At 69.1% G+C, this 459,071-nt stretch carries 407 protein-coding genes, 1 tRNA gene, 34 pseudogenes and 1 riboswitch (2 of these 443 cut by a window edge); of the genes and pseudogenes, 219 read left to right on the top strand and 223 right to left on the bottom strand.

Translation table 11 applies throughout. The features are described 5' to 3' along the window. Positions 1–150, bottom strand: the 5' end (the start) of a protein-coding gene (locus OG574_RS43480; protein ID WP_326777732.1) for an NAD-dependent epimerase/dehydratase family protein. Its footprint begins 717 nt before the window's first position; the window shows 150 of its 867 coding nt (coding positions 1–150); the start codon lies at positions 148–150; the stop codon falls past the left edge of the window. Positions 151–262: 112 nt separating this feature from the next. Continuing rightward, positions 263–1,123 carry a LysR family transcriptional regulator gene (locus OG574_RS43485; protein WP_326777733.1) on the bottom strand — a complete coding sequence of 287 codons (861 nt, stop codon included), beginning with the start codon at positions 1,121–1,123 and terminating at the stop codon, positions 263–265. A gap of 105 nt (positions 1,124–1,228) precedes the next feature. Between OG574_RS43485 and OG574_RS43490 the strand changes: the two genes are divergently transcribed. The 3 genes from OG574_RS43490 to OG574_RS43500 all read left to right on the top strand — a co-directional run bounded on the left by OG574_RS43490 (position 1,229) and on the right by OG574_RS43500 (position 3,685). After that, complete coding sequence (locus OG574_RS43490; protein ID WP_326777734.1) at positions 1,229–1,573, top strand: YciI family protein; 345 nt, start codon at positions 1,229–1,231, stop codon at positions 1,571–1,573. After that, positions 1,570–2,817: an RNA polymerase sigma factor gene (locus OG574_RS43495; protein ID WP_326777735.1), complete on the top strand. Its 1,248-nt coding sequence runs from the start codon at positions 1,570–1,572 to the stop codon at positions 2,815–2,817. Before OG574_RS43490 ends, OG574_RS43495 begins: the two co-directional genes overlap by 4 nt. A gap of 139 nt (positions 2,818–2,956) precedes the next feature. Continuing rightward, positions 2,957–3,685 carry a DUF899 family protein gene (locus OG574_RS43500; RefSeq protein ID WP_326777736.1) on the top strand — a complete coding sequence of 243 codons (729 nt, stop codon included), beginning with the start codon at positions 2,957–2,959 and terminating at the stop codon, positions 3,683–3,685. Between the two features lie 98 nt (positions 3,686–3,783). On the opposite strand, the gene OG574_RS43505 is transcribed toward OG574_RS43500, so the two are convergent. After that, the gene (locus tag OG574_RS43505; RefSeq protein WP_326777737.1) at positions 3,784–4,734 is read right to left on the bottom strand and encodes a helix-turn-helix domain-containing protein; all 951 of its coding nucleotides are present in this window, start codon (positions 4,732–4,734) and stop codon (positions 3,784–3,786) included. Between the two features lie 90 nt (positions 4,735–4,824). Here OG574_RS43505 and OG574_RS43510 point away from each other — a divergent pair, with 90 nt between their 5' ends. Beyond that, on the top strand, positions 4,825–9,054 hold the full coding sequence (locus OG574_RS43510; RefSeq protein ID WP_326777738.1) for a S8 family serine peptidase: 4,230 nt from the start codon (positions 4,825–4,827) through the stop codon (positions 9,052–9,054). Between the two features lie 64 nt (positions 9,055–9,118). On the opposite strand, the gene OG574_RS43515 is transcribed toward OG574_RS43510, so the two are convergent. The 3 genes from OG574_RS43515 to OG574_RS43525 all read right to left on the bottom strand — a co-directional run bounded on the left by OG574_RS43515 (position 9,119) and on the right by OG574_RS43525 (position 12,312). Then, positions 9,119–10,486 (bottom strand): MFS transporter, encoded by a 1,368-nt coding sequence (locus OG574_RS43515; RefSeq protein ID WP_326778801.1) that lies wholly within the window; start codon positions 10,484–10,486, stop codon positions 9,119–9,121. Between the two features lie 113 nt (positions 10,487–10,599). Then, entirely contained in the window at positions 10,600–11,244 is a 645-nt protein-coding gene (locus OG574_RS43520; protein WP_326777739.1) for a TetR/AcrR family transcriptional regulator, read from the bottom strand. Between the two features lie 69 nt (positions 11,245–11,313). After that, a complete protein-coding gene (locus tag OG574_RS43525) occupies positions 11,314–12,312 on the bottom strand; it encodes a GlxA family transcriptional regulator (protein WP_326777740.1) in 999 nt (332 codons plus the stop codon). A gap of 169 nt (positions 12,313–12,481) precedes the next feature. Between OG574_RS43525 and OG574_RS43530 the strand changes: the two genes are divergently transcribed. From OG574_RS43530 to OG574_RS43540, 3 genes are all read left to right on the top strand, one after another. Beyond that, positions 12,482–13,066 (top strand): isochorismatase family protein, encoded by a 585-nt coding sequence (locus OG574_RS43530; RefSeq protein ID WP_100594371.1) that lies wholly within the window; start codon positions 12,482–12,484, stop codon positions 13,064–13,066. Then, positions 13,066–13,800, top strand: a complete 735-nt coding sequence (locus OG574_RS43535; protein WP_326777741.1) for a cysteine hydrolase family protein — start codon at positions 13,066–13,068, stop codon at positions 13,798–13,800. The genes OG574_RS43530 and OG574_RS43535 overlap by 1 nt, the downstream gene beginning before the upstream one ends. Positions 13,801–14,035: 235 nt before the next feature. Continuing rightward, the gene (locus OG574_RS43540; RefSeq protein WP_442816891.1) at positions 14,036–15,175 is read left to right on the top strand and encodes a hypothetical protein; all 1,140 of its coding nucleotides are present in this window, start codon (positions 14,036–14,038) and stop codon (positions 15,173–15,175) included. Between the two features lie 155 nt (positions 15,176–15,330). On the opposite strand, the gene OG574_RS43545 is transcribed toward OG574_RS43540, so the two are convergent. Both OG574_RS43545 and OG574_RS43550 read right to left on the bottom strand, forming a co-directional pair. Beyond that, positions 15,331–15,699, bottom strand: a complete 369-nt coding sequence (locus OG574_RS43545) for a VOC family protein (RefSeq protein ID WP_326777743.1) — start codon at positions 15,697–15,699, stop codon at positions 15,331–15,333. A 126-nt stretch (positions 15,700–15,825) separates the two neighbouring features. Next, entirely contained in the window at positions 15,826–16,296 is a 471-nt protein-coding gene (locus OG574_RS43550) for a hypothetical protein (RefSeq protein WP_326777744.1), read from the bottom strand. 299 nt (positions 16,297–16,595) lie between these two features. On the opposite strand from OG574_RS43550, the gene OG574_RS43555 reads away from it, so the two are divergent. Then, positions 16,596–17,447: a PIG-L family deacetylase gene (locus OG574_RS43555; RefSeq protein ID WP_326777745.1), complete on the top strand. Its 852-nt coding sequence runs from the start codon at positions 16,596–16,598 to the stop codon at positions 17,445–17,447. Continuing rightward, positions 17,422–18,606, top strand: a complete 1,185-nt coding sequence (locus tag OG574_RS43560) for a cytochrome P450 family protein (protein WP_326777746.1) — start codon at positions 17,422–17,424, stop codon at positions 18,604–18,606. The genes OG574_RS43555 and OG574_RS43560 overlap by 26 nt, the downstream gene beginning before the upstream one ends. Here OG574_RS43560 and OG574_RS43565 read toward each other — a convergent pair. Next, a complete protein-coding gene (locus OG574_RS43565; RefSeq protein WP_326777747.1) occupies positions 18,590–19,090 on the bottom strand; it encodes a DUF4345 domain-containing protein in 501 nt (166 codons plus the stop codon). The genes OG574_RS43560 and OG574_RS43565 overlap by 17 nt on opposite strands. Here OG574_RS43565 and OG574_RS43570 point away from each other — a divergent pair. The 9 genes from OG574_RS43570 to OG574_RS43610 all read left to right on the top strand — a co-directional run bounded on the left by OG574_RS43570 (position 19,023) and on the right by OG574_RS43610 (position 25,106). Beyond that, positions 19,023–19,340, top strand: a complete 318-nt coding sequence (locus OG574_RS43570) for a hypothetical protein (protein WP_326778857.1) — start codon at positions 19,023–19,025, stop codon at positions 19,338–19,340. The genes OG574_RS43565 and OG574_RS43570 overlap by 68 nt on opposite strands. 95 nt (positions 19,341–19,435) lie before the next feature. Continuing rightward, on the top strand, positions 19,436–20,005 hold the full coding sequence (locus OG574_RS43575; RefSeq protein ID WP_326777748.1) for a hypothetical protein: 570 nt from the start codon (positions 19,436–19,438) through the stop codon (positions 20,003–20,005). Positions 20,006–20,131: 126 nt separating this feature from the next. Next, a complete protein-coding gene (locus tag OG574_RS43580; protein WP_326777749.1) occupies positions 20,132–21,187 on the top strand; it encodes a chitinase in 1,056 nt (351 codons plus the stop codon). Between the two features lie 109 nt (positions 21,188–21,296). Continuing rightward, positions 21,297–21,707: a VOC family protein gene (locus OG574_RS43585; RefSeq protein WP_326777750.1), complete on the top strand. Its 411-nt coding sequence runs from the start codon at positions 21,297–21,299 to the stop codon at positions 21,705–21,707. 67 nt (positions 21,708–21,774) lie between these two features. Then, positions 21,775–22,203 (top strand): helix-turn-helix transcriptional regulator, encoded by a 429-nt coding sequence (locus OG574_RS43590; protein WP_326777751.1) that lies wholly within the window; start codon positions 21,775–21,777, stop codon positions 22,201–22,203. Positions 22,204–22,223: 20 nt separating this feature from the next. Then, positions 22,224–22,850: a glyoxalase gene (locus OG574_RS43595; RefSeq protein ID WP_326777752.1), complete on the top strand. Its 627-nt coding sequence runs from the start codon at positions 22,224–22,226 to the stop codon at positions 22,848–22,850. Positions 22,851–22,909: 59 nt separating this feature from the next. Further along, positions 22,910–23,416, top strand: a complete 507-nt coding sequence (locus OG574_RS43600; RefSeq protein WP_326777753.1) for an iron chaperone — start codon at positions 22,910–22,912, stop codon at positions 23,414–23,416. Positions 23,417–23,589: 173 nt separating this feature from the next. Next, positions 23,590–24,405, top strand: a complete 816-nt coding sequence (locus OG574_RS43605) for an SAM-dependent methyltransferase (RefSeq protein WP_326777754.1) — start codon at positions 23,590–23,592, stop codon at positions 24,403–24,405. Between the two features lie 11 nt (positions 24,406–24,416). Further along, the gene (locus tag OG574_RS43610; RefSeq protein ID WP_326777755.1) at positions 24,417–25,106 is read left to right on the top strand and encodes an HAD family hydrolase; all 690 of its coding nucleotides are present in this window, start codon (positions 24,417–24,419) and stop codon (positions 25,104–25,106) included. 64 nt (positions 25,107–25,170) lie between these two features. Here the strand turns inward: OG574_RS43610 and OG574_RS43615 are convergent, their stop codons facing one another. Further along, positions 25,171–26,130 (bottom strand): NAD(P)H-dependent flavin oxidoreductase, encoded by a 960-nt coding sequence (locus OG574_RS43615; RefSeq protein ID WP_326777756.1) that lies wholly within the window; start codon positions 26,128–26,130, stop codon positions 25,171–25,173. Between the two features lie 219 nt (positions 26,131–26,349). Here OG574_RS43615 and OG574_RS43620 point away from each other — a divergent pair, with 219 nt between their 5' ends. Together OG574_RS43620 and OG574_RS43625 are read left to right on the top strand one after the other, a co-directional pair. After that, positions 26,350–27,105: an SDR family NAD(P)-dependent oxidoreductase gene (locus tag OG574_RS43620; RefSeq protein ID WP_326777757.1), complete on the top strand. Its 756-nt coding sequence runs from the start codon at positions 26,350–26,352 to the stop codon at positions 27,103–27,105. A gap of 245 nt (positions 27,106–27,350) precedes the next feature. Further along, a complete protein-coding gene (locus OG574_RS43625; protein ID WP_326777758.1) occupies positions 27,351–27,878 on the top strand; it encodes a DUF1062 domain-containing protein in 528 nt (175 codons plus the stop codon). 87 nt (positions 27,879–27,965) lie between these two features. Here the strand turns inward: OG574_RS43625 and OG574_RS43630 are convergent, their stop codons facing one another. After that, on the bottom strand, positions 27,966–28,865 hold the full coding sequence (locus tag OG574_RS43630) for a LysR family transcriptional regulator (RefSeq protein ID WP_326777759.1): 900 nt from the start codon (positions 28,863–28,865) through the stop codon (positions 27,966–27,968). 292 nt (positions 28,866–29,157) lie between these two features. Here OG574_RS43630 and OG574_RS52880 point away from each other — a divergent pair. The 4 genes and pseudogenes from OG574_RS52880 (at position 29,158) to OG574_RS43655 (ending at position 33,609) form a co-directional block, all read left to right on the top strand. Then, positions 29,158–29,875 (top strand): annotated as a pseudogene (locus OG574_RS52880) (enoyl-CoA hydratase/isomerase family protein). 10 nt (positions 29,876–29,885) lie between these two features. After that, positions 29,886–30,701, top strand: coding sequence for a maleylpyruvate isomerase family mycothiol-dependent enzyme (locus OG574_RS43645; protein WP_326777762.1), 816 nt, complete (start codon positions 29,886–29,888; stop codon positions 30,699–30,701). A 55-nt stretch (positions 30,702–30,756) separates the two neighbouring features. Beyond that, positions 30,757–32,205: an FAD-dependent oxidoreductase gene (locus OG574_RS43650; RefSeq protein WP_326777763.1), complete on the top strand. Its 1,449-nt coding sequence runs from the start codon at positions 30,757–30,759 to the stop codon at positions 32,203–32,205. Between the two features lie 156 nt (positions 32,206–32,361). After that, positions 32,362–33,609: an MFS transporter gene (locus tag OG574_RS43655; RefSeq protein ID WP_326777764.1), complete on the top strand. Its 1,248-nt coding sequence runs from the start codon at positions 32,362–32,364 to the stop codon at positions 33,607–33,609. Here OG574_RS43655 and OG574_RS43660 read toward each other — a convergent pair. After that, the gene (locus OG574_RS43660; protein ID WP_100594357.1) at positions 33,602–34,516 is read right to left on the bottom strand and encodes a LysR substrate-binding domain-containing protein; all 915 of its coding nucleotides are present in this window, start codon (positions 34,514–34,516) and stop codon (positions 33,602–33,604) included. The two genes, OG574_RS43655 and OG574_RS43660, sit on opposite strands and share 8 nt — an antisense overlap. Before the next feature lie 145 nt (positions 34,517–34,661). Here OG574_RS43660 and OG574_RS43665 point away from each other — a divergent pair, with 145 nt between their 5' ends. The 4 genes from OG574_RS43665 to OG574_RS43680 all read left to right on the top strand — a co-directional run bounded on the left by OG574_RS43665 (position 34,662) and on the right by OG574_RS43680 (position 37,363). Further along, complete coding sequence (locus OG574_RS43665; RefSeq protein WP_326777765.1) at positions 34,662–35,672, top strand: aldo/keto reductase; 1,011 nt, start codon at positions 34,662–34,664, stop codon at positions 35,670–35,672. 33 nt (positions 35,673–35,705) lie between these two features. Further along, positions 35,706–36,128 carry an SRPBCC family protein gene (locus OG574_RS43670; protein WP_326777766.1) on the top strand — a complete coding sequence of 141 codons (423 nt, stop codon included), beginning with the start codon at positions 35,706–35,708 and terminating at the stop codon, positions 36,126–36,128. Positions 36,129–36,276: 148 nt separating this feature from the next. Then, positions 36,277–36,708 (top strand): hypothetical protein, encoded by a 432-nt coding sequence (locus tag OG574_RS43675; RefSeq protein ID WP_326777767.1) that lies wholly within the window; start codon positions 36,277–36,279, stop codon positions 36,706–36,708. A gap of 91 nt (positions 36,709–36,799) precedes the next feature. Then, positions 36,800–37,363 carry a dihydrofolate reductase family protein gene (locus OG574_RS43680; protein ID WP_326777768.1) on the top strand — a complete coding sequence of 188 codons (564 nt, stop codon included), beginning with the start codon at positions 36,800–36,802 and terminating at the stop codon, positions 37,361–37,363. A 55-nt stretch (positions 37,364–37,418) separates the two neighbouring features. On the opposite strand, the gene OG574_RS43685 is transcribed toward OG574_RS43680, so the two are convergent. Further along, on the bottom strand, positions 37,419–38,222 hold the full coding sequence (locus OG574_RS43685) for a PP2C family protein-serine/threonine phosphatase (protein WP_326777769.1): 804 nt from the start codon (positions 38,220–38,222) through the stop codon (positions 37,419–37,421). A gap of 184 nt (positions 38,223–38,406) precedes the next feature. Here OG574_RS43685 and OG574_RS43690 point away from each other — a divergent pair, with 184 nt between their 5' ends. Beyond that, positions 38,407–39,750 carry a phosphoribosyltransferase family protein gene (locus OG574_RS43690; protein ID WP_326777770.1) on the top strand — a complete coding sequence of 448 codons (1,344 nt, stop codon included), beginning with the start codon at positions 38,407–38,409 and terminating at the stop codon, positions 39,748–39,750. A 27-nt stretch (positions 39,751–39,777) separates the two neighbouring features. Here the strand turns inward: OG574_RS43690 and OG574_RS43695 are convergent, their stop codons facing one another. From OG574_RS43695 to OG574_RS43705, 3 genes are all read right to left on the bottom strand, one after another. Next, entirely contained in the window at positions 39,778–40,365 is a 588-nt protein-coding gene (locus OG574_RS43695; RefSeq protein WP_100594350.1) for a TerD family protein, read from the bottom strand. A 303-nt stretch (positions 40,366–40,668) separates the two neighbouring features. Continuing rightward, entirely contained in the window at positions 40,669–42,393 is a 1,725-nt protein-coding gene (locus OG574_RS43700; RefSeq protein WP_326777771.1) for an MFS transporter, read from the bottom strand. Positions 42,394–42,473: 80 nt separating this feature from the next. Then, a complete protein-coding gene (locus tag OG574_RS43705; protein ID WP_326777772.1) occupies positions 42,474–42,932 on the bottom strand; it encodes a MarR family winged helix-turn-helix transcriptional regulator in 459 nt (152 codons plus the stop codon). Between the two features lie 245 nt (positions 42,933–43,177). Here OG574_RS43705 and OG574_RS43710 point away from each other — a divergent pair, with 245 nt between their 5' ends. Then, positions 43,178–43,717 carry a YbhB/YbcL family Raf kinase inhibitor-like protein gene (locus tag OG574_RS43710; RefSeq protein WP_326777773.1) on the top strand — a complete coding sequence of 180 codons (540 nt, stop codon included), beginning with the start codon at positions 43,178–43,180 and terminating at the stop codon, positions 43,715–43,717. Positions 43,718–43,837: 120 nt separating this feature from the next. Here the strand turns inward: OG574_RS43710 and OG574_RS43715 are convergent. The 5 genes and pseudogenes from OG574_RS43715 to OG574_RS43735 form a co-directional block, all read right to left on the bottom strand. After that, positions 43,838–45,591, bottom strand: a pseudogene (locus OG574_RS43715) (acetyl/propionyl/methylcrotonyl-CoA carboxylase subunit alpha). Then, positions 45,588–46,079, bottom strand: coding sequence for a cobalamin B12-binding domain-containing protein (locus OG574_RS43720; RefSeq protein ID WP_326777774.1), 492 nt, complete (start codon positions 46,077–46,079; stop codon positions 45,588–45,590). Before OG574_RS43720 ends, OG574_RS43715 begins: the two are co-directional and overlap by 4 nt. Before the next feature lie 22 nt (positions 46,080–46,101). Continuing rightward, positions 46,102–46,305 (bottom strand): acyl-CoA carboxylase epsilon subunit, encoded by a 204-nt coding sequence (locus tag OG574_RS43725; RefSeq protein ID WP_326777775.1) that lies wholly within the window; start codon positions 46,303–46,305, stop codon positions 46,102–46,104. Positions 46,306–46,352: 47 nt separating this feature from the next. Next, entirely contained in the window at positions 46,353–47,933 is a 1,581-nt protein-coding gene (locus OG574_RS43730) for an acyl-CoA carboxylase subunit beta (protein ID WP_442816892.1), read from the bottom strand. An 82-nt stretch (positions 47,934–48,015) separates the two neighbouring features. Then, a complete protein-coding gene (locus tag OG574_RS43735; RefSeq protein WP_326777777.1) occupies positions 48,016–49,602 on the bottom strand; it encodes an acyl-CoA mutase large subunit family protein in 1,587 nt (528 codons plus the stop codon). Positions 49,603–49,723: 121 nt separating this feature from the next. Between OG574_RS43735 and OG574_RS43740 the strand changes: the two genes are divergently transcribed. The 3 genes from OG574_RS43740 (at position 49,724) to OG574_RS43750 (ending at position 52,302) form a co-directional block, all read left to right on the top strand. Beyond that, positions 49,724–50,410 carry a TetR/AcrR family transcriptional regulator gene (locus OG574_RS43740; protein WP_100596853.1) on the top strand — a complete coding sequence of 229 codons (687 nt, stop codon included), beginning with the start codon at positions 49,724–49,726 and terminating at the stop codon, positions 50,408–50,410. An 89-nt stretch (positions 50,411–50,499) separates the two neighbouring features. Then, complete coding sequence (locus tag OG574_RS43745; protein WP_326777778.1) at positions 50,500–51,783, top strand: alpha/beta hydrolase family protein; 1,284 nt, start codon at positions 50,500–50,502, stop codon at positions 51,781–51,783. A 171-nt stretch (positions 51,784–51,954) separates the two neighbouring features. Further along, positions 51,955–52,302: a hypothetical protein gene (locus tag OG574_RS43750; RefSeq protein ID WP_234374613.1), complete on the top strand. Its 348-nt coding sequence runs from the start codon at positions 51,955–51,957 to the stop codon at positions 52,300–52,302. Between the two features lie 234 nt (positions 52,303–52,536). Here the strand turns inward: OG574_RS43750 and OG574_RS43755 are convergent, their stop codons facing one another. Next, positions 52,537–52,917 (bottom strand): DUF6083 domain-containing protein, encoded by a 381-nt coding sequence (locus OG574_RS43755; protein WP_326777779.1) that lies wholly within the window; start codon positions 52,915–52,917, stop codon positions 52,537–52,539. A 305-nt stretch (positions 52,918–53,222) separates the two neighbouring features. On the opposite strand from OG574_RS43755, the gene OG574_RS43760 reads away from it, so the two are divergent. The 3 genes from OG574_RS43760 (at position 53,223) to OG574_RS43770 (ending at position 55,725) form a co-directional block, all read left to right on the top strand. After that, positions 53,223–53,954, top strand: a complete 732-nt coding sequence (locus OG574_RS43760) for a hypothetical protein (protein WP_326777780.1) — start codon at positions 53,223–53,225, stop codon at positions 53,952–53,954. Between the two features lie 69 nt (positions 53,955–54,023). After that, on the top strand, positions 54,024–54,191 hold the full coding sequence (locus tag OG574_RS43765) for a hypothetical protein (protein WP_326777781.1): 168 nt from the start codon (positions 54,024–54,026) through the stop codon (positions 54,189–54,191). Next, positions 54,166–55,725: a serine/threonine-protein kinase gene (locus OG574_RS43770; protein WP_326777782.1), complete on the top strand. Its 1,560-nt coding sequence runs from the start codon at positions 54,166–54,168 to the stop codon at positions 55,723–55,725. The genes OG574_RS43765 and OG574_RS43770 overlap by 26 nt, the downstream gene beginning before the upstream one ends. Positions 55,726–55,769: 44 nt before the next feature. On the opposite strand, the gene OG574_RS43775 is transcribed toward OG574_RS43770, so the two are convergent. Next, on the bottom strand, positions 55,770–56,606 hold the full coding sequence (locus OG574_RS43775; RefSeq protein WP_326777783.1) for an HAD-IIA family hydrolase: 837 nt from the start codon (positions 56,604–56,606) through the stop codon (positions 55,770–55,772). 284 nt (positions 56,607–56,890) lie between these two features. On the opposite strand from OG574_RS43775, the gene OG574_RS43780 reads away from it, so the two are divergent. From OG574_RS43780 to OG574_RS43805, 6 genes are all read left to right on the top strand, one after another. Continuing rightward, complete coding sequence (locus OG574_RS43780) at positions 56,891–58,117, top strand: 4-hydroxybenzoate 3-monooxygenase (RefSeq protein WP_326777784.1); 1,227 nt, start codon at positions 56,891–56,893, stop codon at positions 58,115–58,117. Positions 58,118–58,289: 172 nt separating this feature from the next. Continuing rightward, on the top strand, positions 58,290–60,071 hold the full coding sequence (locus OG574_RS43785; RefSeq protein WP_326777785.1) for a pyridoxal phosphate-dependent aminotransferase: 1,782 nt from the start codon (positions 58,290–58,292) through the stop codon (positions 60,069–60,071). Positions 60,072–60,317: 246 nt separating this feature from the next. Then, positions 60,318–61,430 carry a PucR family transcriptional regulator gene (locus OG574_RS43790; protein ID WP_326777786.1) on the top strand — a complete coding sequence of 371 codons (1,113 nt, stop codon included), beginning with the start codon at positions 60,318–60,320 and terminating at the stop codon, positions 61,428–61,430. A gap of 159 nt (positions 61,431–61,589) precedes the next feature. Next, the gene (locus OG574_RS43795; RefSeq protein ID WP_326777787.1) at positions 61,590–62,354 is read left to right on the top strand and encodes an AMP-binding protein; all 765 of its coding nucleotides are present in this window, start codon (positions 61,590–61,592) and stop codon (positions 62,352–62,354) included. Further along, positions 62,300–62,500 carry an AMP-binding enzyme gene (locus tag OG574_RS43800; RefSeq protein ID WP_326778802.1) on the top strand — a complete coding sequence of 67 codons (201 nt, stop codon included), beginning with the start codon at positions 62,300–62,302 and terminating at the stop codon, positions 62,498–62,500. The genes OG574_RS43795 and OG574_RS43800 overlap by 55 nt, the downstream gene beginning before the upstream one ends. Beyond that, positions 62,500–63,492: a phosphotriesterase family protein gene (locus OG574_RS43805; RefSeq protein WP_326777788.1), complete on the top strand. Its 993-nt coding sequence runs from the start codon at positions 62,500–62,502 to the stop codon at positions 63,490–63,492. The genes OG574_RS43800 and OG574_RS43805 overlap by 1 nt, the downstream gene beginning before the upstream one ends. Positions 63,493–63,498: 6 nt before the next feature. On the opposite strand, the gene OG574_RS43810 is transcribed toward OG574_RS43805, so the two are convergent. Further along, on the bottom strand, positions 63,499–64,056 hold the full coding sequence (locus tag OG574_RS43810) for a DinB family protein (RefSeq protein WP_326777789.1): 558 nt from the start codon (positions 64,054–64,056) through the stop codon (positions 63,499–63,501). Between the two features lie 244 nt (positions 64,057–64,300). After that, the gene (locus OG574_RS43815) at positions 64,301–67,675 is read right to left on the bottom strand and encodes a pyruvate carboxylase (protein ID WP_326777790.1); all 3,375 of its coding nucleotides are present in this window, start codon (positions 67,673–67,675) and stop codon (positions 64,301–64,303) included. Between the two features lie 634 nt (positions 67,676–68,309). Here OG574_RS43815 and OG574_RS43820 point away from each other — a divergent pair. Together OG574_RS43820 and OG574_RS43825 are read left to right on the top strand one after the other, a co-directional pair. Beyond that, on the top strand, positions 68,310–68,678 hold the full coding sequence (locus OG574_RS43820) for a hypothetical protein (protein WP_326777791.1): 369 nt from the start codon (positions 68,310–68,312) through the stop codon (positions 68,676–68,678). A 124-nt stretch (positions 68,679–68,802) separates the two neighbouring features. Then, positions 68,803–69,003, top strand: a complete 201-nt coding sequence (locus tag OG574_RS43825; RefSeq protein ID WP_326777792.1) for a hypothetical protein — start codon at positions 68,803–68,805, stop codon at positions 69,001–69,003. Positions 69,004–69,031: 28 nt separating this feature from the next. Here OG574_RS43825 and OG574_RS43830 read toward each other — a convergent pair whose 3' ends face one another. The 3 genes from OG574_RS43830 to OG574_RS43840 form a co-directional block, all read right to left on the bottom strand. Beyond that, entirely contained in the window at positions 69,032–69,712 is a 681-nt protein-coding gene (locus OG574_RS43830; RefSeq protein WP_326777793.1) for a hypothetical protein, read from the bottom strand. Positions 69,713–69,778: 66 nt separating this feature from the next. After that, a complete protein-coding gene (locus tag OG574_RS43835) occupies positions 69,779–70,990 on the bottom strand; it encodes an MFS transporter (RefSeq protein ID WP_326777794.1) in 1,212 nt (403 codons plus the stop codon). 412 nt (positions 70,991–71,402) lie between these two features. Then, positions 71,403–71,630 carry a metal-sensitive transcriptional regulator gene (locus OG574_RS43840; protein WP_326778803.1) on the bottom strand — a complete coding sequence of 76 codons (228 nt, stop codon included), beginning with the start codon at positions 71,628–71,630 and terminating at the stop codon, positions 71,403–71,405. A 233-nt stretch (positions 71,631–71,863) separates the two neighbouring features. Between OG574_RS43840 and OG574_RS43845 the strand changes: the two genes are divergently transcribed. The 5 genes and pseudogenes from OG574_RS43845 (at position 71,864) to OG574_RS43865 (ending at position 75,825) form a co-directional block, all read left to right on the top strand. Next, on the top strand, positions 71,864–72,271 hold the full coding sequence (locus tag OG574_RS43845) for a YciI family protein (protein WP_100596849.1): 408 nt from the start codon (positions 71,864–71,866) through the stop codon (positions 72,269–72,271). 8 nt (positions 72,272–72,279) lie between these two features. Next, positions 72,280–73,443, top strand: coding sequence for an RNA polymerase sigma factor (locus OG574_RS43850; protein WP_326778804.1), 1,164 nt, complete (start codon positions 72,280–72,282; stop codon positions 73,441–73,443). Positions 73,444–73,681: 238 nt separating this feature from the next. After that, positions 73,682–74,895 (top strand): annotated as a pseudogene (locus OG574_RS43855) (cation:proton antiporter). A gap of 120 nt (positions 74,896–75,015) precedes the next feature. Next, complete coding sequence (locus OG574_RS43860; protein ID WP_326777795.1) at positions 75,016–75,483, top strand: DUF6325 family protein; 468 nt, start codon at positions 75,016–75,018, stop codon at positions 75,481–75,483. 33 nt (positions 75,484–75,516) lie between these two features. After that, on the top strand, positions 75,517–75,825 hold the full coding sequence (locus OG574_RS43865; RefSeq protein WP_326777796.1) for an SHOCT domain-containing protein: 309 nt from the start codon (positions 75,517–75,519) through the stop codon (positions 75,823–75,825). Positions 75,826–75,903: 78 nt separating this feature from the next. Here OG574_RS43865 and OG574_RS43870 read toward each other — a convergent pair whose 3' ends face one another. From OG574_RS43870 to OG574_RS43890, 5 genes are all read right to left on the bottom strand, one after another. Further along, complete coding sequence (locus OG574_RS43870) at positions 75,904–77,622, bottom strand: aldehyde dehydrogenase family protein (protein ID WP_326777797.1); 1,719 nt, start codon at positions 77,620–77,622, stop codon at positions 75,904–75,906. A 47-nt stretch (positions 77,623–77,669) separates the two neighbouring features. Continuing rightward, positions 77,670–78,992 carry an MFS transporter gene (locus OG574_RS43875; protein WP_326777798.1) on the bottom strand — a complete coding sequence of 441 codons (1,323 nt, stop codon included), beginning with the start codon at positions 78,990–78,992 and terminating at the stop codon, positions 77,670–77,672. A gap of 32 nt (positions 78,993–79,024) precedes the next feature. Further along, positions 79,025–79,960, bottom strand: coding sequence for a TauD/TfdA dioxygenase family protein (locus tag OG574_RS43880; protein ID WP_326777799.1), 936 nt, complete (start codon positions 79,958–79,960; stop codon positions 79,025–79,027). Between the two features lie 199 nt (positions 79,961–80,159). After that, positions 80,160–80,762: a TetR/AcrR family transcriptional regulator gene (locus OG574_RS43885; RefSeq protein WP_326777800.1), complete on the bottom strand. Its 603-nt coding sequence runs from the start codon at positions 80,760–80,762 to the stop codon at positions 80,160–80,162. A 65-nt stretch (positions 80,763–80,827) separates the two neighbouring features. Further along, positions 80,828–82,375, bottom strand: coding sequence for a class I adenylate-forming enzyme family protein (locus OG574_RS43890; protein ID WP_326777801.1), 1,548 nt, complete (start codon positions 82,373–82,375; stop codon positions 80,828–80,830). Positions 82,376–82,448: 73 nt separating this feature from the next. Here OG574_RS43890 and OG574_RS43895 point away from each other — a divergent pair, with 73 nt between their 5' ends. The 3 genes and pseudogenes from OG574_RS43895 to OG574_RS43905 all read left to right on the top strand — a co-directional run. Further along, the gene (locus OG574_RS43895; protein WP_326777802.1) at positions 82,449–83,057 is read left to right on the top strand and encodes a TetR/AcrR family transcriptional regulator; all 609 of its coding nucleotides are present in this window, start codon (positions 82,449–82,451) and stop codon (positions 83,055–83,057) included. A gap of 29 nt (positions 83,058–83,086) precedes the next feature. Continuing rightward, a complete protein-coding gene (locus OG574_RS43900) occupies positions 83,087–84,727 on the top strand; it encodes an acyl-CoA dehydrogenase family protein (RefSeq protein WP_326777803.1) in 1,641 nt (546 codons plus the stop codon). Positions 84,728–84,896: 169 nt separating this feature from the next. Further along, positions 84,897–85,076 (top strand): annotated as a pseudogene (locus tag OG574_RS43905) (iron chelate uptake ABC transporter family permease subunit); the annotation flags it as partial. Positions 85,077–85,081: 5 nt separating this feature from the next. Here the strand turns inward: OG574_RS43905 and OG574_RS43910 are convergent. Then, positions 85,082–85,783 (bottom strand): LysR family substrate-binding domain-containing protein, encoded by a 702-nt coding sequence (locus tag OG574_RS43910; RefSeq protein ID WP_442816951.1) that lies wholly within the window; start codon positions 85,781–85,783, stop codon positions 85,082–85,084. On the opposite strand from OG574_RS43910, the pseudogene OG574_RS43915 reads away from it, so the two are divergent. From OG574_RS43915 to OG574_RS43925, 3 genes and pseudogenes are all read left to right on the top strand, one after another. Beyond that, positions 85,743–86,435: pseudogene (locus tag OG574_RS43915) on the top strand (EamA family transporter); the annotation flags it as partial. The gene OG574_RS43910 and the pseudogene OG574_RS43915 sit on opposite strands and share 41 nt — an antisense overlap. Positions 86,436–86,448: 13 nt before the next feature. Continuing rightward, complete coding sequence (locus tag OG574_RS43920; RefSeq protein WP_326777805.1) at positions 86,449–87,399, top strand: LysR family transcriptional regulator; 951 nt, start codon at positions 86,449–86,451, stop codon at positions 87,397–87,399. 145 nt (positions 87,400–87,544) lie between these two features. Continuing rightward, positions 87,545–89,205 (top strand): annotated as a pseudogene (locus OG574_RS43925) (IS1182 family transposase). A gap of 114 nt (positions 89,206–89,319) precedes the next feature. On the opposite strand, the pseudogene tnpA (OG574_RS43930) reads toward OG574_RS43925, so the two are convergent. Continuing rightward, a pseudogene (gene tnpA, locus OG574_RS43930) lies at positions 89,320–89,747 on the bottom strand (IS200/IS605 family transposase). Between tnpA (OG574_RS43930) and OG574_RS43935 the strand changes: the two are divergent. Further along, positions 89,738–90,925, top strand: a complete 1,188-nt coding sequence (locus OG574_RS43935; RefSeq protein ID WP_326777806.1) for an RNA-guided endonuclease InsQ/TnpB family protein — start codon at positions 89,738–89,740, stop codon at positions 90,923–90,925. The pseudogene tnpA (OG574_RS43930) and the gene OG574_RS43935 overlap by 10 nt on opposite strands. A 73-nt stretch (positions 90,926–90,998) precedes the next feature. Here the strand turns inward: OG574_RS43935 and purU are convergent, their stop codons facing one another. The 7 genes from purU to glyA all read right to left on the bottom strand — a co-directional run bounded on the left by purU (position 90,999) and on the right by glyA (position 98,526). Beyond that, positions 90,999–91,919, bottom strand: a complete 921-nt coding sequence (gene purU / locus OG574_RS43940; RefSeq protein WP_326777807.1) for a formyltetrahydrofolate deformylase — start codon at positions 91,917–91,919, stop codon at positions 90,999–91,001. Next, positions 91,912–92,088: a hypothetical protein gene (locus OG574_RS43945; protein ID WP_326778858.1), complete on the bottom strand. Its 177-nt coding sequence runs from the start codon at positions 92,086–92,088 to the stop codon at positions 91,912–91,914. The genes purU and OG574_RS43945 overlap by 8 nt, the downstream gene beginning before the upstream one ends. A 64-nt stretch (positions 92,089–92,152) precedes the next feature. After that, complete coding sequence (locus OG574_RS43950) at positions 92,153–92,782, bottom strand: sarcosine oxidase subunit gamma (protein WP_326777808.1); 630 nt, start codon at positions 92,780–92,782, stop codon at positions 92,153–92,155. Next, the gene (locus tag OG574_RS43955) at positions 92,775–95,645 is read right to left on the bottom strand and encodes a sarcosine oxidase subunit alpha family protein (RefSeq protein WP_326777809.1); all 2,871 of its coding nucleotides are present in this window, start codon (positions 95,643–95,645) and stop codon (positions 92,775–92,777) included. The genes OG574_RS43950 and OG574_RS43955 overlap by 8 nt, the downstream gene beginning before the upstream one ends. Continuing rightward, complete coding sequence (locus OG574_RS43960) at positions 95,642–95,947, bottom strand: sarcosine oxidase subunit delta (protein ID WP_326777810.1); 306 nt, start codon at positions 95,945–95,947, stop codon at positions 95,642–95,644. Before OG574_RS43960 ends, OG574_RS43955 begins: the two co-directional genes overlap by 4 nt. Positions 95,948–95,962: 15 nt before the next feature. Beyond that, positions 95,963–97,192, bottom strand: coding sequence for a sarcosine oxidase subunit beta family protein (locus OG574_RS43965; RefSeq protein ID WP_326777811.1), 1,230 nt, complete (start codon positions 97,190–97,192; stop codon positions 95,963–95,965). Continuing rightward, a complete protein-coding gene (gene glyA / locus OG574_RS43970) occupies positions 97,189–98,526 on the bottom strand; it encodes a serine hydroxymethyltransferase (RefSeq protein ID WP_326777812.1) in 1,338 nt (445 codons plus the stop codon). Before glyA ends, OG574_RS43965 begins: the two co-directional genes overlap by 4 nt. A gap of 95 nt (positions 98,527–98,621) precedes the next feature. Between glyA and OG574_RS43975 the strand changes: the two genes are divergently transcribed. Both OG574_RS43975 and OG574_RS43980 read left to right on the top strand, forming a co-directional pair. Further along, complete coding sequence (locus tag OG574_RS43975; RefSeq protein ID WP_326777813.1) at positions 98,622–99,293, top strand: GntR family transcriptional regulator; 672 nt, start codon at positions 98,622–98,624, stop codon at positions 99,291–99,293. Between the two features lie 117 nt (positions 99,294–99,410). Further along, a complete protein-coding gene (locus tag OG574_RS43980) occupies positions 99,411–99,641 on the top strand; it encodes an aldehyde dehydrogenase family protein (protein ID WP_326777814.1) in 231 nt (76 codons plus the stop codon). A 91-nt stretch (positions 99,642–99,732) separates the two neighbouring features. Here the strand turns inward: OG574_RS43980 and OG574_RS43985 are convergent, their stop codons facing one another. Together OG574_RS43985 and OG574_RS43990 are read right to left on the bottom strand one after the other, a co-directional pair. After that, the gene (locus OG574_RS43985; RefSeq protein ID WP_326778805.1) at positions 99,733–100,113 is read right to left on the bottom strand and encodes a PaaI family thioesterase; all 381 of its coding nucleotides are present in this window, start codon (positions 100,111–100,113) and stop codon (positions 99,733–99,735) included. 137 nt (positions 100,114–100,250) lie between these two features. Beyond that, positions 100,251–100,868 (bottom strand): LysE family translocator, encoded by a 618-nt coding sequence (locus OG574_RS43990; protein ID WP_326777815.1) that lies wholly within the window; start codon positions 100,866–100,868, stop codon positions 100,251–100,253. Positions 100,869–100,979: 111 nt separating this feature from the next. Between OG574_RS43990 and OG574_RS43995 the strand changes: the two genes are divergently transcribed. Continuing rightward, entirely contained in the window at positions 100,980–101,432 is a 453-nt protein-coding gene (locus OG574_RS43995; RefSeq protein ID WP_100596793.1) for an Lrp/AsnC family transcriptional regulator, read from the top strand. Positions 101,433–101,502: 70 nt separating this feature from the next. Here OG574_RS43995 and OG574_RS44000 read toward each other — a convergent pair whose 3' ends face one another. After that, on the bottom strand, positions 101,503–103,056 hold the full coding sequence (locus tag OG574_RS44000; protein ID WP_326777816.1) for an acetolactate synthase large subunit: 1,554 nt from the start codon (positions 103,054–103,056) through the stop codon (positions 101,503–101,505). A gap of 220 nt (positions 103,057–103,276) precedes the next feature. Further along, positions 103,277–106,045 carry an aminotransferase class I/II-fold pyridoxal phosphate-dependent enzyme gene (locus OG574_RS44005; RefSeq protein WP_326777817.1) on the bottom strand — a complete coding sequence of 923 codons (2,769 nt, stop codon included), beginning with the start codon at positions 106,043–106,045 and terminating at the stop codon, positions 103,277–103,279. A gap of 333 nt (positions 106,046–106,378) precedes the next feature. On the opposite strand from OG574_RS44005, the gene OG574_RS44010 reads away from it, so the two are divergent. Next, positions 106,379–107,179 carry an IclR family transcriptional regulator gene (locus OG574_RS44010; protein ID WP_326777818.1) on the top strand — a complete coding sequence of 267 codons (801 nt, stop codon included), beginning with the start codon at positions 106,379–106,381 and terminating at the stop codon, positions 107,177–107,179. 115 nt (positions 107,180–107,294) lie between these two features. Here OG574_RS44010 and hutH read toward each other — a convergent pair whose 3' ends face one another. After that, entirely contained in the window at positions 107,295–108,833 is a 1,539-nt protein-coding gene (gene hutH / locus OG574_RS44015) for a histidine ammonia-lyase (RefSeq protein WP_326777819.1), read from the bottom strand. Positions 108,834–109,023: 190 nt separating this feature from the next. Continuing rightward, positions 109,024–110,487 (bottom strand): amino acid permease, encoded by a 1,464-nt coding sequence (locus OG574_RS44020; protein WP_326777820.1) that lies wholly within the window; start codon positions 110,485–110,487, stop codon positions 109,024–109,026. 143 nt (positions 110,488–110,630) lie between these two features. On the opposite strand from OG574_RS44020, the gene OG574_RS44025 reads away from it, so the two are divergent. Further along, complete coding sequence (locus tag OG574_RS44025) at positions 110,631–111,452, top strand: IclR family transcriptional regulator (protein ID WP_326777821.1); 822 nt, start codon at positions 110,631–110,633, stop codon at positions 111,450–111,452. A gap of 25 nt (positions 111,453–111,477) precedes the next feature. Here OG574_RS44025 and hutC read toward each other — a convergent pair whose 3' ends face one another. Further along, a complete protein-coding gene (hutC, locus tag OG574_RS44030) occupies positions 111,478–112,227 on the bottom strand; it encodes a histidine utilization repressor (RefSeq protein ID WP_234374611.1) in 750 nt (249 codons plus the stop codon). A gap of 234 nt (positions 112,228–112,461) precedes the next feature. Between hutC and hutU the strand changes: the two genes are divergently transcribed. The 7 genes from hutU (at position 112,462) to OG574_RS44065 (ending at position 118,639) form a co-directional block, all read left to right on the top strand. Then, positions 112,462–114,141 (top strand): urocanate hydratase, encoded by a 1,680-nt coding sequence (gene hutU, locus OG574_RS44035; protein WP_326777822.1) that lies wholly within the window; start codon positions 112,462–112,464, stop codon positions 114,139–114,141. Beyond that, positions 114,138–115,124 (top strand): formimidoylglutamase, encoded by a 987-nt coding sequence (gene hutG / locus OG574_RS44040; RefSeq protein WP_326777823.1) that lies wholly within the window; start codon positions 114,138–114,140, stop codon positions 115,122–115,124. Before hutU ends, hutG begins: the two co-directional genes overlap by 4 nt. Positions 115,125–115,309: 185 nt before the next feature. Further along, complete coding sequence (locus OG574_RS44045; protein ID WP_326777824.1) at positions 115,310–116,194, top strand: alpha/beta fold hydrolase; 885 nt, start codon at positions 115,310–115,312, stop codon at positions 116,192–116,194. Between the two features lie 117 nt (positions 116,195–116,311). Further along, on the top strand, positions 116,312–116,524 hold the full coding sequence (locus OG574_RS44050; protein ID WP_326777825.1) for a hypothetical protein: 213 nt from the start codon (positions 116,312–116,314) through the stop codon (positions 116,522–116,524). 474 nt (positions 116,525–116,998) lie between these two features. Continuing rightward, positions 116,999–117,193, top strand: coding sequence for a hypothetical protein (locus OG574_RS44055; protein ID WP_326777826.1), 195 nt, complete (start codon positions 116,999–117,001; stop codon positions 117,191–117,193). Between the two features lie 73 nt (positions 117,194–117,266). After that, positions 117,267–118,163, top strand: coding sequence for a hypothetical protein (locus OG574_RS44060; protein ID WP_326777827.1), 897 nt, complete (start codon positions 117,267–117,269; stop codon positions 118,161–118,163). 110 nt (positions 118,164–118,273) lie between these two features. Next, complete coding sequence (locus OG574_RS44065) at positions 118,274–118,639, top strand: DUF1801 domain-containing protein (protein ID WP_326777828.1); 366 nt, start codon at positions 118,274–118,276, stop codon at positions 118,637–118,639. Positions 118,640–118,742: 103 nt separating this feature from the next. On the opposite strand, the gene OG574_RS44070 is transcribed toward OG574_RS44065, so the two are convergent. Next, complete coding sequence (locus OG574_RS44070) at positions 118,743–119,492, bottom strand: TioE family transcriptional regulator (protein ID WP_326777829.1); 750 nt, start codon at positions 119,490–119,492, stop codon at positions 118,743–118,745. Between the two features lie 68 nt (positions 119,493–119,560). On the opposite strand from OG574_RS44070, the gene OG574_RS44075 reads away from it, so the two are divergent. Then, entirely contained in the window at positions 119,561–120,763 is a 1,203-nt protein-coding gene (locus tag OG574_RS44075) for an erythromycin esterase family protein (RefSeq protein ID WP_326777830.1), read from the top strand. Positions 120,764–120,938: 175 nt separating this feature from the next. On the opposite strand, the gene OG574_RS44080 is transcribed toward OG574_RS44075, so the two are convergent. After that, entirely contained in the window at positions 120,939–121,517 is a 579-nt protein-coding gene (locus tag OG574_RS44080; protein WP_326777831.1) for a TetR/AcrR family transcriptional regulator, read from the bottom strand. 56 nt (positions 121,518–121,573) lie between these two features. Between OG574_RS44080 and OG574_RS44085 the strand changes: the two genes are divergently transcribed. After that, positions 121,574–122,065: a GNAT family N-acetyltransferase gene (locus OG574_RS44085; protein ID WP_326778806.1), complete on the top strand. Its 492-nt coding sequence runs from the start codon at positions 121,574–121,576 to the stop codon at positions 122,063–122,065. A gap of 39 nt (positions 122,066–122,104) precedes the next feature. Here the strand turns inward: OG574_RS44085 and OG574_RS44090 are convergent, their stop codons facing one another. Then, a complete protein-coding gene (locus OG574_RS44090; protein WP_326777832.1) occupies positions 122,105–123,382 on the bottom strand; it encodes an RNA-guided endonuclease InsQ/TnpB family protein in 1,278 nt (425 codons plus the stop codon). Between the two features lie 55 nt (positions 123,383–123,437). On the opposite strand from OG574_RS44090, the gene tnpA (OG574_RS44095) reads away from it, so the two are divergent. Both tnpA (OG574_RS44095) and OG574_RS44100 read left to right on the top strand, forming a co-directional pair. Next, entirely contained in the window at positions 123,438–123,866 is a 429-nt protein-coding gene (gene tnpA, locus OG574_RS44095; RefSeq protein WP_326777833.1) for an IS200/IS605 family transposase, read from the top strand. A gap of 369 nt (positions 123,867–124,235) precedes the next feature. Then, complete coding sequence (locus OG574_RS44100) at positions 124,236–124,373, top strand: hypothetical protein (RefSeq protein ID WP_326777834.1); 138 nt, start codon at positions 124,236–124,238, stop codon at positions 124,371–124,373. 97 nt (positions 124,374–124,470) lie between these two features. Here the strand turns inward: OG574_RS44100 and OG574_RS44105 are convergent, their stop codons facing one another. From OG574_RS44105 to OG574_RS44115, 3 genes are read right to left on the bottom strand one after another with little or no spacing between them, the layout of a single operon-like run. Then, positions 124,471–126,030, bottom strand: a complete 1,560-nt coding sequence (locus OG574_RS44105; RefSeq protein ID WP_326777835.1) for a tripartite tricarboxylate transporter permease — start codon at positions 126,028–126,030, stop codon at positions 124,471–124,473. Positions 126,031–126,033: 3 nt separating this feature from the next. Further along, positions 126,034–126,546 carry a tripartite tricarboxylate transporter TctB family protein gene (locus OG574_RS44110; RefSeq protein WP_326777836.1) on the bottom strand — a complete coding sequence of 171 codons (513 nt, stop codon included), beginning with the start codon at positions 126,544–126,546 and terminating at the stop codon, positions 126,034–126,036. Next, on the bottom strand, positions 126,543–127,589 hold the full coding sequence (locus tag OG574_RS44115) for a Bug family tripartite tricarboxylate transporter substrate binding protein (RefSeq protein WP_326777837.1): 1,047 nt from the start codon (positions 127,587–127,589) through the stop codon (positions 126,543–126,545). Before OG574_RS44115 ends, OG574_RS44110 begins: the two co-directional genes overlap by 4 nt. Before the next feature lie 118 nt (positions 127,590–127,707). Between OG574_RS44115 and OG574_RS44120 the strand changes: the two genes are divergently transcribed. Continuing rightward, a complete protein-coding gene (locus OG574_RS44120) occupies positions 127,708–128,778 on the top strand; it encodes an ArsR/SmtB family transcription factor (RefSeq protein ID WP_326777838.1) in 1,071 nt (356 codons plus the stop codon). Between the two features lie 112 nt (positions 128,779–128,890). Next, complete coding sequence (locus OG574_RS44125) at positions 128,891–129,745, top strand: PHB depolymerase family esterase (protein WP_326777839.1); 855 nt, start codon at positions 128,891–128,893, stop codon at positions 129,743–129,745. A 142-nt stretch (positions 129,746–129,887) separates the two neighbouring features. On the opposite strand, the gene OG574_RS44130 is transcribed toward OG574_RS44125, so the two are convergent. Continuing rightward, a complete protein-coding gene (locus OG574_RS44130; RefSeq protein WP_326778807.1) occupies positions 129,888–130,634 on the bottom strand; it encodes a dienelactone hydrolase family protein in 747 nt (248 codons plus the stop codon). 114 nt (positions 130,635–130,748) lie between these two features. On the opposite strand from OG574_RS44130, the gene OG574_RS44135 reads away from it, so the two are divergent. Then, positions 130,749–131,231: a MarR family winged helix-turn-helix transcriptional regulator gene (locus OG574_RS44135; RefSeq protein ID WP_326777840.1), complete on the top strand. Its 483-nt coding sequence runs from the start codon at positions 130,749–130,751 to the stop codon at positions 131,229–131,231. Between the two features lie 112 nt (positions 131,232–131,343). Here the strand turns inward: OG574_RS44135 and OG574_RS44140 are convergent, their stop codons facing one another. The 7 genes from OG574_RS44140 to OG574_RS44170 form a co-directional block, all read right to left on the bottom strand. Then, the gene (locus OG574_RS44140; RefSeq protein WP_326777841.1) at positions 131,344–131,676 is read right to left on the bottom strand and encodes a transcriptional regulator, SarA/Rot family; all 333 of its coding nucleotides are present in this window, start codon (positions 131,674–131,676) and stop codon (positions 131,344–131,346) included. A 122-nt stretch (positions 131,677–131,798) separates the two neighbouring features. Next, positions 131,799–133,166: an NADP-specific glutamate dehydrogenase gene (gene gdhA, locus OG574_RS44145; RefSeq protein ID WP_442816893.1), complete on the bottom strand. Its 1,368-nt coding sequence runs from the start codon at positions 133,164–133,166 to the stop codon at positions 131,799–131,801. 293 nt (positions 133,167–133,459) lie between these two features. Beyond that, entirely contained in the window at positions 133,460–133,597 is a 138-nt protein-coding gene (locus OG574_RS44150; RefSeq protein ID WP_326777842.1) for an SDR family oxidoreductase, read from the bottom strand. 127 nt (positions 133,598–133,724) lie between these two features. Continuing rightward, positions 133,725–134,549: a class I SAM-dependent methyltransferase gene (locus OG574_RS44155; protein WP_326777843.1), complete on the bottom strand. Its 825-nt coding sequence runs from the start codon at positions 134,547–134,549 to the stop codon at positions 133,725–133,727. 282 nt (positions 134,550–134,831) lie between these two features. After that, positions 134,832–135,920, bottom strand: a complete 1,089-nt coding sequence (locus tag OG574_RS44160) for an acyltransferase family protein (RefSeq protein ID WP_326777844.1) — start codon at positions 135,918–135,920, stop codon at positions 134,832–134,834. A gap of 122 nt (positions 135,921–136,042) precedes the next feature. Further along, on the bottom strand, positions 136,043–138,160 hold the full coding sequence (locus OG574_RS44165; protein WP_326777845.1) for a bifunctional polysaccharide deacetylase/glycosyltransferase family 2 protein: 2,118 nt from the start codon (positions 138,158–138,160) through the stop codon (positions 136,043–136,045). 287 nt (positions 138,161–138,447) lie between these two features. Then, positions 138,448–138,864 (bottom strand): hypothetical protein, encoded by a 417-nt coding sequence (locus OG574_RS44170; protein ID WP_326777846.1) that lies wholly within the window; start codon positions 138,862–138,864, stop codon positions 138,448–138,450. Positions 138,865–139,025: 161 nt separating this feature from the next. Between OG574_RS44170 and OG574_RS44175 the strand changes: the two genes are divergently transcribed. The 3 genes from OG574_RS44175 to OG574_RS44185 all read left to right on the top strand — a co-directional run bounded on the left by OG574_RS44175 (position 139,026) and on the right by OG574_RS44185 (position 142,844). Next, positions 139,026–140,051: a chitinase gene (locus OG574_RS44175; protein ID WP_326777847.1), complete on the top strand. Its 1,026-nt coding sequence runs from the start codon at positions 139,026–139,028 to the stop codon at positions 140,049–140,051. Positions 140,052–140,176: 125 nt separating this feature from the next. Then, entirely contained in the window at positions 140,177–141,460 is a 1,284-nt protein-coding gene (locus tag OG574_RS44180) for a low temperature requirement protein A (RefSeq protein ID WP_326777848.1), read from the top strand. Between the two features lie 133 nt (positions 141,461–141,593). Beyond that, positions 141,594–142,844, top strand: coding sequence for an MFS transporter (locus OG574_RS44185; RefSeq protein WP_326777849.1), 1,251 nt, complete (start codon positions 141,594–141,596; stop codon positions 142,842–142,844). Positions 142,845–143,246: 402 nt separating this feature from the next. Here OG574_RS44185 and OG574_RS44190 read toward each other — a convergent pair whose 3' ends face one another. The 3 genes from OG574_RS44190 to OG574_RS44200 form a co-directional block, all read right to left on the bottom strand. Further along, the gene (locus tag OG574_RS44190) at positions 143,247–144,359 is read right to left on the bottom strand and encodes an ABC transporter substrate-binding protein (protein ID WP_326777850.1); all 1,113 of its coding nucleotides are present in this window, start codon (positions 144,357–144,359) and stop codon (positions 143,247–143,249) included. A 194-nt stretch (positions 144,360–144,553) separates the two neighbouring features. Further along, on the bottom strand, positions 144,554–146,413 hold the full coding sequence (locus OG574_RS44195; protein ID WP_326777851.1) for a multicopper oxidase family protein: 1,860 nt from the start codon (positions 146,411–146,413) through the stop codon (positions 144,554–144,556). Between the two features lie 175 nt (positions 146,414–146,588). Further along, a complete protein-coding gene (locus OG574_RS44200) occupies positions 146,589–147,128 on the bottom strand; it encodes a hypothetical protein (protein WP_326777852.1) in 540 nt (179 codons plus the stop codon). 486 nt (positions 147,129–147,614) lie between these two features. Here OG574_RS44200 and OG574_RS44205 point away from each other — a divergent pair, with 486 nt between their 5' ends. From OG574_RS44205 to OG574_RS44220, 4 genes are all read left to right on the top strand, one after another. Then, positions 147,615–148,454 carry a dioxygenase family protein gene (locus tag OG574_RS44205; RefSeq protein ID WP_442816894.1) on the top strand — a complete coding sequence of 280 codons (840 nt, stop codon included), beginning with the start codon at positions 147,615–147,617 and terminating at the stop codon, positions 148,452–148,454. Positions 148,455–148,522: 68 nt separating this feature from the next. Continuing rightward, entirely contained in the window at positions 148,523–149,620 is a 1,098-nt protein-coding gene (locus OG574_RS44210; RefSeq protein WP_326777853.1) for a maleylacetate reductase, read from the top strand. A 128-nt stretch (positions 149,621–149,748) separates the two neighbouring features. Next, complete coding sequence (locus tag OG574_RS44215) at positions 149,749–150,402, top strand: response regulator transcription factor (protein ID WP_326777854.1); 654 nt, start codon at positions 149,749–149,751, stop codon at positions 150,400–150,402. A gap of 248 nt (positions 150,403–150,650) precedes the next feature. After that, positions 150,651–151,286 (top strand): sensor histidine kinase, encoded by a 636-nt coding sequence (locus OG574_RS44220; protein ID WP_442816952.1) that lies wholly within the window; start codon positions 150,651–150,653, stop codon positions 151,284–151,286. Here OG574_RS44220 and OG574_RS52885 read toward each other — a convergent pair. Together OG574_RS52885 and OG574_RS44225 are read right to left on the bottom strand one after the other, a co-directional pair. Then, a pseudogene (locus tag OG574_RS52885) lies at positions 151,249–151,376 on the bottom strand (IS110 family transposase); the annotation flags it as partial. The gene OG574_RS44220 and the pseudogene OG574_RS52885 sit on opposite strands and share 38 nt — an antisense overlap. A 50-nt stretch (positions 151,377–151,426) precedes the next feature. Then, entirely contained in the window at positions 151,427–152,254 is an 828-nt protein-coding gene (locus OG574_RS44225) for an alpha/beta fold hydrolase (protein ID WP_326777856.1), read from the bottom strand. A 790-nt stretch (positions 152,255–153,044) separates the two neighbouring features. Between OG574_RS44225 and OG574_RS44230 the strand changes: the two genes are divergently transcribed. Beyond that, positions 153,045–153,467 carry a nuclear transport factor 2 family protein gene (locus OG574_RS44230; protein WP_326777857.1) on the top strand — a complete coding sequence of 141 codons (423 nt, stop codon included), beginning with the start codon at positions 153,045–153,047 and terminating at the stop codon, positions 153,465–153,467. A gap of 61 nt (positions 153,468–153,528) precedes the next feature. On the opposite strand, the gene OG574_RS44235 is transcribed toward OG574_RS44230, so the two are convergent. Together OG574_RS44235 and OG574_RS44240 are read right to left on the bottom strand one after the other, a co-directional pair. Then, positions 153,529–154,701, bottom strand: a complete 1,173-nt coding sequence (locus OG574_RS44235) for an RNA-guided endonuclease InsQ/TnpB family protein (RefSeq protein WP_326777858.1) — start codon at positions 154,699–154,701, stop codon at positions 153,529–153,531. Positions 154,702–155,346: 645 nt separating this feature from the next. Further along, the gene (locus OG574_RS44240; protein WP_326777859.1) at positions 155,347–156,435 is read right to left on the bottom strand and encodes an IS630 family transposase; all 1,089 of its coding nucleotides are present in this window, start codon (positions 156,433–156,435) and stop codon (positions 155,347–155,349) included. A 71-nt stretch (positions 156,436–156,506) separates the two neighbouring features. On the opposite strand from OG574_RS44240, the gene OG574_RS44245 reads away from it, so the two are divergent. From OG574_RS44245 to OG574_RS44255, 3 genes are all read left to right on the top strand, one after another. Further along, positions 156,507–158,750, top strand: a complete 2,244-nt coding sequence (locus OG574_RS44245; RefSeq protein WP_326777860.1) for a SpoIIE family protein phosphatase — start codon at positions 156,507–156,509, stop codon at positions 158,748–158,750. 59 nt (positions 158,751–158,809) lie between these two features. Further along, positions 158,810–159,052, top strand: a complete 243-nt coding sequence (locus OG574_RS44250) for a DUF6510 family protein (RefSeq protein WP_326777861.1) — start codon at positions 158,810–158,812, stop codon at positions 159,050–159,052. 483 nt (positions 159,053–159,535) lie between these two features. Further along, positions 159,536–159,889, top strand: coding sequence for a VOC family protein (locus OG574_RS44255; protein WP_326777862.1), 354 nt, complete (start codon positions 159,536–159,538; stop codon positions 159,887–159,889). A gap of 414 nt (positions 159,890–160,303) precedes the next feature. Here OG574_RS44255 and OG574_RS44260 read toward each other — a convergent pair whose 3' ends face one another. The 10 genes from OG574_RS44260 to OG574_RS44305 all read right to left on the bottom strand — a co-directional run bounded on the left by OG574_RS44260 (position 160,304) and on the right by OG574_RS44305 (position 171,412). After that, positions 160,304–160,657: a hypothetical protein gene (locus tag OG574_RS44260; protein ID WP_326777863.1), complete on the bottom strand. Its 354-nt coding sequence runs from the start codon at positions 160,655–160,657 to the stop codon at positions 160,304–160,306. Between the two features lie 111 nt (positions 160,658–160,768). Next, positions 160,769–162,154, bottom strand: coding sequence for a phosphomannomutase/phosphoglucomutase (locus OG574_RS44265; RefSeq protein ID WP_326777864.1), 1,386 nt, complete (start codon positions 162,152–162,154; stop codon positions 160,769–160,771). Then, positions 162,138–163,760 carry a glycoside hydrolase family 13 protein gene (locus OG574_RS44270; RefSeq protein ID WP_326777865.1) on the bottom strand — a complete coding sequence of 541 codons (1,623 nt, stop codon included), beginning with the start codon at positions 163,758–163,760 and terminating at the stop codon, positions 162,138–162,140. The genes OG574_RS44265 and OG574_RS44270 overlap by 17 nt, the downstream gene beginning before the upstream one ends. Further along, a complete protein-coding gene (locus OG574_RS44275; protein ID WP_326777866.1) occupies positions 163,757–164,986 on the bottom strand; it encodes a Gfo/Idh/MocA family protein in 1,230 nt (409 codons plus the stop codon). The genes OG574_RS44270 and OG574_RS44275 overlap by 4 nt, the downstream gene beginning before the upstream one ends. Then, positions 164,983–166,062: a glycoside hydrolase family 130 protein gene (locus tag OG574_RS44280; protein ID WP_326777867.1), complete on the bottom strand. Its 1,080-nt coding sequence runs from the start codon at positions 166,060–166,062 to the stop codon at positions 164,983–164,985. The genes OG574_RS44275 and OG574_RS44280 overlap by 4 nt, the downstream gene beginning before the upstream one ends. A 5-nt stretch (positions 166,063–166,067) precedes the next feature. Continuing rightward, positions 166,068–166,916, bottom strand: coding sequence for a carbohydrate ABC transporter permease (locus OG574_RS44285; protein ID WP_326777868.1), 849 nt, complete (start codon positions 166,914–166,916; stop codon positions 166,068–166,070). Position 166,917: 1 nt separating this feature from the next. Next, entirely contained in the window at positions 166,918–167,862 is a 945-nt protein-coding gene (locus OG574_RS44290) for a carbohydrate ABC transporter permease (RefSeq protein ID WP_326777869.1), read from the bottom strand. Then, complete coding sequence (locus OG574_RS44295; protein ID WP_326777870.1) at positions 167,859–169,151, bottom strand: ABC transporter substrate-binding protein; 1,293 nt, start codon at positions 169,149–169,151, stop codon at positions 167,859–167,861. Before OG574_RS44295 ends, OG574_RS44290 begins: the two co-directional genes overlap by 4 nt. 108 nt (positions 169,152–169,259) lie before the next feature. After that, entirely contained in the window at positions 169,260–170,279 is a 1,020-nt protein-coding gene (locus OG574_RS44300) for a LacI family DNA-binding transcriptional regulator (protein ID WP_326777871.1), read from the bottom strand. A 248-nt stretch (positions 170,280–170,527) separates the two neighbouring features. Then, complete coding sequence (locus OG574_RS44305) at positions 170,528–171,412, bottom strand: helix-turn-helix domain-containing protein (RefSeq protein WP_326777872.1); 885 nt, start codon at positions 171,410–171,412, stop codon at positions 170,528–170,530. 84 nt (positions 171,413–171,496) lie between these two features. Between OG574_RS44305 and vdcB the strand changes: the two genes are divergently transcribed. The 4 genes from vdcB to OG574_RS44325 all read left to right on the top strand — a co-directional run bounded on the left by vdcB (position 171,497) and on the right by OG574_RS44325 (position 175,342). Beyond that, complete coding sequence (vdcB, locus tag OG574_RS44310; RefSeq protein WP_100596746.1) at positions 171,497–172,099, top strand: non-oxidative vanillic acid decarboxylases subunit B; 603 nt, start codon at positions 171,497–171,499, stop codon at positions 172,097–172,099. A gap of 28 nt (positions 172,100–172,127) precedes the next feature. Beyond that, positions 172,128–173,555, top strand: a complete 1,428-nt coding sequence (gene vdcC / locus OG574_RS44315) for a non-oxidative vanillic acid decarboxylases subunit C (RefSeq protein ID WP_326777873.1) — start codon at positions 172,128–172,130, stop codon at positions 173,553–173,555. 32 nt (positions 173,556–173,587) lie between these two features. After that, complete coding sequence (locus OG574_RS44320) at positions 173,588–173,827, top strand: non-oxidative hydroxyarylic acid decarboxylases subunit D (RefSeq protein WP_326777874.1); 240 nt, start codon at positions 173,588–173,590, stop codon at positions 173,825–173,827. A gap of 285 nt (positions 173,828–174,112) precedes the next feature. Next, positions 174,113–175,342: a MalY/PatB family protein gene (locus OG574_RS44325; RefSeq protein ID WP_326777875.1), complete on the top strand. Its 1,230-nt coding sequence runs from the start codon at positions 174,113–174,115 to the stop codon at positions 175,340–175,342. Positions 175,343–175,428: 86 nt separating this feature from the next. Here OG574_RS44325 and OG574_RS44330 read toward each other — a convergent pair whose 3' ends face one another. Continuing rightward, on the bottom strand, positions 175,429–177,585 hold the full coding sequence (locus OG574_RS44330; RefSeq protein ID WP_326777876.1) for a glycoside hydrolase family 3 N-terminal domain-containing protein: 2,157 nt from the start codon (positions 177,583–177,585) through the stop codon (positions 175,429–175,431). Between the two features lie 108 nt (positions 177,586–177,693). Here OG574_RS44330 and OG574_RS44335 point away from each other — a divergent pair, with 108 nt between their 5' ends. Continuing rightward, a complete protein-coding gene (locus tag OG574_RS44335; protein ID WP_326777877.1) occupies positions 177,694–178,548 on the top strand; it encodes an endonuclease/exonuclease/phosphatase family protein in 855 nt (284 codons plus the stop codon). After that, positions 178,545–180,128: an alpha-amylase family glycosyl hydrolase gene (locus OG574_RS44340; RefSeq protein ID WP_326777878.1), complete on the top strand. Its 1,584-nt coding sequence runs from the start codon at positions 178,545–178,547 to the stop codon at positions 180,126–180,128. Before OG574_RS44335 ends, OG574_RS44340 begins: the two co-directional genes overlap by 4 nt. Before the next feature lie 58 nt (positions 180,129–180,186). On the opposite strand, the gene OG574_RS44345 is transcribed toward OG574_RS44340, so the two are convergent. The 14 genes and pseudogenes from OG574_RS44345 to OG574_RS44405 all read right to left on the bottom strand — a co-directional run bounded on the left by OG574_RS44345 (position 180,187) and on the right by OG574_RS44405 (position 193,919). Beyond that, positions 180,187–180,408: a hypothetical protein gene (locus tag OG574_RS44345; RefSeq protein WP_326777879.1), complete on the bottom strand. Its 222-nt coding sequence runs from the start codon at positions 180,406–180,408 to the stop codon at positions 180,187–180,189. 452 nt (positions 180,409–180,860) lie between these two features. Continuing rightward, positions 180,861–181,868, bottom strand: a pseudogene (locus OG574_RS52890) (hypothetical protein); the annotation flags it as partial. Between the two features lie 72 nt (positions 181,869–181,940). Further along, positions 181,941–183,164: an RNA-guided endonuclease InsQ/TnpB family protein gene (locus OG574_RS44350; RefSeq protein ID WP_326777880.1), complete on the bottom strand. Its 1,224-nt coding sequence runs from the start codon at positions 183,162–183,164 to the stop codon at positions 181,941–181,943. A 251-nt stretch (positions 183,165–183,415) separates the two neighbouring features. After that, positions 183,416–184,213, bottom strand: a complete 798-nt coding sequence (locus OG574_RS44355) for a beta-galactosidase (protein WP_326778810.1) — start codon at positions 184,211–184,213, stop codon at positions 183,416–183,418. Continuing rightward, entirely contained in the window at positions 184,188–184,331 is a 144-nt protein-coding gene (locus OG574_RS44360) for a hypothetical protein (protein WP_326777881.1), read from the bottom strand. Before OG574_RS44360 ends, OG574_RS44355 begins: the two co-directional genes overlap by 26 nt. Then, a complete protein-coding gene (locus tag OG574_RS44365) occupies positions 184,328–185,785 on the bottom strand; it encodes a sulfatase family protein (protein WP_326777882.1) in 1,458 nt (485 codons plus the stop codon). Before OG574_RS44365 ends, OG574_RS44360 begins: the two co-directional genes overlap by 4 nt. Beyond that, positions 185,782–187,170, bottom strand: a complete 1,389-nt coding sequence (locus OG574_RS44370) for a glucoamylase family protein (protein WP_326777883.1) — start codon at positions 187,168–187,170, stop codon at positions 185,782–185,784. Before OG574_RS44370 ends, OG574_RS44365 begins: the two co-directional genes overlap by 4 nt. A gap of 884 nt (positions 187,171–188,054) precedes the next feature. Next, positions 188,055–188,942 (bottom strand): carbohydrate ABC transporter permease, encoded by an 888-nt coding sequence (locus OG574_RS44375; RefSeq protein WP_326777884.1) that lies wholly within the window; start codon positions 188,940–188,942, stop codon positions 188,055–188,057. Further along, complete coding sequence (locus OG574_RS44380) at positions 188,939–189,925, bottom strand: carbohydrate ABC transporter permease (protein WP_326777885.1); 987 nt, start codon at positions 189,923–189,925, stop codon at positions 188,939–188,941. Before OG574_RS44380 ends, OG574_RS44375 begins: the two co-directional genes overlap by 4 nt. A 4-nt stretch (positions 189,926–189,929) precedes the next feature. Next, positions 189,930–191,171 (bottom strand): extracellular solute-binding protein, encoded by a 1,242-nt coding sequence (locus tag OG574_RS44385; protein ID WP_326777886.1) that lies wholly within the window; start codon positions 191,169–191,171, stop codon positions 189,930–189,932. A 153-nt stretch (positions 191,172–191,324) separates the two neighbouring features. After that, positions 191,325–192,380, bottom strand: coding sequence for a LacI family DNA-binding transcriptional regulator (locus OG574_RS44390; protein WP_326777887.1), 1,056 nt, complete (start codon positions 192,378–192,380; stop codon positions 191,325–191,327). 207 nt (positions 192,381–192,587) lie between these two features. Further along, positions 192,588–192,722: a hypothetical protein gene (locus OG574_RS44395; protein ID WP_326777888.1), complete on the bottom strand. Its 135-nt coding sequence runs from the start codon at positions 192,720–192,722 to the stop codon at positions 192,588–192,590. 36 nt (positions 192,723–192,758) lie between these two features. Continuing rightward, positions 192,759–192,955 (bottom strand): annotated as a pseudogene (locus OG574_RS44400) (IS200/IS605 family transposase); the annotation flags it as partial. 358 nt (positions 192,956–193,313) lie between these two features. After that, the gene (locus OG574_RS44405) at positions 193,314–193,919 is read right to left on the bottom strand and encodes a maleylpyruvate isomerase family mycothiol-dependent enzyme (RefSeq protein ID WP_326778811.1); all 606 of its coding nucleotides are present in this window, start codon (positions 193,917–193,919) and stop codon (positions 193,314–193,316) included. 201 nt (positions 193,920–194,120) lie between these two features. On the opposite strand from OG574_RS44405, the gene OG574_RS44410 reads away from it, so the two are divergent. Both OG574_RS44410 and OG574_RS44415 read left to right on the top strand, forming a co-directional pair. After that, on the top strand, positions 194,121–195,020 hold the full coding sequence (locus OG574_RS44410; RefSeq protein WP_326777889.1) for a bifunctional helix-turn-helix transcriptional regulator/GNAT family N-acetyltransferase: 900 nt from the start codon (positions 194,121–194,123) through the stop codon (positions 195,018–195,020). A 111-nt stretch (positions 195,021–195,131) separates the two neighbouring features. Then, positions 195,132–195,629, top strand: a complete 498-nt coding sequence (locus OG574_RS44415) for a GNAT family N-acetyltransferase (RefSeq protein WP_326777890.1) — start codon at positions 195,132–195,134, stop codon at positions 195,627–195,629. Positions 195,630–195,796: 167 nt separating this feature from the next. Here OG574_RS44415 and OG574_RS44420 read toward each other — a convergent pair whose 3' ends face one another. From OG574_RS44420 to OG574_RS52900, 4 genes are all read right to left on the bottom strand, one after another. After that, the gene (locus OG574_RS44420; RefSeq protein ID WP_326777891.1) at positions 195,797–196,282 is read right to left on the bottom strand and encodes a nucleoside deaminase; all 486 of its coding nucleotides are present in this window, start codon (positions 196,280–196,282) and stop codon (positions 195,797–195,799) included. A 241-nt stretch (positions 196,283–196,523) separates the two neighbouring features. After that, positions 196,524–196,700, bottom strand: a complete 177-nt coding sequence (locus tag OG574_RS44425) for a hypothetical protein (protein ID WP_442816895.1) — start codon at positions 196,698–196,700, stop codon at positions 196,524–196,526. 208 nt (positions 196,701–196,908) lie between these two features. Then, the gene (locus OG574_RS52895; protein ID WP_442816958.1) at positions 196,909–197,283 is read right to left on the bottom strand and encodes a hypothetical protein; all 375 of its coding nucleotides are present in this window, start codon (positions 197,281–197,283) and stop codon (positions 196,909–196,911) included. Then, entirely contained in the window at positions 197,178–197,543 is a 366-nt protein-coding gene (locus tag OG574_RS52900) for an FAD-binding protein (protein ID WP_442816896.1), read from the bottom strand. The genes OG574_RS52895 and OG574_RS52900 overlap by 106 nt, the downstream gene beginning before the upstream one ends. A gap of 3 nt (positions 197,544–197,546) precedes the next feature. On the opposite strand from OG574_RS52900, the gene OG574_RS44435 reads away from it, so the two are divergent. The 3 genes from OG574_RS44435 to OG574_RS44445 all read left to right on the top strand — a co-directional run bounded on the left by OG574_RS44435 (position 197,547) and on the right by OG574_RS44445 (position 200,122). Beyond that, positions 197,547–198,167, top strand: coding sequence for a helix-turn-helix domain-containing protein (locus OG574_RS44435; protein WP_326777892.1), 621 nt, complete (start codon positions 197,547–197,549; stop codon positions 198,165–198,167). A 765-nt stretch (positions 198,168–198,932) separates the two neighbouring features. Continuing rightward, positions 198,933–199,418, top strand: a complete 486-nt coding sequence (locus OG574_RS44440; protein ID WP_326777893.1) for a hypothetical protein — start codon at positions 198,933–198,935, stop codon at positions 199,416–199,418. Between the two features lie 212 nt (positions 199,419–199,630). Beyond that, positions 199,631–200,122 carry a nucleotidyltransferase domain-containing protein gene (locus OG574_RS44445; RefSeq protein ID WP_326777894.1) on the top strand — a complete coding sequence of 164 codons (492 nt, stop codon included), beginning with the start codon at positions 199,631–199,633 and terminating at the stop codon, positions 200,120–200,122. Here the strand turns inward: OG574_RS44445 and OG574_RS44450 are convergent. The 4 genes from OG574_RS44450 to OG574_RS44465 form a co-directional block, all read right to left on the bottom strand. Beyond that, positions 200,106–201,038 carry a DUF4232 domain-containing protein gene (locus OG574_RS44450; protein ID WP_326777895.1) on the bottom strand — a complete coding sequence of 311 codons (933 nt, stop codon included), beginning with the start codon at positions 201,036–201,038 and terminating at the stop codon, positions 200,106–200,108. The two genes, OG574_RS44445 and OG574_RS44450, sit on opposite strands and share 17 nt — an antisense overlap. A 152-nt stretch (positions 201,039–201,190) precedes the next feature. Next, positions 201,191–202,627 carry an MFS transporter gene (locus OG574_RS44455; RefSeq protein WP_442816897.1) on the bottom strand — a complete coding sequence of 479 codons (1,437 nt, stop codon included), beginning with the start codon at positions 202,625–202,627 and terminating at the stop codon, positions 201,191–201,193. Positions 202,628–202,736: 109 nt separating this feature from the next. Further along, complete coding sequence (locus tag OG574_RS44460) at positions 202,737–203,210, bottom strand: hypothetical protein (RefSeq protein ID WP_326777896.1); 474 nt, start codon at positions 203,208–203,210, stop codon at positions 202,737–202,739. Further along, a complete protein-coding gene (locus OG574_RS44465; protein ID WP_326777897.1) occupies positions 203,207–203,353 on the bottom strand; it encodes a hypothetical protein in 147 nt (48 codons plus the stop codon). The genes OG574_RS44460 and OG574_RS44465 overlap by 4 nt, the downstream gene beginning before the upstream one ends. 318 nt (positions 203,354–203,671) lie before the next feature. Here OG574_RS44465 and OG574_RS44470 point away from each other — a divergent pair, with 318 nt between their 5' ends. The 3 genes from OG574_RS44470 to OG574_RS44480 all read left to right on the top strand — a co-directional run bounded on the left by OG574_RS44470 (position 203,672) and on the right by OG574_RS44480 (position 205,864). After that, positions 203,672–204,670: an SDR family NAD(P)-dependent oxidoreductase gene (locus OG574_RS44470; RefSeq protein ID WP_326777898.1), complete on the top strand. Its 999-nt coding sequence runs from the start codon at positions 203,672–203,674 to the stop codon at positions 204,668–204,670. Positions 204,671–204,841: 171 nt separating this feature from the next. Further along, complete coding sequence (locus tag OG574_RS44475) at positions 204,842–205,420, top strand: dihydrofolate reductase family protein (protein ID WP_326777899.1); 579 nt, start codon at positions 204,842–204,844, stop codon at positions 205,418–205,420. A gap of 219 nt (positions 205,421–205,639) precedes the next feature. After that, the gene (locus OG574_RS44480; RefSeq protein WP_326777900.1) at positions 205,640–205,864 is read left to right on the top strand and encodes a hypothetical protein; all 225 of its coding nucleotides are present in this window, start codon (positions 205,640–205,642) and stop codon (positions 205,862–205,864) included. Here the strand turns inward: OG574_RS44480 and OG574_RS44485 are convergent. After that, the gene (locus OG574_RS44485; protein WP_326777901.1) at positions 205,842–206,426 is read right to left on the bottom strand and encodes a YbhB/YbcL family Raf kinase inhibitor-like protein; all 585 of its coding nucleotides are present in this window, start codon (positions 206,424–206,426) and stop codon (positions 205,842–205,844) included. The genes OG574_RS44480 and OG574_RS44485 overlap by 23 nt on opposite strands. A 91-nt stretch (positions 206,427–206,517) precedes the next feature. Further along, positions 206,518–206,958: a MarR family winged helix-turn-helix transcriptional regulator gene (locus OG574_RS44490; protein WP_326777902.1), complete on the bottom strand. Its 441-nt coding sequence runs from the start codon at positions 206,956–206,958 to the stop codon at positions 206,518–206,520. A 322-nt stretch (positions 206,959–207,280) separates the two neighbouring features. Between OG574_RS44490 and OG574_RS44495 the strand changes: the two genes are divergently transcribed. Then, entirely contained in the window at positions 207,281–208,111 is an 831-nt protein-coding gene (locus OG574_RS44495; RefSeq protein ID WP_326777903.1) for a COG4705 family protein, read from the top strand. On the opposite strand, the gene OG574_RS44500 is transcribed toward OG574_RS44495, so the two are convergent. Beyond that, positions 208,092–209,450: a sensor histidine kinase gene (locus OG574_RS44500; RefSeq protein ID WP_326777904.1), complete on the bottom strand. Its 1,359-nt coding sequence runs from the start codon at positions 209,448–209,450 to the stop codon at positions 208,092–208,094. The genes OG574_RS44495 and OG574_RS44500 overlap by 20 nt on opposite strands. Then, on the bottom strand, positions 209,447–210,109 hold the full coding sequence (locus OG574_RS44505) for a response regulator transcription factor (protein WP_100596717.1): 663 nt from the start codon (positions 210,107–210,109) through the stop codon (positions 209,447–209,449). Before OG574_RS44505 ends, OG574_RS44500 begins: the two co-directional genes overlap by 4 nt. Before the next feature lie 157 nt (positions 210,110–210,266). On the opposite strand from OG574_RS44505, the gene OG574_RS44510 reads away from it, so the two are divergent. Beyond that, positions 210,267–211,052, top strand: a complete 786-nt coding sequence (locus OG574_RS44510; protein WP_326777905.1) for an ABC transporter permease — start codon at positions 210,267–210,269, stop codon at positions 211,050–211,052. A gap of 161 nt (positions 211,053–211,213) precedes the next feature. After that, positions 211,214–212,031, top strand: a protein-coding gene (locus tag OG574_RS44515; protein ID WP_442816898.1) for an IS5 family transposase whose coding sequence is annotated in 2 segments (ribosomal slippage) — positions 211,214–211,543 and positions 211,546–212,031 — 816 coding nt in all. Because the reading frame shifts where the segments join, the coding sequence is not laid out codon by codon here. A gap of 72 nt (positions 212,032–212,103) precedes the next feature. On the opposite strand, the gene OG574_RS44520 is transcribed toward OG574_RS44515, so the two are convergent. Both OG574_RS44520 and OG574_RS44525 read right to left on the bottom strand, forming a co-directional pair. Continuing rightward, positions 212,104–213,033 carry a M56 family metallopeptidase gene (locus tag OG574_RS44520; protein WP_326777907.1) on the bottom strand — a complete coding sequence of 310 codons (930 nt, stop codon included), beginning with the start codon at positions 213,031–213,033 and terminating at the stop codon, positions 212,104–212,106. A 15-nt stretch (positions 213,034–213,048) separates the two neighbouring features. Continuing rightward, positions 213,049–213,435 carry a BlaI/MecI/CopY family transcriptional regulator gene (locus OG574_RS44525; RefSeq protein WP_326777908.1) on the bottom strand — a complete coding sequence of 129 codons (387 nt, stop codon included), beginning with the start codon at positions 213,433–213,435 and terminating at the stop codon, positions 213,049–213,051. 162 nt (positions 213,436–213,597) lie between these two features. Here OG574_RS44525 and OG574_RS44530 point away from each other — a divergent pair, with 162 nt between their 5' ends. From OG574_RS44530 to OG574_RS44570, 9 genes are all read left to right on the top strand, one after another. After that, positions 213,598–214,254, top strand: a complete 657-nt coding sequence (locus tag OG574_RS44530) for a phosphatase PAP2 family protein (RefSeq protein ID WP_326777909.1) — start codon at positions 213,598–213,600, stop codon at positions 214,252–214,254. Next, positions 214,251–215,087, top strand: a complete 837-nt coding sequence (locus OG574_RS44535) for an undecaprenyl-diphosphate phosphatase (protein ID WP_326777910.1) — start codon at positions 214,251–214,253, stop codon at positions 215,085–215,087. Before OG574_RS44530 ends, OG574_RS44535 begins: the two co-directional genes overlap by 4 nt. A gap of 268 nt (positions 215,088–215,355) precedes the next feature. After that, positions 215,356–216,390 carry a sodium-dependent transporter gene (locus OG574_RS44540; protein ID WP_326777911.1) on the top strand — a complete coding sequence of 345 codons (1,035 nt, stop codon included), beginning with the start codon at positions 215,356–215,358 and terminating at the stop codon, positions 216,388–216,390. A gap of 189 nt (positions 216,391–216,579) precedes the next feature. Continuing rightward, on the top strand, positions 216,580–217,518 hold the full coding sequence (locus OG574_RS44545) for an ATP-binding cassette domain-containing protein (protein WP_326777912.1): 939 nt from the start codon (positions 216,580–216,582) through the stop codon (positions 217,516–217,518). Next, a complete protein-coding gene (locus tag OG574_RS44550; protein ID WP_326777913.1) occupies positions 217,515–218,375 on the top strand; it encodes an ABC transporter permease in 861 nt (286 codons plus the stop codon). The genes OG574_RS44545 and OG574_RS44550 overlap by 4 nt, the downstream gene beginning before the upstream one ends. A gap of 94 nt (positions 218,376–218,469) precedes the next feature. Continuing rightward, on the top strand, positions 218,470–219,729 hold the full coding sequence (locus OG574_RS44555; RefSeq protein ID WP_326778813.1) for a sensor histidine kinase: 1,260 nt from the start codon (positions 218,470–218,472) through the stop codon (positions 219,727–219,729). Next, positions 219,726–220,394: a response regulator transcription factor gene (locus tag OG574_RS44560; protein ID WP_326777914.1), complete on the top strand. Its 669-nt coding sequence runs from the start codon at positions 219,726–219,728 to the stop codon at positions 220,392–220,394. The genes OG574_RS44555 and OG574_RS44560 overlap by 4 nt, the downstream gene beginning before the upstream one ends. A 259-nt stretch (positions 220,395–220,653) precedes the next feature. Then, positions 220,654–221,088, top strand: coding sequence for a VOC family protein (locus OG574_RS44565; RefSeq protein WP_326777915.1), 435 nt, complete (start codon positions 220,654–220,656; stop codon positions 221,086–221,088). A 197-nt stretch (positions 221,089–221,285) separates the two neighbouring features. Beyond that, positions 221,286–222,257, top strand: coding sequence for an SDR family NAD(P)-dependent oxidoreductase (locus OG574_RS44570; RefSeq protein WP_326777916.1), 972 nt, complete (start codon positions 221,286–221,288; stop codon positions 222,255–222,257). 81 nt (positions 222,258–222,338) lie between these two features. On the opposite strand, the gene OG574_RS44575 is transcribed toward OG574_RS44570, so the two are convergent. Together OG574_RS44575 and OG574_RS44580 are read right to left on the bottom strand one after the other, a co-directional pair. Then, a complete protein-coding gene (locus OG574_RS44575) occupies positions 222,339–222,860 on the bottom strand; it encodes a GNAT family N-acetyltransferase (protein WP_326777917.1) in 522 nt (173 codons plus the stop codon). A gap of 496 nt (positions 222,861–223,356) precedes the next feature. Continuing rightward, positions 223,357–223,725, bottom strand: a pseudogene (locus OG574_RS44580) (alpha/beta hydrolase); the annotation flags it as partial. On the opposite strand from OG574_RS44580, the gene OG574_RS44585 reads away from it, so the two are divergent. Beyond that, positions 223,688–224,431, top strand: coding sequence for a class I SAM-dependent DNA methyltransferase (locus OG574_RS44585; RefSeq protein ID WP_326777918.1), 744 nt, complete (start codon positions 223,688–223,690; stop codon positions 224,429–224,431). The pseudogene OG574_RS44580 and the gene OG574_RS44585 sit on opposite strands and share 38 nt — an antisense overlap. Positions 224,432–224,506: 75 nt before the next feature. On the opposite strand, the gene OG574_RS44590 is transcribed toward OG574_RS44585, so the two are convergent. Further along, the gene (locus OG574_RS44590) at positions 224,507–225,550 is read right to left on the bottom strand and encodes an NAD(P)-dependent alcohol dehydrogenase (protein ID WP_326777919.1); all 1,044 of its coding nucleotides are present in this window, start codon (positions 225,548–225,550) and stop codon (positions 224,507–224,509) included. A 97-nt stretch (positions 225,551–225,647) separates the two neighbouring features. Here OG574_RS44590 and OG574_RS44595 point away from each other — a divergent pair, with 97 nt between their 5' ends. Continuing rightward, the gene (locus OG574_RS44595; RefSeq protein WP_326777920.1) at positions 225,648–226,235 is read left to right on the top strand and encodes a TetR family transcriptional regulator; all 588 of its coding nucleotides are present in this window, start codon (positions 225,648–225,650) and stop codon (positions 226,233–226,235) included. Between the two features lie 195 nt (positions 226,236–226,430). On the opposite strand, the gene OG574_RS44600 is transcribed toward OG574_RS44595, so the two are convergent. The 4 genes from OG574_RS44600 to OG574_RS44615 all read right to left on the bottom strand — a co-directional run bounded on the left by OG574_RS44600 (position 226,431) and on the right by OG574_RS44615 (position 230,278). Next, positions 226,431–227,438 (bottom strand): GlxA family transcriptional regulator, encoded by a 1,008-nt coding sequence (locus OG574_RS44600; protein WP_326777921.1) that lies wholly within the window; start codon positions 227,436–227,438, stop codon positions 226,431–226,433. Continuing rightward, entirely contained in the window at positions 227,435–228,082 is a 648-nt protein-coding gene (locus OG574_RS44605) for an HD domain-containing protein (RefSeq protein WP_326777922.1), read from the bottom strand. The genes OG574_RS44600 and OG574_RS44605 overlap by 4 nt, the downstream gene beginning before the upstream one ends. 398 nt (positions 228,083–228,480) lie before the next feature. Continuing rightward, entirely contained in the window at positions 228,481–229,137 is a 657-nt protein-coding gene (locus OG574_RS44610; protein ID WP_326771635.1) for a YceI family protein, read from the bottom strand. Between the two features lie 439 nt (positions 229,138–229,576). After that, on the bottom strand, positions 229,577–230,278 hold the full coding sequence (locus OG574_RS44615) for a 2-phosphosulfolactate phosphatase (RefSeq protein WP_326777923.1): 702 nt from the start codon (positions 230,276–230,278) through the stop codon (positions 229,577–229,579). A gap of 620 nt (positions 230,279–230,898) precedes the next feature. Here OG574_RS44615 and OG574_RS44620 point away from each other — a divergent pair. Next, positions 230,899–232,350, top strand: a complete 1,452-nt coding sequence (locus tag OG574_RS44620; RefSeq protein WP_326777924.1) for an amidase — start codon at positions 230,899–230,901, stop codon at positions 232,348–232,350. A 201-nt stretch (positions 232,351–232,551) separates the two neighbouring features. Here OG574_RS44620 and OG574_RS44625 read toward each other — a convergent pair whose 3' ends face one another. Beyond that, entirely contained in the window at positions 232,552–232,923 is a 372-nt protein-coding gene (locus tag OG574_RS44625) for a winged helix-turn-helix transcriptional regulator (RefSeq protein ID WP_326777925.1), read from the bottom strand. Between the two features lie 83 nt (positions 232,924–233,006). Between OG574_RS44625 and OG574_RS44630 the strand changes: the two genes are divergently transcribed. After that, the gene (locus OG574_RS44630; protein WP_326777926.1) at positions 233,007–233,912 is read left to right on the top strand and encodes an NAD(P)-dependent oxidoreductase; all 906 of its coding nucleotides are present in this window, start codon (positions 233,007–233,009) and stop codon (positions 233,910–233,912) included. A 631-nt stretch (positions 233,913–234,543) separates the two neighbouring features. Next, entirely contained in the window at positions 234,544–235,272 is a 729-nt protein-coding gene (locus OG574_RS44640; RefSeq protein ID WP_326777927.1) for a hypothetical protein, read from the top strand. Between the two features lie 150 nt (positions 235,273–235,422). Here OG574_RS44640 and OG574_RS44645 read toward each other — a convergent pair. Next, positions 235,423–235,506 (bottom strand): annotated as a pseudogene (locus tag OG574_RS44645) (DUF899 domain-containing protein); the annotation flags it as partial. A 158-nt stretch (positions 235,507–235,664) separates the two neighbouring features. Between OG574_RS44645 and OG574_RS44650 the strand changes: the two are divergent. Beyond that, positions 235,665–236,321 carry a TetR/AcrR family transcriptional regulator gene (locus tag OG574_RS44650; protein ID WP_326778814.1) on the top strand — a complete coding sequence of 219 codons (657 nt, stop codon included), beginning with the start codon at positions 235,665–235,667 and terminating at the stop codon, positions 236,319–236,321. A 3-nt stretch (positions 236,322–236,324) separates the two neighbouring features. Here the strand turns inward: OG574_RS44650 and OG574_RS44655 are convergent. Together OG574_RS44655 and OG574_RS44660 are read right to left on the bottom strand one after the other, a co-directional pair. Continuing rightward, positions 236,325–236,696, bottom strand: a pseudogene (locus OG574_RS44655) (SMP-30/gluconolactonase/LRE family protein); the annotation flags it as partial. A gap of 251 nt (positions 236,697–236,947) precedes the next feature. Continuing rightward, entirely contained in the window at positions 236,948–238,009 is a 1,062-nt protein-coding gene (locus OG574_RS44660; RefSeq protein WP_326777928.1) for an SDR family NAD(P)-dependent oxidoreductase, read from the bottom strand. Positions 238,010–238,192: 183 nt separating this feature from the next. On the opposite strand from OG574_RS44660, the gene OG574_RS44665 reads away from it, so the two are divergent. Continuing rightward, a complete protein-coding gene (locus OG574_RS44665) occupies positions 238,193–240,007 on the top strand; it encodes a flavin-containing monooxygenase (protein WP_326777929.1) in 1,815 nt (604 codons plus the stop codon). On the opposite strand, the pseudogene OG574_RS44670 reads toward OG574_RS44665, so the two are convergent. From OG574_RS44670 to OG574_RS44680, 3 genes and pseudogenes are all read right to left on the bottom strand, one after another. Further along, positions 240,000–240,304 (bottom strand): annotated as a pseudogene (locus OG574_RS44670) (hypothetical protein); the annotation flags it as partial. The gene OG574_RS44665 and the pseudogene OG574_RS44670 sit on opposite strands and share 8 nt — an antisense overlap. A 1,029-nt stretch (positions 240,305–241,333) precedes the next feature. Beyond that, entirely contained in the window at positions 241,334–242,137 is an 804-nt protein-coding gene (locus OG574_RS44675; protein ID WP_326777930.1) for an SAM-dependent methyltransferase, read from the bottom strand. A 109-nt stretch (positions 242,138–242,246) separates the two neighbouring features. Next, a pseudogene (locus OG574_RS44680) lies at positions 242,247–242,470 on the bottom strand (carbohydrate ABC transporter permease); the annotation flags it as partial. Between the two features lie 438 nt (positions 242,471–242,908). Between OG574_RS44680 and OG574_RS44685 the strand changes: the two are divergent. From OG574_RS44685 to OG574_RS52905, 5 genes and pseudogenes are all read left to right on the top strand, one after another. Then, a complete protein-coding gene (locus OG574_RS44685) occupies positions 242,909–243,637 on the top strand; it encodes an SDR family oxidoreductase (protein ID WP_326777931.1) in 729 nt (242 codons plus the stop codon). A gap of 215 nt (positions 243,638–243,852) precedes the next feature. Beyond that, a pseudogene (locus OG574_RS44690) lies at positions 243,853–243,999 on the top strand (transposase); the annotation flags it as partial. Further along, positions 243,998–244,314 (top strand): annotated as a pseudogene (locus OG574_RS44695) (transposase); the annotation flags it as partial. The pseudogenes OG574_RS44690 and OG574_RS44695, both read left to right, overlap by 2 nt. Before the next feature lie 28 nt (positions 244,315–244,342). Then, positions 244,343–245,320, top strand: a complete 978-nt coding sequence (locus tag OG574_RS44700) for a threonine ammonia-lyase (protein WP_326777932.1) — start codon at positions 244,343–244,345, stop codon at positions 245,318–245,320. A gap of 475 nt (positions 245,321–245,795) precedes the next feature. After that, positions 245,796–245,891: pseudogene (locus OG574_RS52905) on the top strand (IS5/IS1182 family transposase); the annotation flags it as partial. Positions 245,892–245,951: 60 nt separating this feature from the next. Here OG574_RS52905 and OG574_RS44710 read toward each other — a convergent pair. After that, positions 245,952–246,167 (bottom strand): LppU/SCO3897 family protein, encoded by a 216-nt coding sequence (locus tag OG574_RS44710; protein WP_326777933.1) that lies wholly within the window; start codon positions 246,165–246,167, stop codon positions 245,952–245,954. Between the two features lie 523 nt (positions 246,168–246,690). Between OG574_RS44710 and OG574_RS44715 the strand changes: the two genes are divergently transcribed. Then, the gene (locus tag OG574_RS44715) at positions 246,691–247,635 is read left to right on the top strand and encodes an RNA polymerase sigma-70 factor (protein WP_326777934.1); all 945 of its coding nucleotides are present in this window, start codon (positions 246,691–246,693) and stop codon (positions 247,633–247,635) included. A gap of 81 nt (positions 247,636–247,716) precedes the next feature. Continuing rightward, positions 247,717–248,907, top strand: a complete 1,191-nt coding sequence (locus OG574_RS44720) for an NAD(P)/FAD-dependent oxidoreductase (protein ID WP_326777935.1) — start codon at positions 247,717–247,719, stop codon at positions 248,905–248,907. 247 nt (positions 248,908–249,154) lie between these two features. Here the strand turns inward: OG574_RS44720 and OG574_RS44725 are convergent, their stop codons facing one another. The 4 genes and pseudogenes from OG574_RS44725 to OG574_RS44740 form a co-directional block, all read right to left on the bottom strand. Continuing rightward, on the bottom strand, positions 249,155–249,580 hold the full coding sequence (locus tag OG574_RS44725; protein ID WP_326777936.1) for a nuclear transport factor 2 family protein: 426 nt from the start codon (positions 249,578–249,580) through the stop codon (positions 249,155–249,157). Positions 249,581–250,054: 474 nt separating this feature from the next. Continuing rightward, on the bottom strand, positions 250,055–250,915 hold the full coding sequence (locus OG574_RS44730) for a DUF427 domain-containing protein (RefSeq protein WP_326777937.1): 861 nt from the start codon (positions 250,913–250,915) through the stop codon (positions 250,055–250,057). A gap of 152 nt (positions 250,916–251,067) precedes the next feature. Beyond that, positions 251,068–251,424: pseudogene (locus OG574_RS44735) on the bottom strand (ATP-binding protein); the annotation flags it as partial. A 77-nt stretch (positions 251,425–251,501) separates the two neighbouring features. Beyond that, entirely contained in the window at positions 251,502–252,371 is an 870-nt protein-coding gene (locus tag OG574_RS44740) for an alpha/beta fold hydrolase (protein ID WP_326777938.1), read from the bottom strand. 369 nt (positions 252,372–252,740) lie between these two features. Between OG574_RS44740 and OG574_RS44745 the strand changes: the two genes are divergently transcribed. The 3 genes and pseudogenes from OG574_RS44745 to OG574_RS44755 form a co-directional block, all read left to right on the top strand. Next, positions 252,741–253,253, top strand: a complete 513-nt coding sequence (locus tag OG574_RS44745) for a CGNR zinc finger domain-containing protein (RefSeq protein ID WP_442816899.1) — start codon at positions 252,741–252,743, stop codon at positions 253,251–253,253. Positions 253,254–253,586: 333 nt separating this feature from the next. Continuing rightward, a complete protein-coding gene (locus OG574_RS44750) occupies positions 253,587–255,347 on the top strand; it encodes an MOSC and FAD-binding oxidoreductase domain-containing protein (protein ID WP_326777939.1) in 1,761 nt (586 codons plus the stop codon). Positions 255,348–255,373: 26 nt separating this feature from the next. Next, positions 255,374–255,463, top strand: a pseudogene (locus OG574_RS44755) (DUF1772 domain-containing protein); the annotation flags it as partial. A 770-nt stretch (positions 255,464–256,233) separates the two neighbouring features. On the opposite strand, the gene OG574_RS44760 reads toward OG574_RS44755, so the two are convergent. Beyond that, a complete protein-coding gene (locus OG574_RS44760; protein WP_326777940.1) occupies positions 256,234–256,830 on the bottom strand; it encodes a hypothetical protein in 597 nt (198 codons plus the stop codon). A 177-nt stretch (positions 256,831–257,007) separates the two neighbouring features. Between OG574_RS44760 and OG574_RS44765 the strand changes: the two genes are divergently transcribed. Next, on the top strand, positions 257,008–257,142 hold the full coding sequence (locus OG574_RS44765; RefSeq protein ID WP_326777941.1) for a hypothetical protein: 135 nt from the start codon (positions 257,008–257,010) through the stop codon (positions 257,140–257,142). Positions 257,143–257,507: 365 nt separating this feature from the next. Then, on the top strand, positions 257,508–258,203 hold the full coding sequence (locus tag OG574_RS44770; protein WP_326778816.1) for a DUF4232 domain-containing protein: 696 nt from the start codon (positions 257,508–257,510) through the stop codon (positions 258,201–258,203). A 325-nt stretch (positions 258,204–258,528) separates the two neighbouring features. Here the strand turns inward: OG574_RS44770 and OG574_RS44780 are convergent, their stop codons facing one another. Beyond that, positions 258,529–258,774, bottom strand: coding sequence for a hypothetical protein (locus OG574_RS44780; protein ID WP_326777942.1), 246 nt, complete (start codon positions 258,772–258,774; stop codon positions 258,529–258,531). Between the two features lie 62 nt (positions 258,775–258,836). Here OG574_RS44780 and OG574_RS44785 point away from each other — a divergent pair. Beyond that, positions 258,837–259,043: pseudogene (locus OG574_RS44785) on the top strand (ATP-binding cassette domain-containing protein); the annotation flags it as partial. A gap of 405 nt (positions 259,044–259,448) precedes the next feature. Here the strand turns inward: OG574_RS44785 and OG574_RS44790 are convergent. After that, the gene (locus OG574_RS44790) at positions 259,449–260,621 is read right to left on the bottom strand and encodes an RNA-guided endonuclease InsQ/TnpB family protein (protein ID WP_326777943.1); all 1,173 of its coding nucleotides are present in this window, start codon (positions 260,619–260,621) and stop codon (positions 259,449–259,451) included. A 279-nt stretch (positions 260,622–260,900) separates the two neighbouring features. On the opposite strand from OG574_RS44790, the gene OG574_RS44795 reads away from it, so the two are divergent. From OG574_RS44795 to OG574_RS44805, 3 genes are all read left to right on the top strand, one after another. Further along, positions 260,901–262,361 carry an FG-GAP repeat protein gene (locus tag OG574_RS44795; RefSeq protein ID WP_326777944.1) on the top strand — a complete coding sequence of 487 codons (1,461 nt, stop codon included), beginning with the start codon at positions 260,901–260,903 and terminating at the stop codon, positions 262,359–262,361. A 275-nt stretch (positions 262,362–262,636) separates the two neighbouring features. After that, positions 262,637–263,842 (top strand): cytochrome P450, encoded by a 1,206-nt coding sequence (locus tag OG574_RS44800; RefSeq protein WP_326777945.1) that lies wholly within the window; start codon positions 262,637–262,639, stop codon positions 263,840–263,842. 431 nt (positions 263,843–264,273) lie between these two features. Beyond that, positions 264,274–265,326 carry a type III polyketide synthase gene (locus tag OG574_RS44805; protein WP_326777946.1) on the top strand — a complete coding sequence of 351 codons (1,053 nt, stop codon included), beginning with the start codon at positions 264,274–264,276 and terminating at the stop codon, positions 265,324–265,326. Positions 265,327–265,701: 375 nt separating this feature from the next. Here OG574_RS44805 and OG574_RS44810 read toward each other — a convergent pair whose 3' ends face one another. The 3 genes from OG574_RS44810 to OG574_RS44820 all read right to left on the bottom strand — a co-directional run bounded on the left by OG574_RS44810 (position 265,702) and on the right by OG574_RS44820 (position 267,940). Next, positions 265,702–266,166 carry a hypothetical protein gene (locus OG574_RS44810; RefSeq protein WP_326777947.1) on the bottom strand — a complete coding sequence of 155 codons (465 nt, stop codon included), beginning with the start codon at positions 266,164–266,166 and terminating at the stop codon, positions 265,702–265,704. 207 nt (positions 266,167–266,373) lie between these two features. Further along, a complete protein-coding gene (locus OG574_RS44815) occupies positions 266,374–267,741 on the bottom strand; it encodes an NAD(P)/FAD-dependent oxidoreductase (protein ID WP_326777948.1) in 1,368 nt (455 codons plus the stop codon). After that, the gene (locus tag OG574_RS44820) at positions 267,731–267,940 is read right to left on the bottom strand and encodes a ferredoxin (RefSeq protein WP_100595393.1); all 210 of its coding nucleotides are present in this window, start codon (positions 267,938–267,940) and stop codon (positions 267,731–267,733) included. Before OG574_RS44820 ends, OG574_RS44815 begins: the two co-directional genes overlap by 11 nt. Here OG574_RS44820 and OG574_RS44825 point away from each other — a divergent pair. From OG574_RS44825 to OG574_RS44850, 6 genes and pseudogenes are all read left to right on the top strand, one after another. After that, positions 267,918–268,310, top strand: a complete 393-nt coding sequence (locus OG574_RS44825; protein ID WP_326777949.1) for a hypothetical protein — start codon at positions 267,918–267,920, stop codon at positions 268,308–268,310. The two genes, OG574_RS44820 and OG574_RS44825, sit on opposite strands and share 23 nt — an antisense overlap. A gap of 170 nt (positions 268,311–268,480) precedes the next feature. Further along, positions 268,481–268,888 (top strand): hypothetical protein, encoded by a 408-nt coding sequence (locus OG574_RS44830; protein ID WP_326777950.1) that lies wholly within the window; start codon positions 268,481–268,483, stop codon positions 268,886–268,888. A 554-nt stretch (positions 268,889–269,442) separates the two neighbouring features. After that, positions 269,443–269,934: a DUF2975 domain-containing protein gene (locus OG574_RS44835; RefSeq protein ID WP_326777951.1), complete on the top strand. Its 492-nt coding sequence runs from the start codon at positions 269,443–269,445 to the stop codon at positions 269,932–269,934. Then, positions 269,934–270,155, top strand: coding sequence for a helix-turn-helix domain-containing protein (locus OG574_RS44840; RefSeq protein WP_100595344.1), 222 nt, complete (start codon positions 269,934–269,936; stop codon positions 270,153–270,155). The genes OG574_RS44835 and OG574_RS44840 overlap by 1 nt, the downstream gene beginning before the upstream one ends. 765 nt (positions 270,156–270,920) lie before the next feature. Then, a complete protein-coding gene (locus OG574_RS44845; RefSeq protein ID WP_326777952.1) occupies positions 270,921–271,472 on the top strand; it encodes a GNAT family N-acetyltransferase in 552 nt (183 codons plus the stop codon). 88 nt (positions 271,473–271,560) lie between these two features. Further along, a pseudogene (locus OG574_RS44850) lies at positions 271,561–272,319 on the top strand (transposase); the annotation flags it as partial. 8 nt (positions 272,320–272,327) lie between these two features. Here OG574_RS44850 and OG574_RS44855 read toward each other — a convergent pair. Beyond that, positions 272,328–272,450, bottom strand: a pseudogene (locus tag OG574_RS44855) (nuclear transport factor 2 family protein); the annotation flags it as partial. 417 nt (positions 272,451–272,867) lie between these two features. Between OG574_RS44855 and OG574_RS44860 the strand changes: the two are divergent. Next, positions 272,868–274,056 (top strand): annotated as a pseudogene (locus tag OG574_RS44860) (RNA-guided endonuclease InsQ/TnpB family protein); the annotation flags it as partial. 59 nt (positions 274,057–274,115) lie between these two features. Here the strand turns inward: OG574_RS44860 and OG574_RS44865 are convergent. Beyond that, positions 274,116–274,478, bottom strand: coding sequence for a nuclear transport factor 2 family protein (locus tag OG574_RS44865; protein ID WP_326777953.1), 363 nt, complete (start codon positions 274,476–274,478; stop codon positions 274,116–274,118). Between the two features lie 26 nt (positions 274,479–274,504). Further along, positions 274,505–275,290, bottom strand: coding sequence for an SDR family oxidoreductase (locus tag OG574_RS44870; protein WP_326777954.1), 786 nt, complete (start codon positions 275,288–275,290; stop codon positions 274,505–274,507). A 109-nt stretch (positions 275,291–275,399) separates the two neighbouring features. Between OG574_RS44870 and OG574_RS44875 the strand changes: the two genes are divergently transcribed. Continuing rightward, positions 275,400–275,918, top strand: coding sequence for a winged helix-turn-helix transcriptional regulator (locus OG574_RS44875; RefSeq protein WP_326777955.1), 519 nt, complete (start codon positions 275,400–275,402; stop codon positions 275,916–275,918). A 143-nt stretch (positions 275,919–276,061) separates the two neighbouring features. On the opposite strand, the gene OG574_RS44880 is transcribed toward OG574_RS44875, so the two are convergent. After that, the gene (locus OG574_RS44880; RefSeq protein ID WP_326777956.1) at positions 276,062–277,042 is read right to left on the bottom strand and encodes an SDR family NAD(P)-dependent oxidoreductase; all 981 of its coding nucleotides are present in this window, start codon (positions 277,040–277,042) and stop codon (positions 276,062–276,064) included. Between the two features lie 782 nt (positions 277,043–277,824). Between OG574_RS44880 and OG574_RS44885 the strand changes: the two genes are divergently transcribed. Continuing rightward, positions 277,825–278,385 carry a hypothetical protein gene (locus OG574_RS44885; RefSeq protein ID WP_326777957.1) on the top strand — a complete coding sequence of 187 codons (561 nt, stop codon included), beginning with the start codon at positions 277,825–277,827 and terminating at the stop codon, positions 278,383–278,385. Here OG574_RS44885 and OG574_RS44890 read toward each other — a convergent pair. The 8 genes and pseudogenes from OG574_RS44890 to ltnD all read right to left on the bottom strand — a co-directional run. Next, positions 278,377–278,648: pseudogene (locus tag OG574_RS44890) on the bottom strand (transposase); the annotation flags it as partial. The gene OG574_RS44885 and the pseudogene OG574_RS44890 sit on opposite strands and share 9 nt — an antisense overlap. Before the next feature lie 35 nt (positions 278,649–278,683). Then, complete coding sequence (locus OG574_RS44895) at positions 278,684–279,445, bottom strand: FadR/GntR family transcriptional regulator (RefSeq protein WP_326777958.1); 762 nt, start codon at positions 279,443–279,445, stop codon at positions 278,684–278,686. Positions 279,446–279,450: 5 nt separating this feature from the next. Then, positions 279,451–280,482 (bottom strand): D-erythronate dehydrogenase, encoded by a 1,032-nt coding sequence (gene denD, locus OG574_RS44900; protein ID WP_326777959.1) that lies wholly within the window; start codon positions 280,480–280,482, stop codon positions 279,451–279,453. Next, positions 280,479–281,273, bottom strand: a complete 795-nt coding sequence (gene otnI / locus OG574_RS44905) for a 2-oxo-tetronate isomerase (protein ID WP_326777960.1) — start codon at positions 281,271–281,273, stop codon at positions 280,479–280,481. The genes denD and otnI overlap by 4 nt, the downstream gene beginning before the upstream one ends. Positions 281,274–281,304: 31 nt before the next feature. Further along, positions 281,305–282,612: an MFS transporter gene (locus OG574_RS44910; RefSeq protein WP_326777961.1), complete on the bottom strand. Its 1,308-nt coding sequence runs from the start codon at positions 282,610–282,612 to the stop codon at positions 281,305–281,307. 58 nt (positions 282,613–282,670) lie between these two features. Next, entirely contained in the window at positions 282,671–283,360 is a 690-nt protein-coding gene (locus OG574_RS44915) for a class II aldolase/adducin family protein (protein WP_326777962.1), read from the bottom strand. Beyond that, a complete protein-coding gene (gene otnK / locus OG574_RS44920; RefSeq protein ID WP_326777963.1) occupies positions 283,357–284,649 on the bottom strand; it encodes a 3-oxo-tetronate kinase in 1,293 nt (430 codons plus the stop codon). Before otnK ends, OG574_RS44915 begins: the two co-directional genes overlap by 4 nt. A 1-nt stretch (position 284,650) precedes the next feature. After that, positions 284,651–285,592, bottom strand: coding sequence for an L-threonate dehydrogenase (gene ltnD, locus OG574_RS44925; protein WP_326777964.1), 942 nt, complete (start codon positions 285,590–285,592; stop codon positions 284,651–284,653). 331 nt (positions 285,593–285,923) lie between these two features. On the opposite strand from ltnD, the gene OG574_RS44930 reads away from it, so the two are divergent. Next, positions 285,924–286,394: a TetR family transcriptional regulator C-terminal domain-containing protein gene (locus tag OG574_RS44930; protein WP_326778817.1), complete on the top strand. Its 471-nt coding sequence runs from the start codon at positions 285,924–285,926 to the stop codon at positions 286,392–286,394. 205 nt (positions 286,395–286,599) lie between these two features. Here the strand turns inward: OG574_RS44930 and OG574_RS44935 are convergent, their stop codons facing one another. After that, on the bottom strand, positions 286,600–286,947 hold the full coding sequence (locus OG574_RS44935) for a DUF7144 family membrane protein (RefSeq protein WP_326777965.1): 348 nt from the start codon (positions 286,945–286,947) through the stop codon (positions 286,600–286,602). A 792-nt stretch (positions 286,948–287,739) separates the two neighbouring features. Here OG574_RS44935 and OG574_RS44940 point away from each other — a divergent pair. Next, complete coding sequence (locus tag OG574_RS44940) at positions 287,740–288,597, top strand: universal stress protein (RefSeq protein WP_326778818.1); 858 nt, start codon at positions 287,740–287,742, stop codon at positions 288,595–288,597. Between the two features lie 739 nt (positions 288,598–289,336). On the opposite strand, the gene OG574_RS44945 is transcribed toward OG574_RS44940, so the two are convergent. Then, positions 289,337–290,665, bottom strand: coding sequence for an RNA-guided endonuclease InsQ/TnpB family protein (locus tag OG574_RS44945; RefSeq protein ID WP_326777966.1), 1,329 nt, complete (start codon positions 290,663–290,665; stop codon positions 289,337–289,339). Between the two features lie 26 nt (positions 290,666–290,691). Between OG574_RS44945 and tnpA (OG574_RS44950) the strand changes: the two genes are divergently transcribed. From tnpA (OG574_RS44950) to OG574_RS44970, 5 genes are all read left to right on the top strand, one after another. Beyond that, positions 290,692–291,123, top strand: coding sequence for an IS200/IS605 family transposase (gene tnpA / locus OG574_RS44950; RefSeq protein ID WP_326777967.1), 432 nt, complete (start codon positions 290,692–290,694; stop codon positions 291,121–291,123). Positions 291,124–291,434: 311 nt separating this feature from the next. Then, positions 291,435–294,308: a family 20 glycosylhydrolase gene (locus OG574_RS44955; protein WP_326777968.1), complete on the top strand. Its 2,874-nt coding sequence runs from the start codon at positions 291,435–291,437 to the stop codon at positions 294,306–294,308. Positions 294,309–294,381: 73 nt separating this feature from the next. Beyond that, positions 294,382–294,546 (top strand): hypothetical protein, encoded by a 165-nt coding sequence (locus OG574_RS44960; RefSeq protein ID WP_326777969.1) that lies wholly within the window; start codon positions 294,382–294,384, stop codon positions 294,544–294,546. A 117-nt stretch (positions 294,547–294,663) separates the two neighbouring features. Next, the gene (locus tag OG574_RS44965; protein ID WP_326777970.1) at positions 294,664–295,539 is read left to right on the top strand and encodes a glycoside hydrolase family 16 protein; all 876 of its coding nucleotides are present in this window, start codon (positions 294,664–294,666) and stop codon (positions 295,537–295,539) included. 333 nt (positions 295,540–295,872) lie between these two features. Then, on the top strand, positions 295,873–296,889 hold the full coding sequence (locus tag OG574_RS44970) for a LacI family DNA-binding transcriptional regulator (RefSeq protein ID WP_326777971.1): 1,017 nt from the start codon (positions 295,873–295,875) through the stop codon (positions 296,887–296,889). 25 nt (positions 296,890–296,914) lie between these two features. Here the strand turns inward: OG574_RS44970 and OG574_RS44975 are convergent, their stop codons facing one another. Genes OG574_RS44975 through OG574_RS45000 form a run of 6 tightly spaced genes read right to left on the bottom strand, consistent with a single transcriptional unit; the run spans position 296,915 to position 305,512 of the window. Beyond that, positions 296,915–297,634 carry a glycoside hydrolase family 12 protein gene (locus OG574_RS44975; RefSeq protein WP_326777972.1) on the bottom strand — a complete coding sequence of 240 codons (720 nt, stop codon included), beginning with the start codon at positions 297,632–297,634 and terminating at the stop codon, positions 296,915–296,917. Positions 297,635–297,684: 50 nt separating this feature from the next. Continuing rightward, a complete protein-coding gene (locus OG574_RS44980) occupies positions 297,685–299,892 on the bottom strand; it encodes a glycosyl hydrolase family 95 catalytic domain-containing protein (RefSeq protein WP_326777973.1) in 2,208 nt (735 codons plus the stop codon). After that, positions 299,882–301,879 (bottom strand): beta-galactosidase, encoded by a 1,998-nt coding sequence (locus tag OG574_RS44985; RefSeq protein WP_326777974.1) that lies wholly within the window; start codon positions 301,877–301,879, stop codon positions 299,882–299,884. The genes OG574_RS44980 and OG574_RS44985 overlap by 11 nt, the downstream gene beginning before the upstream one ends. Beyond that, on the bottom strand, positions 301,876–302,802 hold the full coding sequence (locus tag OG574_RS44990) for a carbohydrate ABC transporter permease (RefSeq protein ID WP_326777975.1): 927 nt from the start codon (positions 302,800–302,802) through the stop codon (positions 301,876–301,878). Before OG574_RS44990 ends, OG574_RS44985 begins: the two co-directional genes overlap by 4 nt. Beyond that, positions 302,799–303,836, bottom strand: a complete 1,038-nt coding sequence (locus OG574_RS44995; RefSeq protein ID WP_326777976.1) for an ABC transporter permease — start codon at positions 303,834–303,836, stop codon at positions 302,799–302,801. Before OG574_RS44995 ends, OG574_RS44990 begins: the two co-directional genes overlap by 4 nt. Continuing rightward, positions 303,836–305,512: an extracellular solute-binding protein gene (locus tag OG574_RS45000; RefSeq protein WP_326777977.1), complete on the bottom strand. Its 1,677-nt coding sequence runs from the start codon at positions 305,510–305,512 to the stop codon at positions 303,836–303,838. The genes OG574_RS44995 and OG574_RS45000 overlap by 1 nt, the downstream gene beginning before the upstream one ends. A gap of 210 nt (positions 305,513–305,722) precedes the next feature. Between OG574_RS45000 and OG574_RS45005 the strand changes: the two genes are divergently transcribed. Beyond that, on the top strand, positions 305,723–308,545 hold the full coding sequence (locus tag OG574_RS45005; protein ID WP_326777978.1) for a glycoside hydrolase family 3 C-terminal domain-containing protein: 2,823 nt from the start codon (positions 305,723–305,725) through the stop codon (positions 308,543–308,545). After that, the gene (gene yicI / locus OG574_RS45010) at positions 308,542–310,767 is read left to right on the top strand and encodes an alpha-xylosidase (RefSeq protein WP_326777979.1); all 2,226 of its coding nucleotides are present in this window, start codon (positions 308,542–308,544) and stop codon (positions 310,765–310,767) included. The genes OG574_RS45005 and yicI overlap by 4 nt, the downstream gene beginning before the upstream one ends. An 18-nt stretch (positions 310,768–310,785) precedes the next feature. Here yicI and OG574_RS45015 read toward each other — a convergent pair whose 3' ends face one another. The 4 genes from OG574_RS45015 to OG574_RS45030 form a co-directional block, all read right to left on the bottom strand. Then, entirely contained in the window at positions 310,786–312,510 is a 1,725-nt protein-coding gene (locus tag OG574_RS45015; protein ID WP_326777980.1) for a cellulase family glycosylhydrolase, read from the bottom strand. 51 nt (positions 312,511–312,561) lie between these two features. After that, on the bottom strand, positions 312,562–314,040 hold the full coding sequence (locus OG574_RS45020) for a glycoside hydrolase family 43 protein (RefSeq protein ID WP_326777981.1): 1,479 nt from the start codon (positions 314,038–314,040) through the stop codon (positions 312,562–312,564). Between the two features lie 394 nt (positions 314,041–314,434). Next, positions 314,435–315,190: a transglycosylase SLT domain-containing protein gene (locus OG574_RS45025; protein WP_326777982.1), complete on the bottom strand. Its 756-nt coding sequence runs from the start codon at positions 315,188–315,190 to the stop codon at positions 314,435–314,437. Positions 315,191–315,192: 2 nt separating this feature from the next. Further along, positions 315,193–315,357: riboswitch (cyclic di-AMP (ydaO/yuaA leader) on the bottom strand. A 1,406-nt stretch (positions 315,358–316,763) separates the two neighbouring features. Continuing rightward, on the bottom strand, positions 316,764–317,501 hold the full coding sequence (locus OG574_RS45030) for a flavodoxin family protein (RefSeq protein WP_326777983.1): 738 nt from the start codon (positions 317,499–317,501) through the stop codon (positions 316,764–316,766). Between the two features lie 752 nt (positions 317,502–318,253). On the opposite strand from OG574_RS45030, the gene OG574_RS45035 reads away from it, so the two are divergent. Together OG574_RS45035 and OG574_RS45040 are read left to right on the top strand one after the other, a co-directional pair. Further along, positions 318,254–319,003, top strand: coding sequence for a hypothetical protein (locus OG574_RS45035; protein WP_326777984.1), 750 nt, complete (start codon positions 318,254–318,256; stop codon positions 319,001–319,003). Positions 319,004–319,154: 151 nt separating this feature from the next. Beyond that, entirely contained in the window at positions 319,155–319,559 is a 405-nt protein-coding gene (locus tag OG574_RS45040) for a nuclear transport factor 2 family protein (RefSeq protein WP_326777985.1), read from the top strand. A 175-nt stretch (positions 319,560–319,734) separates the two neighbouring features. Here the strand turns inward: OG574_RS45040 and OG574_RS45045 are convergent. Beyond that, positions 319,735–320,103: pseudogene (locus OG574_RS45045) on the bottom strand (alpha/beta hydrolase); the annotation flags it as partial. Positions 320,104–320,107: 4 nt separating this feature from the next. Between OG574_RS45045 and OG574_RS45050 the strand changes: the two are divergent. Continuing rightward, positions 320,108–320,386 (top strand): annotated as a pseudogene (locus tag OG574_RS45050) (IS701 family transposase); the annotation flags it as partial. Position 320,387: 1 nt separating this feature from the next. On the opposite strand, the gene OG574_RS45055 reads toward OG574_RS45050, so the two are convergent. Together OG574_RS45055 and OG574_RS45060 are read right to left on the bottom strand one after the other, a co-directional pair. Then, positions 320,388–320,972 (bottom strand): hypothetical protein, encoded by a 585-nt coding sequence (locus tag OG574_RS45055; protein WP_326777986.1) that lies wholly within the window; start codon positions 320,970–320,972, stop codon positions 320,388–320,390. Between the two features lie 461 nt (positions 320,973–321,433). Further along, complete coding sequence (locus OG574_RS45060) at positions 321,434–322,159, bottom strand: TetR/AcrR family transcriptional regulator (protein ID WP_326777987.1); 726 nt, start codon at positions 322,157–322,159, stop codon at positions 321,434–321,436. A 28-nt stretch (positions 322,160–322,187) separates the two neighbouring features. Here OG574_RS45060 and OG574_RS45065 point away from each other — a divergent pair, with 28 nt between their 5' ends. Next, positions 322,188–323,312: an FAD-dependent oxidoreductase gene (locus OG574_RS45065; RefSeq protein WP_326777988.1), complete on the top strand. Its 1,125-nt coding sequence runs from the start codon at positions 322,188–322,190 to the stop codon at positions 323,310–323,312. A gap of 311 nt (positions 323,313–323,623) precedes the next feature. After that, complete coding sequence (locus tag OG574_RS45070) at positions 323,624–324,796, top strand: RNA-guided endonuclease InsQ/TnpB family protein (protein ID WP_326777989.1); 1,173 nt, start codon at positions 323,624–323,626, stop codon at positions 324,794–324,796. A gap of 105 nt (positions 324,797–324,901) precedes the next feature. On the opposite strand, the gene OG574_RS45075 is transcribed toward OG574_RS45070, so the two are convergent. Continuing rightward, positions 324,902–325,201 carry a hypothetical protein gene (locus tag OG574_RS45075; protein WP_326777990.1) on the bottom strand — a complete coding sequence of 100 codons (300 nt, stop codon included), beginning with the start codon at positions 325,199–325,201 and terminating at the stop codon, positions 324,902–324,904. 5 nt (positions 325,202–325,206) lie between these two features. Continuing rightward, a complete protein-coding gene (locus OG574_RS45080; protein ID WP_326777991.1) occupies positions 325,207–326,028 on the bottom strand; it encodes a maleylpyruvate isomerase family mycothiol-dependent enzyme in 822 nt (273 codons plus the stop codon). An 881-nt stretch (positions 326,029–326,909) separates the two neighbouring features. Here OG574_RS45080 and OG574_RS45085 point away from each other — a divergent pair. The 4 genes and pseudogenes from OG574_RS45085 to OG574_RS45100 form a co-directional block, all read left to right on the top strand. After that, positions 326,910–327,599: pseudogene (locus OG574_RS45085) on the top strand (helix-turn-helix transcriptional regulator); the annotation flags it as partial. Between the two features lie 144 nt (positions 327,600–327,743). Then, positions 327,744–330,512 carry a SpoIIE family protein phosphatase gene (locus OG574_RS45090; RefSeq protein WP_326777992.1) on the top strand — a complete coding sequence of 923 codons (2,769 nt, stop codon included), beginning with the start codon at positions 327,744–327,746 and terminating at the stop codon, positions 330,510–330,512. A gap of 91 nt (positions 330,513–330,603) precedes the next feature. Further along, positions 330,604–331,074: a helix-turn-helix domain-containing protein gene (locus OG574_RS45095; RefSeq protein WP_326777993.1), complete on the top strand. Its 471-nt coding sequence runs from the start codon at positions 330,604–330,606 to the stop codon at positions 331,072–331,074. Continuing rightward, positions 330,963–331,745 carry an IS630 family transposase gene (locus tag OG574_RS45100; protein WP_326777994.1) on the top strand — a complete coding sequence of 261 codons (783 nt, stop codon included), beginning with the start codon at positions 330,963–330,965 and terminating at the stop codon, positions 331,743–331,745. The genes OG574_RS45095 and OG574_RS45100 overlap by 112 nt, the downstream gene beginning before the upstream one ends. Positions 331,746–331,862: 117 nt before the next feature. Here OG574_RS45100 and OG574_RS45105 read toward each other — a convergent pair. Next, a pseudogene (locus OG574_RS45105) lies at positions 331,863–332,351 on the bottom strand (transposase); the annotation flags it as partial. 109 nt (positions 332,352–332,460) lie between these two features. Between OG574_RS45105 and OG574_RS45110 the strand changes: the two are divergent. After that, the gene (locus tag OG574_RS45110; RefSeq protein WP_100595309.1) at positions 332,461–332,667 is read left to right on the top strand and encodes a DUF5988 family protein; all 207 of its coding nucleotides are present in this window, start codon (positions 332,461–332,463) and stop codon (positions 332,665–332,667) included. A gap of 242 nt (positions 332,668–332,909) precedes the next feature. On the opposite strand, the gene OG574_RS45115 is transcribed toward OG574_RS45110, so the two are convergent. Next, positions 332,910–335,270 carry a GH92 family glycosyl hydrolase gene (locus OG574_RS45115; protein WP_326777995.1) on the bottom strand — a complete coding sequence of 787 codons (2,361 nt, stop codon included), beginning with the start codon at positions 335,268–335,270 and terminating at the stop codon, positions 332,910–332,912. A 278-nt stretch (positions 335,271–335,548) separates the two neighbouring features. Next, complete coding sequence (locus OG574_RS45120) at positions 335,549–336,940, bottom strand: MFS transporter (RefSeq protein ID WP_326777996.1); 1,392 nt, start codon at positions 336,938–336,940, stop codon at positions 335,549–335,551. 818 nt (positions 336,941–337,758) lie between these two features. Between OG574_RS45120 and OG574_RS45125 the strand changes: the two genes are divergently transcribed. Next, positions 337,759–338,403, top strand: a complete 645-nt coding sequence (locus OG574_RS45125; RefSeq protein WP_326778819.1) for a class I SAM-dependent DNA methyltransferase — start codon at positions 337,759–337,761, stop codon at positions 338,401–338,403. Positions 338,404–338,951: 548 nt separating this feature from the next. Then, the gene (locus OG574_RS45130) at positions 338,952–339,743 is read left to right on the top strand and encodes a class I SAM-dependent methyltransferase (protein WP_326777997.1); all 792 of its coding nucleotides are present in this window, start codon (positions 338,952–338,954) and stop codon (positions 339,741–339,743) included. Between the two features lie 40 nt (positions 339,744–339,783). Here OG574_RS45130 and OG574_RS45135 read toward each other — a convergent pair whose 3' ends face one another. Next, positions 339,784–340,353 (bottom strand): helix-turn-helix domain-containing protein, encoded by a 570-nt coding sequence (locus OG574_RS45135; RefSeq protein WP_326777998.1) that lies wholly within the window; start codon positions 340,351–340,353, stop codon positions 339,784–339,786. A 143-nt stretch (positions 340,354–340,496) separates the two neighbouring features. On the opposite strand from OG574_RS45135, the gene OG574_RS45140 reads away from it, so the two are divergent. Beyond that, the gene (locus tag OG574_RS45140; protein ID WP_326777999.1) at positions 340,497–341,750 is read left to right on the top strand and encodes a benzoate/H(+) symporter BenE family transporter; all 1,254 of its coding nucleotides are present in this window, start codon (positions 340,497–340,499) and stop codon (positions 341,748–341,750) included. On the opposite strand, the gene OG574_RS45145 is transcribed toward OG574_RS45140, so the two are convergent. Then, complete coding sequence (locus tag OG574_RS45145; RefSeq protein WP_326778000.1) at positions 341,710–342,444, bottom strand: type 1 glutamine amidotransferase; 735 nt, start codon at positions 342,442–342,444, stop codon at positions 341,710–341,712. The two genes, OG574_RS45140 and OG574_RS45145, sit on opposite strands and share 41 nt — an antisense overlap. Positions 342,445–342,734: 290 nt before the next feature. Between OG574_RS45145 and OG574_RS45150 the strand changes: the two genes are divergently transcribed. After that, positions 342,735–345,860 (top strand): glycoside hydrolase family 2 TIM barrel-domain containing protein, encoded by a 3,126-nt coding sequence (locus OG574_RS45150; RefSeq protein ID WP_326778001.1) that lies wholly within the window; start codon positions 342,735–342,737, stop codon positions 345,858–345,860. Then, the gene (locus tag OG574_RS45155; RefSeq protein ID WP_326778002.1) at positions 345,857–347,824 is read left to right on the top strand and encodes an alpha-glucuronidase; all 1,968 of its coding nucleotides are present in this window, start codon (positions 345,857–345,859) and stop codon (positions 347,822–347,824) included. Before OG574_RS45150 ends, OG574_RS45155 begins: the two co-directional genes overlap by 4 nt. A gap of 16 nt (positions 347,825–347,840) precedes the next feature. Here OG574_RS45155 and OG574_RS45160 read toward each other — a convergent pair whose 3' ends face one another. The 6 genes from OG574_RS45160 to OG574_RS45185 all read right to left on the bottom strand — a co-directional run bounded on the left by OG574_RS45160 (position 347,841) and on the right by OG574_RS45185 (position 355,688). After that, positions 347,841–349,868, bottom strand: a complete 2,028-nt coding sequence (locus tag OG574_RS45160) for a beta-galactosidase (protein WP_326778003.1) — start codon at positions 349,866–349,868, stop codon at positions 347,841–347,843. Continuing rightward, entirely contained in the window at positions 349,865–350,581 is a 717-nt protein-coding gene (locus tag OG574_RS45165) for a hypothetical protein (RefSeq protein ID WP_326778004.1), read from the bottom strand. The genes OG574_RS45160 and OG574_RS45165 overlap by 4 nt, the downstream gene beginning before the upstream one ends. Next, entirely contained in the window at positions 350,578–352,080 is a 1,503-nt protein-coding gene (locus tag OG574_RS45170) for a GH39 family glycosyl hydrolase (protein WP_326778005.1), read from the bottom strand. The genes OG574_RS45165 and OG574_RS45170 overlap by 4 nt, the downstream gene beginning before the upstream one ends. Then, positions 352,077–353,732: an ABC transporter substrate-binding protein gene (locus tag OG574_RS45175; protein WP_326778006.1), complete on the bottom strand. Its 1,656-nt coding sequence runs from the start codon at positions 353,730–353,732 to the stop codon at positions 352,077–352,079. Before OG574_RS45175 ends, OG574_RS45170 begins: the two co-directional genes overlap by 4 nt. A 64-nt stretch (positions 353,733–353,796) precedes the next feature. Next, positions 353,797–354,669 carry a carbohydrate ABC transporter permease gene (locus OG574_RS45180; protein ID WP_326778007.1) on the bottom strand — a complete coding sequence of 291 codons (873 nt, stop codon included), beginning with the start codon at positions 354,667–354,669 and terminating at the stop codon, positions 353,797–353,799. Positions 354,670–354,701: 32 nt separating this feature from the next. After that, a complete protein-coding gene (locus OG574_RS45185; RefSeq protein ID WP_326778008.1) occupies positions 354,702–355,688 on the bottom strand; it encodes an ABC transporter permease in 987 nt (328 codons plus the stop codon). 173 nt (positions 355,689–355,861) lie between these two features. Between OG574_RS45185 and OG574_RS45190 the strand changes: the two genes are divergently transcribed. The 6 genes and pseudogenes from OG574_RS45190 to OG574_RS45215 all read left to right on the top strand — a co-directional run bounded on the left by OG574_RS45190 (position 355,862) and on the right by OG574_RS45215 (position 362,193). Beyond that, a complete protein-coding gene (locus tag OG574_RS45190; protein WP_326778820.1) occupies positions 355,862–356,860 on the top strand; it encodes an acetylxylan esterase in 999 nt (332 codons plus the stop codon). A 132-nt stretch (positions 356,861–356,992) separates the two neighbouring features. After that, positions 356,993–358,051 carry a LacI family DNA-binding transcriptional regulator gene (locus OG574_RS45195; RefSeq protein WP_326778009.1) on the top strand — a complete coding sequence of 353 codons (1,059 nt, stop codon included), beginning with the start codon at positions 356,993–356,995 and terminating at the stop codon, positions 358,049–358,051. 118 nt (positions 358,052–358,169) lie between these two features. Beyond that, a complete protein-coding gene (locus tag OG574_RS45200) occupies positions 358,170–358,391 on the top strand; it encodes a hypothetical protein (protein WP_326778010.1) in 222 nt (73 codons plus the stop codon). After that, positions 358,382–358,718: pseudogene (locus OG574_RS45205) on the top strand (carbohydrate ABC transporter permease); the annotation flags it as partial. The gene OG574_RS45200 and the pseudogene OG574_RS45205, both read left to right, overlap by 10 nt. A gap of 88 nt (positions 358,719–358,806) precedes the next feature. Next, entirely contained in the window at positions 358,807–361,035 is a 2,229-nt protein-coding gene (locus OG574_RS45210; RefSeq protein WP_326778012.1) for a glycoside hydrolase family 3 N-terminal domain-containing protein, read from the top strand. A 66-nt stretch (positions 361,036–361,101) separates the two neighbouring features. Next, positions 361,102–362,193 (top strand): endo-1,4-beta-xylanase, encoded by a 1,092-nt coding sequence (locus OG574_RS45215; RefSeq protein WP_326778013.1) that lies wholly within the window; start codon positions 361,102–361,104, stop codon positions 362,191–362,193. Between the two features lie 65 nt (positions 362,194–362,258). Here OG574_RS45215 and OG574_RS45220 read toward each other — a convergent pair whose 3' ends face one another. After that, positions 362,259–364,130 (bottom strand): alpha-L-fucosidase, encoded by a 1,872-nt coding sequence (locus OG574_RS45220; protein WP_326778014.1) that lies wholly within the window; start codon positions 364,128–364,130, stop codon positions 362,259–362,261. Between the two features lie 1,268 nt (positions 364,131–365,398). Between OG574_RS45220 and OG574_RS45225 the strand changes: the two genes are divergently transcribed. Beyond that, the gene (locus OG574_RS45225) at positions 365,399–366,418 is read left to right on the top strand and encodes a LacI family DNA-binding transcriptional regulator (RefSeq protein ID WP_326778015.1); all 1,020 of its coding nucleotides are present in this window, start codon (positions 365,399–365,401) and stop codon (positions 366,416–366,418) included. Between the two features lie 84 nt (positions 366,419–366,502). On the opposite strand, the gene OG574_RS45230 is transcribed toward OG574_RS45225, so the two are convergent. Genes OG574_RS45230 through OG574_RS45250 form a run of 5 tightly spaced genes read right to left on the bottom strand, consistent with a single transcriptional unit; the run spans position 366,503 to position 373,414 of the window. Continuing rightward, positions 366,503–366,709, bottom strand: a complete 207-nt coding sequence (locus OG574_RS45230; protein WP_326778016.1) for a hypothetical protein — start codon at positions 366,707–366,709, stop codon at positions 366,503–366,505. A 51-nt stretch (positions 366,710–366,760) separates the two neighbouring features. Next, entirely contained in the window at positions 366,761–368,428 is a 1,668-nt protein-coding gene (atzF, locus tag OG574_RS45235; RefSeq protein ID WP_326778017.1) for an allophanate hydrolase, read from the bottom strand. Then, a complete protein-coding gene (gene uca / locus OG574_RS45240; protein ID WP_326778018.1) occupies positions 368,425–372,012 on the bottom strand; it encodes an urea carboxylase in 3,588 nt (1,195 codons plus the stop codon). Before uca ends, atzF begins: the two co-directional genes overlap by 4 nt. A gap of 5 nt (positions 372,013–372,017) precedes the next feature. Further along, positions 372,018–372,656 (bottom strand): urea amidolyase associated protein UAAP2, encoded by a 639-nt coding sequence (locus tag OG574_RS45245; RefSeq protein ID WP_326778019.1) that lies wholly within the window; start codon positions 372,654–372,656, stop codon positions 372,018–372,020. Continuing rightward, positions 372,653–373,414 (bottom strand): urea amidolyase associated protein UAAP1, encoded by a 762-nt coding sequence (locus tag OG574_RS45250; RefSeq protein WP_326778020.1) that lies wholly within the window; start codon positions 373,412–373,414, stop codon positions 372,653–372,655. Before OG574_RS45250 ends, OG574_RS45245 begins: the two co-directional genes overlap by 4 nt. Before the next feature lie 238 nt (positions 373,415–373,652). Here OG574_RS45250 and OG574_RS45255 point away from each other — a divergent pair, with 238 nt between their 5' ends. Further along, on the top strand, positions 373,653–374,336 hold the full coding sequence (locus tag OG574_RS45255) for a TetR/AcrR family transcriptional regulator (RefSeq protein WP_326778021.1): 684 nt from the start codon (positions 373,653–373,655) through the stop codon (positions 374,334–374,336). Between the two features lie 27 nt (positions 374,337–374,363). Here the strand turns inward: OG574_RS45255 and OG574_RS45260 are convergent, their stop codons facing one another. From OG574_RS45260 to OG574_RS45270, 3 genes are all read right to left on the bottom strand, one after another. After that, complete coding sequence (locus tag OG574_RS45260) at positions 374,364–375,941, bottom strand: amino acid permease (protein WP_326778022.1); 1,578 nt, start codon at positions 375,939–375,941, stop codon at positions 374,364–374,366. A 424-nt stretch (positions 375,942–376,365) separates the two neighbouring features. After that, positions 376,366–377,352, bottom strand: a complete 987-nt coding sequence (locus OG574_RS45265) for a DUF6528 family protein (RefSeq protein WP_326778023.1) — start codon at positions 377,350–377,352, stop codon at positions 376,366–376,368. Positions 377,353–377,856: 504 nt separating this feature from the next. Next, positions 377,857–378,678, bottom strand: coding sequence for an IclR family transcriptional regulator (locus OG574_RS45270; RefSeq protein WP_326778024.1), 822 nt, complete (start codon positions 378,676–378,678; stop codon positions 377,857–377,859). Between the two features lie 143 nt (positions 378,679–378,821). Between OG574_RS45270 and OG574_RS45275 the strand changes: the two genes are divergently transcribed. The 3 genes from OG574_RS45275 (at position 378,822) to OG574_RS45285 (ending at position 382,594) form a co-directional block, all read left to right on the top strand. Continuing rightward, on the top strand, positions 378,822–379,769 hold the full coding sequence (locus tag OG574_RS45275; protein WP_326778025.1) for a 5-dehydro-4-deoxyglucarate dehydratase: 948 nt from the start codon (positions 378,822–378,824) through the stop codon (positions 379,767–379,769). Next, a complete protein-coding gene (locus tag OG574_RS45280; RefSeq protein ID WP_326778026.1) occupies positions 379,766–381,058 on the top strand; it encodes a glucarate dehydratase family protein in 1,293 nt (430 codons plus the stop codon). Before OG574_RS45275 ends, OG574_RS45280 begins: the two co-directional genes overlap by 4 nt. Positions 381,059–381,199: 141 nt before the next feature. After that, the gene (locus tag OG574_RS45285; RefSeq protein WP_398378085.1) at positions 381,200–382,594 is read left to right on the top strand and encodes an MFS transporter; all 1,395 of its coding nucleotides are present in this window, start codon (positions 381,200–381,202) and stop codon (positions 382,592–382,594) included. 102 nt (positions 382,595–382,696) lie between these two features. Here OG574_RS45285 and OG574_RS45290 read toward each other — a convergent pair whose 3' ends face one another. Next, positions 382,697–382,918, bottom strand: coding sequence for a hypothetical protein (locus OG574_RS45290; RefSeq protein ID WP_326778027.1), 222 nt, complete (start codon positions 382,916–382,918; stop codon positions 382,697–382,699). Positions 382,919–383,560: 642 nt separating this feature from the next. Between OG574_RS45290 and OG574_RS45295 the strand changes: the two genes are divergently transcribed. Beyond that, on the top strand, positions 383,561–384,391 hold the full coding sequence (locus OG574_RS45295; protein ID WP_326778028.1) for a hypothetical protein: 831 nt from the start codon (positions 383,561–383,563) through the stop codon (positions 384,389–384,391). Between the two features lie 58 nt (positions 384,392–384,449). On the opposite strand, the gene OG574_RS45300 is transcribed toward OG574_RS45295, so the two are convergent. After that, complete coding sequence (locus OG574_RS45300; RefSeq protein ID WP_326778822.1) at positions 384,450–385,016, bottom strand: Ku protein; 567 nt, start codon at positions 385,014–385,016, stop codon at positions 384,450–384,452. A 486-nt stretch (positions 385,017–385,502) separates the two neighbouring features. Here OG574_RS45300 and OG574_RS45305 point away from each other — a divergent pair, with 486 nt between their 5' ends. Beyond that, on the top strand, positions 385,503–386,336 hold the full coding sequence (locus tag OG574_RS45305; RefSeq protein ID WP_326778029.1) for a PIG-L family deacetylase: 834 nt from the start codon (positions 385,503–385,505) through the stop codon (positions 386,334–386,336). Between the two features lie 104 nt (positions 386,337–386,440). Beyond that, a complete protein-coding gene (locus tag OG574_RS45310; RefSeq protein WP_326778030.1) occupies positions 386,441–386,638 on the top strand; it encodes a hypothetical protein in 198 nt (65 codons plus the stop codon). 3 nt (positions 386,639–386,641) lie between these two features. On the opposite strand, the gene OG574_RS52910 is transcribed toward OG574_RS45310, so the two are convergent. Further along, a complete protein-coding gene (locus OG574_RS52910; protein WP_442816953.1) occupies positions 386,642–386,797 on the bottom strand; it encodes a hypothetical protein in 156 nt (51 codons plus the stop codon). Between the two features lie 543 nt (positions 386,798–387,340). Here OG574_RS52910 and OG574_RS45315 point away from each other — a divergent pair. The 5 genes from OG574_RS45315 (at position 387,341) to OG574_RS45335 (ending at position 392,549) form a co-directional block, all read left to right on the top strand. Further along, positions 387,341–389,431, top strand: a complete 2,091-nt coding sequence (locus OG574_RS45315; RefSeq protein ID WP_326778031.1) for a SpoIIE family protein phosphatase — start codon at positions 387,341–387,343, stop codon at positions 389,429–389,431. A gap of 345 nt (positions 389,432–389,776) precedes the next feature. Next, positions 389,777–390,313: a DinB family protein gene (locus OG574_RS45320; protein WP_326778032.1), complete on the top strand. Its 537-nt coding sequence runs from the start codon at positions 389,777–389,779 to the stop codon at positions 390,311–390,313. Positions 390,314–390,808: 495 nt separating this feature from the next. Beyond that, complete coding sequence (locus tag OG574_RS45325; protein WP_326778033.1) at positions 390,809–390,988, top strand: hypothetical protein; 180 nt, start codon at positions 390,809–390,811, stop codon at positions 390,986–390,988. 123 nt (positions 390,989–391,111) lie between these two features. Next, positions 391,112–391,822, top strand: coding sequence for a hypothetical protein (locus OG574_RS45330; protein ID WP_326778034.1), 711 nt, complete (start codon positions 391,112–391,114; stop codon positions 391,820–391,822). A 1-nt stretch (position 391,823) separates the two neighbouring features. Further along, positions 391,824–392,549 carry a class I SAM-dependent methyltransferase gene (locus OG574_RS45335; protein WP_326778823.1) on the top strand — a complete coding sequence of 242 codons (726 nt, stop codon included), beginning with the start codon at positions 391,824–391,826 and terminating at the stop codon, positions 392,547–392,549. 354 nt (positions 392,550–392,903) lie between these two features. On the opposite strand, the gene OG574_RS45340 is transcribed toward OG574_RS45335, so the two are convergent. The 8 genes from OG574_RS45340 to OG574_RS45375 all read right to left on the bottom strand — a co-directional run bounded on the left by OG574_RS45340 (position 392,904) and on the right by OG574_RS45375 (position 398,638). Beyond that, entirely contained in the window at positions 392,904–393,059 is a 156-nt protein-coding gene (locus tag OG574_RS45340; protein WP_326778035.1) for a DUF6131 family protein, read from the bottom strand. Positions 393,060–393,294: 235 nt separating this feature from the next. Then, the gene (locus OG574_RS45345) at positions 393,295–394,353 is read right to left on the bottom strand and encodes a cation diffusion facilitator family transporter (RefSeq protein WP_326778036.1); all 1,059 of its coding nucleotides are present in this window, start codon (positions 394,351–394,353) and stop codon (positions 393,295–393,297) included. 377 nt (positions 394,354–394,730) lie between these two features. Beyond that, positions 394,731–396,542, bottom strand: coding sequence for a complex I subunit 5 family protein (locus tag OG574_RS45350; RefSeq protein ID WP_326778037.1), 1,812 nt, complete (start codon positions 396,540–396,542; stop codon positions 394,731–394,733). After that, on the bottom strand, positions 396,539–396,886 hold the full coding sequence (locus OG574_RS45355) for a sodium:proton antiporter (protein WP_326778038.1): 348 nt from the start codon (positions 396,884–396,886) through the stop codon (positions 396,539–396,541). Before OG574_RS45355 ends, OG574_RS45350 begins: the two co-directional genes overlap by 4 nt. Then, positions 396,883–397,656 (bottom strand): MnhB domain-containing protein, encoded by a 774-nt coding sequence (locus OG574_RS45360; RefSeq protein ID WP_326778039.1) that lies wholly within the window; start codon positions 397,654–397,656, stop codon positions 396,883–396,885. The genes OG574_RS45355 and OG574_RS45360 overlap by 4 nt, the downstream gene beginning before the upstream one ends. Then, positions 397,653–397,916, bottom strand: a complete 264-nt coding sequence (locus tag OG574_RS45365) for a DUF4040 domain-containing protein (RefSeq protein WP_326778824.1) — start codon at positions 397,914–397,916, stop codon at positions 397,653–397,655. Before OG574_RS45365 ends, OG574_RS45360 begins: the two co-directional genes overlap by 4 nt. Beyond that, on the bottom strand, positions 397,909–398,379 hold the full coding sequence (locus tag OG574_RS45370; RefSeq protein ID WP_326778040.1) for an MrpF/PhaF family protein: 471 nt from the start codon (positions 398,377–398,379) through the stop codon (positions 397,909–397,911). Before OG574_RS45370 ends, OG574_RS45365 begins: the two co-directional genes overlap by 8 nt. A gap of 52 nt (positions 398,380–398,431) precedes the next feature. Continuing rightward, positions 398,432–398,638: a hypothetical protein gene (locus tag OG574_RS45375; protein WP_326778041.1), complete on the bottom strand. Its 207-nt coding sequence runs from the start codon at positions 398,636–398,638 to the stop codon at positions 398,432–398,434. Between the two features lie 603 nt (positions 398,639–399,241). On the opposite strand from OG574_RS45375, the gene OG574_RS45380 reads away from it, so the two are divergent. From OG574_RS45380 to OG574_RS45390, 3 genes and pseudogenes are all read left to right on the top strand, one after another. Next, the gene (locus OG574_RS45380) at positions 399,242–399,748 is read left to right on the top strand and encodes a DUF1206 domain-containing protein (protein WP_326778042.1); all 507 of its coding nucleotides are present in this window, start codon (positions 399,242–399,244) and stop codon (positions 399,746–399,748) included. A gap of 61 nt (positions 399,749–399,809) precedes the next feature. Beyond that, positions 399,810–400,580 carry a YhjD/YihY/BrkB family envelope integrity protein gene (locus tag OG574_RS45385; RefSeq protein WP_326778043.1) on the top strand — a complete coding sequence of 257 codons (771 nt, stop codon included), beginning with the start codon at positions 399,810–399,812 and terminating at the stop codon, positions 400,578–400,580. 62 nt (positions 400,581–400,642) lie between these two features. Further along, positions 400,643–401,150, top strand: a pseudogene (locus OG574_RS45390) (cation diffusion facilitator family transporter); the annotation flags it as partial. A 386-nt stretch (positions 401,151–401,536) separates the two neighbouring features. Here the strand turns inward: OG574_RS45390 and OG574_RS45400 are convergent. The 3 genes from OG574_RS45400 to OG574_RS45410 form a co-directional block, all read right to left on the bottom strand. Continuing rightward, positions 401,537–401,692 carry a DUF6131 family protein gene (locus OG574_RS45400; protein WP_326778825.1) on the bottom strand — a complete coding sequence of 52 codons (156 nt, stop codon included), beginning with the start codon at positions 401,690–401,692 and terminating at the stop codon, positions 401,537–401,539. 68 nt (positions 401,693–401,760) lie between these two features. After that, positions 401,761–402,243: a hypothetical protein gene (locus OG574_RS45405; protein WP_326778044.1), complete on the bottom strand. Its 483-nt coding sequence runs from the start codon at positions 402,241–402,243 to the stop codon at positions 401,761–401,763. A gap of 54 nt (positions 402,244–402,297) precedes the next feature. After that, positions 402,298–402,858 carry a hypothetical protein gene (locus tag OG574_RS45410; RefSeq protein ID WP_326778045.1) on the bottom strand — a complete coding sequence of 187 codons (561 nt, stop codon included), beginning with the start codon at positions 402,856–402,858 and terminating at the stop codon, positions 402,298–402,300. A 507-nt stretch (positions 402,859–403,365) separates the two neighbouring features. On the opposite strand from OG574_RS45410, the gene OG574_RS45415 reads away from it, so the two are divergent. Both OG574_RS45415 and OG574_RS45420 read left to right on the top strand, forming a co-directional pair. After that, complete coding sequence (locus OG574_RS45415; protein ID WP_326778046.1) at positions 403,366–404,538, top strand: RNA-guided endonuclease InsQ/TnpB family protein; 1,173 nt, start codon at positions 403,366–403,368, stop codon at positions 404,536–404,538. Between the two features lie 197 nt (positions 404,539–404,735). Then, positions 404,736–405,017: a hypothetical protein gene (locus OG574_RS45420; protein WP_326778047.1), complete on the top strand. Its 282-nt coding sequence runs from the start codon at positions 404,736–404,738 to the stop codon at positions 405,015–405,017. 7 nt (positions 405,018–405,024) lie between these two features. Here OG574_RS45420 and OG574_RS45425 read toward each other — a convergent pair whose 3' ends face one another. From OG574_RS45425 to OG574_RS45435, 3 genes are all read right to left on the bottom strand, one after another. Further along, the gene (locus tag OG574_RS45425; protein WP_326778048.1) at positions 405,025–405,423 is read right to left on the bottom strand and encodes a hypothetical protein; all 399 of its coding nucleotides are present in this window, start codon (positions 405,421–405,423) and stop codon (positions 405,025–405,027) included. Continuing rightward, complete coding sequence (locus OG574_RS45430) at positions 405,420–406,274, bottom strand: IS5 family transposase (RefSeq protein WP_442816900.1); 855 nt, start codon at positions 406,272–406,274, stop codon at positions 405,420–405,422. The genes OG574_RS45425 and OG574_RS45430 overlap by 4 nt, the downstream gene beginning before the upstream one ends. 192 nt (positions 406,275–406,466) lie before the next feature. Beyond that, complete coding sequence (locus OG574_RS45435; RefSeq protein ID WP_326778826.1) at positions 406,467–407,030, bottom strand: GNAT family N-acetyltransferase; 564 nt, start codon at positions 407,028–407,030, stop codon at positions 406,467–406,469. Between the two features lie 303 nt (positions 407,031–407,333). On the opposite strand from OG574_RS45435, the gene OG574_RS45440 reads away from it, so the two are divergent. Both OG574_RS45440 and OG574_RS45445 read left to right on the top strand, forming a co-directional pair. Then, the gene (locus OG574_RS45440; RefSeq protein ID WP_326778050.1) at positions 407,334–407,462 is read left to right on the top strand and encodes a hypothetical protein; all 129 of its coding nucleotides are present in this window, start codon (positions 407,334–407,336) and stop codon (positions 407,460–407,462) included. 976 nt (positions 407,463–408,438) lie between these two features. Then, on the top strand, positions 408,439–409,341 hold the full coding sequence (locus OG574_RS45445) for an alpha/beta fold hydrolase (RefSeq protein WP_326778051.1): 903 nt from the start codon (positions 408,439–408,441) through the stop codon (positions 409,339–409,341). A 43-nt stretch (positions 409,342–409,384) separates the two neighbouring features. Here the strand turns inward: OG574_RS45445 and OG574_RS45450 are convergent, their stop codons facing one another. Then, entirely contained in the window at positions 409,385–411,073 is a 1,689-nt protein-coding gene (locus OG574_RS45450; protein WP_326778052.1) for a serine/threonine-protein kinase, read from the bottom strand. Positions 411,074–411,435: 362 nt separating this feature from the next. Between OG574_RS45450 and OG574_RS45455 the strand changes: the two are divergent. Next, positions 411,436–411,537: pseudogene (locus OG574_RS45455) on the top strand (cysteine synthase family protein); the annotation flags it as partial. A 28-nt stretch (positions 411,538–411,565) separates the two neighbouring features. Then, entirely contained in the window at positions 411,566–411,706 is a 141-nt protein-coding gene (locus tag OG574_RS45460) for a hypothetical protein (protein ID WP_326778859.1), read from the top strand. A gap of 144 nt (positions 411,707–411,850) precedes the next feature. Here OG574_RS45460 and OG574_RS45465 read toward each other — a convergent pair whose 3' ends face one another. Then, entirely contained in the window at positions 411,851–412,219 is a 369-nt protein-coding gene (locus OG574_RS45465) for a VOC family protein (protein ID WP_326778053.1), read from the bottom strand. Between the two features lie 239 nt (positions 412,220–412,458). Here OG574_RS45465 and OG574_RS45470 point away from each other — a divergent pair, with 239 nt between their 5' ends. Then, positions 412,459–412,842, top strand: a complete 384-nt coding sequence (locus tag OG574_RS45470; protein ID WP_326778054.1) for a hypothetical protein — start codon at positions 412,459–412,461, stop codon at positions 412,840–412,842. Between the two features lie 306 nt (positions 412,843–413,148). On the opposite strand, the gene OG574_RS45475 is transcribed toward OG574_RS45470, so the two are convergent. Then, entirely contained in the window at positions 413,149–413,388 is a 240-nt protein-coding gene (locus tag OG574_RS45475; protein WP_326778055.1) for a hypothetical protein, read from the bottom strand. Positions 413,389–413,702: 314 nt separating this feature from the next. Here OG574_RS45475 and OG574_RS45480 point away from each other — a divergent pair, with 314 nt between their 5' ends. Both OG574_RS45480 and OG574_RS45485 read left to right on the top strand, forming a co-directional pair. Continuing rightward, positions 413,703–414,545, top strand: a complete 843-nt coding sequence (locus tag OG574_RS45480; RefSeq protein WP_326778056.1) for a hypothetical protein — start codon at positions 413,703–413,705, stop codon at positions 414,543–414,545. Positions 414,546–415,122: 577 nt separating this feature from the next. Then, positions 415,123–415,410 (top strand): Lsr2 family DNA-binding protein, encoded by a 288-nt coding sequence (locus OG574_RS45485; RefSeq protein WP_326778057.1) that lies wholly within the window; start codon positions 415,123–415,125, stop codon positions 415,408–415,410. A 47-nt stretch (positions 415,411–415,457) separates the two neighbouring features. Here the strand turns inward: OG574_RS45485 and OG574_RS45490 are convergent, their stop codons facing one another. Beyond that, a complete protein-coding gene (locus tag OG574_RS45490) occupies positions 415,458–415,961 on the bottom strand; it encodes a GNAT family N-acetyltransferase (RefSeq protein ID WP_326778058.1) in 504 nt (167 codons plus the stop codon). Between the two features lie 210 nt (positions 415,962–416,171). On the opposite strand from OG574_RS45490, the gene OG574_RS45495 reads away from it, so the two are divergent. Both OG574_RS45495 and OG574_RS45500 read left to right on the top strand, forming a co-directional pair. Next, positions 416,172–417,089 carry an NADP-dependent oxidoreductase gene (locus OG574_RS45495; protein WP_326778059.1) on the top strand — a complete coding sequence of 306 codons (918 nt, stop codon included), beginning with the start codon at positions 416,172–416,174 and terminating at the stop codon, positions 417,087–417,089. Positions 417,090–417,541: 452 nt separating this feature from the next. After that, positions 417,542–418,102 (top strand): HAMP domain-containing sensor histidine kinase, encoded by a 561-nt coding sequence (locus tag OG574_RS45500; protein WP_326778060.1) that lies wholly within the window; start codon positions 417,542–417,544, stop codon positions 418,100–418,102. 385 nt (positions 418,103–418,487) lie between these two features. On the opposite strand, the gene OG574_RS45505 is transcribed toward OG574_RS45500, so the two are convergent. Continuing rightward, entirely contained in the window at positions 418,488–418,781 is a 294-nt protein-coding gene (locus tag OG574_RS45505) for a DUF2188 domain-containing protein (protein WP_326778061.1), read from the bottom strand. Positions 418,782–419,705: 924 nt separating this feature from the next. Between OG574_RS45505 and OG574_RS45510 the strand changes: the two genes are divergently transcribed. Beyond that, positions 419,706–421,226 carry a catalase gene (locus OG574_RS45510; RefSeq protein ID WP_326778062.1) on the top strand — a complete coding sequence of 507 codons (1,521 nt, stop codon included), beginning with the start codon at positions 419,706–419,708 and terminating at the stop codon, positions 421,224–421,226. Between the two features lie 76 nt (positions 421,227–421,302). Here OG574_RS45510 and OG574_RS45515 read toward each other — a convergent pair whose 3' ends face one another. Together OG574_RS45515 and OG574_RS45520 are read right to left on the bottom strand one after the other, a co-directional pair. After that, positions 421,303–422,145, bottom strand: coding sequence for a DUF1206 domain-containing protein (locus OG574_RS45515; protein ID WP_326778063.1), 843 nt, complete (start codon positions 422,143–422,145; stop codon positions 421,303–421,305). Between the two features lie 81 nt (positions 422,146–422,226). Continuing rightward, positions 422,227–422,700: a hypothetical protein gene (locus OG574_RS45520; protein WP_326778064.1), complete on the bottom strand. Its 474-nt coding sequence runs from the start codon at positions 422,698–422,700 to the stop codon at positions 422,227–422,229. A 486-nt stretch (positions 422,701–423,186) separates the two neighbouring features. Between OG574_RS45520 and OG574_RS45525 the strand changes: the two genes are divergently transcribed. Together OG574_RS45525 and OG574_RS45530 are read left to right on the top strand one after the other, a co-directional pair. Further along, positions 423,187–423,342, top strand: coding sequence for a DUF6131 family protein (locus OG574_RS45525; RefSeq protein WP_227299785.1), 156 nt, complete (start codon positions 423,187–423,189; stop codon positions 423,340–423,342). A 581-nt stretch (positions 423,343–423,923) separates the two neighbouring features. Then, positions 423,924–424,052: an LPFR motif small protein gene (locus OG574_RS45530; RefSeq protein WP_326778065.1), complete on the top strand. Its 129-nt coding sequence runs from the start codon at positions 423,924–423,926 to the stop codon at positions 424,050–424,052. Between the two features lie 21 nt (positions 424,053–424,073). Here the strand turns inward: OG574_RS45530 and OG574_RS45535 are convergent, their stop codons facing one another. Both OG574_RS45535 and OG574_RS45540 read right to left on the bottom strand, forming a co-directional pair. Then, positions 424,074–424,316: an ATP-binding cassette domain-containing protein gene (locus OG574_RS45535; RefSeq protein ID WP_398379173.1), complete on the bottom strand. Its 243-nt coding sequence runs from the start codon at positions 424,314–424,316 to the stop codon at positions 424,074–424,076. Between the two features lies 1 nt (position 424,317). Continuing rightward, positions 424,318–424,714: pseudogene (locus tag OG574_RS45540) on the bottom strand (hypothetical protein); the annotation flags it as partial. 391 nt (positions 424,715–425,105) lie between these two features. Here OG574_RS45540 and OG574_RS45545 point away from each other — a divergent pair. Beyond that, on the top strand, positions 425,106–425,507 hold the full coding sequence (locus tag OG574_RS45545; RefSeq protein ID WP_326778066.1) for a VOC family protein: 402 nt from the start codon (positions 425,106–425,108) through the stop codon (positions 425,505–425,507). 57 nt (positions 425,508–425,564) lie between these two features. Next, positions 425,565–427,097 carry a hypothetical protein gene (locus tag OG574_RS45550; RefSeq protein ID WP_326778067.1) on the top strand — a complete coding sequence of 511 codons (1,533 nt, stop codon included), beginning with the start codon at positions 425,565–425,567 and terminating at the stop codon, positions 427,095–427,097. A gap of 231 nt (positions 427,098–427,328) precedes the next feature. On the opposite strand, the gene OG574_RS45555 is transcribed toward OG574_RS45550, so the two are convergent. The 4 genes from OG574_RS45555 to OG574_RS45570 all read right to left on the bottom strand — a co-directional run bounded on the left by OG574_RS45555 (position 427,329) and on the right by OG574_RS45570 (position 429,965). Then, positions 427,329–427,715, bottom strand: a complete 387-nt coding sequence (locus tag OG574_RS45555; RefSeq protein ID WP_326778068.1) for a DUF4267 domain-containing protein — start codon at positions 427,713–427,715, stop codon at positions 427,329–427,331. Positions 427,716–427,937: 222 nt separating this feature from the next. Next, complete coding sequence (locus tag OG574_RS45560; protein ID WP_326778069.1) at positions 427,938–428,240, bottom strand: hypothetical protein; 303 nt, start codon at positions 428,238–428,240, stop codon at positions 427,938–427,940. A 116-nt stretch (positions 428,241–428,356) separates the two neighbouring features. Further along, complete coding sequence (locus tag OG574_RS45565) at positions 428,357–428,911, bottom strand: PPOX class F420-dependent oxidoreductase (protein WP_326778070.1); 555 nt, start codon at positions 428,909–428,911, stop codon at positions 428,357–428,359. Positions 428,912–429,887: 976 nt separating this feature from the next. Beyond that, positions 429,888–429,965: transfer RNA gene (locus tag OG574_RS45570), tRNA-OTHER, on the bottom strand. A gap of 348 nt (positions 429,966–430,313) precedes the next feature. On the opposite strand from OG574_RS45570, the gene OG574_RS45575 reads away from it, so the two are divergent. Then, complete coding sequence (locus tag OG574_RS45575) at positions 430,314–430,961, top strand: dihydrofolate reductase family protein (protein WP_326778071.1); 648 nt, start codon at positions 430,314–430,316, stop codon at positions 430,959–430,961. Positions 430,962–430,980: 19 nt separating this feature from the next. On the opposite strand, the pseudogene OG574_RS45580 reads toward OG574_RS45575, so the two are convergent. After that, positions 430,981–432,103 (bottom strand): annotated as a pseudogene (locus OG574_RS45580) (IS630 family transposase). Positions 432,104–432,185: 82 nt separating this feature from the next. Next, positions 432,186–432,782 (bottom strand): TetR/AcrR family transcriptional regulator, encoded by a 597-nt coding sequence (locus OG574_RS45585; RefSeq protein WP_326778072.1) that lies wholly within the window; start codon positions 432,780–432,782, stop codon positions 432,186–432,188. A gap of 216 nt (positions 432,783–432,998) precedes the next feature. Between OG574_RS45585 and OG574_RS45590 the strand changes: the two genes are divergently transcribed. Together OG574_RS45590 and OG574_RS45595 are read left to right on the top strand one after the other, a co-directional pair. Continuing rightward, the gene (locus tag OG574_RS45590; RefSeq protein WP_442816901.1) at positions 432,999–433,634 is read left to right on the top strand and encodes an ATP-binding protein; all 636 of its coding nucleotides are present in this window, start codon (positions 432,999–433,001) and stop codon (positions 433,632–433,634) included. Positions 433,635–434,018: 384 nt separating this feature from the next. Next, entirely contained in the window at positions 434,019–435,134 is a 1,116-nt protein-coding gene (locus OG574_RS45595) for a PP2C family protein-serine/threonine phosphatase (protein ID WP_326778074.1), read from the top strand. A 493-nt stretch (positions 435,135–435,627) separates the two neighbouring features. On the opposite strand, the gene OG574_RS45600 is transcribed toward OG574_RS45595, so the two are convergent. Beyond that, positions 435,628–436,632 carry a MerR family transcriptional regulator gene (locus OG574_RS45600; RefSeq protein ID WP_326778075.1) on the bottom strand — a complete coding sequence of 335 codons (1,005 nt, stop codon included), beginning with the start codon at positions 436,630–436,632 and terminating at the stop codon, positions 435,628–435,630. 3 nt (positions 436,633–436,635) lie between these two features. Further along, positions 436,636–437,307, bottom strand: coding sequence for a HEAT repeat domain-containing protein (locus tag OG574_RS45605; RefSeq protein WP_326778076.1), 672 nt, complete (start codon positions 437,305–437,307; stop codon positions 436,636–436,638). A 244-nt stretch (positions 437,308–437,551) separates the two neighbouring features. Here OG574_RS45605 and OG574_RS45610 point away from each other — a divergent pair, with 244 nt between their 5' ends. Beyond that, on the top strand, positions 437,552–438,874 hold the full coding sequence (locus tag OG574_RS45610; RefSeq protein ID WP_326778077.1) for a UDP-glucose dehydrogenase family protein: 1,323 nt from the start codon (positions 437,552–437,554) through the stop codon (positions 438,872–438,874). A gap of 906 nt (positions 438,875–439,780) precedes the next feature. Here the strand turns inward: OG574_RS45610 and OG574_RS45615 are convergent. Beyond that, positions 439,781–441,790, bottom strand: a complete 2,010-nt coding sequence (locus OG574_RS45615) for a GxGYxYP domain-containing protein (protein WP_326778078.1) — start codon at positions 441,788–441,790, stop codon at positions 439,781–439,783. Positions 441,791–442,019: 229 nt separating this feature from the next. On the opposite strand from OG574_RS45615, the gene OG574_RS45620 reads away from it, so the two are divergent. Genes OG574_RS45620 through OG574_RS45650 form a run of 7 tightly spaced genes read left to right on the top strand, consistent with a single transcriptional unit; the run spans position 442,020 to position 450,605 of the window. Next, on the top strand, positions 442,020–443,372 hold the full coding sequence (locus OG574_RS45620; RefSeq protein WP_326778079.1) for an extracellular solute-binding protein: 1,353 nt from the start codon (positions 442,020–442,022) through the stop codon (positions 443,370–443,372). Continuing rightward, positions 443,369–444,277: a carbohydrate ABC transporter permease gene (locus OG574_RS45625; protein ID WP_326778080.1), complete on the top strand. Its 909-nt coding sequence runs from the start codon at positions 443,369–443,371 to the stop codon at positions 444,275–444,277. Before OG574_RS45620 ends, OG574_RS45625 begins: the two co-directional genes overlap by 4 nt. Then, positions 444,277–445,098 carry a carbohydrate ABC transporter permease gene (locus OG574_RS45630; RefSeq protein WP_326778081.1) on the top strand — a complete coding sequence of 274 codons (822 nt, stop codon included), beginning with the start codon at positions 444,277–444,279 and terminating at the stop codon, positions 445,096–445,098. The genes OG574_RS45625 and OG574_RS45630 overlap by 1 nt, the downstream gene beginning before the upstream one ends. A 4-nt stretch (positions 445,099–445,102) precedes the next feature. After that, positions 445,103–449,191, top strand: a complete 4,089-nt coding sequence (locus tag OG574_RS45635; protein ID WP_326778082.1) for an NEW3 domain-containing protein — start codon at positions 445,103–445,105, stop codon at positions 449,189–449,191. After that, positions 449,188–449,757, top strand: a complete 570-nt coding sequence (locus tag OG574_RS45640; RefSeq protein WP_326778083.1) for a DUF7158 domain-containing protein — start codon at positions 449,188–449,190, stop codon at positions 449,755–449,757. Before OG574_RS45635 ends, OG574_RS45640 begins: the two co-directional genes overlap by 4 nt. 21 nt (positions 449,758–449,778) lie before the next feature. Next, positions 449,779–450,114, top strand: a complete 336-nt coding sequence (locus OG574_RS45645; protein WP_326778084.1) for a nucleotide pyrophosphohydrolase — start codon at positions 449,779–449,781, stop codon at positions 450,112–450,114. Positions 450,115–450,119: 5 nt separating this feature from the next. Then, positions 450,120–450,605, top strand: coding sequence for an HIT family protein (locus OG574_RS45650; RefSeq protein ID WP_326778085.1), 486 nt, complete (start codon positions 450,120–450,122; stop codon positions 450,603–450,605). A gap of 76 nt (positions 450,606–450,681) precedes the next feature. Here the strand turns inward: OG574_RS45650 and OG574_RS45655 are convergent, their stop codons facing one another. The 5 genes from OG574_RS45655 to OG574_RS45675 form a co-directional block, all read right to left on the bottom strand. Beyond that, entirely contained in the window at positions 450,682–451,611 is a 930-nt protein-coding gene (locus tag OG574_RS45655) for a carbohydrate ABC transporter permease (RefSeq protein WP_398379159.1), read from the bottom strand. Between the two features lie 2 nt (positions 451,612–451,613). Beyond that, on the bottom strand, positions 451,614–452,522 hold the full coding sequence (locus tag OG574_RS45660) for a carbohydrate ABC transporter permease (protein WP_326778087.1): 909 nt from the start codon (positions 452,520–452,522) through the stop codon (positions 451,614–451,616). Positions 452,523–452,547: 25 nt separating this feature from the next. Beyond that, positions 452,548–453,852, bottom strand: coding sequence for an extracellular solute-binding protein (locus tag OG574_RS45665; RefSeq protein WP_326778088.1), 1,305 nt, complete (start codon positions 453,850–453,852; stop codon positions 452,548–452,550). After that, complete coding sequence (locus OG574_RS45670; RefSeq protein ID WP_326778089.1) at positions 453,852–455,723, bottom strand: glycoside hydrolase family 2 protein; 1,872 nt, start codon at positions 455,721–455,723, stop codon at positions 453,852–453,854. The genes OG574_RS45665 and OG574_RS45670 overlap by 1 nt, the downstream gene beginning before the upstream one ends. A gap of 259 nt (positions 455,724–455,982) precedes the next feature. After that, a complete protein-coding gene (locus OG574_RS45675; RefSeq protein ID WP_326778090.1) occupies positions 455,983–456,438 on the bottom strand; it encodes an integrase core domain-containing protein in 456 nt (151 codons plus the stop codon). 1,055 nt (positions 456,439–457,493) lie between these two features. On the opposite strand from OG574_RS45675, the gene OG574_RS45680 reads away from it, so the two are divergent. Then, a complete protein-coding gene (locus OG574_RS45680) occupies positions 457,494–458,666 on the top strand; it encodes an RNA-guided endonuclease InsQ/TnpB family protein (RefSeq protein WP_326778091.1) in 1,173 nt (390 codons plus the stop codon). A gap of 288 nt (positions 458,667–458,954) precedes the next feature. Then, a protein-coding gene (locus OG574_RS45685) for an MFS transporter (RefSeq protein ID WP_442816902.1) crosses the window boundary here: on the top strand, positions 458,955–459,071 show its 5' end (the start). The gene runs 1,440 nt beyond the window's last position; 117 of the gene's 1,557 nt are visible here — the first part of the coding sequence; its start codon is at positions 458,955–458,957; its stop codon lies off the right edge, out of view.

The following is a 459,071-nucleotide window of genomic DNA, read 5'->3' on the forward strand; positions in this document are numbered from 1 at the left end:
CCCCGCGACAGGCGTCGCGCCCAGGTCCGACACGGTGCCCGCGGAGCGTTCGCTGCGCGCCAGTGCCGTCACCTCGATGCCACGCCGGATGAGCGCCTTGATGGTGGAGCGGCCGATGTACCCGGAGCCGCCCGTGATGAAGACCTGCATCGCCCTCACGGTCCTTTCGGATGGCGGCGGGAGGTCCGCCGCTCCTCCACCCTGGCCCGCTCCGCAGTCGGAGTCCAAGACCTCTTCCGTCGCCGGTGATGCCCTCAGGGCATCAGTGCTGCGCAACGGCGATGCCGGCGAATTCCGGCAGCAGCGGGGACTGACGGTGAGCGCTCCAGGCAAGGCACACCTCGTTGGGGCCGATGTCGTCGATGGGTACGTGGGCGACATCGGTGTGCGTGTAGTAGGCCGCGGTGGAAAGCGGTAGGACGACGACGCCGCCGGAGGTCGCGACGTGTTCCAGCTTCTCCTCGACGCTGCGGAACGCGGGCGGTGGCCCTGGCCTCTCACCGCCGGCCCGATCGGGGAGGTCGCGCCACTCGGGGACGGCGTCGGGGTCCTGCAGCAGGCGTTCGGCGGCCAGGTCCGCGATACCGATGGACTCCTTGCCCGCGAGGCGGTGATGCGCCGGCACGACGGCGACGCGCGGTTCCCGGAAGACCGGGCGCAGAACGAGACCGCTGTGGTCGACCGGCAACCGTACGAAGCTCACATCGACAAGCCCCTCGTGCACCGCCTGAACCTGGTTCTCCCAAGAGGTGCGCACCACCTCCACGCTCAGCTCGGGATGCCTGGCGGCAAAGGCCCGCACCGCGCCGGTCACGGTGATCCCGGGCATGAAGCCGACCGTGAAGGTCGACGTCCCGTGCGCGGCCCGCTGGACACGATGCTGGAGCGCCTGCGCGCCGGCCAGCAGGGGACGGGCGTCCTCCAGCAGCTGGCGGCCTGCCTCCGTCAGCTCCGTGGACTGCTTGTTCCTGGCGAACAACTGCGCGCGCAATTCATGCTCCAGGGCGCGGATCTGCCGGGAGAGCACCGGTTGCGTGATGTGCAGTCGCTCCGCGGCCCGGCCGAAGTGCAACTCCTCGGCCACGACCACGAAATAACGCAGCTTGCGCAGGTCGACATCCACTGCATCTCCCGCCGTTCCGACTGTGCAGACGCCCTGCGCCCCAGGCTAATTCTCCGTACGTCCGCCGTGCTGCGCGGCTCTCACGCCGGCCGCATCGGGGGCAGAATGAACAGGGTGAAGTACGTGCTGCTCATCTGCGACGACGAGAAGGTTTCGCCCAGCAACGAGGAACTCGAGGCGGACCCCGTACACCGGGCCTGGCTCGCGGATCTCGACCGGCGGGGCGGCATGCTCGTCGGCGCGCGGCTGCGTCCGGTGGTGGACGCGACCACGGTCCGGGTCCGGGACGGCGAAACCCTGGTGTCGGACGGCCCGTTCGCGGAGACCAAGGACTTCGTCGGCGGCTTCGTCATCGTCGAGTGCGCGGACCTGGACGAGGCGATCGCGATCGCCGAGGGCCATCCGTACGCGCGCTGGGGTGGCGTCGAGATCCGCCCGGTCTGGGAATGACCGCGCCGGACGACCGGGTCCGGACGGCCGTCGACGAGGCGTTCCGGGACGAGTGGGGCCAGGTGGTCGCGACCCTGATCGGGACGACGGGCGACTGGGACCTGGCCGAGGACTGCGCGCAGGACGCGTTCGCCGCAGCGCTGACGACCTGGGCGCGCGACGGCGTGCCGCGCCGCCCGGGCGCATGGCTCACCACCACGGCCCGCAACCGCGCCACCGACCGGCTGCGGCGCGACGCCGTCGGCGCGGCCAAGCTGCGCCAGCTCGCCGTGATCACCCGCGACCCGGACGAACTGCCGGTGGAGGACATCCCGGACGAGCGGTTGCGGCTGATCTTCACCTGCTGCCATCCCGCGCTGCCTTTCCCCGCCCGGGTCGCGCTCACTCTCCGTACGCTGGCCGGGCTGAGCACCGCCGAGATCGCCCGCGCCTTCCTGACGGCCGAGCCGACGATGGCGCAGCGCCTGGTCCGCGCCAAACGCAAGATCGCCGAGGCCGGCATTCCGTACCGCGTGCCACCCGCCGACCTTCTCCCGCAGCGACTCGCCGCCGTCCTCGCGGTGCTCTACCTGATCTTCAACGAGGGGTACGACGACGAGGGCGCGGACGACCGCCGGGCGCTGACCGCCGAAGCGATCCGGCTGTCCCGGGTCCTGATCCGGCTGATGCCCGGCGAACCCGAGCCACGCGGGCTGCTCGCCCTGATGCTGCTGCACGAGGCGCGGCGCATGACCCGTACGTCCGACGGCGTGCTCGTCACACTGGAGAAGCAGGACCGGAGCCGGTGGGATCAGGGGCTGATCGCCGAGGGGGTGGAGACCCTCGACGAGGCGCTGGCCACGAGGCGCACTGGGCCGTACCAGGTACAGGCCGCGATCGCCGCCTGTCATGCCACCGCGCCCGACGCGGAGAGCACGGACTGGCCGCAGATCGCGGTGCTGTACGCGGAGCTGGCCCGGTTGGCCCCGTCCCCGGTGGTCGAGCTGAACCGGGCGGTGGCGGTCGCGATGGCGGACGGCATCCCGGCCGGCCTGGCGCTGGTCGACGAGCTGGCCGCGTCAGGGCGGCTCGACGGCTACCACCTGCTGCCCGCGACCCGGGCCGACCTGCTTCGCCGTTCCGGCCGGAGGGCCGAGGCCGGGCACGCGTACGAGGAAGCGGTGAAACTGGCGCCGACAGAGGCCGAGCGCCGCTATCTGACAAGCCGGATCCGGGAGCTGACCAGCGGAAACGGCGAGCTGTGACTGACGTCGTGCACATCCGGCGAACTTTTTCGCTGCCCGGTGTCGATCCGGGGGGTACATCTTCGTCGGTGGGGTGACAGTCGCTCTGGAGCGAGGCGGAGAAGGCCCTCCGGACAAGGACATGAAGGGATGAGTTCTCATGAGCACCGAAACGAGCGCACCCGCACCCAAGGCCGTGGACCGAGCCGCCTACCAGGCGGAACTGGACGCGCTGCGGATCCGGGAGAAGGCGTATACCCGTGAAGGCGACGCGATCGCGGCGGCCCGCCGCCGGCTGCCCATGGTGGAAGTGAACGCCGGCGCCCCGCTGACCGGCCCCTCCGGTCAGGTCACGCTGCTGGACGCGTTCGAGGGCCGCACGCAGCTCATCGCGTACTTCCAGATGTGGCACACAGACCACCCCGCCGCCGACCAGTGCGAGGGCTGCACGTTTTTCAACAGCCAGGTCCGCGAGCTGTCCTACCTGCACTCCCGTGACGTCACTTACGCGACGCTGTGCCAGGGCCCGTACGAGGTGAGCGTCCGCTACCGCGACTTCATGGGCTGGGACGTGCCCTGGTACTCGGCCGAGGAGTCGATCGACACGCTGATGGCGGGGCGTGGTCCGTTCATGCTGGCGTGTTATCTGCGCCAGGGAGACCGCGTGTTCGAGACGTACTGGACCACAGGCCGCGGCGTCGAGGCCATGGATCAGACGTACAGCCTGCTGGACCGGACGGCGTACGGGCGGCAGGAGCCGTGGGAGGACTCGCCCGCCGGCTGGCCGCAGATCAGCGGTAACTACATGCGCACCGACGGACGCCCCACCGCCCAGTGGCCCCGCCTGGACGCCGGACGCTCCGACGAACTGGAAGCCGCCGGGAGCTAGGGCCTCTCGTTCGGATCACGCCGGGCTCGCGGGATCTGGCGCGGCCTGATCCAGACGAAAGACCCCAGTCGTTCAACCGGCTTGCGGCTGAAGGGAATTCAGATCCACCCCCGGCGCGCCGCGATCACCCCCGCCTGGAAGCGGTTCGCGGCGCCCAGCTCTTGGTGGAGACGGCTGATCCGGCGCCGCATCGTCCGTACCGACCAGCCCAACTGGCGGGCTATCGCCTCGTCCTTGAGGCCGCCGACGAGGAGGGTCAGCATCTGGCGGTCCTCCTCGCCGAGGGGGTCTTCCTCGGCGGGGGCACCCAGTGGGGTCGCGGTGCGCCAGCACAGTTCCCAGTAGTCGATCAGGCCGTCGAGCAGGGCTGACGGGCGGATGACGGCGGCGCGCACCTCGGTGGTGAAGTCGAGGGAGAGCGGCATCAGGGCGAGGCGGCGGTCGGAGATCGCCAGCTTGATGCGCAGGCCCGGCAGTACGCGGGCTTGCTCGCCGTGCGCCACCAGCTCACGGATGTCGCCCAGGACGCCGGGCCACTCCAGCGCCTCGGGTGCGTAGACGGCGCGATAGCGGACACCCCGGGTGAGGGCTGTCGCCTCGACCGGGTTGGAGGTGGTCAGCGCGTACGGGGGGCGGTCCAGGGTGATGACCTCGTCGCGCGCTTCCTGCTGAAGCTGCACGAACCAGCGGCCCAACGCCTCGCCGCCGGTGATGACTTCGACCTGTTCGGAGCCGTCCTGCCGGGCCGCGGCGAACAGCCGCGACAGCTCGCCGGCCGCCGTCCGGACGCCGTCGAGATCGGCGGTTCTGGAGCGGACCAGCGACTCCAGGGCCGCGCCCGGCTCAATGGCCGCGTACCGGCGGCGGGTTCCGGCGAGCCGCCCGACCAGGCCGTTCTCGCGAAGCCGGTCGAGGGCGCGGGCAACTCGCTCGGTGGAGCAGGACAGATCACCCGCGAGGTCGGCGGGCGCGGCGGTGTGGCGGACGAGGATCGCCCGGTAGACGCTCTCGTCGAAGGCTTCGATTCCCGCGGCGGTCAGCTGAGGCATGGGCGGATCTTGGCCCGTGTGTGCCAGCGGCAGCAATGGGCCAGGCCAAATCGTTGTCTGGACCACTCGCGTCCGATTAATTCGTCTGGCATGACCCCTCGAAGAACCTTCACTGCCGGGCTCACGGCCGCCGTCATCAGCGGCCTGCTGTCCGCGGTGCCCCAGTCCGCCGGTGCGGACCCACACCAGGACCTCGAGCAGCGTGTCATCGTCACGCTGTCCGGGGATGCCGCCGCGACGGGCAAGGGCACGTTGCGGTCCGCCGACGTCAAGGAGATCGGTGCCGACCGCGCCTCCCTCGCCGCCCGGCAGAGGACGTTCCTCGGTGACGCGAAGGACGCCGGGCTGAGCACCGGTTCTCCGCGCCGCCTGAACCTGCTGCTCAACGCGGTCGCCGTGACCGTGAAGGCCTCCGATGTCGCCGAGCTGAAGCAACTGCCCGGGGTGGCCTCCGTCGTCCCCGACACCAAGGCGCACATCCTCACCGACGACAGTGTGCCGCTGATCAACGCGCCGCAGGTCTGGCAGCGCAAGGACCCGGCGGGCAACGGGGCCGACGGCAAGGGCGTCACCGTCGCCATCCTCGACAGCGGCGTCGACTACAGCCACCCGGACCTGGGCGGCGCCTTCGGCAAGGGCCACAAGGTCGTCGGCGGTTACGACTTCGTCAACGGCGACGCCGACCCGATGGACGACAACGGCCACGGCACGCATGTCGCCGGAATCATCGCGGGCAAGGCGGCCGAGAAGGGCGGTGTCACCGGTGTGGCGCCGGGCGCGGACCTCCTCGCGTACAAGGTCATGGACGCCGCGGGGGAGGGCTACACCTCCGACATCGTCGCCGGCATCGAGGCCGCGATCGACCCGGCCAGTCCGCACCGCGCCGACGTCGTCAACATGAGCCTCGGCGGCTACGGAGACGGCCGTGATCCGCTCGGCCTGGCCGCAACCGCCGCCGCCAAGGCCGGAGTTGTCGTGGTCGCCTCGGCCGGCAACGAGGGCCCGGGAAGCGGCACCGTCGGCACCCCGGCCGCCGCCGACGGCGTCATCGCGGTCGGGGCCTCGATCAGCGGGCTGCGCATACCCGGCGCCGCCTACAAGGGCGGCAAGAAGATCCAGACGTACCGCGGCATGATCTCGGCGAACCCGCCCGCCAAGCCCGCCACCGCCGAACTCGTCGACCTCGGCCAGGGCACCCCGGAGGACTGGGAGCGGGCCGGAGACGTCAAGGGCAAGGTCGTCCGCGTCGAAATGATGGTCGCGGCCGTCCGTGACGACCTGTACGCCTCGGAGATCGAGACGGCCCGCGAGGCGGAGCGCCGCGGCGCGCTCGCCGTCATCGGCGGGCAGAACTCGGGCGGCGGACCGGTGCTCGCCGGGGGGCCGGACACGGCCGGTCAGCCGGGCGGCTCGGGTCAGCCGCCGCCCGGCGCGGACGGCACCGTGCCGCTCGACCCGGCGACGTCCGTCAAGGAGTCGGGCGACTCGCTGCGCATGGACTCCATGGTCATGCTGGGTGTCGACGCCACTCAGTTCGCCGAGCTCGGCCGCCGCCTGGCGGACGGCAAGGTCGAGGTGACGATCAGCGGCACGGACGTCACCGACAAGATCGCGTCCTTCTCCTCGCGCGGCCCCGACCTGAACTGGGACCTCAAGCCGGACCTCGTCGCACCGGGTTACGACATCCGCTCGACGGTCCCCAAGTCCCTTTACGCGCCCGGCTATTACCGCATGTCGGGTACGTCGATGGCGGGACCGCACGTCGCGGGCGCCGCGGCCCTGCTGCGCCAGCTCCGTCCCGGTGAGACCCCGGCGAAGGTCACCTCCGAACTCGTGGGCAGTGCGAAGGAGTTGAAGGACTACGGGACGACGACCACCGGTTCCGGACGGCTCGACGTCGCCGCGGCCGCGGACCGGGCGGACGCCGCCGTCACCACGACGCCGGCCACCCTCTCGTACGGACTCGCCGACCTCTCCCGGCACACCGTGGGCGGCAGCAAGAAGCTCACGGTCAACAACTCCGGCACACGGACCCGCACCGTCCGGCTGAAGGTGAGCGGCGAGGCCCGGGTCAGCCCGCGCACCCTGCGCATCCCGGCCGGCGGCAGCGCCGCCGCGACCGTCGCCCTCAGCGCCGACCGCCCCGAGGGCGAGGCCGAGATCAGCGGCACGGTCACGGTCACCCCCGAGCACGGCGCGGCCCTGCGCGTCCCGTACCTCCTGGTCGTACGGCAACTGTTCGTCCAGGCGGGTCCCGACCCGAGCGACGGCAAGTCCACCGCGGTCGTCTTCACACCGGCCCCGCTGGCGAAGCCGCCGGTGCTCACCGTGACACCGCCGCACGGCAGGCCCTACACGGTCACCACCGGACTCCGCTCCGGGAACGTCTATCAGGCGGAGATCACCGGCCGCGGCATCGGCACCCATCTGGTCTCGGTGACCGGACGGACGACCGACGGCAAGACCCTGACGAGCAACCGGGACGGCTTCGAGGTCACCCCCGAGGACAGCCGCGACTCCCGCTGGCAGCCCGTCGGACCGAACTCGGAGAGCGGCAACATCACCACCGCGAAGAGCGACTCCGGGGCCGCCCTCCTCACCCAGTACTACAAGCTCGGCCCCTGGTCGACCGACGACAAGGGCGCGACCTGGAAGCAGCACTCCAGGCTGCCGATCGGCGACGTGGGCGGCCAGGCCTTCACCGTCATCGACCCGAAGAACGCGAAGCGCTGGTGGTACGCCGCCAACACCATGTCCAGCATCCCCCGTACGAGCTCGATCCTGCGCACCGAGGACGGCGGCCGCACCTGGGAGACCCTGGACACGCCCGACGTCCCCCTCACCGCCTTCCTCGCCGACGAGGCGACGAAGAGGCTCGTGGCCGTCACCCCCACCGATCTGCTGATCAGCAAGGACGGCGGCGACACCTGGGCCGAGGAGCCCATCGGCATCCCCGTCGACGAGGTGTACGACGTGGCGATCGGCGGCGACAGCCTGTACTTCACGGCGGGCAAGTCCCTCTGGAAGCGCTCCGGCCTCTCCACCGGCACTCTCGGCCCGGCCACCAAGGTCCATGAATCGACGGACGGGAGGGTCTCCGTCACCGTGGCCGCGGACAGCCAGGTCGTGGCGATCTACGAGATCGGCTCGGGCGTCGTGGGCTCCTTCGACGGCGGGAAGACCTGGTCGACGCTGGACGACCATGGCGTCGGCGGTACGGGGATGACCCTCACCGGCGGCGACATGTACGTCAGTTACGGCGGCGACATCCGGGTCGGCCGCAACCACGGCCGGCAGTGGAGCACCATCCCGAGCGTCAACAACGCCTCGACGGCCTCGGACTTCGATCGCTGGGCCGATGGCTCCCTGACCGTCTCCGCGGAAGCCGCAGGTGTCTACCGGGGAACGGCCGAAGGCAAGGACTACCGACGACTGGGCGTCCAGGGCGGCACTGTCAACTCCCTCGCCGTCAGCGGAAACCAGCTCCTTGCGGCCGGCGAACAGGGCACACACCGCGCCCAGCTCCCGGTGTCGGGAGCGGAGTGGGGAAACACCGGCGGCGAGGGCACCATCGGCCTCTCGACCCGGCTGCTCCAGACCTCCGCCAAGGACTCACGGATCGTCTGGCGGGTGCGCGGCGACGCCTTCGGCGGCTTCCACCTGGAGCGCAGCGGCGACTCTGCCGCCACCTGGGAGGAGAAGGGCGCCAGCAACGGCAGTGTGTTCGCCCTGGACGTGCACCCCGCCGACCCCGACCGCGTCTACGTCTCGTACGGCAATCTGCAGGGCATGGGCCTGTTCTCCACCGAGGACGGCGGGGCCACCTGGAAGAACGTGCTCAACGACCAGACGTACTTCACCGCGGTCGCGGGTGACCCGAAGAACCCGGACCGGCTGTGGCTCGGCGCCCCAGACGGCCTCTACCGCTCGGACAACGGCGGTGACGACATCACCAAGGTCGCCGACGGACGCGTCGACACCATCGAGTTCACCGGCTCGCGGATGCTGACCGGCGGCGACACCATCAAGGTCTCGACGGACGGCGGGAAGACCTTCCGCACCGGCGACACCGGCAAGCTGCCGACGAGGGTCAGCGATCTGCTCCAGGTGGGCGGCACGCTGTACGCGGCGACCACCAGCTACTGGGAGACGGCCCTGCCGCGCGGCGGCCGCGGAGTCCTGCGCTCCACGGACGGCGGCCGGACCTGGCAGAACATCTCCACCGGCCTCCAGAACCTCAATGCGACCACTCTCGCGGCCAACGGCGGCTGGCTGTACGTCGGCACGGTCCAGGGAGGCGTGCACCGCCTGAAACTCTGACCACTCCCGAATACGCGCCGCACGTGACCCCTGGGGGTGGGGGCGCGTGCGGCGCTTCGTGGTGCTACGGGCGTTCGCCGACATCTGCAACAGGCGTTTTGCCCGGGGCCAGTTGTCGTGGTGGGGGAGTGGCATCGGCGTCGCCGTCCGCGTGCCGAGGCAGCAGGAAGGCGGGAATCAGGCCGAGGAGGGCGAGGAAGGCCAGGGGTACCAGGCTGCGGCTCATCGGTGCGGCGGAGGCGCTGGTCGCGCCGGCTGCGACGGCGATGCCGAGCGACGGACCGATGTTCATCGCCGTCTGTTTGAGCCCCCCGACGACTCCGGCGTAGCCCGGTGGCGCGTCGCCGACGACTGTCCCGGTGGCGGTGACCATCACCGTCGCGAACCCGGCTCCGAGTGCGGCGAAGGCGGCTGTCATGGACGGCCACGGGCTGGTCGGACCGAGCGAGGACAGCTGCGCGATGCCGGCCACGACGAGAACCGTGCCTGCGACGGCGGTGTGGCATGGGCCGTACCGTCGCAGTGCGGCGCCGGCAACGGGCGCGCCCAGGACCATCAGCGCGGTCAGTGGCAGGACGCGCAGGCCTGTGGCGAGCGGGGCGAGCCGCAAGGCGTCCTGGAGGTAGAACGTGGCTTTGAACAGGGCGCCGAACAGACCTGCGCTCATGACCAGGAGGAGCGCCATGGCCGCGGTCACCGGGACGGACCGGGCCACGGCATGCGGCACGATCGGGTGTGCGGCACGGCGCTCGTGCAGAACGAGTACCGCCGACAAGGCCAGGCCGCCGGTGAGTTCAAGCAGAGTCGACCCAGCGGTCCACCCGCGCCCCGGCACGCCGGTCAGAGCGTGGACGAGGATCGCCAGTGCCGCCGTGAGCAGGGCCGTGCCGGTGAGGTCCAGCCGTTGCGAACCTGCGCGTTCAGGCATCGGGGTACGGACGGCGAGAGTGAGCGCGGCGATCACGAGCGCGACAGGCGCGTTGACCCAGAACACCGCACGCCATCCGAAATGCTGCACCAGAATCCCGCCGAGGACCGGACCGATCCCGGCCGCCACCGCGATCGCGCTGGTACGGATGGCGATGGGCGTGCCGAGTCGGTCCGGCGGATACGCCAGCCGCAGCAAGGCGAGCGTCGCAGGCTGGAGCAGCGCACCGAAAACGCCCTGAGCGACGCGCAGTGCGATCACCCAGCCGATGGAGGGTGCGAGCGCGATGCCGGTCGATGCGGCCCCGAACCCGAGGACGCCCACCAGGAGCAGCCGCGTGTGTCCGTACCGGTCGCCGAGGCGGCCGGCGACGACGAGAAGCGTGGCGACGGCGATCAGGTAGCCGGTGCTCGTCCATTGGACCTGAGCCACGCTCGCGTCGAGATCGTGCCGCAGGCTGGGCTGCGCCACGAGCAGGATGGTCCCGTCCAGTGCGACGATCATCGCTCCGGACGCGGAGGCCAGGAGAGCGAAGGGCCGCCTCGCCGCAGTGCTCACGCCGTCACCGGCCCCAGGTGAGCGTCCAGGACTGCCGTAGGGCCGCCTCGCCGCAGTGCTCACGCCGTCACCGGCCCCAGGTGAGCGTCCAGGACTGCCGTCACGAGCCGGTCGCGTTCCTGATCACCCGGCGGGGGAGTGCCGAGGGCCAGTTGCAGGCTTCCCCAGGTCCACAACTGGGCGATGCCGTGCAGCCCGGACCACAGGGCGGCGGCGGTCACCGCGGGCGATACGGCCGAACTGCCGGGCGAGTCGGGCCGATGTACGGCGTCCGGATCCTCCCTGCACAGGCCGACCAGCTCGACCATCCGCATGAACAGCGGAAGCGTGGAGGTGCGCAACTGAGGCCGGCCTGCCTCCTGTTGCGCCCCGTCGAGCAGGTCGTGACGGAACATCAACTCGAACATGCCGCGGCGCTCCAGCGCGTACCCGACGTACGCCCCGGCAATTCGCTCCAGTTGAACGCGTGGTGGTGCCTCGCGGTCGTCGGCGCCTTCGAACCGGGCCGCGAGATCCTCGAAGCCGCGCTGGGCAATGGCCGCGAGCAGGGCGTGGTGCGTGGCGAAGTACCTGCGCGGGGCCCCGTGCGAGACCCCGGCCCGCCGGGCGATCTCCCGCAGCCCCACCGACGTGGAGCCCTCGGTGAGGACCAGGTCCACACCCACGTCGATCAGCCGTTCGCGAAGGGAGTTCTCATCGGTCATAGACACTGTCTACCATTGAGGCGTAGACAGTGTCTATCCGGTGAGCAGGGGGGTGGCGGGTCTCAGGCATCAGCGGGTCTGGGGCACCCGGAATCTGCGGCGGTACTCCGTCGGTGTTGTGTTCAGCCGTCGTCGGAACGCCCGGACCAGGGTGTCCGTCGTGCCGAATCCGCAGGCGGACGCGATGCGTTCGAGGGTGGCGTCGGAGGATTCGAGGTCGTGGCGTGCCTTCTCGACGCGGACGGACTCGATGTAGGCGTGCGGGGTCATGCCCAGTTCGGTCTTGAAGAGCCGGGTGAGGTGCCGGTCGCTGACGTGCGCGTACTCGGCGAGGTCCACGACGGTCAGCGTGCGGCTGATGTTGCGCATGATGTGGTGGCGGAGATCCTCGATGCGCCGTGTCGTGGAGAGCTGTTCCAGCGGAACGCTGAACTGGCTCTGTCCGCTCGGCCGCTTCAAGTACATGACGAGCTGCCGGGCGACCCGCAGCGCGATGGCTTCGCCCAGGTCATCGGCGATCAGGGCGAGCGACAGATCCAGGCAGGCACTGATGCCCGCTCCGGTCCACACATTGCCTTCGCGGATGAAGATCGGATCGGCGTCGACCTTCACTGCCGGGTGATCCGCGGCCAGTTGGGGCGCGGTCGACCAATGTGTGGTGGCCCGCTTGCCGTCGAGGAGCCCGGCTGCCGCGAGGAGGTGCGCTCCGACGCATACGGACGTGACCCGGTGGGTGCGGTCGGCGAGGGTTTTCACCCACTTGACCAGTGTGGGGTCGACGAGCGCGCGTACCCGGCGTTCGCTGTCGACCTCCACCGAGCCGGGCACGATGAGCGTGTCGATGCTTCCCTCGGCGGCCTCCCGGAAGGTGATGTCCGGGAGGATGCGGACTCCGGCGGAGGTGGTGACCGGGTCCATGCTCTCGGCGGCCAGGACGACGTGATAGCCCGCCGCGTCCTCGGTCTCGCGTCGGGCCAGTGAGAACACTTCCGGTGGCCCGGTGACGTCGAGCAGGTCGACGCCTTCGAAGAGGACGATGACGATGAGCCGTCTGGCGATGTCCTGCATGAGTCCCCCTGGTCGGTCTGCCGTGCCATCGGTGGTGCGCGAGTGGCATGTCGGTATCTGCATGTTAGACGTCATTGTCGACACGCCTGCTGGGTCATAGCGTTCTAGTCGCAGCCCACCGCATCGCTCGGGCTGCCAACCTCACGCGAAGACCGAAGGCGGTACACCCATGTCCAGAACTACGCTGCGCGAGCTCAACGGCTTCGACGAGACGCCCGCGAAGCTGGCCGAATCGACGCTGATCCTGATCGACTTCCAGAACACCTACACCCAGGGCGTGATGGAACTCGACGGGTGGGAGGCCTCGCTCGACGCCGCCGCGCAGCTGCTGGCACGGGCCCGCCAGGAGGGCACGAAGATCGTGCACGTCATCAACGACGGCGGCGAGGGCACCCCGTACGACATCCGGGCCGAGATCGGTCGGATCCACCCCCGTGTCGCGCCGGTCGACGGTGAGGCCGTCGTCGTCAAGCAGGTCCCGAACGCGTTCGTCGACACCGACCTGGGCACACACGTCCCGGACGGGCAGGACGTCATCATCGCCGGCTGGATGACGCACATGTGCGTGGCGTTCACCGCGCAGGGCGCGTTCCTGCGCGGCAACCGTCCCACGGTCGTCGCCGACGCCACCGCCACCCGCTCGCTGCCGGTGGCCGGTACCGACCTCGACGCCTGCCAGGTGCACTACAGCGCCCTCGCCACCATCGCCGACCTGTACGGCGTCGTCGTACCGACCCAGAAGGAGATCGTCTGATGAAGCTGCTGCGTTCAGCCGCCGCGCTGAGTCTCGCCACCATTCTCGCGGCCACCGCGACGGCGTGCGGCGGCAGCTCCGAAGCCGCCGCACGCACCGACCACAAGCCGTCGCCCGCCGCGGAGAAGAACGCCGGGGAGAAGAACGTCGCCACGGACACGACGACGCTGCGGCAGCTCAACAAGCTGGACGAGACCCCGGCGAAGCTCTCCGACGCGACACTGATCCTCGTCGACTACCAGAACACCTACGCCCAGGGGGTGATGGAACTCGACGGGTGGCACTCCGCGGTGAACAACGCCGAAGCTCTGCTGAAGCGCGCCCGTGCGGCGGGCACGCCGGTCATCCACATCGTCGACAAGGGCTACGACCTGAAGTCGAAGGCGGGTCAGATCATTCCGGCGCTGAAGCCGGCGAAGGGCGAGCCCGTCGTCGAGAAGACCGTCCCCAACGGCTTCTATCGCACCGATCTCGCCGAACAGGTCAAGAAGGCCGGGCGCAAGAACGTCATCATCGCCGGATTCATGACCAACATGTGCACCCTGTTCACGACGCAGGGCGCGTTCCTCAACGGCAACAACCCGACCGTGGTCGGCGACGCCTCCGCGACCCGGCCGTTGCCGCTGAAGGGCAACCCGAACGGCATCCCCGCGAAGCAGGTTCACGAGGCCGCGCTCGCCACGGTCCAGGACCTCTACGGAGTCGTGGTCCCCAAGCAGAGCTCGCTCAAGTAGCCAGTACTGGTCAGGTAGTCGTCCGGTACGCGCTGCTTTCGGAGGGGGAAGGAATGCGCATTCCTTCCCCCTCCGCCCCCTCGGATCCCCCAAAGAAGAAGAACCCCGAGTAAGGCCCCCCACAAATGGCTCACCCAACTAATGGACTTCCCCCCATGTCCCACATGCCCCCCATGCAGATGGTCCCCCCACTCACTCAACATTCGTGCACCGAACCGCTACGGAGAAGACGAAGATGGCTACGCGCAGAGGATTTATAGGCAGCGCTTCCGGTATCAGCACCGCGGCGCTGTTGGGTTACTCGGCGTCCCCGAGTGCCGCGGACACTCCACTGACCAACTCGACGGGCACGCTCGCAACGTCAGCCGTGACCCAGCAGCAGGCGAAGGACTCGATCTTCGCCGTCAACGCCGGTATGCGCTCCAACTACGCCACCCTCAAGGCGGAGTTGGTCAAGCATCTCTCCCCGGTGATCGTGGTGCAGAACGACGCGAAGGGCGGCAGGTTCACCCTCGTGACGGCGAACGGCCAGGAGTCCGTCAACCCCGTGGCGGAGACGTTCGAGCTGGCGAAGTCCATCGCTCACGTTCCGCTCGGCTGCTTCTCCGTGATCGCCTCGTATCTCGCGGACAAGATCCCGAACCTGCCGAACGCTGACCGCATCGACCCGCATGACCTCCTGCTGGTGGCGTTCAACGACGACAAGTCCACCGCGTGGATCGAACCCCTTCAGGCCTACGCCGTCACCCTCACCACGGCGCGCAAGAACCTTCCCGCCGCCGGTCTGCCGGCCGCGCTGACCACGTCGTGCGGCAACATCCTCGACGCCGCCCTGAAGTTCATCAACGCCTCGGTCACGGCGAAGGTGTTCGACATGAAGTCGTTCGAGGACTTCTCCGGCAGCGTCTACCCCGACATCCGCGTCAACATGGAGCACGCCGCGCAGGCCCAGATCAAGGGCGTGCAGGACACCATGAAGACCTGGCGCGCGAAGGTCGGCGAGGCCGCATGGGCGGACCTGTACTGCGTGGTGCTCTCGCAGTGGACCACCAGCGTGCTCAACCAGAACACCATCATCATCAAGGACTGCATGAACGCCGCGAAGGTCGCCACCCACCTGATCGACCTGCCCGGCCTCGAGACGCCGAAGGACCCGATCTTCACCGCGCTCGACAATCTCGCCCGGATCGTGCAGGACAACATCGCCGCGGAGATGGTGTTCCCGAAGGACACGAAGGTCGCCGACGCGCTGAAGGGCAAGGAGGACCTGCTGTCCGACGAGATCCTCATCCAGCTCGGCGGCAGCGCCGCGACGACGCAGACCTCTCCCACGTACAACACACTCTCCGAGGGGATGTGCCCGGTCAGGAAGTAGCCACGGGCACGGAGATGCGTCTGCCTGTAGACGCATAGAACGTGCAGGCCAGGCGGCTCCTCCCGGTGACAGCGGAAGAGCTGTGGGGGAGCCGCTCATGGCCTTGTCCGCTGCCGTTCGCCGACAACAGCGCTACGACGTCCACGCGACTCCCGTCAGTTGTGACGGGCGTCGATGACGCAGAAGCGGTTGCCGTCCGGATCGGCGAGCACGACGAAGTCGGCGTCGTCCGGATAGAGGTCCCAGTCGACCCGCTGTGCGCCCAGGGACACCAACCGCTCGACCTCGGCAGCCTGGTCGGGCGCGTCCCGGGCATACAGATCCAGATGGATCCGCGGACGCTCCTGGACCGGCGTCTCGCTGAGGCCGAGCGACAGCTGGACCCCGGCACCTTTTGCCGGCACCAACACCACCCAGTCGTCCTCCATCGCGTCGCGTGGGACGTATCCCAGGGCCTCCGTCCAGAACGCGGCCGCACGCGGCACATCCGAGACACCCAGCACAACCGATCCGATTCTCAGCATGCGCAGATTCTGGCGGACCACGGCACACCGCCGGCGTCGGCGACGCGCCGGAGCCACCTCGTGGGGAGCCGGACGGCACCGCCCCCAGAGGGGAGTGGCACCGCCCGGCGAGGCCCGCCCTGTTCGTCAGAAGACGAACGGACCAGGCGCCTGCGCGGATGTGGCGTTACAGGTCACGGTGATGCCCATGACCACGACCTTCAGGGACTTGGCCTCCAGGCTGTCCCCGGCGGCGACGGTCCCGTTCAGCGGCCCGGTGGACACGGGGCTGCCGGCAGGGATCGCCGGGTTGGAGTTGCCGGTGAACGTGGACGTCCCGGTGCCGTTGTTGGTGAGCGTCAGCGTCGAGTCGACCGAGCCCGCCGCGACGTCGATGGGTGCCGAGATGGCTGAGGTGGACACACTGATCGTCGCGGCGGTCCCGTCCTGGGTGGCCGTGAGGGTCGCCATGCCAGACCCGTAGATTCCGCAGTCGAACGAGAGGGTGGCGGTGTCGGGGGTCACCGCGGTCGCCACGGGTGCGAGCGCGAGCGCGCTCACGGCGACCACGCCGACACCCAGTGCCGAACCGATACCGAGCCTTCTGCCATACCTCATGGGGAGCCTGCCTTCACTATGTGAGTGGGGGGAAAGTGCAGGTGCGGTTCCCGGTGCAGGTGCGGGTGCAGTTACGGGAGTGACGTGCTGAAATCGTCGCCCATTGAGACACAGGCCGCGTGAGGCAGCAAGACCGGTCCCGTGATTGTTGACGTGCTACGGCTAGAACCGGCCTTGATCGGCGAACGCGGCCCGGCCCCCGGCAGTTGGGCGTGGCGCACGCTTGCCGCTTTGACGCGACGCCTGACAGATCCCGGCGGCCTAGGATGCGAATTCCCTGCGCTGGAAGGTGGTTCCGGATGACTGTGCCGAGCCTGCTCGCGGTCTTCGCCCACCCGGACGACGAGTCTCTGTGGGCCGGAGGCACACTCGCCCGTCACGCAGCCGCCGGCGCCCGCACCGGAGTGGTCACGACGACCTGGGCCGAAGACACGCCACGCGCCGAGGAGTTGGCCGAGGCGCTGCGCATCGTCGGCGCGGGCACGCCACGGCTGCTCGGCTACGCCGACGCTCGTGCGCCGCAGTCGGCTCCCGGCGCGATGCGATTCTGCGATGCGCCGATCGACGAAGCCGTGGGCCGACTCGTCGCGCAACTCAGGGAGTTCCGCCCGCAGATCGTGGTCACCCATGACGCCTACGGCGGGCTGACCGGGCATCCGGACCATGTGCACACCCATCGGGTGACCATGCTCGCCGTCCAGGCGGCCGGGCTCGAGCGGCTCTACCCGGACGCCGGCGAGCCCTGGCAGCCGAGCGCCCTGTACTCGGCTTCACACCCGCACTCGGCAATCCGGGCGTGGGGCGGACATGTGGCTGCTTCGGGCAAGGCGATGCACAGCGTTCCGGACGAGCGGATCACCGCGACGGTCGATGTCGGCCCCTGGCTCGAGCAGAAAGTCGCAGCCGTGCTGGCGCACCGGACCGAGGTGGCGCGAGGAGCCGCCCCAGGCCTGGTCGCGAACCTCCAGCCGACCGAGCGCCACCGCCTGCTCTCCACCGAGTGGTACATCCGCCACGACCCCATCACCACGGCGGCAGCACAGACGGAACTGATCGCCGAGACCCGACCTGGGAGCCTTTCGCGCCGCGCGGATCGACACTGTACGGACGGCCTAGGCTGGACGTATGGATCTCCAGGACGAGTTGGATGAACTCATCGACACCCCATACGAGGTCTACGGCCGCCTGCGTGACACCTCGCCGGTGCATCGCATCGCCGGGCCGAACGGGGACCCTGCCTGGATCGTGACACGGTACGCCGACGTACGCGCCGCCCTCGCCGATCACCGGCTCTCCTTGGACAAGAAGCACGCTCTGGAGGGGTCCTATCGGGGTTTCTCGCTGCCGCCGGCCCTCGATGCCAACCTGCTCAACATGGATCCCCCCGACCACACCCGCATCCGTCGGCTCGTCGGCCGCGCGTTCACCGCTCACCGCGTCGAGCAACTCCACGCGCCCATACGGGAAACTGCGGACCGACTCCTCGACTCCTTTGGCTCACACGGCAGGACGGATCTCATCGCCGCCTACGCCGGACCTCTGCCGATCATCGTCATCTGCGAGTTGCTCGGCATCCCGGACGACCGCCGCCCGGACTTCCGCGCCTGGACCGACGCACTCGTCGCCCCGGATCCCGGCCGCCCCCAGGCCGCGAAGGAGGCGGTGGTCGCGATGCTCGGCTTCTTCGCCGAACTCCTCGCCCACAAGCGCGAGCAACCCGGCGCAGACCTGCTCTCCGACCTGATCGGGGTGCGCGACACCGACGGCGACCGCCTCAGCGAGGACGAACTGACATCGCTCGCCTTCCTGATCCTTTTCGCCGGGTACGAGAACACGGTGCAGCTCATCGGCAACGCCGTCCTCGCCCTCTTGCGCCATCCGGAACAACTGGCTGCCCTGCGCAAGGACAGCTCACAACTCCCCTCTGCAGTGGAGGAGTTCGCCCGTTATGAGGGGCCGGCTCTGCTCGCCATCCGGCGCTTCCCGACCGAGGACATGGCCATCGGGGGAGTCCCTGTCCCCGCGGGCGAGACGGTCCTGCTGTCGCTGTCCGCCGCCAACCGCGACCCCGCCCGTTTCCCCGACCCGGACCGCCTCGACCTCGGGCGCGATGCCGGCGGGCACTTGGCGCTCGGGCACGGCATCCACTACTGCCTCGGCGCGCCGTTGGCCCGCGCCGAGACCGAGATCGCTCTGGCCGCCCTCCTCGACAGGTTCAAGGAGATCGAACTGGCCCAGGATGACCTGAGGTGGCGGCCGTCCATGCGCGCCCGCGGCCTGCTCACACTGCCGGTCACCTACAGCAGCTGACGGAATGAGGGAGGTGGGTCGGACGGGCGGACGGTCCGTGGTCGGATCGCCCCGACACGGTCCCCGCCCGCGGCCGTCTTCCTCGTCCTCCGCTCGTCCGCGGTCGACAGCCGGAAGAGGAGCGGGGGAAGGCCGAGTTCAAGGGCGCTGACCGGCACTTGGAACCAGTGCGGCCGTGGACGGCGACGGACAGCCCGCGCCCGATGCCTCCGAGCAGGAAGATACCGGCGAGCCACCGTACGGCCGTTGAGGGGATCGGCGATTGGCGTGCGACCCAGATACACGCGAGCCAGTATCCGAAGAAGATCGCGTTGTAGAACCGCTCCCGGCTGTCGACAGTCGCTCCCGTCGGGCCCTCGCCGGGTACGGAGGCGATGCCGAGGACGAGGTGGTAGAGGCCGATCGCCGCGCAGGCGATGCCCATCGCCATTGCGAGCGTTGCGAACCGGGTGCTCGCCGGCGACCCGGTCATCCAGGCGATCATCACAGACGAACTGGCGGAACTGCGGCAGCGGTTGCTGGAGGCGACGGTGCTCGGCGACGGGCCGACGCACCTCGAGTCGGCCGCGCTCACGAGCTGGCTGGTCTTCGTCCGCGTGCTCTGCGTGGACTGGCTGACCAATGAGTCGTTCACCCGCGCCGAACTGCACGGGATGTGCGGCGGTGCATTGAAGGGGGCCTTGGGCGCTGTGCTCGATCTCGATGCGCTGACCGGTATGGAGGGTGGTCGGTGACCTGGCGCGGACCGCGCGGCGTGGTCGGTCGTTGCGTACGATTCGGCGCGTCGAGGTAAGCGGATTCGAGTGTCGAAGTACGCAGGGGAGGCCCCATGGACGCCGGGCACCGGCACGCCGACAGGGGCGCCATGCTGGCCCGCTTCGCGGCCCGCATCCTCGTGGTGTGCCCCCGCTGTTCCGGGCGTGCCGTGGTTGTTCCCAGGCCTGGAGGGCCCGAACTCCGTTACTCCGTAGACCTGTTGTTCCTGTCCAGGCGGCTGGCGTGCGCGCGTTGCGGGGTCACGGCCGAGTGGGAGCCGGAGCGGCGCGGCGGCGCCCGTATCGGCGCGACGCTCGGCGGTCCGGCCGAGCCGTTCTTCGGCCGGCCGTTGTGGTTGCAGACGCGCTGCGCGGGCCGGCTGCTGTGGGCGTACGACATCGCGCACGTGGACGCGCTCGCGGCGTACATCGGTGCGCGTCTGAGGGAGCGGGGGAGTCCGTCGTCGTCTCTGGCGATGATCCCGAGGCTGCCCGACTGGATGACCTCGGCCGCCAACCGCAGTGAGGTCGTCGCGGGGCTCGCCGCGCTGCGTGCGCAGGCCGAGCGCTCGGCGCCGGACGACCGCCCCGAGACCGCCGACGGGAGCGCGGCCCGGCCGCAGCGCCGACGCGCGACGTACTAGCCCCGATCGCGACTCGACCCCAACTCCCCATTGGTCCATACCCATTGACGAATGGTCTGGACCTCTCTACCGTGCGTCGTGCTCACGCCAACCCCCACTCGCCCGGCGATCCTGCGGAGGCCCCCCATGTCCCGTCGCAGTCGTACCTCCCGTCTCCTCGGCGCAGCCCTCGCGGCTGCCGCGTCCCTCTCCACCGTCCTGGTCGCGGCACCCGACGCCCCCGCCGCCGACACCTGCGCGACCAAACCGCGACCGGCCGGCAAGGTCCTCCAGGGTTACTGGGAGAACTGGGACGGTGCGTCCAACGGCGTGCACCCGCCGTTCGGCTGGACCCCCATCACCAACCCCGAGATGGCGCAGCACGGCTACAACGTCATCAACGCGGCCTTCCCGGTGATCCGCTCCGACGGCACCGCGCTGTGGGAGGACGGCATGGACACGAACGTGAAGGTCGCGACCCCGGCCGAGATGTGTCAGGCCAAGGCCTCGGGCCAGACCGTCCTGATGTCCATCGGCGGCGCGGCAGCGGGCATCGACCTCAACTCGACGGCCGTCGCGGACCACTTCGTCGAGACGATCGTCCCGATCCTGAAGAAGTACAACTTCGACGGCATCGACATCGACATCGAGACGGGCCTCACCGGAAGCGGCAACATCAGCCAACTCTCCACGTCCCAGGCAAACTTGATCCGCATCATCGACGGCATCCTTGCCCAGATGCCCGCCGGGTTCGGCCTGACGATGGCCCCCGAGACGGCGTACGTCACCGGCGGCAGCGTCACGTACGGCTCGATCTGGGGCGCTTACCTCCCCATCATCAAGAAGTACGCCGACAACGGCCGCCTGTGGTGGCTCAACATGCAGTACTACAACGGCAGCATGTACGGCTGCTCCGGCGACTCCTACGAGGCCGGCACCGTCCAGGGCTTCACCGCCCAGACCGACTGCCTGAACAAGGGCCTGGTCGTCCAGGGAACCACGATCAAGGTCCCCTACGACAAGCAGGTCCCCGGCCTGCCGGCCCAGCCCGGCGCGGGCGGGGGCTATATGGCTCCGAGTCTGGTTTCGCAGGCATGGAACACGTACGGCGACGGCCTCAAGGGGCTGATGACCTGGTCGATCAACTGGGACGGGTCGAAGGGGTGGACCTTCGGGGACAACGTGAAGGGTCTCGAGCAGTAGCCGCACCGAGTCGTGGCCACGCCCCCTTCACCCCACTGGGGTGAGCAACCGGCCCGGCCGGTCAGGATTGGAGAAGCGCAGTCCGCCGGGCCGCTACTAACGTGGTGCCATGGACATCACCATTCACACCACCGCGCTCCCGCACGAGGACCCGGACGCTTCCCTGGCCTTCTACCGCGACGTCCTCGGTTTCGAGGTCCGCAGTGACGTGGGCCAGGGCAAGATGCGCTGGATCACGGTCGGCCCCGTCGGCCAGCCCGGCACGTCCATCCTCCTCGCGCCGCCGGCCGCCGACCCCAGCATCAGCGAGGACGAGCGCCGCACCATCGCCGAGATGATGGCCAAGGGCACCTACGGCTGGATCCTGCTGGCCACCCGGGACCTGGACGGCACGTTCGAGAAGGTGCAGGCGGCCGACGCCGAGGTCGTCCAGGAGCCGACCGAGCAGCCGTACGGCATCCGCGACTGCGCCTTCCGTGACCCCGCGGGCAACATGGTCCGCATCCAGGAGCTTCGCTGAGCCCCGCCGCGCCAGGTGGTCCCCGGGCCCCCTGGCGCGCGCGGATACCCATGAAGGCAGGTGTCGTATGTGCCATCCGGCCTGGGGGCGCGCGCTCGCCCAGGATCAACGGCTGAAGGACCTGGTGCGACTGCGCCGTGTCCGTGACCGGATCGACCGGGCGTACGCGCAGCCGCTGAACGTGGAGGCGCTCGCCCGCGGAGTCGACTGGCCGGCCGGGCATCTCAGCCGGCAGTTCCGGCTCGCGTACGGCCTGTCGCCGTACGCCTTCTTGATGACGCGTCGTGTCGAGCGGGCGAAGGCGTTGCTGCGCGGTGGCGACCTCACGGTCACCGAGGTCGGCTTCCTGGTCGGTTACGCGTCGCAAGGCGTCTTCCGTTCCCGCTTCACCGAGCTCGCCGGCGTGACGCCCAGCGCATACCGGTGCGGGGCGGTGGCGGCCGCGACAAGGACGCCGCCGATACCGGTCAGGAATGGAGAAGCATTCCTCACCTAGCCACAACTAGCGTGATGTCCATGACCTCCATCGAGTCCATCACCCTCGAGGTGGCCGACCCCACGGCCGCCCAGCGCTTCTACACCGCCGCCTTCGGCCTGGACACCCAGGTCGGACTGAGCGCCTCGGAGGCGCCGACGACCGGCTTCCGCGGCTTCTCGCTGTCGCTCACGGTGTCCCAGCCGGCCGACGTCAAGGCGCTCATCGGCACCGCCCTCGACGCCGGCGCCACACCGCTCAAGCCCGTCACGAAGTCCCTGTGGGGATACGGCGGCGTCGTCCAGGCACCGGACGGGACGATCTGGAAGGTCGCCACGTCGGCGCGGAAGGACAAAGGCCCGGCGACCCGGCAGATCGACAGCATCGTGCTCCTGCTGGGAGTGGCGGACGTGGCCGCGAGCAGGCAGTTCTACGTCGACCGCGGTCTCACCGTGGCGAAGAGCTTCGGCCGCAAGTACGTCGAGTTCGAAACACCCTCGAGCCCGGTCAAGCTGGCTCTCTACGGGCGCCGCGCGCTGGCCAAGGATGTCGGCGTCCCCGTCGACGGCAGCGGATCGCACCGGCTCGTACTCGGCGGCGACGCCGGGACCTTCACCGACCCGGACGACTTCGCCTGGCAGGCCACCACGGTCGTCTCCGCGGCCTGACCTGAAGCAGCACCCCGTCCCGCTCGTCCTGACCACGCGTTGCCCGAGAGGAACCTGCCATGACGAACACGCAGAGGACCGCGAAGAGCACCACGAAGAGCGTTAAGAGCACCACCGGCGCCGGCACCGCCGACAAGACGTACGACGGGTTCACCGAGGAGGAGCGGGGCGCGATGAAGGAGCGCGCCAAGGAGCTCAAGGCATCCTCTCGACGCGGATCGCGCGCGGCCAAGGCCGATGGCGGCAGCGAGGTGCGCGCCAAGATCGCCGAAATGCCGGAAGCGGACCGCGCCCTCGCCGAGCGCATCCACGACATCGTCAGGACCAGCGCCCCGGACCTGGCGCCGAAGCTCTGGTACGGCATGCCCGCGTACGCCAGGGACGGCAAGGTCGTCTGTTTCTTCCAGAGCGCACAGAAGTTCAAGAGCAAGTACGCCACGCTGGGCTTCAGCGACCTGGCGAAGCTCGACGACGGCGCCATGTGGCCGTCCGCGTACGCCCTGACCGAGTTGACCGCCGCCGACGAGGCGCGGATCGGCGAGCTCATCAAGCGGGCCGCCGGCTGAGACCGGCCTGCCCCTTCATGGGCAGCGCCCGCCCGATCTCCCTCACCTCCGACCTCCCTCAATCACCCATGTCTGTGCGGTAGTTGATCCCTAGGTGGTCGCTGCCGACGTCGCCGGGAGCATCTAGGGTGAGGGGCGAGATCACGATCGGCGGATGCTCAGGAGAGGGAACCGTGACAAGTGACGCACGCTCCGGTGGCTCTGGCAGCAGGATCGACACCAGCAGGCCGCACACGGCACGGATCTGGAACTACTGGCTGGGCGGCAAGGACAACTACTCCGTCGACGAGGCAGCGGGTGACCAGATCCGGCAACTCCACCCGGGCATCGTGGACTACGCCCTGGCCGACCGGGCGTTTCTGGGGCGCGCGGTGCGCTATCTGGCCGGCGAGGTGGGGATACGCCAGTTCCTGGACATCGGCACCGGCCTGCCCACGGTCGACAACACCCATGAGGTCGCCCAGCGCACAGCCCCGGACGCGAAGATCGTCTACGTCGACAACGACCCTCTCGTCCTGAGCCACGCCCAGGCCCTCCTCACCAGCACGCCGGAGGGCAGAACCGACTACCTCGACGCCGACCTGCGCAACGTCGAGCAGATCCTTGAGTCCGCCGCCAAGACCCTCGACCTCACCCGGCCCGTGGCACTCATGCTGCTGGGCGTGGTCATCTTCGTAGGCGACGACGAGGACCCGTACGGCATCGTCAGGCGCCTGCTCGACGCCCTGCCCTCCGGTAGCCATCTCGTCCTGTCCCACACCATCACCAGCCCGGCCATGCCGGACGTGGACGCGGCCGTGGCGTTCTGGAACGAGCACGGCACACCGAAGCTGAACCAGCGCACACCGGAGCAGGTCGCGCGGTTCTTCGACGGCCTGGAACTGCTGGACCCCGGCGTCGTCTCCTGCTCGCGCTGGCGTCCGGAGGCTGCCACCGCCGCCGAGCCCGATGAAGTGGCGATGTTCGGTGGGGTCGGGCGGAAGAGGTAGGGGGAGATAACGTGCTGCTGATCTCGAGGCCTTCGGATGTGTCAGGTGTCGTCTTCATCGACATAGACGGCACGCTCGTGCCGGCTCCGGGCTCGGCCGTCCACGTCGCCCGCTACTTGGGGACGGAGGCGGCCATGGCCGAAGCCGAGGCCGACTATGCGGCCGGAAGGCTGACCAACCCTCAGGTTGCCGCTGCCGACGCGAAAACCTGGTCCGGCTACACGGAGCGGGAGATCGACGACTGGCTGGCCGGCGTTCCACTCGTGGACGGTATCGAGGAGACCGTCGCTTGGTGCCGAGGGCAGGGGCTCATCCCCGTTCTGGCCACGCTCGCCTGGCAGTCCATAGGCAAACACCTCTGTCACCGGTTCGGGTTCGACGCGTACTGCGGACCCGAGTTGGAGACGGCGGAAGGACGATTCACCGGCCGCGTCCTGGCAGAGCTCGACGAGTACGGCAAGCGTGACTTTGCCGTTCGCTACGCCGGGTCGCTCGGCCTTTCCCCTCAAGACTGCGCTGCCATCGGCGACAGCCGTTCAGACCTGCCGCTCTTCAGGGAGGCGGGACTGAGCATCGCGTTCAATGCCGACCAGCAGGCACGTGAGACAGCCGGAGTCTGTGTGGATGGTGAGGACATCCGAGTCGTGATCCCTCTGCTGGAGGAGTGGCTCAAGGCGCGTGGAAGTAGCCCCTCGCTGTAGACGCGGGCCGGCCAAGCCGTGGGTGCGCGGCCTATGAGCCTGGGTCGCGCGGGCAGTTGGCGTCTCAGCGGCGGCCCGCGCGGGTCAGTGCTTCCTCCGTCTGGGCGGCCAGGGTGGGGACGAGATCGGCTGCCGAGGGGAGGTCGGTGATGAGGTCGACGGCTTCGCCGGCCCAGACCGGCTGTGGGGGCACCGTGCCGCGTGCCACGTCGTCCTGGTAGTTCTGACGGGCCTGGGGGTCGGCGGCGAGTTCCGCCTCGCGGCCGCGCCATTGGTCGAGGTAGGGGTGGCCGAGGGTGCGGGCGGGGTACTTCGCCGGCCATCGGGAGCCGCGGGCAATGTCCAGGACCGAGCTGCGCTCGGTGTCCCGGCCGCGTCCTTCGACGATCGCCTTGGTGATCGAGGGGTGCACCAGGGCCTCTGTGGTGGCCTGGAAGCGGGTGCCGATGAGCGCTCCGGCAGCGCCCAGCACGAGTGCGGCCGCCACGCCGCGGCCGTCGGCGATCCCGCCGGCCGCCAGTACGGGCACCGGGTCCACGAGATCCACGACCGCCGGCACGAACGGCAAGGTGGAGCGCCCGTGCCGGGCTCCGTGCCCGCCGCTCTCGGTTCCCTGGGCCACGATCACGTCGGCGCCCAGGTCCGCGGCCTGCTCGGCCTCCTCCAGATCCGTGACCTGGAGGATCAACAGCGCCCCTGCTCGGCGGACACGTTCCGCGTAAGGGCTGGGGTCTCCGAACGACAGCATCACGGCCCTCGGCCCGTACTCCAGAGCCCGCTCCACGGCGGCGACGTCGATTGCCCAGGTCAGGAATCCGACGCCCCACGGACTGTTGGTGCCCGCGACGATCGGCACCTCGCGTGCCAGCCACTCCGGGGCCCCGAACGCGCCGCCCAGGATCCCGAATCCACCGCCGCGCGAGACAGCCGCGGCCAGCGCGCCGCCGGCCGACCCACCCATCGGCGCCAGCGCGATCGGGTACCGCACGTCGAACATCTCTGTGAACGCCGTCGAGAACGCCATGGCCACATCATCACTCCTCGCCCAACGGGTCGGCGCACAAATGCGGCAGGAAATGCGCGGTCAGCGGGGATGAATGCGCTACTTATGGCGGCCATAGGCGAAGCCATGCGGCGATCAGGAAGCGTCAACCGGTCGGCGTGGCTTACATCTGCGGCCGGCGGGCCTTCGGGCTGATGCGTCGGCCGATCGGATATCGACACAGCGGAACGGTGAGCCATCATGATTTCAGAACTGTCCGGTACCACGGCACTGGTGACCGGTGCGACCAGCGGCATCGGCCGTGCCACGGCGATCGCGCTGGCCCGTCTCGGCGCGAACGTCCTGGTCTCGGGGCGTGACGAGACCCGGGGCGAGCGGGTCGTGAAAGAGATCCGTGCGGCTGGTGGCCAGGCGCTGTTCCTGGCCGGCGAATTGAAGGACGCGGCCTCCGCACGTGCCCTCGCCCGCCGCGCCAAGCAGGAGGCCGGCCAAGTGGATGTACTGGTGAACAACGCCGGCATCTTCCCCTTCGGGCCCACGGAGCAGACCAGTGAGGAAGAGTTCGAGGCGGTCTACTCCCTCAACGTCAAGGCGCCCTACTTCCTGGTGGCCGAACTCGCGCCGGACATGGCCGCACGAGGCCGTGGCGCGATCATCAACGTCACCACCATGGCCGCCGAACTCGGCGCCGCCGGCATGAGTCTTTACGGCTCCAGCAAGGCCGCGCTGACCCTGCTCACGAAGGCCTGGGCCGCCGAGTACGGGCCGCGCGGCGTGCGGGTCAACGCGGTCAGCCCCGGCCCGACCCGTACCGAGGGCACCTCGGGCACTCCGGGTGCGGAGGATGACCTCAACGCTCTGGCCGCGGCCGGTCCCGCGGGCCGCCCCGGCACGGCCGAGGAGATCGCCTCCGCCATCGTCTTCCTCGCCACCGACAGTGCCGGCTTCATGCACGGTGCCGTCGTGCCTGTGGACGGCGGCCGTACGGCCGTCTAGTGCTCAGGGCCTGTCCGGCGTACCAGGGTGCGCCGGACAGGCTCCGAAAACCGGTGGAACGGCGCCGCTGCGGGCCATTACCGTGCTGCCGAACCAAGTCGCCCAGGCAAGGACGTGCCGTTGTACACCGTGTGAGACCTCCCGAGCGCTGATTTGTCGCGCGTCGCGCATACGCGCCGCGCTCCTTTTTGCTGCGGACTTCTCACTGAAACCGGTGTACTTCTGTGCTCAATAGCTGGGTGGTCATGCCCACCTGCCTGCCGCTCGTTCTCCGCCGTTGCCACGCGTGCGCGTCCCACCGCTTCCGGGCAAACGGAAAATTCCGCGTCAACGCCAACCACAAGCTCATCGACGCCTGGCTCCTCGCGCTCTGTACCGCTTGCGGGGAAACCACAAAGCTCACGGTCCTGGAGCGGATGAATGTGCGCTCCGTACGGCCCGAGCTGCTGGACCGGATGCATGACAACGACCCTGGCCTGGCAGCTGAGTTGCTCCAGGATCCGGTCGTGCGGCGCCGTAATCGCATCGCCCTCGACTGGGACGATGCCTGGCGCCTCGACACCGGCGGATCGGATCACCTGGACCGCGAGGTGATCGACGTCCTGGTCCGCTTTGCGGCGCGCATCCCTGTCCGGCCGGTGCGGCTGATCGCTGACGGCTGCAGTCTGTCGCGGACCGGGGTCGAGAGACTGATCGAGGAGGGGAAGCTCGTCTCGGCAGTCCGGCTGAGCGGCAAGCTCTCCGGCGACTTCACCTTCACGCTCAAGCGCTGAGCCCTCCTCACGACAGATCAGGTCGCTTCCCCCGCTCCTTTGTGTGGGGGAAGCGACCAGGCCAGTGGTGGCGTCCTGGCTCCCGAGTCAGTTCGGTCCGCGGAAGTCGAGCGCCGCGAGGAGGTGTCCCAGGTCGCGGCGGTGGGAGCCGGCGTCCCACACCGCCCAGGTGCGCCGCACCAGCGGGTGGCCCACCAAGGGGAGCCACGTGACCGTGTCCGGCAGTGGCTGGGACCAGCCGGGGGGTGCCAGCGTGAAGGCACGTCCGGCGCTGACGGCGGCGAGTTTGACCTCGGCGATCAAGGTCTGGCCGTCCGGCGGCGTCGGGCCCACGGCAATCCCGTGACTGCGCAGGGTGGCGGTGAGTTCGTCGTACCACGCGGGGCTTCCCGAGCGCGGGAAGCCGATCCATTCCAGACCGGCCAGAGCGTCAAGGCGAATTCCCTGAGGGCCGACGAGGCCCGCAGCCCGTTCGGCCGCGAGCAGCACCCCCAGGCGTTCCTCGACGACGAGCATCGCGTCGAGATCCTGTCCGATCGGGCGCTCGCGCAGGAGCCCGAGATCAAGATCATGGCTTTTCAGCTCCGCGAGCTGGGCCGAGGTAGACAGATGCCGGGCCTGGACCCGGGTGGCCGGATAGGCCTCGGCGAGGTCGGCCAGCGCCTTGGACAACAGGTCGGACGGCAGCTCCAGGGGGATGCCGAGCCGCAGGGTCGCGGCACCCGGGGCGGTGTGAACAGTCATGGCGGCCAGAGCCTGGTCGTGGCGGGCCAGAACGCCGCGGGCCTCGCCGAGCAAGGTCATCCCGGCGTCCGTGGCCTCGACGCCGGTGGTGCTGCGGACCAGCAGCTGGACGCCGAGTTCGCGTTCCAGCGCGTTCATCGTCTGGGACAGCGCGGGCTGGCTGATGTGCAGCCTGCGCGCAGCGGCGGACAGCCCGCCCTCTTCGACGACCGTCACGAACGCGCGCATGGTCCTGATCTCCATGCGCCCATCGGACCATGGTCGTCGGCCACGATGTCAACGGGTCCGGCACGTGTCGGTCTCGGCCCCGAGCGACCGCCCGCGCCCGGCCGGCCCACCACGTCGCCGGGGCGACGACTACGCCATTCGAATCGGTTATGGCGGCTCACGGCCAGCCGTCTGGCCAGCGGGTATGCCTTGTAAGGCAGTTGAGGTTGTGTAGGGCGAGAGGGCGGTCGCGTCGCCCACGCCGGCTGAGGAGCTCTCCATGACTACCAGCACCCCCGCGTATTTCTCGGTGTTCGAGAACCTCGCGATGACCCGTACCGACTCGGGTGTGCTGACCGTACGGTTCCACACCGACGGCGGCCCGGCCACGTTCATCGGGCGGATGCACACCGACCTCCCGCGCGCCGTGTACGAGATCGGCGACGACCGCGACAACCGCGTCCTGGTTCTCACCGGCACCGGCGACCGTTTCATGACCGACATCGACGGCGCCGGCCTCGGCGACATCGCCAGGCCCGCCAACTGGGACCGCACCGTCGGCGAAGGCCGCCGCGTCATGCAGCGACTGGTCGACCTGGAGATGCCGGTCATCGCCGCCGTCAACGGCCCGGTGTCCGTCCACAGCGAGTACGCGTTTCTGTCCGACATCGTGGTCGCCGCCGACACCACCGTCTTCTCCGACTTCCCGCACCTGACCTTCGGGATCGTTCCCGGCGACGGCGTCCACATCGCCTGGGAAGAGGCTCTGGGTCTCAACCGCTCGCTACCTCACCCTGACCCAGGGCTCTTTCACCGCCGAGCAGGCCGAGCGCTGGGGCGTCGTCGCCGAGGTCCTGCCCCTGGACAAGGTTCTTGCCCGCGCGCAGGAACTGGCCGAGCAGCTCGCCGCCAAGCCCCAACTGCTGACCCGCTACCTGGCCGTCACCCTGCGCCGGCGCGTCAGCCGTCGCATGGCCGAAGGCACCGTGCTCGGAATGGCCCTGGAAGGCCTCACAGCCGCCGATCTCGCCCACCAGCAGAAGTGAGCACGTTCCGATGACCACCACGCAGACACACACACCTGACGCCACGGAGAGCGATGACCGTTGGCACTTGGCCCTCCACACCAGTTCACGACGCCTCGCCGACGTGGTGGACGGGTTGTCGCAGAAGGAAATGGACCGGCCGTCCATGGCCGACGGATGGAGCATCGCGCAGGTCCTGTCCCATCTGGGCAGCGCCGCGGAGATCTCGACCGGCCTGCTCGAACGCGGCATCGCCGGAGACGACACCGGACCGCGGAGGGAGGCAGTCACGCCGGTATGGCAACGTTGGGACGCCCTTTCCGGCCCCGCGCAGCGCGAGGAGTGGAAGGCCGCTGACGCTCGCCATCTCCAGCTCCTCGACTCGCTCGACGCCGAGCAGCGCGACTCGGTGCGGGTGCCGTACTTCGCCGGGCTGCTGGACGTCACCGCCTACGCCGGATACCGGCTGTCGGAGCAGTCGGTGCATGCCTGGGACATCGAGGCGGCCCTGGACCCCCTGGCCGTGATCCCGATGCCGGAGGTCCATCTGCTGTGGGAGCGGCTGGACCTGGTCGCCACGCGCTTCCGGGACGCCGCCACCCTCGCCCGCCTCGGGACCCGGCAGCTCACGGTCACTCTGACCGATACGTCCAGGACCCTGCTTCTGGACCTGGGAGCCGAGCTGCACCTGTACCCCTGCGAGCCGGCCGACCCGGTCGGCGAGGTGTCCGGGACGGCCGAGGCCGTGCTTCGGCTCGTATACGGGCGCAACCGTGACCAGGACGACGTCAGCGTGACCGGCTCGGTGACTCCGGCGGACCTTCGCTCACTGTTCCCGGGGTTCTAGACCCCTCACACACCGCCACCGACACGGAAGAACGGAATCGGACAGTGGGATGGACATGACCAAGGACACGTACACGGACATGGACACGGACTCGGACAGGGAGAAGACGATGCACGCCGATCTCGTGGTGATCGGATTCGGGAAGGGCGGTAAGACCGTCGCCGGGCGGATGGGCGCACTGGGCAAGCGAGTTGTGATGATCGAGGCGTCCGACCGGATGTACGGCGGGACCTGCCCGAACGTCGGGTGCGTGCCGACGAAGGCGCTGGTGCACCACTCGGGCAAGCGCCGGCCGGACGACCCGCCTCAGGAGTTCTACGCACACGCGGTCAACCAGGTCCAGGAACTGACGGCCCTGTTCCGAGCCGGGAACTACGAGGCGCTGAACGGGGCGGACACGGTCACGGTGATCACCGGACGGGCGTCGTTCACCGACGCGCACACCGTGGTCGTCGGGGAGGGCGCGGACCGGATCACCGTCACCGGAGACACCATCCTGATCAACACCGGCTCTGAACCGGTCATCCCGGACATCCCCGGACTGCGGGACAACCCGCGCACTGTGACGAGCACCCAGCTCATCGAACAGACCTGGCTGCCGGAGCGGCTGGCGATCATCGGTGGCGGCTATCTCGGGATCGAGTTCGCCGCGATCTATCGTCGGTTCGGCTCCCAGGTCACCGTGTTCGAGACGGCGCCGAAGATCTTTGGGCGGGAGGACGACGACGTCGCCGCGGCGGCCGAGGCGATTCTGGTCGACGAGGGCGTCCAGGTCCTGTCCGGCTCCCGCGTCACGGAGATCCGCGACGGCGGGTCGGCTGCGACCGTGGTCTACGAACGCGACGGAGTCGGCGCGAGCATCGAGGTGGACGCCGTGCTGGCCGCCGCCGGGCGCGCTCCCGTCACGAAGGGGCTGGGGCTGGCAGCCGCGGGAGTGCTCACCACCGAGCGGGGAGCGGTCGCGGTGGACGAGTATCTGCTTACCAGCCAGCCGCACATCTTCGCCCTGGGCGATGTCAACGGTGGGCCGCAGTTCACGTACGTCTCCCTGGATGACAGCCGCATCGTCCTGGACCAGCTCGTCGGGAAGGGCAAGCGCACCACGACGGACCGCGTCGCCGTACCCCACACCCTTTTCATGACCCCGCCGCTGGCGACCGTGGGCCTGACCGAGAAGCAGGCCCGCGCCGCCGGACACCGGGTCAAGATCACAAGCCAGCCCGTCGCAGAGATCGTCGCCATGCCCCGGGCCTACGCCGTGGAGGAGACCCGCGGCCTGATGAAGTTCGTCATCGACGCGGAGAGCGACCGGATCCTGGGCGCCGCACTCCTCAGCGTCGACGCGCAGGAACTGATCAACACCGTCGCGCTGGCCATGCGGCACGGCATCACTGCTACTGATCTGCGCGACGCGATCTACACCCACCCCAGCTCCACCGAGGCGTTCAACGACGTCCTCGGCGCCATCGTGCGTATCGACGAACCGGGAATCGCGCAGGCCTGAGGCCCGGATCAGGGACGTCCACGCCGACCGGCGTCTCGGTACAACGATGGGTTGTGTTCTTATGGCGGGTCGGTTGTTTGATCTCGTCGTCTGCTCCTCGCTTTGATGTCGGTGGTCAGCGTGTGGTTGTTCGGGGCGGCGAGAGGTGCGGTGGGCGTGAAGGGCAGGAGGGCGCTGGGGCGGCGGTTCGGGTGGTTGTGGGCGGCGTTCGCGGTCAGCTCGTACGGCACGGGATTCGGGTTCGGCGCGTTTCCCTTGATCGCGATCCTCGTGCTGCACTCCGGGCCGACCCAGGTGGCCGCGCTGGCCGCCGCGGGGCGGGCCGTGGGGGCCGTGGTCGCGGTGCCGCTCGGGCCGTGGATGGAGTTCCGGCGTAAGCGGCCCGTCATGATCGCGATGGACCTGATCCGGTTCGCGGCGCTGATGAGCGTCCCCGCCGCGTTCGCGTTCGGCCGGCTCAGCTTCCCCCAGCTCCTGGTTGTCTCCGTCGTCGTCGCCGCGGCCGACATCGCCTTCAGGGCGGCCAGCGGCGCGTATCTGAAGTCGCTCGTGGCGCCGGAGGACCTGCTCGTAGCGAACGGCCGGTTCGAGTCCACGACGTGGACCTCGATCGTGGTCGGGCCGCCGCTCGGCGGCGCCGCGATCGGGATGTTCGGCCCCGTGACGACCGTGGTCGCCGACGCGGTCAGCTACCTGCTCTCGGCGCTCGGCATCCGCGCGATCGGAGGGACGGAAACGCGCCCCGCGCGGGCCGCCGCACCGCGGCTGCGCGCCGGTGATCTGCTAGAAGGGTGGCGCTACATCCTCAGCCACCGCACGCTGCGCCCGCTGTTCCTCAACTCGATCGTTGTCAACGGCCTCATCATGGCGTCCGAGCCGCTGATCGCCGTGCTCATGCTGAGCCGACTCGGCTTCGCACCCTGGCAGTACGGTCTCGCGTTCGCGGCCCCATGCATCGGTGGACTCATCGGCTCACGCCTGGCGCACCCGCTCGTGGCACGGCTCGGGCAGCACAAGGTGATGCTCGTCGTCGGGGCGTTGCGTGCGTGCTGGCCCATCGGACTGGCGTTCGTCCAGCCCGGTGTCCCCGGAATCGTGCTCGTCATCGCCGTCCAGCTCGGCCTGGTGACCTGCTGCGGCCTGTTCAATCCGGTGCTTGCCACCTATCGGCTCGAACACGCCGACCCCGACCGGGTCGCCCGCACGCTGTCCGCGTGGTCGGTCAGCAGCAGTCTCTCGATCGCGGCTCTGACCGCCGTGTGGGGTGTCGTCGCCGCCACCACCGGCCCGCGCATCGCGATCGCGCTCGCCGGAGTCGTCCTCCTGGCCACCCCGCTGCTGCTCCCGCGCCGCGAGAAGGCGCCCCGGAGCACGGGGGAGCAGGCCGCCGCCAGCCTCACCTGACGGGGTCATCCGCGGTGTCCTTGGTGGTGAGCACGGTCGCGCGGAAGGACGTGACGACCGGGCGCAGATCGATCTGGTGCCATGCTGCCCAAAGGCGTACTGACCTTTGGAACCAGGGGAGTTCACGGACGGTGACCCCTGGGGTGTCGCCTCGCAGCATGCTCTCCTGGACGAGCGTCATACCGAGGCCGGACGCGGCCAGACCGAGAGCGGTGAGAGGCTCGGGGGCTTCGAGCCGGATGTCGGGCGTGAACCCGGCCGCCGCGCAGGAGGCGACGAAGTCGTCGCGCCAGGCGGGCTGTTGGCTGTTCTCGATGGCGATCCACGGCTGATCGTCGAGGTCTTCGGGCAGGATTTCCGCCCGCCCCGCAAGTGCGTGACTGCTCGGCATGGCCAGGAGCAGGGGGTCTTCGAGGAGGAGGGCGCTGCGCAGGTCGGGGTCCGTCTCGGGGGGTGCCTCCGGCACGAGGGCGATGTCCAGACTGCGTTGGCGCAGGCCCTCGAACTGCTGGGCCGCGGTGAGGTCGTAGAGGGCGACGTGGATGCCCGGGCGCTCGTCGTGCAGGGCGCGCAGCGCCTGGGGCAGGATCCCGGTGTGCATGGCATCGCCGACGTATCCCACGCACAGGCCGCCTTCCTCGCCGCGGCCCAGGCGGCGGCCGAGATTCTCGAGCCGGTCCGCGTGCCGCAGCAGGGCCGTGGCCTCCGTGAGGAAGACGCGGCCGTCGGAGGTGAGGCGGAGGCGCTGCTGGCTGCGCTCGAACAGGGTCAGGCCCAGGTTCTTCTCCAGCTGGGCGATCTGCCGGCTCAGCGGTGACTGGGAAATGTGCAGGCGATCGGCGGCGCGGCCGACGTGTTCCTCCTCGGCCACGGCCACGAAATAGCGAAGTTGTCGCAGGTCAAGCATGTAAGACCTCGGGGGACTCAAGTGTGTCCAAGCAAGTCTTGGACAGTCTGACTCCTCGATCCTAACCTCGACAGAGCAAGAGCCGCGGAGCAGGATAAAAGCGTCCTGATCCCCGCATTACGCCGCGAACAGAAAGTTTCCCACCATGGGTATCAAGTCCCTCCTGCCGGGATCCCTCGGCTTCGGTACCGCCCCGCTCGGCAACATGTTCCGCAGCATCCCGGACGAGGAAGCCGCGGCCACCGTCGAAGCCGCCTGGGACCAGGGCATTCGCTACTTCGACACTGCGCCCTTCTACGGCGCGGGCCTGTCCGAGCTGCGCCTGGGCGAGGTGCTGGCCGGCCGGCCGCGCGACGAGTACGTGCTCAGCACCAAGGTCGGCCGCGTCATCCTCGACGAGCTGGAGGACCCCGCCGACCGCGACCTGGGCGAGAAGGGCGGCCTGTTCGAGCACGGCCGCGCGAACAAGATGGTCGACCTCTACACCGCGGACGCCACCCTGCGCTCCATCGAGGACAGCCTCAAGCGCCTGAAGACGGACCGTCTCGACATCGTCTGGGTGCACGACGTCGCCCAGGACTTCCACGGCGACGAGTGGCTCGCCGTCTACGAGACGGCGCGCACCGGTGCCTTCCGCGTCCTGCAGAACCTCCGCGACGAGGGCGTCATCAAGGCCTGGGGCCTGGGCGTCAACCGCGTGGAGCCCATCGAGCTCACCCTCGACCTCGACGAGCCCAAGCCCGACGCGTTCCTCCTGGCCGGTCGCTACACGCTGCTCGACCACAACCGGTCCCTGCAGCGCCTCCTGCCCGCCGCCACCGAGCAGAACGTCGACATGGTCGTCGGCGGACCCTACAGCTCCGGCATCCTCGCCGGCGGCCAGCACTTCGAGTACCAGAAGGCCCCGGCCGACATCATCGCCAAGGTCGAGCGGATCAAGGCGCTCGCCGCCGCGCACGGTGTCAGCATCAAGGCCGCCGCCCTGCAGTTCGCCCTGGCGCACCCGGCGACGGCCGCCGTCGTCCCCGGCGCGACCCGGCCCAGCCGCATCGCCGAAGACGTCGCCGCCCTCGACGAGAACGTCCCGGCCGCCTTCTGGACCGCGCTCCGCGACGAGCAGCTCATCGCCGCCGACGCCCCCACCCCCACTGCCTGACCCCGACTCCACGGCACACGCAAGGAGCAGCACATGGCCACCACCGCCACCGCCACCATCGACCTCCCCCGATCCGCCGAAGACGTCTGGCAGCTCATCGGCGGCTTCGACTCCCTGCCCGACTGGCTCCCGTACATCCCCAAGAGCGAGCTGAGCGAAGGCGGCCGCGTCCGCCGCCTGACCAACCAGGACGGCGGCGTCATCGTCGAACGCCTCAAGGCCTTCGACCACGACAAGCGCACCTACTCCTACGCCATCGAGCAGGCGCCCTTCCCCGTCACCGACTACCTCTCCACCCTGACGGTGCGCGACATACCCGGCGCACCCGGAACGTCGCAGGTGGAATGGACGGGCTCGTTCACGCCCGTCGGCGTCAGCGAGGCCGACGTCGAGGAGCTCTTCCACGGCATCTACGCGGACGGCCTCGCCGCACTGCTCAAGACCGTCAACACCTGAGGACGACGCCGGTGTTGGACCGGTCACGCCATGCCCCGGGTGCCGACTTGTGACGCTGTCGGCACCCCAGGTGCTCTACGGTCGAGGAGAGACGGATCATGGCGTGGCGCAGCCAGGTGGCTGCCGCCCCTCCCGGAAGTGGAGTCAGGTGAAGGACGACGAAGTACGTGCGCGCTTCGACGGCCGTGGCTGCGTGGAGCTGATCCCCGGACGCCCCACAACCGCCAGGCTGGGACGGATCGAAGAGATCGCCCACGCGCTCGGCTACCAGCAGCACTCCATCGAGAACCTCGGCCGCGCGGGGCTCCGGCTCGTCTACGGACGCGACGACGGCCCCCAGGCGCGCCGCCGCGCCGAGCTGACCATCGCCCGGCTGCGCGAGGGCGGTCCCCTGCTGCCGGCGATCGAGCCGCCCCCGCCCCCGCCACCCACTCCGCCGCCCCCGGCCCCCTCACAGGCCCCGCCCCGGCAGCGCAGCCGCCCTCTCCCGGCGCCCCCACCACCCCCACCGCTGTTTCCGCCCCCACCATCCCGACCGCCGGGCCCACCGCCTCCGCCCTCCAGCACTCCGACCTCATAACGGCGCCGGCCAGATGAGGGCCGCCGATGAATTTCCGGGGCGGGCGCGGTCATGAAGGGTGGACCAGCCACGGCTCAGGAGGAGGCGCGGGATGCGCACTCTGGCGATCACCCAGAACATCACCGTCGACGGTTGCGTCGAGATGCTCACCGATTGGTTCGAACCGCAGGCCCAGGGCAACGCGGACATGGCCGATGTGCTGGCGGAGGGCCACCGTCAGGACAGCGAGGCAGATGCGCTGCTCGTGGGCCGGCGAACCTTCGAGGACTTCCGCGGCTACTGGCCCGGGCTGACCGACGACACCACGGGCACCTCCGACTACCTCAACCAGGTGCGGAAGTACGTCGTGTCCGGCTCGATCGAGGACCCGCAGTGGGAGAACTCGATCGTCCTGTCCGGCGACGCGGTCAAGGAGGTCACCGCCCTGAAGGCGCTGGAGGGCGGCAAGGACATCGTGCTCACCGGCAGTATCAGCTTGGCCCACACGTTGATCGAGGCGGGCCTCGTCGACGAGTACCGCCTCTTCGTGTACCCCGTCGTCCAGGGCCGCGGCAGGCGCCTCTTCCCCGATGGGTACGAGGTACCGCGACTGCGGCTCGTGGACTCGAAGTCCTTCCGGAGCGGGATCGTGCTGCTGCGCTATGTCCCGGCCTGACCGGGCCGGCGGCCGCCTATGGCCGGGGGCGGTCGGCTAATCCGCTGTTGTCGGGTCAGCCGGCCACGGAGACCAGCGCGATCGTGACGTTGTCGGGACCGCCCGCGGCCATGGCGGCTTTCCACAGCTCGAAGACGGCCCGGCCGCCGTCATGCTCCCGAAGGACATCGTCGATCTCGCTCTCGAGCACGGGATCGGTCAAGCCGTCACTGCACACCAGCATGCGCGTACCTGGGGTGAGTGCGGACGTGCTGACATGCGGCGTGATCGCGCTGAACGTCGGTGCGCCACCGAGCGCCTGCGTGACGATCGACGTGGTGCGCCGACCGTGCGCGAGCGGCGGGCTGTCGTCCACGCTCACCTGGTGGAGGGTGTCGTCCGTGGCGGCCCGGTCACCGGTGAGGCCGCCGTCGGCACTCGTCTCGATGCCGTCCCCGGCCGGGCCCACTTCGATCACCCTGCTGTCGCCGACGTTGAATACGAGCAGTTCCTGTTCGAGGATCACGACACCTGCGACGGTCGTCCCCATCGTGGACAGCTCCGGGGCGCGGTCGGCCGCCGCGTACACGGCGTGATTGCACATCCCCAGCGCGTCACGAACCGCTTCCTCGCCGTCCAGCGCCGGCCCGAACAAGGCGAGCCGGCGGACGACGAGGCTGCTGGCGACCTCGCCGGCCGGCTGCCCGCCGATGCCGTCGGCGACAGCGACCACGAGTGGATGGCCGAGCGGGAACGCCATCGTCTGCGGATTCTCCGTCACCGATCCGCACAGCGTCCATGGGCCGACGACCAGGCTGTCCTCGTTGTGCTCGCGCCTGAGTCCGGGGTGGCTCAGCGCCGTGACCGATATATACGGCATAGGGGGTGCCGCCCTTCCGCGAAGGAGCGCATCATCCGCACCACCATTGTCGCGCCGGAGAGCGGCCCGGGTCGCGCGGTGCGCACGCCCCGAGTTGCGCGGCGCCGCGAACGGGGTTAGCCCGGAGGTAAGGGCAGGAGGTGCCTGCCCTTACCTGCGAGGGCCTCCGAGAGGGGCGAGCGCTGTGCGGTTCACGGATCGTACTGATGCCGGGCGGCGGCTGGCCGCAGCGGTCCAACATCTGCGTGACGAGGAGCCGGTCGTCCTCGGGCTGCCCCGTGGCGGGGTTCCGGTGGCTTTCGAAGTGGCGCGTGCGCTCGGCGCCCCGCTCGATGTGATCGTGGTCCGCAAGCTCGGCGTCCCCTACCAGCCGGAACTGGCGTTCGGCGCGATCGGCGAGGGCGGCGTGCGGGTCCTCAACGACGACGTCGTGCGCCACTGCGGGATCGAACCGGGCCGCATCGCGGCCGTCGAGCGCGCGGAGCGACAGGAGCTGGAGCGGCGGGCACGGAGGTACCGCGGCGGGCGGCCTCCGGCAACCGAGGAGGCCCGCACGAGGACCGGCGAGGCCCGCACCGTGATCGTCGTGGACGACGGGATTGCCACCGGCGCCACGGCGGCGGCGGCGTGCCAGGTCGTACGGGCGCAGGGCGCGGCCCGCGTGATCCTCGCCGTGCCGGTCGCGCCGCCGGACGCGGTGCGCAGACTGAGCGTGGTGGCCGACGACGTGGTGTGCCTCTCCGTACAGCCCCTGTTCGGTTCCGTCGGTGAGTGGTACGGCGACTTCACGCAGACCACGGACGAGGAAGTGGCCGCATGTCTGGCACGGGCCGAGGCGGACCCCGCACGCGTCCGGCAGGCACCGGTCACGACCGGCGTGGAGGTGGAGGCCGCCGGAGTCCGGCTGGCCGGAGACCTCGCACGGCCGGAAGGGGCCGCGGGGCTGGTGATGTTCGCCCATGGCTCCGGCAGCAGCCGGCACAGCCCGCGTAATCGTGCGGTGGCGGAGGTGTTGCAGGAAGCGGGCCTCGGCACGCTGCTGTTCGACCTGCTCACGCCCGCCGAGGAAGCCGACCGGGACAACGTCTTCGACATCGGCACGCTTGCCGGCAGGCTGGCCGGAGCCACCCGCTGGCTGCGCGACCGCGAGTCGGCGCCGATCGGATACTTCGGTGCCAGCACCGGGGCCGCGGCGGCGCTCCGGGCGGCCGCCGACGACCCGGACATCGGCGCAGTGGTGTCCCGCGGCGGACGGCCCGACCTGGCCGGACCTCGCCTCGACGACGTACGAGCGCCGACCCTGCTCATCGTCGGCGGGGCCGACACGACGGTGCTCGACCTCAACCGTGCCGCCCAGGCTCAACTCCGTTGCGAGAACCGGCTTGAGATCGTGCCCGGAGCGACGCATCTCTTCGAGGAACCCGGAGCGCTCGACCGGGTCGCCGCCCTCGCGAGGTCGTGGTTCACCACGCACCTGACGGCAGGCAGCGACCCTTCAACGTCGGCGCGCCGGGAGCCACATCACTGACCGGTTCGGAGCCGGGCGCCGGAGGGCCTACCGGTTGCTCACCGCGAAACGCATCAGCGCCCGCTCGTCGCCCTGCTTGATCTTCCCCGTCTCGTTCAGCACCTCGAGCTTCCAACTGCCGTTGACCCGGATCGCCTTGGCGACACGGCAGCCGTTGTCGTTGGTGAGCAGGCTCGGCCAGATGTCGGCGACCTGCTGGGAGGTGCCGCCGGTTGCGTCGTACACCTTGAAGCTGATGTTCCGCGCCTTCGTGAAGGAGCTGGACTTCTTGTAGGCGGCGGCCACGAAGACGATCGACGTGATGTTGGCCGGGACGCGGCCGAACTCGACGGTCACTGTCTCGTCGTCCCCGTCGCCGCGCCCCGTCTGGTTGTCGCCGCTGTGCACCAAGGAGCCGTTGCCCAGCGGGTCCAGGGAGTCGAGGCCTGCGAGCCGTACCGGGTCCGCGCCTTGCAGTGCGACGGCGATGAGGTCGAGGTCCGTGCCGACGTTCCGGCGGAGCTTGCCCATCAGCCCGCCGCTGCTTCCGGCGGTGGGGTCCCAGGACACGCCTATCGACAGGTGGGTCACACCGTCGAGATCTGCCGGTCCGTCTTCCTTGGTGAGCGTGATCATGTGAATTCCTCGTGATGGTGGAGTGCAATGCATGAAGTCTGCCGATATCGCTCGCCGCTTGATACACCAGGTCCGAAATTGGTGTCGGTCGGTCCTGCGTCAGGGAGTGAGCGGGCGCCTTCGGCGGGGGATGCGGTGGCGGCCGCCTGATCCCAGATGAACGACGCCGGCCGCGAGTGCCGCGCATGTGATGCTCGCGAACCGCACGTTCAGACGCGCCTGATGACGTCTGTGCGGCCTCCGTGCGTGGAGACGGCTCCGGGCTGCGGTGCAGAAAGGCACCACAGCCCGGAGGGCAATCGCTCAGGCCACGCTGTTGCGCAGCTCCGCGAGGCTGTCCTTGGTCAGGTGCCGGGGCGTGCTGTCGGTGTCGACGAGGACGACCGTGCACGTGGCGGAGTGGGTGAGCGCGGTGGTGAGACTGCCGTCGGCGAACTGGGCGAGGGGGCCGCGCGGTGAGTGTCCGATGGCCACGGCGCGGGCGTGTACGTCCGCCGCGTGGTGGGCGAGGGCGCGGCCTGCGGCGGCGTGGTCGCCGACGCTCGTCAGGATCTGGCCGGTGGCGGCGATGCCGTCGGCGCTGAGGCGGTCGAGGTGGGCGGTCACGGCGGCGCGGGCCTGTTCGTCCGTCTCGGTGTCGACGGCCTGTTCCTCGACGACCGCGGTCTGCTGGACGTGGACGACCTCCAGCGGACTGCCCGTGTCGAGAGCGAGCCGCGCCGCGGCGTCGACGATGCAGGCGGCCTTGTCGTGGGCTCCTACGGCGACGATGACGGGCGGCGCGTCGGTCGAGGCGGCTGTCTTGCCGACAGGCGTGAGCGACGGACTGACGGGTTCACTCTCGACCGGGTTCGCCTCGGCCTTGCGCAGCAGACCATGGCCGCTGGCCAGTACGGGGATGGCCAGGAGGAAGGTGGCGGCGCCCAGATAGAAGGGCACGCTCAGGTCCGTGGCGTCGGCGAGCTTGCCCGCGACGAAGGGGGCGAGGCCACCGCCGATGAAGCGCAGGAACCCGTAGGCGGATGAGGCGACGGGGCGCTCGACGGGGGAGACGAGCATGACGGCCTGTGTGGTGAGGGTGTTGTTGATGCCGATGAAGGCGCCGCTGACGATGACGGCCACGATGACGACTGTGGGGGTGACGACGCCGGCGGCGATGATTGCCATCACGATGCCGAGGCCGAGCAGGTTGGCGTACAGGACGGGGGCCGTGCCGAAGCGGGCCTGAAGACGCGGGGCGAAGAAGACGCTGAAGGCGGCCACCAGCAGTCCCCAGCCCGTGAAGACCAGACCGAGCTCGTGCGCGCTCAGCTTCATCGGGTACGGGGCGTAGCCGAGCATCGTGAAGAAGCCCCAGTTGTACAGCAGGGCCATGATGCCCATCGTCAGCAGACCGCGGTGGCGCAGCGCCTTGAGCGGCGCGATCGGTGAGGTGGGGCGGCTCGGCTTGGGCAGCGAGGGCACGAACGCGAGGGTCGCGACCAGTGCGATGGCCATCAGCACGGCGACGCCGAAGAACGGGCCGCGCCAGCTGATGCCGCCCAACTCCCCGCCCAGCAGCGGGCCGACGGCGATCCCGAGGCCGAGCGCGGCCTCGTACAGGATGATCGCGCCGCCGAAACCGCCGCTCGCGGAGGCGACGATGACGGCGAGGGAGGTGGCGATGAACATCGCGTTGCCCAGGCCCCAGCCGGCGCGCATGCCGACGATGCCGTTGACGGAACCGGCCGTGCCGGCGAGTGCGGCGAAGACGACGATGACGACCAGGCCCACGACCAGGGTGCGCTTGGCGCCGATACGGCTGGATATCCAGCCGACGAAGAGCATGGCGACCGCGGTCACGATCAGGTAGCTGCTGAAGAGCAGGGAGACCTGGCTCGGTGAGGCGTGCAGGTTCTCGGCCAGGGCGGGGAGGATCGGGTCGACCAGGCCGATGCCCATGAACGAGATCACGCAGGCGAACGCCACGGCCCAGACGGCTTTCGGCTGCTTGAAGGGACTGGCGGCCTTTCCATGCGGTGCACTCATGCGCGGTTCTCTCCAAAGTGTCGAGAAGAGGGGTGGGGCGGAGGGGGTGCGGGGGAGCGGACGGGCTGCGGCGGGATGGGTCAGTCCTGGGCCGTACGGGTCTGGCGGTCCTGGATGGCGCGGGCCAGGGCGGGCAGCGCGGTCCGCACCGCCTGCTGCTCCGGCTCGGTCAGCTCCCCGATGAGCAGATCGAGGGCCTGGGTCCGCTCGGCGCGCCGCTGCCGGAAGACCTCGAGGCCGCTCTCGGTGGCTTCCACGAGGACGGCCCGGCCGTCGTTGTGGTCAGCCACTCGGCGTACCAGGCCCGCACGTTCCATGCGGGTGACGAGCTGGGTCATGTTCGGCTGGGAGACACCTTCGGCCCTGGCCAGCTCGCTCAGTCGATATGGGCCTTCGCGGCCCAGCCGGCCGATCGCGGACGAGGCCGCCGTGCTCAGGCCGCCGGCGACGGCGCTCTGCCGCACGTAGCGGACCATCTGCTCCACGGCGATCATCAGGCCTTCGGCCCGGGGATCGACTTCCATAACCCGCTTATCCATAAGCGCATTATGCATCTACTTGTAGCATGAATCAATACCGCGTGGCTGGGGTGCTGTGTGTCTGGTGGCCGCGCTTTTGAGGGACGTATATCGACATGGATGGACGTCGTCCGGACAGAAGTCGCCCATTTGCGGCGTGCGGCGCCTGTGGGTGTCGTGCGAGTGTCGGGGGTGTGGTCGATCAGGGCGGGTCGGTCACCGACCGCTTCCGCGCACACCTGACCGCCTGACCAGAGGAGAAGCACATGCCCCACTCCTTCGATCCGTACAGCGTCCTGCCCTCAGTGCCGGAGTTCGGCTTGCACAGCACGGACATCGCGGACGGGAAGCCCCTCGATGTCGCACAGTGCAGCAGTCTCTTCGGAGGCCCGGGCGAGGATCGCTCACCACAGCTGTCCTGGGAGGGCTTCCCCGCCGACACGCAGAGCTTCGCGGTGACCTGCTTCGACCCGGACGCGCCGACGGCGAGTGGCTTCTGGCACTGGGCGGTGTACGACATCCCCGCGTCGGTGCACGAACTGGAGGCCGGCGCTGGGGCGCCGGGCGGGAAGTACCTTCCCGTCGGCGCGAAGATGCTGGCCAACGACGCGGGCGGGCACAGCTTCCTCGGCGCGGCGCCCCCTCCCGGGCACGGCCCTCACCGTTACATGTACGCCGTCCATGCGGTGGACACGCCCGAGCTGGATGTGCCGGCGGCGGCTTCCCCGGCCTGGCTGGGCTTCCAGCTCTTCACCCACGCGGTGGCGCGGGCCGTGATCACCCCGATGTTCGAGAATCCGGCCTGAGCACCTACGACTGACAGCGCGGAAGCCCAGGAGTGGCCGCGCAGGCCAGGAGCAGCCCGAGAGCCCAGGAGGTCGTCCTCCCGGGCTCTCGGGTTCGGGTCGTAGGGGGAGGGGCGGCGCTCAGTCCTTGATCTCGCAGATGGTGGCGCCGGAGGTGATGGAGGCGCCGATCTCGGCGCTGAGGCCCTTGATGGTGCCGGTGCGGTGGGCGTTGAGGGGTTGTTCCATTTTCATGGCTTCCAGGACGACGACGAGGTCGCCTTCCTTGACTTCCTGGCCTTCTTCGACGGCGACCTTGACGATGGTGCCCTGCATGGGGGAGGCGAGGGTGTCGCCGGAGGCGGCGGGGCCGGACTTCTTCGCGGCGCGTCGTTTGGGTTTGGCGCCGGCGGCGAGGCCGGTGCGGGCCAGTGACATGCCGAGGGAGGAGGGCAGGGAGACCTCGAGGCGTTTGCCGCCGACCTCGACGACGACGGTCTCGCGGCCGGTTTCCTCGTCGCTGTCCGTGTCGGGGGTGGCGGCGAAGGGCTTGATCTCGTTGACGAACTCGGTCTCGATCCAGCGGGTGTGGATGGTGAAGGGGTCGCTGGTGAAGGCCGGGTCGGTGACGACGGCGCGGTGGAAGGGGATGGCGGTGGCCATGCCTTCGACCTCGAACTCGGCCAGGGCGCGGGCGGCGCGCTGCAGGGCTTGTTCGCGGGTGGCGCCGGTGACGATGAGTTTGGCGAGGAGGGAGTCCCAGGCGGGGCCGATGACGCTGCCGGTCTCGACGCCGGCGTCGAGGCGGATGCCGGGGCCGGTGGGGGTGCGAAGCGGGTGACGGTGCCGGGGGCGGGGAGGAAGCCGCGGCCGGGGTCTTCGCCGTTGATGCGGAACTCGAAGGAGTGGCCGCGCAGGGCGGGGTCGGTGTAGCCGAGTTCTTCGCCGTCGGCGATGCGGAACATCTCGCGTACGAGGTCGATGCCGGCGACTTCTTCGGTGACGGGGTGTTCGACCTGGAGGCGGGTGTTGACCTCGAGGAAGGAGATGGTGCCGTCCATGCCGACGAGGAATTCGACGGTGCCGGCGCCGACGTAGCCGGCTTCCTTGAGGATGGCTTTGGAGGCGGTGTAGAGCTGTTCGTTCTGCGCCTGGCTGAGGAAGGGGGCGGGGGCTTCTTCGACGAGTTTTTGGTGGCGGCGCTGCAGCGAGCAGTCACGGGTGGACACGACGACCACGTTGCCGTGCTGGTCGGCGAGGCACTGGGTTTCGACGTGGCGGGGCTTGTCGAGGTAGCGCTCGACGAAGCATTCGCCGCGGCCGAAGGCTGCGACGGCTTCGCGTACGGCGGAGTCGTAGAGCTCGGGGACCTCTTCGAGGGTGCGGGCGACCTTGAGGCCGCGGCCGCCGCCGCCGAAGGCTGCCTTGATGGCGATGGGCAGGCCGTGTTCCCGGGCGAACGCGACGACTTCGTCGGAGCCGGATACGGGGTCCGGGGTGCCGGCGACCAGGGGGGCGCCGGCGCGCTGGGCGATGTGCCGGGCGGCGACCTTGTCGCCGAGGTCGCGGATGGCCTGCGGGGGCGGGCCGATCCAGATCAGTCCGGCGTCCAGGACGGCCTGGGCGAACTCCGCGTTCTCCGACAGGAATCCGTAGCCGGGGTGGATGGCGTCCGCGCCGGAGTCCTTGGCGGCCTGCAGCACCTTCGCCATGTCGAGATAGCTGGTGGCCGGGGTGTCACCGCCCAACGCGAACGCCTCGTCCGCGGCCCGGACATGCGAAGCGTCCCGGTCCGGTTCCGCGTAAACGGCAACGCTCGCGATACCGGCATCCCGGCACGCCCGGGCCACGCGGACAGCGATTTCGCCACGGTTGGCGATGAGGACTCTCTTCAGCATGCCTGCTCCAGCGCGGGTTCCGGGGTGTCGGTGGTGGCGGTCGTGTCGGTGGTGGCGAGCAGGCGGTCGACGGTCTCGACGATGCCGCCGATGCCCGCGCCGGGGGTGAACACGGCGTGGACGCCCAGTGTTTCGAGGGCCGTGACATCGGCGTCGGGAATGATGCCGCCGACCAGGAGGCGGACGTCGCCCGCATCCTCTTCGGCCAGCAACTGGATCACCTTCTCGACGATCGTCAGATGGGCACCCGAGAGAACGGAGAGCCCGAGGAGCGGCGCGTCCTCGGCGATGACGGTCGCGACGATCTGCTCCGGGGTCTGGTGCAGGCCGGTGTAGATCACCTCGTAGCCCGCGTCGCGCAGCGCCCGGGCGATCACCTTGGCGCCACGGTCGTGGCCGTCGAGGCCGGGCTTGGCGATCACCACGCGAGCGCGCGGTGCCGGTGCGTGACCGGCGCGAGGCGCGCCCCGTTGCACGGTGTTCATGAATCTCCGATCGGGTGGTTGTTCAGCGCGGCCAGTAGGTGCGCGCCCAGGCCGCGGGCCCGTGCTGAGGCAGGGAGTTGATGCGTGCCGGGTCCGCCCATGCGTCGCGGGTGCCTGTCGCGCCGGGCGGGGCGGTGGTCGCTGCCGCGGCGCGGGCCTGGACCACCGCCAGTGCGGCGGCCAGCTCCTCGGGGGTGGGGTTGCCCCTGACGACCTTGATCATCATTGGTCGGGTCCTTTCGGGCGGCTCTTTGCGGCGGCTCGGTCCTGGGGCTAGAGCGGGATGTTGCCGTGCTTCTTGGGCGGGAGGGATTCGCGCTTGGTGCGGAGCTGGCGCAGGCCGCGGACGATGTGGGCGCGGGTGTCCGAGGGCATGATGACGGCGTCGATGTAGCCGCGTTCGGCCGCGGTGTAGGGGTTGAGGAGGGTGTCCTCGTACTCCTGGATCAGGCGGCTGCGGGTTGCTTCCTGCTCGGTCTCGGGGGCGGCCGCGATGGTGCGGCGGTGCAGGATGTTGACCGCTCCCTGGGCGCCCATGACCGCGATCTGGGAGGTGGGCCAGGCCAGGTTGAGGTCGGCGCCCAGGTGCTTGGAGCCCATGACGTCGTAGGCGCCGCCGAACGCCTTGCGGGTGATGACCGTGATCAGGGGGACGGTCGCTTCGGCGTAGGCGTAGATGAGTTTGGCGCCGCGGCGGATGATGCCGGTGTGTTCCTGGTCCACGCCCGGCAGGAAGCCGGGGACGTCGACGAAGGTCAGGACGGGGACGTTGAACGCGTCGCAGGTGCGCACGAAGCGGGCGGCTTTTTCGGAGGCGTCGATGTCGAGGCAGCCGGCGAACTGCATGGGCTGGTTGGCGACGATGCCGACGGGGCGGCCCTCGACGCGGCCGAATCCGGTGAGGATGTTCGGTGCGAACAGCGGCTGCGTCTCGAAGAACTCCGCGTCGTCCAGGACGTGCTCGATCACGGTGTGCATGTCGTAGGGCTGGTTCGCGCTGTCGGGGACGAGGGTGTCGAGTTCGTCGTCCTCCAGGGTGCGGGCCAGGTCCGCTTCCTCGGGGAAGGCGGGCGGCTCGGACAGGTTGTTCGAGGGGAGGTAGGACAGAAGGGTTTTGACGTATTCGATGGCGTCTTTTTCGTCGCCGGCCATGTGGTGCGCGACGCCGGAGTTGGTGTTGTGGGTGCGGGCTCCGCCGAGTTCTTCGAAGCCGACGTCTTCGCCGGTGACGGTCTTGATGACGTCGGGGCCGGTGATGAACATGTGGGAGGTCTGGTCGACCATGACGGTGAAGTCGGTGATGGCGGGGGAGTAGACGGCGCCGCCCGCGCAGGGGCCGACGACGAGGCTGATCTGGGGGATGACGCCGGAGGCGTGGGTGTTGCGGCGGAAGATCTCGCCGTACATGCCGAGTGCCATGACGCCTTCCTGGATGCGGGCGCCGCCGGAGTCGTTGATGCCGATGACGGGGCAGCCCGTTTTGAGGGCGAAGTCCATCACCTTGATGATTTTCTGGCCGTAGACCTCGCCGAGGGCTCCGCCGAAGACGGTGAAGTCCTGGGAGAAGACGGCTACCGGGCGGTTTTCGACGGTGCCGTAGCCGGTGACGACGCCGTCGCCGTAGGGCTTGTTGTCGTCCAGGCCGAAGGCGGTGGAGCGGTGGCGGGCGAATTCGTCGAGTTCTACGAACGAGCCTTCGTCCAGGAGCAGTTCGATGCGTTCACGGGCCGTCAGTTTGCCCTTCGCGTGCTGCTTCTCCACCGCGCGCGCGGAGCCGGCGTGCGTGGCCTCTTCGATCCGGCGCTGCAGGTCCGCGAGCTTTCCCGCGGTCGTGTGGATGTCGATGTCGTTCACTGATTGCTCCACCGGGCTCACTGGTCATCGGAAGTATCGGATGGATCGCAAGGATCGGACGGATCGAAGGGGACAGGGAGGATCAGAACGTGTCGTGTGGGACATGAACGCCCCACACGTCGCGCAGGGCGTGGGAGACCTCGCCGACCGTGGCGCGCAGGCGCAGGGCCTCGCGCATCGGGGGCAGGACGTTGTCGGTGCCGCGCGCCGCGTCGCGCAGCGCTTCGAGAGCTCGCTCGACGGCTTCGTTGTCGCGATCCTTGCGCAGGGCCGCGAGGCGTTCGCACTGGTCGATCTCGATCTGGGGGTCGACCCGCAGCGGCTCGTACGGTTCTTCCTCGTCGAGGGCGTACTTGTTGACGCCGACCACGGTGCGTTCCTGGTGGTCGATCTCCAGCGCGATCCGGTACGCGGACTTCTCGATCTCGGACTTCTGGAAGCCCTGCTCGATCGCCGCCACCGCGCCGCCGCGGTCCTCGACGGCCTGGATCAGCTCAAGGGCCGCCGCCTCGACATCGTCCGTCATCGACTCCATGACGTAGGACCCGGCGAACGGGTCGACGGTCTTGGTCACGTCGGTCTCGTAGGCGATGACCTGCTGTGTGCGCAGGGCGAGCCGCGCCGCCTTCTGCGTGGGCAGGGCGATGGCCTCGTCGTAGGAGTTGGTGTGCAGTGACTGCGTTCCGCCGAGGACCGCGCCGAGGCCCTGAAGGGCGACCCGTACGAGGTTGACCTCGGGCTGCTGCGCGGTCAGCTGGACCCCGGCGGTCTGGGTGTGGAAGCGCAGCATCTGCGACTTGGGGTTCTTGGCCTTGAACTCGTCGCGCATGATGCGGGCCCAGATGCGGCGGGCGGCGCGGAACTTGGCGATCTCTTCGAGCAGCGTCGTCCGGGCGACGAAGAAGAACGACAGGCGCGGTGCGAAATCGTCGATGTCGAGGCCGGCGGCGAGCGCGGCGCGTACGTACTCCTTCGCGTTGGCGAGGGTGAAGGCGATCTCCTGCGCGGGCGTGGCCCCGGCCTCGGCCATGTGGTAGCCCGAGATGGAGATCGTGTTCCAGCGGGGCAGCTCCTTGTGGCAGTACGCGAAGATGTCGCTGATCAGCCGCAGGGACTGCTTGGGCGGGAAGATGTACGTGCCCCGGGCGATGTACTCCTTGAGCACGTCGTTCTGGATGGTGCCGGTCAGCTGGTCACCGGAGATGCCCTGCTCGGCCGCGACGAGCTGGTAGAGCAGGAGCAGTGTCGAGCCGGGGGCGTTGATCGTCATCGACGTGGACACCTTGTCCAGGGGCAGGCCCTGGAACAGGGTGCGCATGTCCTCGATCGAGTCGATCGCCACGCCGACCTTGCCCACCTCGCCGCGGGCGATCGACTCGTCCGAGTCGTAGCCCATCTGCGTCGGCAGGTCGAAGGCGACGCTCAGGCCGCCCGTACCGGCGCCGACCAGCTCGTGGTAGCGCTCGTTGGACTCCTTCGCCGTGCCGAATCCGGCGTACTGCCGCATCGTCCACGGCCGGCCGGTGTACATCGACGGATACACGCCCCGCGTGTACGGGAACTTTCCCGGGGCGCCGAGCTTGGCGTCCGCGTCGAAATCCGTCAGCGACCAGCCGTCGTAGAGCGGCTGGATGGGCAGACCGGATTCGCTCTGTGCCTCGGAACCCACGCCGGACCTCCTGTGGTACTCGATGTCACATCAACGGTACTCAGTACCATCGACTCAGGCAAGTGGCTTCCGAGCACCGAGACAGGGAAGGATGGGCGGTCATGAGTGAGGATGGGTGGTCATGAGTAAGCCAGCCGCGCGGATCCGCCTCGCGGACGCCGCCTTCGCGCTCTTCGACGAGCGCGGATACGAGCAGACCACCGTCGACGAGATCGCCGAGCGGGCCGGAGTGGGCCGCACGACGTTCTTCCGGCACTACCGGTCGAAGGAAGACGTGATCTTCCCCGACCATGACCGGCTGCTCGCGCTGATCAAGGACAGGCTGGCCACCTCCAGCCACAGCACCGGCCTGATCGCCGTCTCCGACGCGGTCCGCCTGGTGCTGCTGCACTACATCGACGAGGGCGACCTCGCGCGGCGGCGGTACACGCTGACCAGCAAGGTGGCGGTCCTGCGGGACCGGGAGATCGCCAGTGTGGCCAGGTACCAGCGGCTGTTCCGCGAGTTCATCGCGGACTGGATGGGTGACCCCACAGAGTCGGCGTCGCTGCGGGCCGAACTGATGGCGGCGGCCGTGGTCGCGGCCCACAACCACGTACTGCGCCGCTGGCTCCGGGGCGAGACCTCCGACCCGGTGGCGGAGATGGACGACGCCATGCGCGAAGTGCTCGCCCTCTTCCCCGCGCCCTCCGGTGCCGGGGACTCGGGTGACGCCGGCACCACCCTTGTGGCCTTCCGGACCGGACAGGATCTCGATGCGCTGCTCCCCTCCCTGAGGCGACTCGTCGAGGGCGGCGCGGCGCACTGAACGCGTGCGCTGCGTGGGGGTTTTCCCCCAACTGGATGGTCTGGCCTGTCGGATGGTGACGTGGGCGGGCCACCCGTGAAGCTTGCGGCATGGACACCAACGCCAACATCAAGACCAACATGACGAGCAGGCGCCGCGTGCTGGCCGCGTCCGCGCTCGGCCTCGCCTGGGCGGCGGCGGGCGTACCCGGCGCGAGGGCGACCGCGATGGCAGCGGACGACACGGCGCCCACGCCACGCACGTCCCGCTTGGCGCGTCTGAAGCTGCCCGCGCCGACCGGGCCGTACGGCGTGGGGACGGTGTCGCTGCGGCTGGTGGACCGGCGGCGTGCGGATCCGTGGGTGGCCGGTCGCAGGCGCGAGCTGATGGTGGATGTCCGGTACCCGGCCCGATCCGTCGCCTCGCGCCCGCGCGTGCCGCAGATGACGAAGGGGGAGGCGGTCGGCTTCGACCGTGTGAACAACTTCGGCGATCTGCCGAAGGGGCGCATCGACTGGAGCGCGACACAGACCTTCGCCCACCTCGGCGCGCCACTGGACCGGCGCGGTCCGCGGCCGGTGGTGCTGTACTCGCCGGGCGTGGGGGACCCGCGCACCCTGGGTACGACGCTGACGGACGAGCTGGCGTCGCACGGGTACGTGGTGGTGGCGATCGACCACACCTACGACGCGTCGGCGGTGGAGTTCCCCGGTGGGCGGGTGGAGACGACTCTGCTTCCGCAGGAGTTCGAACGGGCGCAGAAGGAGGGGCCCGAAGCGGTCGTCGCGCTGATGAAGAAGACGAGCGCGGTACGGGTGGCCGATACGGGGTTCGTACTGGACGAGGTGGAGCGGGCGTTCGCCACGGGCCGCCTGGAGCGCGCGCCGATCGGCATGTTCGGGCAGTCGGCGGGCGGCTTCGCGGCGCTGCAGACGATGCATGACGACGAGCGGATCACTGCGGCAGCGAATCTGGACGGAGTGCTCGCCTACGTAGGGGACGATCACGACGAGGGGGAGCTTTCCTCGGTGGCCCGTGACGGGGTGGACGGGCCGTTCCTCCTCATGGGCATGGACGGCGACGACCGTACGAACGTGCCGTCCTGGCGCGCGCTGTGGGAGCACAGCGACGGCTGGCACCGGGACCTGGTGCTGACTGGCGCGCAGCATGCGACGTACACCGATGCGACGTCGCTGATCCCGCAGATCGCCGGGCAGTTGGGCCTGCCGCAGGAGACGGTGGCCGGTCTGGTGGGGACGGTGCCGGCCGCGCGGGCGATTGGCACGCAGCGGGCGTATGTGACGGCGTTCTTCGACCGTTGGCTCCTCGGGCGCTCAGACGGTCACTTCCTGGACGGATCCTCGTCGAAGTATCCGGAGGTGCGGTTCGTGTAGGACACGGGGGCGCAAGGGTTGTGGGTGTTTTGTGGTGTTCGCGGCAAGCATCTGGGCGCAGGCGTCCGATCGTGTTGCTATGGGGGAGTACCAGCGGTGGGCGGTGAACGCCCCACCGTACAAAGGGAGTTACGGGGGATTCGAATGCGTAAGAGGAGCAGGTTGGGTGCGGTGCTGACCGCCGCCGCACTCGCCGTCACCGTGGCAGGAGCCGCCGCGCCGTCCGCGAGCGCGGCCGGCGGATGCTGGCAGAGCGGCGGACGATGGTGGTGCAACAACGTATCGGGGGCGCCCGTCTACGGCACGATGGGAGCGAGCACGCAGTACCCCGATCCGAGCAGGGTCGTCGGCTACATGAACTCCAACCCCAGCTGGTTCTTCTGCAAGATGGACGGCCAGAACTGGGTGGGTGGACCACACCCGACCCGCTGGGAGTTCACGGTCGCTGACAACGGAGAATACGGCTGGATGAAGGACACCGCGATCTCCAGCGAGACGAACCCGTTGCCCAACTGCTGAGCCACGACACGTCCGCCCCGGGCTCCCGCGCGCAACTGACGGCCGCACAGCCATCGTCCTGAGCGCCGGAAGCGCGGGGCGGACGGGTGTTCACGCGCCCGTCACGAGATCAGGGGATGCGGTGTCGGCTGCAAGGTGACGGACCGGGGCGAGGGCGGCAGCGGGTCGGGACGGCCTCCGAGGGTCGTGCTCATCGCGCACATCGAGCCCGGCCGCCGCTGACCGTCACGATTGTCACCCCACGTCGGGCAGCTGGGCATCCCCGGGAGGAGGCTCCGGTTCCTGGCGCCGCGCCATCCGCCCGTTCTCATTCCGCAGTGTCGTCAGCCACGGCCACAGATCGGGCAGCTCCTGCCCGGCGCAGGCCAGCCGATGCTCGATGCGGCACCGCTGCGTCCCGTCCACGGGACACACGCCGTACACGGTGACCCGGCCGTCCGACAGCTCGATCCACCGATGCTCCGCCGGCACGAGATGTGCCGGCACTCGCATCCCGGGCTCCAGCAGAACCCAGTCATGCTCGAGCGTGGCCACCCGATCCTGTGGCAGCCCGCAGTACGGACACCGGAACTGCCCGCTGCCGATCCTCGCGACCCCCCTGCCAGAACCCCTCATACAGCGAGCGTGCGGCCCGCGACGCCTCAACACACGTACGACTTAGGACGGGACTCCTGCGCCCTGTGAGGCCTCACGTGCCACGTGAGGCGACACCGGCCACGCCAGACCGCTCGCGCCCCAAGAGGCGCGGCCGGACAGGCGCCGTAGACAGATGGCGTCGCAGACCGTGTGGCCGACTGGTCGCGAGCAGCCGTCCCCGTTGGAACCAAACGCAACCGAGACGGGTCGGCGCACTGGGAGGATCAGTCGGACCAGTCGGCGTCGTCATGATGCTGTGCAGGAAACGAAACGGGGAGATCGTGATGTTCCGAAGCAGGTGGGTGTGCCTGACCGTAGTGGCGGGCGTGGGCTTGTTGGCCGGCTGTGGTGAGGAGAAGCCTCCGCCGCCCGTCAAGTTCGGGGCCGCCGAGCCTGCCGGAGACAAGCTCGGTCTCCAGCCGGAGAAAGGCGCTGCGGTCGCGCTCTCGCAATGGCCGGACGCCTGCAAGCTGGTGACCGGCTCGGAGCTCCGTGCGTTTCTGCCCCAGGTGAAGAGCGTCGACCACAAGCCGGTCAAGGTGACCATCCTCAACTTCAATCCCCTGGCCGATGCCGACCCCAGCACCACGGGCGACGTGCCGCGCGGCGGCTGCGAGTTCGAGTTCAACCTCCCGGGGAACGGCGGTGATGACGTGACGAACAGCAACTTCACCGTCACCGTGACGGCTCTTGCGGATCCCGCCCTCGTCGGGGACAAGTACCGCGAGGACAAAGGGGAGGACGGCTCCGAGAAGGGTTTCAAAGATCTGGCCGGCTCCTGGGGCGCCCAGGACTGCTACTCCGTCGACGGTGTGCTCGGGGCCGAAGTGACGTGCATGCAGGGGCCGTACGAGTTCGAACTGCGGGGTTCGAGCTCCGCCGAGGGCCTAGTGCCGCAGCCCGGCCCGGATGCGAAGGCCTCCGAGAACCTCGCGGCTGCGGCGAAGCGGGAACGGCTCTGGACGGACAAGGTGCTGTCGCAGGTCGCCCGTACCGTCGGCGCCCGCATGGCGTGATCCAATTCGCCATACGGCGTCAGCACAAGGCACTTTGACACAACGTCATATGTCATAGGGTGTGCTGCCGTGACCAACGGCATCGACGACATACTGGCCCCACTCGACCCCGTCGATCCGCGCGAGACAGCCGGTTACCGGCTTCTCGCGCGGCTCGGTGAGGGCGGCATGGGCACCGTGTACCTCTCGCAACACGCGGGGCGGGCAACCCGTGGCGTTCAAGGTGATCCGCCGTGAGTACGGCCAGGACCCGGACTTCCGGCGCCGCTTCGAGCAGGAGGTGCGGGCCGCCCGCCGGGTGCAGGGCTACCACCTCGTACCGGTCGTCGACCACGACACCGCGGGCGCACTTCCCTGGATCGCCTCGGTCTTCGTGCCCGGTCTTTCGCTCGCCGACGCGCTGGCCACGTACGGGCCATTGCCCCTGCCTGCCGTCTTCCAGCTGGTGGGTTGCACGGCCCGGGCCCTCGGCTCCATTCATGCGGCGGACGTCGTCCACCGCGACCTGAAGCCCGGCAACATCCTGCTCGGTTCGACCGGTCCCTACGTCATCGACTTCGGCATCGCACAAGCGGCCGACGCCACCCAGCTCACCCGCAGCGGCGGAGTCATCGGCACGCCGCAGTACATGTCGCCCGAACACGCTCTGGGTGAACCCGTCACCGCGGCCACCGATCTCTTCTCGCTCGGCCTCATCGCGGCGGTCGCGGCGACGGGACAGCACCCGTACGGCGACGGCGGCGCGACCGCCCTCGGCGTACGCATCGCCAACACCGAGCGCACACCTCCGGACTTGAGCAACTACCCGGCGCCGTTGCGGACGTTGCTGGAACGGTGCCTCACCGCCGATCCGGCTACCCGCATCACGACGGACGAACTCGCCGAGCTGTGCGAGCGGGAGGCCGTGCGGCCACTGCGCGCGTTCGGCGGCTGGCTGCCGGCGCCGCTCATGGAACGGATCGCACGCAGGGAGGCGGCTGCCGCGCGGCCCCCGACGCCCACGCCGACACCTACGGCCACGCCCACCCAGCCGGACGGCGCGGCGCACCTGGCCGGCCAGCCCACCGTGTCCGCCCCGCCGCCCCCGTCCGGCCCGGCTCATGCGCCGTGGTCGACGAACACGCCCTCACCCACGCCCGCCAAGCGCACCCGCACCCCGCTGCTGGCCGCCGCCGGCGTGGTCGCCGTGGCCCTTGCTGTGATCGTCACGTGGGCCATCGCGAGGCCCGACGGCGGTACGGATGGTGCAAACGGCACCGGGGCGGACGGAAAGCACACCGGCACCCCAACCGCCACCTCGTCACCGTCAACCTCGTCTCCCTCGCCGCAGGACGCGTACACACTCGTCTTCAAGGACAAGCCCCTCACCCTCCGGGCACCGGCCTACAACACCGGCACACACGTGGACCTGGACGCGCCGAAACTCTTCCCCGACGGAGAGATCGGCCAGGACGACGGCATGGAACTCACCTACCAGGACTGGGGCGACTCCGACCTGCGCTTCCTCACCCCCATGGGCCGGAGCACCGGCACGACGCCCGAGGCATGCAGGACGGGCGTGGACACCGACGCGCTCCCGGCCGCGATCTCCGCCGACGACCTGGACGCCGGGAAGACCCTGACCAAGGGCATGGTGTTGTGCACCGTCACCAGCGACGACAACGTGGCGATGCTACGTGTCACCGACGTCGTACCCGACACCAAGCAGGGTCTGTCCAGCGACATGCCTGACTATGTCACCACGCTGACCCTCTGGAAGAGCAACAAGTAGGACCTGCTGAAGACCGCGCCGACGGCACACGCGTGGCCCGGGGCTCAGCGGGAGTCTGAGGCCAGGCGTTCGAGGAGGTCGGGGAGCGCGGCGAAGGAGTCGAGCACGTGGTCCGGTGTGCCGTCGGCCGAACGGTGCGTCTCAGGAAGGTATTTGCCGGTCTTGACGAGTGCGCCGGTGATGCCGCTGCGCTGGGCCGCGAGCACGTCGGACTCGATGTCGTCGCCCACCATGAGGGTTGTGGACGGCTCGGCGCCCAGGTGGGCGAGCGCGGCGGCGAAGAAGGCCTCGGACGGTTTGCCGGTGATGCTCGCCTCGACCCGGGCGGCCCGCTCCAGCCCGAGGAGGAAGGCGCCCGTGTCGAGGTCGAGCCCGTCGGCGGTGCGCCAGTAGAGGTTCCGGTGCATGGCTACGAGGTGTGCTCCGCGCTGGAGGTGATGGAAGACGCGGTTGAGGGCTGCGTAGTCGAACACCTCCCCTGCGCCACCGACCACTACGACGTCCACGTCCGTCTCTGGGTGTGGCTCGGTGTGTGCCTCCGGCTCGACAAGCGTCACGCCCGTCAGATCGTCCTGGATGTCACCGGCGTTGAGCAGCAGGCAGCGTGCGCCCGGGTGGTGCGACCGAAGGTAGGCGGCGGTGACGGCCGGGGCGGTGAGGATGTCGTCGACCGAGACGGGGAACCCGGCCTTTGTAAGCCGTGCGCAGATCGACGCGCGTGTACGTGAGGTCGTGTTGGTGACCAGCGCGAGGGGGAGCCCCGCAGCGCGCAGCCGCTCCATGGCCTCGACGGCGCCTGGGAGAGGCTCCCAGGAGACCGTGAGTACTCCGTCGATGTCGATGAGGACTGCGCGGATCGCGCCGGCTCGCTCTCGCTCCATGGGGCGACGGTAGTCGCCGCGCCGGTGAATCTGCGGTGCACGCTCTCCGAGTCGCCGGTCCATCCCGGTCAGGGCGTGTTTTTAGCCCCGGAGAACAGCGGGCGCCACCCGGTCGGCCGCGTCGTCCAGGGAATCGTCTCCGGTACCGGCGCGAGGACCTGGCGGCCGGCGAACGCCTGGATTCTTGGGTGAGACCTCCGGTGTGACCTGCCTTCCGAGGGGTTGGCCGGCGGCACAGCAGGGCCGGGGATCCAACTGTCCACCCGCGTCGACATAATGTCGCCGTGAACTCTCTTCAGCACCCCAATACCCCTGCTCCACAACGCGTTTCGGTAGTCGTGGTGGGCGCCGGTCCCGCCGGGCTGACCGTCGGAAACATCCTGAGACGCGCCGGGGTCGACTGCGTGGTCCTCGAGTCCGAGACACGGGAGTTCATCGAGCAGCGGCCGCGCGCCGGGGTCATCGAGGAGTGGGCGGTTCGCGCCCTGGAGCAGCGGGGCCTTGCCGGGAACCTGCTGCGGAAGGCGCAGCGGCATACGGCCTGTGAATTCCGGTTCGACGGGCGCCGACACCGCTTTGAATACGGCGAACTGACGGACCGTCATCACTTCGTGTACCCGCAGCCGCTGCTCGTCACGGATCTGGTGCGTGAGTACGCCGATGTGCGGGACGGTGACATCAGGTTCGGCGTCCGGGATGTGCAGGTGCACGACATCGAAACGGATCGGCCATCGGTGTCGTACACCTGCCCCGAGTCCGGTCAGCGGCAAGTGGTTCATTGCGACTTCGTCGCAGGATGCGACGGCGCGCGTGGCGTGACGCGGCGCGCCCTGCCCGCTGAGCACTACCGGGTCGCGCGGCACGACTACGGCATAGGTTGGCTGTCTCTGCTGGCCGAGGCGCCGCCTTCCTCCGACTGTGTGCTCTTCGGGATCCATCAGGACGGATTCGCCGGACAGATGCCTCGCAGTTCCGAGGTGACCCGTTACTACCTCCAGTGCCCGCCCGGCGACGCCCCGGAGAACTGGCCGCATGAACGCGTATGGGCTGAGCTGCGCCGACGGCTCGCTGTGGAGGGAGCCCCGGAGTTGGTCGAGGGGCGGTTGGTCGAGAAGCGGATGCTGGACATGCACGACTATGTCGTCGAGCCGATGGCGTCCGGGCGCCTGTTCCTGGCCGGTGACGCGGCCCACCTTGTGGCGCCGATCGCGGCGAAGGGCATGAACCTCGCCCTGCACGACGCTTTCCTGCTCGGCGACGCACTGGTCGCCCACCTCACGCAGGAAGCCGGAAGTAACAGCGGTCTGGAGAGCTACTCGGAGGCTTGCCTGCGTCGGGTGTGGGACTACCAGGAGTTCTCGCAGTGGTTGTCCGACGTCTATCACGGGTCGGCTGCAGGGGAGCCGTTCCGGACGGGCACCACGCTCGCCCGGCTTCGGCGCCTGTTCACCTCTCCGCTCGCGGCGGCCGCGTTCGCCGAGCAGTACCTCGGCACAGCTGAGAGCTACTGACCGACTGCCGGCGAGCCACTCGGCATCGCCCCGGCCTGGGGCGGGCCCCGAGCACGCAGGGGACAGCTGCGCCTGAGTATTCCTACTCAGCTGATCGCGTCACTTGGCTCTGATGCGGAGGGGCGTCGTTCCCCACCATGGAGTCCCTCCATCCGAGTTGAGAGAGGTGCTTATGGGCGGCCGTGATCTGCAGCTGCGTGTTGCCACTCCGGTGGATCTTCAGTGGATCCACGGGCTACGTCATCGGGTGTACGCACAGGAGTTGGGCCAGCACGCGCCGGATCCGGCCGGCCGGCTTCGCGACGGGTTGGACGGCGAGAACGTCTACCTCGTCGCGGCGCGAGGGGCGGCCCGAATCGGCTTTGTCAGTGTGACTCCGCCCTGGCTGGGCCGGTATGCGTTGGACAAGTACCTGAGCCGCGAGGAGCTGCCGCTCCTGGGCGAGAGCGATGTGTTCGAGGTACGCATCCTCACGGTTGAGCCGCGCTGGCGGAGCACTTCAGCGGCACTACTGCTGATGTACGCGGCACTGCGCTGGATCGCCGCCCGGGGTGGCCGAAAGGTGGTGGCAATGGGGCGCACCGACCTGCTCAACATGTACCTGTCCGCCGGACTGCGCCCGGTCGGCCGTACCGTCCACAGCGGTGCGTTGACGTTCGAGGTACTGACCGCGAGCGTGACCGACCTGACGAAGGTCACGAGGGACCGCTACCGCACCACGCTGAAGCGTCTGGGCTCCGATGTGGACTGGCGGCTCGACATGCCGTTCGCACCACGGCCGGACGGCTGCGAACACGGCGGGGCCTCGTTCACCGCCATCGGCACGGACTTCCGTAGTCTGCACCGGCGCCATCAGGTAGTGGCGGCCGATGTGTTGGATGCCTGGTTCCCACCCGCTCCCGGCGTACGAGCGGTGCTCGCGGAGGATCCGGGCTGGGCCGCCCGGACCTCACCGCCGACCGCTGCCGAGGGCCTGCTGGCGGAAATCGCCATGGCGCGGTCGCTGCCGACTGAGACACTCGCGGTCGGCGCCGGTTCATCCGACCTCATCTTCAGGGCGTTCGGTCAGTGGCTGACGCCGCAGAGCAGGGTGCTGCTGATGGACCCGGGCTACGGAGAGTACGCCCACGTCACCGAGAGGGTCATCGGATGCCGGGTGGACCGATTCAGGTTGCGCCGCGAAGACGGCTGGCGCATCGACCCGGTCCAGCTGTCCGCTGCTGTAAGGGCCGGTCACTACGACCTCGTGGTGCTGGTCAACCCGAACAACCCGACCGGCCGCCACGCGCCGGCTGCGGACCTGCGCTCGCTCATTGCCTCTGCGCCGGCCCGAACACGGTGGTGGATCGATGAGGCGTACCTGGGCTATGTCGACCTGACAGAGTCGCTCGCCGACCTCGCCGCGACGGACCCGCGGGTAGTCGTCTGCAGCTCGCTGTCCAAGATGTATGCGCTGTCCGGCATGCGGGCCGCGTACCTGGTGGCCGAGCCCGTCACCGCGGCGCAGCTACGCCGATGGACACCGCCGTGGCCGGTCAGTCTCCCGGCGCAGCTGGCCGCGGTGGCAGCACTGCGCGACCCGGTGCACTACAGCGACTGCTGGCTTCGCACCGGGGTGCTCCGCAGGCAACTGGCCAGTGATCTGGCCGGACTTGACGAGGGCTTGGTCGTGGGGGAAGCCGTGGCAAACTTCCTCACCCTGACCCTGCCGTCGGGCGGACCGAGTGCCGCGCAACTGGTGAACGAGTGCCGCCGCCGCGACGTGTACCTGCGCGACCTGTCGCCGTTGTCGTCGCAGTACCAGGGGCGCACCGTGCGCATCGCGGTCAGGGACACCGCCGAGAATGCGCGCATGGTGGCCGCATGTCAGGCCGCCCTGAACGTGCTGCGGCCGGGTCAGGCCTCGGTCGCTCCGATGCCCGCAGGCGTTCCTGTTGCGGGGTCCGCTCGGTGATCACGTGGCCGCCGCCCACACGCAGGACACCGCTTTGACGTATCGATGCCGGAATGCCTTGTGCGGCCGACGTCGATCCACCTGGGCCGGTACTCTTGGCCGGTCCGGCACCGCATGCCGTGAGCGTCGCCGTGGCCGTGACCAACAGGCCCGCCAACAGTCGCCGCAAGGATCTGTTCATGAGTTGTTCCTAGGGCTCGGGTGTTGCTGTGGCCACAAAAGTAGGAGCCACCTCACCCAGGAGCTATGGATCCAATTCCAAGCATCACGCCATCCAGTAGTGCCCAGCTCCAAACGGCGCCGTGCGAGATCGACTCGCCCGCCACCGACCCCGACTACCGGACGGTCTACGCACGCACCGGGTGCCTGTACGTGCCGGGCGGGGCCGGTGTGTTCGGACGAGTGGCCGCCGCCGTGCGCAGCGACGGAGAAATCCTGGGCACGATCTGGGTCATCGCCGACACCAAGGATGCTCGAGCAAAGGCAACCGCCGTCCTGCCGGGACTGCTGGACACGGCCGCGCTGCACCTTCACCACGCACGCGCCGAGCTGGACCTGCGGCGCACACGGCAGGCAAATCTGCTCTCAGCTCTGGTGCGGGCGCCCAACGAGTCCCTCGCTGCCGCGCTTCCGTTCGACATCTCACAACGGCGCTGGTTCGTCCTGGCCATGCTGGCGCCGACGTCCTGCGACTCGGCGAGCGCGCCCGGGGACCGGCTCGTCCGCCGCCTCTCGGCGTGGCTCCACATCATTCATCCAAGTGCGCTCCTCGCCGAGGTCGACGCCCGCCTCGTCATACTCTTCAGCGGCAGCGCCGAGCACGACTGGGTCCAGACAGAGCGAAGTCTCGAAGACTTCTTCCAAGGTGCGCAGCCGAATGTTGCATCCATGACCGTCATCGCCGGATCCCGACTCGGCAACGTGGGCGGCATCAGCGCCGAATTCAAACAGATGCAGACCCTGGCCGGGCTGCTGCGGGCGCAGGTGGTCACACCTCAACCCGGTACGAACGTAGTCTATCTGACACATCATCACCACCACGTCGACCTTGCGGAAATGGCCGGCTTCAAAGGCAATACAGGCCATCGGCAGCCTGTAGTCCTCCGCCGCATCGAGGAGATGGACAAGCAGTCGGGAACGGACTATTTCCGGACCCTTCAGGTCTACGTGGACAACAACCGCAACATCGCCGCAACCGCCGCGGCGCTGGGCGTCCACCCCAACACGGCCCGATACAGGGTGGAAAAGATCCAGACGACGTTCAACCTCGACCTGGCCGACCTCGACACGTTCACCTGGCTCGTCCTCCACTGCCGCTACGTTTCACGCTCGACCGCAGGGGCGAAGCCTGCGAACTGACGGCCGCCCGGCAGGCGTTGCCCACCGCGACCGGCGGCAGCCGAGCCGGAGCGCGCGGCCGGTTCCAAGGTCGCTCTTCGGCGTCCGTGCGCAATCCCTTGACCCCCTACCGACTGGACGGTATGCCTAGGGCCACTGTTACGGCACTCAGGAGCTGATGTGAGCTTCAACCTGGCCACGATGCTGTACGAGACGGCGTCGGCCGCCCCGGACAAGCCATGCGTCATCATCGGCGACACTGCCTTGACCTACGCCCAGGTGGAGGAGCTCTCCGGCCTGGTGGCCGGGAACCTTCTCTCGCTAGGCCTAGAGCGGGGCGCGAAGGTAGCGGTCCAGCTGCCCAACATCCCGCAGTTCCTGTTCGCCTACTTCGGCGCCCTGCGGGCCGGCCTGGTCATGGTGCCGCTGAACCCGCTGCTGCGGGCGCCGGAGGTCACGTACCACCTGGAGAACTCCGACGCTCAAGTGCTCATCACCTGCGAGTCGTTCGCCGAGGAGGCGCACCGGGGTGCGAGCGCGGTGCCCGGTATCTCGACGTACGTCGTCGACCTCGGTGGCGGGCAGCGGCCGGAAGGAACCAGGCCGTTCGACGAGCTGCTCGCCCCGGCCGAGGCCCCCGACATCGTGCCGACCAACGCCGACGACACCGCGGTACTGCTCTACACGAGCGGCACCACCGGCAAGCCGAAGGGCGCCGAACTCACGCACTTCCAGCTGTACATGAACTGCTCCGTCGCCGGGGACCTGATCGGCTTCCTCGACGACGACATCGTCATAGCCGTACTGCCGATGTTCCACGTCTTCGGTCTGTCCAGTGTCCTCAACGCCGCCGTGCGCTTCGGCATCCCGTCGTCGCGGAGGCCGCCGTCATCGGCAGGCCCGACGAGACGTTCGGCGAAGAAGTCGTCGCGGTCGTCGGCCTGACGCCCGGACGGCAGGCCACGCCCGACGAGTTGATCGCGTTCTGCAAGGAACGGATGGCCGCCTACAAATATCCCCGTGAGATCCGGGTGCTCCAGGAGCTGCCCAAGGGACCCACCGGGAAGATCCTCAAGAAGGAGCTGCGCTGATGGCCATGGTGGAGACCGTCCGGGGACCGGTGGACACGGGCGCCCTGGAGCGCACGTACATGCACGAGCACATCTTCGTGCTGAGCCCGGACGTGCAGCAGAACTACCCAGGGGAGTGGGGTGACGAGAACGACCGGATCGCGGACGCGGTGGACAAGCTCGGCGCGCTCAGCGCTCAGGGTGTCCGCACCATCGTCGACCCCACGGTGATCGGCCTGGGCCGTTACATTCCACGGATCCAGCGCGTCGCCGAGCAGCTTCCCGACCTCAACATCGTGGTGGCGACGGGCTGTTACACGTACGAAGACGTGCCGTTCTTCTTCCATCACCGCGGTCCGGCGCTGAACGAAGCCGCGGGCATGGAAGTGCCGGACCCGATGGTGGACATGTTCGTCGGCGACATCGAGGACGGCATCGCCGGCACCGGCGTCAAGGCCGGCCTTCTCAAGTGCGCCATCGACCAGCAGGGCCTCACACCGGGAGTGGAGCGGGTGATGCGTGCGGTGGCCAAGGCGCATCTGCGCACCGGCACCCCCATCACCGTGCACACCCACCCAGGGGCGCGCACGGGGCTGGAGGTCAGGCGTGTGCTGTGCGAGGAGGAGGGCGTGGACCCGAGCCGCGTCGTGCTCGGGCACAGCGGTGACACCACCGACGTGGACCACCTCGGCGAACTGGCCGAAGCCGGATTCGTACTCGGGATGGACCGGTTCGGGATCAACCTCGAGACCACCTTCGAGGCCCGGGCCGAGACGGTGGTGGAGATGTGCCGACGGGGGTACGCCGACCGGATGGTGCTCTCGCAGGACGCTTCCTGCTACATCGACTGGATCGACCCCGCCGTCATGCCGCTGCTCCCGCAGTGGCATTACCTCCACATCGTGGACGAGGTGCTGCCCTACCTCGAACGGCGCGGGGTCGCCAAGGAGCAGATCGACACCATGCTCGTCGACGTCCCCCGCCGCTACTTCGAGGCCGGTGCCAAGGGCTAGGGCCGGTCAGCCCATCGTCTTGGCCCCGTCGAGGGACTCGCGGATGATGTCGGCGTGGCCGCAGTGCTGAGCGGTCTCGGCGACGATGTGCATCAGCACCTGGCGCGCCGACCACTTGCCGCCCGGCTCGGACCACGGGGCCTTCGGCAGCGGCCACGTGACATCCAGGTCGGGGAGATCGGCGATCACCTCGTCGGTCCGGCGGCCCTCCTTGGCGTAGGCGGCCAGCACACCTTCCAACGTCTCGCCTGGCTGCAGCCGGAACCCGTCGGCGCGGCGGGCCCAGTCGGCCTCGGTCATGGCCGTGAAGTCAGGCATCGCGGACGGGCCGTTGAGGATGAAGTCCACCCAGGACCGCTCGACCTCGGTGACGTGCTTGATGAGACCGCCCACGCACAGCGCACTCGCGGTGGTCTGCTTCGCGGCCTGCTCGTCGGTGAGGTCACGGGCGGTGAAGCGCAGGAAGTTCCGCTGCTTGTCCAGCGCCTCCAGCCACTCGGCGCGCTCGCCGGTGACGGCCGGGGCCTCTGCCTGGGCCTGGGTGTCCAGCTCGTTGACAGCCATGGTTACGCCTCCACGTGTTTCTGCTCCGTCGGACAACAACCACGCTATGCCCCATGTAGGTCAGACTCTGTCCTAGACGGCTCGCGCCCGGTGATGTGAATCGCCGGCCCCAAGGACGCGTGAGCCCCGGGCAGCCGCAGTGCGACTGGCCCGGGGCCTGCGCCTTGAGAGATACAGGGGGTGGAACTGTCCCGGCATTCCTCAGCGACGCACAGGTCAGCGATCAGGCGTCGGGCGTCACGCGTCAGGCGAGTTCGACCAGCAGGTCTCCGCCCTCCACCTGCTGGATCGCGTTGATGGCGAGCCGGGACACCGTGCCGCCCTTCGGGGCGGTGATGGAGGCCTCCATCTTCATCGCCTCGATCGTGGCCACCGTTGCACCGGCCTCCACCGTGTCGCCCTCGGCCACCGCCAGCGTGACCACGCCTGCGAACGGCGCCGCGACGTGGTTCGAGTTGGACTTGTCCGCCTTCTCGGTCACCGGGACATCGGACGCCACGGAGTGGTCCCGTACCTGGATCGGCCGCAGTTGACCGTTCAGAGTGGCCATCACGGTGCGTACACCGCGCTCGTCCGCTTCGCCGATGGCCTCCAGCTCGATGAGCAGCCGGACGCCGGGTTCCAGGTCCACGGAGTACTCGCGGTCCGGGCTGATGCCGTAGAAGAAGTCCTTGCTGGCCAGCACGCTGGTGTCGCCGAACGCCTGCCGGTGGCTCTCGAAGTCCTTGGTCGGCCCGGGGAACAGCAGCTGGTTCAGCGTCGACCGCCGGTCCTTCGCGAGACCGGCGCGCTCCTCGGCGGACAGTTCACGCATCGGCTCGGGTCCGGCGCGGCCCTGCAGCGCCTTGGTGCGGAACGGCTCCGGCCACCCGCCGGGCGGCAGGCCAAGCTCGCCGTGCAGGAACCCGATGACCGAGGACGGGAGGTCGAACGAGTTCGGCTCGGCCTCGAAGTCCGCAGGCGACACCCCGGCCCCCACCAGGTGCAGCGCGAGGTCGCCGACCACCTTGGACGAAGGGGTGACCTTCACGAGGTGGCCGAGGATCCGGTCGGCGGCGGCGTACATCGCTTCGATGTCCTCGAACCGGTCGCCGAGCCCGAGCGCGATGGCCTGCGTCCGGAGATTGGAGAGCTGGCCGCCGGGGATCTCGTGGTGGTAGACGCGACCGGTCGGCGAGGACAGGCCCGCCTCGAACGGCGCGTAGATCTTGCGCACGCTCTCCCAGTACGGCTCCAGATCGCAGACGGCCTGGAGATCGAGGCCGGTCGGCCGTTCCGAGTGATTGGTCGCGGCGACGATCGCCGAGAGGGACGGCTGCGAGGTGGTGCCCGCCATCGACGCCACCGCCCCGTCCACCGCGTCGGCGCCCGCCTGGATCGCCGCGAGATACGTGGCCAGCTGGCCACCCGCGGTGTCGTGCGTGTGGATGTGTACGGGCAGATCGAACTCCCTGCGCAGCGCGGAGACCAGCTTCGCCGCCGCAGGCGCGCGCAGCAGCCCCGCCATGTCCTTGACCGCGAGCACATGGGCGCCCGCGTCCACGATCTGCTCCGCGAGACGCAGGTAGTAGTCGAGGGTGTAGAGCTTCTCCGACGGGTCGGACAGGTCGGAGGTGTAGCAGAGGGCGACCTCCGCGACCGCCGAGCCGGTCTCACGCACCGCGTCGATCGCGGGCCGCATCTGACCCACGTCGTTCAGGGCGTCGAAGATCCGGAAGATGTCGATACCGGTCGCGGCAGCCTCTTCCACGAAGGCGTTGGTCACCTCCGTGGGGTACGGCGTGTAGCCGACCGTGTTACGGCCGCGCAGCAGCATCTGCAGACAGATGTTGGGCACGGCCGCGCGCAGTTGGGCGAGCCGGTCCCACGGGTCCTCGGCGAGGAAGCGCAGCGCGACGTCGTAGGTCGCGCCGCCCCAGCACTCCAGCGAAAGGAGTTGCGGCACCGTCTGCGCCACGGCCGGTGCCGCAGCGAGGAGGTCCTTGGTACGGACGCGGGTGGCGAGCAGCGACTGATGCGCGTCCCGGAACGTGGTGTCGGTGACGCCGATGGTGGGGGAGGCGCGCAGCCACCGGGCGAAGCCCTCGGGGCCGAGCTCGGTCAGTTTCTGCTTGGAGCCGGCCGGCGGTTCGCCGTCGGGCAGCCGCGGGAGCTTGGTGGCGGCATCGATCAGATGGGGCCGCTCGCCGTGCGGCTTGTTGACCGTGACGTCGGCGAGGTAGGTGAGCAACTTCGAGCCACGGTCGGCCGAGTGACGTGCCGTCAGCAGATGCGGCCGCTTCTCGATGAACGAAGTGGTGACGCGTCCGGCGGCGAAGTCGGGATCGTCGAGAACGGCCTGGAGGAAGGGAATGTTCGTCGACACACCGCGGATACGGAACTCGGCCACGGCACGCCGGGCCCGGCCGACCGCCGTCTCGAAGTCCCGTCCCCGGCAGGTCAGTTTGACCAGCATCGAGTCGAAGTGGGCGCTGATCTCCGTACCGGCATGGGTGGTGCCGCCGTCCAGCCGGATGCCGGAGCCGCCCGGGGAACGGTAGGCGCTGATCTTGCCGGTGTCGGGGCGGAAGCCGTTGGCCGGGTCCTCGGTGGTGATCCGGCACTGCAGCGCGGCGCCGTGGAGGCGCACGGTGTCCTGGGACAGGCCGAGGTCGTCCAGCGTCTCGCCGGCGGCGATCCGCAGCTGCGCCTGGACGAGGTCCACATCGGTGACCTCCTCGGTCACCGTGTGCTCGACCTGGATCCGCGGATTCATCTCGATGAAGACGTGCTGTCCGGCGGGGTCGAGGAGGAATTCCACGGTGCCCGCGTTGCGGTAGCCGATCTGCCGGGCGAACTTCACGGCGTCGGCGCAGATCCGCTCGCGCACCTCGGGATCGAGATTCGGCGCGGGCGCCAGCTCGATCACCTTCTGGTGGCGACGCTGCAAGGAGCAGTCGCGCTCGAAGAGATGGATGACGCGGCCCTCGCCGTCGGCGAGGATCTGCACCTCGATGTGCCGGGGCTCGACCACGGCCTTCTCCAGGAAGACGGTCGGGTCGCCGAACGCCGACTCGGCCTCGCGGGCCGCAGCCTCGATCGACTCGCGCAGCGTCGCCGGGTCCTCCACGCGCCGCATGCCGCGCCCGCCGCCACCGGCCACGGCCTTGACGAAGACCGGGAATCCGAGATCGTCGGCCGCCCGGACCAGCTCGTCGACGTCGGTCGAGGGCTGCGAGGAACCGAGGACCGGGACGCCGGCCGCGCGGGCCGCGGCCACGGCGCGCGCCTTGTTCCCCGTCAGTTCGAGCGTCTCGGCACTCGGCCCGACGAACGTGATGCCGGAACGCTCGCACGCGAGAGCCAGCTCAGGGTTCTCGGACAGGAAGCCGTACCCGGGATAGATGGCGTCGGCGCCCGCCTTGCGCGCCGCACGGATGATCTCGTCGACGGAGAGATAGGCCCGTACGGGGTGCCCGGCCTCGCCGATCTCGTAGGCTTCGTCCGCCTTCATCCGGTGCAGTGAGTTGCGATCCTCGTGAGGGAACACCGCGACGGTTCGAGCCCCTAGCTCAAAGCCGGCGCGGAACGCCCGGATCGCGATCTCTCCGCGGTTGGCGACGAGCACCTTACGGAACATGCGCATGTCCTTCCGTCGCCCGGAATGGGCGAACTGTCGGGTTGCGGGGCGTCACGCTCCCGGATCATGCCACCTCTGCAGTCAAGACATCCAGGTGCACTACGTCACATGCCGCAGCGCCGGGTGGAGATGCCCCGACCGGTTTGACCACCGATTACTGGCGTAGCGCCCGGACGCGTCGCCGCCCCGAGTCACGCTCCGGACCGGGCAGCTCCGGACGTCGGCATGAGAGCCCCAACTCGCCATATTCGGCACGATGCTGATGGGCCTGTGGAGTCTCCGTCACGCCCGCACCTCCGGGGATACGGGCGCTCACCGTCCGCCGCGACATGAACGGTAAGTGAGCCATTCACATAAAGGCATCACGAAGAGCGCACGCAATGGGCACACTGATGTGAGGTGTTCGACGGTGAAATGGATCCCGCGCTCGCACATTTAGGCAAGTTGCCGATTACCTGGCCATATTTGGGATATTCCGATGGCCATGTAACGCGACGGCGGTTGCGTGACGCAGAGTTGTACGGGCCCGCGCGACGCTTTGCATGTGTGGTGCGGCAGGCGATTGCCTGAGAGAGCCAGAGGCGATGTTCGCTCCTGCCTCGGCCTGCAAAGTAACGCGTCAGATTGGATTCCCGTGAGCAATACCGACCCGATGGCCGGACCGCCCCACCCCTACGACCAGTACCAGCAGCCCCCACAGCCGCCACGGCGCCCTGAGCGGCGCGAGGGCGGCGCCCGGCGGACGGGGCTGGTCATCCACACCATCGCTGACATTGCCGCGGTGTTCCTGGGCCTGTGGATTCTGCTCTACCTGCTCGAAGCCAACCAGGACAACGTCTTCGTCGAGTTCGTGCACGGCATGGCCGACTGGCTGGCCTGGTGGTCACAGGATGTTTTCACCATGGACACAGAAGGCCTTCGCGTTCTCCTCAATTACGGTCTGCCGGCGGTGATTTACCTGCTGGTCGGGCACGGGATCGCCGCGCGGCTCAACCGCGTGTGACCGCGATCAATCTTGCATTACCGGCCGGCTCCGAGTGAACTGTCGGCCCAGCCTCGTGCGGCACCGAGCCTTTCGGGAACCGAACGGACCACGAGTACGACAGATACCGAGAAGGACCAGCCCTGTGAATTTCAGCTCAACCGGAAACGACCATCTGCCGGTCTACGAGAGCCTGGTACGCGAACGCGGTGACGTCGTGGCGGAGGCCCGCCTGGTGGCCCAGGAGGCGCAGTACCAGGCGGCCTACGCGCTCAACGGTCATGGTGGGGCCCGGCCGACGCCCGATCCGGCCGGACACCCCGCCGGGCCGAACGGAAGGCCTTAGGCCGTGAGGGCGTCGGCGCGCTCCTGATTCAGCTCACGAATTCCCTGTCCCCGTAGTGCACTTGGGCCGTCTGCCAGTCGACACCCAGCTTGGCCGTGAACTCCCGGGCCAGTGTCAGGTCGCCGAGCGGGGCGATGAGGATGAGCCTGCCGTCGACGGTGACCGAGCCGCCGCCGAGTTTGTCGCGGGCCACCGGGTCCGCGACCAGCTCGTCATGCAGCCTGCTTGCGCTGACGCCGGCCGCCTCGATTTCGAGTGCGTCGGTCTCCGGCGAGGTGGGCGGCAGACGGCGGAAGGTGAGCACGGACTCCTGGAGGTACGTCTTGGCGATGACGCCGGCGATGTGGTGGAGCCCGTCACGGCCGACCCTGTTGATGCCGAACTCGCGTGAGCGCTCATAGGTGGCCCGCTTGAGGTCGCCGGACCAGAAGACTCCCTCCAGGAGCTTCGAGGCGACGGGCGTGGCCCCGTTGGCGCGGATGATCCCGCGTACTTCGTGGTCGAAGCGTGTGAGACGGGTGTGGAGCCTGGGGTCGTCCGGGTCCGTGATGACCGCGGTGTTGTCGGTGGCGAAAAGTTCCGCCGTAGGGCGATCGGCGGCGGCGGAGCTCGCGGCCGGGGAGCTGCCGGCGCCCGTGAGCCCCAGTGCCAGGGCGGCGACGGTTGCGGCCATGAGACGCAGCTGCCGCCGCGCGATGGTGATCTTCATGGGTTGGTCAACGACCTGGGCCGGGCTTCGTTGCGGCAGTTGCGCGATCATGCGGTGTCGCAGACGCTACGGACCAGGGCGTGCGTGCTCAGGTGTCGTACGACGTGGCCGCCGGACGAGATAGACACCCGCGGTCGACACCAGCACCGCCATGACCGCGATGAACACCAGCCCGGCACCTTCCAGGCCGATCGGCCCCGTCAGGACTCCGACACCGATGACCGGCACGGAGATGCCCGCGTACGCCACCACGAAGAGCGTGGAGATCACTGACGCGCGATGGTCCGGGGGAGACGCCTCGGCCACGGCGCCGAGCGCCGCACGAAACGCCAGTCCCTGCCCCGTGCCGCCGACGAGCGCGCTCAGCATGACCAGTACCAGCAGGTCCCACCGCAGCGCGCCGGCGAGCAGGGCGAGTCCGGCGAGGAGCCCGGCGCAGCCCAGCGGCAGGGATCGCTCCATCCCGACCCGGGTGACCGCGAGTTGGCCCGCGGTCGAGGCGAAGAAGGCGAGTGCGACGACCAGGCCGCTCACGGCGTGGTTGTCCACGTCGAGGGACTCGGCGAGGAACGCCGGACTGACCGAGGTGAACACGCCGAACAACGCGAACCCCACGAACGCGGCGATCGCGGCGGGTCCGAACACCGGCCGCACCTGCGGGGGCAGACTCGGCCGCTGCGGCCGTACGGTGCTCAGCGGCCGCCGCTCGGCCACGGTCTCCGGCAGCCACAGCAGGACGGCGGCCGAGGCGGCCACCAGCGCGAGGTGCACGGCGAAGGGCAGGTACAGCGGCCAGGCGGCGTACTGGGCGAGCAGTCCGGCGAGCAGCGGACCGCAGCCCAGCCCGCCCATGTTGGCGGCGGTCGCCACGAACGTGGCGCGGGAGCCACCGCCGTGCGGCGCCAGCTCGATGACGTACACGGTGGCGGCCCCGGTGAACAGCCCGGCGGCAAATCCGGAGAGCAGCCGCCCCGCATACAGCCAGCCCAGCCCGGTGGCACTCAGGAAGCACACGGCGCTGGCCGCCGCGAACCCCAGCCCCCACAACAGAACTGGCCGCCTGCCCAAAGCGTCCGACGCGTTGCCCGCCAGCAACAGCACACCGATGACCCCGAAGGCATACACGGCATAGACGACGGTCACCGTCAGCTCGGAGAACCCGAACTTGTCCTGGTAGAGCCCATAGAGCGGGGTCGGCAGGGTGGTGCCGGCCATACACACGGCGAATACCGCGCCGGCGAGGGAACACTTACGCCATGCTCGGCGATCACCGTCCATGGCGTCGACAGTAGTTGCGCCTGCCCGCCCGGCACGGGTAGGGCGTGGCCGACGCGCCGCTGGGCGGAGCCCTGCAGCAGTCGGGCGCGAGGCCGGTCCCGATGCCGTCGCCGAGGAACTGCAGCGCAGCCGGATCGGTCCGCAGCCGCCGGTGGGCAGGTGGGGCCTGGCCGGGGCCGTCCTCGATCCACTTGACGACCAGGGTGTGGGGCGTCGGTACCGCTGAGGTAGACCCGGGCCGCGGACCAGGGTTCGATGCGTTCCCAGCGAACTGCGTTGATCGGCGAACGGCAGGTGCCGGTCAGGTTCAGCAGAGCAACGGCGCGGGAGACCGCTCGGTGAGCAGGCATCCCTGCACTCTACGGATCGAGCACCCTGCATCGAGGGCCTACCGCCCCGGGCGGGAGGTGAGTCAGGCCGGCGTGAGAAAGAGCTTTTCCAGCTGTGCCTCGTGCATGGCGGGGGTGCCGCCGTCCTCGGTGGCGGTCAGGCACTCGCGCATGCGGCCCGCGATGAATTTGAGCCCGGCGCGGTCCAGCGCGCGGCTGACGGCTGCGAGCTGCGTGACGACGTCCCGGCAGTCGCGGCCTTCTTCGGCCGTCGTGATGACTCCTGCCGACCGCCCCTGAGCGCGCCGCAGGCGGTGGGCACTGCGCGGGCGGAGGCTTCGTCGTCGGCGGTGGTGGCCGCAGTAGCTTTGGCGGCCGGGTTCGGCACGGTCGGTGTCATCCGTTGGGCTCCGGCGACGACGTTCACCAGCCTCATCCACGGGGCCCAAAGAAATGTGCACGGCGATGTCGAGAACCCGTGGTTGGCTCCGTCCCTGAGGTGAAAGCGACCACAATGGGTCGCACCAGCACCGAGGAGAACACGATGGCCAAGTACCTGCTGCTGAAGCACTACCGGGGCGCTCCGGCTTCGGTCAACGACGTCCCCATGGCGCAGTGGACGCCCGAGGAGATCTCGGCGCACGTGCAGTACATGCAGGACTTCAAGGACCGGCTCGAGAAGACCGGCGAGTTCGTCGACAGTCAGGCGCTCGCCCCCGAAGGGACGTGGGTCCGGTACGACGGTGAGGGCCGCCCGCCGGTCACCGACGGCCCGTTCGCCGAGACCAAGGACCTCATCGCGGGCTGGATGGTGATCGACGTCGACAGCTACGAGCGCGCCGTCGAGCTGGCCGGGGAGCTGTCGGCCGAACCCGGGGCGGGCGGCAAGCCGATCCACGAGTGGCTCGAGCTGCGCCCGTTCATGGGCTCGCAGCACACCATCATGGAATGACCTCGTCGATGAACGAGGCCCTGATCCGGAGCCTGACGCCGAGCGTGCTCGCTGTCCTCGTCCGTCGCGGAGCCGACTTCGCGGCGGCCGAGGATGCCGTGCAGGACGCGCTGGTCGAGGCGGTCCGCGTCTGGCCGGCCGACCCTCCGCGGGATGCGAAGGGCTGGCTGGTCACCGTGGCCTGGCGCAAGTTCCTCGACGCCACCCGGTCGGACGTCGCCCGGCGGCGGCGTGAGGACCTCGTCGACGACGAACCGGCACCCGGACCCGCACCCGCGGCGGACGACACGCTCCAGCTCTACTTCCTGTGCGCCCACCCGTCGCTGACGCCGTCCTCCGCGGTCGCGCTCACCCTGCGCGCCGTCGGCGGGCTCACCACCCGCCAGATCGCCCAGGCCTACCTGGTGCCCGAGGCGACCATGGCGCAGCGCATCAGCCGGGCCAAGCGCACCGTCGCCGGCGTGCGGTTCGACCAGCACGGCGACGTCGCCACCGTGCTGCGCGTCCTGTACCTGGTCTTCAACGAGGGCTACTCCGGCGACATAGACCTCGCCGCCGAGGCCATCCGCCTCACCCGGCAGCTCGCGGCCGCGATCGACCACCCCGAGGTGAGAGGGCTGCTGGCCCTCATGCTTCTCCATCACGCCCGCCGCGCCGCCCGCACCGCGCCCGACGGCAGTCTGGTTCCGCTCGCCGAGCAGGACCGCGGCCGGTGGGACACCGAGTCGATCGCCGAGGGTGTCGAGATCCTCCAAGCGGCCCTCGCCCGCGACCGCCTGGGCGAGTTCCAGGCCCAGGCCGCCATCGCGGCACTCCACGCCGACGCGCCCGCCGCCGAGGAGACCGACTGGGTGCAGATCGTGGAGTGGTACGACGAGCTCACGCGCCTGACCGACAACCCAGTCGTCCGGCTCAACCGCGCAGTGGCCGTCGGCGAGGCCGACGGACCACGCGCCGGCCTGGCGGCGCTCGCGGAGCTGACCGACTCGCTGCCCCGCCACACCGCGGTGGCGGCGTATCTCCACGAGCGTGCCGGCGACCTGGCGACGGCGGCACAGCTGTACGCGGAGGCGGCCGACAAGGCACCCAACCTCGCCGAGCGCGACCATCTGACGCGCCAGGCGGCCAGGCTCAACACGTCTCGGCTGAACCGGCTGGAGGAGAACACGTAGCGGTTCGGAGCGAGTTGGGTACTTCGGGGCGGCCGTGCACCTCGCGGCCGTCCGGTGATCCCAGCTCACGGGAGGCCGGTGCGGAACGGCCTGGTCTCTACGGGCTGTCGCGGGCTCGTACCGCCACCTCAGCTCCCTGGCCGCCGCCCTCACCCGCACGGTCCGCTCTCACATGCGCCCGGCGCCCATAGCGCCGATGGTCGGAAGAGCATGATCCGGTGCGGAACAGGGGGACGGTGTGGGACAGGCGGGAACGCTCATCCTCATCATGGCGGCCGCCGTTCTGGCGCCGCTGCTGGCACACTTCGTCGGCCGATGGGTCCGGATCCCCGTGGTCATCTTCGAAATCGTGCTGGGGATCCTCATCGGTCCCGACGTGCTCGGCTGGGCGCACGGAGGAGAGATCATCGACGTGCTCTCGGACCTGGGTCTGTCGATGCTCATCTTTCTGGCCGGGTACGAGATCCAGTTCGCGGCCATCCGGGGAGACACGCTGCGCCGTTCCGTCTGGGCCTGGGTGATCTCCCTGGCTCTGGGGCTGGGCGTGGCGCTGGCCCTGACGGGCCTGGACCTGGCGCGCGCCGTGATCATCGGAACCGCGCTGACCAGTACGGCGCTGGGCACGGTGCTGCCCATCCTGCGGGACAGCGGTGATCTGGAGGGCCGGTTCGGCACAGTGATGATGGCGTTCGGCGCGGTCGGCGAGTTCGGGCCCATCATCGCCATGGCGGTGCTGCTCAGTGGCCGCAAACCAGGGGCGGCCACGGTGGTCCTCGCCGTCTTCGCCGCCGTCACCGCCGCCGCCGTGTTCCTGGCCCTGCGGCCGCGCCGGCCGTGGTTCAGCCAGGTCATCCGCAGCACTCTGCACACCAGCGCGCAGTTCGCGGTGCGTTTCGTGATGCTCCTGCTGGTCGCGATGCTGGCGCTGTCGCAGGAGCTCGGCCTCGACGTGCTCCTCGGCGCCTTCGCCGCCGGACTGCTCACCCGGCTCGTGCTCCAGGGCTCGGCGCCGGAGAGCAGCGAGGAGATTCTGACCAGGGTGGAGGCGGTGGGTTTTGGCTTCCTCGTCCCGCTCTTCTTCATCGTCACCGGAATCGAGTTCGATCTGGCCTCGCTGCTCGACGGCGGGCGCGCACTGGTGCTGCTGCCCGTCTTCCTCGTCCTCTTCGTGGTCGTACGGGGACTGCCGACGTACGTGCTGGCACCACGGGATCTGTCGCCGCTCAGCCGCCGGGCGCTCACGATCTACTCCTCCACTTGCCTCCCGCTCGTCGTGGCGATCACGGCGATCGGCCTGGACGAGGCGTCGTGAAAAAGAGCGAGGCGGCGGCCCTGGTCGGCGCGGCGATGATCTCGGTCCTGGTCTTCCCGCTGCTCGCTCTGCGGCTGCGGGCACGGGAACGCCACATCAAGCCCCGGATGCCCCAGGCGCCCGAGACGGAGGCCTGGTGACCAGGCGTCGCTCAGGGGAGCTGCGCGTCAGGCCCCAGACGGCTCGTTCTTCCATGGGGTTACCTCTTCGCGCGGCTCGCGCATCACATGTTCGTCGCCTTATGCTCCGTAATGTCCTTAATGTACTTCAGGGAAGGCGGCCCGCTCGTGCCCAGTGGCCTCAATGCCGACACCGTTGGACCCGTCGACGTCGCTGTGGTCGGGTTCGAGGGCAACCGGTTCAACGGTGACGTCGCGCCCGCCCTGCGGGAATTGCAGCAGAACGGCACGGTACGCATCCTCGACCTGAGCTTTGTCATGAAGGCGGCAGACGGCTCCGTCAATGTCGTCGAACTGGCAGATGAGGAAGTGGCTGAGGCATTCCAGCAGGTCACCGATGCCCAGTTCGACCTTCTCAGTGACGAAGACCTGCGGACCGTCGCGGACAACCTCCCTCCGGAGTCGTCGGCCCTGGTCGTGGCCTGGGAGAACACCTGGGCCGCCCGGCTTGCGACGGCCCTGCGGGACTCGCAGGGCGAACTGCTGCTCCTGGAACGCATCCCGCGGGCCGCCGTCGTCGAAGCCGTCGCCGCGCTCGGCTCCGAGTGACACCGAACAATTCGGACTAAGGGGAAGATCGGCATGCCTCAGCGATTCGGACGACCGGGCCTTCTGGGCACGATCGCGCGCACCGCGGTGATCTCCGGTACCGCCACCGCCGTCTCCAGCCGTGTGGATCGCCGCATCGGCGAGCGCGACGTGCGTCGGCAGACGGAGTCGCAGGCCGCCCAGCAGCAGGCTGCGGCGGAGCAGCCCCCGCCGCAGCAGCCGGCCGCGCCCCCGGCCACGGACCGCGTCTCCCAGCTCACCGCACTCGCCGAGCTCAAGGCCCAAGGGCTGCTGACGGATGAGGAGTTCGCCGCTGAGAAGGCCCGGGTCCTGAACTCCTGACCCGGCCGATCGGAGCAGCCGGCTGATCGGAGCACTCGTCCGATCGGAGCACTCGTCCGATGGAAGCGATCGGAGCAGTCAGCCGCGCAGGGCCGACGCGAAGATGCCCGGCAGCCGGCTCGCCCTCGGATCGGTGGCGTAGGCCGTGAGACGTTCCATCGTCGTACGTCCTGTGCGGTTGGTGACGTAGTACGGCGGGCGCGGCGACAGCGAGGGCGAGCCGGTCAACAGACCGCGCGGCGCGGGGGCGAAGGGGGCCCGCAGGACGGTCTTCTCGACGTCCTCCAGCATGAACGCGTTGTGCACGAACCCGATACCGCTGCCGATGTCCTGGCGGGTGTGGCCGGGGTGGGCACCCCAGGGTGTGTAGCCGAGCAGGAAGCCGAACGCCGACCAGCAGTTGACGCCGAGCGTGCCGTAGCGCAGTGCGGCGACGGCCTCGTCCACGGCGGCGCGGTGGGAACGTTCGGTGCGGGGGTGGACCAGCAGTGTGGCGCCGAGTGTGCCGGGAAGCCTGTCGTTGGCGAACTCCGTTGCTGCGCGCAGGAATTGGGGAGCGTCCTCGCCGGGCAGGCGCACCACGCCGAGGGCGCTGGCGAACACCTCGTCCGTGAGCATGGGGTCGTCGGCGTCGGTGATGTCCGGGACGAGGAGGCGGCACGTGTCGTCGCCGTAGATCTCGGCCTCCGGGTGGGCCCGCGTCACCGCGTCGAGACGGTCGGCCGCGCCGGGGTAGTAGTCGCCGCGCTGTGGCAGTTCGCGCAGGACGCGACGGATCTCCGTGAGCAGGCGCTCCGTGCCCTCCCAGTGGCGGGGCACGAGCAGGACCTGGCTGGCGACGCAGTTGTGGCCGGAGTTGTTCAGTTTGCCGGTGACGATGTGCTCGGCCTGGAAGCGGAAGTCCGCCGCGCTCCATGGTCCCGGCGTCACGATGCAGGGGCTGACGCCGCCCAGCTCGCTGGTGAACGGCTTGTCGTTGACCGGAGTGTCGGCGCGCCGTCGCTCCTCGGCCTGCGCGCCGGTGCCCCACACGATGGCGTCGTGGGTGCGTTCGCTGCCGGTGACATGGATGGTGTCGACGGTCTCGTGGGTGGTGAGGTACGCGCCTTCGGCCGCGCCCCCGTCGACGAAGTGGACCCAGCCGCGCTCCACGAACTCGGTGAACACCTTCTCGAAGTGCGGGCGGAGGTAGGCGTTGACGGGGTTCATCTTGGCGAGGACGACCTGGCCCTCCGCGTACAGCTTGTGCAGGATGTCGAGCGGCGTGATGGCCGGGACGTTCCCGGCGCCGAGGACGAGCGCGACGGCCGGCTCGCCCTGCCGCCCGCGGTACTCGCCCGCCGCGCCGGCCAGGACCTGCTCGCGGGTCGTGCCCGGCAGGGTCCGCACCTCGGCGGTGAAACCGTTGAGCAGGAGGCGGTCCGTGGCTGTGGCGGGGAAGACGTCGACGACGACGCGGCCCTCGTGCGTGCGGACGGACTTGGCGGGCACCGGGGTGTGCCCGGCGGCCAGGCGGCGCAGCACGTGCAGGTACGCGCTCACGGTCTGCGCCAGCGCCCAGGGCGCGGTGACCCAGTCCTCTGCGGCCCAGTTGGAGTCCGCTTCGTAGCCCTTGGCGCGGGCCGCGTCGGCGACCATGCCCGAAGCGCCCTCGGCGATGCGCGGGAGCATCCGCTCCAGCAGGGCGATCCGCTCGGTGAGCGGGGTGGCGGTCCAGGACTCGGCGTGGTCGCGCAGGTCGGACACGGCGAGGTCGAGGGGAGCCGTGTCGAGAGTGGGTACGGGTGCGGCAGACAAGGGTCAACTCCTGGGGAGGTGAGGGGGATCGAGGTGGTGAGGTCGCGTCAGGTGCTCAGTCGTGCGATGTCCCGCGCCGGGTCGACGAGCAGGAAGGACGCGGCGGCTCCGACGGCCAGGAGCAGTCCTGACAGCAGTGCCGAGTTCTGGTAGCCGTCGGTGCCCTGGGCGTCGACGAGGGCACCGACGACGGCGGGTGCGCCCAGACCCGCCGCCGTCACCACCGCGTTCATGGTGCCCAGCGCACCGCCGCTGCGGGACGGCGGGGCGAGCTCGGCGACGGTGGTCGCGGCGATTGTGGCGTACGAGCCCCCGAGGCCGAAGCCGAGGGCGATCAGGACGGTCTTCGCGCCCGAGCCGTCGACCAGTGGCAGGGCCAGACAGCACGCGGCGCCCAGGGCGAGCAGCCAGCCGCCCACCCAGCCCCGGGCACGGCGGCTGCCGACACCGCGCCGCATCAGCCGGCCGGTGATGCCGGCCTGCGCGAGCAGCACGACGGCGCCGATCGTCCAGGGCGCGACGACGAGGGTGCCCGCCGCGTGGGCCGAGTACCCGAGGGCGTTGCGCAGGTAGGACGGCAGCCAGACCAGCATCAGGGCCACGGCCCAGTAGCTGGTGAAGTAGGCGAGGGTGGCACCGATCCAGGTGCGGCTGGCGAAGATCCTCCGGTACGGGACGGCCGCCCGCGCCTCGTGCGGTATCGCGCCACTGACGGGGGTGACACCCGCGCCACTGGCGGGGGCGACACCGTGGCGGCCGTCTGCGCCGAATGCGGCCCAGGCCACCGCCCACACGAGCCCCGCGCCCGCGAGCACCCACAGCGCCGAGCGCCACCCGTGGTGCTGGATCACCCAGGACAGGCCGGGCGCCGAGACGATCACGCCGAGGGTGACGCCCAGGGTGATCAGCGCGCCGGGCAGATTGCGCCGGTGGTCGGGGAACCAGGCCAGCGTGGCCTGTTGGGCGACGGGGAACGCGGGGCCCTCCGCCGCTCCCAGGAAGACGCGCGAGACGACCAGGACGGCGAGGCCGCCGCCGATCGCCGCGGGCACCTGGGCGACCGACCGCAGGACGGCCATCAGCAGGAGCAGCAGTTTCGGCGACACCCGGTCGGCGGCGAGCCCGACGATGACCGCGGCCACGGAGAAGAGCAGGAAGAACGCGCTGTTGGCGAGCCCGAACTGAGTGGCACTCAGATGGAGGTCCGCGCGGATCTCGTCGGCGGCCAGGCCGAGGACGGACTTGTCCGCGAAATTGACCATCATGAAGACCACGAGCAGCAAGGTCACCGTCCAGGCGCGCCGGCTGCTGCTGCCGGTGGCCCCGGTGGTCCCCGTCGGGCGCGGGGGGACGGTCGGTACCGCGGTCATGCGTACTCCTGAGAGAGAAGTGGGAGAACGGTTCAGGACAGCGGGACACCGGCGATGGCGATGCGCTCCATCACCCGGCGCTGCGGGAAGTAGTCGTTGACCGCGTAGTGCTGGACGGCGATGTTGTCCCAGACGGCGATCGAGTCGGCCTCCCAGCGGAAGCGGATCTGGAACTCGGGGATGCGCGCCTGGAGGACCAGGATGTCGAGCAGTTCACGGTTCTCGGCCTCGGACAGACCCTTGATGTACCGGGTGAACGGCTCGTTCACGTAAAGGGTCCTGCGGCCGCTGCGCGGGTGGCGCACCACGACGGGGTGCTCGACCTGCGGCCAGCTCTCGCGGAAGGCGGCCTTCTGCCTGTCGTCCATGAGGGCGCCCCAGCTGGCCTCCCAGTCGTGGACGGCGGTGAGGTTCGCGATCCGCTCCTTGAGGTCCTCGGGCAGGTTGTCGTACGCGGCGCCCATGTCCGCCCACATCGTGTCTCCGCCCGCGGCGGGTACCTCCACGGCACGCAGCACGGCGCCGAGCGAAGGGTTGGCCATGAACGAGTGGTCGCTGTGCCAGATGTTCTTGTTGCCCGCGGCCTTGGCGTCCTTGGCGAGCCGGGAGATGCCGGCGGTCCCGGTCTTCGCGAAGAACGGGTTCGCCTCCGGCGGCCCCCAGATGCCCGACAGCGCGAGGTGGTGCTCGGCGGTGAATCCGGTCTGTCCGCGGAAGAAGATCACCTTCCACTCCAGCAGCGCCTGCCGAAGCTCCGCGGCGAGTTCGTCGGAGATGGGCCGGGTCAGGTCGACGCCGCCGAGCACGGCGCCGAAGTGCGGGGTGAGCGGGTCGATGTCGATCAGCCGGTACGCGGACTGCTCGGCGCCGGGGGCGAGCCGCTCCAGGACCCGGCGGCCGTAGTGCATGAGGGGCTTGTCCAGTACCGGCTCGGGGTTGGTCACGTGGGTCGATGCGACGGCCTGCATGGCGGTCCTCCTCCTGACGGTGAACGCTAATTACGTAACCCGCAGTATCGATATTGGAATGCGCAGGTGCAAGGGGTCGGGAGGAGTTGTTTTCCTGTGCCGTCCGGGGCTGCGGAACCGGCATCCGGGCACGGCGAAGGGCGCGCGGGCACGACGAAGTGCCCTGCGCGCAGGGAAGTGACGGGACGTCAGTCCAACGTCAGGGCCGGGCGCCGACCGCCCGGCCGATCAGGTCCACGACCGACTCGACGAGCGTCTCGTCGGGCATCTGCTGCTCGCCGACCATCCGGAAGACCAGCGACGCCGCCACGAGCGTCGAGGCGGCGGACACGTCGACGTCAGGCCTGACGTCGCCGCGTGCGATCCCGCGCTCCAGCAGGTGTCGCGTCTCGCTCATCACGCGGGCCGTGTAGGCGCGATAGGCGCCCGGCTCCGCTCCCACCTCGGCGGCGGTACCGATCACCCCGGCCAGCAGGCGGTCGACCCCCGGCTGCCGGTAGGCCTTCATGCGCGCCGTCAGGACGGCCCGCAGCTCGGCCCGGAAGTCCCCCATGTCGGGCACGGTCAGCGGCCCGATCCGCGACTCCGCGGCAGCGATGACCAGGTCCTGCTTGGTGGACCAGCGCCGGTACATGGCCGGCTTGCTCACCCCGGCGCGGGCCGCGACGGCGTCCATCGTGAGCGCGGCCATGCCGCTCTCCGCCACCAGGTCGACGACGGCGTCGAGCACGGCCCGCGTGACATGTTCCTGGCGCGGCCGGCCCGGACCCCGGCGTGCGCTCTCCACCTGTTCCTCCGACATGCGGCGACCCTACGCGGACCGCGTCCGTCGCTGCTCGCGGGGACGTGTCCGCAGGCCTGTGGCGCTCAGGCGCCCACGGCGTGCGTGACGTCGGCCAGCTCGGCCCGCAGCACATGCTTGGTGATCTTCCCCGACGGAGTACGCGGCAGCTCACGGCGGAGGACCAGCTCGCGGGGGATCTTGTAGCGGGCGATCCGCGTCTCGAGCCACGCGCGCACGCCCGCCAGGTCCGGTTCCGTACCGTCGTGCGGCACGACGACGGCCACCACGGTCTCGCCCCACTGCGGGTGCGGGCGGCCGACGACGGCGACGTCGAGCACGTCAGGATGGCCGCGCAGCGCGCCCTCCACCTCCTGCGAGGCGACGTTCTCGCCGCCGGTGATGATCACGTCCTTCATCCGGTCCACGACCGTGACGAAGCCGTCCTCATCGACCCGTCCCAGGTCGCCGCTGCGGTACCAGTCGCCCGCGAACACCTCGGCGGTGGCGGCCTCGTCGTCGAGGTAGCCGACCATGCGCGTGTCCGAGCGCAGCCAGATCTCCCCGGTATCGCCCGGACCGGCATCCGTGCCGTCGGGGCGGACGACGCGCAGATCCACACCGGGCATGCCGTGGCACCCGATCGAACCGGCCTTGGTCACCTGCTCGGCGGGGGAGAGTGAGGTCCCCGCGGGGCCCATTTCGCTCATCCCGTACACCTGATGGAAGTCCTGCGAGCCGTACGCCTTCATCAGCCGGCGCGCGGTGTCGGCGTCCAGAGGCCCGGCGCCGTAGATCCACGCGCGCACAGAGGTGAGGTCGAAGTCGGCGAAGTCGGCGACGGCTTGCACGGGGGCGATGAGCGCGATCGGCGCCGCGAACATCGCGGTGACCCGCTCGCGCTGGATCGTCTCCAGCATGCCGCGAGGATCGTACTCGCGCTGCAGCACGACCGTGGCCCCGCGCACCAGCGTGCCGAGCGTCCAGTTGTTGAGGGGGGAGGCGTGCCAGATCGGCATGCAGATCAGGAACCGCTCGTCAGGGACGAGGGGGATCGTGTCCGCCGTGTGCCCGGCCGTCAGGGCGATGCCGCGGTGCGTGTGCACACAGCCCTTGGGGGTCCCGGAGGTGCCTGACGTGTAGAGGATCTGCGCGATGTCGCTGTCCGGGCCCGGTTCCCCGCGGGACGGCTCGGCTCGCGCAACGAGGGACTCGAAACTGTCCGCGGGGCGCGTGTCCGCGTCGGCGTCGGGGTGGCTGACCAGCCAGGGCACGTTCACCGCCTCGGCGGCAGCGGTCGCGCGCCCGCCGATCTCCGCGTCGACGAGCATCAGCCTGGCTCCGCAGTGCAGGAGCTGGCGCGTCACCTCGGCAGTCTGCAGTTTGTGGTTGACGGGTACCAGGGTGGCGCCCGCGTGCCAGGCGCCGAACGCCGCGAACAGGAAGGCGGGGGTGTTGTACGTCATCACCGCGAGACGGTCGCCCGGCCGCAGCCCGGCCTCGCTCAGTACCGTCGCGGCGCGCCGGGCGGCTTCGTCGAACTCCCGGTAGCTCCACCGCTGTTCGCGATAGACGACCGCTTCCTTGTCGCCGGCCGAGCGAACCACGCCGTCCAGCAGGGCACTGAGGTGCATCACGTTCTCCTGACGAGCCGGGCCGACGGAACCGACCGTGGCGGGAAACTCTGAATCATGGTTCACTTCTTTCATGGCCTACCGCAAGACCCCAGCCGAAATCAGCCGGCTCGAAGCCGCGAGAGAGCGGCTCGTCTCCTGCGCCACCTCGGTCGTGGCGGAAGTGGGCTGGTCACAGGCGTCCGTGACCGCCGTCGCCGACTCGGCGGGCATCGCGGCAGGCTCCGTGTACCAGCACTTCCCGTCCAAGGCGGCCCTCGCCGTGGAAGTGTTCCGGCGCGCCGCGGGGCGCGAGGTGGATGTCCTGGGTGAGGTGCTGCACGGTCCGGGAGACCCCGTCGAACGGCTCCGCCGCGGCGTCGAGATCTTCGCCCGCCGCGCCCTGGAGAACCGCGGCCTCGCCTACGCCCTGCTCGCGGCCCCCGCCGAACCCGCGGTCGGCGCCGAGCGGCTCGACTTTCGCCGCCGCTACCGCACGCTGTGGGCCGAGGTGGTGCGCGAGGGCACGGCGACGGGCCAACTACCCCCACAGAACGCCGAGATCACCGCGGCCGCCCTGACCGGAGCCATCGGAGAAGTGCTCGTCGACCCGCTCGGCACCCCCGACGAGAACGCCACCGAGCAACTACTCACCGACCTCACCGCCGCGGCACTGCGCTGCGCGGGCGCCCCGACCGCCTGATTCCCACCCGCTCAACCGGAGGAGGCCCCATGCCCAGCAACCCCACCGCCGTGACGCACGAAGTGACCAACCAGGCACCGCCGTTGACCGGCCACGACATCGCAGACGACCCGGTCCTCATCGAGGGCGTGCGCCGCGAGGGCGCCGCATGGTCGCTCGACGACCTCCACCGGATCGGCCGCCGCGCGGGCAGCGAGGAGGTACAGCGCTGGGCCGACGAGGCCAACCGCTACGAGCCGGTGCTGCGCACCCACGACCGCTACGGCAACCGCATCGACGAAGTCGACTTCCACCCCTCGTACCACGCCCTGATGGACGTGGCGGTGGGCGAGGGGCTGGCCGGCAGTGCCTGGGCGGACGAACGGCCCGGCGCGCATGTGGCGCGGGCCGCGGCCTTCATGGTGTGGAGCAGCACCGAGGCCGGGCACGGCTGCCCCGTCTCCATGACGTACGCCGTTGTCCCCGCCCTGCGCCACGCCCCCGACCTGGCCAAGATCTACGAGCCCCTGCTCACCAGCCGTGTCTACGAACCCGGTCTGCACACCCCGGGCGAGAAGGGGGGCCTGCTCGCCGGCATGGGGATGACGGAGAAGCAGGGTGGCACCGATGTGCGCGCAAACACCACCTCCGCCACCGAACAGGCCGACGGGACCTGGCGGTTGCGCGGTCACAAGTGGTTCACCAGCGCCCCGATGAACGACCTGTTCCTTGTGCTCGCCCAGGCGCCCGGCGGCCTGTCCTGCTTCCTGGTCCCGCGCGTCCTGCCCGACGGCAGCCGCAACACCTTCCGCATCCAGCGTCTCAAGGACAAGCTCGGCAACCGCTCCAACGCGTCGAGCGAGCCCGAGTTCGACGACACCGTGGCCTGGCTCGTCGGCGCCGAGGGCAAGGGCGTCCGCACCATCATCGACATGGTGACCATGACGCGGCTCGACTGCGTCCTCGGCTCCGCCGCCGGCACCCGCGCCGCACTGGCCCAGGCCGCCCACCACGCCCGCCACCGCTCGGTGTTCGGCGCCAAGCTCATCGACCAGCCGCTGATGCGCAACGTACTGGCCGACCTCGCCGTGGAGTCCGAGGCCGCCACCACGCTCGCGCTGCGCCTGGCCGGCGCCGCCGACCGCGCCCAGCACGGCGACGAGGGGGAGCGCGCCTTCCTGCGCCTGGCGACGGCGGTCGGCAAGTACTGGGTGTGCAAGCGGCAGCCCGTAGCGGTGGCCGAGGCCCTGGAATGCCTCGGCGGCAACGGATATGACGAGGCATCAGGCATGCCGCGGCTGTACCGCGATGCCCCGCTCAACGGCATCTGGGAGGGCTCCGGCAACGTCAACGCCCTGGACATGCTGCGGGCGTTGGCCCGTGAGCCCGAGTCCCTGGAGGCGTTCCGTACGGAGATCGAGGCGGCGGCCGGCGGTGACCGGCGACTCGACACGGCCTGGCAGGAGCTGCAGGGCGAGCTGGTCCTGACCGAGGACGCGCCGCTGCGGGCCCGCCGCGTCATCGAACGCGCGGCCCTCGTGCTGCAGGGTTCGCTCCTGGTCCGGCACGCACCGGCCGCCGTGGCGGACGCGTTCTGCGCGTCGCGGCTCGCCGGGGACCGCGGACTCGCCTTCGGGACGCTGCCGCCAAGGACCGATTTCGCGGGGCTGCTGGAGCGACTTCCTGCGTGACGTTCGCAGGCCTTCGCCCGCGCTGAACGGACGCACGGGCGGGAGTCCTTCACTGGTGGCCGCGTCGAACGACAGCTTCGCGGCCACCGTCACCCCGTCGGTTCGGATTGACCGGAACCTTGCCTGAAGACCGGTTCCCTGAGGCGGGACCCCGGTAGCTTCGCGCGTATGGTCCCGCACGCCCCAACTCCCGGTTGTGTGCTCGGCGTTGACGGGCGCCGTCACCCTGACGGCAGCCGACCTCGCCGCCCGCCTGATCCTCGTACCGCTAGAGGTTCCGGTGGGTGCGCTGACCGCGCTGGTCGGTGCGCCCTATCTGCTGTGGCTGCTCGGCAGGTCGCACCGCTGATCCCTTCACATCCTTGGGCTTCCTGCGTCCTCTCGATAGAGGTCGGCCAGCAGGGCGACCGCGGCGTGGGTGGCGGGATGCGGGCTCTGTTGCGGCCAGATCAGGTGTACGGGGACGGGTTCGGTGTCGCGCAGAAGGCGATAGGCGATGCCGTCGCGACGGTACTGCGTGGCCGTGGACTGCGGAGTGACGCCGACGCAGCGGCCCGTGGCGATGGCGGCGAGCCAGTCGTCGACGTCCTGGATGTACTCCACGTGGGGACGGGCCCCTTCGGGCCACAGGTCCAGGGTGGTGGTGCCGGTGCGGCGGTCCACCACGAGGGTGCGCTCGCGGATCTCCGACAGGCGGATGCCGCGGCGCCTGGCCCACGGGTCGTCGGAGGCGAGAGCGACGTAGCGGCGCTCGTGCCCGACCAGGGCGTGAGCGTAGCGCCGGGTGTCGATGGCGGTCCTGATGACGGCCATGTCGCACAGGCCCTCGGCGAGCCCGCCGGTGGGGGTGTTGTGACGGATCAGGTGGAGCTCGACGTCGGGGTAGCGGTCGCGCCAGCGGCGCTGGAACTCGGCGGTGTGCCGCCCCATCGCGGACCAGGCGTGGCCGATGCGCAGGCGCGTGTGACCGGTGGTCGCCTGGCGGACCAGTTCGTCGGCCTCGGCGAGCATATGATTCACCGCCGCCCAGTGGCGGCCGGTGGTGGGACTGGCCATGGTGTTCGCGACCATGAACCTGACGCTGTACATGGCGATCGACCGGATCGGGCTCGGTCTGGCGGTCACCCTCGAGTTCCTCGGGCCGCTCACCGTCGCCCTCGCGGGCTCCCGCCGTCGCGTCGACCTGGTCTGCGCTCTCGTCGCCTGCACGGCAGTACTGGTCCTCACCCGGCCCCGGCCCAGCACCGACTACCTCGGCATCGCCCTGGCCCTGCTCGCCGCCGTGTGCTGGGGCTGCTACATCCTTCTCAACCGCACCGTGGGGCAGCGCCTGCCCGGGATCGAGGGTTCTGCGGCCGCCGCACTCGTCTCCGGCACGCTCTACGTGCCGGTCGGCATCACCGTACTGTGCCTGCACCGGCCGACCGCAGCCGCGCTCCTGTGCGCGCTGGCAGCCGGTGTGCTGTCCTCCGCGGTGCCCTTCCTCGCCGATCTGCTCGCGCTGCGACGCGTCCCCGCCCACTTCTTCGGGATCTTCATGAGCGTCAACCCGGTGTGCGCGGCACTGGTGGGCCTGGTGATACTCGGCCAGCACCTAGACCCGGCATCGTGGACGGCCATCGCCGTGATCGTTGCCGCGAACGCCGTGGCCGTGGGCACGGCAGCGCACCGCCCTCCGGCCCGTCAAGACCACCCGGGCGGGGTGTGAATAGAGTGGGCGAGTGGATCTCAACGCTGTGCGCACCTTTGTCGCGGCCGCGGATGCCGGCCAGTTCCAGGAAGCCGCCGCAGCCCTGTCGATCACCCAGCAAGCCGTCTCCAAGCGCATCGCCGTGCTGGAAAAGGACCTGGGAGTACGGCTGTTCACCCGCACACCACGTGGCGCCGAGCTCACCATCGACGGCCAGGCGTTCCTGCCCCACGCCCGCGAACTCCTCCGGGCGGAGGACCGGGCCGATGCCTCCGTGCGCCCCGGCCGGCGCGCCCTGCGCGTCGACGTGATCAACCGGCGGATCGCTCCGGCGGTGCTTCTCCAGGACTTCTATCGCACGCGTCCTGACATCGAGCTCGACGTCGTGACCCTGAACGTCGACGTCGACACCGCGATCGCCGCCGTCGAAGCCGGGACGATCGATGCCACGTTCCACGCGATCACCGTCGCCGAGCATCACCTGCCGGCCTCGATCAGGACCACCCGAGTGATCGACGACCCGCACGAGCTTCTCGTCGGGCCCTCCCATCCGCTGGCCGATGCCGACAGCGTCACGCCCGCACAGCTCGCCGGACACCGCATCTGGATGCCCGGCATGGCACCCGGCACAGAGTGGGCCGACTACTACGACGAGTTCGCCGCCGCATTCGGGCTCACGATCGATGTCGTCGGGCCCGTTTTCGGGAACGAGGCGCTGCTGGACGAGATCGCCGACTCCGCCGACCTCGCGACCCTCGTGGGCGAAGGATCGCGCTATCTCTGGCCCGACAGTTATGACCTGCGGCGCATCCCGGTGCGGAACCCGACGCCGGTCTACCCGATGTCCCTGATCTGGCGCGGCGACAATCGGCATCCGGCGCTCGACGCGTTCCGCGCCCACCTGGAGGCGACCCGAGCGCAGACCCCGGACCCCGACGTCTGGGAACCGACGTGGAGACAGCGGACCGCCAGAAGGTCGTGAGACCCAAGGCAGGGTCCGCCCTTCAGCAGGATCTAGCGCGGAACCCCGGGCGTTCACGACTCCGTTGGGAAAGTCGTGATTCGGGCAGTGCTGTGTCGTTCGTCTTGCTGATGGCTATGGTCGTTGGCGGGATGGGGAGAGCGGGATGTCGTTGGAGTCGCGGTCGGATGACGGAGTGCCTGAGCTGACGGCTCGGGTGGTGCGGGCCTCGTTCCCCAAGGGGACTTTGGCCATCCGGATCAGGGAAGTGCTCGGTCCGGTGTTCACGGACGAGGATTTCGCCGGGGCCTTTGCTGATCGAGGCCGGCCCGCGATCTCGCCAGGGGCTCTGGCGCTGGTGTCGGTGCTGCAATATGCCGAAGGACTCTCCGACCGGCAGGCCGCTGACCAGGTGCGAGCGCGCATGGACTGGAAGTTCCTGTTGGGGCTGGAGCTGGATGATCCCGGCTTCGACTTCACCGTCCTGGGGGATTTCCGCTCCCGTCTGATCACGCACGGGCTGGAAGAGCGGGTCTTGGAGGTGGTGCTGGCGCGGCTCTCGGACGCCGGGCTGCTGCGGGCGGGCGGCCGGCAGCGCACCGACTCGACGCACGTGCTGGCCGCGGTGCGCACGCTGAACCGGATGGAGTTCGTCGGTGAGACGCTGCGGGCGGCGCTGGAGGCGCTGGCCGCGGCCGCTCCGGACTGGCTGAGCGGATTGATCAGCCCCGGGTGGGTGGAGCGCTACGGGGCCAAGGTCGACAACTACCGCTTCCCGAAAGGGGAGAACGTCCGTCGGGAATGGGCCGAGCAGGTCGGCCGGGACGGGTTCGCTCTGCTTGACGCCATTGATGGGCCGGCCGCTGTGGCCTGGCTGCGCGAGGTGCCCGCAGTGCGGATCCTGCGCCGGGCCTGGGCAGAGCAGTATCACCGGGACGGGCAGGGGTGCGCTGGCGGGAGGGCAAGGACCTCCCGCCGGCCAGAGACCGGCTGTCCTCGCCCTATGACACCGACGCCCACTACGGCATCAAACGCGGGACGGGCTGGTGCGGATTCAAAGTCCACCTGAGCGAGACCTGCGAGCCGGACGCACCCCACCTGATCACGAATGTGGAGACCACCAACGCCACCGTCAACGACACCGAGGTCACCGCAACCATCCACCAGCATCTGGATGAACGGGGGTTGAGGCCGCGTGAGCATGTGGTGGACGCCGGTTACGTCACCGCCGCCCACATCCTGGCCGCCCACGAAGACCATGGCATCGACCTGGTCGGTCCCGTCGGCGCTGATACCCACCACAACGGACGGGACGCGCAGGCACCGGACCTGACTCAGGCCGCCTTCACCACCAACTGGAACGCCAGGAAGGTTATCTGCCCTCAGGGCGCGTCCAGTGTCAGCTGGTCCCAACAGCGCAAGGCCAGTGGGACCGTGCTCGTCCGGGTGCACTTCGCACTCGCCGACTGCGATCCATGCCCGCTGAGAGCGCGCTGCACCAAAGCAGCCAACGGCAAATGGGGCCGCAGCCTGACCCTGCTGCCCCGAGAGCAGCAACAGATCCTCGAAGAACGACGTGCCGAGCAGCAGACCGACGAGTGGAAGGCCCGCTACGACGTGCGAGCCGGGGTGGAGGGCACCATCTCCCAGGCCGTCCGCCGCACCCATCTGCGCCGCACTCCCTACCGAGGCCAGCACAAGACCCACCTCGCCAACGTCCTCTCCGCCACCGCCCTCAACCTCACCCGAATCGACGCCTGGCTGCGGGGCACCCCACTCGGCACCACCCGCGTCTCCCACCTCGCACGCCTCACCCTCGCGGCATGACCCGCCCCCGAGAGCCGATTTATGGATTTCCCAACGGAGTCGTTCACGCCCGGGAGGAAGCGCTTCTCTGGGCTGCTGTTACCTGCAGGTTCCCATGGGTCCGCACGGTTGGCCTCAGCCGGGACGTTTCTGGTTCTCGACGTACTTCTTGATGATCGACAGGGGGGCGCCTGCGCACGAGGCGGCAAAGTACGAGGGCGACCAGAAGTGGTCACCCCACAGGTACGTGCGGATGTGCCCGGGAACTCCTGACGGATCCTGCGGGCGGAGACGCCCTTGAGGGAGCCGACCAGCCGGGACAGGGAGACCTTCGGCGGGTAGTGCACCAGCAGGTGCACGTGATCGGTCTCGCCGTTGAACTCGACCAACTCTGTTTCGAAGTCCGCGCAGACGGCGCGCATGACTTCCTCGCAGCGTCGAAGGATCTCGTCGGTGAACGGTCCGCGCCGGTACTTGGGTGTGAAGACCAAATGGGCGTGGAGGGTGTGGACGACCGTGGGACCCTTACGAATATTGGGGTTTGGCTCCCAGCATGGTGACATGGGTCGATACGATCGCCCGCGTGAAGATCGTCGTGCAAGTGAAGTTGATGCCGGAGGCCGTGCAGGTATCCGCGCTGTCGGTGACGCTGCGCACGGTCAACGAGGCCGCGAACTGGGTGTCGGCGGTGGCGTTCGAGCACGGTGTCCCGCGTGAGTACGAGCTGCGCAAGCACACCTACGGTGAACTGCGGTCGCGGGGACTGGGGGCGCAGGCCGCCCAGCACATCATCAAGAAGACCCGCGATGCCTACACGACGCTCAGGGCCAACATCCGTGCCGGGAACCTCGGCAAGTCTGGATCGAAGCGCCGTACCAAGGCCGAGTCCAAGCCCATCGCTTTTAGGCCCGAGGCCGCGCAACCGTATGACGACCGGTGTTTGAGCTGGCAGTACGACGCGCAGACCGTGTCCATCTGGACGGTGGACGGCCGGGCCAAGAACGTCCGGTTCGCCTGTTCTCCTGACGCACTCAAGGCGCTCCGGGACCACCGGCAGGGCGAGTCGGACCTGATCGAGCGCGACGGCGTGTTCTACCTGCTCGCGACGTGTGACGTTCCCGAGGCTGAGCAGTACGAGCCCGACCACTTCATCGGCGTGGACCTGGGAATCGCCAACATCGCCACCACATCCACCGGCCACAAGACCGCCGGGCGTGGCCTGAACCGCCACCGCAAGCGGCAACTCGACCTGCGCAGGAAACTCCAGGCCAAGTCCACCAAGTCCGCCAAGCGGCTGTTGAAGAAGCGCAACCGGCGCGAACAGCGCCACGCGAAGGACCAGAACCACATCATCGCCAAGACGATCGTGACCGAGGCTGAACGCACCTCGGCCGGGATCTCCCTGGAAGAACTCAAGGGAATCCGGCAGAGGGTACGGCTCCGTAAGCCCCAACGGGTCGCGCTCCACTCCTGGGCCTTTGCCCAGCTGGCAGGTTTCATCGTTTACAAGGCCCGCAGGGCCGGCGTCCCCGTGGTCTTCGTCGATCCCGCCTACACCTCGCAGCAGTGCTGCGAGTGCGGCCACATCGACAAGAAGAACCGGGCAAGCCAGGCCCTGTTCACCTGCCGGGACTGCGGGGTCGTTGCCCACGCAGACCGGAACGCTTCCCACAACATCGCCCGCAAGGGCGAGGCTGTGTGGACTGCGGGGCGTGAGTCACGCGTCCCTGCCACCCCATAAGGGTGACTGGACGGAGGAGCCCACCCAGCAGCCAGTTGGACGCTACCTCCAAGCCCGGTCCTTCAGGACCGGGTCAAGTTGACCGGAGCACCACCGTGCGCCTTCCCTGGACGAAGACGCGGCCTTCGCAGTGCCAGCGGACGGCCCGCGCCAGGGCTGCCGATTCCGCGTCGCGGCCGATCGCTGCCAGGTCCTCGGGGGTGTGGCTGTGGTCGGCGCTGATGACCTCCTGGGCGATGATCGGGCCTTCGTCGAGGTCGGCGGTGACGTAGTGGGCCGTCGCGCCGACGAGTTTGACGCCGCGGTCGTGGGCCTGGTGGTAGGGCTTGGCGCCCTTGAAGCTCGGCAGGAACGAGTGGTGGATGTTGATCAGCCGGCCGGGCAGCTGAGCGCACAGGCCGTCGGAGAGCACCTGCATGTAGCGCGCGAGCACGACGAGGTCGACGTCGAACGAGTCGATGAGCTCGAGGAGTTGGGCCTCGGCTTCGGGCTTCGTCGAGGCGGTCACCGGCACGTGGAAGAACGGGACGCCGTGCCAGGCGACGAGTGCCTCGTGGTCGCGGTGGTTGGAGACGACCGCGACCACGTCGATGGGCAGGTCACCGCTGCGGGTGCGGAAGAGCAGGTCGTTGAGGCAGTGGTCGTAGCGGGACACCATGATCAGCACGCGCCGTCGGGTGCTGACCGGTTCGATGTGCCACCGCATGGCGAAGGGGGCAGCAACGGCGGCGAAGTCGTCGCGCAGGGACTGCGTGGTGTTCTCGCCGCCGGTGGCGGCGAAGTGCACCCGCATGAAGAAGTGGCCGTCGCGGCGGTCGCCGAACTGCTGGTTGTCGATGATGTCGCTGCCGTGCTCGACGAGGAACCGCGAGACGGCGTGGACGATACCGGGCGCCTCGGGGCAGTCGAGGGTGAGGACGTGCTCGACCGGCGCCGTGGCGGGGGCGGGAGAAGCGGGGGCGGGGGACGCGGCGGAAGCCGGGGAATCAGTCATGGTGTCCGCATTCGGTGACGTTGACGGCGAGGCAGCCGCGGGCGGCCTCCTGGCATGTGGCCTTCATGTCCCGGCCGGTGTCGCGCAAGGTCGTGATGACCTTGGCGAGGCTGTCCGTGTACGTGGGGTGACCGGACCGGCTACTGACGAAGCGCCGGGCCGCCCGCATCGGCCCCACCGTGCGAGAGGAGGGGCCGATGCGGACCGAGTGCGGGCCGATGTGCCCTGCGCGGTCAAGGCAGCTCGGGGCCGCGGTATTCGTGCATGGCGTCGATGAGCCAGCGCGCCAGGTAGTCGGCGAAGGACGAACGCGGCAGCAGCCGGTACGTCGGCCCGTCGTCGACCTGCCAGAGCAGGACCGCGATCGGTCCCACCGTGGTCGACACCGCCCGGCCCGGACCGAAGGCCCGGGGATGCAGGTCCAGCGGGCAGCCCTTCTCCAGCACCTGCCGGGCGGCCGGGCCGCTCAGTTCGAGGGTGGTGCGGTTCGCCGAGACGTCGACGACGGAGCCCGGATCCGCAGCGAGTGCCTCCCTCAACTCGGCGGCCGCAACGCCCTCTTCGGTCTGGGACAGCACGAGCCACTCGTCAGGACCGAGCCAGAACGCCGTGTGAGCGCCGGATGAGGTGGTCTCGCCGTGCTCGCGGGGGAGTGGTGCTCCCAAGGTTCTTTCGATGCGGGTCGCCGCCGCGGAGGTGGGGTCGACGCGCACGTTCACCATGCTGAGGAAGGGCCACTCGGTCAGCCTGACGCCGCGGGCCCCGGTGACGGCGGCGTCCCGCATCCGCTCCTCGAGATGCGCCAGGGGGCTCACGCGCAGTGCCAACAGGCCTGTGCGCGCCTCGTTCGTGGGCTCAGCCATCGCGCTTGGTCCCTTCGGGGTCGTAGAGGACGGAGTCGGTGACCTCGACGGGCACCAGGTCGTCGCCCACCGGGGCGAGCAGGGTCGAGCCGATCCTGGCCCGCCCGCCGGCGACGAGGGCGAGGGCGAAGGGGCGGCCGAGGGCGGCGCTGTGGTAGCTGGAGGTGACGTGGCCGAGCATGGGAACCGGCCCGGCTTCGGGGGTCAACGGCGTGTCCTGTGCGATGAGTTGGGATCCTTCGGGCAGCCGCGTCGTACGGTCGGTGGGCAGCAGGCCGACCAGCTGCTTGCGGTCGGCGCGCGTGGTGTCGGCGCGGGAGTAGGACCGGTTCCCGATGAAGTCCTTGCGCTTGGAGACCACCCAGTCCATGTTCGCGTCCTGCGGGGTGACGGTGCCGTCGGTGTCCTGGCCGACGATGATGAACCCCTTCTCGGCGCGCAGGACGTGCATCGTCTCGGTGCCGTACGGGGTGATGTCGTACGGCTGTCCGGCCTTGTACACCTGCTCCCAGACGCTCCGGCCGTACCACGCGGAGACGTTGATCTCGAAGGCGAGCTCGCCGGAGAAGGAGATCCGGCAGACACGGGCCGGGATGCCGGAGGCCAGGGTCGTCTCGCGGAAGGCCATGAAGGGGAACGCCTCGGCGGAGACGTTGAGTTCGGGAGCCAGTTCTGCGATGACGTCACGTGACTTCGGGCCGACGACGGCGACCGTCGCCCACTGTTCGGTCACCGAGGTGCAGTTGACGTCGAGCTCGGGCCACTCGGTCTGCAGCCACTCCTCCAGCCAGTCCAGGACCCCGGCGGCGCCACCCGTCGTGGTGGTCATGAAATAGCGGTTCTCGTCGAGGCGCAGCGTCACGCCGTCGTCGAAGATCATGCCGTCCGGCTTGCACATCACGCCGTAGCGGGCCATGCCGGGCTTCAGCTTCTTGAAGGCGTTGGTGTAGACGCGGTTGAGGAACTCGCCCGCGTCCGCGCCCCAGATCTCGATCTTGCCGAGGGTGGTGGCGTCCATGAACGCCACACCCTCACGGGCCGCGCGGCACTCGCGGGCGACGGCCGCGTCCATGTCCTCGCCGGGCCGGGGGTAGTACCAGGGCCGCTTCCACTGCCCGACGTCCTCGAACTCGGCGCCGTGGGCGACGTGCCGGCCGTGGATGGACGTGGTGCGCTCCGGGTCGAAGAGGTCCCCGCGCTCACGCCCGGCCAGGGCCGCGAAGGCCACCGGGGTGTACGGCGCCCGATAGGCGGTGGTGCCGATCTCGCCGGGTGACGCGCCCGCGCCGAGGGCTTCGGCGATCACGCCGATCGCGTTGACGCCGGACGTCTTGCCCTGGTCGTTCGCGGTGCCGAGGGAGGTGTAGCGCTTGACGTGCTCGACACCGCGCATGCCGGCGCCGGTGGACCGCCAGACGTCGGCGGCGGTGACGTCGCGCTGGAGGTCGACGAAGTGGGTGTCCCAGGTGCCGGGTTCGCCGGCGGGGGAGGGCACCAGCCACAGGGCGCGGACGTCGGGGCGTGCGTCCTCGGACGGCGCCGCGGGGACCGGGACGGGGAACCCCGCCTCGGTCGCGGCCAGCGCACCGGCCCGTGCTCCTTCGGCCAGAGCCCCGTCGAGACCGTACGTCCCCTGCGCCGCGCCGACGACCTGCTGGTCCCGCACCGTGCCGTCGGGCACGAACGCGACCAGGTCGTCGTCCCAGCGCAGCCTTCCCTGGCGCTGGCTGTGCAGGTGGACCACAGGGCTCCAGCCGCCCGAGACGGCGAGCAGGTCGCAGTCGAACTCTTCGGACTTGCCGACGAGTTGGCCATCGGCATCGAGAGCCTGGACGGTGACGCCGATGAGCCGGGACTCGCCCGCGGTGTCGACCACCGCGCTGCCCGTGAGTACCCGAACCCCGGTAGTCGCCGCGATCTCGGCGGCTCGCTGTGACAGTTCGGGGCGTGCGTCCACGACGGCGGCGATGTCGATCCCGGCCGCGTGCAGATCGGCGACCGTGTCGTACGCGCTGTCGTTGGTGGTGCCGACCACGGCTCGCCTGCCCGGAGTCACGCCGTACCGGTTGATGTACGTGCGTACGGACGCGGCCAGCATCACGCCGGGACGGTCGTTGCCGGCGAAGATCAGCGGGCGCTCGTGCGCGCCGGTCGCCAGGACGACCTGGCAGGCGCGGATGTGCCACAGCCGCTGGCGCGAGACGCCCGAGGACGGGTCGGGGGCGTCGGCTCCGAGGTGGTCGGTGCGCCGCTCCAGGGCGAGGACGTAGTTGTCGTCGTACGACCCGAACGCGGTGGTGCGCGTCAGGACGGTGACCTCGGGCGCGGCATCGAGCGCCGCGCGGAACTCGGCAATCCACTCCGGTTGGGTGCGTCCGGACAGCAGCGCACCACCGAGTTCGGGCTGGTCGTCCACCAGGATCACCCGCGCGCCGGATTCGGCGGCGGCAGCGGCGGCCGAGAGCCCGGCCGGGCCCGCGCCGACCACCAGGACGTCGGTGTGGACGTACTTCTTGTCGTAGACGGCGGGGTCGGGGGTCGGGTCGAGCCGCCCCATCCCGGACAGCGTCGTCGCGGACAGGTCGTCGTACAACTCCACCGTCGTCGCCGGGAGCATGCCCTCCGAACATGAACCGCCAAGCTGGACCAGGGCGTTGGGCTCCTCGACACCCGCCGAGACAATGCCGCGGGGACGGCCGAGGTAGAGCGACGGAGCGGCTTCCACGATGCCGTTCGCCAGCATGGCGGATGCGAGGGTGTCGCCCGGGTGGCCGGTCAACTCCCGTCCGTCGAGGGTGAAGTGGAGGAAGGTGGTGCGGTCGACGCGGCCTGCGTCGCCGAGCCGGAACTGCTGGTCGGTCATCGCTGCTCTCCGGCCGGATCGGTGACGTGGGGTTCGGGGCGCGGCTCGTCGAGCCGGTAGGTGGCGAGCACCTCGTAACTCACCGTGTCGCGCTGGGCGTTGAACCAGCGGCGGCAGCCGTGGCTGTGCATCCACCGCTCGGCGAAGGGGCCCTTCGGGTTGTCCCGGTAGAAGACGTACTCGGCCCACTGCCCGTCGTCGAGATCTGCGGGGTTCTCGGGGTACGGAACGTGGGCCTGGCCCCCGTAGTGGTATTCGCTCTCGTTGTGGGGACCGCACCATGGGCAGTTGATCAGCAGCATCGCAGCAGCGTCCTCTCAGTGGGCCACGGCCGCGGCGCCGTGTTCGTCGATCAGTGCGCCCGTAGTGAAGCGGTCCAGGGCGAAGGGGGCGTTCAGCGGGTGCGCCTCACCCGTTGCGATGGTGTGCGCGAAGGTCCGGCCGGCGGCCGGCGTGGCCTTGAAACCACCCGTGCCCCAGCCGCAGTTGACGAAGAGGTTCTCCACGGGAGTGGCGCTGATGATCGGCGAGGCGTCCGGGGTGACGTCGACGATGCCGCCCCAGGTCCGCAGCACATGCGCCCGCGCGAAGATCGGGAACAGTTCGACGGCAGCGGCCATCTGTTCCTCGATCACGTGGAAGGAACCGCGCTGCCCGTAGCCGTTGTACGAGTCGACGCCCGCGCCCATCACCAGTTCGCCCTTGTGCGCCTGGGAGACGTAGACGTGGACGTGGTTGGACATGACGACGGTGGGGTGGACCGGCTCGTGCAGCTCGGAGACGAGCGCCTGGAGGGGGTGGGACTGGACGGGGAGGCGGATTCCGGCCCGTTCGGCGAGCACGCTGCTGTGCCCGGCGGCCGCGAGTCCGACCCGGCCGGCGTTGATGCGGCCGAGGTTGGTCTCGACACCCACGACCCTCTCGCCGTCCTTGACGAAGCCGGTGACCTCGCAGCCCTGGATCAGGTCGACGCCCATCTCGTCGGCGCGGCGGGCGAGCGCCCAGGCCACGTGGTCGTGCTTGGCGATTCCCGCGCGGGGCTGGAAGGTGCCGCCGAGCACCGGGTACCGGGTGTCCGGCGAGACGTTGAGGATGGGGCAGACCTCGGCGACCTGGTCCGGGTCCAGCCATTCGGCGTCGACTCCGTTGAGTCGGTTGGCGTTGGCGCGGCGCATGCCCTCGCGGACGTCCTGGAGGGTGTGCGCGAGGTTGAGGACCCCGCGCTGGCTGAACAGGAAGTCGTAGTCCAGCTCCTCCGGGAGCCCTTCCCACAGCTTGAGCGCGTGCTCGTAGATCGCCGCGCTCTCGTCCCACAGGTAGTTGGAACGGATGATGGTGGTGTTGCGGGCCATGTTGCCGCCGGCCAGCCAGCCCTTCTCGAGGACCGCGACATTGGTGATGCCGTGTTCCTTCGCGAGGTAGTAGGCGGTGGCGAGGCCGTGGCCGCCCGCGCCGACGATGACGACGTCGTACGAGGAGCGCGGCTCGGGATTGCGCCAGAGGAAGTCCGGGTGTTCCGGCAGCTTCGGCTGCGGCTGGGCGGTCATGCCGCGTCTCCGTTCAGGCGGGGCAGGTGCGGATACAGGGGAAAAGCGTGGGCGAGCTTCTCGACCCGGTCGCGCAGCAGGCCCGCCTGCTCCTCGCCGAGGTGCTCGGGCTTGAGTGCCCCCGCGATGATGTCGGCGACCTCACGGAACTCCTCGGCGCCGAAGCCGCGCGTGGCCAGCGCCGGCGTGCCGATGCGCAGGCCGGACGAGACCATCGGCGGGCGCGGGTCGAACGGCACCGCGTTGCGGTTCACGGTGATGCCGACTCGGTGCAGGCGGTCCTCGGCCTGCTGTCCGTCGAGTGCGGAGTTACGCAGGTCGACGAGGACCAGGTGGACCTCGGTGCCGCCGGTGAGCACGGTGATCCCGGCCTCGGCCACATCGTCGCTGAGCAGGCGCCCGGCCAGGATCCGGGCGCCGTCCAGGGTGCGCTGCTGGCGCTCCTTGAACTCCTCGCTCGCCGCCACCTTGAAGGCCACCGCCTTCGCCGCGATGACGTGCTCGAGGGGTCCGCCCTGCTGCCCGGGGAAGACCGCCGAGTTGATCTTCTTGGCGAGACCGGCCCGGCTGAGGATCACCCCGCCGCGCGGGCCGCCGAGAGTCTTATGAGTCGTGGTTGTGACAACGTCCGCGTACGGAACGGGACTTGGGTGCAGTCCGGCCGCGACGAGCCCGGCGAAGTGCGCCATGTCCACCATGAGGTAGGCGCCCACCTCGTCGGCAATGCGTCGGAATGCGGCGAAGTCGAGGCGGCGGGGGTAGGCCGACCAGCCGGCGACGATCAGCTTGGGCCGGTGCTCGCGCGCGAGCCGCTCGACCTCGTCCATGTCGATGCGCAGGTCGGACTCGCCTACGTGGTACGGCACGACGTTGTAGAGCTTGCCGGAGAAGTTGATGCGCATGCCGTGGGTCAGATGACCGCCGTGCGCCAGGTCGAGGCCGAGGATCGTTTCGCCCGGGCTGAGGAGGGCGAACATCGCGGCGGCGTTGGCCTGGGCACCCGAGTGCGGCTGCACGTTCGCGGCCTCGGCGCCGAACAGGTCCTTGACCCGGTCGATGGCCAACTGCTCGATGATGTCGACGTGTTCACAGCCGCCGTAGTAGCGGCGCCCCGGGTAGCCCTCGGCGTACTTGTTGGTGAGCACCGAGCCCTGGGCCTCCATGACGGCGGCCGGGGCGAAGTTCTCCGAGGCGATCATTTCCAGCGTCGACTGCTGGCGGTGCAGCTCGGCGTCGACCGCGGCGGCGACGTCCGGGTCGAGGTCGCTGAGCGGGAGGGCCTGGAGTGAGGCGGGAGTCGTGGTCGTGGTGATCGACTGGGCGTCCGTTGCCATCTGCGCACCATTCTGAGAGCCGACTAATGAGCAACTGATATATCAGTCTGTGCGGTAAGGTATGGGACCTCGATGGGACAGGTCAAGGGGGCCTCATGCAGCACGTGGCGACCGAGCCGGCGGTCGGTGGCGAGGAGCTGTCCCTCGCCGAGCGCGCGTACCGCGCCATCCGCGACCAGCTCGTGATGCTCGACATCCGTCCCGGCGCGCCCATCAACGAGGACCAGCTCGCGCAGTCCCTCGGCGTCGGCCGTACCCCGGTGCGCGAGGCGCTCAAGCGGCTCCAGTACGAGCGCCTCGTCGCCACGTACCCCAGGCGTGGCACCTTCGCCACCGACGTCAACATCACCGACCTGGCCCATATCTCCGAAGTCCGCCTGGAGTTGGAGCCCTTGGCCGCAGCCCGCGCGGCGCGGCGGGCGACGGCCGAGGACCGGGCGGCCCTGACGGCCGTACGGCGCGAGCTGGCAGGCGTGGACCCCCGGCAGGGCAACGCGGCCGAGCTCATGCACCTGGACCTCAAGGTCCACCGTGCCGTCTACGCCGCCACGCACAACCCGTACCTGGAAGACACCCTCGTCCGCCACGACAACCTGGCCACGCGCATCTGGTGCCTGTTCATCGACCGGCTCGCCGACATGGCCGGCCACGTCGAGGAGCACGGGCCGCTGATCGACGCGATCGTCGCCGGTGAGGCGGACGCGGCGGCCCAGATCGCCCGTGCGCATGTCGAGGGTTTCGAGCGGGCTGTGCGCGACGCCATCTGACCGTGGCTCGTGGCCTCGGCCAGGGGGCCAACTCGCTTATCGGGGTGGCGAGTCGACGATGGCCTGATCCGGCGAAGGCTCTCGACCGGCGGGTCGGTGTCAGGCGGCTGCGCGACCATGCGTGCCGCGACCGGAGGCGGTGCCATCGACGGGCCCGGCTGCTTCTTGGCCCCGACCTTGCCGGTCGACGTGCCCGAAGGGGCCGAAGCCGCCCGAGACGAGATCTTCGGCCCCTTCGTCACGGTCGAGACGTCATGGTCGAGACCTCACCAAGCACGTCATGCACCATCCATCACACCCGATGCCCCCCGTGACCGGTCGCGGAGGGGCGCCGAAGTCTCACCCTAAAGATGAGGTTGAAGGAACACTCGATGAGAGGCGTGGACGAGTCCGGCCGGCAGCGCCCGGCGGGCCTGCCGGCGGTACGGTCCCTGCCCGATCACTGCTCGGCGGTCCTGTTCACCCGGATCAGTGTCTGCTGTCCGTTGGCCACGAGCTTGCGTGTGCCGTCGTCCTGAGCGGCAAAGACCTCCAGCTGACACACGGTCAGGGTTCGGCCGGCCTTGAGGACGGTTCCGACAGCCTCAAGGCGGTCCCCGAGGGCGGGCGCGAGCAGGTTGATCTTGTATTCGACCGTGAGCACCTCGGTGTTCTCGGGGAACAGGGTGAACGCCGCGTAGCCGCCCGCGCTGTCGGCGACGGAACTGGTGGCGCCGGCGTGGAAGTAGCCGTGTTGCTGTGTGACTTCAGGCCGGGCCGGGAGCGCGATGTGCACGACGCCGGGTGCGATGCGGGTGAGCCGTGCACCGAGGTGGGCCATGAGGCCCTGCCGGGCGAAACTGGCCCGGATGCGCTCCTGCACCTCGGTGCTTGCCTGCTCCTGCTGCTCGTGGCCTGCCACGTGGTCTCCTTCGTCGGACATCGGGTTCTGCGGGTGAGTTCTGTGAGCCGCCTTCGTCAGACGGCCAGGCGTTCGGCGAGAAGGAAGCCGCCGATGACGATCATCATGGCGCCGGAAGCGCGGGTGACGGCTCGGGCTGCCGAAGGCCGGGTCTTCAGGACGGTGCGGGCGAGAACACCGACCGAGAGGTAGACGACGGCGCACGCCGTCATGTGGAGCGCGCTGAGCAGCCCCGTCTGCGCGGCGACCGGCCAGCCGTCCGCGGGGCGGATGAACTGCGGGAACAGCGAGAAGTACAGCAGCAGCGCCTTGGGGTTGAGTCCGCTGATCCCGGCGCCCTTGAGCATGATCTGCCCGCGCGAGGTGGCCATCGGCTCGGTGGACGCGCCCGGGACCGCCGGCCGCCGCAGAACGCCCCAGCCCAGCCACATCAGGTAGACGGCGCCGGCGACGGTGAGCGCGGTGAGGGCGGTCGCCGAACTCGCCACGATCGCCACCAGGCCCACGACGGCGAGCAGGGTGTAGCCCATGTATCCGGCTATCAGCCCGGTGACCGCCGGGACGACCGACCGGTCCCGCAGCCCTGCCGAGATCGCGTAGGCCCAGTCCGCGCCCGGAGTGAACACCAGCAGAAGATCCACCGCCAGAAATGCCGCCACTGTTGTCGTGTCCATCAATCGTTCCCTCTCGCGTTCCGTGCTTGAGAGGGAAGATTAGGTGTGATCTGCCCGAAAGTGTTCCTGCCTTTTCTCCGTGATCGCGTCATCTGAGGGAGAATCTTCCTCATGGACGCCATGGACCGGAAGATTCTTACCGAGCTGCAGTTGGACGGCCGCCTGACCATCACCGAGCTGGCCGCCCGCGTACAGCTGAGCGTCTCGCCCTGCCACCGCCGGTTGCGGGATCTCGAACGCGAGGGCGCCATCCGCGGCTATCGCGCCGTCGTCGACCCGGCGGCCGTCGGCCTGGACTTCGAAGCCCTGGTCTTCGCGACCCTGCGCTGGGAGCACCGCGACACCGTCACCGCCTTCGAGGAGGCCGTGAGCGCCATCCCTCACGTCATCCAGGCGCAGCGCCTCTTCGGGGATCCGGACTACCTGCTGCGCGTCGCCACCGCAGACCTCGCTGCCTACCAACAGCTCTACGACCAGCAATTGGCCCAACTCCCCGGCGTGCAGCGCCTGACCTCCACCCTCGTCATGAAGAACGTGGTGCAGGACCGGCCTCTGCCCGAGTAGCCGTGGCGAGGTGCGGGTGCCTCGGCGTGCACTGACCGGCCGGTCCGGTGGGACCCTACGGAGTAGCGCCCTACAGGTGAGGCGGCACCACGGCGTCGATCAGGTGGGGGCCCGGTTCTGCGAGTGCGTGGCGGAGCTGCTCGGCGAGTTCCTCGCAGGTGGTCGCCCGTGACGACGGGACACCCATCCCTTCCGCGATCTTGGCGAAGTTCAGGTCGGGTGAGGAGAGATCGAGCAGCGTCTTCGCGGCTGGGCCCGAGAGGTCGGCGCCGACCCGCAGCATTTCGAGGCGCAGTACGGCGTAGGCACTGTTGTTCAGGATGACGGTGGTGACGTCGAGGTTCTCGCGGGCCTGGGTCCACAGGGCGGAGATCGTGTACATCGCACTGCCGTCGGCCTCCAGGTTGATGACCGGCCGGTCCGGTGCCGCGATCGCGGCACCGGTGGCGACCGGGATGCCCTGCCCGATCGCGCCGCCGGTCAGGGTGAGGACGTCGTGCCGGGGAGCGCCGGCCGTCGCCGCAGGCAGGGCCGCGCCGGACGTGTTCGCCTCGTCCGAGATGATCGCGTCGGCGGGGAGCAGGGCGCCGACGACTTCGGCCCAGTTGTTCGCCGTGAGGGGGCCGCTCGGGAGGGACGGGAGGGCGGGCTCGGCCAGGGTCGGGAGCGTGTCCGCGGCCACTTGCTCGGCCAGCGCTTCCAGAGCGGCGACCACGTCCTGGGACGGATCGGCGAGGGTGTGCACCTGGGCGCCCTGCGGTACAAGGTCGCTCGGTTTGCCGGGGTAGGCGAAGAACGACACCGGCGAGCGGGTGCCCGCCACGATCAGGTGCTTGACGCCGTCGAGTTGGCGGACGGCCTGCTCGGCGAGGTAGCGGAGACGCTCGATGGCGGGCAGGCCCGCGCCGCGCTCCAGCCGTGAGGGGAAGGTCTCCGCCAGTGCACGCACGCCGGTGGCGTTCGCGATCCGACTGGTCGCGACGAGGCCGGGCTCACGGCAGGCCGCGCCGCCGATCAGGAGCGCGGCGGGTTCGCCGCTGCGCAGGATGTCGGCGATGGATGACACCGTCTGCGGATCGGGATCCGCGGGAGTGCGCGAGGGCTGCGGTTCGGCGACCTGACCGCCTTCGTCCCAGGACGCGTCGGCGGGCAGGATCACCGTCGCGACCTGCCCCGGCGCCTCCATCGACGCCGCCACCGCGGCAGCGGCGTCGGCCCCGACCTCCGCGACTTGGCCGCTGCGCCGCACCCAGCCGCTCACCGAACCTGCCACCGGCTCGATGTCGGACTCCAGAGGAGCGTCGTACTTCTTGTGATGGGTGGCGTGGTCGCCCACCACATTCACGATGGGGGTGTGGGCCCGGCGCGCGTTGTGGAGATTGGCCAGCCCGTTGCCGAGGCCGGGGCCCAGATGGAGCAGGGTGGCGGCCGGCTTGCCGGCGATACGCGCGTATCCGTCGGCGGCCCCGGTGACGGCACCCTCGAACAGGCCGAGCACACCGCGCATTTCGGGTACGGAGTCGAGCGCGGCGACGAAGTGCATCTCCGATGTGCCGGGGTTGGCGAAGCACACTTCGACACCGGCACCGACGAGAGTACGGATCAGCGACTGCGCGCCGTTCATGGGCGGCCTCTCCGTCGCGGCTGTCTGCGCTGTCTGCCAGGGCTGACGCCGGCGACTGTCTGGTGTGGGATACGCGAGGGGGTGGGTGACCTGCCTTCTGGACCTTCTGGATACTAAGCGGTCGGTAATTCCCGTGTCGAGGCATTGACCTTGGTCCCGTGCCCGCACCGGTCTCGTCGAAGCCGGACGAGAAGGGCGCTCCGGCACGGGGCCGGACCGATCAGGCGGCCGCCCAGGGGCCGTTGCCGGACTCGAGGAGCGTCTGCTGCTCCTTCAGCGCCTGCTCGGTGAACACCCGGTAACCGGTCTCAGGCCGGTATCCGTGGATCTCCCGGGTGTCGAGGGCCCGCATGTAGTCGAGTACGGCTTCGTTGACGACCTGCCCGGGGACCAACACGGGGAATCCGGGCGGGTACGGCGTCACAAACGTGGCCGACACGACGTCCCGGCCGCCGGTCATGCCCTCGCGTACCTCGTCCGCCGACAGGTACTCGCACTGTGTCTCGTCGTACGCCAGGTAGAAGGCCCGGCGGATGTCCCCTTCGGGAGTACGGCCTCCCGGCCGGAAGGCGGCATGGAAGGCGCTGAAGTCGGGGAGGGCGACGACCGTGTCCCGGACGGCATCGGCGTCCGGCCGGCGCAGGGCGGGCGGGCCCAACTCGTCCTTGCGGTCCTCCAGTTCCTCGACGATCTTCAGGAGTACCTCGATGAGGTAGGCGAGGGCGCTGCGCGTGGTCCCGATGTTCGTCATGAACAGCAGCGTGTTGCGGGTGCTCTTGTTGACCTGCACCCCGTAGCGGTCCATCAGGTGCTCGTGCTTGAACGTGTCCCCGTCGATGCCCGTGAGACCGATGTGCAGGGTCGCCCGGGTCGGGTCGAGCACGAACTCGTCGTCCTCCCACGCCGCCGACATCCGCGCCAGACCGGTCCGCAGCGGTTGTTCCACACCGGAGGCCCGGAACTCGCGCGGGATCAGGTCGGGCGTCGTCAGGAAGCGCAAGTACCGGCTGAGTACGGGGTGTTGGTCGATCGCATCGCGCAGCACTCCTGCCTGTTCGAGCTGCTTCTGCACCAGCTCGAAGCCCTCCAGCGCGGCCTGTCTTCGGCCCAGGTCGAGAGAGGCGAGGATCTGGTAGTTGGGGGAGGTGGAGGTGTGCGTCATGTACGCCTCGCGGAACGTCTCCGCCGTGCGGTGGCTGAAGTCCTGGTCGAAGACGTGAATCATGGAACCCTGGCGCAGCGACGTGAGGGTCTTGTGGGTCGACTGTGTGGCGTACACCCGGACCCGGGCCTTGGCGGGGTCGGGGACCAGTCGGTGGTCGAGGAGTGTCTCGTCGTCGGGGTCGTCCCCCAACTCCCGCTGCTGCAGGGCGTACTGGTGGGCGAGGTCCTCGCCGCGCAGACTCTCCGTGAGGGTGCGGGCAGCGGCCATGGCGGTGCGCCGGCGGTAGACCGGGTGGAAGCGGGCGAAGGCGAACCATGCCTCGTCCCACAGGAACGCCAGATCGGGCTTGAGTGCCAGGCACTCCTCCATCACCCGCGTCGGGTTGTAGACGATGCCGTCGAAGGTGCAGTTGGTCAGCATCAGCATCTTGACGCGGTCGAGGAGCCCGGCCCGCCGCAGCTCCAGCAGCTTGCGCTTGATCTCCTTCACGGGCACGGCGCCGTACATCCCGTAGCGGTCCAGGGGATAGGCGTCGAGGTAGACCACCTGGGCGCCGGCGAGCATCAGTCCGTAGTGGTGGGACTTGTGGCAGTTGCGGTCCACCAGGACGATGTCGCCCGGCCGCACCAGGGCCTGTACGACGACCTTGTTGGCGGTGGACGTGCCGTTGGTGACGAAGTACGACTGCCGCGCGCCGAACGTCCTGGCGGCGAGGTCCTGGGCTTCCCGCAGCGGGCCCGTCGGCTCCAGCAGGGAGTCGAGGCCGCCCGAGGTGGCGGAGGTCTCGGCGAGGAAGATGTTCAGCCCGTAGAACTCGACCATCTCGGGGATCCAGTGCGAGGTCAGCAGCGAGGTTCCGCGGGAGATGGGCAGGGCGTGGAAGACACCGGTCGGGCGTCTGCTGTGTGCTCTGAGCGCGGTGAAGAACGGTGCGCGGAAGCGTTCGCGGACGCCGTGCAGGATCGACAGGTGGAGTTCGAGCAGCCCTTCGCGCGCGTGGAAGACCCGGGCGAATCCGCTGCTCAGCACGCCGGCGATCCGTTCCACCGAGCCGTCGGTCATGAGATAGAGGTCGATCTCGGGCCGCAGTTCGAGGAGTCGCGCGCCGAGCGCCTGAGCCCGTTGCTCGTAGGGCCCGTCCTGCGCGTACGGGTCGACCTGCGGCTGTTCGACGAGGCCGGCGACGACGCTCAGGTCGTACGGGGACCGGTCGGCGAACCTCCGGTGGATGACCACGGCTTGAAGACCGGGGTTGACCAGGACCGCCATCGTCGCGTCCTCGAAGCTGGGCGCGACGACGATCTCGTACACGAACTCGTCCTCGGCGCGGCGCCGGCCGCGCAGCGAGAGGCGCAGCGCCTCCTCCTCCGCCGCGGTCAGTTCGCCGACGACGAGGACCTCGAAGTACGGCTTGGGCGTTGTCCCGCCCGGCAGCGGCTCCTCCCCGGCCGGAGCGGTCGGTTCGGCCGGGCGGGGCGTCGCGCTGCGGTACGACTCCGTGCCGAGGGCGCGATGCAGTTCGTCCGTGCGCCGGGCCAGGCCGTACCTGTCCTCGGCCGTGCGCAGGCGACGCAGTTCGGCGAAGGCGGTCTTGCCGGGGAAGGCCCAGCAGTTCTCGATCGGCAGCAACTGCCGGAAGAGTCCGTCCAGGAGCTCCTGCGTCGACTGCCGGTGGGCTGCGCCGGAGGTGTCGGACGCCCACCGGCGTGCGAGTTCGGTCAGCGAGCTCCAGGCGTCGGCACGCAGCTGACGGACGCTGCTGTACACGCCGGCGGCCGGTGAACCGGACGCCCCAGCAGGCGGATTGGCGGGTGTGTCACCCATCGTGTGGCTTCCTTGGTTGTGACGTCGTGTCTCGGGACGGCGGAGATCGAACGGGGGGCGCGGCGCGGGATTCCTCACGTGGGCGGGACGACGCGCTGGCCGGCGCTGACGAGGGGAACACTGGAGGTGCCTGATCCGTGGGCACACGGCCGGGCAGCGGATGAGTGAGTGCCCGGCGCGGACGGCGTTCCATCGCTCGTCCGCACCGGGGGCTTCCATCAAGCACCAGGCGCCGGGGGCCGTGCCAGGGCCGCCGCCTGCAATGCGTCTCGTATCCCAGACTTCGCCCGGGTGGTCCGCGGCGGCGCCTGCGCGCGGACGTAACCTCCCGGTATGTCTTCCGTTCCCGCCGCCGCCCAGGTGCTGGCCATCCTCCGCTATCTCGCGGGCCAGGCAGGGCCCGTACCCGCCGCGGCGATCAGCCGTGACGTCGGGCTTCCCCGCTCGACGACGTACCACCTGCTCGACACCCTGGCGCGCGAGGGATTCGTCGTGCACCTGCTGGAGGAGCGACGCTACGGATTGGGCGTCAGCGCCTTCGAACTCGCCTCCGGATACAGCAGGCAGGCGCCTTTCCAGCGCCTGGCGCGGGTACCGCTGGCGAAGCTCGTCGACAGCACGGGCCACAATGCGCACCTCGCCGTACTGCACGGCCGCGAGGTCATCTACGTGATCGAGGAACGGGCGCCGGGACGTGCCCCGTTGGTGACCGAGGTGGGTGTGCGGCTGCCGGCCCACCTCACCGCCAGCGGCCGGGCGGTCCTGGCCCGGCTGCCGCAGGCACAGGTGCGGGCCCTGTTCCCCGACGCGTCGGCCTTCGTCCTGCGCAACGAGTCGGGTCCCGGCTCGCTGACCGCGCTGCGCCAACTCCTCGTGGAGGCACGCCGACGCGGGTACGCCACGGAGGACGGCGAGGTGACACTGGGCTTCGCGTCCGTGGCGGCCGCGGTCCTCGACCACGGCGCACACCCCGTCGCCGGGGTGGCGGTCACCTTTCGCGGCGACGAGGTCGGGGCCGAGCAACAGCGGCGGATCGCCGCGCAGGTGACCCGTACGGCGAACCAACTGAGCCGGCGCATCGGCGGGGTGGCCGACGCGACTGCTCGTACGCAGGTGGCGGGACACCTCACGTAGAAGCCGAACTCCCGCCGCCGGACGGGCCGGCGGCGGGAGTTCGGTCTGCTCGGACCAGGTCGGAACGGTCACAGGGACCGGGTTCGAGTGATCACAGGAACCAGGTCCGATCGGTTCAGCTCAGCGGACCGGTCACCGACTCGGCGGCCGCGAGGGCGCCGCCGGTGGCCACGAACTGCACGGCGGCTTCGATCTCGGGAGCGAGGTACCGGTCCGTGCCGGGGCCCTCGACATCGCGGCGCAGTCCGGCCAGGACGGCCGCCGTGGCGGGCGCGGGGGCCAGGGGGCCACGAAGGTCGAGCGCGCGGGCCGCGGTGAGGATCTCGACCGCCACCACACGGGTCAGGCCGTCGATGGCGCGGCGTAGCTTGCGGGCCGCGGCCCACCCCATGGAGACGTGGTCCTCCTGCATGGCGCTGGAGGGGATGGAGTCGACCGAGGCGGGCGCGGCGAGACGCTTGAGCTCGGAGACGATGCCCGCCTGGGTGTACTGGGCGATCATGTGGCCGGAGTCCACGCCCGGGTCGTCGGCGAGGAAGGCGTTCAGGCCGTGGTTGCGCGCGACGTCGAGGAAGCGGTCGGTGCGGCGTTCGCTGACCGAGGCGACGTCGGCGACGGAGATGGCCAGGAAGTCCAGGACGCAGGCCACGGGCGCGCCGTGGAAGTTGCCGTTGGACTCGACGCGCCCGTCGGGCGTGACGACGGGGTTGTCGATGGCGCTGGCCAGCTCACGCGAGGCGACCGTCTCGGCGTGCGCCAGCGTGTCGCGGGCGGCGCCGTGGACCTGCGGGGTGCAGCGCAGCGAGTACGCGTCCTGGACCCGGGTGCACTCGGGTCCGCGGTGGCTCGCGACGATCTCCGAACCCTTGAGGAGAGCGGTGAGGTTGGCGGCGCTCGAACCCTGGCCCGGATGCGGGCGCAGGGCCTGGAGATCGGCGGCGAACACGGCATCGGTGCCGAGCTGTCCCTCGACGCTCATGGCGGCGGCGATGTCGGCGGTGCGCAGCAGCATCTGCAAGTCGTGTGCGGCCATGACGAGTTGGCCGAGCATGCCGTCGGTGCCGTTGATGAGGGCCAGGCCCTCCTTCTCGTGCAGCGTGACGGGGGAGAGACCGGCGGCGGCGAGCGCGTCCGCGGCGGACATCAGGTCGCCCTTCGCGTCCCGCACCTGGCCTTCGCCCATGACGGCGAGGGCGCAGTGGGCGAGCGGGGCGAGGTCGCCGGAGCAGCCGAGCGAGCCGTACTCGTGGACGACCGGCGTGATGCCGGCGTTGAGCAGGTCGGCGTAGGCCTGGGCGGTGTCGGGGCGCACACCGGTGCGGCCGGTGGCGAGCGTCGACAGGCGCAGCAGCATGAGGGCGCGGACGACCTCGCGCTCGACCTCGGCGCCGGAGCCGGCGGCGTGCGAGCGCACGAGGCTGCGCTGGAGCTGGGCGCGCAGTTCGAGCGGGATGTGACGGGTGGCCAGGGCGCCGAAGCCGGTCGAGACGCCGTAGTGGGGCACGACGTCGTTGGCGAGGTTCTCGACCACCTTGCGGCTCTGGGCTATCTCGCCCAGGGCTTCGTGGGTGAGGGTCACGCGGGCCCCGTGCCGGGCGACGGACACGACATCGGCGACGGAGAGGGGGCCGACCCCTACGAAGGTTTCGTTCATGACTCCATGAAGCCCGAAAACGGAACCGCTTCGTCAGTGGCTGCGGAGGGTTACTGTCTGGGATCCCAGACAGTTGCCGCAAGCGCCGGAATTTCGCGCCGATCGCAGCTGCGCGGGCGGTCTCGACACCACGCAGAAAGGGCCGGCGGAACCGTCGCTCTCGCGGTTCCGCCGGCCCTTGCTGTCGCCGTTATCGCTGGTGCACGGGCTCCGCACTGGCCCTGGAGTCGATCTCGTCCGAGGGTTCCTTGCCCTCTCCGTGTACGACCTGCGGCGCGGCGTCGGCCAATGCCGCCCGCCGGGCACGGGGGCGCAGCCACAGGTAGTACACGCACGTCATCAAGGACAGCCACACACCGCCGACGAGCAGCGCGATCCTGGTGCTGTCCGAGAACGCGAGGAGCACCACCACGCCGACCATGAAGGCGATGGTGATGATCTGGCCGTAGGGCCAGAACGGCGCCGGGTACTTCAGCGCGGCGACCTCCTGCGGGGACATCTTGCGGCGGGCGCTGACCTGGGACAGGAGGATCATCAGCCAGACCCACACCGTGGCGAAGGTCGCGATGGAGGCGATGACGAGGAACACCCGCTCGGGCATGAGGTAGTTCAGGACGACGCCGCAGAGGAGTGCGCCGATCATGATGACGACTGTCATCCACGGCACACCGTTGCGGGACAGGCGGCGCATGACGGACGGAGCCTGGTTGCGCTCGGCCATGCCGTACATGATGCGTCCGGCGGCGAAGATGTTGCTGTTGATCGCGGACAGGGCCGCGATGATGACGACGACGTTCAGCACGGCGGCCGCGGAGGCGACGCCGAGTCCGGCGAAGATCTCGACGAACGGGCTGCCCTTGTCGCCGATGTGCTGCCACGGGTTGAGCGACATGAGCACCGCGAGCGTCAGCACGTAGAAGAGCACGATGCGGATGGGGATCGAGTTCACGGCGCTCGGAATGGTCTTCTCCGGGTTCTGCGCCTCGCCGGCGGTGACGCCGATGATCTCGGTGCCGCCGAAGGCGAACATCACCACGGCGAAGCACAGGACCAGTCCCTGGATGCCGTTGGGCATGAACCCGCCGTTGCTCCACAGGTTGGAGATGCCCGCGCCGCCGTTGCTGCCGAAGCCGAAGACGATGATCGCCAGGCCGGCGAGGATCATCGCGATGATGGCGACGACCTTGGCGAAGGAGAGCCAGAACTCCAGCTCACCGAAGACCTTGACGCTGAACAGATTCATCGCGCCGATGATGCCGACGGCCGCGAGGAGCCAGATCCACCGCGGCACGTCGGGGAACCAGAAGCTCATGTAGACGCCGAGCGCCGTGATGTCCGCCAGACAGACGAAGACCATTTCGAGGGCGTACGTCCAGCCGGTGAGGAACCCCGGCAGCGGTCCGAGGTACTTTGTCGCGTATTCGCCGAAGGATCCGGCGCACGGGCGGCTCACCGCCATCTCGCCCAGTGAACGCAGGACGAGGAAGACCGCGGCGCCACCGATCAGATAGGCCAGCAGGACGGCGGGCCCCGCCGCCTTGATGGACTCCGAGGAGCCGTAGAAGAGACCGGTCCCGATCGCGGAACCCAGGGCGATGAAGCGTATGTGCCGGGATTTGAGCCCGCGCTGCAGGGACGTGGTGTCGGTGGACAAAGCAGGTCCTCCTTGGGAACGCCGAGTTCCGGGTGAGGTGGCGGGGCTGAATCACTTGCCGGTCGACGGCGTTCGTCAGCACTCCCGCATGACGAAGGCCCTTGTATATTCCTGTATATACAGATGAGTCAAGAGGTGGACCAATGGGTGAACGGACAACGGCGTCCAGTGCCTCACCGGCCGTCGGCCGCGCGCTGGACATCCTGCTGCACCTCGCCGGACGCTCGGGCCCCGTCCAGGCCGCGGCCCTGGCCCGCGAACTCGACATCCCCAGATCGTCCGCGTACCACGTCCTCTCGGTCCTGGTGGACCGCGGTTTCGTCACCTATCTCCCCAAGGAGCAGGCGTACGGTCTCGGGGTCGCGTCTTTCGAGATCGGCTCGGCCTATCTGCGCCACGAACCCCTGGAGCGCCTCGCGCGCCCCATCCTGCGCAGCGCCTCGGCCCGTCTCGGACAGACCGTGCACCTGGGCATCGTCCACGGCGCGGAGACCGTCTATCTGCTCAAGGAACGGCCGACTTCGACCCGGTCCGGCGAGGCGGACATCTCCCTCGTCACCGACGTCGGCGTCCGGCTGCCCGCCCACCTGACCGCCAACGGGCGCGCCATCCTCGCCCACGCGTCCCCGGCCCAACTTCGGGCCCTCTTCCCCCGGCAGGCGGATCTCATCACCCGTACCGGCAAGGGACCCCGCTCGCTGTCCGAACTCCTCGACCTGCTGGCCCGCAACCGCGCACGCGGCTGGTCGGAGGAGGTCGAGCTGGTCTCCGAGGGCTTCCGGTCACTGGGCGTCGCGGCCTTCGACCACAACGAACGGCCCGTCGCCGCGCTCAGCAGCACCTGGCAACGGCACTACAGCCGGCACGACGCCGACCACGTCCGCGAGGTCCTGGAGCAGGGGGCAGCACGGCTGACGGCCGCGATGTCCGGCCGACGCCCCCACGCGGGCACACGCACACTCTGAAGGCACACTGACGGCAGAGCCCGAATCAGTGCGCGTCGAACGTCCCCACCAGGCGGTACCGGGACCCGGGGTGAATCAGCCGCGCGACGCTCACGACAGCATCCCCGGACCAGGTGCGGCGCTGGATCAGCAGACACGGCTCGGACGGCCCGATGCCGAGGATCTCGCATTCCTCTGCGGACGGCAGGACCGCCTCGACGATGTGCTCGCCCTTGCCCAGCGGGGCGACCTCGGACAGGAACGTGAACGGCGTACCCGCGGTGAAGTCCTGGTCGAGATAGCCGGGGGCGAAGTCAGGGTGGACGTAACGGTCCTCCAGCTGGACCGCCGCACCGTCCTCCAGGTGCACGACACGTGAGCGGAACGCGCTGCGCCGCCCGTCGAGGCCGAGCTGTGCGCCGATCTCGGGATCGGGGAGCTCCTCGCGCAGGGACAGCACCCTGGCCGAGTAGTCATGGCCGCGGCCCCGGACCTCATCGGCGATGTTGTGCACCCCGGCCAGCGCGGAGCTGCTCTTGCGCCGCGCCACGAACGTGCCCACGCCCATGACGCGCCGGAGCAGGCCGTCGGCGCTCAGCTCGCGCAGGGCCCGGTTGATCGTCATCCGGGACAGGCCCAGCGACTCGACGAACTGACTCTCCGAGGGAAGCGCCTCGCCCTCGCCCCAGCGGCCACCCACGATCTCCCCGGCCACGAGGTCTTTGATCCGCTGATAGGCCGGGGCGGAACCGGGCGTCTGCCGCGCATAGAGCCGGGCGATCTCCGCAGCGTCCACGACCAAGCCGTCCACCGTCCTCGTACCCCATGGATCCGTCGCGCCACATCGCGAACACCACGGCAATCCTAGGCGAGGCGGCCCGCACGGAACCCGCGCCCCGGAGCGGCCCCACATCACCGTCAGCCAGCCACGTTCTCGGATCCGAGAATCTCGGCGACCGCCGCTGGAACGCGTCCTGCGCCTCACCTGTCATGGAACACGCAACTGCACCGCCATCGACCAGGAGAGAACATGACCGGCGTTTCCCCCGAGTCCCGCCACATCCGCGCCCCCCGTGGCAGTGAACTCAACTGCCTCGGCTGGCAGCAGGAGGGCGCCCTGCGCATGCTCATGAACAACCTCGACCCCGAGGTCGCCGAGCATCCCGAAGACCTGGTCGTCTACGGCGGAACCGGCAAGGCCGCACGCGACTGGGCGTCGTTCGACGCGATCGTGCGCACCCTGAAGACACTCAAGGACGACGAGACGATGCTCGTGCAGTCCGGCAAGCCGGTCGGCGTCATGCGCACCAGCGAGTGGGCGCCCCGGGTCCTGCTCGCCAACTCCAACCTCGTCGGTGACTGGGCCAACTGGGAGGAGTTCCGCTCCCTCGAAGCCCGCGGCCTGACCATGTACGGGCAGATGACCGCCGGCTCGTGGATCTACATCGGCAGCCAGGGCATTCTGCAGGGCACCTACGAGACCTTCGGCGCCGTCGCCCGCAAGAAGTTCAACGGCACCCTGGCGGGCACCATCACCCTGACCGCCGGACTCGGCGGCATGGGCGGCGCCCAGCCCCTCGCCGTGACCATGAACGACGGCGTCGCGATCTGCGTCGACGTCGACCCCACCCGCATCGAGCGCCGCATCGCCCACCGCTACCTCGACGTCGCCGCCGACGACCTCGACCACGCGCTGAGCCTCGCCATCGAGGCCAAGGAGGCCCGCCGCCCGCTGTCCATCGGCCTCACCGGCAACGCCGCCGAGGTGTTCCCCCAGCTCCTCGAAATGGGTGTGCCGCTCGACATCGTGACCGACCAGACCTCCGCGCACGACCCGCTGGCCTACCTTCCCGTCGGCGTGAGCGTCGAGGAGTGGCACGAGCAGGCCCGCAAGGACCCCGCCGACTTCACCCGCCGCTCCCGCGAGTCGATGGCCCGCCACGTCGAGGCCATGGTCGGCTTCCTCGACGCCGGAGCCGAGGTCTTCGACTACGGCAATTCGATCCGGGACGAGGCCCGCAAGGCCGGCTATCAGCGCGCCTTCGACTTCCCCGGCTTCGTACCGGCCCACATCCGGCCGCTGTTCGAAGAGGGGCTCGGCCCCTTCCGGTGGGCGGCTCTGTCCGGCGACCCCAAGGACATCGAGGCCACCGACCGCGCGATCATGGAGCTCTTCCCGGAGAACGAGCACCTGCACCGCTGGCTCAAGATGGCCGCCGAGCGCGTCGAGTTCGAGGGCCTGCCCGCCCGCATCTGCTGGCTCGGCTACGGCGAACGCCACCGCGCCGGCCTCAAGTTCAACGAGATGGTCGCGAGCGGCGAGCTGTCCGCGCCGCTCGCCATCGGCCGCGACCACCTCGACTCCGGCTCCGTCGCCTCGCCGTACCGCGAGACCGAGTCGATGCTCGACGGCTCCGACGCCATCGCCGACTGGCCGCTGCTCAACGCCCTGGTGAACACCTCCTCCGGCGCTTCCTGGGTCTCCATCCACCACGGCGGCGGCGTCGGCATGGGCCGCTCCATCCACGCCGGCCAGGTCTGCATCGCCGACGGAACCGAACTCGCGGCGCAGAAGCTGTCGCGCGTACTCACCAACGACCCCGGCATGGGCGTCATCCGCCACGTCGACGCCGGCTACGAGCACGCCGCCTCCGTTGCACACGACCGAGGCGTGCGCATCCCCATGACCGAGGGTGGGGACTCCCAGTGAGCGTCGGCGCCACCATCGAACTCACGGTGGACGCGGCCTCCGAACGCTGGCACGGCCGCGACGACGGCCACGGTGACGAGCACCTGCGCTGGCACCACGCGATCAGCACCGACACCGGCGGCCCGGGACTGTGGGACGCCGCGTTCGTCGGCTTCCGCAGCGACGAGGGCGTACGCCGCAACAAGGGCCGTCAGGGAGCGGCGGACGGTCCGCGCGAACTGCGCGCCGCCCTCTCCTCCATGGCCCTGCCCGCCCCGCTCACGGCGCTCGACGCCGGGGACGTCGAAGTCACCGACGGGGAACTGGAGTTGGGTCAGCACCGCCTCGGGCGGGTCGTCGGCCCGCTCGTCGACCGGGGTGTTCCCGTCGTGGTCCTCGGCGGAGGCCACGAGGTGGCGTACGGCACGTATCTCGGCCTCGTATCCACCCGGGCGGTCCAGGCCGGCGGGCGGATCGGAGTGCTCAACCTGGACGCGCACTTCGATCTCCGTGACGACGTCCGCGCGAGCTCGGGAACGCCGTTCCTGCAGATGGCGCAGGGCGAGGAGCGGCGCGGGCACCGGCTCAACTACCGGGTGCTCGGCGTCAGCCAGCCGAGCAACACCGCGCACCTGTTCCGCACCGCCGACCGGCTCGGCGTGCGCTACCTGCCGGACATCGAGTGCGGTGTGCTCAACCTGCCCGCGATCGACGCCTTCACTGACGAGTTCATCGAGAGCCACGACGTCCTGCACCTCAGCATCGACCTCGATGTACTGCCGGCCGCGGTGGCCCCCGGCGTCAGTGCCCCGGCCGCCCACGGTGTGCAGATGGAGATCGTCGAGCATGTCTGCGCCAGGGTGGCCGCGAGCGGCAAGCCGCTCGTGGTCGACGTCGCGGAACTCAACCCGGACCTCGACACCGACCACCGCACCGCCCGAGCGGGCGCCCGCCTGATCCACCGCATCCTGACGACACACCATGCGAGGACTGCGAAGGTCTGACGAGACCCATCACCGACCGTACGGTCCGTACCCGTGGCCGGGGGAGCGTCGCGCGCCCCCGGCCACGGGCCAGGGGCGCTGGGCGCAATGGGTCTGTGTGTCATGTGGAGGGCGTCGACCGCGCCAACCTGCGGTGGTCGATATTCCACATGCGCCGCGACAGCCGATGCTGAGAAGATCCGGGCATGCCACTCGTCGAAGTCTCGCCCGGAATGTCCCTCGCGTACGAGACGTTCGGCGGTCCTTCCGACCCACCCGTCCTGCTGGTGATGGGCTTCGGCGCCCAGATGATCGCCTGGCACGAGGACTTCTGCCGTGCGCTGGCCGACCGTGGGCGCTATGTGATCCGCTACGACAACCGTGACTGCGGGCTGTCCACCAAGTTCGACGAGCACCCCGTCGACATGGGCCGGTTCATCGCCGCCGTGAGCTCGGGGGACATTGCCTCTGCCCTCGCCATGGTGCCGTACGCATTGACGGACATGGCTGCCGACGGCCTCAACCTGCTCACCGCGCTGGGCATCGAACGCGCTCACGTGATCGGGACCTCGATGGGCGGAATGATCGCCCAGAAGATGGCCATCACCGAGCCCGCCCGGGTACTGACCCTGACGTCGATGATGTCCTCGACCGGCGAACCCGAATACGGCCAGTCCGTTCCCGAGGCCCAAGCGGTACTCCTGAGCCCGAAGCCGGCGGACCGCGAGGGCTACATCGCAGCGGCGGACCGGGAACTGCTGTGGGCGTCCAGGCGATACGGGGACGCCGCACTCCTGCGTGAGCTGGCTGCCAGGAGCTACGACCGGGCGTACTACCCGGCAGGCGTCGGGCGTCAGCTCGGAGCGATGATCCTCGACGGCTCGCGTGCGGAGGCACTGCGGACCCTTCGGGTACCGACTCTGGTGATCCACGGCTTGGACGACACACTGATCGCCCCGAGCGGTGGGGAGCGCACCGCGGAACTCGTCCCCGGAGCGAAGCTCTTGCTGATCCCCGACATGGGCCACGACCGCCCGCGCGAACTCTGGCCCGAGATCATCGGCGCGGTGCGGACGCACACTGAAGTGTAGTGCGGGGGACTGACTGTCGGCGACATCAACTCCCTCTGCCTACGAGGTTGTTGGTGGGGCTACTGATCTCCGACGGTAACGGTGCTCGTCTGCTCGAGGTGGGCCTCGATCAGGGCGATGGTGGCCGCCGAAAGCCGGCTGTGGCCGCCGGGCGAGGCCATGGCCGTTGCGTACGGCGCCGCCTACACCGACGCGGCCATGTTCTGTTCGAGCCTCGGCGACGCCGTGGAGGGAGTGTCAGCCTTCCGCGAGAAGTTCCCTCTCCTCGCGCAGCCTGCCGCCGATATGCCGCCGTTCTACGGCGGCTGGATCGCTTCGACGGCATCCTGAGCGCCGTCCACCTTTCGATGGTGATCGGGTTCGGGACGGGCCGGTGTGCCGTCATGGTGGACACGCCTGCCGAGGTGATCCCCGCGAGGGAGCGTGCGATGACGAAGGCCACACGGACCGCGAACACTCCGGCACCACCGTGGCACTCGCCCTGATCTACCTCGACGACCAGGTCGTCTTTTCCGGGGGAGGGCACGGTGCTTTCCTCCGTGATCCCCCTCGGCCCCGGAACGGCCTGACCTCGGCCGGATGCCGGGCGCGCACGCCGGACACCAAGACCGGCACGGCCACCGCCCGGAGTACTCGCGAGCTCTCCGGAAGGTGCAGCCACAGGTGGGTGGGCACGGCGTTGCGGCACTGAGCTACCGATGGCTGCAACAATCTCGATATATCCAAGATGCGCCTTTGATCCCTCGACGTTTACTGATGCAAACTGTCCAAGTCCCAGGACCGGCTGATCGCTGGAGGACGAGCGTGGGCACGCTGACCGTTTCGGGCTCGCTCACCGCCCGCATGGTCCTCATGGTCACCGCCTTCACCGGTGCCATGGTCCTGACCTCTCCGAGTGTGCTGTCCGACGCAGTCCTGGCCTGCGTCGCCGTCCGGGCGACGCGTCGGCGAACAGCGCAGCTACGGCCGGGCCCCACCTCGGCCACAGAAGCGCGGTGACCCCGTGCCACGCTCTCGATCGGAACTCCCTGACACACCTCCGGGGCTGTCGCCCACACGGTGGCTCCTCCGGGTGGCACTCGACGATCCGCAGTGCCTCCCGGAGACCCTGGCCGCCTTCGCGGTGCGGCGGCTCGGCCCAGCCGCTGCCCGCTCGGTCGCCCGTATCAGGAAGGACCACCCGGATATGGATCCGGCAGGGCTCCGTGCACTGGTGACGGCCAGGGGGCGGCGTGCCACGGTCTCCGAAGGCGCCTTCGTGGGTGGCCCGTTCCTGCTTTTCGTACCTGTCGCGTTCTGCGCTGCGCTGCTCAGGCAGGCCCGTACGGTCCTGGAGCTGGCCGCGCTGAGAGGCGACGATCCCACGGCCGACGACCGCGCCGCCGAGCTTCTCGTCCTCCAGGGCGTGCACGAGAACCCCGTCCGGGCACGGGAGGCTCTCAGGGTCTGCCACGGGGAACACTCGGCCACCCGCAAGCGGTCCGCGCTTCGGCATCCCGTCGTGCTGTGGAACCTGACCCTGCGCATGGCCCGGGTGCTGGGACTGCTCACGGCGCCCGAGCGCACCGGCTGGTCACACAGGCTGGTGCAGGCAGGCCGATGGGTTCTGTTGGGGCTGGTGTTCGTGGTGGGCATCGTCGCCCCTCTGGTCTGGCTGCCCTACATGGCGATGTCGTATCACCAGGCCACCACTCGGTTGACGGACCGGGCCACAGCCTTCTACTTCACCGATTCCGCGCTGGTCTCCCGGCGGCGGTCGCACCTCGACCCTGCCTCGCTCGCCGGCGCCGCCCGCACCCTCCTCTCCCTTCTGGTGCCGGTCGCCCTGGTCGCGGCCACCCTCGTCACGGGCGTACGGATCGCCGGCAGCAGTTGGCCGGTCGTGGGCATCCTCCTGTTCACTGCCTCCGTCGCGGCCGGCGCAGTGTGGCACTGGCGTCGGCGCCGCCACAGGAAATCCGGCGGGTGACAGAGGGCGGGAAGCGGAGGGCATTCGCCAACTCGGCTTCCTGCCCCTGGTGCGGCCCGCCGAGTTGTGGGCGGGCCGGCGGCCGGGTCCCGGTGGGTACGCTCGACTGCATGGTGCAGAGCGGCGCGGAAGACGTCGACGGGTATCTCGACGAGGTGGCGGAGGGGCGCAGGGAAGCCCTGACCAGGCTGCGGCAGCTGTGTTGTACGGAGCTCAAGGGGTTCGAGGAGGTCATGGCGTACGGAATGCCCGCATACGTGCGGGACGGCGCTGCCGAGATCGCCTTCGCGAGCCAGAAGCAGTACGTCTCGTTCTATCTTCTGCGGTCTGATGTCCGGGAGGCGTTCACAGCGCGGCTGGCTGCGCAGGACATGGGCAAGGGCTGCCTGCGATTCCGGAAACCGGAGGGCATCGACTTCGACTTGGTGCGAGACCTGTTGAGGGCTACCGCGGCCGCGTCGGGCAAGAGCTGCTGACGGCCGGGGCAGGCGACGCCGCAAGCACGCCGCGGCCAGGCGTCAGCTGGCTCCATCCTGAACCGCCTCTGGCGCTAGTTCCCTTCGGCTGTCGACCGAATTCTCAGCCGCGCTCGCGGAGGTATGCGTCCAGCTCTGCGGCCCCGGTCAGCATCGCCCGCCCGCGGGCGGACAGCCGGCCCCGCCAGTCGCACAGTGCGGCCTCCAGCGGCTCAAGGCCGCCGGCCGCCCGTACTTGGGCGATCAGCGGGGCGATCTGCTCCAGCAGGTAGCCGCCCCGCCTGAGTTGATGGGCGAGCCGGGCGTCCCGTACGTCGGCGTCGTCGTAGACCCGGTACCCGGTCCGCGCGTCGCGGCGCGGGTGCACCAGCCCGGCGCCCTCCCACTTGCGCAGGGTCGCGGGCCGGATTCCGAGCTTGGCTGCCAGCGGCCCGATGAACGTGCCGCCGGACCCGGTCACGGCAGCCGGCTCGGACCCCGCACCGGGCTCGGGCGCGGTGGTGGGATCCAGGTCGACAAGGGCGTTCTCCACGGCCTGAAGGGTCCGGCGGTCGTCGAGGAGCTGGGCGTGGCTCTCGTCGACGAGGCGGAACGCCTCCTCGGCCGCGCCCTCGTTCAACGCCCGCATGATCGATGTCGCCCTCTGGTGACCGTGGCCGGGCAGCAGGGCGAGGAACGCGCGCAGGGCTCCCGCGTGCAGCGAGGTATAGGTGCGGTAGCCGTGAGGTGTGCGACGGGCGGCCGGAAGGATGCCGGCCTCCTCGTAGTTCCTGACCGCCTGGGTCGACAGGCCGTGCTCGCGCGCCAGATCAACCGGCCTGAGCCGCACCCTGCTTTGAAGGTCTGATCCCATGAGCCTGCCGAATCCTGCCGGTATCGCGGAAAAGTTTCAAACGAAGGTTCAACGATAGCGTTTAAGGCATGGCTACGGACATCAAGGACACCGCCCACGCTGTCGAAGCGGCCGCCGTCATGAGGCTGCTCCCGGCCCGGCCGCGGCTGCTCGCTCTGGGGGAGCCCACTCACGGTGAGGACGCTCTGCTCGACGTGCGCAACGAGCTCTTCCGGCAACTCGTAGAGCAGGAGGGCTACCGGACGATCGCGATCGAGAGCGACTGCATGATGGGCCTGGTCGTGGACGACTACGTCACCACGGGCACGGGCACCCTCGACGCAGTCATGGCGCACGGATTCAGCCACGGCTGGGGAGAGTCTGCGGCCAACCGCGAGCTCGTACGTTGGATGCGTGCCCACAACGAGGGTCGGCCCGAGTCCGAACGGCTCCGCTTCGCCGGGTTCGACGGCCCGCTGGAGATCACCGGCGCCGCGAGCCCCCGGCAGGCTCTCACCGCACTTCACGGCTACCTCTCGGCCTGGGTGGACGCGAGCCTGCTTCCCTGCACCGCGGAGACACTCGACCGTCTTCTCGGCGCCGACGCCCCGTGGACCAATCCCGCGGCGATGCTGGACCCGGCCGAGTCCGTGGGGCAGTCGGCCGAGACGAGGGAGCTGCGGATGCTCGCCGACGATCTGGTGGCGCTGTTCGACGAGCAGACACCTCACCTGATCGCTGCGACATCGCGGGACGACTGGGACCGGGCGCGCCTGCACGGGCGTACCGCAACGGGCCTGCTGCGCTACCACTTCTGGATGGCCCACACCTCACCGAGCCGCATGACACGGCTGGTCGGCCTGCGGGATTCGATGATGGCCGCAAACCTCCTCGCCCTCGCCGAACGGGACCCGGCACTGATCCACGCCCACAACGGCCATCTCCAGCGGGACAAGAGCACGATGCGGATGGGCGGCCAGTCGCTGGAGTGGTGGAGCGCCGGCGCGCTCGTGAACTCCCAACTGGGCGAGGGGTACGCCTTCCTGGCCACGGCCCTCGGCACGATCCAGCACCAGGGAGTGGACACCCCGCCCCCGGACACCGTCGAAGGACTCCTGTACGCCCTCCAGGAGGACCTCTCTGTCGTCTCTGCCCACGGCCTGACCGCCGCCCTCGGCGACACGCAGCCGACCGCCCGCGTGTCCCCCTACTACGGCTACGCCCCACTCGATCCGGCCCACCTGGACGGGTACGACGGGATCGTGTTCGTCAAGGACGTCCCGCGGAGCTAGCGTGCGCGACGACCCGATCGATGCGGCGGCGCCAAGAGCCGGTTCGGCTCGTCCGCGTTCGACATGAACAGGCGGGCCGAACTCGACCTGTCCGCACGGTCGGTGACGGTGCCCAGGCCACGTATTCCTGAAGGCAAGGCCGGCGCGGCCCCCGCGTGATCGAGACGGGCACACGTCACCCCAGAGCGGCCAGCTGATGATGTACCGCGGCGGTGGTGCGCGCGGTCTCGCCCGTGGCGAGCAGGTCCAGCATCGCGCCCCGCAGGACAGCGAGTACGAGGGTGCGCTGGGTGAGAGCGGCCTCGGTGTCACGTAGCGCGGCGGGCTGGCCGACGGCGAGCAGCGCCAGCCAGTCGCCGACCGTGTCGCGGGCGAACCCGGCCCACGGCCCGTCGGGTTCGATGAGGGAACGGGCATAGCTCTCGACCCACAGCGTCAGGAGCCCGCGGTGAGCCTCGTCGGAAAGCCATCGCCACAACTCCAGGGCGACAGGCTGCAGCCCCTCGCCCCGGTCCTGTGACTCGGCGACCCGCTGCATGTGTGCCAGTTCGTCGGCTCTGGCCCGCGCGAGCAGGGCGCGGATCAGGCCGTCCTTGCTGCCGAACAGGTAAAGCAACACGCGCGGGCTGGAGTGGATCTCCTCGGCCAGCGGGCGCAGGGACAGCTCGCCCAGGCCGCTGCGCAGGGCATAGGCGTAGGCCGCTTCCAGCAGCTCCTGCCGTCGCGGGGAGGGGGTTGGTTCGGATCGGCTCACCGCGTTAGTCTACTGAAACAGTCGTTTCAGTGAGCGGGACTGGAGGCGAGGCCGACATGGCAGAGCGCGAGACGGTTGTCCGGGCGCTGGGCCGGCCCGGCGACCTGGGCTGGGTGGTGATGGCGCACGGTGAGTTCTACGACCGAGAGTTCGGCTGGGACACCGGCTTCGAGACGTTGGTCAGCCGGATCGTCGCCGACTACGCCGAGGGGAAGAACCAAGGTCCGCAGGCGGCCTGGATCGCCGAGGTCGACGGAGCGCGGGCCGGCTGCGTGTTCTGCGTTCGCCATGACGACCGGACGGCGAAGCTGCGCCTGCTGCTCGTCGACCCGAACGCACGCGGCCTTGGCCTGGGAGCCCGCCTGGTCGAGGAGTGCCTGAGCTTCGCGCGGGAAGCCGGGTACGAGGCGATCACCCTGTGGACCAACGACGTGCTCGGTTCGGCCCGCCGCATCTACCAGAAGCACGGCTTCGAACTCGTCGCCGAAGAGCCCCACCACAGCTTCGGCCAGGACCTGGTCGGGCAGACCTGGCAGCGCAGTCTTTGAAATCCTCTGCCCCGTAAACGGGGCAGAATCCCATCCGTGTCAGAGTGCGACTGGATGGGTGGTTGACGCTTCACGGCCTGCCCACTGGCTAAGGCTCCACGTCCTGACACCCACAATTTCCTGGGGCGTTTGGTACTTGGTGGCTATCTCGATGTTGAACGAGCCGTTGGTGTCGGCGTTGCCGGACCAGCCGCAGGTCTCGTTTTTGCACACGAACACGGCCTGGGTCTCGCGGTTGCCTTCGGTGATGAAACCGCAGGCGTGGCAGCGGCGTGAGGTGTTCGGGGCGGGGACCTTGATCAGGTGTCCGCCCCGATCGGAGAGTTTGTATTCCAGCAGGGTGACCGTTCGGCCCCATGCCTCTGCGCTGATCGAGCGGTTGAGTTCGGCTTTCTGCCGGACGTTTCTTCCCGGCTCCTCGGCGGTGCCTCTGGCTGACTTGACCATGTTCGTGATCTTGAGTGCTTCGACTCCGACGACGCCGAACATGTCGGCGATGCCGGTGGTCGTCTTGTGCTGCCAGTCGAGGGTGCGGCGCTTGGCTCTCGCGTTGTACCCGGCGATCAGGCGGTTTGTGCGGCGAAGCCGGTTCGAGGTCTTCTCGCCCGGCTTGCGGTGTTGCTTCTGTCGTTCGCGGGTGCGCTCCAGACGACGCAGGCGCTCGGCTTCCTTCGGCCTCAGCCACTTGTCGTGGTCTCGGAACGTCCCGTCCGAGAGGGCCATGGGGCGGCTGATACCGACGTCGATGCCGACGCCGGGACCCTTGTGGGGCTTCGGCTGGTCCACGGTCAGCTCGGTGCGGAACACGATGTGCCAGCCGAGGGCATCCTTGACCAGACGGGCCCCAGTGACGCGAGCGGCGGGGCTGCTCTTGGTGGTGCCGGGGAGGTCTTTGGTCCAGCGGAAGCGGACCAGGCCGACCATCGGTACCCACACCTGGCCCCAGCGGCGGTTGATGCGCGTGATGCGCAGGTCGCGCCCCTGGGGAATGTCGACGGCCGCGCGGGTGCGGAACCGGGCCTTGAAGTTCGGCTCCTGCGCACGCCCTTCCCAGCAGTTCACCCAGGCCCGCATGTACGTCTTGAGGATCTGCTGTGCGGCCTGGGCGGGGAGCTTGGCGAGCCAGTCGATTTCCTTGCGGGCGCGGCGTATCTCCGCGTCCATGCGGGACAGCGACCGTTGGCACTTCGGCGTCATCGTCCACAAGTCGTGCAGCAGGTTCCACATCGCGCGGGCGGCGTGGCCCTGGTCTTCGATCTTCCACAACTGGACGGGGGTGAGGTCAAGCCGGGCCTTGTGGCCGCGTTGCTGCTTCAACTTCCCTCCCCGGTCGGCTCGTTGATCGGTACGCTGCTCATCCTACGCTTGGTGCATGTCACCACGATGGGAAGCAGCGCCCGACATCAGGCGCGGAGCACACGTTGTCTACAACCTGCATGTGCACTTGGTGTTTGTGACGAAGTACCGGCGGAGCATGATGGATGGCGCCATGCTGACGCGCTGCGAGGAGATCCTGCGCGAGGTCTGCGGGAGCTTCGATGCGGAGCTGAAGGAGTTCAACGGCGAACGCGATCACGTGCATCTTCTGGTGCACTACCCTCCGAAAGTCGCGCTCTCGAAGCTGATCAACAGCCTGAAGGGCGTCAGCTCGCGGTACCTGCGGCAGGAGTTCACCGGCCAGGCCAACCGGGCCATCATGCACGGCCGATTCTGGTCCCGCTCCTACTTCGCTGGCTCATGCGGCGGAGCACCGATATCGGTGGTCCGTCAGTACATCGAGCAGCAAAAACGCCCGTACTGACCTGCGGGTCCGAGCAGTCTTGAGATGGCCTACACCCCCCGCCTGAAGGCGGGGGCACTGGCCAAGATCATCGGTAGGAGGGCGTCAGGGGTGGCGGGAGGGCGACCGGACTGCTGGTCTGGGGCGCGCTCACGATGGCCGGACTCGCAGTCGTGCTGGCCGCCTCGCCCTCGACATACCTGCCCGTGCCCGGCCCATGGGGAGCCCGTGGCGGACCGGCTTGGTCAGCAACGTCCTCAATCCCGAAGATCACCGTCTCCTGCACCGGACTGCTCCCCACGCCGGCGCCGCCCCAACTTCTGGCTGCCTTGGCCACGATGCTCCTCGTTCTCCGCGCCGCACTCACGCTCGCCCTGGCTGGGCAGTTACGTGTTCCTGCTGTCCAAGGCGGAGCGGCCCCCGGAGGATCCGCGGATCCGCAGAGCGCTGGGGCGGCGGACCACAGGCGTCGTACTGATCGGCTTCGGCTTCGGCTTCGGCCTCGTGGTCGCGACCGTCTCCGTCTGAGTTCTGACCGGGGGCGGGCGATGGCGTGCTCGACGAAGGCGCGGACCTGTGTTCCACCGGTCACCGCCCTGCCGCCCCAAGTCGGGGGCGACCGGATTCATCGTGACGCAGCATTGTCGGCAGGGTGGCTGCCTTTGGGCACTGTCACGTCGGCCTCTCCGTCATCCGGTGCGGGTGTGCGGACGAGTCGCACCAACAACGGACCGATCAGGGCGAGTGCGGCCAGCACAAGGATGGCTGCCGAGAGGGGTCGGGTGACGAAGACGGTCCAGTCGCCCTCGGCGAGGGTGAGGGCGCGGCGGAACTGGGTCTCGGTCAGGGGGCCGAGGACAGCGCCGAGGACCAGAGGGGCCACGGGGTATCCGGTGCGGCGCATCAGGAAGCCCAGGACACCGAAGGCGAGGGCGATGGCCAGGTCGAACGGGTTCTGGGAGAGGGCGTAGACGCCGAGCGCGGCGAAGAGCAGGATTCCGGCGGTGAGCAGGGGGCGTTCGATCTTCAGGAGCTTCACCCAGAGCGGGATCATCGGCAGGTTCAGGGCGAGGAGCACCACGTTGCCTATGTAGAGGCTGGCGATCAGCGTCCATACCAGCGTCGGCTGGGTCTCGAAGAGCTGTGGTCCGGGCTGGACGTTGTACATCTGGAAGGCGATGAGCAGCATGGAAGCCGTCGCCGAGGTGGGGATGCCGAGGGTGAGCAGCGGGACCAGGACACCGGAGAAGGCGGCGTTGTTGGCGGCTTCCGGGCCGGCGACGCCTTCGATGGCACCCTTGCCGAACTGCTGCTTGTGCTTGGAGAGTCGGCGTTCCAGGTTGTAGCTGAGGAACGTGGGGATCTCCGCGCCGCCGGCCGGGAGCGCACCTATGGGCAGGCCGAGTGCGGTGCCGCGCAGCCAGGGCTTCCAGGAGCGTCGCCAGTCGTCGCGGGTCATGCCGATGCGGCCGCGCAGCGGCAGCGGATCGGGGTCGGGTGCCCGGCGCAGCCGGGCCGCGGTGTGCAGGGCCTCGGCGATGGCGAAGAGGCCGACGGCGACGGCCACCAGGGCGATTCCGTCGAAGAGTTCGGGGACGCCGAAGGTGTAGCGGGCCTGCCCGGTGAGGCTGTCGATGCCCACAAGGCCGATGGCGAGCCCCAGGAAGAGGCTGCACAATCCGCGCAGCGGGGCCTCGGCCACGACCGCGGTGACGGTGGCGAAGGCGAGCACCATGACCGCGAAGTACTCGGCGGGCTGTATGTGTTCGGCGATGGCGGAGAAGGCGGGCCCGGCGAAGGTGATGCCGACGGTGGAGATCGTGCCGGCGACGAAGGAGCCGATGGCGGCGGTGGCGAGGGCCGCGCCGGCCCGGCCCGCACGGGCCATCGGGAAGCCCTCGAGGGTGGTGGGAACGGAGGCCGTCTCGCCAGGCACGTTGAGGAGGATCGCGGTGGTCGATCCGCCGTACATGCCTCCGTAGTAGATGCCGGCGAACAACACGAGCGCGCCGACGGGGTCGACGACGTAGGTGACGGGCAGGAGCAGGGCGACGGTGGTGGCGGGGCCGAGTCCGGGCAGCACACCGACCAGGGACCCGAGCAGGCAGCCGGCGAAGGCGAGCAGCAGGTGCACCGGGCTGAAGGCGTTGGCGAATCCGTCGCCGAGGTGGGAGAGCACGTCCATGGGTCAGAACGCCAATCGCAGGTAGCCGGGCGGGAGATGGATGCCGAGGAGCCGGTCGAAGAGCAGGTACGCGGTCACGGCGAGGGCGAGTCCGATGAGCGCGTCGCGCACGGCTCGGCGGCTGCCGAGGACACGGGCGACGACAGCGAACAGGACCGTGCTGGTCTGCCAGTAGCCGAAGAACTCAAGGGTCAGGCAGTACGCGGCGAGGGCAGCGACCAGCAGGCCGACCGGACGCCACTCGGTGACCCTGGCCTCCTCGCGGGCCGCGCTGTCCTGGGTGGGGTCGGTGCCGCGGAAGCACTGCACGGCGTTGAGGGCGGCGACGACGGTGAGCCCGGCGCCGACCAGGAGGGGGAAGGCGCGCGGGCCGACGTCGGTGCCTTCGGCGAGGGCAGCGTCGGGGATGGTGAAGGCAAAGGTCAGCACGGCGAATCCGGCGACGAGGAGGGCGGCAGCCGTGATCCGGGGCGCGAGCGGACGCCTGTTGTCGGGCATGGGTGCGGGGGTGGTCATCCGAGCCCGACCTCCTTCAGGACGCCGCCGACCTGGCCGCGCTGACGGTGGATCAGATCGCCGAACTTCTTGCCGGGCAGCCAGACCTCGTCCCAGTCGTTCTCGCGCAAGGTGCGTTTCCAGCAGTCGGTGTGGCGCATCTTGTCAATGAGCGCGACGACCGCGCGCTGTTCCGTGCGGTTGAGCCCGGGCGGGGCCATCACGCCGCCGATGGCGTCCACGGCGTCCTTGCCGTAGCCGAGGTGCTCCAGTGTGGGCGGCGTTCCGAGATCCTTCGGTGAGTCCCCGCCGCTGACCGCGAGGATGCGCAGCTTTCCGGCCTCGACCTGGGGGCGGATCTCGGAGAGCGTGGAGAGCCCTGCTGTGGCGACACCGCTGAGCAGCATGTTGAGGACCTCGCCCCCGCCGCCGGTGGGCACGTACGTGACCTTGTCGGGGGGCACATGCGCGGATTCGGCGAGCGAGGCGACGGTGATGTGGTCCGGGCCGCCGAGCGACCCGCCGACCCACTTCGTGCCGCGCGGGTTCTTCGCCATCGCCCGCATCAGGGAGGCGAAGTCACGGTGCGAAGAGTGGGCGGGTACGACGATCGCGGTGGTGGAGACGGTGAGGCCGGCGACCGGGGTGAGCTGGGTGAGGGAGACCGGGGAGTGGTTCTGGATCTCACCGCCGAGGAGGGTGACGGTGTCCATGGTCATCAGCTGGTACGGGTCGTCGGCCCGGCCCGCCATCCGTGCCAGGCCGATGGTTCCGGCGGCGCCCGGGGCGTTGGACACGGTGATGTCCTGACCGGTGATCCCACACTTGTTCAGGGCCGAACCGATGCCACGGGCACGGGAGTCGAAGCCGCCGCCGACACTACCGGGGGCGAGGATCGCCAGTCCCCGGGCGGGGTAGTCCTCGACGGTGGCGCCGGAGTCGACCGGGCCGAACGCGCAGCCGCCGAGGGCGGCCGTGAGCGCGGTGGCGAAGAAGGCGAACAGCACCGGTCGGCGCGGGCCGGGCGGGCGGGGAACCGGCCCGGGGGGAACGAACGGGGACATGGATGAGCTCCAGCGCGGAGGGGGCGGGTATGGGGAAGGTGTCGGGGGATCCTGCGTGCCCCGGCGTCGCGGCAGCAAGAGGATTGACAGTAAGCAATCAATCCTTGAGGGTCGGCGGATGCCCGTCGTGATCGAACCAGGTCCTGATCCGGACCGTGCCGTGGCTCCGCGGCTCTCCCCGCTCGCCGAACTCTGCGCCTGCCTGCACGCCCTGCAGACACCCGGTCACCATCCGGCCAGTCGCCGTTGGGTGGACGCGGTACGGCAGGACGCCGACCCCGCGCTTCTCGCCCGGGCCGCCGCGCTGTCGCCGCTGTGGAGCGCTTTCCGGGCCCGTTATCTACTGCCGTTGTCGGCGGGCGTCGAGCGCTCCCTCGAGGAGGAGATCGCTGACATCACCACCCTGGATCTGGAGCAGTTCACCGGGATGACGGCGCAGGCGCTGCTCGGGAAGAACTCGCCGCGGCCCGGGGCAACGCTCGAGAAGCCGGACCGGTTCCTGTCGCGGCTGCGGCAGCATGCCGAGGAACGGTTCACGCTGGGCGCCCGGCTGCTGTCCGACCCCGAGGGGCTGCGCGACACGGTCACCGGGTTCCTCACCGCGGCGGGCGAGGAGTGGTTCGGCGCGGAGTGGGAGCGGCTGGCCGGCCCGCTGCGGGCGGAGGTCAGGGGCCGGTTCGCGGAGCACCGGAACGACGGGGTGGCGGTGCTCGCCTCGTTCCCGAGCGCGCGGCTGCTGACAGATCCGCCGCGGATCGAGTTCGAGAAGCTGTACCGGGCACGGGTGCCGCTGGCAGGCACGGACTGTCTCCTGACGCCGTCCCTGCACGTCAACCCGCATCTGGCGATCAAGCACTATCCGGGCTTTCCGGTGGTGGTGCAGTATCCGGTGCGGGGGCCCGGCAGCATGGGCCCGCCTTCCCTCGACCTGGTGCGGCACCGAATCAAGGCTCTCCAGGAACCGCTCCGGATCGACCTGTGCCGCACCCTGCTGCGGGAGGCGATGACCACGACCGAACTGGCCGAGCAGTACGCGATGACCCCCCCGCAGATGTCCCGGCACCTACGACGGCTGCGCGAAGCGGGGATGGTGGTCACGCACCGCCGCGGAGCCCAGGTCCACTACCAGCTGGACCAGGAGGCGGTCCGCACCCTGGGGCACGACCTGCTCGCCGCCCTGCACCGCTGAACCCGTCCTCGTACCGGGAAGATTGACATACAGGCGGCAATCTTCTTGAGCCGCCCGCTTTTCGTGGCGAGGGTGAGCGGGACCGCACCACGAAGATCGAGGTCCACGCCCCATGACAAGCAGCCCTGCCATCACCGCCACCGCCCGTACCAAGACCACCTCCGCCTTCTATGTCACCGGCGCCACCACGCAGTTCGCCTCCCGCTACGACCAGCGTCTCTCGTACTGTCTCTACGTCCCGTCCGCGCACGAGACGGCCACCGAGCCGCTCCCCCTGCTGGTGATGCAGCACGGCACCGGCCGCTCCGGGCCCCAGTACCGGGACGCGATGGCCGAGTTCGCCGAGGAGCACGGCATCGTCGTGCTCGCCCCGCTCTTCCCCGCCGGGCTCGGCGACGACCCCGACGACCTCCACAACTTCAAGTTCATCGCGCACCAGGGCATCCGCTTCGACCTGGCGCTGCTCGCGATCGTCGACGAGGCCGCGGAGCGGGTTGATATCGACACCTCGCGGTTCGTGCTGCACGGCTTCTCCGGCGGCGGCCAGTTCGCTCACCGGTTCCTCCTGCTGCATCCGGACCGGCTCGCCGGAGTCTCCATCGGCGCCCCGGGCAGGGTCACGCTGATCGATCCGGAACGGGAGTGGTGGCTGGGCACCAAGGGGTTCGCCGAACGGTTCGGCGCCCCCGTCGACCTGGACCAAGTGCGCGACGTCCCGGTGCATATGGTGATCGGCGCCGAGGACACCGAGACCTGGGAGATCAACAACCCGGGCGACTCCAACTGGATGGACGGCGCGGACGCCGTCGGCCGCACCCGCGTCGAACGCATCTCGGCACTGCGTGACAACTACCGCGCCCACGGGATCGACGTCGCCTTCGATGTCGTACCCGGGCTCGGCCACGACGGCATGGGTGTGTTGGAGCAGGTCCGGGATTTCGCCGCCCGTGTGCTGCGGGCCGGATAGGGAGTACAAGGGTGCGGCTAGCCCGGCATCCCGCAGCCGGGCGGCCTCGACCAGGGCGGGCTGGTAGGACCACAGGGACGAGTCGGTTTCGTGGCCGGCTGCCGTGAAGCTCTCCAGGCCCTGCATGCACCAGCCCCGAGCCTCAGCTCTTGCCCAAGGTGCGGGCGAGGAGGGGGAGCAGGCGGTCCCAGTGGCGCTGTAGCCCGGAGCCGTTGAAGGCTTCGGTGTCGGACATGGTGAAGCCGTGGACGGTGCCGGGGTAGATCTCGGCGGTGTGACCGAGACCTGCGGCATCCAGAGCCTCGTTGAGCTCGCTGATCGCCTCGGACGGCAAGTCGTCGGAGAGGCCGAGATGAACCTCGGCGGTGAGCTCGGGGATGAGGCGGTGCGGGCTGTCGGGTGTGTCGGTAACCACGAAGCCGGGGTGGAATCCGGCGACGGCGGCCACCTGGTCGGGGTGGGCCGCTGCGGTGCGCATCGCGAAGAGGGTGCCGATGCAGTAGCCGATCACGGCAACCGGTCCGGCGCTGACCTCGGGCTGGATGGTGAGGAACCGGAGGTAGGCGTCGGCGTCGCGCTGGGCATGTTCGGTGGTGTGCGCCTCGAGCAAGGGCATCAGCTGCGCGATGACCGCGGGCCGGACCTCTTCTCCGATGTACTCGGGAAGGTCCACCACCGGTGCCGGGCCGTGCCGGTAGTAGAGGTTGGGGACGAGCACGTAGTAGCCGTGCCCGGCCAGTTCGCGGGCCTTGTCCTCCAACTCGGGCCGCAGGCCGAAGGCGTCCGAGTACAACAGCACCCCCGGGTGCGGCGCGCCGTCGTCGGGAAAGGCGGCGAAAGCGTCTGCCTGGCCATCGGCGGTGGGAATCTGCAGGGTCTTGGCGGGAATAGCGGATCTTCCTTCCTGGAGTTCGCTCAACTGCCGTTAGTTGCACTAACGGTGCTGGCGCGCGAGCGAACGTACATCGTTAGCCGGACTAACGCAACGGGTAGGATCGGCGCCATGATCAGAGCCGATGCCGCAGACCTGCCCGACGACGGCGCGCGCAAGACGCCCGACCGGCTGCGTCGACGGGCGAGCCGGCTGTTGTCACAGCTGACCGCGCGGTCGGACCGGCTGATTACCGAGGGGCTGGCACAGGCCGACGCCCGCAAGTGGCATTACGCCGTACTCGCCTCGCTGCAGGACTTCGGGCCGGGCAGTCAGGCGACGCTGAGCAGGCGCACAGGCATCTACCGCAGCGACATGGTCGGTGTGCTCAACGAACTGGCGAAGCGTGACCTCGTCGAGCGGGCGCCCGATCCCGACGACCAGCGCCGCAACATCATTACGATCTCTGCCAAGGGCCGCCGTCAACTACGCCGCCTCGACACGGTCCTGGACACACTCCACGACGAACTGCTCGCTCCGTTGAGTCCGACCGAACGCGACCAGCTCGTGGAGTTGCTCAACCGCTTGCTGGACCATCACGCCGGGACAGCCTGACCGCGCGAGTGGTGGCAGCAGGCATCAGCCGTCCGTGCAGGCGATGGACGGCTTGGTGCAGGGCGCGTCGGCTGCCGCCGGCGGGGGAAGAGCCCTTACCGGGGCGTCCCGGTCAGGCTCTCGGAGACCCTGGCCGTGAGCTGGCGCAGGATCCGCTTGACCTCGTCGAAGCCGTTCGCCGGCAGGCCAGGGAGTCGCCGATGGCGGCCGGTACGGTCCGGGCGCCCTCGCGGAGTTGAGTGCCCTGTTCGGTCAGACTGACCTGGACGGTGCGCTCGTCGTCGGGCCGCCGCTCGCGCCGGACCAGGCCGGAGGCCTCCAGGCGCTTGATCAATGGGGTCAGGGTTCCGTAGTCGAGTTGGAGAGCGGCGCCGATGTCCTTGGTGGGACCGGAGTGATCCATCATCAACTTGACGTACCAGGCGAGCACTTGACCTGACGGCACCGTCAGATGGTGCTCCCTGGTCGCATGTGGGGTCCCGATCCCGGGAGAGGCCGAGCCCGGAGGCCGCCGCACGGCGTCGCCGCCTCCCGTGGAGACGGCGACGTGCCCGGTGATCGTACGGATCAGACGATGCCCTGGGCCAGCATCGCGTCGGCGACGCGGATGAATCCCGCGATGGACGCTCCGGCGACGTAGTCGTCCGGGTCGCCGGTGTACGCGTCGGCGGTTGCGCGACTGTGGGCGTGGATGTCGCTCATGATGCTCTCGAGCCGGTCCGTCACCTCGTCCCGGCTCCACGCCGCCCGCGCGGCGTTCTGGCTCATCTCCAGGGCCGAGGTCGCGACCCCGCCCGCGTTCGCGGCCTTGCCGGGGCCGAACAGCACCCCGGCCTCGCGGAAGCGGGCCACCGCACCCGGGGTGCAGGGCATGTTGGCGCCCTCGGCGACCGCCAGCACGCCGTTGCGGATCAGCGCGGCGGCGTGGTCCTCGCCCAACTCGTTCTGCGTGGCGCAGGGAAGCATCACATCACAGGGCACGTCGTAGACCGATCCGTATGCGTGGTGTTCGGCGGACGGCCGCTCGGCGGCGTAGGCGCTCAGCCGTTCCCGCCGCACCTCCTTGATCTCACGCAGGAGGGCGACGTCGATGCCGTCCGGATCCACGACGTGGCCGGCGGAGTCCGAGCAGGCGACGGCCTTTGCGCCGAGGCGGTGGGCCTGCTCGATCGCATAGATCGCCACATTGCCCGAACCGGACACCACGACGGTCCTGCCTGAAAGGTCCTGCCCGCGGGTGGCGAGCATGTCCCGGGCGAAGAACACGGTGCCGTACCCGGTCGCTTCGGTGCGGCCCTGCGAGCCGCCCCATCCGACGCCCTTCCCCGTCAGCACCCCCGCCTCGTGGCGGTTCACGATCCGCTTGTACTGGCCGAACATGTAGCCGATCTCACGGCCACCCACGCCGATGTCACCGGCCGGCACATCCGTGTGCTCTCCCAGGTGCCGGTAGAGCTCGGTGATGAACGACTGGCAGAAGCGCATGACTTCGGCGTCACTGCGTCCGGCGGGGTCGAAGTCCGCGCCACCCTTGCCGGCCCCGATGCCCTGGCCGGTGAGCGCGTTCTTGAAGATCTGCTCGAAGCCGAGGAACTTGATGACCGACAGATCGACGGTCGGGTGGAAGCGCAGGCCGCCCTTGTACGGGCCGAGCGCGCTGGAGAATTCCACGCGGTAGCCGCGGTTCACCTGAATCCGGCCGCGGTCGTCGACCCAGGGCACCCGGAACATGATTTGCCGTTCGGGTTCGCAGAGGCGCTCGAGGATGTGCGCGTCGGCGTACTCGGGATGCCGGTCGAGAACCGGGCCGAGCGTGTGCAGGACCTCCTCGACGGCCTGTTGAAACACTACTTCGCCTGGGCTGCGACGCCGGACCGCGTCGAGGACGTCGTCCAGATGAGAGGGAACGGCTGAGGGCGAAACGGTGGTCATCATCTTCCTCTGGCGGGGGAGCGGACTTGGTAGGGGAGGAATCGGACGGCACGGTTACGTTGGGTCTGGTCAAAGGGGGAAGCGGCCGAAGTGGTACGCAGTGCCATGCGGCCCACTTGGACGGGATTGCGTGGCGCTGGGATGAGCCGACGGGCGCCTCATCAGCGTTGATCCAGATCGACAGTACGGCAATTGGGCCGCACGGCGCTGTGGTTGAGCGGCGATGACCAACAGGTGAAACGCCACCGTCGCTACCGGCCGATCGGGGCGGGCCGGTAGCGACGGTGGGATGGGCATCACCGGGTTCGGAAGCGTCCGTCCACGACCAGTTCGGTGCCTGTGATGAAGCTCGCGTCATCGCTGACGAGGTAGGCACCGGCTGCGGCGAGTTCGGAGGAATCCGCGCGCCGGCCGAGCGGTGTCTCGGGAATCACGGTGTTGCCGCCTTCCGTCAGCCTGGTACGGAGGGTGTGAGGGTGTGTGCTTCGTACCAGTTGTTGAGGTGGTCTTCTCGCCGGCTGAGAGCGGCGGGCCAGTCACTGCCTGGCGTCGGTCCGGCCGTCAAAGGCCCTCCACGGTTTTCCATCCCCAGGTGGTGAGCATGCCGGCCGACAGCGCGGCGCATTCGTCGGAGTCCAGGTACCGGACGGCCGAGTCGACGGCCGCGTCATCGACGAGTCCGGTGGCAAGCATCGCCGCTCTGCTGCGTTCCCATGTGTCGGCCCAGAAGCGGCTGATGGGGCTGGCCGGCAGCAGCGGCGGCACATGGATCTCGGCAGCCACGGACACGAGCCCCGCCCCGCGCAGCAGCTGAGGGTACGACGGAACCCAGGAGACGTCGGTGCCGATGGCGGCCCGCAGCCCCTGCCACATCGCGCGCATCATCACGGCGTACGGCGTGTCGGGCGTCCGGTCACTCGTCAGGTCGACCGCGTCACTGAGTACCAGCACGCCGCCGGGCGCGACGAGTTCGGTCAGAGCCGTGATCAGACGCTCGCGCTCGGGCAGGTGCATCAGCACGAAGCGCGCGTGGACGAGCCGGAACCGGCCGGGGGCGAAGTCCGGGGCAGTGACGTCTGCTTCCAGCACGTCGAGCCCGGGCACGAGCCGTGCGCCGAGGAAGCGTGTGTCGCGGTCCGCGGCGAGCACACTTGCCACCCCGACCTCGTCCAGCAGCCGGCGCGAAACCGTGCCCGTGCCGGCGCCCACGTCGAGGCAGTGCCATCCCGGGCCGACGCCGAGTTCCCGCAGTCGCGCCATGGTGATGTCGTCGTAGGCGAGGGCGCCGAAGTCGATGCGCTCGGCCTCACCGGCCTGTTCGGGACGGAAGACGGCCTCGCCATAGCGATCGCCGCCTGGCACGTCCCCGTGCGGAGTGGCGGTCACATCGCGGCCCTGGCCGAGACGCCGTGGGCGTCGTCATCGATGAGTACCGATGCCCGGTCGGCGAGAGGCTGGAACGGCGGGTCGTTGAGCAGTTTCAAGGCCGGACCTCTTCATCTGTGGGTCGGTGGGGCGGCGGCCCTTTACGAGGTCGCCGCCCCACCGATCTTCCATCGGCGGCCGCCGGCGCTGCCGAGGCGCGCCGGGCCGCTACCCGGACGACGCAGAGCCGTGCCGGCGTCGCCGGAAGCATGGCTCAAGGTGTGCTTCCAGCGACCGACCACCTCAGGGCAGCAGCCGAGGCCGTCGCTTCGCCGCGACGTCCTCCACCCAGCCCACCAGCGGGATCGCCGCGGCGATCAGCACCCAGCCGACACCGAACATGAACCACTGGCTCTCCAGCGGCAGGTACTTCACGAATGCGGGCACGTTCCAGAACTGATCGATCAGCGGCACCGCGAGGATCAGTGCGATCTCGTGCCAGAGGTAGATCGTCATCGCCCGCGCGTTGAAGACCGACACGATCCGGTCGAGCCGTTTGAAGCGCGCCAGCCACGCGAAGTCGACCTTGAAGTACGCCTTCGAGTACATCAGTAGCATCACAAACCCGGCCGACCAGAAAGCCTGCGCAAGCGGGATGTCGTCCAGGTCGTAACTCCCGTACTCCGCCTGGTGGGTGAGGGCGAACCAGGCGCCGTAGGCAAGCGCCGCGATGGACAGCACGACGACGGGTCCCGGACGCAGACGGGCCAGGACGCCCTCACGGTGCGCGAAACCGGCGAGCCAGCAGAACAGGAACGTCGCGAAGTCGAGAAGACCGCTGCCGAACCGGTTGTCCGGCGGCTGCCACACAAACTGGAGCACCAGGATCGGCGTGAGCGAAGCGAGCAGCACCGCCACCGGCGCCAGGCGGAACACCTTCAAGAGCAGCGGCGACAGGAGCACGAACCACAGGTAGGCGCGCAGATACCAGAGGATCTCCCAGGCCTGCATGCCCCAGGTGTTACCCGGCGGGTCGCCGAGGGGCACCACCCAGTACACGACCTGCCATTTCGGCATCCAGCCGTGCAGCAGCATCGCGAGGACGACGAAGATGCCCCAGAGCCAGAAGGGCGGCAGCAGGCGTCGTGTCCGGCTTCTGATCACCGAAAGGGCCGGCCGTTCAAGGGACTTGGCCATAAGTGACCCGGCGAGCGCGAACATGACGCCCATGGAGGGGAAGGCGAGGCCCGCCCACACCCAGCCGAACGTGTGGTAGGCCACGACGCGAATCAGTGCGAGGGCGCGAAGCGTGTCGAAGTACCGGTCGCGGCCGCCCGCCCGGACCGCTGACCGCTCGGGCACGGCGGGTTCTCGGTCGCCCGGCTCGGTCACACGGAGAGGTGTGGTGTCCTGATCAAGGCCCTGCGTTCCCGGTATTTCAGGTGCTTCAGGCTTTTCGGGAGTTCCGCGCGTGCGCCGAGCGGCTCTGTGACGATTCCCTTGGGCCTCCGAGGTCACCGCCCCACCCCCGTCGGCGTCCCGACCTCGCCGGTGCGCTTGAGTTTCTGCCAGCGCAGCCGGCCGCCCGTGAGGGCGGTGATGGAGGAGTGGATGAGCACCAGGTACATCATCTGGCGGTACGCGATCTGCTGGAGCGGGAGCATCCACAGGTAGCGGTACTTCTCTCCGTCGAGGCGGAACGCGTAGGCGGCGCACACGAGTTGGATGCCGAGCACAGCCAGCCAGGCGAGCAGGGACGCCTTGAAGTCCACGAAGATCATCGAGTAGAGGGTGAAGAGGTCGATCAGCGGCGCGAAGACCGGCGTGACGATCTGGAAGAGCACCACGAGGGGCATGCCCACCCGTCCGAAGCGACCCGAAGGCCCCTTGTCCACGAGGGACTTGCGGTGCTTCCACAGCGCCTGCATGGTGCCGTACGACCAACGGTAGCGCTGGCTCCACAGCTGTTTGAGCGAGGCCGGCGCCTCCGTCCAGGCCCGCGCATGCTCCTGGTACACCACACGCCATCCGGCGCGGTGCATCGCGATGGTGATGTCGGTGTCCTCCGCGAGGGTGTCCTCGCTCATGCCGCCGACCTCGAGGACGGCCTGGCGCCGGAACGCTCCGATCGCTCCGGGGATGGTGGGCATGCAGCGCAGCAGGTCGTACATGCGGCGGTCCAGGTTGAAGCCCATCACGTACTCGATGTGCTGCCAGGCGCCGATGACCGTGTTGCGGTTGCCGACCTTGGCGTTGCCCGCGACCGCGCCGATGTCCGGGGCGGCGAAAGGCTGCACGAGCTGCCGGACGGTGTCCGGCTCGAAGACCGTGTCGCCGTCCATCATCACGACGATGTCGTAACTGGCGTTGCGTACCCCGTTGTTGAGCGCCGCGGGCTTGCCCGCGTTCTCCTGACGGATCACTCGCACGTTGGGCAGGCCGAGGGACTCGGCGATCTCCTTCGTACCGTCGGTGGAGCCGTCGTCCACGACGATGATCTCGATGGGATGCGTGCTCTGGGCGAGGGAGTTGAGGGTGTTGGCGATGCACTCCTTCTCGTTGTACGCGGGCACGATCACGCTGACCGGCCTGGTGACGGGCGCCCCCCAGCTGAACCGGCGTTTGTTGCGCTGCCTGTAGTGGCGCCGCGCGAGGAGCAGCATCATCGCGAACCGCGCCATCACGGCGACTCCGACGACCGCGAGGAAGACGGCCAGCGTCGGCACGGTCCACTCGGCGATCGCGACCGCCACGATGAGCGCCTTGCCCTCGTAGAGGGTGGTGCCGGTGGCTTCGGAGTGGGCGGCCTGGTCGACATTGCGGGCGCCGCCCGGAGCGTTCGTGCCGGAGGAGGGAGGGGTTCCCTGCTGGGCCGCGCCACCCGGTGCCTGACCGGACCTCTGCGCCCCACCGGGCTGAGCGCTTCCGTCCTGTGTGTCGCCATCCTGCGCACCGGTGCCCTGAGCGGAGCCGCTCCCGGCGGAGCCGTTCTGTGCGGAGCCGCCGCCCAGCGCCCCCGTCTTGGCCATGGCGCCGCTGACCGTAGTGAAGGTGTAGCCCTTCGCCTTCATCTTCTTGATGTACTTGGGCAGCGCCTTGAGCGTCTGGTCACGGTTGCCGCCGGCGTCGTGGAAGAGCACCGACGCGCCTTTGCTCTTCTTCGGCGTCGCCCACTGGACGATCTTCGAGACGCCCGGCTTCTTCCAGTCGTCGCTGTCGGTGTCGACGAAGACGCTGGTGTAGCCCATGGCGCCGAGCTTCTTGTAGACCGGCCAGCTGTAGTTGTCGATCGCGGCGGCCTCGGACGAGTAGGGCGCACGCACCAGCTTCGTGGTGATGCCGGCCGCTCCCGCGAGCGCCAGCTGGGTCTGCGTGAGCTCACGCTTGACGCGGGCGTCGCTCTGATAGGAGAGGTCGACATGGGTGAAGGTGTGCAGGCCGACCTCGTTCCCCTGCTCGACCATGTCCTTCACGATGCCGGGCTGCCGGGCGATCATGGAACCCACGAGGAAGAACGTGCCGTTCACATCGTTGTCCGCGAGGATCTTGAGGACCTTCTCGGTGTACGTGGCGTCGGGACCGTCGTCGAAGGTGAGCACGATGGTCTTCTTCGGAACGGACTGCGTCTGCATGGAACCGTTGGTCGAGGTCAGAATCGGGGCCGCCGTCGAGGATGCGCTGCGGCACCTTGTCGTAGGACGCGTCGGTGCGGACGCGGTGGTCGCCCAGGACCTCGGCCCGCAGATATCCGTCGAGCATCATCACGCTGACGAGTCCGAGGACGAGAACGAGCGCGAGGACGACGCGTGGCCGCTGCAGAGCGGCGGCTCGACGCCCGGCGCGCTCCAAGCGGGAGGGAGCGGCACGGCGACGGCGCCGCGCGGAGGTGTTGCTGGTCATGTTTTCCCTTACCTGCGCGTCAGTGGGCGTCGGCGGCTGCTGACGCCGAGGGGGCGGGCAGTGAAGGGCTGGGCGAGAGGGAGGGGCGGGTGGTCGGAGGCGTTCCTTGCTGCTGACCGGCGCCGCCCGCGGCGCCGTACCCGGCGGCCGGACCACGACCGGTGTCGGCGCCGCCACCTCCGCCTCCACCACCTGCGCCGCCGAAGGGCAGCAGGTCCGTCGTGCTCACGGACACACCCCACCCCATGAACGACAGGCCGAGGACGACCGCGTAGCCCAGACAGGCGACGACCACGGCGAGGCCGAACCTGCGCAGCAGCTTGGCCCGCCGTCCGGAACTGTCGACGAATACGGGGCCTTCATCGGCCCCTTTTCCACGTTTGCGGTGGCTTCCGCGCCCACTGGCACGGTTTTCGACGGAGGAATCGAAATGCATTCTCGGGACGCTAAGGGATCTTTATGTGGCCCATCACAGGCATTCCTGTGCGCACCCTGAGAAGGCCCTGATTTCGCTGTGATTTGCCTCATGGCACCTGGATCACAGGCTTCCGTGTTTCAGTTCCGGGACGAGACCGAGAAGAAATGGGTGCATGCACGATGAGGAATGTTCTGGGGAGGCCGGCCGCCGCCTTCGTGTCGCTGGTGGCGGCTGCGACCTGCGCGGGGTGCTCGTCGGGGAGCTCGGGCTCGGCCGACGCGTCACCGCACGGCGCGCCCTCGCAGGCCGCGAGCGCACCCTCGTCATCCAGCCCGTTCGCCCCCTACGTCAGTGCCACGGACGCTTCGGACCTGGACGCGGCCGGGTCCCCCTCCGCGTACAACCTGGCCTTCACCATCGCGGACGGCAGCTCCTGCACGCCCACGTGGAACGGCACCGAGGCCGTCAGCGACGCGACGGTGAAGAAGCGGATCTCGGCACTCGAGTCGTCCGGCGCGACCGTGCGCGTCTCCTTCGGCGGGGCGTCCGGCAAGGAACTGGCCGAGACGTGCGGCAGCGCGTCCGCTCTGGCCGACGCCTACGCCGCCACGCTCGACGCCGCGGGCGCCACCCGGGCCGACTTCGACATCGAGGGCGATGCGCTGAAGGACTCCGACTCGGTGACCCTGCGCTCGAAGGCGATCGCCCTGCTCCAGAAGAAGCGCACCGACCTCAACGTGTCTTTCACACTTCCCGTGATGCCCTCGGGCCTGGACGCGGACGGCGTGGCCCTCCTGGAGTCGGCCAACGACCAAGGCGTCAAGGTGTCCAGCGTCAACATCATGACGATGAACTACGGCACGTCCTACACCGGCGACATGGGCGACTACGCCATTACGTCGGCCAAGGCGGCCCACGCCCAACTCGCGGACATTTTCGGGCTGTCGGACAGGAACGCGTGGCGCGGACTCGCCGTGACGCCGATGCTCGGCACGAACGACGTCGACAAGGAGACGTTCACCCTTTCCGATGCCGCCCAACTGCGTGCCTTCGCGGAGACGAAGGAGCTTGCCTGGGTCTCCATGTGGTCCACGTTCCGCGACCAGCAGTGCTCCTCTGCCGACACGTCGTCGGACGACGCGCTCACCAACTGCAGTGGTGTGCAGCAGAGTTCGGGAGCCTTCGGCAAGGCTCTGTCCGGCTGAGGCGACGTTTTCGGGACAGGTGCGGTGCCGATGCCTTCTTCGAGAGCGAGACCGTGACCGACGCACCTCGGGCGCCTGTCCCGCGTCACTCAGTCCGACGGCACTGATGCGGCATCATGCTCCGCATGAGCGACTCTCCCCACCCTCGAGGTGCCGGCGGCAATCTGGCGCACAGTCGGGTGCCGATGACTGGCCGCGATCCCCAAGAACCCGGACGGGTCTCTTCACCGCTGGAGCTGTTGTTCGACCTGACGTTTGTGGTCGCGGTAGGAACCGCCTCCTCCCAATTCGCCGAGATGGTCGCCGGGGGGCATACGGGAGAGGCGGTCACCGCGTTTGTGCTGGCGATGTTCGCGATCAGTGTCGCGTGGATCAGCTTCAGCTGGTTCGCGTCGGCGTTCGGCACGGACGACTGGCTCTACCGCGCGCTGACGATGTTGCAGATGATCGGCGTCGTCGTGTTCTCGCTCGGCCTGCCCGCGATGTTCCACTCGGTCGAAGAGGGCGAACACCTCGACCTGAGGGTGATGGTGCTCGGGTATGTCGTGATGCGGATCGCGATGGTGCTGCAGTGGTGGCGTGCCGCCCGGGAGTCCCCCACATTCCGGGACGTCGGAATGGCGAACATCCGCTGGACGGTGATCGTCCAAGTCGGCTGGGTCGTCGTCGCGTTCACGCATCTGCCGCTCAACGCGGTGTTCGTCGCGTTCGTCGTCCTCGGTGTGCTCGAACTGGCATTGCCCGTTCTCACCCAGGGCGATTCGGGCGGAACTCCGTGGCACCCTCACCATGTCGCGGAGCGGTACGGCCTGTTCGCCATCATCGTCCTCGGGGAGGGCGTGGTGGGTACCGTCGCGTCCTCGGGCGAGCTTCTCGGCGGTGTGGACGGAACCCATTGGAGCGGCAACGCGATCGCCGTGGTCGTCGCCGGCGTCGGACTGACCTTCGGCATGTGGTGGGTGTACTTCGCCACCCCCTTCGGCGACATCCTCGTGCACCGCCGCAGCCGCGGATACCTCTTCGGCTACGGGCACATCCCGCTCTTCGCCGGGGTGGCCGGCGCCGGAGCCGGGCTCCACGTGGCGGGCCTGCACCTGGAGCACCACTCGGAGATCAGTGACGTCGCCGTGGTGCTGTCCCTGGCCATCCCGGTCGGCCTCTACCTGCTCATGGTGTATCTCCTCCACACGCTGTTGCTGTCCACGGCCGACCCGTTCCACGTGCTGCTGATCTCGCTCACGCTGGCCGTACTGCTCGCGGCGGTGCTCCTGTCCGTGGCCGGCGTCGCCATCGCGGCGTGCCTCCTCATCGTGATGCTGGCCCCCTTCGTCACCGTGGTCGGCTACGAGACGATCGGCCACCGCCACCAGCGCCGGATGCTGGAAGGACTCGGCTCGCAGAACCAGTGACAACTGCCCGCGGATACGGGGGCGATGGGCACAGGTGCAGGCCCTGGTGGCCCGCCCGTCGGCCTTCGCCCCGTCCGACTTCCCACGAGGCCGGCGTGGTCGTGCGGTGATTCCTCGCTGGTACTGTCCAGCCATGCCGCGCCTGGTGGAAGTTCCTGGGTACGTACGCTTCTGGACCGCCTCAGCGGTATCCGCTTTCGGTTCTCAGGTCACGGGGCTGGCCTTGCAGATCCTCACCGCCGTGGCGCTGAGCGCATCCGCCACTGAGGTCGGCATCGTCAATGCCGCCCGCTGGCTTCCGTATCTGCTCTTCGGACTCGTGGCCGGGGTAGTGGTGGACCGCCGCCGACGCAAGCCGATGATGGTCACCACGGACCTCGGAAGGGCGGTTCTGCTCGGCGCGATACCCGTGCTGTATGCGCTGGACCGGCTCACTGTCCCCACGCTGTGCTTGTTCGTCTTCGCGTTCGGGGTGCTGTCACTGCTGTTCGACGCGGCGAACCAGTCGTACGTGCCACAGCTGGTACCAAAAGAACTGCTCAACTCGGGGTACGCCCGTATGGAGCAGGCGGGCGCGGTGGCCGGTTCGACCGGCCCTCTGATCGGCGGGGTACTGATCAAAATCATGGGGGCGCCGCTGGCCGTGCTGGTGGACGCCGTCACTTATCTGATGTCGGCCTTGTTGCTCGCCTCGGTGAAGGCGCCCGACCCCGTCCCCGCTGGCGGCGCACGGCGTAGCCTCGGCAGCGAGCTGCGCGAAGGGGTGGCATGGGTCTACCGGCATCGCACCCTGGCATCCATCGCCCTGACCTCACACGCGATGCTGCTTTTCAACAGCATGGTCAGCACCGTCTTCGTTGTCTTCGCCCTGAACGAGCTCAAGATCGGCGAATTCGGCCTGGCGGCCACGTATGCCTTCGCGAGTGTCGGAGCGGTACTCGGCGGCGCGTTCTCCGCACGCGTGGCCGGCAGGATGGACGTCGGCCCCACGCTGATCGCCTTCCGCCTGCTCGCCGCGATCGGCTGGCTGCCCCTGGTCCTGGCCGGACGTGGACCGTGGGCGCTTGCCTCCGTGTCGCTCGCCTTCTTCATCGTGTCCCTGGCCATCGGCATCGAGAGCCCGGTGGAGATGAGCTATCGGCAAGCGGTGACACCCGACCGGCTGCGCGGCCGCATGAACGCGACGATCCGCTCGATGAACTGGGGAATGGTAGCCGTGGGGGCACCGCTCGGTGGAGTACTCGCCGACCAGGTCAGCTATCGCTTCGCCCTGTGGATCGGACTGTCCGGAGCCGTCGTCCAGGCGCTCGCACTGACGGTCTCTCGTACCCGCAGGGCCCGCACCACCGACGAACTCGATTTCCCAGCAGAGGCCTGCGCATGACCAAGAAAGGGCGCGGGGCCATCTCGCGTCTGCGCATTCGTCGACGAAGGCGCTGTCATGTGCCAGTACGGCGGTCAGGACACGGCGGAGAAGACTTTCTGCCACGACCCTGGCCCGCCGAGCCCGTGAATTCGGGTGGGCCGCGTGGCCGCGTACCGGACTGAGCAGGGTGGATCGGCCACGTGAGGCGCGCCCGCCCTTCACCCGTGGCCGGTCGGCAACTGGCTCGTCATTACTCCCCGTCGGCGAGCCAGGTGCGGGCGGCGCCCAGCAGGGCACGTACGCCCAGCTCGATCGTCGGGTCCCGGAGCGGCGCGTACTGCGGCGAGTCGGGGGGACCTCCTTGCGAACCCGCCGCTGGAGACGCTGGGCTGCCGTGCCTGAACCATCCTCCGTGCTCGGTCAGCCGGTGTGGAGGATTCGAAAGCGATCGGGTTCCGCCGGATCCCGGTCAACCACCTGGACCGACGTCCAGGCCCATTGCCACACGCTGATGCCAGGCGTGCGGGAGAACTTGATCTGCCCGCGGGTGCCTTCGACTGCAACGCGCGGCCAGGATTCGGCAATGCGCGACCGGTCCGCGCCGTGCGCACGCAGCACATCGGCGAGGACAGCGATCGTGTCGTAGCCCTCGAAGGCGACGAAGGAGGGCGCTTCGCCCAGCCGCTCACGGAGTGCCGCCTCGACTCGTGCACCGAGTGGGCTGAGGTGCTCCGGCAGGTAGCGCAGGAACGGGATCCCGGCGCCGTCGTCGCCCAGCAGCTTCGCCCATTCTGCGCACTCCGGTTGCCCCGCCGGAGCACCGATCAGCATCTCGGCGAGGCGCTGGTCGTGGCGTACGGACTTGACGATCGACACTGCCGGCTCAGGATGGCCGACCAGAAGAAGCAGGGCTGTCGCGTGATTGTCGACGAGTTCGTCGCACAGCGCCGCGGGGTCGAACTCGCGCATGTCGAGTTCGATGACGGCGCCGCCGCGTGGAGCGAGGTAATCCCGCAGAATGCGGGCCCCGGATGCCCAGTACACACTCGGCTGGGCCGCCACGGCGATGCGGCTGTGACCCGCGCCGAGGAGGAAGTCCGCGTATATCTGCCACCCGTGGGACTGCGCCGGCGCGAGGCGCGCGACCCATTCCGTAGGCTGATCGGTGAGCGCGTCGAGAACCGCTGACGAGCAGAGGTAGGGCAGGCCGAGGGCGTCGGCCCTGGCAGCGGCGGCGCGAGCGACGACGCTGTGATATCCGCCCGCCAATGCCGCCACGCCCATGCGAGCCAATTCATCCACTGCCGCCGCGGCCTTCTGCGGATCAGCGGCCGTGTCTCGGACCACCAGCTCGAGAGGCCTTCCGACGATTCCGCCGCCGTCATTGACTTCGCGAACGGCCAACTCGAGTCCAGCGAGGAGGTGTTGGCCTGCCTCGACCCAGCCGGGCGGAGTCAGCGGAACGAGAGCGCCGATCCGGACGGGTGATCCGTCGGTCTGCTCCACTCCAGGCGGTGATGCTGGCGTATTCATGAGTTGGTGCCCCCTGAGTGACGATCCAGTGGCACTTCGTCCGGATCGGATCGCAGAGTGCACGTCAGTGGCGCCGAGAGTAGCCGAGCCGAGAACGGCCGGCTTCGGCGACCCATCCGGTGCGCGACCTCCGACGCGCGCTCACCGCCCCGCGGTCCGGGCCCGGGGCGGCAAGCGTCGGTCGATGGATCCTGTCAGTGGTCGTCGCGGCCGACGATCGTCCACGGGCGCATCAGGTCGTCGTCTTCGTGCTCGAGGATGTGGCAGTGCTGGACGTACGTCGCCGGCAGCTCGGTGCCGCTTCCCGGCAGCCCGGCGATCCTTTCCGTCGGCGGGTCGAATTCATTGCTGACGATTCTGGTCACTGTTTCCGGATAGGACTTGAACGTGTCCTTGCGGGACAGTGCTTCATCCGGGTCCGGCGGAATCGGCGGACCGGTGAGATAGTTCGCCAACACCGGCTTGTCCTCCGGTTTGCGGCCACCGTCGATCCACCTTTCGTATTGGTCCTGGTAGCCGGCCGCGTCGATCGGCTGCCTGTTCAACACCTGGAAGTTGACGAGGTGGACATGCATCGGGTGGCCGTCGTGGTTGGGATTGACGTACTCCCAGATCTCGGTCGAGCCCGCCTTGATGAAGTCCTCGGACGGCTCCATGAACGGCACCGCGTTGAACGTCATGGTGCCGAATAGCTGGTGCTGGTAGAGGACCCATTCCCGCCGGCGAGTATGCGCCGTCACCTCGATGGGTGCGGCCTTCGGCAGCTCGAGCTCCATGGGCGGCGTTGTCCTGTCTCCGCCTCCGGACAACGGTTTGGTGATGCGGAATTCCATGATTTCCGAGATTTCCGGTCCGTCGCCGCCGGGGAAGTGCACGGGCGCGTTGTAGTTCGTCAGCGTGACCTTCGTGCCCATGGGCAATTTGCTGAAGTCGACGATCAGGTCGTACCGCTCGGCCGGCGAGATCAGGAAGTTCAGCATGCGCAACGGGGTGCGGAGACCGCCGTCGGTGCCGATCAGCCAGAACGGCAGGACGGGCTGAGGCAGTACGTCCTCGGGAACGTCGAACCTCAGCCGCCAGAAGCGCTCGTTCGAAGCGTTGAGAACGCGCAGCCGGTAGCGTCGTCGCTCGACCTCCAGGAAGGGGTATGCCTTCCCGTTGACGACCGGGGTGTCCTCGCCCTGCTGCAAGGTCATGGTGTAGGCGAGCGAGCCGTCCGGGTGGAAGGTCCGGTCCTGCAGGATGAGGGGGACCTCGAATTCGCCTTGCGGCAGTCCGAGCCGATCGTCGGCGGGGTCATGGATGAAGTAGAGACCGGCAAGGCCCGCGTAGACGTTGACGCTGGTCATCCCCATGCCGTGGTCGTGATACCAGAGCATGCACGAACGGTCGTGGTTGGTGTAGCCGCAGATCGCCTCGTTGGGTGCGACCCGCTTCGGGTCCAGGGTGGTGTAGGACTCGGCGTGGATGCCGTCCGGGCTGAACGACTGGAGCGGCAGGCCGTCGGACTGCGGCGCCGTGAAACCGCCGTGCTGGTGTACGACGTTCCACACGTTGACATTCTCGGGGAACGGCTGCATCGGCTTGTAGGGGGGCGGAGGGGTCGGGGTGAGCTGGGGGTCCCCCGAGCGAATCTTGTCGATCACGAACTGGAACAGGTGGGTGGTCGGCAGGTGGTTGCGCCACTTGACGAGCGTCGGGTGGTCCCTGGTCACGTTGAGGGTCGGCCCCAGGTAGCCCATGCCGATCGGCTTGCGGGGGTCGTGCGGGTTCGCGGCCCAGTAGCCCCACACCTTGGCCCGCCCGAGATCCCGGTGGAAGCGCCACCGGCCCGGCCGCATCGTGATGTCGTAGAAGTCGGCGCCCGGATAGACGGAAGGATCCGAGATGGCTGCCCTCGGGATGGGCAGCGGGTCAACGTACTTCTCCAGCTTCGGGGTGTGCGGAATCGACGGGTCCCCAGCCGCCGACCCGTGACCGTGACCGTCCGCTGCAGACGCTTGCGCTCCCGCCCCCCGTGGGAGCATGGCCGCACCACCCATGGCACCGGCCATGAGGAATCTCCGTCGCCCAACCATCGTCGTCAGCCTTTCGTCGCCTCGCGTGACGATGAATAGATACAGGGCTGGTTCGGAACGTTGCCAGAGCGCGTCGGTCCGGGCTGAGAATGCCACTCATTGAGCCGATCTCAGCAGGAATTCGGAAGGTATCGGGATTGGAATCGAATGATTACCGCCACCCTGAGCTCGTGTGCTGAGCACTCTGCTGATGCGTCATATTCGGCTGTGGGGCGGGCTGTTGGTCCGATTCGTCGCCGATTTCCTCTGCCTCAGTTGCCCACGTTGTGACCCATTCGATGCTGCTGCCCTTTCGGGATACCGGCGGAACGCGATACCTCGGGCATGCCGGCGTCCATGTGTCCGTGCCGGGAGCCTGCCGCGGAGATGAGTGCTCAGCGCCGACAGCCTCCGGCTGCTCGACCGCGAGATGCCCGATGGCGCATGCCTCCAGGGTGGCATCGGCGATCCCGTCCGCGAGCTCCCGCGCGTGGTCGAGAGGGGTGGCGGTGTCGAGGGAGCAGCCGACGACGAGAGTGGGGGCGGTGATGCGGGCCAGGCCGGATCGCAGGTGGTAGACGGCGAATGCGTCGCAGCAGGCCGCGTAGCCGACCGGATCGCTTTCGGCGAGGTCCCGCAACAGAGCCCGCCCGAGAGGGGTTTCGGCGGTCTTCGGATAGCCGAACCAGCGGCCCGGGCCGGTCTCCACCACGGGCCCGCCCCGTCGCGCCGCACCAGAGCGGCACGCTCCTGCCAAGGCCCCGATGGCCCGAAGTGGGCGGAGGCGCAGACCAGCCCCAGCGAGGCGACACGTTCCGGGTGCCCCGGAAGGTCCCAGCGGAGGAGCGGTGCGACTGCACGAGAGTGGCCAGTTGTGGACTCCACACAGACCATGCTGGGTCGACGACTGCCGTGGGCGGCAATGGAGTTCATCGGATTGCTGGTGTAGCTCTTGGGCCCACCGAAGCCGAGGGACGAGCTCGGGTTGGCATCCAGGACATCCGGTGGAATGTTCTCTGCCGACGCTGAGAAGTCTGCCACCGTGTGTACGCAGCAACGCCGAACGAGCAGGAGGGGCCGCTCCATGTCCGCGCCGCAGAACGCAGCACATCCCGCAGGACTTCCGCCAGCCCGACCCGATGGCCGGTCCGAGAAGCGCGGCGCGCCGCCGGAGCAACAGCGCCAGGTGGAAGCGGAGTTGGTGCAAACAGTCCTGGCCTCGTTCCGTGACACCCCGGACCCGCGCCTCAAGGAGCTGATGCAGGCACTGGTCAGGCACCTGCACGGGTTCATCCGTGAGGTACGTCTGACCGAGGCGGAGTGGCAGCAGGCCGTCGACTTCCTCACCGCGGCCGGGCACATCACCACTGACCGGCGTCAGGAGTTCGTGCTCCTGTCAGACGTGCTCGGGGCCTCCATGCAGACCATCAACGTCAATCATGACGCCGCCGGGCACGCAACCGAAGCGACAGTGGTCGGACCGTTCTTCGTGGACGGCTCCCCGGAGATTCCCATCGGCGGCGACCTGGCGGGGGGAGCCCGAGGAGAGCCCTGCTGGGTCGAGGGCACCGTCACCGACACCGACGGAAACCCGGTCGTCGGAGCCCGGCTCGACGTATGGGAAGCCGACGAGGACGGCCTCTACGACGTGCAGTACGGGCCGGAGCACACGGCGGGCCGGGGGCATCTCTTCACCGATGACCAGGGACGTTACGCGTTCTGGGGACTCACCCCCACCCCGTACCCGATCCCGCACGACGGGCCGGTCGGTGAACTCCTGGAGAAGACCGGACGCTCCCCGCTGCGCGCCTCCCATCTGCACTTCAAGGCGACCGCCCCCGACCACCGCGCCGTGATCACTCACATCTTCGTCGAAGGCGACCAACTCCTCACGCAGGACGCTGTGTTCGGCGTCAAGGGCTCCCTCGTCAAGGGGTTCAACCGGCAGGCACCCGACACACCGGCCCCCGACGGCCGTACCCTCACCGACCTGAGCTGGACCCGCGTCCGCTTCGACATAGTGCTGCGGCGCGCGTGACGCGACCGTCGGAGCAGGAATCGGAGCAGGAACCCGCGCAGGAATCGGAGCGAAAAGGAGAACGACCCATGCGATTCGAGCACGAGACGCTGCCGCAGCGCGTCCACTTCGCCTCCGGCGACGCACGCGCGGCCGTGCGCACCGAGGTCGAACGGCTGGGCGGCGCCCGCGTGATGGTCATCGCGACGGTCCGCGAAGCCGAACGGGCCAAGTCCGTCACCGCCGACGTCCCGGTGGTCGTGCACCACGACGACGTGGCGATGCACGTCCCATTCGGCACGGCCGAACGGGCCCGGGTGGCAGCGGCTCGGCACGATGCGGACGTGCTGATCTGCGTCGGCGGTGGCTCTACGACCGGCCTGGCCAAGGCCGTCGCGCTCACGACGGGGCTGCCGATCGTGGCCGTCCCGACCACGTACGCGGGGTCGGAGGCGACCAGCGTCTGGGGCCTCACCGAGGGTGGCCACAAGACGACCGGCGTGGACGCCCGCGTCCTGCCGCGCGCGATCGTCTACGACGCGATGCTCACCCTCACTCTCCCCGTGCCGATGAGTGTCGCATCGGGCCTCAACGCCCTTGCCCACTGCGTCGATTCGATGTGGGCACCACGCACCGACCCGGTCGACCAGGCAATGGCCGGTGAGGGCATCCGCGCGCTCGCTGCCGGACTGCCCGCAGTCGTCGCCGATCCCTCCGGCAGTGAGGGCCGCGAGCAGATGCTGTACGGGGCGTACCTGTCGGCGGTCGCATTCTCGTCGGCGGGGTCGGGCCTGCACCACAAGATCTGCCATGTACTCGGCGGCCGCTACGACCTGCCGCACGCCCAGACGCACGCCGTCGTCCTGCCGTACGTGCTCGCCTTCAACGCTCCCGCCGCGCCGCACGCCGAGCGCAGGATCGCGGAGGCGTTCGGCACGGGATCGGCGCTCGACGGACTGCAGCGGCTGCGCCGGGCGGTGGACGCGCCGACCGCGCTACTTGACTACGGCCTCGCCGAGCCGGACATCGACGACGCGGTGCCGGCGATCCTGGAGGCGGCCCCGGCGAACAATCCGCGTCCGGTCACGGCCGACGGCGTACGAGGGTTGCTGCGGGCGGCGTGGGAGGGCGCGGATCCGGCGACGGGTGCGTGGACTTGGTCAGGACATACAGGCGCCCCTGAGTGACCGTGAGTCTCCGGCCCCCGAATTGGGATGGGACACTTCGATCAAGAAATACCGTAATGAGCTAGTCTGTCCGCATTGTTGACTTGGTCGGTGGCTGGCAGAGCGCTGAGCGTGAGAGGCGGTCACCCATGGTGATCCATGTCCTGGTCGCCGACGACAGCGAGATTGTCCGCCGGGGACTGGGCGACATTCTTTCCTCCGCAGACGACATCCACGTGGTGGACCAGGCATGGGACGGACGCAGTGCCGTCGACGCAGCGCGCCGCCTTCGCCCTGACGTGGCGCTTCTCGACATTCGGATGCCGGGCATGGACGGCATCGCCGCCACCCGCGAGCTGCAGGCGCTCCCCGATCCGCCCCGGGTTCTCATCCTCACCATGTTCGCGGAAGACGAGTACGTGGATGAAGCGGTCAGCGCGGGAGCCAGCGGCTTTCTGCTCAAAGACACGCCCCCCGAAGAGTTGCTGCGGTCGGTGCGCCTCGTGGCCGCCGGTAAATCCACCCTCGATCCCTCGGTCACGGGGCGCGTCATGGAGCAGCTCGCCCAGCACGCGATTCGGCTGACGACTGATGAACAGCAGGCCCTCGACTCGTTGACCGCCCGCGAGCGGGAGATCCTCGGCCTCATCGGACGAGGCATGACCAACGCGGGCATCGGCAAGGAACTCCACGCCAGCGAAGGGACCGTGAAGAACCAAGTGAGCCGCCTCCTGGCGAAGATCGGGGCGGACAACCGGGTCCAGGCGGCCCGCCTGGCGTACCGGGCGGGAATGGAACGCTGAACACCAGGTCCGGTCGGGCGGCGTGGAGGGAGAAAGGCCCCTTGCGCTGGATCGCGTGGAACGATGCGACGCCGTCGTCCCTGCGGCGTCTGGACGCGTCGGTGGCAGCGGCTGCCGCACTCGTAGGGTTCGGAAACAGCTGGGTCAAGCCCTCGAACGGTCTCCTCACGGGGGCTCCCACCGTGACGGTCGCGGTGCTCTCCGGAGCCGTCGGACTCCTGCTGTGGTGGAGACGCACGCGGACCGTCATGGTCGGGTGGCTCGTCGTACTCTGCCACCTCCTCCTCTTCACCCCCACGGCCTTGGCCGTCGCGCTGTACACGGTGGGATCCACGTACCCGAACCGATGGAGGCTGCTCGCCTGGTTCGCCGTCCTGGGTTGCCTGTCGGACGCGGGCGCCCTGTGGCTCGGCGGAGCGTGGGACTTCCGGGGAGCCACGTACTCGCTGGCGCTGGTCGTCGGACCGCTGGTCGTCGGTTACGCCGTCGCCCTCCGCCGTGACCTGGCCACGGCCGCCCAGACCGAACTCGCCACGAGGGAGCGCGAGCACGTGCTGCTGGTCGAGCAGGCGCGGGTCAACGAACGGAGCCGGATTGCCCGGGACATGCACGACGTGGTGGCGCACCGGGTCGGGCACATCGTGCTGCTGGCCGCCGCACTGCGGGTGGGCCCCGGGGTGGCGAACCCCAAGGTCGCGGACGACGCGGAACAGATCCGGCACGAGGGGCGTCGTGCCCTTGAGGAGCTGCGCGCGATTCTCGGAGTGCTCACGCCCGACCGTGCCGGTCGGCCCGCACCGCGCGCCCTACGAGTGGACGCCGGCGACCTCGACGACCTGGTGCGCAGCCGAGCGCCCTCTCCAAGCGCGGGTGGACCTGCGTGAACAGGCCGCGCAGCCGGTTGGAGAGCCGGTTGCCTCCGAGACGAGGTTGTCGTCGAAGCCGACGAGCATCTCCAGCTCGGCGATGGTCTCGCCGTTGAGTTCGAGCGAGTTCGCCTTGTTCTGCGATCCCAGCTTCGAGTTCAACTGCGCGCGAACTCAAGGAGGTCGGCGTTGAACTGTTCGGCGAACTTGGGCACCATCGCGAGACCGTGCGGGGCGCCGGGGTAGACCTTGTAGATCGAGTCCTTGACGAGCTTCGAGCTCTTGTCGCCGGAGGCCACGATGGGCACGATCTGGTCGTCGTCGCCGTGCACGATCAGCGTGGGCACGTCGATCTTCTTGAGGTCCTCGGTGGTGTCCGTCTCGGAGAACGCCTTGACGCAGTCGTAGGCGGCTTTGATCCCGACGGTCATGCCCCAAAGCCAGAACTCGTCGCGGGTGCCTTGCGTGACGGTCGAGTCGTCGCGGTTGGCTCCGTAGAACGAGCCGCTGAGGTCTTGGTAGAACTGAGAGCGATCCGTCTTCACACCCTCGCGGATTCCGTCGAAGAGCTCGAGAGGCTGGCCCTCGGGGTTGGCGTCCGTCTTGAGCATGAGCGGGGGGATCGCTCCGACCAGGACGGCCTTGGCGACGCGGCCGGTGCCGTGCCGGCCGATGTAGCGGGTGACCTCGCCGCCGCCGGTGGAGTGGCCGACCAGGATGACGTCGTGGAGGTCCTCGGCCTCGATGACCGCGGCCAGGTCGTCGGCGTACGTGTCGAGGTCGTTGCCCTCCCAGGGCTGGCCGGAGCGTCCGCCACCGCGCCGGTCGTGGGCGATGGCACGGAAGCCGTTGTCCGCCATCACCTTCATCTGGGGATCCCAGGCATCGGCGTTCAGCGGCCAGCCGTGGGAGAAGACAACGGGCTGGCCCGATCCCCAGTCCTTGTAGAAGATCTGCGTGCCGTCCTTGGCAGTGGCGAAGGGCATGTGTGTTCCTCTCGAAACTCGTCCAGAACTCCACGGGTCACGCGAGCTCAGTGCCCGAGCCGGGCTTTTTGCAACGCCACGAACCAGCTTCGGACGTACACGGGGGCCAACGGAGAGGGTGGCGGCGAAAAGACCGGAATGGGCATTTTGTCGACGTCACTCTAGCTGAGGGGCACCATTTCGGCGCGTCGAGAAATCCTCATCGAGAAGGTGGTGTCGATGGCCGGCGTGAAAGCGCCGCCCTCGAGCCGGGTGCAGGTGAACTCGACTGCACCTGCGCGCCGTTGAGGGGAGCTCGTGACGGGAAAGAGACGGGAAACTCGGTCCTCCACCGAATGGCATCACGTGGGCTCTTGCGGCCGGGGACCAGAATCAGAGTCTGCGGCCATTCAGTGCGTCGCGACGATGGCATGCACCCCAAATGCGATGATTTGCCCCAGTCAAGGCTGGTCGTAGTGTTTGGAGCGCCGACCCGTTCGCGCATCGCAAGGGGCCCTCTTGCGGTTACCGTCAGTGACGTCTTCTCTGGAATTCTTCGTCATCATGGAGTGAAGGCAGTGTTCGGAATCCGGGATCGAATGAACTCTCCTTCCGTACAGGGCGCCCGGACGACATCCCGTACTACCTGGTTCTCCAGGAGGGCGCCGCGATCGACATCGCCGACGGCTTCGCCCAGGCATCGGACACCATCGGATTGGAACCGGCAATGCGATGGGCTGCATGACCAACACGGCCAGCTGTCACACGCCGATGGTGATCACGGCTGGTCAGCAGGCGCGGCGCTATGTGCATGGCGGAGGATGGATGGAACAGCCGGGACCCGCACAAGGTGTCCTTGGCGTATGCAGAGGACTCGCGTTGGCGAAATCGCAGCGAGTTTGTCACGGGACGCGAGGAGATTGTCGAGTTTCTGACCCGTAAGTGGGAAAAGGAGCTCGAGTATCGGCTCATCAAGGAGCTCTGGGCATTCGGTGGCGATCGCATCGCGGTGCGGTTCGCTTATGAATCACGTGACACCGATGGAAACTGGTTCCGATCCTACGGAAATGAGAACTGGGAGTTCAATCCGGACGGGCTCATGGCCGTGCGGCATGCCTCGATCAACGATGTACCCATTACGGAGGCCGACCGCAAATATCTCTGGCCGCTCGGGCGACGACCCGATGGACATCCCGGACTCAGTGAGCTGGGGCTGTCAACTACCCGGTCGTGAAACGACCGGGCTTGCTGCTCGAGTCATCACTGGCTGTGATGGGGTCGGCTGCGTCCAGTTCTCACGCGATGAGGGTGAGTTCAGGGGCCGTTGACTGAGCCCCGCAGACCCACGCCATCCAGCCACGTTGGTGGATGTTGTGGGACGCGTTGTGGTCTGCGTGATCAACGAAGCCGCAGACCCGGCACGAGAAGACGGCCTGGGAGGGCCTGTTTGCGCGTTCGGTGTGATGGCACTGGGAGCATTCCTGGCTGGTGTAGGCCGGGTCGACGTGCACGACCGGCGCTCCGGCCTTCTTCGCTTTGTAGGCGATGAACGAGCCGAGTTGCGCGAAGGGCCAGGAGTGGATCTTGACGCGTTGGGGCTTTCTCAGCCGTGCCCGCTCGCGGATGCCCGTGAGTGTCTCCAGGGCGATCCCGCGACCGGTGCGTTCAGCCTCCGCCACGATCCGCTTCGAAATCTTGTGGTTGATGTCCTTGTTCCGCCGGGCTTCCTTGCCCGCATGCTTCTTCGCCCGCCGCTTGGCGGACTTGGTGTTCTTCTTCTGCAGCTTGGACCGCAGCTTCCGGTCACTCTCGCGCTTGCGGTTGATCCGACGCCCGCAGTGGCGCTCGCCGTCGGAGGTGGCGGCGATGTTCACGATCCCCAGGTCGACGCCGAGGAACCCGGCCGGATGCGTGTTCAGATCCCCCTCGGGGATCTCGCAGGTCGCGATCAGGAACCATTTCCCGTCCTGGCACACCAGGTCGGACTCACCCTTGCGGTGCGCGGCCAGGACCTCCAGCTTCCCGGCCTGCCCGGTGTACGCCACGCCCTTGAGCCGGCCCGCGGTGGTCCAGATGGACACCGTGCGTGCCTGGTGCTGCCAGGACAGCATCCGGTCGTCGTAGGGCTGCGCCGCTTGGGGCCGGAAGACCACCGGCTTGCCCGAGGCGCGAGTGTGCCGCCTGGTCCCGGGCCGCCCGTAACGACCGTTACGCAGGTTCACCTTCAAGGTGGCGTAGGCGTCACAGGTCTTCTTGATCGCGTGCTGGGCGGCCTGCGCGCCAAGCCCCCACCTGACCCGGATCTCGGCATAGGCGTGCTTGCGGAGCTCCAGCGGACGTCGCGCGTTTTCCTCGAATGCAACCCCGGCCGCCCAGGTCGCCGCTTGATTGCAGGCGTGCAGGGTCGCCTCAAGTGCCGCCGCCTGTACGGGCGTCGGCAGCAGCTTCACCCGCACCACCAGCTTCACGATCAGCGAACCTATACACCTGGACGAAGACCCACCACACGTTCGCCCCACCTCACCCGAACGAGCGACACCCACCCCGACCCTCCCCGCGCACACCGCCGAAAAATCCCGGCTCCGCCTGAACGCCTCCCGGCAGCTCCGCGGCCGTGATGGCCTGCGGCACGTCACGGCGACGCTCCGCGTCACACCCCGTGGATGCGATTCCTCCCGAGCGTAAACGCCCAGGGCTCCTCGCAAGAATCCGCTGAAGAAGAGCAGGCCCAAGCACACGGCGAACCATGGGAAACAACACCCGGTCCTGGGCTCGGTGAGGGGCTTGAATGCCTTCCAGGACGGCTAGGAGGATGTGGGGCCCCACGTGGGCCCCGGGGCGAACCGGAATTCCACCCGTACCACCACCCGTCGGCCGCGGTGCACGGACATGTTGACTCGCAGGGAGTAGGCCATTGCAGGTCGAGTCGAGCTGGGGGACCACCACTGACCAGTGCTGACCACGGTGCAGCGCGTAGGGGAGCGGAGGACACCTTCGACGGCCACACGCGGATCGGCTGTCACGGGGTGCGGTTGCCCACGCCGCAGAAGTTCATCACCCTGGAAGGGGGATCCACGGCCCCGGGGTTGTGGGGAAGCGGTGCCAGGAGGTGCCTAGTGTCCTGAGTCATTAATTCGTGTGCAGTATGCGGCGAGGGTGTCGATGACGTCGTCGGCCCTTTTCGTCCAGACGAACGGCTTTGGGTTCTTGTTCCACTCGTTGATCCAGCCGCGGATGTCCCGTTCGAGTTCGACGACGCTGCGGTGGGCCGAGCGGCGGAGCTTGCGGCAGGTCAGCTCGGCGAACCAGCGCTCGACGAGGTTGAGCCAGGACGCCGAGGTAGGCGTGAAGTGCAGGTGGAAGCGAGGGTGACGCAGCAGCCACTTCTTGACCGGCTCGGTCTTGTGGGTGGCGTAGTTGTCCAGGACCAGGTGAAGTTCGAGGTCCTTGGGGACAGCGGCGTCGATGACCTTCAGGAAGCGGAGGAACTCCTGGTGACGGTGGCGGCGGTAATGCTGGGCGATGACCGAGCCGGAGGCGATGTCCAGGGCCGCGAACAGACTGGTTGTGCCGTGCCGGACGTAGTCGTGGGTCATCTTCGCCGGCGTGGTCGGCGCCATCGGCAGCACGGGCTGGGTTCGGTCCAGGGCCTGTATCTGCGACTTCTCGTCCACAGCCAGGACCAGGGCGTTCTCCGGCGGCGACAGGTAAATACCCACCACGTCACGGACCTTGGTCACGAACTGCGGGTCGGTCGAGAGCTTCCACGTCTCCACGATGTGCGGCTTGAGGCCGAACGCCCGCCAGATCCGCGAGACAGCCGACTGCGACATGCCCGCCGCCTCGGCCATCGAACGCGTCGACCAGTGCGAATCACCCTTCGGCGGCACCTGGTCGAGGGTCCTGGCGACCAGGGCTTCGACCTGCTCGTCCGTGATCTTCCGCGGCGCCCCCGCGCGTGGTCGGTCCACCAGACCCTCCAGCCGGTCCGTGGCGAACCGGGCCCGCCACTTACGTACGGTCTCCCGCGAGACACCCAGGTCCTCCGCGACCCGCGCGTTCGACAGGCCTTCAGCGCACGCCAGCACGATCCTCGACCGGAGTACCAGCGCCTGCGACGCGGTCTGCTTGCGCAACCAGCCGCGTAGCACCCGGCGTTCGTGATCGGACAGCTCCAGCGACAACGGCTTCGGACCCGGCATCGCTCCACCCTACAACCGCAAGCGAACTAACGACTCAAGACACTAGCGTGGCTCACGACAGTTCATTCACCGTGGACGAGAACGGAATAGTCGTCGGCTGGCACCATGAATCAGACCACATCTCACCTGCCTCGGCCCGCGAGATAGTCGGCCAGCCTGTGGGGCTGCTTCTTGGTCGTCTCCTCGATCAGTTCGGCGAATCCCACGTGGGCAACCCAGTGGCATTGCAGCTCCACGCTGAGCGGGAGGGCTCAAATACCGTCATTTCCATTCGAGACGCTGTCTGCGGAAGCCCCATATCGGGGGTCGAAGCCGTCTTCGAAACCGCAGCGTTCGAGCAGTCTGCGGCAGGCCTCGAGGCCTATGACACCAATTTGCACGTCTTGCGAAGCAACTCTTCCGCCCTCGCTATGCGCGGCCTCCCGGCCGACCGCGTTCTGGCACACCCGGTTGCAGACCTCGGCTCGCGTCTACCCCTCACACACCTTCTTGGGCGGGTCCTGAGCGGCAGCGAACCGGCAGTTCACGAGACTGTCCATGGCCACGACGGGCGCGGAGGCCAGCAGATCTTCTCTGTCACCGCGTTCAAGCTGCAAGAGGAGCTGCGGACCATCGGTGTCGGCGCCGTGATCCACGACGTCACGGGCCAGGAACGCGCTCAGTCCGCGGTACATCTGCTCGCTCGGGCTGAAACGGAGATCGGAACGACGCTCGACGCCATGCGCACGTCTCGTGACTTGGCTTCGGTCGCGACTCACGATTTCGCTGACGCCACTTCGGTGGACCTCGTCGATGCGGTCCTGCAAGGAGACGAGGCACCCGCGCCGCCACTATCCACCGACGTACCACTACGGCGAGCCGCTTTCGAATCAACAGGCGACACGCACGCCCTTTACCCGGTGGGAGAGACGAGTCAATTCGTCTCTCCCAGCCCGTACATGCAGGTGCTGACAGACCTTACGCCGCGGCTACTGGACCCGAAAACCTCAATGTCGGACTGGTTGATGCACGATGCCGCTCGTGCGGGCGCACTGCGGGATGCCGGCATCCATTCGATGATCATTGTTCCCTTGTCCTTCCACGGGCGTGTGTTGGGGCTGGTCAGTTTCTACCGTGGGCGACAGAATTCCGTTGCTTTCGATACATCCGATGTGGCGTTGGCGAAACAGCTGAGCGCGAAAGCGTCGGCCCACCTGGAGAACGCGCGCTGCTACACGAGGGAGCGCAACACCGCTGTCACGCTGCAGCGCAGTCTGCTGCCGCGGTCCTTCCCCGATCTTTCCGCGGTGAATACGGCGCACTTCTACACGCCTGGGGCCCGGCAGACCGTTTGGTTCGACGTCATCGAGCTCTCTGGGGCGCGGGTCGGGCTCGTTATCGGGCAGGTTTCCCGGCAAGGCCTGAATGAATCCGCCACCATGGGCCGCTTCCGCACCGCTGTGGGCACGCTTGCTGCCCTTGATCTCCCTCCAGATGAACTGCTGGTGCATCTCGACGACGCTGCCCGCTACATCCTCCCCGACCCTGCCGGCCCCCAGGCACTCTCGGGCTCCCTGCGATGCCAGTACGCCATCTACGATTCCGTGACCGGCGAACTCGCCATCGCCGCCGCCGGGTGGCCGCCGCCTTTGCTGACCTCCCCGGCCGGCAGCGTCACTGAAGTGGACCTGCCGGTCGGCCCGCCCCTGGGGCAGGGGGCAAGTTACGAGTCACACCGCCAACACATCGCACCGCAGAGCACGCTGACGTTTTACTCCCCCTCGCTGCTGGGCCCGGGGCCCCGCTCAGAAGAACGTATTACCGAGCTACGGCAGGCTGTCGCCCACACTGATGACGGCCCGAAAGCCACCTGCGACAGCATCGTCGAGCGCCTGATGGGCCAACGTGCCGATGACGGCACCGCCATCCTCGTCGCGCAGACGCATCGCCTTCCCGACAGCTGTATTGCTACCTGGACAGTAAGTCGGGATTCCAGTGCGGTCTCTGCGTGCAGGCGACGGACCAGTCGCCAACTCAGGGACTGGGGCCTGGACTCGCTCGCCTTCACCACGGAGTTGGTCGTCAGCGAACTAGTGACCAACGTGATCAGGCATACCAGCGGTATTCCTACTGTGCGCCTCATACGCGACCGCACGTTGACGGTCGAGGTCTCCGATGAAGCCGCAACATCGCCGCATTTGCGTCATGCCCGGGCCCAAGATGAGGACGGGCGCGGCCTGTTGATCGTCGCCTCTCTTGCCCAGCGCTGGGGAACCCGCTACAGGTCGAACGGGAAAATCATCTGGGTTGAAGAATCGCTTGACAAAGGCACGTAGAGTGCGAGCGCTTCCTGCGAACGGGTAAAGCCCTTCGTGTCGGCGATTTATCGGGGGACGTGCAGTTGGCTCATCTCGGGTTGCCTTCGCTGGGGGCCTCGGCCTCGACTTGGCGCCGCTGCTCCCAATACCGGCTGGTCGCACCGATGGCGGAGCTGCACATCCACGGAGCAGAACCCGCACTGACCGGTCGCTGCCCCGGATGCGGTGCCATCGCCCTGCGGCTCGTGCGTCAGCCTGAACACGTTTGGCTGCAACTCGGCATCCTACAGGCGGCGTTCCGCTTCGACTCGCCACGCTGACGGCTCCGGGAACAGTTGTGCCGGCGCTGGTCGGCGTGCGCCGCTGCTCCGATGTCCAGACGTATCTGATTGCGTTGTGGCAAAGAAAGCGGTCGTGGCGGCCGGCCGTTGAGTGACCCCCAGGACGTTCGCCTGGCTTTCCGGCAGGCAGGCGGCGAACACGGGGTGCACCTTGTCAAGCCTGCGGTACAGGTCCGTCCCGCTCGTAGTGCCGGTCTGGCAGCGCACTTCGCCAGTAGCCGTGGCGAGGGCGCTGGGGAAGCAGGCGGACAGGGACACTCCGCTCTCGCCGATGTCGACACCAGGGACTTCACGTCGGTTGCCTGCGGCAACTGAGCTGATGACGGCACCGCCGTACGAGTGGCCTGCCAGGACGATAGGCCACCCCAGAGTCCGCCGACGAGTGGGCGCAGGTCGCACACAACGCCAAGTAGAGGCCCTGGGAACCAGAGGTAAGTCCCATGTCCTGGCAAGATGTGCGGCATGGAACGTGTGCTTGGTATCGGTGGGTATTTCATGCGGGCCGACGACCCGGCGGCCCTGAGCGCGTGGTATCGCGACTGCCTGGGCCTGGACGCCGATGAGCACGGCCTGTGGCGTCAGGGAGCCGGGCAGACAGTGTTCGCGACGTTCGAGTCCGAGACCGACTACTTCGGGTCCCGCGCCCAGCAGACCATGCTCAACTTCCGGGTCCGCGACCTGGACGCGATGCTCGCGCAGTTGCGCGCCAAGGGCGCGGACGTGGCCGAGGAAACGCAGGACATGGAGGGTGTCGGTCGATTCGGCTGGGTCACCGATCCTGAGGGCAATCGGGTCGAGCTGTGGCAGCCCGCCTGACCACGTCGTCACGCGGGCGGTGACGGAATGTTCTCACGGCCGCCGGGGGCGTGGTGGGGCACTACGTGACCGGGCCGGCGGCGTCCACCGGTGCCGAGGTGACGGCGGTCAGCGCCACCGCGGAACGCGGAGCCACGCTGTTGCGGCTCGGCGCCGCCGAGTTGGGCGCCTCGGTGGAGCCCAGACCCGGCCGCCCTGGTCCGCCTGGTCGCCGCCGGCCGGCTCCACCCCGAGGTCGGCACCGTGGGCGACTGGGGCCGCACTGCTGAGGTCATCGCTGACCTGCGCGGCCGGAAGGTCCGCGGCAACGCGGGTCTGACCGTTGCCTGACGAACCGCCAGTCTTCTGAACGAGGCTCTGATCACGAGGTGCCATCCTGATCGAGAGGCCGACTGGGGGAGAACCTGTAGGCCCTCACACGTCGGACCACTGGTATCCCTCGGCGTAGTTGTGCCAACCCCGGAAGAACCATCCGGCCAGATCGCTGATTCGTTCAATGCAGGCTTCGTAGTAGGCCGCGGGGGTCGGTCTGGGAAAGTTCGGATGTGAGGTCCAGACCGGTACCCACGTCGCGATCTCATAGAACCCTTCGGCCAGCCATCGATCGAGCTTCTCGCTGCCCTGGGAGCGCTCGCAGGCGGTCCGCATCGCCCGCTCGAGACGGCTGAAGGCAGTCCGATCCCACTCCAGATCCCCACGCAACCGCAGCAGGAAGCTTCCTTCCTCCGCCTCGAACTCCCGCCTCAGAACCTCGATGACCTCGTCCACGAACGAGATTATGACCGCACGGTTCCGGCCGTTGCCGCAGTTGCCGCTTCCTGACCAGGGGCGGCCGGCGGTTCCGCGATACCGATGAGGTTTCGCCATGACTTCGCGCGCTCAGGCGCGGATCGTCGCCAGTACCTCGTCTCGCAGGGCGCGCATCGCCGACTCGGTCGGGGCTTCGACGTTGAGTCGCAGCAGCGGCTCCGTGTTCGAGGGGCGGACGTTGAACCACCAGTCGGTTCCGCTGACGGTCAGGCCGTCGAGGTCGTCGAGCGTCACGTCCGGGTGGGTGCTCCATGCCGCGCGCACCGCCGCGGTCCGCGCGCTCGGGTCGCCAATGGCGGAGTTGATCTCACCAGAGGCGGCGTAGCGCTCGAAGCTGCTGGTCAGGTCGGACAGCGGGGTGCTCTGCGTGCCCAGGGCGGCGAGGACGTGGAGGGCCGCGAGCATGCCGGTGTCGGCGTTCCAGAAGTCGCGGAAGTAGTAGTGGGCGGAGTGCTCGCCGCCGAAGACGGCGCCCGCGCGGGCCATTTCCCGCTTGATGAAGGAGTGGCCGACGCGGGTGCGGACCGGTGTGCCGCCCGCCTCGCGGATCGCCTCCGGCACCGTGCGGGAGGTGATGAGGTTGTGGATGACGGTGGCCCCGGGGTGCCGCGCCAGTTCCCGCGAGGCGACCAGCGCGGTGACAGCGGAGGGTGAGACCGGGTCGCCGTTCTCGTCGACGACGAAGCAGCGGTCCGCGTCGCCGTCGAAGGCGATACCGATGTCGGCGCCCTCGGCGCGCACGCGTGCCTGCAGGTCGACGATGTTGGCGGGGTCCAGCGGATTGGCCTCGTGGTTGGGGAACGTACCGTCCAGCTCGAAGTACATCGGGACGATGTCCAGCGGCAGACCGGCGAGGACCGTCGGCACGGTGTGCCCGCCCATGCCGTTGCCGGCGTCGACCACGACCTTGAGCGGGCGGATCGCCGACAGGTCCACGAGAGAGCGCAGGTACGTCGCGTAGTCGGCGAGCGTGTCCCTGGTGGTGACGGCGCCCGTCCGGTTGGCCGTCGCCGGGGCGCCGTTGTCCGTCCACTCTTCGACCAAGGTGCGGATCTCGGCGAGGCCCGTGTCCTGGCCGACCGGTTCGGCGCCGGCGCGGCACAGCTTGATGCCGTTGTACTGGGCCGGGTTGTGCGAGGCCGTGAACATCGCGCCGGGGAGGCCGAGAGAGCCGGACGCGTAGTACAGCTGGTCCGTCGAGCAGAGGCCGATCTCGGTGACGTCGGCGCCCTGGGCGGTCGCGCCGCGGGCGAAGGCGCGGGCCAGGCCGGGGGACGAGGGACGCATGTCATGGCCCGTCACGATCGCGTCCGCGCCGGTGACCTGGACGAACGCGGCGCCGAAGAGCTCGGCCGTCGCCTCGCCCCACTGGTCGGGGACCACGCCTCGCACGTCGTACGCCTTGACGAGTCCTGACAGGTCGGTGCGGTGCGTCGCGTCAGTCGCGCGTGTCATCGGTGTCGCTTTCGGCGAGTTGGGCGGGGGCGGTCGGATCGAGAAGCCACAGCGCGGTGTCGGCCGGCAACGTGTCGCCGTCGAGCGGTCCGCTGCCGAGCGTCGCCCGGCCGGGCAGACCAAGTGAGGAGAGGCGCAGGGGCTCGGCGCCCAGGTTGACGAGGCAGACCAGCGCGCCGCGGCGGAAGGCGAGGTACGGGGCGTCGGGTGCGGACAGCCAGGTCGGCGGGGCCGTCGGGTCCGGTGCCGGATGGGTGCGGCGGATCCGCAGTGCCGCCCGGTACAGGGCGAGCGTTGAGTCGGGGTCCCGCTGCTGCGCGGCGACAGTCAGGCCCGACCAGTCGTCCGGCTGAGGCAGCCAGGTGCGGTCGGGCGCCACGGTGCTGAATCCGTACGGTGCGTGCCCACCCGCCCATGGCAGCGGCACACGCGCGCCGTCACGGCCGCGCTCCGTGCGACCCGAGCGTTCCCACAGCGGGTCGAGGATGCGGTCGATGGGCACGTCGGCCTGCGGCAGTCCCAGCTCCTCGCCCTGAAAGAGGTACGCGGAGCCGGGCAGGGCCAGCATCAGCAGCGCGGCCGCACGGGCGCGCGCCAGGGAGCCGTACCGGGTGACCGGGCGGACCGCGTCGTGGCTGGAGAGCAGCCAGGTGACCGCGCTGCCCGGCACGGCGAACGAGCCGTCGACGACCCGGCGCAGCTCCGCTGCCTCCCAAGGCGCCTCCAGGAAGGCGAAGTTGAAGGCCTGGTGCATCTCGTCGGGCCGGATGTAGCGGCTGAGGCGGGCCGGTTCGAAGACGGCGGACTCGGCGACCATCACCCGGTCCTGGGGTGCCACCGCGCCGGCGGGGGCGGGATGGGTGTCCAGCAGGGCCCGCCATTCGCGGTAGAGCGGGTGCAGCTCCTCCTGGTCGTAGTACGGCATCAGGTGGTTGCGCAGCGGGTCGGTGTGCTGGCCGGGGCCCGCGTCGGGCAGCCCTTCCGCCTTGAACAGGGCGTGGGCGACGTCCACGCGGAAGCCGTCCACGCCGCGGTCGAGCCAGTGCCGCAGTACCTCGGTGAAGGCGCTCTGCACCTTGGGGTTGCGCCAGTTGAGGTCGGGCTGCTCGGCGGCGTGGAGGTGGCAGTACCACTCGCCGTCCGCGACCCGGGTCCAGGCGGGGCCGCCGAACGCCGACTGCCAGTCGTTGGGCGGCAGTTCGCCGTCCGCGCCCCGGCCGGGTCGGAACAGGTACATCTCCCGCTCCGTCGAACCGGGCCCCGCGGCCAGAGCCTCCTGGAACCAGGGGTGCTGGTCGGAGGTGTGGTTCGGCACCAGGTCGATGATGAATTTGAGGCCCAACTCATGTGCACGGAAAATCAGTTGGGCGGCGTCGTCGTCCGTTCCCAGGTCCGATGCCACGCCGGTGTAATCCGCGATGTCGTAGCCGCCGTCGGCCAGCGGCGACGGGTAGAACGGGGTGCACCACACGGCGTCCGCGCCCAGATCCTTGATGTGCTCAAGGCGTTCTGTCAGGCCCGGCAGGTCACCGATCCCGTCGCCGTCCGAGTCGGCGAAGGCGCGCGGGTAGACCTCGTAGCAGACCATGTCCTGCCACCAGCTCATGCGGAGGCTCCCTCGGAGACGGCCAGGTCGGGGGAGGGGACAGGCTGTTCGGTACCGGTGGAGGCGGCCAGGGTGGCCGCCTCGGCGACGGCGACCGCGGCGAATCCGCTGACGGCGTCCGCGACCGGCGGCGTGTCCTCACGGAAGGCCCGGACCAGATCGGCCATCGCGGCACGCACGCTCTGCGCGTACACGTACGGCTTGCGTGCCTCGCCGCCCAGGTCGAGGACGGCGGTGACGTGGTGCGGGACCGTGCGCTGTTCGCCGCGCCCTCGGGCCGGGGCGGCGGAGCCGGCGTCACGCTCGACGCGGACGGTGATCCGCTCCTCGCCGTGCGGCCGGAAGCCGTCGACGGACACCAACTCGCCCAGCTCGTCAGGTAGTTGCTCCCAGCGGCGGGCACCCGCCTCGTCGGTCCACGCCGATATCTCGGCCCGCACGGGGATCCAGCCGTTGATCCGCGTCTCGGCGAACCCGTGGTCCAGACGCATGAGTTGACGCTCGGCACGGTGGGCGTGCGTGAAGGAGTGCAGGTGGGAGGCGAGGACGCCGCCGGGGTGGACGACGTCGGCGCTCACCATGTCGACCGGGCCTCCGGGCCGGGCCACGGCGGTCGCCCGCACGCTGACCGGGTCCGAGCCCAGGAGTGCGCGGGCGGCGTCGAAGAAGTGGACGCCGTGCTCGACGAAGATGCCGCCGCTGTGTGCCGGGTCCCAGAACCAGTGGTCGGGGCCCAGGTCCTCGTCGGAGGCGTCGTTCTCGAACAGGAACCGGCGCGGGGGCGCGAGCAGCCCCCGCTCTGTCAGGTGTCGCACGGCCCGCAGCAGCGGGTTGTAGCGCAGCACGTGGTCCACGACCAGGACGCGCCCGGCGAGCCGCGCCTCGTGGGCGACCGCCGAGGCGTCCTCGGTCGTGGTGGCGAGAGGCTTCTCGCAGAAGACATGGCGCCCCGCACGCAGCGCGGTGATGGCCATCGCGGCATGGGTGGCTGGCGGCGTGGCGATCAGCACGGCCGCCACGTCGTCCCGTTCGAGGAGCTCGTCGAGGGAAGCGAGCGCCGGGACGCCGTGCCGCGTGCCGAGCCGCTCGGCGCGTTCGCGCGAGGGGTCGGCGACGGCCGCGAGGTGCAGGCCGGGCAGGTCCGCGACGGCGTCCAGGACGAACTCGGCGAACCCGCCGCAGCCGACCAGGCCGACTCCGAGAGGTGCGAGGGCGCCGCCGGTCATGCCGTGCGCTCCAGGAGGGCGACTCCGATGTGCGCGTCGGCCATGCCGTAGAAGACGTAGAGCCGGCCGTCGATCTCTTCGACGGCCGTCGGGAAGACGACGTTCGGGACCGTGCCCGAGATCTCCTCCTCGGTCTCCGGGGCCATGAGCGGCTCGTCGGAGCGTGCGAGCACCTTCGACGGGTCGGCCGGGTCGAGGATCATCGCGCCGGCGGCGTACGACACCTTCTGGTTCTGCGCCCACGGGTCCTCGATCGATCCGGAGACACCGTGGTGGATGAGCAGCCAGCCCTCGGGCACGCGGATGGGGGCCGGGCCGCCGCCGATCTTCAGCGACTCCCACGGGAACTCGGACAGGGCCAGCAGACGGTGGTCACGCGGGCGGGTCAGGGCGCGGATGTCGGCCTCGACCTCGGCGACCGGCACGTACGAGATCCAGATGCCGGGACGCTCGTCGGTGACACCGGCGGGCAGGTGCACGCCCTCGCCCGGACGGAACCAGCCCAGGTCCCACATCGGACGGTGCAGCATGGCGTACGCCATCTCGCCGTCCGGGCCCGGGACGGGCTCGGGGAAGTGAACGACGTCCTTGTTCGGGAAGAGGTTGAGGTCGGTGTCCAGGTCTGCCTGGTACTGGAACTGGACCGGCCCGAGTCGGGTCCAGTCGGTGAGGTTCTCGGAGACGGCGAGCGCCGGCTTCGGGCCGAGCGGGCCGTAGGCGACGTAACTCATGACGTGCTTGCCGAGCGAGGGGACCCAGGTGATGCGGGGGTCCTCGACGCCGGCGTTGTTCTTGCCGCGCTCCCAGCCCTCGTCGGGGGAGAGGACGACGCCGCGGCGCTCGACGGCGCTGGGCACGCCCGTCTCGTCGAAGGTGACCTCGGCGAGGCCGACGCGGGAGACATTGCCCTCGGCGACCAGGCGCGGCAGCAGGTGCAGCGTGCCGTCCGGGGTGCGGCCGGAGGCGGGGTTCAGGACGCCCTCGACCTCGTTCGCCTCACCGGCCAGGGGGGACATGACCACGCCCTTGCGCACCATGCGGTAGGGGATGTCGGTGGCGACGGTGGTGTTGCTCATGGCGATTAGCCCTTTACTCCGGAGTCGATGTCGGTAGAGGTGAAGTGGCGCTGGAACAGGAGGAACAGGGCCACCGCGGGGACGGCCAGCACACATGCGCCGGCCAGCAGGGCACCGGCCGGGTTGGCGACCGTGCCCTGGAGGTTGGAGAGGAAGCTGGCCAGCGAGACGGCCAGCGGCTGCATGTCGGCGTTCTTGGTGACCAGGAACGGCCACAGGAACTCGTTCCACGGCCCGATGAACGTCAGCAGCAGCGCGGTCAGCACCGCCGGACGTGCCATCGGCAGCGCGATCTGCCACAGGATCCGCAGCTCGCTCGCCCCGTCGATCCGCGCCGCCTCGAAGAGGGACTGCGGCAGCTGGGAGAAGAACTGGCGGAAGAGGAACACCGCCGTCGAGTTGATCGCGAACGGAAGGATCATGCCGAGGTAGTTGTCGCCGAGCCCGTAGTCGCGGACGACGAGCAGGTACAGCGGCAGTGTGAGCAGCTGGAACGGGATCATCTGTACGAGGAGCAGTGCGGCGAAGACGGCGCCCTTGCCGCGGAAGCGCAGCTGGGCGAGCGCGTATCCGGCGAGTACGCCGAAGACGAGCGTGCAGACCAGGACACCGATGGTCATGATCCCCGAGTTGAGCAGGGAACGGCCCAGCGAGATCGCGCCGTTGACGGCCGTGTAGTTGGCACCGGTCAGCCCGGCCGGGACCGCGGCGGACAGATCACCGACCGTCGTCCCGCGCAGCGAGCCGACGACCATGTAGTAGAAGGGGAACAGGAAGGCGACCGCACCGAGCGACAGCAGGATGTAGCGGACCGCGCTCCCGCCGCGGTGGCGGGTCTCCAGGGTGTCACTCATGTCAGTTGCCCCTCTCGGTGAGCTTGCGGGCGGCGAGCGAGACGACCATGACGAACGCGACGAGGACGACGCCGAGCGCGGCCGCGAAGTCGGGGTGCCCCTGCTCGATGCCCTTCTGGTACATCAGCAGCACCGGCGAGGTGGAGGCGTGGTCGGGACCGCCTCCCCCGGTCAGCAGATACGGCTCGCTGAACAGGTTGGCGCCGGTGATGATCGCGTAGATCACGACGAGCGTCGTCGCCGGGCGCACACCGGGCACGGTCACCGAGAAGAACTGCCGCACGCGGCCCGCGCCGTCCATGGCGGACGCCTCGTACAGCTCCTTGCCGACGTTCTGCAGCGAAGCCAGGTACAGCATCACGAAGAAGCCGAGCTGCTTCCAGGTCACGAAGACGGCGATCATCGGCATCGCGAGATGCGAGTTCACCAGCCACGACGGGTCGGGAGCGTGCGAGCCGAGCAGGTGGTTGACGAACCCGTCCGAGCCGAACAGGAACTGCCACACAGCGACCAGCGCGACGCTCGCGGTCACATACGGGAGGTAGAACGCGGCGCGGAAGAACGCGCGGCCCCGTATCTTCGCGTTCAGTGCCGTGGCCAGGACCAGTGAGACGCCCACGGTGAGCGGCACGTTGATGACCAGGAAGATCACGATGTTGAGGAAGGCCCGGCCGACCACGGGATCGGTGAAGACGTCCTTGTAGTTCGACAGGCCCACCCATGGCGAGTCGACGTCGGTGCCCGGAGCCGTGAAGTAGAAGCGGTGGAAGGAGATCCACACCGTGTAGACCAGCGGAACGGCGAAGACCACCACGAGGAACAGCACGTACGGCGACACGAACAGCGCGCCGACACGGGACAGGCCACGAGCCTTGCGCGGACCCTCCCGCCGGGCGGGAGCGCTGTCCCTGACGGCGGCGGGCGCTGACTGGAGATTCACGCTCATGACGGGTCCCCGTACTCGTTCAGCAGGTCGGTGATCTCGGACGAGGCGTTGCGCAGACCCGCCGGTGTGGACTCCCGGCCGAAGACGACCGACTTCGTCCACTCGTCGCGGAAGGTCTGCCAGATGTCGATGGAACCCGGCACGTTGGGCACCTCGACGACGCGCTCCGCCTGGTCGGCGAAGGCCTTGTATGTCGGGTGCGCCTCGAAGTAGCCGGCGTACTTCTCGGTCAGGTGCTCGCGCATCGGCATCTGCCCGGTCGTCTCGAGGAAGTTCCCGTCCTGGCCGGCGGAGCTCGCGAACTTGAGCACGTCCCAGGCCGTGGCCCGGTTCTTGCAGGAGCTGAACATCGCCGCGGACTTCTCGTCGCTGAACGAGTGCTTGTCCGAGCCGCCGTCAGCGGTCGGGACCGGCGCGACACCGATGTCCACGCTGTTCTTGTACGCGGCGAGAGCCCAGGGACCGACCGTGGCCATCGCGGCCTTGCCGTCGTTGAGCGAATCGCCCGGGTAGGCCTCCTGCGGCGCCAGCTTCTCGGCGTAGAGCCTGCGCCAGAACCCCGCGACCTGGCGGCCCGCGGACGAGTCGAACTGCGGCTTGCCGTCCTCGATCAGCTGCTTGCCGCCGCTCTGCGCGGCGAAGGCCGGGTAGAAGTCGTACCAGGGCTGGAAGAAGTCGCTGCTGGGAGACGGCCAGATCGCCGCCTTCGCGGCGCCGCTGTGCACGAGCTTGCGCGACGTGTCGAGGAACTCCTTGTACGTCGCGAGCTTCGGGTGCTCCGGGTCCAGACCGGCTTTCGCGAAGAGCTTCTTGTTGTAGAGGATCATGACGGGGTTGCTCTTCCAGGGCAGCTGGTAGAACTTGCCGTCCGTCGACCGGTACTGGTCCGTGAGGGAGCCACCGCGCTCGGTGATGTACTTCTCGCCGTCCGGGAAGTCACTGAGGGAGACGAGCCCGTTCTGCTTCTGGAACGTCGGCACCGCCGCGGGAGAGGTGTTGAAGGCGAGACAGGCCGTCGTCCCCGCGATGATCGAAGCGCTGATGGCCTCCTCGGACGTCTTGCCGGCCGGGATCTGCTGCGCTGTCACGTGCTGGTCGGGATGGCGCTCGTTCCACGAGGCGACCATGGCCTTGCCCCACTGGACCTCTTGCGCGTTGTTGGAAAGCCAGACCGTGATCGGACCGCGCGCGTCAGCGGCGGCGGCCGGATCCGGAGCCGACCGGCCGCAGGCTGTCGCCGTGCCCGCGAGTGCGAGCACGAGCAGCGCGTACGCCGTTCTCCTCAGCATGATTGATCTCCGAACTGTTCACGCGCGGCCTCGTCGCCGAGCGGAATTTCCGGTCGGCGCCAGCGCGACCGGTGCTTGGTCCCTGCGTGCGGGAGTGCGGTCCCCGCGTCACTCGCGGGGCACGGGCCCGATCGACGCGCGGGGCACGAACTGGGCGGGCGGCAGCTCTACGTGTGCCGCGGTGCCGAGGGCGATCACCGCGTCCAGGGCGCGGGCCGCCGCCTCTCCCCAGCCGCGGGCGTCCGCGCGGGCGGAGGCGAGCGGCGGGTAGCTGTATCGCGTGAGGGGGGCGTCGTCGTAGCCGACCACCGACAGCTGATCGGGGACGCGGACGCCCAGCTCCTGGGCGACCGAGAGCCCGGCCATCGCGGCAAGATCGTTGCCGTAGACGATCGCGGTCGGGGGCTCGGGGAGCGTGAGCAGCTCCCGCGTGGCCCGGGCGCCGCCCTCAGGGCTGAACCCGCCGGGCAGCACCGGTCCTGCGGGCAGACCGAGCGTGCCCAGCGTCTGTTCCCAGGCCGTCCGGCGCCGGTGGGCGTGCCGCAGTTCCTGGGGGCCCTCGACGTGGGCGATGCGCCGGTGTCCCAGGTCCGCGAGCCGGCGGATCGCGTCGGCGTAGGCGGGTTCGTCGTCCAGGCTCACCGCCGTCAGGCCGCCGCCCCACTCGGGCTGGCCCACCACGACGGCGGGCAGACCGAGTTCGCGCATGAGCGGGGGGCGCGGGTCGTCGCGGCGCAGGTCGGTCAGGAGGACACCGTCCACCTGCCGCTGTGCGGCAAGGCGTTCGTACACGCCCTGCTCCTGCTCGGGGGTGGTCACGTGCACCATGAGCCCGTCGCCGCGCTGCCCGATGACGGCTTCGACGCCGGCGATGAACGCCGGGAAGAACGGGTCCGCCCCGATCTGCTCCGCCTCGCGGGCCAGAACCAGACCGAAGGCTCCGGCCTTGCCCAGGGAGAGGCCGCGTGCCTGACGGCTCGGCGTCCAGCCGAGGTCGGCGGCGGCCGCCAGAACCCGGGCCTTGGTTTCCCCCGCGATGCCGGGCCGGTCGTTGAGCGCGAAGGAGACGGTGGCGCGCGAGACGCCCGCACGCTGTGCGACATCCGCGATGGTGGGCTTGCGTGCCATGGTGCTGGACTCCCTGGGTGCGGCCTTGGACGAGCCGGAGCGCGACGAACCGTCCAGCTGACACGGGGACGATGGTCCGCCACCGGTCCTTAAACCGGTTTGAGTCGCTGAACGAGGCCGACTAAACCGGTTTGAACGTCGGGGGTCAAGGGGTCGGCGGATGTGATCTGTGTCGTTCTCCGGGTTCGCGCGCTGCCTCTGGAGCGGGAGCCGTCCCGGCGAGTGTCCTCGCGTACGCGTCCGCCGGGTTACGTTCCGCGGAACGCTCCTGGCGTCATGCCCGTCCGCAGTCGGAAGAACTTCGTGAAGTCGCTCGCGTCCGTGAACCCGAGCCGGACGGTGACCTCCTTCGCTGTCAGGCCGCTGTGCTGCAACAGGCGCTTGGCCTCCAGAAGGACCCGGTCGTCGACGTACTGCTTGGCCGTACGTCCCGTCGCGGCGAGCGTGGCCCGGGTCAGCGTGCGTGTGCTGTAGCCGAGCGCCGCCGCGTAGTCCTCGACGCGCCGCGTCACCGCGTGGTCCCGCTCGACGGCCGCGTGAAAGCGACGGAACGTCTCCGACGCGGTGGTCGGCCGCGGCGCCGGGCCGCGCGCCTGCGCGAGCCGCACCACGAGTACGGACACCAGCGCGCGGAGCACCTCGGTGTGTGCCTGGAGAGGGAGCGAGGCCATCGCCCCGTACTCGTACACGAGATGGTCGAGCGCCCGGCGAACGCCTTCCGCGTCCGAGCCCTCGAGGACCGACGGGCGCTGTTCGTACGGCGGATCCATGTGTGCCGCCGAAACGGTCGCCGGCGGCAGGAAGCCGGGCTGGAACAGCACGATCACCCCGTCCGCCGCCACCAGGTCGGGCCCGAACCGCTGCACCTGACCCGGCCGGATCCACAGCCACGACCCGGGCCTCAGCTCGTGCTCGACGAAGTCGACCCACATGCGCAGCGGCCGTTCACGGGCGCCGATCAGCTGGTGGAAGGCGGGGCGCAGGGGCGCGTACGGGTCATTGCCGTGGCGCCGCGAGCGTTCGAGCAGGTCGGCGAGTTCCATCACCTCGACTCCGGCCGGTGCGCCCACGGCCGGGGTGTACTCCAGGTCCCTGACGTCGGGGCGCCCTGCAGGGTGTCCGTTTTTCCCCATCGATGGTCCCGAGGGTACCGCTGCCGCGTCCAGATCGCTACGTAGCGTGAAAGCACAGGTCAGCGACGTCTTTGAGGTGGTCCAATGCGATTGGTCGTGGGAATGACCGGGGCGACGGGTGCCCCGTTCGGTGTCCGTCTGCTGGAGAATCTGCGCGAGCTGCCGGGCGTGGAGACGCACCTCGTGCTGTCCCGCTGGGCGCGCACCACCATCGAGCTGGAGACGGGCCTGTCCGTGGCCGAGGTGTCCGCCCTCGCGGACGTCACGCACCATCCCGAGGACCAGGGCGCCACCATCTCCTCCGGGTCGTTCCGCACCGACGGCATGGTGATTGTGCCGTGCTCCATGAAGACCCTCGCCGGCATCAGGACCGGATACGCCGAAGGGCTCGTCGCCCGGGCCGCCGACGTGGTTCTCAAGGAGCGACGCAGGCTCGTCCTCGTCCCGCGCGAGACACCGCTGAACGAGATCCACCTCCAGAACATGCTCGAACTCGCCCGCATGGGTGTGCAACTGGTCCCGCCCATGCCCGCCTTCTACAACAACCCGCAGACCGTCGACGACATCGTCGACCACGTGGTGGCACGCATCCTCGACCAGTTCGACCTGCCCGCGCCGGCCGCCCGGCGCTGGGCCGGGATGCGCGCCGCCCGCGCCGCTTCCCGATCCTTCGGCGACGCCGCCTGAAGTCCCCTGCCCCGTAAAGGAATTCACCATGGCCTACGACGACTTGCGCAGCTTCCTCGACACCTTGGAGAAGGAGGGGCAGCTGCTGCGCATCACCGACGAGGTGCTGCCCGAGCCGGATCTCGCGGCCGCCGCCAACGCGACGGGCCGCATCGGAGAGAACGCCCCCGCCCTCCACTTCGACAACGTCAAGGGTTTCACCGACGCCCGGATCGCGATGAACGTGCACGGCTCCTGGGCCAACCACGCGCTCGCGCTCGGGTTGCCGAAGAACACGCCGGTCAAGGAGCAGGTGGAGGAGTTCGCGCGGCGCTGGGACGCCTTTCCCGTCGCGCCCGAGCGCCGCGAGGACGCCCCCTGGCGCGAGAACACCCAGGAGGGCGAGGACGTCGACGTGTTCTCGGTGCTTCCCCTCTTCCGCCTCAACGACGGAGACGGCGGCTTCTATCTCGACAAGGCCGCCGTCGTCTCCCGCGACCCGGATGACCCGGACGACTTCGGCAAGCAGAACGTCGGTACGTACCGCATCCAGGTCATCGGCACCAACCGGCTCGCCTTCCAGCCCGTGCCCATGCACGACGTGGCCCAGCACCTGCGCAAGGCCGAGGAGAAGGGTGAGGACCTGCCCATCGCCATCACCCTCGGCAACGACCCCGTGATGGCGATCGTGGCCGGGATGCCGATGGCGTACGACCAGAGCGAGTACGAGATGGCGGGCGCCCTGCGCGGCGCGCCCGCGCCGATCGCCACCGCGCCGCTCACCGGCTTCGACGTGCCCTGGGGGAGCGAGGTCGTCATCGAGGGCGTCATCGAGTCCCGCAAGCGCCAGATAGAGGGCCCCTTCGGCGAGTTCACCGGTCACTACTCGGGGGGCCGCCGCATGCCCGTCATCCGCGTGGACCGCGTCTCGTACCGCACGAACCCGGTTTTCGAGTCGCTCTACCTCGGCATGCCGTGGACGGAGTGCGACTACCTCGTCGGCCCCAACACGTGCGTGCCGCTGCTCAAGCAACTGCGCGCCGAGTTCCCCGAGGTGCAGGCCGTCAACGCCATGTACACACACGGCCTGATGGTGATCATCTCCACGGCCAAGCGGTACGGCGGCTTCGCCAAGGCCGTCGGCATGCGCGCCATGACGACGCCGCACGGGCTCGGCTACGTGGCCCAGGTGATCCTCGTCGACGAGGACGTCGACCCGTTCAACCTGCCGCAGGTCATGTGGGCCATGTCCGCCAAGGTCAACCCGAAGGACGACGTCGTCGTCATCCCCAACCTGTCGGTCCTGGAACTCGCGCCCGCCGCGCAGCCCGCCGGCATCAGCAGCAAGATGATCATCGATGCGACGACGCCGGTCGCCCCGGACATCCGCGGCAACTTCTCCACTCCGGCCAAGGACCTGCCCGAGACCGCCGAGTGGGCCGCCCGCCTGCAGCGCCTCATCGCGGCCCGCGGCTGACCCCACTGATCCTCGCCGAAAGGACAACTCCCGTGAACCACCTGCCTGTTGAATGCCCTCGCTGCGCCTTTGCGGAGATCTCCCTGCTTGCCACGTCCCCCGTCCCGGGCGTGTGGGACGTGGTCCAGTGCGGCCGCTGCCTCTACACCTGGCGCACCATCGAACCCGCCCGCCGCACCCAGCGCGACGCCTACCCCGACACCTTCAAGCTGACGGAGGCGGACATCGAGAACGCGATCGAGGTGCCTGCGGTGCCGCCACTGCTCAAGTGACGTTCCTGGCGCGTCCGATGGAGCCGTCCGCATCGACACACGGAGCCGCCAGGGTCTGCGGGCAGGCCGCCGCGGAGGCTCTCGCCGGACGGACACTGACCTGCACCTGACCGGCCGACGGCACGCCGACCGGGAGGCGTCGTAAAGGCGGACGGCTCCGATCCGACGTAGCGCTGACAAGGCCTCCCGCTCCTGCACCACTGCCCATGGGGTAGCCCGGTGGGGCCATCCGTGGCTACCGCGCCGTCATCGACCCGACCTCGGGTCGTGGCTAGCATCACGACCATGCCATCCGACACGGATCCGTCGATCATGAACCCGCTCGAACAGTTGACGATCGACCAGCTGCGGGCCCGGACCAGCATGAAGTGGACCACCTTTCCGGCCGACGTACTGCCCCTCTGGGTGGCCGAGATGGACGTGCCGCTCGCCGAGCCGGTCGCGGCCAGGCTGCACGAGGCCATCGCCGCCGGCGACACCGGCTATCCCAGCGGCCGTGCCTACGCCCGTGCCCTCCGGTCGTTCGCCGCGGACCGCTGGGACTGGCGGGGCCTCGAGGTCGAGCAGACGGCCATCGTCCCTGACGTGATGATGGGCATCGTCGAGGCGCTGCGGCTGATCACGTCTTCGGGCGATGCCGTGGTGGTGTGCCCGCCCGTCTACCCGCCGTTCTACGCCTTCGTCACCCACGCCGACAGGAGAGTGATCGAAGCGCCGCTCGGACCCGACGGCCGACTCGACATGGAGACGCTCAGGGTGGCCTTCGCCTCGGCCCAGCGCGTCTCGGCACGGACCGTGCTGCTGCTGGCCAACCCCCACAACCCCACCGGAACCGTGCACACCAGGAGCGAACTCATCGCGGTCGCTGCTCTGGCCAGGTCCTTCGGAGTGCGAGTCGTCTCGGACGAGATTCACGCACCCTTGGTCCTGCCTGGTGCCGAGTTCGTCCCCTACCTGACCGTCCCCGGAGCCGAGGACGCGTTCGCCCTGCACTCCGCGTCGAAGGCCTGGAATCTCGCCGGTCTGAAGGCGGCACTGCTGGTAGCCGGACCGAACGCGGTCGACGACCTGCACCGGCTTCCGGAGGAGGTAAGCCATGGACCCAGCCACGTAGGCATCCTCGCCCACACCGCCGCTTTCGAGGAGGGACGGCCCTGGCTGGACGCATTGCTGCGTGGTCTCGACAGCAACCGGGCGCTACTCGCCGACCTCATCGCCGAGCGACTTCCAGGGCTCACCCTGATGTGGCCGGAGGCCACCTATCTCGCCTGGCTCGACTGCCGCACCCTCGGGCTCCATGCGACGTCGCCGACCACTGCCACTCCGGTGGTCAGTGACATCGCCGGCCCCGCCCAGCTGTTCCTCGACCAGGCGCGGGTCGCGTTGAGCTCAGGGCACGCGTTCGGCAGCGGGGGCGCAGGGTTCGTACGGATCAACTACGCCACCTCTTCGGCGATCCTTCGCGAAGCGGTGGACCGCATGGCCGCCGCGGTGTCCGGCCTCGAAGCCCCCTGACCAGCCGAGAAAAGCACCACATGTCCAGGTCCGTGACCAACCACGAGAAGTCGGCCACGGCGCCGGCCGGAAGACCGTACTGTCCGTCAGAGAATGCGCAGCGTGCCGCGTGCCTCCGCCGTTGAGTTCGTCCCCGCGTAGACGTCGACGCGGCCGCGCTCCACGACGTACGTCCCTGCCGGGTCGTTCGTCCAGAAGCCGAGGTCATCGGCGCCGAGCCGGAAGCGGACCGTTGTGCTCCCGCCCGGCTCCAGCGTCACCCGCTCGAAGCCGCGCAGCCGGCGCACCGGCTGTGCGATGCTCGCCGCGACGTCGTGGATGTAGAGCTGGACCACCTCGTCGCCGACGCAGTCGCCGGTGTTGGTGACCGTCACCGTGACCTCGAGCGTCTCGCCCGCCGCCAGCTCGTCGCGGGTGATCTCGGCGCGCGGCAGCTCCGGGGCGCCGGTGGTGAACGTCGTGTAGCTCAGGCCGTGCCCGAACGGGAGCTGCGGGGTCTCGTCCAGGTCCAGGTACTTCGAGACGAACTTCGGGTCGGCGCCGGGGGCATGGGCGGGGCGGCCGGTGTTCTCGTGGTTGTAGTAGACCGGAATCTGGCCCACCGCCCGCGGGAAGGACACGGGCAGCTTGCCGCCGGGGTTGACCGTGCCGAACAGCACGTCCGCCACGGCGTGCCCCGCCTCGATGCCCGGGTGCCAGGCCTCAAGGACCGCGGGCGCGGTGTCCAGCCAGCCGCCGATCGTCAGGGGCCTGCCGTTCAGGAGCACCACGGCGTACGGCTTGCCGGTCGCGGCGACGGCGGCGATCAGCTCCTCCTGCCCGGAGGGCAGTCCGATGTCGCTGCGCACGGACGCCTCGCCGCTGAGCGCGGGGGGTTCGCCGACCACGACGACCGTTACCTCGGCCTCCTGCGCCGATGCGACCGCGGCCGTGATGTCGCCATCGGAGTGGATGATGCGGGCGCCGGGCGCCGCCGTGCGCACCGCGTCCACGATGCTCACGGACGGAAGGTGGAAGCCGCCGGGACCGGCCCAAGTGCCGTGCAGGTCCGTGGAGTTCGCGAGCGGGCCGACGACCGCGATCGAGGGTGTGATGCGCTCCAGAGGGAGAACACCGCCGTCGTTCTTGAGCAGCACCATCGACCGGGCGCCGGCGGCTCGCGCCGCTTCCCGTGCGGCCGGCGTCGGACCGGTGATCTCGGCGGGCTCGTCGGTGTACGGCTGGTCGAACAAACCGAGGGCGAACTTGAGGCGCAGGATGCGCGTGACCGCGTCGTCGAGGCGGGTCTCGCCGATCAGGCCGTCGGCCACGAGCTGCTCGCCGTGCTCGGTCACGTTGGTGGAGACCATCTCCATGTCGAGCCCGGCGTTGAAGGCGAGGCGTGCCGCGTCGGCACCGTCCTCGGCGAAGCCGTGCGCGATGAGTTCCTCGACACCCGTGTAGTCGCTCACGACGAAGCCGTCGAAGCCCCACTCCTCCTTGAGGATCGCGTTCATCGTATGCGGATTGCCGTGCGCCGGTACCCCCGCGACCGTGTTGAACGCGGCCATCACCGTGGCCACGCCCGCGTCCACGGCGGCCTTGAACGGCGGCAGATAGTGGTTGCGCAGCCGCTGCTCGGAGACATCGACCGTGTTGTAGTCGCGGCCGCCCTCCGCCCCGCCGTAGGCGACGAAGTGCTTGGCGCACGCCGCGATGCGCTCCCCGTCCGCCAACTCGCCGCCACCGTCGGAACCTTGGTAGCCGCGGACCTTGGCCACCGCGAAGGCGGCGTTGACGTACGGATCCTCGCCGCAGCCCTCCGCGATGCGGCCCCAGCGCGGCTCATGGGTGACGTCCATCATCGGCGAGAACGTCCAGCGCACACCGTTCGAGCGGGTCTCCGCTGCCGACACCTCGGCGTCGCGGCGGGCCACCTCCGGGTCGAAGGAGGCCGCCTGGGCCAGCGGGATCGGGAACGTGGTCCAGAAGCCGTGGATGACGTCGAGGCCGAACAGGAGCGGGATGCCGAGCCGGGACTCCTCGACGGCCATCCGCTGCAGGGCGTTGGTGTGCGCCGCACCATGGATGTTGAGCACCGAGCCGAGCAGACCGGCGCGCGCCGCCGCCTCGATGTGCGCGGTCTGGCCGCCGCCAGGACCCGTGTCACCGGTCCAGGTCAGCTGTTGCAGCTGACCCAGTTTCTCCGCGGTGGTCATCTGGTCGAGAAGCCCCTTGACCTGGTCCTCATATCCTCGAAGCATGCGAGCCCCTCACCGCTCTATTGCCGCATCGCCCATGCGAAGTTAACGTGTGCGCCAGTCATGTAAGCGCATTCAGGAAGCGCATACAAGTGGGGGTGGAGGTTTCTGATGGCCGACCTCGGGATTCCGACGGCCGGGGACGGACTGCACGTCATGAGTTTCAATCTGCAGGTCCACTGGGACAACCCGCCCCACACCTGGCCCGAGCGCAGACAGACGGTCGCCGAGCTACTGCGCCGTCAACGTCCTCACCTCATCGGCACCCAGGAAGGCCTGCGGCACCAAGTGCACGATGTCGAGGCCGCCCTGGGCGAGTACGGTGACGACTACGGCTGGATCGGCGAGGGCCGGGAGGGCGGTGACGACGGCGAGTTCATGGCCATCTTCTACGACCGCCGGCGCCTGGCCCCCCTGACACACGGTCACTTCTGGCTCTCCGGCACACCGGACATCCCGGCCTCCAACACCTGGGGCGGCGGCTGCCCCCGCATGGTCACCTGGGTCCACTTCCGCGACCTGGCCACGGGCGGCGAGCTGCACGCCGCCAACACCCACTTCGACCATGCGAGCGCCCACGCCCGCGACCGCTCCGCGGCCCTGCTCGCCGAGCGGCTGAGCGCGCTCGCACCCGACATCCCGACCGTCGTCACCGGCGACTTCAACACCCCCGCGGGACCGGACAGTTCGCCGTACGTCCGCCTACTCGCCGACGCGGGACTCGTGGACGCCTGGGACGCGGCCGAGGAACGCGGCCCGGACCTGGGCACCTTCCACGACTACTTGCCCCCGGTCCCTGACGGCGAGCGCATCGACTGGATTCTCGTCTCGCGAGGCGTCCGGGTCCGCTCGGCACACGCCCACACCTTCGCGCCCAGCGGCCGCTTCCCCAGCGACCACCTGCCGATCGAGGCTGTTCTGCACACCGCACCACCCCGACCGTCCTCGGAGGACCCCACCCCATGACCTCTCGCCGCCCCGCCACCGAGTGGCTCGCCGACGCCGTCCTCTACCAGATCTATCCGCAGTCCTTCGCCGACTCCGACGGCGACGGCATCGGCGACTTCGCCGGTGCCGAGGCCAAGCTGGACCACCTCGCCTGGCTCGGCGTGAACACCGTCTGGTTCAACCCGTGCTTCGCCTCGCCGTTCCGGGACGCGGGCTACGACGTCAGCGACTACCTCACCGTCGCCCCGCGCTACGGCACCAACGACGACCTGGTCAACCTCGTCGACGCCGCCCGACGCCGCGGCATCCGCGTCCTGCTCGACCTGGTCGCCGGCCACACCTCCGACGAACACGCCTGGTTCAAGGCATCGGCCGACGACCCCGCCGACCAGCGCTACATCTGGGCCGACACCGAGACGGCGCCGCCCGGCTTCGTCGCCTCGCCCGGGACCCGTTCCGGCTTCTACCAGCCCAACTTCTTCGAGTCGCAGCCCGCCCTCAACTTCGGCCACGCCCGCATGAACGCTGACGAGCCCTGGCGCCTGCCCGTCGACGCCGAAGGACCCCGCGCCAACCGCCGCGCCCTGCGCGACATCATGGACCACTGGCTCTCCCTCGGCCTGTCCGGCTTCCGCGTAGACATGGCCGCATCGCTGATCAAGGACGACCCCGGCCACGTCGAGACCGCCAAGCTGTGGCGGGAACTGCGCGGCTGGCTCGACACCAGGCACCCGCACGCGGCACTCCTGTCCGAATGGGGCGACCCGGCGACCTCCGTCCCGGCCGGCTTCCACGCCGACTTCTTCCTGCAGTTCGGCTCCGAGAACGACGGCCTGTACCTGCGCTCCCTGTGGAACAACTTCGCCGGCACGGTCAGTGAGCCCTGGGCGCCGCAAGCCCCGTACTTCGACGCCTCGGGCGAAGGCTCCCCGCGTACCTTCCTCGACGGCTGGCGCGCAGCCCGCGACGCCATCGGCGACGCCGGCTTCATCGCCCTGCCCACCGCCAACCACGACTTCTCCCGCCTCACCTGCGGGCCCCGCACCGCCGAGCAGCTGCCCGCCGCCTTCGCGTTCCAGCTCACCTGGCCCACGCTGCCCGCGATCTACTACGGCGACGAGATCGGCATGCGCTACGTCCCCGGCCTGCCCGACCACGAGGGCAGCCGCCTCGGCCCCCGCTACAACCGGGCCGGCTCACGCACCCCCATGCAGTGGGACGACACTCCCAACGCGGGCTTCTCCACTGCCCCGGCCGACCGCCTCTACCTGCCCGTCGACCCCGACGCGAACCGGCCCACGGTCGCCGCCCAGCAGGCCGAACCCGACTCCCTTCTGAACCTGGTCCGACGCCTCATCACCCTGCGCCGCGCCACCCCGGAACTCGGCCCCGACGGAAGCACCGAAGTCCTGCACGACGGCTACCCGCTGGCCTACATCCGCGGCGGCCGCTACCTCGTCGTCGTCAACCCGCGCAGCGAGCACGCGGACGCAGCCGCGCCGAAGGAAACCGCCACCCCGGTGGAGGCGTCCGGCGTCACGGTGAGCGGGGGCCGGATCAGCGCGGAGGGCTTCGGCTACGGGGTATTCGAGCTGTAACCCACAACAGGAGGGGCCACACCGCCTTCCGGCGGTGCGGCCCCTCCTGTTACCGGCGTCAGCCCTTGCGGACCGTGAACTCCCCGCGGCGTACGCGCAGGATCGTGCGCCCGCCCTCGTAAGAGGACTTGGCGCCCTCGCACCGCGCCCGGCCGTCGACGGCCACGGCTGCCTCGCCGCCCAGTGCGCGGAAGGTGACCTCGCCGTCCGCGATCCCGGTGATCTCGGCGGTCGCGTACGCGATGCGCAGCCCGCCCGCCACAAGGCCCAGCGGCAGCATCGCCGCGCTCGCCCCCTCCAGGTGCAGCCGCTCTCCACCGAACAGGGCCTTGCCCTTGCGGCCGTCTGCTGCATGCCTTCAACGTCACCTCCGGCTACGCCCAGTCCTGCACCGTCTCCGAAACCGTGCTCGTCCTTCGTGGTGAGCATGAACACGCCCGCGTCGGTGGAGCTGTGAGTGATCGCGGGTGCCGCGCCCAGAACCTTGAAGGCGCTGAGCCAGAAGTCGAGGTCGCAACGGTACGCCGTGGTGATCACGACCGCCCGCCCCTTGCCCACAGGGATGTCGAAGCCGCAGCCGTCCCCCGTGGACACCTCACGCAGCACCGTCTGGCCCCGGCTCGCCGAGCACAACTGAGCCTTGGGCACCCGGATCTCGGCCCGCGGCGCCGCCCACCCGTGCGCGGTCGCGGACAGCCAGAACTGGTTCGCGTCCGTGAGGGTCTTGCCGGGTGTCAGGCCCAGCGCGTCCCGCAGCACCGCGCAGGACGCGCCCGTCATGTCCTTGTCCGGCACCTGCCCCGACAACAGCAGCTGCCCGCCCGCCCGCAGGTACCGCACGAGACGCTCCTGCACCACGCGTGCCAGGTACTGCCCTGTGGCCAGGGCGAGAACCGGCTGCTCGGCCGGATCCAGGTCCCCGGCCTGAAGATTGACGCTCCGGTACCGGAAGCCGCCGAGCAGCATGGCCCGCGACAGGGCGCCACGCGGCCCGAAGCCACGGGTGCCCGTCACATCGTCGACCAGGGCCTGCACGGCGGCACTGTCCGGTGGCCGGTACTCGGTGAGGTAGTGGTCGGGCACGAAGCCGAGCACCACGTCGTCGTACTCCGCCCTCATCGGCGCCAGCGCCGCGGCCAGCCCGCGCACGGCCTGCGCTGTCTCCTTCGTGGGGGCGAAGCTGACGCCGGGCCTGCCCTCGGGATCGACGGGCGCGGCGAAGCCATGGCGTTCGCCGGTGATGCCGATGCGGTCGTTGCCGTCGCCGACCGGCTTGTCGAGCTTCGGGTTGAAGCCGCCGGCGAACAGGTAGTAGTTGATCATCTTCGCGCCCTGGGCGACGCAGAGCCGCGTCTTGAGCCCGACCGCCCCACGCCCTGTCTCATTGCTCAGGTCGTCCCCGTAGTCGGCGTGCCCGGCGTCGAACTTCAGGGCCGTCAACGGCTGATCACTGTCATTGACCGCGTCCATGAACGCATTGACCAGATACAGGTCCGTCACGTTGCCGAGGGTCAGATCGCCGAGGTAGAAGTCCGCGCCGGAGATCATCCCTGGCCTGCCCGCGTAGGACTCCATCAGCTGGCTGACGCCGATCGGGAAGTTCTCCGCGCTCCCGCCGCCCGTCCCGTGGATGTTGATCAGGAACGGGATGCCGCGAACCTCGCCCGCCTCCGCGTACGAGCGCAGCCGCGCCGCGTAGTCGGCGATGGCGCCGCGCATGTACGTTCCCAGGTCGTGCATGAGGGCGGGTGCTTGACATGCTCCTCGGGCTGTAGCCCGGGGATTGTGGCCGTCCCATGGGTTGCTGTGCCGCTACGCGGCACGGCTTCCTGCTGGGATTCCGTGGCTTCCTGTTTCTTCGCGTTGGGCCAGAACGGGTTCTGGTCTTACCTTCGCTCCGCAGGCTGTTACCGCCAGTCCGGCGGCCTGTTTCACATTCTTGGCGGCGTTGACATCCCGGTCATGCCGGGTGCCGCAGGCGGGGCAGGTCCACTCGCGTACGTGCAGGGGTTTGGGGCCGTCGTGGTGTCCGCAGGTCGAGCACACCTGGCTGGTGGGCTCGAACCGACCGATCTTGATAAAGGTCCGTCCGTACCGGGCCGCCTTGTAGGCGAGCATGGTCACGAACTGTGACCAGCCCGCGTCATGGACGGACTTGGCCAGTTTGGTGCGCGCGAGGCCTTTGACCGACAGGTCTTCCACTGCGATCGCTTGGTTCTCGCGGATCAACCGGGTGGAGAGCTGGTGGTGGAACTCCTTGCGCGCGTCGGCGACCTGCGCATGCGCGCGGGCAACCTTGAGCCGGGCCTTGTCCCGGTTCTTCGAGCCCTTCTGTTTGCGGGACAGCTCCCGCCCGGCCTTCTTGAGTTTCTTCTCCGCCCGGCGCAGAAACCGCGGGGAGTCGATTTTCGTGCCGTCGGACAGGACCGCGAAGTGGGTCAGGCCCAGGTCGATACCGGTGGCCTGGTCGGTGGCGGGCATCCGGCCGGCGTCGGCGGCCGGGTCGGTGTCGATGACAAAGCTCGCGAAGTACCGGCCCGCCGAGTCTTTGATCACGGTGACCGAGGACGGCACCATGGGCAGGGTGCGGGACCACTTCACCCGGACCTCGCCGATTTTCGGCAGGTTCAGCCGGCCGCCCGGGGTGATGGACCAGCGGGCGTTGGCCGTGAACCGGATCGACTGCCTCGAGTCCTTGCGCGACTTGAACCGCGGGGCACCCACCTTCGCGCCGTTGCGCTCGCCCTTGAGGGAGGCGAAGAACGCCCGGTAGGCGGCCTCCACATCGCGCAGGGACTGCTGGAGCACCACCGAGGACACCTCGCCCAGCCAGGCACGCCCGGGACTCTGCTTGGCGCGGGTGATCAGGGTCTGGGACAGCTCGGCGGCCTTCGGATACGGCAGACCCGCCGCATGGGCGTCCTGGCGGGCATGCACCGCGTCGTTGAACACGACCCGCGCGCACCCGAACGCCCGGCCCAACGCGAGGCGTTGACCCAGTTCTGGGTACAACCTGAACGCGTACCGGAGCTGCATGAACGTCACCCTAGGTGCGCCCTCACGGGCACCGCCCCCGCCGATCGGAACTGATCACGACCGCCCTCCCGTTTGACGCTCGCGCGCAAGTTTGACCTATCGCGCCCGCCATTGATCGTTGGACGCGTTAGGCGGAGGCGGGGCGGGAGGCGGGCCGTGATGCTCCGCACCGGCAGTCCACAGGACCTCACCTCCCTGCTCCGACAGGGAGGGACGCCACGACGCTCCGCGTCGCGATCGCCAGATTCGCTTCACCACCGGGCTGAACCCCGATGCACTGCGAATGAATCCCGGTAGCCGTCCTTCGGGGAGCGGATCGCGGCGTCACGCTCGGCGGCGCTGCCACCGGCGAAGGGATAGCGCTCGGCCAGACCCCTCCCGTACGTCGTGTCCAGCCAGGCGTTGAAGTCCCGCAGACAGCGGTCGGTCAGGATGGGCCCGTTGCTGACCCATGGCAGCATGCCGATCTCGTTGTCCAGCTGGCAGGCGATCACGCCGGGCCTGCCCTTGCGGTGCAGGCGCTCGGCAATGACCGGCATCACCGCGTTGTACCAGCGCCTGGCCTCCTTGAGGTACGCGGGCGCCAGGTAATCGACGGCGGCCGTGGTGGCCTTGTCGCCGTTCCAGCCCTTCGGCACGATCTCCGGGTGGTCCGTGCGCACTCGCTGCGGGACGCCCTCGCCCTTGAGCTCGGCCATGGTGAACGGGCCGGGCCTGGCGATGACGTGGAAGCCGTTCTCCCGGCACAGATCGAGGAACGCGCCCAGGTCGCGCTCGGGCCTCGTCCGGCCGGTGACGTCGATCGTGCCGTCCGCCGTCTCGTGCCACATCCAGGGGATGCATGTGGCGATGGCGTTGAGCCCGGCTTCCTTCGCCCTGTCGAGCCGTGACTGCCAGTCGGCACGCTTGAGGCGGAAGTAGTGGATCTCACCGGCGAGGACCACGGCCGGTTCGCCGTCGATGAGGATCTGCTTGTCGCGGTACGTGACCGATGCAGGGGAGCCGTCGCCCGACGACGAGGCTTTACCGGCCGCCGCCGCGGTGTTCAGCGACTCGGAGGCCGCGGGAGGCCGCGGCCAGGGCGACCCCCGCGCCCAGGCCGCCGAGGACGGTTCTGCGCCGCGGAGTGGAGGCGGTGGTGGTGGCCGGCACGGACTGCTGTGTCATCGCGGCTCCTCGGTGCTCACGTGCTCCGGTGTGTCCAGGTAGTGCAGTTGCAGCGCGGTGAGCCGCGCCGTGAGGTCCTCGACGACCTGCGCATACTCGGGGTCGTCGTACCGGTTGTGCAGCTCGTCCGGATCCCGCTCCAGGTCGAACAGCTCCCACTGCGGTGCCCGGGTCTCCGGCGACGCCCCGACCTGCCCCGAACCGTGGCCCGGATAATGGATCAGCTTGTGGGTCCGGGTGCGGATCCCGTAACTGGCCTGCACGCCATGGCACACGTCCAGGTGCTCGAAATAGCGGTAGTAGACCGCGTCACGCCAGTCGTCCGGCCGCTCGCCGCGCAGCAGCGGCAGCAGACTGTTTCCCTGCATCCGCTCGTGCGCGGGTACGTCGGCGAGGTCGAGAATCGTCTGCGCGTAGTCGACGTTCGCCACCAGCTCGTCGCACGACGACCCCGGCTGCACCACCCCCGGCCAGCGCACGACCAACGGGATGCGCAGCGACGGCTCATACATGAACCGCTTGTCGAACCAGCCGTGTTCACCCAGATAGAAACCGTGGTCGGAGGTGTACGCGACCGCGGTGTCTTCGGTCAGCCCGCTGACGTCGAGGTAGTGCAGGACCCGGCCCACGTTCTCGTCGAGCCCCGCGATGACCCGCAGGTACTCCTTGATGTAGCGCTGGTAGCGCCACTCCCGCTCCGCACGCTCCGAAAGCCCTTCGGGCACCGGCATCTTGAGGTCCTGCGGCAGCAGATCGGACATCCGCATGCGCGCCTCGGCCGCCGCGCCCGCCCGGTTCGCGTAGTCGTCGTGGAGCGTGGCCGGGGCCGGAATCTCCTCGTGCTCGTACAGGTGACGATGGCGCTCGGCCGGCTCGAAGGCGCGGTGCGGCGCCTTGTGCTGGATCAGCAGCGCGAACGGCCGGTCGGGATCCCGCCCGTCCAGCCAGTTCAGGGCCAGGTCGGTGATGATGTCGGTGACGTAGCCGGCGTGCTTGTGCTCACCGTCGGCGGTGAGGAATGTGGGGTCGTGGTACTGCCCGTGCTCCGGCAGGACTTCCCAGTGGTCGAAGCCGCACGGATCACTGACCCCGCCGTGCCCCAGATGCCATTTGCCGATGATCGCCGTCTGATAGCCCGCCGCCTGCAACATCTCGGGGAACGACGGCTGACGCGCGTCGAACTTCTGCCCCGGCTGCTCCAGCGTCGTCATGCCGTGCACATGGCTGTACGCGCCGGTGAGCAGCGTCGCGCGGGCGGGCGAGCAGATCGAGTTCGTACAGAAGGCGTTGTCGAACCGCATGCCTTCGGCCGCGAGCCGGTCCACCGCCGGGGTCCGGTTGATGACACTTCCGTACGCGCCGATGGCGGGCACGGCATGGTCATCGGTCATCATCAGGATGATGTTGGGGCGCCGGACAGGGCGACGGCCCTGTCCGTGTCTCGGATCCGTCATACTCCGAAGTTCTCCTTCGCCAGCAGCGGCCGCACGCGCCGCGCGAACCCTCCGCTGCGGAACGGGCCCTGCAGCAGCCCCGGCTTGAGCACTTGGGCGAGTGCCGCCGCGATCATGCCCTGGTCCAGCGCGAGCATGTAGTCGCTGACCCGGCCTGTGTTCACGTCGACCGAGTCACGGAAGCCCAGGCCGTCCTCGTACGCCCCGAAGTCCCGGGCGATGCGCAGCAGGTTGGTGACCGCCTCGTCGCGTGCGAACGGCATCGCGAGGAAGGATGCGTGCGGAGTGACCACGCCCCCGGAGGTGTAGCCGTCGACGGCCATGCCGATGGCGTCCACGCCGTACGTGGCATAGCCGCCCGCGGGGACGTCGGCAGGGGAGAAGCCCCAGTAGCCGTACGCCTCCTCGACCATCCCGTGTTCGATCTGACTGCGCACGTAGCGCTGGTGGTTGAGCCCCCACGCGCCCGGCGACCACGCCGCCTCCGGTACGAACAGCGGCACCATCAGCGCCTCGAACATCGACCCGCCCCAGGAGGGGACGATCTTGCGGCCCCGGTACGTGTAGTGCCCGCGCCACAGCCGCACACCGTCGACCGTGACCCACTCACCCTCGGGCTGCTGGTCCTGCTCGGCGCCCGGCTCCAGCGTGCGGAAGGTGTGCCAGTAGTGCTCACCGGGCAGCGAGCCGTCGGCGATGCCGAGGTAACTGGCCATGCGCGGCTCGGTGTTGAGCGCGCCGTACCAGTGGGGGGTGAAGGACTCGGTGGCAGTGGAGTAGCCGCCGTGCAACTGACCGGGGTTGGCTGCCGGGTCCGCGGCGTCGTACGGCGTGTAGTAGAACGACCAGTCGGCGTCCGCGAGCAGCCGCGCCACACGCGGGCGCAGCTCCGGGGCGGCGTCGGCGGCGATCCTCAGGCCCGTGACCAGCCACGCGTTGTCGACGGACGACAGGAACGGGTCTACCGGGTCGCCGCTGCCCGGCCATGTCGTGAGGGTCTCGCCGGTGTAGGCGTCGTACCAGTTGAACCAGAAGCCGTGGGCGCGCTCCAGCCGCTCTACGGCGGTGACGGTGCGGGCGAGGCGGCGGTGCATCGTCGTGGCGTCGATGACTCCGAGTCCGCCGGCCGCGACCGTCGCCCACAGGCCGCAACCGATGTTGGTCGGTGAGGTGTTGACGGACGGCGTGAGTGTGCTCGCGGTGACGTCCATGGTGTCCGCGGCCAGACCGAAGTCCGTAGTGAGGGCCTCGATGGAGCGGTACGTGTCGCGGAACCAGCGGCGCAGCAGGGCGTCGGTACCGGCTCCGGCGGCCGTGCCGGTGGCGCCGAGAGCGAGGGCGGTGGACGCGCCGGCCGCGGTGGCGAGGAAGGTACGGCGTTTCATCCCGGTCTCTCCTTTGAGGTGGGGGCGTGGTCAGATACGGGACAGGTGGAGCGAGCGCAGGCCCGGCAGCGGGATGTCCAGCGAGAGACGCGGCGCCGTCCGGTGTTGTCGTGAGCGGGGGGAGTTGTTCGTGGGGGAACGTGTCGGTGAGTGCGTCGCGGGTCGTTTCGGCGTCGGTGGTGTCCGCGCGGTGCAGTGAGACGGCGTACGCGGTGTCGGCAGCGAGGCCGGTCACCCGTACAACGGCCGTGCGGTCCAGCGCCGGTGAACCCGGCGACATACCGGGGCGGTCGGCGGCCGCGTTGCTCACCACGACGCACACGTGCGAGCAGTCGTCCGTGTGCGTCGCCACGGCGTTGACCAGGGCCTGGGCGCCGTCGCCGGTGACGTGCGGCGGTACGGCGCCGGTGGCGTCGACCGTGACTGTCACGGTCGCGAGGGAGATACCCCGGGCCTTGACGCACCCGGGGACGGGCGTCGGGGTGAGCGGTCCGGGGCCGTCGTCGGTCTGGGCCGCGACCTTGTACCAGTAACCGCGACCGGGTTCGGCCCGGGTGTCGGCGTACGGAGGGCGGGGGAGGGACTGCCCGGTCAGGGGCTCGTAGGGGCCCTGCGCGAATGGCGAGCGGTGCACGAGGTAACCACGGGCCCCCGGCACCGGCTCCCACGTCAGGAACACATGGCCGGTGCCGTCCTCGGCGCGCAGTCCGGCGGGCGGTGGCAGGGTGACGGCCATTGCCGGGGGCCGGTCCAGGGCGTGTTGTGCGGCGTTCCTCGGTGACATGGTGGTCCGCCTCTCGAATGGATGCGCATACATTCATGGCGTACGGATTCACCGGTTCCCGTCCCCGTGGCGCGGGACGGGAACCGGCCGGCGGGAAGGGCTACTTCAGCCCGGCGGTGGCGATGCCCTGAGTGAAGAAGCGCTGGAGCAGGACGAAGACAAGCAGCACCGGCAGCACCACGAGGAAGGCGCCTGCCATCAGGACACCGTTGGAACCGTCGGCCTGGGTCGGGTCCGTGGCGAAGGTGGCGAGTGCGACCGGGAGCGTGTACTTGCCCGGGTCGTTGGTGGCGACCAGCGGCCACAGGAAGTTGTTCCAGGAGCCGAGGAACACGAAGATCGACAGTGTCGCCAGGGCCGGCTTGACCAGCGGCAGCACAATCCGCCAGAAGATGTACCACTCGCGGGCGCCGTCCATCCGCGCCGCCTCGAGCAGCTCGTCCGGGATGGCCTGGATGAACTGCCGCATGAGGAAGACGCCGAAGGCCCCCGCCGCGAACGGCAGGATCAGCGCGGCGTAACTGTCGATCAGCCCCATCGCGCTCATCATCACGAACATGGGCAGCAGCATCAGGTTGCCGGGCACCATCAGGGCGCCGAGCACGACACCGAAGATCGGCCGCTTCCCTGCGAAGTTCAGCTTCGCCAGGGCGTAGCCGAGCATCGAGCAGAACAGCAGATTGCAGACGGTCACGAACACGGCCACGAGCAGGGAGTTGAAGAGCGCCTGCCCGACGTCCATCCGGTCGAGCAGTTCCCGGAAGTTGTCCAGGGTCCACTCGGTCGGCCACCACACCGGCGGGCTCGCGCCCAGCTCCCGCTGCGTCTTGAACGACGACAGCGCCATCCACAGGAACGGCGCGACCGTCACGATCAGCCCGACGGTGAGCAGGACGTACACGAGTGTCCGACGGGCCCGGGTCGCCGGATCCCGCCGCGCCTTGCTCGCCGGGGCCGCGAGCGGGGCCCGGGTCTCGGTCGTACTCATGAGGTCTTGTCCTTGAGGAGGCGGAGCTGGAGCGTCGTGATCGCGAGGACGATCACGAACAGGACGTACGCCATGGCGCTGGCATAGCCCATGTGGAAGAAGTCGAAGCCCTCGCGGTACATGTGCAGCGAGATCGTCAGGGTGCTGTCCGACGGGCCGCCGTCGGTCATCACGAACGGCTCCTCGAAGACGTTGAGGAAGCCGATCGTGGTCATGACGGCGACGTAGAGCATGGTGGGCCGCAGCAGCGGCACCGTGATCCTGCGGAACTCCTGGAAGATCCCCGCGCCGTCGATCCGCGCCGCCTCCCGCACCTCCGTCGGAATGGCCTGCAGACCGGCGAGGAAGAGGACCATCGCCGAACCCATGTTGCGCCAGACGGCCATCATGATCAGCGAGGGCATCGCGAGTGTCTCGGAGCCGAGGAAGTCCGGCGTCTGGATGCCGAGTTGGTGGCCGAGGCCAGCGATCAGACCCTCGCTGGGATCGAGGACGAAGCGCCAGATGACGGCGACCGCCACGATGGCTGTGACGACGGGCGCGTAGAAGCCGACACGGAAGAAGGTGCGCAGCCGGTCGATGCCCGAGTTGAGCAGCACCGCGGCCGCCAGGCCGCTGCCGATCGTGAGCGGCACGCCGAGCACGACGAAGTACGCCGTGTTGAACAGCGCCCTGACGAACCTGTCGTCCTGGAACAGCTTCGTGTAGTTGTCCAGGCCCACGAACTGAGCCGACAGCGGATCAGTGACATTGCGCAGACCGAAGTCGGTGAAGCTCATCAACAGCGTGGCCACGATCGGGAACGCCATGAAGGTGAGGAACAGCACCAGGAACGGTGTGGAGAACAGCCAGCCGGCGAGATTGTGGCGGGACAGCCTGTCCCGACGGCGCCGGCCGGGCCCGGTGCCGTCAGCCTGAGCCTTCGACACCACTGCGTCCTGTCCCGCACCCGGTGCACCGGCCTGTGCGGTGGTGGTGCTCATGGGGTCAGTCCACCAGCCCCTCGGCCGTCTTCTGCAGCGTCTTCGCGGTCGCCGCCGGGTCCGCGCCCTGCGAGATCTTCGCCAGGGCGCCCTCGACGGCCGCGGCGAACTCGTTCCACTTCTCCAGCGGCGGGATCGCCTTCGCCGTGTCGAGCGAGGCCTTGAAGGTGGCGAGCGACTCACCGCCGCTCTTGAGGGCGGGCTCGTCCCAGGCGGCCTTGCTGGCCGGCAGCGCCTTGTCCGCCTCGTACCACTGGGCCTGCGTCTTCGGCGTGCTGAGGTACTGGGTCAGCTCCTCGGCCGCCGCCTTGTGCGCGCTGCCCTTGAACGTGACCAGGGAGGCGCCGCCGACCCAGGAGGTCGAGGTCTTGTCCGCGGGGACGGGCACGACCTTGTACTTGTCCTTGATCTGCGGCTGCTGATCGGCGATGTTGCGCACCATCCAGGGGCCGGACTGGAACATCGGCCGCTTCCCGGAGGCGAAGTCCTTGGTGACGTCGTACCCGGGCGTGAAGGTCTTCTTGGCGAGACCCTTCTTGAAGTAGCTCGCCCACTCGGTGAACGCCCGTATCGCCTCAGGGGAGTCGAGGGCCGGCTTTCCGTCCTTGCCGATCAGCTCGCCGCCGGCCGAGTACAGGTACTGGACCCAGCTCTGCCAGGCGCCGGTGCTGCTGGGCTGCAGGTCCGTGCCCCACTCGGTGCCCGACTTCTGGTAGGCGGCGGCGAGAGCCTGCTGGTCCTTCCACGTGGTGGGGGCCTTGTCGACGCCCGCCTTCTCGGCGAGGTCGGTGCGGTAGTAGAGCGCGCGGGTGTCGGCGTACCAGGGAACGCCGTACGCCGTCCCGTCCTTGACGTTGCTGTCCCAGGTGGCGGGGAAGAAGTCGGACTTCTTGAACGTCTTGGTGTCCACCGGCTCCAGAGCGTCCAGAGCGATGAACTCGCCCATCATCGTGGAGCCCATCTGCGCCATGTCCGGCGTCTTCTTGGCGGCGATGGCCGACACCAGCTTCTGGTGCACGACGTCCCAGCCCACCGGGGTCACCTTGACGGTGATGTTCGGGTGCTGCTTGGTGAACTCGTCGGTGACCGCCTTGAGGCGGGTGCCCTCCTCGCCCATGGCCCACACCGTGAGCGTCTGCTTCTTGTCCGCCGCCACCTGCTCACCCCCGCCGCTCCCGCAGGAGGTCAGGGCGAGCGCCGTCACCACCACGGTCGCGGCGACGCTGACGGACTTGGTGCGTGTCATGGGGCCCTCCTACATTCATGTAAGCGCTGTACGTAAGCGCATACATGACCCTGTAGTACGAGGCGGACCGACTCAAGGGGTCTGGAGGTAACGCTTCCGTAAACGTGCGGACATCCGCGAACACGTAGCGGGGAAAGGGCTGTTGTGCACCGCTCAAAGGGTGCGTTCCTGTGCGCATCCGCAGCTCGCCCGGCGGGTCACCGTCACCGGCAGCACGCGCAGTTCGGCCGCCCGGTCGCGCTCGTGGAGCCGGGCGATCAGCAGCTCAACCGCCACCTCGCCCAGGTGGCCGGTCGGCTGCCGTACGGTCGTGAGCGTCGGCCGCACCAGACGACTCAGCGGGATCCCGTCGAACCCGGTCACGGCGATGTCGTCCGGGACGGCGACCCCGCGCGCCTCCAGGGTGTGCAGCGCGCCCACCGCCATCTGGTCGTTGGCGAACACCAGGCCGTCGGGCATGGTCTCGTCCCGGTCCAGCAGCTCCAGTGCGGCCTTGCGGCCCGCGGCCTGGGTGAGGTCACCTCTGGTGTCGGGCGCCTTCGGCAACGGCAGTCCGGCCTCCAGGTGGGCGGCCTGGAAGCCGCGGAAGCGCGCCTCGCCGTCCGGTGAGTCGGCCGGTCCTCCGGCGAAGGCGAGACGGCGCAGCCCGTGGTCGACGATCAGATGCCGTGTCAGCTCCAACTGGCCGTCGAAGTTGGCCACTTCGGCGTGGTCGTAGCCGGTGTGCCGCTCGCCGGCCAGCAGGACGACGGGCTGCCGGCGCCCCACGACGTCGAGGTCCTCATCGGTCAGCGACTGCGCAAGCACGGCCAGACCGTCCACGCGCCCCGCCACCTCGGCGAGTTGCCGGCCTGCCTGGTCGGCGTGCGCGGCCGAGATCAGCAGCGCGTAGCCCTGGCGCCGGGCCGCGCGCTCCATGCCCCGGATGACCTGGTCCGAGTAGAGCACCAGCTCGGCGTCCTCGGCGCCCGCGGCGTGCTCCGCCTCGGTGTCGTGGAAGTCGGGGAAGCAGAGTCCCAGCACTCCGGTCGCCCGGCTGGCGAGCCCGCGGGCGCTGCCGCTCGGCACGTAGCCGAGTTCGCGCGCGGCGGCCAGGACCTTCTCGCGGGTCTCCGCCCGGACCGCGTCGGGGTTGCGGTAGACGCGCGACACGGTCGCGATGGAGACGCCCGCCTGTTCGGCTACGTCGTACACCGTGGGAGTGGTCATCTTGCTGTCTCGCCTCGCCCCTTCGCCCGGCACCTGTGGCGTGCCCGGCTGCCTGCCGTCGTGCCTGAAAGCGCATTCAGCCTACGGTCGGGGAGGGTGCCTGGGCAAGATACCAGGTGCTGGTGCTGGTGCTGGTGCTGGTGCTGGTGCTGGTGCTGGTGCTGGTGGCGACGGCCGCTGGCCTGGGTGCCTGTGGGTGCGGCGCCGTCAGCGGTGCGCGTGGTACAGCACGGGGTTGCGCGGAGTGTCCGGGACCGGGCCGATCGCCGTGCCGGGCATCCAGCCGCGGTCCGCGGCCTGGGGGTCGTTCGAGGGCTCGGCGACGCGAATGCCGGCGTCCATCCCTCTCTTCGGAGGGAATCCGATTTCGTGAGTGCTCTAACCCGCAGGCCAGAGCGGACGTTTTTGCTGTTCGATGTACTGACGATCGCCAGGGGTGCGCCACCGCAGGACCCGGCGAAGTAGGAGCCGGACCAGAACCGGTCGTGCAGGATGAAGCGGTTGACGCGGTCGGTGAACTCCTGCCGCAGGTGACGGGAGGACACGCCCTTGAGCGAGTTCACCAAGGGCCGAACGTTCTACGGGCCGGGCTGGCCCGTCGCGACGCCAACCAGGCATAGCGAGAAGCCACCCCGCTCGCGGGGCGGAGGAGTCACGTAGATCACCGTCATGACGCGGCGTGGGACGGCGGCGCGTGGTGGAAAGGTCCACCCCCGGTGGAGTTCGCGTCGCCGAGCGCGAACGGCTCCACGACGTCCTCGAAGTTCTGCTCGCTAACGGTCTGCTTGAGGCGGGCCTCGGACTCGTCGGAGATGAGAAGGTCCCGGCCGTACGCGATGTGGTGGCTGCCGCGGGCGAAGGCCGAGTGGGCCCATTTCCAGGGCCGGCGGAGGCCGCCCCGTGCCGCAGGCTGGACAGTCCCGGTGAGAGGAGTCAGGCACCTTCCGCCAGCGTGGCGACGCCGGGGCCGTGGAGGTTGTCGAGTGCCGCCCGGCGCCCCATCACAGCCAGAAGCAGGTCGAGCGCAGGCCCCTTCACCTCTGGCCCCGTTCCCAGCGCCAAGTCGGTGTCGGTCACCCTGAGTTGGAGACGCGTCAGTAGCTCCTTGGCTCCGCCGAACGATGCAGGAGTGCGTGTCTGCAGGCGGAGTGACCTGACGACGGCCTGCGTGGGGTAGGTGCGGGTGAGGCCGAGGGGTCGGCGGATGTCCTCGCCGTGGACGACTTCTTCGACGAGCCGGCTGTCGAGGGGCGCCGGAGGGGTTGATGTGCGCGATGCCACCTGACGGAACCGCTCCAGGGTCTCCTGCGGTGTGCTCCAGCGTTCGCGTTCCACGCCACGGGTGTTCTGACGGTTGAAGTCGAACCGTGCCAGGGTCAGGTCTTTCACGAAACCGAGGCGAGTCGTGCGGGCCGTGTCGATCAGATGGGCGAGCACGTCGTGCACGGTCCACCCATCACAGAGTGACGGCTTCAGCCACTGATCGTCCTTGAGGTGCGCGAGGTCGTCGATCAGCGCCTCGCGCTCGGCGTGCACCATTGCCCAGACATCGTCCGTCACGGCATCTCCTTCATCGGCGCGGAGTCTGCCAGGTAGGACTTAGGGGACTACGGGAACTCATCGTCCGGCGCGCGGGGCACACGTTCCGTGACGAGAGGCCGCAGGTGGGTGGCCCGGCCGGTGCGCGGAATGCCGAAAGCCTGGCTGACCCGACGGGATTCTCTGACTAAAGTCAGAGATATGGATGCGACGCAGATCGACGGGGTGCGGCGGTTCAACCGCACGGTCACCGAACGTGTGGGAGTGCTGCACGACCACTACCTGGGCCTCGACCGGCCCGTCGCCGAGGCGCGGCTGCTCTGGGAGATCGGCGTACAGGGCCGGGACGTACGGTGGCTGCGCGAGCGTCTCGGGCTCGACTCCGGCTACGTCAGTCGGCTGCTGCGCTCCTTGGAGACGGACGGCCTCGTAACGGTGGAGCCGCAGCCCGAGGACAGGCGCGTGCGTTCCGTACGTCTCACTGATGCAGGCCGCACGGAACTCGCCGTGCTCGACCGGCGTAGCGACGAGTTGGCCGGCTCTCTCCTGGAGCCGCTCAACGCCGACCAGCGCGCCCGGCTCGTCGCCGCCATGGCCGAGGTCAACCGGCTGCTGACGGCCGCGACGGTCACGCTGGACGTGGTTGATCCGGAACGCCCGGACGCCCAGCACTGCCTGCGGTCCTACTTCGCGGAAATGCAGGAACGCTTCGAGACCGGATTCGATCCCGCGCGGAGCCTGCTGCCCGACGCGGGTGAACTCCGCCCACCGCACGGCGTGTTCCTGGTCGCCCGGCTCCACGGCGAGCCTGTCGGCTGCGCCGGTCTGAAGCTGCCGCCCGGCGCCCCGGCCGAGATCAAACGCATGTGGGTCGATCCCCGCACCCGGGGCCTCGGTCTCGGCCGCCGGTTCCTGGCCGAGCTGGAGGCGCGGGCCGCCCGGCACGGCTGCGAGGTACTGCGCCTGGACACCAACAAGGCGCTCACCGCCGCGATCGGCCTGTACCACTCCTGCGGATTCCAGGAGGTTGCCGCCTTCAACGACGAGCCGTACGCGCACCATTGGTTCGAGAAGCGGATCACCACACCGCGGTCGGGATGAGGCTTCGACGGACTGGTGGATTGCGTGCCGGATGTTGAACATGTCCGGTGGAGCGGGCCCATCTGCGCCGTGTGGACCGCCTGCGGGGCGGCCGGTTGTAGCCTCCCTCTCATGAGCTGGCTCCCGGATGACTTCGTTCACCCCGTCCATGTGCCCGTGCCCCACACGGCGCTGCACCTGAGGCCGATCCGCGAGGCGGACACCGCGCTCGACTACCCGGCCGTGATGGGTTCCCAGGAACGCCTGTGGGAGATCTTCGGTCCGGCCTGGGAATGGCCGAAGAAGACGATGACGTACGAAGAGGACCGAATCGACCTACTGCGCCACGAGAAGGAGATAGCCGCGCACAAGTCCTTCAACTACGCGCTCCTGGACGAGGAGGAGACGGCAGTCCTCGGCTGCGTCTACATCGATCCGCCCGAGCGCACCGGCTCCGACGGCGAGATCTCCTGGTGGGTGGTGGACGACCTCGTCGGCAGCGAGGCGGAACGAGCGCTCGACGCGCTGGTGCCCGAGTGGATCGCCACCCGCTGGCCCTTCCGGCAGCCTCGTTGTCTGGGCCGGGAAATCACCTGGCAGGAGTGGCTGTCGCTGCCGCCTGCCGATTGACCATTCTCTTGGACATCAGCCGCCTGGACCGGCCGGGGAAACCGCACGGAGAAAGCTCGGCCCAGAGGGTGGGGTGCGGGTGCTCGTCGCAACGGCGCCCGGTTACGCCGGGTGGTGCGGGTGGGCCCCGGCGTCGGCCAGGCCGCTGAGAGGGCAGAGGCGGTCGGTCAGGCGTTGGATGCCCGTTGTGCGAGGCGCCGGTGCAACTCGTTGACCGCGGGAACGAGTTCATCGACGGGGCCCTCGACCTCGATCGAGGGAGCGACCTCGTGGATGGTCAGGCTGCGCACGGGCGCCTGGGGGCGGCCCCAATCGGCGAGCCACCCGGACAACTGGGCCGCAGAGGCCACGTACACGATGCGACCCAGCCCGACCCAGGCATGTGCGGCCGAGCACATCGGGCAGTGCTCACCGGAGGTGTAGACGGTGGCGGCGGCCCGCTCCTGAGGTGAGAGGTTCGCGGCCGCCCAGCGGGCGAGTTCGAACTCGGGGTGGAGGGTGGCGTCGCCGTCGGCCACCCGGTTGCGGTCCTCGGCGCGGACGGCTCCGGCGCTGTCCACGAGTACCGAGCCGAAAGGCTCGTCCCCGGCTTCCAGCGCTTCGGCAGCCAACTCGACGCACCGGCGCAAATGGTCCAAGTCGTGGGTGTCCATCAAAGCCCCTCCGGCACTCGAAACTGATGCGCACGCCATGCTCACACAGGCCTCGGGCGGAGTCCCGCATCGGTGCTGTACTCGGCGGGTCTGCAGCAGCGCGATGGGCCACCGAGCGGCAGAGCGCTGCCAGTCGGTGTCGACGTAGGGCAGAACCGGGCGAGGGTGTCAGGTGACGTCGGGCGACGGAGCCTGAGCCACTGTCAGCAGACTGAATTCCGTGCTTGGTTGGGCGCGGGCGTCACGTGGAGAGGGCCTCTGAGGCGGTCCCCTTCTCGTTCGCGGTCGTTGCGCCCTGCGCTGTCGCCTTCGGGCCGTGGGCGAGGACGTAGACGAACAGGGCGCCCGCGACGGCGACACCTGCCCACATGACCTGCTGCCAGCCGTCGACGAAGGACTGCCGCGCGGCGTGGACCACTTGCTGGGCGTGCGAGCCGGCGCTGCCCGCTGCCTCGACAGCGTTGGCCAGGCCTTCCCGTGCGGCGTCCGCGGTGTACTGGGGGATGGCGTGCGGCTTGTGACGTCCTGCACCGGGGTGTCGACGACTCGGATGGCGCGAGCGTCGAAGCGTGCGCAGGTGTCCTCATCCAGCTCGGTGCCGCGGGTGAAGTAGGCCAGGATGTCGGTCAGTTGGCGCAACAGCAGCGCATGGTGGACCGATGCGGGGCCGGTGGCGAGGGCGCCGATGGGCTCGTCGCGCACCTCCCAGCCGTCGCAGTACGGGCAGTGCACCACGCCGCGCACCAGTGCTCGGCGAGGCCGGGCACGTCGGGCAGTGCGTCCCGTAGCTCGGTGGCCACCAGCGCACGGCGCGCCGTCAGGGTGCGGCCGTCGGCCAAGGTGAGCGCAAGACGCAGATCACCCCCGCCACCCGGGGCGGCAGGCTCGGCGGAGGTCACCTCGCCGAAGACGCCCCGCCCGCCGTAGTGGCGCACCTGCTGTCGGCCCCGCTCGAGCAGCTCGGCGGGCGGGATGCCGTCCAGCACGATGAAGCCGTGCATGGCTTCGGCAGGCGCGTTGCGGGCGTGGCGCTGTCGATCACGACGACCGAGTGGCGGGAGCGGGCGAGCATCAGCGCAGCGTTCGGACCAGCGGCACCGCCGCCGATCACCACGGCGTCGACAGTCCCCTGGGGCAGTGCGTCGGTCGCGTACGCGGAAGCCGTCACCGCCCTGTCTTCGCACCCTTTGGCTCGGGAGTGACCCCATCCCTTCTGGGTCACCTCGTCAGCGAACGCAACCTCCACTTGTGTCATGAGCATACGATGTTGCCTATGACGCAAAGTGATGGAGAGCTGGACAGCCTCGTACGCAAACGGATCCGCGCCCTGCGCGTGGCGCAGGGCTGGTCCCTGGAGGAACTGGCCACCCGCGCCGGCGTCAGTCAGTCAACGCTCTCCCGCATCGAGAACGGCCAGCGCCGCCTCGCCCTGGATCAGCTGGTCACCCTCGCCCGCGCTCTCGACACATCTCTCGACCAGCTCGTGGAGAACGCCTCCGACGACGTCATCACGAGTCCCATGATCGACGCGGCGCACGGCATGATGCGCTGGCCCGTCAAGGGCGACCCCGGCATGAGTGTCGTGCGCCAGCGCATGACCGAACCACCGCCGGACAACCCCTCACGCATGCGTGCGCACCCCGGCCGGGAATGGCTCGTCGTCCTGTCCGGCACCGCGATCCTCATGCTGGGCCACCGCAGGTTCCGCGTCGAGACCAACCAGGCCGCGGAGTTCCCCACCATGCTCCCGCACGCCATCGGAGCCGAGGGCGGCCCCTGCGAAATCCTGGGCATCTTCGACCGCGACGCCCGCCGCGGTCATCAGCGCGACAGCGGCAGCAAAGGCGCCGGCGGCGACTTCGAACCGGGTGGCCCCTGCTCCTGAGATCGTGCCGCGGCAGAAGTCTTGCCGCACACCCGCACACCCGACCGCCCACACACCCGCCCAGCAGCATGCCGCCGACAGCGGCAGTCAGGCACACACCTTTGACCTGGACGCGGAAGCACTCATCGCGCGCTTCACCGCCATCGCCGGCCGCTCAGCAGTCCGTGCCGCTACGGTCAGCGACGACACATGGCGACGCGTGACGCCGGGTTTGGTGACTGACTGGCAGCGCGTGTACCTCTTGGGTCACTGCTGTCGGGCAGGGATTGCAGGGGGAGCGGTGCCCCGGGCTCCGCGAAGGCGGCAGCGGTTGGAGAACGGTCGGGGCAGTTCATTCTCTTCAGGTCCGCCGGCGCGAGGCTGTGCCGCTGTGGCGGCCGGAAATTCAGGTGAGTGCTCAGAAGGCTCTGCCACCAGCGGATTTGCCCGCCGTGAGGCGCCGGTCGAGCCGGGTCGAACGGGTTCGGTGCCGAGATGAGTGCCCGCTCAAGATGACGTGGAGCGGATTGGGAGTAGCGTTTACCACTGAGACCGCAACCCGGGACGCGCCACTTCGGCGAAGTCTTCTCGCGGTGGACAGCTCGACTGCTGCTGCGGGGTTCGCGCGTAGAGCCGTACACGGCCGACACGGCCGGTGGATGGCAACGGCGTGTCTCTCAAATCCAGAGCGGTGACATTTCGACCGCGCGCCCCTGATCCTTCTTGCGTGCGCGGCCATCCATCTCGCGTTCGGGTGCGCGAGACGATGGAAGGGAGAAAAATCTCATGCGAGCACTTCGCGTGAAGCGCCTCTTCGCAGTGACCGCCACCGGAGTTCTGATGGCGGGTGGCGCCGCGATCGGCACAGCGGGGACGGCCTCGGCCAACACGGGCTCGACCCAACACAACTCCGGCTACAACTCTTGCTACAACCGTGGCTGGGGCTGGAGCTGGCACAACAACGACTGCCGCTACTACGGTCACCACCGATACGGTGGCTACAACCGCGGCTACTACAACAACTACAACAACTACGGCTACGGCGGCTACGGTCGTGGCTACAACAACTACGGCTACGGCGGCTACGGCGGCTACGGCGGCGGCAACTACGGTGGCGGCGGCTACGGCGGCGGTAACTACGGTGGCGGTGGCTACGGTGGCGGCGGCTACGGCGGCGGTGGCGGTGGCTACGGCGGCGGCGGTGGCGGCGGCTACGGCGGCGGCGGCGGTGGCGGCGGCTACGGCGGCGGTGGGGGTGGCGGCGGACGGTGACTGTCTGCTGAGAGCGCGGTGTGCGGGCCCGGTCAACGCCGGGGCCGCACACTGCGTTACTCCCGAACTCGCCCACACAGCGAGAGTGCGGCATCCGCGGGGGTAACAGTTGCACACACCCGGTGAGGCCACGGGTGTGCTGTCTACGACGTAGCGGGGGACATGGAATTCGTTCGCTGCCACAGGCGGATGCTTCTAGTCTGCGTCGGGTGATGACAGCTGACGACGTGCTGTACGTTCTAACTCTCTTGCGACGGGCGAACGTTGACGTCTGGATCGGTGGAGGGTGGGGAATCGATGCTCTGCTCGGCGAGCAGACCCGAGACCACCGCGACCTGGACCTGATGCACCGGAAGGACCAGGAAGCCGCCGCGCTGGGGGCACTTGGTGAGGCGGGCTTCGTGGAGAGTGTGGATGGGAGGCCCATCCGATTCGTCATGGCAACTGCGGACGGACGGGAGATCGACCTTCACCCGCTGGTCTTTGCCGACGACGGCTCAGCCGTGCAGGCATCCCCCGAACCGCAGCGCCCCTTCACCTATCCCTGCTCGTGTTTCGTGACCGGCACCATCAAGAGAATGCCTGTCCCGTGCTTGTCCGCCGAGCAGCAAGTCCACTTCCACCAGGGATACGAGCCGTCGGAACGCGATCGGCACGACATGGCACAACTGCGCCGCGCCTTCGGGATCACCACGCACTTCTGATCCAGCCTGACCCAAACGAAAGGCCCTGGCGTTCCGCCCTCTCCGCCCTCTCCCACGGTCTGACCCCGAGCTGTCCGGTGGTTCCGAGGTCGAGGTGCGGGGTTACCGTCACGGGATCGGCACCCGCCTTCGCCCGGACCCGCACATGGGGAACGTTCATTGCCGTACCGGCCTCGGTGGTGTTGCGCCACACCAGGCCGGCGGTTGCGGACTCGCCGGGCTTGAGCAGGACGGGCCGTGGCTGCACGTCGGGCCCGGTGCCAGTGGTGATGTCGCCGCTGCCGTCGAGGATTTGGATGCCGTGGACAGGGTTGAGGTCGTCGTCCAGGAGTTCCAGGAGTGGGTATCCGTCGACGGTGTAGTCGCGCGTGCCGCAGTTGTCGAGGTGGAGGCCCACGACGCGCAGTCCCATGGCCGCGTCGCCCTTGTCGGCGCTGACCCGGATGCCGGAGGCGGGGCACGTGCCCGGCGCGGCAGGCGCCTCGCCTGCGGGAACCTTGGTCACTTCGAGGACCTTTGCCCCCGTCACCCGAGGGGCGGCGGGGGGCAGTTCTCCGGCCCTGACGGTGCCTCGCACGGTCTTTCCGGGGCCGACGTCACGCACGGTCGCGGTTTGGTTGGTCATGGCCCCGCCGTCACCGCTCATGAAGGTGAAGACGACTGAGTAGGTCAGGGTCTTGGTGCCCTTGTTGGTGACCTCGTAGGCGGCAATGACCCCCGAGTCCACGGGGAGGCTGTCGGCGGAGACTGAAGTGGTGCGGGTGGGTGAGGGGGAGGCCGAGGGGAGGGTCAGCGATGTGATCCGTACGCCGTCCTTGCCCGGGTCGTCGACCTGTGTGTGGGGCGGCGGTTCGCATGCCGTGAGGAGCAGGGCGGACGCGGCCAGGGCCGGCAGAAGTGAAGCGGATCTTCGCATTCATTCACTTCATCAGGGCGCGAGCCACACGCGTGTGGTGGAGGCCATAATTCCGGCCACGAGAGTGCTACAGGTGGGTTTTTGACGACGCGGTGGCTTTTCCACACCGGCTGGCCCATCGGCGTACCTGCCACGCTCTGGCTCGCCGCCGTTCAGTCGGTGGCGTGGCCGGGTGCCTTCCGCGGGATGCAGAAGAGCGCAAGGGCGGCGGCCGTCAGGTAAGCGGCCGAACCGATGGCCATGCTGGCCCGCAGCCCGGTGGTGAAGTTGCCTGTGGCGGCCAGTAGGGAGCCTCCCAGCGCGACGCCTGTGGCACTGCCGACCTGGCGGGTGGTGTTGAACAGGGCGGAGGCGGTGCCGGAGTACTTGTCAGGGGCGGCCGCCATCACGGTGGTCGTCGACCCGGTGAGGGCGAAGGACGTACCGAAGCCCGCGGCCATCATCGGCGCCACGAGCAGTGCGTAGCTCGGGTTCGGTCCGGCCGCGGCCCAGCCGGCCAGGCCTGCCCCTCCAAGAAGCAAGCCGGTGACCACAAGCGGGCGGTGTCCGCTGCGGCGTGCCAGCCGTCCGGAGAGGACGGAGGCGAACATCGTCATGGCCACTGCCGGGAAAAGGGCGAACCCGGTGCGCAGCGCGGTCAGGCCGCGCTGGTGCTGGAAGTACAGGCTGGCGGTGAAGATCATCCCGTAGAAGGCGAAGTTGAACAGCAGGCCGATGATCGCTCCTCCGCTCATCGCGCGGGAGCGCAGCAGCCGCAGGGGCAGCACGGGGCTGCGGGCCAGGTGCTCCCGAAGGACGAACGCGGCCGCTGCCAGCAGGCACAGGCCGGCCCCGGTCAGGATCAGTGGGTCCGTCCAGCCGCGTCGTCCGGCCTCGTTCAGTACGGCGGTCAGCAGGGCCACCATCGCGACGATCGCGCACTGGGCCGGCCAGTCCACGGGGCGGTCCGTGCGCCGGGCCGAAGGGGGCACGCGGCGCAGTGTGAGCAGCAGGCAGACGCATCCGACGGGCAGGTTGATGAAGAACACCCAGCGCCAGCCCACGGTCGTGACGAGGAGGCCGCCCAGGAGGGGCCCGGCCGAGGCGGCGATGCCGGCCATGGAGCCCCACAGGCCGAACGCCCGGGAGCGCTCGGCGGGGGAGGGATACGCCTGTTGGAGGAGAGCGAGGGAGGCGGGCACGATCAGTGCCGCGCCGGCGCCTTCCAGCAGCCGGGCGGCGATCAGAGTACCGGTGCTCTGGGCCAGTCCGCAGCCGGCCGAGGCAGCGGTGAACACCACCACTCCGGTGCAGAAGATCCGGCGATTGCCCAAGCGGTCTCCCAGAGCGCCGCCGGTGAGCAGGAGGCCGGCGAAGATCAGTGTGTAGCTGTTGGTGATCCACTGAATCCCTGTCAGCGAGGCCGACAGTTCCCGCCCCATCACCGGAACGGCGACGTTGATGACGGTCACGTCCAGGATGACCATGAAGTAGCCCGCGCAGACAGCGAGCAGCGGGGCCAGGGAGCGGCCCGAAGCCGCAGACCTGTCCGGTCCATGGGTCTGGGGACCACCGGCACGCACCATGGCAGCACCGTAGATCAGGAACACGCCTCCCTCGGCAGACCCGCGCCGTGTCAAGTTCTTGCGGACCGCTGCCGGCATCGGACGGCGGGCAATGTTCCAGACCTTGGGTGCGTCACACCCCGGGGGACTGCGATCAGCCTTGACCCTGCTGCTTCAGATTGATGCGGGCGGCGTTGCGGATCCGCTTGGTGCGGCCCCGGGCGGCGAGGATTTCCAGGGCGGCCGCGTTCGGCGCTTCGGCCGTTTTGCGCTGGAGCCAGTCAGATGACTCGAGCAGAGCATCCGGACGCCACGGCTGCCTGAGCATGACGGCCCGGAAGAGAGACCATTCGTGAAGGCGCCGGGTCAGGAACGGGTAGCGCGTCGTGGCCTGGGTCATCTTCGCGGCCCAGGACTCGTAGGCGGGTCCGGAGTGCAGATCGGCGGCTCGGCGGTCCACATGCCGCAGGACGGCGGACTGGGCCATCGTCTCGTCCGGGTCGGTGAGTACTTCGCTGACCAGGTCGACCTCGTCGGCCTCCGTGACCTGCTCAAACTCCCGCAGGTAGGTCCAGAAACGCAGGTGCTCCGCGGGTTCCTCCTCCTGCCCGGCGTCGTGGTGATTCATGGCAGTACCTTGGACACCTGCGGCGACTTGCGGCACCACGGCGGCAGGTCCTTCGCGGAGAGCCGCCGCATCTCGCCGGTCTCGGCCGCCAACTCGGTTACGAACTGGTGGAGTTCGGCGTCCGCGTAGGTCTGGCGCATCACGGGATGATTCTGGCTCGCCGATGGGTAATTGGGCCAGCCGATTTCGAAGTCACGATGCTCGCCGGTGACAACGACCGTGCCACGACACAACTGCGTCTTCACGGCTGGGAGGTCCGAGTCCGCATCTGAATCCGAGGCGGCAGTGGGCAACCGTCGGTCGGTGGACTGGCCGTCTGTCGGCGGGGTGTCGGCATCCGTCGCGGCGGTCGGTGATCCGTAGGCGATGTGTCGGTCAGCGCTGGAACTGTGGATGGCAAGCTGCTCCCTCGGGAGCGGCCGCAACCGTCTCGCCTCTCAGAATCCAGGGAGCCTCCCGTCATGTCGTCCACTTCCTCCGCTCCGCCCTGGGATGTTCACCGGCTGCCGCGCGCAGAGGGCAGCGTCTTCTTGGTCACCGGCGGCAACACCGGTATCGGGTACTTCATCGCGGAGCAGCTTTCAGCGACCGGAGCCACGGTCGTGCTGGGCTGTCGGGACCCGGCGAGAGCCGAAGTCGCCCTGACGTCGATCCGCTCTCGCGTGCCCGGCGCGCAGGTACGGGCAATCCGGCTGGACCTCGCTGACCTGTCGTCGCTCAGCGCAGCAGTGGAATCCCTGGAGGTGAGTGCTCTGCATGCGGTGGTCCACAATGCCGGCGTCGCGCTCGACGACCCGCCGCGTCGCGAGACAGGGGATGGCCATGAACTCATGTTCGGCACGAATCACCTCGGGCATTTCGCGCTGACCGGTCTGCTGATGCCGCTGCTGTCGGCCGCACCTGCGGCGCGTGTCGTGACCGTCGGTAGTTTCGCGGCGAAATCGGAACGGCTGGACCTGGACGACCTCCAGTCCCGGCGGGACTACCAGGCCAAACGTACCTACGGACGAAGCAAGCTGGCCCAGATGTACTTCGGGCTCGAACTCGACCGCCGCCTGCGCACCCTCGGCAGTTCGGTGGAGAGTGCAGTGGTCCATCCCGGCGGTGCCCTGGACGCCCTCACTCCGTCACGGCCGCCGGTCCATGTGCGAAGCCTCGGCGCGCGGCTGCGCGCGGCACCCGCCGCTCTACTCGTCCAAGGCAAGCACGCCGGCGCCTGGCCGGCGGTCCGAGCGGTGCTCGACCCGGCCGCGTGCGGAGGACAGCTGTGGGGGCCACGCCTGTTCAGCCTGCGCGGCGCACCCCGACAAGAAGCGGCATGGAGTCATCTCGCCGACACTGCCGTCGCGGCCGGGCTGTGGGACGCCAGCTGCGACCTGACCGACCACCTTCGAAACCTGGGCGCGCGACCATCTGCGCGCAGACGCCTGAGCGGCCCCTGTGACGCTTCGAACTCCTAGCAAATTCCCCTGTCAGGCGTGGCCGCACGCGCGGAGGAATAGTTGAGCCGCGTGGATCGGCCGGCGCGGATCGGGGGCGGCCGGACTCCGGGAGTGCAAGGGCGATGAGTCTCGTCGCGGTTCCCGGTCTGTATACCCGACACGCGATCAACCGTACTCGAGGAGAGCATCATGACCGCCACCTACACATTCGACGTCTTCTCCAGCCTCGACGGCTTCGGCGCAGCCAGCGGAAACTGGACCGGCTACTGGGGCAAGCAAGGCCCCGAGCTCCTCGAGCGCCGTCTCGCCCTGTACGACGACGAGCAGCGGATGGTCTTCGGGGCCAACACGTATCGGGCGTTCGCGCAGATGCTGGCCTCGAGCACCGAGGACTCCGAGGTGCGTGACCCATGGGTCACCCGGATGAGGAACCTGCCGGCGACGGTGGTGTCGACCACGCTGGAAGGGCCCCTCGACTGGCCGGATGCGAGCGTCGCCGCCGGCGATGCCGTCGATGTCGTCGCTCGGCTCAAGAAGGAGTCCAACGTGCCGTTGCGTTCGCACGGCAGTCTGTCGATGAACCGGGCGCTGATGGCCGCCGGCCTGGTCGACCGCGTCCAGGTGACGCTCTTCCCCGTGATCACAGGTCAGACCGGATTGGACCCGATCTTCCAGGGTGCGGCCGACTTCGACCTCGAGCTGATCGAGCACCGGACCCTCGACGGCGGCATCCAAGAACTCATCTACCGGCCCGCCCTGCATGTCTGAGCCCAGGGACCCGGAGCAGTCAGCGGCATTCGCAGACTTCCTGGCCCGACAGCCGTCGGTCGGCGAGGAGTGACTTTGAGACGGGCACACCGCGATCAGGTTGCTGACTGGTTGAGCCAGCTGATCGCCGGGAGCGGTGGGCATCGAGTCCGACCGCGATCCCACCCCGGCCCGTGACGAGGTCGTCGAGGTCGGCGCGTGCGGCCTGTACGGAAACGATTGGACATCTCGCAGGGCGCGTTCGCGCCGCGGTCGGCCAACTGCAAGCGCGCCGCGGGACTCGTCGCCGTCGCCGGCGCCGTCCTCGATCCGCAGGCCTTCATCAGTGACCGGTTCCCCCTGGACCAGTACGCGACCGCGCTGACGCGCTTGCGGGCCGGCCAGGGCCGCAAGACCATCGTCGTCCCCTGGCAACACCTGCTTAGCGTTCGAAGGTGCCGGTGAGTCGACCTCGGGCCAGGACCGCTGGGCGGACGGAGGAGAGCAGGGAGCGGGGTCGGGCGCGCTCCGGTGCGATTTCGGCTGCAGTGTCGCGGACGTCGGCGTCCAGGGCGAACAGCTGGAAGGTGTAGTGGTGCGGGCCGTGTCCCTTGATCGGAGCGGGGCCCAGGTACCCGCGTCCGATGGTTGAGCGCAGCACCTGGACCCCGGCCGCGGGCTGCCGGGCGGACAGGGCGCCGGCGGGAAGCTGGTGAGGTGTGTCGAGCTGCGCCGGGTCGATGAGGGCGACGCAGTGCACGGCGGGCTTGGGCATGGGGACGTCGGTGTCCTCCATGACCAGGAGGAGCTGCGCGGTGTCGGGAGGCGGAGGGCTCCAGGACAGGTGGGGCGACAGGTCGCTGCCGCCGATACGTTTGCCGGCGTGCTCCAGCGGGATCGCCCCGCTGTCGGTGAAGTGCTCGCTGGTCATTCTCAGGAGGTCGGGACCCTGGAGGTTCGGCAGGTTCCAGGCTATGTGGGCCTCGCCTGCCCGGCGGTTGCTGAGAAGTCGTCCGAGAAGGTTCATCGGGTGGCCTTGGGCATGTGGAGAATCTCCGTGTTGGTGGTTGGTGGCTGTTTCGCCGGGTTCGGGGAGGACGTCCTCGACGCTGCTGCGGTCAGATGTTCTCGGCGAGCCGTCTGATCAGCGGAGCGGCCGCTGCTAGGTGTGTCAGTTCGTCCTGCGTGAAGGCTTCCGCGAGGGCTCGTGCCAGTAGGTCGGTCCGGGCGCTGCGCTTCTCTTGAAGGTCACGAGCTCCGGCGTCGGTCAGGGACAAGACCTTGCGCCTGCCGTCCTGGGGGTCCGGACGCCGCTGGATCAGGCCGGCAGCCTGCAGTGCACTGAGTGTCGCCCCCATGGCCTGCGGGGTGATGTGCGCCTGACGGGCCAGTTCCGAGGAGGTTGCCGGGCCCGTGCGGTCCAGTTGCTTCAGCGCCGAGCGCTCGGGTTCGGACAGTTCGCCGCCTTCGACGCGCACCTGGCGCACCCGGCGAACCAGCAGGCCGACGCTCGCCAGCAGGGCTGCGCCAACTTCATCGGGGGTCGGATCCTCAGGCATGATATTAAGGCTAACTTATAAGTCTGCCTTAGCGTAGTGCGGCGCTGATCTGCTCATCCGAGGCGGCCCGGAAGCCGCAGCGGCTCGGCGGACCGCCGACAGAGCGGACGGGCGTGGGTGGCCACGCGGCGGTTGTCACTCACCGGCATCCATGAGGTGGTCCTCACCTATGTCGATCTGTCTGTCCTGTCTCGCCGCATCAGGACAACCGTCGCCAAGTCGCCATGGCCGGAGCAGGGTTGAACGGCTCGGTCCGGAACTGAGGGGGCGCCGACGCGACGGTCAGGATGTGTTCAGACTCCGGCTGACAAGGTCGGGCCTCATGACCGATACCTCTGAGACTTCTGGGGCGTACGCGCCCTCTGAGGCGGCCCCGGGCCGCCGGCTGCGCTGGAACAAGGTTCCGGAAGTCACCGCGTACTTCTGGATCATCAAGGTGCTGTGCACGACGGTCGGCGAGACCGCGGCGGACCTGCTGAACGAGAAGTTGGGCCTGGGCCTGACCGGCGTGTCGCTGCTGATGAGCGCGCTTCTGGCGGTCGTCCTGGTCGTCCAGTTCCGCACGAAGGCCTATCGACCCGGCGTCTACTGGCTCGCCGTGGCACTGATCAGCGTGGTCGGCACCTTGATCAGCGACAACCTCACCGACAACCTGGGTGTGCCGCTGGAGGCCAGTACCGCGACGTTCGCCGTGGCCCTCGCCGTGGTCTTCGTCGTCTGGCATCGGCGCGAGCGGACCCTGTCCATCCACAGCATCGACACGACGCCCCGCGAGGTCTACTACTGGCTGGCAGTGCTGTTCACCTTCGCGCTCGGCACCGCGGCCGGCGACCTCGTCGCCGAAAAGATGGCCCTCGGCTACTGGGTCTCCGCCGTCCTGTTCGCCCTGGCCATCGCCGCCGTTGCCGTCGCGCACTTCGCGCTCGGCCTGAACGCCGTGTTCAGCTTCTGGATCGCCTACATCCTCACCCGTCCCCTCGGTGCCTCGATCGGCGACTATCTGTCGCAGCCGACCGGTGACGGCGGCCTGGGCATGGGCACCGTGATCACCAGCGTGATCTTCCTCGCGGTCATCCTCGGACTGGTCATCCACCTGTCGGTGACCCGGCGGGACGTCGAAGAGTCCGCGCCGCTCACCCCGCAGGAAGGCTGATCACGAAGCTCGCGCCCGGGGTGTGCCTCTCGTCGTGGTGCACCTCGCCGCCGACTGAGCGGGCCAGGCGTCGCGACAGCGGCAGCCCCAGGCCCGCTCCGTCGTGTCCGTCCCCGGGCCGGGCGCGGCGCCCCGGCTGGAAGAGCTGCGGCGCGAACGACTCCGGCACGCCCGGGCCGTCGTCCGTGACATCGACGCGGACGTCGCCCGCACGGGCGCACGCCCGGATCTCCACCCGGGAGCGTGCGTGTCGCAGCGCGTTGTCGAGCAGCGGGCTCGCAATGCGTTCCAGGAGTGTGCCCGGGACCCCGGCCGACAGGCCGGGATCCCGGACCGTGACGACGACCTCCACGTTCCCGGCGGAATCGGCGCGATCGGCGAGGCCGCGCAGCACCATGGGCACATCACTGACGCCCCGTGTGGTGGCCGCGCTGTCGCGGGCGTCGTCGAGGAGGGTGTCGCAGATCATGCGCATGGACCGCGCGGCGTCCGCGATGGCGTCGTGTGTGGTCCGGGTGTCGGCGGCGGAGCGGGGGCGGGCCTGCCACCAGTCCAGCTCGGCGATGATCCGGGCGAGCGGGTTGCGCAGCTCGTGCGACAGCTCCCGCGTGAGCTGTTGCTCGTGTCGCAGCAGTGCGCGAATACGGTCGAGCAGCGCGTCCAACGACCCACCCAGCTGCGTGAGTTCGGTGGGGCGCTCCACGCTCCCGAAGCGTTCCTCGGAGGCTATTGCGCTCCACTGCGCGGCATGCTCGGTCATGCTGCGCACCGGTCGTAGCGCACGCCCCACCGCCAACCGGGTCAGCGCGTAGGTGCAGGCCAGCATGACGGCGTCGAGCGCGAGCGAGGCGTAGAGCATGTCATCGGCAGAACTGCTGTAGGGGGAAAGGTCCAGCGCGGTGACCACCGAGGCGTCACTTTTCCCGTCGGGCACCGGCAGCGAGCACAGACGGACCGGCCCATGGGCCTGCACGGTGACGCAGCGCCGGCCGCTGCGTGCGGCCAACTGGTCGGCGGCGCGTGTCAGTGGCCCGGCAGCGGCGGACGGCGGCTTTTCGAGCAGCCTTCCTCCGTCGTAGATCCACACGTTCGTGTCCAGCAGTTCCTCACCCGGCGTCTCCAGGACGCGCACCCTGGGTCCGCTGGTGTCGACGGTGGCGGCAACGGCGGCGGCCCGCGTGCGGAGCTCGTCGTCGGCCTGGTGCTGGAGGCGGTTGCGGACGACGGTGTTGAACACCGCGGTGAGGATCACCATCAGGAGCGTGGCGGTGGTCAGCGCCACCAGGGCCAGGCGCCCGCGCAGGGTTCGCGGCCAGAACCATGAGGCGTACGGCCTCATGACAGGCGGTGTCCGACGCCGCGCGCGGTGGTGACGGTCAGCGCGCTGCCGCCGTCGCGGAGCTTGCGTCGTAGCCGGGTCAGATACTGGTCCAGCGTGTTGTCACTGACGTGGGCCCCCTCGGGCCAGCCGGCCCGGATGAGCTCCCGCCTGCGGACGATGGCGCCGGACGCGGCCATGAGAGCTGCCAGCAGCCGGAACTCGGTGGGAGTGAGGGCGACACGCGTCCCCCGCACCGTCAGGCTGTGCCCGACCGGGTCCAGGAGCACATCTCCGCAGGTCGCGGACTGCGACGAACCGTTGCGTTTGAGGGCCGCCCTCAGTCGCGCGGCCAGCTCCATCGTGTGGAACGGCTTGGGCAGGTAGTCGTCGCCGCCTGCCGAGAAGCCTGCCAGGCGGTCGGTGAGCCGATGATGGGCGGTCAGGAAGATGACGGGAAAGACGAAGCCATTGGCTCTGATCGCCTGGCAGACGTCCCGGCCGTCCGCGTCGGGCAGCCCGACGTCGAGCACGGCAGCGTCGACGGCGTCCCCCGCCAGCCGCAGGGCGGTCGCGCCGTCCTGCGCGGGCACGGCGTCGAAATCCTCGTCCCGCAGACTCCGTAGCAGCACATCACGCAGTGCGTGATCGTCCTCGACGACCAGGATTCGATGCCTCATGCCTCTCCCTCACCTGCCTTCACGCGACGCCTCCTGTGCGGACGCGAATCGTATCGTCTACAGTCATGTAGACGATAGCGAGGTGGGGATCGTTCCCAAAACCAGCGCGCCGGGCTGACTGTCGTACCTGCAGTACGCGGCATCTACGGTGAGACATGTGACGCTGAGTGCAAGGTCTCTTCTCCCGGTCAACATCACGCTCGGCGTGCTGCTGATCGTGCTTCTCGCGGTGGCGGCGGGGGTTGCCTACTGGTTTCGTCTGTCTCCCGACTCATCGGCCGGCAGGCCGAGGGAGATCCTGGTCGCGGGGGTGCGTGCGGCGGCTCAGCTCGCCGCGGTGTCCGTGGTCATCACCTGGGCAGTCACCACGGTGGCCGGCCTGGTCGCGTTCCTGGTCGTGATGTTCACCGTCGCCGTACGCACGGCAGGCCGAAGGCTGACCACCAACCGCACCTGGTGGCTGACCGCCGCGCCCATCGCCGCCGGTGTCGTCCCCACGGTGGCCGCACTGCTGCTCACGGGACTGGTTCCCCTCAAGGGCCTCGCCCTTGTTCCGATCGCCGGCATCCTCATCGGCGGCGCCCTGACGGTGACGGTGCTCTCCGGGCGCCGCTCCCTGGACGAGCTGGAACAGCGCCGAGGCGAGGTCGAGGCGGCGATGGCGCTGGGCTTCCTCGACCGGGATGCGCGCATGGAGATCGCCCGGCCCGCGGCATCGGACGCCCTGCTTCCGGGCCTGGACCAGACGCGCACGGTCGGCCTGGTCACGCTTCCCGGGGCATTCGTGGGCATGCTGTTGGGCGGTGCGAGTCCGGTGATGGCCGGGGCGGTGCAGCTGTTTGTCCTGATCGCCCTCATGGCCGTGCAGGCCATCGCGGTCGCCGTAACCGTCGAACTCATCGCTCGACGGCGCCTGTTCCGCCCTGACATGAAGAGCCTCTGAAATTCCGCGACTTCAGGAACCTGGGTCTCGTGGCTCACGATGGTGAGGGGCGTGTTGCGCTCGGCGCGCAGGCGTTGCAGGAGTTCCATGACGGCGATAAGAAGCACTAACAGAAGTCGTTGATCATGTGACTTTCGGCTTGTTCGGTCGTTGGTCTCGGTGTGGGAAAGCGTCAAGCGCGGCCGTGGGTCGTGTCGGATGAACTGTGGTCGCTGATCGAGCCGTTACTGCCCGAGCCGGGCCCGAAGCTGGTGGCGGGCCGGCCGCGGGTGCCGGACCGGCAGGCGTTGTGCGGGATCTTGTTCGTGCTGCATACGGGCATCCAATGGGAGTACCTGCCCCAGGAGTTGGGCTTCGGCTCGGGCATGACCTGCTGGCGACGCCTGGCCGCCTGGAACGAGGCCGGCGTGTGGGGCCAGCTGCATGTCGTGCTGCTGAGGAAACTGCGGGCCTCGAACAAGTTGGACTGGTCGCGGGCGGTGATCGACTCCTCCCACGTCAGGGCAGCTCGGCGCGGCCCAAAAGCGGACCCAGCCCGGTCGACCGCGCGCGACCAGGCAGCAAGCATCACGTCATCACCGACGGCCAGGGCATCCCACTCGCGGTGTCGCTGACCGGCGGAAACCGCAACGACGTCACTCAACTGCTGCCCCTGCTCGACAAGATCCCACCCGTCGCTGGTGTTGTCGGCCGACCGCGACGGCGACCAGACATGCTCTTCGCCGACCGCGGCTACGACCACGACAAGTACCGGCGGCTCCTCTGGCAGCGCGGTATCCGCCCGGTTATCGCCGAGCGGGGCTACCCGCACGGCACCGGCCTGGGCGTCTTCCGCTGGGTCGTCGAACGCACCATCTCCTGGCTGCACGGCTTCCGCCGCCTACGCATCCGCTGGGAACGCCGCGACGACATCCACGAGGCCTTCCTCGGACTTGCCACCTGCCTCATCACCCACCGCCACGTCCAGCGCCTTTGTTAGGACCTCTAAGTCAGGGCTGGCGGTGAGGGCGCGGGCATGCAGGGTGTGCTCGCCCACGTCGGAGCGCGGTCGTCAACGTAGGTGCGCGAGTTCCAGAAACTCGTGCAGGTCATGAGCGGCTTCCAGCACGCAGACGCTGCTAACTCCTACCAGCGCTCCGGCCGCGGCGAGGAGGTGTGCCGGTCTGCGCGGGGGAGGTTCGAGCAGGGCTGCGACTCGGCGGGGGATGATGCCCGGGGCCGGGCTGCGGCCGAGGACCCCCAGGGCCGCTGAGGGCAGGCGTAGCGCGCGGGTTCGTTTGGTGGCCACGGCCGCCTTGGCCACGGTTTCGGCGACTGCGCGCCGGTCGCCGGTGTGGAGTGCGGCGTACTCATCGGCCCACCGCTCGACGGTGTAGGCGACGGACGTGGCCAGCGGGCGGAGCAGCGGGTTGGCGGCGGCTGAGATCTGGGCGAGCGTGACGAACGCGTAGTGATGGTGGTTCAGGTGTGCCCGCTCATGGGCCAGGATGATGTCGTGACCGGTGGGGTCAAGAGCGTCGAGCATGCCGTGGGAGATCACGATCCGGCCGGGCAGGCCTGGCATGGTGTACGCGTCGGCGTGCAGGTCGTCGGTGACGACGACCGACTCCCTCCCGGGGAGGCAGGCCGCTTCGAGAGCGGCTGACCACAGCGCCCCGGCCCGGCGCACGGTGAGGCGGACGGTGGCCGCAACGGCGAGCGTAAGCAGAACGGCTCCTGCCAGGGCCGCGGGCCAGGCTGCCGGGTCGTCGCGGGCGATCACTGTAGGTGAGTAGTCCTCGAGCGCCGCGATCAGCGGGAGACGCACCAGTCCTGCTACGGCCAACAGGCCGAGGACCACGGTGCTGGACACGGCCAGGATCAGTCCGGCTGCTGTCAGCAGCCATGTCGCCAGCCGCGGTTCGAGGCGGCGGGCCAGTGGGCCCGCGCTCAAGCCGGCCAGCGCGGGCAGCAGCAGCGGCAAGTAGACGGCCAGGTGCATCGTTACGTTTCTCCGCTACCCGTCGCTGCCCAGCAGGCGGCGCAGCAGGTCTTCGTCGTCGTCGGACAGCTCGTCCACGAAATGGGTCAGAACAGAGGCGCGGTCGGCGCCTGCCTCCATCACCTGGTGCATGTGCCTGGCCGTCAGCCCCGACTCGTCGGAGACGGGTGCATAGGCGTAGCTGCGGCCCAGCGGCGTTCGTTCGAGTACGCCACGGCTGTGCAGACGGGCGAGCGTGGTGGCCACGGTGGTGTGCGCGGGGGACGCCGTCAGGAGTTCAGCCACGTCTCCGGGCGTCAGGGCGCGTCCGGCCGAGTGCAGCAAGGTGAGGATCTCGGCCTCCAGCGCGCCGTTGGCCCGGCGCCTGCCACCGGTCCCAGATGCCTGTTCCTGAGCACCCAACGCCGTCCTCCTGCCTTCGTGGTCTACAGTCACCCGTATCTTCTATTCGCGAATAGAAGATAATGTGTCCCCAGCCCCGCCGTCACGTCCCAGGTGCGGTGGACCCTGCTCACAGGATGCCTGATGCCTCCTTTGCCTGCCCACAGCCCTCGGCGCGAGAGCATGCCGTTCTGGCCTGCCGTGTCCGTCCTGGCGGTCTGCGGTGTTCTGCTCGGGACCCTGGTTGCCGCGGTCGCGACGCGGGCGTCGCCCTTCGCCCTGGATACGGCCCTGCACGCGTGGATGCTGGACCACCGTCCGTCCTGGGCGCGGCAGTTGGCCGTCATCGTGACCGATACGGGCAGTGGAGCGCCGGCCTATGCGCTGGCGGCGCTGGCCGGAACGCTCGCGCAGCGCACCGCGTACTGGCGAGGCGCACTCACGGGGGTACTCGCTCTGGCCTCGGCGCAAGTGTCACGTATGGCATTGGCCTCGGCACTGGCAAGGCCCAGACCGCCGGCCGCGGACTGGGCGGCGAAAGCCAGCGGATGGTCCATGCCTTCCGGGCACACCACGACGTCCATGGTGGTCGCCCTCTTGTTCACCCTCGCCGTACACCGCAGGGTGCACGGCCGGGGGCGGCCGTTCCTGCTCGCTGTCCCCGGGATCTGGGCAACTACCGTGGGCCTCACTCGCATTTACCTAGGCGTGCACTGGCCGACCGATGTCGCGGCGGGATGGCTGCTGGCCGGCTGCTGGGCCGCGTCGGCAACACTCCTTGTTCTTCTGTGGCGGCGCCGGACCGACCACGCACTCTCGATGGAAAGGCAGCACACGTGAGCGCCATCAGCATCGGACAGGCCGTGATCCTCGGCGTGGTGGAGGGAGTGACGGAGTTTCTGCCCGTCTCCTCCACCGGCCACCTGAAGATCACTGAGGGGCTGATGAACATCCCGGTGGACGACAAGTCCGTCGTCGCGTTCACCGCGGTGATCCAGGTCGGCGCCATCGCCGCAGTACTGCTCTACTTCTTCAAGGACATCGTCCGGATCCTGGGCGCATGGGGACGCGGCCTTCGCCACCGCGACCAGCGCTACCATCACGACTACAAATTCGCCTGGTGGGTCATCTACGCCACCATTCCCGTCGTCATCGTCGGGCTGGCCGCAAAGCCGCTGATCGAGGGCCCGCTCGCCTCGCTCTGGGTCGTTGCCGGATCGTTGATCGTCGGCAGTGGACTGATGTGGGCCGCCGACCAGATGGGCCGGCACAAGCGCGGCGAGGACGACACCACGCTGAAGGACGCCATGCTCGTCGGCTCCTCCCAGATCCTGGCCCTCCTCTTCCCCGGCTTCTCGCGGTCCGGCGCCACCATGTCCACCGGGCTCATCCTCGATCTGGACCGCGTCGCCGCCACGCGCCTTTCCTTCTTCCTCGGCATTCCCGCACTCACCGGCGCCGGCCTGTACGAACTCAAGGACGCCGTCGGAGCCGGTGCGGACACCGCGCCCCTCGTCGTGGGGACCGTGGTCTCCTTCGTCGTGGCGTACGCGTCCATCGCCTGGCTGCTGAAGTACGTGGCCCGGCACAGCTTCAACGCCTTCGTCATCTACCGGGTCATCATCGGCGTACTCCTGTTCGCCCTCCTGGGCACCGGAACCCTCAACGCCTGAGCAGGTCACGGCGACGGCGGAGCCGCCGTCGCCGTCGTTCGGGCCGAGGTCCTGGCAGCGCCCGCGGCAAAGGGCACCTGAACGCATCCTGACTGCCGTGCGGCGCAGCGCGCACCACTCGGTTCGCGGGAGCACCATGGCGGAATGAACAGCTGCCCGGCCCGGCGTATATCGGCGTTCCTTCCCGCTCCTGCCCCTGCTCCCGCGACGGAAGAATGCCGCCCTGAACACCCGAAGCGCTGCCCGGACTGACAGGGCGACCGACTGGTTGCGACGCCGACTCGGCCGCGGGGTCGTCCTGTCCTACGCAGCTGCCCTGCTCCTGCCGGGCCCCGGACTGTGGCTGCGCCGAGCCCACTCGCTGCCCCTCGGCGCGGCAGACCGGCTGTCCTTGAGCACCGCACCGCTCTTGCTCTCTCTGGTGCTCTTCTCGGCCGGACTCCAGGTTCCGGTACGCACGCTGGGCACCCTGCTGCGCCGTCCGATCGCGCTGCTGGCCGGGCTCGTTCTCCACTTGGCGATTCCGCTGCTGGCCATCCCCGCCGTCGCGTTCGTGCTGAGCCGGACGCCCGACACCGACGGCGGCAGCGGCTTGGTCACCGCGATGATTCTGATCGTGGCCATGCCCGTCGCCGCCGGGTCGACAGTGTGGACCGGGAAGGGAGGCGGCGACCAGCCGACCATGGTCGGGCTCGTCCTCGCGTCCACCCTTCTCAGCCCGCTCACCATTCCTCTGGTCACCAGCGCCCTGGTGCCGCTGCTCGGAGGCGGCTACGCCGACAGACTCACCAGGGCGCTGCACGCCGGCGACGGCGGATTTGCCCTGGTCGGCGTGGTCCTGCCGTGTACAGCAGGCATCCTGTGCCGCCTGGCACTACCGGCGCCGTGGCTGCGCCGGGTGGTCGGCATCGGCGTACCCATTGCCCTGGTCGGCTCACTCCTCCTCACCTACGTCAACGCCTGCGGCGCCCTCGGCTCGTTCCTGGCCCATCCGCGTCCGCTGCTGCTGGCCGCCGCGCTGGCCGTGGCGGCCGGCGTCTGCCTGCTGTCGTTCATGGTCGGCCGCGGAGCCGCACGTCTGCTGGGACTGGACGCTCCCGCGGCATCGTCACTCACGCTCGCCTGCGGCATGAACAACAGCAGCGCGAGCGCGGTCCTGATCACCACCACGCTTCCCGACAAACCGCACCTGCTCCTGCCGGTCCTGGCCTACGGACTGCTGCAGAAGACGGCCGCCGGCCGGGTCGTCCGCAGACAGCGGCTACGCGCCAACGTCACGCACCCCATGGCCCACACCTCCTGACCAACGGTCGGCCGGGACAGCAACCGCAGAGTCGCCGGGCACGCACAGCGCCGCAGCGTAGTACCCCGGTACCACCCGCCTGGCCCCCTTCAGCCCCCGGTACCACCGGATCGGGGACATCGCGGTCTTAGCGTTGCGGAGGAGGCGTCAGGCGTGTCCAACGCCTCAGCCCGAAGGAGAGAGAAGCGAATGATCGACGCACAGCAGCTCACCAAGCGGTACGGGGAGAAGACAGCCGTGGACGGTCTGGACTTCACCGTGAAGCCGGGCACGGTGACCGGCTTCCTGGGACCCAACGGAGCGGGCAAGTCGACGACCATGCGCATGGTCATCGGGCTCGACGCGCCGACGAGGGGGTCCGTGACGGTGAACGGCCACCGCTACGCCCGCCACCAGGCACCCCTGCAGGAGGTCGGAGCGCTTCTGGAGGCCAAGTCGATCCACCCGGGCCGCTCGGCCTCCAACCACCTCCGGGCGCTCGCGCTCACCCACGGCATTCCGCGCCGCCGCGTCGACGAGGTCATCGAACTCGCCGGTCTCGGCACGGTCGCGAAGAAGCGGGCCGGTGCCTTCTCTCTCGGCATGGGGCAGCGGCTCGGCATCGCCGCCGCGCTGCTGGGCGATCCGCAGACGGTGATGCTGGACGAGCCCGTCAACGGTCTGGACCCCGAGGGAGTGCTCTGGATCCGCAATCTGCTGACATCGCTCGCGGCGGAGGGGCGGACGGTGTTCGTCTCCTCGCACCTGATGAGTGAGGTCGCCCTGGTGGCTGACCACCTGATCATCGTCGGCAGGGGACAGCTGCTGGCCGACACGACCGTACGGGACCTTGTCCGCGAGGCGGGCGGTGACACCGTAAAGGTCGCGACGCAGGACCCAGCCACGTTGCGGGACGTGCTGTCCGGGCCTGGTGTGGACGTCACCGGCAGCGTCGGATCCGAGGAACTGCAGGTGACCGGGATGACCGCCCGCGAGATCGGGCTGATGGCGGCCGAGCACGGAATCCCCCTGTTCGAGCTGACTGCGAAGGCGGTGTCGCTGGAGGAAGCCTTCATGGAACTGACCAGGGACGCGGTGGAGTACCACGGTTCCACGACCGGTGCCGACACCTTCGGGAGCACAACATGAGCACCCTCACGGCAACCCCCGAGATCCCCGAGACCCCCGGGACCGACCAGGCCACTCAGGGCGGGCCCGTCTACCGGGTGACCGGACGGCGTGTGCTGTCCTCGGAGTGGGCCAAACTCTGGTCCGTGCGCTCGACCTGGATCACTCTCGGTCTGGGCCTGCTGTTCCTCGTCGCCTTCGGCGTCATCGCCGCGAGCCACTACAGGTCCGAGATCGGCTCCGGCCGTCCGATGGAACGTGACTTCGACTCCGCGACGGCCGTGAGCCTGTCCCTCTTCGGCACGAACTTCGCCCAACTGGCCCTCGGCGTACTCGGCGTGCTGGTCACGGCGGGCGAGTACTCCACCGGCATGATCCGCTCGACCCTGGCCGCCGTGCCGCGCCGGCTCCCCGTGCTGTGGTCCAAGGCGGTGGTGTACGGGCTGGTCGCGCTCGTGATCGCCACGTTCGGCGCGTTCGTCGCCTTCCTCGTCGGAAGCCAGATCGTCTCCGGCACGCCCGCTGCCATGGGCCTCGGCCACGCCGGCGTCGTACGCAGCCTGCTGGGCGCCGGGCTCTACCTCGGTCTGGTCGGTGTGATCGGCACCGCCCTGGGCGCGCTGATGCGGTCGGTGGCGGGCGGCATCTCGGTCCTGGTCGCCACCCTCATGCTCGTGCCAGGGCTGATCTCCCTGTTGCCCAGTTCGTGGCAGGGCGACATCAACCCGTACCTCCCGAGCAACGCAGGCGAGGCGATGTTCGCCCTGACGCACGACTCCACCACCCTGTCGCCGACCGCGGGGCTCCTGGTCTTCCTCGGCTGGACGGCGCTGGCGCTGGCCGGGGCGGCGTACCGGCTGCTGCGCAGTGACGTCTGAGCCATTGCCTTCGAATCAGGGGCCGGACCCGCATCATGGGCCGGACCCGCACCATGGGGTGGTGAACTCCGTGATCACCGAAGACCTCGGCGCGATGGGCCCGCTCGTCGCTCGGTTCGGCCGGGCCGGCGTGCGGCTACGGCGCGCCGACCAGGCCCGTCCGTGGGTACTCGACACCGCGGTCGTGGTCCTGGTCTTCCTGGTGTTCTGCCTGCCGGACCTGCTGCACAGGGGCGTTGGGGACAGCGACGGCCCGCGCCGGTTCCGCCTGGCGTTCACCCAGCTCCCCACGGTCGGCATGCTGGCCCTGCAGGCCGGATTGGTGCTGCCGCTGTTGTGGCGGCGGCGATCGCCCGCGGCGGCCTTCGGCGGGGTCACGGCCGTGTTCGTCCTGCAGTGGTCTCTCGGTGCCGCACTCCGCGCGGATGTCGCCCTCTTCGTAGCCCTGTACAGCCTGGCCCTGCACGGGAGGCTGCGACAACTGCCGTGGGCGTGCGCGGTCATGGCGGGTGCGCTGGGCCTGGTCGCGGCGCGGGTCTCGTCGGCGGTGCCGCTCTGGGACGCGCTCTTCTTTCTCCTCAGCACGGCGACCGCGGCCCTCGCGCTCGGCCTGATGATCCGGATCCGGCGGGCCCAGCTGGCCGGGCTGCGGGACCGTGCGGCCCGGCTCGAGATCGAACGCGACCAGCGCGGCAGGCTCGCCGTCGCGGCCGAACGGACACGGGTGGCCCGCGAGATGCACGACATCGTCGGACACAACCTGTCAGTCATCATCACACTCGCAGACGCGGGCGCCTACGCCACGGCCGTCGCTCCGGAACGGGGCACGGAGGCCCTGCACCTCATCGGCGACACGGGTCGCCAGGCCCTCGGCGAACTGCGGCGCCTGCTCGGCGTGCTGCGCGAGGCGGACGGCCCGCGCACCGAACCCGAGCTGAGCCCGCAGCCCGGACTCGCGGACGTCGACGCGCTGTGCGAGGGGGTGCGTGCCGCCGGCCTGAAGGTGATCTACCGTACCGCCGGTGACATCGACGCCCTCGACAGTGGCGTGCAGCTGACCGTCTACCGCATCGTGCAGGAGGCCCTGACGAACGCCCTGAAGCACGCGGGCGCCGACGCCCGTGCGAACCTGGCGATCCTCGTCGAGGACAAGCGGCTGACCATCACCGTCCAGGACTCCGGCCCACCCGCTCCGGCCGCCCGGCGGGGACCGGCCAACGAGGAAGGACACGGCCTGGTGGGCATGCGCGAACGAGCGGCTCTCTACGGCGGACACATCAACGCCGGTCCCGCCGGCGCGGGATGGGCCGTGCGGGCCGAACTCAACCTCGCTCCCCAGGGCGGTGCCCGATGACCACCGTGCTCGTCGTGGACGATCAGCCCCTCCAGCGGTACGGCCTCCGCATGCTCCTCGACTCCGTGCCCGAGACAGAGGTGGTCGGCGAGGCCGCGCACGGAGCCGACGCCGTGCGCAAGGCCGCCGAACTCCGCCCCGACGTCGTCCTGATGGACGTACGCATGCCGGGCATGGACGGCATCGAGGCCACGCGCCGCATCGTCGCCACGGGCGACCGCTCCCGCGTCCTCGTCATGACCACCTTCGACCTCGACGAGTACGTCTACGCGGCCCTGCGCGCCGGAGCCAGCGGCTTCCTCCTCAAGGACGCCCGTCCCGAGGAACTCCTGTCCGGCATCCGCGCCGTGGCCGTCGGAGACGCGGTGATCGCTCCGGCACTCACGCGCCGCCTGCTGTACGAGTTCGCCCAACTCGTGCCCGCCGGCGCGAACGGATCCGCCGAGGACTCGAAGCTGAGCTCCCTCACCGACCGCGAACGCGAGATCCTCGTAGCCATCGGCAAGGGCTGGACCAACGGCGAGATCGCCACCCGCTTCGTCCTGTCGGAGTCCACGGTCAAGACCCATGTCGGCCGCGTCCTGTCCAAGATCGGCGCCCGCGACCGCATCCAGGCGGTGATCTTCGCCTACGACCACGGCCTGGCCCGGCCCCATGGGGGCTGAGCCGATGGGTCTGCGCTCGTGTCCGCCCCGTCAGCGTCGGGCTGTTCGTGGTCCTCGACGCGGGCAGCGTCGGCTGACGGGCTCGGCCCGGAGCCCGTCCTCCGTCCGTACCCGGTCGCACCCCGCCCACGTTGCAGCCGCCCTCACTCCTGCCGGCAACGCACTGTGCTGCCACCGCAGTTGAGGCGCTCGTCCGGAAATTGTCAGACGGCCATTGAGGCTCCCGGGCATGCGCTGAAGCACGTGCTAGCTTCCGCGCATGGAACAACGCGTCAGTCTGATCACCCTGGCTGTTGCCGACCTCGGGCGCTCCCGGGCGTTCTACGAGAGCCTCGGCTGGCGGGGACAAGAGGTCGAAGAGACCATCTTCTTCCAGGCAGGCGGCCTCGGGCTCGTCCTGTGCGGCCGCGACAAGCTCGCACTCGACTGTGGCCTCGACAGCGCTGACGGGACAGGCTTCGGCGGCATCGTCCTGGCGCACAACATGCGCTCCCCGAAGGAGGTGGACGCGCTCCTCACCGCAGCACAGCAAGCCGGAGGCACCATCACCAAGCCGGCCCGGGCAACGCCCTACGGCGGCTACGCGGGGTGCTTCGCCGACCCTGACGGACACCTGTGGGAGATCGCCCACAACCCGGGCTTCCCGCTGGCCGAAGACGGCTCCCTGACCATCCCGGCCTTCGGATCCCCGTAGTGACCTGACGGACCGCTGTAGTTGGCCGCTCAGGGCGATGGTCGTTCGGCGGGGGAGGGCCACTCGGCGCAGCGGCATCGTGTGTGGAGGCATGATTCGCCCGTCCGGTCGGGGCTGCTTCCCCGTTCGAGCCTGTTCAGACCGCGGCCGCGGGGTGGGCTTGACTTCGAGAGCACTCGAATTCGTACCGTGCCCTCATGAGCGACAGCAGCACAGCGCAGCACAAGATCGGTTCGGGTTTCGGCGCCCGGAGCTCCGCCGACGATGTCCTCGCGGGCATCGATCTCACGGGCCGGCTCGCCCTGGTGACGGGCGGATACTCGGGCATCGGCGCCGAGACCACACGCGCACTGGCGAAGGCCGGCGCACGGGTCGTGGTCCCGGCCCGCCGGGTCGGCGCGGCACAGGAGAACCTGGCCGGGATCGACGGTGTCGAGGTGGAAGAAATGGACCTCGGTGACCTGGACAGCGTGCGCGCCTTCGCCGAGCGTTTCCTTGCCACGGGCCGGCCCCTGGACATCGTCATCGACAGCGCGGGGATCATGGCCTGCCCCGAGACCCGAGTCGGGCCGGGCTGGGAGGCCCAGTTCGCCACCAACCACCTGGGCCACTTCGCCCTCATCAACCGCCTTTGGCCGGCACTCGAGCCGGGCGGCGCCCGCGTTGTCTCGGTCTCGTCGACCGGCCACCACGCCTCGGGTATCCGCTGGGACGACGTGCACTGGCGCCACGGCTACGACAAGTGGGAGGCGTACGGCCAGGCCAAGACGGCGAACGCGCTGTTCGCCGTGGAACTCGACCGCCGCGGCCAGCGTCGGGGCGTGCGGGCCTTCTCGCTGCACCCCGGTGGCATCTTGACGCCCCTTCAGCGGCATCTGCCGAGGCAGGAGATGGTCGAGCGGGGCTGGATCGACGAAGACGGCAACCTGCTCCACCCCGACGCGTTCAAGACGCCGCAGCAGGGCGCGGCCACGCAGGTCTGGGCGGCGACCTCCCCCCAGCTGGACGGCATGGGCGGCGTCTACCTTGAGGACTGCGACATCGCCGAGCCCGCCCCGGCGGACGGCTCCCGGGTCGGCGTCAAGGAGTGGGCCACGGACCCGGAGCAAGCGGCCCGCCTGTGGGCACTGTCCGCCGAACTGACGGGCGTGGACGCGTTCGCCGCCTGAGAGATGCGCCGTCGCACCATTACGCGATGACAGGACCAACCGCGCCGCCACGCCCGTTGGACCTGTGCCCCTGACCGTGGCTCAAAGGCCCCTTCGCATGAGAACGCACATCGTCTCGTGGCTACGGATAGACCCGTCGGGCCCTTCCTCGTCCCAGGCGTCCGGTTTGCGGCCGTACGCGACGTAGCCCAGGCGTTCGTACAGGGCGCGGGCCCGGGGGTTGTTTTCCTCCACTGCGAGTTCGGCCCTGCGCAGCCCGCGGTCCCGGATCCGCTGTTCGGCAGCGCGGACGAGCAGCGTTCCCAGGCCGCGGGACTGCAGCGCCGGGTGCACGGCGAGCTGCCACACGAATCCGGACTCCTCGGAGACCTGGAAGTCGATGCCGCCGATCGCCACCGGCAGGTCCTCGGGAGTGCATACAGCCAGGTAGTCCACCTCGCCCGACGCAGCGCGAGCCAGCTCTCGTTCTACGCTGCGCAGGTGGCTGCCCGAGCCGGACCAAGTGCACCTCGGCAGATCCCGTGGCAGCAGATCGCGCACACTGACAGGCAAGATGACGGTTGCGTCGGTGAAGTCGTCTTCGGTAGCCACGCCTTGGAGCATGCCTACCTCTGCGACGGCACGGCAACGCATTTCTCCCCCGGCTCGGCCTCGGGCGTCGGCGCCGACCGGGCAGATGCTCAACCAGGCCGGACTCCCCATTCAGTTCGCCGCCCAGGCCCTCGGCACCCGCACTTGCAACTCGCCCTCTGGAGGACGAGTCAGAGTTTGGCGGGCGTTGCGATCCGGGCTTGGTCAGAGACCTGATGGATTTCCCTACCGGCCGAACCAGCCGATCAGCAGCCGGCTCAGCCAGGGGTTCTCGTCGGACGGCGACGGTACGCGATCTCCGGGAACACTGTCGCCGCGGCGTGCATTGCTGGCCTTGGTCCCGGGCTACTCGCCGGCTGAGGCTGAGGCTGAGGCTGAGGCTGAGGCTGAGCTGTCGGCGTGGTTGCGGTGAAGGGCGGGAGGTCCTGTTCGCAGGATGTGCCGACAGGGGGCGCACGCCACTGAGGAAATAGCGGACAGCATGCCTGCCGATGCAGGTGCTGGGGTTGTCCAGGGCGGTGTGACCGTAGCCGTTGGGGGCGAGCAGGCGGGCGTCGGCGAGTTCTAGTGCCATGGCTTTGCCTCCCTGGTATGGGGTGGCGGGGTCGTAGGTGGGATTGATGACGAGAATGGGGTGTGCGGTGGGTGTGTTCCAGGAGCCGGTGTAGGCCGTGGCAGCCCGGGCCGGCCAGGTTGCACACGGCTCGTTGGCCCAGGCCCACCAGTGGCCGAGATCTCTCGCTCGCGCCGTGCTCAGCCAGAGGCTGTTCCCAATCCCCTTGCGGAACGAGGGAGTTATTCGCTGGACATCGCGTAGGTCAGCGGCGAGCGTTAGCGGGATGGAGAAGGCGAAAATCTGGGACGCGGATGTTGCCAAGCGCTACGACACACCGGGATCGGGCATGTTCGCGCCTGAGGTCCTGGGTCCGACCGTGAGCCGCCTCGCCGAGCTCGCAGGGGAGGGAGCCGCGCTTGAGTTCGCCATCGGGACCGGCCGCGTAGCCGTCCCGCTCGCCGAGCGAGGGATTCCTGTCACCGGCATCGAATTGTCATTGCCGATGGTGGAGCAACTGCGCACCAAGGCGGACGAAGCAACGATCCCGGTGATCACGGGTGACATGGCGACCACCGTCGTCCCGGGGAAGTACACCGTGGTCTATCTCGTCTACAACACGATCTCCAACCTGCTCACCCAGGCTGAGCAGGTCGAGTGCTTCCGCAATGCGGCCCGACACCTCGAGCCCGGTGGTCGGTTCGTGATCGAGCTCTGGGTACCTGAGCTGCGCAAGCTCCCGCCGGGCCAGACAGCTATGGTCTGCCAGGCCGATGTCGGCTACATCGGTCTGGACACCTATGACGTGCTGCGTCAGCACGTCGTGTCACACCACTTCCGGTTCGACGAGACCACGCAGGCTCATTTGTTCCGCAGCCCTCACCGCTACATCTGGCCGGGGGAACTCGACCTCATGGCCCAGCTGGCTGGATTCGAACTGGAAAGCAGGCATGCGGACTGGGCGGGCGGCGCCTTCACTGCAGAGTCGCCCTCTCATGTCTCCGTCTACCGAATTCCGCAAACGTCGTAGCTGGGGTGGGGGTTTCGTGTGTGGGCGACTTCCAAGGCATGCAGCGCACCGGATGAGGCGCTGAGTCCTGTCCGCTCAGCTCAGGTCGGACATGTCGAGTACGAAGCGGTAGCGGACGTCGTTTCGGCGGAGGCGGTCGAGGGCCTCGTTCACCTGTGCCGAGGGGAGCAGTTCGATGTCGGCGCCGATGCCGTTCTCCGCACAGAAGTCCAGCATGGCGGCGGTCGCAGGACGCCCGCCGCTGCCTGCGGAGCTGAGTTTCTTGCGCCCCACGAGGAGGTCCATGGTCTCCACGGTGACCGGTCCGAGGTGCCCGAGGTGGCTGAGGGTGCCGTCCAGCGCGACCAGCTTCAGGTAGGGGCCGAGGTCGTGCGGGGCGGAGATGGTGTCGATGACGACGTCGAACCTGTCCCGGGCCTTGGCCATCTGTTCCGGATCCGTGGAGACGATGAGCCCGTGCGCGCCGAGACGGCGGGCGTCCTCGGCCTTGTCCGGGGAGCGGCTGACGACCGAAGTCGTGGCGCCGAGGGCCACGGCCATCTTGACCGCGAGATGCCCCAGGCCTCCCAATCCGGCGACGGCGACGCGGCTGCTCGGGCCTACGCCCAGAGCCTGTAGGGGCTCCCAGACGGTGACACCGGCGCAGAGCAGGGGAGCGACGGCGGCCGGGTCCAGACCTGGGGGAAGGGGGTAGGCGAACTGCTCCCGGACGACGTACTCGCGGGAGTATCCGCCCAGGGTGGTCGATCCGTCGTGCCGGTCGGTGCCGCCGTAGGTCAGGGTCGGGAAGGCGTGACAGAAGTTCTCCTGTCCGGCCTGGCACATGGAGCACTCGCCGCATGAGTCGACGATGTTGCCGACCGCGACTCCGTCGCCGGCCGAGAAGCGGGTGACCGCGGGTCCGATCTCGGTCACCACTCCCGTGAACTCGTGCCCCGGGACCAGGGGTTGCTCCGCTTTGCTGTCGTGGGCGCGGAGCGCGTGCAGGTCGGTGTGGCAGACGCCGCAGTAGTCGATCCGAACCGCAAGATCATCGGGGCGGAGATCGCGACGCTCCAGGGGCGTTCGTCGCAGCCTCGCGGACGGGCCGTCCGCCAGCCATCCGGTCGTTGCGCGCACGGCATGCCTCCCGTAAACAGACTGTTCGGTCTATTGGATCGTAGGCGCGATGCGGTCGTCAGGCAAACCAACTGTTCTGTCTGGTAGCGTCGCGGGCATGGCGGACCAGCCCCTGACCTCGCGCGGAGCCGCGACTTACCAGCGCATTCTTGATGTGGCGACCCAGGAATTCGCCCAGCACGGCATCGCCGGAGCCCGCATCGAGCGGATCGTGTCCGCTGCCCGCACCAACAAGGCTCAGCTCTACACCTACTTCGGCAACAAGGAAAAGCTCTTCGACGCGATCTTCTTCGCTTCCCTGGAGCGCATTACCAACGTCGTTCCGATCGACGCGGACGACCTTGCGGACTGGGCCGTGCGCCTCTACGACGAGTACCTCCGGCGCCCGGACCTCATCCGGCTGGCCACCTGGGCACGCCTGGAACGCCGGCCGGTCGGCCACCTCGTCGAGAACCACGACCATTACGACGACCGCAAGCTGCGCGCCGTCGCTGAAGCCCAAGCCGCCGGGCGGGTGCGTCAGGGCGACCCTTTCGATGTGATGGCCATGGTCATCGCCATGTCCATGGCCTGGTCGCCGGTGAGCAACGTCTACGCGGCGACCGCCCAGGAGTCACCCGACCTGCACGAACAGCGCCGTGCCCTTCTACACGATTGTGTCCGGCGCGCTGTCGCAGTGGATTGACGGAGGGGCGCGTCGTCATCTTCGGCAGGCCCCAAGGCGCTCCCTCCGCCTGACCAACGTATGCCCAACTGCTGTTGGCGATCCGCGGGCCACGGCAGGTCGTGGCGTCGGCCGGCCGGCAGAGTGATGGCACCTCGGGCGCCCGCATCGGCGTGCTCGGCGTGCTCCGCGTGCTCGGTTTGCGGTGTTGCTGGTTCAGGCTGGGGTGACCGTGGGCTTGGTGGTGTGGGTGGTGCGGAATCGTGCACGGTATTCGGTGGGCGCTACCCCCAGCGTCTGCTGGAACGCCCGGCGCATGCTCTCCGATGAGCCGAACCCTGCTGCCTGCGCGATGTGTTCGACCGGGTCGCCGCCACCCTCGAGCAGGGCGCGGGCCGCCTCCAGGCGTACGGATTCCATGTATTGGCCGGGGGTCATTCCGGTGTCGGCCCGGAACAGCCGCGTGAGGTGGCGGGGGCTCACGCCGGCCACCTCGGCCAGGACCGTGAGGTCGGACGCCACCCGCGGGTCGGCTCCGGCGGCGTCCATGGCGGCGCGTACTGCGGGATGCTGCCCGGTGGCGGGGTTGAGGCGGGCGCTGAATTGTGACTGGCCGCCGGGGCGGGCCATGAACACCACCAGCTCACGGGCCACATCGCGGGCGGTGTCGGCGCCGTGGTCCTCCTCGACCAGGGCGAGCGCCAGATCGATCCCCGCGCTCACCCCGGCCGACGTGACGACGGGACCGTCGCGTACGTAGATGGGGTCGTGGGCGACGGTTACGGCCGGGTAGGCAGTGGCGAGGTCGGCGGCGAGCCGCCAGTGGGTGGCGGCTCGCCGGCCGTCCAGGATGCCTGTCTCGGCAAGGAGGAAGGCGCCTGCGCAGACGGACGCCACCCGCCGTGCGCGGCGGGCGAGTTGGGCCGTGAAGGCGACGAGTTCCGTGTCGTGTACGGCGGCGCGCCAGTCGCTGCGTCCGGGGACCAGGACGGTGTCGATGCGGCGTGGCAGCGCGTCCGGGTCGATGTCGACGCCGATCCGCACGCCTGACGAGGTGCGGACGTCGGCGCCGTCGGGGGAGACGATCCGCACGTCGTAGGCGGCGCCGCCGGTGGTGGCGGTCGCCGTGGTGAATACTTCCGTCGGCCCCGTCACGTCGAGGAGTTGTACCTGGTCGAAGGCGACGATCACGATCGTCGGCGCCGCCGGCCTTCTTGGGCTCACTGCTCCCACTTCGAGTCGAGGATCGTCCGCACGAAGTCGCCGCGCTCGAAGCCGGGCACGTAGTGGGCGAGAACGTCGGCCTTCACGTTGCCGAAGGTGGTGTCCGGCTTCGGGGCGACACCGTCGGTGAAGGCCGCGAGGATGCGGTGTTTGAAGTCGGGCCGCGGATGCAGGGCGACGATGTCCGCGCGGTCGGCCGCGGACAGGTCGTCGTAGCCGATGCCGAGCACGTCGTACTCGACGCCTGCGGTCACCAGCGCGACCTCCGGCTCCATGTACTGGGGCACTCCCGGCGTGGTGTGCAGGGCGATCGCCGTCCATACGCGGCGCACACTCTCCGGCGGAACGTCGCGCGCGGTCAGGAAGCGCTGGGCTTCGTCGGCGCTGTCGACTTCGAAGCGGCGGCCGCTGCCGTGGAAGCGTTCGGACAGCCCCAGATCGTGGAACAGGGCGCCGATGTAGACGAGTTCGGGATCGTAGGAGAGGTCGCGCTTGCGGCCCTGGAGCGCCCCGAAGAAGAACACCCGCCTCGAGTGGTGGTAGATCAGTTCGCTCGTCGTGTCCCGTACAAGCTGCTCCGCCTCGCGCGCGAGCTTCGTGTCGGGCACGGGCACACCCGCCACTGCAGCACCGTCGTTGTTCATCCTGCTCACCCGGACCTTCCGTACGCGATGGCCTCGTCCTGCCGATTCACTGCCGACGTGTCTGCCGACCTGTTCAGCATCCGTCGCGTAGGCGGCGCGCGCCATGGCTGTACGGCCCGGTATGCCACAGATACGGACATCGGGCGGGCGGGTCGGTTCAGGTGGGTCGGCGGGGCGGACGGCTCGGCTTCGGGCCGGGGCCGGGGCCGGGGCCGGCGTCTGGCGCCGGGTGGCCGGGGCCGCCAGGGCGCCGATGACTGCCGGAGCTGTTGACTGCGGCGCCTGCCGGGACAGCGCCGAAGCCGCCTCGCCGTCGGTGGGGCCTACAATCCCCAGACCTCGTAGCCCTCCCACCTGTCGTGGTGGGGGAGTGGGGGCTTTTGTGCGGGGTGGTGCGGCTAGGCGATGGGTGTGGAGCGGATGGCGGAGATGTCGAACTGCAGGCGGACTTTTTCGCTGACCATGGTGCCGCCTGCTTCGAGGCGTTGGTTGTAGACGAGGCCCCATTGGGTGCGGTCGATGGTGGTGGTGGCGTCGAAGCCGGCCCGCTCGTAGCCGAAGGGGTCGAGGACGGAGCCGAGGTAGTCGAGTTGGAGTTCGACGGGCCGGGTGACGCCGCGGATGGTCAGGTCGCCCGTCATGCGGAAGGTCTCTTTGCCTTCGTGGGTGGTGGAGGTGCTGCGGAAGGTCATCTCCGGGTGGCGGCGGGCGTCGAAGAAGTCGGTGCCGATGAGGTGGGCGTCGCGTTGTTCGACGCCGGTGTCGACGCTGGCGACCCGGATGGTGATCTCGGCCCGGGACTGGGAGGGGCGGGCTCCGTCGAAGTACAGGGTGCTGTCGTAGTCGGCGAAGGCGCCGCGGACGGTGGTGACCATGGCGTGGCGTACGGAGAAGCCGATGCGGCTGTGGGGGCGGTCGATGGTCCATTGCCCGGTGAGTGCGCGAAGGGCGGGGTCGAGCGTGGCGCCGGCGGTGTCGTCGGGGAAGGGCGTACGGGGGCCGGCGGCAGGCGTCGGCTCGATGGTCGTGCTCTGGCGACGGCTGAAGATACCCATGCGGTCGTAGCCCTCCTCGATTTTGGTTACTCCGTGTTATCACGGTGTGGGGAGGGGGTGGGCGGGGAGATGGGTGGCCTCGTCCGATATCTCTGTCGCGGCCTGCAAAGATGCACAGGATCGACCCAGGATCGTCATGAGTGTGCATGCACTGTCCGGCGATACGTCTTCACGTAAAGTCACTGCACGGTTCGGTGAGGTGGCGAGGTCGGTGTTCGTGGCGAACTCGGTGACCGCCCCTCGCAACCCGAACTCGAGGGGTGGGGTCCTGATCGGGCCGGTCTTGCGGAGGTCGAGGGTCGTTCCCTTCTGGGGGGACTTGGACGCCGGCGGGCGGTGCATGGTCGCCGTACTGGACCTCTGGTCGATGGGCGGTTACCGCTGGGAAGGGCTGTCCGCCACCTGGCGGCGTGGGCGATCAAGAGGTGCGCGACAGCGATCAGGCCGAAGCCTCGTCGGTCAGCGACGGCACCGTGCACGGACGGAGGATCATGAGCGAGTCTTCCAAGGTCGCCACCATGGCAAAGGGGAACCGGTCGAGCTCGAGGCAGAGTGCGACGTCATCAGGATGGACTCCCTGGCGCACGCCCTCCGCCAGCTCCGCGGCAGCGCGCGACTCGCCGGCGCGGCGGAGGAACTCAGCTGCATCCGTCCCAGCCTCGGTGGCCCTCCGAGCGATGTACTGAGCGCACGCCAGATCTTCATCGGCCTGCCCATCCTCGCCAGTGACCACAAACGTGACGCTGTCACGCTCGCGTATCCGCAAGAGCCGAGCCGTTGCCTCCGCCACCACGAAGCTGGCGCACAGCACCAGCGACGCCTCCTTGACCGCAAGGGCGCCGACGGTTCCTGCCGTGGTTTTCTGCACAACGGTCCGTCCGCCGAGGTCCATAGACCGCAGCAGGCCCGGCGAGTTGACGGCGTCGAACCCGGGCGCGAGCGGACCGTCTTTGAGCGTCGCCCAATCCGGGTGGCGAGCCTTGAGCGCCAGGGCTTCCTCCAGCGACTCAGCGAGGACGATCTTTTCCGCTCCCTGGGCAAAGGCCCAGGCGGCCACCGTGAAAGCGCGCATGACGTCGACCACGACGGCCACGGACGGGGCTTCGACCAGCTCGGAGATGCCAAGGAAATGAGCGTCCATCCGGTCATGATCGCGTACGCCCGACCCGAAGCACTCGGACAGTGATGCGCATCACGTCGACGGTCTCGGAATGCAACAACTCCGGCTGCCTGCGTCGCGAAAGCAGTGCGCAACGAGACGGGCCCCTTGGTGGTCACGGCGGCCGCCGGCCAGTGTCCAACCGTGCCTCGATGAGGTTGTTGAGAGTCGGCTTCCTCCGCCGCCTGCCACCGCCACCTCGCCCTCGCGGGCGGCGAGCGCACAGTAGGCCGGGGCGTCGGCCGCGGACACCACGAGTGCCGCTGTGCAGCGCAATTCCACGAGCTGGAACTGTCAGCCCCACCGAGCCCTGACTCGTCACCAGGGCCGCCCTATCGGGCGTGCCCGTCACCACCCGCTGGAGATCCACAGACGACGCATCCGTGCAACGGCTCCTCCTCGCCCTTGTCGAAGCGCCGGCCCGAGAGGCCGGACACGGCGAGGTGCTGGACGCATGGGGCAAGAACCTTGACCCTGTGCGGCCGCCACAGAGGCACGGAGAGACTCCTGCAGCCCCGAGTATTGCTGAGTATTGAGACGTCAAGTCCGTTGCGCGAAACGGCATTTCGTGACTCTTTCCAGTGGCCGATACGGTCGGATCCATGGAGTGGAATTCTCAGTCAGCCGAAAAAATTGCGGCTGCCTTGCGTGCCGGTGAAGTGACATCGGCGGAACTGACCGACGAGGCGATCACCCGTATTGAGCGGGACGACAAGGCGATCAATGCGATCTGTGTGCCGGACTTCGACCGTGCACGGGCCGCCGCGCGCGGTGCCGACCAGGCGCGCGCCCGCGGTGAGGACCGGCCGCTGCTCGGCATTCCGGTGACGGTCAAAGAGTCCTACAACATCGCCGGGCTGCCCACGACTTGGGGCATGCCGCCACACCGGGACTACATGCCGGCCGAGGACGCGGTGCAGGTGTCGCGGCTCAAGTCCGCAGGTGCGGTGGTGCTCGGAAAGACCAACGTGCCCTTGGGACTGCAAGATGTGCAGAGCTTCAACGAGATCCACGGCACCACCAACAACCCGTGGGATCACAGTCGCACGTCGGGTGGATCCTCCGGGGGATCAGCGGCAGCCCTCGCTGCCGGATTCGGCGCGCTGTCCATCGGCTCCGACCTCGCCGGCTCGTTGCGCACCCCCGCACATTTCTGCGGTGTCTACGCACACAAGCCGACACTCGGGCTGGCGTCGCCCCGGGGTATGGTCGCGCCGCACGTCCCGGCCCTGCCGGCCGACCTCGACCTCGCCGTCGTCGGCCCGATGGCACGCACTGCACGCGACCTCACGCTCCTGCTCGACGTCATGGCCGGACCGGACCCGCTGACGCTCGGTGTGGCGCACGACTTGGCCCTGCCGCCCGCGCGCCACGAACGGCTCTGCGACTTCCGGGTCCTGGTCCTCGACAATCATCCACTCATTCCGACCGGGACGGCCGTGCGGGCGGGCGTGAACCGGGTGGCCGACGCCCTTGTCGACGGCGGCGCCCGCGTCGAATGGCACAGTCCGCTGCTTCCCGATCTGACCGAAGCCGCGCTGCTCTACACGCAGTTGCTGTTCTCGAGCTCCGTTGCACGGTTTCCCGTCGAAGCGTACGAGCAGCTGCGGACCCGCGCCGCCGGACTGAGCGCAGACGACCAGAGTCTTGAAGCGGCGCGGCTGCGCGCCATGGTGCTCAGCCACCGTGACTGGATCGAGGCGAACAGCCGTCGCGAGCTCCACCGCCACGGCTGGCGGCAGCTCTTCGCCGAGTTCGACGCCGTGGTGTGTCCCATCACGCCGACTCCCGCGTTCCCGCACGATCACAACCCCGATCCGAGAGAGCGCCGGATCGACATCGACGGCGTCGAGTACCCGTACTTCGACCAGCTCGTCTGGGCCGGTCTGCCCACCATGCCCGGTCTACCCGCCACCGCCGTACCAGCGGGCCGGTCTCCCGAGGGCCTGCCGGTGGGAGTGCAGCTCGTCGGTCCGATGTACGAGGACCGCACCCCGCTGCGACTGGCCGAACTGCTCGAGCAGCAGATCGGCGGCTTCCAGGCACCGGCGTAGGGCGTGTCACCAGGGTGTCCGTCGAGGGCGCGGTGCGGATCACGACGAGATCCTCCGCATGCGCACACCAGCGACTTCAAGCCCGGTCCGGTGAAGGGGGTTCTGGCGTGGGGCCCTCCGGTCGAAGCTGCTGAGAAGGCCCTGCGGGGGCCGTTCACCGGGTGAAGTGTGGGGGCGACGACCAGGAAGCCGCCCCCATGCTCAGTCCTTTGAGGTCTCGGCTACGTCGACCGTTGCGGAGCCTTCGCGACGTATCCGCTCAGCCCCCCAGGCGCCGAGCGGACCGAGCGCTTGATTGAGCGTGCGCCCGTGCTCGGTCAGGGAGTACTCCACCCGCGGCGGCACCTCGGCATAGACCTGCCTGTGCACGAGTCCGTCTGCCTCCATCTCACGCAGATGCTGCGTCAGCATCTTCTCGCTCACTCCCGGCAGACCGCGACGGAGCGCGGCGAAGCGGCGTACGCGATGGGCATCGAGTTCCCAGAGGATCAGTCCCTTCCATTTGCCGCTGACCACGTCGAGCGCGGCGTCGATGCCGCAGATGTAAGGCCCGCTCCTCGGCGCCATGGCCATCACTGATCCCCTTACGAAAAGGTAAGTACCGCAGAAAATAGTGGGTACTTCCGAGCCTAGTCGCGCTCTCCGATCATGGGGGGGTGAACGAACAGAACCGCACCACCAGGCAGAACAGCACTGTCACCGTGATCGGGCTTGGCCCGATGGGCCAGGCGATGACACGCACCCTCCTTACTGCCGGCCACCCGGTCACCGTCTGGAACCGCACCGTCAGTCGGGCCGACGGTGTCGTGAGCGACGGAGCAACGCTCGCGGCGACGCCCAGCGAGGCGGTCGAAGCGAGTGACGTCGTGATCCTCAGCCTCACCGACTACCAGGCGATGTACGACATCCTCGACGGCGCCACCGAATCGCTCGCCGGCCGGACGCTGGTCAACCTGAGCTCTGACACTCCCGACCGCACACGCGAGGCAGCGACCTGGGCAGCGGGCCACGGAGCCGCCTTCCTCGCCGGAGGTGTCATGGTCCCCGCGCCGATGGTCGGTACGGAGGCTGCCCATGTCTACTACAGCGGCCGCGACGAGGCCATGGAGAGACACCTGACCACGTTGACACTGCTCGGAACGCCAAAGCACCTGGGGGAGGATCCGGGCCTCGCGCAGATGATGTATCAAGCCCAACTCGCGGTGTTCCTCACCACCTTGTCCGGCCTGATGCACGCCACCGCGATGCTGGGCACCGCAGGAATGAAGGCCAAGGAAGCACTGCCGGAGTTGCTCTCCTCCGCCGACTCGATCGGCGACATCCTGAGGGCCGGTGAAGAGACCCCCGGCACCGCGCTTGATGCTGGAGAGCATCCCGGCGACCTCAGCACGGTCACCATGATGGGTGCGACGTCCGACCACATCGTCGAGACCAGCACGTCACTCGGCCTCGACCTCGCACTCCCTCTGGCCGTGCAGGCCCACTATCGGCGCGCGATCAGGGACGGACATGGCGGCGACAACTGGACTCGCATCATCGACAGCATCCGCGGACCACGATGACCAGACTCGCGACCGATGAATGCCGCGATCGAAGCAGTCCTCGACCAGCCGTGGGACCTGCGCATCTCGAATCCCGAGGTGCCTGACCGTTCGGGCCCTTCCACCGGTGCCCCGTGGCGCTGCAGGCTACGTTCCGAGCCCAGCGTGTCTCCGGGCTCGCCGTCACTTCATCCCCCGGAGGGACCGCATGACTGTGACCGTCCTGGACACCACCGGTACTCAACTGTACGAACAGGCCGACCGCTTACGCGCAGCAGGCCCAGCAACGTGGTCGGGGTCGGGCAGGTGGTGCCGCCGTCGAGGAGGACGGTCTCGCCGTCGGCGATGACTGAGGCGACGTGGGCCGCGATGCGGCGTTTGGTGTCGACGGCCTCATGAGCGCGCAGCGCGAAGGGCGGCTCGTCGGTTCGGACCACGCCCTGCCGAGGTTTCCCTGCGGGGCCAGGCGGTTCGCCGTGTCACCGCCCGTTCGGAAGCGGACGGATCCACGGGCGGGTGAAGACGCGGGACCGTCCGGCCGACCGACACGTGGAACACCGATCGCGGCGCGGTTCCGGTAGCCAGCCTGGGAGTCCTCTTCAGCACGCTTCGCGCCGACCGCGGCGCCGGCGATCCATCAAGGGAGGCAAGCGTGCCACTGCGCGACCAGGATTCCGCACTCTCCCGGCGGCGGTTCCTCGCCGCCGGCGCCGCGTGCGCCGGCGCCCTCGCCGTGCCTGCGGCCGTCGGCGCACCCCCTGCCGCCGCGGCGACGCACTACACGCTGACAGCCACGAACAACTCGACCCAGTTCCAGGACATCTGCCTGTTCCAGAAGACGGTTGGCCTCGGCATCCCGTCCGCGATGTCGCTCGCCTGGCTGACCGCGCCCGCCCGGCCGGGCCACACGGTGACCTTCACGTGGTCCGTGGACTACAGCTTCGTATGGGCGGTGACGGGCCCGCTCATGAGCGGCATCCCGTTCATGGACCGGGAACTGGTGGCGGCCGACCCGGACGACGAGCTCGAAAACCAGACCGGCTTCGACTTCGACAACGGGAACTACGGGTTCGTGCCCGCCTCCGACAGTGGCACCCCCCTGGGTGGCCTCGGCATCCAGGTCCTGCCCGGCGTGCCGGACGACACCGCCTCGGTCGGTATCGGCATGGACGGCGCTCCGGTCTTCGCGGCGCAGGCGGTCCCCGGCGCGAAGTTGGTCTTCACGCCGCATCCCCAGTACTGGATCACGGCCGGAACCTTCAGCAACGGCGAGGTGCTGGACGTCGAGGAGATCACCAACGATGTCGAGATCCCTTACGACGACACGTTCTCGATGAACGCCGTCCTCGGGCCGAACAACCTGTGGACGGTGTCCGCATAGAAGAAGTGATGTACCTGCCTCCGGCGCCGCACGACGATGGCGCCCTGGTGGACCGGGCACAGGTCCATGCCCAGTTCACCAGCGGAGTCTGTCGTCCGGAGGTTCCGCCCGGCACCTGACGCCTTTGCTGACGCCGCTGACGAAGGTGCGTCAGTGGTGGTTGCAGTGCCGGTCGAGGGTCTTCACGGGGGTCGTGTCGGGGCGGGTCCACTGCGGAACGGGGCGGCTGGTCGGGCACGGGTGGCTACGTCGTCGTACGACGTCTGCGACGGTCACCGGAGCAGACTCGCGACCCGGCCGCAGGGCGCGCTCTGTTCTGCGAAAAAAGCGCAGCGGCGCTGGATGAGCTGCCAGGCGGGTGCGCCCTGCGCTCGTACTACGCTGCCAGGGTGATGAACCCCAGCGAGCCCCAGGACCCGCAGCCGGCCGCGCGGGGCTCGGCCGTGGTGCGGGGCGGCCGCGCGAGCTCCGATCGCAGCGGCGCTGTCGGCCACGGCCGCCCGGCCAACCAGGGGCGGCGGGTCGCGGCTCGCAACCGTTCCGCTCTCATCGCCGCCGCCCGCGAGGTTTTCGCCGAGCAGGGCCTGAACGCCCCGCTGTCCGCCGTCGCGCGCCGCGCGGGGGTGGGGCAGGGCAGTCTCTACCGGCACTTCGCCGACCGCTTCGCGCTGGCCTCCGCCGTCCTGGACGAGAACGTCCAGCAGATCGAGCGGGCCGGCGCCGAGCCGGGCGCGAGCCTCAAGGGCGTTCTGGGCGTGGTCACTTGGCACCTGACCCGCTCGACGGCATTCGTCGACCTGCTGCGCGTGGGCGGGGACGGCGAGCAGGCCCGCGCGCTGGCCGAGCGCGTCCGCACTGTCCTGGCCCGGTGCCTGCCCGCCGGGCATCGCCTGTCGGCCGACGACGTCATGCTCGCCGTCGCGATGGTCTCCGGCGCCGTCAGCGGCCCCACCCCGGCGGAACGAGAGCGCGTCGCCCTTGCGGCTTGGGGACTGCTCGGCGTCGAGGTCGGGCCATTGCGCCCTTGCGAGGCGGTCGTGGACGTGTGACCGTCAGCCGCCGTTGGACTGGTGGATGCCTTTCGCCAGTGCGGTGAACGTGAAGACGTACCCGCCGTCGGGGCCGCTGACGGTCATAAACGCCTTCGTGCCGCCCGGAGCGATCGCGACGTTGGTCGCCGACTTGAGACCCTCGGCGTCCTTGGCAGGGACCTCGACGGTGGCCAGGCGCGCCCCGTACTTGCTGTAGACGGCGATGGCGGGTCGGCCGTGCAGCGCCTGGTAGAGGTTGCCGTCGGCGTCCACGGCGATGGAGTCGGTCCGGGCCAGGCCGCCGTCGACATGGATGGCCTGGTGCTGGGAGGTCACAGCGGCTTTGCCGGCATCGAGCAACAGGTAGGAGATGGTGTCCTCGGCGAGCTCGCTGACCGAGGCCGGGGCGCCGCCGGTCCGAGTGCCGCAGCCGGTCAGTGCCTGCAAGCCGACGGCGGCCAGACCCGCCAGGGCGCGGGGCGTGCGGTACGTGGTCATGCGGTGATGTGCTCCTTCCTGTCATCCGGGAGATCCGGACGTCGTGAGGTGCAGGAGACGTACTCCCGGCCGTGGCGCGGGTGTTCAGCAACTGGGCCCTCCCGCCGGGAAGTTCGGCGCGAGGGGGACGCGCGGCCGGACAGCTGTCAGGCGGCCGACCAGCCGCCGTCGGAGGGCAGGATCGCGCCGTTGATGTTCACCGCGTCCTTGCTGAGCAGGAAGGTGATCGAGGCGGCCAGCTCCTCGGCCACGGCCAGGCCGGGGATCGCGACGCGCATCTTCGCGGTCCGGGACGAGCCGTACGGGGCGGCGGCGGGGACGTGGATTCCGGTGGCCACCGCGCCCGGTGCGACGGCGTTGACCTGCACGCCGGTGCCCGCGTACTGGTAGGCCGACGATTTCGTCAGGCCCACCAGCGCGTGCTTGGAGGTGGTGTAGGCGGCACCGGCCGCCGAGCCGCGCAGGGCGGCTTCGGACACGATGTTGACGATCCGGCCGCCGCCGGCGGCGAGCATGCCGGGCACGACGGCGCGCATCAGGCGCATGGGTCCCTCGACGTTGATGCGCATGACGCGATCCCAGATCGTGTCGTCGACCTCGTGCACGGCGGCGTCGTCGTCCATCACGCCCGCGACGTTCGCCAGCGCGTCCACGCGACCGCCGGCGGCGGCCAGGACGGCGTCGGCGGACGTGGGCGAGGTGATGTCGGTGGTGACCGGCGCGACCGCCTCGCCCAGATCGGCGGTCAGGGCCGCGAGGCCGTCGGCGGAGACGTCGACGGCGATCACGCGGCCGCCCTCGCGCACGATGCGCGACGCGACGGCCTTGCCTATGCCGGAGGCGGCACCGGTGACGACGACGGTCTGGCCGCTGAAGCGACCGTGCGTGATCTGCTCGGTCCACGGCTCGGGGGCTGCGATCTCGACGCCCAGGCCGGGTTCAACGGTCACTGCGGTGCCGGCCGGAGGGGCGGTGGGCAGGCCTTCGGGGACCCGGCCGGTCTCAGCGGCGGTGACCAGCGCGCCCACGAGCTCCGGCGGGAACTTCCCGCCGGACACCTTCACAAGCTGCTCCAGCGGAAGGCCGAGGGCGGGGGCCAAGGCCTGCTCGCTCTGCCCCTGGGAGGCCAGCAGACCTCGCAGGACCTGTCCGGCGGCGTGATCCGCCAGCCAGTCGCGCAGAGGGGAAGCGGGGGTGAGATTCGACATCGCGGGCCCTTCGTGTCGTGGGGCTGGGGCGGGGCTGTTCGAGACAGGACCCGCACCGCAACCGGACAGTGCTGTCCGGTTCCTGGGTTACGGTACCGGTGCCCTCGCGGGACGCCCCACGAGGGCACCGCCCCACCCCGCGCGGCTACTTGCGCACCTCCCCCCACGAGAGGAATCCGCCCCATGCCCCTGCCTCAGTGCGACACCCCACCCACCCCGCAGGAGACCGCTGACCTGCGCGAGCGTTATCGCGTCGAGCGGGAGCGCCGCGTGCGCCCCGAAGGACCGGGCCAATACCGGTCCACAGCCGCGGAGTTCGGCTACTTCGCCGCCGATCCGTACGTCGACGAAGTGGCGGAGCGCGAGCCGCTGCACGACGTGGTGGACGTCGCGATAGTCGGTGGCGGTTTCGGCGGGATCCTGGCGGGCGCACGCCTGCGCGGCCAGGGCGTGGCTCGCGTGCGCGTCATCGACAAGGGCGGTGACTTCGGAGGCACTTGGTACTGGAACCGCTACCCGGGCATCCACTGCGACGTCGAGTCGCACGTCTACCTGCCGATGCTCGACGAGACCGGATACGTGCCCGAGTGGAAGTACGCGCCGGGAGAGGAGATCCGCCGGCACGCGATGCGCATCGCCGAGCGGTTCGGCCTGTACGAGGACACCCTCTTCTCCACCGCCGTCACCTCCCTGGCCTGGGACGAGAGCGCCCAGCAGTGGGTGGTCGCCACCGATCGCGGCGACAAGTTCCGCGCCACCTACGTCATCACGGCAACGGGGACGCTCACGGAACCCAAGCTGCCCGGCATCCCCGGCATCGAGGACTATCGAGGCCACACCTTCCACACCTCCCGCTGGGACTACGAATACACCGGCGGCAGTCCCAAGGGAGGCATGACGGGCCTGGCCGGCAAGAGGGTCGCTGTCGTCGGCACCGGAGCCACCGGCGTGCAGGTCGTCCCGATGCTGGCCGAGGACGCCGGGCATCTGTACGTCTTCCAGCGCACCCCCTCCGCCGTGGACGTGCGCGGTCAGCGGCGCATGACACCTCAGGACGTCGGCGCGGACCGCGCGGGATGGGCGGCCGAACGCCGGGAGAACTTCCTGCGGATCGTCTCCGGGGAGAGTGCCGGGCAGGACCTGGTCGCCGACCGCTGGACGGAATCGGCCGGCTTGCTGGAGAAGCTCCTGCCCAGCTTCCGCCGGGACGGCGAGCCGGACTTCGAAGCCGCCTACGAGGCCGCCGACCACGTCACGATGAACCAGGTCCGCGAGCGGGTGGCCGCCGAGGTCACCGACCCCGCCACGGCCGCGGCACTCAAGCCCTGGTACCGGTACGCGTGCAAGCGCCCCACGTTCTCCGACAAGTACCTGCGCGCGTTCAACCGGGACAACGTCACTCTCGTGGACACCGCCGACACCCATGGCATCGAGCGCATGACGGAGCGAGGCGTTGTCGTCGGCGGGGTGGAGTACGAGGTCGACTGCCTGGTGTTCGCCACGGGGTTCTCCGTGGGAGTTTCCGGCATCACCTCAGGGACCCTGCCCGTGACCGGCCGGGGCGGGGTTCAGCTTCTGCACGCGCGGGCTCAGCAGGGCCCACGTACTCTGCACGGCTTCACCAGCGCCGGGTTCCCGAACCTGATCCAGATGGGCTCGCTGCAGAACGCCAGCAGCGTGAACTTCACACACATCCTGGACGAACAGGCCGTGCACGCCGCCGCCCTGGTCACCGCCGCGGAGGAGAGGAGCGCCGTCGTGGAGCCGACCCCCGAGGGCGAGGCCGCCTGGATCGACGTCTGCGCCAAGGGCGCCCCCGACCATGAGTGGTTCCACGCCGAGTGCACCCCCGGCTACTACAACCGCGAGGGCCGCGGTCGCCCCAACGGCCCCACCGCCTACCCGCACGGCGCCGTCGCCTTCCATGACCTCCTGCGCCGCTGGCGTGAGGAGAACATCACCGACGCCCTCCAGGTCAAGGCCACCGCCTCGATCTGATGCGTCGACCGGTAGGGGCGGCGGTGCCGTCCCGGGGCGTGAGGATCCCCGCCTGGACGGTCCGATGCCCGTACCCATCGCTGTGGTGGGTACGGGGTGGTGTCGTCCGGCGCCGGATCGGGTGCCGCAGGGCCGCCTTCCGATCGCCATGGCGGCTGCGTCGTGGCGGACGGGTTTGCGCTTGCTGCTGGTCAGGGGCGTTTGCCAGTGCTGGGCGTCCCATTTCGAGGTGTAGGTGGGGTCGATGGCCACGAGGGGGACACCGAGTTCGGCTGCCGTGGAAACCAGCCGGGTTCTGGAGGGGGGTTTGGCGTTGACGGTGTAGTGGTTGGCGGTGTGAAGGCCGGGTACTCGGGGTGCACGTGAAAGATGACGAGACAGAGAGTCGCCCGGCGGCGTACGTGGTTCTCCTCGATTCCGGTGAGGAGGCAGTCCCCGAGATCAACCAATTTTTGTCCAGCCCATGCCGGCGGCTGTCTGCCGGTGATCGCGGCGGGTGATCTGTCTCCTCGGCCGGGCCGGCCCAGCCGCGTCCGGCCTCAGCCTCTCGAGCTACGAGAGGCCATGCCCGCGCGGTATCCAGCGGCCTCCGGAGCCCAGGACGGGAAACGGCCTCCGTAACCCAGGATGGGAAGGAGAACCCAAACGATGGCGCGGATTTTCGTTGAGGGCGATGACTTGGTTGTGCATCTGTCATGGCGGGAAAGGGCAGCCGCTCGCCACGGCAATGTGCGCGCGCCGCTGACCGCGGTGATCCGGGTGACCGTCGAACCCGACTGGTGGCGGGCTCTGCGCGGGGTCCCACGTAGAGGCGTATGGATCCCAGGGACGTGGTGCATCGGCACGCGCAGCCACCAAGCCGGGATGGATTTCGTGGCCATACGGTCCGGCAGGCCAGTCGTGTGTGTCGAACTGCGGACCTCTTCCCCTGCTCCCTTCAGCCTCCTCGGCGTCTCTGTTCCCACCCCTGCGGAAGCCACGAACACGGCACAGTCGATCTGCGGAAAGGCACCACAGATCGACACATCCACGCCTTGGCGGCAGCCGCTTCCCGTCCCCGGGGAGAACTCGGCCTGAGCAGCCGACGGCCGGTTGCCGAAGAGAGGTCGCCGATGAGCTCTGTCTCAGCTCAGCTCGTAGCGGCGATCCCGCGCCGGCCGAAGCACCACGGCTTCCTCATCCGCATCACGGTCTGACCGGGCCAGTGACGCCGCCGCCCAGCACTGCCCCCGAGCGCTTGCCGCCAGCCTCTTCACCCTCCGAAAGCGGAACCTGGCCCGCGGTGGCGTGTACCCGACCCTGGAAGCGGGAGACTGAGGCGACCGCTCACCGGGAGCCGGTCTTGCGGCCCACGCCCCCGTAGAACCCGATCCCCTCGGACCCGGCGGGCGGCGGGATGTCCGGGCGCCAGAACGGGGCCTGGGCCAGGCCGGGTTCGACCAGTTCGAACCCGGTGAAGAAGCGCTCGACCGCGGCGCGGGACCGCAGGTTCAAGGTGGCCGTGGCCTTGCTGTAGACGGCCTGAGCCGCACTGCGGTCGGCGAAGTCGCCCGTGGCGTGGGAGAGGACGAGGAAGCTGCCGGGTGCCAGGGCGTCGCGCAAGGTGGCGACGATCCGCTCGGGCTCGTCCGCGTCGGTGAGGAAGTGCAGGACGGCGACGAGAAGCAGGGCGACCGGCTCGTCGAAGTCGATGACCTGACGGACGCCCGGGTGGTCGACGACGGAGCGCGGGTCGCGCAGGTCGGCCAGGGCGATGCCGGTGGCGCTGGAGCCACTGAGCAGGGCGCCCGCGTGCGCGCTCACGATCGGATCGTTGTCGACGTACGCGATCCGCACGTCGGGCGCGACGGCCTGCGCGGTCTCGTGCACGTTCGGCGCCGTGGGCAGGCCCGTGCCGATGTCGAGGATCTGGCGGACGCCGCTGTCCACGACATGCCGGACGGCGCGCCCCAGGAAGGCGCGGTTGGCCCGCAGGCCGATGCGTACCTCGGGCGCGGCGGCGGCGAGTTCGTCACCGGCGCGCTGGTCCACCTCGTAGTGGTCCTTGCCGCCGAGCAAGTAGTCGTAGATCCGGGCGGGATGCGGCTTGCTGGTGTCGATCTTTCCGGCGTGGAAGCCGTCCTGTCTCACGCTGAGCCCCTCCCGGCCTCGATGATCCCCCAGCCTGCCATATCAACCGCCGTGCACCTGACGGTAGTTGCTCTCATCGTCACACCACGCGGCGCATACTCCGTTCCCGCTACTCTTTGACGCTGCTCTCGGTCATGCCCGTCCGCCAGTACCGCTGCAGCACGAGCATCGCCTGGCGAGCGGGACGACGGAGGCGACGGCGCCGCCGATGGTGTACTGCATGAGTTCCGGCACCCGGTCGGCGGCTGTTTTCCACGTGGTGAGGCCGAGAGTGGCCGGGTACTTCCGGTCGTCGGAGAGCATCACCAGGGGCAGGAAGTAGTTGTTCCAGACGCCTGCCACCGCACGGCTCGCCGTCCCGACAGCCATGCCCGGCAGAAGGCCGGTCGGTCGGCTCGGCTCCCCTCCGGGCACGACCTGACGGCCACCGCCACCGCCACTCCGCCTCCGCACCACCACCCCCACCCAGTGGCGGGCTCGCCGACGGCAGGCGGCCGACCGACTACGTGTCGCACCGGTACGCCCGGTAATTCGTGTGGAAGCCCGCAGCCGGCGCTCTCCTCGTCCGGCAAGGGCCACAAGTGTCCATGTCCGCGGGTTCGGACGGTTCACAGGAGCGTGGCGGAGGTCCTGGTGCCCCCGGAGGAGCTCACCTTCGTCGACGGCTGCCGACACTGCACCCCCTCAGCCGATGCAGCCCATGTTCGATGTCGGGACCAAATGGCTGTTGTTGTGCCATATTGCGCACATGCCCCCAACGAAAGGGTTGTCATGAAGTTCGCAGTCATCGGTGGTACCGGCCTGATCGGTTCGCAGGTCGTCAAGGATCTGAACGCTGCCGGGCATGAGGCGGTACCGCACTCGAAGTCCACCGGAGTCGACGTCCTCACCGGCCAGGGACTGGACGAGGCGGTGGCCGGAGCCGACGTCGTCATCAACCTCACGAACTCCCCGACCTTCGACGAAGCCTCCCCGGCCTTCTTCCAGACCTCCATGGACAACCTTCTGGCCGCGGCCCACAAGGGCGGCGTCGGCCACTTCGTCATCCTCTCGATCGTCGGCACCGACCAGGTTCCGGAGCTGGACTACTACAGGGCCAAGACGCTCCAGGAGCACATCCTCGCGAACGGGCCCGTCCCCTTCTCGATCGTCCGGGCGACGCAGTTCATGGAGTTCATGGACGCCGTCATGTCCTGGACCGCTGACGGCGACACCGTCCGGCTGCCCGCCACGCCGATTCAGCCGATCGCCGCAAAGGACGTTGCCGGCGCGGTGGCGGAGGTGGCCGCGGGCACCCCGCTGAACGGTATCCGCAACATCGCCGGTCCCGAGATCTTCCCTCTGGACGAGCTGGGCCGGATCACCCTGTCCCGCAAGGACGACAGCCGCACCGTCGTCACCGACCCCACCGCCGGCATGTTCGCCGTCGTCAGCGGCGACGTCCTGACCGACAAGGACGCCCACCTCGCCTCCACCCGCTACACCGACTGGCTCTCCTGACTCGCTCGCGCCTTCCCGGGCGCGCGGGCCGCAGACGAACAAGCCCTGGCAGCCGTGGGCGACGGCACGAACTCGGCGCGGCGGCCAGGAGACAGCGGGGTCGGCCATTCATGCTGCGGTGTCAACGCCTGGTGTCTGGCGTCTGGTGTCTGGTGTCTGGTGTCTGGTGTCTGGAACAGACTGGATGCTGACGCGACCGAGGTGCGTCTCGAGTTGGAGCTCGAGCGCGTGCCCGCGAGGCGTTGGCGGCGATCGTGTGGGTGGCGACCTCAGGTTGCACCTGGCGGCAGCTTCCGCCGGTGTTCGGGCAGAGCCGGCAGACGGTCTACCGGTGGTTTGTCCAGTGGAGCCGGGCCCGGGTGCCGGGTTCACAAGATCGCCAACGTCGCGAACGCTCTGCCGAAGTCTGCCCAGCCCGGTGCGAAGAGGGCCCTGCAGCAGATCTACAACGCCGAAGACCGCGACCACGCCCTCCAGACCGTCGTCGAGTCGCCAAGACCTACGGTGTGAAGTTCCCCAAGCTCGCGGAGTCCGCCCAACAGCGGTGGCGGGCCGTGAACGCACCCCACCTCGTCGCCCTCGTCTGCGCCGGAGCCTGCTTCGAACGCGGACACCTCGTCGAACGCCCCGAAATTCAGGCAGGCAGCCTGAACTACCCGTTGATCCATAGGATTTGAACTACTACTCGCGCTACGCTGCTGTGTCGTGCAGGAGACGCGCCTCGACACTACTCGGATCCGGGCAGCTCGCCGGGTAATCGACCCGATTTTCCTCGACACTCCGCTGTACCGCTGCGAGGCGCTGGAGCCCGGCCTCGGGTGCACGGTGAGCATCAAGCTCGAAACGGCGAACCCGGTGCGCAGTTTCAAGGGCCGCGGCACCGAGGTGGTCGCGAGCCTGCTCGCCGACAATGGCTCGCGAGACGTGGTGTGCGCCAGTGCGGGCAACCTCGGCCAAGCCCTCGCTTGGTCCGGTCGCGGCCGGGGGCTCGACGTGACCGTCGTGGCATCCCGCTTTGCGACTGTGGCCAAGCTTGACCGCATCCGCGCGTTGGGCGCCAGGTTGGAGCTGGTGGACGGCGACCACGAGATGGCTCGCGAGCGGGCGGCGGCCATCGCGCGGTACGACGGCATCCGGCTGGTCGAAGACAGCCTGGACATCGAGACCTGCGAGGGCGCGGCGACCATCGGCCTGGAACTGGTGGACACCGTGCCGTCGTTCGACGCCGTCCTGATTGCTCTCGGCGGCGGGGCGCTGGCCACCGGTGTGGGTCATGTGGTGAAATCCTTGGCGCCCGAAGTAGAGGTGATCTGCGTCCAGCCGCTGGGCGCACCGGCGATGACCCACTCGTGGCGCGGGCGGCGCGTCGTCACCACCGACTCGACCGACACCATTGCTGACGGCGTCGCCGGCCGACGCCCCATCCCGGCCGTCCTGGACGATCTCCTCGTGGTCGCTGACGACGCCGTCCTGGTCCAGGAGGCGTCAATCATCGCCGGTATGCGGATGCTCCTCGACCACGCCGGCCTCGTCGTCGAACCGTCGGCAGCGCTCGGCATCGCGGCAATCCTCGAAGACCGTGCCCGCTTCGCCGGCCGACATGTAGTCACCATCGTGTGCGGCAGCAATGTCGACGTAGACGCCTATCACCGCTGGGTCGGCGGGGCTCCCAGGACTCCCTGACATCGAGTGGTTCACGTCCAAGGCCGGCTCTCAGCGCATCCGACATCGTCAACGTCCCCCAGTGGTACGGCCTTCGCGACCCTCTGCCAAGAACTCGAGGAGTCCGACGACGAGGATGTCGAAAAGGGCGTAGACGCTCTGCGTGCCCCCAGACGCTCCCACTCCGCATTCGTCAGATCTCCGGCCCATGGAACCAGCCCCTCGATCCGGGTCTTACGAATGTGACAACCTGCCGTCATGTCAGCACAGCTCCGAGAACGTGCAGGCCGCCACCCGACGATGCTTGGGCCGTGGAACTGAGCGACGTTGTTCCCGCTCAGTTCCCGACTCGGTGGAATGCTCATGGCCCTGGCTGGTGTGATCACGGCGTCTGAGCCGTTCTGGATGGCTCCGGTCACCGTGTTGAGGCCGCGGTCCTTCAAGAAGCTGCTGACGGTGCTGCGGCGCCATGGCGCCGCCACGGTCCGCAAGGGTCGGCTGTCGCAACGACTGCAAGGCGTGGGAGGACTCCGGTGCCAAAGCTGCCGTCGGTCACACGATGACCGTCGCGGATGGCGGCTACCCGCGCACAAGGACTCGAGCCCACACCTGTCCGAAGATTGTTTACAGACAAGCCTTGAGGCTGGGCCGGCTATTTCTTGCCCTGCTCGTCGTTTTCCTTGAAGCAGACGATGAACCAATTTCCGGAGCCTGACTGGGTGAGTGAGCCGGTCGTGCCGGGGACATCGGAGCAGGAGAAGGTATCGACGACTCCGTCCTTGTCCATCTTCAGGACCTTGTAGTCGGCGTGCGGGTCAGTGCAGTCGAGCTTCTTGGTCTTCGCTTCATTGGTTCTGCCAGTCGACATCGGGGCTTGCTGTCAACGGGCGCGGGGGCAGGGCCCGCAGCAGCGGGAGCCCACGCGCTCCCGCCCATCAGTTGCCAAGTCACCGACCAGCGCTACCTTTACCCCGACACCAGATCAAGCCGAGCGCCCCGCGGACACGGAGACCGGGACGAGCAGCTCGACCCACCTGCAGGTGTACGACCACAGGGCAGCAGATGCTGCCCCGTCCGCAGCACAGCCACCCTCGTGCAGTCGGCTCACACCACCAGGCAAGCGCTGCGTACAACGACGCCACTACGGCTCTTCGAACCTGGTGTCATCCGGATCGCCAACAGGTCGTAGTTGCCAACTGAGGCGGACATTCAGGGCCAACTGCCGCAGCCCTAGCAGACGTTCTTGAGCGGTACCCGGAGTCGGCGCTCGCCGCGTTGGCGACCGGCAGGTCGAACTGCCTGGCAGTTGCGGTGCCGGATCGGCCGAGCACGCGCTGGTCTGATCACATGGCGGGTGGACATTGCCTGTTCACTTGGCTGATCATGGTCTGATGTCGCTCCATGCGTATGAGGCCGATCTGTTCGAGGGTTCCCGAGGCCGGCTGGAGGCGATCGCCTATCGGCTGCTCGGTTCGGCCGGTGATGCCGAGGACGCGGTGCAGGACACGTATCTGCGCTGGCATGCCGCGGACCGGGAATTGATCGAGACGCCCGAGGCGTGGCTGACGAAGGTGCTCACCAACCTCTGCCTCAATCAGCTCACTTCGGCGCGGGTCCGGCGGGAGACTTATGTGGGGCAGTGGCTCCCGGAGCCGGTGCTGGCCGGAGACCCGATGCTCGGGCCGGCCGACACCGTCGAACAGCGCGAGTCGGTCTCCCTCGCGATGCTCACCCTCATGGAGCGGCTGTCGCCCAATGAGCGCGCGGTGTACGTACTACGCGAGGCGTTCGGCTACCCGCACCGCGATATCGCGGAGATCCTCGACCTCACCGAGGCGAACTGCCAGCAGATCCACCGGCGTGCCAAGCAGCACCTCACCGCCGAGCGGGCCCGCACCGAGGTCGACGCGGACGCCGCGCGCAAGGCGGTCGAGGAGTTCCTCGCCGCAGCCCTCAGCGGCGACACCGAACCGCTGATCCGGCTGCTGACCGCAGACGCGGTCAGCGTCGCCGACGGCGGCGCCAAGGTCCAGGCCCGCAGGACCCCGGTCATCGGCGCGCTCGGGATCGCGCGCTACCTGCGGGGGCTGTTCCGGCCCGGCGCCGACAAGCGGGCCGCGGTCGGTGGCAGCGCGGCGGTGCACGCCGCCGTCGTCAACGGCGGCCCCGCGCTGCTGATCACGGCCGGCGAGCGCGTCGTCGGCGTGATGTGCCTCCACACGACCCCTGACGGCGTCGGGGCGCTCCATATCCAGGTCAACCCCGACAAACTGGAACGCTTCACCAGCAGGTGGGCGGCCGCGGGTGCCCACCGTCCGCTCACGGAGATCTGGTGACCCACGTCACAGGTGATACCTGTCAGGGATCGCGTGGCTGTCCGGTTCAGGAGGTGAGTCCAACCGGATAGGGAGCGAACCATGAAGCACCGCATTGTCGTCCTCGGGGCCGGATACGCCGGAGCCATCACCGCCGGTCGCCTCGCCAAGCGGCTGCACCGCGACGACGTCGAGATCACCCTCGTCAACGGCGACGCCGAGTTCGTCGAGCGCATACGTCTGCACCAGCTCGCCAGCGGGCAGGACCTGCCGAGTCGTCTGCTCCGCGACGTCTACGCGGGCACCGGTGTGCGGGTCCGGCAGGCATGGGTCACCGCGGTCGACGCGGACCGCAAGACCGTCGAGGTCGCAGGCGGGCAGGGCGCCGAGACCCTCGACTACGACACCCTCGTGTACGCCCTGGGGAGCACCGGCACTGACCACGGCGTCCCCGGTGTCGCCGAGTACGCCCACAGCGTCGCCGGGAAGCAGGACGCGCTGCGACTGCGGGCGCGCCTGGGCGAGTTGGCGCGGGGCGGGACCGTGCTGGTCGCGGGCGGCGGCCTGACCGGCATCGAGGCGGCCGCCGAGATCGCGGAGGCACGCCCGGACCTCAAGGTCACCATCGCCGCCCGCGACGGCGTCGGCGACTGGCTCAGCGACAAGGCCCAGCGTCACCTGCGCGACGTCTTCGACCGGCTCGGCATCACGGTCCACGAGCGGGCCGACATCACGCGCGTCCGGGCGACCGGGGTAGTCACCGGTGCGGCCGGGGAGATCCCGGCCCAAGTGACCGTGTGGACAGCGGGCTTCACCGTGCACCCGATCGCGGCCGCCAGCACCCTGAAGGTGTCCGACACCGGGCGGATCGTCGTCGACGGCACCATGCGCTCGGTCTCGCACCCCCATGTGTACGCCGTCGGCGACGCCGCGTGGGCCGAAGGGGCGGGCGGCAAGCCGTTGCGGATGTCCTGCGCCACGGCGACTCCGATGGCTTGGCAGGCCGCCGACGCCCTCGCCGCCCGCCTGACCGGCCGCAAGGTTCCCGAGGCCCCCATCGGCTACAACGCCCAGTGCGTCAGCCTCGGACGCCGCGCGGGAATCCTCCAACGTGTGACCGCCGACGACCAGATGACGTCGAGCGTCTTCACGGGTCGGGCCGGCGCCCGCATCAAGGAGCTCATCTGCGCGGGCGCGGCCTGGAGCGTCTCGCACCCGACCATGATGCTGCCGAGCCGCCGCCGCCACCTCGCGGTGGCCGTCGAAACGGATTCCCGACCCGTCACCCTGTGAGAGGCCGGTCGCTGCGCGGCGTCGAACGCGACCGGGTTGGATGGCAGGCCGACTGGATCGGATGGCAAGGGACATCGGCCCCTGATGTCCCTTGCCGAAAGATTTGGCCCCGCCACAAGTGACCTGGCCCGATTCGCCTGTGATCGCAGGTGACCTGGTTCGCCAGTCGTCTCGTGACACTGAATCTTGTTCGAGAGCCCCGAAGGCTGATCAGCGGGGAGCACATGTCGCCGCGTCGTTCTGGCATTCATCCTCTGGCCTTGGCGACCCCCAAGCCGTCCATGTAGTCGCGGACCCGCGTGATCAGCCCGTTGTGGACGTGGAGTATCAGGAGACCGGGGACGGTGAAGGTGGTGGGGCTCGTCGGCAGAGTTCCCACCACGACGTGCTCGGCGATGATCACTTCCGGATCGGCAGTCTCGTATGCCGCGATCTTCCTGATCTCCTCCACCTGGGCGGGGCTGGCGCCCCAGGCCGCCCGGTATCCCGCACGCACGGCCTCGCGCCCCTCGTAGCGCGGGGGGAAACCGGGAGAGGTGAACGGGAACTCGTGCACCGCGTCCGCGGCATACAGATCGGCGAGATCGTCTGCGGACTTGTCGAGCATGGCCTGGTAGTAGCAGGCCAGCATCTCGCAAGGGGTGCGGACAGCAGGTGTCTCCAGATCCGACACAGGGGTCACTCCGTTCGCTCAACAGTTGTTGACTCAATATCCGTAGGCCCAGCTGGAAGTTCGGTGGCGGAGCGAGCCGGGCCGAGGTTTCCCACGGCAGGCGAGTGGGGCGACTGCAGGATGGCACCGGGCACTGACATCGTTCCCCGGACAGCCGTGTGGCCTGGCCTCGTCGCGGGAGAAGGCCGAGCCACAGTCCGGCAGTTCGTGCACGACGCGGTGTCGTGCACGCCGTCACGCCGGGAATGACTTGTAGCCTGCCACGCCGCACGGTGTCGCGGGGTGAGTTGAGGATGACCGGGGTCAGGCTTCGACGCAGGCGACCAGTACGAGGGCACCGCGCGCGGTCAGGACGTACACGGCGCGGACCCGGTCCGGCTGGGGTGTCGCAGCCATGGCGAGAGGCAGGGAGGACCGTGTGCCATCCCAGGTTTTCGAGTTCCGGGATGAAATGAGGAAGGGTGCTCGTCGGGGTCAGTGGGCTTTGACCTCGTCGATGTCCAGGCCGCGGTCGACGCCGTGGGGGACGACGCTCTGCCCAGGCTCGAGATGCAGGCGCGTGCCGTCGAGAGAGACCTCGACCTTGTCCGCTTCGAATGACACTAGGTCGCTGATCCGGTCGACCTCCTGATAGGCGTTGGTGTACGACCAAGCGGCGTGACGCGCCGCGCCGATGTCGTAGTAGTTGCACAGGCCCTTGTAGGGGCAGAAGGTCTGGCCGTCGACGGGGTGCAGCTGGGTCTGGTCGATGTCGGCGCGCGGGACGTACCAGCGCGGGGCGAATCCGGACTCGAAGAGCACGAGGGGGTGCTCGGAGCGGGCGATGAGGGTGTCGCCGAGGCGGACTTCCAGGGTGCGGGAGGTGTTGCGGATGTCGATGCGGTGGTACGGGTCCGCGGCGTGTCCCAGGATGCGTTCGTCCTCCTCGTAGAAGGCGTCCATCGCCCGCCAGGCGAAGGCGATGCGGCCCTGGAGGTCGGCGGCGTACCCGGGCAACGCGGCGAACTCCCAGGCGGCGCGTTCGGTGGTGCGCTCTCCGGCGTGCACGGCGTACCAGGCGGTGTCGCCGAGGTCCTTGTGGTGGGTGACCTTGCTACTCGGGATCAGGGACTGCTCGTCGACGTCCTCGCGAGGGAAGTAGGCGACGGGGTACCGGCCCGGCTCGTGGAGCAGGATCACGTTCTCGCTGTCCGCGATCCAGCTGCCGTTGAACTTCACGCGCATGCGGCGGCGCAGCCGCTCGGCGAACAGGAGGCGTTCGGGGAGCGGTTCGGGGGTGAGGAAGTGTCCGATCGCGCCGGCGGAGAGAGGGCCTTGCTGCCAGGACAGTCCCATGGCGGATTCCTTCCGGGTGCAGGTGGTGCAGGTGGTGCGGGTGGTGCGGGTGGACGCACCCCTGACGGGGCGGTTGTTGTGGACGGTCGGGGCGTGACGGCGCAGCGGGAGACGTGGGCCTCGGGCCGACGGAAGCAGGTCCGGACGGCCTTGCCCTTGCCGGTGAGGGCCCGCACTCCCCAGTCGTTGCAGAGCTCCTGGACGATGCGTATACCTCGCCCGGCTTCCCCGCTCAGTGCGGCAGGCGGGATGCGCACGCGGAAGTAGAACGCACTGTCGTGGACTGCGACGTAGAGGCAGTGTGAGTGCCGGATGAGGCGGACCAGGTTGGTGCAGCCGTCCGGGCTTCCGTGCTGTACGGCACGGCCGGCCAGTTCCGAGACACAGGCCCGGATATCGCCGCCGCGTTGGCACCCGCCCCAGCTGTCGAGGGCCTGCATCGCGAAGCCTCGGGCGGCGCGCCCGGTCTGCGGACTGGCCCTGAAGGTGTGTTGGGCGGGGTGTCGCATGGTGGGTCCTTTGCCGGCTGCGGCGGGAGAGGGCTATGCGATCCGCCGCCGTCACAGCCGCCCCGACGCCCTGTGCATCAGGCGAGGACACGGGCCAGGAAGTCGCGGATGTGCTCGGTGATGGTCCCGAGATGGCTCTCCAGGGCGAAGTGCCCGGACTCGATCAGGTGGATCTCCGCGTCGGGCAGGTCCTGGGCGAACGCCTCCGCGCCCGCGGGGCCGAAGATCTCGTCGTTCGCGCCCCAGACCGCCAGCAGCGGGACCTGGGAGTCGCGGAAGTACCCATGGACCTGCGGATAGAGGTCTACGTTGGTGGGGTAGTCGCGGAAGAGCTGAAGCTGGATCTCGTCGTTGCCGGGGCGGTCCAGCAGTGCCTGGTCGTGGACCCAGTTGTCGGGGCTGATCAGGCTGGGGTCGGCGACACCGTTCACGTATTGCCAGCGGGTGATCTCGGGGGTCAGGGCGCCGCGCATGGGGCCTTCGGTGTCCGGTCCCGGGGCCTGGGCGTAGGCAAAGACGCCGTCCCAGAAGGGCTTGACGAAGCCCTCTTCGTAGGCGTTGCCGTTCTGGGTGATGATCGCGGTGATGCGGTCCGGGGACTGGAGGGCGAGCCGCCAGCCGATGGGAGCGCCGTAGTCCTGCACGTACATCGCGAAGCGGTCGATGCCCAACTGCTGCAGCAGGCCGGAGGTGACCTCGGTGAGGGCGTCGAAGGTGTACGGGAAGTCCTGCAGGGCGGGCATCGCGGACTGGCCGAACCCGATGTGGTCGGGGGCGATCACGTGGTAGCGGTCGGCGAGTGCCGGGATCAGGTGCCGGAACATGTGCGAGCTGGTCGGGAAGCCGTGCAGGAGCACGACTACGGGTGCCTGGGGGTTGCCGGCCTCCCGGTAGAAGACCTCAAGCCCGTTGACTGTGGCGGTGCGGTGGTGGACTGCGGAGACCATGTTCCTAACCTCTCTACCTAGCTTCACTGGTTATATGTAGAGTCGAGCACTCGGAGCCTAACCTGTCAAGATGCTTTTATGGGTTAGGTTGAGGTTGTGTGCGGGGTGCAGCCGCGCCGGGGCGGCGGAACGTCGGCCCGTCATAAGCCTCCGCCCGTGAACGGTCATGAGCCAGCGCACCGCCCACCTCGAGCCCGCTCAGGGAGTCGATGTCCGCTCGCGTCGGCTCGGCTCCGTGGACAGTCGTGGCGGAACGGCTTGAGGTGTCCGGGCCGGCCTGGCGCGGGCGCGAGCGGCGGTCCGGCGGCTACGCAGTGAGCGCGCATGTATAACCTGCCAGGTGAACCAATTCGGTTAGGAGGTGCGCTGGTGACCGACCAAGAGCAGCAAGACACACTGCTGGAGCTCCTCAACGGCACGCCGGTGGTCAATGGCGTCGTCCAGGACCAGCTGGCAGATCCGGAAGAGGCCAGATCCTGGCAGCAGGCCCACGGCGGCAGCGGAAGCGCGGACGAGCTGCGCAGCCTCGTGCAGGCACGCGATGCCCTTCAGGACGTGGTGCGCGGCAGCAGGCCCGCCACGTCGCTGGCCCCGCTCCTGAAAGACGTCACCTCGCGCCCGCACCTCACGCCTGAAGGAGTGTCGTGGGTCCTGGACGCCCCCGCGGAGCGTCGGATGGCGGTGGAAACGGTCATGGCGTGGAGTGCGGTGCAGCAGACAATGCCCGGACGGCTACGACCGTGTGCCAACCCGGAATGCCGGCGGTTCCTCATCGACCGCAGCAAGACCAACAAGGCCCGCTGGTGCTCGATGGCCGTCTGCGGCAACCGTATGAAGGCACGGCGCCACTATCAGCGCACCCGCGACGCCGCGGCCGAATAACACCTCCATCAGGCGTTCGGTGCCGGTGAACAAACCATCGCTCACCGGCACGATGGCGACCTCGAGCACGTACGCCATGTGATCAATCTGGTGCAGCACGACGCAGCCTCGCCACCTTGCGAGCACGCACGACACGAATGATCCGCCCAGCAACAACGAATGGACATGGCTTTCCGGGCCGGTCCCTCCGTTCGAAGGATCTCAGCGAATGCACCAGGATTCGTGATCACGGAATCGCGGCGGCGCCGACACGAGAACTAGGATCGGCCCTACCGCAGAGATCACAGCGCCATGATGGGCTGCCCGAGCCGGCCACCCCGCAGGAGGTCCGCAATGGCGACGCTGCTGTCCGTCAACACAGGTATGCCCAAGGACGTGTCCTGGCAGGGCAGGACGGTCCACACCGGAGCCTGGAAGGCCCCCGTCCAAGGCCCCCGCATGGTCCGGCGGCTGAACGTCGAGGGAGACGGTCAAGGAGACCTGGCTGGGCACGGCGGCGAGATTCGAGCCGTCCTCGTCTACCAGCTGCAGTCCTACCAGTACTGGCAGAAGCGCCTCGGCCGCGACGACCTGACCTTCGGGATCTTCGGGGAGAACTTCACCGTCGACGGCCTGCTCGACGACGAAGTATGCATCGGTGACCGGTACCGCATCGGCGAAGCCGAATTCGAAGTCACCCAGCCCCGCGTCACCTGCTATCGCGTCGGCATGCGTCTGGGCGAACCCACCATGGCCTCCCTCCTGGTCGCCCACCACCGCCCCGGCTTCTATCTGCGCGTGATCGACGAAGGACGCGTCCAGGCCGGCGATGAAATCACCTTGACCCGCAAGGGCCCCGAAGAACTCAGCGTCGCCGACACCGACGCACTGCTCTACCTTCCCGACCGCGACCCCGCCAAGCTGCGCAGAGCACTGAACATCCCCGCACTCAGCCCCGGCTGGCAGCAGTCCTTCCGTGAACTCGCCGCCGCCCAGCAGCCCCAACAGGAACCGGGATGGCCAGGCGAACGCGCCAGCACCCAGCAACCCAGAGAAGAACCGGGCTGGCCCGGCTTCAAGATCATGCGGGTCGCCCGCGTCGTCCCCGAGACCCCCACCATCTCGTCGATCTACCTCACCACCACCGACGGCACCCCCCTACCCGAGGCACGCCCGGGCCAGTACCTCTCCATCCGCCTCAGCGTCGGCGAAGCCGCCCCCGCAGTGCGCAGTTACTCCCTGTCCTGCGCGCCCACAGCCGGCACCTACCGCATCAGCGTCAAGCACGAGCCCCACGGGAAAGTCAGCAGCTACATCCATGCCACGCTCCGCCCCGGTGACCTCGTGGACATCGCCAGCCCCCGCGGAACCTTCGTACTCGAAGAAGGCACCCGCCCGATCGTCCTCCTCTCCGCAGGGATCGGTGCCACTCCCGTGCTCGCCATGCTCCACCAACTCGCCGCCACACGAGACCCACGCCCCATCTGGTGGATCCACACCGCCCACGACCGCACCCACCACGCCTTCGCGGAAGAGGCCAAGGCGCTCCTGGCCCAACTCCCCAACGCCCACGAGCACATCTACTACACCGCCGAAAACCCACATCCCGACGAGCCCCACATCAGCCAGGGCCGCCTGACCGCCCGATCACTCAGCGCGACGGGCATCCCCGCGGACGCTGACGCCTACCTCTGCGGACCACCCGCCTTCATGGACGACCTCGGCGGCTTCCTGCGCGATCATGGTCTGCGCCCCGAGCAGATCCATACGGAACAGTTCAACGCGCTCCCCGCCATCAACCCCGGCGTCACACCCACCGCCGCGATCCGGCCGCACCAACCATCCGGTCCCACGGGCACCGGCCCCCTCATCACCTTCGCCCGCAGCGGCATCACCGCTCCATGGTCACCCGCTCACACATCTCTCCTGGATTTCGCCGAAGCCTGCGACGTCCCCACCCGCTGGTCCTGCCGCACCGGCGTCTGCCACACCTGCATCACCCACCTCGTTGCAGGCGACATCACCTACACCACCCCACCCCTCGAACTCCCCGAGCCCGGCACCATCCTCGTCTGTTGCAGCCAACCGACCACCGAAGTCGTCCTCGACCTCTGATCGGCCGTCAACGGCCTGTCTGCGGAGAGCAGATGAACCGCTGGGACCGCTTCCACTACGTCCGCATCGCCGTCATCATCGCCGCCTTCCCCCTGCTGGTCGCCGCCCTCGCCTGAGCCCGCGGGCCGAGACGGTACAGGTGGCGCGCACTCCTTACTCCGCGGGCGGTAGCGGGCCGCCGAAATCCCGCTGCCTCCGTGAGGCGCGCCAGTTGGTCTTCGACCTGTTGAGCACCCCCGACGGGGTGAGTCACGTGTACCGAAAGACGCTGGGACTGTTCACCCACTACGACCTCGGCAACAAGCAGCCGCTCGTCGGCCGCACCGCCCCCGACTTCCGCTTCGAGGACGGCACCCGCCTGGGCAACCTCAAGACAATGTCCAGCGAGGACGGGCTGGAGCAGACGCTTGCCTTCTTCAACAGCGGCCCGACCGACCGCCCACGTCGCACAGTCGTCAGACGTGAACATGCGGCTCGGCTGGGTGACCCGCCGGGGTCGGCTTCGGGCTGCTGGGTACGTGTGAGGCCCCGGCGTATCGTGCGGGGCCTCACACGGCGAGATCACAGGGGAGCCCCTGCCAGGCCACGTCCTGAAGCGGGTCGACGCGGGCTTGTGACGGCCCCGGTGCCGGCTCAGTGTCCGACGCGGGGTTACGAGCTTGGTCGACGGCTTCGTCGATGGCGCGGATCTGGGTGGGGGAGGTGGCGAGGCAAGTGTGGAGGGGCCCTCGGTCGCGTCGGCGGATACTGGGCGGGTGGGGGAGTGCTGAGGGCGGGATGGGGCTGCACGGTCTGGGAGTTGAGCAGCAGCCGGCAGCGCGCACGCTGCCCGTCCAGATGTGCCGGGGTCGCGAAGTCGCCGCGGACGTCGCCCGTGCAGTCGGGTCTACGGAGCGGTGCGCGCGGCCTTGGCTCGCTCACGCACCTGGTCCGGATAGCGCTCCGTGAAGCGGACCGCAAGGATCAGCAGGACCACCGGGATGATCCAGTTGAACCAGTCGGCACCGGACGTCGTGTGCACTGCGACCAGTCCGAGTACGGCCATGGCGACGAAGACGCCGCCCCAGACAAGGGTGAGTACCCGGTTCACGTGCCGGAAGAGGGGAGTGCCCCAGACCTCCCGGGGTGTGGACTCCCGAGCGTACTGCTCGGTGAACGGCACGAATGCCAGCGATCCCAGGGCCACCACCGCGATGACCGAACTGGCCAGCACCTGGGCGTACGTCTCCAGCCAGAGCATGTCCTTGCGGTCGAGAAGGAGTGCCAGCACGGCGATGACGCCGAAGAAGAGGATGCCCGCGACCTCCAGTGCCTTGAAGGAACCCCGGCGCAGATCCGACAGGTTCAGCACCACTGCGGCGACGAGGGCCGCCAGCGCGGCGTACTCCCAGGTACTGGGAGACGCGACGACGTAGAAGATGATCCACGGGGCGAACGCGAATAGCAGATTCCCGGTCCGACGCCCGGAATTCGCTGTCTCCACCGTGCACCTCCGGTGTCCGGCCCGAAGCGGCACGGTGCCGCCTCTCCATGGTGATACCGAGCCGCGGCGCCCGCACCATCTCACCCACGCGTTGCAGCAGGTCCGCTCCGGCGATTGAATGGAAGATCAGAACGGCACCCGAACAGGTGCGAACATGCCCTGTCGAGGGAGGCCGCCGTGGCCACGCATGCCCCGCAGACGTTCGACTCGGCCCGCGTTCTCCACTCTTCCGGCCGGTTCACCCCGGTCGCCGTGGAAGTGGACGAGACCGGGCTGCAGACGACGGGGGACGGGCGGCAACTGGTGGGTTGAGCTGCGCGACGTCGAAGGGACGGTCAGCGGGGTCGGCGGAGCCGACGCCGGATCTCCCTGACCTCCTGCGATGTCGGCGCTGTCCAGCTGGTCTCTTCATCGCCGGCGCCGGCCAGCGCTTCCCAGGAGTGGTGGACGCGGGTGCCGTGATCGCGAAGCCATCTGATCTTGCGATGCCGCAGCTCTCACTCTTGGTCCCGGGCATGCCCCTTGCGCTGACGTTGGTGCAATTCAACGCCGTTTCCTGGAACCGAAGTTGCTGAGACGGAACCCGGACATTCACAGGATCATTTCAGGATCGACCCGGCTCTAGTGTCATCGGTGTCAGCAGGAAACACCGCAACCGACAGCCGCTGGAGATCATGATGCGTTCGCGTCTCGCCGCCCGTTCCGCCCGTCTCGTCCTGGCCGCCGCGGCCGTGACGGCCCTCGCCGCCACCACCAGCGCCTGCGACAACGACGACGCCGCGGACGCCGGCAGCTCCGCGGCCCCCTCCGCCGTCGCCTCCGCCGGCAGCGCCGACAGCGACAACTCCTCCAGCGACAGCACCTCCACCAGCGGCTCCTCCACCGGCGGCTCCAGCTCCAGTGGTTCCAACTCCAGCGGCTCCACGGACAAGACCGACTCCGACGACGGCAATAAGGGCGGCTACGGGCAGTCCTGCGGTACCAACGACCTGGACTTCACGGTCACCTCGGAGTCCCAGGCCGGCGGCTACTACCTCGTCACCGCCAAAGCCAAGTCCGGCATCACCTGCTACCTGGATGTCAACACACCCAGCGTGTCCTTCGGCTCCGGTGCCGACGGCGTCGCGTCTCCCGTCGGACAGGGTGGCGAAGACCCCATCAAGCTCACCGGCTCCGCCATCGCGTACACCGGTATCAGCCCCAAGACCACCAACAGCGACGACGGCAAGGAATTCGAGAACGTCATCATCGCCACCACCGACGACGACCCCAACCCCGCCGAACTCAAGCTCCCCGACACCGCCAACGTCGACAAGCCCATCGTCACCAACTGGTCCACCAACCGCGCCGAGACCGTCCCCGTCATCGTCTGACGGACCGGACCGGACCGGAGCGGGACCGTCGACTCGCGCTCTGCACGAGGACGTCCGTCGACACGGTCATCCCCGATCACACTCAGGTGGCCGAACGCTCCTGGTCGTGGATCATGAGGGCCCAGCGCCACTGCCGGGACCACGAGAGACTGTCACGGGTCAGCGAGGCACCGATCGCATGGGCGGCGATCACGATGATGACCCGCCGCCCTGCCCGTTGAAATTCACAGATCCCCAACACCCGCAAGCGTCCCGTCAGGCCGGCAGCAGCATCCTCATCTGTACAGGCAGCCTGACCCCCGCGTGGAGGCCACCGTCAGCGGGGCTATCGGCGCAGGGAGTGGAATTCTGCGTGGGTGGGATGGGGCGTGGCGCGGGAGATGATGTCGAACCCGGCTCGTTCCAGCATGCCTTCCATGATCCAGACGTGTGTAGAGAACTCCTCGCGGATGTGGGCTTCGAAGCCGGCGCTGGTGAAGTCTGCTCCTTTGGGGCGGTCGGCAGTGTCGATCCATCGCCGCAAGTGTGTTTCGGCGGCGGCCGGCTCAAAACTGAAGATGACGTCCCACACGTAGAAGGTGCCGCCGGGGCGGAGTATCCCGGCTGCGTTGAGGAGTGTCGGCTGTTTCCGGAATCGCCGCCGTCGGCATGCGCGAGGCAGTCGACGACCTGCCCCACGGCCTCGAGACCCTGCTCGCCGGGGAAGTCTTCGGCGGCGCCGAGCTCTCCGGTGGGTTGTGGCAGCGCCTGGCCTGCTCCCGCGCGATCTACCGACGCCCTGAACTGCTCATTCTCGATGAACCGACGTCCCAGATGGACGCCCGTGGCGAGCACCAGATCGATGCAGGGCGTGTCTGCGGGCACCTTGAGCTCCTCAAAAGACACGGGTTCGATGACATGGCGTGGTGTAGTCATGAAGTGCCTTGCGCAGGATCTCCGCCATCTGCCTCTGCGTCAGCTAGCGGTGCTCCCAGGCGGAACAGCTGGCGATCTTCTCAAAGAGGACCCTGTCCGGGATTGCGGGCAGATCGCCGAAGAGTGGGCGGTTGTCGCCGGCGCCATCGCCGAGCCGGGCGTGAAGTCGGCCGCCGTCCGCCGGAGCGGGTGAACATCACCCGTCAAGACCACCGGCTGAGTCGGCTGCAGTCAACTACCCGGACTGAAGTCCTGGGCTTGCTGCTCGGGTTCACCGATGGCTTCGGTAGTCCCGGCTGCGTCCAGCTCTCACTCTGGTGGTGTCGCGGGTCAGGCGATGAGGGTGAGGGCAGGGGCATGTGACTCTGCCCCGCGGACCCACACATACCAGCCTCGGTGGCTGATGTTGTGGGACGCATTGCGGTCGGCGTGCTCAGCGAAGCCGCACGACCGGCAGGTGAAGACGGCCTGGGAAGGCCGATTGGCTTTGGCGATGTGATGGCAGCGGGAGCATTCCCGGCTGGTGTACGCCGGATCGATATGGACCACCGGGACTCCGGCCCGTTTCGCCTTGTAGGCAATAAAGGCGCCGAGCTGGTGGAACGACCAGGAGTGCAACGTGGTGCGCTGGGGCTTCCTCAGCCGGACCCGCTCACGAATCCCGCCCAGGTCTTCCAGGGCGATTCCGCGACCGGTGCGTTGAGCCTCCGCCACGATGCGCTTGCTGATCTTGTGGTTGATGTCGCGGGCCCGCCGGGCTTCCTTGCCCGCGTGCTTCTTCGCCCGTCGTTTCGCGGACTTGGTGCCCTTCTTCTGCAGCTTGGAGCGCAGCGTGCGGTCGGCTTCGCGGCGCCGGTTGAGGCGGCGTCCGCTGTGCCGCTTCCCGGTGGAGGTGGTGGCGATGTTCACGATCCCCAGGTCCACCCCGACAAACCCCACCGGGTGGGTGTTCGGTTCTGCCTCGGCGATCTCGCAGGTCACCAGCAGGTACCACTGCCCGCGCTGGCACAGCAGATCGGACTCGCCCTGCCGGTGCGCGGCCACCACCGCCAACTGCCCGGCCTCGCCGGTGAACGTGACGTGTTTCATCCGCCCCGACACCGTCCAGATCGACACCGTCCGCTGTTCGTGCTGCCAGGACAGCATCCGGTCGTCGTTGGGCTGCGCCGCGTCCGGGCGGAAGGTGAGCGGTTTGCCTGCGGCCTTGTCGTACCGCTTGGAGCCGGGCTTGCCGTAGTTCCCGTTGCGGAGGTTGGCGCGCAGCGTGGTGTAGGCGTCGCAGGTCTTCTTGATCGCGTGCTGGGCGGCCTGAGCGCCCAGACCCCACCGGGTCTTGATCTGCTGGTAGGTGTGCTTGCGCAGGGCCAAGGGGTTCATCGCCTTCGTGGTGAAGGCGACATCGGCGGTCCAGGTGGCAGCCTCATTGCAGGCGTGCAGGGTCGCCTCAAGTGCCGCCGCCTGTACGGGCGTCGGCAGGAGCTTGACCCGCACTACCAGCTTCACAGCACCGAACGTACACACCCGTACGAGGAGTCACCATGCGTTCCCCTGGTCTCACCCGAATGGGCGACGCAGCCCTGCTGCGCTCTCTCCCCACCGGACGCGATTCCTCCCAGGTGTGACCGCCGCCCTGAGCTCCTCGCAAGACCAGGCTGAAGACGACACTCCGTGGTCGCACGCCGAACCCGCACTTGCGTCCGTACCAGCACAACCCTGCGGGCCTTTCGGGTGTCCCACAGGTGAACTCCACACCTCGGACACCTCGGACCTCTTGGAGCCCACGTGCGCACACGGATACGGAAGTACGCCACAGCAGCCACCCTTGTCGCTGCGGCTGCTGTCGGGCTGCCCTTCCCGGCCTCGGCCTCTGTTCCCGCGCAGACCGACGGCGACTTCAACGGCGACGGGTATGCGGACCTCGCTGTCGGCGTACCCGACGGCTCGGTCGGCGGTAAGGCGAGAGCGGGCTACGTCAACATCGTCTGGGGCGGCCCGAAGGGGATCGGCGGTCACGGCAGCATCCGCATCAGCCAGGCCACCCCGGAGGTTCCCGGGACACCGGAGACGGGCGACCGCTTCGGGGGCTCCGTGGCTCTCGTGGACACCAGCGGCGACGGCATCGCGGAACTCCTAGTCGGCGCCCCCGGCGAGGACGTCACCGGCCGTGGCACGGACGCGGGCTCGGTCACCGCGGTGGGCGGGGCAAGGGGCGGTCCGGGTCCGGGCTCCGTCGTCCTCAACGGCCCGTCGGCGTCGGCGGCGTTCGGCCTGGCGGTCGCCGCGGCCGATCTGACCGGCGACGGCAACAAGGAGATCGTGATCGGCGGCACGGACAAGGTCGTCGCTCGTGTCGCCCAGGGCGAAGACAGCATGGTCACCACCGTCGTCACCGCCCCCATGGGAGGTCACGCCCCCATCCTCGCCACCGGCGACTTCACCGAGGACGGCACGGCGGACCTCGCGGTCGGGTACTGGACGAAGACCCCGTTCACCCAGTCCCACGTACGCCTGTGGACCTGGGACGCGACCGAGCAGGCCATGGCCAACACCTGGAACACCGACAACGCCGGCGTCTCCGCCCTCGCCGCGGGCGACTTCGACGGCGACGGCCACGACGACCTGGCCCTCGGCGAGTGCCGTGAGATCGCCGACGAGAACATCGACGACCCGTGCGGCCCCGAGGAGCTGGCCAAGGGCGGCGGCATCCACGTCCACTACGGAAACGCAACGCCCGGCAGCTTCGGGTTCCGCCGGCAGACCCTCAACCAGGACACGGTCGGAGTGGCGGGCGTCGCGGAGACCGGTGACCACTTCGGCGCCGCCCTTGCCGTCGCCGACGTCGACAACGACGGTCGCGACGACCTGATCGCCGGCGCTCCCGGCGAGGCGATCGGTACCCGCTCGGGCGCGGGCGCCGCGACCCTCCTGTTCGGCGGCCCGACCGGCCTCCTCGACGCTGGGGGCGAAGGCCACTCCATCGGGTTCCAGCAGGACACCCCGCGCGTGCCGGGTGTCGCGGAAGCCGCCGACGCGTTCGGTGCCGCCGTCGCCACCGGCGACTACGACCACGACGGCAGGGCGGACGTGGCAGTCGGCTCTCCGGGCGAGAACGCCGCCTCGGGCGGCGTGTGGCTGCTGCCCCGGGCGAGCGCCAACGGCTCCTCCGCGTTCACGCCCGCCGAGCTGGGCCTGCCCTCCCCGTCGAGCGCACTCGCGTACGGCAGGTATCTCGGCGGTCAGTGATGTCCACCGGTCCCGTCCGGAGGCCGGTTGCTCGCCGTCATCGGCGGGTCGACCGGCGCCGGTCGCGGTTCACTGTCGACGAGCCAGTGATGTGCGGTCCGAAGCCAGTTCTTCAATGCCATTCCGGAGGGCATGCTGTCGACAGTGGGTGAACTGGTGTGTGCGTGCGGGCGTATCCGGGTGCGTGCGGGTGTATCCGGGTGTGGCCGGCCGGTGGGTGGGGAACGGCTGTCGGGTCCAGAGCAGCAGTAGATGCCACTCACCTGGAGGTCCGCATGACCCTCGGTTCCGACGCGCGGCAATGTCCATTCGACTTTGCCGAGGCCCTCGAGTTCGATCCGGTGCTCAGACACCTCATGAACGAGGGACCTGTCTCCCGGATCCGGCTGCCCTTCGGCGAGGGCACGGCATGGCTCGTCACCGGTTATGACGACGTCCGGACGGTGACCACCGACCGGCGTTTCAGCCGTCATGCTGTCGCCGGCCGTGACTTCCCGCGCATGACACCCGAGCCGATCGTCCAGTCCGAGGCGATCAATCTCATGGACCCCCCGGCCGGCAGCCGCCTGCGCAGCCTTGTGTCGAAGGGCTTCGCCCCGGCTCACATCGAGCGGATGAGGCTGCGCACTCAGAACGTCGTCGACGAGCTGCTCGACCAGATGGCGGGCCACGGTACACCCGCCGACATCATGGAGCACCTTGCCGGACCACTGCCTCTGATCACGATCTGTGAGGTTCTGGAGATCCCCGAGGCGGACCATGCACAGCTGCGCGCCCACGCCCGGACGATGATGGATGTCGGGGTCGGAAACCGGGACGCCGCGGTACGGGCGAAGGCCGAGTTGCGCGCCTACTTTGCGACACTGACCGCGCAGCGCCGCAAGAATCCCGGTGACGACCTGATCAGTGTGCTGGCGACGGCCCGTGACGGCGACGAGGTCCTCAACGATGAGGAGTTGGCCGTCATGGCCATGGTCCTGCTGATCACAGGGCAGGATACGACGACGTACGAGATCGGCAACCTGACCTACCTGTTGCTCACCCGGCCCGATCTGCTCGCGACCGTGCGCGAGCGCCCCGAGTTGCTGCCCGGGGCGATCAACGAACTGCTGCGCTTCATCCCCTTCCGCAAGGGGGTCGGTATCCCCCGGGTGGCCATGGAAGACGTGGTCCTGAGCGGGGTGGAAATTCAGGCGGGCGACATCGTGCACGTCTCCTACCTGACCGCAAACCGCGATCCACGTAAGTTCGACCACCCCGACGAGGTGGACCTGGGGCGTTCCGGGCCGCCTCACATGACCTTCGGTTGGGGCGCCCATCACTGCCTGGGCGCACCACTCGCCGCCGCGGAAATCGAAATCGCCCTCGGAACGCTCTTTGAGCGCTTCCCTCGCCTCGCGCTGGCGAAGCCCGCCGAAGAACTGCAATGGAACGCGACATCGATCTGGCGCTATCCACTCGCGTTGCCCGTCACCTGGTGACAGGCCGGCACATGACCGCAGGACCGAGCGGGGACACCTCTCGCGCGTAACACTGCGCGCCCCGCTCGGCGCGACCGCGAGCATGAGCGGACCCAGGGGACAGTGGCCCCACTCGGTCGTCCGCAGCCGACCAGGACGGCGGCTTCACCCTGCTCACGCCGACTGCGGGGAGCAGCGGTCCGACGTGCGGCGGTGATCCATCTGGCGTACGTTGGACTGCGCTGGCCACCTCCAGCGGCGGCGACTCTGTCAGGCCTTGCCGCCCGGCCGGGACGCATTTTGTGACGGTCCGGTCGACCGTGTTCCCCTCAGGTATTCCACGTGCGCGCCGTCTTTGAGCGCCCGGGGCAGCAGGGGCTCCCTTCCAAGCGCTGAACCGCAGGACCGGCCCCGGCTGCGCCCGGGGCCACCAACTGCAAGGAGTCACTCCCATGGCAGTTCTGTGCAAGCCGGCAATCGCGATACCCGAACACGTCATCACCAATGAGGAAACCCTCGAACTCGCGCGGAGGCTGCACCACGACCATCCGCAACTCGACCTGGCGCTGAGCCTGATCGAGAACACCGGGGTCCAGAAGCGGCATCTGATCCAGCCCATCGATGTGGTCCTCAAACATCCGGGACTGGATGCGCGCAGCACCATCTACGAAAGGGAGTCCAAGGCCCGCGTCCCGCAGGTCGTTCAGCGTGCACTGGACCAGGCTCAACTCGAGCCCCCGGACATCGACTTGATCATCTACGTGTCCTGCACCGGCTTCATGATGCCCTCGCTGACCGCGTGGCTCATCAACACCATGGGCTTCAAACCGCAGACACGACAGCTGCCCATCGCCCAACTCGGTTGCGCTGCGGGCGGAGCGGCCGTGAACCGGGCGCACGACTTCTGCACGGCATACCCCGACGCCAATGTCCTGATCGTGGCCTGCGAGTTCTGCTCACTGTGCTATCAGCCGGACGACATCGGTGTGGGATCGCTGCTCTCCAACGGTCTGTTCGGTGACGGCATCGCCTCCGTTGTCGTCCGGGGTAACGGCGGCACCGGAATGCGCCTGGAGCGCAATGGCTCGTACCTCATACCCCACACCGAGGACTGGATCTCCTACGCCGTCCGCTCGACCGGTTTCCACTTCCAGCTCGACAAGCGGGTACCGAAGACGATGGAGCCCCTCAGCCCCGCGTTGCGCGCGCTGGCGGAAGAGCACCAATGGAACGTCGGCAAACTGGACTTCTACATCGTCCACGCCGGAGGGCCACGCATCCTGGACGACCTGAGCCGCTGCCTCGACATACCGCCCGAGGCGTTCCGCTTCAGTCGGGCCACACTCACCGAGTACGGAAACATCGCCAGCGCAGTCGTCCTCGACGCCCTCGACCGCATGTTTGACGAGCAGTCGGCACTCGAGGGCCACCAAGGCCTGATAGCCGGTTTCGGTCCCGGCATCACCGCCGAGATCGCCCTGGGCACCTGGGCAACGGACAGTTAGGGCATCGTTGCCTGACCCCTCAGTCAAGGGGCACACGGAGGCGCTGGACCCGCGGTGCACCTGGTCGGCAGCCTGCCGACCAGGTGCACCGCGGCCGTCCCTGGAAACCGAGATTGAGGGTGCCCTGGTCGGCCGTTGTCGCCGGCTACCGGACTTCACAGATGCGCCTCGGCGGCGTCGAGATTCCCCGCGCGTCGGGGCGCCGAGTGCCAGGCCGAGTTCGGCCGTCTGCTCCGCCGGCCGGTTGCCCTGCTCGATCGCGAGCCGCAGCGCACGCCGGTGGAACTCTCCCCGCTCGTGGCAACAGGCCGGGATCGGCGCGCAGGCGGCTCAGCTCGTCGGGGTGACGCAGCAGGGTGAGCACGCCATTGGCGATCAGATTGACCGTGGTCTCGTGTCCGGCGAGGAACAACAGGACGGCGGTGGACGCCAGTTCCACTTCGGTGAGCTGCAAGGCGGGGTCCGGTTCGTTGACGAAGTCGGAGAGCATATCGCCGGTGGGCCGGCCACGACCTGCTCGGCGAGGCCGACCAGGTACTGGCCCAGCTCCTGCCGGGCCTGACGGGACGCCCGGTCCCTTTCGGTGGTGTCACTGACGGGCCCGATGTCTGCACCCGCGATGATCGCGGCGGTCCATGCGTGGAACAGATGCTCGTCCTCGGGCGGGACGCCGAGCAGGCGGCAGATCAGGTGATGGGCAGCGGGCAGATCGAAGTCGGCGACGACATCGATCTGCCGGCCCTCCTGGAAATCTTCCGCCAGACCCTTCGTGAGCTGGACGATCTCGCCGCGCAAGGCAGCGACCCGGCCCGGGCTGTGCGGCGGACCGAACGGTCGCATGGCCGCGTTGCGCAGCCACCTGCCGCCGCCCTTCGTGGCACTCGACGACCCCGAGCACCACAGGGTGCACCTCGTAGGGAGAAGGCGCGGTGCGGGAGCGCGGATCAGCACTCATCCGAGGATCGTGCAGCAGCGCGGCGACCTGGTGGTACGTGCCGAGCCGACCGTATAGCTGCCATCCGCCTGCTGTATGGGACGGGCAGCGGGTCAGCGCATGGGTTGCACCACGGTCAGCCGGCGGTCGGGCAGGTATCCGGTGAGCGCCACGGTGGGGCCGTGGGAGAGTACGGAAGGATCCGGCACATCGGAGGGGATCGGTACGTCGGCCGCGATCGCGCGGTCCGCCGCGCCGGGTGGGGGCGGGAACGGCGCGGCTGTCTCGATCAGGTGCCGGTAGTAGTCCAGTGACTTGGCCATGTCGACGGTGACGGCGGCGGTGACCCGCCCCTGGTAGCCGTAGACCATTGCCAGGCGGCGCGCCTCCAGAGAGCCCTGGGCGATGACCACGTGGTCGGAGTAGGTGGGCACGCCCACAGATTTGATGTTGAGTCCGAACTGGGTCGACCAGAACGTCGGGATGGCCAGGTGCGGGCGCCGCAAGGGCCCCGGATTGACCATGTTGTGGGCCGCCACCTCGGCCTGCTCGACCGCGTTGCCCCAGTGCTCCAGGGAGAGCATCTGGTAGCCGAACAGCGGGTGCGGGAAGCGGGAGACGTCACCGGCCGCGAAGACGTCGTCGGTGACGATCCCGTACATGTTGAAGGCGCGGCAGCCGGCGTCGCAGGCGAGCCCGCGCGGGCCCGCCGCGAGCCCGGAGTCCGCCAGCCACTCGACGTTGCGGATCGCGCCCAGGGCCACGACGCACACGTCGGCGTCGACGCGGCTGCCGTCGGACAGGTCGGCGCCGGTGAAGCTGCCGTTCCCGTGCAGGGCGGTGACCGTCACCCCGGTGCGCAGGTCGACGCCGTGGTTGCGTTGCATGGCTGCGGCGAGTTTCCCGAGGGTGCCGCCGAGCGCGCCCACCAGGGGCGCGGGGCCGCGTTCGGCGACCGTGACCTCCAGCCCCCGTTCCCGGCAGGCGGAGGCGATCTCCGAGCCGGTGAAGCCGCCGCCGATCACCAGCACGCGCTCCGGCCCGGCGGCCAGCCGCTCGGCCAGCGCTGCGCCGTCCTCGCAGGTGCGCAGAGTGAATACCCCGTCCAGGGCGCCCTCGTCCTGGTTGGGCCAGGGCCGCGCGCGGGTCCCGGTGGTGATCAGCAGCCGGTCGTACGGCAGCGACTCGCCGTCATCCAGCAGCACCTGTTTCGCGAGTGGGTCCACGCCGGTGGCGCGTACGCCCAGCCTCCACTCGGCGTCCGGGTCCCGGCGCATCGGCAGCCCGGTGGTGTCTGCCATCGCCCGCCCGAGCAGCACCTGCTTGGACAGGGGTGGCCGGTCATAAGGCGGGTGAGGCTCGTCCCCGACCACGGTCAGCGAGCCGGTGAAACCCTCCTCGCGCAGCGCCTCCGCGGCCCTGAGCCCGGCCAGCGAGGCACCGACGATGACGATGCGGCCGTCCTCGAGGTCACCGGGCACCGCTGCTCACCTCTTCCCCGAGGAGGATCGCCTGCACCGGGCACGCCGCCGCGGCCTGGCGCACGCGCTCGACCTGGTCGTCGGGGACGGCCGTGGCGTACAGCAGCCCCTCCTCGCCGTGCAGCTCGAATACGTCCGGCGCGAGAAAGACGCACTGTGCGTAGCCCTGGCAGCGCGTGAGGTCCACCACGGTCTGCATCCCCACCACTCCCTCGGTTGTCTCACCCCTCCTTCCAGCATGGGGCCAGACCTGGGGGCCCGCACGCCAGCCCTCCGGGGGCGGAAATCGGCCGGGCCACGTTCAGGCCGCAGTCACGCTGACCAAGTACGAGGACAACGCCAAACCGTCGCGGGACATCTTCGCGGCACCCGACGGACAGCGCCTGGTCGCGGCTGAGTTCACGATCCTCAGCACTGGCGACGCCACCTACGAAGACCCCGGCAACCTGGAGGCGAAGGTCATCGCCCCGACCGGGAAGGTGTACGCCGGTATGCCCGGCGACCCCACCGGCGGTGAGTCCCTGGACCTCACCCTGATCCTCCAGCCGGGCGAGAAGTCGACCGCCTGAGGTGATCGCGTACCGAGCACCGTCTGCTTCCGTTGGAGTGAAGAAGTCGATGAGCCGCTGCCCTCGACGCCTCGACGCGTAATGGTTCCTCTGAGGCAATCCACAACGAAGGGAGCAGAGTTGTGCGTATGAGGCGTATCGGAACAATCCTGGGCGCTGCCGCGCTCACCATGCTGACGATTCCGGCGAACGCTCAGGCCGCAGCAGTCGCCTGCGGCGGTGGTGTGTCGACCGGCCGGGTGGCCGTCAACGGATGCATCAGCGCCCAACGCGGAAAGGAAGGCCGAATTTACACTCGGGAGATCACGGCGCACGTCAAGGCGCGCAACACGGGGCCGAGGGCCGCGAACCTCTCCTACGAGGCGTTCTTTCGTGTCGTCGACGGTGGTCACTGGGTGAAGTTGGGCAGCGGTCGCACCTATGTCCCGGCGGGTGGGACCGTCGAGCCCACGGAGGTGGGTAGCTCGACTCGGGTGTGCGCGCCCGGTGTGAAGGTCGAGATTCGCGTACACGCCCGTGCCGACGGGGCCGCCTGGAGCGGCTGGTCAACCGCCGGCACGGCGCAGTGCCAGACCTGAGCGGCTGAACATGCGATGCCCGAAGGCCGGGGGTTGATCCTGGGGAAGCTTCGCCCGAAGTGCGCGCTGGTCCCGGCGGGCCGCAGTTCGTCTCGCCGGACCGGATGAGGAGCGTCCGGCGGGGCGACGGGCATTTTGAGGGCGACGCACCGGCTGGGCCAGGCCACCTCGATCTGGCTCGCCGGCGTCCCCGCCCGCGTGTGGCGGCATATCGAGAACCAACACTGGCCGACATCACCGACCGCGCCGGCACCCCGGCTGGCGCACCGCACCGCATGGACCGACGTCGAAATCCGCTGCCACCACGAACCACGAATACTTCATCGACGAGTGAGCCCGCCGATTCGACTGCGCGGCCTTCGATCTACGGTTCGTGGCTTTCGCCCTCGCTCGAAGTCGGCAAGAGCGCCGCAGTGCCGCTATTCCCTAGATCCCTAGAGGGGCGGCGGCGTCCTCGCCACGGTGCGAAGCCGCCGCCCACCCTCCGCCCCGACCCTTGCCTAACCTATCGAAAGTCGATAGATTCTCATCGTAACTCGATGGAAGGATGGGTCGTGGGAAAGCTGACAGTGCGTGCGCTGCGCGCCGTGCTCGTGGTGGTACTGACCGGCACCGTGTTCGTACAGGCATCGATGGTGTGGGTGTTGGTCAGTGGGAGCGACCCGGAGGACGGGTCGCTCCCACTGACTCCGCTACGCGTGATCACGATCCTGGGCATGGTGTCGGCCCAGGTCGCCCTGGTCTGCGTATGGCGGCTGGTGACGATGGTGCGACGCGGAACCGTGTTCTCCCACGCCGCCTTCCGGTACGTGGACGCCGTGATCGGCGCGATCGTGGCGGCTGCCCTCCTGTGGTTCGCGGTCACGGTCCTCAATGCGCCGGGCCAGCGGGACGACCCGGGTGTCACCCTCATCATGGGCGGGATCGCCCTGGCCATCCTGGGGGTCGCGCTCATCGTGCTCGTGCTGCGGATGCTGCTCGCCCAGGCCGTCGCGCGCGACGGCGAAGCGGCGCAGATGCAGGCCGAGTTGGACGAGGTGATCTGATGGCGATCGCCGTCGACATCGACGTGATGCTGGCCAGGCGGAAGATGTCCGTGGGCGAGCTCGCGGAGCGCGTAGGGATCACTCCCGCCAACCTGGCGGTGCTCAAGAACGGCCGCGCCAAGGCGGTGCGCTTCGCGACGCTCGCCGCGCTGTGCGAGGTGCTCAAGTGCCAGCCGGGGGACCTGCTGCGCTGGGAGGCCGAGGACGCCGCGGGCGGATGACGTGCCCCGGGGCGGCCGTGAATACGCTTGGTACCGTCGGCCCGTGACACGGCACGTGGACCGCATGGACGTGGATCGCCGATCACCCGCAGCACCGTCCCGACCGCGTTGGGTGGATACCGGTTGACCTGCACCGCACCGTCCTGGTCGACGATCCCGACCTGCGAACGCCCCCACCGCAAACCCCCGTCCTTCCAGCGCGGGGGTTCGCCGTTGGGCGGGCAGTCAGGGCTTCGCCGTAGTCAGGCTGCCCTCATTCACTATGCATGGCACAAGCCTCGGCTGAATTCGTTGATCGTCGAGGTTCGCGAACGGGGCGAAACCGCCCGTTTCCTCGCTAGGCCGGGTGATATCGATCTGGATCGCGGCGACCATGTCGAAGGAGTCCACCTTGCCTCGGGCCCTGCGCTTGAGGGTTGCGCCGGCGACGGCGCCGGTGGCACCTACTTCTTCTGCGGTGAAGGCGGCGAGGAACGTCCGATCCTGTATGCCGACTCCGAAGTAGGTGCGGCGCTGGTTGCGATCGGTCTGTCCGGGCTCCTGCGGCTGCTGCTGGTCGCCCTCTGGTGGCGCGGCGTGGCTGCCGAGCGTTCACGGCCGAGGAGAGTCGCGAGCTGGCGGTCGAGTACCCGGAGGACATGCCGGACCTCGTGCCCCGCCGACCGTGCCGCCGCTGCTCTGGGCGTTATGTGCCCTGGTGTTGGGGCCGTCTGCAGCTGACGGAAATGGGGTGACCCTGGCGCACCCTCTCGATAAAGTCGGGCAATGCCCGAGCTGAAGCGGCTGCATGCCGACCACGCCTCGGCGGTCCTGGCTTTCGAGCTGGAGAACCGCGCCTACTTCGCTGCCTCGGTCTCCGACCGCGGCGACACCTTCTTCGACCAGTTCACCGACCGGTACCGCGCTTTGCTGGCTGAGCAGGAAGCCGGCATCTGCGCCTTCTACGTGCTCGTCGCCGAACAGGGCTCGGTACTCGGCAGGTTCAACCTGTACGACTTGGAGGACGGCGCTGCCAGACTCGGCTACCGGGTCGCGGAGCGGGTCGCCGGACGCGGCGTGGCGACCGCGACCGTCCGGGAGCTGTGCCGGCTGGCGGCGGCCCGGCACGGGCTGCGCACACTGCGGGCGGCCACAACCCGCCAGAACGCCGCGTCCCAGAAGGTGCTGACCAAAGCCGAGTTCGTCCCTGTCGGCCCGGCCGACCCTGCCCACCTCGGCGGTAAGCCAGGCACCTGGTATCAGCGCGACCTGGTGCTCCAGCCGTACAGCACGAACTTGCTGGGGGACCGACCACAGGAAGGCGGCGGCCACCGCTGACCATCGGTATGCGAAGACTAACGATCTTGCGATGGTCGCTGGTCACAACGCAGACCCTGCCTGGTGGCAGGAGGCGCTCGAGGTTCTGATGGGCGGGATGGCGGGCCGGCTCTCGCAGGTGGAGCTCCGGCGCCGGGCGAGGGACTTGGTGCTGGGGCTGCTGTCGGACCTGCCGCGCAAGAACTGCTGGACGATTGCGGAGTGGGCCGGTGAGACGACCTCGCACGGCATGCAGAACCTGCTGTGCCGGGTCACATGGGATGTCGACGCCGTGCGCGAGTACGTCGTCAGACATCTCTACGACGAGGCGACGGTGCCCGTTGTGGACGAGACCGGCAACGTGACGAAGGGCACCCACACCTGGACGCCAGACACCGCATCGGCCGGGTGACCGGCGACGAGGTCTCCGGCGACAACCCGAAACTGCGGGCGGCCGTGGAAGAACGCGGCCTGGGCTACGTGCTTGCGGTGGCCTGCTCGGCCGAAGTCACCACCAGGGCAGGGACGTTTCGCGCGGACGCGCTGGCCGCGAAGCCGCCCAGGCGGGCCTGGCAGAAGCTGTCGACCTGACCGGACGGGAAGGACCACCGCTACTACAACGGGGCCGTCATCGACCTGGCCGACCCTGCGCCGGGACACGGTCAGTTGCTGATCAGACGCAACCACACCACCGGCGAACTCGCCTGCTACCGCTGCCATTCCACCGTGCCGGTCCCGCAGTGCAGCCTGGTCAGGGCGGCCGGCTCCCGGTGGCGGGTGGAGGAAACCTTCCAGGCCGAGAAGGGCCTGGCCAGGCTCGATGAACCACCAGGTCCACCGCTACCTGTCCTGGAGCCGCTGGGTCACCCCTCGCCACCCGTCCTTGACCGCGAGCGCTTGCAGAATCGGGAAGCTGAGTTCACGGCCGGTCGTGCGAGTCTGAGCACGGGCCTGTGTGAGCACGACCGCAGTCTCACCGGTGGCAAGAACTTGCTGCTTACGATCGCGGCGCCATGTATCCACGGGCTGACTGGAGTTCCCGTCAACCCGCTCGCCGCCTTCTGAGAACGGGGTTCACCCGTCAGGAGGTGCTCAGGCACTGCTCGCACGGTGTTCTGGCAGCGGGGCCACTGTTCGTCGCGTTGGTGGGAAACCGCAGGATGGCCGTCGTGGTCACTTCCCGCTGTGGCGGCGGCCGGCGGCCGTGCGCCGCATGTGCGCGGTCGCCCGACTTCACCGGATTCCTCCGAGGGTGCCCCGGCCTTCAGGCCGGGGAGGAATCGGAGTCCTGCGGAGCGGGGCAGGAGAAGCCGATTCGCCGGCAGGGCGGATCGGCGTGCACCCGCCGTGGTGGTGTGGCAGCCCATTTTGGATCTGAGCTCTCAATTGTCAGTCCTCCCGGATAGGTTGCTGTTCATGACGACCGCGGCGCAGGAGACGGCAGGTGTGGGGCATGCCCGATACACCTTCCGCCTTCGTGTGTCGTCCACCGCATCGGGCGCCCTCGAAGCGGAATGGGCGCGGTGCCGGTGGGTGTGGAATGAGTGCTGCGCTCGCTCGAAGAGGGCGCACGCCGAGAACGAGAAGTGCGGTCCGGCCCGGCTGGACAAGATGCTGACCCAGGCGCGTACCTGTATGGGCTGGCTGCGCGAAGGCTCCAGCGTTGTTCAGCAGCAGTTGATACGCGATTTCGCGAAGTCGCGGGCGAAGGCGCTGAAGGACATCAAGGCCGCTGTGCCGATGCGGCAGCGGGCCGGGATGCCCAAGTACAAGAAGAAGCACCAGGACGACTTGTCGTTGAACTACACCCAGCGGGGTTTTCGGCTCAAGGACGGCCGCCTGCACTTGGCAGGCGGCATCGCCGTGACGGTCGTGTGGTCGCGTGCCCTCCCTAAGCCACCCTCCAGCGTCCGCGTCTACCGCGACAGCACCGGAGCTTGGTACGCGTCGTTCGTCGTGGCGAGCATGACCGAGACGCTGCCGGGAACCGGCCGGGTGATCGGGATCGACTGGGGTGTGAAGGAGACCGCGACCACCACCAGCGACGACCACGACCTTGCCCACCCGCAGCACGGGAAGAACGCCGCCCAGCGCTTGGCGCACTATCAGCGGATGATGTCCCGGCGTAAGCCGAAGCGTGGACACGCCGGATCGAAGGGCTACCGCGAGGCGAAGCGGCAGACGGCGAAGCTGCACAAGAAGGTGGCCCGGCAGCGTCAGGACACCGCCCGCAAGTGGGCCAAGAAAGTCGTCCGCGACCATGACACCCTGGCCGTGGAGGACTTCCGGCCGAAGTTCCTCGCGAAGTCCACCATGGCCAACAAGGCCGCTGACGCGGCGATCGGCGCGACCAAGACAGCCCTGGTCGAGATGGGCCGTAAGCACGGCCGGTCCGTGCACCTGGTGCACCCGGCGCACACCACGATGGACTGCGCAGACTGCGGAGCGAGAACCAAGCACGCGCTGCCTCTCTGGGAACGAACGTATACGTGCACCACGTGCGGAGTGTCCCGACCTCGGGACAAAAACTCAGCCCGTGTGATGCTCGTCCGGGCTGGTCTCTGTCCCGGCTAGTGCTGATCGTGTAAGACCTGTATCCCCGCCAGGGATCAGGCGACGTGAGCTAGGAATCCCCCTTAGCTGGGGGAGGTTTCAACTGTCGGGTCAGGGTGCGATGAGGAGGCGTTCGATGAGGTGGTCGCGGAGGGTGAATGCGTAGCGCAGGTCGACGGTGCCACCGGGGAAGTCGCCTTCGAGGTGGTGCGTGGCGGTGTAGTGGGTGGCGTCGGTCTTCTGCGTGCCGGTGAGCTCGATGGTGTAGGTGAACTCGGTGGCGGACCGGCTCAGCCACTGCTCGATCGCCTCGGTGCCCCGGTAGGTGGTGCCGTCGTCGGTGACGGTGGCGTCGGGGGTGAAGGAGGAGAGGGCGGTGGCGGTGTCGTGGGCCCGGTGGGCGTTGAGGTAGCGGGTGATCGTCTCGGGCAGGGCGTCGGGGGCGGGCGCCGTGTGGGTCTGGTTGTCGTGCATGGCGGGTCCTCGGAGTGGTGGCGGGTTCAGACGGTAGGGGTGGTGCCGCCGTCGATGACGTGTTCGGTGCCGACGATGGACGAGGCGCGGTCGGAGACGAGGAAGGCGACGAGTTCGGCGACTTCCTCGGGCCGGTTGGGGCGGCCGAGGGGGATGCCGCCGAGGGAGTCCATGAGCCGGTCCAGCGCCGCTCCCTGGGTGATCCCGGCTTCCGCGGCGATCCGGGTGACCAGGTTGTCGGCGGCGGTGGTCTGGATGAATCCCGGTGAGACGGTGTTGACGCGCACCCCGTGGGGGGCGACCTCGTTGGCCAGGCCCTTGCTGTAGGTGGTCAGCGCGGCCTTGGCGGCGGCGTAGCCCAGGGTGCCGTTCCACAGGGGCATGCGGCGCTGGATCGAGGTGACGTGGACGACCGCGCCCTTGCCGGCCGTGATCATGCCGGGCAGGAGGCCGCGGTCCAGGCGGACGGCGGCCAGCAGATTGGTGTTGAGCTCCCGGGCCCAGTCGTCCTCGCCGAGCATCGTGAAGCCTCCGGCGGGCGCCTGGGAGCCGCCGAGTGTGTGGACCAGGATGTCGACGCCGCCCACCCGGGCCTCCACCTCGGCGACGACGTGGCCTGCACCGTCCGGGCTGGACAGGTCGGCGGCGATGAACGTCTTTTCCTCTACGTCGGCGGGGCGGCTGCGGGCGGTGACGAGGACCGTCGCCCCCGCCTGCGAGAGCCGACGGGCGATGGCTGCTCCGGTGCCCTTCGTGCCGCCGGTGACGAGAGCGCGCCGTCCTTCGAGGGATTCGCTGGGCGTTGTGGTCACGATGGCTTCCGTTCCCGGGGGCGGTCGGGCGAGCACCGCCGCCCACGTGTTAGTGCTAAAATAGAAGCTAGTAACTTCGACTTTAGCACCTACTGGGGAGAGTGCGGCGATGGCGAGCCGGATCAGGCTGGAGGACCGGGAGTGCCCGCTGTCTACGACGGTGCAGCACGTCGGCGAATGGTGGACGCTGCTACTCCTCCATGACGCCTTCGACGGCTACACCCGCTTCGACCAGTTCCAGGAGAACCTGGGCATCTCCTCCAGCATGCTCGCCACCCGCCTGAAGACCCTCGTCACGGACGGGCTGCTGGAGCGCCGGCCCTATCAGACCAACCCCGTCCGCCACGAGTACGTACTGACTCCCCTGGGGCGGTCCCTGCGTCCCGTGATCGTCGCCCTGGCCGCGTGGGGCAACTCCCGCCTCGCACCGGAGGAGCGCAGCATGATCCTCGTCGACGCCGGCAGCGGACAGCCGGTCGAGCCCGTGGTCGTCGACGCCGGAACCGGCCGCCGGCTCGACGACAGCGACGCGTACGTCTTCACGGCAGGCCCCGCGGCCAGCGACGCCATGCGCGACCGCTACACGAACCGACCGACGGGTCCAGCCGACATCACTCCCGCCACTTAGCACTGCGAAAGGGGGCTTTCCTCCAGGCCGCCCGCAAGGCCGTCGCCGCTCTGCGCACGCTTTCGTGAATCCACCCGGTCAAGATCACCCGGACCGGCACCCCGTTCGACCGGAACCGCCCTCGCGCGCCATGGAGTTCGGCATCAGGCGGTGAGCATGTGCTCGCTCAGCTCCCAGAGCCGCCGGGCGGACTTCGGGTCGATGGAGTGGGACACGACTTCGGACGGGATGCTGTCCGCGGTGAGGGGCTTGGGCTCGTCGTCGAGCCGTGAGATGTCGCTGTCCTTGAGGTAGACACCGCCGATGTCGGCCAGCAGGGGACTGGTCGCCGCGAAGACAATGGTGGCAGCACCTTGCTGCAGGGTCTTCTTTCCCGCCTCGGGGTCGATGATCGGCTGACCGGCCTCGTCGATGAGCCCCATGGCCCGCAAACCCTCCTGGCCCGCCGAGCTGTTGAGGCTCGTGCCGACCACTACGCCCGGGTGGGTGGCGTAGCCGCGGATCCCGTCCTTGGCCCATCGGCGGTCCAGCTCGACGGTGAAGAGCACGTTGGCGGTCTTGGACTGGGCGTAGGCCGCGGTGGGCTCGTAGCCGTGGGCGAAGTGCAGGTCGTCCCACCGGATGTCGGAGAACCGCTGGGCTCCGGAGGTCACGTTGACGACGCGGGCGCCGTGCGTGGCGCGCAGCGTGGGCAGCAGGCGAAGCGTCAGCTGGAAGTGGCCCAGATGGTTGGTCGCGAACTGCGCCTCGTAGCCGCGCGCATCCAGTTCGCGTTGCGCGGGAGCCGGCAGGCCCGCGCAGTTGATGAGGATGTGGAGCGGGCGGTGGGTGTCGAGCCGGCGTTCGGCGAACGCGTCGATCGAGGCCGGGTCCATCAGGTCGAGGCGGCTGACCTCGACGCCCTCGATGTCTGCCAGCGCTTCCCGTGCACGCCGCGGATTGCGTGAGCCCACAGTCACGGATGCGCCGGCGTTGACCAGTACGCGGGTGGCCTCGTGGCCGAGACCGGCATGGCCGCCGGTGATGATCACGTTCTTGCCGGTCAGGTCGATACCGGCGGCGACCCCTTCGGCCGTCGACGCTGCGGTGAATCCCGACCCGATGGGATGCTGCTTGTGTGCCATGAGACGTCCTCTGTTCCTTCGTCGTCTGGTGGTGTGTGACGGTCGATGGGCTCGCTGTGTGTCGACTGCGGGACCCGGTGGTTGTCGGCGGACGGCTCGCTCGGCGCCTGCCGGCTCACTTGGCTTTGGCGCGTGTGATGGCGTGGGGCCGCAGGTCAGTTCGTCCTGCGCCGCCTGTCAGGCGTTGTGGTCGCGGTGGAACCGGTGAGCAGGCAGGCGGCGCAGAGTGCGTCCGAGTGCGAAGTGCACCACGGGGCTGCAGGAGAGTACGGGGGGGCGGACAGGTCGGCCGTGCCGGTGAAGGACATGGATGCGCTCATCCTGTGCCTTTCCCTTCGGGGCCTGTGCCGCTGGGTCATGGGTATGGCGGGCGTGGGAGGCGGTTGGACGCGTCAGGCTCCGACTGAAATGGAAACGGAACATCGCTCCATTTAGAATACGGAGCATCGTTCCGGATCGCAAGCGGGGTGGCGATTCGTGTCGGTAATGGCCGGAGCGAGGAGGGGCGTGGTGCGCGCCGCGGGGCCGTCAGGGTTTTTGGATCTCGTGCCCGGGCTTTGGATCGGCGCATGCGGTCAGAGGTCGGATCGGCGCGTGAGAGAGCGCGCCGCGTCGCGCGGCAGTGCGGACCAGATCGCTTTACGCTGCCCAGCCCTCGTCATCGGCCTCGAAATACAGCCACAGGTCTCCGTCCTCGCAGTAGGTTCGGAACCAGATCGTCATCCCGCCATCCCGACCCACCACCTTGGCCGACACGGGGGCGCCCAGCCCCAGTCGGTGCCGTGTCCCGCCCATCGAGACGCGACGCAACGCAGTGGAAACGAGCGACGAACGGCACCAGCGCGGACCACCGGAACGCAGGCTCAACCTTCTCGAACTGCTCGCCACCGAGCGGGAGTTGGACCCGGCCTCCGATCGCCGTCAGGCCCGGCCTCTCACGCAGCACCACATACCACACCCCCGGGCACGCTCCGCACACGCGGGCAGCTCCCGGCAGCTGCGACCCGTTCCCGGCCGCCCGGGCCCAACTGCGGCAACCCTCCCGCGAGTTCGCGGAAGCCGTCCATCTGGCCGTACGCGACGGCGAGACGATCGCGCACCTCGCGCACGAGAACGTGACCGACCGCTCCCGTCACGATCCGCCGACTGCTCGGCATGCGGCACCCTCCGCACAGCACGTCCTCGGGTCCACGGCGATGGGCCGCTATGAACAGCGGTACGGCGTCCTCGCCGAAGGTCCCATGGACGGCTGGCAGGACCAGCCCGAGGCGGCCGAGATCTCCGCGGAGGAGTTCGAGCGGCTGTGGACTGAAGCAAGGCGGGCTCTCGGCGGTTCAGCCTGACCTGGCGGGTTGGGGTTCGCGGCAGGCTCCGTCACGGAGCATCGCGAAGAGGACGTCGGATGCCCGGCACCTGGCGAGGCAGAGCAGGGCCTGGGTGCGGTGCTTGCCCTGGGCGATCTTCCTGTCGTAGTGGGCCCGCAGGCCGGGTCGCCCAGGGCGGCGAACGCGGAGAGGAGGAAAGCCCGTTTGAGCTGCTCGTTTCCCCGCCGGGACGGCTGTTCACCGCGGAGCGACGAGCCCGAACTCCGGGTCGCCTGAGCGAGAGGTGGCGACGTCAATGGGCCGGGCCCCAAGGGAATTACGGAGCCGCGTCGAGCTCCACGCCCAGGTCCTGCGCCGTGTTCCAGAACTCGGGGCCCGCCTTCTGGAGCCGGGCCGCCGCGTGTTCGAGGTGGCGGCGGGCGGCCGTGCGGGCCGCTTTGGCGTCGCCCTGCTCGATGGCGGCCAGGATGGCGTGGTGCTCGTCGCGGACCGCGTCGAAGAAGTCGCCCCTGCGGGCCTCGTTGGCGCGGGTGACGCGGATGCCGCTGCGGGAGACCTCGCCGAGGTAGCGGACGGTGGATACCAGGACCGCATTGCCGGTCGACTCCGCGATGGAGCGGTGGAAGGCCAGGTCCTCGTCGGCGCCGTCGCCGCCGGCCGCGACCGCCGCGTCGATCGCGGCGAGGGCCTTTCGCATCCGGGCGTGGTCGGCGGCGGTGGCGCGGGTGGCGGCGAGCTCGGCCGCCTCGCCCTCCATGGCGCGGCGGACCTCGACGATCTGCAGCACCTTGGCCTTGGTGTCGGTGGTGCTGGTGGTGTCGGCCTCGAGGTCGAGTGGCCGGGTGCGCCGGGGCAGGACGAAGACGCCCCGCCCCTGGCGCGGTTCGACCAGGCCCGCGTTGGCCAGCCGGGACACGGCCTCGCGGATCACGGTGCGGCTGACGCCGAGCTGCTTGACCAGCTCCACCTCGGTCGGCAGTTTGTCGCCCGTGGTCAGCCGCCCGGACTCGATCTCGTCCGCGAGCATCGCGGCTACGCGGTCCGCGAGCCGGACGGGCCCGTCCACCTTGGTAAACATGGTCGTCAGTCTATCGGCGTGGGCTTGGCCGCGGCGGTGACGGCCTGCGCGTGGTCGGCGACGTACTGGTGGACCACCGCCGCGAAGTCCGCGTCGGGCTCAAGGCCGAGCCGGGCCGCGCGGGTGTTGTCGAAGACGGCCGGCCAGGAGCCGACGATGGCCTCGACGGCCGGGTCCGGCGCGACCTTCACCAGGTCGGCGACGGCGTCCCCGGCGACCTGACGCAGCGTGTCGAGGATCTCGGCGACCGTGACCGTGAGGGCCGGGAGGTTGACCGGGAGGCCGCCGGACAACTGCCCGGGGCCCTCGCCGCGCTCGGCCTGGGCCACGCGCAGAATGCCCTCGACCGTGCGGCGGGGGGAGGCGAGGGCGACCCGCAGGTCCGGGCTGACCGGGCAGATCGCCTCGAGGCCGGCCAGCGGCTCGCGGATGATGCCGGACAGGAAACCGGAGGCTGCTGCGTTCGGCTTGCCGGGCCGCACCGAGACCGTCATCAGGCGGGTGACGCGGCCGTCGAGGAAGCCACGGCGGGTGTACTCGGCTATCAACTGCTCGCAGATCCGCTTCTGGACGCCGTAGCTGGACTGCGGCGTGGGCAGCGTCGACTCGCTGACGACCTCCGGCAGCGCCAGCGCGGCGTCCGAGCCGTAGATGGCGACGCTGCTCGCGAAGACCACCCGTACCTTCTGAAGACCTGCGGCCGACTGGGCGCGCGCCGCCTGAAGGAGGGCGCGGGTCGTGTCCAGGTTGGCGCCCATGCCGAGGTCGAAGTCGACCTCGCACTCGGCGGAGACCGCGGCAGCGAGGTGGATGACCACGTCCACGGGCTGGGCGAACAGGTCGCCGAGGCGCTCGGTCAGGTCGCCCTGGACCACGTCCACGAGCGGGTCGGCGGCCAGTGGCGACTCCTGCGGTACGAAGAGGTCGGCGAGGACGAGGCGGGTGATGGGAGCGCCCTCGAACGTGCCCTGCTCCAGCAGGGCCTCGGCCACCTGGCGGCCCAGGAAGCCGAAGCCACCCGTGATGACGATCCTCATGCGTTGTCTCCTTGGAAGGTGTGTCGCCAGCCGAGACCCTCGCTCGTGCCGGCCTTGGGGAAGTACTCGCAGCCGATCCAGCCGTCGAAGCCCAACTCGTCGACGACGGACATGAGATGACGGAGATTCAGTTCTCCGGCATCGGGCTCGTGACGGTCGGGCACGCCCGCGATCTGAAGGTGGGCGACGCGGCCGGTGGGCAGGTCGCGGCGGAGTGTGGCGGTCAGGTCGCCCTCGACGATCTGGCAGTGGTACAGGTCGAGCTGGACCTTCAGGTTGGGGGCTCCCACCTCCTGCACGACGGCGTGGGCGTCGGCCTGCCGGCTGAGGAAGTAGCCCGGCATGTCGCGGCCGTTGATCGGCTCGATCAGGATGTCGACGCCGACGGTCGCGGCCTGCTCGGCGGCGTACGCGAGGTTCGACAGGTACGTCGCGCGGTACGGCGCCGGGTCGGCGCTCTGCGGTACCAGGCCCGCCATCATGTGCACGCGCGGGCAGTCGAGCGCGGCGGCGTACTCCAACGCCCGCTCGACGCCGTCGCGCACCTCCATCTCGCGTCCGGGCAGCGCCGCGATCCCGCGCTCACCGGCGTCCCAGTCCCCGGGCGGCGCGTTGAACAGCACCTGCCGCAGGCCGTGCTCGTCGAGACGGCGCCGCAGGTCGGTCGCCTCGTACGCGTACGGGAAGAGGTACTCGACGGCTTCGAAGCCGTCCGCCGCGGCCGCGGCGAAGCGGTCGGGGAAGTCGTGCTCGGGATACAGGGTGGACAGGTTCGCGGCGAACCTCGGCATGGTGGCTCCGTAAGGTGTGAGGCAGGCTCGGTCAGCGGTTGACGACGCTCTTCTTGGTCGCGAGGACGGCTACGGCGCCGATGACCAGGCCCAGCGCCAGGACGTACATCGGGACCGCCGTCGAATCGGTGGCGTCCTTGAGCGAGCCGATCATGTACGGGCTGACGAAGCCGGCCAGGTTGCCCACCGAGTTGATGACGGCGAGCCCGGCTGCGGCCGCGGTGCCGCTGAGGAAGGCGGTCGGCAGCGACCAGAACAGCGGCGCGCAGGTCAGCACGCCCGCGGCGGCGATCGACAGCGCGACCAGGGACAGGGCGGTCGACCCGGTCCAGCTCGCGGCCAGCGAGAAGCCGACGGCGCCCATCAGGCTCGGGATGACCAGGTGCCAGCGGCGCTCGCGCCGCTTGTCGGCGGAGCGGCCGAAGAGGTTCATCGCGACGAGCGCGGCCAGGTACGGCACGGCGCTGAGCGCGCCGATCGCGAAGCCGCCCTCGATGCCGGTGGACTCGACGAAGGTCGGCATCCAGAACGTGAGCGCGTACTGGCCCATCACGAAGAAGAAGTAGATGAGGCACATCAGCCACACCTTGGGGTCGCGGAACGCGTCCCACGTCTTGCCGTGCTCACTCTGGTGCTTGGTGTCCTCGGTGAGCGCGCGCTCGATCGTGCTCTTCTCGTCGTCGCTCAGCCACTTCGCGTCGCGCACACTGTTGTCCAGGTAGAACAGCGTCATCACGCCCACCGCGATGGCGGGCAGCGCCTCGATGAGGAACAGCCACTGCCAGCCGTTCCAGCCGCCGGTGCCCTCGAAGACGTCCATGATCCAGCCCGAGAGCGGGTTGCCGAAGATGCCCGCCACGGGGATGGCCGACATGAACAGCGCGATCACTCGGGCCCGCCGCGCGGACGGGAACCAGTACGTGCAGTAGAGGATCACGCCCGGGTAGAACCCGGCCTCGGCGGCGCCGAGCAGGAACCGGAGCACGTAGAACGTCGCCTCGTTGTTGACGAAGACGAACAGCGCCGAGACCACGCCCCAGCTGATCATGATCCGGGCGATCCAGGTGCGGGCACCGACCTTCTGCAGCATCAGGTTCGAGGGGACTTCGAACAGGAAGTAGCCGATGAAGAACAGGCCGGCGCCGAGGCCGTACGCGGCCTCGCTGAAGCCGAGGTCCTCGGACATCTGCAGCTTGGCGAAGCCGACGTTGACCCGGTCCAGGTACGAGACGACGTAGCAGAGAATCAGGAAGGGGACGATGCGCCGGATGACCTTGCGGAACACGGCGTTCTCGCGGGTCAGTTCGGGGCTTTCGGCCGTGGGGACGGTCGTAGGCATGAGGGGCACTTCCTTGTGCGGCTCAGGGGTTTTCGAGCGGACGGGGACGTGGCGGGGTTTACCAGGAGGCGCCGAAGGCGGTCCTCAGTTCGGCGATGGCGTCGTCGGGGAGCGGCTCCGGCCTGCGGTCGGTCGTCAGCCAGAGGCGTGCGGTCTCCTCCAGCTCCTCCAGTACGGCCAGTGCGGACGCGGCGTCCGGGCCCCAGACGACGGGGCCGAGCCGGTCGAGGAGCACGGCCCGGATCGGAGTGCAGTTCGCCGCACGGGAGTTGATGCGGTCCGTGACCAGGTCGGCGACGCGCGGGTCGCCGGGACGGTGGTACGGGACCAGCGGAACGTGGCCCACCTTCATCACGTAGTACGGGGTGAGGGGCGGGAGCACGTCGTCCTGCTGCCACACGCCGGCCAGCGTCAGCGCGACCAGGTGCGTGGAGTGGGTGTGGATGACGAACCGGGCCGTGGGGTCGGCCGCGTAGATGCGCCGGTGGAGCGTGAGCGTCTTGCTGGCGCGGTCGCCCGCGATCTGTTCGCCGGCAGCGTCGACCTGCGCGAGCCGGTCGGCGTCGAGGAAGCCGAGGGCCGCATCGGTCGGCGTGATCAGGTGGCCGTGGCCGTCGTCGAGCTTCGCGCTGATGTTGCCGGCGCTGGCGTGGACGTAGCCGCGGCTGAACAGGCTGGTGCCGACGCGGACGATCTCGGCGCGGGCGGCAGCCGCCTTGAGGTCCTGTGTCTTGAGTCCCTGAGTCACTTGGACTCCTCGTTCAGGAGGGCGAAGGCTGCGGTGAAGAAGTCCGGGCCGCCGAAGTTGCCCGACTTGAGGGTGATGTGGAGGGTGTCGCCGCCGGGCAGCGGCGCCGCGCACCACGGCACCCCCGGGTCGATCTGCCCGCCGATGCGCAGGCCCGTGAGGCCGAGCGCCTGCACGACGGCGCCGGAGGTCTCGCCGCCCGCGACCACGAGTTGCCGTACGCCGCGCTGGACGAGTCCCTGGGCGACGCGGGAGAGCGTTTGCTCGACCAGCTCACCCGCCTCGGCGGCGCCGAGCTGACCCTGGACGGAGCGGACCGCGTCCGGCGACTCGGTCGAGTAGACGAGCACGGGCCCGTCGGCGAGGTGCTTGTCGGCGAAGGCGAGCGCCTCGGCGGCGACGTCCTCGCCGGCGGCGATCCGAAGGGGGTCGACGCTGAACGCGGGGCGGCCGGTGCTGAGGAACTCCCGTACCTGGCCGTTCGTGGCGGCGGACACCGAACCGGCGACGACGGCCTGCCGGCCGGAGGCAGGCGGCAGCTGGGCTGCGGCCGGGGACGGTTCGAACCCCCAGTTCGCGGGCAGCCCGATCGCCAAGCCTGAACCGGCGGTCACCAGCGGCAGCTCCTTGACCGCCGCACCGAGCCGTAGGAGATCGTCATTGGACACGGCGTCGACGATCGCGGCGCCGACCCCATCCGCCCGCAGTTGCGTGATCCGGGCCCGGACCGCGTCAGCGCCTTCCGCCACCACCTTGTGGTCGATGAGGCCGACCGGCCGCGTCGTCTGCGCGTCGAGCACGGACACCAGGTTGGAGTCGGTCATCGGCGTGAGCGGGTGGTGGCGCATGCCGGACTCGCCGAGCAGGACGTCGCCGACGAAGAGGTGGCCCTTGAAGACGGTGCGCCCGTTGTCGGGGAACGCGGGCGTCGCGACGGTGAAGTCGGTGCCGAGGGCGTCCATCAGGGCCTCGGTGACCTGGCCGATGTTGCCGGCCGGCGTCGAGTCGAAGGTGGAGCAGTACTTGAAGTAGATCTGCTCGGCACCCGCGGCGCGCAGCCACTCCAGGGCGCGAAGGGACGCCTTGACGGCCTCGGCCGCCGGGACCGTACGCGACTTGAGGGCGATGACCACCGCGTCCGCGTCGACCGTGGGGTCAGTCGTGGGGTCAGTGCCTTCGGCCGGTACGTCGATCAGCTGGAGTACACGCATGCCCGCGCGCACCAGGTTGTTGGCCAGGTCGGTGGCGCCGGTGAAGTCGTCGGCGATGCACCCGAGGCGGACGCTCACGTCAGTCCTCCATCTTGGGCTGGTTGGTCGGCTGGGGCTGGTTCGCGGGCTGCGGCAGGTCGATGCCGGGGAAGATCTTGATGACCGCGCTGTCGTCCTCACCACCGAGTCCTGAGGCGGACGCCTGCAGGAACATCTGGTGGGCGGTCGCGGACAGCGGCAGCGGGAACTTCTGCGGTCGGGCCGCATCCAGTACGAGCCCCAGGTCCTTGACGAAGATGTCGACGGCGGACAGCGGCGTGTAGTCGCCCGCCAGCACATGTGCCATACGGTTTTCGAACATCCATGAGTTGCCGGCGCTGTGCGTGATGACCTCGTAGAGCGCCTCGGCCGGAACGCCGGCCTTGATCCCCAGAGCCATCGCCTCTGCCGCCGCGGCGATGTGCACGCCCGCGAGCAGCTGATTCACGATCTTGACCTTCGAGCCAAGACCGGCGTGGTCGCCCAGACGGTACACGGTGGCGCTCATGGCCTCGAGTGCCGGGTCGGCGACGGCGTACGCCGCGAGGGAACCCGACGTCATCATCGTCAGCTCACCGGCGGCCGCGCGGACGGCCCCGCCGGAGATGGGCGCGTCCAGGTAGAGCACGCCCAACTCACCCAGGCGGCGCTCCAGTTCGGCCGACCAGTCCGGGTCGACCGTGGAGCACATCACGTAGACGGATCCGGGGCGCAGCCGCTCGGCCGCCGCTCCGTCGCCGAAGAGGACCGACTCGACCTGCGCCGCGTTGACCACGACGCCGATCAGGACGTCCACCTCGGCCGCCAGCTCGGCGGGCGAGGCGAACGCCGTCCCGCCGTCCCGGGCGAACCCGGCGGCCACCTCCGGCCGCAGGTCATGGACCCCCACGTGGTATCCGGCGGTGCGCAGGCTGCGGGCCATGCCCAGGCCCATGGCCCCGAGCCCCACCACGCCCACGCGCGGCCGCTGCTGGTCGTTCATGTCCGCCCTCGTCATCGTTGACCCGTCGACTCGTACGTGTGTCGTTGTGCTGCTCCAGTCGCAAGCAGCGATCGGGTCATATGATGACCTGCGGACATCGCGGAGTACAGGGTGATGCCGGTCACACCCGAAGCGCCGCCCCTGCCGGTACCGGGTTCGGCAGCGGCAGCGGCAGGGGCGGCGTGGGCGGTGGACGGGGTGGCCGCCACAGGCGGGCCGTGCCGTCAGCGCACCCCCCGGTACGAACGCAAGGCTGACGGGGCCGATCAGCGCGGCAAGGGAGCCCGCGACGAACAAGGCTGTGAAGCTGTCCCCACCACCACCGCCGATCGTGGCGAAGCCGGCGCCACGGTGGGCGCCGCCTTCCTCTGCTGGATCGCCGTCCGGGCGGGCTCGGTCCTGCTCCGGAGTCCGCACCACGCCCCGCCACGCCCGGGCCGCCGCGTCCGTCGGCGACCGGGGCGGGCCGTCCGCGCTGCGCCAACTCTGCCTGGAAGTTGTGCCGTTGGACGACATGCGACTTCAGGAGGTCTGTGTGGTCATCGCCTTCGCCGATCGCGCTCAGTACGACGCGCGGATGGCGGCCACGTACCGGATGGCGGTCGGACTGTGGAGGGAGCAGATGCGCATGTATCTCCGTCAGGCCCGTCCGGCCGGCGAGATCACCACCGGTAGACCGGACACGCTCGTCGTCGCCATGCTGCAGACCACGCTTGTCGGATTGCAGACGGCGGCCGTGGCGTACCCGGGCATGTCGGCGGCACGGCAGACGGAGATTCTGGACGGGTTGTTGGGGACGTAGACGGGGTGTCGGGGGGCCGGCTCTGCCACTGACCGGTGAACAGTTCCTCCGGTGTCGTGCAGGTCACCCCTAGCTGCCGCTGGACCGAACGGCGGCTATGCCTTCTTACCGCCATCGTGCTTCATCGGTCACATGCCGGATGGCCCGGACAACGCCGACACACCATCACTCGCCCCGGGCCCGCCCGGCATGCCTCCGCCTGGGTTCACCGACCGCCGCTGGTCGTGGGAGAGAACCTGGTCAGCGACCACACGATGAGGAGATCGAGGGCCATGACGGTGATGGACCAAGCGGGGTAGTACGGAATGAACATGAATTGGGTGATCAGGCTGATCGCCGCCACGCTGATGCCGGCCCCGCGGCCCCAGGCCTTGCCGGCCGCAACCCCGAGGCCGGCGACGACGAGGGCCACGCCGATCACAAGATGAAGCCAGCCCCACGCGGTCAGATCAAACCGGTAGGTGTACCGAGACGTCACGAACACGGTGTCGCCTGCGATGCCGGATGCGCCCAGCAGAATGCTCAGCGGCCCGCTCACCAGCAGGGTCACCACGGCGAACAGGGTCGCTCCGGTGATCGTTTCGCTGCCGGCGGGGCTCTCCGGTCCTCTCGGACCCTTGTTGGGTGTTGCTGCCATGCCGTGGCCTTCCTGTCCGGCGCGGCGACTGAGGGACACTGCCCGTGCGAGGCTGGCCGCGCTCCCGTGCCATCTTCACCTCAGTCCTGCGGCGTCGCGACTGCAATCCGCCATGCGCGGACCCCGGCCTCCTGCCGCCGGTGCTCGGCCTCGGGCGGGAGCCGGAAGCGGCGAAGGCAGGCGAAGCCGGTTCGGGCTCTTCGGCCTCGGCGAATATGTGGTGGGCCGTGACGACGGAGACGCTTGCCTTGGCCCTTGCCAGGTGTCGCGTGGTGATGACGTGGTTCCGGGTGGTTTCTGGGCCATTTCGGATACGGCGTGGAGCGGGGGCGGTCGGCGTGTGATTGACGGCGAGATACGACAGGTCGGCGACGGTACCGACGACGCCCGTCCCGTCAGCGCTCCGGTATGTGGATCTACACCGGCCAGGTTGATCCCGCGCCCATCTGCCGAGGCGACGAGCGGATGCAGGCCCGCCCCGTGTCCCTGTCATCCACACGGCCTCCGCCCTGCCGCACGCGTGGCGACGCTGGCTGCGGTCTCGTGGCCGGCTCCGGGCGAGGCGGACGCCGTCGCGCATTCAGCAGTTTGGGCGGTGCGCCACGCGCTGCCGCCCAGTCCTGTGGCAGACACGCGTCGGTGGGGTCAGGCTGGGAGCAGGGAGCCGAGTCGATCGTGGGAGGCGCCGTGGGCTTGGTCGTCGTGGGGGTGGATGGTTCGCGGTCCAGCCTCGCAGCGGCGGAGGCGGCGGCTCGAGAAGCGCGATGGCGGCGTGCTGAGCTTCGAGTCGTGTATGCCCTCTGGCCGGTGATCACGCCCGGGACCGTGCCGACTGCCGCGGCGCCCTTCGGCCCACCCGAGGGAGTGTTGCCGGACGAGGTCGAGAGCGCGCTGACCGAGGCGCTGCATCGTGCCGCCAGCGCGGCACCTCAGGTGGAGATCACCCATGACGTGGTGGCCGGCGAGGCGCTGACGGTGCTGGAGGTTCAGTCGCGTGATGCGGATCTGGTGGTCGTCGGATCCCGGGGCAGGGGAGGGTTCGTCGGGATGCTGCTGGGATCGACGGCGGTGTACCTGACTGCCCACGGCCACTGTCCGGTGATGGTGGTGCGCGGCGAACCGGACGCCGCCGGGCCGATCGTGCTGGGAGTCGACGGGTCGAGAGCCGGCGAGGAAGCGGTCGATTTCGCGTTCGCCGAGGCCGCGCTGAGGGGGGCTGAAATCGTCGCCCTGCACGCATGGACGCCGGACAATGCGCCCCTGCCGCTGGCTCCGCCGCAGTTGGCGGACGTGCCCCAGGCGGGCGCAGTCGCCGAGAACGAGGAACGTCTGCTGGCCCAGGCACTCGCGGGTCGTCAGGAGAAGTATCCGCAGGTCCCGGTCAAGCATGAACTGGTGCTCGGCGTGACCTACGAGGCGTTGATCGAGGCGAGCAGGACCGCCCAGCTCGTGGTCGTCGGGGCCAGGGGGCGGGGTGGCTTCACAGGGTTGCTCCTGGGATCGGTCAGCCAGGCACTGCTGCAACAGGCTCACTGCCCTGTCACCGTCGTCCGCGGCAAGGAGTGACGCGCTTTCACTCTGAATCGGCCCATCACCACGGGGAACGGGCCCATCGCCATGGGCCTGTGCCGCGGAGGCAGGCTGCGTAGGGAGCGGACGACGAGCGCCCGGGCAGGGATCGAGGCGTGCAGGGTCGGCAACGGCGCGAGTCTCGCTGCGGCGGGAGGGCCCCAGGAGGTGGCACGGGAGGCGGGGCCGCCGGCCGTGATCCAACCCAGCAGGGCGTACCGCTTTGCGTAACGGCTTCTGGGGTCTGCGGTTGCGCGTTGGTCACGTTGGACCGGTACACGAACCGGAACGCGTTTCGGCACGCCGCCCCTTCTTGTGCACTGCACCCCGAGTGCGGGTCCGTAGGGCGCTGCGCAGTCCCGGAGTTGGACATGTTGAGTGAAGGATCGCGGTTGCCTGTCGAGAACCGGTTCGCGTTGGGGCAGGCGTCGCCCCCCAGCTGCGCACTGCCAATTGAGGCGCGTCGCGCAACGGGTACTGCGCAACCCGTACCGGTCGCCTGCGGGAGACAGAACGCCCTTTGCGGCGCCGCCCAAACGCGTACCGGAAGGCTGGAGCGGCACGGCAAAACGCATACCAGTACCTGAGCGCTAGTTGCATCCTCTCGTTCGGGGCGGGTCCGTTCACGACTGGTGAGCATGGTCGGAGCGAGATGTCGTTGGAGATGGTGTGGACGGTGACTTTGGTGCCTTGAAGTGCTCTCCTCCCTTCGCAGGCTCAGGAAGGAGATTCCTGCCTACCTTGCGGCGGCGGGTTTGGCGCCACGGGTGCGCCTGACGACTGCCCTCCCGGCAGCCGGGATCGTCACGAGGCCGATCCGGTACAGGTGCAAGACGTTCCGGGCCGCGTTCCAGTCGGCATTCGCCGACCATCCGCAGTCCGGGTTCTTGCATACGAACGTGGCCTGGTCTTCCCGGCTGCCCGGCGTGATGAAACCGCACGCGGAGCAGCGCAGGGAGGTGTTCGGGGCGGGAACCTTGACCAGGGTGCCGCCGTTGCGGGCAGTTTTGTACGTCAGCATCGTCACGGTGCGACCCCACGCCTCCTGGCTGATGGAACGGTTCAGGCCGGACTTCTGCGCGACGTTCCTCCCCGGGTTCTCGATGGTTCCCTTGGCGGACTTGACCATGTTCGTGATCTGCAACTGCTCCACCACGACCGTGCCGTACTGCTCGGCGATGGCGGTGGCGGTCTTGTGCTGCCAGTCAGTGGCTCGGCGCGTGGCTCTTGCGCGGAGCTGCTTGATCTGGTCGTAGGTGGCGTGCAGCCGGTTCGAGCTGCGCTCTTTCGGCTTGCGGAAGGACTTGCGGTGCGCGGCCCGCTGTTCCAGGCGAAGCAGTTTGGCCTTCTCATCCGGGTTCAGCCACTTGTCCCGGTCGGCGGTGCCGTCCGGGAGTCGGGGCGGCCGGTCGTGGTCTTGGTGGCTGCCGTCGGACAGCGCGAGGGGCAGGTGCACCCCGGCGTCGATACCGACCTCGGGACCCTGGTGGGGCTCCGGCTTGGGCTCAAGGGTCTGGATACGGAAGGCGATGTGCCAGCCGAGCCCGTCTTTGACCAGCCGTGCCCCGGTGATCCGGTTCTCCTTGTTGGCGAGCTTGCCGACGGGGAGGTCCTTGGTCCAGCGGAACCGGACACGGCCCACCTTGGGGATGTTGACCATGCCCCACCGTCGGTGCACCCGCTTGATCTGCAGATCCCGGCCCTGCGGGATGTCCACCGACAATGCCGTGCGGAAGCGGGCCTTGAAGTTCGGCTCGTCCGCACGCCCGTCCCAGCAGTTCCGCCACGCCTGGAAGTACGTCTTGAGTACCGCCTGCGCGGCCTGCGCGGCCTGCGCGGGCAGCACCGCGTACCAGTCGATCTCCTTGCGGGCCTGCCGCAACGCCTGATCCATGCGCGTCAGAGCGCGCTGACACTTCGGCGTCATCCGCCACAGGTCGTGGAGCTGATTCCACATCGCGCGTGCCGCGTGCGCCTGGTCATCCATGAGCCGGACCTGTGCAGGCGTCAGCGCCAGCCGGGCGCGATGCCCCAACTGCCGCTTCTCCCACACGAGTTCGCCCATGACAATCACCCTACTACAGTTGGCTTATGTCACCACGATGGAACCCGAATCCTGACGTGCGCACCGGGCGCCACGTCGTCTACAACCTGCATGTCCACTTGGTTTTTGTTACCAAGTACCGGCGCAAGGCATTCACCGACGCCATGCTGACGCGCACCGAGGAGATCATGCGCGAGGTCTGCGCGGACTTCGAAGCCGAACTCAAGCAGTTCAACGGCGAACAGGATCACGTCCACCTGCTTGTGCACTACCCGCCCAAGGTCCAGCTCTCCAAACTGGTCAACTCCCTCAAGGGCGTCAGCTCCCGCAGGCTCCGCCAGGAACACAGCGCACACGTGCGCCGCTACCTGTGGGGCGGACACTTCTGGTCCGGCTCCTACTTCGCCGGATCCTGCGGCGGCGCACCGCTGACCGTCGTCAAGCAGTACATCGAGAACCAGCAGCGCCCCACCGGCTGAGGACAACACTGCGGACCCGTGCGAACGCGCGGGTCAGAGCAGCCCTGAGATGGCCTTCACCCCCGCCGTAAACGGCGGAGCACTGGCCAAGATCAAAGGTAGACCGGGACGTCCTGATGGCCCAGCTGTCCTGTGGGTCGACCAGGTTCTCGATGAGGGGAGACCCGTTCAGCCCTTCGCTGCCCGGTCTGTCCGATTGATCGGAGGTATTGAGGAGGATTCTCTGCCTTCGCTCTGGCGCTGCCCGGGCTGGCTCAGTAACCTCCCCTCCAGTTCACGTGGTCTACACCACGAGCCTCGGAGGTGGCCAAGTGCCGCGCAGGGCGAGTCAGTTGATAAGTGCGGCTGCGGCCGCACTCGCGGTCATCGCGGCGCTGTCGGTCCCCGGCGGTGCCTCCGCGGCAGCTCCTGCGGAGGTCGCTGCCGCCCCCGCTGTGGTACCGCCCCTGCAGAACTGGTCGGGCGGAAGCGGCCAGTTCACGCTCACCCGGTGGTCCCGGATCGTCGTTGACGGTGCGCCCGGCTCCCGGCTGGTCACCGACGCGCGTACGTTCGCCGACGACTTGGCCGCACTGGGCGCCCGGCGACTTCCGGTCGTCGCCGGTGGCGCGGCGCGCAAGGGCGACATCGAGGTCACCGCGCGGGACAACGTCGGTGAGGGGTTCGGAATCGACGTGACCCGGGACTCGGTCCGCCTCTCCGGTGATGGCCCGGCCGGTGCCTTCTATGCGGAGCAGTCGGTCGAGCAGATGCTGAAGACCTCCGATGACCACGCCTCGCTCCCGGTCGGCGCCACCCGAGACACCCCCGTGCAGCGGACCCGAGGCCTCATGATCGACACCGCTCGCACGTACTGGTCGGTGGAGTCGATCAAGCAGACGATCCGTCAGCTGGCGTGGACGAAGTTCAACACCCTGCACTGGCACCTGACCGACTCGGAGTTCTTCCGGCTCGACCTGCCCGGCTACGAGGGGCTCGCGGCGGCGCAGTCGTACACCCCCGCCGATCTCCGCGCCGTGCAGGACTACGCGGCCCGCTTTCACGTCACCGTGCTCCCGGAGTTCGACATCCCGGCGCATGCCACCGCAATGTCGAAGTACCGGCCGAGCCTGCGCTGGGACTGCGCGTCCATGAATGCGATCATCGACACCGCCCGGGTCGACCCCGGGTTCACCATCGACATCACCAAACCGCAGAACGTGGCCTGGCTCGACGGGCTCGCCGAGAAGATCGTGGACCTCTTCGACTCACCTGTCATCCACCTCGGAGGCGACGAGACACCACGCGCCGCCACGCAGGACAAGTGCCCCGAACTCGCCGCGTACGCGAAGGCGCAGGGCTACTCCCGGACCCAGGATGTCTTCCTCGCGTACGAGAACCACCTGAACGCGCTGCTCGCCCGGCACGGCAAGAAGATGCAGATCTGGGGCTGGTGGCCGCAGGCCGGGGGAGCGGGCTCGGTCACCGTCGACAAGGACATCCGCATCCAGGCGTGGCTGGGCGATGAGCAGACGTTCATCGACCAGGGCTACGACGTCGTGGTGAGCAACGAGTTCTCGCGCCTGTACGTCGTCCCCAAGGCCATGCCGGGCACGGCCAACGGCCAGTACATCCCGGACGACGACGCGCTCTACCGCACGTACGCCGTGAGCACCTCGGACCGGGTGCAGGGCCTTGAGATGGCGCAGTGGGGCGACCACCAGTACACGGCGCCGGAGGCGTACTCGCTGACGTATCTGCGGCGTCCGCTGCAGATCCTCGCCTCCACCGCGTGGGGCAGTCCGCGCAGGGCGGGCTATCTCGACTACGAGGCGATGGCCGACACCGTCGGGACCGCTCCAGGCGTCGCCGAGCCCACGGACCCCGACGCGCGGCCGGTGAGCGCCACGGCGTACGGGCCCGAGGGTGTGGCGAACGCCGCCGACGGCGACCCGACCACCGCGTTCGCCGCAGATACCGCGGGGGCGGCCGTCGGCCTCGACCTCGGGGAACACGGCGCGGTGCGCCCGGCCGCGGTGCGGCTGCTGCCCCGCAGTACATCGACAGCCGACCTCTCCTCGCTGGTCGGAGCCAGGATCGAGGGCTGCTCCGCCGGACCGGACAGCGGGTGCGCGACGCTGACGAGCGTGGAGTGGACGCCTACGCGCGATTGGCAGACGCTGCCCGTGGACACCGCGCACCCCTACCGGTGGGTGCGCCTCGTCGGCGCCGCGAAGGCCAAGCCGGTCCTGGCCGAACTGGAGGTTCTCGCCGCCCCTCAGGACGTACACGTCACGGTGAGAGCACCGCGCGACCTGTCGCAGGGCCACCGCAGCGTCGTCGAGGCCGAGGTGACGAACACGACAGGCCGGGCCCTTCCCCGAGTCGAGGTGCGCCTGACCGCGCAGCACACCCGCGACAACACTGCCCTGGCTCACATGATTCCGGCGCGGCACGTCACCGTACCGCCGCATCAGCGCCGCACCGTGCGGTTCACCGTCACGCGCGACGAGGCCGCGCACGCGGGCCCCTACCGTCTCGCGGCGACGGCCGACTTCGCCGTCGGCGAGGGCAGCCGAAGGGTGCGGGGCTCGGCGCTGTCAGCGCTGCCGCTGCGGGACCTGACCGAGGCCTACGACAACATCGGCATCACGCAGGACGGCAACCCGCAGCGCGGCGACATCGACGGTGCGCAGTCGAGCCTGTCCGCCGAGGGCCTCGCGGCGGCGGGCGTCGAGCGGGGCCGCACGGTCTCGGCTGACGGATTCGCCTTCGTCCTGCCGTCGCCGGATGCCACCGACCGGGACAACGCCGTGGCCGACGGTCAGTGCATCCCGCTTACCGGCCACGCGGCGCGTGTCGGTCTCCTGGTCACCGGAACGTACGGGACGTCCGCGGGAATCACCGGCAAGGTCACGCTCGCCTACGCCGACGGCACCACCGCCACCAGCGAGGTAACCGTGCCCGACTGGGGCGCCGCGACGGGTTCGGCCGCCGTGATCGCCGCCGACGCCGGAAGGGTCAACGGCAGCGGCCGTGCCCAGACCACCCGCCCGGCTCAGCTGTACGCCGTCCACGTCGACGCCGACCCGGCCAAGCGCCTCGTCTCCGTCACACTGCCCGCCGCGTCGGGACCTCTCGGCGCCAAGGCTCCGCTGATCCACGTGTTCGCCCTCGCCACCGACGACCGGCAAAGGACCTCCTGATGCGTCACCGCGCTGCCCGGCGTCGGCTACGCCCGCAAGGCGACGGACGGCGGGGATGTCCTGGTGGCTCGCCATGGCTTCGGCCCCGGCACCGCGGGTCGACTTCGACGGCGTACCCGCTGCACGGATCACCGTCCTGTCCAACGGTGTGCTCCACGCGGAACCACCGTCAGCCGCCGATCCGGTGCGGGTGACGGTGACCACGCACGCCGGCATTGCTACGGCCGTGCTGTCGTGACAGGCGCGCGGAATGTGTCCTGAAAGGGACGCCGGCCGATCCATCGATTCATGGGGCGAGGGCCGGATCTCCGCCCGCGTCTCGCAGGGCTCCAGAGCCGAAACCCAGGAGGACAGCATGCAGGACAACGGGATGTCACGCCGCAGCCTCATCCGTACCGTTGGCGCGGCCGGGGCCGTCGTCGCACTGCCGGGAACCCTTGCCTACGCCGCCGATCCTGCCGTCGCAGGCACCCGCCCGGCACTCGTCGACCCGGCGACCCCGCTCGACGCGCAACCACATGTCGGGCCCTTGGCGACACGGGCCGCGTCGACACTCGTCTTCAGCGACGAGTTCACCGGCACCAGCGTGGACACCAACAAGTGGAACGTCCTCGATGTCGACCGCGGCGACTACTGGTACAAGGCGTCCAACGTCCGGGTGACGAACAGTGCGCTCGCCATCGACATCAGCAACGTCGGCGACGGTACCTACGGCGGCGGTCGCATCGACAGCCAGGGCCAGTTCGACTTCACGTTCGGCACCATCGAGTACAGCATCCACATCCCCCCGACTCAGGGGCACTTGGCCGCCGCGTGGCTGCAGGCCGGCAATGGGGTGACCCCCGGTGGCGTGGTGGACGGCACAGCGCGGGACGGCGCCGAGATCGACATCATGGAGACCTTCAGCACCGGCAACCAGTACGGCGTTACCGTCCACTGGGACGGATACGGAGCCGACCACCAGCAGTCCGGCACCAACGTCAGCGCCCCCGGCCTGCACGACACCACCTGGTACCACACCGTCACCCTGGACTGGACATCCACTCGGATGACGTTCAGTTACGACGGCACCGTGGTCCGCACCGTCACCGACCCCAACCTGATCAGCCAGGTTCGAGAGTTTCCCATCGCGTCCCACGAGGTCATCCCGTACGCCCAGGGCAACATTGCGGACGCCCCGCTGGACTACACCTCCACCATGTATGTGGACTACATCCGCGTCTGGCAGTAGTCACTCAGCCGATGACGAAGTGAGTCAAGACGACTCGGTCACGAAGGAGGAAGCTTCGCCTCCGGCTCCGAACTCGGCGGTGACGAGGCCTGGTTGCGCACCTGGGAGGTGCTGGGCGAACTGGCCTGAGAGGCGACTGCACGACCACGCCACCTGGTCATTATCCTGTGCGGAGGGCTTCGGGGAGTTCCCTTCTGTCGAAGCGCTTCGACAGAGTTATGGACAGGTGGCCGCCGATCCCCATAGGGTCGACAGGTCGAACGGGCACGGGTAACGCGTGCCCGTCGAAGCGCTTCACTTCGGCGTCCCCTCGTCACGGCTCAGGAGAACGACATGGTCACGCTCGCAGAGGTCGCCCGGCACGCCGGAGTCTCCGCCAGCACCGTGAGTTACGTCCTCAGCGGCAAGCGGTCCATCTCCGCGGCCACCCGCGAGCGCGTCGAGAACAGCGTCCGCAAGCTGGGGTACCACCCGAACGCGGGCGCCCGGGCGCTGGCCAGCAGCAGGTCGAACATCATCGCCCTGATGGTGCCGCTGCGCACCGACATGTACGTGCCGGTGATGATGGAGATCGCGATGGCCGTCGCCACCGCCGCCCGCACCCACGGCTACGACATCCTGTTGCTCACCGGCGAGGAGGGCGCCGAGGCAGTGCGCCGTATAGAAGGCAGCGCGCTCGCCGACGCCATGATCGTGATGGACGTCGAGCTGGACGACGAGAGGCTGCCGCTGCTGCGTGCCGCGAACCGGCCCGCCGTCCTCATCGGTCTGCCGTCCGACACCGCCGGACTGAATTGCGTGGACCTCGACTTCGCCGCCGCCGGGGCAGTGTGCGCCGAGCACCTCGCCGGCCTCGGGCACCGGGAGATCGCCGTCATCGGCGAGGCCGCCGCCGTGTACGAGCGGCACACCGGATTCGCCGAGCGGACCCTGACGGGCCTGCGGGCACGCAGCGCCGAGCTGGGCCTGCGGCTGCTCCACCGCCCTTGCGAAGGCAGCTACGCCTCGGTCTCGGCGACGTTGTCGCGGGTCTTCGACGAGCGCCCCGGCACGACCGCGTTCGTCGTGCAGAACGAGGCGGCCACGGACCCGCTGCTCGCCCTGCTTCGCCAGTCGGGTCGCGCCGTCCCCGAGGACGTCTCCGTCGTCGCTGTCTGCCCCGAGCAGGTCGCCGCGCACGCGTCGGTGCCGCTCACCTCGGTCGCGGTGCCCGCGCAGGAGATGGGGCGGCGCGCCGTGGAGCAGGTCATCGCGAAGATCGAGGGGCGCGGCTCGGACGAGGAAGTCGTGCTGCTGGCACCGGAGTTGACGGTGCGCGAGAGCGCGGCCCAGGCGCCCGCCGGAGCCTGAGCCGCGCGTCCCTCGGCGTGCGGGATCAGCTGCTGGAGACCTTGAAGCTGTCGGTGGTGAAGTCCAGACCGCCGGCCGACGACGTGATCTCGTAGCCGAACTGCACGTCACCGATGGTCTCGTCGCCCCACCAGCCCTTGGTGTCCTTGATCCACTTGAGGATCGGCAGGATGTCCACCGTGCCGGACGTCGAGTCCGAGGTGCGCAGGAACGAGTAGACCTCGTTGGCCCCGTTGTTGCCCTTGTAGACGGTCCAGGTGTGCCCGCCGAGCGTGACGTTGCCCTGCGAGGTGCCGAGCGGCCCGACGGCACCGTTGTAGTTGACCCAGAGCATGACCTCGTAGTCGTAGTCGCTGTCCCAGATGTCGTACGACGTGTTGTACGCGCCCGACGACGGCACCGTCACGTTGTAGCTGCTGGTGAGGGAAGAGAGCGAACTGATCGGCTTGTTCACGACCTTCTTCGCGTTCGGGTAGGACTTGATGCCGCCCGTGTTCAGGTGGTCGGCCCAAACGCCCCAGTTCGACGAGGAGTTGGCCCAGATCGTCTGTGCACCCGCGCCCGAGCCCCAGATGTTGTTGTAGAGGGTGTAGCCGTCCGAGGTGGTGTAGTTGCCCCACTGGTCGGAGGAGGACCAGATCGCCGCCTGTGCGGGGGAGGTGGCGAGGGCGAGCAGTGCGCCGCCCGCGAGGACGGAGCCGAGGAGCGTGCGGCGGCGCAGGGAGTGTCTTGCGGTGGGTGCCATGGTGTCCCTTCCATGGTCGGAGGAGCCCGGTGGGGCCCCGGTGGGGGGAACTACCGCGTCATCAAGGTGAGTTCGCGGTCCTCGCCCGCGGTCAGGCGCAGCCGCCCGTCACCGCCGGCCGGGGTTTTGAGGTTGATGTGCGCGTCGCGCTCCGGGCGCAGGACGGCCGTGCAGCTGCTGCCCACCCACGTCAGGTCGACGCGGGCGCCGAACCGAGTGCGCAGGCCGCGCACGGCGCCGCGTCGCCAGGCCGGCGGCAGCGCGGGCAGGAGTACGAGCCGGTCTGGCGTGGACTGCACGAGCGCCTCGGTGAGCAGGACCGGCAAGGTGTGCGCGGCGTCGGCGTTGTAGACGTCGCGGTCCGGGTAGTGCGAGCTCATCAGGGAGTGGTGGAAGTAGTCGCCGGTCAGGACCTGGCGCAGCGCCGCGGCCACCCGGTGAGGGTCGCGCAGTCGGGCCGCGATCAGGGCATGGTGCAGATGGCCGTGCGCCGAGTGGTTCTCGGCGCCGCGCAGTTCGAGCGCGCGGTGCGCCGCCTTCGCCAGCTCCGGGGTGTCGTAGGGGGTGATGTCGTGGTGCGGCCACACCGGGTAGAGGTGGCTGAGGTGCCGGTGGTCGTAGGCGTCATCCAGGCCGGGCCAGGCCCATTCGGCAAGCGCGCCGTCGGAGTTGATCCGGTAGTCGGGCAGCCGGTCCGCGAGCGCGTTCCAGCGGTCGCCGTCCGGTCCCGGGTGCCAGGTGGCGGCGGTGCGCAGGGCGTGCCGGGCCGCCGCGACGTCCATGGTGGCGTTGAGGGTGCCCCAGCTCGCGTTCGCGGGCCGGTTCTCCGGCGAGTACGACGGCACGACCACGAGGCGGCCGTCCGGTCCGGTGCGGGTGAGGAAGTCCTCGTAGAACAGGGCGAGTTCGGTGAGGGCGGCGGCCAGCCACGCGGGACGCACCCCGGTCGTCTCGGCCTGCTCGACGAGCGGGGTGAGCAGCCAGTCGGCGCCTGCCGTCCACAGGTGCATCGGCCACTCCCGCTGGAAGTGGTACGTGTGCCCCGACTCGCCGTCGGTGTGTGCGGGCGCGACGATTCCCCGCGCCCCGAAGATCTCCCGCGCGTTGTCCCGCCAGTCACCCAACTGCCCTTGAATCAGGGCACCTTGCGCCTGGGTCACCTCGGGCAGGTCACAGGCCGCCGCGGACGCCGTCTGGAGATTGAGGTTGGCGTCCGTGGTGAACGCCCCAGACCAAGCCGTGCCCCACTCGCCGGTCCACAGCCCGGTGAGCCGTGGCGGCAGCGCGCCGGACGCGCTCAGCAGGTGGTAGCGGCCCGCCGCGAACAGCCGCTCCAGCAGGGCCGGGCTGTCGACCCGTTCGAGCAACTCCGAGCCGGGCAGGCCACGTTCGGAGCGTGGCGCGTCGAGGGTGAACGTGACCCGTTCATAAGCGGCGCGGTGCGGGGTCTCGTGCCGGGCGAGCAAGGTCTCGTAGGTCTCCTCCAGGTCCGGGCCCGCCAGTGAGGCGAGCGCCGCCGCCTGGGCGCCCGCGTCGAGCTCCCCGAGATGCCGCCGCACCCGCGTGAGCAGCAGCAGCCCATCCGCGCCCTCGATGCGTAGCCCCGTGGTGCCCACCGAGCGCCGCCCGCCGCGCACCAGCGCGACCGTCACCCCGGTGTACGCCAGATCGCTGTCCGGATAGCGGCAGCGCAGCGTCAACTGGGCTCCCTGGGGCGTCAGGACGACGCTGCGGCCGACCCCGAGCCCACCCGGCACACCGGCGAGGCGGGGGTCCAGGGACACATCGCCGTCGAGCCCGGACCCGGTGACGTACTGCACGACGACATCGTCGGCCCGCGACACGAACACCCGCCCGCGCCACCCGCTGCACTGCGCCTCGGCCACCCCCGTCGCGAAGGCGACCGCGCGCCGGTAGCCGCGCCACACCACGCTGTCCCGCAGGAACCGCACCTGGAACGCAGGATGGAACGCCTGCACCCAGCGCAGCGCACGGCCGTCCGTGAACTGCTCGGCCGCCGTGACGTCGCCTGCCAGCAACCTGTCCTGGATGTGTGGGAGATGGGCGGCGATCGCGGGTGGCCGTGGGCGAGGTTCGCCGTCCGGGCGGACCAGCGTGTGATGGGTGACGGCCACCCGGTCGTCGTGCGGGTCGCCGAACACAAGAGCGCCGTGGGTGCCGTTGCCGCTGAGGAAGGCGTCCTCCCAGCGCGTGGCCGGCGCCCGCTCCCAGGTGCCGTGCGGATGGTCAGCCGGCACTGTGCCCCCGCGTCGTCGTCCCGGAAGCGAGAACCGCGACACCGAAGCGCCCGAGAGTCACCGAGCCGTCGTGCTCGGCTCCCGTCAGCAGATCCCGGTACGTCGTGTCGTCCGGCAATGCGACGGTCACCTCGCCCCGCCCATGGTGCAGCAGGAACAGAAGCTCGCCGCGGCGTACGGCCTCCACACCTGCGGGGAGGCCGGACAGTGGAGGCCGTACGCCCGCCTCGGCCGCCACGTCCTCGAGCAGTGAGCGCAGCGCCGGGGGTTCGGGAAGCGTCGACACGTACCGGGCCCGGCCGCGCCGCAGCACGGCCGGCAGCCCGTCGAGCTCGCCACCGCGGTACACGGCACTGACCTCCGTGCCGGGTTCGGCCGTCAGCTCCTCCGACCACAGAGTGCCGGTGAACTCCCCGCAGTCCACGGTCTCGTCGGGATCGAGCGGCCACCACTCGTGCACCGTCCGGATCCCGAACAGCGCGCGCAGCCGCGCGTCCATGCCGCCGGGCCGCACCCGGTCGTCCGCGTCGGCGACCCCGGTGAAGAACCCGGACACGAGCGTGCCACCGCCGCGTACGTAGGCCACGAGATTCTCGATCGCCGCGTCCGTGAGCAGGTACAGGTGCGGCACGACCACCAACTTGTAGGCGGACAGGTCGTGTTCGGGGTGCGCGAAGTCGGTGGCGAGATGTGCCTCCCACAGGGCACGGTGCCAGGACCGCACCACGTCCTCGTACGCGACGTGTGCCGACGGCCTGCCGTCCTGGCAGTCGGCCCACCAGGAATGCCAGTCGTGCAGCACGGCGACATCGGCGGCAATTCGTGTGCCCGGCACCTGCGATCCCAGCGCCGCCAGTTCCGCGCCGATCCGTTTCACCTCGGCGAACGCACGGCCCTCCTCGCCCGCGTGGCCGACCATCCCCGAGTGGAACTTCTCGGCGCCCTGCCGGGACTGCCGCCACTGGAAGTAGCAGACGGCGTCGGCGCCGCGCGCCACCGTCTGCAGCGACCAGAGCCGGTTGAGGCCGCGCGGCTTGGGGTGGTTCACGCCGCGCCAGTTGACCGGTCCCGCCGCCTGCTCCATCACCATCCAGGGGCCGCGTGCCTGGCTGCGCGTCATATCGCCGATCATCGCGTTGTACTGACCGCCCTGCGGGTCCCGCGGGTCCGGGTACACGTCGACCGACACCACGTCCTCCCGCTCCGCCCATGCCCACGCGTCCTGGCCGATCCAGAACGGCATGAAGTTGGTGGTGACCGGGACGCCGGCGGGGGAGTGCCGTCGGACGATGTCTCGCTCGGCCGTGTAGCACTCCAGCAGCGCGTCCGAGGTGAAGCGGCGGAAGTCGAGGACCTGCGCCGGATTGTGCAGGTACTGGGCGCGGCGCGGCGGGATCACATCCGCCCACATCTGCAGGTGCTGACTCCAAAAGGCCGTGCCCCAGGCCGCGTTGACGGCGTCGAGGGTGCCGTACTTCGCGCGGAGCCAGTCGCGGAAGGCGCGCGCCGCCTCGTCGCCGTAGTCGAACGTGCAGTACTCGTTGTTGATGTGCCACATCCGCAGGGCGGGGTGGTGGCCGTAGCGGATCGCTAGGTCCTCGGTGATCGCGGCGGCATGGCGGCGGTACGCGCTGGAGGAGTGCGCGAACTGCTGGCGTGAGCCCCACCACACGGTCTGCCCGTTCTCGTCGCGCGGCAGCGTCTCCGGGTGCATCCGCCCCAGCCACGGCGGCGGTGACGCGGTCGGCGTCGCCAGGACTACACCGATGCCGTGCGAGTGCATCAGGCCCATCAGCCGGTCCATCCAGCCGAACTCCCTTGCGCCCGGCGTCGGTTCGAGCTTCGCCCAGGAGAAGACGCCGAGTGTCACCGAGGTGACGCCGGCCTCCTTCATCAGCCGGACGTCGTCGGCCCATACCTCCTCGGGCCACTGCTCGGGGTTGTAGTCGCCGCCGTACAGCAGGCGGCCGTCGTGTGCGATGGTCACCCCTTCACCGCCCCCGTGAGCATGCCCTTCTTGAAGTGGCGCTGGACGAACGGCGAGGCGATGGCGACCGGGATCAGGGCGAGCACCATGACGGCCATCTGCAGCCCGAGCGCGGAGAGTTCCCCCGTGCGGACCGCTTGCTGCAGGCCGGTCGGTGCCTCGGTGTGTTTCTGGACCAGCTGGATGAGGACGTTCTGCAGCGGCATCATCTGCTGGTCGGTGAGGTAGATGGAGGCGTTGAACCAGGCGCTCCAGTACCCCACCGCGTAGAACAGGGAGATCACGGCGAGCACGGCCCGCGACAGCGGCATGATGATGGTGAGCAGGATGCGCAGGTCACTCGCTCCGTCGATGCGGGCGGACTCGGTGAGTTCGGGGGAGATCCCCATGAAGAACCCCCGCAGCACCAGGATGTTGAAGACGCTGACGGCACTCGGCAGGATCAGCGACAGATAGGTGTCCGTCAGGCCGAGCGACTGCACCAGCAGATACGTCGGGATGAGTCCCGCTCCGAAGAACATGGTCGCCATCAGGATCATGAGGATGACCCGGTGCCCGAGACTCCCCGGCCGCGACAGACCGTAGGCCGCGAGGACCGAGACCGTCATCGAGAACAGGGTGCCGACTACGGTGACGCCGAACGACACCATGAGGGCCCGGCTCACCTGCCCGCCGCCGAGCAGCTCCGTGTAGTTGACGAAAGTGATGCCCTCGGGGACGACGACGAGACCGCCGGCGCGGTCGATCACGGGCTTCGGGGAGAGGCTGGTGACGATCACGATCCACAGAGGGGCGAGCACCCCGAGGCAGCACAGGGCGAGGAAGCCGCCCTTCATGGTGAGCCCGGTCCTGCTCGGCGCCTCTTCCCACGCGGGGCGAGGCGGTGCCTGCAAGCTGCGGATCAGCTGCGTGTTGAGGCTCATTTCTGGTACACCCCCTGCTCACCGAGCAGATGAGCGAACTTGTTCGCACCGAGCACCAGACAGATGCCGATGACCCCCTTGATCAGCCCGACCGCGGCCGCGTAACTGAAGTCGCCGAACTGGATACCGACGTTCCACACGTAGGTGTCGAGGACCTCGCTGGCCCCGCGGCCGACCGCGTCGCGCTGGAGCAAGAACTGCTCGAAGCCGACGGAGAGCGCGTCGCCCACCCGCAGGACCAGGAGAAGCGCGATCACCGGGCGCAGCGCGGGCAGCGTCACGTGCCACATGCGGCGCAGGCGCCCCGCGCCGTCCATGGCGGCGGCCTCGTACAGGTCGGTGGAGACGGCCGAGAGCGCGGCGAGGAACACGATGATCCCCCAGCCCGCGTCCTTCCACACGGACTGCGCGGTCACCAGGAACTTGAACAGGGACGCGTTCGTCATCAGGTCGAAGCCGCCCCAGCCGTGCTGCTCCATGGTCTGCGCGATGATGCCCGCGCCACCGAAGATCTGCTGGAAGACAGTGACGACGAGGACCCACGAGAAGAAGTGCGGCAGATACATGATCGCCTGCGCCACGGCCCGCACCCGGGGCCGGATCACGCTGTTGATGAGCAGTGCGAGGGCGATGGGGATCGGGAAGAACAGCACCAGTTGGAGCAGGAACAGCACGATGGTGTTCTTCACCGCGGTCCAGAACTCCGGGTCGTCGAGCATGCGGGAGAACTGCTCGATGCCGACCCAGGGGCTGTGGAAGATCGCGGTGATGCCGTTGCTGGAGGCGTACGGGTCGTAGTCCTGGAAGGCGACCACGTTGCCGAGCAGCGGTACGTAGTTGAAGAGCAGGAGCAGTCCGATGGCGGGCAGCGTCATCAGGATGAGCGCGCGGTCGCGGCGCAGCCGGACCCGCCACGGGACCTTGCCGGCGGCACGCTTCTCGGGAACCGCCGTCGGGGCGAGGGCGGCCGCCGGTTCCTCGACGGCCGCCGCGGGACGTGTCCCGTCGGGCCTGCTCCCGGCCGTGAGAGACATCAGTTGCCGCTGCCGTTCTTTTCGATGAGCTTCTTGTACCAGTCGCGCAGCTTCTCGCCGCCGCCCGACTTCCAGGTGGAGATGGCCTGCTGCAGGTCGGACAGCTTCTTGTTGCCGCGTACGTAGTCGATCTCCAGCTGCTCGAACGGCGAAGCTAGGTTCGCGTAGCGGGACGGTTCGACGATGTTCATGCCGTACGTGGAGGTCTTCTTCGTGAACGCGCCCATCCGCTGCTCCCACTCCACCTGCTTGCGGGTGACGTCGGGGAGGTCGGGGTGTGCCAGGTAGGGGGCGGGGGCGGCGAGCATCACCCAGGCGTTGATGGCCTCCTGGTTGCCCTGGTCCGTCTTGACGGGCAGGCCGTCCTTGACCGTGTAGTGGGTGCCCTCGACGCCGTAGTCGACGAGCATCCGCTCCTTCGTGCCGTAGGGCGCCGCCGCGAAGTTGGCGGCGGCCAGCGCGTTCTCGACCGTGGTCTTGGAGGCGCCCTTGCGGATGAACGACCAGATGGTGGCGGGCTGGCTCGCGTACAGCGTCGGGTCGCCGCCGTCGGCACCGAAGATGTCGATGGCCTCGCAGACGAAGTCCGGGTTGGCCTTGGCCTGTTCGGCGCTCTTCACGTACCAGTGGGAGATGTCGTTGTTGTAGACGAGGACCTGGCCTGCGGTGAAGCGCTGGCCGGCGTCGCCCGTGCGGGCCTTGTCGTCGGGGTGCACGACGCCCGCGCCGAACAGCTTGCGGGTCCACTCCAGCGCTTCCAGGTATTCGGGCTGCTCGATGCGGTACGTCAGCTTGCCGTCGTCCCCGATGTTCCAGCCGAGCGGACCCGAGGCGCGGACGCCGAAGATGTTGAAGGCGGTCCAGGACATGTCGCCGCAGGCATAGACCTTGGACTTGGCGCTCGTGGCGTCCTTGGCCCAACTGGTGAACTCATCGGGCGACTTGGGGACGTCGTAGCCCTTCTTGTCGAAGATGTCCTTGCGGTAGTAGGGCACGATGAAGGTCGCCGTGGCGGACGGCATCGGGATGCCCCGCAGGTTGCCTCCGAAGATGCTCATGCGCCAGGAGTCCGAGGGGATCGCGGCGAGATTCGGGTACTTCTTGACCTTGTCGCCCGCCAGGTAGGGGCCGAGGTCCATGAACTTCGCCGCGACCGCGTTCGGGATCTTGCCGGTCAGCTCCCAGCTCGGCACCACCACCATGTCGGGTATGGAGCTGCTCGCGAGGACGGCGCCGAGCTTCTCGCCGTAGGTGTTGCCGTCCTGGTTCTGCCAGGTGACCTTCGTGCCCGCCGCCGTGTCGACCGCCTTGTAGTAGGCGCAGTCGCCCTTCGGAGCCGTGCCCCAGAGCGGAGACATGATCTTGATGGGCGTGCCGGTGCCGAGCCTGTCCGGCGCCGAGGTGGCCAGCGCCGACAGGGCCACCTTCCCGGTGTAGCCGGAAGCCGAGCCGTTCTTCGACGGCACGTCGGGCCTGGCGAACTTGCTGGCGACAAAAGTCGGCAGCAACTTGTCGGCGGCCTTCCCGGAGGTGGTGCCTTCCCGGTCCTTGTTCTCCGACCCGCCGCAGGCGGCGAGCAGCGGCATCCCGCCGGCCACCGCTGCGGCGGCCACGGCGGTGGAGGCGAGGAAACTTCTCCGGCTGGGAGCGGAGGCGGAGGGCGAGTTCGGCGTCATTGCGGTAACCCTTCGGGGAACGCGTCGCGCATTTGTCGAAGCGCTTCGATGTTGCAGCGAGGCTAAGGGAGCGCTTCCACGGTCACAAGAGCGGTGCACGGAATTCCTGAACGTGCTTTCCCTGTCGGCTACTTGACACCTGCCAACCTGAGTACGGAGCATCGAAGCGCTTCGAAGATTCACTGACCTCTTTCGCCAAGGGACCCGCACGTGACCGAAAGACTCCCGCTCCCCCCGGACGGGGCACCGCCCACGGACAAGCGCGTCGACGACCTGCTGTCCCGGCTGACGCTCGACGAACGCATCGCGCTGCTGCACCAGTTCACGCCGGGTGTCGAACGGGTCGGCCTCGCCGCGTTCCGCACCGGGCAGGAGGCACTGCACGGCGTCGCGTGGATGGGCCCGGCCACCGTGTTCCCGCAGTCCGTCGGGCTCGGCGCGACCTGGAACGACGACCTGGTGCGGCGGATCGGCGACGCCGTCTCCGCCGAGGTGCGCGCGATGCGCGAGCGCGACGACCGGATCGGCCTCAATGTCTGGGCGCCCACGGTCAACCTCCTCCGCCACCCGCTGTGGGGCCGGAACGAGGAGGGCTACTCCGAGGACCCGCACCTCACCGCGGCCATCGCCACCGCCTACACGCGCGGCCTGCGCGGCACCCACCCCACGTACTGGCGCACCGCCCCCGTCCTCAAGCACTGGCTCGCCCACAACAACGAGACGCTCAGGGACACGTCGAACTCCTCCGTCCGCCCCCGCGTCCTGCACGAGTACGACCTCAAGGCCTTCCGCGCCCCCGTCGAGGCGGGCGCCGTCGCCGGAGTCATGCCCGCCTACAACCTGGTCAACGGCCGGCCCAACCACGTATCGCCCTATCTGCGCGAGCAGTTGCGGACCTGGACCGACCAGGAACTCCTCGTGTGCTCGGACGCCGGCGCGCCCAGCAACCTCGTCGACTCCGAGCACTACTTCGACACCCACGAGGAGGCCACCGCCGCCGCCCTCGTCGCGGGCGTCGACAGCTTCACCGACCACGGGACCGACTCCTCGACGATCACCGGGCGGATCCGCCGCGCCCTCGACCAGGGCCTGATCTCCGAGTCGGACATCGACACCGCCGTGCGCCGACAGCTCGATGTGCGGCTGCGCCTGGGTGAGTTCGAGGACCGCGACCCCCTCGAAGGCGCCGGGGCCTTCGACTCGGAGGAACACCGCGCCCTCGCGCAGGAGGCAGCCGAGCAGGCGGTCGTGCTGCTCAAGAACGACGATCTGCTGCCGCTGCCCGACACCGCCCACATCGCCCTGGTCGGCCTGCTCGCCGACGAGTGCAAGACGGACTGGTACAGCGGCACCCTCATCCACCGCTCCACCCCGCTCGACGGCCTCCGCGAGCGGTTCGGCACGGAGCACGTCACCTTCACGGAGGGCGCGGACCGGGTGCGGCTGCGGTGCGACGCCGGATGGCTGTACGTGCCCGAGAACGACGCCGACGCGAGCGTGCGCGGGGTCGAGGGCGCCCTCGACCCGGCCCTCCTCGCCGGCCGCACCGACCTGCCGCCGCTCACCACCGCCACCGAATCGGGCACCGAACTCGCCCTCGTCGACTGGGGGAACGACGTCCTCACCCTGCGCGCACCCGACGGCCGCTACCTGTCCGTCGCCGAGGACGGCTTCGTGCGGGCGTCCGCCGAGCAGCCCGGCGGCTGGGTCGTCCAGGAGACGTACACCCTGGAACGGCACGGAAACGCTCACCTCCTGAGGCACACGGGCACGGGCCGGTACGTCGCTGTCGCCGCCGACGGCGTGCAGGTTGCCGAGCAGGGCACGGTTTTCGACGTGGAGTACGTGGAGCGCGGCGCGGACGCCGTGGCCCGGGCAGCCGCCGATGCCGACGTGGTGATCGTCGTCGCGGGCAACGACCCGCACATCAACGGCCGCGAGACCGAGGACCGCACGACGCTCGCCCTCCCCGACCACCAGGACCGGCTGTGGCGAGCGGCCCGCGCCGCCAACCCGAACACCGCCCTGGCCGTGATCGGCGCTTACCCCTACGCCGTGCCCGACGCGGACACCGAACTCCCCGCCCTGCTGTGGACCGCCCATGGCGGACAGGCCGCGGGGCACGCCCTCGCCCGGGTCCTCGCTGGCGACGTCAGCCCCGCCGGACGCCTCCCGCAGACCTGGTACGCCGGCGACAGCGACCTGCCCGACCTGCTCGACTACGACGTCATCGGCTCCCGCCAGACCTACCTCTACTTCGAGGGCACACCGCTCTACCCCTTCGGACACGGCCTGTCCTACGCCTCGTTCGACTACGACGGACTCTTCGTGCACCGCGGCGCGGACACCCTTGAGTGCACCTTCACCGTCACCAACACCGCCACCACCCCGGCCGACGACGTCCCGCAGCTGTACGTCCGCCCGCTCGACATGCCTGCGCCGCGCCCGCGCCGCCAGCTCCTCGCGCACCGCCGCATCGCCCTCGCGTCGGGGGCGTCGCAACGCGTCACCTTCTCCGTGCCTGTCGCCGACCTCGGCCACTGGGACGTCGCCCGCGGCCGCTGGAGCGTCACCTCGGGCGCGTACGAACTGCTCGTCGGCGCCTCCAGCGAGGACATCCGCCTCACCACGCGCCTGACCCTCGACGGCGACGAGCCCGCGCCTCGGCCTGTGCTCGTCGACGGCCTGGACGCCGCGTCGTACGACGAACAGCGCGGCACGGCGATCGTCGACCGCACGAAGACGTCCGGCGACGCCGTCACCGCGACCGGGCCCGACGCCGAACTCCTCTACAGCGGCTGCGACCTGGGCGCCAACGGAGTCCGCGCAGTGCGCCTGACGGTCGCGGGCTCGGGCACCGTCGCGATCGGGGACGGCGGCACGGTCACCGTCCCGGAAACCGGTGGCCCGTACAGCTACGTCACGCTGGACGCCGATTTCACCGCCCGCGGAGTATGTGACCTGCGCGTGCGGCTCGGCGGCGAGGTCCGTCTGGCCCGGCTCACCTTCATCCCACGGGGGACCACCGTATGAAGTTCACCGACGGTTTCTGGCTGATGCGCGAAGGGGTCCATGCCGCGTACGCCACCGAGGTCCGCCAGATCGTGGCCGCCGAGGACCGGTTCACCGCGTACGCCGCCGTCCGGCACGTCCGTGACCGCGGCGACACCCTCAACCAGCCTCTGATCACCATCGACTGCTTCGCCCCCGCCGAGGGCGTCATCGGCGTCCGCTTCACCCACCACGCGGGCAAGCGGCACCGGGGCCCCGACTTCGAGCTGCTGCCCTCCGAAGGCAGCGCCGGCGCACAGGTGACCCGTGAGGGCACGGTCGCCGAGCTGAAGACGGGCCCGCTCACCGTCCGCCTGGACACGGCAGGGGAGTGGGGCCTGGAATTCCTCGACTCCTCAACAGGACGCCGACTGACGGCTGTTGAACACAAGGGCACCGCCTTCGCTACCACGCCCGACGGCTCCCACCACATGGTCGCCCAGCTCGCGCTCGGCGTCGGAGAGCACATCTACGGCCTCGGGGAACGCTTCACCCCGTTCGTCAAGAACGGCCAGACGGTGGACATCTGGCAGGCCGACGGCGGCACCAGCAGCGAACAGGCCTACAAGAACGTCCCGTTCCACCTCTCCTCGCGCGGCTACGGCGTCCTCGTCAATCACCCGGGTAAGGTCGGCTACGAGATCGGCACGGAGTCCGTCGGCCAGCTCCAGTTCAGCGTCGAGGACCAATCGATCGAGTTCTACGTCGTCGCGGGCCCGACCCCGAAAGACGTGCTGCGCCGCTACACCGCGCTCACCGGCCGCCCCGCCCTCCCGCCGGCCTGGTCGTTCGGCCTGTGGCTCACCACCTCCTTCTGCACCGAGTACGACGAGGAGACGGTCACGTCGTTCGTCGACGGCATGGCCGAGCGCGACATCCCGCTCACCGTCTTCCACTTCGACTGCTTCTGGATGCGCGAGTACCAGTGGTCCGACTTCACCTGGGACCCGGACGTCTTCCCCGACCCGGTCGGCATGCTGCGCCGCCTCAAGGCGCGCGGCCTGCGCATCAGCATGTGGATCAACCCGTACATCGCCCAGAAGTCCCCACTCTTCGACGAGGGACTGGCGTCGGGCTATCTGGTCCGCAAGCCGAACGGCGACGTCTGGCAGTGGGACCTGTGGCAGCCCGGCATGGCACTCGTCGACTTCACCAACCCGGGCGCGCGCGACTGGTACGCGGGCAAGCTGCGCGGCCTGGTCGACATGGGCGTCGACAGCTTCAAGACGGACTTCGGCGAGCGCGTCCCGACCGACGTCGTCTGGCACGACGGCTCCGACCCCGAGCGCATGCACAACTACTACGCGCACCTCTACAACCGCACCGTCTTCGAGCTGTTGGAGAAGGAGCGCGGCAGCGGAGAGGCGGTCGTCTTCGCCCGCTCGGCGACGGCCGGCGGCCAGCAGTTCCCGGTGCACTGGGGCGGTGACTGCTTCGCCTCGTTCACGGCGATGGCGGAGTCGCTGCGTGGCGGCCTCTCCCTGTCCCTGTCGGGCTTCGGCTTCTGGTCACACGACATCGGCGGCTTCGAGGGCACCCCCGACCCGGCCGTCTTCAAGCGCTGGCTCGCCTTCGGCCTGCTCTCCTCGCACAGCCGCCTGCACGGCAATGTCTCGTACCGCGTGCCATGGGCATTCGGCGAGGAAGCGGTGGACGTGGCACGGAAGTTCACGCGCCTCAAGCACCGCCTCATGCCGTACCTGTACGGGGCGGCGGTCGAGGCGCACCGCACCGGCGTCCCCGTGATGCGTCCGATGCTCCTCGACTTCCCGGACGACCCCACGTGCCGGGTGCTTGACCGCCAGTACATGCTCGGCCCCGACCTGCTCGTCGCGCCGGTGTTCTCGGCGGACGGCGACGTCGAGTTCTATCTGCCCGAGGGCACGTGGACGCGGCTGCTGACGGGGGAGCGGGTCGAGGGCGGGCGCTGGCTGCGCGAGACCCACGGCTTCGACAGCCTGCCGCTGTTCGTCCGTCCCGGCGCGGTCGTCCCGCTCGGCGCGGACGACCGGCGCCCCGACGGCGACTGGATCGACGGCGTCACCCTGCTCGTCGCGCCGGGCGCGCAGGACGTGACCGTGACGGTGCCGGACCACGACGGGAGCCCCGCCGCCGCGTACAGGGTGCGCCGGGACACCGTCGACGGGGCGGTCACGGTGGAGGTGGCGGGAACGGAACTCCCGTACCAGGTAGGGGAGTTGTAGCCCGTTCGACGTGCTTGGTCAGGAGACGGCGGTGCCCGTCACCGTGTCTCCCGACCGCGTCACCTGGTACGTGGCGGTGGCGCCGCTCCAGAAATGGAAGGTGAGAGTCACAGGCACACCGTCCTTGAGGGAGTTCAGGAAGTCGGCGGTGAGCCTGAGCGTGCCGCCGTCGTAGTCCGGGGCGAACGCGGTGCCGAACTGCTGGTACGAAGTCCAGTCGGCCGGACCCGCGTTGGTGCCGTCGGCGTATTCGGCCTCCATGGTCGCCAAGGAGTCGCCCCGGAACTGGGCCGGGGCCGCGAAGGAGCCGGTCGTCCCCGTCGCGTCCGTGAGGAGCGGCGGGTCATACGTCGTCACGTCGATCCGCCACGGCACCCTGGACGAGAACCGGGCCTGAAGCGTCGCGTTCACCCCGTACGCGCGGTCCCCCGTCAGCCGCGTCAGAGCGGCCGCCGTCAGCGTGAGCCGGTCACGGGACACGGTGTAGTCGACGCCCCGGTCGAGCTTCGTGCCGCCCTGCCAAAGCCCCATGAACGACGTGCCGTTGAGGTTCAGGGTGAGTGACTGGTCCGTGACCGGGTCGGCCTTGCGGACGTACACCTTGTCGGACGAAGCGGTACCCGAGCGCGTCGTCCAGCTCGATTTGATGAGTGCGAAGAGGGCGGGGTCGCGCCATCGCAGCGTCTCGCGGTTCAGCAGCGAGAACGGGTCCCACAGCGCGGTGGTGACGCCGTTGACGCGGGCTGTGTGACCGAGCGCCTCGAAGTACTTCAGGGCCTCGCCACGCTCGACGTAGTCCTGATGCGTGTGGTCCGGGTAGCTCAGGAGCCCGTACTCGCCGAGGTACACCGGAATGCCCTTGGCGACGAACGTGTCGTGCATCCGCGCGAAGGTGTCGGTCATGTCCTGCTGGACGGTGGCGTCGAAGCGGGTGTAGCCGGCGATGTTCACGCTGAACGGCCAGAAGCTGTAGTAGTGCACGGTCGCGACCAAGTTGGGGTCGTCGAGCCCGTCGATGGTGGCTGCCAGGTCGTCCATGAGGGTCTGGTCCGGGGTGGCGCCGACGGTGGGCAGGACGAGGAGGCGCTGCGCGTTCGCGCCGCCCGACGCGCGCACGATGCTGTGGAACGAGGTGTTGAGCTCGTCGACCAGCTCCATCTTCCGGGCGTCGTCGGCGTTGTCGAAGGCCGGTTCGTTGATGCTCTCGAAGAGCAACGTGCGCGGTTCGTCCTTGAATGCGGTGGCGATCTGCTGCCAGGTCGCGTGGTAGCGGGCGAGCACCTGGTCGTGGTCGGTGGCCATCTTGTTGATCCACTGCCAGGAGTCGTGGTGCACGTTCAGCACGACGCGCAGACCGTCCGCCTGCGCCCAGTCGACCACCTGCCGAACCCGGTTCAGGAACGCGGCGTCGATCGTGTAAGGCGCCTGTGCCGACTGGTGGTTGCCCCAGGTGACGGGGATGCGCACGCTGCGGAAACCCTGGCTCTTGACGGTGTCGAAGAGCGCCTTGGTGACCGGCGGGTTGCCCCAGGACGTCTCATCGGGGATGGCGTCGAGGGTGTTGCCCAGATTCCAGCTGGGTTGCATGGCGGCGACGGTGTCCATGGCGGAGGCGGTCGCGGCAGGAGCGGGGCGGGCGGCCGCCACGGCCCCGGTCCGGGAGGTGCCGACGGTGGCGAGTAAGGCCAGGAAGAGGCCCGCCACCCGTCCGACGCGGCGTCTGCGGCTCCGTGCTCGTCTCATACGGGGTCCCTTTCAGCGGCTGAGTTCAGTGGTCCCGGTCAGCGGTCGAGTTCAGACGGCGAGCGGCTCGTAGCGAAACCAGTCGAAGTGGGCGGTGCCGGTCGCGGCGTACAGGCCGATGACGCGGCCGGTGAACCCGCCGGCCACCTCGGTCGACAGATAGCGGCCGTCGAGGGCCGCGAGTGCGGTGAACGTGCCGTGCGGATCCTCGACGCCGAACGCGAGCATGTCGGGGCCGGTGCGCGCGTCGCTCGGGGTGTCCGTGGGGGTCACGTCGACGCCGAGCACGAGCGCCCCGCCGGCCGTCGCCCGGGACGTGGAGGCCACCACGGTGCGCAGCGTTCCGACGCGGGCGATCACCCGTACTTCGGCGGCGTCGGCCTCGATCTCGTAGTGGTGCCGCTCGTCGAGCCGGACCACAAGGCCGCCGGTGCCGTCCGCCGGGTCGAGGTGGGCGCGGACGCGGCAGGAGAGGTGCTGCTGCCGGTGGCCGACGAAGGTGACGTCGGCGGCGTCGGGGCCGCCCCCGAGGGCGTGGAGCGTCAGCCGGCCCGGCCGTTCCTTCGTGGTGCAGTGCCGCGGGGAGCGGTGACGGAGCGAGATCCAGGAGGGGTGCAGATCGGCGTCGTCGAAGTCGTCCGTGAAGGGTTCGGCGGAGGCGGGCGCGGGCCCGGCCGTGGCCGGCGGGCCGACGACCGGCCAGCCGTCCTCCCAGGTGACCGGCGCGAGGAAGGTCTCGCGGCCGAGCACGTGCCAGCCGGGGGTGCCGCCGCGCGGCCGCACTCCGAGGAACACCATCCACCACGTGCCGTCGGGCGCTTGCACCAGATCGGCGTGGCCGGTGTTCTGGACGGGTTCGTCGGTGCCGCGGTGGGTCAGGACCGGATTGGCCGGGCAAGGTTCGAAGGGGCCGGTGGGCGCGGGGCCGCGGGCCACGGAGACGGCATGCCCGCGCTCGGTGCCGCCCTCGGAGATCAGCAGGTACCAGTGGTCGCCCACGTGGTACAGGTGCGGCGCCTCCGGGGCCTTGGCGCCCGGCGTGCCGGACCACAGCGGGCGCGGCTCGCCGAACGTCTCGCCGGTGTACGGGTCGATTCGCACCTGGGAGATCCCGGCGACCGTGACCCAGCACGCGCCGTCCTCGTCCCAGGCGAGATCCGGGTCGATGCCGGGGACGCCGGGCAGCGGGACCGGGTCCGACCAGGGGCCCGCCGGGTCGGTGGCGGAGACGAGCAGGTTGCCGCCGCCCTCGCTCACATTGGTGGTGATCAGCCAGAAGCGCCCGCCGTGGTGGCGCAGCGTCGGCGCGTAGATCCCGGCGGAGGAGGGTGTGTCCCAGGGCAGCCGCAGCTGGCCGGGCCGGTCGAGGACGTTGCCGATCTGCCGCCAGTGCACCAGGTCGCGACTGTGGAAGAGCGGCACCCCGGGGACGTACTCGAAGCTCGAGCACGCGAGGTAGTAGTCGTCGCCGACGCGGCAGACGCTGGGGTCCGGGTGGAACCCGGGGATGGCCGGGCGTGGGTCTGCCATGCTGTCTCTCTCCGTGGTGTCGAAGCGCTTCGATCCGCGGGGAGAATATGTACGGGGGTGATGGCGCGCAAGGGGTTGGACAGGACGACAAAGGGCCCTGAAGTCCCTTCATGCTTACGGGACTTCAGGGCCACGGCATCATCGACGCGCTTCAACTGGCAGTCGTCGGGCTTCCGTTCAGGCGGAGTGGACCGCGGCGTCCTCCGTGCTGAGACGGGGGGAGCCCTTGGAGCGCAACTGCGCTGCCACCGGATCCGCGGGACGCCGCGTGTGTCAGTCCGTCACCGACTGGCACGCCGCCGCGACCTCCACCAGGAGGTCCTCCTTGCAAGGCACGCACGGCGCAAGCCTGGTCTGCCTGCGACGACTGCGAGCCTCATTGTGGAACCGGCTGTCAGTACGCGCCGTTCACGTTGTCGATCGAGCCGTACTTGGCGGCCGCGTAGTTGCAGGCTGCGGTGATGTTGGCGACCGGGTCGTAGCTGTTCATCGACGTGCCGGGCACGTGGTACGCGGTGAACGTGGGGTCGATGACCTGCAGGAGCCCCTTGGACGGGGTTCCTGCGACAGCGTTGGAGTCCCAGTTGTTGATGGCCAGCGGGTTGCCGGAGGACTCGCGCATGATGTTGCGGTGGATGCCCTCGTAGGTGCCGGGAATGTTGTGCTTGGCCATTATGTCGAGCGACTCCTTGATCCAGCCGTCGAGGTCGTTGGTGTAGGTCTTCTTCGCCGGGGCAGCGGCGAGCGTGGTCCGCTGCTCGGAGCGGTCGGCCCGCTCGGCGGACGCCCTGGTGGCTGCCGGCTTCTCTGCGGGCTTGGCCGGGCTCTTCTTGCCGAGCGTGAGCTTGACACCGGGGTGGATCAGCCCCGGGTTGTCACCGAGGGTGGCTCGGTTGTCCGCGTACAGCTTTTTCCAGCCGCCGCTCAGAGAGTGCTCTCGGGCGATCTTGGCGAGGGAGTCGCCCGCGGCGACGACGTACGTCGTGGGGGCCGCGGCGCTCTTTGCGGCCGGGGCGGCCTGCGGCGCTGCGCCGGCGCTGGTCGCGCCGAGCACCGGGAGAGCGAGCACAGCGGCGCCCGTGCCTGCGGCGGCGATTCCCCGGGTGAGCGAGATGGACTTGGGGCGGCGGTGCTTTCCCTTTGAGGGCATGACGAGTTCCTCTCCGTCGCCTACGAGGTGAGCTGTCGGGTTCGGACGGGAGATGTCCGGTCGCACTGCGAATGCGACTTCACCCCGAGCCGTTCCGGAAACCGGGTCGGCGGCTTACCTGGGTCCCCCGCTCCTGCCGTGCGTAACCGAGTGGGTGGGAGGGATTCCGGACGGCGGCAGGATTCGGCGTTCCATCCGGATTGACGGTGACATTAGGCGAGAAAGCGCGGAGAGAACAAGACCAGAATTCCCATAGCGAAATGTGAGAGCCCTGACTTGGGCGACCAGAACCCGCAGCTCTCTTTGATCGAAAAGCCCAACCTTCTTTGATTAGAAGGGAAGTGGGCTCAGCAGAGCTCGGGGCCCGCGTCCGTCCGTGTGACACGGTTCACTGAATGGGATGTGGGTTGCAATCCCAGTCGATGGCGTATCGGAGGGGGATATTTCGTAGGAATATCTCGCTATATAGGCAGATCGCTCCGTACGCCTCTAATCGTCCGAAAAGGGATTTTGTAGAGCAAGACGGACATAGTGCTATGTCGCATTCAGTATCAAAAGGGGCGTATCGCCATCAATGCTGGCCCGGTCGCGCGGCCCGACGGACGTCCCGCTGTGCGGTTCGTGAGCGGTGTCGATCGGGGTGGTGCCTGAATGTGGCCTTGGGTGGTTCGGCTGGGGGATCGGCGGAGGTGAGGCCGGCGGGTTCCGTCATCGGAGTGCACTTCCCGTCGGCCTGTTGAGCTCGCGGGATACCCGGGGCGGGATAGGTGAGGGCTCCGATGCTGAGCCCGGAGATATTGCCGGCTCAGGATGTGCGCGAGCTCAGAAGACGGTCTGCATGTGATGGGGATTCAGTTGCCGATCGTCGCTGGTATGCCAGTGAAGGTCTCGGCTCGGACCGGGAGGAGGCTGCTGAAACCCTATGCAGACTACGGGTTTCCGGGCAGTTATCTATCTGCGTGGGAGGCCTGGTCGATCCCGGGCCTCAGTGGTCGACACGGCGAGGAACGGGAATTCCGCACGCACCTGCGCCGGGTCGGATTCGAACCGAAGGTCCGCCGCGAAGAAGCTCAGGAATAGGGGCAGTTGCTCGGGCATGGAACGTGACGGCAACGTCGGAGTTGCGGCGCCGGTGCAGATGCGGACAGAGGAGGAACTCGGCTGGGCGCGCGGCTAAAGGCCGTTCCGACATGATCCGCGAGTTCGTGAGCGTCCGGTCGTCTGTCGCCGGTGCGGGTGCCCTGTTCGGCGAGGCCGAGGTCGTGCAGCTGAGCATGGCGCGGTGCACGCTTTTGCCTTTGATTCGCCAGTCACGCGGGACACTTCAGACCATCATCCGAGCGAAGGGGTGCTGGACGCGAGTGCGAACGCCCTCGTGGGATCGGCGCGTTCCTGTTTCCAGGCAGGAAACGCCGCGTTGGGGTGAGCCGTGGGACGGGCCGCTTCCTCGGGTCCGGTTGTGCGGTGGGTCGATCGGACGCGGGCGGCTGGTGCCGGGGTGTGCGGGCGTTAGCGGCGTGCAGGGCATCTGACCGACGCCGGGGCGAGATGGTCCGTTTCCCTGCGGGTGCCGCTACCGGTGTTCCGGGTTTTCGTAGTCGTGGCGGCAGCCGGCGTCCCAGGCGGTGCGCTGGTTGCCGTAGGCGGGGATGCCACCGAGATCTTTCAATGCCCGGGCCAGGTGCAGCAGGTTCCAGGTCATGAACGTGGTGTTGCGGTTGGTGAAGTCGTTTTCGGGGCCGCCGGAGCCCGGGTCGAGGTAGGAGGGGCCGGGGCCGGCCTCGCCGATCCATCCCGCGTCGGCCTGGGGAGGGATGGTGTAACCCAGGTGCTGCAGGCTGTAGAGGACGTTCATCGCGCAGTGTTTGACGCCGTCCTCATTGCCGGTGATCAGGCAGCCGCCGACGCGGCCGTAATAGGCGTACTGTCCTGCGTCGTTGAGAAGGCTGGAACAGGCGTAGAGGCGTTCGATCACCCGCTTCATCACGGAGCTGTTGTCGCCCAGCCAGATCGGGCCGGCCAGCACGAGGATGTCGGCGGCCATGACCTGACGGTAGAGGTCCGGCCAGGCGTCGGTCTTCCAGCCGTGCTCCGTCATGTCGGGCCACACGCCCGTGGCGATGTCGTGGTCGACGGCCCGGACGGCGTCGACGTGGACTCCCTGGGCTTCCATGATCGCGGTGCTGCGGCCGATCAGGCCCTGGGTGTTGCTCGTCTCCGGCGAGCGTTTGAGGGTGCAGTTGACGACCAGCGCCCGCAGGTCGTCGTACTGGGCCGGAGGCACGTCGGTGGCGGGTGACGAAGTGGTCATACGATCCTCCCAGAGCCCTGTCGCCACCTGGTGCGCGGTGACTTGTCCACTTTGCCCAGCGTGGGGCCCGGCCGACGGCAGCCGCCACAGCAGTGGCCTCCGAATGGCCCTGGTGGTCTGCACGTGCGGTCGGCTCGATTTGGTGCTGTGCGGCCTGCTGGTACAGGACACGGGGACCGACGGCGAGGTCGTCAACCATGCTCGGATGACTGGCACGCTCGCCCCGCTCTCAAGATTCCGGAGAGCGCCTCCGGCAAGCTCTGGGAAGGGGAGGGGCTTCTCCGCCCCTGAGCTTCCTGTGTAGATCAACCTCGACTCCCGGCTGATCGACGTGCGGGGCCCGACTGCCTGGCGGTGGACTGCCTGCGGTCTCAATGATTGATTCTGCTTGGAGTCGCACGTTTACGAGCATGTATTGACACTCCTCGGGCGGGGCGCCATAGTCTTCCGCAGGCAATTGGGCTGCAGAGTTTTGGCATTGTCAGGTGCATGCCGATTCCTGGTCGGTGATGGCCCTCCCCTCGCTCCACGTCGATTGGAGAGAACTCGGCACCAGGGCACCGGTGCCCGGCATGCGCGTAGAACCGGGAGAGGGGGTGAGCGTCCGCCCAGGAGTTGGGGCGACAGAGCCACCTCAGCCGTATCGCGGTCACCGCGGCGCAGTCGTTACCGCCCGCAGCACTCATGCGAGAAGGCGGTGCCCAGAAGTTCACGTCCCTGCTCACCTTCAACACCCCCTTGAGGAGCATCAGATGAAACGAGCGTTGACACGCATTGCGGTAGCGGCCCTCGCCGCACTCGTCCCGTTCATCGCGGCACCTGGCGCACAGGCGCAGACCTTCGGCGGGAACGAACTACTGTCGTGGACGGTAAGCGGGGCTCCCAGTGAGGGACTGACATCCCTCAACTTCCCGATCACCGTGAACACCGGCACCGCCCATGTATCCGGGACCTACTTCGCGATGCAGTACGGGTTCACCGGACAGAGCGACATCGGGTACACAGGACTGCAGCCGCGGCCGGATGCGAACGGGCACCAGCGCCTGCGTGGAGTGTTCTCTTCCTTCATCAGCGGCACGACAAGCACGCACGCCAACTGTTCGGACGGGGCTGACGGCGGCGCCGGCGTCAGCTGCGGAGTGGACTTCGACGCCGTGTACGGCCACACCTTCCGCGTCGAGATCGCCCAGGTCGGCACGGACACCTGGTCGGGCACAGTCGTCGACACCAACAACGGTCAGCGGATCCCTGTCGGCACCTACAAGTTGCCCGCCGGCTCCGGCAACCTGAAGGCCTCCCAGGCGGGTTTCATCGAGTATTACAACGTTCCGAGCTGCGACCAACAGCCGCGGTACGACGTCACGTTCGGCGGACCGTCCTCCGGGTCCCTGTCCGGCACAACGAAGTGGGTCAAGGAATACGGAGAGTGCGCCGGCTACGGCAGCACCCAGGTGACCACGGTCGGCGCAGGTGTGCACGTGACCCGCGGTAGCGCGGGTTAGCACGCCAGGGGCAGGGCTTTGGTGTCGGCCCTTGGGGCGATGTCGCGGCTGCTGGATCGACCTCGGGCTGATGGCTTGCCAGGGGCGGCCTCCCTGGGGCCGCCCCTCGTTCACGCGCCTGCCGCCGACGCAACCTGTAACGTCGACATGCATGACAGCAGAGTCACCGGCGCGGACTGTGCAACGCCTGTTCCCGCTGCTCGCCGAGGGGAAGAGTGCGGAGGCGGCGGCGCTGTTCGCCGACTCGGTGTCGTTCTCCATCCCGCACCCGCCGGGCATTCCCTGGGTACCGGACGTCGACTCGGCGGAGGGCATGCGGAGGTTCTTCGAGCTGCTGCAGACCCATGTGCAGGCCAAGGAGTTCGACCTCCGCCAGGTCATCGCCGAGGGCGACGATGTAGTGCTCATCGGACGCATGGTCTCCGAGGTCAAGAAGACGGGCCGGGACATCGACACCGCGTTCGCCCTGCACACCACAGTCCGGGACGGACGGATCACCCGCTACCACCTCTACGAGGACAGCTACGCCGTTGCCAGGGCCTACTTCGACGACTGATCGCCGGGCGGGCTCGCTCAGCTTCTGACCTCTGGCCTCGAACGTCGCATCGCACGCACTCACCGACGCGATGTTCTGCGATAAGCGGCCGGTGACCTCGCGAGTAGATCTGGCGTTGCCGGCCGAACGCCGGCGTGGGCCGCCTACCGACTGCTGCCGGCCTGACGGCCCGGCCTCACTTCAGGAGCCGGGCGAAGAGCCGGCCCCCGTCATCCACCTCGAACCACGGGGTACCAGCGTGCCCGCCCAGATTGGCGTGCAGCGTCTTCTCCTTGGTACCGAAGGCATCGAACAAGTCCAGGGCCGACCGCCGGTCGTCCCCTTCGTCATCCCACTGCAGCAGGAACTGCACCGGACTGGTGACCCGCCGGGCCTCCTCGCGCTGGGCGCGGTGCACGTGACCCCCGGCGAAGGAACCGGCGGCCGAGATGCGCGGCTCGACCACCGCCAGCCGAATGCCGACGGCGGCCATCCCCGAGTACCCGACCCGGCCGCCGGTCTCCGGCAGCGAAAGGAGGGCGCCCAGGGTGGTCCGCCATTCGGGGCCCGGCGACGAGGTCTACGGCGGTAATCCGAAGCTGCGCACCACCGTGGAGGAACGCGGTACCGGCTACGTCCGCGCGGTGGCCCGCACCCACGAAGGCACCACCCAGGCAGGGAAGTTCCGCGCAGACGCCCTTGCCGACAAGCTTCCCAAGCGGGCCTGGCAGAACCTGTCCGCCGGGGCTGGTGCAAAGGACCAGCGCTTCTACGACGGGGCCCACACCGACCTGCACCGCCGGCCCGATTCCGACGGGCCGGCGATCCAGCGTGCTCGGGATGGTGGTATCACCACTCGTCGTGGTCGCAGATCACCCGGAAACTGCCTACGACCGCGTCCTCGACGAAGACGCCTCCCTGGCCGCTCCCATGGCCGGTCCGGGGCGCGACACCATAAGTAGAGCCGTAGGGGCCGACCGTGGCCACCGGCGCACCGTTGTCGCAGTTGAACCCGCGGTAGACCTCAACGGTCGCGTCGCTGTCGTTGTCGATGCTGAAACTGCTTGAGCCCAGCCCACTGGCAGCGGGGATGCAGCCCTCCGTGCGGGCGGAGTACGTCCGTTCGTTGAAGTGGATTCTTCCCTCCTTCTTGCCGCCGTAGCCACGGTCACGGCCCTCGTGGCCACGGCCCTCGTCCCCCCTGCCGTCAGCGCTGTCGGTACCGACGGGAGCCGCCGCGGGGGCAGCCTTCTTGACGGGCGGGGCTGCCTTCTTGACGGGCGGGGCGGCCCGCTTGGCCGGCGGCGCGGCTTGTTGGGCCGCCGGGGTAGCGGCCTGGGTCGATTCGGATTGCGCGGCATAGGTGATGCCGGCGGCGGCAAGGACCGCTGCGCCTACCATGGCGGCGGATACGGCGAAGATTCGCGTGGGCATGTCAATCCTCCCTGTCTCGGAGACGCCAGCTGAACAGCCGACATGCAATGAACGTAGTAATCGGCTTATCAGCTGTCATTTCAGGGCAACTCAAGGTGTGACATCAGGCTGCTGATTGAGTGGAATCCTGCATTTAGTGCATATCTCGGGGTTTTCTGACATGGCGCCAGAATCCGGGTTCAGACGAGGCTGCAGTGCGGCCGGGGGTGACAGCGGTGCGGCCCGGCTGCCGCACATCTGACGGCAGCAGGCCACGCGGGGACCGGGATGCCGGCCGGCTGCAAAGCCAGGTTCGCCAGACGTACGCAGGTCAGGATGCTCAGCGCGTCGACCCGGCAGCACGCTTCCGCTACTCAGGCTGAGTTGTCGGCAGAGACCGGCCGCACTCGGATCGCGGCAGGTCCGGGCGTCTGATCAACGCGCATCGGCTTGCAGCCTGCCGCTGGTCGCAGAGCCGTCGGTCACGTGCGGGGCCGGCTGGTGATGCCGTCCAAGACGGTGGTCAGGTTGTGGTTGAAGGTTTCCTCGGCATTGAGGTGGGCCCCGTCGATGACGAGCCGGGCGATGGTGGGGTACCTGCCGGTATTCAACATGCGTGTGAGGTAGGGGCCGAGGCTGGCCTGAAAGGCGGCTTCATCGGTGCCGGTGGAACGGGCGGTGCGTCGCTCGGTGACCTCTCTGCGGACCGCTCCGATGATGAAGGCGTTGAGGGCGCCCAAAGTCCGCTGGAGATCGTCGATGCCGCGCACACCGGGGGCCTGGCTCAGCGCCGCCGCGGTCGCTTCGCCCACGGCGAGCGCGTGAGGTCCCAAGTGCGGCCTTCCGCCGAGCAGGTCGGAGAACCACTCGTGATCAAGGGCGGCATCGCGGGTCGCGTGGGCGATGGCCAGTACCGTGGCGCGCCACGCAGAGTGCTGGCCGACCTCGGCGATCCGGGCATAGACGACGTCGACCATCAGATCGAGCAGTTCGGATCTGTTGATCACGTAGTCGTAGAGCCGCATCGGACCGACGCCGAGTTCTTTGGCGATCTTGCGCACCGACAGGCCGTCGAGGCCGTGCGTGTCGGCAAGTCGGATCGCCGTAGCGGCGATCTTCTCGCGGCTCAACGGCACTGGCGCCGCACGCGGCTGAGGTTCGGGCCGTTCCCAAACGGGCAGCGTTTCGTTACCGTACGGTGTATCCATACGGACAGTGTACGGTAACGGAGTAGGTATGCGAATTGCGATCGCCGGTGGCGGACTTGGCGGGCTGACGCTGGCACGGATCCTGCATCAGCACGGCATCGATGCGGTGGTGTACGAGCGCGAGGCGAGCCGATCCGCGCGGCCGCAGGGCGGCGCGCTCGACCTACACCCGGAGTCCGGGCAACTGGCCCTGGCTGAGGCGGGTCTCGCCGGCCGGTTCCGGTCGGAGGCGCGGCCCGAGGGGGAGGAACATCGCATCGTCGACCCGACCGGACGGACCCTGGTACACCACGAGCCTCAACCTGGCTCATTCTCCGGACGTCCCGAGATTGACCGGAGCGCACTGCGTGATCTTCTGCTCGATTCCCTGCCCGGCGACACGGTTGTCTGGCGGCACCGGCTTGTCGCGGCCACCCCGCGACCTGGCGGGGGCTGGGAACTGACGTTCCATGGCGGCCACCGAACCGGCTGCGACATCCTCATCGGCGCGGACGGCGCGCGCTCGATCGTCCGGTCGCTGCTGGCCGACGTCCAATTGTCCAGTGTGGCCACGCTCGTAGAGCTGAACATCGAAGACGTGAACCGGCGCCATCCGGATCTCGCCGAGCTGGTCGGCCCCGGGAACCTGTGGTGCGTCGGCGTGAATCAGATCCTGGCAGCGCAACGCCTCGGCGACGGCAGCCTACGTGTCGGGATCTCGCTGCGGCCAGGCGATCGCCCCATCGACACCTACCGTAGTAAGCGCGCCCTGCTGGACGTGTTCGGTGGCTGGGACCCACGCCTCACCGCACTCATCGAGGCCGGCGACAGCGCGCCGACGCCGCGCCCGATCGAAGCGATGCCCATCGGTACGCGCTGGTCCAGCCGACCCGGCGTCACCCTCATCGGCGACGCCGCGCACCTCATGCCGCCGGTCGGCGAGGGCGCCAACCAGGCCATGCTCGACGCCGCCGAGCTCGCCGGCCGACTCGCCGCCAACCCCGCCGACCCGGACTCGGCGATCCGGACGTACGAGGAGGTGATGTTCACCAGGATTCACCCGATCGCCGAAATGTCCGCACGAGTCCAGGCGATGATGCTGTCCCCAACAGCAGCGGAAGACATCGTCCGCTTCTTCACGGCCCGGCCCGCCGAACCGGCATCCGCAGACTGAGAACGCCTGTGCAGTCGATCGAGGCCGAAATGCGTGAACCCTGCCCTCTATAGACACCCGCATCTGTTCAGCGGATTCTTGCGAGGAGCCCCTGGCGTTTACGCCCGGGAGGAATCGCCTCCACGGGGTGCGACGCGGAGCGTCGCCGTGACGTGCCGCAGGCCATCACGGCCGCGGAGCGGCCCGGAGCGTTCCGGCGGAGCCGGGCCACGGCGGTGTGCGCGGGCAGGGCCGGAGCGGGTGTCGCTCGTTCGGGTGAGGCGGGGCGAACGTGTGGTGGGTCTTCGTTCAGGTGTATAGGTTCGCTGATCGTGAAGCTGGTAGTGCGGGTGAAGCTGCTGCCGACGCCCGTACAGGCGGCGGCACTTGAGGCGACCCTGCACGCCTGCAATCAAGCGGCGACCTGGGCGGCCGGGGTCGCATTCGAGGAAAACGCGCGACGTCCACTGGAGCTCCGCAAGCACACCTATGCCGAGATCCGGGCCAGGTGGGGCCTAGGCGCGCAGGCCGCCCAGCACGCGATCAAGAAATCCTGCGATGCCTACACCACCTTGAAGGCGAACCTGCGTAACGGCCGCTACGGGCGGCCCGGTTCCAGGCGTCATGCCCGGGCCTCGGGCAAGCCGGTGGTTTTCCGGTCCGAGGCGGCGCAGCCTTACGACGACCGGATGCTGTCCTGGCAGCACCAGGCACGCACGGTATCGATCTGGTCCATGGCGGGCCGCCTGAAGGGCGTGCGGTTCACCGGGCAGGTCGGGCAGGTGGAGGTCCTGGCTGCGCACCGCAAGGGTGAGTCCGACCTGGTGTGCCAGGGCGGGAAGTGGTTCTTGATCGCGACCTGCGAGATTGCTGAAGCTGCCCCGAACGCCCACCCGGTCGGGTTCCTCGGGGTGGATCTGGGGATCGTGAACGTCGCGGTCACCTCCGACGGCGAGCGCCACTGCGGGCGTCGGATCAACCGCAAGCGGGAACAGGATCGCAAGCTGCGGTCCAAGCTGCAGAAGAAGCAGACCAAGTCCGCCAAGCGGCGGGCGAAGAAGTACGCGGGCAGGGAAGCCCGGCGCGCCAAGGACATCAACCACAAGATTTCGAAGCGGATCGTGGCGGAGGCTGAACGCACCGGTCGCGGGATCGCCCTGGAGGTACTCACGGGCATTCGCGAGCGGGCACGGCGGAGAAAGCCCCAACGCACCACGCTCCCCTCCTGGCCCTTCGCCCAGCTCGGCTCGTTCATCGCCTACAAAGCGAAGAGGGCCGGGGTGCCGGTCGTCTCTGTCGATCCGGCCTACACCAGCCAGGAATGCTCCCAGTGTCATCACACCGCACGCGGCAACCGGCCCTCCCAGGCCGTCTTCTCGTGCCGGGTCTGCGGCTTCGTTGAGCACGCGGACCACAATGCGTCCCACAACATCCGCCAACGCGGGTGGATGGTGTGGGTCTGCGGGGCTCAGTCAACGGCCCCTGAACTCACCCTCATCGCGTGAGTCCTGGACGCAGCCGACCCCATCACAGCCAGTGATGACTCGAGCAGCAAGCCCGGTCGTTTCACGACCGGGTAGTTGACATCGCCGCGTCGTGGAGCGGGGCCGTCAGTCCGTTTGTTCCCTTGCGGGGGTGAGGAGTTGGAGCCGGTCCGGCGCGTGTTCCTCGCGCTGGGGCCGTGTGTGTCCGGCCTCCCGCATCAGCTGTTCACAGTCGGACACGCGCGTGGGAGCCGGCGTCTCCGGGTGCTCGTACAGGTGGGACAGCAGCGTGCCGGCCATCTCGAGGGCGTCGTCGCCCGGCAACACCGAGCCCACCGAGTCGAACGCCTGCCACAGCCGCTGCCCGGCGGGGATCTCCGGCGCCATGCGCTCGCGCCGCAGCCAGGCTTCGACCCCGCGGTCCATCGTGGTCAGGGTGCCTTGAAGAGAGCCGGGAAGCGCGGAGCGAGCCAGGGCTTGCGCCCCCCGACCAGGATGCGGCCCTGAGCGAGGGCGCCCCACTGGCCACGGCGCCCGAGCGCCATCAGGAGAAAGGTGACCGGCTCGATGAGGATGGTGCAGTCCGCGCGCCCCGGCAGTTGCTCGCCGACCGACACCGCGCCCCCGGCCACCCGCACGTCGAACCGGCCGCCACCCCACAGGCGGATCGCGTAGCGGACGCTCAGCCCGGCGGTGCCGGACGCGTCGGTCACCCGTGGCATCGCCGTCAGCATGAACGGCAGCGTCAGCCGCACCCGCTCTCGGTCGATCATGTGCGCATGTCCCAGCGCGCGGGCGAGATCGTATCCGTGTCCCAGCATGTGCGTGAGCAGATACGAGCCCAGCACATCCGGTCCCATCGGACCCAGCGGACTGACCACGGTCCCTTCCGTGCCCCGCTCCTCCAGCGCCCTCAGACATGCGGCGGCCTGCTCTACGATCATTCCGGCCAGCGGCTCGGCCTCCCGCTCACCGAACGCGGCGAGCGCCTGCTCGTTGGCTGCGGCAAGACTCTGCGGTGTGCCGTCTCCGTAACTACGCGCATGTCCCGCCGCGATGTCCGCCATCAGCTCGTTGGCCAGCGCCAGATGCGCGGCCGCCTCCCCGACGCTCCACTGCGACCCCGGCACCCGAAGCCCCATGTCGGCGCCCGCGCGCAGCAGTGCGGCTATCTCCTCGGCCGTATCTCGTATCGCCGCACTGAGCCCCTCGGGCACCGCGCTCCGCGTGTCCGGCCCCACCACTGGTTCCATGCCGTCCCGTCCTCATTTGCGTTCCCGCACCCGGTGTTCCGCCCGCAGACTCTCACGGATCACCCGGCGCACCGACAGCCCGGAGCCCTATGCGGCCCTTGCCGAGTTGTGGTGGGACCGGCGTTGTGAACTGGAGGAGAGTCTCTATGGGGACGGTTCGCTGAGCTCTGTGCTGGTACGGGCGTACCGCCTGTTCTTCGAAGGGGACATGGACGACCTTTCTGTTTCTCGAAGGGGACATGGACGACGCGGTGATGGCTCTTGGTTCGGTCTCGGGCGCGCGGCCCGACGTGGCATGGGGCGCTGCACCCTGGTTCAGCGCTGCGCGCCTTCTCGACGGTGAGTGCCTAGGCGCTGGCCGAGGCGTGGCTGCGGACGTTGTACTACGGCCACGACCTGGACACCGACGAGATGCGTAAGCGGTTCGCGGCCCTGGTTCGATGCCATAGAGGTGGCGTCCGAACGCAGTCCCGTCACGGAGTCGCCGGCCTCCATGGCCCGGCTGCCCCGGTACTGCGGCCGCTACGAGCTGTTCTTCACCCTGTGCGCGCCGATGCCGTCGATCGGGTCAGGTGGACCGCAAGTCGTACGGGCGACACCTGGCATGTGATGGGCGACCTGGACCAGGCTGCGGCGGCCTTCGAATGCGCCTTGACCCTGGCGCTCCGCCGACTGGTCCCTCTCCCTGGACCTGGCGGACCGCTCAGGACTGCGACTGGTGAGCGGGAACGGCGCGCTCATCCTGCTCCTCCCGTGGCCCCGCCCCGAGCCGATCGTCCTCTCGCTCCTGACCACTCTGATGGTCACTGACATCGCAGTCAGCGACACAGTCCATGGGCGCACGGGCGACAGGGTGCAGCCGCCGCCCCAGCGGGTCGCCCCCCGGTTACCGTCTGCCCCCACGCACGCTGAGCGACGACGAGGCGCTCGCCGTACTGCTCGGGCCTGGTCGCGGGGCGGTGCGCCGGCTTGATGACGGCCACCGGCACGGCGGGCGAGACGGGGCGGCCAAGATCCGGCGGGTGCTGCCCAAACGGCGCAGCCGCAGGCTCGACATCCGGTATACCGCCTGCGACGGTCGGCGCAGCGAGCGCATGCTGCACCATGTACGGGCTCGTCGCCCATTCCCGCAGGTGGTACGTGACGGGCACGTTCAACCGCGATCGGCGAGGACCGGACGTTCCGGCTGGACCACATCACCGACGCGGGGACCCTGCCCGGCTCGTTCGAACCGCCCGCCGACCTCGACCCGGCGCAACGCGTCCTGTCCGGGCTCGCGACGGCTCTGTACCGCCACGAGGTGGACCTGCGCGTCCAGGGAGCGGCCGAGCACATCCGCTCGCGACTCCCCGCCGGCGTCGTGACCGTGGCAGAGCTGCCCTCCTTGCACGGCGTGGAGGGGGACCCGGGACCCCGAGCCCTGGTTCCGCGTTGAGCTGCAGGTGGAGCGGCTCGAGTGGCTGCCCGCCGTGCGCGCGCCGCTCGACCGGTCGTTCGTCATCGAGCGGCCGGAAGAACTGCGGGGACTCGCCGAGGTGCTCGCCGCCCGGCTGGCCGCTTCGGTGCGGCGGAGACCGCCTCGCGTGTGGATCGGGCCCCCACGCCCGAGGCAGGCTGTCTTAGACCGGGTCCGTCCCCGCCGCGCGTCCTGCGGTTTCATGCCCTGGGAGGTGCGGCCTGTGGCCGCTCAGGATCGCCAGTGCTAGAAAGGTCACATGGCGAATCGTTTCGCCGACTTGAGAAGTCTGTTCAGGTCCCTGGTCAGCAGAAGCCCGCGAAGCGTAGCCGGGCAGGTGTTCGTACTCCAGGTGGCGCTGGTTGTGCTGCTCGTAGTCGCTGGCGTCTTCGCCCTGGTCCTCCAGTCGGACCGGGACACCAACGCCGAGGCCAAGCGCCGCTCCGTCGCCGTGGCGCAGACGTTCGCGCACTCTCCCGGCGTCGTGGCCGCACTGGAGAGCCCCGACCCGAGCAAGATCCTCCAGCCGCTCACGGAGGCGGCGCGCAAGGCTGCGGGCGTCGACTTCATCGTCGTCCTGGACACCAAGGGCATCCGCTACACCCACCCCCTGCCGAACCTGATCGGAAAGCAGTTCGTGGGCACCATCGGGCCGTCGCTCGAGGGGAAGGTGTACACGGAGAGTGTGATGGGCCCACTCGGCCGGGAGGTCCAGGCCACCGTCCCCATCGACAACGCCGACGGCAAGGTCGTGGGGCTCGTCTCAGCGGGGCTGAAGGTCAAGAACGTGGCCAGTCAGGTGGCCCGGCAACTGCCGATCATCCTGGGCGCCGGTGCCGGGGCACTCGTGGTGGCCACCGCGGGCACGGCACTGGTGGGCCGACGGCTGCGACGGCAGACCCACAGCCTGGCCCCGGACGAGATGACCCGCATGTACGACCACCACGACACGGTGTTGCACTCCGTGCGCGAAGGGGTGCTGATAGTCGGCGGTGGCGGGCAGCTGCTGCTGGCGAACGACGAGGCCAAACGGCTGCTGGAGCTGCCCCCTGATGTCGAGGGGCAGCTCGTGTCGGAGCTGTCGAGCCTCGACCCCGCAGTGGCGGAGCTGCTCGTCTCCGGGCGCGAGGTCACCGACGAGGTGCACTTCGCCGGAGACCGGCTGCTGGCGGTCAACCAGCGGCACACGGACAGCGGCGGCGGCCCCATGGGGACCGTGGTCACGCTGCGCGACTCCACCGAGTTGCAGGCGGTGACCGGCAGGGCGGAGATCGCGCGGGAGCGGCTCAAGCTGCTGTACGACGCGGGACTGGGCATCGGCACCACCCTGGACGTCCTGCGCACCGCCGACGAGCTGGCGCAGGTCGCCGTCCCCCGTTTCGCCGACTTCGTCACCGTGGACCTGGCCGACGCCGTACTTCACGGCGAGGAGCCGGCCCGCACCGCGACGGACATGCGTCGTACGGCCGTGTACGGAATCCGGGACGACCACCCGCTCTACGAGACGGGCAGGCTGATCGACTTCCTGCCGTCCACCCCCCAGGCCCGCGGCTACGGGAGCGGCCACGCCGAGCTGGTGGACGACCTGTCGACCGCCACGGGCTGGCACGCGCAGGACCCGGAGCGCACCAAGAGGATCATGGACTACGGCATTCACACCCTCATCGCCGCCCCGATCAAGGCCCGCGGTGTCGTGCTGGGCATGGCCAACTTCTGGCGCTCCCAGCAGCACGGGCCCTTCGACGAGGAGGATCTGTCGCTTGCCGAGGAACTGGTGGCCCGAGCAGCGGTCAGCATCGACAACGCGCGCCGCTACACCCGCGAGCACGCCCTCGCGGTGACCCTCCAGCGCAGCCTGCTGCCGCGAGCCCTGCCCGAACAGAGCGCCCTCGACGTCAGCTACCGCTACCTCCCCGCTCAGTCGGGCGTGGGCGGCGACTGGTTCGACGTGATTCCGCTGTCGGGCAGCCGGGTCGCGCTGGCCGTCGGTGACGTGGTCGGCCACGGCCTGCACGCCGCCGCCACCATGGGCCGGCTGCGGACCGCGGTGCACAACTTCTCCTCGCTCGATCTGCCGCCCGACGAGTTGCTGAGCCACGTGGACGACCTCGTCGGCCGTATAGACCAGGACGAGTCGGATACACAGAGCGCCACGGGCATCGTGGGTGCCACCTGTCTGTACGCGATCTACGATCCGGTGACGCGCCGCTGTGTCGTGGCTCGAGCCGGGCACCTGGCGCCGGCGCTGGTTCTCCCCGACGGCACCGTCACCTTCCTGGATCTGCCGACCGGCCCGCCCCTCGGTCTGGGCGGGCTGCCGTTCCAGACCGCCGAGCTGGACCTTCCGGACGGCGCCCAGCTCGTCCTGTACACCGATGGCCTCATCGAGGACCGCAGGCGCGATCTGGATGTGGGCATGGAGCTGCTGCGCCAAGCGCTGTCGGGCCACCCCGACAGGTCGCCCGAGGAGAGCTGCCAGGCCGTGCTCGACGAGCTGCTGCCCGGGCGTCCCAAGGACGACGTCGCCCTGCTGATCGCCCGCACGCAGGGGCTGCCGCGCGACCGGATCGCCGACTGGGACGTGCCGCTCGACCCGGCCGCCGTCGCGGGGATGCGCGACGCGGTGGCCCGCAAGCTCGACGAGTGGGGCCTGTCCGAACTGGCCTTCAGCGTGGAGCTGATCCTGAGCGAGCTGATCACCAACGCCATCCGTTACGGCTCGGAGCCGATCCACGTACGGCTGATCCGCGACCGTACGCTGATCTGCGAGGTCGCCGACGGCAGCAGCACCTCCCCGCACCTGCGGTATGCCGCGACGATGGACGAGGGCGGCCGCGGCCTGTTCCTGGTGTCGCAGATCGCCGAGCGCTGGGGCACCCGGTACACGCCCCAGGGCAAGGTGATCTGGGCCGAACAGGCTCTTCCCGAGGTCTTCGAGGAGTCAGGCCCGGCGGCGGCTCCCACGGGGGAAGAGGCGCCCGACCGGGATGGGGCTCAGGGCGAGGGCGTTCAGGGCGGCGGCTCCTAGTAGCGTGTCGTTGCTTAGTTCTGGGTTGTTTGGTTGGGATGGTGGGGTCCGGCAGATGTTGCTTCCTTTCTGCCGGACGGGAGTTGGGGTGATGGGTTCGCAGAAGAAGAGGCCGGTGGTGCTGACCGCGGCTGATCGTGAAGAACTGGTTCGGGTAACCACGACGGGTATCCATCCAGCCTCGGTGATCAGGAGGGCGCGGGTGCTGCTCGCGCTCGACACCTCTGCAGGCGCGATCGGCTCGCAGGACGCGGTCGCGGCCCGGGCCGGAGTCTCGGGCGAGACACTGCGGCTGGTGGCCAAGCGGTTCGCCGAGACCGGTGGCGATGTGCACGCCACGATTGCCCGGAAGAAGCGCGAGCTGCCGCCGGTGCCCTCGCCGGTGACCGGTGCGGTCGAGGCCCGGCTGATCGCGATGGCATGCTCGCAGCCGCCCCAGGGCTATGCCCGGTGGTCGCTGCGGCTGCTGGAGAAGCACGTCGCGCTGGTCGAGGACATCCCCGATCTGGACCACTCCACCATCGGGCGGGTCTTAAAAAAACGGAACTGCGTCCTCACCTGAAGAAGTGCTGGACCATCCCACCACGAGCGAACGCCCAGTTCGCGGCCCGGATGGAAGACGTGCTGGCCATCTATGCCCGGCCCTACGATCCGGCACGTCCGGTCGTGTGCATGGACGAGAAGCCCTACCAGCTCCTCGACCATGCCCGCGCCCCGCTCCCGGCCCGCCCTGGTCACGACACCTGCCAGGACAGCGAGTACATCCGCTGCGGAACGTCCTCGATCTTCGTGTGGACCGAACCCCTGCGCGGGTGGCGTCGCGTTCAGGCACTGACCCAGCGGACCCGGATCGACTGGGCCGGCCAGGTCAAGGAGTTACTGAGCGTGGATTACCCCGACGCTGAGGCCGTGGTGCTGGTGATGGACAACCTCAACACCCACGGCATCGCCTCACTGTACGAGGCATTCGAACCAGAAGAGGCCTTCGCCCTGGCCCAACGCCTCGAGATCCATCACACGCCCAAACACGGGTCATGGCTCAACATCGCCGAGATAGAACTCTCCGCGCTGACCCGGCAATGTCTCGACCGCCGGATCAGCAACCTCGACATCCTCAACACCGAACTCTCGGCCTGGCAGAACGCCACCAACACCAACCAACGGCAAGTGGACTGGCAGTTCACCACCCACGACGCACGCATCAAACTGCGCCACCTTTATCCCAAACATTAGCTACGACGGTCTACTAGTAGGACTCCGTTAGGTCGCTCTGGATCTTGGGTTCGGGCTGATGGTGGATGTTCTGGGCAGGGGGCGGTGGCAGGGCTGTGCAGGTGCCGGTCCAGCAGTTCAGCAGGTCCTGGATGGCGTCGAGGGTCTGGGAGTGGGTGAGTCTGCTGTATCGGCTTTTGGGGCCAGGCGCTGTTCAGTGAGGAACGCGTGGGCGGCGGTGACCAGGGTGACGTGGTGATGCCAGCCGGTCCAGGAACGTCCCTCGAAGTGGTCCGGGCCGAGGCCGTGCTTGAGTTCCCGGTAGTCGTGCTCGATGCGCCAGCGGATCTTGGCCAGGCGGACCAGTTCAGCAAGCGGGGTGTCGGCGGGCAGGCTGGACAGCCAGTAGTCGGTGGGTTCTTGGGCGTCTTCGGGCCACTCGGACAGCAGCGTCACTTCGGGCAGGACACCGTCCCAGTGGCAGTGTTCGGCGGTGGCGGCGGCCTGGGCCAGGCGGCGGGCCCTGACCCCGGCCGGCCGCACCCGCAGTGCCAGAAAGCGCGAGCACATCGGCCCGCGGGAGCCTTCCCGCCAGGTCACCTCGGTGAACGCCTGTCGTCCGTGGCCAAGATGAGCCCCTCGCGGTGGTGGAGGTCGCCGGCACGGAAAGAGGGCAGTGGCAGACGTGTCGGCGCGTCATGAAGGAGCCGGTCCGGCCTGCGGGGAAGATCGGGTCATGGTCGACGCGATGAAAGCAGTTCTCGAGGGCGGTCCTGACGATCTTCCTGAGCGGATCGTCTCCGTCTCCACGCCCGGGCTCGACATCAAAGTTCCCTTGCGCGGGGGCTATGAGCACTTCAAGGTCACGAAACGTCAGGAGGAGACCTCACAGGGCCTGTTGCCCGTGTACGAGTGGTGGGAGCGCACGGAACTGCCTGGGTAGGCGTCCGCTCGCAGCGTGCGGCCCGAGCGCGGCGGGTGCCAACCACCACTCACTCAGGCCGGTTCCGGGCCGGTAGAGCTCGTCAAGCAGCTAAACGATGCCTCGCAGCGCCCGCGCGGGCGCGCTTGGGTAGCGCGTGGAGGGCGAGTTCGAGACCCCCGCGTTCGTCGGTCGTATGGAACGGATTGCACAGCGGGGAGCCGCAGCGCGGCCCCTGTGTGGAGGGGCCGCAGCCGACAACGTCAGTTCTGGTTGATGGCGGGCGGGGCGGTGCTGACGCCCCAGGTCGTGGGCTTGTCGGAAAGGCCCATCTTGATCGTGCCGGCGCGGAGCAGATCCTTGTGGGAGAGCCAGCTCTGGTGCAACGTGCCCTTGCCCGTGTGCACGGAGGACACGTACTGGAGCTTCGACGCATCGGCGCCCGGCGCCTCGATGTTGATCTTGCTTCCGTGCTCGGGCCGGATCTCGACCTTTTCGAACATGGGCGCAGTAACGATGTAGTTGGCGGAGCCGGGCTGCGCCTCAAACACGCCAGCCATGGCGAAGACGAGCAACGACGACGTGGCGCCGAGGTCGTCGTTGCCGGGCATGCCGTACGCGTCGTCGGTGAAGAGCGTCCGCATCGCACGCAGCACCGCGGACGTCTTCCACGGGGCGCCGGTCCACGAGTACATCCACGGAGTATGGAAGTCGGGCTCGTTGTTCGGGTTGAAGGCGAAGTTGTTGTGGTAGTCGTACGCGCCGCTCACCCATGACTCCGAGGCGGCCTTCGCCGGGTCGGTGAGGACGGTCGGCATGTCGAAGAACTTGTCCAGCCGCTGCTCCGCAGCCGCCTGGCCGCCCATGAGACCGAAGAGGGTCTGCGGGTCCTGCTGGGCGAGCCACTGGTACTGCCATGCCGTGCCCTCGTGGAACGCACCGGCCTGGGTGGGGTCGGGATCACCGGCGACGGTGCCGTCCTCGTTCTTGGCGACGGGGAACCCTGAGAAACCCTGCGACGTGACGCTCGGGTCCCACAGCTTGGCGAAGTTGTCGCAACGCGAGGCGAGCGTCGCGGCCTTGTCCTGGTAGCCCAGGTCGCCGGCCATCGTGGACAGCGCACAGTCGCCGAGTGCGTACTCGAGCGTGGCCGAGCCCGACTGGCGGCTGTCGCCGTACAGGTAGCCGGGCAGGTTCTGGTACCCGACCCAGCCGTTCTTGACATACGACGGATTGCCGTCACGGCCACGGAAGACCGACTGGTCGGTGGGGACCTCGTTGGCGTTCTTCCACAGGGCGTCGAAGAGCTGGTGCGAGGTGTGCTTGTCGAGCAGCCCACGCTGGTAGATGTCGACGATCCACGGGGTGATGGGATCGCCGCTCATCACGTTGGTCTCGCCGCCGCCGAGCCCCCAGCGCGGCAGCCAGCCGCCGTCCTGGTAGATGTGCAGCACGGACTTGGCCATGTCCGCGGCCCTGTCCGGGTTGAGCAGGGCCACCAGCTGGTTCTGCGAGCGGTAGGTGTCCCAGAGCGAGAACATTTGGTAGTACGTGGAATCCGCTCGGTGCACCTTGTCGTCAAAGCCGCGGTAGCGGTTGTCGACGTCGGAACCGATCGACGGGTGCAGCAGCGAGTGGTAGAGCGCGCTGTAGTACGTACGCTGGTCGGCAGTGCTGCCGCCGGCCACGCGCATCCGGTTCAGCTCGTCGCGCCAGGCGTCGTGCGCGCCGGCGCGGGCCTTGTCGAACGACTTGGGCTGCTCGGCCCCGCGGTTGAGGCGCGCGCCGTCGATCGAGGTGTAGGACAGGCCCACCGACGTACCGACCTGGTCGCCCTTGGCCGGGTCGAACGTCAGCCAGGCACCGGCGCGCTTGGTGCCGCGCGATGCTTCGCGCTGGTTCGGCGTGAGGGTGCCGTCGGTCCAGGTGCCGTACTTCGAGAACGTCCGGTCGAACTTGGCGCTGAAGTAGACCCGGTAGCGCTCCTTGCCGGTCTCGCCGCAGAAGTTGCCGCCCTGGACCCAGCCTTCCACGGTGTCGTTGCCGACCACCTTGACGTCGCCGGCGTAGGTGCTGCCATTGCTCTCACCGGCCTCGATGAGAACGTTCTCGGAGCCTGATCCGCCGGGGTAGGTGTAGCGGTGCTGGCCGGTCCGCTGCGTGGCGGAGAGCTCGGCCTTGATGCCGTTGTCGAACTTCACGCCGTAGTAGCCGGGCGCGCGGGTCTCGTTGTCATGACTGAACTTCGCACCGTACTGCGCCGGGTCGGACGAGGTGACCGCGCCGGTGGTCGGCATGAACCGGATGTTGCCCATCGTCTGGCAGCCGACGCCCGAGAGGTGTGTGTGGCTGAAGCCGAGGATGGTGTCCTGCGCGTAGTCGTACGAGGCGTACTTGTTCAGCTGCGTGTCAGGGCTCAGCTGCACCATGCCGAACGGCGCGGCCGCGCCCGGGAAGGTGGTCCCGTCACCGTTGTTGCCGATCGATGTGTCGACCAGCGTGGTGGGGTCATCAGCGAACTTCGGTCCCTGCTCCTTGGCGTTCGCGACGCCGGCGGTGGCGGAGGCCGTGGCCATAGTGGTGACGATCAACAAGGTGGTGAACACGCGTCTCAGCGCTCTCATCGCGATCCTCTCGTACGACAACGTTGTCAAATCAGTACCTGCCGATCTTTGCCCTTCCGGTGTCGTTCCGTCAATCCATCGTTTTCCGCGGCTGGTTGGGTGTGGGGGTGGGCCCTTGCCTGTGTGGCTTCGTCAGGGCGCGCTGGATCGGGGGGAGTGTTGCAGACCCTCACGGCCCCCTCTGGGCGCCGCCCGACGTGTGGCAGGCGGCGCCGGGCGACGGCCTCGCCGAGACGCCGCCTGACCTGGATCTCCGGAGGGGCGGGGCGGGTGGTCGTTCAGATGGCGTCCAGCGCCAGCCCCTTCGTCTTGGGGCCGAGGAGCCCCACGTTGAGGCACAGCAGCACCATGAGTGCGGCGGAGCCGGCGAACACCGCGGTCGCGCCGAGGTCGTCGAGGACACTCAGTGCGATGAACGGCAGGATCACGGAGACCAGCCGCGACAGTGAGTAGGCGATACCGATGGCGCTGCTGCGCAGGTTCGTGGGGAAGATCTCGGCCTGGTAGACGTGGAACGCGTTGGAGAAGACGTTGCTGCAGAGCGTCAGCAGGAGGCCGCTTCCCACGATCAGCCAGGCCGCGTCGGCGAACCCGAACAGGACGCCGAAGAAGGCCTGTCCGAGGGCGGCGACGATGATGAGGGTGCGGCGCTCGAACCGCTCGATGAGCGGAATCGACAGAGCGGAACCCAGCGGGTAGCCGCAGAAGCTGAGCGCCGCGTACCCGAGCGAGGCGGTCGTGGAGTGGCCCTTGGCGGCGAGGACGACGGGGGCCAGAGAGCCGAAACCGTAGTAGCCGACGGTCTGCAGGACCTGGAAGATCCACCACATGATGGTGCGGCGGCGGTAGGGCGGCTGGAACATCCGGCGCAGTGGAACCCGCACGGTGGGAACCGCATCGGTCTCGGTCTCGGCTTGGGCCTGTCGTGGCGTGGGGCGCTTACCGGCGGTCCCCGGTTCGTTGACTGTCTCGATGTGCGCGACGACGGCCTCGGCCTCCGCGCGCCGCCCCTTGGCCTCCAGCCATCGCGGAGACTCGGGGAGAGTGCGCCGCATCCATTGGATGCAGAAGGCGCCGAACGCGCCCGCCACCAGCAGCCAGCGCCAGCCGGAGACCCCGGCGATCTCGTGCTCGGCCACCAGGCGTGCGCCGAGGAGCGCCGCCAGCGGCACACCGAGGAACCCGACGGTGTAGGCCCAGGCGATGTAGCGTCCGCGCACGGCCGTCGGCAGCAGCTCGGAAAGGTACGTGTCGACGAGCACGAGTTCGGCGCCGAGCCCGAGCCCGGCGAGGAACCGGGCCGCGATGAGCCAGTTCACGTCGGGCGCGGCGGCGCACAGCAGGGAGAACGCGGAGTACGTGGCGAGGTTGACCAGGAACATCCGGCGTCGGCCGAAACGGTCGGCGAGGAGTGACATGACGTTGGCGCCGACGAACATCCCCAGGAATCCGGCGGCGATGATCCACGACTTCTGGGTCTGGCTCAGATGCCAGGGCTCGGCGAGCGCGGCGGCGAGTACACCGCCGAGGAACACCTCGTAGAGGTCGAAGAAGGCACCGATGCCGACGACCGCCGTGAGCCGTCGGTGCCAGGGGCCGGGCCGCAGGACCTCGAGGCGGCGGGACACCGGTGAGGGAGAGCCGGCGGTGGAGGGGGTGGTTTGCGTCATGCGCCTGTCAGCTCCTTTCAAATGTCTGCAAGGTACATGCATATGATGCGACGTGACCATGGTCGTGACGTGGTCGGACACCGGACTCGCGGCCGTCGCGACGGGCTGTCCGGCCGGGCGTTCGGCCTGTGCTCGTGCTCCGTGGTGTGGCGGTCGTTCGGGGAGGGAGCCCATCCACGAGGTGGGTTCGGGAGGGCGATGTGAAGCAAGGGCGAATGCAGCGCGGGCGAAGGGCCTTGTGGACGCGGGAGTTGTCGCCGTGTTGGTGCTGCCGCGCAGCTGCTCGGCGAGCGACCCGGACCGGATCAAGGCGTGGCAGCGGGACCTGGCAGGACACGAGGGCCGCAGGCGGTGCGACGGGTGACCGCCGGCTGGCTGTGCCGGCCTGCCACGGGGTGAACTCGTCGACTTCGACAGCCCGTTCGCGCTGTGGCAGTCGGCCGACGGGCCGGCCGGCCAGTCGGATCGTCATGTACCGCGTAGGCATTCACCATTGACGGGTATGCACGACACCAGCGCGAACTGCGTCGAGAGTCAGAGAACAAGCAGAAGTTTCCGATCTCGACCGGATGACCGGCCGCGTGGACGACAACCCGAAGGATCTGCGCGTCGTTCTCGACTCTCCGCTGCCGGAGCGGAAGCATGAAGTAGCAAAGGCTGACCCCGAGTATCCGCGCCGGCGGCCTCTCGCGATACCTCCGGAACGGTCCGTCGTCGTGGGGCCTACGGTCATTGCAGCTCCGGCAGGGCAGTCCTTCTCCGAACCAAGCCGTCACGCCGGTTGATGACTTGTGTAGCCTGCCTCGGTGGAAATGGGACTGCACACAGATGACTGGTTGGCGGATACGCGGACGTCTTATGACACTGTCGCTGCAAGTTACGCAGAACTGACACGTCACCTCTTGGACGAAACACCCCAGGAGCGCGCGGTCTTGGCCCTGTTTGCTGACCTGGTGCGTGCCCAAGGTGGCGGGTTGGTCGCGGACGTGGGGTGCGGGACAGGCAGGGTCACAGGCCATCTGCGGAACCTTGGCCTGGACGCGTTCGGCATCGATCTGTCACCTGGAATGATCGATGTGGCCCGTCGTGATCACCCCGGTGTGCGGTTCGATCTCGGTTCCATGACGGATCTCGCCTTGGCCGACGCCTCCGTGACTGGCCTGGTCGCCTGGTACTCACTGATCCACATTCCTGCCGACGAGATCAGGTCGGTTCTTGCGCATTTCCGTCGAGTGCTTCGGCCCGGTGGGCCGTTGTTGCTCAGTTTCCATGTCGGCGATGAGTCGCGGTTGAAGACTGAGGGCTATGGCGGGCACCCGATGAAGGTCTATGTCCATCGCCGGCAGCATGACCAGACGATTGCGTGGCTTAACGAAGCTGGCTTCGCGGTCGAGACGCACAAGACTCTCACCTCGGCCGAGAGCAAGTCGGGAGGGATCATCCTCGCGCGTCGTCAACCTTGAGTGGCTCCGCCAGTCGCCTGGCGGAGACGGGATCAGGTGGTTCGTGCGGCGATCTCGCCGAAGGTGGGCAGGCCCAGGTGGATCACTGAGGGTTTGAGGGCGGCATCGAGCTGGGTTTGGTCAGAGGCATGTTGGGGTCGCGGGCGAGCCGGTAGGACGCGGTGTGGCGTAGATCGTGGAGCGTCCAGTTTGCCCCGAGGAGATCGCTGACCCGGTTGAACATCGCGCGCGCCGCGTCGTAGTTCAGCGGTCGCCTGGAAGATTGCGCACACGGGACTCGGGGTGAGCTTCGGCGCCTTCTGGATGCGGGCCGCCTTCCGCACGGTGCCGACCGCGCTCACCGAATCGGCCGCTGTGCGGGAGTGAGTCACGGTACGTGCGACGGGCGTGGGCTGCCGCCGTAGGCATCTGGCGGGGGACGTTCGTGCAACCTGTGTCCAACTATCGAGCCAACCCCTGCGTCTGCCGGCCGAGGGCCTCTTCGAACTGGGCAGGCTGGTGCAGGTATTCGCGGGTGAGGGCATCGTCAGACACAGTAACCTCGGGCCATGCCCGAGACATCGGTCGCGCACTTCTACGACGAACTAGCCGATGACTACCACCTGATCTACGCAGATTGGGACGCGAGCATCCGTCGGCAGGGGGACGCTCTGGACGCCCTGATCGGCCAGGACCGCGCGGCGGTGCTCGACTGCTCCTGCGGAATCGGCACGCAGGCCATTGGCCTTGCGCTGCGGGGGCACCGCGTCACCGGGACCGACCTCAGCCCGCGCGCCGCCGCCCGTGCTGCCCGTGAGGCCACCCGCCGTAGCCTCGGACTGCACACGGCCGCCGCCGACATGCGGCACCTCCCCTTTCCCGATGGCCGGTTCGACACCGTCGTCTGCGCCGACAACTCGCTGCCCCACCTTCTGACGGAGCAGGATGTGCACACAGCGCTGACCGAGATGCGCCGCGTGCTGCGTCCCGGCGGCCTGCTGTTGGTCAGCACCCGCCCCTACGACGAGCTGCTGCGCGAGCGCCCCGCTTCGACGCCTCCGCAGGTCCACCGGCTCGCCGATGACCCAGACGGCGGAGAAGCCGTCACCTTCCAGCTCTGGCACTGGCGTGACGACGGTGAGCGCTACGACTTGGAGCACTTCCAACTCAGGCCGACGGGCGAAGAGTGGCGCGTCCGGGTCCGCAGGACCGCCTACTGGGCGCTCAGCCGGGACCGGCTGACCGGCCTCGCCGCCGCGGCGGGGTTTACGGACCTCGGGTGGCGGATGCCGCGGGAGACAGGCTTCTTCCAGCCGCTGCTCGTGGCGCGCGCTGACACTTCCTCGGGCCTGGCCGTCTGACTGATCACCCACCGCCACGTCCAACGCCTCTGTCAGACCCCTAGGACCCTTCCAAGGAAGGGTCCTTCGAAGACGCGCCCTTCGGGTACCGGACGAAGAGGACGCCCTGGACCTCGCCGTCCGGTGCGCTGTAGAAGTGCGGGGCGTCGGCCGGCCAGTGGGCGTGGCCGCCGGGTCCGGCCGTCTGCGGCGCGTCCGGCAGCCCGACGACCGCTGTTCCGGAGAGCACCATCAGGCTCTCCGTGGTGTGCGGGACATGCGCGGCCGACTCCTGGGTCGCGCCGTCGGCGATGGTGACGCGGAAGACGTCGGTGGCCGCGCCCTCGTCCTCGTACCGCTCCAGGAGAACCGCGGTGACGGCGCTGCCGGAGACTCCGCCCGCGCCCGCCGCGACGCCGGGCGGTGGGTCGTCGAGGACGGCGCTGACCGGGCGGTCGAGCGCGGTGGTCAGGGCGTAGAGCGTTTCCAGGGTGGGGTTGCGCCGGCCCGTCTCGAGTTCGGAGAGCGTGCCCTTGCCGACGCCTGAGCGGCGCGCGAGCTCCGACAGAGACAGGCCGGCGTCCTGCCGCAGCCGCTTCAGCCTGCGGCCCACCTCGTCGTTCAGACCCATCTGCCCGGTTCCGTCCGTTTCTGCGCCCACCGGCGCTTTGACGTGCCGCCACCTGCGTCCTTAGTGTTCCACAAACAGAACGTTCCGTTTACGGAACACTCGGAACCCGCTCTCCCGCACCCCTTTTCGGAAGTGATGCCCGCATGTCCCCGCTCGCCCGTATACGCGCCACCGCACCGCCCTCGGCCGTGGCGGCGGGGCTCATCGCGGTCACCGTCGGCGTGACCAGTGCCGCTGCCATCGTGTTCACCGCGGCTCGGGCCGCCGGGGCGGACGCGCGCGAGGTGTCCTCGTGGATGCTGGCGCTCGGCGTCGGGATCGCCGTGACCTGCGTGGGCCTGTCGCTGCGGCACAAGGTCCCGATCGTCACCTCCTGGTCGACACCGGGAGCCGCGCTCCTCGCCACGAGCCTGAGCGGGGTGTCCATGGAAAAAGCCGTGGGCGCGTTCGTGTTCAGCGCCGTGCTGATCATGGTGAGCGGTCTGACGGGGTGGTTCGCGCGGATCATGGACCGTATCCCGGTGCCGCTGGCATCGGCGCTGCTGGGCGGTGTGCTGCTTGAGTTCGGGACGGGGCTCTTCTCTCAGATGGGCGGCAGTTTCGCCATCGCGTTCCCGGTGTTCGTGCTGTATCTCCTCGGGCGTCGACTGCTGCCGCGCTACGCGGTCCTCATTGCGCTCGGCGGCGGAGTCGTCGCCTCCGTCCTCACCGGGGGCTGGCATCTGGAACGGGTCCGACTGTCCCTCGCGCAGCCGGTGATCACGGCTCCCGAGTTCGACTGGAAGGTGCTGATCAGCGTCGGCGTGCCGCTGTTCGTCGTCACCATGGCTTCGCAGAATCTGCCGGGGGTTGCCGTGCTGCGCGGCTCCGGCTATGAGGTGCCCGTCTCGCCGGTCCTGACGTGGACGGGTGCGGTGCAGGCGGTGCTCGCGCCGTTCGGGGCGTTCGGCATCAACCTGGCGGCGATGACCGCCGCGATCTGCACCGGCGACGGGGCCCACCCCGACCGGCAGCGGCGCTACCTCGCGGCCGTGTGGGCGGGTGTCTTCTACCTGTGTGTCGGCCTGCTCGGCGCGACCGTCGCCTCGCTGCTCACCGCGATGCCGCACGCACTCGTCCTGGCCGTCGCGGGGGTCGGCATGCTCGCCACGATCGAGGCCTCCCTGGCAAGTGCCCTGTCGGACCCCGGATCCAGGGAGGCGGCCGTCGTCACCTTCCTCGCCACGGCCTCGGGCGTGACGCTTCTCGGCATCGGGTCCGCGTTCTGGGGGCTGCTCGCGGGCGTGCTCACCAGCGTCATCGTGTCGGTGGGACGGCGGCGAGGGGCCGCCGCGTCCGCGCCGGCCCCTAAGCCGGTCACGGCAGCCTCGCGCACACCTGAGCGAACCTCCGCGTGAACACCGACCACGCCGAGACCGCCGCGCCCTCGTCGGCCATGGCCTCGGCGTGCAGCCGGTCCCTGTCATAGCCCTGCCGGGCCAGCAGCTCCCGGTCCCACCCGGCGATCCGGTCGGCCTCCGCCTCAGGGTGAAACTGCACACCCCAGGCCCGCGCCCCGACCCGGAACGCCTGGTGGGGACAGGTCGCGCTGGACGCCAACCAGGTGGCGCCCGGCGGGAGTTCGGTGATCGCGTCGACGTGCCGTTCGATCGCGGGCGCCGTCGCGCCCAGCCCGTACAGCAGCGGATCGTCGGCGGCTTCGGGGCGCAGCCGGATCTGTGTGCTGCCGAACTCGGGCTGCCCATGATTCGCCCGTACGCTGCCGCCCGCGACCTGTGCGAGCAACTGGCCACCGAGGCAGATGCCGAGCACGGGCGAGCCGTCGTCCAGTGACTGCGCGACGAGCCGGCGCGTGGCGGGGAGCCAGGGTGCGCGCTCGTCGTCGTCCGGCAGGAAGCCGCCGCCGAGCACGAGGAGCGGCCTGCCGTCGAGCGCCTCGGGCAGGGCCTCACCCTCGTAGGGACGCAGCACTTCGAGACCGAGTCCCGCGTCGCGCAGCCAGGCACCGACCCGGCCGGGACCGCCGGTCCTGGTGTTCTGTATGACCACAGTGGTCTGTGGGCCTGGGCCCGGTGCGTGCGAGGGCGTCATTGCCTCAGCTCCCCTGCTCGGCATCTGCGTTCGCTGCCTTGATCCCTACGTTGATCAAGGCAGCAGATCAGGGCGCGACGCGCGACGTCAACGGTCCGTCGGCCGCCTTGCTCCGAGGGCCAGAGGGTCCGGAACTGCGGGTCGCCGGGGCGAGCCCGTCCCAGGAGGCGATGCGGCGGTCGGGAAGCATATTTGGAAAGGCCCTTGACTAATCCCGGCCCGAAGCCGAAAGAATCAGTCCGCTCAAGTTGCTTTCTGGTGAGTCGTGTTGGCTTCGAGGGGACCCGTTCATGCATGTCACCCGTAGATCCGTGCTGGCCGCGAGCGCGGCCGGCTCCATGGCCGGGACGTTCGCGGTGCCCGCGCCCGGCGCGGCCGCCGCTGACCGCACCGGTCCGGTCGGCCGCCGCACCGTGGACCTGGCCGACGGCTGGCGCTTCGCGCTCGTCAGCCCCGACGGCATCGCCGACCCGACGGGCGCCTACGCCGGCGCCGAGCGCCCCGGCTTCGACGACGCGGACTGGCGCGCGGTCGCGGTCCCGCACGACTGGAGCATCGAGCAGACCCCCACGACGGAGCACAACACGACCAGCGGCACCGGCTTCCTGCCCGGCGGACTCGGCTGGTACCGCAAGAAGTTCACCGTCCCCGCCGCCTACGCGGGCAAGCGAATCTCCGTCGAGTTTGACGGCGTCTACATGGATGCCAACGTCTACGTCAACGGCGAGCTCGTCGGCAACCACCCCTACGGTTATACCGGTTTCGCCTACGACATCACCGACCTGCTGCACTCGGACGGCGCCACCGCCAACGTGCTCGCGGTCGAGGTCCGCAACCGGCTGCCCAGCAGCCGCTGGTACTCGGGAAGCGGCATCTACCGCCGTGCCCGCCTGGTGGTCACCGAGCCGGTGCACGTCCAGCGCTGGGGCACCTTCGTGACCACGCCCGACCTCGCCGCCGCCCTCGACAAGGGATACGCGACGGTCGACGTCCGCACGGCCGTCGCCAACGACTCCGGTGAGACCGCGCCGGCCGTCACGGTCGTCTCCACTGTCCGCGACGCCAAGGGGCGACGCGTCGCCCGCAGCGAGTCCGTGCTGCGCGACGTGGGCGCGGACCCGGCAACGGCCCACGCCCGACTCACCCTCCACAAGCCGCAGTTGTGGTCCATCGACACGCCCGGCCACCGCTACACCCTCGTCACCGACCTGCGTGTGGACGGCCGCACAGTCGACACGTACCGCACCCGGTTCGGCGTGCGGCACGCGACCTTCGACCCGGACCACGGCTTCTCGCTCAACGGCACCCACGCCAAGCTCAAGGGCGTCGACCTCCACCACGACCTCGGCGCCCTCGGTGCCGCCGTCCAGCCGGACGCCGTCCGCCGCCAGCTGACCATCATGAAGTCCATGGGCGTGAACGCGCTGCGCACATCCCACAACCCGCCCGCCCCCGAGGTGATCGAGGCCTGCGAGGACCTGGGCATCGTCATGCTCGTGGAGGCCTTCGACTGCTGGCGCACCGGAAAGAACCCATACGACTACGGCCGGTTCTTCGATGCGCACAGTGACGCCGACATCGCCGAAATGGTGCGCGCCGCCCGCAACTCGCCCGCCGTCCTGATGTGGTCGATCGGCAACGAGATCCCCGACTCGACCCGGGCCGAAGGCGTGGACATGGCGCGGCGGCTCGTCTCTGACATCAAGGCCCTCGACACGACCCGGCCGATCGTCATCGGCTCCGACAAGTACCGCTCGCTGCCCTCCGCCGGGTCGCCCGCGGACCTGATCCTGGCCGAGCTTGACGGCCTCGGCCTCAACTACAACACCGCCGCGTCCGTCGACGCGCTGCACGCCCGCTACCCGCACCTGTTCCTCTTCGAGTCCGAGTCGTCGTCGGAGACGTCCACCCGTGGCGCGTACCAGGAGCCCGAGCACCTCAACACCGGGGAGAACCACACCCCGGGCCGGCGCGCCACGTCCAGCTACGACAACAACCTTGCCTCGTGGACGATGAGCGGCGAGTACGGCCTGAAGAAGGACCGCGACAGGCGCTTCTTCGCGGGCGAGTTCCTGTGGTCCGGCATCGACTACATCGGCGAGCCGACCCCGTACGACGTGTTCCCCGTGAAGGCGTCGTTCTTCGGCGCGGTCGACACGGCCGGGTTCCCCAAGGACATGTACCACCTCTTCCGCAGCCAGTGGACCGATGAGCCGATGGTGCACCTGCTGCCCATGGACTGGACGACGCACAAGCCCGGCCAGGAGGTGGAGGTGTGGGCGTACGCGAACGTCGCCGAGGTCGAACTCTTCCTCAACGGCCGTTCCCTGGGCGTGCGTTCCTTCGACGCGAAGAAGACCGTCGACGGCCGCGCCTACCTGGAGACGACGGAGGCGACACACGACGACAAGACGGTCACTTCCGGCCCCTACCCCGGCAGTTACACGTCGCCGAACGGCAGCGCCGGCAGGCTGCACCTGTCGTGGAAGGTTCCGTACGCGGCAGGCGAGTTGAAGGCCGTGGCCCGCGCGGGCGGGAAGGCCGTGGCGACGGACGTGCTGCGCACCGCCGGGACGCCGCACGCCGTGCGCCTCACCGCCGACCGCAGGTCCGTCGCCGCCGACGGGCGTTCGCTGGTCTTCGTCACGGCCGAGGTCGTCGACGCGCGCGGCGTGCTCGTCCCCGATGCCGAGCACCTCCTCGAATTCGCCGTGAAGGGCGGTGGGCTGGCGGGTCTGGACAACGGGCGGCAGGAGAGCGCCGAGCGGTACCAGGCCAGTACGCGCACCGCCTTCCACGGCCTCGCGCTCGCCATGGTGCGGGTGGCCACCGAGCCGGGCGCATTGACCGTCACGGCCGCTGCCGACGGGCTGCGCACCGGCAAGGTCTCCGTGCGGGTGGCGGGACCGGCGGGCGGGCCCGTCACGCGGGCCGAACCCTTCGCCCCCGACCCGGGTCCCGGAGCATCCAAATACCCGCTCGCCGACGCGAGTTACTCCGGCGCAACCGGCACTCTCCCCGCCGCGATGCTCGACGGGGACCCCGCGACCCAGTGGTCCAACTCCTTCCAGAAGGCGGCCACCGCCCTGCTGCCCGCCTTCGCCGGCGCCCGGCCCACCGACTGGGTGTCGGTGGCATGGGCGCAGGAGCGCGAGATCGGCCGGGTCGAAGTCTCTTTCACGGTCGACGCGAAACACTCCCTGCCCGCCTCGGTCGACGTGTCGGTCTGGGACGGAAAGGGCTACGTCGCCGTGCACGACGCCGACATCGACTGGGCGACGGCGTCCGGTGAGCCCACTGTCATCACCTTCGACGCGGTACACGGCAGCCGTCTCCGCCTGGACCTGACCAGCGACAGGCCCGGCGAACCCGCCGGTGCGTTCGGGATCGTCGCGCTCGACGTGGCAGCCTCATGAGCGACGCGAGCGGGTTCGACCACGCCTGGCTGCCCGACGAGGCGCTGCGCGGCATCGGATCACGGCGCGTCGTGATCGAGGGCGACGGCCCGCTCGTCGACACGCTGCGCGCCGAAGTCACCTACGCCCAGGGCCAGTTCGGAACATTGCAGGGGGCCGGAGACGTCGTGTTCCGACTCGACGGCGATGCCGACACCGGCCCCGAGGGTTTCACCCTGACGCGGTCCGGCGGGCGCACCACTGTCACTGCCGCCGCTCCGGCCGGCCTCCTGTACGGCTTCTTCCATGTCGTGCGCCTCGGCGCCGCCGCGTTCACCGACGCCCCCGAGCAGACCCACCGCCCCGCCCTCTCCCGGCGCATGCTCAACCACTGGGACAACATCGACGTGCATCCCGTGATGGGCCAGGTCGAGCGCGGCTACGCGGGCGGCTCGCTGTTCTGGGAAGACGGACGGGCGCGCGGGGACCGCGACCGGGTCCGCGCGTACGCACGGCTCCTCGCGGCCTGCGGGATCAACGCCGTCTGCGTCAACAACGTCAACGTCCATGGGACCGAGGCCCGACTCCTCACCGACCGCATCGGTGAAACAGCCACCATCGCGGGTGAGTTGAGGAAGTACGGCATCCAAACCTACCTCTCCGTCAGCTTCGCCGCGCCCGTCGTCCTGGGCGGGCTCGACACCGCCGACCCACTCGACGACGGTGTACGGGCCTGGTGGCGGAGGGCAGCCGACCGCGTGTACGCGCACATTCCTGACTTCGGCGGCTTCGTCGTCAAGGCCGACTCCGAAGGACAGCCGGGTCCCTTCGCCTACGGCCGCAGTCACGCCGACGGCGCGAACCTGATCGCCGACGCGCTCGCCCCGCACGGCGGCACCGTTCACTGGCGGGCCTTCGTCTACAACCACACACAGGACTGGCGCGACCGGACCACGGACCGGGCGCGCGCCGCGTACGACCACTTCGCCGCGCTCGACGGGCAGTTCAAGGACAACGCGGTGCTCCAGATCAAGCACGGACCGATGGACTTCCAGGTCCGCGAACCCGTCTCGCCGGTCATCGGCGCCCTGCCCCACACCCGGGTCGCGGTCGAGCTGCAGGCCACCCAGGAGTACACCGGGCAACAGCGGCACGTGTGCGCGCTCGCCCCGATGTGGTCCGGGGTGCTCGGCTTCCGGCCCGAGGGCGAGAACGGCGCCACCGTCGGCCAACTCGCCGGCGGTGGCGGCCTGGTGGCCGTATCGAACACCGGATCCGACCCCTACTGGACCGGGCACCCGCTCGCCCAGTACAACCTGTACGCGTTCGGCCGCCTGGCCTGGCAGCCGGACGCCGACCAGGAGCAACTCCTCGACGAGTGGACCGAGTTGACGTTCACACCGGAACGCACCGCCGACCCCGAGCGGCTGCGCTCCGGCCTGCGTGCGGTACTGCGCGGGTCCTGGACGACGTACGAGAAGTACACCGCGCCGCTGGGCGTCGGCTTCATGGTGCAACCCGGGCACCACTACGGGCCCAGCGTCGACGGGTACGAGTACAGCCCTTGGGGCACCTACCACTTCGCAGACCGCGACGGCCTCGGTGTCGACCGCAGCCGCGCCACCGGCACCGGATATGCGGCCCAGTACGCGAAACCCTGGTCACAGACGTACGAGACGCCCGAGAGCTGCCCCGACGAGCTGCTCCTGTTCTTCCATCACGTCCCGTACGGGCACGTCCTGCAGAGCGGCAAGACGGTGATCCAGCACATCTACGACACCCACTTCGAGGGCGTCGAGGAGGCCGAGACGGCACAAGGAGTGTGGGCGTCGCTGGCCGATCTGATGGCGCCCGCGCGGCACGCCCGGGTGGCCGAGCTGTACGAGGAGCAGCTGCGCAGCGCCCGTGAGTGGCGCGACCACGTGAACAGCTACTTCCTGCGCAAGTCCGGGATCCCGGACGCGGGCGGGCGCCGCATCCACTAGCCGGTCCTGCGCCGGTCTACTCGAGGCGCAGTACGCACACGCCCAGCGGGTCGAGCGTGAGGGGCTCGCCGGGCGCGTACGCCTTGCCCGTCAGGAGGTCCGTCGCCGACTCGTGGACCGTCAACTCCGCCCCCGACGAGGTGTGGTTGAGAAGGAACAGCAGGCGCGTCCCGTCGGGTGCGACGCGGGTCGCCGTCTCCACGCCGGCCATCTCTGCGTACGGACCGACGAGACCGTGTCGGGCGAGCACCTGGCGCACCACCCGGTCCGTACCCGCATCGTCGAGCTGCGTTGCCACGTACCAGCCCTCGCCACCGCGCTCCCCGAAACGGTTTCGGGTGACGGCGGGCGTTCCGGCGTAGAAGTCGGTGGTGTAGGCGGCGACGGGCTCGGCGCCCTGCGGCACGACGAGCTCGAAGACCAGGCGGGCCGGTGAGCGCAGGTCGCCGAAGTCGACCGGGTTCGTCACCTCCGCCGCCCGGGAGTCCCACTCGTCGACCCGAACGCCCATCAGCGGCCCGAGCGGGCCCGGCACATCCGTGAGGAAGGCGCGGTCGTGTTCGTCGCCGCGCCCGGACAGGTAGGTCGTCACCACGGTCCCGCCCCGCTCCGCCACCGCCTCCAGACGTGCGGCCAGGTCTCCCTTCACCAGGTGCAGCAGGGGTGCGAGGACCACGTCGTACGCAGACAGGTCCGCTGTCACGGGGACGACATCGACGTCCGCGCCCGCCGTGCGCGCGGCCCGGTAGTAGGAGTGCACGACATCCTGGTAGCGCACCAGCCGCGACGGGCCGTCCGACATCTCCAGCGCCCACCAGCTGTCCCAGTCGAAGAGCAGCGCGGTCCGCGCGGGCGTCCGGGCGCCGAGCGTGACCCCGCCCGCCTCAGCCAACTCCCGCCCCAGTGCCGCCACGTCCCGGAAGACGCGGGTGTCTTCACGACCCGCGTGGCCGATGACCGCCCCGTGGTACTTCTCGCACGCCCCGCGCGAGGCCCGCATCTGGAAGTACAGGATCGCGTCCGCGCCGTGCGCCACCGCCTGCCAGCTCGCGAGCCGCAATTCGCCGGGCCTGCGCAGCGGATTGACGTCGCGGCAGGCTGTGGTGGACGGCGTCTGCTCCATCAGCCAGAACGGGGCGCCGCCCTTCAGGCCGCGCATCAGGTCGTGCGCGAGGGCCGGCCAGGTCGGCGGTGCGTCCAGCGGCGGATAGCTGTCCCACGACGCGAAGTCGAGATGCGGTGCCCAGCGGTGATAGTCCAACGGCCGGTACATCCCCATGAAGTTGGTGGTCACGGGGATGTGCGGACTGTGGGCGCGCACGGCCTCCTTCTCGGCGATGAAGCAGCCGAGCAGCGCGTCCGTGCTGAACCGGTGATAGTCAAGCGTGATGCCCTGGAACGCCGTGTGGTCCGGGCCACGCCAGTGCTCGGTGAGGGCGCTGGGCGGCTCGATCTCGGACCAGTCCGTGTAGCGGTGCGACCAGAAGGTCGTCCACCACGCGTCGTTCAGGGCGTCCAGCGAGCCGTACTTCTCCAGCAGCCAGCCACGGAACGCCTCCGCGCACAGACCGCAGTAACAGATGCCGCCGTACTCGTTGTTGATGTGCCAGGCGAGCAGCGCCGGATGGTCCGCGTACCGCTCTGCTATCCGTCCCGCCAGCGTCGTGGACAGGCGGCGGTACGCCGGCGAGCTCGGACAGAAGTTGTGCCGCTGCCCGTAGCCGTGCCGGTGGCCCTCGAAGTCGGTGCGGTTCACCTCCGGGTGGGCCTTCGCGAGCCAGGGCGGCAGCGCGGCCGTGCCGGTGGCCAGGACGATGCGCCGCCCCTCGGCCGCAGCCCGGTCCACGATCCGGTCGAGGACCGTGAAGTCGTAGGTGTCCGGGGCAGGTTGGAGCAGCGACCACGCGAACACGCCCACCGTCAGCGTGTCGATCCCGGCTTTGCCGAACAGGCGGTGGTCAGCCTCCCAGACCTCCTCGGGCCACTGCTCGGGGTTGTAGTCACCGCCGTAGGGGATGGCGGGGGTGGCGGGCACGCCGTTCATGCGGTGAAGTCCTCCTGGGTCTCGGCGATGATCGGACGGCTGGAGTGCAGCAGCGACAGGAGCAGTACCGGAGCGAGCAGCAGAGGAAGCGCCTCGGTCCACCACAAGGTGGCCGCGGTCGCGACGACGAGCAGACTGGCCGCGCCGAGTGTCGCCCGGCCGTGCCGCAGCAGGAAGTATCCGGCGAGCCGCGCCGTGTCGACGGCCCGGAACGTGAACAGGGACGTAAGCACCAGCGCGTGCGCGCCCCAGAGAAGCGCGCCCACGCCGATGACCCCGAGCAGTACCGCCCACCAGCCGGGCAGTCCGGTCGAGGCGAAATGGGTGAGGCCGTACGCGATGACGGTCAGCCAGGCGAGCAGCGGAACGCATATCCGCAACGCGGCGGCGGAGTTGAGGCGTAGCCCTCGCAGGTAGGCGCGGGCCGGACGCAGTTCCGTCAGGTCGCGGCTGCGGTGGTGCAAGGCGTACAGGGCGGCGGACAGGGCCGGGCCGAGCGGCGCGAGGCACAACGCCGCGAGCGGCAGGTTCGCCGGGTCCGCACCGAGGAACAGGAGCCCGAACAGGCTGGGCGCCAGCGTGAGCAGCAGCAGACCCTCGACGGTCAGCAGCGTGTGAATGAAGGCGCAGGCCCGCGACAACGGTCCGTCACCGAAGACGCGGGAGGCGCGCGGCAGGGCCGCCCCGGGGGAGCCGGCCTGTGCGGCGCTCATCCGGAACCCCCGCCCCCGAGGATCCGGCCCTCGTCCCACCAGTCGGGAGACTCCTCGATCACCGGGCTGAGCTCGACCAGCGTCACCTCGTGCCGCTCGAGCGTGAGGCAGACGTCCACCCTGAACCCCTCGATGGGCAGCCGGAGATGGGACCTACCCGGTTCCGCGGCGTCGTGCAGCATGTCGAGCTGGTGCGGGCGTGGTGAGCGTGGGCTGCCCATCCGGCGCCACGCGGTGTACGCGTTGCCGCGCTCCTCGTCGACGCTGGAGCGACGCAGGAAGACCGCGCCGCGCTCGGCGCCGCCGACCGGGACGGACAGCCGCAGCGTGTGCTGGTCTGTCCCGGGCGGCGCCCACGCCAGAACCGTGACCCGTCCGTCGGGGTGCCGGGTGACGAGATGGTCGTCGCCACGGGCCAGCACATCACGACCCATGCGGGCCATGAACGCGTACAGGTGGTACGTGGGCTTCCTGACCTGGCGGTGCGTCAGGAGACCGAAGCCGCCGTGGAACAGCGCCGTCGGAACCCCCACCTCCTCGAACATGTCGCTGAACGTCCAGTACGAGAAGGAGTCCACCAGATCCCCGCCGGCCGCCAGGACCGGAGCCAGGTACGCGGCGTGAAAGGCCGTGTCGTGGACCGGGTTGTCCGGGCGGTAGGAAGAGTTGAACTCCGTGATGTGGACCGGGAGTTCGGCCAGCGGTGTGCCCTTCAGCTCGCGCCGCGGGGCCCCGAACTGCTCCAGCAGGCGCTCGGCCGGGGCCAGCGTCTGGTAGGTACCGAACGGCACCGGCTGCGCGGGCCCCGAGGTGTACGCATGGCGTGACACGAAGTCGACCGGCAGATCCCGCCGCTCCACGAACTCCGCGAACCGCCCGAGCCAGCCCTCGTCCGCGCCGGGCGACACGGCGGGCCCGCCTACCTGGAGCGACGCGTCGACGTCCTTCACCGCATGCGCCGTCACCTCGTACAGGCGGTGGTACGCCGCCTGGTCGGCGCCCTCCCAGAAATCCGGCAGATCCGGCTCGTTCCACACCTCGACGGGCCAGTCGCGCACCTCCTCCAGGCCGTAACGGTCCACGAGGTGGGTCAGTGTCGCGCGCACCAGGTCCGCCCATTCCCGGTGTGAGGAGGGCGGCGTCACATTTCCCTGCCACCAGAAGACGGTCTGCCCGCCGGACGCCAACTCGTCTGGCATGAAGCCGAGTTCGAGGAAGGGACGGATGCCGAGTGCGAGGCAGGCGTCGACGACCTGATCGACGTAGGTGAACGAATGATGCACCTGCCGGGCGCCCTGCCACTCGTACGGCCGGTACACGCCCATCCCGTCGCTGAACAGCCCGTGCCCGCGGATGTGCCGGAAGCCGATCTCCTTCTGGAGCAGCGCGAGGGAGTCCTGGTAGTCGCGGCGCAGGGCGAGTTCGAGGCGGCCCGTGCCGACGCACGCCCGCCACGCCTCGGAGAGGACGCCCTGCGACTCGGCCGGGACGCGGATCATGCGTTGTCCTTCTTGTACCGCTCGTAGGCCTTGTTGTGCAGATCCACGAGCTGCTGCATGTTCTTGGCCTTCAGCTCGGTGACGTAGTCGTCCCACTCGGACAGCGGCCGCTTGCCGAGCGCGAACTTGAGGGTGTTCTGGTTCATGTGGTCCGTGAGCGGCGTCTCCCAGAGCGAGGCCTGCTCCTGCTCCGCGGACAGCAGCGGGTGGGCCGGGGCGATCGGCGTCTGCTTCCGCGAGGCCATCACGTCCTGGAACTTCTTCTCGTCCGGGCTGAACGAGGAGGACACCAGCTGCCAGCTGCCGCCGTAGGTGAAGACGCCGTTGAAGAAGCCGTAGTCCTTCTGCAGATCCTTGGGGGCCTTGGGGTCGGAACCCATGAGGCTGATGCCTGGCTTCAGCTTGTACTGACCGCCGGACCCGGTGTACGTGACGCCCTCGACGCCCCACTTGCAGAACGCCTGGCCTTCGTCCGAGTAGAAGAGCCAGTCCGTGAACTGCATCAGCGCGACGAAGTTGTCGCTCTTGAGCGCCTTGCTGGAGATCATGAGGCCGTTCTCCAGGCGGATGCCGCCGAGCACGACTTCACCGGCCGGGCCGATCGGCACCGGAATCATCTCGATCTTCGCGCCCTTCACCTGCCGCTCGAGGTTGTAGCGGTACTTCTGCACCAGCTCCTGTGGGTTCGCGCTGATCGCGAAGGACTTCTCCGCCAGCAGCTTCTTCACCGCGTTGTCGTCGGTCTGGGTGAAGCTCTCGGGGTCCATCAGCTTCTCGGCGACCAGCTTGCGCAGATACTCGATGACCTGCCGGAACTCGTCCGTCGCCCCGGTGAAGACGAACTTCTGCGTCTTCGTGTCGAAGGTGATGTTCTCGTACGTCCAGCCGGCCCGGACGCCGTACGCCTGCCCGAGATAGCTGAGCAGGGCGGCCGCCGGGAAGACGGTGTTGGTGCTCCAGCGGTCGGAGAGGGGGTAGCTGTCGGGGTACTCCGCCTTGATCGCCTTGAGGACGTCGTACACCTCGTCCCACGTCGAGGGCAGGCTCACGCCGATCTTGTCGAGGACGTCGGTGCGGAAGGACAGCGAGTATCCGGACTTGGGCTTCTCGTGGAGCCCGGGCAGCAGGTAGTACTTTCCGTCGGACTGGCGGATGGAGTCCAGCTCGGGCTCGAGCTTCCAGCGCTTGACCTTGTCCTGGAAGTTGGGCATCAGGTGCACGTACTCGCTCACCGGCAGGATCGCGCCCGAGGAGACGAACGCGACCTCGGAGGGGTGGTACGTCTTGGGGATGAGGAAGGGGGCGTCGCCCGAGCCGATCAGCAGGCTGCGCTTCTTCTCGTAGTCGCTCAGCGGGACGTCGACGGGCTGCAGCGTGATGCCGGTGCGCTTGGTGACCTCCTTCCAGAACAGCCAGCTCTTCTTCGTCGGGTACGTCGGGTTGTTGTTGTGCAGGACGGAGAAGGACAGCGCCTTGGGCGCCTTGAACTGCTCGCCGGCGTTGTACTTCTTCATGGCGCCGTTCTGCTTCTTCGACAGGTCCTTGCTGTCGCCGCCGTCGTCACCACTGCCGCAGCCGGTGAGTACGGCGAGTCCGGCGAACCCCGCCGCGGCGAGCAGCGACCTTCTCGACAGCTGGCCTGTATTCGTCACGTGAACTCCCTTGTTCTACAAGTCTGTTGAGGCGTGATTGCGTTCATGCGTGAAGTGGTTGCGCTCAGCCCTTGACCGCGCCGAGCATCACGCCCGAGACGAAGTACCGCTGCACGAAGGGGTATACGGCGAGGATCGGCAGCGCCGTGAGCACGATGGTCACGGACTGGATGTTCGCGGCGGCCTGGGTGAGCTGGTCGGCCGCGGCCCCCGCGTTGCCACCCTCGGTGGCGCCCGCGATGAGGTTGCGCAGATAGACGGTGACCGGCATCAGATCGGCCCTGTCCATGTACAGGAACGCCGAGAACCATGAGTTCCAGAACGACACCGAGTAGAAGAGCACCATGGTCGCGATGACGGCCTTCGACAACGGCAGGACGATCCGCAGCAGAGTCCCGTACGAGCTCAGGCCGTCGATCTGCGCGGCCTCCTCGAGCTCCGCCGGCATGTTCTCGAAGAACGCCTTCATCACCAGGAGGTTGAAGACGCTGATGGCGTTCGGCAGGGCGATCGCCCAGATCGAGTTCTTCAGGCCGAGGCTGGTGATCAGCACGTAGTTGGGGATCAGGCCACCGGAGAAGAACATCGTGAAGACGGCGATGCCGACGAGGAACGTACGCCCGCGCAGGTCCTTCTTCGACAAAACGTATGCGTAGATCGTGGTGAGGGCCATGGCGACAGCGGTGGAGAGCACCGTATAGAGGACGGTGTTCCCGTAGCTTCGCCAGAACGTCCCGTCCTGGAAGACGATCCTGTACGTGGTGAGGTTGAAGCCCTTGGGCCACAGCGTCACTTCGCCCGCCCGGATCTGGTGCTCCCCGCTGAACGAGCGGGCGACGATGTTGATGATCGGGTAGAGCGTGACCACCACGACCAGCGTCAGGATCACGGCGTTGAAGCCTTGGAAGACACGGTAGCCGCGGGTCGGGCCGGTCACGGTCGTTGCGGTGCGCGGCCCGGTCTGGATGCTTACCACAGGCTCGTCCCCACGGTCTTGCGCGACAGCCGGTTCGCGGACGTGATCAGCAGGAGGCCGATGACCGCCTCGAACAGGCCGATGGCGGCGGCATAGCTGAAGGAGTTCGACTCGACACCGGTGCGGTACAGATAGGTGGAGATGACGTCGGCCGTCGGGTACGTCAGCGGGTTGTAGAGCAGCAGGATCTTCTCGAAGCCGACCACCATGAACGTGCCGATGTTGAGGATCAGCAGCGTGATCATGGTGGGGCGGATGCCGGGGAGCGTCACGTGCCAGGTCTGCTGCCAGCGGTTCGCGCCATCGATCCGGGCCGCCTCGTACAGGTCCTCGTCGATCGTGCTCAACGCGGCGAGATAGAGGATCGTGCCCCAGCCGGCCGTCTGCCAGACCTCGGAACCGACGTAGATCGTCCGGAACCAGCCGGGCTCCTGGATGAACCGGACCGGGTCGTGGCCGAACGTCGTGAGCATGTGGTTGATCGGGCCGTCCGACGCCAGCATCTGCACCGTGATGCCCGCGACGATCACGATGGACAGGAAGTGCGGCAGGTACGAGATCGACTGCACGAATCGTTTCAGTGCGGTGCGCCGGACCTCGTTGAGCAGCAGGGCCAGCACGATCGGCACCGGGAAGCAGAACAGCAGCGTCAGCAGGCCCATCCAGAGCGTGTTCCGGAAGACCTGCCAGAACGACGGGTCGCTGAGGAACATCTGCACATAGCGCAGGCCCACCCACTCCTCGCCGAGGATCGAACCGCCCGGCTCGAAGCGGCGGAACGCAATCACGTTGCCGATCATCGGCAGATAGCGGAAGACCAGGAAGAACAGGATCGGCAGCACCGCGAGGGAGTACAGCTGCCAGTCGCGGCGCAGTGATCGGCGCCAGGAACGACGGCCGGACGGAAGCTTCTTGTCGGGCGGCGGGTCGGGCGGGGCGCCGGTGCGGGGCTGGCTGCCCGTCATGGTGGAGGAGCTCATGCAGGGCCTTTCGTCACACGGGCAGGCAGAGGTCATCACAAGGGCGGGGAACGAGTACCGAGAACTTTCGGGAATCTTCCGGTAACGTCGCCGCAACCTAAAGCCGCTCCCGACCCCTGTCAATGGGTGCCGCATCAATGGGAGTTGGCTCCGTGACCGGCTGTGAGGTGCCTGTGCCCGCCTTCGACCTGCCCCTGGACGAACTCCAGCGCCACCGACCCGAGCCCGACGAACCCGCCGACTTCGACGCGTTCTGGCAGGCCACGCTGAAGTCCGCCACCCACCCCGAACCCCTGATCCGCGTCCGACCCGTCGACAGCGGCCTGCGGCTCGTCGAGAGCTGGGACGTCACCTTCCGCGGCTTCGCCGGCGACCCCGTCCGCGCCTGGTACACCAGGCCCGCGGACGGCGGCGAACTCATGCCCGCAGTCGTCGAGTTCGCGGGCTACGGCCGCGGCCGCGGCCTCCCGCACGAGCGCCTCACCTGGGCGAACGCCGGATACGCCCATCTGCTCATGGACAACCGTGGCCAGGGCGACCAGTACGGCAACGGCGGCGCGACCCCCGACCGGCACGCGGCCGCGCCCGGCGGCCCGGGACCTGCGGTGCGTGGGCTGCTCGACCCGCACGACTACCACTACCGCCGCCTGATCACCGACGCGGTGTGTGCCGTCGCCGCGCTGCGAGCCCTGCCCGGCGTCGACCGGGACCGGATCGCCGCGGTGGGCAACAGCCAGGGCGGGGGAGTCGCCCTCGCCGTCGCCGGACTCGTCCCCGATCTCGCCGCGGCCCTGGTCACGGCGCCGCTGCTGTGCGGTATCCGGCGCGGACTCGACCTGACGGATGCAGGGCCCTACGGCGAGATCGCCGCCTACCTCGCCGTACACCGGGGAGCGGAGGATGCCGCATACCGCACGCTCGGCTACGTCGAGGGCATCTCGTTCGCCCGCCGCGCCCACGCCCCGGCCCACTTCGGAGTCGGCCTGCGCGACCAGGTCTGCCCGCCCAGCGGTGCATACGCGGCGTACCACCGCTACGGCGAACTCACCGGTGCGGACCCCGCCCGGGAGATCCACGCCTACCCGTTCAACGGCCACGAGCACGGCGACGCCGTGCACGTCCGTCGCCAAATGACCTGGCTGCGCGGGGTGCTGGGAGCAGAGGGCGCGTAGATTCAGGGCCAGGCGTTCGGCGGGTCGGACAAAAACCCGGCTTGACCGGCGCATGGTCGACGGCATGTCCTACGGTTTCCGGAAGACATCCGGAGAACTTTCAGGATGCAGAGGTCGATGGAGGTGGGGAACGTGGCCCGGGTTGGCGGCAGAGGCAAGGCAGCCACGCAGAGCCCGGACGGGCCGGCCAAGGTGACGATCACCGAGATCGCCCGGGAGGCGGGGGTGTCGGTCCCGACCGTCTCGAGGGTCGTCAACGGGCGCTCCGACGTGTCGCCCGCCACCCGGGCGCGGGTCGAGGATCTGCTGCAGCGGCATGGGTACCAGCGGCGCCCGCCTGCGCCCGGCGACCGGGCTGCCCTGCTCGACCTGGTCTTCAACGACCTGGACAGCCCTTGGGCGGTGGAAATCATCCGGGGCGTCGAGGAGGTCGCGCACGAGGCGGGGGTGGGCACGGTGGTCTCCGCGATTCACGACCGGGCGGGCGCGGCCCGGCAGTGGATGACGAATCTGCGGGCGCGCGCGTCGGACGGGGTGATCCTCGTGACCTCGGTTCTCGAACCGGGGCTGCACGACGAACTGCGGCGCCTGGGTGTGCCGTTGGTGGTCGTCGACCCGGCCGGTTCGCCGGCCACCGAGGCGCCGACCGTCGGTGCCACGAACTGGGCGGGCGGGATGGCTGCGACGGAGCACCTGCTGGGGCTCGGTCACCGCCGGATCGGGTTCATCGAGGGCCCGCCCCGGCTGCTGTGCTCGCGTGCCCGGCTCGACGGGTACCGGGCCGCGCTGGACGTGGCCGGTGTGCCGGTCGATGACGCGCTGATCGTGCCCGGCGACTTCTATCACGAGTCCGGATTCACCGGCTGCAACCAGCTGTTGGACCTGACCGAGCCGCCCACCGCCATCTTCGCCTCCAGTGACCAGATGGCGCTCGGGGCGATCGAGGCGCTGCGCCGGCGCGGGCTGCGGGTGCCGGAGGACATGAGTGTCCTCGGCTTCGACGACCTTCCGGAGGTGCGCTGGTCGGCGCCGCCGCTCACGACGGTCCGTCAACCGCTCGCGGAGATGGGCAAGCTGGCGGCGCGCTTCGTCCTCGACCTGGCCCGGTCCGTCGCACCGGCCTCGTCGCGGGTGGAGCTCGCGACGGAACTGGTGGTCAGGGCCAGTACGGGGGAGCCCCGGCAGGTCTGACGCGCTCGGCATCCATCGGGGGTGTCAATGGCCTTTTTTGTCAAGGCCGTTGACACCCCCTTCGTGTGTCCGTAACTTCCGAGGCCATCCACCGATAGTTTCGGATCCCTTCCGGAAGGTGTGTCATGCCAGCCTCCGTTCCCTGTCCCGCCGCCGCGCCCGGGACGCCGTCAGCGTGCCCGGCCTCGGCATCGCGGTGCTGACGTCCCGCGGCGACTCGGCCTCCGGCTCCAAGGACGGCTCGGGCCGGACCGTCGTCGAGCGGTGCCACATCCGGACCGCCGAGCCCGTCGGCAGTCGCTTCGTCGTCACCACGCACTCCACGCCCAACTGCCGGTGACCACCGTCATCCTGTGCCGCTTCTTCCGTGATCCCCGACGAACTGGAGGAGATGGTCGCCCTCGACGGCTGTCTGCCGTCCGGCTGCTTCTGGCGGATCCTGCCGCCGATGGCGCGGCCCGCGCTCGGCACAGTCTCCGTGCGCGCGATCGCCGGCAGCCGGCGCACCTTCCTGCTGACCATGGCGAGATCCAAGTACGCACAGACGCGCCACCGGGCCGGAGACGTACGGGCCCTGGAACTGCTGGAGTGCCCTGCGCTCGCCTTCTGCGCGGTGGCCGAACGGCAGCTGACCGGCGGCATCACCAAGGGCGCGACCAAGGGCTGACCGGCTACCGGCCCACCACCGGGCCCACCGCAGGTGCGACAGCGCCTCGCCCGAACTTCACCTGCTCGTACCGCACTTGAGGAGTTCCATGGCTCAGCCCTGGCAGGACACGACCCTGCCCGCCCACGTCCGGGCGGCGGACCTGCTCGCCCGGATGACCCCCGAGGAGAAGACCGCCCAGCTGTCCAGCGTGTGGCTGGGCGCCGACATCGACACCGGCACCGCCGCGGTCGCACCGGGCCAGCACGCGTACGTGGCCCGCAGCGCTGCCCTCGACGCCCTGCTCCCGCACGGCCTCGGACACCTCACCCGCCCCTTCGGTACCGTCCCCGTGGAGCCGGCCGAGGGCGCCGCCCGGCTCGCCGAACTGCAGTCGCGGATCCGCGCGGGCAACCGGTTCGGCGTGCCCGCCATCGCCCACGAGGAGTGCCTGACCGGATTCTCCGCCTGGCAGGCCACCGTCTTCCCGACCCCGCTGGCCTGGGGCGCCACCTTCGACCCGGCCCTGGTGACCGAGATGGCGCAGGCCATCGGCGCGTCGATGCGCGCGGTCGGCATTCACCAGGGCCTCGCTCCGGTCCTCGACGTCGTACGGGACCCGCGCTGGGGCCGCACCGAGGAGGCGATCGGCGAGGACCCGTACCTCGTCGGCACCATCGGTACCGCGTACGTACAGGGCTTGGAGGCCGCCGGGATCGTCGCGACCCTCAAGCATTTCGCCGGGTACTCGGCCTCGCGCGGCGCCCGCAACCACGCCCCGGCCCCGCTCGGACCACGCGAGCTCGCGGACGTCATCCTGCCCCCGTTCGAGATGGCGGTGCGCGACGGCGGCGCCCGCTCCGTCATGCCCGCCTACAACGACATCGACGGCCTGGCCGCCCACGCCCACCCCGGCCTGCTCACCCAAGTCCTGCGCGAGGACTGGGGGTTCACCGGCACGACCGTCGCCGACTACTTCGGGCTCTCGTTCCTGCAGTCCGCCCACAAGATCGCCGACTCGCCCGCGGAGGCCGCCCGGCTCGCTCTTGCTGCCGGGGTCGACGTCGAACTGCCCACCGCCCGCTGCCTCACTGCCGCAGACCACCTCCCTGAGGACCTCCTCGACCGGGCGGCATTGCGCGTCCTCACCCAGAAGTGCGAGCTGGGCCTCCTCGACCCCGACCACGAACCGGCCGCCGGCGACGCTCCCATCGACCTGAACTCCCCACACCTGCGCGACCTGGCCCGCAACGCGGCGCAGAAGTCCGTCGTGCTGCTCGCCAACGACTCCGGTGTCCTGCCGCTCGACGACGGCCTCCGCATCGCCGTCGTCGGACCCCTCGCCGACGAACAGGCGGCCATGCTCGGCTGCTACACATTCCCCCGGCACGTCGGCGTCAACCACCCCGAACTGCCCACCGGCATCGACGTACCGACGTTCGCCGAGGCGCTGCGCGCGGAGCTGACCGGGGCCGTGTTCGTCGATGACCCGGCGGCGGCCGATGTGTGCCTGGCCGTCGTCGGTGACCGCTCGGGCCTGTTCGGGCGAGGCTCGTCCGGCGAGGGCTGCGACGCCGAGGACCTGGAACTCCCGTACAGGCAAGGAGAGTTGCTGGATGAGGTACTCGCCTCCGGGACGCCGACCGTGATCGTCGTGCTCAGCGGGCGGCCGTACGCCCTGGGCCGCTGGGCGGACCGGGCCGCCGCCGTCGTGCAGGCCTTCTTCCCCGGACAAGAGGGTGGCGCTGCCGTCGCGGGCGTCCTGTCCGGGCGTGTCGAGCCGTCGGGCCGGCTGCCGCTCGGCGTCCCGCGCACCCCCGGAGGCCAGCCCGCCCCCTATCTCGCGCCGCCGCTGGGCCGCCACGGCGACCCCAGCAATGTGGACCCCACCGCTCTCTACCCGTTCGGGCACGGCCTGTCGTACACCACGTTCGCCTGGGACGTCGAGCAGTGCGACGCCCCCGAACTGCCCACCGACGGTGAGACCACCCTGCGCCTCACCGTCCGCAACACCGGCGACCGCCCCGGCACCGAGGTCGTCCAGCTCTACCTCCACGACCCGGTCGGCACGGTCGCGCGGCCGGAGATCCGGCTCGTCGGCTATACGCGGGTCCCGCTCGACGCGGGGGCGTCCGCGGAGGTCCGTGCAACGTTCCCGGCCGACCTCGCCGCGTACACCGGCGCCGACGGCCGCCGAGTCGTCGAACCCGGAGCCCTCGAACTACGCGTCGCCGCGTCCAGCGCCCACGTCCACCACACCGTGCCGCTCACTCTCACAGGGCCGGTGCGGGAGGTCGGGCACGAGCGGCGGATGCGGTGCGAGCTGCGCGTGAAGTGACGCGCGCGGCGCCGCGCGAAGCAAGGTCAACCACCCACCCCCGCCCTTCAGCTGAGGAGCCGCACCATGCGCACACCCGCACGCCGTACCCGAGCCAGAGCCGCTGCTTTCGCCGCGTCCACGGCCCTGCTGCTCGGTCTCGCCGCGGTCCCGGCCGCCCACGCGGACGGCGCCCGGCACCGCGCCGCCACGCTCGACGACCTGGCCCAGCGAACCGGCCGCTACTTCGGCTCGGCCGTCGACAACCCCGAGCTCGACGACACCGCGTACGCCGACCTGCTCGGCAGCGAGTTCGGCGCCACCACCCCCGGCAACGGCATGAAGTGGTACGCCACCGAACCCCGGCGCGGCGTCTTCGACTTCACCGCCGGCGACGAGATCGTGGCGTACGCAAAGTCCCGCCATCTGAAGGTGCGCGGCCACACCCTGCTGTGGCACAGCCAACTGCCGAGCTGGCTGACGGACGGCACCTGGACCGCCGACGAACTGCGCTCGATCCTCAAGAACCACATCACGACCGAGGTGAAGCACTACAAGGGCAAGGTCTTCGCCTGGGACGTGGCCAACGAGATCATGAACGAGGACGGCACGTACCGGGAGAACATCTTCTACAAGACGCTCGGCCCCGGCTACATCGCCGACGCCCTGCGCTGGGCGCACGCCGCCGACCCCAAGGTCAAGTTGTACCTCAACGACTACAACGTCGAGGGGCTCGGCGCGAAGTCGGACGCCTACTACACGCTGATCAAGCAGCTCAAGGCGGATCGCGTCCCGATCGACGGCTTCGGCATGCAAGCCCACCTCGCCCTGCAGTACGGCTTCCCGACCGACATGCGGGGCAACATCCAGCGCTTCGCCGACCTGGGCCTCGACGTCGCGATCACCGAACTCGACATCCGGATGATCCTGCCGGCCGACGCTGCCTTGCTGGCCCAACAGGCCGACTGGTACGCCCAGGTCACCGACGCCTGCCTGGCCGTGCGGCGCTGTGTCGGCATTACGCTGTGGGGCTACTCCGACCGGCACTCGTGGATCCCGTCGGTCTTCCCCGGCCAGGGCGCGGCGCTGCCCTGGGACGAGAACCTCCAGCGCAAGCCCGCGTACGGCGCGATCGCCGGCGCGCTCGCGGCCGCCGCGAGGTCGGCGGCCGGACACTGACCGCCGGCTGACGACCGGGGCGCGTACCCCGAAGGCCCCATGAGCCCTCGGGGTAAGCGCGTCGGTCACCCGCGGCCGTGGCTCACGGGATACGAGTGGCCGACCGCGATCTCGTCGATCCTCAGCTGGTGGTAGAAGGGGACGACGGTCGCCGCCGACCAGGTGCTGTCCACCTCCAGCCTGATGTAGCGGGCCGTGGTGTCCAGGTCGATGTAGCGGGTGCTGCGGGCGCTCTCCATGACGCCGGTTTTCACCGGCTCGCCCCAGTGCTCGCCGTCGTCACTGACGAAGACCTTGTAGTCCTTGATCCGGGCCGAGTCCTCCTTCCTGCCGAACGACTCACGGTTGTAGGTGGGCGACCACTCGGTCTGGTTCACGGCCAGGTACCGGGCCTTCTTCACGCCCCCGAGATCCAGCGTGACCGAGACGGGCACCTGCGCGTTCGAGTCCCAGTACCGGGTGAGGTCGCCGTCGGTGAGGTTCGCCGCCGGGTGGCCGTCCTTCGTCGACGTGGCGGTGGCCCGCACCGTGTGGGACGGGTACAGGCCCTGGCGGTGTCGCTCGGTCTCCACCTTGAACACCGTGTCGTACGGGTCCCAGGTGTTGATGCCCTTGAGCGTCACGCTTCCGTCGCGCTGGTCGAAGGCGATCCGCTTGCCGGTGCGCAGATCGCTGATCCGTTTCACCTTGGTGCCGTTGTCGCGAAGGATGAGGGTGCCGGTGTCGGCGCCGCTCGGCCGCGTCGTGACGTGGATGAACTGGCGTGCCGGGTCCTTCTTGCTCACCGTGGTGTAGCCGTACGCCCCGTCGTTCCAGGCGCCCGGACGCAGCCCGCCGTACAGATAGCCGCCGCCCTCCACGCCGTGCAGCGACTCCCGGATCGGGTCGAGATACTTCGACAGGTAGTCGGTGAACGCCTGCTGCTGGGGCGGGAACGTCCCGTTCACCTGGGCCTGGAGGTCCATCAGGGACTTGTACGACGTCCCCGCGTTGGCCACGTAGCGGCGGATGTTGAGCGCCGTGTCGACCGGACGGTCCTGGCCGTCGTACCACCAGGCGCCGCTCGAGGGCACTTTGTAGCAGGACTCCGTCAGGCGCGGCATGGACGTCCAGTACGCCGCCGGCATGTCGTAGTCGGGCGTCATGCCGGTCTTCTGCTCGTTGGACACGGTGTCCATGATCGGTGTGTCTTCGTTGTTGTTGCTCAGGAGCATGTCCGGGCGCTGCTCGCGGATCTGCTCGTAGAGGTGGTGCTGCTCCCAGTACTCGTTGTCGTTGTCGATCCAGAAGCCTTTCAGGTCCGGGTAGTTGTGCATCACTTCGAAGAAGTTGTCGTAGCTGAACTCGCCGAAGCCGGGCCGGGTCGTCAGATCGACGTCCTCGCCCTTGTACGCGGAGTAGGCGGCGGAGTCGAAGGACTCGCGGCCCTGCTCGTCGTGCCACTGCGGATCGTCGGTCATATAGAGGATGACCTTGATGCCCTTGGTCTTGGCCGCCTCGATGAGCTCACCGAGGATGTCGCGCTTCGTCGAGCAGCTGCCGGGGATCTTCGACGGCCAGGGGCGGGCGTAGCCCAGGCGACTGTGGAAGGTGGCCAGGACGATGTAAGAGCCGTGGATCTTCTGCGTCTCCTTGACCCAGTAGTCCGGGTTCCAGCCGCTGTCGTTCACGGCCTTCTGCCAGGAGTCGCAGTCGTAGTGGGCGGGCTGTGTGTACATGCCCCAGTGCAGGAAGAGGCCCGCGGTGGAGTTGCGCAGCCAGGTCTGGCGCGGGTTGAACATGCCCGGCACCGGGTCCGCCTGCGCGGTGGCGGTCGTGCCGGTGGCCGTGGCCGCGGGGGCGGATGCGGGGGTGAGCAGGAGGGGGCTGAACAGGGCGAGCAGGGCCGCCCACAGGGCCCACAGGCGCCGTGGCCGGCGCGCTGGTCTGCTGGACATGAGGGGTTGTTCCTCCTTCGGGTGCAGCACCGCGCGGGCGCCGGGACAAGGCACGTGCTGTGCAGGCGAGTTGGTGGACCTCCTGGGCGCCGCCGGCGTGCGCCCGGGCGAGGGGGTACAGCTCGTCCGGACGACCCGGCTTCACCTCGCCGTCGAGCAGCACGGGGCACAGCCGCTGCCACTGCCGCAGCCAGAACGTCACGACCTCGCGGCCGCTCTGGAGTCAACTCGCCTAGAGACCAGGACAGTTGTGGGACTGCGTGCAACGCGGACTGGATCTGCCGGGCCGACACCTCGGCCGATGCGTCCGGGTCCCATATCAACGTGTCCGAATGGACGGCGCCGCCGGGCGTGCAGAGCGCCGCGTCGATCGTGCGGATCCGGTTCGCGGTGGAGTCGGCCGGGCAGTCGGTGGCGCGCAGCAGATTCCCGTGCGCGCTCATGCCGGGGCCGAGATAGGGCTCTGGCGCAGTTCGACCAGCGGCCGCGTGGGCCCAGCGCGCTGAGGTCCCCGAGCGGCAGGGCCATCGCGGGCCCGACCGGGTCGCCGCCGTCGTCCGCGTACACGGTGGCCTCGTCGAGGAAGTCCAGCTTCGGGCCGTCGAGGCCGTGGTCGGCGACGAGCCGGGTGCACGCCTCCAGGATGTGTGTGCGCACCCGGGATTCCCTGGGGGCGAGGAGGTGTGCGCCCGGCGCGGTCGGTCTGGGGATGTGAGCGTTCCGGGAGAGCCGTTGCCACTCGGGGGAGTCCGCGCCGCCGGCCGGCGTCCGGGTGCCAGTAGCCGACGGCGTCCCGCAGCGATGTCTCCAGGCGGATCTCCATGGCGTCGCCCTCGAAGGCTGACAGGTCCAATGCCCGTACAACGTCCTGGAGTTCGCGCACGACGGGCTCCATGGGGGCTCCGTCGACGAGCACAGCGACGCGGACCCGGTCGATGAGCGCGTCGGTGGGCGCGGGTGGGCGTTCTGCCGTGGTGACCGCGATCGACGTCACGTACGTCCTCCGGGAGGGCGACTGCAGAGACGGGCTGCCAATCCGTGAGCGTTCCCGTGAGCGCTCACGGAGTACCTTGAAGCCGCTGCATGTACCCGTCAAGACCGGTGCAAGGGATTACTGGATTCCACCTTGATCGTTTCAATCGCCGTACGAATGAGGGCCGTTGACAGCAAGGAGTGAGCTGCTCATCATGTCCGTGAGCGCTCACGTGAACCATCCCGCAGCGACGGCGGACGACACTTGGGCAGGCAGAGAGAGGAGCCTTCCCGAGATGCCCACCCCCCGTACGTCCCGGCGCGGGCGTCACGGAGTCACCATCGACGACGTGGCCCGCTCCGCGGGTGTCTCCCGGCAGACCGTCTCCCGCGCCATCAACGACAAGCCGGAGATCGACCCGGACACCCGGGCGCGGATCCTGGAGGTCGCCCAGACACTCGGCTACCGGCCCAACCGGCATGCGCGCGGCATGGCCGGCCCGGCGACGACCATGCTCGGCCTCGTCGTCGCCGATGTGCTCAACCCGTTCTTTCCCGAGGTCGTGGCCGGGGTGATGGAGGCGGCCGACGAGCGCGGCTGGCAGGTTGCCGTGTACAGCACCGGGTCGGCCCTCGAACGCGAGCAGACGGTGGCGGCCACGGTCGCCGACCATGTCGACGCGTGCGTCGGCTACTTCTTCGCCGAGAGTGCCATCGAACGGGTGCGGGGCACCGGAATCCCGCTCGTGCTCCTGGACCACGACACCCGGCCGCCGGCAGCCGGCGGTGTCCGTATCGACTTCGAGTCCGGGACGCGGCAGGCCCTCGGGCACCTCATGGCGGCCGGACACCGGCGCGTGGTCATGCTCGATGACAAGGCCCGCGGAGACGGGGCGGACCCGCACTCCCGGCGCGCCCTGTTCCTCGCCCTGGCCGCCGAACACGGCCTCGACGCCGAGGGGACTCCGGTCGTGTCCGTGGCCAACTCCGTACAGGGCGGCGCCGACGGCATGGACCGTGTGCTCGCCCAGCACCCCGGCACCACCGCGGTGCTCGGCTACAACGACCTGATCGCGGTCGGCGCCATGCGCCGCGCGCTGCGCCGGGGCCTGGCCGTACCGGGCGACTGTGCCTTCGTCGGGTGCGACGGCCTGATGCTCGGCGAGCTCATGGACCCGCCGCTCACCACGCTGCACGTCGACAAGCGCCAGGTGGGCCGGGCGGCCGTCGAGCAGGTCGCGGCGCTCGTGCAGGGCCGCGGCCCGCTCGCCGAGCGGGTGATCGTGCCGCGTCTGGTGGTGCGCGAGTCGGCCTGAGCGGCGGCCGTCGATCACGGTGATGGCATTGACGCGGGGACCGACGTGCCTCACTTCCGATCCCTCTAGGGCCTGTCCGGCGGGTCAGGGGCGGTCCAGGACCGAGAAGTTGTCGTCACTCGCCCCGGCACCCTCCCAGGTTGAGGCGAACGGACACTCGTCGCAGTCCAGCCCGGTGGTGCCGAGTTGCTGCGAGGACTCCACACTCTTGGGCACGATGCGGTGGCGGATGCCACAGCCGCGCAGCCAATGGTGCAGGTGATCGTGGTCGTAGCCCTTGTCGCTTGGCACTTACCCCCGGCGCCTGCGACGCGGGCCGGCGCGCGCGGGGTAGTGCGGGCCTCAGGGGCGGGGGAGAGCGGCCAGGTACGCGCGCCAGCTGCCGTATGAGGTGATCTCGTGGGCACCGTCGACGGCCTGTGGCTCGCAGAGGAAGCCGGTGACGAAGCTTCCGTCCGCGAGTTCCACGCTTCCGAGCGCCATCGGGCGGGGCAACGCGGCGAGGAGCGTACCCAGTCCCTCGGCGGGCAGTTGCCACACCTCGGCCTCGATCGTGCCTCCGCCTCCGCCTTCGCCGACCCGGACCAGTCCCGGCTTCGGCGGCATGGTGTTCAGTGCGTACAGCCGGTAGGTGGGCGCGGTCGTGGTGGTGTGCACCAGTCGCCCGCCCACGGCGAGCAGTTGGCCGTTCAGGGGCTGCCCGGACAGGTGCGCGCCGATCACCGCGAGCCGCAGGGGCGGGGAAGTGAGCAGCCCGGCGATGCGGACGAGCCGCTCGTCCGTGAAGGCCGGGCCGATCAGCATGACACCGAACGGCAGCCCGTTCACGTCGCCTGCGGGCACGGCGACCGCCGCCTGGTCGAAGAGGTTGGTGGAGTTGGTGAAGCGGCCGAGCCGGGCATTGACGCCCAGTGGGTCTGCCTCGACTTCGGCGATGGTCGGGTGGCCCGCTGCGGTCGGCAGGAGCAGTGCGTCCGCGTCGCCCAGGGAGGCCTGGGCCCGGACGCGGAGAGACGCAAGCTTTTGTTGGTCGGCGTAGAGCTGATGGGCCGGGATGTCCCCGGCCCGGGAGATGATTCCGGCCACGGTCGGGTCGAGGTCCGGCGAGTCCTTGTGCGCGTCGATGAAGGCGCCGACGGCTGTGTAGCGCTCGGCGACGAACGCACCCTCGTACAGCATCGCCGCCGCCTCCGTGAACGGTGAGAGGTCGACAGGCAGGAGCTCGGCGCCCGCGTCGGCGAGCCGCTGCGCCGCCGCTTCGAACGCCTCGGTCCAGCCGGTGTCCAGCCGGCCCAGTTGCCCGAGTTCCGGGACGGCGATCCGCCGCGGTCCGGGGCGACGCGCGGCCGGAGCCGACAGTTCCCGCCCGGACGGCGCTGACATGAGGGACAGCGCCTGCTCGGCTTCCGGGAGCGTGCGGGCGAAGACCGTGACGCAGTCGAGCGAGGCACAGGCCGGGACGACGCCCTCGGTCGGGATCAGCCCGAAGGTCGGCTTGAGACCGACGATGCCGTTGAACGCCGCCGGGACACGGCCCGAGCCCGCGGTGTCCGTGCCGAGCGCGATGTCGGCGATGCCGAGCGCGACAGCGACCGCCGAGCCGGACGAGGAACCGCCGGATACGTGTTCCGGGGCGAGGGCGTTGCGGACCGCGCCGTACGGGCTGCGGGTGCCGACCAGGCCGGTCGCGAACTGGTCGAGGTTCGTGGTGCCGAGGACCACGGCGCCCGCAGCCTTCAGACGGGCCACGGCCGGCGCATCGGTGTCGGGCTCGTAGGCGTAGGCGGGACAGCCGGCGGTGGTCGGCAGTCCGGCCACGTCGATGTTGCCCTTGACCGCGAGCACCGTCCCGGCCAGCGGCAGCCGGTCACCAGCGGCGACCTTCGCGTCGACCGCGGCGGCGTCCGACTCCGTATCGGCTTGCGGACGCAGGCTGATCCACACCTCGGGCCGGTCCACCTGCGCGATGCGTGTGTAGGCGGCCCGTACCCGTTCCACTGCGGTGATCACGCGGCTGCCTCCACGGTTTCGACGGGAGCGAGGACGACGAGGGCGGTGCCCGCCTCGACCTGGCTGCCCGGCTTGGTCAGGATCTTCGTGACGATACCGGCGGCGGGGGCCGGCACCCGGGACTCCATCTTCATCGCTTCCAGCGCGAGGAGCGGCTGCCCGGCCGACACACGGTCGCCGACCTCGACGTTGACCTGCCAGACGGAGGCGGTGAACTCGGCTTCGACCAGGTGGCCGCCCTCGGGGACCCTGACGTCGGTGGCCTGTGGGGCGGCCTCGGTGGCCGCCTGCTCGCGGGTGAACTCGCCGGCCGCTTCCCAGGCGTCGCGCTCCGCGCGGAACGCCGCGCTCTGCCCGGCCCGGAACTCGGCGATCGACTCCGCGTTCTCGGCGAGGAACCGCTGGTACTCGGCGAGTGAGAAGGAACCCTCCTCGATTCTCGGTACGAACCGGCCGGACGTGATGTCCGCGCGCAGTTCCAGGAGTTCCTCCGCCTCGACCGGGTACCACCTGATCCGGTCGAAGAAGCGCAGCAGCCAGGGCCTGCCCGGCTCGAAGGCGCCGCGCTGCTGCCAGCCCGACCACACCTGTGTGGTGCGGCCGACGAACTGGTAGCCGCCCGGGCCCTCCATGCCGTAGACGCACAGGTACGCGCCGCCGATGCCGACCGAGTTCTCCGCGGTCCAGGTGCGGGCCGGGTTGTACTTGGTGGTGACCAGCCGGTGCCGCGGGTCCAGGGGGGTGGCGACGGGTGCGCCCAGGTACACGTCTCCCAGCCCCATCACCAGGTACTCGGCATCGAAGACGGTGCGGTACACGTCCTCCACGGTCTCCAGGCCGTTGACGCGGCGGATGAACTCGATGTTCCAGGGACACCACGGGGCGTCGTCGCGCACGCCCGCCATGTAGCGGGCGATGGCCTCGCGGGTCGCCGGGTCGTCCCAGGACAGCGGCAGGTGGACGATTCGGCTGGGAACCACCAGCTCGTCGGGGGCGGGGAGTTCCTCCTCGACGCGCCGCGCGATCTCGAGGAGCTTCTCCTGAGGCAGGACGTCGGGATCTGTCCGGACCTGGAGGGAGCGGATGCCCGGAGTCAGGTCCTCGACGCCGTCGAGCCGCTGCCCGGCCAGCGCCTGCGCGAGTGCGTGGATCCGCATGCGCAGGGCCAGGTCGAGCTGCATCGGTCCGTACTCGATGAGGAGGTTGTCGTCGCCGCTGCGCCGGTAGGTGACCGACGGGCGCGTCTCGGTCCGTGGCAGGCGGGCGAGGATGCCGCCGTCGACGACGGCATCCCGATCGGCGCGTGGGGCCGCTGCCGGGTTCAGCCGCAGCCCGGCGGCGGCCTCGGTGGTCACCGGGACGAAGCGGACTGTATCGCCGGGACGGAGCTGGCCGAGCTTCCAGCGCTGTCCGGTCACGATCGTCGCCGGGCAGACGAAACCGCCCAGGGAGGGCCCGTCGGGGCCGAGCAGGACGGGCATGTCGCCGGTGTAGTCGACGGCGCCGACGGAGTACGGGGTGTCGTGGATGTTGGACGGGTGCAGGCCCGCCTCGCCGCCGTCCGTGCGCGCCCACCGCGGCCTGGGGCCGACGAGGCGCACACCGGTGCGCGCCGAGTTGAAGTGCACCTTCCAGTCCGCGGCGTAGAAGTCGCGGATGTCGTCGTCGGTGAAGAACTCGGGGGCGGCGTGCGGGCCTTCGACCGCGCCGATGTACCACTCGCCGCCGAAGGCCGGGCGCCGGTCGAGGGGCACGACGGAGGTCTCCGAGCGCTGCTCGCCGCCGTGCAGGACGTCGCCCGCGCGCAGGGCGCGGCCGCCGTGTCCGCCGAACCGGCCGAGGGTGAAGGTGGCCGCGCTGCCCAGGAACTCCGGTATGTCCAGGCCGCCGGCGAACAACACGTAGGTGCGCAGGCCGTGCTCGTCGGGTGACCCGACGGCCAGGGTCTGCCCGGCTTCGACGGTGACCGGTTCCCACTGCGGTACGGCGATGCCGTCGACGGTCACCGGTGCGGGGGCGCCGGTGACGCACACCGTCGTCGGGTGGGTGAAGCGGAGGGACGGGCCCTGGAGGGTGCACTCGAGGCCGGGTGCGCCCTCGGTGTTGCCGAGCGCGGTGTTGCCGAGCCGGAAGGAGAGGTCGTCCATCGGTCCGCACGGGGGGACGCCGACCTGCCAGTGGCCGGTGCGCCCGGGCCAGTCCTGCACGGTGGTCAAAGTGCCGGGAGTGACGATCTCGATGCGCGGCGTCGGGTCGCTGATGGTGGCGAGCGAAGCGGTGGAGTGGGCCGCTCGGCGCACGTCGGCGTCCTGGAGCGCGGCGCGCACCAGGCCGAGGTTGGTCTCGATGCCGTCGAGGCGGGTCGCGGCGAGGGCCGTGTCCAGCCTGTCGAGTGCCTCGGCGCGGTCGCTGCCGTGCGCGACGACCTTGGCGAGCATCGGGTCGTAGGAGGTGGTGACCTCGGTGCCGGTCTCCACCCAGGTGTCGACGCGGACGCCCTCGGGGAAGGCGACGCGGGTCAGCAGGCCCGCGCTCGGCCGGTGGTCGCGGGAGGGGTCCTCGGCGTAGATGCGTGCCTCGACGGCGTGGCCCTGCGGTGTCAAAGGCACGCTGGCGACCGTGGTGTCGCCCTGCGCGAGGCGCAGCATCCACTCCACGAGGTCGACGCCGTAGATCTCCTCGGTGACCGGGTGTTCTACCTGGAGGCGGGTGTTGACCTCGAGGAAGTACGCCTCCTCGCGGGCGGCGTCGTACACGAACTCGACCGTGCCGGCGGAGCGGTAGTTCACGGACGCACACAAGTCCCGTGCTGCGGTTGCCAGTTGTTTGCGTACCGCGTCCGGGAGATCCGGGGCGGGGGCCTCCTCCAGGACCTTCTGGTTGCGGCGCTGCAGCGAGCAGTCGCGGTCGCCGAGGGTGACGACGCGGCCCTCGCCGTCGCCGAAGACCTGCACCTCGACGTGGCGGGCGCGCTCGACGAGCCGTTCCAGGAAGACGCCGGCGGAGGAGAAGGAGGCGGCGGCCACGCGCTGCACCCGCTCCCAGGCGTCTTCGAGGGCGCCCGCGTCGTGGCACGCCTGCATGCCGATACCGCCGCCCCCGCCGGTCGCCTTGAGCATGACCGGGTAGCCGATTCCCTCGGCTGCCGCGAGGGCGGCGTCCGTGTCAGGCAGCAGCCCGGTGCCCGGGGCGAGCGGCACACCCGCCGCATGAGCGGCGGCGCGCGCGGTGTGCTTGGCGCCGAACAGCTCCAGCTGGTCGGGGGTGGGGCCGACGAAGACCAGACCCGCTTCGGCGCAGCTGCGGGCGAACCCGGCGTCCTCGGACAGGAATCCGTAGCCGGGGTGGACGGCGCCGGCTCCGGTGTCCTTGGCGGCCTTCAGGATCAAGGCGGCGTCGAGGTAGGAGTCCTTGGCCGGGGCCGGGCCGAGCCGTACGGCCTCGTCGGCCAGCCGAACGTGCTCGGCGCCGCGGTCCGGGTCGGAGTAGACCGCGACGGTGCGCAGGCCGATCCGGCGAGCCGTGCGGATGATGCGCGACGCGATCTCGCCACGGTTGGCGACCAGCAGGGTGTCGAACGTCATGGGTTTCAGCTCTCGTCCGGCTCGGTGATCGTCGTCTGCAGGGCACTCGGGTCGAATCCGTTGCAGGGGTTGTTGATCTGCGGGCAGTTGGACAGCAGCGCGATGACGTCGGTCTCGGCGCGTAGTACGACTTTCAGGCCCGGGGCCGAGATGCCGTCGACGATGCCGAGGGTGCCGTCCGTCTCGACCGGCACGTTCATGTACCAGTTGATGTTGGAGACCAGGTCGCGCTTGTCCAGTCCGTGCTTGCTGCCCTCGGCGAGGAAGTTCTCCACGCAGGCGTGCTGAGACCAGGTGTGGTGTCCGTAGCGGAGAGTGTTGGACTCCTTGGAGCAGGCGCCGCCCACGGTGTCGTGCCGACCGCAGGTGTCCTCGACGACGGTCATCAGCGGGGTGTGCTCGTTGGACAGCAGCACCGAGCCGGTGGTCAGGAAGATGTTGCCCTGGGCCTGGATGGTGTCGGGGGCGCTGTAGCGCACGGAGGTGTCGTGGGCGTCGTAGACGAGGAAGTCCGCGGCCTGGTTCCCGTACAGGTCGGTGATGGTGAGCAGCTGGCCCGTGCGTACGACGGCGGACCAGGCGGAGCGGGCGGGGACGGTCCGGTCGCAGACGACGCGGCCCGCAGGGGCGGTGGTGACGGTCATGCGATCCCCCTGGCGTTGAGGTGCGCGGCGGTGTTGAGGAAGGCGCGGCGGCCCTCGGGCGTGGCGTCCCACAGTGCGTCGCCGGGGGCGGTCGGTGCGGCCCGGTACGCGAGGACTTCAAGGGGGCCGCAGATGTACGCGGGCCGCGGGTCCAGTGGGTGGGGGACGTTGGCGATGAGCACGGTCAGCGGTTGCTCGGCGCGCAGCGTGACGGACGTGCCGGCTCCCGCGGAGCCGGTGAAGCAGGCGGTGCCGTCCTCGCTGATCCGTACGCCCTGGAAGAAGGAGACGGACGGCGGGATGTCCCGCGGGCCGAGGCCGTTCTTGAGGGCGGCGAGTTTGAACAGCTCGCGTCCGGACGGGGTGGCCGATTGGGGAGTTCCGTCCCCGTACCGTTCGGTGTTGCGGACGAGGGTGGAGGTGCCGCTGAGGGCGTCGTGCCGGCCGGAGGTGTCCTCGGTGACGGAGGCGAGAACCCGGCCCTGGTCGGACAGGAGCAGATGTCCTTCGCCGAGGTAGGCGTTCCAGAACACCTTGACCGTGTCGGCCGCGTTCAGCCGCTCCCAAGGGCGGTCGGCGCTGTACAGCAGGACGTGTGCACACGCGTCGCCGGTGAGGTCGGTCAGGCGCAACTCGGTTCCACGGGCCAGGACCTTATGGGTGTAGTTGCCGCCTGCCACGGTCTCGGCCCACACGAGATCCTCGGCTGCGATGCCCTCGGGGGGCGTCGGCCAACTGCTCGCCGGGAGCACGGGCATGGTGTCGCACTGTGTGCCGTCCTGGGCGCGGGCGTGATCGCGGGCACCATAGGCCGACGCTGTCTCTGAAGCTGTCGCCACGGTTGAACCTCCGGCTCGACGCTATTTCTGTCGTGCGACAGAAATTAGGCTCAGGCCAAGTCGGGGCCATTGCCCGGGCATTTCGGCGCGGTAACCGGCATCTCACTTCGGCAGCTCGGCCCGCGGGGATCTCGCGGGCCTGTGCGAGGATCACGGAGTGAGCCCGTCCACCGCCAGAAAAGTCGGCCGCCCGCGCGCCCAGGAGCGTCCCGCCAGCGGCCTGGAGCCGCGCGAAGAGGTTCTGGCCGCCGCGGCCGAGCTGTTCACCACGCACGGCTACACCGCGACCTCCACCCGGGCGGTCGCCGAGCGGGCCGGCCTGCGACAGGCGTCGCTCTACCACTACTTCGACGGCAAGGAAGAGATCCTCGCGGCACTGCTCGAAGGGACCGTCCGTCCCTCGCTGGAGATCGCCCGCGACCTGGTGGCCCGTACAGGAACAGCCGCCGAGGCGAGGCTGTGGGCCCTGTGCCACTCCGACGTCACGCTGCTGTGCCGTGGCCCCCACAACCTCGGGGCCCTGTACCTTCTGCCCGAGGTGCAGACGGAACGATTTGGCGTCTTCCATCAGGTACGAACCGAACTGAAGGCGTCCTACGGGGAGTTGCTGGCGGGCACGGAGCCCGGCGCGGCGCTCGGCGCCGAGGAGCTGGCGCTCCGAACGGAACTCCTCTTCGGCCTCACCGAAAGCGTGATCCTCATCCGACGTGCCGACCCCGCCCGCGACGCGTCGGCCCTCGCAGTGGCGACGGCCGACGCGGCACTGCGGATTGCGGGCGTACCGCAGCGCTCCCTGGCACGGCTGCGCCGCGAGGGGCAACAGCTCCTCGCGGCGCAGTGATGACGACGCGGCCGGGCGTGTGACCGCTCAGATACGTACGGCCTCGGCCGGCTCCTTGCGTCCAGGGCCCTTGGCCGCTGGGGCAGCTCCTGCGCGGCTCCGGTACACCGCACCGGCGGCCACCGTGGCGCCGACGAACAGGACGGTGAACCACTGGAAGTACCAGTGGCCCCCTGCCGGGTCGTACACCTGCGCGCGAGGCCAGGACAGATTGACCGTCATGAACAGCCCGTAGACGACCGCGAGCGCGTTGACGGGCAGACCCCAGCGGCCGAGGGAGAACAGTGGCCTGCCCAGCTCGTCACGGTCTCCGGAATCCGTCGTGGGCCACTGGCCCTTGAGCCGGCGGAGCAGCATCGGCGCAGTCACCCCGAGGTACGCGAGATACAGCATCGCGATGCACGTGGTGCCGATGGCCACGAACGCCTCCGGGGAGGCAAGGTTGAGCAGCGCGAGCGCCGCGGCCAGCCCGCCCACCACCAGCGCCGGGACGAAGGGCATGCCCGTGCGCGGCGACACCTTCGCCAGCCGTGCGGAGAAGGGAAGCATCCCGTCGCGCGCCATCGAGAACAGCATCCGGCTTCCGGCGGTCTGGATGGCGAGCGTGGCCACGGAGACGGCCACCGCCACGTCCGCGAGAAGGACCTTGCCCACTCCGTCGCCCAGACTGCTGGTGAGTACGTAGCTCAACCCCTCGGTGGCGAGGCGGCCGTCGGAGAGGCTGGGTGCTGCGAGGAGACCGCCGAGCAGCAGCAGGCCGCCCAGGGCACCCGCCGTGGCGAGGGCGCTGAGGATGGTGCGGGGAGCGGTGCGACGTGGGTTACGGGTCTCCTCGCTCATCTCGCCCGCACTGTCGAAGCCGATGAGGACGTATGCCGCGGTGAACGAGCCCACCAGCAGCGCCGCCACCGTGCCGTCCTGGCCGCCTGTCTTCAGAGCCACTCCGGCACCGCGCTCGACGTGGGTGAACAGCAGTACGACGATGAGGATCGCGCCGATGATCTCGGCGGTGACGCCGATCCGGTTGATGGTCGACATGACGCGGTTGTCGAGCACGTTGACGGCGGTGGTCAGCGCCAGCAGGACGAGAGCCAGAAGGGCGGCGTTGGCCGCCCCGGTCGCCGTGGTGGGCGCCGGGTCGCCGCCGACGAGCTGGAATCCGGACCAGATCGGGGGCAGAACGACCTGCAGTGCGAGTGCGGCGGCGGCGACCACGACCACCTGACCGATCACCATGATCCAGCCTGTGAACCAGCCGAAGGCCGGGCGGCTCAGCCGGGTCGACCACTGGAAGATCGCCCCGGAGATGGGGTAACGAGCGGCGAGTTCGGCGAAGCACGCGGCGACCAGCAGTTGGCCGATGAGCACGGCGGGCCAGGTCCACAAGAACAGCGGCCCGCCGAAGGAGTAGCCCAGGGAGAAGAACTGGAAGACCGTGGTCAGGACAGAGATGAAGGAGAACCCGGCGGCGAAGGATGCGTACCGCCCCATCTGCCGCCGCAGTTCCTGGCGGTAGCCGAAGGTGGCCAGCGTGCCGTCGTCCGTGACGCCGGCCGACGGAGGGGGAGGGGGAGGTGGTGTGGTGGAGTCGGTGGTCACGGTCATGGCGGTCCCCTGTCCCGGAGGCGTGATCCTGCGGAGTTCCTGTCGTGCGACAGAAATTAGGGACCACCCGTTTCTGCCGGGTGTCACCGCCATGTCCGCTCCGTTAGTGACTCCTCTCCGTGGCGGGATGCCGCTCAGAGGCGGGAAGTCGCGCTCTGCCAGGTGCTGTAGGCCGGCATGACGATGGGGGATGTTCCGGGTCCGTCACGCACGTGCGTGACGGACCCGTCTCATCACGCGGTCGAGGGCCGCCCAGGTAGGTGCCCACCTCCGGCGAGGACGCGTGCGCCGGCTCGGGCCGATCGAGCGCCCGGGGTATCCGTGTACGCGCACGTGAAAAGGAGCGAAAGGGCGAGCGCGGCGTCCTCTTGGCCGTCGAGTTCACCGATGCAGACGGTTCAAGAACCGATGCGGACGGTTCGGTTCAAGAGAGGACGTGGGACCAGAAGCGAGCCTTGTAGAACTTTGCACCGGATCGGAGCGAATCGGCCCGGCCGGAGAAGCCGACCGTGTCGTTCCACCAGGTCGCCGCGCTGGGGGCGTCGACCCAGAATTCCGTCCCGTCGGGGAGCCTGCTGAAGGACTTCGTGAAGTACCAGTCGTACAGCCTGGTCGGAGCGGCGAAGGACCACGTACCGGTGGCGTTGTTGTATATGAGGCGGGTCTTCCATATCCCGTGGTCCGGATTGCCGGCGTCGCCGCCCACGGTGTACAGGATGTCGGCGGAGGCGTAGTCCGGCTGCAGGTCGTGCCCCGTGCCGCTGAAGGCCAGCGTCGACACCTGTGAGAGGCCGGTGATGATGCCGCCGCTGTTCGTCACCAGGCGGTAGGCGCGCAGCTCGTTGTCGCCGATTGCCAGGAGGCATTCGTTGGCGTCGTCCCACAGCACGCCGTGGGCACCGGGGAAACCGGTGCTGATGCTGTCGGCGAACGAGGTCGGCGGCAGGCCGCCGTGGCTGGTGGGCACGAACAGGTTGATGCCGCCGCCAGGCTCGTGGTTGTCGCCGGTGGTCCTCTGCTTGGCGGAGGCGGTGACGATCGCGCCGTGTCCGTCGATCCGCTCGACCGAGTGAGGATTGCCCGGTACGACCGCCGTCCAGACGACGGCCTTGTCGCTCTCGCGGACCATGGCGGCGCGTCCACCCGTACTCGCTGTGCCGTTCGCGCAGCACACCATCACGTCGTCCCAGTTGGCCGTGAGCCGGCGTTTGGCGTCGGCCAGATATTTCCAGGTATCCGTGCTCGGCGCGCTCCAGTTCCACTCGGGGGAGCCGTTCCAGTCGGTCGTACCGTTGCTGAAGCGCTGGATCTGGTTGGCGGCCTGTTCGACGACCACGATCAGGTAGTCCGTAGCGGCGGCCGCTGACCGCACTGTGGCCGCGCCGCTTGCCGCCGCCAGTCCAGTGGTCACCACTGCGCGCAACAGCGATCTCCGCTTCAACTTCCACCCTTTCGGCCGCCCCGTGAAAGAAGCGATCATCCTCGCAGGGCAATCGGAGGCAACAGCCCGCGTTGGAACGGCATTTGGGTAGGAGGTCACCCGGGGACGCAGACCCTCGTAGACACAGGTGCGGGTGAGCCGGATGGGCGGCCCCCGGCCGGACCTGTCGAAAGGTGCCGGCTCCCACCGGCAACGGACCGCCAACCTCTGATATGCCACCGACACCATGGCCCGCTCTCCAGCCGCTGGTAGTCGGTGATCGAATCGCCGGTGAACATCAGGGCCGGTCGGACACGGTCTCGGGTTCGGCTACCCGCTGCGCGTCGCGGGCGAGTTCCTCCTTGACCACATGCCAAGATCTCGTTCGATTGCTCCGAGAGAGCAGGACAGCCGTCCGAGTAGCAGGCGGCGCCCGCCGTCTCGTCGCACTGGGCAATCCGCGAACCTCCGAAGCCCTCGTCGAGACCGGGGGGCTCAGCGCCAGTCGACCCCGCCCGCGCCCGTGCCCTGAGCCAGTCTTGCCTCGATCTCCTCGCGCACCTTCTGCATCACGGTCACAATCCGCCGCTCGCGCTGCTCGGTGAGCCGTGCCACCGGCACCGAGCAGCTGATCGCGTCCTGCGCCGGCGCTTCGCCGTTCACGCGCAGCGCGAAGCCGAATCCGACGATGCCGGTGACGCCCTCCTCGCGGTCGATCGAGTAGCCGCGGGCACGGACCTGTGCGAGGTCGGCGACGAGCGCGGCCAGGGTGGTGTGGGTGCGTGGCGTCAGCGCCTCGTACGGTGCGTCGGGCAGTGCCGCGTCCGAGTGTTCGGCCAGCAGCGCCTTGCCGAGTGCGCCCGCGTGGGCGGGCAGCCAGCGCCCCACTCGGCTGATGGTGCGCAGATACTCGTGCGACTCACGGGTCGCGAGGTAGGCGATGTCCATGCCGTCGAGGCGGGCCAGATGGATGGTCTCGCCGAGTTGCTCCGAGGCATCGTCCAGGTAGGGGCGCACCACGCGGACCACGGGGTCGGTGTCCAGATAGGTGGTGCCGGTGAGCAGTGTGCGCAGGCCGATTCCGTAGAGCGAGCCGGTGGCGTCGGTGCGCACCCAGCCGCGTGCGATCAGGGTCTGCAGCAGCGCGTACATGGAGCTGCGCGGGACGCCCAACTCGGCGGCGAGTTCCTGCAGCCGGGCGGGCCGGTCGCCGCGGTCGGCGAGGAGTTCGAGCAGTTCGACCGTGCGAGCGGCCGACTTCACCTCGCGCACGCCGGACTCGGACGGCCGGACCACGGGCTCAACAGATTCGGACATGGGTCGATCGTACGTACCGTCCCGACCTGCGTGTTCCCGCCTGCACTTGATGCCGAATCCCTTGCTCGAACCCATTGACGGGGTGGTTTCCCGAGCCTACTGTCCATCCCCATGTGCGAACGTCATCTACATACGGAGACAGCATGGTGACTCGGACCCCCCTCGCCGGCACTGCGGCGCGGCTGCGCGACGGCATGGCCCAGGGCGTGCTGTCGTTCCCGCTCACCAGCTTCCAGGCCGACGGATCGCTCGACCTCGACGGCTTTCGCAGCTATCTCGCCGGGCAACTGGAGACGAACCCCGGCGCGCTCTTTCCGGCCTGCGGCACGGGGGAGTTCGGCGCGCTCGACGAGGACGAGTACGGCCAGGTCGTCGCGACCGCCGTGGAGGTGACGGCGGGCCGCGTCCCGGTCGTGGCCGGTACCGGCTACGGCTACGCCCAGGCACTGCGCTTCGCCCGTATCGCCGAGGACGCCGGAGCCGACGCACTCCTCGTCCTGCCGCACTACCTCAACAAGGCCCCGCAGGACGGGCTGGTCGAGCAACTCCGCCGGATCGCCGACCGCACCCGGCTGCCACTCATCGCCTACCAGCGCGACCATGTGACGTACGACGCGGAGACCGTGCGCCGGATCGCCTCGATCCCCGGCGTCATCGGCCTCAAGGACGGCCACAGCGACCTCGACCGGCTCCAGCGCAGCACCCTCGCCGCCCCCGACGGCTTCCTCTTCTTCAACGGCGCCCCGACAGCCGAGCTCCAGGCCCGCGCCTATGCGACGGTCGGCATCCCCGCCTACTCCTCGGCCGTCCACGCCTTCGCCCCGGAGATCGCCAACGCCTTCTTCCAGGCCCTGTCGGCAGGCGACGACAGCCGTGTCGACAACCTGCTCGCCGACTTCTACGTGCCCTTCGTGGAGCTGCGCGACCGGCGGCCCGGGTATGCGGTGTCCCTGGTCAAGGCGGCGGCCCGGCTGCGCGGCCGCCCGGTCGGACCGGTCCGCGCGCCCCTCACCGACCCGACCCCCTCAGACCTCGCCGACCTCGAAACACTGCTCACCACCGGCCTGAACCTCGTTGGAGCCGCCCGATGAACGACCTGACGATCACCGACGTCCGGCTGACCCCGATCCTCGTCGCCGACCCGCCGCTGCTCAACGCCCAGGGGGTGCACCAGCCGTACACCCCCCGCCTGATCATCGAGGTCACCACCGCGGACGGGATCACCGGCCTCGGCGAGACCTACGGCGACACCAAGTACCTGGAACTGGCCCGCCCGTACGCCGAGAAGCTGGTCGGCCGGTCCGTCGCAGACCTCAACGGCCTGTTCACCCTCGCGGACGAGGTCGCGGTGGCCGAGGAGCGGGTGACGAACCAGGTGGACGTGGGAGGCCTGCGAGGCGTCCAGACCGCCGACAAGCTGCGGCTGTCCGTCGTCTGCGGCTTCGAGGTTGCCTGCCTGGACGCACTCGGCAAGGCGCAGGGCCTGCCGGTTCACGCCCTGCTCGGCGGCAAGGTGCGCGACGCCGTCGAGTACAGCGGCTACCTCTTCTACAAGTGGGGCGAGCACCCGAAGGGCGTCGACTCCGAGGTGGACGACTGGGGCGAGGCCGTCGACCCGGCCGGCATCGTCGACCAGGCACGCAAGTTCACCGAGCGCTACGGCTTCCGCTCCTTCAAGCTCAAGGGCGGCGTATTCGCGCCCGACCAGGAGATCGCGGCGATACGCGCCCTCGCCGAGGCGTTCCCCGGAAGCCCGCTGCGACTCGATCCCAACGGCGCCTGGTCCGTCGAGACCTCCATCAAGGTCATCGAGGCGCTGCAGGACGTCCTGGAGTACATGGAGGACCCCACTCTCGGTACGCCCAACATGGCCGCCGTCGCCGCCCGTACCGACGTGCCGCTCGCCACCAACATGTGTGTGACGACCTTCGACGAGGTCAAGGAGGCGTTCACGTGCGACGCCGTCCAGGTCGTCCTGTCCGACCACCACTACTGGGGCGGCCTGCGCAACACCCGCGAACTCGCCGCCATATGCCGCACCTTCGGCGTCGGAGTGTCGATGCACTCCAACACCCACCTGGGCATCTCGCTCGCCGCGATGACACACGTGGCGTCCACCGTCCCGAACCTGCACCACGCCTGCGACTCGCACTACCCCTGGCAGTCCGAGGACGTGCTGAACGAACGGATCACTTTCACGGACGGCAAGGTGACCGTCTCCGACGCCCCGGGCCTCGGCGTCACCCTCGACCGCGACAGGCTCGCCGTCCTGCACCAGCGCTGGCTTGACGACGACGGCACGATGCGCGAACGCGACGACGCGGCAGCGATGCGCGTCGCCGCCCCGGCCTGGGAAACCCCGGCCTTCCCCCGCTGGTGACACCAATTGCCTGACGGGAGACGGGAGTTCGTACGTCACGGCTCCCGGCTCTGGTTGCGGGAGTTCTCCGCCGGGAGTCCTCTTCCCGGCCCCGGCGGCTCCCGCCCCTGCCGTACCCCGCATTCACGATCGGAGCCGCTCGTGTCCGCAGTACCCCAGAGCGCCGTCAACGGCGCCGTGCAGCACCCCCCGGCCGTCGAGTCCGCCATCAAGAAGATCTTCAAGCGCGTCATACCGCTGTTCTTCATCATGTTCGTCGTGAACTACATGGACCGGGTCAACATCGGCTTCGCCAAGGACGAACTGAGCGCCGACACCGGTCTGTCGGCGGCCGCGTTCGGTGTCGGTGCGGGCATCTTCTTCATCGCTTACGCGATCTTCGAAGTGCCCTCCAACATCCTTATGGAGCGATTCGGCGCACGGATCTGGCTCACCCGGATCATGATCAGCTGGGGGGTCGTGGCCACCGCCATGGCCTTCGTGAACAGCGCCGAGATGTTCTACGTGCTGCGCTTTCTCCTCGGCGTCGCGGAAGCGGGCTTCTTCCCCGCAGTCATCTACTACTTCTCCCGCTGGCTCCCCGACTCCCACCGCGGCCGCGCCACCTCCATCTTCCTCATGGGCTCCGGCACGGCGACCGTCATCGTCGGCCCGATCTCCGGCGCGCTCATGGAGATGCACGGCCTCCTCGGTCACGCCGGCTGGCAGTGGATGTTCTTCATCGAGGGCCTCTTCTCGGTCGCTCTCGGCTTCGTCGTCTACCGCTTCCTGGACAACAGCATCGAGAGCGCCGACTGGCTCACCGACGAGGAGAAGCAGGGCCTCGTAGCCACGATCGACGCCGAACAGGCCGCCCGCGAAAGCAAGCGCGGCACCGCGAAGGTCTCCCGCTGGAAGCTGCTCGCCGACCCCCAGATGCTGCTCTTCCTCTGGATCTACTTCGCGATCAACGTCGCCCTGTACGCGGTGACGTTCTGGCTCCCCTCGATCGTCGACGACGTCGGCGACCTCTCCGAGTTCCAGGTCGGCCTCCTCACCTCCGTCCCCTGGCTGTTCGCGATCGCCGCCGTCTGGGTTTCCGGCCGGATCTCCGACCGCATGGGCAAGCGTCGTCCCCTGCTGATCACGCTGCTGCTCATCGGCAGCCTCGGCACACTCCTCGCCGTCTACGTCTCGCCGTGGCTCGGCCTCGGCGCCCTCTGCATCGCCGCGGTCGGCTTCAAGCCCGCTTCCCCCATCTTCTGGACCATTCCGCAGAACTACCTGGATGCCCGCGCCGCTGCCCCGGGCATCGCGCTCATCAACTCCATCGGCAACCTGGGCGGCTTCGTCGCCCCGACCGCCTTCGGCATCCTGGAGACCACGACGGGTTCCACCAAGGGGGGCCTGGTCGGCCTGACCGTGGTCGGAATCCTGGCCGCACTCAGCGTCCTTCTCGTACGAGGAGGTGGCAGGAACGACAGCGTAGGAGGCGGGGCGGTGGACTCGGCAGCCGACGCCGCGGCGGCGGCCGATCCCAAACCCGCTTCGGCCTGACAGCGAGCACTGGCCGCCGCATCGTTCCGAAGCCCGACTGTCCGCCTGACCGAGCAGCGCTGCGACGGGTCGGGCCAAGGGAACGCGGCTGCCGCGTCGTCTTCAGGGGCGATGACGGTGACGCGCCCAAGTGGGGTGATGGCGGCTGCCATCGCGGCGATGAGTGAACTGGAGCGCCGATGCACTGCCGCCATTTCTCGTGGACATCCACGAAACCAGGTCGAGGAACGTGCCCACTGCCTCGTTGTCCTCCCACAGCGCCGACGCGGCACTGGTGATCAAACTCTTCAGGTGCTCCGACGCGGTCACGGCCTCGGTTGCCACGGGGTGTCCCTCGTGGCCATCGAAGTGGCGGAGGTGCGGGGGAGGGTCTCGAAGGTCGGCACGGTGGTCTCCTCCGGGCAGCACGACGGAGCCCCCGGCGGTCGCCGGTGGCTGATGCAGGGCGGTGCTCGTTGGTGGCTGCGGGTTGCTCGGAAGCTGTGTCACACCCTCGAAGCGCTGGTCAGCGCAGTGCGACAGCGGCGACACGCAGGTTCTTCCCGTGTCCCCCGCCGTTGACGGCGATGGCGGCCCGGCAGGCCGCAGACGCCCGCTGTACTCCCTGGGAGCAACAGTGCGACCCGGCTGACGAGGTCGGCGGGCGCGCCGGGGCGGCGACGGCGGCCGCGACGGTGAGCACGAACGACAGGACGCCGACGAGCGTGGCGGCAGCGGCAGTGCGATGATGGATCGTCCAGCAGACCTCCTCGGTCGGCGCGATGGCCTGCCGTGTCTGACGACGTCACGCGGCCGTGCGTTCACGGTGGGCCCCGAAACCCACCGGCCGGAGCGCATGCCGGCGATGCCGGGTGAGGTCGGGCACATGGCCGGTTTCGCCCCCGCGCTCACCGGCCCCCACCACGGGTCCGACAGACGTTGATCCGCGTAGCGCCAGCCTTTCCCCCACCGCGGGAGGTGTGCCGCATGAGCTCAGCACGGCCGAGTATCACCACACACGGCAAGACCCGGTTCGACGACATCTACAATCAGCCGGATCCGCGCGCCTACTTCCACAGGCTCGGACCACTGGAGTACGAGATCCCGCAGCATGGCCAGGAAGTATTCCGTCGCGCCCGGGCCGACCGGGCAGCCGTCCACGGCACGGACGACCCCGTCACGGTGCTTGACCTGTGCTGTTCCTACGGCATCAACGCCGCTTTGCTCAATCACGACCTCACGCTCGCCGAGCTGTACGAGCACTACACCGGCCGCGAGGCAGAATCCCTCACCACCGCTGAACTTATCGAGGTGGACAAGGAGTTCTACGTCTCACGGCGCCGTCCGGACGCGACACCGGTCGTCGGACTCGACGCGGCGGACCAGGCCGTCCGATACGCCCTCGACGTCGGCCTGCTCGACGAGGGTTATGGCGAAAACCTGGAGCAGGCTCCGCCCGGACCAGGCCTGCAGCGCGCCGTCGGGCGTTGCGGGCTGATCACGGTCACCGGAGGCATCGGCTACATCACCAGGAGCACCTTCGAGGCGCTTCTGGAGTGTGCCGAGGTCCCGGTCTGGGTGTACGCCTTCGTCTTGCGGACCGTGCAGTATCACCCAGTGGCCGCCACTCTGAGCGCCTTCGGCCTGGCCACCGAGACGGACCCGGCGCAGACCTATCCGCAGCGCCTGTTCACCGGTCCGGCGGAACAGCGATACGCCATCGAGCAGGCGCGTCTCGCGGGTCACGACCCGAACGGGCTGGAGACCGCGGGCCGGTACCACACCCAGCTGTACCGGTCCCGACCCCGCACGGTCTGAGGGCCTTCGGCGCCTCCGGCCGGCCGGAGGCGCCAAAGGCGATCACTAGGCCTCCACGTCATGACCAGTGATCTCGGATCCACCTGCTCGTGCTGTGACGTCTACCGCCCTGAGCCGCTGATGAACCACACGGCCGAGCCCCCGGCCCTCGCCGGCGACGGGCGGCCGTGATGGACGACGCACGTGTGTCCAGCGCGAGCGCGCGCTTGGCCTCGTCCTCGGGGATGTCGACCGCCGGCGGGGCCAGCTCGGAGGAGCGGATCTCGTGGGGCCACCGCATCGAATGCAGCACAATCGCCGCGGTTCCCCTGATGCGGAGCAGGCCGAGGCGCTCCCGCCCGCGCCACGCGAACCTGGCCACGGCCGCCTTACTGTTCCGCTCGAGCACCCACCGAAGGAGCGTGTACGGCTTGACGGCTACCTGGCCGCCGGGTTCGAGGTAGTGGCGCTCGCCGATCCGGATGGGGTCGATGTCGCTGTACGGCACGAAAGAAACGATCTCGATCGCCTTCGCCGTGGGCAGGGGCAGGTCGGCGAGGTCCTCGTCAGCGATCGCGATGATCGTGTCCCTCGAGATCTCATCCCCTTTACCGATCTCCTCGGCGCCGATCTCGCGCTCCTCGATCTCTCAGAACTTTTTGGTGCGCACTCTGGCCATGTCGTCCAGGTGGTGCCGACGGAGACGCACGCTGTGATCCTCCGTGGCTGCGGTCACCTTGATAGGGATCGTGACCAGGCCAAAGCCGATGGCGCCGGACCAGACAGCGTGCGGCATGAGGGACCTTCGATACGTGCCCCGGGACCTCCTGCGGGGTCTCAAATTTCGTGTCGGAATCTCACGGCTGGTGCCGGAGGGAAGTCGGATCCTGCGTGGGGCTGAGCCATGCAGGTCGGGCCTGTACCGTGTTCGCGTTCTCGCGCCGACGCTTGGGAAGGCCGAGCGGCCTCGCCGGGAACAGCCGGTCCGGGCGGCGCTGTTGCATCGACCGAGGGACCGGCGTCGCGCGGGTGGGAACAAGGTCATCCGCCCCGACAGGATCCGGGCCCTCGGGATCGCGGTACGCCCGCCGCGCGCTCGGACCAAGACGTATTTCTGCAGGAGGAATGTTTCATGGCTGACCGGCCCTTGACGCTCATGGCAGTGCACGCCCACCCCGACGACGAGGCCACCGGAACCGGAGGGGTCCTCGCGCGGTATGCGGCGGAGGGCATCCGCACGGTTCTCGTGACGTGTACTGACGGCGGTTGCGGTGACGGACCGGGGGGTGCCAAGCCGGGCGATCCCGGGCACGATCCGGCGGCCGTCGCCTTGATGCGCCGTCAAGAACTTGAGGCTAGCTGTGACGTCCTGAAGGTCAGTGATCTGGAGATGCTGGACTTTGCCGACTCCGGGATGATGGGCTGGCCGAGTAACGACGCCCCCGGATCCTTCTGGCAGACCCCCGTGGAGGAAGGCGCCGCCCGACTCGCGGAACTCATGCGGCACTACCGGCCCGATGTGGTCGTCACCTACGACGAGAACGGCTTCTACGGCCACCCCGACCACATCCAGGCCCACCGCATCACGATGGCGGCGCTGGAGATGACCGCGCTGACACCGAAGGTGTACTGGACGACGATGCCCCGCTCGATGATGCAGCGGTTCGGGGAGACCGTGCGCGAGTTCCATGAGGACATGCCGGAGCCGGATCCTGCGGAGGCCGCCGCGATGGCCGAGATCGGCCTGCCCGACGATGAGATCACCACGTGGGTGGACACCACCGCATTCAGCGGACAGAAGTTCGATGCGCTGGCCGCGCACGCCAGTCAGGGCGAGAACATATTCTTTCTCAAGATGGGCAAGGAGAGGTTCGGCGAGTTGATGGGCATGGAGACCTTCGTACGTGTCCAGGACGCCACTGGGGCGGCCGTACCCGAGAACGATCTCTTCGCCGGACTGCGCTGATCCGACCGTCCGACCGAGGCCTGGGAAAGATCATCGGCCGCACGGCGCTGTCGAGCGGGTCACATACCCCGAGGCTTGTCCACGCGGGTTCCGCTCCGGCAGCGATGATGAGGCGCACGGCGATCAAGAGGCAGAACTTCGGTCTGACCTGGACCGACGCGGACGCCGTTCCCCGCGCTTCCGTGGTCAGCTACAACAAGGCCAGCGCCGAGCAGCGTCAGACCGAACTCGAGGCGGCCGGGTCCACGCAGGTCCGCATCGTCGAGACGAAGCCCGGGCAGGTCCTCGCCGCGCAGACCTGACGCTCACCCCGCCGGGCCGGCCTGGGCAGTCGTGTGGCCCGGCGCCTTCACGGAAAAGGGTCGGGCCACAGACCGGCTGTGTATGCAGGCCACCGAGTTGGTGGCCTGCATACCCGCTTGGTCGATCTGGTCTCTGAGCCGCTGAGCTCTGGCCTTCAGCCGCGCCCACTGCTCCGTGTCGGTGGCTCGATCAGCTGCTTGACCAGGTCGTGGGCCTTGCGGCGCATGACCTGGATGCGGTCACCGGCGTCGCTCGAACCGCCCACAGTCGCTCCTCCTGGGGCGCCTGCACAACAATCCGTATCAGCAGAGCAACGCTCAGACGTTCCGGCAGCTTGAGGGCGACGGGCTCGCCTCATCAGCACCATCCCATCCCGGACGCCGAGCCTCTCACCGGAGCGGCCTTCCTCTGGGGGGCCTCGCCGCCCGCACCGGAGCGACCCTCGCCACGACCCACTGGGACACTGGCTCCGTCCTGGTTGCGCCCACCCCCCTTGCCGGCCGCGGCCTCCTCACCGATGGCTGTCCGAGCGCCCCTTTGGCTACGCGCTCCTGATCGCGGCGCTTGGAAACGTATGGGTGTCGCGGTGCCGCGCGGTGCTGTCGGATCGTGGACACGGGGTTGCGGGAGCAGCATGGAAGGGAAGGCCTCAACCAGCACGCGTCCTGAGTGGGCTTGCGCTGAGGAGGGAGCTCTCCAGGATGGATGTCCATGAGCCGCGCCCGGAGCGGGAGGGGGACGGCGGGGCGGGGCCGGCGCCGCCGGGAGGGTTGCTCGATCTGCTCAGCGTGGCTGCGGTCGTTCTGGACGCCAGTGGGCGGATCGTGTTCTGGAGCCCGCAGGCCGATGAGGTGTTCGGGTACACGGCTGAGGAGGCTCTGGGCCGGTACGCGGCGAGGCTGCTGGTCCACGAGGAGCAGCGGGACCTGGTGGTCAGGCTGTTCGCCGAGGTGATGGGGACCGGCGAGAGCTGGGCGGGCGCGTTCCCGATCCGGTACAAGGACGGCAGCACGCGCCTGGTGGAGTTCCGCAACATGCGCCTGGTGGACGACCTCGGCGACATCTACGCCTTGGGCATCGCTGCAGATCAGAGCACCTTGCAGCGGATGGAGACTGACCTGGCCCTGTCACAGCGCCTGATCTCGCAGGCTCCCATCGGCATCGCCCTGCTGGACACGGACCTGCGCTATGTGCTGGTCAACCCGGAGCTGGAGCGCATCAATGGTCTGTCGGCGGCCGATCACTTCGGCCGGCGCCCGCATGACATCCTTACGTCCCTCGACGTCGACTCGATCGAGTCCGCGATGCGCCGGGCGCTGCTCACCGGCGCTCCCCTGATCGACCAGCACACCGTCGGCCGCACCCGCGCCGATCCGGACCATGATCACGCTTGGTCGGTGTCGCACTACCGGCTCGAAGACGCCAGCGGGCGGGTGATCGGTGTGGCGAACTCGGTCATCGACGTCAGCGAACGCCACCGGGCAGCTGCCGAGGCGGACCGGGCCCGGCGCCGCCTGACCATGATCGCCGACGCGTCCGCCCGTGTAGGCACGACCCTGGAGAGTGAACACATCGCCCAGGAACTGGTGGGGGTAGCGGTGCCGGACCTGGCCGACGTGGCGTCGGTCGATGTCCTTGACGCCGCTCTGGACCTGCGCCGCTCCTCTCCCTCCGAGGGCCCGGAGCTGTTTCGCTCGCTTGCCGTGGCCTCGGCCTATGCCACTCCAGCCGCGGGTGCCATGCAGACCGTCGACCGCGCCCCGTACGGCGCCGACCGGCTGATCACCCAATGCGTTCACACCGGACGGCCCGTCGTCGTCACCCACGCCGGACAGAAGGATCTGGAGCGCATCGCCCTCGGCACCGACAACGCGGCAGTCCTCGCCCAAGCAGGCATGCACTCCTACCTCGCGGTCCCGCTGATCGCCCGCAACGAGGTCCTCGGCGCATTTGCCTTGCTGCGGGCCCGTAACCAGCTCCCGTTCGACGAAGACGACGTACTGCTTGCCGTAGAGCTGGCCGCCCGCGCCGGCGTCGCCATCGACAACGCCCGCTTGTACCAGAGCGTCCGCAACACCGCCGAAACCCTCCAGCGAAGCCTCCTGCCCGGCGAACTCCCGCAGCCCACCGGCCTGAATGTCGCCTCCCTCTACCAACCCGCACAGGCATACAGCGAGGTCGGAGGCGACTGGTACGACGTCATCCCCCTTGCGGGCGACAAGACCGCTCTGGTGATCGGTGACGTCATGGGCAACGGCATCGACGCTGCGGCCACCATGGGCCGCCTGCGCACCGCCACATCTGCGTTCGCCGACCTCGACCTGGCTCCCACCGAGGTCCTGCGGCACCTCGACAAGATCACCTGCGGGGTCGAGCACTACATCGCCACCTGCATCTACGCCACCTACGACCCGCACACCCACCGGTGTCACATCGCGAACGCCGGACACCTCCCGCCCGTCCTCGCCTCACCCGGAAGGCACCCTCAACTCCTCGAGCTGCCCCCTGGGGCACCCCTCGGTGTCGGCGGTGTCCCCTTCCACACCACCGCGTTCGACCTGAACCTTGACGACCGACTCGTCCTCTACACCGACGGCCTCGTCGAAACCCGCCACCAACCCATCGACGAGCGCCTGAACGCTCTCCTGCAGACTCTGGACGAACCCCGCAGACCACTCGACGAAACCTGCCGGTGGCTCCTTGACGCCCTGCGCGACCCGGACGACCACGACGACGTTGCCCTCCTCATCGCGCAAGCCACATCCGTGGTCTCCCCACCCCACCCCACCTGACCCGAGGCCCCATCCGATGCGCACGGACCGATTCCGTGGCCGTTGACTTCACTGCCCGTGGCAGGCAGTGGGGGATGGCAGTTCCGTCAGTGCGCAGCTGGCGCTGTGACCGCGTAGGTCGCCGGGTTGTGTTCAGGCCGCCGCCTGTGACTCACAGCGATACCTGGCCACTCGCAGCCGTGGATGGCCACTCCCGAGTCGGCATCGAGCGATGAGTTCCGATACGAAGAGAGGTCTTCTTGGGCGGACGTGCTCGTGAGGTGCCCGTAGAGGCGCCGCCCAGTCCTCGGATCGTGGGCACGTACGGACTCGACCAAGCTTGATGACCGGCAAGGAGACTCCAGCGTGAGCGACATTGTGGTCCAGAAGATCCTCCGGCCCGAGCGCGCAGTAGCGGGCCCGTGGCTGGAGGTGATCGCCTCGAATCTCGATCACCACCGAGCGACCTTCTTGTGGAAATGCGAGGGCCTCTCGGATGCACAACTGCGGCTACGTCCTGTGCGGTCGTCGGCGTTGACCCTGCTAGGGCTCATGCGCCATCTGCAAGGGGTTGAGCGTGCCTGGTTCCAGCGGACGTTGGCCGGCACGACCCCTCGCTTCTTTCCCTATCGGACCTACGTCACCGCTGACGGTGGCGAGTGGTACGACGAGTCGGACGCTACGACGGCCAGGGACGTCTACGAGGACTACCTGAAGGCGTGCGAGGAGTCGCGGCAGGTATTCGCGAAGGTGACCGCCGACATCGCGCGCATCGTGCCGAACCCGGAATTCGGTGACACCGATGTGCGGTTCGTCCTTGAGCACGTGATCGAGGAGTACGCCCGCCACGTCGGCCACGCGGATCTCCTCCGCGAGGCCATCGATGGCGTCACTGGCGAGTAGCAGACCGCTGCGCGCCACGAAGCATGCCTCAGCCCAGCAGGCGACGAATCGTGGCGAGCCTGGGACGGGCACGGGAACTTCGCCGGTCGGGCAAGGAGCTCCGTGGACCGGCCGCCGCGTGCGGGTGGGCACGTTCGGTGGACGTGCCCGTCGGTCGGCTGCGTGGTGCCCAATGCCGTCACCCGCAGGGTCCGTCAGTCCGGCGGCTCCATCGGGTGAGGCCGGCCCGGCTTCGGCTCCGGAGGGTCGGGCTCATCCGGGCTGGGGGGCGCGGGCGGCTCAGGTGGCGGGACGGGTGAGCCGGGCGGCGTCGGGGGATCCGGTGGGCTTGGCGGCTCGACCGGTTTCGGCCCATCGGGTGGTTCGCCGGGGTCTGGGGGCTCTGGGCGTGGCCGGGGTTCGGGCGGCGGCACGGGGGCGACGTCGGGGTCCGTTGGTACAGGCACAGTTCCCATGATCACGGCTCCTACCGGCCAAGGCTGTGTACGAGTTTCCATGAGGATCGCTTTCGCGGAGCCGGCTCGCGGCCTCGCGCACCGCTCCGTCCAGGCCAATCCGGCCGCGGGCGATCATCAGCGCGAGCCGGTCGCTACCGGCGGCGAACGCAGCAGCGCACGCCGCCCAGTGCCACTGCTGGTGCCGGTGGTCACCACCATGCGGCAAGCGCCCGCGTGATGTGTCATACGGTGCGGGTTTCCCTGATCAACGCCGACAAACGGCCGTGGGACCGTGCCGTCGGGGTGGGCTGATCGTAGGGTCGAGAACAGGCAGACGAGGCTCGAGCGAGGGAGGCAACTGATGCCGGTCGTGACGCTGCTCCATGCCGATGGGCCTCCGCTCGTCATGAGCTACTGGCACCCGATCGCCTGCACCGAGGCGCTTGCCCATTTCGGCCACAGGCGGGCGATGGCGCGCAACCACGGAGTGAGCCGCAGGTGCGGTGACCAGTTGGTGAACAACGTGCCCGCCAATAGTGCGGACCGTGGCGGGGTCGGGGCCGGGGCGGTCAGAACGGCGAATCAGACGTTGTTCTCCCCGCTCTGGCCCGACATGCGGCCCCTCGGCAGCGCGTCCGGGCTGCCGCGGACGCGGAAGAGGCGCGCCTGGACGATCGTCCTCGCCTTCTCTGCCTCGGCGAGGGACCTTGCGGTGATGTGCCGTGTCATGGATGCCGATGACGTGCTCGACGCCGATACCAGCGCGGAGGGTGAGGACACCGGCAAGCCCGCCCCCGAACGCAGGCCTGTTGCTCTGAAGAAGGCGGGCGTGGGGCCGGCCCGAGCGCTGTTCGCCGGCCACAGCCCCACAGGACGTGCAGCCTGCGGCCCGGGCCAAGGCGCCGTTTGCCGCCATGCCGTCCCGCGGACCCGAGAAGCGGGCCCTGCGCGCGGCCGGCGCCTGGAAGACCACGTCGGTGTTGCCGCACCCCTCGCCTGTCTCAACGGCGGTGCGCTCGCGGCCCCTGCCCGCTACACGCCCGAATCCGTTTGGCCGCAGTGCCGTGAGTGAGATGTCCGGCGCCGACTACACGGTCTCTGTCGAGTTCTACGATCTGCTCCAGGCCGAAACCGACCGCCGTTTGGCAATACGGCGCTTCGCCGAGGCGGCCCGCCACGCCCGGCACGGGATCCTCGATGTCGGTGCGGGTACCGGGATCGTCACCGAGACCCTGCTGACCGCCTCCGCCGCGCCGATCCACGCCGTCGAGCCGGCGGCCCCGATGCGCGCGGCCCTGCTGTCCCGACTGGCTGGTCTGGGCGCTGACCAGCGTGCCCGCGTCACCCTTCACCCCGAGCCCATCGAGAGAGCCGGACTCGAGGAGGTAGCAGACCTGGCCATCGCCTCCAACATCATCGCCTGCCTCGACCCCGCCACCCGACGCTCCACCTGGCAGGCCGTCAGCCGCGCGCTCCTGCCCGGCGGGCTACTGCTCTTCGACCCTCCGCCCACCGAACTGCCGACCGGGCGCGAGAAGGTGGGACGACTCGGGCCGGTCCGGGTGGGCCCGGACCTCTACGGCGCGGACATCACCCGAGAACCCGATGCGGGGATCGTGCGGATGGTCTTCACCTATCACGTCGAACGAGACGGACGGGTATTGCGCCAGCAGCGGGAGACATTCGAACTGTGGACGGCCAGCGCTTCTCAGATCGGCGCAGAACTCGAGGCACAGGGCCTGCAAGTCGTGCACGCCCCCAGCCCCGATCTTCTGGCCGCGCGCCGTCCCGCACGTTGAGGAAGACATGTGGGCCCGGCGCTGGCGCACTCGGGCCTGTTGCGAAAGTTGATTCTCTTCACTGATGGTCATGTCCCGTGCGATGTGATGCTGCGTCTGAATACAGGCGGGCGAGGCTCTTGCGGAAGCCGTGCGCCTTGTCGGCGCGCACGCGGTCCGGCCCTGCATCGCCGCCCCCGGGGACGCCTGGGCGTACCGGATTGCGTCTGGCACGGTCTCGGGGCTGCACTCGGCCGCGAGCGACTCCCCGGGCGGTCTCCGCCATCGGGCACCAAAGTGAATCGATGGGATAGGGACGGGCACCGCCCCGATTCCCCCGCCACGGGGGGGGATCTACTGAGCCCGGTTGGCTGGTCACCGACTGTGGCGTCGGCCGGTGACAGCGCGATCCACGGACCCCATGACCCAAATTACTGGGCCGACCACGGCCAAGATGACGCCGATGGTCCACAGACCCGAAATGCGCATGAGGAGACCGATGACGAGCAGGATGATGCCGAGGGCGATCACGACGTGCGTCCCAACTCCGGTGTGCCCCGCTGTATCGACGTAACCTGTCGACAACCTTCGGCACTGGCCTCCAGCGAGCCGTCGCGCGACGCACGTCCCGTGTCCGCCATACCTACAGCCCGGCAGTCGGCGGGCCGTGCGACGCGACGCAGGCGGCGACCGAGTCGACGCCGGGTGGCCGCACCGTTTTCCAGAGCAGCTTCTCTGCCGCCATGGGTATTCGTGCTCCCGCAGTTCACTCCTGATGTCCCGTGTCTTCGCCCCCGCCTCGCTCCCGTGCCTCCTGCGCCTCGACTGTCGCATCCAGCTCACGCCGTTCACCGGCGGCACGGGCACGGTCCTTCGCAGTGGCCTCGGTGACGTCCAGGAAGACCTGGTCGGCGAGAGGCCACCGGTGCGTCATGTCCGACTTGATGCGGACGAGCACTTCTTCGACATCCTCGCTGTCCATACCGCCGACCAGGTCGACACGGACGGCGACAAGTGTGGAGCGGGTACCCAGACGCATGGTCAGCAGGGTGCTGACGGTATCGATCTCCCGCTGCTCGTCGAGGAACTCATGGATCTCGCGGCGCAGTACAGGGTCGGCAGCCTCCCCGATCAGCTGCTCGCGCGACTGGCTTGCCAGCTGGAACGCGACGAAGACGAGCAAGGCGCCGATGAGGATCGAGGCCCAGGCTTCGTAGGCGATGTTGTCGGTGAGCATGTGCAGGCCCACGCCGGCGATGGCGAACACGACACCCAGGCAGGCGGTGGAGTCCTCGGCGAGCACGGTCCGCAAGGCCGGGTCGTCGCCCGCGCGGATCTCGCGCACCATGCCGCGCGAGGCCTTTCGGGCATTGCCGCGGATCTGAACCAGAGCCCTCACCAACGAGGATCCCTCCGCGAGGAGCGCGACGCCGAGCACGGCGAGAACCACGACGTAGCCGGTGCGTGTCTCGGAGCCGCCTGAACGCAATGCCTCGATCCCCTGGAAGAAGGAGAAGCAGCCGCCCATCACAAAGATGCCGACGGCAGCGAGCAAGGACCAGAAATAGCGTTCCTTGCCATATCCGAAGGGATGTTTGGCGTCCGCGGGGCGGGTGCTGCGCTTGAGCGAGGCCAGCAGGAAGACCTCGTTGAGGCTGTCGGCCACCGAGTGCGCCGCCTCGGACAGCAGGGCGGGCGAGTGCGAGAAGAGCCCACCGAGCAGTTTGGCCAGCGCGATGACGAGATTGGCGCCGAGGGCGACATAGACGGTGACAGCCGTCCTGCTGTCCTCGTCCGGATCACTTCGCTGCTGGGCGTCAGACATCGTTCCACCTTGGTCGTGAGCAGGGGCGAGGCAATTCGAGAGCGGGGTCGGACCGGGCGCGCCTGAGCAGTCGGGGCGGCTAGCTGATGCCCGGAGCGGGGCGGGCTCCCCGCCCGACCACGGGCCGCACCCATCCTTGAGCCACGGACGCTGCGGGAGTCTACGACGGTCCTGCGGATCTCCCTGCCGGGCTGGACGCGAGCGTCCTCGCCCGGATGGAACGCGCGTCGTGCTGAAGCACGTGCAGACCTGCCGGAATTGTGTGCGGTACCCCTGCGACAGGGGGCTGGGCCAGTCGTGCCGTCAGGTCACCGAGCAGGGCGTAGATCTCGACCCCGTCCGCCGGTTGCGTGGTTGGCAGGGCCAAGCCCGTATCCCTACCAGAGGAGCGCCGTCAGCAGCGCGATGCCCGCCAGTGTGAACGCGACGTAGTCGCCGACGTGGCCCGACTGGAGACGGTGGAGGGGCGCGGCCCAGCGCGCCGGTTCGTCCGTCGCGGGCCGGCGCACCGCCGTCCAGGCGAGGGCGAGCGCCAGGGCCGAGGAGAGAAGGCCCAGGGTGACCCGGACTCCCGTCCAGTGGGGTGCGGGTGTGGCCGGGGGCGGCGTCGTTTCTGCCGTCCCAAGTACAGCGGCCGTGTATGCGGCGTGATCGGTGAATGCGTCGGCCGCCTGGCCCACGGCCGGCCACAGTTCTGGCACCACCCCCACGGCCAGCGCACCTGCCATGAGCGCTACGGGTACGGCGAGCATCGTGTCCGGGATGCGCCTCAGCGGGCCGCGTGTCTCCGGCTCCTCGTCCTTGCCTGACGTGGTCTCCAGGTTGCCGGAGGGATGGGGGCCCCAGCCCAGGAAGATTCGCGCGGAGGCACGTAGGACGGCTCCTCCTGTGAGTGCCGAGGCGGCCACGAAGACGGTGGTCGGCCACCACCCCGCGGCCTCCTCGGACACGGCTTTGCCCAGGCCCGTACCGAAGGGCGGCAGCCCGGCGAGAGCTAGCCCGCCCGCCGCGAAAAGCACGCCGACCAGGGGGAGTTGGCGTGCCCGGCCGTGGAGTTCGTGTTCGTCGACGCTGCTGAATCGGTCGAGGAGGATGCCCGCGCAGGCGAAGAGCGCGGCCTTCGCTCCCGCGTGGGCGAGGACGTAGAGGATGGTGCCGCCGAGGCCTTCCGGGCTGAGGACCGAGATGCCGATGAGGAAGAGGCCCGTGTGGGAGACGCTGGAGAACGCGAGCAGCCGCTTCAGGTGGCGTTGCTGCCAGCACATCACGGCACCCACGAGGGCGGTGAGCACGCCGAGGGTGAGCAGGGCGCGGTGCACGTCGGGCCCCGGGATGCCGCCGGGGCCGGCGAAGGCGGTCCAGTAGACACGTGCCGTGCCGTAGACGCCGAGCTCGACCATGACTCCCGACAGCAGGATGCAGACGGGCGTCGGGGCCACGGCGTGCGCGTCGGGAAGCCAGAAGTGGAACGGGACGGCCGCCGCCTTGACGAGGAGACCGGTGAGGACCAGGACGAAGGCGGCCAGGACCAGCACGTCAGGGCGTCCGTCGTTCGGGTGCGTGTCGAGACGTCCGCCGATCTGCGCGAGGCCGAGCTCACCGGTGCGTGCGTAGAGCAGGCCGATGCCGAACAGTGTGGTGTAGCCGCCCAGTGAATTGATGAGGCCGAACGTCAACGCGCCCTGAACCGCCCGGGCTTCCTCCACCCGGTAGCCGGTGAGGGCGTAGGCGACGACGCCCATGAGTTCGAAGAAGACGAAGGCGTTGAAAAGGTCACCGGTAAGGACGAAGCCGCACATGCCGGCCTGGAACAGCAGGATGAGGGCGGGGAACGAGCCCGCGTGCTGGTGCGGTGGTTCGTCGAAGTACCGCCAGGAGTAGGCGAGAGCGGCAACTACCAGGACGGAGGTGAGAGCGGCGAGTCCGACGCCGACCCGGTCGCCGACGAGCACGATCCCCACGCTCACGCCGTCGCGGGGCCGCCATCCGCCCATCCACTCGACTGCACGTGAGCCCGCCGACGGCGACAGTACGAGGAGGGTGACGGCCCACACGGCAGCGCCCGTGGAGAAGACGAAGCCCAGAACCTCGGCGGCGAACCTGGGCAGCCGTCGGCCCGCCGCGACCAGAAGTGCCGCGCCGAGGAGCGGGGTGGCCACGATCAGGGGCAGGAGTTGCGCGGCTGTCACCCTCGGAGCTCCGACAGTTCGTCCGGGTCGACGGTGCCGTGCCGTTTGGCGGTCTGGATGACGAGGGCGAGCAGCAGTGCGGTGACCGTGGCGCCCACGACGACGTCGGTGAGGGCGAGAGCCTGGACGACCGGGTCGACGACGGGGCGGGAGCCAGGGGTGATGTCGGAGAAGACGGGGGCGGTTCCGTTTCGGCGGTAGCCCACGGCGAGCAGCAGCACGTACGTCGAGCTCTGGCACACGGACAGGCAGCCCACCGCGTGGATCAGATTGCGGCTCGTGGCCAGCCCGTAGCAGCCGACGAGGAAGATCCATCCGGCGGCCAGATACGGAAGCACGCTCATGACCGTTTCGCCTCCTCGTCCTGTGACCCCGTCTCGCCCGACCCGCCGCCCTCGATCTCCAGGGCCTGGTCAAGGAACCGGGCGAGAAGCACGACGATCGCGCTGGCCACCTCCACGCCGATCGCGGCGTTGAGGAGCGGGACGGTGCCGCCGGAGGAGAGGGTGTTGAACGTCCCGTACGGCAGGAAGTTGGCGAGGAACGCCGACCCGGCGAGGAGTCCTGCCGTGCCGAGGAGAACGTACGCGGCCTCGCCCGCGGCATCCGCGATGGCGTACGCGGCGGCCGGTCTGATGCGCTCGAGTGCCTTGTAGTCGATGGCGATGTACAGGAGGTGCAGCGCGGTCGCCACGATGACGCCGCCCTGGAAGCCGCCGCCTGGGCTGAGCTGGCCGTGCGCGATGACGTAGAGGCCGATGAGCAGAGTGACGGGCAGGGCGATCAGCGCGTAGCGACGTACGTGTGGATCGACCTGGACCGTCTCGGGCGGTTCGCTGTGCTCGTCGCGGGTTTCGCGGAGCAGGACGACGGTGCCAAGGACGGCGGCGAACAGGATGGACTCCTCGCCGAGGGTGTCGAAGGCACGCTGGTCGAAGTTGACGGAGGAGATGACGTTGGCGGTGTGCCGGGCAAGGGCACTTCGGACCGCGCGCTCGCCGTACGGGTGCGAAGTGCCGCCGAAGCCGGGCAGGTCGAAAGCTGCGCAGGCGAGGAGGACGGCCACGCCGATGCTCCCCACCGCCAACAGCCACAGCCGTACCTTCCTGCTCACGTGGGCTCCCTCTTCCGCCCGCCGCGACGGCCACGCACTTTGCGGACGGCGAGCAGGAGCATCAGCGGCGTCAGCGCGGAGCCGACCGCGAGCTGCGAGAGGGCCACATCCGGAGACTGCAGTACGGTGAACAGGACGGCGAGCGCGAGCCCGAGTAGAGCCAGCACGAGTGCCTGACGGGCCGGGTCCTGGGTGAGGACGGCGGCGGTCGCGGCGGCGACGACGAGCGCGAGGGTCAGGACGACCAGCAGATCAGCCATCATGTGCCTCCCGTGGGAGGGACGACTTGCCCGACACTGCCCAGCCGGAGATCGTGTTTCCAGCAGTCAGCAGCGCCCCGATGACCAGCAGTTTCACGAGGGACCGTTCCGGGCCTGTCGCCACGCAGAGCGGCAGGACGACGAGCGGCGGGGCCGCCGCCGACAGGACCGTCATGGCGCTTGTCACCCGGGCGGTGGGCGGATCGGCCGCCAGTTCGTCGGCGAGCAGACGAGCGTAGACGAGCGTGCCGGCCGGTCCCAGGACCGCCAGGACCAGGCCGAGGTCGATGTACGAGGGGCGGGCGTAGCCCTGGGCGAGCAGCAGCATGACCAGGCACACGAGGAGGGTCGCGAGGTTCTGTGCGACGACCCGGCGCCGGAGAGGGCCGGTGGTCGCGCCCCAGAGGGCCGGGGCAACGCCGACTGCCAGCACTACTGCGGCCGCGAGGAGCCAGCCGTTCACTGGGCCCGTCCCAGATCGTGACCGAGGGGCGAGGGAAGGACGACGCGCGGCGTCACGCGGATCCGCTCCGCCCCGTCGCGGCCACGCGCGCGGCGCGGGCGCCGAAGGCGGCGAGCAGCGATGCGCACGATCCGACTACCCACTCCAGCAGGTCGACGCGGGAGATCAGGACGAGCCAGAGACCCGTCAACACCGCCCACCAGCCCACCACTTCGGCGGTGACACGAACCGCCGCAGAGCCCGCGACCGTACGAGCCATCAGCCCACCTCCCGAAAACCGGGTGCCCGGCTGTGAGGCTCTCATGCCGTCGCTTGACGTCGCGTCAACCTCGCCGGTGCCGGTTCGAGCGGTGTGCGCAGTGCGCTGCGGCCGTCCCGCCAGGTCTTCACGAGGTGTCTGCCCGCCGCGAAGGGCTGTGGGCTTCCTGCCGACCGGCCTTCGACAGTGAGGCTCACAAGGGGCGGAAGGTGATTGAGTGGTGTTCCAGTAGACATAGCGATGGCAAGCGGCGCGGTGGTCAACTGCTCGGCGGTGGCGGGTGACGCGGGCGCCGGCGGCTGCTCCGCGCGCTGGTGGACCGCGCGGCGCAGCGGCTCGACCATCGCGGTGTGTTCCAGGGCCGCACGCTCATAGGAGGTCCTAGAAGAGGCCGCCGCCCCCTGCCTTGCGGCCACGATTGTCGGGGGATGCCGCGGGAGTGTAGGCGTACGCGGTGCGGATGTGCCCGTCGCGGGCGTGGACGACGACCTGCGCGGGGGTGTGCTCCTTGGCCCGGTCCCGAGGCCGTGTTCGGACAGACGGTGGCAGGATGGGGAGAAGTGGACTCGCCGCTTGGGCTCTTTGGGATTGGCGGTGTTCTAGGTGATCTGTATCGGTGTGGTGCAGACGGCGCTGGCCGGTGGTTCCTCCGGCAGTCGCCCCGGCGACGAGACATCGAAGGAGTACACCGCGAGGGTGCTGGACTGGCCGGGCGGGCGGGTACTTGTCGGCGCGTTCGGAGGCGTCCTGGCCATCGTGGGCGTGGTGACACCGGTGCGCAGTCTGATGCGCAAGTTTGAGAAGAATCTCCGGGCGGGGGAGATGAGCCCGGCGGCGCGGCGGGTCGTCGCGGCGGTGACTGGCCTGTTCGTCCTGCTGGCCGCGGTGCGGTTCGACCCCAGCCAGGCCAAGGGCCCGGACGAGACGTTGCGTTCGTTCGCCACTACGCCTGCCGGGCCCGTACTGCTGATCGCCGCGGCGGTGGGCCTCGTACTGTTCGGCCTGTACTCGTTCTGCGAAGCCCACTGGCGCAAAGCCGCTGAGCACGGGACTCCGGCAGAACAGCCGACCGAGGCTGCGGGCTCGGGGACACGGGCCAGTGCGCCCTAGCAAGGGGAACTCGTCCGGTGGCGTGGGCCGTTCGTCTCCTTTCGGGCGGCTACGGCGCGCGATGCGCCGTGTGCGGGCCGGGCGTCGGTGGGTTCACGTCGGCAACCTCGACCTGTGGCAGCGTTCGCTGGGCTTCGCGGCGCTCGGGTTCCTGACACTGGTGCCCCTGTTGATCGTCGTGTCCGCGGCGGATCCGGCGAGCGGGCGGGGGTTCGCGAAGTGGCTGGGGGACGGGCTCGGCGTAACAGAGGCAGCCAGGGGGGACATCGAGCGGTTGTTCGCTCTGCCGGGCCAGACATTGCGGACCACGACGGCGTTCGGCCTTGCCGTGCTCGCCGTGTTCGGTCTGTCGTTCGGGGCGGCGGTGCAGAGCGGCTACGAGAAGGTCTGGGATCTGCCCCCGGCCTGCTGGTGGGCCAGGTGGCGGCACGTGGTGTGGCTCGCTGTCCTCATCGGATTCCTCTTCCTGTCTGCGATCACACCGCTGTGGCAGGCGGCTCCGGCCCGCGGGGTGATCACGGTGCTGAGTGGCACTTTGTTCTTCTGGTGGTCCCAGCGGATGCTGCTCGGCGGCCGCGTCTCCTGGGTCGCCCTGTTGCCCGGGGCGGTGACCACCATGGCCGGGCAGCTCGGCCTCCGAGTCTTCTCCCGGCTCGTTTTCTCACCGCTGATCGCATCGAGCGCCGTCACCTACGGCCCGATCGGAACCGTCCTGGTCGTCCAGTCCTGGCTGGTCGGCGTCGGAGTCGTCGTGCTCGGTGGTGCGCTGGCCGGTCGTCTTCTTCAAGATGAGCTCCCCCGCGTGGCCCATGCACTGAAACGGCGAAGATGAGGTTCGACCCTTGTGAGGCCGATGCCTCCCAGACCACCTGTCCGGTGACCAGGTGCAGGATCATGGTGGCGGCGGCAAACAGAGCACGTAGGACCGCTGTGCCATCCCCGAGCGCGGACGATGTGGCCGAGGGCAGACCGGCCCCCAATCCCGTTAGGGGAGCCAAGGTGGTCGCCGGGTTCCTCTCCGGCTCGCCCGCGCTGCTGTCGGAGGCGGCCCATTCTGTGGCCGACAGCATGAACGAGGCCTTCGTGCTCGCCGCTCTGCACCGCAGCAGACGCCTGGCCGACCCGCAACACCTGTTCGGCTACGGCAAGGAACGCAATTTCTCGACGCTGCCGGCCGCGGTCGGCAGCGTCGTCATGGGCGGCCGCTTCTCCTTCGTCCAGGGCATTGAGGCACTGCCTTCGCACCATCAGGAGTCCATCAGTGGCTACGAAGCGGGACTCTCGGTGCTGGGGCGTAGCCCTACTGGCTGAAGGCGGCTCGCTCCTGCGGGCAGTTCACCAGGTACATCACGGGCGTGGCGGGGCCCGCAACGATCCGGCGCTACGCACCGTCGTCGCTGAGGCGGCCAGGACGAGCGCCAGCCACGGCGGGCGAGCTCCCTCCGCAGAACCCGGGATCCGGCAAGGCGGGGCAGCCGGTCGAAGTACGCGCCGTAGAGCGCGGTGTGGGCGGCACTGAGTATCTCGTCCTGGTCGCGGTCGCGCCTGTCGTGCATCGCGACGTGATGACCGGCTTGCCGGCACGCTTCCCACCAGGCGGTCACGCACAGGTGAGATGGGTCGACGCTCGCCGAGGTCATGCGTGAGGCGATCGGTGACCGTGATGTTCGCGTTCACGTTCCGCTCGATCATGTGCAGAGCGGCGCCGGCCAGGTCCGCGTGGATGTGGGCGACCCGCCCGGCGCAGCAATCGAGCGATGCATCTCGGCAGAGCGAATCTTGCCTGGCCTACCAGTAATGTCGCCGACCTCCGACCGCGTGTCCCAGGGCGCCGAGAAGGAAGAAGATGGCTCCGATCGCGACGAGGATGATGCCGATCGTCCACAAGATCGCGATGTTCGCGACGAAGCCGATGATGAGCAAGATAACGCCTAGGATGATCATGATCACGCCCCTTGGCCGCTTCCGATTCCTCTTCAGGCTGGTCCCGCCGAGTCGGGCTCCGCAACTGTTCAGGCGGTGAGCAGACGGTTGAAGAACGACCGATAGTGGCGCAGGGCCACGCGCAGGTCTTCGGTGTCCGCCCGCTCGCCCCGGCTCCACTGCTCTTCGAGCTCCTGTTTGCGATCGGCGAACGTCGTGGCCAGGGTCTGCATGACCTCCGCGACCAACGCGTCAGCGGAATGCACGGCGTCACGCGGATCGTCCACGAACTTGCTCTGGACCTCTTGCCAGTGTGAGCGGAAGCCTTCCTCGTCCTCCGGGCTGAGGAGCTGGGTGGGTTCCTCCTCGGGCGGTGCGTCCGTTTCCGTCTTCTCGCCCTCGGTCTCGGAGGGTTCGGCCGACGGAACGGGGGTGCTCTCGCCGGGGAAGGCAGGCGCCTCGCTCCGAGCTTCTACGGCTTCGTCCTGTGGTCGGTCGGCGCGGTCCGGGGTCTGGGCGAGGTCCTCCGTTGACAGTCCGCTCGATCGGTCAGATTTGCCGTCGCTCTGCATGTCTCCTCCGTCCCTGGCCGCGTGCATGGCCGCATCTCACGAGGGTGAGGTCGTTCAGATACGGGCGTGGCGGGCTTGGCCGCCGCCGTTGGAGAGCAACTCGTCGAACAGGGCGCGGTAGTGCACCATGGCGCCCCGTAGCTGCTCGGTGGTCGCTCTGTGCTCAGTGCTTTGGGCGTCGACTTCGTGGGCTGCCCGGTAGTGCTCCAACGTGCGCCCGTGTTCGACCGAGAGATCCTTGAGCTGTTGGTCGAAGTTCTCGGTGGGATAGCCGCGCTCACGCATCAGGGATGTCACCAGATGGTCCGCGTCGTGCACCGCGTCCTCGGGCCGGTCCACGAACTCTTGTTGGACATTGGTCCAGTCCCGGCTGTATCGGTCTCGGGCGCCGCTGTCCAAGGGCTTGATGTCCAGCGAGTCGTGGTGTTTCTCGCGTGCTCTGAGTTCGCTTTCGCCGGCCCTGCGACTGTCCGAGCCCTCGATCGTTCGCTCGTACTCCGGACCGAAACGCTCGCGCAGACGGCGACGGCGCATCACGAGAACGCCCGCCACTGCGAGCAGCGCAATTATCACCACGACGGGGATGATGATCGCCAGAAGTGTCCCAGTCGACATGAGGATGAACCTCCCTCTATGCGCCAATTATGACCATTTTAGCTTTGCCTCTTAATGTGAGCGATGCGGGCGGTGCCGTCCGCAACACCTCCCGCCAGACGTGTTGTGTCAGGCGGGGGCAGGCAGCGTCGCGAGGTCGCGAACAGGGCGAATGTTGTCTGATCCGGCACCAGGTGCGGGATCAGAGCCGGCGCACGCGCGGCAGCGGTGACGTTCCGTGCCCGGTACAGCAGGCAGGGCGCCCCAGGCAGCGTGAAGGTGGTTCAGCGGATTCTTGCGAGGAGCCCCGGGCGTTCACGCCCGGGAGGAATCGCCTCCACGGGGTGCGACGCGGAGCGTCGCCGTGACGTGCCGCAGGCCATGACGGCCGCGGAGCGGCCGGGAGTCGTTCCGGCGGAGCCGGGCTACGGCGTGTGCGCGGTCAGGGCCGGGGCAGGTATCGCTCGTTCGGGTGAGGTGGGGCGAACGTGTGGTGGGTCTTCGTCCAGGTGTATAGGTTCGGTGATCGTGAAGCTGGTGGTGCGGGTGAAGCTGCTGCCGACGCCCGTACAGGCGGCGGCACTTGAGGCGACCCTGCATGCTTGCAACGAGGCCGCCACGTGGGCCGCGTCCGTCGCGTTCGAGAAAGAGGCGCGACGTCCGCTTGAGCTCCGCAAGCACACCTATGCCGAGATCCGCTTCCGGTGGGGGCTTGGCGCGCAGGCCGCCCAGCACGCGATCAAGAAGACCTGCGACGCCTACACCACCTTGAAGGCGAACCTGCGTAACGGCCGGAACGGACGGCCCGGGACCAGGCGGCATGTCCGGGCCTCGGGCAAGCCGGTCGCCTTCCGGCCCCAGGCGGCGCAGTCTTACGACGACCGGATGCTGTCCTGGCAGCACCAGGCACGCACCGTGTCGATCTGGACCACCGCGGGCCGGCTCAAGGGCGTGGCGTACACGGGGCAGGCCGGGCAGCTGGAGGTCCTGGCCGCGCACCGCAAGGGTGAGTCCGACCTGGTGTGCCAGGACGGGAAGTGGTTCCTGATCGCGACGTGCGAGATCGCCGAGGGGGATCTGAACACTCATCCGGCCGGGTTCCTCGGGGTGGATCTGGGGATCGTGAACGTCGCCGCCACCTCCGATGGCGAGCGCCACTGCGGCAGGCAGGTCAACCGCAAGCGGGAAGAGGACCGCAACCTGCGGTCCAAGCTGCAGCAGAAGAACACCAAGTCCGCCAGAAGGCGGGCGAAGAGGCATGCGGGCAAGGAAGCCCGGCGCGCCAAGGACATCAACCACAAGATCAGCAAGCGGATCGTGGCGGAGGCTGAACGCACCGGTCGCGGGATCGCCCTGGAGGTACTCACGGGCATCCGCGAGCGGGCACGGCTGAGAAAGCCCCAACGCACCACGCTCCACTCCTGGCCCTTCGCGCAACTCGGCTCTTTCATCGCCTACAAAGCGAAGCGGGCCGGGGTGCCGGTCGTGTACGTCGATCCGGCCTACACCAGCCAGGAATGCTCGCAATGCCATCACACCGCACGCGGCAACCGGCCCGCCCAGGCCGTCTTCTCGTGCCGGGTCTGCGGATTCGTTGATCACGCAGACCACAACGCGTCCCACAACATCGCCCACCGCGGCTGGATGGCGTGGGTCTGCGGGGCCCAGTCAATGGCCCCCGAACTCACCCTCATCGCGTGAGAACTGGACGCAGCCGAACCCATCACAGCCAGTGATGACTCGAGCAGCAAGCCCGATCGTTTCACGACCGGGTAGTTGACCGGGGTGTGTGCTTATCGCGGGCCGGCAGCGTTGCACCCTTCGCACCGCTCGCCGCCAACTTCCCGCGTCGCCGAACCAGTCGCACGACGGACAAGACCACCATCAAGACGCTCTACGTGGTCACCAGCCTCGCTCCCCGGCAGGTCACCCCGCAACGGATCGCCGAACTGATGCGCGGAAACTGGCAGTTCGAGGCCCTGCACCACGTGACAGACGTGACCTTCGCCGAGGACGCTTCCTGCGTCCGCACCAGCACTGCACCCCGCGCGATGGCCACCATCCGCAAGCTCGTCAGCGGCCTCATCCGCCAGGCCGGCTGGACGAACAGCGCCGCCGCGACCGGCCGCTACCGGTCACGAACAGACCACGCACTCCCACTACTCGATCTTGAAGCCTGAGTGGACGTTAAGTCCGTTTCTGGTAGCGGCCTCGTCCGGGTTGGGTGAGGAAGCCTTGGCGGACGAGGCGTCCGAGACGAGCACGGGTGACGTTGACCGATGCCTCGTCGGTGGGCATGCCGAGGAGTTCGTGCAGCTCACGGGCCCGGAACTCCTGGTCGGGGTGCTGGTTGAAGGCGTTCACGATGGCCTGGTAGGCGGTGTTCGTCGCGGGCGGTTCGGGTTCGTCTCCTGCCGGTGCGAGGTCGGCGATGACCTTCTGGGTAGTGGTCAGCTCCGCGAGCCGCGCTTCGGTCTCGGCCAGGGCAGCGGTCAAGTGCTCGATCTGGCCGCGTAGTTCACCGGCCCGGGCCGTGGTCTCGTCGTGCTGGACCTGGAGGTTGGCCAGGAGCTCGGTGATGTTCATGCGGCCAGCTCGAGGGTGTCGCGCCAGGCCGGACTCGGTGTGGTGAGGCGGCGGGTCATGTTCGCGATGGAGGCCCAGTAGACGCGCGAGGTGGAGGTGTCGGTGCGGTGGTCGTACTCGCGGGCCAGGCGCCGGTGCAGCATCAACGTGCCGTTGACCTGCTCCACAATCCACCGCTTCGGCTGTGGAACGAAGCCTATGCCCTGGCCGTCGGGATTGCGGCGGACGACCTCGACGTCGATGTCCAACAGGGCCCCGTGGATGATGACCTGGTCCTTGAAGCCCTGGTCCACCAGGGCCTTCTCCAACCGGTTCCCGCACCGCTCGGCGGCCTGGTCAAGCAGGGCGGTGCCGGCGGCGTTGTCGTGGGCGGACGCGGCCAGCACCACGACGCCGATGACCAGCCCCAGCACATCCACGGCCAGCCCCCGCTTGCGCCCCGACACCTTCTTGTTCGCGTCCAGCCCCGTCGTGGTCTTCGGGACACCCGCGGCCGCGCGCACGGACTGGGTGTCGATGATCACGAGGGACGGGTCCTCTAACCGGCGGGCCTTCTCCCGTACCTGGCAGCGCAGGAGTTCCTGAATCCGCTGGTCGAGCCCGCCCTCGCGCCACAGCGTGAAGTAGTACAACACCGCTGACCAGGCCGGGAAGTCATGCGGAAGGAGGCGCCACTGGCAGCCCGTCCGGTTCTGATAGAAGATCGCGTTCACGACCTCCCTCAGGTCACAAGACCCGGGATCTCCGGTCGCCGACCGGGCCACCCGGTCCCGCTTCCAGGCCGTGATCATCGGTTCGATCAACGCCCACTGCTCGTCCGATAAGTCGCTGAGGTACGGCTCTCTCTTCACGCCTCGCATCTCAACATGGACATGCCCAGCAGGCGGCCTGCGCAGCGATCAGTACCACGATCGAGCGATCACGAACCGAGGAAGATCGGACTTAACGTCCACTGAGAACACATCAACCCTGCTGGTGTGACCTGTGCCGTCCGCCTATCGGTTCCAGTGGGCGTGGATGCAGAGCGGCCGTTCGCACAGTGGCTACTGCTGCTCCCACTGTTCCTTGGTGATCTCGTACCGCACGCCCCCGTGCTCGGAGCCCTCGACCATCTTCATGTCGGGGGGAGTGGGGATGGTGTCCGCGAGCGTCATTTCGAGCTTCTCCATGATGTTGCGCGAGGCGTGGTTCACGGCCATCGTCTCAGCCCAGACCATGCGCACACCGAGCCCTGTGAACGCCTTGCCCAGCAAAGCCCGCGAGCCTTCGGTGGCATAACCCTTACCCCAAGCCGCCTGCCGCAGCCGGTAGCCGAGTTCGACCTCGTCCAGCGGGCCCTGCGGCTCGGGACGCAGGCAGAACCAGCCGATGAACGCGCCGCCGTCCTTCTCGTACGCGGCGAACAGTCCAAGATCGCCGCGCCATCTCTCGTAGCCGCCGATGATGTTTGGCAGGTGGCGCTCGCGGACAATCTCCGGGGCGGTCGGACTACCCCCGGTCAGATAGCGCATCACCGCGGCGTCGCTGTCCAACTCGATCAGCAAGTCCGCGTCGTCGGTGGTGAAGCGACGCAGGGTCAGGCGCTCAGTCTCCAGGTAGGTGTCCACAGAGTTGATCATGCCTGGAGCAGGGCGGGCCGTTCAACGGCTTTACTCGGATACTGCGGGCGAACCTCGAGATGCCGCCGCGGAATCCCCGCGGCGGCCGACACCGTGATGGCGCGCTTGCGGACCTCAGCCGTGGTGGGCACTTGACTGTCTTCTCAACCCTCGGGGCCCGGCCTTCGCCCCGCTCCTCGCCGAACCCGTGCGGAACCACTGGTCGGTTGAGGGCCTGCACCACGTGCGAGACGTCACCTTCCGCGAAGACGCCTCCCGCGTTCGCATCGGCACCGCGCCGCGCGTCCCGCCGTGGTCACCCTGCGCAATCTGACCCTCGGGCTCATCCGCCAGTCCGGCTGGACCGACATCGCCGTCGCAACAGGCCACTACTGGTCACGCCCCGACCACGCCACCGCACTTCTCGATCTCGCAGCCTGAGAACGCATCAGCCCTGGGCTCAGCCCCTGTTGGCACCGCACCGCATCGGCGGCCAGACGAGGCCGGCCGAAAGACACCAGGTATGCACCAGGGTGCTGGGGGCGGCGGAGATCAGCCGGGTCGGGGTGCGCACCCGGACCGCCCGCCAGTACCCGGTGGCACGCCTGCTGGGGCGTCGGAGACTGTGTCGTGGGCGTGGCCCTGGTCGAACACAGCCGTCCGCCACCGCCGATGCCGTACATCCATGGCCAGCACCCCACTGAGGGTCATTTTCACGACAACTGTCACCTCACCGTCGCGATGCCCTCCGGCGGCTGACCACGACCAAGCCGCCGGACAGCTCCGGAGAACCCGGCCGCCCGCCTGGGCGCGGGAGCGCGGCGATATGCGGGCGGAGAGCCTCACGGTCCGCCTGACGGGCCGTCCGACAGCGGGAAGGGGAAGCAGTGGTCGTGCCTGGCTGCACGACGGGGGAGCGGCGGGGATCTTCCGGCTGCCCATGGCCCGGAGCCCGGATTGCACCTTTCCCAGCGCGTCTCCCGCTCCGAAGGAACGACGCGCCGACGCTATTCGTCGGCGGGCCAGGAGCCGCGGGGGTGACCGGCGGGAAACCGCTCCAGGACGGTGCGGGAGGGCGAGACGGCCGTCTGCTCCCCGAGTCGATCGGAAATTCGCGCAGTGGCACGCCTTCTACGACGGAAAGCCGGTCGAGCCAGTGCTGTGCGCACGGCGCTGCACGGTCATGGGAATGCGCACAGGGGCACGACGCAGGTTCCGAGCACCCGTTGCCTCCGACATCCACTCCAGGGCGCACTTCTGTCACCCGGTTGGAGTACTGGCCGAGCCTGCCGGTGCGGCAGCGTGAACACTCCGTGTCATAGGTCTCACGGAAAGCGAGAATGGAATGGCAGCATTTCCGGTCCCTGGTTCAAGGCGCCGAATACGTCGCGCACAGGTCATGATGGCCGGGTGCGCCGTGACCCTGTGCACGAGCGTGGCGGCCCCCGTTGCCGCGGACGGCGGCACGACCACGGCCAAACCCACCATCGTGCTGGTGCACGGGGCGTTCGCGGACGCTTCCAGCTGGAACGGGGTCGTCGAACGGCTCCAGCGCCGTGGCTACACCGTCATCGCTCCCGCCAACCCGCTGCGCGGGCTGTACAGCGACTCCGCCTACATCGCCTCCGTGCTGGACAGCATCAAGGGCCCGATCGTGCTGGCGGGTCACTCATACGGCGGCGCGTTGATCAGCACGGCCGCCGAGGGCAACCCCCAGGTGAAGTCCCTCGTGTATGTATCGGCGCTGATGCCCGACGTGGGCGAGAGCGGAATGACCCTGGGGGCCAAGTTCCCCAGCGAACTCGGCACCGCCACGAAGTCCGTTCCGTACCGGGCCGGCGGCGTCAGCGGGACGGACCTGTACCTCAAGCCCGACAGAATCCATCCAGTCTTCGCCGCCGACCTGCCGGAAAGCACCACGAAGGTCATGGCGGTCACCCAACGACCTGCGGCAACGACTGCGTTCTCGGAGACGGCCAAGGTGGCCGCCTGGAAGCACATCCCGTCGTGGTTCCTCGTCGCGAAGCAGGACAAGACCATCAATCCCGACCAGGAACGCTTCGAGGCGAAACGTGCCGGTTCACACATGGTGGAGATCGACTCCTCCCACGTGGCCATGATCTCCCACCCCGACGCGGTCACCGACCTCGTCCTCCAAGCCGCCACGGCGGCCGATTCCGCCCGGCCTGCTCTGGCCGCCACCGGAACCACTCATGACGCCCGGGCCAAGACCGCACTCACCGGCATCGCCGCCGCCTCGTTGATCGCCGGCACAGGAGCCGTTGTCCTGGGCCGCCGCCTGAGGCGCTCCCGGCCCTGACATTGCTCCGGGACGGCGTCATCCCGCGGTGGCGTCAATACACCTAGCCCGCCTGTCGCCACACCGTCATGTCCGCGGACACAAAGGCGATGTCCGGCATCGCGGTCGACTTCGTCTCGATCACGAGCAGCGCGATGTCCCCGTTGCGGTGCCTCACGCAGATCTCGGTGCCCGACGCCGCCCCGGCGAGCGGGAGATGATGGTGCGTTTGACTCTTGGTGAGGCGGCGGCACTCGTCGAGATCCGCGCCCGGCTCGCCGAAGATCATGGTGAACACGCTGGTGTCGCTGTCCAGCGCGCAGCCGGCGTCCTTCGCGCAGGTGAAACGGATGTCCCCCGCGCGGTCCTTGCGCTGGAACGGTTCCTTGAAGCTCAGCGAGTTCTTCGCGTCAAGCCACTGCCCCGAGTGGGGCTCGCCCCGCACCGGCCCGGCCGTGGTGGGGGTGTCGCCCGCCGTGGCTCCCGTCTTGTCCGATTCCTTGTCGGCCCCGTCGCCGTCTGCCCCCGACACCTTCCCCGCTGCCTGAGGTGACGCCGATGACGACGCGGACGCGCCCGCCGAGGCCCCCCGATCAGCCCCCGCCGACGTCCCCGCACGACCCGAGCCCGTATTTCCCCGGTCGCGGAACACGCCCGCCGCGTCCATGACCGTCCACGCCAGAACCGAGAGGACCAGCACGGCCGCCGTCACGGCCACGCCCACGACGAGTCTGGCCCCACGTCTTCGTGACGGCGCCGGGTCCGAGCCCGTCGGCGCCGCCCATGGGTCGAGCGCCTGCGACGGCTCCGCGGCGACCAGGGGCAGCGTGTGCGCCGGTGTGAGATCGGGTACCGGCGGCGGCACCGTCACCTCTGGCCCCATGACCTCGCGCCAGACGGTCGGCCCCGCGCCCGCGTCGGCGTCCTCGCCCAGCTGCTGCCGGCACCACTCCACGACCTCCGCGGGGGTGGCCCGTTCCGCCGGATCGGCGGCCAGGCAGCGGGCGATCAGCGGACGGAGCCGAGCGGGCAGCAGCGACAGATCGGGCTCGGAGTGCACGATGCGGTACAGCACGCTGACCCCGGGACCATCCCCGTACAGCGGCTCACCGAGCGCCGCGAATGCCGCGGTCTGGCCGAGGGCGAACACGTCGGTCGCCGCTGTGACCTCGCCCCCGGACGCCTGCTCGGGAGCCATGAACTGCGGAGTGCCGATGGTGGACCCCGTGGCTGTGTACGAACTGACGCCCGCGGCCAGCGAGATGCCGAAGTCGATCACGCGTGGCCCGTCGGACGCGAGCAGGACGTTCGACGGCTTCAGGTCGCGGTGCACGATCCCCGCGCCGTGGATGGCCTGGAGAGCCTCGGCGACTCCGGCCATCAGCCACAGCACCGCGGGCACCGGCAGCGCCCCGCCCCGGCCGACAGCTTCCGCCAGCGAGGGTCCGGGTACGTACAGCGTGGCCAGCCAGGGCGGTGCGCCGTCGGCGTCGCCGTCGATCAGCTCCGCGGTGTACGCGCCCCTGACCCGCCGGGCGGCCTCCATCTCCCGACGGAAACGCCGCCGGAAGGCGGGGTCGTCGGCCAGTTCGGGCCGGACGACCTTGATCGCCAACGGCCGGCCGCCCAGCGTGTGTGACAGATAGACCCGTCCCATGCCGCCTGCGCCGAGGCGCGCGGCCAGCCGGTAACCGGCCACCACGGACGGATCGTCCGCCTGCAGCGGCTCGAACACCTCATGCGCGTCGCACATCGCCACGCGTCACCCCCTGCTCCCCGGGATCACCTGATCCCGGATCCCCTGACCCCCTGGTCAGCAAGCGAGTTGATGCCGACCGACGGCAGTAGCCTAAGCCGTCCCCGCTCCTGGGGGATCTACCTGCCGAAGTGGTTTTCGGCTCGCGTGGCCGAGGCTGCGGCCAGCTCGTCCACGTCGAGGTCGTCATGTCGTCGACCTTCTCGAGGTACTCGGTCACGGAGTGCTCCGAGCGAGGAGCGGCCAGGGTGCTGTGCGACGGGGACGCCAGACTTGTGATCTGCGCAGGGGGCGGCGCCCACACCGTGATCGAGCTGGGTGCTGCCGAGCTTGGCCGGCTCGTGGCGGAAGCAGTGACAGCCGAGATCGGCGCTTTGGTCGACTTCGACCTGATCGACGAGGGCGTGAAGGTCGGCGACGTCGAGGCGTTCGCGACCTGCCGGGCCGTTGCCCGGACCGGGCCTGCACGCCGGTGCCTGGGACCCGATCGTGAAACTGCCCGAGTGCAGCAACGCCGCCGTGTCGACGGCACTGCTCCCGGGCCTCGCGTCCGCCGAGAAGGAGGCCAACCGGGTCCTGGCCGCCGGACGCGTCCTCGTCGAACGCGGCTTTGCCCACCTGAAGAGCTGACGGGCCCTCACCAAGTTCCGTATTGATCCCGCCCGCGCCCCCACCTGTTTCGCGCGCTGCTCGTCCTGACGAACATCGAGGCCACTGCCGACAATTGATCTCTACCGCAGGTAGCCCACGATCAGCACACGCTTTGGAACAGCGTCACCGGGCCGGGATCGGCTGAGTGAGGTTCACCGGGTTGCCGTCGGGGTCCTGGATGTGGGCGACGCGCTGTCCCCACGGCATGTCGTTGGGGCCGCTGCGGACCGAGCCGCCCAACGCCTCCACTCGACCGAGCGTCTCGTCGACGTCGTCGACACCGATGCTGAGCAGGATCCGCGACGCCGCCCCGGCCCCCGGGTCCGCCTTGGCCACCAGCCCGAGGTCGCTGTCGCCGATGCGCAAGCCGAGGTAGAAGGCCGGGCCTTCCGCCGGTACCCGGAAGGTCTCCTCAGCGCCGAACAATTTCGTATAGAAGCCGAGCAGAACGTCCTGGTCGGCAGTCACGATCACTGGCTGGATGGTGGACATGGCACTCCTGTCGAGAACGGTCGTGTCGCTGGGTAGACCGATCGAGGACGGTGAACTCATCGGCAAAACCACCCCGCCGGACGATCTACAGCACAGACTGCCGCCCACGAACAGCACGAGCACCCCGACACGCGGTCACGCCACCCCGCTGACCAGCCACTTCCAGATGGCGGAGCTTCATTGATGCATGAGCGCGTTCTGAACCCACGCGATGAGCACTCGGGGGAACAATGAGCGGAATGAGCGATATCAGTGACAGCTACATATCTCCAGCCACGCTGGAACAGATCCGTGGTGTGGTGGTCGAGTGGAGTCGCACGTGGGGAGAGGTATCTCCGTCGAATATCCGCGTCGTTTCCACGAATCGAGATGATGCGGCGGAACTCCTTCGCCCCGGCGTGCGCTCCGAGCCCGCCCCTTGCTATCTCGTGTTTCTTGAGGGCTGCTTTCGCATCGCGTGGACTCTCAAGCTTCCAGACACGACCAAGGCGTGGGCCGCACTGCATATAGACCCGCGATTCATGTCCGCGACCTCCTACACAGTGCGGCCCCTGGATGACGTCCCTGTGCGTCAGATGAGTGACCTTGGAACGGTCTACGCGCTCGACTGCATGGCCGCGTGACTCACGGGCACGGTTTTTCCGAGGAACGCCCCAGTCGTGGGCGGTGTCGCAGGGGAGTAGTCCAGTACTTCGTACTTCCCCAGGAAGGATTTCCGCAGATAAGTGACCGCGTAGTTGGCCTCCGTGCCCGACGGCTTTGGTGGTGGCTCTTCCAGGGGTGGGCGTCATACAACGCGTTTGCGCGCTCGGCCTCCTCGAACTCGGCATCGGACACCGGCCGTTCGAGCCAGCGGTAGTAGGGCTGCCGGGGGAGCTGGAGGACCCGGCACGTGACCGTGACGGGAATACCGTCCCCGGCGAGCACTTTCACGAGCGGGTAGATCCTTTTCCCGGCACATTCGCCTGCGACAGGTAGGCCGCAGCCCGGCGCAGAACCTCGTTCTCCTGCTCCAGCAGTTTGATCCGCCGAAGCGCCTCCCGCAGGTTCGCGCTCTCCTGGCTGGTCGTTCCGGATTTCACCCCGTCGTCGATGTCCGCACGCCGCATCCACTTCGACAGTGTCATCACATGGACACCGAAGTCTGCGGCCACCTGCTCCAGCGTCACGCCCGGTCCGCAGTCCGCGCGACCCGCAGAACATCGTCGCGGAACTTTTCGCGATAGGGCTTGGGCACAGCGACACCCTTCCCACCCGCCCCACAGGGCCGGCCAGTTCAGATGTCACCCGATCGTGCATCAGCCCGGAGGAAGAGGAGGGTATCGCCGCCGTCCCACCCGCATGAACCGGCCGCGCCCCGCATCCCGCTGCCGAGGCCGGGCCGGCCAGGAAGCATCCTTCACCCCCGCAGGCGGCAGCGGCGGCTCGGCAGGGCGGCGTTTCGCCCGCTTCCCGGCCCTTCCTGAATCTCTAAGCTCGGCCTGTGGGACAACCTGTGCAGCGCGCCGATGGCGCGGGACCGTTCATCACCCGGCTCACCTGGCACCCTCCCGGCGGCGGCACCGCTGTGTGGGAGTCCCGGCTCGCGCGCCGGCGCGGAGTACTCGCCGTCCGTCCCCCGGGCACGGGGACCACTCGGCACAACCGTGCGGACGCCGTCGCCATCGCCCGGCTCCGCATACTCAACGCCATCGCAGCGACCGCCTTCGTCATCGGCGGGGCATTCTTCGCCGCTGGCGCGACCGTCGCCCAGTTCGGCTCCGGAGACGCCACCGAGTCCGCCTCGATCTACTTCGTGGGCGGCCTGTTCTTCAACACGGGCGGGTACGTCTCACTGCTCCAGGTGAGCAACGCGCCCCGCCACGTAGACGGCGGCGAAGGCCGACTGGTCACCCCCCACTGGCGTTGGTGGAGTTACGAACCGATGCGGGTGGACTGGCTGAGCACCTTCGTCCTGTTCGCGGGCACCCTTGTCTTCGCCGTCGACCTGCTGGACTCCTTCCTGCAGGGCCTGAACGTCCAGCAGGTCAACCGGCTGATCTGGGCGCCCGACGTGATCGGCTGCTCCCTCTTCCTGGTCTCCGGCCACCTGGGATTGGTCGAGGTCTGCCATGGCCGGCCCCGCGTCCGTCCGGACAGCCTCGGCTGGTGGATCGTCGCCGTGAACCAGCTCGGCTCCGCCCTCTTCATGGTCTCCGCGCTCGCTGCCTACACTCGCCCCGCCACCGAAAGCCTCGTCAACGCCGACATCGCCAACTGGGGCACCCTTACCGGCGCCCTGTGCTTCTCCCTCGCCGGCCTCCTCCAACTCGGCGAACACCCATGAGCTCGTGGCCGACGTGACGCCGAGCTCTGCCTCACCGTCGCCGGCGCAGGGTGCTTCGCGAAGTCGGTCAGCAGCCCGCTGTTCGAGCGCACCCACGGAAACCGAGGCATCTCCCTGGACATCCCCATGACGAACCCCGCCCGTGACCGACAGCAGTGTCACCGCCAAGGACTCCTCCCGTGACGACGCCTCTTGATCAGCTCAGGCAACTCTGCCCGCCCCCGGCGAATCCGCCTGCCGTTGACTGGCGCGTGGTCCAAGACACGCTCGGGTTCGCGCTGCCCGACGACTACAAGCAGGTCGCCACTGCCTATGGGCCCGGCTCCTTCTGTGACTTCCTCAGCCTGCGCCACCCGCGCGGCGCCACCGACTGCATCGATCTCACCGGCCCGATGACCGCCGTCGTCCGACAACAACTCAAACGCGACCGGCAGCGGAAGCGCATCGTCCCCTATCCGGCCCGGGACCTGTTCCCCATCGCGGTGAGCGACAACGGCGAGTACGCCTTTTGGCACACAGACCCTGCGAACACGCCCGACGCGTGGACCCTGACCATCAAGGAAGCCCGCGGACCGCAGTGGTTCCCTTCGACGGCTCGCTCACGGTCTTCCTCGTCGCCGTGCTCAGCGGCCGGCTGCACGTCCCGCTCTTTCCGGACAGCGTGCTCTTGGAAGGCGCTACGTTCACCCCCTCACCGCCAGTTGGACCGGGCCAGAGTCCCACCCGCATCACCACACGCGCCAGCAGGGCGATGGACTCCAACACCATCCGTGCCTGGGCTCGTGACCACGGTTACGACGTACCCGTACGCGGGCGCATTCCAGCCGCGATCATCACAGCATGGCGGGAAGCCGACAGCACCTGACCGACCTACCGGCCGGGGTACCGTTCATTCCCGGCCCGGCTGAACCGTCACGGCAGCGTGCGTGTGAGCCATACAACTTCACCGCTGTCGTCCGTGGAAACGTGATCCCGCTCGAACCCGAGTTTCTCAAGGACGCGGAACGACGGTGCGTTCCACGCGCCGACGGTCGCCCAGAGCCGTTTCCGCCCGGTCGCAACAGCGGCATCGAGCACCGCGCCGGCCGCCTCGGTGGCGTAGCCACGCCCATGTGCGCGCTGGAACAACTCATACGCGATTTCAGGCTCTTCCAGGGTGGAGCGGCCGGTGATCAATCCGCAATAGCCGATGAAGTCGCCTTCGGCCCGGCGCTGGATGGGCAGCAGGGCGATCCCCGTTGTCGCCGTCGCGGTGAGCAGCTCCGCGATGGACGTCCGGGTGTGCTCAACCGTGGGCGCCCCCTTGCCGCGTTCGGAGATGAGGGCGCAGAGCTCAGCGGCGTCCGACTCGGCCCACGGCCGCAGTATCAGCCGCTCGGTCTCAAGGTGGAACGACATCGTCTCGTACGTAGACATGCCCTTACTCTGCCCCACGGGTCACCATGAACTACGGCTGGAGCATGTCGCTGAGGTCGACGGCGGCGCGAATGTTGTCCCTGTCGGCGGCGCCCGGGGGGAATACCGCTCTGTCGCTCAGCCGTTGGGTGCGATGGCACGGTCGATGTGTAGCCATCCGGCGCGTGGCCGTCCAAGTCTTGTACGAACGAGGGGAGCGGTGATCACGCGATGAAGGCGGTGCGGTTCCACGAGTACGGCGGGGTCGATGTGCTGCGGGTGGAGGAGGTGGAACGGCCGGTACCCGGGCCCGGGCAGGTGCTGGTCGAGGTCCGCGCGGCCGGGATCCAGCCGGGCGAGGCGCATATCCGCACGGGCGCGCTGCACGAACGCTGGCCGGCGACGTTCCCCTCTGGGCAGGGCAGCGATCTGGCCGGCGTCGTGGTGGAAGTCGGTCCGCACGTGCGCGGCTTCGCCGTGGGCGATGAGGTGTTGGGCTTCACCCATCGCAGGGCGAGCCATGCGGAGTTCGTCGTGGTCGACGACGTGAATGTGGTCTCCCGTCCCAATGGGCTGTCCTGGGACGTGGCAGGGTCGTTGTACGTGGCCGGCACGACTGCATACGCCACGGTGTTTGCGGTGGACCCCGAACCTGCCGACACGGTCGTCGTGTCCGGTGCGGCGGGCGGCGTCGGGTCTCTTGCCGTGCAACTCGCGTGGCGGAGTGGCGCCACGGTGATCGGCCTGGCGAGCGAGCGGAACCACGCCTGGCTGAGGGATCGTGGAGTTGTCCCGGTCGCGTACGGGGAGGGCGTGGCGGACCGGATCCGGCAGGCTTCCGGCGGGAACGTCGACGCGTTCATCGACACGTTCGGCGACGGCTACGTGGAACTGGCAGTGGAGTTGGGCGTGCGGCCCGAACGGATCAACACGATCAGCAATTGGCAGGCCGCGGCCAAGGTCGGAGCAGGGACCTACGGAGAAGGTGCGGCGGCGTGCGCGGTCGTGCTCGGTGAACTGGCCCGGCTTGCTGCGCGGGGGAAGCTGCAAGTTCCGATCGCCCACGCCTACCCGCTCGAGCGGGTGCGAGACGCGTTCCGCGAGCTGGAACGGCAGCACACCCACGGCAAGATCGTTCTCCGGCCGTAGCCTCGGCTGCCCGAGGCAGCCGTCGGGCAGGCGCCCCGCACCATCAACGCAGTGCGCCCGCTGGCGGCCGGACGACTCCCGTCAAGTGGCCGCCTGCGGGCAATCACGACTGCCAAAGGCCGCAGACCCACCCGCAACGCCACCCCGAACTGGCGTGACTGGCACAACACTTGAACCACGAACCCAACAACCCAACCCGGATAGAACGTTCTTCTGGCGGCCGGAGTTCACGCCGGACTGCTGTTGCCGATACGGCATGGGAGGGCTCAAGCCCCCTGGTGGTCAGGGAGCCCGAGCCCTCCCACATGCCGCGTGCGCCGTTCAGCAGGATCTAGCGCGGAACCCCGGGCGTTCACCTCGGGAGGAAGCGCTTCTCTGGACTGCTCTGACCCGCAGGTTCCCAGGTCGCCGGCGACGACACCACCGGCGAGGCGTTCGCCGAGCTCGCCCCGATGCTGCGGGAGACCAACGAACGCAACATCAGTGTCGTACGCGCGCTGCTCGATCTGGCAAGCGCTGACCACGCCCCCTTCGACCCGGATCCGGTAGACCTCGCCGAACTCGCGGAACGGGCCGCCGCCGAACGCTCCGCGCAGGCGTCGGCACGCGGCATCCGTCTCGACGTGGACACAGAATCTGGCTGCGAGACCTGCGAGGTGGCCGGAAACGCCACCCTGCTACGGCAGTTGGTCCTCAACCTCCTCGACAACGCCCTCGTCCACAACGATTCCTGGACCGGCGACGTCCGCCTTTCCGTCTTCCGGGACCGGGACGCAGGGGTGGTCATGGAGGTCGAGAACACCGGCCCGCACGTGGACAAAGCCGTTGTGGACGAACCCTTCTACCGGGCCCGGTCCCGAGTCAGCAGCGACCGTTCGGGGCATGGCCTCGGCCTGGCCATCGTCCGCTCGATCGCTTCGGCCCACCACGGCACGGCCACCGCGAGCGCGAACCCCGAGGGCGGCCTCACGGTACGTATCGAACTTCCAGCGCCCTCACTCCCAGGGCGATGACCCGGGCCAACAAGTGGGTCCGCACCCAGGCGATCGCTTTGCTACGAGCTGCCAGCTGGTGATCGGTCGTAGCCCGGGAAGGCGTGTGTGCGCGACGACCACGACGATCAGCCTTGGCCTTCATCGGCTTACTGCCCACGGACATGACCTGACCCGGGTCGTTGTTAAGTACGTCCTTCGAAGACATAGCGATGGCAAGTGGCACGGTAGCCAGCTGCTCGTCGGTGGCGAGGGGCGCGGGCACGGCTGCGGCCCGTCCGTCACAGGATGTGGATGCGGTCCTGGCGTTCCGCGTACCGGCGGCTGCTCCACGCGCTGGTGGACCGCGCGGCGCAGCGGCTCGGCCATCGCGGTGTGTTCCAGGACCGCACGCTCATAGGAGGTCCTAGAAGAGGCCCCCGCCCCCTGCCTTGCGGCCACGATTGTCGGGGGATGCCGCGGGAGTGTCGCCGTAGGCGTACGCGGTGCGGATGTGCCCGTCGCGGGCGTGGACGACGACCTGCGCGGGGGTGTGCTCCTTGGCCCGGTCACGTGCGGAGTCGATCGCGTCCTTCTGCGTGCGGTGCGGCTCGTGCAGCAGCCGGCGGCCCTCCCTGCCCTCGACCTGCCACTTCACCCCCGCGTCCGCAGCCCGTTCGCCGGACGGTGTGACGTGGTAGACGGTCTGCTTCGCTGCCATGGTGCTTCTCCTCGCCGTTCAGGCGGACTTCCGGCGCCGAAGGTCTCCTTCTTCGGAGCCGTCTTCTTGGGCGATGCTGCCTTCCTCGCAGGTGCGCTCTTCTTGGCCGCGGTTTTTCTGCTGGGCCATCGGCGGATATGGGGCAGGCGGACTCGCCGATGTGGCGCAGGTCGATGCCGTCCCAGGGCACGAACGCCGCTGTCCCGTTGGCTTCACTGTCGGTAGCGGCATCTCGGCCAAGTCCTGGTCGGTGATCGGGATGATCTCGTCCTTGGAGACCTCATAGCCCTTGCCGATCTCAGCCTCGGTCAGCTGCTGGCGCAGACTTTGCGGTAGCGGATCCGGCCGCCATCCCCGAGGTGGGTCCGGCGGAAGCTGACGCTGCGGCTTTCGGTGGCTGCCTCGAGCTTGCAGGGCACCGTGACCAGGCCAAAAGTGATCGCTCCGCTCCGGATCGTACGACCGGGCATCAGTACCTCCAGGTGCCCCCTGAGGTCTGGCCTCAGGTGTGATCGCACACCACCCGCGGGCGGAGCACCAGACGCAGAAGTTCGACACCCTGACCCGATTGCCGCAGTCCTCGACATCCTCTCCGGACTCATCCAGTTTATCGCTGCCGACCGGGCCGACACCACGTTCGAGGCCCTGCATGCGGATGTCTGGAAGGGCGGGACGTGAAGGCGGCGGAGCAGGTCACGGTCGCGTATGAGGCGCCCGGACCCCGACCGCCGAGAGATCACCCAGCAGGTGGAGGGCCGATCAGGAAAAAGCGCCGATTGAGCGGAAAGGCCGCAGGCTGGATGTGACTCAGCACGCCCACGTATCTGCCGATCAGCCGCGAAGCTGCCCCGCCGCCAGCCTCCGTAGCGGCGGGCCCGACCTTGCGGCGCGACGAACACACCGATCGAAAGGCGCACGCAGCTCATGAACGACGTCACAGGTAAGGCGACCACCTCGGATGCCGGGATTCCGGTCGAGAGCGACGAGCACTCGCTCACCGTCGGCGCCGGTGGCCCGGTCCTCCTGCAGGACTCCTATCTGATCGAGCAGATGGCGCAGTTCAACCGGGAGCGCATTCCTGAGCGGCAGCCGCACGCCAAGGGCAGCGGCGCCTTCGGCCACTTCGAAGTCACCGCAGACGTCAGCGCCTACACGAAGGCCGCGGTCTTCCAGCCCGGCACGCGCACCGATCTGGTGACCCGGTTCTCGACCGTCGCCGGCGAGCGCGGGAGCCCGGACACCTGGCGTGACCCGCGCGGATTCGCGGTGAAGTTCTACACCACCGATGGCAACTACGACATGGTGGGGAACAACACCCCGGTCTTCTTCGTGAAGGACCCGATGAAGTTCCAGCACTTCATCCGCTCCCAGAAACGTCGTGCGGACAACAACCTCCGCGACCACGACATGCAGTGGGACTTCTGGACCCTCTCACCCGAGTCCGCGCACCAGGTCACGTGGCTCATGGGCGACCGGGGCATCCCGCGGAGCTGGCGCCACATGAACGGCTACACCTCGCACACGTACATGTGGATCAACGCGCAGGGCGAGCGGTTCTGGGTGAAGTACCACTTCAAGACCGACCAGGGCATCGAGTTCTTCACCCAGGACGAGGGTGACCAGATGTGCGCGGTCGACACCGACTACCACACCCGGGACCTTTTCGAGCACATCCGGGACGGCGAATACCCGAGCTGGACGTTGCACGTGCAGGTCATGCCGTACGACGAGGCGGCTACCTACCGCTTCAACCCGTTCGACCTGACCAAGGTGTGGCCGCACAGCGACTACCCGCTGATCGAGGTCGGCAGGATGACCCTCGACCGCAACCCCACGGACAATCACGCCGAGATCGAACAGGCCGCGTTCCAGCCCAACAACCTCGTCCCCGGCATCGGCCCAAGCCCCGACCGCATGCTGCTGGCGCGACTCTTCTCCTACGCCGACGCGCACCGTCACCGCATTGGCGGCAACTACCAGCAGCTTCCGGTCAACGCTCCCATTGCGCCGCTGAACACATACTCCAAAGACGGAGCCATGGCGTACCGCAAGACCGAGGACCCGGTCTACGCCCCCAACTCCAAGGGCGGCCCGGCAGCCGACACGGGCCGCTACGCGCCGCCGAGCTGGCACGCGGACGGCGACATCACGCGCGCTGCGTACGTCGACCATGCCGATGACGACGACTGGGGTCAGCCGGGCACGTTGGTGCGCGAGGTCCTCGACGACGCCGCGCGCGACCGTCTCGTGGACAACGTCGTCGGGCACCTGCTCAACGGGGTGAGTGAACCCGTCCTCGCCAGGGCCTTCGAGTACTGGTCCAACATCGACAAGTCCCTCGGTGAGCGCATCCAACAGGGCGTGCGGGCCAAGGCGGACGAGAAGGACCCCAAGGCGGCGGAGCAGGCAAACCCTGCCCGGAGCGGCATGCAGAGGAAGGCCTGAGCTCTCGAACTCGTGGCCCGCTCTGAGACCAATTCTCGGTCTCGCTCCATGGACCGCACGTAGCCAGCGCTACGCATCAGAGCTTTCGCCAGCGGGCGCTGGCCCAGGAGAACATCCCGTAAGCCATGAGGCCGACCGCGATGAGCATCAGAAGCCAGGGACCGACAGGTGTATCGGCGAAGGAACGCAGAGTGTCGTCCATACCCTTGGCCTTGCCGGGCTTGTGCTGGACGGCCGCCGTGAGGGCGAAGCCGCCCGCGACAGCGAAGACGACGCCCCGAGCCGTGCCGCCGAACACCCCAAGCACAGTGACCATCTGACGGGTCTTCGGTGACGCCCCGGACATCTTCAGGTGCTCTTGGAACTTGCGACGGATGGCCCTCACTGCGATCCATACACCGGCCGCGGCCACCGCGGCGCCGGCGATGGCGACGATCCACTGGCCTGCCGGCCAATCCAGGACCTTCGCCGTCATGTCGCGGGAGTTCTCGTCCGTGGATCCGCTTCCGCTGCTCTTGTCGCCAGCCGCGTAGGACAGCACGGAGTACGAGACGAATCCGTAGAAGACAGCACGGCCTGCGGCCATGGCCCGCTTGTTCGCCCTCCTGCCATCGGGCCCTGCCTGGCCGAACGCAGCCCCGGACAGCCTCCACAGGGCCATACCCGCCAGGGCTGTGCCGAGCAGCCAGAGCAGAGCGGCACCGAAGGGCTTGCCCGCGATCTCCGCGATGGCACCGCCCCGGTCCGCCTGCTTGCCATCGCCGCCGGAGAAGGCGATCCGCAGCGAGAGAACGCCGATCAGGACGTAGATGATCCCGCGAGCGACGAACCCTGCACGGGCTCCCGCCGCAACTGCCGTGCTGTTCGCGGCGCGTCGCGCCTGACCGCGTCCGCGTGCCGCTGCCGATCCAGGAGTCATACCCACCGTCTGCCCCCAATGGAGGAGTCGACCCCTGGCACATTCCCGAGTCGTGTCTGAGTAGTTGTCAAGATCGGTGGATCAATTGCTGCTCTCGATGAACGCGCTTCGATTGATGGTGATCGTGGCGAGTAGATCGTCGATGAGGCAGTTCACTGTTGCGCCGGCCTCTGGTGCGAAGTCGCTGACGCGGTGGGCCATGTCGGTGATGTCCGAGGGGTTGAAGCTCCAGCCCTGGATGAGACTCCATCCAGCTTCCACCCGGGCAATTCTGCCGTCCTGGGATGTCACCCGCAGCCAGCCGGTGCATTCGTCGGAGAAGTCGAAGGGCAGAAACACGGTGCCGCCCGTCGGCGTCAGCTCGCGGACCAGCTCAACCCATTGTTCCAGGAGACCGGCGAGCTGCTGCGGCACGTTCTTGGTGGCCGTCGTGGTGGGATCGTTGGCGAAGTAGAACGAGTCGGACACGTGCTGCCATGTGCCGAGACTCAGCACGAGGTCGTCGTGGATGTCTCGATCAGTGGTGCGCTCAAGACGCACTGCGACATCGTTCACGACGACGAGTCTAGTTTCCGACGGAGGCTGCTCATGCTGCGATCCCTGCTTACGCAGGGCCCTCCCCTCGGAAGATGAGTTGGAGGGAGTGTCCGTCTGATCAGCGGTACTGGGTCGCGCAGAGGAGGAGGTCGGCGTCGTCCCTGAGGCGTGGGCTTGCGGGCGGTAAGGCTCCGATCCGAGAGACGGCAGGAAGAGCAACGTGGTGACGCTGCTGGGCGTCGGAGTCGAGATGTTCTCCACCAGTCTTTTCCGCCTGTCATGTAGGCGGAGCAACCTCGGTGAAGGCAAGGGTGTGGATTGTCGGTGCATGGGCCGCAGAGAGACGGGCACACGGACAAAGCACGGCAGAGACCAAGCGCCCGCAAGATTCGCTGGTGGCGGGGTTTTTGACCCGTTCCCGGCTATGCAGACGGCGGGAAGCGGATGCCGTCGGGCGGACAGAAGGCCGACGCATACCGACGAGACTTGATGAGAGGAACACCCATGATTGTGCTCGGAGCCATTCTGCTCGTAATAGGCCTGTTGGTCGGTATCTCGTTGCTGACGACGGTCGGCGGCGTCCTCGTCGTGGTCGGTGCAGTCCTGTGGATCCTCGGCGCCAGCGGACGCGCAGTGGGGGGACGTAGGCACTACTTCTAGGGAAGCGTCGATCGGTGTCCACACGGACCGCGACACCACGCACCCTCAGGGCAGGCCGGGACCCTGCGGACGTTCGCGTTCCGCAGGGTCCCGGCCTGCGTTTCCCGCGCGTCCTCGCCTGCTCACTCTCGCCGGCGATTCGGCGTGCATCAGGGCTCTACGCCAGGGTGTCGTGCTCCTGCACGGGCCATCGCGGACGCCGATGAACCGAAGAGGCTCGGCTATTTACCCGTAGAGCCGGTCACAGGACATGTGTGGGACGTTCTGGTACGGCGTGACTGTTGTGACGACTTGGCCGTTCGAGCGGATGCGAGACTCGGCCGGAATCGTGGACGACGAGTTGTTGACACTGATCGAACCGTTGCGGTCTTTCTGGCCGCAGGGGGCAGCGCCCGTCTGCGTGCCCACCAGGCGTGAACCACACATCCTGTCCCGCTGGTGGCTGAGCTACCCGGCGCCTCTCCACGGGGTCCGCCTGCGGAGTTTGAGGGGCCATCGTCAGGACACCCGTTCTGTGTTCGCTCCAGCCCGTGCAGCAGGTCCTGGAACGGAGCCGAGCGTTCCCGAAGAGAGGTTTCATCATGCTCACGGCCATCGCCGACGTTCTGCGCGCCCTCGGCGGCGCGATCGCCACCGTCGTCACCCTGCCCTTCCGAGCCGTGGCGCGCCTCTTCGGCGGAGCCTCCGACAGCGCACACGGCCGGCACTGAAGGCTCCGACGGCGCGTGTGGCTATGCGGCAGCGCCCGGGGCTTGGCCGCGGTCGGCGGAGCATTGTCCGGTGACGCCGATGGTGGCGCGTACGCCGCCGGGCGCAGTGGTGAGGTCGTGGCCCGCGATCTGCGCTCGGCCGCTGTCGGGTGTGATGAGGGTGGAGAGGATTTGTACGGTGGTGGTTTTGCCGGCGCTGTTGGGGCCGAGGAGGGCGAAGACGGTGCGGGTCGGGCATGCGCAGGCTGGTGCCGTTGAGGACAAACTCGGTGCGCAGTACGACGGTGCCGCTGGTGGCCTCGGCGAAGTCGAGGTCGCCCCTTTGCGTGCTGATCTGTGCGGGGCCGTTCAGGCGGCCGATGAAGATGTCACCGTCGAGGAGGGTGAGGCGGGCACTTGCGCCTTCGTCGATCTTGACGGTGCCCTGTGCGCTGTCGAAGGTGTCATCGCCGAGCCGTCCGACGCCCCGGAGTTCGACGGAGGCGGCCTTGGCCTCGACGCGGGAGCCGGCGGGGAGCTGGATGGTGACCTCGACGGATCCGGTGTTGCCGAGGATCCGGTTCTTGGGTGCTGCAGCCTCGATGCGCAGTACCGCCGCCGGCGTAGGCGACGGCGTACTGCGCGGCGGTCTTCACATCGCGGTTCTTGGAGGCGTCGGCGGGCAGCCTGAACGGCACCGCTACGCGCACGGCTGCGCGCAGCGAGGGACCAGCGCGAGCCGACCTCTGCCCGGACGCGACGACTGCACAGCAGGCCCTGAGCCGGAGCACCTCCCCGCTGCGCTACTTCCCAGGCCTCCTTGCGGCCCGCGGGACAGACGTGGTCACCATCGACGCCAAGTCCTCGATACGAAGCGCAAGTTCCGGACGCTTCGCGCCATCTCCTGCAAATGCGCCGTGGCAGGACTCCGGTAGATGGGCCCCACGCACCCGCGCCACAGAGCAGGCCAGTTCAGATGTCACCCGATCGTGCATCAGCCCCATTCCCGTCGTATAGAGATCGCTCGATCCGACCTCTATACGTGGCTCTCCCGCTCGTAGATCCTCTGTAGCTGTGACAGACCAGACGAGCACCCCCTCATGGCCCACGGGCATCAGCGCGATCACCTTGTTCGTCGAGGACTTGGACGCCACAAAACGGTTCTACCGGGAGGTCTTCGGACTGCCGGTGGCCTTCGAGAATGACAACTCGGCTGTCTTCGAATTCGGCAACACCATCATCAACCTGCTGAAGACCACGGCAGCGCCTGAGCTCATCGAACCCGCTCGAGTTGCTCAGGCCGATGCCGGCTCCCGCCTCCAACTCACCTTGCCCGTGGACGATGTGGACGCGATGTGTAAGGAACTGGCCGCGCGCGGCGTGACACTGCTCAATGGCCCCATGGACCGGCCCTGGGGAATACGGACCGCCAGCTTCCGCGATCCCGGCGGCCACATCTGGGAAATCGCCAAGTGACTGCGGCGCCGGACCCCGAGGTGTCCTGGGCATGGGCATGTCGTGCAGACTGCGGGCATGTTTTCCTGGCGGAGCTACGCGTTGGCCGCGGTCCTGGCCATAATCATGGCGTTGACCGGAGCGTGGCGGGCCACGGCCGGCACGGGGCCGCACGACATCAGCAGACCGGTCTTCTATCTGAGCCTGCACCCTGAGACAGCCCCGCCCAGCAGCAATGTGCTGGCCGTCGAGGTCGATTACGACGGGCCCCTGCGCACCGGCCGGATCACCGTCGACGCCGGCGGTATCAAGGGCGTGGCGCAGATCAGCGAGGCGGGCGACGGCTGCTCCCCGCGGGAGGGCATCTTCCGCTGCGACATGAACCTGAACCCCAAGTCGCAGGGCTGGTCGCACAAGGAACTGGTCATGCGTCCGGCGACGGGAGCCAAGGCCGGTGATTCCGGAGTGCTGCGGTACACGGTGACCGCCGCGGGTGTGTCCCCTGTCCGAGGCAGCATCACCGTGATCGCCGGACGGCCGGAGCTCCACGTCAACGAGGGGGAGGACGTGCGGGGGCACGGCCCCGGGGACGCGTTCGACGTACCGGTTCTCATCCGCAACACCGGTGATGTGCCCGCGCGCGGTGTGGCGTTGGGCTTCGATGGGGCCGGGGACGTGCACCCCGCGGCGGGCCACCGCAACTGTGCACGGCTGTCCGACAACGGCGAGACCAGGTGTCTGTTCCCCGACGCCGTCATTGCGCCGGGCGAGACGTGGCGCGTGGCTCCCCTTCCACGGGTCAGGACGAGCGAGGATGCCGTGGACGCGCGGCTGAGCTATGCGGCCTCTGCGTACAACGCCGACCTGAAACCGGGCGACCTGGGACGTGATCCGCGGCGCGGCAAGGGTCCGGCGCTGCGCCTGGAACGGGATCCCGGCGAGGGCGGCGACTGGCTCTTCACCACCGATGCGGGCAGCCCGGCCACCATCGATGTCCCGGTGACCAACGACGCGGACTTCGAAGCGCGCGGCGATTCGCTGAGCGGGGCGGTCGGCACGGAGCACAAGGTCAGCATCGGCTACGTCAACCATGGCCCCGCCGATCCGAATGTGGCCAAGGTACGGGCGGTGTTCACCGTGCCGCCCGGGGCGAAGGTGGTGCAGGCGCCTTACGACCCTGAGCTCGAGGAGGAGGAATGGGAACAGCACTGTCTGACCCACGATGGCGGGCGTACGTATACCTGTGACGGGAACACGAAGGTCGGCCGCGAAAACCTCTTCGAGTTCACGCTGCGGATCGTCAGGAAGGACAGCCGGCCGGGGTCCGTGGCCGTGTCGGCGGAAGTCATCCATGACAATGCCCGCACGCGGCTGCCGGATCAACGGCCGGCCAACGACAAGGTTGAGGTCCGGCTGACGGCGTCCGGCCCCGCCCCGGCGGCGGACACCGACACGGACGCCGGCGGTCTGGAGGTATGGACGCTTACGGCTGGAGCGGCGGCTGTGGTGGGGGCGGGTGGTGCGCTGGTGGTGCGGCGGATGCGCAGGGAGTCATTGGCGGACCCGGCTGAAGAGGGCGAGCCCGGCAAGGGTGCGCCCGGGGCGGGGTAGAGCTTCCTCGGAGTCGTCCTTGCTGTCCTGGCCTTGATCGCCATCCACCAGAAGAGATCTTCTCTCGCCGGAGCGTAGATCGGAAACACTGAACGACCACGCTTGCGTTCGCAACCGGGGTCGTTGTCAAGGTGGAGAGAATATGGGCGAGCCTGCCGCGGAAAAATCGGCGGAACACGCCCTACAGAGCCTCGTAGTCAGGAACGGATCTCGACGGCGAGTCAGACCAGGTCAGACCAGGAGGCCGATGCTGGTCACCAGCATCACCACCGCCGATGCGCCGTGAATGCCGTAGGCGGCGGCCTTCGGCCCACCGCTGCGCAGCACAACCACAGCATCTCCGGCGGGTATCGCAGCGAGCGCTATCACGTACCAACCCAGCAGCATCGTCGTCGCAACGAGCATCAGAACGAAGACAAGGACGAAGACGAAGACCCTGCACGCGATCTCGCGCAAACCCTTCACGCGTAGCCAGGGCCGGAAGGCGGGGTCGTCGGCCGGTGTATCGGGAATGCAGAAACTGACGGTGGCCTGCGGCGTCGTGAAGGCGCGTCCGCCCATGAAGATGAGGGCCGCGCCGAGCAGGTCGGAGAGAACAGTGGCACTGGTGGTAAGCATCAGCTGTCCTGTCCGTTGAGGGGGTCTTCTTTGACAAGTGGTTGTCGTGGATCTCGTGCAGGTGCTCGGCGTCCCGCTCGTCCGCGTCGGCGATCCGGGTGAAGGACTCCTCTCGAGCGCCGGCGAGCACATCGATCGTCGATCCGCCGGACCCAAAGGACATCGATCGGGTTCCGGGGGCCCTTGCGGTCACGGCCCGAGTCGCGAGACGACGCCGCGCTGTCATGGGACGAGAACGATCCGGCCGTGGTCGCCGCGCTTGTCCATCGCCTGGCAGGCACCGGCTGCTTCGTCGAACTGCGCGACGGTGTGGACGCGAGCCGGCCGTTCCCCTGTCGTCACCCGTGCGAGCAATCGGGAGAGAAGCGCACCGTCGGGATGGGCGAACCCGACCTCGACGGCGATGCCGCGCTCCTGGGGAGGCCGCGAGGCCGGCTTCACGCCGACGAAACGGCCACCGTCGCGCACCGCCCGTAGGGCGTTGCGACGTTGCGGCTGCGCCGGGTGCAACGGCGAGGCGGGCAACTGGCTGCACCGTCCGCCCGGGTTTCCCGGCCCTCGACCAGTCGGGGGCGGGAAAGACCGGAGCGACTCGGGCGGGTCGGGCGCGTCTGCGAGTACGGATGCGGTCCGTGAGTCGCTCAACCGCGTGGCGAGTGCACCTTGTCGGCGGCGATGGTCAGGATGACGCGCTCCTGGTCGCGCCCGCCGAACCAGGGATAGGGCCCGCCTAGGTACTTGTGCGCCACTTTGTCGATGTGCGTCTCGGCGCCCTCGGTCGTGGACGAAATGACGCGGCCCCGGATTGCCCAGTAGCGGGAGGGCTCCGCCGGATCCGCGATGGCGACGGCGACGCGCGGATCACGGTGGATGTTCTTCATCTTCTGATGGGTGGTCACCGTGTTGATGACTACATGCTCCCCGTCGGTGTCGACCCAGGTCTGGGTGATCTGCGGCGAACCGTCCGGCATGAGCGTCGTCAGGAAACAGATGGCCGGGCCGCCCATGGCCTCGGTCAGCTCACTAGGCAATGTCATGTCGGGCAACTTTCTCGTGTGGCGCCGGAGCACCCACCCAATCAGAACCTCCCGCCCCTCTGCCACCACGGTTCTAGTCTCTCCCTGGGCGTCGAGCGTGCCCCACTCTTGTGCGAGCGCGATGGCATCGGCGAGGACTGCGCCCGCCTCGTACGCCATGGAGTGGGCACCATGTCCGAGTGCCGCACGAGCGGGGTCTGGCCGCACGTCCAGTGGAGGCCGTCGGGCGACCAACCCCAGCGGATGTCGCGGTGGTTGGCTTGCTCGTCCCCCGGGCCAACGTCCTCGCCGTCGCGCTCCACTCCGCCGCATTTTGGCGTTGGCTGCATGGCGGGCAGGCTGGGCGTCGATCGCCGTGGCGAGGTGGACCGCCAGGTCCTCGTCCGTTCCCTCTCCCTGGGCCCAGGCGTCCAGAGGGAAGCCTTCGCTGAGGCGGTCGCGATCGGCGAACACTCCCACTTCATCGAGGAGTTCGCACTTCCGCGCCACCGCGTTCTGCGGTTCCTCGTCGAAGGGCTCTTGCTGTACGAGTGCAGTGGATTCTTGCGAGGAACCCCCGGGCGTTCACGCCCGGGAGGAATCGCATCCACGGGGTGAGACGCGGAGCGTCGCCGTGATGTGCCGCAGGCCATGACGGCGGCGGAGCGGCCGGGGGGGGGCGTTCCGGCGGACCTGGCTACGGCGGTGTGCGCCGGGAGGGCCGGGGTGGGTTTCGCTCGTTCGGGTGGGGCGGGGGCGAACGTGTGGTGGGTCTTCGTCCGGGTGTATACGTTCGCTGCTCGTGAAGCTGGTGGTGCGGGTGAAGCTGCTGCCGACGCCCGTACAGGCGGCGGCACTTGAGGCGACCCTGCTTGCTTGCAACGAGGCCGCCACGTAGGCCGCGTCCGTTGCATTCGAGAAAGAGGCGCGACGTCCGCTTGAGCTCTGCAAGCACACCTATGCCGAGATCCGGGTCTGGTGGGGACTGGGCGCGCAGGCCGCCCAGCACGCGATCAAGAAGACACCTGCGACGCCTGCACCACCTTGAAGGCGAACCTGCGTAACGGCCGGAGCAGCGGGAACCCGCGGGCAGGACACAGTACAACGGCCCCTGGCCGACTTACCTGGTCAGGGGCCGGGGCCGCGTCAACCTGCGCGGTGGGTGTGGGATTTGAACCCACGGTGACTCGCGCCACGACGGTTTTCAAGATCGCTCAGTCGCCGACAAACCACCCGCTGACCATACCGACAGGTGCCCCGAGCCGATAAGGCACGCGTCAACACTTCCAGCTCCTCAATCTGGGCCGTTCTAGTGCTCTGACCGGGGAGGTTCGCCGGGTTGGCGGTTGGAACGGTTGGTTGGGCGGTGATGTCCGTTGCGGCGCGTGTGAGTGGTGGCGGCCACCCAGGCCACCTTGATGCCCTCCGCGTCCACGACGGCCACACCGCCAACGTGGGCGCTTCCTGACGCGCCTTGGGAAAAAAGTTGCGGGCTGCTGTCGATCCGGCCACGCCCCGTTCGACGTCATGATGTGCGGCGCCTCGCCACACGATGACGCGACAGGACCTGACGAGGAAACACGTGGATCAACTGCTGAGAGTCATGAACTTCACCGTCTCGAGTGACGGAATCGGTGCCGGTGAGGACCAGAGCCTTGAGAGTCCGTTCGGCCACGCCGTCGACCCGGCGAGACTTTTCGCCTGGGCCGGTGCCACGGCGAGCTGGCCTATGCGCACGGATCCCGGAGGGAGCCGGGGCCTCGACGACTACTTCACGAGAGACTTCGCACGCAACATCGGTGCCGAGATCATGGGCCGCAACAAGTTCGGGCCCCAGCGCGGGCCCTGGCAGGACCATGAGTGGCGCGGCTGGTGGGGGGAGGAGCCCCCGTTCCACACACCGGTGTTCGTCCTGACCCACCACACGCGTCCGTCGTTCACGCTCTCCGACACCACGTTCCACTTCGTCGACAGCGACCCGGCCACGGTCCTCGAACAGGCGCGGGAAGCGGCGCAGGGCAAGGACGTCCGACTCGGCGGCGGGGTCACCACCATCCGGCAGTTCCTTGATGCCGACCTCGTCGACACCATGCATGTGGCGGTCTCGCCGGTAAAGCTCGGGTCCGGACTACGACTCTGGGAATCCACCGATGAGCTGCTCGACCGGTTCCACCTGGAGATCGTGCCCAGCCCGAGCGGCGTGAAGCACCACCTGTTCTGGCGAAGGTGACGCGAGGGCCCACTCGAGTTCAGGCTGCGAATGCGAGGGGGCGTCCGCCCCAGCGGATGCCCCTCTCGCTGCGGATGCGGGCGCGTTTTTTGCGTTGGGCGGCGAGGATGTCGGGGTGGCGGGCGTTGGCGTTGCGCCAGCGCAGGTAGCGGTGCAGGGCCTGGGTCTGCGCGGGGTGGCTGCGGTGGTTGGAGTTGGCCAGGGTGAACTGGCGCAGCGGGCCGAAGTGGGCCTCGATCGGGTTGGCCCAGGAGGCGCAGGTCGGGGTGAAGCAGAGTTCGACCTTGTTCTTCTTCACCCAGCGGCGGATGTCGGCGCCGGTGTGGGCGGAGAGGTTGTCCAGGATGATGTAGATCGGGGCTCCGTCGGGTCGGGCGGCGCGGTCGACTTCAGCGCGGCCAGGGTGTTGGCGGTGCCCTTGCGGCGGTGGTTGACGCCCCACAGCCGGTCGTCGCCGGCGGAGTAGCAGCCGTGGAAGTAAGTGACGCCGTGGGTGCGGCGGTAGGTCGCCGGCAGGCGGTCGGGCTTGCCCTGCTTCGCCCAGCAGGAGCCCGCGGTGGGCCGGATCCCCAACGGCCCGAACTCGTCGAAGGCGAAGACCCGGTCGGGGAAGCAGTCCAGCACCTGCGCGATGCGGTCGAGCTTCGCGTCGCGATCAGGGTCGGGCGACTCCTTCCAGGTCTTGGTGCGCTGGAAGGTGATGCCGCGACGCAACAGCAGGCAGCGTACGGTCTCCCGGCCGATGCGGATGAGGCGCCCGTGCACTTTCCGCAGGTAGGCGGCGAGTTTGCGGATCGACCAGCGAGTGAAGGGCTGGCCGAGTCCGGTTGGGCGGGTGGTGGCCGTCTGAATGACAAAGTCCTCGCTGTCAGGGCTGAGCAGGCGGGGACGGCCTCCCGCCCACTGAGGGTCCAGACAGGCCAGGCCGATCTTGTTGAACCGGTGGATCACATCACGCACGGTGTCCTCGTCCGCCTGCACCAGCTGGGCGATCACCGGAACCCGGTTTCCCGCCCGCCGAGGCCGGCAGCATTATCGCGCGCCGGTAGCGCACCGAAGATCGTGCTGCCACGGCGCACGATCTGCTGCAGCTTCTGCCCCTCCAGGTCGGTCAGTCTGCGCACACGGACAGGCTCAGCCACCGCGCCTCCACCGATCGAATAGACGTCACCGCAGATCCAACCGCCACGACCATCAACCCGGCGCACCTACGCGGTCACAGCACTAGGTGTTGTGCCAGCCGGGTTCGAGGCGGTCGAGAAGGGTGTGGAAGGCCGCGTCGGCTCGGTCCCAGTCGCCGTCGGCGAGGGGTGCCATGAGCAGGCCGAAGACCGCGTCGACCAGGAGGGCGGCCTCCGTTCGGGCTCGGGGCTCGGTCATGCCTAGACCGCGGAAGACGGAGACGAATAGGCCCGTCCACTCAGTGATCACGTCGCGCATGACGGGCCCGTACCGGTCGGGATGGAGCACGCTGGCGGTCATGATCTCGAGGTAGAGGGGGAGCCAGGCGCGCAAGTTCGGGGTGCTGAGTTGCTGCCAGGTTTGCTCCGCGAAGCGGCGGAGCCACGCAGGGTTTTTGGGGGAGGCGGTGGGGTCGAGCAGATTGCGGGCGCGCAGGAGCGGTCGCCTCTCGTCGAGGGCGAGTGCCTCGGCGACCATGCGTTCCTTGGTTCCGAAGTAATACAAGAGCATGCGGTCGCTGGTGCCCAGGGCCCGGGCCAGCGGGCGAAGGGAAAGGTCGGCCAGGCCGTTGCGGATCACGTACTCACGGACCCGCTTCAGCAGGTCGCGTCGTTTGGCCGGGTCGGGCGGGCGAGGCATAAAGGCTCCCAGCTGCAGCTGCGCGAGACGGAAATCCACATGTCCCATTCATTACTATTTGGTCAGGTATTTACTGTAGCACCCGCTACGTGTATATTTTTAAGCGTAGCGAGTGCTACGTGACGCAGGACCTGGTGCATGCCCGGCCCGGTCATCGACGGCCCTGCGCCTGCCTGGCGGCCCTGGTCGCCAGGGCTTCAGAAGGGACTGATTCGTGTGGCCTCCCGGTCCATCGGCCTCTCCACGACCTCTCACCGGGGATGCTTTGCCCGGTTCTACCGCCGCCGACTTGAGGAGTCGGGGCGGAAGGGCGCCGCGGACCCGGCACAGGGGGAGGGTCCGTCTGCGGAGGGCGCAGGCACATCGTGGGTCGCCCGGAACCGGGCTCTCTGGTCGCGCACCCTGGAGCCCGTGCGGCCGCTTGACAGGCCCCGTGCCCGCGCAACCGCCTGGGACGCCTCATGGCCTATACCGCGGGAACTGACCTCGGTCCGCCAGGCCCGGCGCCTGGTGACCGCCCAACTGGGCGACTGGGATCTGGAGGGCCTCGCAGACACCGCCGAGCTCTTGGTCAGCGAACTGGTCACCAACGCCCTGCGTCACACGCGCGGTCCTCTGCGGCTCAACTTGCAGGTGCGCGGCTCCCGGCTGCGGTGCGAGGTCGAGGACACTGACCCCGCCGGCCCCGTACGCCGCGTCGTCGACACCGACGCAGAAGGCGGACGCGGCACGGAACTCCTCGACCTGCTCGCGGATGCCTGGGGCAGCACCTGTACGCCCACCGGCAAGACCACGTGGTGCGAAATGCTGACGCAGACGCCTTCGCCAAAGGGATCGCCTGCCTCCGACTGAGCTGGTCCCGGTAGGTCCGGTAGGTCCGGACAGCATCGCTGGGCCGTCCCTGGGTCGTACGAGGTCGCTCGGTGGCGACCTACGGCAACAACCAGTGACAGGTCGGCTACGGACGCAGATGGCGAACGCCCAGGTCACGGGGCCCCTGACGATACGGGTTTCCATCCGGGGTGGCGGTCGGGCAAGACGGGGAGCTTCGTCCCGGCCGAGGGCTCAGTCCTCACCCACCTGCAACAACACCACAGTGAAGCGACGGCCAGTCCCACGACGACACCATCGAAGGTGTGCCGAGTGACCGGGTTCCACGCCCAGGGCCGGCGGCAGGCGACCGCACTGCCCGTCTGTGCCGGTGCGAGCCGAGCGGGGGCGGTGTAGACAGGAATCATGCCGCAGCGCCGCGAAGGACTTCGACAGCCGGCGCGAGCGGGGCGGGCGTTGCTCGCCATCCCGATCGCGTGGATTGTTGCGGTGTCCGTGATCGACATTCTTGCTCCGCCCAACATCCATCTGGGTCCGCTGCTCGTCGCGGCCCCGGCGATCACGCCGTTGTTCGGAGGGCCCCGGACGGTGGGCCTGGTCGCTGCACTGGCGGTGATCGCGCAGACGACCATCGGGCTGGTGCGCGATCCTGACCAGATGCTCTCGTCCAATCACCAGGCACAGATCATCGCCCTGGTGCTGGTCGGCACGAGCCTGGTGATCTTCTGTGTATTCCGGGAGCGTCGCGCAAAAGAGCTGGCGCAAGTGCGGTACGTGTCCGAGGCCGCCCAGCGTGTGGTCCTACCGCCGCTACCCAAGGAGATCGGACCGCTGCGCGTCGCCTCCCTCTACCTTGCAGCAGAGGCCGAGGCCCAGATCGGCGGGGATCTGTACGCGGCGGCGCGCACCGCCTCCGGCACCCGGCTGCTTGTCGGTGATGTGCGCGGCAAGGGGATGACCGCGGTCAATGACGCCGCCTTGCTGCTCGGAGCATTCCGCGTCGCTGCCCACCGCCAGGCGAGCCTGGGCGAGCTGGTGAGCTACCTCGACCGAAGCGTGTGCTGGGACCTGATGGAGCCGGGCGAGACGGGCTGCTTCGGGGAAACGTTCATCACCGCCAACATCCTGGACATCCCCGACCGGGACGGCCGGGTCCAGATGGTTGCCTGCGGGCACCCGCCGCCGGTCGTCCTGCGCAACGGCCGACCGACGACGATGGACGCCCTTTATCCCGCACCTCCGCTGGGCCTGGGCGAACTGGCGCATCCGCGATACCACGTCGACAGCTTCCAGTTCGAGGCGGGAGACCTGCTGCTGCTGTACACCGACGGCGTCACCGAGGCCCGCGACTCCACCGGCACCTTCTACCCACTCGCCGAGCGCATCGCAGGCTGGACCGAGAACGACCCCGACGCCTTCCTCGGCCTCTTCCGGCGCGACCTGCTGCACCACGTCGGCGGACACCTGAACGACGATGCCGCCATGATCGCCGTAAAGCGCACCGCCACGCCCAGGGCCTGATCGCCTCGAGGGTCTGGGTGATGTCGTTGACGTTGGTTGCGGTCGTGATGACGTGGAGCTGCGTTCCCCAACCGACAGGGCCGAGTACTCACACCTCACGAACGGCCGCAACATCACACCGGTCACGCTCGACCAGCCCCAACACCCAAGATCCTGCTACGAGCTCTATTAGCACCCGAGTTGGCCCGGCTGAGCATCGCGGGTGGCCCGCCGGATGGGGTGAGCGTTGCTGACTTCGCCATTCGGGTTCGGGCCGGGTGGTGGGTGTTCTATGAACCTCAGTTGAGGCGTGCTGGGATGACGGCGTCGCGTGGCTATGGGCGCTGGAGCAGCACCAGAAATGGGACGACCGTGACCTCGTCGTCCGCTGCGACAAAGGTTGGGGGTAGTGCTACGGAAACCGGGCCAGGAAGTCCGCTGTCTCCCTTCGGTGGATGACGATCAGCCCGGGACCCTCCGCCCCGCAGGCCGCTTACGCGGCGCCCCAGGACCGTCATCGTGCGTCGCGTAGCTGAAGAAGGTATGCCGCAGTCAGCGCAACGGCACGGTCCACGTCATGCGACAACTCCACGAGGGCATGTGACGCCTTCGTCCCCGGGATATCCCCCAGCGCCTGGGTCAGCCGTCCGCGTGCAGGCGCTTTGGTGGTGTCGTGGGCGAGGCGGTCGACGAGCCTGGTCACGATCTGATCCGCCGTCGCGGTGTCGCTCGCCAGTACGCTCAGTGCATCGGCTGCGTCGGTGTCGTTCCTTCCCTCCACGATCATGTCGATGAGCGTCGGGACCGCATCGGTCACACCACGTGTCCCGAGCGCCAGAGCCGCATACCTGCGCACCACGATGTCGGGGTCCGTGAGGGCACCCCGCAGTTGCGCGGTAGCCTCACCGCCGGGCATCTCGGCGAGGGACCGAACGGCACGTTCCCGCACCTCGGCCGCCGGTGAGCCGAGGCCCTTCGACAGCAGTGCCGTGCCGCGGTCGCCCGATCGCGCCAGCGCCCATCGAAGGGCCCCGGCGACGTTAGGCTCCCTCTCGCTCAGTGCCGCCTCGACCAGGGCCTCCACCGGCACGGGAACCTCGTCGACCGAGGAAAGGGCCGCGCGCTGGCGCTCATCGGCGCTCTTCGACCCCAGTGCCTGGAGGAGCGAAACGACCTGGAGGACACCCTCCCAGCCGACAGGGTCTGCGGCATCGATCCGGCGCAGCCGCGTGAGCAGCTCGGTCTCCGCCGCGATGCGTTCGCGCGTCTGACGGATGAGGTCGTCGACGAGCGCTGAGGGCGTGAAGCTGGGATCGTCGAGCGCGCGTCCGATCTCGCGCAGCGACAGACCCAGCGACCGCAGGCTCTCGATATGGAAGATCCGCCGGATGTCCTCCCCGGAGTACTCCCGGTAGCCGGAGCCGGTACGACCCGAAGGCCGTACGAGACCGAGTGACTCGTAATGCCGGAGCATGCGGGCGCTGACCCCGGACCGTCGCGCCACTTCACCGATCAACACGTCCTATCGTCCCTCCTGGCCGGACCTGCCGAGGGCCACGACCCGCTTCGCCTCATCGATCGCGGACTCGAATCCGGTGTCTGGGTCGCGCAGCAGCCGTTGTGTGGCGAGCGCGTGCGCGCGCATGCCCGGGTCACGGGCTGTCGTCGCAGCAAGGAGAGCCGGCGCAATCACTTCCCCCAGCGCGACCAGCGCCCGACTGAGACTCAGCTGTGTCTCCCGCCCACCGCGCCCGAGCTGCGTCGCCAACACCGTGGCCAACGCGGCCCCCTCGCCTTCCGGCACGAGCACGACCGCGGCTCGCCAGGCGCTCCGCGCCACCTCGTCGTCGGCGTCGGACAGGAGCGTCCGTGTGATGGCCGGCCACGCCTGCCGGTCCCCGATCTTGGACAGCGTGTGCAGCGCCTGGCTCCGTGCCTGCACTCGCTCCGAGCGGACTTCGCGGAGCAGCTTGGGAAGCGTCATCGACACCGGGTGGCGGGTGAGCGCCCAGGTAAGCATGTCGCGGACGAAAAACTCGGGCTCGATCGCGCATCGCTCGATGAGCTTGTCGATGAAGTGCAGGTCAGGCGTCGTGCCGGCCGCCAGGGCAGCCCGCAGTCGCACGGACGAACGGCCGTCCTCCAACCCCTGGAGCGCTCGTATCGCATCGGCGTCCTGTGTCGTGATCGTCATCGAGACCACCTCCTCGGCAAGCAGTGAAGGCCCTGACACCGTGTCAAGGTCAAGCAGGGCCCGCTGCAGGCCGTGGGCTGACCCGCCGGCCCGCACCGAGGCGGTGCCCCGATCGCCCGTGCCACCGACTCGAACACTCCAACAAACCTACGAGTGACCTGACATGGGCCATACTCCCCAACCGATAGCGTCTGGGGGGCGCACCGAAGTCGGTGTGCCCCCGACCAGACAAGGACGGCCTGCCATGCGTGTCTCCGTGATCGGCTGCGGTCACCTCGGCATCCCGCACGCTGCGGCGATGGCCGAACTCGGCCACGAGGTCATCGGCGTGGACGTCGACCAGGCCAAGGTCGATCGACTCAACGCCGGCGAATGCCCCATCTACGAGATCGGCCTGCCGGACCTGCTCGCCCGCCACACCCAGAGCGGACGTCTGCGCTTCACCACCGACATCCGTGAGGCGGCCGCCTTCGCCGAGCTGCACTTCATCGGCGTCGGAACCCCCATCGACGCCGACGGCCGCTCCTACGACACCGCACAGGTCTTCGGCGCGATCCGTCAGCTCGCCCCCCACCTCGACCGGGCGTGCACCATCGTCGGCAAGAGCACGGTCACCGTCGGCACCACCGGCCAGGTCACGGCCCTTGCCCAGCGCCTGGCCCCCGCAGGCGACCAGGTCGACGTCGTATGGAACCCCGAGTTCCTGCGCGAAGGCCACGCCGTCGAGGACACCCTGCGCCCGGACCGGCTCATCGCCGGCCTGACCACCGTCGAGGCCGAGAAGGCGATCCGCACGGTCTACGCCCCCATCCTGGACGCCGGTGTCCCGATCTTCGTCACCGACCCGCAGACCGCCGAGTTGGCCAAGGGCGCCGCGAACACCTTCCTCGGCTTGAAGATCAGCTACATCAACGCCGTCGCCGACATGTGCGAGGCCGCGGGCGGCGACGTCTCCCAGATCGTGGACATCCTGGGCATCGACCCCCGGATCGGCAGCGGCGGCATGAGGCCCGGCATCGGCTACGGCGGCGGCTGCCTCCCCAAGGACGTCCGCGCCTTCACCGCCTCCGCCCGCCAACTCGGCGCCGACCAGGCCGCCACCCTCCTGCGCGCCGCCGAGGAGATCAACGAGAACCGCACCGCCGTCGCCCTGGGTCTCATCACCCGCGCCCTGGGGGAGCGCCCCATCAAGGGCACCCGGATCACCGTGTGGGGCGCCGCGTTCAAGCCCGGCACCAACGACGTGCGCGAGTCCCCGGCCCTCGCCCTGTCCCAGGTCCTCCAGCAGGCCGGCGGCATCGTCACGGTTCACGACCCGCAGGCCGTGCCCACGGCGATGCTCCGCAACCCCGAGCTGGACTACACCGACGACCTCGCCGCCTCCCTCGACGGCGCCGAACTCGTCGTCCTGGCCACCGAATGGCCCGAATACCGGCAGGCCGACCCCCAGTCCCTGGTCGGCCGCCCGGCCAACCCTCTGCTCGTCGACTGCCGTACCACCCTCGACCCCGAGCCCTGGCGCTCGGTGGGATGGACCATCCACCAGCTCGGACGCTCCGGAAAGTAGAACCGGCCCCGCCACGAACACAGACGACGTTCTCCTGCGCTGCACCGCGTCCTGGGCGACCAGCAGCAGAAGGCAGGCGGCGAGACCCAGCCGCTGGGCAGCCTCACCGGGATGCTCGGCATGGCAGCCGAGTACGCGAAAGGCGGCGACCTCTACCAGGCCACGGTGCCGCTCGGGTACTGCGAGACGGTCGCCCGCAAGCTGCTGTAGCACTTCTACGGACTCACACCACGCCGCCCTGAAGTCGAGATCCGGGAAGCACTCACTGCGCGGAGTGGACGACAGCGAGAGCCCACGACAGTTCCCGGAGAACTCGCAGTCTCGCGGCAGCAACAGGCCTCCTGCCAGCATTCTTTGGTGCTGACAAGAGGCCTGTTGTTCTTTGCTGGGCCGTCTCTGGGCCGTCAACCTTTGGAGACGGGCTCTCGCGCGATTTGCCGCCGTGTCCCATGAGGTGGTGTTCTGCGCGTGCCGGCAGCGATAGGCGAACTTGGTTGCGAACGCGGTGAGGCGGTCCTCGCGTGCCTCAGCAGTTCTGGATGCGGGGACACATCGGCAGCCACTGAGGCCGAGGAAGAACCAGGGATCTGGTGCCATCCCTCGGGCCGTACATGGAAATCACAGCGCCGCTCCGTCCCGCGCCGGAGAGTAACCGCCTGTTCTTCAAGAGCGTGCGATGCATGGCGGTGCGGCTGCTCGCGAACAGAACGGCGAGGGGTTCCGCGGCCAGGGCGCCTCGCAGCCGGAGTCCGCGCCGCCCTGGAGGCCGCCCGAGACCGCAGCCGCGAAACTGGCCTCCGGAAACAACGACCCACTGCCCTACGCCCCTCCACCGCCCCACGCCGCCCGCGCCCGAGTGCTGCGCGGGCGGCGTCGTGAGAAGGACGGGCGATGCGAGAGCAGCCCTCACACGGTGCTGCGGTCCATCAGTGAGAAGAACGCGTCACCGCGGACGACCTCGAAGGGGTCCTCCAGCAGTGCGGCGAGGTCCGCGATATCGCTCGGGGTCCAGTCCCAGGCGTTGATCGCGGCGGCAATGAACATCGGCTTCGACGTGTCCCGCCCCTCGATGTGCCGGAGAAGCGCGTCGCGGAACTCCTTGCCCTTGCCCTGCGGGTAGAAGTTGCCGATCACGGGGATCCCGGCCGGCCGTACCTGCAGGTCACCGGTCTCCCAGGACTGGATGATCCCGCGCACCGGAGTGTTCTTGCGGTAGGACGCCATGACCCGCTCGTCGAACGGGACCCAGCCGTCGCCCGCGGTGTTGCGGGGGTTGTAGGCGTAGGCCAGATCCATGCCGGTGCGGCGCAGGAAACGGCCGCTGAGCGCCGTGTACGCGTCCAGCGCCTCCTCGGGCCAGGAGCCGGGGTAGGTGTAACCCGCCCCGGACGGACCGGAGATGAGCAGGTCGTTGGCGGTCGCGGTCCGCTGGTAGTACGCGAGGAGCGCCGGTCCGATGTCGGCGAGCAGCGGGCTCACCGTCCAGTTGACGGGGACGGTGCCGCGCTTCGGGTCGTCCCAGATGTCCCGCATCCGGCGCTGGCAGTACTGGACGTTGTCGCCCTCGCCGACCGTCAGCGTCACGTACACGCGGTTGTGGAGCTCGGCCTTCGGACGGGGCCGTACCCGGTCGGAGATCTTCGCCGGGGTGCCGGCGTGCACCGTGCCGTTCATGTAGAAGTCGGCGGGCACGACCTGGATGCCGTGCTGCGAGGCGCGGTCGACGCCGCCCCACTCGCCGGCCACGTCGTTGGAGAACCAGCCGGTGTACGGGGTGGTCGGCTCGAGCCTGGCGAACGTCTCGTCCAGCAGCTTGCCGGTGTCGCCCGACGGAGGCAGCCACAGCACCATGGCCTTGCTCGCCACCACGTAGTCCCGGAAGTACGGGAAGGGCTCGACGCGGGTGGGCGCGGTGTTGGTGGCGGTGACCAGGTACTGGTTCCACAGGTCGACGTCGACCGTCAGTTCCTTGGCACCGGCGGGCGCGGTGAAGTGGTAGACGAAGTAGCCGCCGCCATCGCTGAACCGGTTCGACTTGTCACCGATGGAGGAGTTGAGGCCGTCGAACAGGTACGGCTTCTCGGCGTCGGTGCCCGGCGTGAACGAGGCGATGTCCTTGCCGTCCGCCTTCACGGTGACCGAGGCGACCGACGCGCCCCAGCCGTCGTCCCCGAAGGAGTCCTGGAACCGGAGGTAGACATCGTTGTCGCCACCGACTTCCGGGCTGAGGTCGAGTGTGCGGACCTTGCGGTTGGAGATGTCGCGGATCCGCTCGGTCTCCCGTGCGACCTCGCGCCACTTGACCCCGTCCACGCCGACGGTCCGGCTCGGTGGCAGGCCGGCCAGCAGGGCGTGGCTGCAGTGCGGGAAGAGGTGGTCGAGCTGCCAGCGGTAGGTGGCCAGGACGTCGTCGGCGTCGAAGCGGCCGCGCAGGTCGGTGACGGTCTTCAGGCCGTGGGCCTTCGCCTGTTCGGCGGTGGCGGCGACGGCGCCGTGGAGCCCGGCGAGCGTGGTGGCCACGTTGACCGAGTCGGGCACGTCGGGGTCGATGAGGACGGCGCCGCGCACCTCGTCGCGGTAGCGGCCGACCAGGTCCAGGGCGTCGGCGTGGTGGGTGGCCTTCGCGCCGGTGCCGGCGAGCCAGCGCAGGTCGACCTGGCCGCTGTCGAAGTTGAAGTAGAGCCGTGGACTGCGCCGGTTGACGACGCCCTGAAGGGTCGTCAGCAGCAGTTGGTCGTTGCCGTTCAACTTGCTGACGTCGGCGACGTCGAGCCGGGCGGCCCGGCCGAAGGACGGCAGAAGGCGGGCCGCGGAGCCGCGCTCGGCAGCCCCTGCCTGTTGCGGCAGGGAGATCCCGAGACTTCCGGCTGCTAGGACCGCGCCGCCCGCCTGCAGGAGATTTCTTCGTGACACCATCGACGATCACTGCTCCTCGAAAGCCTGACATCGTTGTAAACAGTCGGCGAAAGTAAGCCGGTCGAGGGCATGTTGTCCATGGGTACGCGCAAATTTCCGCCGCGGTGGACCAACTTCGTTGCTACTGACCGGCAATGACGTCCCAAGTGTTGACGGCCCCGCGTCAACCGATCTACGGTGCGCCGCACTTGGCTTTCCATCGTTGTAACTCGTTCACCGGGAGCATGAGTTGAACAGACGCACCCTCCTTGCCGCCTCCCTCGCCGCCGCGGCCACCGCCGCAGTCTCGGGCTGCGGCAGCGGGTCCGGCCGTAAGCCGGGTGAGCTCGAGGTCCTCTACCGCGTGGAGAAGACCTGGCCGCACCTGGAGAAGACGCTGAAGGCGGCCAAGAAGGAGTACGAGGCCGCGCACAAGGGCGTCACCGTCAAGCTGACACCGGTCCAGGGCAGCAGCGAGGACTACTACACCAAGCTCGCCCTCCTGAACCGCTCGCCCGGCTCCGCCCCCGACGTCTACTTCCACGACACCTTCCAGGTCAACGCCGACGTGGCCGCGAAGAAGCTGGCCCCGCTCGACTCCTACCTCGCCAAGTGGCCCGATTGGGAGAAGCAGTTCCCCGAGTCGCTGCGCCAGGCGGCCCGGGGCCTGGACGGCAAGACGTACGGCGTCCCGATCTCCACCGACAACCGCGGCCTCTGGTACAACAAGGACGTCTTCAAGTCCGCGGGACTGCCCGAGAACTGGGCCCCGAAGACCTGGGACGACATCCTCGACGCGGCCCGCACCATCAAGCGCAAGGTGCGCGGCGTCACCCCGTTCTGCATGTACTCCGCGAAGATCCACGGCGAGGGCGCCACCATGCAGGGCTTCGAGATGCTCCTGTACGGCACCCCCGGCGGCACCCTGTTCGACAACGGCAAGTGGGTGGCGGGGAGCAAGGGACTGACCGACTCGCTGAAGTTCATCGACACGGTCTACCGCGAGGACCTCGGCCCCAAGAAGGCCGACGCCCTCAACGCCAAGCTCGCCGACAAGGCGCTGTTCGAGTGGTTCCCCGAGGGCAAGCTCGGCATCAGCCTGGACGGCGGCTGGATCTCCGGCTCCTGGAAGCCGGCGGGACCGCACCCGTGGCCGGAGTGGACCAAGAAGATGGGCTGGGTCCCGATGCCCACGCAGGGCGGCGAGGCGCCGGGCGCTGTCAGCATGTCGGGCGGCTGGGTCATGGCGGTCAGCTCGTACAGCAAGCTCAAGCAGAAGGGCTTCGACTTCATCACGGTGGCGCTGAACAAGAAGAACGCCGCCATGTACTCCGAGGGCTCCGGCGACCTCGCCGTCCGCAAGGACGTGGCGTCCGACCCGGCGTACCTCAAGAGCGACCCCTCGATCGCGTTCTGGACCGGCCTCGCGAAGGTCACCCACTACCGGCCCGCCTACGAGCAGTACCCGAAGGTCTCCGCGCAGATCCAGGAGGCGATGGAGGCGGTCACCACCGGAAGCAGGTCCCCGGCGGACGCGGCGAAGCGGTACGCCCAGGAAGTGAGCCGGATCGTCGGTGCAGACAACGTTGTCTCGACGTCATGACGCTGACCGCCTCCGCCCCGGCGACGCGCGCCCCTGCGAAGAAGCCGTCGCCGGGCCGCCGCTCGCTGCGTCGGCTCCTGCCGCTCGCGCCGGCCCTGGTCCTGATCGCGATCTTCCTGGTGGGGCCGATCCTGTGGAGCGTCTGGATCGCCTTCACCAACGAGACCCTCACCGGGTCGGCCTCCGTGAACTCGCACTTCGTCGGCCTGGACAACTTCACCAGGCTCTTCGGTGACGACGCGTTCACCGGCTCGCTGGTGCGCACCCTGGTCTTCGTCCTGTTCTCGGCCGTGCTCGGCCAGAACGTGCTCGGTCTGCTGATCGCCCTGGTGCTGCGCGGCAAGAACCGGGTCGTCAGAGGCGTGGTGAACGGCGTCGTCATCGCGGCCTGGGTCGTCCCCGAAGTCGTCGCCGCCGCCTGCTGGTTCTCGTTCCTCGACGAGAAGGGCACGCTCAACTCGGTGCTCGGCGTGCACCAGGAGTGGCTGGTCTCCGCGCCGATGCTCGCCGTGATCCTCGCCAACACCTGGCGGGGCACCGCGTTCTCCATGCTCGTCTACTCGGCGGCCCTGTCCGAGGTGCCCCGTGACGTGATGGAGGCCGCGAAGGTCGACGGCGCCTCCACCGGCCGCACCTTCTTCAGCGTCACCCTGCCGCTGATCCAGCGCTCCGTGCTCTCCAACCTGATGCTGACCACGCTGCAGACCCTCGCGAGCTTCGGCCTGATCTACGCGCTGACCGGCGGCGGCCCCGGCGAGGAGAGCCAGACGACGCCGCTGTACATGTACGAGCAGGCGTTCAAGTACTTCGAGGTCGGCTACGGCAGCGCCATCGCCCTGGTGATGCTCCTGTTCGGCGGCCTGCTGTCGCTGGTGTACCTGCGGCTGATCAAGGTGGAGGACTGATGACCCGCTGGGGCGCGCGCACCGCGTCGCACGCCGTGATCGTGCTGATCACGCTCTGCTTCCTCGGCCCGTTCGTGTGGGTGCTGCTCTCCTCCGTGCAGCCCGGCTCCTCACCGGCCGCCGAACTGTCCTTCTCCTTCTCGCTCACCAACTTCCGGGCCGTCCTGAACTGGGACACGGTGTACGGGCCGCTGCTCAACTCCGTGGTCATCTCCGGCTCCACGGCCCTGCTCACGGTCGTCGTCTCCGGACTCGCCGCCTACCCGCTCTCCCGCTACCGGCTGCGCTACAAACGGCACTTCATGCTCACGCTGCTGTTCTCCACGGGCCTGCCGCTCACCGCGATCATGGTCCCGGTCTACGCGATGTTCTTCCGCTTCCAGCTGTACGGATCCGTGGCGGCGATGGTGCTGTTCCTGACGGCCAGCGCGCTGCCGTTCGCCATCTGGATGATGAAGAACTTCATGGACGGGGTGCCGATCAGCCTGGAGGAGGCCGCCTGGGTGGACGGCGCGGGCTGGTTCCAGTCACTGCGCCGGGTGGTGGCGCCCCTGATGGCGCCGGGCGTCGCCGTCGTCGCGATCTTCGTGTTCGTCGGCCAGTGGGGCAACTTCTTCGTCCCGTTCGTGCTGCTCGACACCCCGGAGAAGCAGCCGGCCGCGGTCACCATCTACTCGTTCTTCTCTCAGTACGGCCAGGTGGCGTACGGGCAGCTGGCGGCGTTCTCCGTCATCTACACCACGCCGGCCGTCCTGCTCTACGTCCTCGTCAACAAGTACCTCTCCGGCTCCTTCAACATGGCCGGATCTGTGAAGGGATAGCACGGTGCGCATCATCGGTGTCGAGCCGACCGACCTGTTCGTCGGTCCCGCGGACAACCCCCTGCAAGTCGTCCGCGTGGCACTCGACGAGCCCGCCCCGGTCGTCGTCACCGGCCCCGGCGCGTACGGCGAGACCACGGCGGGGGAGCCGGGCAAGCCCGTGGAGATCGGGGTGCGCTGCGACGCCGCACCCGGCGCAGTGGTCCCCCTCACGGTGACCGCCGGCGATCAGGTGGCGCACGCCGAGCTGACCGTGGCCGAGCCCGGCTGGACGGTGTGGATGGTGCCGCACTTCCACTACGACCCGGTGTGGTGGAACACCCAGGCCGCGTACACCACCACCTGGGACGACGCGGGCGACACGGCGCAGCAGTTCCGGATCGGCTGGCAGTACACCGGCTTCGAACTGATGCGGCTGCACCTGCGGACGGCCCGTCGCGACCCCGACTACAAGTTCGTGCTGGCCGAGGTCGACTACCTCAAGCCGTACTGGGACGCCCACCCCGAGGACCGCGCCCTGCTGCGCCGGCTGCTCGCGGAAGGCCGCGTCGAGCTGATGGGCGGCACCTACAACGAGCCCAACACCAACCTCACCTCCGCCGAGTCGACCGCCCGCAACCTCGTGTACGGCATCGGCTTCCAGCGCGGCGTCATGGGCGGCGACCCGCAGACCGCCTGGCAGCTGGACGTTTTCGGGCACGACCCGCAGTTCCCCGGCCTCGCCGCCGACGCCGGGCTCACCTCGTCGTCGTGGGCACGTGGCCCGCACCACCAGTGGGGCCCGATGCTCACCGACCGCGACCGGGAGCAGGACGGCTGGGGCGACCCGTCCACGATGCAGTTCCCCGCCGAGTTCGAGTGGCTCTCGCCCAGCGGCCGCGGCATCCTCACCCACTACATGCCGGCGCACTACAGCGCCGGCTGGTGGATGGACTCCGCCACGAGTCTCGCCGATGCCGAGGACGCGGTCCTGGAGCTGTACCGGCTGATGAGGAACGTCGCCGCGACCCGCAACCTGCTCCTCCCGGTCGGCACCGACTACACCCCGCCCAATCGCTGGGTCACCGAGATCCACCGGGACTTCGCCGCCCGCTACACCTGGCCGCGCCTGAAGTGCGCTCTGCCGAGCGAGTTCTTCGCGGCCGTACGCGGCGAGCTGACCGAACCCTCGCCGCAGACCAGGGACATGAACCCGGTCTACACCGGCAAGGACGTGTCGTTCATCGACACCAAGCAGGCGCAGCGCGCCGCCGAGTCACTGCTCACCGAGGCCGAGACGTTCGCCACCCTCGCCTCCGTCGAGACGGGTGCCGACTACCCGCACGCCCGCATCGACAAGGCGTGGCGGCAGCTCGCGTACGGCGCCCACCACGACGCGATCACCGGCTCCGAGTCCGACCAGGTCTACCTGGACCTGCTCACCAGCTGGCGGGAGGCCTACGACACCGGGCGCGACGTCCTCGATGTCTCGCTGCGCCGCCTCGGCCCCGCGGCCGAGGACACGGTGACCGTGTTCAACCCGTCGGCCTGGCCGCGCACCGACCTCGTCCGCATCCGCCTCACCCACCCTGAAACCGGCTTCCATGGCTGGGAGTTGACGGACGGCACCCCCCTCGTCCTGGAACACGCGAGCCACCACGAGGACGGCTCGCTCGCCGAGGCCGACGTCGTCTTCCTCGCCGCAGACGTGCCGTCGCTCGGCTACCGCGCCTTCCGCCTCCGCCCCTCCCGTACGGCTTCGAACTGGACGCCGTCCGACGGAGCGACCCGCATCGCGAACTCGACGCACATCCTCGAAGTGGACCCGCAACGCGGTGGCTGCGTCTCCCGGCTGACCGTCGAAGGCCGCGAACTGCTCCAGGCCGGCCGCGTCGGCAACGAACTCCTGGTCTACGAGGAGTACCCGGCGCACCCCCGCTACCACGAGGGCCCCTGGCACCTGGTGCCGAACGGGGCCGTGATCGGCTCGGCGTCCGCGCCCGCCGCATCCGTGCGGACCGAGACGAGCGCCCTCGGCGAGCGGATCACGGTGACCGGCACGGTCGGACCGGTGCGGTACACGCAGACCCTCACCCTCTGGCACGGCGTCGACCGTCTCGACGGCGTCACGCACATCGACGCGTTCGACGGCGCCGACCGGCTGCTGCGGCTGCGCTGGCCGGTCCGGGTGCCCGGCGCCCTGCCGGTCAGCGAGGTCGCGAACGCCGTCATCGGGCGCGGGTTCGGCCTGATCGACGTCGACTCGGCGGAGCATCCCTGGACCCTCGACAACCCGGCGAACAACTGGTTCGCCCTGTCGTCCACCGCACGCGTCCGGCTCGCAGAGGGGGACCGCGCCCTCGGCATCGCCGAGATCGTCACGCCCGACGGCGCCGGCGCCAAGGACCTCGCCGTCGCCCTGGTGCAGGCGGGCGTGACCAGCACCTGCTCGGCCGCGCCCGGCGCCCGCTACGGCGACCTCGCCGTGGACTCCAACCTCCCCGACGTACGCATCGCGATCGGTGGCCCGGACGAAAACCCGTTCACCGCCGAGGTGCTGACGGGGGAGTACGCCGACGCGTTCGCCGCGCAGCTCGCGGCGACCGGCCGGGCCCGCCTGTGGGTCCCGGCCGACAGCCCGCTGGAGAAGGTGTGGGTGCCGGGCGCGGACCTGCGCGCCGCACACGCGCTGCCGGTGCTCGTCGTGGCCGGTGAGGGCGCGGTGGACGACCTGGTCGCTGACCTGGACGACGCGACGATCGAGGTCGCGGACGGCGGCCCGCTCACCGAACCACCGCTCGACGACTACACGGTCGCCCTCGTCAACCAGGGCGTTCCTGGCTTCGCGGTGGACTCCGGCGGCGCCCTGCACCTGTCGCTGATGCGCTCCTGCACCGGCTGGCCGTCCGGCGTGTGGATCGACCCGCCGCGGCGCACGCACCCGGACGGCTCCACGTTCCAGCAGCAGCACTGGACCCACTCCTTCGACTACACGCTCACGGCCGGACCGGGCGACTGGCGCGCGCAGAACGTGGTCCCGCGCGCCCACGACGTCAACCACCCGCTGCGCGCGGTACGCGGCGAGCGCGCGGGTCAACCGGAGACGCGGTCGTTCCTCGCGGTGGAACCGGCGGGCCAGGTCGTCCTCAGCGCGCTCAAGCCGACGGGGAACCCCCTGTCGGAGGGTGAACTGCCGGGCCTCGTATCGGGGTTGACGATGCGCCTTTACGAGGCGACCGGACGGCCGGTCCAGGCCCGACTCGTCACGGACCTGCCGCTCACCGGGGCCCGCCGCGCCACTCTGTTGGAGCGCCCGGAGGCACCCCTCGCCGCACTCACCGTCGACCTCGGCGGCATGGACATCGCGACGGTCGTCGCCCCGCTCGCCGAGGAGCGTGGCGGGGTGCAGCCGGGCCGCGAGCCCGACCAGCCGGTGTTCACCCGCTACTGGCTGCACAACACCGGACCGGCGCCGACCGGCAACCTTCCGGTGGCCGTCCACCTGAACCCGCAGGTGCTGCACGGAGCCGGCGACCTCACGGTCACGGTGGCCTCCGGTCTCACCGGGACGTCCACCGCGGGAGAGGTCCAGGTCCTGCTCCCGGAAGGCTGGCCGGCGGATACGGCCACGGTGCCGTACGCCCTCGAACCGGGCGGCCACCTCGCCCACGAGCTGCGCATCACGCCGCCGCCGTCCGCCGAGCCGGGAACGTACTGGCTGCGAGCGCGCACGACGTGCGACGGCCAGACCTTCGAGGACGTGACCCGCGTCCAGATCGGCGAGGCGCCGCCCGCCGAGCCGGTGGCGACCCTCCGGACGACGGCCCTGCGCCTGGCCCCGGGAGAGGCGGGCACGCTCGACGTCCACCTGGCATCGGACGCCCGCACGCCGGTCCACGTCCAGGCCCAACTCATCAGCCCCTGGCAGACGTTCGACCTGTTCCCGCGGTGGAACACGGGCGCGGACATCCCGGCGCGGGGCGAGCACACGCTGAGCTTCCCGGTGTCCGTCCCCGCCGGCACCCGGCCCGGCCGCTGGTGGGCGGTCGTCAAACTGGCCGCCGCGGGCCATCTGCACTACACCGAGGCGGTCGAGATCGAGGTCACCCCGTGACGCACACCCACGTCGCCGCCGTCGTCGGTGACCGGACCCTCACCGAGGCCGAGGTGGAGGCCAGAGTGGCCGCGCTCCGAAGCGGCCCCCTGGCCCCCCGCCTGCCCCGCCCCGGCACCGCGGACGCGCGCAACCTGCGCCGCTGGGTGGTCCAGGTCATGACGTACGAGGCAGTCGTCGAACAGGAAGCGGCAACACTGGACCTGCGACCTCAACCGCCGGACACCCACGTCGAGTTGCGCCTGACAGACGCCCTGAGGATGGGCGGCGTGACGGCGGCCGTCCTGACGTCGCTGCCGGTGGCCCCCGCGGTACGCGCCCGGGTCACCGCCGACATCGCCGTACCGGAGCCCGCCGTCCGCGACTACTACGCCCGCAACCGCGACCTGCACCCCGGCCCGTACGAAGCGGAGCGCCCCGCCATCGAGGACGAACTCCACCAGGCAGCGGCCGACCGCCACTTCACACTGTGGCTGGAACGCCGCCACGCGGAATCGGTGACCCTGATGCCCGGCTACGAACACCCGGCGGACCCCCGCCACGCGGACGCCACGCATCGTCACTAGCCCCCGATGAAAGAGGTGCCTGTGGCCGAACTTGACGAGCTGCTGCAGCGAGCACGACGGATCCACGATCTGTACGACCAGGTGAACCTGCACGAACGAGGGCGGGTGTGGACCCGGGAGGAGTTCATGCTCGGCTTCATGGGCGATGTCGGTGACCTCGCCAAACTGGTGATGGCCGAGGAGGGCGCCCGGGAGATGCCCGGCGGGCGGCAGGCACTCGAGCACGAACTGGCCGACTGCCTGTGGTCCGTACTGATTCTGGCGCACCGCCACGACGTGGATCTGCGAGCCGCCTTCGGCCGCACGATGACGGAGCTGGAGCAGGCCATCAGCGCGCGGCTTCCCGAGGAAGGGTGAGCCGGATGAAACGGGAGGCCATGGACCTCGACGCGTACGTCGCCCGCACGCGCACCAGCCCCTGCTACATCTGCGCCTACCTCGCGGGGGACCCGGAGCACCGGCACGAGACGGTCTACGAGGACGACGCGCACGTGGCCTACCTGGACAAGTACCCGACCCTGCCGGGCAAGGTGCTGGTGGCACCGAAGGCGCACATCGAGCACGTCGTCAGGGATCTGGACGAGGCGGCGTACGGCAGGCTGATGCTCGTGGTGCGCAGGGTGGCGCTCGCGGTGGAGGCGGTGTTCGCGCCGGAGCGGACGTATCTGCTGTCGCTGGGCAGCGCGCAAGGCAACAGCCACCTGCACTGGCACATCGCCGGGCTGCCGCAGGGTGTGCCCTACGAGCAGCAGCAGTACCACGCTCTGATGACGGAGAACGGGGTGCTCGCACACACCGCGGAGGAGAGCGCCGGCATCGCGGACAGGCTGCGGCGGGCGATCGGCTGAGAGCCAGGGACATGAAACCGCCCGGTCGGACCGGCAAGGCTGCCGGTCCGACCGGGCGGTTCGCGTGGTGCGGCATCTACTGGCCGCCGAGCCCCGTCGTGGCCACGGACTTCACCATCTGGCGCTGGAAAATCATGAAGATCAGGATGAGGGGCACGGAAGCGAGCAGCCCGGACGCGGCGAGCTGCGCGTACTGCAGCCCGTAGGAGTCCTTGACCGTCGCCAGGCCGACGGGCAGCGTCATCAGCGACTGGTCGCTGGTGCTGATGAACGGCCAGAGAAAGTTGTTCCAGGCGCCGATGAAGACGAAGACCGCCACGGCGGACAGGATCGGCCGGGACAGCGGCAGGATGACACTGAGGAACACCCGGGCATTACTCGCACCGTCGAGCCGGGCCGCCTCCTCCAGTTCACGCGGGATGGCGTCGAAGAACTTCTTGAGGATGTACACCATCGGCGGCGCCACGACCTGCGGCAGGATCATGCCGGCGTAGGTGTCCACGAGGTTCAGCGAGAGCATCTCGCGGAACAGCGGCACGATCAGGATCTGCGGCGGCACCATGATCGACGCGATCGTCGCGGCGAACAGCAGCCGCCGGCCCCGGAACAGCGTGCGCGAGAACCCGTACGCCGCGAGCGCGGACACCGCGACGGTCAGCACCGTGACCATCGCCGCCACGAAGAAGCTGTTCAGCGCCCACATGGGGATCTTCCCGTTGCTGAATATCTTGCCGTAGGCGGCGGCCGTGAAGCCGTGCTCCGGTATCCAGCCGTCCCCGACGGAGGCCGCGTCGGGTTCCGTCTTGAGCGACGTCACCAGCGCCCAGGCGATGGGCGCCAGCCACATCACGGCCATCAGCGCCAGCGCGATCCCGGCGCCCACCTTGGCCCCGGTCCCCGAGCCCACCACCTGCTGCGGCTTGGTGCTGCGTCGCCGGGCGCGCGTCCGGCCCTCGGCCCCGCCGGCCGGCCGGACCGTCGGGCGGGTCAGGGTGTCGGCAGTCATCGTCACGCCTCCTTGCGCGAGAAGAACTTGAGCTGCCCGATGGAGAGGATGAGCAGCAGGGCGAAGAAGATGTACGACATGGCGGCGGCGTAGCCGAGCCGGTAGCCGGTGAACCCGGTGTCGAAGATGTACTCGAGGACCGGCCGGGTGGAGCCGTCCGGACCGCCCTTGGTGAGCAGGAAGATCTGGTCGAACACCTTGAGCGAGGCAAGCACCTGCAACACCGTGATCAGCGCGGTCGTCCGGTGGAGCTGGGGGATGGTGATGGACCAGAGTCGGCGCCAGGCACCGGCGCCGTCGATCGCCGCTGCTTCGTAGAGCTGGTCGGGCACGGACTGCAGGGCGGCCAGATACAGCAGGAAGTTGAAGCCGACGGTCCACCAGACGGTGATCAGGACCACCGACCACATCGCGTAGCGCTCCTCGACGAGCCAGCCGACGCCGTCCAGGCCGATCGCGTTGAGGAAGGTGTTGAGCATGCCGGAGTCCGTCTGGAACAGCAGGAGCCCGACCTGCCAGATGACGGCACTGGTGAGGAGGTACGGAGCGAAGAAGGCGAGCCGCCACAACCACTGCCCGGGCAGCCCGGCGTGCACGAGGAGAGCCATGACCAGCGCGAAAGCGACGAGGGGGACGGTGGACATGACCGTGAAGAGCACGGTGTGGCCGATCGTCTCCCACATCTTCGCGTCGGTGAGGGCCTCGGCGTAGTTGCCGAACCCGGCGAAGGTGGAGTCACCCCGGCCGGTGAGGCTCGAGTTGGTGAAGCTCATCCACAGGCCCCAGACGAGCGGCACCACGAGGAAGAGCGCGAAGACCACCATGAACGGGGCGACGAACAGGGGCCCGGACGTGCGGCCGAGCACTGAGCGGCGAGTCGAACCGGCGCCGCGGGTTTGCCATGTACTCATGACATTGCTGTCCTCTCGTGGCGTGTCAGGCGGGATTCGGCTTGCCGAGATAGAAGTTCAGGGCCGTGATCATCTTGTCCACGGCGGTCGCCGCGGAGTTGGCGCCGACCAGCGCGGTCTGGATGGACTGGCACAGCTGCACCTGGACATCGGCGCCGGCGCCCATGAACCAGGCCGGCGGGTCGAGGGCCGGTGACTTCGCCGCGGCCGCGTAGTCGATCTGCGGCTCCAGATGCTGATACTTCCGCGACTCGACGACCGGCAGATATCCGGGAATGTGGCCTGCCTTGGCCCAGGTGAAGCTCGCCTTGAACAGCTCCGCGACCAGGCGGTGCGTGGTACGCCGCCGCTCGGGGTCGGGGTTGTCCTGGTGCGGCAGGACGAACATGTGGCTGTCGGCCCAGGACGCGGGCTTGTCGTAGATCTGAGGAAAGGGCGCGGCGCCCAGGTCCATCCCCTTGATCTGGCTGAACGCGGCCGAGTCCCACTCGCCGGTGAAGATGAACGGGGCCTTGCGGCTGGCGAAGGAGCCCACGGAGGTGGCGGGGTCCATGGTCCGGCACTGGGGTGCGGTCAACTGCTGCATGAAGGTGACGACCTTCACGGCCGCATCCCGGTCGATGACGGCCTTCTTGCCGGACAAGTCGAACTCGGCGCCCGTCTGCGGGAACAGCGACCAGAACATCCGCCAGTTCTGGGCGGTGTCGTTGACGTGCCCGTACACCGGACCGAGCCCGCCCTTGTTGACGGACCGCAGCCGCTTGGCCGCGTCCAGATAGCCCTCGGGTCCGTCGAAGGGCAGCAACTTCCCGTCGCTGTCCACCAGGTCGGCCTTGGCCATCACCTCCTTGTCGTAGAAGACGACGAAGGGGTGGGTGTCGAGCGGCAGCGCGTACTGATCACCCTGGTACGTGCCGCGCTTGTACGTCTTCGGGTTGAGCGTGCGCGGTGTGACGCCGAACTCCCGGAGGATGTCCATGTCCCACGGGTCGAGCAGCCCGCCGGGCGCGTAGCCCGCGAACCGCGACGCATGCATGATCGCCACGTCGGGCGCACGCCCGCCGGCCGACGCCATCGCCAGCTTGGTGTAGTACGAGGCGCCCCAGTCCAGGACCGTGGTGGTTGTCCTGAGCCCGGACACCCGGCGCTCGACCTGGCTCACCATGTCCTTCATGAGGCCGCCGTCGCCGCCGGTGAACGGATTCCAGTACTGGATGGCGTCGGTGCTCGCGGTGGCGATCGAGGTGCACGCGCTCAGGGCCGGGGCCGTCGCGGCCGCGGCCGCCCCGAACAGGGCACCGCGCAGCAGGTTTCTGCGGGAAACGGACATCACGCCGCTCCCTCGGTGTCCGACTCGATGGCGGCCGGGCGCAGTTGAGCGGCACGGACCCGCTCGACGTCGAGCTTGACGGAGCGGTCGAAACGGTAGACGCCGTTCTGCTCCTGGAACACGTCGGTGAGCTGGGTGTAGCAGTAGCCGAACATGTCCGGGTCGTCGAGGAGCACCCCGGTCAGACCGGCGAAGCGATGATGGAACTCCTCCTCGTCCCGGGGGCGCTGCCCGTATCCCCACGAGACGTCCTGGTCCTCGCCGCCCGCTGCCGCGGCCTCCTCCGGGTTCCACCAGATGCCGCCGAACTCGCTGCAGAAATACGGCTGTCCGCGGTACGGCACCGACCATTCGGTCTCACCCGGCTCGTCCTGCGGATTGATGAACGGCGCGTTCTTGTCGAGCCCCGCCATCAGTTCCCGGAAGGCCTCGGGGTCCTGCTCGTAGCAGTGCGAGTCGTAGACGTCCGTCTCGGCTACGCGGTGGGAGTAGCCGGAGGCGTCGAGCACCGGGCGCGAGGTGTCGGCGGACTTGGTGGCGAGGAACATCGCACGGGTCGCGTCGTCGAGCGTGGTGTGCCGGTCGTGGAGCTGCTGACGGGTCTCGTTGAGCGGGCACCAGCCGATGATCGAGGGGTGCGAGTAGTCCCGCTCGACGGCCTCCAGCCACTGGGCGGCGAAGCCGACGGTCTGCTGCTGGTTGTCGCCGCTCAGCGGGCCGCTGCTCGCGCCCCAGTCGCCGAACTCGCCCCACACCAGGTAGCCCAGGCGGTCCGCGTGGTGGAGGAAGCGCTCCTCGAAGACCTTCTGGTGCAGACGGGCCCCGTTGAACCCGGCGGCGAGCGACAGCTCGATGTCACGGACCAGCGCGGCGTCGTCGGGCGCTGTCATCAGCCCGTCCGGGTACCAGCCCTGGTCGAGGACGAGTCGCTGGAAGACCGGCTTGCCGTTGAGCAGGACACGCTTGCCCTCGATGGTGACCGAGCGCAGCCCCGCGGTGCAGCGGGCACTGTCGACCACGGTGCCGGAGCCGTTCACCACGTCGAGGTGGATCTCGTACAGGTGCGGGTCCTCGGGCGACCAGGTCCTGCGCCGCTCCTCCGGGAGGGGCAGCACGAGGCGCGGCGCGAGATCGAGGTGGGCCGCGACCGCAGCCTCGACCACGGTGCCCTGCTCGTCGGTGAGCCGGGCCCGGATGCGATGGCCCGCGCGGCTGCCGGACAGGGGAAGTTCGAGGTGGAAGCAGCCGGCGGCGAGGTCCGGCGTGATGCGGGGCCGCCCCAGATGAGTGTCGGCCACCGGCTCCAGCCACACCGACTGCCAGATTCCGGTCGTGCGCGTGTAATGGCAGCTGTAGTTGGCGTACTGGCCGGACTGCTTGCCACGGGCCTGCGGGCCCTGCCGGGGGTCTCTGGCACGCACGACGACGACCGCCTCGTCGCCCGCGCTCACCACACCGCCGAGGTCGGCGCTGAAGGAGGTGAACCCGCCGCTGTGGCGGGCCACTTCACGCCCGTTGACCCAAACGGTGGCGTCGTGGTCGACAGCCCCGAAGTGGAGGACGGGACGCCGGCCCCGCCAGTCCTCGGGTATCCGGACTGTGCGGCGGTACCAGACGGCCTGGTGGAAGTCGGTGTCCCCGATGCCTGACAACTCCGACTCCGGGCAGAAGGGGACAGTGATCCGCTCGGGCAACTCGGAGTGGACCAGGCCGCGCTCGAGTCCGCTGTCGCCCGGATCGAAGGCGAACTGCCAGGTGCCGTTGAGAGTGAGCCAGTCGTCCCGGACGAAGCCGGGGCGAGGGTACTCGGCGCGGGGGATGTCGGCGTTCTGGGGATCGGGATGGGGGCGCTCTTCAGACAGAGTTGACATCGTTGTCTCCTGGGACGGCCTCAGCGGTGGCGCTCATCACAGCACAGGACTTACATCGTTAAAAAGACCTGCGGGCCAGGTAGTTGAACGAACTCGCCGAGCGGCCCCGCCCGCATGGCCCGCTGCCGCACGCTCCACAGCCGTCGGAGCGGCGCCGCTGCAGCTCGGGAGAGAACAACTGCAGATAACAGCCCGCTGCTGGCGGTTGCCACTCCCGGAATCATTCGCACCTGAGGTTGCGTCTGCACGGTCGGGCCTGTCACGCTCGGAAATACGATTCGATGCCGTGAGCTGTGGTGATGTCGTTTGGTAAGGCGGCCCGCTGGTACTCCTTGATCAACCCTCCGAGGGCGGATCGTCGTCGGATCTTGTGGACCTGGAGGTCGGCGAGGGTGGCCGGGGCAGGCGATTCGGTGCTGTCCGGGGGCAGTTGCTGCCGGGATTGCTGGGGTCTGTGCCTGTTGTAGTGCTGGGTGTACTCGGTCAGCACCTTCACCGCATGGGCCTCGTTGTAGATCAGGGTCCGATCGAGGAGGTCGCGGCGCAGGGTGCCCACGGCTCTTTCGCAGATCGCGTTCGCCTTGGGTGCCCGGGGAGGGCTGAACAGGATCTTTACGTCGTCGGCCTCGAAGACGGCGTCGAAAGAGGCGGTGTACTTGCTGTCCCGGTCCCGCAGGAGGAAACGCAGCGAGTCCATGCGGCGGTCCAGTGCCATGGCGAGGTTCCTGGCCTGCTGAACGGTCCATTGACAGGTGGGGTGGGTGGTGATGCCGACGAGGTGTACTCGGCGTGTGCCGTGTTCGATGAAGATCAGGGCGTACAGGCGCTTGAGGGTGAAGGCGCAGTCCAGGTGCAGGAAGTCGGCGGCGAGGATGCTGTGGGCCTGGGTGGTGACGAGCTGGCGCCAGGTCGGGCCGGAGCGTTGCGGGGCGGGGGCGATGCCGGCGGCGTTCAGGATGTCCCAGAGCGTGGATGGCGCGATCGGGTAGCCGAGGCGGGCGAGTTCGCCCTGGATTCGGCGGTGGCCCCAGGTGCTGTTATCCCGGGCCAGGCGCAGGATGAGCTGATTGATGGTGCGTGTGGTGGACGGCCTACCCGGGGTGATGGTGCGAAGGGAACGTCCACTTCCGCGCAGTGAGTTGGCGGTGCCAGGCCAGCAGTGTGGTCGGCGTGACTGCGCATACTTGGTGCCGGCGTTCCCGTGGGATCAGTGGGGAAAGGACGGAGAGCCAGATCCGATCGGCAGGCACGTAGCGGACTCTGGCGATCTGGCGGCGCAGCACCCCGTTCTCGCGCCGTAACGCCGAGACTTCTGCGTCCTTGGCCGCGCGGCTGCCAGGACGGCAGCGGGCGCCTTGATCAGGTTTCGTGCCAACGCGGTGACGCTCGACGGTGGCATCGTCAGATCCTCCCAGGCGTTGTGCAGGTTGGCGCCCTGCGCGGAGAAACTGCAGACGGAACCAGAATCGTATTTCCGAGCGGGACACGCCGCCCATGACCGCAGGATTGTGCCACCACGCCCATATTCAGCGGATTCTTGCGAGGAACCCTGGGCGTTTACGCCCGGGAGGAATCGCATCCACGGGGTGTGACGCGGAGCGTCGCCGTGATGTGCCGCAGGCCATCACGGCCGCGCAGCGGCCCGGGGCGTTCCGGCGGAGCCGGGCCACGGCGGTGTGCGCGGGAAGGGCCGGAGCGGGTATCGCTCGTTCGGGTGAGGTGGGGCGAACGTGTGGTGGGTCTTCGTCCAGGTGTATAGGTTCGCTGATCGTGAAGCTGGTGGTGCGGGTGAAGCTGCTGCCGACGCCCGTACGGGCGGCGGCACTTGAGGCGACCCTGCACGCCTGCAACGAAGCCGCCACCTGGGCCGCGTCCGTCGCATTCGAGAAAGAGGCACGACGTCCGCTTGAGCTCCGCAAGCACACCTATGCCGAGATCCGGGTCAGGTGGGGGCTGGGCGCGCAGGCCGCCCAGCACGCCATCAAGAAGACCTGCGACGCCTACACCACCTTGAAGGCGAACCTCCGGGCGGGACGTTACGGGCGGCCCGGCACGAAGCGGCACGCCCGCGCCTCGGGCAAGCCGGTGGTCTTCCGGCCCCAGGCGGCGCAGCCGTACGACGACCGGATGCTGTCCTGGCAGCACCAGGCACGCACCGTGTCGATCTGGTCCACGGCTGGCCGGCTGAAGGGCGTGGCGTTCACCGGGCAGGCCGGGCAGCTGGAGGTCCTGGCTGCGCACCGCAAGGGTGAGTCCGACCTGGTGTGCCAGGGCGGGAAATGGTTCCTGATCGCGACCTGCGAGATCCCCGAGGGGGATCTGAACACGCATCCGGTCGGGTTCCTCGGCGTCGACCTGGGGATCGTGAACATCGCGGCCACCTCCGACGGCGAGCGCCACAGCGGCAGGCGGATCAACAGCAAGCGGGAACAGGATCGCAAGCTGCGGTCCAAGCTGCAGAAGAAGAACACCAAGTCAGCCAAGCGGCGGGCGAAGAAGTACGCGGGCAAGGAAGCCCGGCGGAACAAGGACATCAACCACAAGATCAGCAAACGGATCGTGGCGGAGGCTGAACGCACCGATCGCGGGATCGCCCTCGAGACACTCACGGGCATCCGCGAGCGGGCACGGCTGAGAAAGCCCCAACGCACCACGCTCCACTCCTGGCCCTTCGCCCAGCTCGGCTCGTTCATCGCCTACAAAGCCAAGAAGGCCGGAGTACCGGTCGTCTACGTCGATCCGGCCTACACCAGCCAGGAATGCTCGCAGTGTCATCACATCGCACGCGGAAACCGGCCTGCCCAGGCTGTTTTCTCGTGCCGGGTCTGCGGCTTCGTTGAGCACGCGGACCACAACGCGTCCCACAACATCGCCCACCGTGGGTGGTACGTGTGGGTCTGCGGGGCCCAGTCAATGGCCCCTGAACTCACCCTCATCGCGTGAGTCCTGGACGCAGCCGACCCCGTCACAGCCAGTGATGACTCGAGCAGCAAATCCGGTCGATCCCGACCGGGTAGTTGACGTGACGATGGCTCCACTTGCCCCATGATCAATGATGATTGCCAGTGGCAGATGGCCCTGCTGCTGTACCGCGGTAACTCCAGGCATTTGGCGCTCTGGTAGTCAGCACACCTGATTCCGGTGCTGGTTGGTGCTGATGTCCTCCCCCCTGAGACCGGAAGACCGCAGGTCCTAGCTCTGATCGGATGAGTAGTCGTACTTAATTACGCGATGTCTGGCCCTCGTGTGCACGGACACTGGGTCGTGACTCCGTCGAAAGGAGCCCCCGTGGAACCGAGTGGGCGACCACCAGGCACGGCGAAGTCAGCAGGCCGGCCAGATCCGAGC

This window comes from Streptomyces sp. NBC_01445 (assembly GCF_035918235.1).
Lineage (GTDB): Bacteria > Actinomycetota > Actinomycetes > Streptomycetales > Streptomycetaceae > Streptomyces.

Coding starts and splice junctions, on each gene's coding strand:
- OG574_RS43490 (WP_326777734.1), top strand. CDS start 1,229: ATGAACAGGGTGAAGTACGTGCTGCTCATCTGCGACGACGAGAAGGTT.
- OG574_RS43495 (WP_326777735.1), top strand. CDS start 1,570: ATGACCGCGCCGGACGACCGGGTCCGGACGGCCGTCGACGAGGCGTTC.
- OG574_RS43500 (WP_326777736.1), top strand. CDS start 2,957: ATGAGCACCGAAACGAGCGCACCCGCACCCAAGGCCGTGGACCGAGCC.
- OG574_RS43505 (WP_326777737.1), bottom strand. CDS start 4,734: ATGCCTCAGCTGACCGCCGCGGGAATCGAAGCCTTCGACGAGAGCGTC.
- OG574_RS43510 (WP_326777738.1), top strand. CDS start 4,825: ATGACCCCTCGAAGAACCTTCACTGCCGGGCTCACGGCCGCCGTCATC.
- OG574_RS43515 (WP_326778801.1), bottom strand. CDS start 10,486: ATGATCGTCGCACTGGACGGGACCATCCTGCTCGTGGCGCAGCCCAGC.
- OG574_RS43520 (WP_326777739.1), bottom strand. CDS start 11,244: ATGACCGATGAGAACTCCCTTCGCGAACGGCTGATCGACGTGGGTGTG.
- OG574_RS43525 (WP_326777740.1), bottom strand. CDS start 12,312: ATGCAGGACATCGCCAGACGGCTCATCGTCATCGTCCTCTTCGAAGGC.
- OG574_RS43530 (WP_100594371.1), top strand. CDS start 12,482: ATGTCCAGAACTACGCTGCGCGAGCTCAACGGCTTCGACGAGACGCCC.
- OG574_RS43535 (WP_326777741.1), top strand. CDS start 13,066: ATGAAGCTGCTGCGTTCAGCCGCCGCGCTGAGTCTCGCCACCATTCTC.
- OG574_RS43540 (WP_442816891.1), top strand. CDS start 14,036: ATGGCTACGCGCAGAGGATTTATAGGCAGCGCTTCCGGTATCAGCACC.
- OG574_RS43545 (WP_326777743.1), bottom strand. CDS start 15,699: ATGCTGAGAATCGGATCGGTTGTGCTGGGTGTCTCGGATGTGCCGCGT.
- OG574_RS43550 (WP_326777744.1), bottom strand. CDS start 16,296: ATGAGGTATGGCAGAAGGCTCGGTATCGGTTCGGCACTGGGTGTCGGC.
- OG574_RS43555 (WP_326777745.1), top strand. CDS start 16,596: ATGACTGTGCCGAGCCTGCTCGCGGTCTTCGCCCACCCGGACGACGAG.
- OG574_RS43560 (WP_326777746.1), top strand. CDS start 17,422: ATGGATCTCCAGGACGAGTTGGATGAACTCATCGACACCCCATACGAG.
- OG574_RS43570 (WP_326778857.1), top strand. CDS start 19,023: ATGCCCATCGCCATTGCGAGCGTTGCGAACCGGGTGCTCGCCGGCGAC.
- OG574_RS43565 (WP_326777747.1), bottom strand. CDS start 19,090: ATGATCGCCTGGATGACCGGGTCGCCGGCGAGCACCCGGTTCGCAACG.
- OG574_RS43575 (WP_326777748.1), top strand. CDS start 19,436: ATGGACGCCGGGCACCGGCACGCCGACAGGGGCGCCATGCTGGCCCGC.
- OG574_RS43580 (WP_326777749.1), top strand. CDS start 20,132: ATGTCCCGTCGCAGTCGTACCTCCCGTCTCCTCGGCGCAGCCCTCGCG.
- OG574_RS43585 (WP_326777750.1), top strand. CDS start 21,297: ATGGACATCACCATTCACACCACCGCGCTCCCGCACGAGGACCCGGAC.
- OG574_RS43590 (WP_326777751.1), top strand. CDS start 21,775: ATGTGCCATCCGGCCTGGGGGCGCGCGCTCGCCCAGGATCAACGGCTG.
- OG574_RS43595 (WP_326777752.1), top strand. CDS start 22,224: ATGACCTCCATCGAGTCCATCACCCTCGAGGTGGCCGACCCCACGGCC.
- OG574_RS43600 (WP_326777753.1), top strand. CDS start 22,910: ATGACGAACACGCAGAGGACCGCGAAGAGCACCACGAAGAGCGTTAAG.
- OG574_RS43615 (WP_326777756.1), bottom strand. CDS start 26,130: ATGGCGTTCTCGACGGCGTTCACAGAGATGTTCGACGTGCGGTACCCG.
- OG574_RS43620 (WP_326777757.1), top strand. CDS start 26,350: ATGATTTCAGAACTGTCCGGTACCACGGCACTGGTGACCGGTGCGACC.
- OG574_RS43625 (WP_326777758.1), top strand. CDS start 27,351: ATGCCCACCTGCCTGCCGCTCGTTCTCCGCCGTTGCCACGCGTGCGCG.
- OG574_RS43630 (WP_326777759.1), bottom strand. CDS start 28,865: ATGGAGATCAGGACCATGCGCGCGTTCGTGACGGTCGTCGAAGAGGGC.
- OG574_RS43645 (WP_326777762.1), top strand. CDS start 29,886: ATGACCACCACGCAGACACACACACCTGACGCCACGGAGAGCGATGAC.
- OG574_RS43650 (WP_326777763.1), top strand. CDS start 30,757: ATGACCAAGGACACGTACACGGACATGGACACGGACTCGGACAGGGAG.
- OG574_RS43660 (WP_100594357.1), bottom strand. CDS start 34,516: ATGCTTGACCTGCGACAACTTCGCTATTTCGTGGCCGTGGCCGAGGAG.
- OG574_RS43665 (WP_326777765.1), top strand. CDS start 34,662: ATGGGTATCAAGTCCCTCCTGCCGGGATCCCTCGGCTTCGGTACCGCC.
- OG574_RS43670 (WP_326777766.1), top strand. CDS start 35,706: ATGGCCACCACCGCCACCGCCACCATCGACCTCCCCCGATCCGCCGAA.
- OG574_RS43680 (WP_326777768.1), top strand. CDS start 36,800: ATGCGCACTCTGGCGATCACCCAGAACATCACCGTCGACGGTTGCGTC.
- OG574_RS43685 (WP_326777769.1), bottom strand. CDS start 38,222: ATGCCGTATATATCGGTCACGGCGCTGAGCCACCCCGGACTCAGGCGC.
- OG574_RS43695 (WP_100594350.1), bottom strand. CDS start 40,365: ATGATCACGCTCACCAAGGAAGACGGACCGGCAGATCTCGACGGTGTG.
- OG574_RS43700 (WP_326777771.1), bottom strand. CDS start 42,393: ATGAGTGCACCGCATGGAAAGGCCGCCAGTCCCTTCAAGCAGCCGAAA.
- OG574_RS43705 (WP_326777772.1), bottom strand. CDS start 42,932: ATGGATAAGCGGGTTATGGAAGTCGATCCCCGGGCCGAAGGCCTGATG.
- OG574_RS43710 (WP_326777773.1), top strand. CDS start 43,178: ATGCCCCACTCCTTCGATCCGTACAGCGTCCTGCCCTCAGTGCCGGAG.
- OG574_RS43720 (WP_326777774.1), bottom strand. CDS start 46,079: ATGAACACCGTGCAACGGGGCGCGCCTCGCGCCGGTCACGCACCGGCA.
- OG574_RS43725 (WP_326777775.1), bottom strand. CDS start 46,305: ATGATGATCAAGGTCGTCAGGGGCAACCCCACCCCCGAGGAGCTGGCC.
- OG574_RS43740 (WP_100596853.1), top strand. CDS start 49,724: ATGAGTAAGCCAGCCGCGCGGATCCGCCTCGCGGACGCCGCCTTCGCG.
- OG574_RS43745 (WP_326777778.1), top strand. CDS start 50,500: ATGGACACCAACGCCAACATCAAGACCAACATGACGAGCAGGCGCCGC.
- OG574_RS43755 (WP_326777779.1), bottom strand. CDS start 52,917: ATGAGGGGTTCTGGCAGGGGGGTCGCGAGGATCGGCAGCGGGCAGTTC.
- OG574_RS43760 (WP_326777780.1), top strand. CDS start 53,223: ATGTTCCGAAGCAGGTGGGTGTGCCTGACCGTAGTGGCGGGCGTGGGC.
- OG574_RS43775 (WP_326777783.1), bottom strand. CDS start 56,606: ATGGAGCGAGAGCGAGCCGGCGCGATCCGCGCAGTCCTCATCGACATC.
- OG574_RS43785 (WP_326777785.1), top strand. CDS start 58,290: ATGGGCGGCCGTGATCTGCAGCTGCGTGTTGCCACTCCGGTGGATCTT.
- OG574_RS43790 (WP_326777786.1), top strand. CDS start 60,318: ATGGATCCAATTCCAAGCATCACGCCATCCAGTAGTGCCCAGCTCCAA.
- OG574_RS43805 (WP_326777788.1), top strand. CDS start 62,500: ATGGCCATGGTGGAGACCGTCCGGGGACCGGTGGACACGGGCGCCCTG.
- OG574_RS43810 (WP_326777789.1), bottom strand. CDS start 64,056: ATGGCTGTCAACGAGCTGGACACCCAGGCCCAGGCAGAGGCCCCGGCC.
- OG574_RS43815 (WP_326777790.1), bottom strand. CDS start 67,675: ATGTTCCGTAAGGTGCTCGTCGCCAACCGCGGAGAGATCGCGATCCGG.
- OG574_RS43830 (WP_326777793.1), bottom strand. CDS start 69,712: ATGAAGATCACCATCGCGCGGCGGCAGCTGCGTCTCATGGCCGCAACC.
- OG574_RS43835 (WP_326777794.1), bottom strand. CDS start 70,990: ATGGACGGTGATCGCCGAGCATGGCGTAAGTGTTCCCTCGCCGGCGCG.
- OG574_RS43845 (WP_100596849.1), top strand. CDS start 71,864: ATGGCCAAGTACCTGCTGCTGAAGCACTACCGGGGCGCTCCGGCTTCG.
- OG574_RS43850 (WP_326778804.1), top strand. CDS start 72,280: ATGAACGAGGCCCTGATCCGGAGCCTGACGCCGAGCGTGCTCGCTGTC.
- OG574_RS43860 (WP_326777795.1), top strand. CDS start 75,016: ATGTACTTCAGGGAAGGCGGCCCGCTCGTGCCCAGTGGCCTCAATGCC.
- OG574_RS43865 (WP_326777796.1), top strand. CDS start 75,517: ATGCCTCAGCGATTCGGACGACCGGGCCTTCTGGGCACGATCGCGCGC.
- OG574_RS43875 (WP_326777798.1), bottom strand. CDS start 78,992: ATGACCGCGGTACCGACCGTCCCCCCGCGCCCGACGGGGACCACCGGG.
- OG574_RS43880 (WP_326777799.1), bottom strand. CDS start 79,960: ATGCAGGCCGTCGCATCGACCCACGTGACCAACCCCGAGCCGGTACTG.
- OG574_RS43885 (WP_326777800.1), bottom strand. CDS start 80,762: ATGTCGGAGGAACAGGTGGAGAGCGCACGCCGGGGTCCGGGCCGGCCG.
- OG574_RS43890 (WP_326777801.1), bottom strand. CDS start 82,375: ATGCACCTCAGTGCCCTGCTGGACGGCGTGGTTCGCTCGGCCGGCGAC.
- OG574_RS43895 (WP_326777802.1), top strand. CDS start 82,449: ATGGCCTACCGCAAGACCCCAGCCGAAATCAGCCGGCTCGAAGCCGCG.
- OG574_RS43900 (WP_326777803.1), top strand. CDS start 83,087: ATGCCCAGCAACCCCACCGCCGTGACGCACGAAGTGACCAACCAGGCA.
- OG574_RS43910 (WP_442816951.1), bottom strand. CDS start 85,783: ATGGCCAGTCCCACCACCGGCCGCCACTGGGCGGCGGTGAATCATATG.
- OG574_RS43935 (WP_326777806.1), top strand. CDS start 89,738: ATGGTGACATGGGTCGATACGATCGCCCGCGTGAAGATCGTCGTGCAA.
- purU (WP_326777807.1), bottom strand. CDS start 91,919: ATGACTGATTCCCCGGCTTCCGCCGCGTCCCCCGCCCCCGCTTCTCCC.
- OG574_RS43945 (WP_326778858.1), bottom strand. CDS start 92,088: ATGCGGGCGGCCCGGCGCTTCGTCAGTAGCCGGTCCGGTCACCCCACG.
- OG574_RS43950 (WP_326777808.1), bottom strand. CDS start 92,782: ATGGCTGAGCCCACGAACGAGGCGCGCACAGGCCTGTTGGCACTGCGC.
- OG574_RS43955 (WP_326777809.1), bottom strand. CDS start 95,645: ATGACCGACCAGCAGTTCCGGCTCGGCGACGCAGGCCGCGTCGACCGC.
- OG574_RS43960 (WP_326777810.1), bottom strand. CDS start 95,947: ATGCTGCTGATCAACTGCCCATGGTGCGGTCCCCACAACGAGAGCGAA.
- OG574_RS43965 (WP_326777811.1), bottom strand. CDS start 97,192: ATGACCGCCCAGCCGCAGCCGAAGCTGCCGGAACACCCGGACTTCCTC.
- glyA (WP_326777812.1), bottom strand. CDS start 98,526: ATGGCAACGGACGCCCAGTCGATCACCACGACCACGACTCCCGCCTCA.
- OG574_RS43975 (WP_326777813.1), top strand. CDS start 98,622: ATGCAGCACGTGGCGACCGAGCCGGCGGTCGGTGGCGAGGAGCTGTCC.
- OG574_RS43980 (WP_326777814.1), top strand. CDS start 99,411: ATGCGTGCCGCGACCGGAGGCGGTGCCATCGACGGGCCCGGCTGCTTC.
- OG574_RS43985 (WP_326778805.1), bottom strand. CDS start 100,113: ATGGCCCACCTCGGTGCACGGCTCACCCGCATCGCACCCGGCGTCGTG.
- OG574_RS43990 (WP_326777815.1), bottom strand. CDS start 100,868: ATGGACACGACAACAGTGGCGGCATTTCTGGCGGTGGATCTTCTGCTG.
- OG574_RS43995 (WP_100596793.1), top strand. CDS start 100,980: ATGGACGCCATGGACCGGAAGATTCTTACCGAGCTGCAGTTGGACGGC.
- OG574_RS44000 (WP_326777816.1), bottom strand. CDS start 103,056: ATGAACGGCGCGCAGTCGCTGATCCGTACTCTCGTCGGTGCCGGTGTC.
- OG574_RS44005 (WP_326777817.1), bottom strand. CDS start 106,045: ATGGGTGACACACCCGCCAATCCGCCTGCTGGGGCGTCCGGTTCACCG.
- OG574_RS44010 (WP_326777818.1), top strand. CDS start 106,379: ATGTCTTCCGTTCCCGCCGCCGCCCAGGTGCTGGCCATCCTCCGCTAT.
- hutH (WP_326777819.1), bottom strand. CDS start 108,833: ATGAACGAAACCTTCGTAGGGGTCGGCCCCCTCTCCGTCGCCGATGTC.
- OG574_RS44025 (WP_326777821.1), top strand. CDS start 110,631: ATGGGTGAACGGACAACGGCGTCCAGTGCCTCACCGGCCGTCGGCCGC.
- hutU (WP_326777822.1), top strand. CDS start 112,462: ATGACCGGCGTTTCCCCCGAGTCCCGCCACATCCGCGCCCCCCGTGGC.
- OG574_RS44045 (WP_326777824.1), top strand. CDS start 115,310: ATGCCACTCGTCGAAGTCTCGCCCGGAATGTCCCTCGCGTACGAGACG.
- OG574_RS44050 (WP_326777825.1), top strand. CDS start 116,312: ATGGTGGCCGCCGAAAGCCGGCTGTGGCCGCCGGGCGAGGCCATGGCC.
- OG574_RS44065 (WP_326777828.1), top strand. CDS start 118,274: ATGGTGCAGAGCGGCGCGGAAGACGTCGACGGGTATCTCGACGAGGTG.
- OG574_RS44070 (WP_326777829.1), bottom strand. CDS start 119,492: ATGGGATCAGACCTTCAAAGCAGGGTGCGGCTCAGGCCGGTTGATCTG.
- OG574_RS44075 (WP_326777830.1), top strand. CDS start 119,561: ATGGCTACGGACATCAAGGACACCGCCCACGCTGTCGAAGCGGCCGCC.
- OG574_RS44085 (WP_326778806.1), top strand. CDS start 121,574: ATGGCAGAGCGCGAGACGGTTGTCCGGGCGCTGGGCCGGCCCGGCGAC.
- tnpA (WP_326777833.1), top strand. CDS start 123,438: ATGTCACCACGATGGGAAGCAGCGCCCGACATCAGGCGCGGAGCACAC.
- OG574_RS44105 (WP_326777835.1), bottom strand. CDS start 126,030: ATGGACGTGCTCTCCCACCTCGGCGACGGATTCGCCAACGCCTTCAGC.
- OG574_RS44110 (WP_326777836.1), bottom strand. CDS start 126,546: ATGACCACCCCCGCACCCATGCCCGACAACAGGCGTCCGCTCGCGCCC.
- OG574_RS44115 (WP_326777837.1), bottom strand. CDS start 127,589: ATGTCCCCGTTCGTTCCCCCCGGGCCGGTTCCCCGCCCGCCCGGCCCG.
- OG574_RS44120 (WP_326777838.1), top strand. CDS start 127,708: ATGCCCGTCGTGATCGAACCAGGTCCTGATCCGGACCGTGCCGTGGCT.
- OG574_RS44125 (WP_326777839.1), top strand. CDS start 128,891: ATGACAAGCAGCCCTGCCATCACCGCCACCGCCCGTACCAAGACCACC.
- OG574_RS44135 (WP_326777840.1), top strand. CDS start 130,749: ATGATCAGAGCCGATGCCGCAGACCTGCCCGACGACGGCGCGCGCAAG.
- gdhA (WP_442816893.1), bottom strand. CDS start 133,166: ATGATGACCACCGTTTCGCCCTCAGCCGTTCCCTCTCATCTGGACGAC.
- OG574_RS44165 (WP_326777845.1), bottom strand. CDS start 138,160: ATGCAGACGCAGTCCGTTCCGAAGAAGACCATCGTGCTCACCTTCGAC.
- OG574_RS44170 (WP_326777846.1), bottom strand. CDS start 138,864: ATGCATTTCGATTCCTCCGTCGAAAACCGTGCCAGTGGGCGCGGAAGC.
- OG574_RS44175 (WP_326777847.1), top strand. CDS start 139,026: ATGAGGAATGTTCTGGGGAGGCCGGCCGCCGCCTTCGTGTCGCTGGTG.
- OG574_RS44180 (WP_326777848.1), top strand. CDS start 140,177: ATGAGCGACTCTCCCCACCCTCGAGGTGCCGGCGGCAATCTGGCGCAC.
- OG574_RS44185 (WP_326777849.1), top strand. CDS start 141,594: ATGCCGCGCCTGGTGGAAGTTCCTGGGTACGTACGCTTCTGGACCGCC.
- OG574_RS44190 (WP_326777850.1), bottom strand. CDS start 144,359: ATGAATACGCCAGCATCACCGCCTGGAGTGGAGCAGACCGACGGATCA.
- OG574_RS44195 (WP_326777851.1), bottom strand. CDS start 146,413: ATGGCCGGTGCCATGGGTGGTGCGGCCATGCTCCCACGGGGGGCGGGA.
- OG574_RS44210 (WP_326777853.1), top strand. CDS start 148,523: ATGCGATTCGAGCACGAGACGCTGCCGCAGCGCGTCCACTTCGCCTCC.
- OG574_RS44215 (WP_326777854.1), top strand. CDS start 149,749: ATGGTGATCCATGTCCTGGTCGCCGACGACAGCGAGATTGTCCGCCGG.
- OG574_RS44220 (WP_442816952.1), top strand. CDS start 150,651: ATGGTCGGGTGGCTCGTCGTACTCTGCCACCTCCTCCTCTTCACCCCC.
- OG574_RS44225 (WP_326777856.1), bottom strand. CDS start 152,254: ATGCCCTTCGCCACTGCCAAGGACGGCACGCAGATCTTCTACAAGGAC.
- OG574_RS44230 (WP_326777857.1), top strand. CDS start 153,045: ATGGCGGAGGATGGATGGAACAGCCGGGACCCGCACAAGGTGTCCTTG.
- OG574_RS44240 (WP_326777859.1), bottom strand. CDS start 156,435: ATGCCGGGTCCGAAGCCGTTGTCGCTGGAGCTGTCCGATCACGAACGC.
- OG574_RS44255 (WP_326777862.1), top strand. CDS start 159,536: ATGGAACGTGTGCTTGGTATCGGTGGGTATTTCATGCGGGCCGACGAC.
- OG574_RS44265 (WP_326777864.1), bottom strand. CDS start 162,154: ATGACACGCGCGACTGACGCGACGCACCGCACCGACCTGTCAGGACTC.
- OG574_RS44270 (WP_326777865.1), bottom strand. CDS start 163,760: ATGAGCTGGTGGCAGGACATGGTCTGCTACGAGGTCTACCCGCGCGCC.
- OG574_RS44275 (WP_326777866.1), bottom strand. CDS start 164,986: ATGACCGGCGGCGCCCTCGCACCTCTCGGAGTCGGCCTGGTCGGCTGC.
- OG574_RS44280 (WP_326777867.1), bottom strand. CDS start 166,062: ATGAGCAACACCACCGTCGCCACCGACATCCCCTACCGCATGGTGCGC.
- OG574_RS44285 (WP_326777868.1), bottom strand. CDS start 166,916: ATGAGTGACACCCTGGAGACCCGCCACCGCGGCGGGAGCGCGGTCCGC.
- OG574_RS44290 (WP_326777869.1), bottom strand. CDS start 167,862: ATGAGCGTGAATCTCCAGTCAGCGCCCGCCGCCGTCAGGGACAGCGCT.
- OG574_RS44295 (WP_326777870.1), bottom strand. CDS start 169,151: ATGCTGAGGAGAACGGCGTACGCGCTGCTCGTGCTCGCACTCGCGGGC.
- OG574_RS44300 (WP_326777871.1), bottom strand. CDS start 170,279: ATGGCACGCAAGCCCACCATCGCGGATGTCGCACAGCGTGCGGGCGTC.
- OG574_RS44305 (WP_326777872.1), bottom strand. CDS start 171,412: ATGGGGAAAAACGGACACCCTGCAGGGCGCCCCGACGTCAGGGACCTG.
- vdcB (WP_100596746.1), top strand. CDS start 171,497: ATGCGATTGGTCGTGGGAATGACCGGGGCGACGGGTGCCCCGTTCGGT.
- vdcC (WP_326777873.1), top strand. CDS start 172,128: ATGGCCTACGACGACTTGCGCAGCTTCCTCGACACCTTGGAGAAGGAG.
- OG574_RS44325 (WP_326777875.1), top strand. CDS start 174,113: ATGCCATCCGACACGGATCCGTCGATCATGAACCCGCTCGAACAGTTG.
- OG574_RS44330 (WP_326777876.1), bottom strand. CDS start 177,585: ATGCTTCGAGGATATGAGGACCAGGTCAAGGGGCTTCTCGACCAGATG.
- OG574_RS44335 (WP_326777877.1), top strand. CDS start 177,694: ATGGCCGACCTCGGGATTCCGACGGCCGGGGACGGACTGCACGTCATG.
- OG574_RS44340 (WP_326777878.1), top strand. CDS start 178,545: ATGACCTCTCGCCGCCCCGCCACCGAGTGGCTCGCCGACGCCGTCCTC.
- OG574_RS44345 (WP_326777879.1), bottom strand. CDS start 180,408: ATGCTGCCGCTGGGCCTTGTGGCGGGCGGGCTGCGCATCGCGTACGCG.
- OG574_RS44350 (WP_326777880.1), bottom strand. CDS start 183,164: ATGCAGCTCCGGTACGCGTTCAGGTTGTACCCAGAACTGGGTCAACGC.
- OG574_RS44360 (WP_326777881.1), bottom strand. CDS start 184,331: ATGACACAGCAGTCCGTGCCGGCCACCACCACCGCCTCCACTCCGCGG.
- OG574_RS44365 (WP_326777882.1), bottom strand. CDS start 185,785: ATGACGGATCCGAGACACGGACAGGGCCGTCGCCCTGTCCGGCGCCCC.
- OG574_RS44370 (WP_326777883.1), bottom strand. CDS start 187,170: ATGAAACGCCGTACCTTCCTCGCCACCGCGGCCGGCGCGTCCACCGCC.
- OG574_RS44375 (WP_326777884.1), bottom strand. CDS start 188,942: ATGAGTACGACCGAGACCCGGGCCCCGCTCGCGGCCCCGGCGAGCAAG.
- OG574_RS44380 (WP_326777885.1), bottom strand. CDS start 189,925: ATGAGCACCACCACCGCACAGGCCGGTGCACCGGGTGCGGGACAGGAC.
- OG574_RS44385 (WP_326777886.1), bottom strand. CDS start 191,171: ATGACACGCACCAAGTCCGTCAGCGTCGCCGCGACCGTGGTGGTGACG.
- OG574_RS44390 (WP_326777887.1), bottom strand. CDS start 192,380: ATGACCACTCCCACGGTGTACGACGTAGCCGAACAGGCGGGCGTCTCC.
- OG574_RS44395 (WP_326777888.1), bottom strand. CDS start 192,722: ATGGACGCCGGCATTCGCGTCGCCGAGCCCTCGAACGACCCCCAGGCC.
- OG574_RS44405 (WP_326778811.1), bottom strand. CDS start 193,919: ATGGTGCACGCCGAGCGCGAGGCGCTGATCGACGACCTCGCGCACCTC.
- OG574_RS44410 (WP_326777889.1), top strand. CDS start 194,121: ATGGATGCGACGCAGATCGACGGGGTGCGGCGGTTCAACCGCACGGTC.
- OG574_RS44415 (WP_326777890.1), top strand. CDS start 195,132: ATGAGCTGGCTCCCGGATGACTTCGTTCACCCCGTCCATGTGCCCGTG.
- OG574_RS44420 (WP_326777891.1), bottom strand. CDS start 196,282: ATGGACACCCACGACTTGGACCATTTGCGCCGGTGCGTCGAGTTGGCT.
- OG574_RS52895 (WP_442816958.1), bottom strand. CDS start 197,283: ATGCACGGCTTCATCGTGCTGGACGGCATCCCGCCCGCCGAGCTGCTC.
- OG574_RS52900 (WP_442816896.1), bottom strand. CDS start 197,543: ATGCTCATGACACAAGTGGAGGTTGCGTTCGCTGACGAGGTGACCCAG.
- OG574_RS44435 (WP_326777892.1), top strand. CDS start 197,547: ATGTTGCCTATGACGCAAAGTGATGGAGAGCTGGACAGCCTCGTACGC.
- OG574_RS44440 (WP_326777893.1), top strand. CDS start 198,933: ATGCGAGCACTTCGCGTGAAGCGCCTCTTCGCAGTGACCGCCACCGGA.
- OG574_RS44445 (WP_326777894.1), top strand. CDS start 199,631: ATGACAGCTGACGACGTGCTGTACGTTCTAACTCTCTTGCGACGGGCG.
- OG574_RS44450 (WP_326777895.1), bottom strand. CDS start 201,038: ATGCGAAGATCCGCTTCACTTCTGCCGGCCCTGGCCGCGTCCGCCCTG.
- OG574_RS44460 (WP_326777896.1), bottom strand. CDS start 203,210: ATGAATCACCACGACGCCGGGCAGGAGGAGGAACCCGCGGAGCACCTG.
- OG574_RS44470 (WP_326777898.1), top strand. CDS start 203,672: ATGTCGTCCACTTCCTCCGCTCCGCCCTGGGATGTTCACCGGCTGCCG.
- OG574_RS44475 (WP_326777899.1), top strand. CDS start 204,842: ATGACCGCCACCTACACATTCGACGTCTTCTCCAGCCTCGACGGCTTC.
- OG574_RS44485 (WP_326777901.1), bottom strand. CDS start 206,426: ATGAACCTTCTCGGACGACTTCTCAGCAACCGCCGGGCAGGCGAGGCC.
- OG574_RS44490 (WP_326777902.1), bottom strand. CDS start 206,958: ATGCCTGAGGATCCGACCCCCGATGAAGTTGGCGCAGCCCTGCTGGCG.
- OG574_RS44495 (WP_326777903.1), top strand. CDS start 207,281: ATGACCGATACCTCTGAGACTTCTGGGGCGTACGCGCCCTCTGAGGCG.
- OG574_RS44500 (WP_326777904.1), bottom strand. CDS start 209,450: ATGAGGCCGTACGCCTCATGGTTCTGGCCGCGAACCCTGCGCGGGCGC.
- OG574_RS44505 (WP_100596717.1), bottom strand. CDS start 210,109: ATGAGGCATCGAATCCTGGTCGTCGAGGACGATCACGCACTGCGTGAT.
- OG574_RS44520 (WP_326777907.1), bottom strand. CDS start 213,033: ATGCACCTGGCCGTCTACTTGCCGCTGCTGCTGCCCGCGCTGGCCGGC.
- OG574_RS44530 (WP_326777909.1), top strand. CDS start 213,598: ATGCCGTTCTGGCCTGCCGTGTCCGTCCTGGCGGTCTGCGGTGTTCTG.
- OG574_RS44545 (WP_326777912.1), top strand. CDS start 216,580: ATGATCGACGCACAGCAGCTCACCAAGCGGTACGGGGAGAAGACAGCC.
- OG574_RS44550 (WP_326777913.1), top strand. CDS start 217,515: ATGAGCACCCTCACGGCAACCCCCGAGATCCCCGAGACCCCCGGGACC.
- OG574_RS44555 (WP_326778813.1), top strand. CDS start 218,470: ATGGGCCCGCTCGTCGCTCGGTTCGGCCGGGCCGGCGTGCGGCTACGG.
- OG574_RS44560 (WP_326777914.1), top strand. CDS start 219,726: ATGACCACCGTGCTCGTCGTGGACGATCAGCCCCTCCAGCGGTACGGC.
- OG574_RS44565 (WP_326777915.1), top strand. CDS start 220,654: ATGGAACAACGCGTCAGTCTGATCACCCTGGCTGTTGCCGACCTCGGG.
- OG574_RS44570 (WP_326777916.1), top strand. CDS start 221,286: ATGAGCGACAGCAGCACAGCGCAGCACAAGATCGGTTCGGGTTTCGGC.
- OG574_RS44575 (WP_326777917.1), bottom strand. CDS start 222,860: ATGCTCCAAGGCGTGGCTACCGAAGACGACTTCACCGACGCAACCGTC.
- OG574_RS44585 (WP_326777918.1), top strand. CDS start 223,688: ATGGAGAAGGCGAAAATCTGGGACGCGGATGTTGCCAAGCGCTACGAC.
- OG574_RS44595 (WP_326777920.1), top strand. CDS start 225,648: ATGGCGGACCAGCCCCTGACCTCGCGCGGAGCCGCGACTTACCAGCGC.
- OG574_RS44605 (WP_326777922.1), bottom strand. CDS start 228,082: ATGAACAACGACGGTGCTGCAGTGGCGGGTGTGCCCGTGCCCGACACG.
- OG574_RS44610 (WP_326771635.1), bottom strand. CDS start 229,137: ATGGGTATCTTCAGCCGTCGCCAGAGCACGACCATCGAGCCGACGCCT.
- OG574_RS44615 (WP_326777923.1), bottom strand. CDS start 230,278: ATGGACGCTCATTTCCTTGGCATCTCCGAGCTGGTCGAAGCCCCGTCC.
- OG574_RS44620 (WP_326777924.1), top strand. CDS start 230,899: ATGGAGTGGAATTCTCAGTCAGCCGAAAAAATTGCGGCTGCCTTGCGT.
- OG574_RS44625 (WP_326777925.1), bottom strand. CDS start 232,923: ATGGCCATGGCGCCGAGGAGCGGGCCTTACATCTGCGGCATCGACGCC.
- OG574_RS44650 (WP_326778814.1), top strand. CDS start 235,665: ATGAACCCCAGCGAGCCCCAGGACCCGCAGCCGGCCGCGCGGGGCTCG.
- OG574_RS44660 (WP_326777928.1), bottom strand. CDS start 238,009: ATGTCGAATCTCACCCCCGCTTCCCCTCTGCGCGACTGGCTGGCGGAT.
- OG574_RS44665 (WP_326777929.1), top strand. CDS start 238,193: ATGCCCCTGCCTCAGTGCGACACCCCACCCACCCCGCAGGAGACCGCT.
- OG574_RS44685 (WP_326777931.1), top strand. CDS start 242,909: ATGAAGTTCGCAGTCATCGGTGGTACCGGCCTGATCGGTTCGCAGGTC.
- OG574_RS44710 (WP_326777933.1), bottom strand. CDS start 246,167: ATGTCGACTGGCAGAACCAATGAAGCGAAGACCAAGAAGCTCGACTGC.
- OG574_RS44715 (WP_326777934.1), top strand. CDS start 246,691: ATGTCGCTCCATGCGTATGAGGCCGATCTGTTCGAGGGTTCCCGAGGC.
- OG574_RS44720 (WP_326777935.1), top strand. CDS start 247,717: ATGAAGCACCGCATTGTCGTCCTCGGGGCCGGATACGCCGGAGCCATC.
- OG574_RS44730 (WP_326777937.1), bottom strand. CDS start 250,915: ATGGGACTGTCCTGGCAGCAAGGCCCTCTCTCCGCCGGCGCGATCGGA.
- OG574_RS44740 (WP_326777938.1), bottom strand. CDS start 252,371: ATGGTCTCCGCAGTCCACCACCGCACCGCCACAGTCAACGGGCTTGAG.
- OG574_RS44750 (WP_326777939.1), top strand. CDS start 253,587: ATGGCGACGCTGCTGTCCGTCAACACAGGTATGCCCAAGGACGTGTCC.
- OG574_RS44770 (WP_326778816.1), top strand. CDS start 257,508: ATGCGTTCGCGTCTCGCCGCCCGTTCCGCCCGTCTCGTCCTGGCCGCC.
- OG574_RS44800 (WP_326777945.1), top strand. CDS start 262,637: ATGACCCTCGGTTCCGACGCGCGGCAATGTCCATTCGACTTTGCCGAG.
- OG574_RS44805 (WP_326777946.1), top strand. CDS start 264,274: ATGGCAGTTCTGTGCAAGCCGGCAATCGCGATACCCGAACACGTCATC.
- OG574_RS44810 (WP_326777947.1), bottom strand. CDS start 266,166: ATGCGACCGTTCGGTCCGCCGCACAGCCCGGGCCGGGTCGCTGCCTTG.
- OG574_RS44820 (WP_100595393.1), bottom strand. CDS start 267,940: ATGCAGACCGTGGTGGACCTCACGCGCTGCCAGGGCTACGCACAGTGC.
- OG574_RS44830 (WP_326777950.1), top strand. CDS start 268,481: ATGCTGACGATTCCGGCGAACGCTCAGGCCGCAGCAGTCGCCTGCGGC.
- OG574_RS44840 (WP_100595344.1), top strand. CDS start 269,934: ATGGCGATCGCCGTCGACATCGACGTGATGCTGGCCAGGCGGAAGATG.
- OG574_RS44845 (WP_326777952.1), top strand. CDS start 270,921: ATGCCCGAGCTGAAGCGGCTGCATGCCGACCACGCCTCGGCGGTCCTG.
- OG574_RS44865 (WP_326777953.1), bottom strand. CDS start 274,478: ATGCACGACAACCAGACCCACACGGCGCCCGCCCCCGACGCCCTGCCC.
- OG574_RS44875 (WP_326777955.1), top strand. CDS start 275,400: ATGGCGAGCCGGATCAGGCTGGAGGACCGGGAGTGCCCGCTGTCTACG.
- OG574_RS44880 (WP_326777956.1), bottom strand. CDS start 277,042: ATGGCACACAAGCAGCATCCCATCGGGTCGGGATTCACCGCAGCGTCG.
- OG574_RS44895 (WP_326777958.1), bottom strand. CDS start 279,445: ATGTTTACCAAGGTGGACGGGCCCGTCCGGCTCGCGGACCGCGTAGCC.
- denD (WP_326777959.1), bottom strand. CDS start 280,482: ATGAGGATCGTCATCACGGGTGGCTTCGGCTTCCTGGGCCGCCAGGTG.
- otnI (WP_326777960.1), bottom strand. CDS start 281,273: ATGCCGAGGTTCGCCGCGAACCTGTCCACCCTGTATCCCGAGCACGAC.
- OG574_RS44910 (WP_326777961.1), bottom strand. CDS start 282,612: ATGCCTACGACCGTCCCCACGGCCGAAAGCCCCGAACTGACCCGCGAG.
- ltnD (WP_326777964.1), bottom strand. CDS start 285,592: ATGAACGACCAGCAGCGGCCGCGCGTGGGCGTGGTGGGGCTCGGGGCC.
- OG574_RS44945 (WP_326777966.1), bottom strand. CDS start 290,665: ATGGGCGAACTCGTGTGGGAGAAGCGGCAGTTGGGGCATCGCGCCCGG.
- tnpA (WP_326777967.1), top strand. CDS start 290,692: ATGTCACCACGATGGAACCCGAATCCTGACGTGCGCACCGGGCGCCAC.
- OG574_RS44960 (WP_326777969.1), top strand. CDS start 294,382: ATGGCTTCGGCCCCGGCACCGCGGGTCGACTTCGACGGCGTACCCGCT.
- OG574_RS44965 (WP_326777970.1), top strand. CDS start 294,664: ATGCAGGACAACGGGATGTCACGCCGCAGCCTCATCCGTACCGTTGGC.
- OG574_RS44970 (WP_326777971.1), top strand. CDS start 295,873: ATGGTCACGCTCGCAGAGGTCGCCCGGCACGCCGGAGTCTCCGCCAGC.
- OG574_RS44975 (WP_326777972.1), bottom strand. CDS start 297,634: ATGGCACCCACCGCAAGACACTCCCTGCGCCGCCGCACGCTCCTCGGC.
- OG574_RS44990 (WP_326777975.1), bottom strand. CDS start 302,802: ATGAGCCTCAACACGCAGCTGATCCGCAGCTTGCAGGCACCGCCTCGC.
- OG574_RS44995 (WP_326777976.1), bottom strand. CDS start 303,836: ATGTCTCTCACGGCCGGGAGCAGGCCCGACGGGACACGTCCCGCGGCG.
- OG574_RS45000 (WP_326777977.1), bottom strand. CDS start 305,512: ATGACGCCGAACTCGCCCTCCGCCTCCGCTCCCAGCCGGAGAAGTTTC.
- yicI (WP_326777979.1), top strand. CDS start 308,542: ATGAAGTTCACCGACGGTTTCTGGCTGATGCGCGAAGGGGTCCATGCC.
- OG574_RS45015 (WP_326777980.1), bottom strand. CDS start 312,510: ATGAGACGAGCACGGAGCCGCAGACGCCGCGTCGGACGGGTGGCGGGC.
- OG574_RS45020 (WP_326777981.1), bottom strand. CDS start 314,040: ATGGCAGACCCACGCCCGGCCATCCCCGGGTTCCACCCGGACCCCAGC.
- OG574_RS45025 (WP_326777982.1), bottom strand. CDS start 315,190: ATGCCCTCAAAGGGAAAGCACCGCCGCCCCAAGTCCATCTCGCTCACC.
- OG574_RS45030 (WP_326777983.1), bottom strand. CDS start 317,501: ATGACCACTTCGTCACCCGCCACCGACGTGCCTCCGGCCCAGTACGAC.
- OG574_RS45035 (WP_326777984.1), top strand. CDS start 318,254: ATGAAACGAGCGTTGACACGCATTGCGGTAGCGGCCCTCGCCGCACTC.
- OG574_RS45040 (WP_326777985.1), top strand. CDS start 319,155: ATGACAGCAGAGTCACCGGCGCGGACTGTGCAACGCCTGTTCCCGCTG.
- OG574_RS45055 (WP_326777986.1), bottom strand. CDS start 320,972: ATGCCCACGCGAATCTTCGCCGTATCCGCCGCCATGGTAGGCGCAGCG.
- OG574_RS45060 (WP_326777987.1), bottom strand. CDS start 322,159: ATGGATACACCGTACGGTAACGAAACGCTGCCCGTTTGGGAACGGCCC.
- OG574_RS45065 (WP_326777988.1), top strand. CDS start 322,188: ATGCGAATTGCGATCGCCGGTGGCGGACTTGGCGGGCTGACGCTGGCA.
- OG574_RS45075 (WP_326777990.1), bottom strand. CDS start 325,201: ATGGACCGCGGGGTCGAAGCCTGGCTGCGGCGCGAGCGCATGGCGCCG.
- OG574_RS45080 (WP_326777991.1), bottom strand. CDS start 326,028: ATGGAACCAGTGGTGGGGCCGGACACGCGGAGCGCGGTGCCCGAGGGG.
- OG574_RS45090 (WP_326777992.1), top strand. CDS start 327,744: ATGGCGAATCGTTTCGCCGACTTGAGAAGTCTGTTCAGGTCCCTGGTC.
- OG574_RS45095 (WP_326777993.1), top strand. CDS start 330,604: ATGGGTTCGCAGAAGAAGAGGCCGGTGGTGCTGACCGCGGCTGATCGT.
- OG574_RS45110 (WP_100595309.1), top strand. CDS start 332,461: ATGGTCGACGCGATGAAAGCAGTTCTCGAGGGCGGTCCTGACGATCTT.
- OG574_RS45115 (WP_326777995.1), bottom strand. CDS start 335,270: ATGAGAGCGCTGAGACGCGTGTTCACCACCTTGTTGATCGTCACCACT.
- OG574_RS45120 (WP_326777996.1), bottom strand. CDS start 336,940: ATGACGCAAACCACCCCCTCCACCGCCGGCTCTCCCTCACCGGTGTCC.
- OG574_RS45130 (WP_326777997.1), top strand. CDS start 338,952: ATGCCCGAGACATCGGTCGCGCACTTCTACGACGAACTAGCCGATGAC.
- OG574_RS45135 (WP_326777998.1), bottom strand. CDS start 340,353: ATGGGTCTGAACGACGAGGTGGGCCGCAGGCTGAAGCGGCTGCGGCAG.
- OG574_RS45140 (WP_326777999.1), top strand. CDS start 340,497: ATGTCCCCGCTCGCCCGTATACGCGCCACCGCACCGCCCTCGGCCGTG.
- OG574_RS45145 (WP_326778000.1), bottom strand. CDS start 342,444: ATGACGCCCTCGCACGCACCGGGCCCAGGCCCACAGACCACTGTGGTC.
- OG574_RS45150 (WP_326778001.1), top strand. CDS start 342,735: ATGCATGTCACCCGTAGATCCGTGCTGGCCGCGAGCGCGGCCGGCTCC.
- OG574_RS45155 (WP_326778002.1), top strand. CDS start 345,857: ATGAGCGACGCGAGCGGGTTCGACCACGCCTGGCTGCCCGACGAGGCG.
- OG574_RS45160 (WP_326778003.1), bottom strand. CDS start 349,868: ATGAACGGCGTGCCCGCCACCCCCGCCATCCCCTACGGCGGTGACTAC.
- OG574_RS45165 (WP_326778004.1), bottom strand. CDS start 350,581: ATGAGCGCCGCACAGGCCGGCTCCCCCGGGGCGGCCCTGCCGCGCGCC.
- OG574_RS45170 (WP_326778005.1), bottom strand. CDS start 352,080: ATGATCCGCGTCCCGGCCGAGTCGCAGGGCGTCCTCTCCGAGGCGTGG.
- OG574_RS45185 (WP_326778008.1), bottom strand. CDS start 355,688: ATGAGCTCCTCCACCATGACGGGCAGCCAGCCCCGCACCGGCGCCCCG.
- OG574_RS45210 (WP_326778012.1), top strand. CDS start 358,807: ATGGCTCAGCCCTGGCAGGACACGACCCTGCCCGCCCACGTCCGGGCG.
- OG574_RS45215 (WP_326778013.1), top strand. CDS start 361,102: ATGCGCACACCCGCACGCCGTACCCGAGCCAGAGCCGCTGCTTTCGCC.
- OG574_RS45220 (WP_326778014.1), bottom strand. CDS start 364,130: ATGTCCAGCAGACCAGCGCGCCGGCCACGGCGCCTGTGGGCCCTGTGG.
- OG574_RS45225 (WP_326778015.1), top strand. CDS start 365,399: ATGCCCACCCCCCGTACGTCCCGGCGCGGGCGTCACGGAGTCACCATC.
- uca (WP_326778018.1), bottom strand. CDS start 372,012: ATGACGTTCGACACCCTGCTGGTCGCCAACCGTGGCGAGATCGCGTCG.
- OG574_RS45245 (WP_326778019.1), bottom strand. CDS start 372,656: ATGACCGTCACCACCGCCCCTGCGGGCCGCGTCGTCTGCGACCGGACC.
- OG574_RS45250 (WP_326778020.1), bottom strand. CDS start 373,414: ATGCCCGTGCTCCCGGCGAGCAGTTGGCCGACGCCCCCCGAGGGCATC.
- OG574_RS45260 (WP_326778022.1), bottom strand. CDS start 375,941: ATGACCGTGACCACCGACTCCACCACACCACCTCCCCCTCCCCCTCCG.
- OG574_RS45270 (WP_326778024.1), bottom strand. CDS start 378,678: ATGTCCGAATCTGTTGAGCCCGTGGTCCGGCCGTCCGAGTCCGGCGTG.
- OG574_RS45275 (WP_326778025.1), top strand. CDS start 378,822: ATGGTGACTCGGACCCCCCTCGCCGGCACTGCGGCGCGGCTGCGCGAC.
- OG574_RS45280 (WP_326778026.1), top strand. CDS start 379,766: ATGAACGACCTGACGATCACCGACGTCCGGCTGACCCCGATCCTCGTC.
- OG574_RS45295 (WP_326778028.1), top strand. CDS start 383,561: ATGAGCTCAGCACGGCCGAGTATCACCACACACGGCAAGACCCGGTTC.
- OG574_RS45305 (WP_326778029.1), top strand. CDS start 385,503: ATGGCTGACCGGCCCTTGACGCTCATGGCAGTGCACGCCCACCCCGAC.
- OG574_RS45310 (WP_326778030.1), top strand. CDS start 386,441: ATGATGAGGCGCACGGCGATCAAGAGGCAGAACTTCGGTCTGACCTGG.
- OG574_RS45315 (WP_326778031.1), top strand. CDS start 387,341: ATGGATGTCCATGAGCCGCGCCCGGAGCGGGAGGGGGACGGCGGGGCG.
- OG574_RS45325 (WP_326778033.1), top strand. CDS start 390,809: ATGAGGATCGCTTTCGCGGAGCCGGCTCGCGGCCTCGCGCACCGCTCC.
- OG574_RS45330 (WP_326778034.1), top strand. CDS start 391,112: ATGCCGGTCGTGACGCTGCTCCATGCCGATGGGCCTCCGCTCGTCATG.
- OG574_RS45335 (WP_326778823.1), top strand. CDS start 391,824: ATGTCCGGCGCCGACTACACGGTCTCTGTCGAGTTCTACGATCTGCTC.
- OG574_RS45345 (WP_326778036.1), bottom strand. CDS start 394,353: ATGTCTGACGCCCAGCAGCGAAGTGATCCGGACGAGGACAGCAGGACG.
- OG574_RS45355 (WP_326778038.1), bottom strand. CDS start 396,886: ATGAGCGTGCTTCCGTATCTGGCCGCCGGATGGATCTTCCTCGTCGGC.
- OG574_RS45365 (WP_326778824.1), bottom strand. CDS start 397,916: ATGGCTGATCTGCTGGTCGTCCTGACCCTCGCGCTCGTCGTCGCCGCC.
- OG574_RS45375 (WP_326778041.1), bottom strand. CDS start 398,638: ATGGCTCGTACGGTCGCGGGCTCTGCGGCGGTTCGTGTCACCGCCGAA.
- OG574_RS45385 (WP_326778043.1), top strand. CDS start 399,810: ATGCGCCGTGTGCGGGCCGGGCGTCGGTGGGTTCACGTCGGCAACCTC.
- OG574_RS45400 (WP_326778825.1), bottom strand. CDS start 401,692: ATGATCATCCTAGGCGTTATCTTGCTCATCATCGGCTTCGTCGCGAAC.
- OG574_RS45405 (WP_326778044.1), bottom strand. CDS start 402,243: ATGCAGAGCGACGGCAAATCTGACCGATCGAGCGGACTGTCAACGGAG.
- OG574_RS45410 (WP_326778045.1), bottom strand. CDS start 402,858: ATGTCGACTGGGACACTTCTGGCGATCATCATCCCCGTCGTGGTGATA.
- OG574_RS45425 (WP_326778048.1), bottom strand. CDS start 405,423: ATGAACATCACCGAGCTCCTGGCCAACCTCCAGGTCCAGCACGACGAG.
- OG574_RS45450 (WP_326778052.1), bottom strand. CDS start 411,073: ATGTGCGACGCGCATGAGGTGTTCGAGCCGCTGCAGGCGGACGATCCG.
- OG574_RS45465 (WP_326778053.1), bottom strand. CDS start 412,219: ATGTCCACCATCCAGCCAGTGATCGTGACTGCCGACCAGGACGTTCTG.
- OG574_RS45470 (WP_326778054.1), top strand. CDS start 412,459: ATGAGCGATATCAGTGACAGCTACATATCTCCAGCCACGCTGGAACAG.
- OG574_RS45490 (WP_326778058.1), bottom strand. CDS start 415,961: ATGTCTACGTACGAGACGATGTCGTTCCACCTTGAGACCGAGCGGCTG.
- OG574_RS45495 (WP_326778059.1), top strand. CDS start 416,172: ATGAAGGCGGTGCGGTTCCACGAGTACGGCGGGGTCGATGTGCTGCGG.
- OG574_RS45500 (WP_326778060.1), top strand. CDS start 417,542: ATGCTGCGGGAGACCAACGAACGCAACATCAGTGTCGTACGCGCGCTG.
- OG574_RS45505 (WP_326778061.1), bottom strand. CDS start 418,781: ATGGCAGCGAAGCAGACCGTCTACCACGTCACACCGTCCGGCGAACGG.
- OG574_RS45510 (WP_326778062.1), top strand. CDS start 419,706: ATGAACGACGTCACAGGTAAGGCGACCACCTCGGATGCCGGGATTCCG.
- OG574_RS45515 (WP_326778063.1), bottom strand. CDS start 422,145: ATGACTCCTGGATCGGCAGCGGCACGCGGACGCGGTCAGGCGCGACGC.
- OG574_RS45525 (WP_227299785.1), top strand. CDS start 423,187: ATGATTGTGCTCGGAGCCATTCTGCTCGTAATAGGCCTGTTGGTCGGT.
- OG574_RS45530 (WP_326778065.1), top strand. CDS start 423,924: ATGCTCACGGCCATCGCCGACGTTCTGCGCGCCCTCGGCGGCGCGATC.
- OG574_RS45550 (WP_326778067.1), top strand. CDS start 425,565: ATGTTTTCCTGGCGGAGCTACGCGTTGGCCGCGGTCCTGGCCATAATC.
- OG574_RS45555 (WP_326778068.1), bottom strand. CDS start 427,715: ATGCTTACCACCAGTGCCACTGTTCTCTCCGACCTGCTCGGCGCGGCC.
- OG574_RS45565 (WP_326778070.1), bottom strand. CDS start 428,911: ATGGCGTACGAGGCGGGCGCAGTCCTCGCCGATGCCATCGCGCTCGCA.
- OG574_RS45585 (WP_326778072.1), bottom strand. CDS start 432,782: ATGCCTCGCCCGCCCGACCCGGCCAAACGACGCGACCTGCTGAAGCGG.
- OG574_RS45595 (WP_326778074.1), top strand. CDS start 434,019: ATGCCGCAGCGCCGCGAAGGACTTCGACAGCCGGCGCGAGCGGGGCGG.
- OG574_RS45605 (WP_326778076.1), bottom strand. CDS start 437,307: ATGACGATCACGACACAGGACGCCGATGCGATACGAGCGCTCCAGGGG.
- OG574_RS45610 (WP_326778077.1), top strand. CDS start 437,552: ATGCGTGTCTCCGTGATCGGCTGCGGTCACCTCGGCATCCCGCACGCT.
- OG574_RS45615 (WP_326778078.1), bottom strand. CDS start 441,790: ATGGTGTCACGAAGAAATCTCCTGCAGGCGGGCGGCGCGGTCCTAGCA.
- OG574_RS45625 (WP_326778080.1), top strand. CDS start 443,369: ATGACGCTGACCGCCTCCGCCCCGGCGACGCGCGCCCCTGCGAAGAAG.
- OG574_RS45630 (WP_326778081.1), top strand. CDS start 444,277: ATGACCCGCTGGGGCGCGCGCACCGCGTCGCACGCCGTGATCGTGCTG.
- OG574_RS45650 (WP_326778085.1), top strand. CDS start 450,120: ATGAAACGGGAGGCCATGGACCTCGACGCGTACGTCGCCCGCACGCGC.
- OG574_RS45655 (WP_398379159.1), bottom strand. CDS start 451,611: ATGACTGCCGACACCCTGACCCGCCCGACGGTCCGGCCGGCCGGCGGG.
- OG574_RS45660 (WP_326778087.1), bottom strand. CDS start 452,522: ATGAGTACATGGCAAACCCGCGGCGCCGGTTCGACTCGCCGCTCAGTG.
- OG574_RS45665 (WP_326778088.1), bottom strand. CDS start 453,852: ATGTCCGTTTCCCGCAGAAACCTGCTGCGCGGTGCCCTGTTCGGGGCG.
- OG574_RS45670 (WP_326778089.1), bottom strand. CDS start 455,723: ATGTCAACTCTGTCTGAAGAGCGCCCCCATCCCGATCCCCAGAACGCC.
- OG574_RS45675 (WP_326778090.1), bottom strand. CDS start 456,438: ATGGCACTGGACCGCCGCATGGACTCGCTGCGTTTCCTCCTGCGGGAC.